The following is a 461,373-nucleotide window of genomic DNA, read 5'->3' as shown; positions in this document are numbered from 1 at the left end:
TTAATCAACGCCGGTGCACCCAGCGTATTTTGAATAGTATCGAGCAATGTCAGCCCGGTAAAAACCCGAATAGTCAGTTGCTGTTCATCAGCCGTTAGTTTGGCCCAAGAAGGAATGTCATTTGATAGCGGGACTTTTTCCGGCAACCAAAAGTTAGCCGTCAGGCGGTTCCAGACTTCCAGGTCTTTATCGTCTTCAATTTTATTCCAATTGATGGCACTAACGTGTTTTATCGTTTTTGTTGCATTCATATCATCACATCCTTATTAGCCATTTTTATTTATTACAGCGAGCAGGAAACACAGCCTTCAACTTCCGTGCCCTCAAGCGCCATCTGACGCAGTCGGATGTAATAAATGGTTTTAATCCCTTTCTTCCAGGCATATATCTGCGCTTTATTGATATCGCGGGTCGTGGCGGTATCGCGGAAAAACAGAGTCAGTGACAGTCCCTGATCGACATGCTGGGTCGCTTCGGCATAGGTATCGATGATTTTTTCCGGCCCGATTTGATAAGCATCCTGATAATATTCAAGATTATCGTTGGTCATATAAGGCGCGGGATAATACACCCGGCCAATCTTGCCTTCTTTGCGGATCTCAATTGGAGAGACAATCGGGTGGATGCTGGAGGTCGAGTGATTGATATACGAAATAGATCCAGTCGGAGGTACCGCCTGTAAGTTCTGATTATAAATCCCGTGCTCCATCACGGACTGGCGCAGAGCTGCCCAATCTTGTTGATCCGGAACGGAAATACCTGCTTGGGCAAATAGCCCACTCACTTTAGCTGTTTTAGGTTGCCAGCTTTGCTCGATATATTTGGTGAAATAGTGACCCGAAGCATAAGTCGATTGGTCGAAACCTTTAAAGCGACTGTCGCGTTCGATCGCCAACTGATTGGAGGCGCGGATGGCATGATATGCCACGGTGTAGAAATAGATATTGGTGAAATCCAGTGCTTCTTCTGAGCCGTAAAAAATACGTTCGCGCGCCAGATAGCCGTGCAGATTCATCTGCCCGAGGCCAATGGCATGGGATTCCTGATTACCTTTTTCAATTGATGGCACTGAGCGGATATGGCTCATATCAGAGACGGCCGTCAGCCCGCGAATAGCGGTTTCAATCGATTTACCAAAGTCTGGTGAATCCATGGTGTGGGCTATATTCAGTGAGCCAAGGTTACAGGAGATATCCTTGCCAATATGGCGATAGCTAAGGTCGTCGTTGTATTCGGTTGGTGAATTAACCTGCAAAATTTCCGAGCACAGGTTACTCATATTAATCCGGCCTTTGATCGGGTTGGCCCGGTTCACAGTATCCTCAAACATCATATAGGGATAACCGGATTCAAATTGGATCTCTGCCAGTATCTGGAAAAACTCGCGCGCTTTAATTTTGCTTTTACGGATGCGCTTATCATCAACCATCTCGCGGTATTTTTCACTGACACTGATTTCAGACAGAGGAACGCCGTAAACCTGTTCTACGTCATAAGGCGAAAACAGGTACATTTCTTCATTATTCTTCGCCAACTCAAAAGTAATATCAGGGATAACCACACCGAGTGACAGGGTTTTAATCCGTATTTTTTCATCGGCATTTTCGCGTTTGGTGTCGAGAAAACGCAAAATATCCGGATGGTGAGCATGGAGATAGACCGCCCCGGCCCCCTGGCGTGCGCCCAGTTGATTGGCATAGGAAAAAGCATCTTCCAACATTTTCATGATAGGGATGACGCCAGATGACTGATTTTCAATGCGTTTAATCGGCGCGCCGACTTCTCGAATATTCGTCAGCAGGAAAGCGACACCGCCGCCACGTTTAGATAATTGCAGTGCCGAGTTAATGGAACGACCAATGGACTCCATATTGTCTTCAATGCGCAGCAGGAAGCAGGAGACTAGCTCACCGCGCTGTTTCTTGCCGCAATTGAGGAAGGTTGGTGTGGCGGGTTGGAAACGGCCAGTAATGATCTCTTCGACTAAATCTCGCGCAACTTGCTGATTACCCGCAGCTAATGTCAGGGCAACCATACAAACACGGTCTTCATAGCGCTCCAGATAGCGTTTGCCATCAAAGGTTTTCAGGGTATAGCTGGTGTAGTACTTAAACGCGCCAAGGAAAGTTGGGAAGCGAAACTTTTTGCTATAGGCTTGTTGGAATAAGCTCTTGATAAAGCTGAAGTCATACTTTTCCAGCACTTCTTTTTCGTAGTATCCCTCTTCCATCAGATAATCGAGTTTTTCCTGTAAATTATGGAAGAACACCGTGTTTTGATTCACGTGTTGCAAGAAATATTGCCTTGCAGCCAGGCGGTCTTTATCAAACTGGATACGCCCATCGGCATCATAGAGGTTCAACATCGCATTCAGTGAGTGATAGTCAAGTTCACTGCTGGATGAATCGGTGATTCTCAGTTCTGTCGTTGCCAAAATTCAGTTACTCCCTTGCGCACGTTTGCCACATCTTCTGCTGTACCCAGTAGTTCAAAGCGATACAGATAAGGAACCTGACATTTTTGGGAAATAATTTTCCCCGCCAGGCAATAGGCGTCGCCAAAATTAGTGTTACCCGCAGCAATCACACCGCGAATCAATGAACGGTTATGGGGATCATTGAGAAACCTAATCACCTGGATAGGCACCGCGCCGACCGGGCTGCCTCCGCCATAACTGGGTACTAACAAAATATAGGGCTGCTCTATCCGTAACTTTTCCCGCGCCCCCGCAATGGGAATACGTATTGCCGGTAGCTCCAGCTTCCCGACAAAACGGTGGGTGTTCTCCGAAGAACTAGAGAAATACACCAACGGATTCATTTTTTGGCCCTCATCAGGCACTGACTGCCTGAGCCAACGCGCTTATTTTGTCTGGGCGGAAACCAGACCAATGTTCATCACCTGCAACAATCACCGGAACCTGCTGATAACCAAGAGATTTAACGTGGTTTAACGCCTGTGAGTCTTCAGTTAAATCAATAACCTGATAAGTGATCCCTTGTTTATCGAAAGCGCGATAGGTTGCATTGCACTGGACACAATCAGGTTTACTGTAAATAATAATACTCATGATTCGTATTCTCACTTTATCTTAAAAAAAGGCACACTTAGCAGATTGTTGGTGTGTCTCGACGACCAGCCCATGATTATCAACCTCGATTTCATTCTCGCGAGTGATAAATTAGATACTATATCTGGTGTTTATTTAATTCAACCACACTATATGTAGTTATTTGCTATGAGTTATGCACAATTGAGAGATGAAGCCGCCAGCACAGGGCTGGCGACAAATTCCAAGGGAGTAAAGGGAGGTAAAATATTTTTTGCCGGGCGGCGATGGGGAAATGCTTACTGACGCAGACTGACAGCTAATCGATTAAATGCATTCATGATGCTGATAGCGAAAGTTAAATCAGAAATCTGAGCATCAGTAAAATGCGCTTTCAATGCATTAAAGGTGCTATCAGGTGTGCCACTGGTGGTGATATGAGTCACTGCTTCCGCCCAATCCAATGCGGCACGCTCATCTTCACTAAAAAGATTGCTGAGTTTCCAGCCCGCGATGACATCCATTTTAGCGTTATCAAAACCATGGTCGCGCAAGAATTTGCCGTGCATATCCAGGCAAAATGCACAACCGTTGATCTGTGATACCCGCATAAAAATCAATTCTATCAGCGTTTTTGGCAACGAACTTTTATCGAGAGACATAGAGGCGCTCACCAGCGCTTTGTAGGTAGTCGGTGAGAGTTCGGAAAAATACAGACGTTGTTCAACCATGATATGTACCTATGATGTTGGCCCTTCAATAAGCCGCTACTCTAGCAACACCATGACCTATACTATAGGGCCATAAATGACTTATTTTAGTGGGCCATGATGAAGATGTTTTCACATCTGCTTAAGCTGGATCGCCAACATAACGAACCGGTATATCGCCAGATTTATCAGCGTATTAAAGATGCAATTGTGCAGGGCACTTTGCTACCGGATACGCGCTTGCCTTCGGTGAGGGTGCTGGCCAGCGAAGTGGGTGTGGCGCGGGGAACGGTGGAAAATGCCTATGCCCAACTGATTGCTGAAGGTTTCTTGCAAAGCCGCGGGCAGGGGGGGACTTATGTTTCAGCTCAATTACTCGATGCGCCTCTATCACCATTGAAAATTGTAGAACCAGACGAACAACCGGTAGTGATTAATCATTCTCTCTCGGCTGATCGTATGATGGCACGCCCTTTCCAGCTGGGGCTACCCGCGTTGGATGCTTTTCCACGCGCGCAATGGGGGCGACTCATCACCAAACAGGTACATAATCTGACCATCACCTCACTCGGGCACCCTCCCGCCGCTGGATTACCGGCGTTACGTGAAGCAATTGCCCATTATTTGCAGTTATCTCGTGGTTTCAGCTGCCAACCTGAGCAGGTATTTATTTGCTCAGGTTATCAGTCGGTACTGGATCTAGTGGTTAATACGGTATTGAAGCCGGGAGATAGCGGTTGGCTGGAGAACCCCGGCTATCCTGCCACGCAGCAATTGATTCGTGAGGCCGGGCTTATTTCGCATCCGGTCAATGTGGACAGCGATGGTATGGATGTGATGGCTGCTATCCATGATTGCCCCAATGCTCGCTTTGCTATTATCACGCCAGCGCATCAAAGCCCGTTGGGGGTTGCACTCAGCTTAGCGCGGCGCATTGCACTGCTGGAGTGGGCTGCGCAACAGCAGTCATGGATTATTGAAGATGATTATGACAGCGAGTTTCGCTATCAGGGGCGGCCGCTTCCCCCGTTAAAGAGCCTGGATAGACATGGGCGAGTGCTGTATGCCGGGACTTTCAGTAAAGTGATGTTTCCGGCACTGCGGCTGGCTTATCTGGTAGTGCCACCTGAGCAAGTGGCTGTTTTTAACCACCGTTGCCAACTGCGTAGCTGTGCCAGCCCGCCACTGATACAGGCCAGTGTGGCGGAGTTTATTGGTCAGGGGCACTTTTACCGTCATCTTAAACGTATGCGCCATTTATATGCTGAGCGCCGTGAAATATTGGCCGCCAGCCTTATGCGCCAGCTGGCGGGAGTTGTTGAGGTTGAACAGCAGGCGGGTGGCATTCAATTATTGGCGCGGTTGGATAAGCGTTTTTCTGACAGTATTGTTGCCGCGCGGGCACAACGCCAGGGGCTGGCGGTTGAAGCAGTATCAAATTGGGCATTAGAAAAAAATAGCCGGGTGGATAATGCACTGCTGATGGGATTTACCAATTTTGTTTCTGAAGCTGAGGTTGATAAACAGGTGTCAAAGCTGGCAAAGGTAATTTTAGCGGGGGGGTGACAATGAAAATTATTGGGGCTTATAAAAATCGTTTGGCGTTATAAAAACATGGCCCGCAGTGAATATCACTCGGGCCACCGATAAGCAAACAGCAAAAACTACAGTAGACACAGCAATGAGGGAGCTGTCAGTTTATCGGCGAACAGATATCAGCGGCGGGCCAGCAGCACACCCAGTACCAGGCCTATGGCAGCACCAATACCGACACCTTGCCAAGGTTTGTCATGCACATAATTATCAGCATTACCGGCAACATCACGTGCGTGCTGTTTCAAGCTAGTGGAGCCGCTAAAACGCGCTCGTGCATCACGTAATACACCTTCAGCATTGTGGCGCACCTTGGCCAGCTCTTCTTTTGTTTTGTCGCCCGATGAGCGTAAAACATCGTCGAGAGTATCTGCCAGAAGGGTCACGTCCTGATCGAGATCTCTTGCTACTTTTTCTGATTTCTTGAACATTTGACTCTCCGTTTTGCTTGATGAACATTAAGCGTAGACCATCACAGCAAGGAGCAATCAGCTTCAGGAGTAATCCGAATAGGTTATAAATAGTCAGAACATGCTTTGTACATTTGGTTACTCAGCGAAACCAATCACTCACGGAAAGAAAAAATCCATTCCTCTATGATTCTTCCAACGGCTCCACCGGGGGCTTAGCGAAACAAACTCTGAGGATTTTAAAATGAAAAAAGTATTAGCGCTGATCGTTGCTGCAACCATGGGTCTGTCTTCTGTTGCTTTCGCTGCCGAAACAACTGCGGCCGCTACAGCAGCACCAGCTGCAACCAGCACTACTGCTGCTCCAGCCGTAGAAAAAGCTGCACCAGCTAAAGCAACGCATCATAAAAAACACAAAGCGACTAAACAAACTACCGAACAAAAGGCACAAGCTGCTAAAAAAGCTGTGAAAAAAGCACCGGCTCAAAAAGCACAGGCCGCTAAAAAAGCTGTGAAAAAAGCACCAGTTCAAAAAGCACAGGCTGCTAAAAAACACGTGAAAAAAGCACCAGCACAAAAAGCACAAACCGCTAAAAAACACCACAAAACTGCTAAAAAATCAGCTACAGCTCCAGCTGCATAATAACGCCGGAATGCGGGCGACATCGCTCCGCACAGTCTAGCCAATTCCAGACACCCGGTTATACCGGGTGTCTTTTTTTATAGGCTAACCATCATGATCAATCGCTATTTGTTCGAACTGATTTTCAGTGTGATGACTCTGTGTGGTGTATTACTCGCCTGTGCGCTGTTCCTCACTGATTCTGTTATTTAATCTCAGTGCAAAATATGCAGTTGCTGAAGATAAGTGATTATTTGTTGAACTGTCTGCTGATGTAATTTCTCTCTTTCAACTGCCGGTGTTGCACAAATAAAGGCTTCTCCTTCTTCTGCCAAAATAGCACTCGCCGCCGGTTTACATAGCGGCAGAAAATCAAAATGCCCACTATTGGTTAATGTTACAGCGGAAATACCTGGCTGATTCAGTTGTTTTACCCATGTTGCACCGCCCAGATTCAGGGATTCACTCGGTGAAATAAAATAGTCAGCGTTGATCAGCAGCAGTGGAGCGCTTAAGTTAAGCAGGCTGCTTTTTTGGTAAAAAGGAACCATCCCCGGATCTAACGCAATCGCAAAACGCAGGCGTTTATCGGCATAATTTCCTTCCAATTTCTTCGCGGACAACTGGTCTAACTTCACGCCAGCACGGGTATAAAACTGGCAATTAGGTTGGTCAGGTTGTTGCTGGCAGCTTGCAATAAAATGCGAGCGGGAAAGTGTAGCTCCTAATGCCGCGATAGCACTGTAGCCCCCTTTTGAATGGCCTATCACCCCGATGGCTTGCTCATCTAAGGCTGACTTCCAGCGCGGGTCTGACAGTAATGCACTGATGATAAAAGAGATATCTTCAGTTTGTAACCATAATTGAGCCGATTGTGCGGGGATTGAATCCCCGGTGGTACTGCCCGGATGATTGGCGGCTACCACCACCATACCTTGCTGCACCAGCTTATCGGCCAACCACGCCAGGCTGGTATTGTTGCCGCCACTGCCATGACTGAGTACCACCAACGGGAATTTACCCTCAGCAAGGGGGGCGTTGGGTAAAACAGAAATGCCCCGGAAAACGGCAGTATCACTTAGCAAGTGGGTTTCCCCTTGATCAGCCGTGGGGTAGTAAATGATGCCATCAAGCTGGCGATGGCGTGGGAGGTCATTGAATGAAACATGAGTTATTGCTGTTTGCCAGCTGTAACCGGTCAGTGGAAAAAACAGCAGAAAGCAGAGAGACAAAAATGTAGTTTTCATGGTGTAACATCCTGATTGATTGGGTTTCCCATGACCGTAGCGAGTCATAAATTCTGTTGCGACCTCGATCATGATCCAGTCCCTGATCCTGCTTGTTTTCAATCATCTGGCTGTCTACACTGCAAAACAGCTATTCACGATATCTATTTGTTAAGGCAATGGTATGCCGCTGATCCCGGTCTCTTTTCTACTGTCTTTATTATGTTTTGGTCTGTTTTTTTATTTGATTAGAGCCCATCGACAAGGCGTTTTCCTGCTGCTGTTATTGCTGGTTTGTGCATTACAAAGTGCTCTGATTGGGTTGCGCTATGGTTATCACCTGACTCTGTTTAATGGCCTACAACCGATAGTTGCCATGACTATCCCGCCACTGACCTATTTAGCTTTATTAAGCACCGCGAAAGGGAATGTGGGGATGGGGCAATGGTGGAAACACTGCCTGGCACCTATTGGCACCGTGGTTTGCGTATGGCTGGCACCACAGTGGCTCGATGCGGTCGTGATTATCAGCTATTTGCTATATGGCGTGGCAGTACTGCTTTATCTGCGCCCCGGGGAGGATCGCTTACAGCAGGTATCGTTAGAAAAAAGTTGGCTCAGCTATCGCTTATGGCTACTGATGGCTCTTTTGCTAATGGGGTCTGGGGTGGGCGACATCATTATCAGTGTGGACTATGCCTTTTTTGCCGGAAATCAAGCAGGGGTGATAGTCAGTATCAGCAATCTATTGATTACATTGGTAATATGTTACACGTTATTCACCAGTGCTCATCGTGCGGAACCTGTCATTGAGGCACTGGCAGATGATAAGCCGGAGAGCGAACCGCTGGACGAATTGTTCTCGACTATTTTATCGGCCCTAAAACACCATGATCTGTATCTGGACAGTCAACTCAACTTATCTAAGTTGGCACGTAAAGTCGGGGTGCCCGCGCGAAAAGTGTCACAGGCGATTAATCAGCAAACCGGGCAAAATGTCTCGCAATATGTCAATCAGTTGCGCATTGAACAGGCAGCGCAGTTATTGGCGACAACCGAGCTGCCGGTGATCGATATTATGTTGGAGGCAGGGTTTCAAACTAAATCTAACTTCAACCGTGAGTTTATGCGGGTCAAGGGGATGACTCCCTCGCTGTGGCGTGAGCACCAGCAGGCGCGGAATAATAAGTAAATAATATTTTATTATACATATTTGATTCAGCCTGAAAGCTGATCGGCGTATTGTGAGAATATGTTCTTTTTTGTTTGAGCTTTGTTTATGTCTGCTGATTCAGCCCCTGCGGTGGTGAATAGTGCGCCACTTAGCACTCGCCAAATCAATAAACGTATCCTCTCGATTGTTATTTTTACTTTCGTTTGTTACCTGACAATTGGCCTGCCGCTGGCGGTATTACCTGGTTTTGTCCATAACCATTTGGGTTACAGTTCACTGCTGGCCGGTTTGGTTATCAGCGCCCAATATTTTGCTACTTTGGTTAGCCGCCCACATGCCGGACGATATGCAGATTTATTAGGGCCAAAAAAAGTTGTGTTATTCGGTTTGAGCTGCTGCGGGATTAGCGGGATATTCTGCGGCCTGGCTTTTTGGCTGGATAACCTGCCATTAATCAGTGTGTTGATGCTGGTGGTTGGCCGCTTTTTTCTGGGGGTAGGCGAAAGTTTTGCCAGTACCGGTTCGACTTTATGGGGTATGGGCGTCGTGGGATCAATCCATACGGCGCGGGTGATTTCCTGGAATGGTGTGGCAACTTATGGCGCAATGGCGATAGGTGCCCCGCTTGGCGTTTATCTTAATCTGCACTGGGGATTAGCGGGCATCGCCTGGCTTATCTGCCTGGCCGTGCTGTTGGCGCTAGTGTTCGCCAGCCGTAAAGCAGCGGTTTCGGTGGTAACGGGCAAGCGTATTGCCTTTCGCGCGGTGCTGGGGAAAATCTGGCTTTACGGTTTGGGGCTGGGTTTCGGTACCGTGGGTTTCGGGGTAATTGCTACCTTTATTACACTATTCTATGCCGACAAAGGGTGGGGCGGTGCCGCATTCTCCCTGACTTTGTTTAGTGTCGCATTTGTCGGTATCCGCTTGTTATTCAGCAACAGTATTGATCGCCACGGTGGTTTGAAAGTAACAGCGGTTTCCTTTTTGATAGAAATCGCCGGTTTGTTACTGATTTGGGGGGCAGGAGCACCCTGGATGGTTCAAGTCGGTGCATTTTTGGCCGGAGCCGGTTTCTCGCTGGTCTTTCCTGCCTTGGGCGTTGAGGCTGTTAAACAAGTGGAACCGCAGAATCAGGGCACCGCGCTTGGCACCTATTCTGCCTTTCTTGATTTGGGGCTCGGGATTACCGGTCCATTGGCGGGGTTGGCTATTGGTCAATTCGGCATACCGGCAATTTATCTGGGGGCCGCCTTGATGGTGGCCTTCGGGGTATTGCTCACCTTGCGGTTATTACAGCAACAACAGCGTCGGGATAATGTCGCCCGGCTTGATGGCGTGTAGACTATTCCGAAATAGTCGCTTTGAGCCAATAAATACGTGGTTTCCCTTATTTATTACGGTAAGGTCGCTCAATAGTAGTCAAAAAGAGGGGAAATAAATGTATTTACGGCCAGATGAAGTGGCTAGGGTTTTGGAGAATGCCGGTTTTGAGCGGGATTATACTGTTGATCAGGCTTACGGTTATCGGAAAGCGGAGCATTACGTTTATGTCAACCGGGAGGCTCGCATGGGCAGGACAGCATTGGTTATCCACCCGGCGCAAAAAGATAAAAGTTTGTTGTTTGCCACACCGACGGCAACACTTCGCATCAGTGACAAATATCTGGAGTTTCCGCTTTATCTCGCGGGAGAAACAGAAGATCGCTACGGTATTGCCCACGGCTTTAGTTCAAGGGAAATGTTATTACGCTACCTGAACAGTATGTTCCCGTAATTTTTACCCATCTTTGCCGCCATTAATTTCATCGCGCCGTAATGTCATCATCAATGCAATACGGCGTCAGCTTCCTGATTAAATTGCAGATTATAATTGCGGCGAAATTGTGCTAATTCAAAGGCATCTAAATCCAGTTCAGCAAAATAAAATAAAGCCGCTTCAGTATGTTCAGCAGTGAGTATGGGGGAAATATGCGAACGAATAAGTGTATTTCGCCATTGCATCACATTTTCATCGGAAGGATCTTTGATAAAGGTTTGGTAGATAAAGACCAGATAAGCTGCCTTTCTGACATCTTCGGCATAGCCATTGCTGGTGGAGCGAATAAACATTTGTGTTTGACGCTGCCCCATCTCTTGCAGCATGGATTCAATATAAATCGGTTTTATCTTCAGTAAATTAGCCAGTGTATCCACAGACTTGCGGGTATCTGAAGTCATTACACGATAACCCACAATAAAAACTACAATTAAAACAGCAATAATTATCCACGTCATGTCGTGTTTCTTTGCGCCATTAAAGGTGAAATTGACAACATAAAACTATCTGGCTGCTCAGTCGTCGCTATCGATAAATCAACGAAATTTTTACTGATTATCGCCACTAAAATTATCGCTGTTTTTCTGCTGATTATTCAGATGATGATTAAATGCTGCGGCCTCTTTCGCCAATGCGTCAAGGTGCGCGCCCAGCATTTTGATCTGCCTGACCAGTGAATGTTGTTCGGGTAATGTATTTGCTGTGTTGAGCTTCCTCAGCAGCATATCATTTTTAGCCCGCAATGCGGCTTCTCGTGCTTTTGACTGCTCCAGCTCATGTTGCAGCGCGTTATAGCTTGCCTGCCATGTCTGATGTTGCTTCTCAAAAGTTGACTGCAACTCACTCATTGCATTAAGAAACTTTACTTCAATCTCACGCATTGTCATTGCTTTTCCTTTATGACGGCTTCCGATTTTCAGTGGCAGTATAGCGAAGTCTGAGCATAACCTCATCCGCTAGAATGTGTCTTTCATTGCAACGTGCAGCAATACAACTGTGATTGTTTTATCATAATTTTTTGGCATCTTTCATCAATGTGCGAAATAAATAAGCCTTGCTATTAATATCTCAGCATGCGTTAATAGCTTCATCGGTTTGTAGTACAGACCTATTTATGTAAGCCATTTAAGTAAAGTAGTTCCTAGTTAAAGCGATATTTTTAGACATCACTTCTCCGACGAATTTCCTTCTTTAGTGCCCCCATAAGTAACTCTTGATAAGCAGACCTCAATTGCCACATGTTGGCACAAAATAATGAAGGAAATACCTCTATGTCTAATAAAATGACTGGTTTAGTAAAATGGTTTGATGCTGGTAAAGGTTTTGGTTTTATTTCTCCTGCAGACGGCAGCAAAGATGTATTCGTACATTTCTCTGCAATCCAGAGCAATGATTTCAAAAGTCTTGATGAAGGCCAGAAAGTAGAGTTCAGCATCGAGCAAGGCCAGAAAGGCCCTTCAGCTGTAAACGTAGTCGCACTGTAATTTATACAGTCATAAGAAAACCTCGCTATATAGCGGGGTTTTTTACTTTCTACGGTTTATATAATTTTATTCTTATAAGATAGTGACGCTAATTATATTTAAACTGTCGCCGATATACCGCAGGCGTAATACCCACTATTTGGCGAAATGCATTTCTAAAACCTTCAATCGTCTGAAATCCACAATACTCCGCAATGCCAGCAATATTAATCTGATCCCTTTCCAGTAACGCCTTCGCTTTGTGCATTCTCTCGTGTTGTAGCCATATTTTAGGTGTTTGACCGGTAGCTGCGCAAAAATGTCGCACAAAGGTTCTTTCACTAAGCGCCAATTCGGCAGCCATCTGGTTGATGGTCCAATTTTGGTCTAACTGTCCACGCACTCGCTCCATCAGTTTTGCCATATCCCGATGGGATGCTTTAGCGACCGGTGTAGGAATAAATTGCTGTTGCCCGCCACGGCGTTGTGGGGCCATGACTAATCGCCGTGCTACCTGATTGGCGACTTGGGCACCAAAATCACGGGTTATCAGGTGCAAGCAGGCATCTATTCCGGCACTGCTACCTGCTGAGGTGATAATTTGCCCTTCATCGACATACAGCACATTCGCATCGACATGAATATCGGGATAGCGTTGCGCCAAATAGTCGGTATAGCGCCAATGAGTGGTGGCGCTTTTGCCGTGCAATAATCCCGCCGCTGCCAGCACAAAAACACCGGAACAGATAGATATAATACGCGCGCCGCGTGCAGTTGCTCGTTGCAAAGCCTCTGTAAGTGCTGTTGGAGGGGGAGCGTCAGGACTGCGCCAGCCGGGAATAACAATAGTTTTAGCTTGTTCCAGTAAATCCAACCCGGCATCCACGTGAATGTGTAGACCACCATTGGCCGTAGAAATGTGTTTATCCACACCAACCACTTGATGCTGATACCAAGGGAAATCAAATTCTGGGCGAGCCAGACCGAATATTTCCTGCGCAATACCAAACTCAAACAAGCATAGACCATCATAAGCCAAGGTAGCGACCAGACCTGGCTCTTGTTTCACACTCCCGATGGCTGAATGATTCATTGGCGTATCTCAGTGGTTTATTGTCATTTCTGCCACTGTAATCGGCTAGCACCATTTCATAAAGTGATGCTTAGGATTATTTAACGGAGAAATCATATGAGTAGTTTAGTTAGTCAGATTCCACCCGCATCTCCAGAGCGGGCATTGCAGCACTTTTCTCAGCGTTTGGCATTTGAAACGGATTGTTCAGATGTTTACTCCAGCCAGCAACAGGGGACTGTGGACTTTGTTTTGGTGGATGTACGTAGTGAGGCTACATTTGCGTCGGCACATGTGCCTGGATCTATCAATATTCCCCATCGATTAATGACGGCAACTTTGCATTCTCATTACCCAATGGACACGCTATTTGTGATTTATTGTGCTGGGCCGCACTGTAATGGTGTTCATCGTGCCGCAGTCAATCTAAGCCAGCTTGGCTACGCGGTTAAAGAGATGATAGGAGGGGTGATAGGGTGGCGTGATGAGGGGCTACCTTTGGTGGGTTCCACGAATGAAAATGCAGATGTGGTTAGTTGTGGTTGTTCTATTTGAGTTTGGCTTTGTATCCCTCGTATCATTGTCATTACCGCTATTATTCTTGGCACTCATAACGCGTTAGCTGGTAGAGTAATAGCGGTTTTATTCATTGCAGGAATTCTGTATGCGCTCTGTTTATCTGTGGGTGATCGTGGTGGCGGTTGGTGTCACGGCGTTCGTATCGCAGCTCAGTTTCTTTTTTATTGAACCGCAGGTGGATGTTAGCGAGGGCAAAGTTTTGGTGCTCAAGCGAACACCTAAGATGGCTTTTATTGATAGCCCGCGGGGTTATTGTCAGCGCGAATACCCAACTGAAGACGCCACTCGTTGTGAATCGAGAGTTCTTCCCCCGCTATTGGATAGCACTCGTGCTATTTATGAACTGCCATTTAGTGATTATTTTTACGAAATGACGTATCAACCCCTCCAGTGAGTTTTCCGGTAAATGGCCTTGATTCTGACGGATAGGCAGTAGATTAAGATTTTTAATATAAGTCACGGTTAAATAGTTTCACTATTTTAATATTTATAACATAAAGGAGTGGATTGTGAATTGGACGGAGGTCTTGATATCTGCTGGTATTGCTGCGGCTTTAGGCGTTATTACAACAGGATTACGCAACAGAAATAAATTGGGCAAGTTAGGCGCTATTTTATGGGTTATTATCCCCATTATTGTTGGGAATATCATTTATTACCATTATATTAATCCGAATGGGCTTCGAAGCAATGATAGAGCGCAGATAGAGCGTTCATTTGAAGGTTATCCTGTCTTCCAAACACTGAAACAGCAAGAGCCTGCCCTTTATACTCAGTTGATTGACAACTTCCTCAAATCAAAGAAAGAAGGACATTCTGAGCAACAACTGATTGATGAAATGAAGCAGACTGTCTCAGGCCTAATCGTACAACGAATTCGACATGCACCCGATAAAGACGTTATCGATTATATGAATATTATCCTGGAAGAATTGCGTTATTATCAGGCCAATCATCGCAGCGAACATCTTTGTTTCAAGGCATTATTTCCACAAGTGAGTGGGGGCGTTAATGCTACAAAAGCTCTACCTAAAGAGTTGCAATTACGTGATTTAGATTCGATTAATCGCCTGTTTGAAATTTCCGCTGGTGGCGTAATAAATCCGGAAAATCAAGAGTATAAAAACAAACTCAATACTATTGTGGCGCAAATGAAACAGCAGTATGGCAATGATTTACAGATGTTCTCAAACCCAGCGAGCCCTGATGTTGATCGTGAAAAGATCTGCGACATGTCCATTGATATGTACAGCCAAATATTGAAACTTCCCCCAGGTGATGCAGGCGCTATTTTACGTTCAATGTTGGGGGGCGAATAAAAAATAGTCGATTTAAGATTAATCATTAAAGGCATTTCTATACTCAGGAATGTCTACTAAATCACTCTCTTCTCCCTTATATTATGGTAAGTTTCAATCAGTGGATACTGATCCTCGGTTGGGATTTACCTTATTATTGGCCATTCTTTCTGATTGTTTTAAATAAATAATAATATCTAAAGGGATTCACATGTCATTTATCACCTTGATTAAATCCCCTTAACTAGTAAGCAGCCTAATCAATAGGTTGAGTCTCTTGGTAAGCCCTGACTAATAGGTAAGTCTATTATTAATCCACTCTTTAAAGATTATTTCAAGCCTTTTAAGCTCTCTATTTTTTGTGACTTTTTTAGATATAGATCAATTTTATTTTTAATCTATTTTATTTCTACCTTGGATTTTTTTGATTTGCCTCATCTAAATCTGACATTTGTCACATAAATGCTTTAAATATCTAATAATTGAGCAGAAAATTGGTCATTAATGCTAAATAAGGTGCACGTTACCCATATTAATGTTTAGTGCTACGCTTAATTACTTGTTGAATCTTTGTCTGACAGGCAATGCCCTATATTCGCTAGCTAATTTATCAAAGGATGATTCATGTCTAAACGTCTATGGCTCCGAAATACCTTGCTGACAGCCGCTCTATTAAGTGCTTTTTCTGTTCCAGTCAGTGCTGCAACGCCAACTCACACACTACAACTGGCTATTGGTGACGAGCCAACCGAAGGTTTTGACCCCATGCTAGGTTGGAGTCATGGCAGTTATCTGCTGCTGCACAGCCCGTTACTCAAACAAAATGAAGATCTCAGTTGGAATGGTTTTTTACTTAGCGATTATAAAACCAGTGATGATGGCAAAACCTGGACTCTGACACTCAAACCAGATCTTAAATTCTCCGACGGCTCGCCTTTGACCGCCAAAGATGTGGCGTTTACCTACAACAATGCGGCTGCCAGCGGCGGCAAGGTTGATATGGGTAACTTCGTCAGTGCAGAAGTCATTGACCCTCTTAATGTTCGCATTCAATTGAAAGCGCCACAAAGCACCTTTGTGAACGTATTGGGCTCACTGGGGATTGTTTCAGCGGATAAATATGATGCTAAAACCTATGCGCAAAAACCTATTGGTGCCGGCCCATACCGCTTAGTGAGCTTCCAACCGGGTCAACAAATGATTGTCGAAGCAAACCCTTATTATGCGGGCAACAAAAATGATTTCGACAAGCTGATTTTTGTGTTCCTGGATGAAGACAGCGCTTTTGCGGCCGCGCAAAGTGGGCAGTTAGGCGTAGTTCGTATTCCTCCGTCTATGGCGGTTGGCCAGGTTAATAACATGAAATTATGGGTCAGGCCGAGTGTGGAAAACCGGGGCATTGTGTTCCCTACCACGCCAGCGGGTAAAAAGGATGCACAGGGTTACCCAATTGGTAATGATGTCACCGCCGATGTCGCGATTCGTCGCGCGATTAACTACGCCATTGACCGCCAACTGCTGGCTGACCAAATCATGGAAGGCCATGCTATTCCTGCCTATAGCGGCGTGCAGGGGTTGCCATGGAATAATCCGGACTCAGCCATCAAAGATGGTGATATTGAAACAGCCAAACAGATATTGGAGCAGGCTGGCTGGAAGTTGAACAGCGCGGGTATAAGAGAGAAAAATGGTGTTCCGGCTAAAATCACACTTTGGTATGCCAGCGGTGATACCACTCGCCGCGACTTAGCGCAGGCGGTACGTTCCATGCTCAAACCTATCGGTATTGAGGTTGATTTGAAATCCGGTAGCTGGGAAACGGTAGAACGGAATATGCACGCCAACCCGACCTTGTTTGGTTGGGGCAGCCTTGACCCGATGGAGTTGTATCACCACTACAGCAGCAAAGCGGCGGGGGTGGAATATTATAATCCGGGCTACTACCAGAACCCGGTGGTGGATAAACATCTGCAACAAGCGCTGGATGCCAAAACTTGGGAGCAAGCCGTGCCATTTTGGCAACAAGTGGATTGGGACGGTACCACCGGTACCGGTATTCGGGGCGATGCGGCATGGGCATGGTTATTGAATATCCAGCATACGTATCTGGCCAATAATTGTGTCGATTTAGGCAAAGGTGCGCCGGAAATCCACGGCTCATGGTCACTGCTCAATAGCCTCGATAGCTGGAAATGGACCTGTCAGTAATGAAGGGGATTTCGCTATTTACCCTGCGTTTAGCTTGCCTGCTGCTGGTCACGGCAGTAGGCACCTTTACGCTACTGAGTTTCTCTCCCGTTGACCCAATACGCGCCTATATCGGCAGTGATTTACTGCATGTGCCACCGGAGCAGTACCCACTGATTGCTGCACGCTGGGGGCTGGATTTACCTTTGTGGCAGCGTTTTCTACATTGGTTTACCCAAGTATTACAAGGGGATTTCGGTTATTCGATGTTATATAACGCGCCGGTCTCGCAAGTTATCGGAGAGCGTTTTACTACCTCGTTCGCATTGCTATTTTCGGCATGGTTATTCTCTGGCATTGTCGGGTTATTACTAGGGTTGACGGCGGGGCGCTACCTTAACCGCTGGCCGGATCGTGTTATCTCGAGCCTGTCCTATTTATTAGCCTCATTGCCGACTTTCTGGATTGGTTTATTACTGCTGTCATTATTTGCAGTGAAACTGAACTGGGCGCCGATTTGCTGTGCGTGGACTCCCGGAAGTAATGCTGAAACAGCCAGTTGGAGTGACAAACTGCATCATCTTATTCTGCCAATGCTGGCGTTAGGATTACTGGGTGTCGGTAATATTGCGCTGCATACCCGTGCTCGGGTGGCTGAAGTGATGAACAGTGAATTTATTCGTTATGCACAAGCGCAGGGAGATAAAGGGTGGCCCTTGGTCAATTTCCATATTTTGCGTCATGCCATTACCCCCGCGCTGTGTCTGCAATTTGCCTCGGTAGGCGAATTGTTAGGTGGATCTTTATTAGCGGAGAAAGTTTTTGCTTACCCAGGGTTGGGGCAGGCGACCATTGATGCCGGGTTACACGGCGATATTCCGTTATTGATGGGGATTGTGATGTTTTGCGCCATCTTGGTCTTTTGTGGTAACAGCATCGCCAATGCCCTGTTACACCGCTTGAACAGGGGGGCCGCGCGGCAATTATGACTTATAACCCAAACCGAGCTTTATTCCGGCTTTTTGTTTCCTTAGCGCTATTAGCCACATTGGTTGTTTACGGATGGGCAATATACCCCATTGAAATTCCAATGGATTTAATGGCCCGCCGCCAGCCGCCGTCACCGGCTTATTGGTTTGGCACCGACAGCTTAGGGCGTGATCTGTGGTTGCGCTGTTTTCAGGGAATGACTACCAGTCTGCAAATCGGCTTGATTGCAGCCTTTGCCAGTGGGGTGTTGGCGATGCTTACTGCCAGCTTATGTTCAATAAATAAAACGCTGGATTATCTGATCCGCGGATTAATTGACAGTATGCTGGCCTTACCGCATTTACTCTTATTGGTACTGATCTGTTTCACTTTGGGGGGAGGGAAGCACGGCGTTATTTTGGCGGTGGCATTAACTCACTGGCCAAAACTGGCCTTGATTTTACGCGCTGAGATTTTACGTATTCGTGAAACTGATTATGTGATGCTCTCACATCGCTTAGGTAATAGTAATTTTTACCGTTGGCGTCATCATCTGCTACCGTTATTACTACCACAATGGATTGTTGGCACGCTGCTGATGTTCCCCCATGCGGTGTTACACAGTGCGGCACTGAGTTTTTTAGGGTTTGGGTTGTCGCCTCATGAACCGTCGTTGGGGATTTTATTGGCCGATGCACTTCGTTATCTGAGCAGTGGTGCATGGTGGCTGGCATTTTTCCCAGGTCTGATTTTGGTCGGGTTGGTACTGATATTTGACCAGTTTGCCCGAGCACTGCAACAACTGTGGGTGAGGATAGCCTGATGCTGAGATTTTCAAGGTTTGCCATTGATGTTGCCCATTATCGCTGGCTAGGTCGGAAAAACTGGCACCCTTTGCTGAATAATATTTCTTTGGAAGTAAACCCAGGGGAATTGGTCGCGTTGGTCGGGGGGAGTGGTGAAGGGAAGAGCCTGTTACTGCAAAGTGTATTGGGCTTGTTACCAGAAAACATGCGTTGCCGTGGTGAGATTATTCTGGATGGAGAAGTTCTGTGCGCCCAAGATAAAATTGAACGGCGCGGCAAAACCTTATGTTATGTCCCGCAAGGGGTTAGCGCCCTGAATCCTCTGATAAAAGTGGGGTCACAGATGACCCGAGCCGCCCAACTCAGCGGGGTAAAATTGCGACTGGAAGATGTCGCGCTGCAACTGCAAACCTACAATCTCGCACCGGGGTTGGTCCATGACTTCCCGCGACAACTCTCTGGCGGTATGGCAAAACGAGTGCTGACCAGTTGTGCAACCCTAACTAATGCTCGTTATATTCTGGCGGATGAAGTGACTTCATGGCTTGATGATGAGCATGCTTGCCAGTTATTGACCCATTTACGCGCTTTTTGTCAGCAAGGGCGCGGTATTTTATGGGTCACTCATGACTTAGCTCTGGCGGCGCGCTTTGCCGATAAGATTGCGGTATTACATAAAGGTGAATTGCACGAAACATTGAGTGCTGAAGAGCTGAAAAATAACGGCGGTAGCCCGTGGTTACAATCGCTCTGGGCGGCCTTGCCGGAGCAGCAATTTGTCAGCCAGAAAATGTCACCGGCGGAGGTGGCTGAATATGTTTAGTGTCGATAATCTGACCATTGAACAAGGGGGGAAACGGCTGTGGGATTCGGTCTCATTTTCGCTGAAGCCGGGGGAGCGATTGGGGATTTCCGCACCCAGTGGTTTTGGCAAAACCACCTTAGGGCGAGTATTAGCACAATGGCAATCGGCAACATCTGGGCAAATTCTAATCGGCGGTGCACCACTGGCTAAAAAAGGTTATTGCCCGGTTCAATTAGTACCTCAGCACCCTGAACAAAGTTTCAATCCTTACCGGACAACCGGCGAGAGTTTGCACGATGCCTGGCGACCCGATACACAATGGTTTGAACGAATGGCTATAAACCCGGTTTGGCTAAAACGCCGACCTGATGAATTATCTGGCGGGGAACTCGCGCGAATTGCTCTGCTGCGCGCCCTGGACCCGCGGACCTGCTATTTAATTGCCGACGAAGTTACCGCACAACTTGATGCTCATATTCAGGCTCAAATTTGGCAAGTGTTATTGGAGGAAGCAGCTCGTCGGCCGTTAGGCCTAATTGTTTTCAGTCATAATAAATCTTTATTGGAAAAGGTGTGCTCACGTATATGGATACCTGAGCGAGAGAGTGAAAAGCCTCTTTATCCACGGCCAGTGGTTAAGCCTCATCTTGGTTTGGCGATGATAAAAACAGGATAGATCCAATGATAATTAATTAGAGATAAATAAAATCTTAACAATAAAATAATAATGTGACGTGATAATGGCTCTCCGGATAAGTTGTTTTTTAGTGATGTCATATTATAAATGTATTGATTGAGATCATATTACTCTTAAATAGCTAAAAATAGACATGCGCCAAATAAGGTAATAAGAATTAACACAGCGGCCAGATAACTTTACACCGACGGGCTATGAGTTGGTGAGTATATATTCGTGGTAAATTTAAACTCAGTTATTGATATGAGATTAAGGTGAGTTTGTGTTTTATACCCTATTATGGGTGTTTGAGTTTCCTTGTGGTTTGTACTGATTATTTATTTATTTTTTTTGCATGGATTATCGATGTTAACTCTCCACTGACTTTATTTGCGATAAATATAAACTCACTACCATTTCGATTTATCTTGTTGATTTTGTTTGTTTTTTTTAAATATTTTCATTGTTTTATATAGTCATTTTTATTAAATTTGCAATTAATGATGAATTTTTCCGTTTTTGGTCTATATTGATCATAGACGATTTTTTATAGTAATTGGTTGATTTAACGGTATCTCTATTACAAAAAAACATACTGAAGTCAGGTGTTAAATAAAGGGATTCGGTAGCTATGGCATTAGCTATAGAACGCAAACGATTAATTAGTTCTTCACTATATTTTTTACTGTGGATAAGCGCAGTAATGCTTTTCTATTTTAGTAAAAAAATATTAATAAACACTATTTCATGGTTGCTTGAGATAACTAAAAGCGGTAAAAAATACCTATCCGAAAAAATCATCATACAAATAAACTTAACGGGATAATGCCCTATGCCCTGTCGCAGCTATCTGCGATGGGAATGGATAATGCTCGTCGTTTTTAGCCTGTTCGCGATATTAAAGGTTACAGGATAAATATCTGGCAGCAGATTGATGGTAATTAAAATGTAAAGTCAGAATTCAAACGAAGAATCTCACAAGATATACAGGAGGATACGCTTCAATTCTGAAATATTCTCATTTAACAGGCGTCAAAAACCTACTTTTATCAGCAATAACAAGGGATAACCTTTATAGGCAAGGCAAGTTATAAGGCTAGTAGGTTGTTTTTCTCACTTTCACTTTCTTAACCAGATACAGGAGGGCTTATGCAGCTCACCCCAAGAGAAGTTGAAAAGCTCATGATCTACACGCTGTCTGATGTGGCGTTCAAACGCAAAGCGCGTGGCTTGAAACTCAATTATCCGGAAGCCGTTTCTATTATCACAGTGACTGCAATGGAAGGGGCCAGAGATGGCAAATCCGTAGAGGATGTGATGAAAGAAGCCAGTAAAGTTCTCACAAAAGATGATGTGATGGACGGGGTGGCTGATCTGATTCCGAATGTTCAGGTCGAAGCAATTTTTACTGACGGTAGCCGTTTGGTCACGGTGCACGACCCTATCAAATGAGTGACGGCAACATGCGAGTAAAAACCTGAACTGAATTTTGCAGAGGATCAAAGCATGAGCGCAAAGAAAAGCACTAAAGATAATGCAGAACAAAATACTCCATTGGGTGGTTGCATTTTAGCCGATACACCGATCACCTTTAATGAAAACAAACCCGTTACCAAAGTGAAGGTTCGCAATACCGGTGACCGGCCAATTCAGGTGGGTTCACATTTCCACTTCTTTGAAGCTAACCGGGCACTGGAGTTTGACCGTGCTGCGGCTTACGGAAAAAGGCTGAATATCTCTTCAACAACCGCCATCCGTTTTGAACCTGGTGATGAAACCGAAGTTCCGCTGATTCCTTTTGGTGGCAAGCAAACACTGTATGGTTTTAACAACCTGGTGGATGGTTGGACCGGTGAAGGCGTCGTTCCCAATAGCGAACGTCCGGATAAGCTAGAGGCTATTCGTCGTGCGGCTGAGCGTGGTTTCAAATCGTCTAAATGACACCTTATCTAACTAAAAATCATCGAAATTCGCATACGTGTAATTGGCTATAACCAATAGATTTCAAGTTTCAGGAAGGCGGCAAACGAGAGAGTTCCGATGAGCTTACACAGGTAAGTGATTCGGGTGAGCGAGTGTAGCTAACACACCTGCAACTTGAAAGATGAAGGTTACACGTACCGGAAAAAGAAAGGAGCGACAGATGCCTCAAATTTCTCGGCAAGAATACGCGGGTCTATTTGGCCCAACGACTGGCGATAAAATCCGTTTGGGTGACACCAATCTGTTTATCGAAATCGAAAAAGACCTGCGTGGATATGGTGAAGAGTCGGTTTACGGTGGGGGCAAGTCATTGCGTGACGGGATGGGCGCGAATAACCATCTGACCCGCGATAACGGTGTACTGGATTTAGTCATAACCAACGTCACTATCGTTGATGCTCGTTTAGGGGTTATCAAAGCCGACGTCGGTATCCGTGATGGTAAAATTGCCGGTATCGGTAAAAGTGGTAACCCAGGGGTGATGGATGGCGTGACTCCCGGCATGGTCGTGGGCGTAAGCACCGACGCTATTTCCGGTGAGCATTTGATTCTGACCGCCGCCGGTATTGATAGCCACATTCACTTAATCTCCCCACAACAGGCTTACCATGCACTCTCTAATGGCGTGGCAACCTTCTTTGGTGGTGGGATTGGCCCAACCGACGGTACTAACGGGACCACAGTTACACCTGGCCCTTGGAATATTCGTCAGATGTTGCGCTCAGTTGAAGGCCTGCCAGTCAACGTGGGTATTCTGGGTAAAGGTAACTCTTATGGCCGCGGCCCGCTGTTGGAACAGGCGATTGCCGGTGTTGTCGGCTATAAAGTTCACGAAGACTGGGGTGCGACAGCTAATGCCCTGCGCCATTCATTACGGATGGCGGACGAAATGGATATTCAGGTTTCCGTACATACCGACAGTTTGAACGAATGTGGTTATGTAGAAGATACCATTGATGCCTTCGAAGGCCGCACCATCCATACCTTCCACACCGAGGGTGCGGGCGGGGGCCATGCGCCGGATATCATCCGTGTTGCCAGCCAGCCTAACGTACTACCAAGTTCGACTAACCCAACCCTGCCATACGGGGTTAACAGCCAGGCCGAACTGTTCGACATGATCATGGTGTGTCATAACCTCAACCCGAATGTGCCTGCTGACGTCTCCTTTGCCGAAAGCCGCGTGCGCCCGGAAACCATCGCGGCAGAAAACGTTCTGCACGATATGGGGGTTATCTCCATGTTCTCCAGTGACTCACAAGCCATGGGGCGTGTTGGGGAAAACTGGTTACGTGTAATGCAAACGGCTAACGCAATGAAAGCATCACGCGGCAAATTGCCAGAAGATGCGCCGGGTAACGATAACTTCCGCGTCCTGCGCTATGTGGCAAAAATCACTATTAACCCAGCGATTGCACAAGGTGTCAGTCATGTCATCGGTTCAGTTGAAGTGGGCAAAATGGCCGATCTGGTGCTGTGGGATCCGCGCTTCTTTGGTGCAAAACCTAAGATGGTTATCAAAGGCGGCATGATCAACTGGGCGGCAATGGGTGATCCGAACGCCTCATTACCAACCCCACAACCGGTGTTCTATCGTCCAATGTTTGGCGCAATGGGTAAAACCATGCAAGACACCTGCGTCACCTTCGTTTCTCAGGCCGCGCTGGATGATGGCGTGAAAGAGAAAGCCGGGCTGGATCGCCAGGTTATTGCGGTTAAAAACTGCCGTACCATCTCTAAACATGACCTGGTGCGTAATGACCAAACACCAAACATTGAAGTGGACCCTGAAACCTTTGCGGTGAAAGTGAATGGCGTACATGCCACCTGTGAGCCTATTGATACAGCGTCGATGAACCAACGTTATTTCTTTGGTTAATAAGAGCTTTGGTTAATAAGGGCTTTGGTTGATAAAGGCTTTGGTTAGCGGATAAATCTGGACTCAAATCCAGTTTATTAAGCATTCAGTTTGCTCATGGTAAGTGTCATCTGGCTATTGGATGGGGCGACCAACGATGGCCGGGATGTGTGGCACAGAAACGGATTTCATTACTGTGGGCAACTGGCTTTTGCCAAAAATACAGGCAAGGAGTCAATACATGATTTTGATAGAGCACATTCTTGGCAATGTGAAAAAAGATCCGGTTTGGCAAGAGAAACTCAAAGACGCCACTTTTGATCTCTTGGTTTTGGATCAACGGGAAGCGCAAAAAAGCCGTTGCCGTAAACTCAGCACGCAGGGGTTAGATTTGGGTATTTCGCTCGACCGCCACGTCGTTCTGGCTGATGGGGATGTGCTGGCGTGGGATGAAAAAACCCATGTCGCGGTGGTGGTACAAATTAATTTGCGCGATGTCATGGTTATCGATCTGAGTGAACTGAAAAGTCGTTCACCGGATGAATTGATTAAAACCTGCTTTGAGCTAGGGCATGCACTGGGTAACCAGCACTGGAAAGCAGTTACGAAAAATAACGAGGTCTATGTGCCTCTGACGGTTGCCACCACCATGATGGATTCCGTGATGAGAACCCACGGCTTCCAGCATTTACCTTTCCGTTTTGTTAAAGGGGCGGAAATTCTGCCATTACTCAGTAATTCTGAAGCGCGCCTGCTATTTGGCGGGGCTGAAGATACCGATACTCATGTGCATGTCGCCAGCCCTTTGGATGAACCTCATGGCTCCGGCTTACATGTTCACGCGATTCATTCCCACGGCGATGGGCATACACATAGCCATGACCACGACCACAGTCATAGTCATAGCCACGGCGATCACGACCACGACCATAAACACTGATTCTGGCAGGGAGGCACCGCAATGAATGCATCAGATCTGATTCGTATCATGCAATTTGGTGATTCCGTACTGCCGGTCGGGGCTTTCACGTTTTCCAATGGCGTGGAGTCCGCCATCCAAACTGGCGTGGTACGCGACGTACCGACATTAAAAGGCTTCGTATTGACCGCTCTAAAACAAGCGGCCAGTTGTGATGGTATGGGGGTGGTTGCTGCCCATCGGGCTGTAGTAGCCGACGATCGTGACGGTATTATCCGTGCTGATTGGGCGGTGAATAACCGCAAACTCAATGAAGAAAGCCGCCTGATGGCAACCCGGATGGGGAAAAAACTGGCGGAGATGTCAATCCATGTGGTGGAGCATCCGCTGATCAGCTGGTGGCTGGAACAGATAAAAAATGGCAATACCGCGGGGACTTACCCGGTCACTCAGGCGGTGGTGATGGCCGCCCAGGGGATTGGGCAGCGCGAAGTGGTGGTGATGCACCAATATGGCGTGGCGATGACGATATTAAGTGCGGCCATGCGCTTGATGCGCGTTACCCACTTCGACACACAGCATATCTTGTTTGAATTAAACCACGACATCGAGAAGTTCTGCGATATTGCCGAAATTGGCGATATTGACCAGATGTCTTCTTATGTCCCGATTGTGGATGTTTTGGCGGCGGTGCATGTGAAAGCGCACGTTCGCCTGTTTAGTAACTGATCGACTACTTAACTGATTGATAAAAATGACTTCTGAGTGCTGGGTTTTTCTGCTGACCGAGTACAGAACCAAAAACAGATTAAATTGAGAGGATGACCCCGTGAATAGCCATTCAACCGATAAACGCAAAAAGATCACCCGCATTGGTATTGGTGGCCCGGTGGGTTCAGGTAAAACCGCCATTATCGAAGTGATCACCCCTATTCTGATCAAACGGGGTATTAAGCCGCTGATCATTACCAATGACATCGTCACCACCGAGGATGCCAAACAGGTGAAACGTACCCTGAAAGGCATTCTGGATGAAGAGAAGATCCTCGGGGTCGAAACCGGTGCTTGCCCGCATACTGCGGTGCGCGAAGATCCAAGTATGAATATTGCTGCAGTGGAAGAAATGGAAGAGCGCTTCCCTGACAGCGATCTCATCATGATTGAAAGCGGTGGCGATAACCTGACACTGACCTTTAGCCCGGCCTTGGCCGACTTCTATATCTATGTCATCGATGTGGCGGAAGGGGAAAAAATCCCGCGTAAAAATGGTCCAGGTTTGGTTCAGGCGGACATTCTTGTCATCAACAAAATTGACCTCGCCCCTTATGTCGGTGCCAGCCTGGATGTGATGGAAAGTGACACCAAAGTGGTGCGTGGCGAGCGCCCTTATATTCTGACCAACTGCAAAACCGGGCAGGGCATTGAAGAGTTGGTGGATATGATTATGCGCGATTTCTTGTTTACCCATGTGCAGCCACAAGGAGAACATGCATGACATCGCAGAGCCAGAATATCGTGGAAACTCCTTCACGGGTTCGCGCTCACGCATTAGGTATCAACGCGCCGGAACTCGCGGAATACCAAGATGAACCGGCGCAAATGCGTAGCGGGGCGGTAGGGAAAAGCGGCTATCTCAAACTGAGATTTGCCAAACGTGAACATCGCAGTATTTTGGCCGAAATGGAAAGACGGGTGCCCTCAATGGTGCAAAAAGCGCTGTACTGGGATGAAGAAATGCCCGAACTACCTTGTGTCACCATGATCTCGACTTCAGGATGCATTTTACAAGGTGACCGTCTGGCCACTGACGTGATTGTGGAGGCGGGCGCTTGCGCCCATGTCACTACGCAGTCAGCGACCAAAGTTCATATGATGAATGCCAACTACGCGTCGCAGATACAGAATTTTACGGTGGAAGAGGGAGGGTATCTTGAATTTATGCCAGACCCACTTATTCCACATCGTAATTCGCGTTTTATTACTGATACCACCATTAATATTCATCCTACGGCGACGGCGATTTATTCGGAAGTGCTGATGTCTGGGCGTAAATATCACCATGCAGACGAACGCTTTGGTTTTGATGTTTATTCCTCCCGCGTGGCGGCACACGTTTTTTTGGGTAAAGAACAGCCAGCAGGTAAAGAGTTGTTTGTTGAGAAATATGTGCTGGAACCGAAGTCAGAAAGTCTTGATGCCATTGGGGTAATGCAATCGTTTGATGCATTCGGCAATGTGATCTTATTAACCCCCAAAGAACATCATGACCGCATTCTGGCGCGAGTACCGGCCCATTTTGATATTAAAGGCGGTATTGCCAGTGGGGCAACGCGCTTACCGAATGATTGCGGGCTGGTGTTTAAAGCACTGGGAATTGATAGTGCCGGTGTGAAAAATGAAATCCGACAGTTTTGGAAAATAGCTCGTGAGGAAATTCTCGGTGTGACATTGCCGGAAAAATTCTTATGGCGCTAGGGTGTTGCTCAAAGGTATTGGCGTTGCAGCAAAACATCGCTGCAACAATAAATGGATGCAACGACAAGTGAGTGCAGCTAATACAGCTGTGGCTTCAAGTTAGAAGGGTAAAATAATGAACGCGAAAACGGGCAATCAATCCGGCTGGGCACAACTTAGTGCTTCGAATGTTTTCATTGAATTTATCGATACAACGCTGCGCGGCTGTGCTCAAGTCATGTTCCAGAATAACCCTCTGACCGGGCTATTCTTTTTTATCGCAATATTTGTCGGAGCTTATGGCGAAGGGAATCCGGCGGTGGCTTATGGTTGTGTGCTGGGAACAATAGTAGCAACACTTACCGGGCTAACGATGCGCGATCGTAAATCATGGCGCTCAGGATTATACGGTTATAACGGATGTTTGGTGGGGGCGGCATTACCGACATTTTTGGTTGCCACACCGATAGTCTGGGCGTGCATTGTTTTAGGTAGCATCGTGTCGGTCATTGTGATGGTTTGTATCGCCGATATTTTAAAAACCTGGAAAGTTGCGGCATTAACTGCACCTTTTGTTCTTACTACCTGGATGATCTTGTTGGCCAGTTACGCCTTTGCCGGTTTACATAGCAGTGGATTACCTACTCCGGCTCTACCTCATCCGCTGGTTTTAGATAGTGGAGCAACTGCGGGTGGTAATATTTTCGTCAGCATGTTCAATGGTGTTTCTCAGGTATTTTTATTCAGTAGTTTGATTGGCGGTATTCTTTTTATTATCGGGCTAGCGGTTGAATCGCTCTGGGCCGCTGTATTTGCCGTAGGTGGTTCACTATTGGCGCTTTTCACCGCTATATTCCTTGGGGCAAACCCGAGCAGTATTGATGCCGGACTTTATGCATTCAGTGCGGTACTGACGGCGATCGCTTTAGGTTCGACATTTAACAAACCCAGTTGGCGCGTTTTGGCCTATACCATCGTCGGCGTTATTTTTACGGTCATCGTACAGGGTGCTTTGAATATTCTATTGTCGCCGATCGGTATTCCAACCTTGACGATGCCATTTGTTCTCGCTTCATGGTTATTCCTGGTTCCCAATAAAGATGTGATGCCAGCACATAGACAATAGCGATTTTATTCTGGAGTATGAATATGACGACTGGAATAGAGAAACGTAGTGCATTTGGCAACCAGCAAACTAAACGTCGCGCCATTTACTTATTGATTGGCTTACTGGTGATTAATGGGTTGGCATGGGTTTGGGCTTTTACCGAATTTAATGATAATGCGGTGCTAATGGGGATGGCATTTCTGGCTTATAGCTTTGGTTTGCGTCATGCCGTAGATGCTGACCATATTGCCGCTATTGATAATGTAACCCGTAAATTGATGCAACAGGGGAAGACTCCGATTGCGGTTGGGACATTCTTCTCTCTTGGTCATTCGACCATTGTCATATTAGCGTCACTGGCTATCGCCGCAACCGCCATGGCATTTAAAAATAATATGGCGTGGTTCCACGAAACCGGCGGTTTGATTGGTACGTTGGTTTCGTCTCTGTTTTTATTGTTGTTTGGTTTTCTTAATTTAACCATTCTGATTTCAGTATATAAAAAGTTTAAACAGGTCAAAGCAGGGCATGTCTACCAAGACGAAGAACTTGATCTATTGGTGACTAATAATGGCGGTTTTCTGGCCAGAATATTCAAACGTGTGTTTAACATGGTGAATAAAAGCTGGCATATGTACCCCGTTGGTTTTTTATTCGGCTTGGGTTTTGATACTGCTACCGAAATTGGGGTGTTAGGGATCTCAGCGGCCAGTGCAACTCATGGCATGAATTTGTGGTCAATTATGGTTTTCCCTATTTTATTTGCTTCCGGGATGGCTTTGATCGACTCACTCGATAACTTTGTCATGATTGGTGCTTATGGTTGGGCCTTTTCAAAACCAGTACGGAAATTGTATTACAACATTACCATCACTGCGGCTTCAGTTATCATTGCATTCTTTATTGGTGGAATTGAAGCATTAGGGTTAATTGCGGATAAACTTAATTTGACTGGCGGTATTTGGACACCAATAAATAATATCAGTGAAAACTTAGGTGAGATAGGTTACTGGATTATTGGTATGTTTATACTGTGCTGGGTAATTTCTGCGGTTAATTATTATGTTCGCGGCTATGATAAATTGAGTATTACCCGTTAGTTATTATTCAATAAAATAAAAAGGCGCTTATTAAGCGCCTTTTTCATAAGGTAGACTTTTACACGTTACATATGTTTTTTAGCAAAGCCTAAAATATCCTGTTTAATTTCAGAAAGTTTGCTTTCAGGTGCTTTCTTGCAGACTTCAACCACTTTCGGTGTCACGATAGTGTCAGTCTCGTGCAAGTCAACATAATCACCTTTCTTATATTGAGTATCATCATTTAATACCCAATAAACAACCGGAGTAAATGACTTAGGATTCAGATCCAGGAACTCTTTGCAGGTCATATCACTCGGGGTAGTCGCCGTTGCGTTAGTGGTTGCTGCAAAACTTGTTGCGGCAGCGGAAAGTAATAAACCAGTCAATGCAATATTACGAAGTGATTTGTAGGACATGCTTATTTCCTTATTTATCTGTTAAATATGATGAAATATTTAAGACACTTAAATTAAGGGTGATGGATATCACTCAAGTCTACGAACGCTGGCATTTCCGATATGCCAGTGAACCTGTATATTATTAACCAAAATGGTATTAATTCCAACTATAGGATTATTATTTTATTCATTATTGAGTATGGATAACTTTACAAAATGTAAAATGGCCAGAGTGATGTTGTCTTTATAGCAATAACCGAATTATCATTTGATTTTAGTCAAAAATAATCATATTTAACCATGATTTTTATCGTTTTTTATCTATACTTAATTCACCTATAACAATTTTAGTCACTCTATTGATGAAAATATTACAGGAAATTAAAACGAAGGTATCAATACCGCTTTTATTGGCTGTTTTGGTGGCCATTAATGGGTATTTGGTGTTAAGCCCGGTGCTTTTCCGGGCACTGTCTCATTCAACCGATGCGATAAACAATTTCAGTACTTGGAAGGAGGCATTAAGTTTTCTCGAATTATTTGAAATTCCGAGATTTATGATCGGTCTGCTATTGATATTAATGGCATTTTCAGTTGCGATGAAAATCCGTACTGCATGGTTTCTTACGGTATTATTGTTATTTACACTCGTTGCTATCAATATCTTTATTCTGAAAGATCAGAATAAACTGACTACTTATTCCCTTATTGTCCTTGTTGCGCTGATATTTTATTGGCGTGAGTTTGATCATTACAGTCTTGGGAGTGCAACATTCTTTGCGATCGCAAGTATTTGTTCATTAATCGTCTATAGCATGTTGGGTACACTTTACATGGGCGATGAGTTCGCTCCGGTGGTGACCGATTTACCTACGGCGTTCTATTTCGCGATTGTTTGTATGTCAACCGTGGGTTTCGGGGATATTATTCCGCATACCACTGTGGCAAGAATGTTCACTCTTACGGTGATTATTGCTGGCATTACAGTCTTTGCTACTTCGATTGCTTCTATTGCCGGCCCAATAATCAGTAATAATATTAAACGCATTGTTAAAGGTAGGATTTCTCACGTGGAACGTAAAAATCATTTTATTATTGTCGGTTCCAGTTCTTTGGCGCTGAATGTTTATAACGGTCTGCGTGACCGGGGTGATGATGTTACTGTGGTTTGCGCAGTTGGCAGCCAACACGGTTTTCCTCCACATGCAGATGTTATTGAGGGCGATCCCTCTTCGGTCGAAACACTGAAATTGGCCGGTGCCGCCAGGGCAAAATATATAATCGCATTGTGCAATAATGATGCCGACAATACCTTTACTATTCTGGCGGCAAAAGAGATTGCCGGTGAGGGTACAAAAACATTAGCTCTGGTTAATGAAACACAAAATATGCAAAAAGTTAAACGAGTTAACCCTGATATGGTGTTCTCATTGCCATTGTTAGGCAGTGAACTGCTGGTCAGAACCTTAAATGGCGATACGATAAATAACTCTCTTATTACTGAGATGTTCTTTGGTAATTGCCAGAAATTAGATTAAATCTATTGATCAAGTCGAATGAAGGGGAATCGTGCCGTTGGGGTCGTAACGGCGTAAGCCGTCGGAGTGCCCCGAGGTACGGTAACCCCTTCATTCACTGAGTTATCAATAGTTTTGCTATTAATCTCACACCCTCATGACGAGGGTGTTTTTATGCCTTAGGATATCCCTGTATTTTCTTATTGCGTGGCAGTTTGTGGATCTTTAGGTTTTTCTTTCGGCCCCACCATTAAACCCAATTCAACAGCGATAAAACCAACAATCAGACTGATGACCAAATAACAAATTGAGACTAAAACCTCACCGGGGGTTTTCATCATTTCAACGGCACCAAAGACGAAACTGGAGAATGTTGAAAGACCTCCCATGATGCCAGTACCCACCATCAAATGGACATATTGGTTAATTTTACCGTTCTTAAAGAAGGAGGTCGCTAACCCTAATAAAAATGCGGCGATGATATTAGCGACAAAGATATCCATTGGGAAGCCATCTGCCAGTCGTGGTACTGATAACATAATAAATTCACGACACATGGCACCAAAAGCGCCACCAACAAAAACTAAAATAATAAGATTCGGCATAACAACTTTCTCCTATTAATAATGTTCTCCGATTAATAACATTATCTGATTAATAACATTATCCGGTTAATAAATTGTCCCTCTGATTAATACGCCAGCCATGCACCCAATGCGGCTGCAGCTAAACCGACTAATACAGAAATAATCAGATATCCAGCAGCAATAGCTCTGCCCCGGGTTGTAGACAGTTTTGCCGCATCTAATTGCATGCTACTGAAGGTGGTATAACCGCCTAAAATACCGGTTAACACGGCGGCATTCATGAGATCGCCATAGCGATCGCGCCAGTCGACACTAAAAAGAATGCTTAGATAACCAATTACAAATGCACCCGAAATATTAATTAGAAAAGTGCCGAGGGGAAAATTACCTTTATATATTTTGCCGACACCGAGTCCTATCCACCATCGTAATAGTGAGCCGATTCCTCCACCTAGTCCAACCCACATTACATCGATTGCAGTCATAAAAAGCCCTCCATAGTTATTCACTAGAGTGGTAATAATTGTAGTACAAATAAACTCTGGGAGCATTCAGATATCAGAAATATAGAGTGAGAATTTTTGCAATCAGAGGGGTTTACTTGCAGTGGTGGAGGATGTCGTTAAAATAGGAATGCTGTTTCAAAAATACAATAAACGGAGATAGAGCCATCATGCCTTACAACGCAGATCCTTCCCGATATAACCAAATGCAATATCGCTTTTGTGGAAAAAGCGGCTTGCAGCTTCCCGCATTGTCACTTGGACTTTGGCATAATTTTAGTTTTAACAATACATTAGAATCACAACGTACACTATTGCGTAAAGCCTTTGACCTGGGGATTACCCATTTCGATTTAGCCAATAATTATGGCCCACCGCCAGGATCGGCAGAACAAAACTTCGGTAAGTTGCTACAAGATGATTTTAAGCCTTATCGTGATGAACTGATAATATCGACTAAAGCCGGTTATAACATGTGGCCCGGTCCCTATGGCACAGGTAGTTCGCGGAAATATCTGCTGGCCAGTTTGGATCAAAGCCTAAAACGTATGGGACTGGATTATGTGGATATCTTCTATTCGCACCGTGTTGATGAAAATACGCCAATGGAAGAAACAGCATCAGCTTTAGCTCAGGCAGTACAAAGTGGCAAAGCATTATATGTTGGAATTTCATCCTATTCTTCTGAGCGAACAGCGACAATGGTGGAGTTATTGCAGCAATGGAAAATTCCTCTGCTTATTCACCAGCCTTCTTATAATATTCTCAATCGTTGGGTCGAACAGACTAACTTATTAGATACCTTGGATAAACAAGGTGTCGGCTGTATTGCTTTTACACCTCTGGCTCAGGGATTACTGACAGGGAAATATCTCAATGGTATTCCTGATGATTCCCGCATGAAAAAAGAAGCGGGCGGTTCACTCAAAGAAACTATGTTGTCAGAAGCCAACCTGCGCAGTATCAAGTTATTGAATGAATTAGCTAAACAACGTGGACAGTCTTTAGCGCAAATGGCATTAAGCTGGTTGTTGAAAGATAGCCGCGTTACATCCGTTTTGATTGGTGCCAGCCGGCCAGAACAACTAGAGGAAAACTGTGCTGCTCTCAATAATTTGAACTTTAGTGCAGAGGAATTATATGCTATTGATCAGCATGTTACCGACGGGAAGCTCAATTTATGGCAGGCATCTTCGGTGCGTTAATCTGCCACGATAAGTTTCGCCAGTGATAATGAAAAAGCCGGAATACTATCCGGCTTTTTCTTTGGAAATTTGTGGCTACTAAGCTAATGGTTAGTGGCAAGGCCGACTTTGAGTAGCTTACCGTCGCTCTCGTCCGTCAACAGATAAACATAGCCGTCAGGCCCGATGCGTACATCGCGGATTCTTTCGCTGCGATCACCTAGCAGGCGCTCCTCTGCAATAACTTTATCGCCATCCAGTTGTAAACGAATCAACTCTTTTTGCGCCAATGCGCCAATAAACAGTGAATGTTGCCAGGCAGGGAATCGGTCGGCATTATAAAATGCCATTCCACTGATACCAGGTGATTTTTCCCAGTAATACGCGGGCTGTTCAGTCCCATCTACATGAGTCCCTTTCGCCTCAGGGATCGGTAAACCAGAATAGTTCACCCCGTGTGTTGCCAGTGGCCAGCCGTAATTTTTTCCCGCTATTGGGATATTTATTTCATCGCCGCCTTTCGGCCCATGCTCATTGGCCCACATCACGCCACTCCATGGATTAAGCGCCAACCCTTGTGGATTACGGTGGCCATAAGACCAAATTTCGGGTCTTGCCGGTGACTGATTGGCAAAGGGGTTATCTTTCGGCACCTTACCATCAAGAGTTAGACGTACAATTTTACCCTGGTGCAAGCTCAAGTCCTGAGCGGTTAGGCGCTGATTGTTCTCGCCTAAGGTAATAAAAATGTGGTCATGTTCATCAAAGGCTAGTTTGCCGCCAAAATGGTTGCCAGTTGATAATTTGGGCTGTTGGCGAAAGAAAATCGTGAAGTTCTCAATGGTGGAGCCTTGCGGATTAAGGCGACCATAACCTACCGCAGTACCGGCTTTTCCATCCTTTCCCTCTTCAGAAAAACTGAGGTAGACGCGCCTGTCTTGGGCAAATTTTGGTGATAATGCAACTTCTAATAAGCCGCCTTGCCCCTTGGCATACACCGTAGGTACGCCTTTTAAGGGTTCTGATAGCTGTTTTCCTTGTTGCCATAACCGAAGTTGCCCGGATCGTTCGGTAATTAAAATCCCACCATTATCCGGCAAAAATGCCAGTGACCAGGGGTGATCCAACCCATCTTGTAGTTTAGTTACCGTCACTGTAGAAGGTGGGGCGGCGATGGTTGGCGTGGAGATAAACACACTCAGTAAGAGCAATTTAAATAGCTGAAAGCATAGTCGAGAGGCTGATGTTCTATTTCTTAATAACGTCATTAGTCACTCCATAAATAGGCAAGTACCTGTTAACTTTAGAGTATTAAGTCGGAATCGGCTATTTTTGGTTATAAAGGACGGTGTGTTGGTCGTATGGGGAAGGGAAAGGCGGCTACGCTCTTCGCTTCACGAATAAAGCTGTTGTGCTGAACCTACGGAAAAAGTAAGAAAGTTTGGATGAAACGATTATCAAACCAATAAGATTCTCTAACTTATCCTTTTATTGGTTTCAATAGATTTTATCGTTGTACCTCGTTGCTAAAAAATCAGACAATAAAAACTAACCATATGAAATACAAATGAATTAAACTTAATTCGCCGAGCAAAAAAATAATCATTTTGCGATAACCATCACATTGTAATAACTGAGAAATGTGAAGGCTATCAATATGGAAAGTCAATTAGAGACGATTATAGATATGCTCGAATTACTAGACTGGCTGTCAACTCCGTATACTGACGACAACCAGAAACAATGGAGCTGGGCAAGGGACACGATAAAGTACAGATAAAGGGAATTCACCATTGCACTGGCATATGAATAACTTGTGTCTTTTGAACATCAAAAGGTGTTGGGTATGGAAAAGAAAAAAATTTATCTATTTTGTTCTGCCGGTATGTCTACTTCGTTACTGGTTTCCAAAATGAAAGTACAAGCAGAGAAGTATGAAGTGCCAGTGATTATCAATGCTTACCCGGAAGCACTGGCCGCACAGCATGGCACTGAAGCTGATGTGATCCTCTTGGGGCCACAGATTGCTTATATGTTGCCAGAAGTCACCAAAATGTTCCCTAACAAACCTGTCGAAGTGATTGATTCTATCCTGTACGGCAAAGTTGATGGTTTAGGGGTATTAAAAGCTGCTGTTGCCGCAATAAAAAAAGCAAAACAATAAGGGGAGCACTGTGAGCGCATTTATTAATTCTCTGGAAAGGGCCATATTGCCCTTCGCCATTAAAATTGGCAAACAGCAACATATTAATGCCATCAAGAATGGGTTTATTCGGTTGATGCCGCTGACCCTGACGGGGGCTATGTTTGTACTTATCAATAACGTTTTCTTGAGTTTTGGTGAAGGGTCATTCTTTTTCTCAATGGGTGTGCGGTTAGACGCCGATACCATCACCACGCTCAATGGTTTTAAAGCTATAGGCGGCAACGTTTACAACGGTACTCTCGGTATCATGTCATTAATGACACCATTCTTTATCAGTATGGCTCTGGCTGAAGAGAAAAGAGTCGATCCGCTGGCTTCAGCACTGCTGGCGATTGCTGCCTTTATGACCGTGACCCCATACAGTGTTGGCGATGCCTATGCGGTAGGTGCCAACTGGTTAGGTGGCGCAAATATTATATCCGGTATTATTATTGGCTTGGTGGTGGCAGAGGTCTTCGCCTTCATTGTGCGCCGTAACTGGGTTATCCGCCTGCCAGACAGTGTCCCGACTTCAGTCTCCCGTTCTTTCTCTGCACTAATTCCTGGTTTTATCATTCTTTCCATCATGGGGGTGATTGCCTATGCCCTTGGATTGCATGGCACCAACTTCCATCAGATCATTATGGACACCATTTCAGCTCCGCTGTCTAAGATGGGCAGTGTCGTAGGTTGGGTGTATGTGATGTGCTCTTCACTGTTGTGGTTCTTCGGGATACATGGTGCGATGGCATTATCTGCATTGGAAAGTGGCATTATGATGCCATTTGCATTGGAAAACGTGGCGACATATACCCAATATGGTTCGGTTGCTGCGGCCTTGGCTGCAGGCAAAGAATTCCATATGTGGGCCAAACCTTTTGTTGATTCCTATATCTTCCTCGGCGGAACCGGGGCAACACTGGGGCTGGTTATTGCTATCTTTATTGGCTCTCGCCGTGAAGATTATCGCCAGGTGGCAAAACTGGGCGCTCCAGCCAGTATTTTCCAGATTAACGAACCGATTCTGTTTGGTTTACCGGTTATTATGAACCCGCTGTTCTTTATTCCGTTTATCCTGGTTCAACCGGTATTAGCCATTATCACTTCAATTGCGTATTACACCGGTTTTATTCCGCCAATCACCAATATTGCACCCTGGACCATGCCTGTCGGATTGGGGGCTTTCTTTAACACCAACGGCAGTATTGCGGCGATGCTATTAAGTTTATTCAACCTTGGTATTGCCACAATGATTTACCTACCCTTTGTGATTATTGCCAATAAAGCACAAAACGCGATAGACAGTGAAGTTCAAAGCGAAGAAGAAATAGCAGATAGCTTGAAATTCTAATGGTAAAACCCATTTAACGTATGAGGTTGGAGGCTGGAATGAAATATCAATTTCCCGAGAATTTCTGGTGGGGTAGTGCTACTTCTGCAACCCAATCTGAAGGGGCGTCATTGCGGGATGGCAAGAGCCAGAATATCTTTGATTATTGGTATGACATCGCACCAGAACGTTTTCATGGCCAAGTTGGCCCGGAAAACACCTCCACCTTTTACGATAATTATCAGCAGGATATTTTGCTGTTAAAAGCATTAGGTCATAACACTTTCAGGACATCGATTTCATGGTCGAGACTGATTCCAACCGGTGGCGGTGAGCTTAATCCGAAAGCCGTCACCTTTTATAACGCGGTCATTGACGCCTTACTGGCAAATGGCATCACACCGTTTATCAACCTCTATCATTTTGATATGCCGTTGTGCATGCAAGAGAAAGGCGGTTGGGAAAGCCGTGCGGTGGTTGATGCTTATGCTCGCTATGCCAAAATCTGCTTTACCTTGTTTGGTGACCGGGTAAAACATTGGTTTACCTTTAACGAGCCAGTGGTGCCGGTTGAAGCAGGCTATCTGAACGACTTACATTATCCTTGTGTGGTCGATTTCAACCGTGCGGTAACTGTGGCCTACCATAGTGTCCTGGCTCACGCAAAAGCTGTTGAAAACTATCGGGAACTTAAGCAAGGAGGTGATATTGGCATCATTTTGAACCTCAGCCCAACCTATCCTCGCTCTGATAGTATTCCCGATAATGTGGCTGCAAATCACGCCGATCTGCTACTTAATCGTAGCTTTCTCGATCCCGTCACTAAAGGTACTTACCCTGACGAACTGATTGCATTGTTGCGTGAGCATGACTTGCTACCCAATATCGAACCCGGCGATTGCCAACTTATTGCTAATGGCGTCGTTGATTTATTAGGCGTTAACTATTACCAGCCAAGAAGAGTCAAGGCGAAAGATATTCCAACCCCTATGGGCCAGGTGAAAACGCCAGAAGATTTATTTAGCTTTTATGAGATGCCTGGGCGGAAAGTTAATCCGCATCGTGGCTGGGAAATTTATGAAAAAGGGTTGTATGACATCCTTTCAGACCTGAAACAGAATTATGGCAATATTCCCTGCTATATCTCTGAAAATGGCATGGGGGTTGAGGGCGAAGAGCAATTTATCACCCCATCTGGCCGGGTTGAAGATGAATATCGTATTGAGTTTATTCGCGAGCATCTAAAATGGTTACATCGAGCCTTGCAAGAGGGCTGTAATTGTAAAGGCTATCATCTGTGGACTTTTATTGATTGCTGGTCTTGGCTTAATGCTTATAAAAATCGTTATGGATTAGTGCGATTGAATATCGCAGATCAATCGCGGGTCATAAAGAAAAGTGGTTATTGGTTTGCAGATGTTGCAAGGCAAAACGGCTTTAATTAACGGCTTTAATTTACGGAGTAGCAACAGTATGTTTGATTTAGATAAAATCGTTGATGATGTACAACCTACCGATGAACTGGAAGATGTGGTCATGGGGTTGATTATCAACGCAGGGCAAGCCCGGAGTTTGGCCTATAAAGCATTGAAACAGGCCAAAACAGGTGATTTTGCTCAAGCAGAGGAGCTGATGGCACAATCGCGCAAGGCATTAAATGAAGCGCATCTGGTGCAGACTCAGCTTATTGAAGCCGATCAAGGTGAGGGGAAAACCCGAGTCACATTGGTATTAGTGCATGCCCAGGATCATTTGATGAATGCGATGTTAGCCCGAGAGTTGATTTCAGAACTAATTGAATTACATCAAAAAATAAGTTGATCGATACAAGTGGCTGTTGGTTTTTAAAATAAGAGAGTGAAGGTAAATAAGATGGAAGTCAGATTAGTACGTGAAAAAGACTTTTTTAACGGAAAAGAATTCCATCTGTTTATTTATAATAAAACGGAGAGTGCGACAGGCTTACACCAACATGATTATTATGAATACACCCTGATATTAACCGGTATGTGCTATCAGGAGATTAATGGTAAGCGCGTTTTTTTAGAGCGTGGCGATTTTGTTTTTATCCCCATGGGGTCTCATCATCAAAGTTTTTATGATTTTGGTGCCACACGAATATTAAACGTTGGGATCAGAAAGTCTTTCTTTGAAGAGCACTATTCCCATCTACTCTCCCGATCTATGGTGGCTTCACAGGCTTATCGCCTGAAAGGTGATTTTCTTTCTTATATTGAATCAGCTATTTCTGCGCCACATTTTAGGGAAGATGAGCTGACAGAATTAGTCGAACTGCTGACATTCTATGTGACTAACCGTATCAGCCATTATAAAGAGACTGAAACTAACGATGACATACCGCAGTGGTTAAAAAACAGTATCGACAAGATGCATGATAAATCGATGTTTGGTGAGAAAGCATTGGTAAATATGATCGCGCTGTCGGGGAAAACGCAAGAATACCTGACTCGTGCCACTCGGCGTTATTATCAGAAAACGCCAATGCAGATTATTAATGAAATCAGAATCAATTTTGCCAAAACCCAGCTCGAAATGACGAATTACTTTGTTTCCGATATTGCTTTCGAGGCGGGATACAGTGATACCACGTTATTTATCAAAAACTTCAAGAAATTGACCTCTTTTACGCCGGGAAATTACCGCAAGAAATTCAACTGCGTCAGAGACGGATTATCCGATTAGTTTCCGGTTTGATATTGTCTCCCGGAATAGACCGATAAGGCACCCTCAATGGAAAAGTTACTTATTGTTAATGCTGATGATTTTGGTCTATGCAAAGGCCAAAGTTACGGAATCATTGAAGCATTTCGGCATGGTATTGTTTCATCAACCACTGCAATGATGAATTGTGCAGATATCTATCATGCGGCGGAACTGAGCAAGCAACACCCTGCGTTGCCAGTAGGTATGCACTTTGTTCTGACGTACGGTCGGCCCTTAACTGCCATGCCATCATTGGTGGATGCTTCGGGTGAACTGGGTAAATGGCTATGGGCGCGGGCCGAAGCGGGTGAGTTAAATTTGGATGAAATTACCCAAGAATTGACTGCGCAATTTAACAAATTCGTCGCTGTGTTTGGCCGTCCACCAACTCATATTGATAGCCATCATCATGTCCATATGTTGCCTCAGATTTATCCGTTGATTGAATCTTTTGCCCAAGAAAAATCACTACCATTACGAATTGATCGCCATGAGGCGCAACAGCAGGGCATGGTGCTGAATAATCCCCGTAGCACCGAGTGGTTTGATGCCGGATTTTATGGCGAGAATCTGACAGAACAGTCTTTTTTGCAGTTGTTAGCAACAGCGGATCAAAATGGAATTAATACCATTGAGGTGATGTGCCATCCGGCCTTCATCGACAAAATTCTGATGACCAGTGGTTACTGCTATCCACGACTTACTGAGTTGGAAGTATTGACGTCGCCAACATTAAAGCAATCTATTGAACAGCTTGGTTATAGATTAGGATCGTATTTGGATTGCTGATAACTATGGTATGTAGTTAAATTCAGCCCACCACCAAGGTGGGCTGCTGTGGTCAATATCGTTACTTCAAATTTCCGCTGAGGCGGCTATGAAAATCACTGCTGCGCGTATCTAATCCTTCAATAAGGACTTCTGCACCATATCTTTGATAGCGATACTCGATGCCATCCAGCGCGGCCACCGTGGAGGCGTCCCAAATCTGCGCATGTGTTAGGTCAATGATGACTCGCTTAGGATCGTGCGCATAGTCGAAGTGCTCGAACAAATCATTACTGCTGGCAAAAAATAAGGGGCCGTGCACGGTATAACGAACACTTGCGCCATCATCACTCAGGGTACGCTCTGCATAAATCACATGCGCGATGCGGCGAGCAAATAGGATCATGGCAACAATAACGCCCGCCAGTACACCCACCGCAAGATTGCTGGTCCAAACTGTAACCAGAACGGTTAACACCATCACCAGCGTTTCAGACCACGGCATTCGTTTAAGTGTGGCCGGTTGCAGGCTGTGCCAGTTAACGGTTTTCACCGCGACAACCATCATGATACCTGCTAGCACGACCATTGGGATTTGTGCCAGCAACTTGCTTAGGCCAGTAACCAATACCAGCAACACCACCGCGGCCGCCACTGTGGATACCCGGCTACGTGCTTTACCTAATTCCACATTGACGATAGTTTGACCAATCATTGCGCAACCCGCGATACCACCATAGAAACCGGCGAGAATGTTGCCAACACCGAGCCCCCAGGATTCACGGCGTTTACTGGATTGTGTATCGGTAATGTCATCGACCAACTTCGCGGTTAACAAAGACTCCATCAGACCGACGAAAGCGATACTTAGTGCTGTGGGCCATACTATTTGGAAGGTTTGCCAGTTGAGAGGAAGAAGTAACTGAGTGAATCCGGGCAAATCGGCACTCATTGGCCCTTCGTCGCCCACATTAGGCAATCTATAGCCCATCAGAATAGCAACCAGGGTAACAACGATGATGGCTATCAGTGGTGAGGGTACACTTTTCAGTATGCGCGGGAGCAGTAAAACAATGATAAGGGTAACAGCAAACATAACCCATACCAGACTTGACTGGCCCCAGATATGCGGTACTTGAGCAAAGAATATCAGAATGCCGAGCGCATTAACGAAACCTATCATGACCGAACGAGGAATATAGCGCATCATGCGCGACAGGCCTGTTAGGCCGAAAAGGATTTGAATCATCCCGGCCAAAACTACCGCTGGCAATATATATTCTACGCCATGTGTGTGCACCATCGGGCCGACCACCAAAGCAACCGAACCCGCTGCCGCGGATACCATTGCTGGGCGGCCTCCAAGGATGGAAAGCGTGAAACAAAGGACGATGGAGGCGATCAAACTCACTTTAGGATCGACTCCTGCAATGACTGAAAATGAGATAACTTCCGGTACCAGTGCCAACGCTGTCACAACACCGGCGAGACATTCACGGGTCATAAGTTTTGGTGATTTTAAAACCTGCCACACTCGCAATTCATTATTCGACTCTGCGGGGTTAGGAAGGTTATGAGTGTTATTCATAAAGTCTCTTTATATTGGCGTTGGATAAGAAAGCGATAGCAAGAGCGGCCAGAAGGTTACATCATGAGTAGCAATAATCATAATTCGGTAAAACCCATTAGATGACAGACACAAGATACCCACAAATCTATAGGGATAAGAGCTCGAGATTCAGGTAACTAAAGCTCAATAGCTCACAGGGTTGCCCGAGCCTGATAAAAGAGAACTCACATTTCCGGTAAGGAGTACTGACTATGACGTTTGATGAAAAGAAGAAACGGGCATTGACACTAATGGAAGAGAAAAAGATGTGGCGGTGTAATTATGCCCCTCCGATTTTGCTTTTGCTGTGGAAGCTAGGGTTTCAAATACCGCCTGCGCCATTTGCACCTTTCTGGCTGAATATGCTTTGCTTCGGTAGCCTCTTTGGTTTTGGGTGGGGCATCGTTATGTGGTTTAGCATTTGGGGCGCTGCGGGTTACAGTATATCAATGGTATTACAGATGAGTTTTACGGCTGGTTTATTGTTTGGTTTCTTTATGGCCCTATACCATTATTGGAGAAGGTGGATAAACAAGTTGCCTGACTGGAATAGTCTTCACTAAGCGTTAGTGATAGCTAACAAAATGGATGAGCTGTAATAGTAGCTGTACTTGTCTGTCCAATTGGCTCTCATATTTTTTAAGTATCTCGCTAAATAGAACCATTCACTTTTAGAAGTCTTCCGACATACTGATTATGTGCCCGGATGAGGGTGCCATGTGTAAGATCCGATTCACTGAGCACCAGTTCATCGACGTTCAGAAGTCTGCCGAGGTAGGATGTATTGTCAACGATGTTTACTGGCCAGAGTCAGGAGTGTGGACATGCAGGACGTTATTTCTTTACCAACTGGATACACGGCGTGATAAACCCGTGATTTAAGGGCCAACAGCGGCAGTAGAATACTATCCGCAACTGTTTAAGGTATTGCGCAGGTGGGTGACCTGCTTCCCCGTTAATTAGTACATCGTGATGTCAGCAATATCTGCTATTAGCACGAAGCAGACAGGCTGGATAGTTATAAGGTCTGCTCTGAGCGAGGAGCGGACAATAAATAGTACGAGAAGGAATTAATAAATCTTGCTAATTTTTTTCAGGCCAGCCACCTGGTTCAACTGGCCTTCATTTGAAACGTTGTTATATGGGAAGTGGTCAGGTCAGCGCGACCCTCACCTTTAGTCCAATAATGAGCGTGGCAAAAAGCATTATGCAACCAGCGGTGATGAAAACACCTGTTACGCCGCTGATACCAAAGAGTAATCCCCCCAACGCAGCACCAGCAGCAATTGAGGACTGAACTGCTGCGACTACCATGCCGCCAGCGGTTTCAGCCTGATCGGGAACGGAACGCGCGACCCAGTTTGACCACGCAACGGGTACGCCACCAAATGCCATCCCCCACAACGCGACGAACAACATCAATCCTTTTTCCTCTAGTGGCAGCAAAATCATGCTTAATGCCGCTAAACCGACAAGCGCTGGCATTAGTATCAGAGTAAGGCGCAGGCTTCTCTCCATCAGCCACCCAGCCAGCAGCGTACCGATAAAATTAGCGATGCCAAATCCGAGTAGTATCAAAGACAAACGATCCACATCAAGTTGGGCAATATTTTCAAGAGCCGGACGAATATAGGTAAACAGCGCATACTGGCCAGTATGGGCAATCACACACCCCGTCATTCCCATCGCAATACCGGGGCGGCGGAGTAAATCCATGACAGATGCCGTTATCATCATTTTACGCGGAGCCATACCAGGAAGGGTAAATAGCTGGAAGAGCAGTGTCAGCACGCCGACTAAACTTGCAGCGAGAAACGCACTACGCCAGCCATAAAGTCCACCTAAATAACTTCCCAGCGGGATCGAAACTACGGTACCGACAGCAATACCGCTAAAAATAATGGAGAGAGCACGCGGGACACTTTTAGCAGGGACCAGCCGCATAGCGACGGCAGCAGCCATACTCCAGAAGCCTCCCAGCGCGATGCCCAGCAAAATGCGCATGACTAACAGAACAACCAGACTGGATGAAAGTGCGACAAGCAGGTTGGAGGCAATCATCAGCATGGTAAAACCAAGCAAAACATTTCGGCGATCATAATTACGCGTCAGGCGGGGAACCATCAGACCAGCAAACAGGGCCACCACAGCCGTTACCGTCACAGCTTGACCAGCAAGAGCTTCGGTCACACCGAGATCGGCGGCCATGGGTGTCAACAGGCTGGCAGGAAGATATTCCGCAGTCAGCAAGCCAAACACGCCCATCGTCAGTGAAATAACGGCCATCCATGCGGATTCTTTGGGTTTCGAACTATTCAAACTAGCGGATACGGCTTCAGTTGCTTCATTTCTCATAACACACTCTTCTTGGAGAAAAATTACAGCTCCAAGTGTAGAGTTGAGCAGCTGGACGATCTATGATGCCATATCCTGATTTTTTACCCGAAACTCTGAATATGCATGTGAATAAACATTTTGCCCTGTCATCCGAGCTCATCAGTGAATTGCTGCTGGAAATGCGCCTGCGTGGCGTGCAGTATCGCCGTTTACAGACTGGCTCTGAGTTTGGTGTCGGTTTTAGCAACAGGCCGGGACATGCCTATTTTCATTACATTGCTGTGGGCACTGCTCTGCTTCGCACACACGACGGTACATTGTATGAACTGAAAGCCGGAAGCATGGTATTCATGCCGCAGGGTGAGGCTCATCAGCTTATATCGGACGTCAGCTGTTCATTTCAACATATCGACACGCTAGGCTCTGCTCCTTTAGGCGAAGCCGTCAGCGGAATCAATACTTGCCCGAGTTCGCATTCGACACCCAGCACGGTTCTGTTTTATGGCTGTATGGAGTTCGATCTCGGTGGAATGCAGGGTCTTGGTAAACTGATGCCGCAAGCCATAGTGGTTGAGGCAAATGAACAGATTTATCCGGGGCTGGTTCCCATTCTGGGCGCGATGAAATTTGAAATCTGTTCCGGACGCGCTGGCTTCGCGGGCATTCTGGCACGCCTTGCAGAAGTGGCGGCTGCCATGATTGTGCGTGGATGGATTGAAAACGGCAGCGAGAACGCCGCTGGCCTGATCGCTGCGTTACGTGATCCACGACTTGCCCGTGCTATTCTGGCCATTCATCGCGATACGAGTCGGGAGTGGTCTGTTGCTGAGCTTGCTGCCCAGTCGCATGTGTCACGTTCTGTTTTTGCTGAACGCTTCAAATCAATCATCGGCATACCTCCCCTGCGCTATGTAAGGGAGGTGCGAATGCGCATCGCAGGTCACTGGATTATTCACGATAAGATCTCAATTGACACCGTTGCTCTCCGCCTCGGCTATGCCTCACAGGCAGCATTTAGCAGAGCTTTTAAGCGCATCAATGGATATCCGCCGGGCGCTATGCGTCAGCGACCAGCGAGAGGCGTTAATACAGTAAATGAGTGAATGTTATCTTTATCATTTGCTGGATTAACTGTAGGAGGCCGCTCTCAACATTAAAAACTGAGCAGAAACGACTTTCATCATTCAAAGTATCGCAATTTCCTTATCTTAATGTCCGCTCCTGGCACAGAGCAGCCGAAGTAACATCAGAGGACTGCTATGAGCGAAAAACAGACGTAATGTCTCATTGATAACAGCACAGGATTAAGTTATTCCGAAGCAGTACCGATAGTACGATTTTCTATCAAGTGATAGGGTTAGGTTTCCCAGAAATTTTTAAACAGGAATGTACGTGAACATTTCAGAGAAGCATGAGTGGCATAAGGATAACTACCATGTAAGTACAGATAGGGAAAAACTGGATGTGCAGGCCATCCATCGCTATCTGACGAGGTCAACTTGGGCTAAAGGGATTAATCTGGCTATTGTCAGTGCATCAGTTGAGAACAGCCTCAATTTCGGCGTTTATCACGATGAAGCCCAGATAGGTTTCGCACGTTTGATAACAGATTATGCTACGTTCGCTTACCTTTGTGATGTTTATATTCTTGAGGAATATCAGGGAGAGGGGCTGGGAAGATGGGTGATGCAATGCATACATCATCATCCTGTTTTTGAGCAGCTTCGCAGGATCATGTTGTTTACAACAACGGCTCCCTGGCTCTATGAAAAATTTGGCTATGAACCCGTTAATCGGGAAAACTATGCATGGAGTATTACCCGTCCTGATATTTATACCCATGTAAAAAAGCGTGGCTGACCTGCGCTTATACTCATCTCCAGGCTGGCGTATTTACTCCTGAGTTTGCAATGTCAGCCTCTGGCACGAAGCGGTCAAGCCATGGAACAACACATCTGTTATGAGCGAAGAACGGAAGTTATGTGTTTTTTTGTTGTTCGTAATCCTGCAGATATTTATCTAACGGATAAGCAGTTCCAAATGAGTGAATTTCTTCATTATCTTTATCAATTATAAACGGTGCATTACCTGCCAACTGAGCAGAAACCCACCCGTTTCCAGATACTCTCTCGATTGATAACAATAGAACCAGTCTTCTGAGAATCGGCCATGAAGAATAATAACGACTGGGATGTCATAGTCTTTAAGGTAATCCAAAGCCATGTCCATCGCATTTTGATAAGTAATCATTATTCCCTCCTCAGTCGATAACGTCATTTGAACTGGCTGATTTGACCTGCTCCCAGCAAACTAACATAGCACGATGTAAGCAAGTTCCGCTTCTGGCACAAAGGCGACTGTCAGATTAGATTTCGCTTGGTTTAACAAGAGGGGCAGGAGCTTATTCCTGTGACTTCCAATTTGGAATGCTGAGGGTTACAGCATATCAATGGTGTTACTAAATCAGTTTTATTGCTGGGTTGAGGTTCGGTTTATTCATGGCCTTATTTCACTATTGGAAAAGGCGGATGAATAAGCTTCCAGACTGGAATAGTCTTCGTTAAGCGCTTGTAACGGCCAATAAACAGGATGAGTTGTAATAACAGCTGTACTTGTCTGTAATATTGGCTTTGTCTGTCCAATTGGCTCTCATATCTTCAGTGGTACGGTGATCTACCATGCCACTCAAATTTTGCTCTGGTGGCACTCTATTCCACTATGTTGGTAGGGTAGCTTGTTGCATCGTGGAGTTGTCTCTTTACAAAGGACATTTTGAGGTATCCTTTGCGCAGAAATAATTTGGCGCGAGTGATTACTGTAAAGTGACTAATTAACATAACAATATTGTGGATATATTTGTTTAATAGCCACTAGAGTTTAATGTCTTCTGGTGAGTGGTGCTTTAGCCAATCCGCGAGTGCTTCATTCATTCTGGTTTGCCACTTTGGGCCAGAAGCTTTGAATTTTTCAACGACATCAGAGCGCATGCGTATATGTATATCGATTTTAGGATCTTCCTTTGTGGGGCGTCCCATTTTTTTCTTTTTCTTCAGCTCACTAAAAGAAACTAGCTTGATATTTGGATCTTCAAGTAGCTTCGCGTCAGGATCGGTAGCAACGGCTTTTCTGATCTCCTTGTCTTCCTCTGGGGTTGGAAGAATAGTACCAGGCTTAAGAGTTGGCATATCGTTGTACCTCATGGTTAGTGGCTCTTCGCAGGCTGATAATACGACAAACATCATCACTTATCTCTGTGAAAACAACAGCATAAATGTTATCACCAAGATACGTTAGACCATATGACAGCCCGAAATATCTTTCTTCTCCATAGACGATATCAATATCTTCTTCTACGACCATTGTATCCCAGTCTAAATCTTTGGCATCTGACAGAAAGACCTTATATTTTCTTTTATTACTAGCGTCTTTAACTGGATCAAATACTATATCCATATATTTATTGTATCCACAAAAAGTAATTAGTCAAAAATAAATCGTGAGCAGCAGAGGCTGTAATGTTTAAGTTGATGAAAATAAAGGTGAGAAAACGTATATAAAAATTACAGGGTTACTAAATTTCATTCTTAAAAACTATATAGCTAGCTCTAGACTAGCCCTTTCGCCTCAACCGTTAATGAGTTGAGTCATAACTCGCCATACTGAGTTGTAGAATTATTTTACCCTACGGCTAAAAAATATAAATAGCGGTTTAGCTAATTGTTTTTAAGGTGTATTATCTTACAATATATTTATTAAAGTGATGATTTCACTGTTAGGACTGTTATATTAAAAAACTTACATGCATTTAACTTCGGATTAAATTATTAGTTTATTAAACTATATAATATTTTAATTTGTATTGTGGGATGTATTTAGTATCGGAAGTTTACCGAGTTATTATCATCTTTTGGGATCCTTATAGAGGATTAGTAACTAATTTATATTGTTATTAACCATTAGTTGGTTAGTCAAGGTAAGGCCAATAGCCAAAACGTCGTTATGTACCGGTGATAAAACCAGCACCAAGCCAAAATCCTTCCCCCACTTAACTGATCCCCACTTGTTCCCCCACTGGGTTTCCACTTTATCCCCCGGTTAGTTTCTTGCCAAGTAAGCAGCGTGTTGGTATCGATAGATTGCTCATTGAGATAGTGCGCATCAGCTTCGGTAATTCTTCTGGCCGTATGGTGGGCATATGCTGCTTTTTAGGTCTTTCAAAAGTATTACCAATACCCGGTGCAGGATTGGCATCAATCAAGCCTACGTTGACTGCATAGATCATTATCTCGTTTATACGTTGTACCAACCGCCGGACTGTTTCTAATGCTCCGCGTGCTTTGATGGGTTCTAATACCTGAATCAGGGCGCGAGCTTTGAGTTCTTGAACGGGGACATTCTCTATGCTGGGTAAGATGTCTTTTTCGATAGAACGCCAAATATCTTTCGCATGGGCGGCACTAACGTGGCTTCCTTTCAACTCGAACCATTTGCGAGCGACGTTTACGAAAATACTCTCTTCAGCTATCTGGAGTTTTTCGGCTTCCTCATCAGCTCTTGCTTGCGGATCAACTCCTCGCACTAACATTGCCAGTTTCTCTGTTCATGCCTCTCTGGCATCAGCCAAAGAGAGTGCAGGGTACGCGCCGAGGCTTACCATAGTGCGCTTACTACTGTTGGGAAGTTGATAGCGGAAACGCCAAATTTTCTTGCCGGTGATTTTGACTAACAAAAATAAGCCATCACCATCATGGAGAGTTAAGTCTTGTCGGTGGCTTTTGCTTTTTGTACTTCGGTGTGGGTGAGGGGGCGTGTTGTCCTTGCCATGTATGGTTTTTCCCTTAATTGGTATACGTCCATTGGTATCTATCTTAGCGTATACCAATTTGTATACCAATTGTCTCTGGCTTCAGGCGGATATCCTCGGACTACTACAGACACAAAAAAGCCCGCAAACCTAGGTGGGATGCGGGCTCTTCGTACTTCACCGGACTTATCTGGTAATAACCGGTTTAACATTTGGTGGAGCTGGGGGGATTTGAACCCGCGTCCGTAATCTCCTAACTTATTGTTAGAGAATGCTTATTTTTATTATTTTTCTGGCGCGTATCCTGTGCGGCTCTTTTGGTGTACTTCCTCTGTCATTCCGCTGTATTCCTTCAGGAATGAACCATAGTGTCTGAATAACATCTCTGGCCCCTTGTGGCCCATCTGTCCTGCTAGCCAGAAGAGGTTTGCGCCCTGGCTAATATGCATCGTGGCAAACGTATGTCTGGTCTGATAGGGATTTCGGTACCGGACGCCAGCTTTTTTCAAAGTTGGCACCCACGCTTTTTTTCTGATCGCATCAGCACCGGCCCAAGCCTCATTCGTTTTCGGATCATGAAAAACAAACTCATTGAGCATAAAGGTAAAAGGCTTCTGATTTTTGATGGCCAGTAATGCTTCGGAGTCTAATTCTATTTTTCTTCGTCCTGCTTTAGTTTTAGTCCCCTTGATCACTCCCTCTACACTTGCCGTTATTACATGAGCTGTATTCCCGACGAGATCGAGGTCTTGCCACCTTATCGCGCATAATTCGGAACTTCTCATTCCAGTGTGTAAAGCAAATCTAAAAAGGTTTTCCCATTGAGCATTCATCGCTGTAGATAGGATTGCTTTGGCCTCATCTGGAGACAGTGGATCAACCACATATACACTTTCTAATCTGACATTTTCGCCTTGGTAGCGGGAAGCTGAAACAAGAGAAACCGGATTAGCCGGTAGTAAACCATCCGTTACCGCTTCATCTATTGCGGAGCCTAAGAATGATAATCTATTGCGGATAGTTTTCAGCGCGACCTTTTGACCTTGTATCCAGTTTTTAACCATTGCGGGCGTAAGGTCTGAGACATTAACTTCATGCAAGCTGGATAGGGCGCTCATGCACTTCTTATAACCGGCAATTGTGCCTGGTGATAATTTGCGGTTTTCACAAATTATGATGTATTCATTCAGATACTTTTTAATATGCTTTGAACTTTGATTATTACCAAACACCTTTAATCGTACCGACCGAGGAAATTGGTCAGCATAATTAAAGGTGCCTCGTTCTATTCTATTGTGAATTTCACCCAAAAGCCGTTCAGCATATTTGATATTTTTTGGGGTCACTTCAATGTTAGAAAGGGGTTCGCGGCATTTAACCCCTTTATATGTGAAGGTGATATTTATTGTCTGCCCAGCCTTATGGCTACGAACAGTTATGCCCCTTGGGAGCTTTGCCGATCCCCTCTCGCCCACTTTGAAACCTCCGTAAGATCAATCCAACGTTCTTTAACACCATCAACTTTTAAAACCTGCCTGCCTTCACGCCATACTCCACGCTGAACACGCTTATTGATGGCTTCAACCGTCTCCCCAGTGGTAATGCAATACGCACTGATGGGGATGCAATCGAGACTAATCATACGAACCTCCACACTGTTTATTTAAAGGCCCGCCGCACACAGGCCGTGACTAAAATCATTCTGTTGCTGGTGGATCACACTGCACTGGCTCAGCGATAACGCCATGACGGTTTAATACACCAATAATTAATTCCCGCTTACAGCCGATCGCTGGCACGTCGCGCAATTCATTTACCAGTATTGAGAAAATATGGCGCGGTATTTCTGCTGGCTTGGCTGCTGTGAACAATAATGTGCCTTCTGGTGCGTCCCGCATCCAGCCTAGCGTTTTATTACCACTACAACTAATAACTCGACCTATCGGCGGCAACGCTTTCAGCTCTGCAAGTTGCTCACGCAGTGATAGCAGTTCCACAGCCATTTCCGTAACTATTGGATTCTGAGTGCCGCCAATATCAACAGTCTCCTGATTCGCAATTTTCTCCAGCTGCTCTTTACTTAGCATCTGCATTCTCCTTAAACTTCCATCTGTAATTGCATGCTAAATTGGTCTCTCTTATCGCAATAATCCAAGGAGCCAGCGCTATTAAAGGACTCGATACGCTCAACAAGAATGCTTGCTCGGGTTTCTTTTGATTGAGGTGAGTAAGTGCCTTTCCATGCGCTATCTATTCCTATATTTCTTGCAACGTTAGTGCTGTCAGCTGACGCTAACGGCAGGCGGGTAAAAATGGTTGGGTTTAGCATCCGCAATCCGTGCAACTTAGTTATTGGTTGGCCGTGAGCATCAACAACATGCCTGATAATATCTTTCAGTCTTGCCACTGCTTTCAGCGGTGACTTCACGTCATATTCCCCACAACTGCCGATAGCTACGCGGGGATACTCGTTGCAGAGACGAATAAAGCGATCATCCGATTCATTCATGTGCCATACGGGACAACCCATGAATTTTCCGTGTGGCCACTCATTTAGCAAAGCATCATTCTCGATCGTACCCCCATCGATAACATCTGGAATGATGGCAAAATCAAAGCCAGGATGATTTCTCCAACGCGCAATGAAAGTGTAATAATCCTCCCAATCGATTTTGTTTTTACCCGCTTTCTTCCACGCAGAGAACGCGCCATTATCGATGGCAAATGACTGACATATCTCTGATGCGAGTTCCAGTTGGCTAGCATTCACAAATGAGATAAATGCATGCCTACTGCGCCAAGCTTTCATCGCGCAGGGGTCAGGTGTGATTGGGCCTCCGTGATAGTGCAACATCACTGTTTCCTTGCATAGAGAACGCCATCAACGGGCAGGCATTCATATTCAGGTGGTAGACCTTGTTGCTGGATGTCGGCTATACAGTTCTTATCATCCGGATAGACGTAGCCTTGCGGCTCGTACTGGCACGGCTGGAAGGTGTAGCAGACGAGTAGAAACAGGCCGTACATCATGATTGGGTGGCCCCGGTTAGCTCATTGAAGCGAGCCAGGAAAGCGATCCGCACATCCCGTGATGACATTGGCACTATTGCCATTTCTGCTGGTGGAATACCTGCCAGCATGGACCACTCTTTACCATCATTGATGTCTAACTCTTGTCGCTCAGTGGTCAGCATCACCAGATCGCAGTAGTGGACGACCTCGGACATTTCGGCAGGCAACCCAAAGGTTTCACGAATGACGGTATCGACCTGCTGCTCAATAGCCTGGTAATCAGGTAGTAGGCGTTTAAGAGGTGAGGGGATATCTTTGCAATATGCCTCAGTTGCATCATGCAGTAAGGCTTCAAGGGCAAATTCTTCTGGCACAATCGTGCTTATTAACAAGCAATGTTGGGCCACACTATAGAAATTAGGCAGGTGACCGGCAAAGCGGCATTCATGTGATAACGCCTGAGCGATATCTTCAATACAAATGCTGCTGGCCAGTGGTTTTAAATAATCAAAGTCCAGCCCTGAATAAGTCGTAATATAAGACATAAATATACTCCACACGGTTTTTAGGTAATACCCCGCCAAATACCCCATCGCTGGGATATTTGAAGTGATACTCTTTAATTGAGGTTTAATTAATTACGCTTTGAATTTACCAATAAAGGTTTCAACTTCGACGCCTTTAAATTTATTGGTAAGCAGTTCCAAAAACTCAACAGCTATCTTTTCTTTTTCTGCTTCCAGTTGAACAATGCGTAATACTAAAACCGGAACATTGCCACCAGTGAGAATGCTATAGCGCAATTTAAAACGACGTTCGCCTAATCCCTCATAAGGAATACATTTAAATTCAAATGCTGCTGGCATAACATCTTTACTTTTGGCTTCCACACTTTCCATTACCGATCGTTTCGCGCTGAAGTCCTGGTCTTCATGATCGGCTGAACTGGTTTGTTCAATGGTAATACGGCGAACGGCACCAACGGCTTTCTTTATATCCAGCACTACACCATCAGCATCAAAGGCCAACAAGAACTCACGATAATCTTCTAACCATTCAGCAAGTTCTTTTTGCGTCTGTTTGCGACCATCAATATTAAGCAGTTCACGGAATGGCGCGGTTTTCTTGAGTGAAAGACTGGCAGTGTTATCGGCATGACCAGGATTTTCCAGAGTGCCAATATTAAAGATGGTTTCTGCGCGCATTTCATCTGCATCAATAAAACAGCGAACACCGTTACCCGCATAGCCAGATGAGTATTTCACGTATTCATCAATACTGCTGGTTTCCATCGCACCACGAAAGCGGTAACGCTCCAGATTAAATTGCTCAAGACTTTTAACGGAAACACCAGCAGGTAATGCAATGGTATCGCAAGCTGTGGAAGATAATTGTTTTTCAATAATTGAAGTTAAAACCATATCGCGAATTTCGGTGATGGCTGACGAATCTAATTGTTGAGACATATAAAGTCCTTAATAAATATAATTTGGTGATGGCGAATAAATTAATTAACGGTCTTTAGTTTTCCGTCAGTCTCGCCCTTTATTGTGAATAACTGGCCCTGATCTTCCTGCATAATTGCCAGCTTGCCGCCTTTGCCAACATACATAGGCGTTTCGGTGGTATCTTCTTCGGAGGATTTTCCGCGTGGTGTTGGGGTGGTGAATTTCAATTTATGGGCGATCATTACACGCTTTTCTTCCATTGAATTACTCATGCGAGATAAATCAAATTCAATGGTGACTTTACCTTTACCACCGTTATTCAAAACACCTAACGCGGCTGCATTTAAAGCGGCAGATATTTTGTTTTCGAAAATACCGGCATCCAACTCTCCAAGAAACTCCGGTACCACGGTTTTTCTTTCTTCACTCATCGGGGCGACCCTCAGTAATGCAGTTCGCACTGCGTTGTTTACTCCACACACAGGGAAGCACTCCGATCCGGGGGCTTTATACTGTACGGGTTTAAAGGGATAACCCGCCCGGAGCACTTCTCTCTGTGTGAAAAGGGCGGCTGGCCTAATCTGGTGTTGGCAGGCGCAGCCGCTAAAGACACAGCACAGCAATGGAACAAGGTATTACTCAAAGATAACGTCTAAAACTTCCTGCAAATCACCATCACACAGAGTGATATAACCGGCTTCATGCATACGCTGGAGCCACTCGATATTGATATTTCGAAACTGAGACATTGATTTACCCCTTACTGGCCATTTTGATAAATTCAGCTTCATACTTCACGAACGGCACATAGAAGATGGTCAATTCACCGGGCTTATCACTTTGTTCGTAACCAGCTGGTGAGAAGATTTTGTCGAACTTAACTGCAGCTTCCCGCACTGCTTGTTCTTCACCTTCGAGGCACATCAAGACACGCATTTTGCCGATTGTTATTCCTGCTGTGTCGCCTTGGTATCTGTAGCCTTTCATGCCTGTTACTCCACACTGTTAACCCTGCTAAGCGAATCATCCGGTGTATGCCACTGGCAGCTACTACGTGGGCGTCCTGCCTGTCCGCTGTTGATGCATTAAATCTAATTTAACTTAGGTTTTGTGTCAATATTAAATCTAATAAAACTTAGCTTTATGGGTATAAGACTCTATAAAGAGTCGAATTTTAGTTAGAGTTCGTACTGTACGCCGCGAACTACACCGATGATGGTGCAATTGCCATTGATTGGAATATTGTTATAACGTGGGTTTAGTGGGACTAAGTATTTGTGAGGGCCATCAATGAGAAGTTTTTTTACGGTAGCTTCGTCTGTACCAGCTAACCGAGCAACGACTATTTTACCGCTTACGGCTTCAACTTCTGGATCAACGATTACAACAGCCCCCTCTGGAATACTGGGCAATCCATAAGGATTGGTCATAGAATCGCCCTTCACACGCAAGCCAAAAGAGGTTGGTGAAACTCTCAAGCCTGTATCCATCCATTCATCAACATTATCAATAATTTCCGCTGCTGCACTTTCTGTAAAAGCACCTGCTTGAACCCAAGAGAGAATAGGTATGCGACGCACACTAGAAATTACTGGCTCAGCACCACCAAAATCAACACCATAAAGAATATACCCTTCAGATGTATTGAAGAATTTTGCTAATTTAATTAATGATTCACCCTTGGGTACGTTGAGGTCTTTTTCCCAATAACCAACGGACACATCAGAAACACCACAATATACACCTAAGGCTTTCTGTGTTGTTTTTGATGCTGTTCTTAGCCGTTTAATACGCTGACCAACAGATTCCATGAACTTATCCTAATCAACATGAAGCTAAGTTATCTTAGTTTCAATTGACCAAAGATAAATTTGCTTTTAATATCTAAGATAACTTAGATGGAGGGTGCTATGACTACTGATGAATTAGAGAACTATTTCGGCGATGCAAACCTCGTTGCTGAATTTTATGGGGTGTCGCCTGAGGCCATTTACCAATGGAGAAAGCGACCAGGGCGATTAATTCCAAAAGGTCGAGCGGCAGAGGCAGCGCTAAGAACAGACGGCGCTCTGAAGTTCAATCCAGCTCTCTATAAAAACAATAGAGCTTAATAAGCCCCAGTTAAACCACCAAAGAGAGAGAAACATTGTGGATAACAAAGACTTTCCAACTCAGCCGGATATTAGTGACGCGATACACCAGCTGATAACTCAGACACCGGGCAAGTATGACGCGATGGCTAAACAGTTATGCCCACTGTCCGGTACCGAGAATGCATTGCGTAATCGTGTTCGCCAGTTGGCGGGGCAGGTAGTGCCGTTGGGCATGGCTATAGAGATGGAATCAATCTCTGGCCGTTCCGACATTACGGAAGCCATGTGCAAGCGAGCTGGTGGTGTGTTCGTAAAGCTGCCGGAAGTGAATGACATTGGCAACGACGAGCTGCTTATCAAATTTAACGATCTGCTGGTGGCTTTGGGTGATTTTGGTCGTGCGCACAATGAGTTTACCGCTGATGGCGTGTTAGATCGTGATGAAACTAAGCGGCTGAAAGCTAAGGGGTATAAAGCGCAGTCAATTATTGCAGAGATTATTGCGATATCGGTGATGTTATGGGGTGACGCCCCAGTGTGCGGCACTGAGGCGTCGGGTGCATTAACTAAACGTGTGGAGTAATTAACGCATGAACATTGTAGCGGCTAAACGTTCTATTCCGCAACTGCGTTGCGTTTGTGTCAGCCCGTTCCGGTATGAACGAATGATAAGGGGTCGGTGGAAACCGTGCAACCACAGCAGGGCGCAGGGAATTGTGGGTGCGGTCTGCCGTAAGTGGGGCCGCGTATGACGAATCCCGGCACGACCTCGACTAACCCCATCCAATTGCTTGATCGGTATTACAACGATAAGCGCGGTATTCGCGTTCACGTTATTGGCTACGACAACGCAACAGGACAAGTCATTTTTCGTCGTGATGATTATGAGCATGACTGTTCAATACCCATCCGGCGTTTCAGGAAAGAATATAAGGCGGTTGTATGAGCGTAAAGCTATCCAGTTATGTATGGGACGGCTGTGCGACTGCGGGTATGAAAATATCGAAGGTGGCAATCATGGCCCGTCTTGCTGATTTCTCTAATGATGAGGGGGTGTGCTGGCCATCAGTGACGACGATTGCCCGACAGATAGGGGCAGGCGAGAGCACCGTCCGTACTGCGCTGGCTGAGCTGGAAACTGATGGCTGGTTAAGCAAGAAAGCCCGCCGCGCCGGTAACCGCAATGCCAGTAATGTTTATCAGCTGAATGTCGCCAAACTTAAGGCTGCTGCTCATGCGTCAGAATCCGACACCTCAAAATCTGACGGGTCAAAATCTGATGGCTCAAAATTCGACGGGTCGGAATCTGACAAGAATGGCACTTTTGACCCGCCAGAATCTGGGGGCGATCCGTCAGTAAATTCAACACCTGATCCATCAAGTAAAAAACCTACCTGTCAGCCGCCGATGGCGACCGACCCTGAAGTTGAAATTACTGATCAGGCCAAAGACGTTTTAAAACACCTGAACCTGATTACCGGCTCTCGGTACCAGACCAGCAAATCATCGCTGGAGAACATCCGCGCCCGGCTGAAAGAGCAGTTCACTGTTGCAGAGCTGAAACTCACGGTTGATTACCTCCACGCTAAGTGGGCCGCAGATCTGGATATGGCTGAATACCTGCGCCCGACAACACTTTTCCAACCAACCAAATTCCCTGGCTATCTCGAAGGGGCTAACCGTTGGCATGGGGCAGGGCGTCCAACACGCAAAGATGGCAAGTGGGTTAAGGCCAATGGTGAGTTGCTGACTGGTGATACGACTGAGCGTGATGCGGCATATCGTCGCTTTATCGGCAGTGGGCTACCGAAAGAAAACCCTAGCCAGCTTGAGCAGCAGGTGAGCAAAGAAGCCAGTAAATCCGGCATCCGTTCAATGAACGCCAGTTTTGCGGTTCAGCGTTGGAATGCTATCTGGAAAGAATGTAGCCAGCGCGTGAACGGGGAGGCCGCAGCATGACCTATCAAATCATTTATGCAGATCCGCCGTGGACTTATCGTGACAAAGCCAATAGCGGAAAGCGGGGTGTCGATTTTAAATATAAGACTATGGATCTTACTGATATTTGTCGTCTTCCTATATGGGAACTGGCTGGTGAAAGCTGCCTGCTTGCTATGTGGAGGGTACCCACTCAGCCAGTTGAGGCATTAAAGGTTGTCGAGGCTTGGGGTTTCCGGTTAATGACCATGAAGGGCTTCACCTGGCATAAGACCAATAAATTAAAAGGGAACAGTGCGATCGGCATGGGCCATATGACCCGCGCTAATAGTGAAGATGTGCTGTTTGCTGTGAAAGGCCGTTTGCCTGAACGCTTGAATGCGGCTATTTGTCAGCATCAAACAGCCCCACGGGGTGAACACAGTGCCAAACCTGATGTTTTTCGCGATCTGCTTGTTTCTCTGTTAGGGGATGTTCCCCGCATAGAGCTGTTTGCCAGAACGCAGGCTGAGGGCTGGGATAGTTGGGGCAATGAGTGCATCAATAGTATCGATCTCTGTCCAGCCATTGCGAATGCACGGAGGGGAGAATGAGGGCGCTATTAACCCCGTTTATTCAGCGTGAGCTGGGCGTGGTGATATTGAAGCCAGGTGCAGATTTATTGCCGTATATGTCAGGCCGCTTGCTGGTGGCCACTGAACCGGATGAGTTTAAATTGCTGCCTGCTGGCGCGTTGCCGGTCGCCAATCAACAGCTAGCCAATGATCCGCGATTGTTACCGTTCTTTGAACATGAGCGGGTTATCAATGCTGCTGGTGGCCCTCGTGTGCTTGAGGCATGGGTTGAACGGCTGAAAGAGTGCCAGTGGCATGATCCGGATGATAGCCATGACCGCAATCTCAGCACCTTGCGTTATAACCAACGGTCAATTCGTCTGTGCTGGCATCACGACAATAAGCTGAGAGAGCAGACACTTCCTCGCCTAAATCAACTGGCGACCAATAATCTCGTCGCTTGGGTGGTCGAAACCGTTCGCGGCTACTTTCGTTTTTCTGAGGGCCACCAGCTGACGCTGCCGGAGTTGTGTTGGTGGGCGGTGGTTAACGAGGTTTACGACCTGTTGCCGGATGCTATTGCCCGTTCTTCTCTGCGTATGCCACCCGCAGTGATCGAAACTGGCGGCACAAAAGAGAGTGATATTACCTGGACACCTGCACCACAAGAGGTGGTTGCCAGGAAAGTGACGAAAGCCAAGCCACCAACGGAAATAGCAGTAAAACCCGCTTTGGCTCTAAAGGTTGATGCCGAGCCACCAGCAGGTTTTATGCTCAGGCCAAAACTGCGGCGCTGGGAGAACCGGAAATATCTGCAATGGGTGAAATCACAGCCTTGCTGCGGTTGTGGTAATAGCGACTGTGACCCTCACCACATCATCGGACACGGGCAGGGCGGCATGGCAACCAAGGCGCATGACCTGTTCACCTTCCCTTTGTGCCGTATCTGTCATGACAAATTGCATGATAACCAGCGAGCGTGGGAAGAGAAGCACGGTAGCCAGATAGTTCTGCTATTTCGTTTTATGGATCGGTCAATCGGTATAGGGGCTTTAGCATGAGAGATATTCAGTTAGTTCTGGAACGCTGGGGCGGCTGGGCTGCTAATGAAGATAGTGGTGTTGGCTATTCCCCTATTGCCGCTGGCTTCAAAGGGCTTTTACCAAGCACCTCAAAAGCACGATTGTCTTGCTGTGATAATGACGGGTTGCTAGTCGATGCTGCTATCGGCCGATTGAAAAAGGCAGGGCGCAGCGAAGAGTACGATCTGATTGAGCAGCATTATAAGAAGGGGATATCAAAGTCAGCGATTGCCCGAAAGCATAAGTGCTCAGAGGGTAAGATTCGGTTAAAACTCATGCTGGCGGAAACTTTTGTAGATGCCTGTTTGATTATGGCTGGCGCTAAGTTAGAAATGGATGAGTGGACACATAAGGCTGATAGTACAAAAACTGTATCGGATCTGTGCTGACAATGTTCTTTGGCAATGGGGGCTAAATATGGGCGTCGGTTATGAGTGAGGAGCTGAAGTTCGCAATCACTCTCATTGCTGATGACGGCCGCACCCGTAGCAAGATAGGAGGTGTTGTCACTCAATCTATCCAAGGTACAGGTTCACCAATATAAGTGTGTGTACAGCAGCGACAAGTCACTTTAACGTCCTTTCTCGTAATTGAAGGGTTTACCTGTTGCAGAATTCCATTCTCATCAACAAACAAACCCGGATAAAAACTGCTTTCGCCAATGCAGACTAAATCCCTTCGCTGATACTCATATAGTGCGACCAACCAGAATACAGGCTCGGTGGTATCAAGACGTCCACATACTTCGCTGAATATTTCATCCCACGGTTTGCCAATCTGCTTGATCAGAAAATAAAACAATGGTGCGTAGTCTCGGCCACGCTTCTGTCTGCCATGCATTGTCTCGCGCTTTGCCAGTAGCTCATCTCCGACTTTTTTGCGATTGCGTTCCCAGCGATACTCAGCACCAGGATTATTAGAATGGTGCCGCGTAGTCGTGTTGACGCTGCGATACAGTTTACGGGACTTATTCAGTTGATGAGTACGTATAGCTCGATCTCGTGCATCCTTTATTCTGTGGGTCAGTCCAGTTGAGTGAATGGCTAGCCGTTCTCAATGCTAAGCAGAATAATATCTGTTCCTCTCTTAGTGAGAAAAGCACGTAGATTGCTACCTATACGCATTACATAAATCTCTTCTGTCGTACCTTTCACCCGTCGAACTGATGGGTCACTTTCTAGTTTTGATATGTTTAAAGCTTCAAGTTTAGACATTAGTTGAAGTACCGATACCTGAGAGCGGAGTTCACTTTTCTGTAGTTTTTCTTGCGCTGTCTTAGAGAGGAGTATGCTCATTTTATCCCCAGATTTTTTAGAAATGTCTTTGCATCAACCAAAGAGGCCTGCTCTGGATTTTTCTGTATGAGTACAACAAGCCCTTCAAGTTTTGCTTTCCGGATGAGGGCAATACAGTGCTGGTCATCTGCATATCTCATGATATTTTCATCGTAATTAAGAAAATTTACATGGATAAAAATCCAACCCCCGGAAAATAGCACTAACAACCAAAAAGAAGAAACTTTAGGTAGTAGCGACCAAGTTAGTACACCTTGTGGCATTATTTGACCTGCCATGATGCTTGATAATACACCAATTGCTACTGTTAACAGTAGCGTAACCGACAATCGCAGTCGTGGCGATTTTGCAATGTATTCCACATAGCCTCCATTCATAGTTCCTGCGGCTAATCATTAGTAAAAGACACTTGGGGAAATAATATTTTTTCGTCGGATGAGCCCAATAACACTCTCTGCCCCATGGGGTACTCCTCACTCTGCTTGAGGGGGGCCACAAACACGACATCAGACGAGGATGAGGAACTACAACGCCTACGTACATTACTGCTTCATTCGTAGCGTGTCCATAGTCCGCTTCTGGCACGGAGGGGCCTGTCTGAATTGCTGTCAGGTCTGCTATGAGCGAAAAGCGGACATAACTGATGAAGTGTTAACTTATTGAATTTTATCTAATTCCAATTTATTGTTTCAATAGAGATATAGTATCATGATAAGCATTGACTGTATTAGTTTACACCATCACATTAGGATTCAGGATGACTTATAGCAAAGATATTTCCAGTCGAATTTTTAAATCATGTACATTAAATAAAACCACAGTCGAAAAAAGAATATTTTCTGACGATGGATTTATTGGTAACGTCATTATAATCACTGACAATGAATCTTTTGAAAAAGGATTAGATAATTTATCAAAAACCAATGATGGACAATTTATTTCAAAGATATATTTTAGATATTATATTGAAAAAACCTTATTTGATTGTAGTGATCACCCGGATGATGATGTGGATGTTCGTGTTAAATATTTCAAAAACCTCATTAGTAGTTTAGTTAAGCAAAGAGAACATAGGGTTGTTAAACAAGTATTTGGTGGAAATATAAAAAATGGGTCTCACCCTGTTAATCTAGGGCCATTTTGTTTTTATGAGATTCCTCGCCATGCAAGCCATATAAAACTTCCATTCTCAGATACTTTCTTTAGTAAACAGCAACCTACAAAAACTGTTGTTCAATTATGTGTGAAATCATTAGATTCCTATAAAGCTTCAGAAATTGCAGACACTTTTTTCAACACACTAGAGTTGTCATTTGCTTTCTTATCGGCGAAGAAAGGTAAAGAGTTTTCTATAGGTGCTTTTATGTATGAGTTTTCTCCTACCGAACCATCGATTATTTATACGGAAGGCTCAATTTTTGGAAGGGCTGGAAATAAACGTGAACAAGATCAAATAATTGATCTGACTGATCTGGCTGATTATTTTCCAGAAAAAAAAGAAAGCTTGATGACGAATTTTTTTAATGTCGTTTTATCTCCGGGCACCCAACTTGAAAGGAAACTCTCCAGAGCAGTTGAATGGATTGGCGAAGCTTATCGCGATAAAAACAGATCAAGTGCCTTACTGAAAGTCGTAATTGCGCTTGAAGCACTTTTCAAAGTTAATGAACATAGTGTTATTACTGCCTCTATAGTAGCTAGCATGGCTGAACAATGTGCTTATATAAGTGGGGAATCAGTAGATGAATGCTTAGAAATTGAAGATTACGTCAAAGAACTATATGGATTAAGATCTAAAGTAGTCCATGCTGGGTCTAATAATCTTGGAGAAAATGAGTTGAAAAAGGCGTTAACATTTAGCCGCTCCATAATTTTCAAATTGATAGACTTGAAAATCAACGAGAAATTCGAATCAATTAATGAATTGCAGCCAAAGATCCGGGAAAGTAAATATAAATCATGTCCACTATGGCAAACTACTAATTAGGACACATTAGTGTAATGGACAATGTCCGCATATGGCACAAAGCTGACCGTCTGATCTGATTGAACCCAGAGTACAATGAGTGTCAGAGTAAGTATGAACGAATAAAAAAACATATAAACAGCTATTCGTTACGAATTTTACCCACTATTGTGATAAGAGTTGGTTGTGCAGTAGCGCTTATCCAATCAAAGAAACCTCGCCTTTGTGCGGGGTTTTGTGTTTTATCAGTCCCCAAAAATGATAAGCCCCGACATAAGTCAGGGCTTTTTTGTTTGTGGAATGGGCGGCAGAAGAGTGCTGGTAACACTGCTTCTGCCATTCGCCTGTTTGCAAAGTCACAGGCGAACCAAGGCCCAACGCTTGTGTGCACAAAGCGGATCTGAGCCTACCAAGAAACGGTAGAATGATCTATGAAAAACACTGTTTATTTAAACAGTAGTAAAATTATTAACGCTGATTCTCTTTGTTATATCAAAACCCTGCCTGATAACTGCATTGACCTGATAGCTACTGATCCGCCTTATTTCAGGGTTAAGTCATGTAAATGGGATAATCAGTGGGAAAGTGAGTCGGCATATCTTGCCTGGTTAGATGAGTTGCTTGCGGAGTTTTGGCGGGTATTGAAACCTTCCGGCAGTCTTTATATGTTTTGCGGTTCTCGCCTTGCTGCCGACACAGAAATTCTGGTGCGTGGGCGTTTTAATGTGCTGAACCATATTATCTGGGCTAAACCATCAGGCCCGTGGCGGCGCATGCATAAAGAGGATTTGCGCTCTTACTTCCCTGCAACTGAGCGGATTATCTTTGCAGACCATTATGCGGGGCCATTCACGCCCAAGGGCAGCACTTATGCCGACAAATGCAAGACACTGAAACAGAATGTCTTCAAGCCATTGATTGATTATTTCCGGTTGGCCAGAGCATCGCTTGGCGTGTCGGCAAAGGCTATAAATGAGGCGACAGGTCGGCAAATGTCGAGTCATTGGTTTAGTGAAAGCCAATGGCAATTACCTAATGCCGAGCAATATGCCGTGTTGCAAACTCTGTTTAGCCGCATAGCAGCTGGGAAGCATCAACAGGGGATATTGAGTAAACCCCATCATGATCTGGTAGCGGAATATCAGATATTGAATCGGCAGTATTCAGAGTTGGGCCTCGAGTATGAATCATTGCGGCGACCGTTCGCTGTTACTGCTGATGTACCATATACCGATGTTTGGACATTTCCTTCTGTTGCTTTTTATCCTGGTAAACATCCTTGTGAGAAACCTGCAGACTTGATGGAACACATAATCAGATCTAGCAGCAGGCCGGGTGATGTGGTGGCTGATTTCTTTTTGGGATCGGGTGCCACACTCAAAGCCGCTTTAAAGCTAGGTAGAGTGGGGATCGGGGTCGAACTGGAAGAAGAACGGTTTAATCAGACCGTTGAGGAAATCAAAGCATTACTTACTTAGCCCTAGCCTAAATGCTGGGGCTTTTTCGTTTTAGCCCATCAGTCACCCAATCAACTCCACACACATTACTCCGCATGAGTGGCTGCACTGGTGGGCTAAATTCCTTAACTACGCGCCCAACCCGCTGACCGGGAGGGGGAGATCATGAAAATGAGCAATATCGCTTCTAATGCTTCCTACCTGGCGTCGGGTGGTAGTTTTATTTTTTGGGCTAAAGAGCTGATTGCTGGCTTCACCCCTGATGAGTGGACGGTGATTGGTGTGCTTGGTTCGTTATTCTTTATGGCCCTGACATTTATGCTTAATGCTGGCGTCAAGATTTGGGATCGTCGCCACGGCTATAAACCGGATGGTGAGTGATGGCCTCGACCAAAAGTAAATTAAGCGCGGCAGTTCTGGCTCTGATTATGGTTGCAGCACCGGCCACCATAATTCTTGATCAGCTTTTGGATGAGAAAGAGGGGAACCGGCTGGTTGCTTATCCCGATGGAAAGGGGATTTGGACTATTTGCCGTGGTGCTACTCAAGTCGATGGTAAACCGGTAGTGAAAGGGATGAAGCTGTCAGCGGAGAAATGTGCTGCGGTGAATCAGCTGGAGGCTGATAAGGCTATAAGCTGGGTGAAGAAAAATGTCCGGGTACCGCTGACTGAACCACAGATTGCCGGTATCGCTTCGTTTTGCCCCTATAACATCGGCCCAAGTAAATGTTTCACCTCCACGTTCTATAAAAAACTCAACGCTGGCGACCGCAAAGGCGCATGCGCTGAAATCAAACGCTGGGTATATGACGGCGGTAAGGATTGCAATATCCGCTCAAATAACTGTTACGGGCAGATAGAACGCCGCGCGCAAGAAAGCGAACTGACCTGTTGGGGGCTGGATGAATAAGGTCATTGGGATAGTTATTGCTGTGCTGGTGGTTATTGTGTCGGCTCTGCTCTTTAACAGTTATCGCCTCTCAAATCAGGTCAAAAAAACGGAAGCGGAGCTGGTGGCCGAGCAAACCACAAACACGGCACTGGGCAACATCATTGATGCATACCAGGTGAATGACACCGCCAACCGAGCAGCCACTGCCCGTCAGCTAGAGAAAGAAAGGAAACTACGCAATGAAAGTGAAGATCGGCTTAAGCGGTTTCTGGCGGCGTCGTCAGATGATAAGTGTGCTATTCAGCGCATGCCTGACGCTAGCATTAACATCATGCGCGAATAAAGCGGCTTCACGTCCACCAGCTAGTTGCCCCGTATTGCTACCGCCAGAATCAGCATTAACAGAATGCGAGGTACCGGAATTCGTCGGCACTACTTGGGGTGATAGTGGGCTGTATGCGCTGGCGTTGAAACGTGAGCTGCGGATCTGCAAGGGGCGGTTGGATGAGGTTATTGGGTGGCGGCAGAATGTTAAAATGAAGCTATAGAATCACCAATGACCCCTAAATGATTTGACACTAAACATAAAGAATATAGAAGATGTATTAACTTCCATTTAAGAGTGAAAATCATGGTAGATGTCATTATTTTTGGTGCAGGATGGGAAGGTGATAAGCGAGATATGGAGCTAGGTGCTACCAGTCTTAAACTTATATCCAAGCCTGAAATGGTTTCTAAAATAGTGCCGCATTATGGTGGGTATTTAGTCTTTAGAATTGAGGTATTTGAGAATCAAGGTAAGCGATACTACATAGCAATCTACGGGGATGCGCCTGCTCGTCATATAATCGAACATGCTATTTTAGCGAATAAACCTCAACCACTGGCCCTATAAGCCGGTGGTTTTTCTTTTGGACGAACTATGAAAGAGCCAAGGGTATACGGTAGCCGATGGGCTAAGGCTCGGGCGGCTTTCCTGCGTGACAACCCCCTGTGCGTGATGTGCCAGCAACAGGGACGGATTGAAGCCGCAACAGTCGTTGACCACATCGAGCCGCATCGACTCAAAGAAGCCTTGATGTCTGGCAACTTAGTCCAGATAGCCAAGGCTCAGAAACTATTCTGGGATAGAAAGAACTGGCAATCATTATGCACCCCACATCATAGCTCAACGAAGCAACGGCAAGAGAAGAGCGGTTTTGTGACGGGCTGCACCGCTGATGGCATGCCGATTGACCCCAACTCACACTGGAATAAACGATAATGAATCGCATCACCTCAAATGAGAATTTATCTCAAGTGGGAGGGTGGGGTAAAAGTTCAGGGCTTTGATCCCCAAAGACCTATCATCGTCATTTCTGCGCACAACCGCGAATTGAAAACTTTTTTTTGGGAGGTTTTCCATGGCTGGACGCCGACCAACCCCGACCCACTTGAAGGTGGTCACCGGTAACCCGGGCAAGCGCCCACTGAACAAAAAAGAACCTCAACCCGCACGAGAAATTCCAAGTCCTCCTGCTCATTTAACTGATTGGGGTAAGGCGGCTTGGGGGCGGCTAACTTTACTGCTGGATCAGATGGGCGTGTTGACCGTTGCCGATACCATGGCACTGGAACGCCTTTGTGATCTGTATGCGGAAATCCTCCGGTTGCGCCAGCAGATTGATATCGAGGGCAACACCTATATGACCAAAACCCAGATGGGTGATTTTCTTATCAAAGGACATCCCGCCGTAGGGCAGCTTGCCGATGCGGATCGCCGCTTCAAAGGTTACTTAATTGAATTCGGCCTGACCCCAGCCGCGAGATCAAAGGTGAACGTTAATGGCGGAGAAGAAAAAGAAGACCCGCTCGCCCAGTTCTTCGGTTGATCCAGTAACTCAATATGCAACCGATGTGACGTCAGGGAAAATAGTGGCAGGCCCCGATATTCGCCATGCCTGTGAAAGACATTTGCGGGATCTGGAACTTGGCCCCGCGCGCGGATTAGTTTGGGATGTCGAAGCGGTTTCCCGTGTTATTGCCTTTTTTGCCAACGTATTAAAACTCAATGGTGGCGACCACGAAGGCAAGCCGTTTATTTTGTTGTCGTGGCAATGCTTTGTTATCGGCTCCATTTTTGGCTGGAAATCCAGTGACGGCACCCGACGCTTTCGCATGGTGTATGTGGAGTCGGGCAAAGGTTCGGGCAAATCCCCGCTAGCTGGTGGTGTCGGTCTTTACTGCATGATGGCCGACAAAGAACCACGGGCCGAAGTTTACGCGGCGGCGACCAAAAAAGACCAGGCCATGATCCTGTTTCGCGATGCTGTCTCAATGGTCGATCAGTCTCCGGCACTCTCTCAGCGGGTGGTTAAATCCGGTACCGGTTTAAACGTGTGGAATCTGGCATTCCTGCAAACCGGCTCATTCTTTAAACCCATCAGCTCAGACGATGGTCAATCTGGCCCGCGCCCCCACTGTGCGCTAATTGACGAAGTTCACGAACATAAAACCAATCAGGTTGTTGAGATGATGCGCGCCGGTACCAAAGGGCGGCGTCAGGCTCTGATATTCCTAATCACTAACAGCGGCCACGATAAAACCAGCGTTTGTTATGACTACCACGAATACGGCAAAAAGGTCGCCAGCGGCGATCTGGAAGATGACAGTTTCTTTAGTTTTATCTGTTCACTGGACGAAGGTGACGACCCATTTAAAGACGAATCCTGCTGGGGCAAAGCTAACCCCTCGCTGGGCCAAACCTTTGAACTTAAATACCTGCGCGAACAGGTTACCGCTGCCCGAGGCATGCCAGCCAAAGAAAGCATTGTGCGCCGTCTCAACTTTTGTGAATGGGTAGAATCAGCTACACCGTGGATCGGCGGTGATACCTGGATGGACTGTGAAGACGAATTTGATATTCAGGAACTGGCGGGGGAGGAATGCTATGGCGGACTCGATTTGTCAGGCTCCCGTGACTTAACTTCGCTGGCGCTGTTTTTCCCTAAGCATAACCGCTTATTTGTTGAGTTCTGGACACCTAAAGACAGTTTGCTCGAGCGCGCTAAAACCGACCGGGTGCCTTACGATAAATGGCTAAAGGCGGGTTTTATCCACGCACCACCGGGTAAGGCGGTGAACTATGGTTTTGTTGCCCACCGAATCGGTGAGCTAACAGCCATGTTTAATATCAAATGCATCGCTTTTGACCAATACCGCATCAAATACCTTGAGCCTGAACTGGAAAGCAACTCGGTCAGTGTCGTTTTGGTACCCCATGGGCAAGGCTATTACAAAGCGCAGGAATCCGGTTTATGGATGCCGCGTTCCATCGAATTGTTTGAAGAGAAAATCAATAACAAAGAGTTAATTATCAAGCGTAACCCTTGCCTGCGTTGGAATGCAGCCTCAGCGGTACTCGAGGCAGACCAGAAAGATAACCGCATCTTTGCCAAGAAGAAAAGTACTGGCCGTATTGACGGTGTGGTTGCTTCTGCCATGGCAATTGGCGCTGCTGAAGATGCTGATATTGAAGAGGATGGCGATCTGGATGGTTTCTTTGATAACCCAATAATAGTAGGTATCTAATGGCACAAAATAAACATCCGGGGCGCGTTAAAAGTGCGCTCCTTAACTGGCTTGGTGTGCCAATTAGCCTCACTACTGGCACCTTCTTTCAGGAATGGTTTGGCACCAGCAGCAGCGGCAAGGTGGTCACCGCCGATAAAGTGATTCAGTTAGCCGCAGCCTGGGCGTGCGTCCGGCTTATCAGTGAGTCAGTTTCGACTCTTCCGCTGAAATTGTATAAGCGGATGCCGGACGGCTCCCGAGGCACGGCAACCGATCACCCACTTTATCCGGTGCTATGCCGTAGCCCCAACTCAGAAATGACGCCTTCGCGCTTTATGTTGATGCTGGTGGCCAGTATCTGTTTGCGGGGCAATGCGTTTATAGAAAAGAAAATGATCGGCAATCGCGTTATCTCTCTTATTCCGCTGTTGCCGCAGAATATGGTGGTTAAACGCCTGGACAGCGGGCAGCTTGAGTACACCTATACCGAGAACGGTAAGAAGCGGGTGATACCGGTCAAAACCATGATGCACATCCGGGGATTTGGTCTGGATGGTATGTGTGGATTAATGCCGATGAATACCGGTCGGGACGTATTTGGTTCAGCCATGGCGATCGAAGAGTCGGCAGCGAAAGTATTTGAAAATGGCATGCAAAATTCGGGCTTTCTTTCCAGCAAAGCCGCCCTGAAAGGCGAACAGAGAGAAGCATTGCGTAAAAGCATCTCAGCATTCACCGGTTCAAAAAATGCTGGTAAGGTCATGGTACTGGAAGCGGATTTAACCTACCAAAGCGTGACCATGAACCCGGAAGATGCCCAGATGTTGGAGAGTCGGGCATTCAGTATCGAAGAGATTTGCCGCTGGTTTAGGGTGCCGCCATTTATGGTGGGCCATATGACCAAGCAAAGCAGTTGGGCCTCCAGTGTTGAGGGCATGAACCTTCTTTTCTTGAGCAACACCTTGCGCCCGCTGTTGGTTAATATTGAACAGGAGATTGTCCGTTGCCTGCTGGCCGGTGATGAGGATTACTTTGCTGAATTCTCTGTTGAAGGTCTATTGCGTGCTGACAGTGCGGGCCGTTCCGCTTACTACACCACAGCATTGCAAAATGGCTGGATGAACCGCAACGATGTTCGCCGTCTTGAAAATCTGCCACCAATACCAGGCGGCGATATCTATACCGTGCAGCTTAACCTTGTTGCACTTGAAGACCTGAAATCACATAACGCTGTTGTTAAAGCGAAAGCCATCACCGAGCTTCACGGGTATTTGTTCCCAGATATTCCTCTCGAACAGTCTCCGCTGAAAGAAGCCGCTTAGGAGTTAAACCCAATGACAATTAAAAGCCTTCCGGCAGCGCCGGTGGGACGCCCGTGCGCGGGTGTTTCCTGTGAGGTTGCGCCAAGCGCGTTTGAACGCTGGAACGGTGGGTTAAAAGCCGCTGCCACAGGCGAAAATAGCATTTCAATCTTTGACGTAATCGGACAGGACTACTGGGGCGAGGGGGTTAGCACCAAACGCATTGCTGCCGCATTGCGCTCGATGGGCGGCGAGGATGTGACGGTTAACATCAACTCGCCCGGTGGTGACATGTTCGAGGGGCTGGCTATTTATAACCTGCTGCGTGAGTACAGCGGCAAAGTCACGGTGAAAGTGTTGGGAATCGCCGCCTCTGCCGCGTCCATTATTGCCATGGCCGGTGATGAGGTGCAGATCGGGCGCGGCGCGTTTTTGATGATCCACAACTGTTGGATTGTGATGATGGGCAACCGTCACGATCTGGCGAAAGCAGCCATCGATATAGAGCCTTTTGATCGGGCGATGGGTGATATCTATTCAGCCAGAACCGGCCTGCCAGCAGCAGACATTGCAGCCATGATGGACAATGAAACCTATATTGCGGGCAGTGATGCTGTCGAAAAAGGCTTCGCAGACAGTTTGTTATCGGCTGATGAAATTACCAATGATGACCAAAGCCCATCAGCAGCCATTCGCAAACTCGATGCGCTGCTGGCAAAAGCCAATACCCCACGTTCCGAGCGTCGAAAATTACTTAAAGCCTTAACCGACAGCATGCCGGGCGCTGCTGTTACTCCATCCGGTACGCCAAGCGCTACCACCGAAATCAATACTGAAACTTTAGCTAGCTTCGAGTCTGCATTAAGTGGACTGAAAGCGGCGTGCCAATAATCTGGAGAATATATGTCTGATGTAAATGATGTACTGAAAAAGGTTTCCGCAGCACTGGAAGAGGCCACTGGCAAGTTTAACGCCAAGGCAGAAGAAGCGCTGACAGAGGCTAAAAACGCGGGTCAGCTCTCTGCCTCGACCAAAGAAGCTGTAGACAAAATGGCGTTAGAATTTAACGCACTGACCGCTGCAGAGAAAACCCTTAAAGCGGCCCTGGGCGAGCTGGAGCAGCATGTTGCTCAAATGCCATTGAATAATGCCGTGCAAACTGTTGAGACGATTGGGCAGCAGGTGGTATCAGCCGAGGCGTTAAAAGGTTTTGTCTCAGGGCTTGCAGCAAGCCAGCGGATCAGTATTCCGGTGAAAGCAGCACTCTTGTCAGTCGATGTGCCGGGGCAGATTGTGGCTCCACATCGCTTGCCGGGTATTGATGTTGCGCCTAAACAGCGCCTGTTTATCCGTGATTTACTTGCACCGGGTCGTACTCAATCAAGCACCATTTATTGGGTTCAGCAGACTGGATTTACCAATAATGCACGAGTCGTCGCTGAAGGTACGCAAAAGCCTTACAGCGACATTCAGTTCGGTGAAAAAATCACGCCTGTTCGCACTATTGCCCACTTGTTCAAGGCCGCGAAACAGATCCTTGATGATTTCTCACAGTTACAATCAACGATTGATACTGAAATGCGCTTTGGCCTGAAATATGCCGAAGAGCAAGAAATCTTGTTCGGTGATGGTACCGGTGTTCATCTTGAAGGGATTATGCCGCAGGCATCAGTGTTCGATCCGTCATTTGAAGTTGTTCAGCAGAATGGCATTGATGATTTGCGGCTGGCTATGCTGCAGTCTCAACTTGCGCGTTTCTCCGCTTCTGGTCATGTATTGCACTTTATTGATTGGGCCAAGATCGAACTGACCAAAGACACGTTGGGCCGTTACATTCTTGGCAATCCGTCAGCATTGACTACGCCGACCTTGTGGGGTTTGCCTGTTGTCGCTACAGAAGCGGCGGCATTTAAAGGCAAGTTCCTGACCGGTGCATTTAACGCGGGCGCTCAGATTTTTGACCGAGAAGACGCCAATGTGGTGATCAGTACCGAAAACTCCGACGACTTTGAGAAAAACATGATCACCATCCGTTGCGAGGAACGTCTCGCACTGGCGGTGTATCGTCCTGAAGCGTTTGTTACCGGTGCGTTTACGGTTCCTGCACCTGTCGGTGGCTAATTACCCCTTTCACTGAGCGGCCTGCGGGCCGCTTTATCAGAGATAACATCATGAAATTGATAGCACTAAAGCAGATTTATTTCGGCTATAGCGTTCTTGATCACGGTCAGGAATTTGAAACGGGTGAGCAGCATGGACGGGAACTCCTGAAAAAAGGCTATGCAAAGCGGCTGGAGGAATTACAACCTGCGGAGCCAACGGAGCCAACGGAGCCAACGGAGCCAACGGAGCCAACGGAGCCAACGCCAGAAACCAATGCTGGTGGCAAGAAAACTAAAGCTAAATAAGGCGAACCTATGCTGGAACTGGATCAGGTGAAGCATCACTGCAACATCGAACCGGAGTTCACGGAGGATGATGCCTGGTTAGAAGCCAGAATTAAGGCCGGTGAACGCTTTGTCGAAAACTATACCCGTCGCAAGTTATATGCAAAAGCCAGTGATGAGGGTTATTCAGAAGAGGATGGTCTGCTTTACGACGAGGATATTGATACCGCCATTTTGCTGCTAATCGGTCACTGGTATACCAACCGCGAGGCCACGGTGATTGGTGTCATGTCAAAACAGCTTGAGTTTACGGTCGATTCGCTGCTGCAACCTTACAGGATTTACGGCGTATGAAAGCAGGTAAACTTCGATATCGGGTCACTATTCAACAACGAGTGTCTGGAACGCTTCCTTCCGGACAACCGGTGACTGACTGGGAGAAGTTATTGTCGGTCAGAGCGGATATTACTGATATCTCGGGCCGGGAGATTATTTCCTCTGGAGCTGAACTGGCGGAAACCACCGTCAGGATCTGGATGCGTCGTTATCCTGCTTTTCCTGTGACGCCCGCTAATCGAATTGTACATGAGCCTCCGACCGGTACCGGTGAAATTTATGACATCGTATCGGTGATTGGCGGTGAAAATAACACACGACTTGAGCTGCTATGCAAAAGAGGGGTGAAAACGTGATTGATGCCCATCTCGACTTCTCCGGCATGCTGGATCTGGATAAAGAACTGGAATTGCTCAGTAAGGCCGAGAGTCGCACGGTTTTGCGGCAGGCTGTTCGGGCCGGTGCTGCTGTTATCCAGGCCGAAGCACGAAACCGTGCACCAGAGCGTACCGGCAAACTGAAACGCAACATCATTATCGCCAATGGTAAAGGGGATGCGACACAGGCCAGCGCCGGTATCCGCGTCAGGGGAACTAACCCATCGGGTACCAACAGTGACAACACCAAGAAAGCGATCCGCAGTAATAACTCATTTTATTGGCGCTTTGTGGAGTTGGGCACCTCTGATATGGCCGCTATTCCGTTTATGCGTCCGGCTTTTGATGCCAAAACCGATGAGGCGGCACGGGTTACGATTGATCGAGCAATTCAGGCCATTGATGAGGTATTAGCAAAATGACCGAGGCTGATGTTTACCCCCTAATCAAACATTTGGTGGGTGGGCAGGTATATCCCTACATTGCCCCGCAGAAACCAGATGGCAGTGGCCCGGCAATATCGCCGCCGTGGGTAGTGTTCTCTCTTCCCTCAAATGTGACTGACGATGTGCTTGATGGGCAGGCCGCCACCGCATCGATGCTTCAGATTGATGCTTACGCCAGAACCATTGATGAAGCCCGCGCCATTCGTCACGAAGTGAGAGCGCTCATCGCGCCGCTTTCACCGGTTCAGATGAATGAGATCACTAACTTCGAACCTGACACATCTCTTTTCCGCGCCCTGCTTGAAGTCCAGGTATGGGAATAACCCCAAAAGAAAGAAATCAATCAGCCGCTTTCGGGCGGTTTTTTTATGTCTGGAGAAAATATGACCAGTATTTATGAAAAAACGCAGGGCACGAAAATTTATGTTTCTGCTGGTGTGACTACGCAACCCAATCCAACCAGTGCGGTATGGTTATCAGCGGCTTGTGCCACCAAAGAGATCAGCTTTACCGGTGGTCAAAAAGCGGATATCGATGTCACCACACTGTGCTCAGAAGAGCAGGAAATGACGAACGGTTTACCTGCGCCGTCAGAAATGACCATTTCGCGTAACTGGAGTCCGGACGAGGAGGCGCAATATTCGCTCTATGAAGCCTACGAAACCGATACCATGCGATCTATCAAGGTCGTCTTCCCCAGCGGCAATGGTTATGCCTACCTTGCCGAAGTGCGTCAGAACAGTTGGAGCGCTGGCACCTCGGGTGTGGTATCTGCGTCATTCACCTTGCGTATCAAAGGAAAGCCGGTTCGCATTGCTGCCACTGATGTTCCTGTCACCAGCGTCACGCTGAACAAATCGACTGCTGCTATCGAAGTTGGCGATATCGGTGTATTAATTCCGACATTTTTACCGGCTAACGCTACCAATAAAACCGGCACCTTCATTTCATCTGCGCCCGCCATTGTGAGCGTCGATCCGGTGACTGGTCAGTATCAAGGTTTGGACGATGGCGCGGCAATCATTACCTTTACTGCGGCTGATGGTGACTTTACCGCAACATGTAATTTTACTGTTACTGAGGCGGCTTAATCATGGCTAAAAAGGATTTACGCTCTCTGGCCACAGCACCCCGTGCAGGGTTTCGGCATAAAACCGTGATTGTTCCTGAATGGGATAGCACTCCGGTGATGTTACGTGAACCCTCTTCGGGTGCCTGGCTACGTTGGCGGGAGGTGGCGGTAAAAGGTGAGGCGGGTACTGACGAAACGGTGAAAATATCTATTGAAGATAAGATCACCAACAATATCCTCGCTGATGTGACGTTGCTTATTGATGTGCTGCTTGATGAGAGTGGTCAACCGGCATTTTCTAATGACGATATTCCTCTGGTTACGGCGAGTTATGGGCCGGTGCATGCTCGCTTGCTCAAAGAAGCGCTCGACCTCAGTAAACAGGATATTAAAGCTGCTGAAGAAAAGTAAACACGCCGGGCATGTCCTTTTTAATGACGCTGGCATTGCGGCTGGGGCGAACCCTCTATGAGCTTGAAACTACAATGACAGCCCGCGAGCTGGCTATGTGGATTGAGTTTGATGCTGGCAGTCCTATTGGGGATCGGCGTGGGGATATTCATGCAGCACAAATAGCCAGTGCAGTATATCGGTCACAGGGTAATAACGTCAGCCTGGATGATTTATTACTGCAATGGAAAGAACCGGAAGAGACAGAAGAAGATACTGGCGCTTTGGAATCTTTCTTTGAATCCCTCATGACATAACCCGCTTCGGCGGGTTTTTTATTGGTATTGATATGGCAACCTTGCGTGAACTCATCGTTAAAATCACGGCCAACTCGTCTTCTTATCAAACTGAGATGGCCCGCGCCTCACGTATGGGGGCTGAATACTATAAAACCATGGAGGGCGGTTCGCGCAAGGCAGAAGCGGCTACGCGCCAGAGCAAGCGTGCATTAGCTGAACTTAATAGCGAACTGGTCACCGTAAAAGAGTCGGCCAGCGGCATGGTGGGGATGTTTGCCGGGGCCTTTGCGGTCGGCAGCCTGATCAGCACAGCTGACCAATACGGGCAAATTTCATCCCGAATCAAAATGGCGACCGGCTCACAGGAAGAATATAACAGCGTTCAGCAACGCTTAATGGAAATTAGTGACCGCACATATAAAAGTATCGAGGAGCAATCCGAACTTTATATTCGCAGTGCCAATTCCATGAAAGAGCTGGGTTTCTCCACCGCCAGTACGATTGATTTTATTGATTCAATTTCCAGCGCCTTAACCATTAACGCCGCCAGTGCTGAAAAGGGCGAAAGCGCGATTAATGCCCTGTCTAAATCCATGGTGAATGGCAAGGTGGCGGGTGATCAGTGGCATGCCGTCATGGAGATTATGCCGACCGTCATCGGTGATATTGCCCGCTATCTGGGTACCACCGAACTTGAAGTGAAAAAACTTGGTGCGGCTGGAAAGTTATCAATGGATACCTTTTCCAAGGCGGTAATTGCGGCAAAAGACCGTAACGCAGAACTGGCTGAAGCCATGCCGACCACGGTTGGTGATGCTATCACTAAACTGTCAAACCATTGGAAAGCCTATATCGGGGATGCCAACACTGCAATGGGTGTGACGGCAGCGATATCCGGCGTGATTTCCACTGCGGCGAATAATATTGATGTGCTGGTTGCTGCCGGTACTGGGCTGGTTGGCCTTGGACTGGCACGATACTTCGGCGGGTTGGCCAGCAGCGTTAGCAGCGCGACTGGCAATCTGATTACCGCAACCCGCTCACAACTTGCCCTGGCTGCGGCGCAAGTTGAGGGTGTTCAGGCATCACTGCTTCAAATCCGGACTGAGCGAGAATCAGCGGTAGCAGTCCAGAAATCGTTAGTTGCTCAACTACAGCTGGCACAAACCGAAAAGGCTCGCGCCGTTATTCGTGCGCAACTGGCAGTTAACTCCGCTGCTGTTGCGGCGGCATCACGTGCCGAAGTCGCTGCAACCGATGCTCTTGCGGCGGCGCAGGGGCGCTTAAATATCGCCTCTGGGCTGGCAAGTAAGGCGCTGGGCTTGGTGGGAGGCCCTGTCGGGGCCGCAATGCTGGCAGCCGGTGCAATCTATTATTTCTACGAAAAATCAGAGCAGGCCAAACGTTCAGCGACAGAGCTGGCGGGTGGCGTAGGTGGGCTGATTGATAAAATGCGGGAGATGGGGAATGTCCAGTTAGCGGCTGAAATTGGCAAGCTGAATAATTCATTACCGGTACTTTCTTCCGTTGTTGCTGATGCGCAAAAGAATTACGACAAAACCACTGAAGCCGTTGAGCGAAATCGCCGCCAAATTTATTTGTGGGGGGAAGGTTCAACCATTGGGAAGCAAGCGGCTGAAGAATTGAATGTTTCTCTCAACAATCAGGCGATAGCACTCAAAGAACTGACCGATGCCCAGGACAACAAAAGTAGGGCGGTAAATGGTGCCAATGTTCTGAGCGCTCAGTTAAATGGCACGCTTCAGGCGGGGGTGGGTATCCTGAAGCTGGAGCAGGTAGAAGTGGGTATCGCAGCTGGAATGATGGCGAACTTTACCCATTCTTTGAATATTGCTACCCAGGCCAAGACCGTTTTTAACTCAACCAGCCTGATCTTGCCTGTTAGCGAAGAACTGAAAAATGCGCAAAAAGTGCAGGACGATAAGCTGGCGATATTAAAGCTATCGGGTAGGGCGCAGGCGACCGAAATTGCCAGACAGGAAGCTGAACGCCTTAAAATCACCGACCCTGCAGAGGTATCAAAGTTCGTCAGTGGTGAACTCAGGAACTACGATCAGTCCGAGCAGAATAAGGCGAATGAGCAGGCGAAAAGCAAAGCGGCTAGTGCCACTAAAACGGCTGAAAGTGCAACCAAAGCCTATGAGCAAGCCATTGCCAATCTGAATAAGGAAATTCAGGTTGAGTCAGTTCGACTCAAACAAGGTGAAGCTGCCGCGTCATTATTTGCCGCATCAATTGAAACCGGGGCGAAATATACCGATGGCCAGCGCGCTGAACTGGAACGGTTGAATAAAACCCTCGCAGAGTCAAAGCAGCGTTGGGAAGATCACAATGCGGCTATTGCATCAGACCCTTACCGCAGCGCTGCAGAATCTCAGCGTCAGGCACAGGAGCAGCTACAACGGCAGATTGCCGGGGGTGAAATTCAAAGCGCCGGGGAGCTTTCTCGCCGTAAACAACAGATCCACACGGACTATCTGGCGGCGCTGGCCGATGCTAACCAGCGTTACGCCGTCAGTGCTAATGATGAGTTGGCCGGTAATGTTGATCCGGTGCAAAACCTCAGTAACCAACTGGCAAAGCGTCAGGCGCTTATTGAGACTTATGCAGCGGCAGGTGTTATCACCGAACAGCGAAAAAACCAGCTTATTCTTGCCTCCGAGACGGAAACCCGCGAACAACAATACCAGGCATCTCTGCAATTATTCGCCTCGCAGGGCGACCTGCAGCGCATGGCTGTAGATCTGTTTCAAGATTCCCAAGATCGCCTTACTAATATGTTGACAGGGTTAGTGAATGGCACTCAGTCAACGAAAGAGGCTATGTCTAATTTATTTGCCTCACTGTCTCAGTCGATTATCAAGAATCTTATTGATATGGCGGCGCAAGCCCTTATCACCAGTACGATCATGCAGACCATCACGGGTGTCTCTGGTGGGTTATTGAGTGGTTTTATGGGGGGCGGAAGTGCGGCGGCGGGGTCGGCCAGCAACGCATTCTCTGGCGGTGCTTATAGTGGTCTGTCATTTAATGCCAAAGGTGGTGTTTATGATTCACCCAGTTTAAGCGCCTATAGCGGGCAGGTTGTCAGTTCCCCGACCTTTTTTGCTTTTGCAAAAGGCGCAGGAGTCATGGGGGAAGCAGGGCCAGAGGCGATTATGCCGCTCACGCGCTCTGCAGATGGTTCGCTGGGTGTCAGGGCGGTCAGTAGCAACATGCCCACCAGTTCTGCTGGTTCAGTAGCGCCGCAGGTTTATATCACCATTGATGGTAACGGTAACACCTCAACTCAAAGCAGCCAGGGCATGGAACAGTTTGGCGCGGAGATCGGTGCATTTGTTGATAGCCGTTACAAGGCGCTGATGGCTAAGGACTTGGGGCAAGGTGGCGCTTTAACTAAAAGAATTCAGGGGCGTAGATGATAAAGGAATTTGAATATTGCCCGCGCATAAATCCGGTTGGGGACATTACGATCCGCACACGCGAATTGCAGTTGGGTGATGGTTATACGCAGCGTTCTGGCGACGGACTCAATGAAGAAGCCCAAAGCTGGCCGCTTTCGTTCGTGGGTGAACTCGATTACATCATGCAGATCAGACAATTTCTACGAGAGCATAAAGGCTATAAGGCGTTTCAGTGGCGAAACCCTATGGGCGAGCTAGGTCTGTACTGTTGCCAGAAACAGCAAGTGAAAGCCTCGGGGAAGAATGCGGCCGGCAAGCCGATGTTTGAACTCTCTGCAACATTCATTATTGCTTACCATCCATAGGAACTCATCGTGTTAAATACTGACTTACAGATGCTGGAGCCGGGCAGCAAGGTAAAGCTGTTCGAAGTGGACTGCACCGAGTTTGACGGCCCGCAGCTTTATTTCCATGACCATCCCATTCCCTACACTGAAACCGATCTGGAAGCCGCAGGCGGCGATCCTGATTTATTGCCAATGAAATCTATCTGGTGGCAAGGCCGCGAATATAAGCCATGGCCGACAGCGATAGAGGGAGTGGAGGTGACTAGTGATGGTAACGCGTCAACACCAACTCTGTCCGTGGGTAATTTGGATGGAACCATCACAGTATTATGCCTGGCTTATCAAAATCTGGCTCTGGCGCAAGTAAAAATGCACACCACGTTTGCCCATTACCTCGATGCACGGAACTTTCCCGAGGGAAACCCTGAAGCTAACCCGGACGAAGAGAAGATCGATGTCTGGTATATCGACAGCAAGACCTACGAGGATGATGAGCAAATCCAGTTTGCGTTATCCAGTCCGGCAGACTTGCAGGGCATTATGTTACCCACACGTCAGATCCATTCCCTTTGCACCTGGTGCATGCGCAATCAATATCGCGGGGCATCATGCGGGTATACCGGTACCGCTTATTTTGATGAAGACGGCAACCCAACGGACGACCCCAGCAAGGATAAATGCTCTGGGCTTCTTTCAACGGGCTGTGAAACACGCTTCGGAAAAGGTAAACCGCTCCCGTTCGGTGGCTTTCCCGGCTCTGCATTGATAAAGAGGTAGTCATGCGTAAACATATTATTACTGCGTTGCTGGCGCATGCTAAAGACGCTTATCCCGCAGAATGCTGTGGGCTGGTGGTACAAATCGACCGCAAACAGGTTTACGTACGCTGCACTAATACCGCGCTAGAACCGGGTGAGCAATTTCGTATTGATCCGCTTGAGTATGCGGCAGCAGAGGACAAGGGGGCGATCATTGCCATTGCTCACAGTCACCCAGATGCCACAACCCAACCCTCACAGTTAGACATTGCACAGTGTGACGTGTCACAAATGCCCTGGCTAATAGCCAGTTGGCCAGAGGGTGACATTCGCCAGATTATACCGAGTGAGGGAATAAAGCCTCTCAAGGGCAGGCCATTTGTACATGGCATATGGGATTGTTACGCCCTCGTGCGGGACTGGTACCGGCTTGAACGTGATATTACCCTGCCTAATTTTGAGCGGTCAGACGGCTGGTGGGAGCGCGGCGAAAATTTGTATATAAAGCATTATGCTGATGCCGGTTTTTATGCCCACACCGGGCAGCCAGAAGTCGGTGATGTTATTTTGATGCAGTACAAAGCGAGTGAGCCGAATCATGCCGGAATTTACCTGGGTGATGGCAAGATGATCCACCATCGATACGGTAGTTTAAGCGAAATTGTCCCTTACGGCGGTTACTGGCTTGATCGAACCATTAAGGTGTTGCGGTATCAAACCCCGGAGTAAATGCTATCATTCGGTTTTCTGCATGGAGATAAACGGATGAAAAGGTTGTTCCTTTTGGTAGCAATATCAGTATTACTGTCAGGTTGTGAGACGACCCCACAGCAATTAAGGAGTAGCAAGCCCGCTGCAACATTCGAATCAAGCAAGCATGCTGATATATTAGCTCCATGCTTTATTAGAAATTTTGAAGAGAAAACTTATGCAGGCGCCCCAGTTGTTACGTCTGTGAAGCCTTTAACAAATGGGCTGACTATATCTATAGTAGATAATTACGAGTTTGTTGATGTCATAAATAGTGACTCAATTACTAAAGTTACTTTATATTCAGCCATATTTAATAAACCTACAGCATGGCGCTCACAGTCCAGAACTAATGAAGTCATTAGTGACATAAAAAGTTGTTTATAATCTTATGGATATATAAAAACCCGCTTCGGCGGGTTTTTTATTGGGGGTAATATGTCAGAAGTAAAAACAATTCGCTTATATGGTCAGTTAAAACAATTTACAGAGGATAAAGACGGAATTTTTCGCTTTGCTGCCAGTTCAACGCAAGAGGCTATTAAAGCCTGTTGTGTATTATTACCGGGGTTTGAGCGATTTCTTAATGACGCTAAAGACAAAGGGCTTACATTCGCTGTTTTTAAAGGCAAACGTAATATATCTAAAGATGAACTGGAGTTTAATATTGGTGATGAAGAAATAAAGATAGCACCAATAATTATCGGCAGTAAAAAAGCGGGACTATTCCAAACTATATTAGGTGCTGTTTTGATAGCTGCTGCTGTATTTGCTGGGCCAGGGGGGATTGGAGCTGCGTTTGCAGCTAAGGGAATGGTTGGCATGACCGCAATGATGGGGGCATCCTTGGCTCTTGGTGGAATGGTTCAAATGTTATCACCCCAGCAGGGTGGGCTGGCAATGCGAGAATCGCCTGATAATAAACCATCCTACGCATTTGGTGGGCCGGTTAACTCCATTGCTCAGGGTAATCCAGTGCCACTGGGGTACGGTAAGCGTCGAATTGGCGGGGCGTTAATATCCGCAGGCATCCACGCCGAAGACCAACAATGATAATTAGCTTATTCACATAACCCGCTTCGGCGGGTTTTTTTATGCATGGAGAAACGATAATGTCTAAAGGCGGCTCGTCTAATACCCGGACTCCGGTAGAGTCTCCCGATTCACTGCAATCAACATCCTACGCAAAATTACTTTTTGCGCTCGGCGAGGGTGAGTGGGAGGGTGGGCTGGATGGCACGAATATTTTCCTTGATGGCACTCCCATCAAAAATGCAGATGGCTCAATTAACTTTCCCGGCGTTCAATATGAGTTCCGTTCTGGTACCCCCGATCAAACTCATATTCCAGGCATTCCAGACATTGAAAATGAAACAGCGATCGGTCTTGCGCTGACCAGTCAAACGCCATTTGTCCGGTCAGTGACTAATACTCAGTTATCAGCAGTTCGGTTTAGATTTTCATGGTCTGCGCTACAGCGCCAGCAAGATAACGGGGATGTGGTTGGTTATCGCATTGAATATGCTGTCGATGTGGCAACGGATGGCGGCGCTTATCAGCAGGTTTTAACCTCGGCGGTTGATGGTAAAACAACAACAAAATATGAGCGTAGCCACCGCATCGATTTACCTGATGCCACTACGGGCTGGCAGATCCGCATTCGTCGAATTACACCCAATTCAACCAGTAATATGATTGCTGATACGATGGTGATTGAAGCCATTACCGAGGTTATTGACGCAAAGCTGCGTTATCCAGAAACCGCTTTATTGTTCATTCAGTTTGACGCGAGCCAGTTCCAAAATATCCCTGTGGTTTCATCTGAGCCTAAGATGCGGATTGTCCGCATTCCCTCCAACTATGATCCCGCTACTCGTAGTTATTCGGGTATCTGGGATGGTTCGTTTAAGTGGGGCTGGACTGATAACCCGGCATGGATTTACTACGATATCTTGATTAGCGAGCGATTTGGCCTAGGCCAGCGGATTAAAGCTGCCAATCTCTACTACACAAAATTAGATTTATATCAGATTGCGCAATATTGCGATCAGCTCGTTCCAGACGGTCGCGGCGGTAATGGCACTGAGCCTCGGTTCCTTTGTAATATTTATATTCAGGCTCAAGCAGAGGCCTGGACGCTCATTAATGATGTGGGCGCAATATTCCGCGGCATGACATTCTGGGCTAACAATCAGATGAACGTTCTGGCCGATATGCCCCGTGATATGGATTACGCAATCACCCGCGCTAATGTGAAGGATGGAAAATTTACCTACAGCAGCGCCAGTGAAAAAACACATTATAGCCATGCGTTCGTGTCGTGGTCTGATCCGGCGAATGGTTATCAAGATGCGATTGAGCCAGTATCTGAAATTGCGCTAGTTCGCCGGTTTGGTGTGAAACAGGCGGATGTTACTGCTATCGGTTGCACTCGACAAACTGAGACGATTCGGCGCGGAAAGTGGGTTCTGCACACCAATGATGCTGATCGTTCTGTATCGTTCACTGTTGGTCTGGATGGGAGAATCCCGCTACCCGGCTATATTGTGGGAATTGCCGATGAAATGGTTGCCGGTCGTCCTCTTGGGGGGCGAATAAGCAAGGTTAACGGTCGCAATATTACACTCGATAGAGTTTCTTCTGCCGCCGTGGGTGAGCGACTCATCGTGAATCTTCCTACCGGAAAGAGCGAGGGGAGAACGATTCAAACTGTTGCGGGGAAAGTTATTACTGTCACAACGGCATTTAGCGTAACACCTGTTCCTCAATCGGTTTGGGCCATTGATGCTAGTGATCTAGCTTTACAGCTTTTTCGTGTTACGGGCATTACAGAGGGGAGCGATGGGGTTTCTTATGACATCACTGCTATCGAGTATGACCCCAATAAATTTGCCCGTATCGATACCGGGGCCAGAATTGAAGATCGGCCTATCAGCGTAATTCCGCCTGGTGTTCAGCCGCCACCAAAAAACGTGTTAATTGATAGTTTCTCTGCTCTTTCTCAAGGGCTGGCCATAACCACCTTGCGTGTTACATGGGAACCAGCAGCCAGCGCGATCGCATACGAGGCAGAGTGGCGACGCGATAATGGTAACTGGATATCAGCGCCACGTACTTCTGCTCAAGGATTTCAGGTTGAAGGGATATACGCTGGGCAATATCAGGCCCGCGTTCGGGCAATTAATTCCTCTGAGATATCCAGTATCTGGGCCAACGCGCAGGAAACCACACTAAAAGGCAAAGAGGGTAATCCTCCCATGCCTGTGGGTTTTGCAGCAACCAGTATCATATTCGGCATAACACTGAATTGGGGCTACCCAGCGGGCGCAGAAGATGCGTTAAAAACCGAGATTGAATATAGCCTGTCTGCCGATGGCACCGACGCCATGCTGTTGAGCGATGTGCCGCATCCGCAACGAAACTACACCATGCAGGGATTAAGGGCGGGGCAAGTGTTCTGGTTCCGCGCCCGAATCGTGGATAAATCCGGCAATCAGTCGCCGTGGATTGATTGGGTTCGTGGCATGTCGAGCACCGACACGAGCGCTATTCTCGAAGCGATTGGCGATGATTTTATAAAGAACTCAGTGGCTGGCCAGCAGCTGCTTAACGATGACTTTATGAATGCTGAGGCCATTCTTGAAACTGCTAACGCGAATAACGCCAGTATCAGGCAACAATTTGAACTGTATGGCAAAAATAGAGCACAGATTCTTGAACTCTGGACAACGCAGGCCAATGACGTACGCGCATTTGCTGAATACCAGCTATTAGTCACTGCCACATTTGAAGAACAGACCGCGGCTATTGATCAGAAAATGACGGCGGTTGTTGATGCCGATGGCGCAAGTGCAACCTACAGTTTACGTGCTGGATTAAACTATAAAGGTCAGTTTGTCAGTGCGGGTATGGTAATCGGTGCGGAGTTTATTAATGGGGTGGCTAAATCCTCAATCGGGTTTAATGCTGACCAATTTATATTACTCTCCGGTTCAACTGGTAATGTATTTTCGCCTTTTGCAGTGGTAAATGGTCAAGTGTTTATGAATGATGCATTTATTGCAAAGGCATCAATTGGGCGAGGAAAAATAACAGATACCCTTGAATCAGATAATTACGCTCAAGGACTGTCTGGTCTAAAGTTAGATTTTAAAAACGGCAATGCTGAATTTAATAATGTCACTATTCGGGGAACTGTATATGCAACGGCAGGTAAATTCAGCGGTACGATTGAGAGTAATGATGGTTATTTTGGTGGCACTGTTTATGCCCGAAAAATCATTGGCGATGTTGTTCAGGGAACCCATTTAAAAGGATATATAACCTCGACAGGATTAGTAACAGGAACGGTAACGGAACGAGTACCAAGTGGTGTGTTATGGAGCGTTTTTTCCTTTGATTCTGCGGATTTTGATAGAACATTAATCATTAACGGAGATGTGACATGGGGTAATATTTACTCTGGTAATGATTTGGGTGTTCTTATAAATGGTGTCGCTGTTCTTAACTTTGTAACCGGAGGCGCTTCAACTCCTGCATCTACCGTTGGCGGTGCTTCTTTTAATATACCTGCGACTTCTATAGGTGGTCGTGACGTACTGAGTATTAGATATAACAACTTTGGCGGGGGAAGCTCTAATGTCCCTCCCACATTTAATGCAACAGTATTAGTGTGTAAAAAAGGGAGCGGCGGTGTTCGTGTTGGCCCTAATAACGTAGCTACGTAAATAATAAATTTAATTACTAAACCTTTATAGCGTAAATAATAGCGAGAATAAACTATGGCTTGGTATAGAACAGGTCGGGCTTCGTCCGTGGCTGGAAGTAATGTTATTACAGGTACGGGAACATTATGGGCCAATAATGTGTTTGGTATTGCACCGGGCCAAACATTATCAATCCCCGGCGCAGGTCAGGTGCTGCAATATGAAATTTTAGCTGTGGACAGTGACACTAAAATCAGGATTGCAACGAACGCGACGACGACGATAACTAATTCAGAATATGCAATAGTCACAACAGTTGCTAACTCATATTCCGCACTGGCTCGGCAAACGTCGGCAAATTTAGCCGTATATGAAAAATTATTGAGTGACTGGAATAATATTACTACCGGGACTGGCAATGTAACCATAATTGCACCAGACGGCACACAAGTAATCATGCCGTCATTTAATCAAATGAACATCAATATAAATAGTAAATTGCCACTCACTGGCGGGACATTAACAGGGGCATTAGTCTCTAAAGTTCCTAATGCTATTACGCTAACACCGATAGATGCCACGGCATATAACTGGATTCACTGGACTCAAGTAGATGGGACTCCGGGTTGGCGTATGGGCCGCTTGGAAAACAACGGGGCATTTTATCTTAGAGATTATAGTGCTGGCGGCGTGACCGCCCTTAATTTAAAACAAGGCGAATATATTTGGACGTCGGGCAATCTGGTCAGGACAACAAACGACGCAGACGTTACTCGGGGTCGTGTACTATCAGTGGGTAATAGCGGGTTAGCGGGTAATGCCGTTTCAACTACTGATAATGCGTTCTTACACCCAGTAGGCACTATTGGCTTTACTACTAGTAGTAATTGGGGGGGCGGCCCGCCTACGGATATCAGCGGATCATTACCGGCTCATTGGGAAACACTTTCGATGGGGGTGAGCGGTACAGCTAATAATGATGGTTCGGTATCTGCGGGAAACAGGAAAGCGACAATTTCGATACAGACATATAATAGAGGTTCGGGTTGGCCGCAGGTGTATGTTAGGTCTCAGCACGACACAACGTTAAGCCCCATCGCGATGCTCTATCACACCAACAACACAACAGTAGATTCCAATGGTTTTCTGAAAAAAGCCTCGCCGGTGGTGAAGTTATACGGCGACGGCAGCTCTGAAACAAATCATGAGTCTGAGGGGGCTATTTCAGAACGCATTAGTGAGGGGGTCTATAAAATCACTGGTGTACTCGGCTTTAACTCTGATGACAGTTGGGGTGGGGTAGATGGGGGCATAGAAATCCCGATCGACAAGAACAAGCAACCGTTAATATGGGTTGATTATGAGATCGATGAGGGCGGTGACTTAATCATTAAGACATATCATCGCACACATCCGGCTTCCCCAGTATTTGCACAGAACAACATCAAAGATTATGAAGATGGCCAGCCGATTGACATCCCAACCGGACGCTTTGTTGATCTGCGCGTTCAGATGCCGGGAGTTGAAGAAATAGAACCGCCACTAACTGAAGCATAAATGCAAAACCGGGCTTAATGGGCCCGGTCTATTCATCCGTATTATATATTTGTAACCAACCACTGGACTGAATCCTAATTTAAATAGTTCACACCTGCATCACTGATCCCGGCATCAATATAATCAATCCGCTTTTGTAGCTCACTAACGATATGCCGCGCCTGCTCGACGGTTATCTCCATTGTCTGAATCACTTCCGCATTGGATAAGATTGGCGGGCTTTTTACCTTGGCATTGAAAATCATGGATTTGCTGCGTGTTGAGTGGCTGATGGTCAGAGAGTCAAACTTATAGATCACAGAAAAATTCTGTTCGAAGCCTTTAGTAGCTGACATGAGTAGAACCTCACATAGATAAAATTACTGTGTAAATATACAGTATAAATTATCTAACCGCCAATACGTTTTAAGTGAGTCATGGGGAAAAATATTTTTATCTACATTTAGAGTAGAGATACATTGACTCAGTACTGAATAGGAGCGCTGAGTCAATGCATCTTGGATTCATTTAATGATTTTATCTATTGTTTTCTGGTCTTTGTATGTGTTTATTATTAGTCTTATCCATGCATCAGAATATAAATAAAAATCAAATCCTTCAACATAGCTAGCATATTCCCCTTTAAAAGAAGGATCTATGTTTTGTGGTCGAGCATTGAAAAATTTCCAAAATTTAGTATGAGTTGTAAGGTTGAATTCTTTTATTTTTTTTTGTACTAATTCAACTACTTTCTTCGGTTTCAACTTGAATTGATTTTCAACACCTTTTATGAAAGCAATTCCAGAGTCGTATTTTTTTAGTTCTTCTTGAGACAGATTATTAACATTAATGAATTCAATTGCTAAATCTGATTGTGCTGCTTTTTTACCAACTAGTGGAACTAATAAGGCCCTTACTCTAAATTGTTGGCTTTCAATTATATTATCAGTGAGTTCCTTTTTATAGTCATCAATGTACTGCTTAACAACTTCAAAGTTAAGGCATTGTATCTGTTTTATCGCCTCAATCTGTGCTTGCTGAGAAGCTCGTGTTAGCTGCATTGCTAAAGCTAAATTAAGCATTAACGCATTATCATCCCCAAACTCATTAATAATTAATGTTTCAAAATTATTAAGTGCAGCTTGGCACTCACCAAATGTGAGTAAATCAATAGTTGGTAACCCTCTATGTTCTATAATGTTTCTTAAGCCAATTAAAAATATAAGGTTATGTTTTTCAGCTGGCTCAGTTCCATTCCAGTATTCAGTACAGCAGCTTTTTAATTCCCAGGCTTTCTCTTGTCCATCAACAAGTTTGGGTTTTTTATTTTCATCAAGATAGAAATAAGGAGTTCCGCGCTTTTCAAAAATTGCATGAAACAATGCTGTATATGCAATAATAATATTGATTACGAAACCATATGTCTTAAATTCAGTAAATGGATTGTTGTATGTGGCCACCGCAAGTAATGCAAATTCTCTAGCTTTTTTAAGATTTATACTTCTAGCTGAAAGTGGCTTTTCATCAAAGTTTTTTTGGCTATTTATATTTCTGAAATCTTCTTTACTTAGAAATTTAATACCGGTAGTTGTAAATTGAGTGCCATCACGAGCAATGTATTTTTCCCACTTTTTTGAGGGGTAAGTTTTACATGTTTTAACTTTCCAGCCAGTAGCAATAGCAAGTTCATCTATAGTAAATGATTGAGCCTGATTCTCCATTTTAACCAAAAAATCATAAGCTAGATCGACCTTATCAAACTTACTCATAAATCATCCTTTTAAGAGTCAGATACAAGAATCTTCAATGCAAAAAGGCCCCAACATTCCTGAAGGGGCCTTTTGATTTTTAATGGAGCCGCGTATCTTTTGCGTATCCTTTTTGGTCTAAACTAGGTCAGTGCTTCGTCCGGTCATTTATCATAAGTTACTGGTTTATATGATACTGTCCGGTCACTGTCCTATCAAAAGTGGTGGAGCTGGGGGGATTTGAACCCCCGTCCGAAATTACTACGCCGTCGGCACTACATGCTTAGTCCAGTCATTACATTCGCCGGTTAGCTGCGGACGGACACGCCACTAACAAACTATCCTGATTAGGTTTAACGTTTTCACCCCAGGCAAGGTGTCCACGCGATCTCTTTTAGGTTTGACCTCTCTTGATCCCCGTCCTAAGAGCGGAGGCTAGGGAGAGAGGGAATCTTCAGTTTCTTAGGCTGATTAAGCTGCTAAAGCAGCAGATTCGTATTGCGAGTCGTTTGCAATTATTTTTTTTGCGGTTTTTTACGAGGCCTCCGCACCTCGGCATGCACCTTGGGTTTCGCGAATCCCGTCGAATCCAGAATCAGCCCCAAAGAACTTCACTAGTATAACAGAACTATGTCCTGCTAAGCCAGTCACTTAACGATTTGCGTGCTTCATGATACGCGCTTTGTCTAACTTCCACTCACGATCTTTAATATCGTCGCGCTTATCGTGGTCTTTTTTACCTTTGGCGACACCGATTTTAACTTTAACCCAAGCATTTTTCCAATATACGGAAAGGGCAACTACAGTAAATCCGTCGCGATTAACTTTACCAATCAACGAATCCAGTTCGCGTTTGTTTAGTAGCAGTTTACGGGTACGCATTGGCTCGCAGACAACATGTGTCGATGCCACGTTTAACGGTGTAATGGTGGCACCAAATAAGAATGCCTCGCCGTTTCTAAAGGTTACGTAGCTATCACTAATGTTGGCTTTGCCAGCACGCAGAGATTTTACTTCCCAACCTTGCAATGAAAGGCCTGCCTCGAACTCTTCTTCAATGAAGTATTCATGACGGGCACGTTTGTTTTGCGCAATGGTTGCGGAACCGGGTTTGTATGCTTTTTTCTTTGTCATAGTATTGATCATTATACTGTATGCGGAGGCGAATGAAATCCTTTCCCGCAGGATGCCTGTGCATTTTGTCTCATTTGTTGCGAGTAATGACTAGCAGATTTTTTGTCTGGCGGTGGATAAATGGTATTATCAGCGCGTTTTATGTCTCACAGGAAATGTTATGCCACAAATTAGCCGCTCTGCGTTGGTACCATTTAGCGTAGAACAGATGTATCAACTGGTTAATGATGTTCGCTCTTATCCAGAATTTTTACCGGGCTGTACCGGAAGTCGGGTACTTGATGCTACTGAAAATGAAATGACGGCTGCCGTCGATGTTGCTAAGGCCGGAATAAGCAAAACCTTCACGACACGCAATATACTCACTGATAACCAGAGTATTGATATGCAACTGGTTGATGGGCCATTTCGTAAATTAATGGGGGGATGGCATTTTACCCCACTAAGTGCGGATGCTTGTAAGGTTGAATTGCACCTTGATTTTGAATTTACTAACAAGTTGATTGAGTTGGCTTTTGGTAAAATATTCAAAGAATTAGCTGGGAATATGGTGCAAGCGTTCACCCAACGCGCAAAAGAGGTTTACAGTGTCTGATATTCGCGTTGAGGTGGTTTATGCCTTACCTGAGCGTCAATATTTGCGAACTGTTTCTCTTGAGGCTGGAAGCACAGTTGAAGAGGCAATTAAAGCGTCGGGTCTGCTTGAGTTGCGCTCTGATATTGATCTGACAAAGAATAAAGTGGGTGTCTACAGTCGCCCTGTGAAACTTGGCGATAAACTAAATGATGGGGATCGAGTTGAGATATATCGCCCACTAATTGCAGATCCAAAAGAACTGCGGCGGCAGCGCGCTGAGCAAGCAAAAAAATAAGGCACAGTCTGCGCCTTATTTTTTGTGGTAGCCTTGGACTGCGTTGAAGAAAAACGTGTGCTGTCAGGTGGCTGCGTAAGCATTAATAGACTTTGTGCCTAAGGCCTTAACCAGCGTTCGCTCCCTCAATCTGCTCAGCAATCTTAGGATAAATTAATTTCCTGCTAACGTTGGCTCATTTTTGATATCAGTCAGTACACCACTGCTATCGAAGGTCAACGTTAATGTTTGTTGTGTAACTTTCTCGTGGCCAGGTTGCTGACGGAATACGTAGAACCAGGTTTTAGTACCGAACGGGTCTTGTAGCATTGGGGTGCCTAAGGTATATGCCACTTGTTGCTGGGTCATACCTTTATGAATTTTGGACGCGTCATTAGGTGATAAATAGTTACCCTGATTAATATCAGGCCGGTAGACCACCTTCTCCAGCGTTGAACAACCCGCAGTAAGCATTGCAAGCATCACAGCGGCGGCAGTCAGCATTTTACAGCGCATAGTAATCACATTCCTTTAGGGCGTAGGATGACGATGATAATAGACCTTGCAGCAGTTGGAAACCTTTACAGGGCACCTGTATGACCTCTGGAAAGGAAAAAAGTTAATCTTTTCTATGCCGCGAGCAATTCTTTTGCATTTGCCAAGGTGTTTTTCGTCACTTCACTACCGCCCAGAAGGCGCGCCAACTCTTGCAAGCGGGCTTTTTTATCTAGCCGATGCATATGAGTTTCGGTTTCAGTTCCATCAGTTTGTTTACTCACAAAGAAATGTTGATGACCACAGCCTGCAACCTGCGGCAGGTGAGTGACACACATAACTTGAGTGGACTCACCCAACTGGCGTAACAGGCGACCCACTATGGCGGCTGTTGGCCCACTGATACCTACATCGACCTCATCAAAGATAAGCGCAGGAGTATCCATTTTACGCGCTGTAATGACCTGAATAGCCAATGCGATGCGAGAAAGCTCACCACCTGAGGCAACCTTAGCCAGCGGTTGCAGTGGTTGCCCGGGGTTTGTGGTAACACAGAATTCGATTCGGGTAGCTCCTTCAGCGCTCAGGTGCTCAGGTTCAAACAGCGTTTCAATAGTGAATCTGCCATGTGGCATGGACAGTTCGTGCATACTTTCAGTGATAAGTGCGGCCAATTCGTTAGCATAATGTTGGCGTTCTTCATGTAACCGCCTGGCGATAGCTAATGCATGCTGATAGTGAGTATTGACTGCATAGCTGAGCTGTTCGTGATCATTTTCTTGTTGTGAGAGCTGCGCTTGCTCATCCAGTAGTTGTTGATGAAATTGTGGTAACTCTTCTGGGGCAACGTGGTGTTTACGAGCCAGATTTAATTGACGAGATAATCGCTGTTCCAGTTCATACAGACGATTCGGATCCATATCAAATTGTTCGGCATAATGACGTAATTCATCACTAGCTTCACTGATTTGGATCGAGGCTTCTTCCAGCATATTCAGCAAATTATTAAATTGTTCATCCATTCCTGCCAGTTCTGTAAGTTGCTGCTTGGCTGAGTAGAGTTGGCTGAGAATATTATTCTGCTCATCATCAGACAGTAACTGTAGGGTTTGTTGGCTGAGTGATAACAACTGACCGCTGTTTGCCAGACGTTTATATTCGACATCAATCTGTTCATATTCCCCAGCTTGTGGGGCAAATGAATTCAACTCTTTTAATTGATATTGCAATAGCTCGTGGCGAGCATTACGCTCCAGTGATTGTTGCTGATGCAGTGCCAGAGCACGGCAGCTTTGGTGCCAGATTTGATAGGCTGCTTTCATTTCAATGAGCAGGACAGATTGGTTTGCGTAAGCATCTAGCAATTGCTTTTGATGATCAGGTCTTAGCAATAGTTGATGGGCATGCTGGCCGTGGATTTGAATTAAATGCTGTCCCAGTTCCCGTAATTGGGACAATGGCACGGCTGTTCCATTAATAAACCCTCTTGAGCGGCCATCAGAGCCAATAGCACGCCGCAGCAAACACTCGTTGCTGTCATCCAGATGATTGTCTTCCAACCATTGTCGGGCTGATGGGGTGTCTGCTAATGAGAAACGAGCGCAAATATCAGCGCGGGTTGCCCCCAAACGCACCATACTACCGTCTGAACGGCTGCCAAGGCATAACCCCAATGCATCTATGGCGATGGATTTACCCGCCCCCGTTTCACCAGTAATTGCTGTCATTCCAGGTTGAAAATCAATTTCTAGCTCACGCACAATAGCAAAGTTACTGATGGTTAATTGGGCCAGCATGGTAAATCTCCTGTACATAAACACATGTCTGTATTTGAATACAGTATAGACTGGTTTTATATACAGTAAAGTCCTTGATGTACTTTTTAGAATAATTTTTTTGACCAACCCAGCTTTGTACTTAACGTGTTGAAATAACTGTAGTCCTTGGGGTGAATGAGATTGAGGTGGAAATCACTGCGCCGAATTAAAACCTCTTCTCCTTCCTGAATCGGCAGTGCTATCTGGCTATCGCAACTAATTTCCAGGTCACTGGTGATTTGGGAAAACTTAAGGCGGATGGTACTGCTACTATTAATAACTAGCGGGCGAGCAGTCAGAGTGTGCGGGAACATGGGAACCAAAACGATGGCATCCAGTGTTGGTGTTAATATAGGGCCACCCGCCGAGAGTGAATAAGCGGTAGAACCGGTAGGTGTGGCGATAATTAACCCATCAGAGCGCTGGGAGAAGGCGAAGCGATCATCAATATACACTTCGAATTCGATCATGTGGGCTACTTTACCCGGGTGCAAAACCACTTCATTGATTGCTGTACTGATGCGGCTTTGCTGATTTGTTCGTGTGACTTGCGCTTCCAGCAAGAAACGTTGTTCGCTGAGATATTCGCCTTCCAGCACATCGGAAAGTTGTTGCTGAGCATTATCGGGGTCTAAATCGGTCAAAAAGCCCAGATTGCCTCGGTTGACACCAATCACTTTGATATTATAGCGGGCCAATACCCGAGCTGCGCCCAGCATATTTCCATCACCGCCGACCACGACGGCCAAATCCGCTTTTTGGCCGATATCAGCCAAACTACCGGTAACGGCGCTGGTTAAATTGAGATCCTTAGCAATCTGTTGTTCCACCATAACGTCATAACCTCTGGCGTTTAACCAGTGGTAAAGCATTTCATGGGTGGCAAGTGCGGCCGGGTGCCGTGGGTGACCGACAATACCAATACAATTGAATCTTTTATTATTCATTGCCGTGATTTTCCTCAATGGGGTGTCTTTTACCCCACATTATGACCGGTTCCCTTGAATCCCCGGTTTTGATCCCCATAATAAGCCAAGTAGCGAGATTAATGCTAAAACGCGGAGATATCCATGAGTAGTAAAGAACAGAAAACACCAAACGAGCAAGTCTCGGAAGAAATGGAAAATACAGCAGAGCAGCAAGTGGAAGCGACACAAGAGACGGGTGAAGGTGTAGATCCGCGTGTTGCCGAGCTTGAAGCGCAGTTGGCTGCAGCTGTACAGCGTGAGCGCGAGAGCTTGCTACGCGCGAAGGCTGAAGTTGAGAATATCCGTCGTCGCACTGAACAGGATGTTGAAAAAGCGCATAAATTTGCGTTGGAAAAATTCTCATCCGAATTATTGCCGGTGATCGACAATCTGGAGCGCGCGCTGGATACTGCCGACAAAACCAATGCTGAATTGACAGCAATGATAGAAGGCGTCGAACTGACCCTAAAATCATTGCTTGATGCTGTCGGTAAATACGGTATTCAAGTTGTCAGTGAGACTAACGTGCCGTTTAACCCTGAAGTTCATCAGGCAATGACGATGCTTGAATCTGCAGATCATGAACCAAATCACGTCATGATGGTGATGCAAAAAGGCTATACGCTGAATGGCCGTCTGTTACGTCCGGCGATGGTCGCGGTATCTAAAGCGAAATCTTAAGGTGTCCTGATGTGGAAAGGCACCTTTGCGGGTGCCTTTTTTGTTTGTTTTCTTCAGTAAATGACGTTTTATTCAGCCGTTGGCAATTTAGGTTGCCAGTCAATCGGTTGCTGACCATGCTGTTGCAAGAGTTGGTTTGCTTGCGAAAAGTGCTTACAACCAAGAAAACCGCGATGTGCGGAGAGCGGTGATGGATGTGGGGCTTTTAAAATAAAGTGGCGCTGGGTATCAATGATACGGCCCTTTTTCTGAGCATGTGCTCCCCACAACATAAAAATCACACCATCACGATGTTCATTCAGTGCTGCAATGACTTTATCGGTAAAGGTTTCCCAGCCAAGGTTGGCATGTGAGTGCGCGTTACCTGCTTCGACAGTCAGTACGGTATTGAGCAGCAATACACCTTGCTCGGCCCAGCTTTGTAAGAAACCATGATTGGGGCGTTGGAAGCCGGGAATATCGGTAGCCAGCTCTTTGTAGATATTGACCAAAGAGGGCGGTGCTGGGACACCTGGCAAGACAGAGAATGATAACCCATGAGCTTGATTAGGGCCGTGGTAAGGGTCTTGACCCAAAATAACCACTTTGACCTGATCCAATTCGGTCAGGCGAAAAGCATTAAAGACATCGTGTTGTGCCGGATAAATGGTTTTGCCAGCATTGCGCTCTGCTGCTACATAGGCCAGCGTATCTTTAAAATAAGGTTGTTCTTTTTCCTGGCCGATCACATCGTGCCAGGTAAGGGAGGCGGACATAAACACTCTCCTTGGTTTCTCTAAGATATTGATGTGCACTAGCTTACCGGTTCAAACCTACGAGTGAAACCGCTAAACCTGAGTCTGTGACATAATGATGTTTTTTTGACCATTCAATGTAAAAAATGTTGAAAATTTACAAAAAAAATTGCTCTAATCCAGATTGATAAAATTGATATAAAACATAAATTTGCCTGTGCTGTGATTGTCGTGCTGGTTGAAAGATTGATTTAAGTCAAAGAATCACGACGGTCTGACTGGTATATAGAACAATAAGACAACAATGGTTTTACCAAATAACCAAGATAGTTTCTCCCCCTTGGAATTTATAGCCGTATTACGGAGGCACCAAATGATTACTGGTATTCAAATTACTAAAGCTAACAATGAAGCCTTGCTGAACTCTTTCTGGCTGTTGGATGATGAAAAATCTGAGCTACGTTGCGTTTGCGCGAAAGCTGGCTACGCAGAAGATCAAATTGTTCCGGCAAGTGAGTTAGGCCAGATCGAATATCGTGAAATTCCGTTGGAAGTACAACCAACGGTGCGTGTTGAAGGTGGTCAGCATTTGAACGTAAACGTTCTGCGCCGCGAAACACTGGAAGATGCAGTCAAACATCCAGAAAAATATCCTCAGTTGACGATTCGTGTATCCGGCTATGCCGTACGTTTCAACTCACTGACACCAGAACAGCAACGCGATGTGATTACTCGTACTTTCACTGAAAGCCTGTAATTTTTGTCATAGTAACTAAGTCTCAAATTCTAAAGGGAACCTCTGTGGTTCCCTTTTCTGTTCCTGCGATTTGTTTATCGATAAGTTAGACTGAGATCACAATATTCATTTTATATAAATAAATCTTACCATTTCCATTTAAGAACTCATCCGATGTGTCGATAGATAAAGTTATTGAGGTTGACTCAATATTGGAATTATCTATCGACAAGGAGTTGGCATGAGTGTATCTGTCAGTTTGGCTCGGCCTGTTCTATCAGCAGGATTGATGGGTCAAATAAAACCAATGGAGCAGGTCAAGAAAGAGGGCTCTATCCCTGCTGGGCCTACGGACAAGCTGCAAAGGGAACCCACCTCTCTAATTCCCCCTCAGGCAGGTAATGATCTTTATTACAGCATGCTGGCCAACCTTGATGTATCGCGTGGTGAACGTGTTTTAGCTGCCAGCGGTAATATACCTATATCAAGTGGACAAGGATCACAGCAAGCGGACTATTCATTAGCATTACTCGCGAAAGATGTTTACGCTCCTGCTGCGGGAAGCATTGGTGGATTTACACGGTTGAGTGATGCCGCATTGCTTTCGGCGGGGATAGATCCGGCGAGCCTATCTGATACAGCATCAGGGTTTCAGGCTGGGATTTACAGTGATAACCAACAGTATGTGCTCTCTTTTGCGGGCACCAATGATATTCAGGATTGGTTAAGTAATATCCGGCAAGCAACAGGTTATGAGGATATTCAATATAATCAGGCTGTTGCTCTGGGGAAAACCGCAAAAATGGCATTTGGTGATGCACTAGTGATTACCGGACATTCATTGGGCGGTGGGCTGGCAGCCACGGCTGCATTAGCCAGCGGGACTTTTGCCGTAACATTTAATGCCGCCGGTGTTTCTGACTATACCTTAAATCGTTTGGGCATGAATCCTGCTCAGGCGCGGCAGTCGGCGGAGAGCGGTGGTATACGGCGTTATAGTGAGCAACATGACTTATTGACGGATACTCAGGAGTCAACCTCACTCATTCCTGATGCAATTGGTCATAAGATCACATTGGCTAATAGCGATAAACTGGCGGGGGTAAATGACTGGCTGCCACACAAACACCTCGAACGTAGCCTTGCGGCGCATGGTATTGATAAAGTGCTCAGTTCCATGAATGAACAACAACCTTGGGAGCGGCAGTATGCCTGAATCAACACTGACAATGAGGGTGAAACGCCATTTGCGTTACGCTATCTACGGTGTTTTGATGCCATTAATCAGTTTTGAGGGGCAGGCAATGACAGAGATTAATATCGCGTTTACCGATCCGCTGGTTATGCCAATTGCCGATGCGATTGTTCATGGGAATGTGCAGCAGATCCATCAGTTAGCTACTAAATCATTGCTGCAACAGCAAGGTGAGCAGGCCGTGACACTTATGCAGTGGGCTATCCTCAATCAACAACCTGAAAGTTTGGCGGCATTGTTGCAAGAACATGCAGATCCTTTTCAGCCCGGAATGCAGGGTGATACAGCCTGGCACACTGCTGCCACTGTGCAAGATGCGCATTACATGCAAATTCTGCTTAAAAACAATATTCGGCCTGATGCCAGAAATAGTGTGACACTCGCAACGCCTTTAGCGGCTGCTATCATGGCGGGGCGCGAAATCCAGGTGATCTTGTTGTTGGTCGCAGGTGTTGATCCGAATATTGCCGATCGTATGGGCGATACACCGTTACATTTAGCAGGTAAAAGCAATGCACCGGATTTAGCTTTGCGTTTGCTCAAAGCTGGTGCTGACCCTGAAGCCCGTAATAAGCAGGGCGCGACATTCCAACAATATTTAGCGATGACGCCGCTGAACATCCAAAGTGCTGAAATGCAGCAAAAATATCAGCAATTGAATATTTGGCTTCGTGGTAAAAAACTTGCAGAGGTTTACCAGCAATAATAGTGTTTGAACGGCTTGTTTTAGGCTGAAATGCCCAAAAGTAGCACTTCACTGTAAAATCAGGTTCTGTAGTTTGAATCCGTTTGATAACAAATAAAAAAGCCGCTGTTTATAAGCGGCTTTTTTGTCAGGGTGCAGAATTAACTCGCACTCTTGGTATCGGGCTTGTCCTTTGGCTTACGGCGCTTACCCACATTCTTAGCATCACGATGGCGAACCTTAACCTTCGTTTTCTCTTTACCGGCTTCTTTTAGCTCTTTACGCTTCGCTAAAACCTTTTTAGACGGTTTACCTGTGCTTTTCTCGCTCGGCGCTTTACTGGTTGGTCGCAGCTCATCAATCACTCGTGGCTTCAATGGCTCTTTGAGATAACGACCTATTCTGCCTAACAATAAATGGTCATGTGCTTCAACCAGGGAGATAGCAACCCCTTTACGCCCTGCACGGCCAGTACGACCAATGCGGTGAAGGTAGACATCTGCTGTCAGCGGCAAATCAAAGTTGAACACGTGGCTGATATCGTCGATATCCAGACCGCGTGAAGCTACATCCGTTGCAACCAGAACGTTAACCCGACCATCGCTTAAACGAATCACGGCTTCGGTTCGTTTGGCCTGAACCATTTCGCCCTCAAGGAACCAGGCATTAATTCCAGCTTCACGTAACCAACTGACCAGTTGATGCACCTTTTCACGGGTACGCACAAAAATAATGGATTTCTGTACTTCTGGTTGCTTCAGCAAATGCACGAGCAAAGCAGTTTTGTGCTCAATATTGTCTGCGCGGTAATACCATTGCTGAATTTTTTTACGTTCACGGCGTGATGGGTCAGCTTCCAACTCTACCGGCTCAGTCAGGATGCGCTCCGCAAATTCACGGATAGCTTCACCTTCCAGCGTGGCTGAGAAAAGTAAGGTCTGCTTGCGCCAGCGGGTTTCTGCCGAGATAGTTTCAATATCTTGTGCGAAGCCCATATCAAGCATACGGTCAGCTTCGTCCAGAATCAGGGTTTCTACTGCCCGACAGTCAAAGTTTTCTTCTTTGATGTATTGCAGCAAGCGGCCGGTTGTCGCCACTACAATATCCTGATTCTCACTAAAGACTTCCGCGTGGTTCATATAAGCGACACCACCGGTGATGGTCGCGATATCCAGTTGGGTATGTTTGGCTAGTTCGCGGGCTTGATCTGCCACTTGCATGGCCAACTCACGGGTTGGCGTCAGGATCAAAATCCGTGGTGGGCCAGATTTTTTGCGTGGGAAATCCAGCAAATGCTGCAAGGCTGGCAGCAAAAAGGCGGCAGTTTTGCCCGTACCTGTTGGTGCCGAACCCAATACATCGCGCCCATCCATAGCTGGCGGAATAGCCGCAGCTTGAATGGCCGTTGGGCGCTCATAGCCTTTGTCGCGCAGTGCGTCAATCAGGCGTTCATCGAGATCGAGTTCGGAAAAATTGGTTACAGTCATGGTCTTCCTCTACTTGGGGCGCCGATTATAGACGGGTTAGCCGAATTCTTCACCTGTTTAAGCGGTAATGATGTCTTTTCCCTTCAATCATATTGTCCTATGCTACGCCGGTTATAGATTCTGGTGACTAATGTGGGCGAGCAATTGAAAAAAAAACCGATGTTACGCGGTGGTGGTTTCACTTTTAAACAATTCTTTGTGGCACATGATCGCTGCGCGATGAAAGTGGGTACAGATGGTGTCCTGCTTGGTGCTTGGGCACCGGTAGAAAAAGCGCGCAAAGTGCTGGATATTGGCTGCGGCAGCGGGCTTATTGCTTTGATGATTGCCCAGCGTTCGACACCCGAGGTCATGATTGATGGTGTTGAGCTAGAGCCTGAGGCAGCGGCGCAAGCAAGCAGCAATGCAGCACAATCACCGTGGGCGGATCGTATTCATATTTATCAGCAAGATGTGCACCAGTTCGCTGAAAACCATCTTCATCAGTATGACCTGATTGTCAGTAACCCACCTTATTTTGCTCCGGCGGTCGCCTGTCGTGATGAAGCTCGCGATACCGCACGTTACACCGGCTCCTTAACTCATGATGCTTTACTGGACTGTGTGGCGAATCTTATCACAGCGGACGGCATCTTTTGTGTAGTTTTACCCCACGATTTAGGGGGAGAGCTGGCTCGCCTTGCCGTGCAACAAGATTGGTTTATTCGTTGCCAGGTTGATATCAGAGATCGCCCCGGCAAGCCATTACATCGCATGTTGCTAACGCTATCACGCCAGGCTGGTGATACTGAGTTCCAGCAACTGGATTTACGTCAATCGGAAGGGGTGTATTCACCCGAGTTCTGTGCACTAATCAGCGATTTTTACTTAAACTACTAGCGGGTTGTTAAAGCGCGGGAAAAGAGGAAGTAGGGCGCGATACTTGGTATTCACAAAATATAGTGTTCACAAGATATGCGCGCCCTGAATGGCATTATGGATGGAGAATAGTCGGTTTTGGATTCTCAAGTTGCTCTGGATAATCAAGGGTGTAGTGCAACCCGCGACTCTCTTTGCGATCCATAGCGCAACGCACGATTAGTTCAGCAACTTGCACCAGATTACGCAATTCCAGCAGGTTATTAGAGATACGGAAATTGGCATAATACTCATCAATTTCCTGCTGTAATGTTGTTATGCGGCGTAAGGCCCGCTCTAAGCGTTTGGTCGTACGTACAATGCCGACGTAATCCCACATAAATAAGCGTAATTCGTGCCAGTTATGCTGGATGACAACACGTTCATCAGAATTATCAACACGGCTTTCGTCCCAGTCTGGCAAATGCGGAGCCAGCTTGGCCGTCGGTAAACGCAAAAGAATGTCCTCGGCTGCAGACCAGCCATAGACCAGGCATTCAAGCAACGAGTTAGACGCCATGCGGTTAGCGCCATGTAAGCCGGTATAACTGACTTCGCCAATAGCATATAACCCGTCCAGATCCGTGCGACCGTGTTGATCAACCATCACACCGCCGCAGGTATAATGTGCGGCTGGAACGATTGGAATGGCTTCTTTAGTTAGGTCGATACCTAATGACAGCAGTTTTTCGTAGATCATCGGGAAGTGCTGCATCACGAAATCTGTGGGTTTATGGCTGATATCGAGGTACATACAATCCGCGCCAAGGCGTTTCATTTCGTGGTCGATGGCGCGCGCGACGATATCTCGTGGTGCGAGTTCGCCTCGAGCATCAAAATCGAGCATGAAACGGCTGCCATCAGGGCGTTTTAGGTAGGCACCTTCGCCACGTAAGGCTTCGGTCAGTAAAAAGTTGCGAGCTTGCGGATGGAACAGGCAAGTAGGATGGAACTGGTTAAATTCCAGATTGGCAACCCGACAACCAGCACGCCATGCCATGGCAATGCCATCACCGGAGGAAATATCCGGGTTAGTAGTGTATTGATAAACTTTTGCGGCACCACCTGTCGCTAAAACGACAGATTTGGCACGAAAAGTCTCAACTTTCTCTAATTCGCGGTTCCAGATATAAGCGCCAACGACGCGTTTTGTCCCCGGCAGACCAATTTTATTGGACGTGATAAGATCGACTGCATTGCAGCGTTCTTTAACTAAAATGTTCGGATGAGCCCTTGCTTTGCCCACCAGGGTGGTCTCTACTTCTTTACCTGTAGCATCCGCGGTATGTAGTATACGGCGATGGCTATGGCCACCTTCTCGGGTAAGGTGATACCGTTCTTCGCCGCTGGCACTGGTTTCGGTATCAAAAAGAACACCTTGATCAATCAACCATTGCACACAAGAGCGGGCGTTGCTGGCGATAAACTCGACGGCTTCTTTGTCGCAAAGCCCGGCCCCAGCGATCAGGGTGTCATCGACATGTGAACTGATGCTGTCAGTTTCATCAAAAACGGCGGCAATACCTCCCTGGGCATAAAAAGTGGCGCCTTCATTAAGTGGCCCTTTGCTCAGAACGGTGACTTTACAATGTGGCGCAAGACGCAAAGCCAGTGATAAACCGGCAGCGCCACTCCCGATGATCAATACATCGCTAACGTGTTCAGATGATGATTGCATATCGTATGATGTGTGCAGAAGAAGAGTGAAATTCATGTTAGCCTATCTGCCAGAGCAAAAGCTATGGCTATAAGATGTCTAAAGAATATTCAGACAAATAATCTGGCAACATGGAACTTTGCAACTTTTATAAACTCCAAGCGTGTGCTTGCTCAGGAAAATAAAGATATGGCTGGCAGTACTACTTTTAGCGTGGGGATAGATTTCGGGAGAGTTCACCTCGGATGAGCGAGCAGTTAACGGATCAGATGCTGGTTGAACGGGTCCAGAAAGGCGATCAGCAATCGTTCAATTTACTGGTAATTCGATACCAGCATAAGGTTGCGAGCCTCGTATCCCGATACGTGCCTCAGGGCGATGTCCCTGATGTAGTTCAAGAATCTTTTATTAAGGCCTACCGCGCCCTGGAATCGTTTCGTGGCGATAGTGCTTTTTATACCTGGCTGTACCGTATTGCTGTTAATACGGCGAAAAACTATTTAGTTGCTCAGGGGCGGCGCCCGCCATCTAGTGATGTCGATGCAAATGATGCTGAAAATTACGAAAATGCAGGTGCATTGAAAGAAATATCGAACCCTGAGAACTTAATGTTGTCAGAGGAATTGAGGCAGATAGTTTTTAAAACCATAGAGTCACTTCCTGAAGATCTCCGTATGGCGATTACACTCAGGGAGTTAGATGGTCTAAGCTATGAAGAGATAGCTGTAATTATGGACTGTCCGGTTGGTACTGTTCGTTCCCGTATCTTCCGTGCCAGAGAGGCTATCGATAACAAAGTTCAGCCGCTGATTCAGCGATAAGCGGACAAATAAAGGGTATTTGGCATGCAGAAAGAAAAGCTTTCCGCTCTGATGGACGGAGAAACTCTTGATAGTGAGCTGATGGGGTCTTTATCCAAAGATAAAGAGCTACAGCAAAGCTGGCAGAGCTATCATTTAATCCGTGATACCCTGCGGGGGGACGTTGGTGAAGTCTTGCATCTGGATATCGCCAGCCGTGTCGCAGAGGCGCTCAAAAATGAACCTGCTCGTTTTGTTCCTATTGCTGTGCCTGAATCTCAGCCACAACCTCATGTCTGGCAGAAAATGCCTTTCTGGCAAAAAATTCGCCCATGGGCTAGTCAGATTACCCAGGTTGGGGTTGCTGCATGTGTTTCTCTTGCGGTTATTGTGGGGGTTCAGCAATATAATCAACCTGCATCCGGCAGCTTACAGTCAGAAGCACCTGCGTTTAATACATTACCGATGATGGGTAAAGCATCACCTGTCAGTTTTGGTGTACCTGCTGATGGTTCTTTCGGAACATCTCAACAGCATCAAGTTCAAGAGCAACGCCGTCGTGTTAATATGATGACGCAATTGCAAGATTTTGAATTGCAACGTCGTTTGCCGCAAACTGATGTGTCGCAGGCACCTTCAGCATCTACGCAAGCCGCTATTCAGGTCCCTGGAACACAGTCCTTAGGAATGCAGCAGCAGTAATGAAGCAACTTTGGTTTTCCGTCTGTTTAATGGCGGGCAGCCTGTTCATGCCAACAATTGCTGCGGCGGAAACAGCGCCGATAGCAATGTTGCAGGACATGAGCGCTGCCAGCCAATCGCTCAATTATGAGCTATCGTACATAAACGTTAATAAGCAAGGGATTGATTCTCTTCGTTATCGCCATGCCATTTTGGATAAAAAAACGTTAGCGCAATTGCTACGTATGGATGGTCCGCGTACTGAGATCATACAGCGTGGTGACGAGATAAGTTATTTCGAGCCAGGGTTTGATTCTTTTACGTTGAGTGGTGAACATATTGTTGATGCTCTGCCTTCCGTTGTATTCCCCGATTTTGAAAAACTATCAAAATATTATAACTATATAGCACTAGGCCGCGCCCGCATTGCCGATAGGCCATGTCAGGTTATTCGCGTGGTTGCCCGTGATAGTACGCGATATAGCTATATTATTTGGATGGATGAGACAACAAAACTACCAATGCGAATAGATCTGTTGGATCGTGATGGTGAAACACTTGAGCAATTTCGTGTGATTTCTTTTGCCGTCGGTGAGCCTATTCAGGAGATTCTGCGAGGTGTATTAAAATTACCTTTACCGCCGTTGCTTGCTTTACCAGCAAAAAACAAGGTGGATTTCTCTTGGGCTCCACGTTGGTTGCCTGAGGGAGTTACTGAAGTTTCTCGTAGTCGTCGCACATTGCCTAATATGGACACACCAACTGAATCACGGCTCTACTCTGATGGTTTGTTTAGCTTTTCAGTGAATGTAAATCCTGCTGGCAAAGATGCACCTTCCGAACAATCATTGCGCCAAGGGCGTCGCACGGTTCATACCGAAGCACGTAATAATGTAGAAATTACTGTAGTCGGTGAGTTACCACCTTCAACTGCAAAGCGTATTGCTGATAGTATCGTTTTGGAGTCTGCAAAATGATGAAGGAATGGGCAACAGTTATCTCATGGAAAAATGGGGTAGCCCTTTTACGTTGTGAACCACATTCTGGTTGTGGAAGTTGTAATGCTCGTACTGGATGTGGCAGCCATCTCTTAAATGAATTGGGGCCTGAATCAGAACATCAGTTAAAAATAGCAATCTCACTCCCCCTTGAACCAGGGCAAAAGGTTGAAGTGGGGATTAGTGAAGGTAGCTTATTGCGCTCTGCTGCTTTGGTTTATTTGACCCCATTAGTCGGATTAATTGCTGGTGGTGATTTGTTTCAAACCTTATTTATTACCGATGCTTTTACCGCTCTGGGGGCTATTTCCGGTGCGGGGTTGGGTTTTTTATTGGCCAGAGTTATCGCGAGTAAAATTGAAGGGCAAAGTACTTATCAACCAGCTATTTTGCAGATTGGTTTACCGCCAACAGCGATACGTATCCAACAAGAATAGTTTAGCTAGCCATAATAGGCTGGTATTCGGTTCTGTATCATATGTTCCAGCAGGGCAATAAAAAGATCAGCACTTATAATTGATGAGTGGTCTATTGAAAACAGTATGTTACCTTTTACGTCAAATAATCGTATTTTGTCATAATGTGCTTCACGCAAGGTTTCTATACGCTGTATATCCTCAATATTAATAGTACCTTTTGTTGTCACTAATGAGTGTGCACTAAGTGAGATCGGGATGGTATCTATTTGCATTTCTTTGATCTTAATGAAATTAAATATTAGTGACTTTAACCAAATGTCATTCCCTCGTACGATATCAAAAACGATTGTTTTACCCCTTGATAGTCTATTTAAACTTATTAACCCGATATTCATAACCTGCTGATGGATTATGGTATTTATGAGAGGGTATGCATTGGTGATATTATTAATAATAATATTCCAAGGTTGAGTTTTTGATGTACGAAATGCCATAGCATTAATTTTACCATTAGGACTTACTCCTACGTGATATTTATAAATGTATTCTATTTTATTAAATGGTATGAAATAAACACTTCCACTCTGGTGATTAAAAACACGAACACCCTTTTCATAAAGAAAGTAGGTAAATGTAAGATTGGTATATTGCCGTGAATATAGCAGAAAACTCAGTGATATACCGGCAATGGCAACGCATAAAATTGAAAGGATAGAGGGCGTTGAAAAAATAGATGTTGTCAGTGATAAGCTAATTATTACAAAACTTAATCCTAATAAAAATATTATTATACTAATTGTTAACTTTGAGCTTTTATTCCTCAACTCATGGCGGCTAAGTATTTTTCCTTCGTCAATCATAATATTCGCCTTCCAACCACCAAGAGGATATTTCACTTGGTTATTACACAGTCAAATTAATACTCTAGATTATGTATCCATAGGGTAAATGAGTATTTTCCTAAAATGATTTAATAAATATTTATACTGAAGAAATAAAAATGCAGTGAGTCATTGAGTCACGATGCATCTTGACTATAGCAGCCAGCAGAAAGGTGCAGGCACCTTTTAATAGCATAAATCAGGTAACAAGCTAAGTGTGATGCCTTTCACGAGGCTGACTTACAGTGTAAGATGCGTGCATATTTATGTGGGTAGTTTTGGGTTTGAGTCCATCGCTGTGTCCACCAATAATTAATTAAAGACAACGACTAGAGAAAAATTCATATAAATGAAGCACATAAGAAACTTTTCTATTATTGCCCATATTGACCACGGTAAGTCGACACTGTCGGATCGCATTATCCAGATTTGTGGTGGTTTATCTGAGCGTGAAATGGCGGCCCAAGTACTGGATTCCATGGATCTGGAGCGTGAGCGTGGTATTACCATCAAGGCACAAAGTGTGACACTTGATTATCACGCGAAAGATGGTCAAACCTATCAACTCAACTTTATCGATACCCCTGGTCACGTTGACTTCTCTTATGAAGTTTCCCGCTCGTTGGCGGCTTGTGAGGGGGCTTTATTGGTCGTTGATGCAGGGCAGGGCGTTGAAGCTCAGACGCTGGCAAACTGCTATACCGCGATGGAAATGAATCTGGAAGTGGTTCCAGTTCTGAATAAAATCGACTTACCTGCCGCAGACCCTGAACGTGTTGCTGAAGAAATTGAAGATATCGTCGGTATTGATGCGACTGATGCCGTCCGTTGCTCGGCAAAAACCGGTGTAGGTGTGCCTGATATTCTTGAGCGATTGGTACGCGATATTCCCCCACCTCAGGGCGATCCGGACGGCCCATTGCAGGCGCTGATTATTGACTCATGGTTTGATAACTATCTGGGCGTAGTGTCATTAATCCGTATCAAGAATGGTTCGTTGCGAAAAGGCGATAAAGTTAAGGTCATGAGTACTGGCCAGACCTATAACGCTGACCGTTTGGGGATCTTTACGCCAAAACGTGTTGATCGTGACGTGCTGAATTGCGGCGAAGTAGGTTGGTTGGTTTGTGCGATAAAAGACATTCTTGGCGCGCCAGTTGGTGATACGTTGACATTGGCTCGTAACCCGGCGGAAAAATCATTACCTGGTTTTAAGAAAGTCAAACCACAGGTTTATGCTGGCCTGTTCCCGATTAGTTCCGATGACTATGAGGCTTTCCGCGATGCATTGGGCAAGTTGAGTCTGAATGACGCCTCTTTGTTCTATGAGCCAGAGAGTTCAACTGCATTAGGCTTTGGTTTCCGCTGTGGCTTCCTTGGTTTGCTGCATATGGAAATCATCCAGGAGCGCTTGGAGCGTGAGTACGATTTGGAACTTATCACGACGGCACCAACGGTGGTGTACGAAGTGATTACTACAGCTCAGGAAACGGTCTATGTTGATAGCCCCTCCAAGCTGCCTGCTCTGAATAATATTGAAGAACTGCGCGAACCTATTGCTGAATGTCATATGCTGTTGCCACAGGAATATTTGGGTAACGTCATTACTTTATGTATTGAAAAGCGTGGCATGCAGACCAACATGGTTTACCACGGTAATCAAGTGGCACTGACCTATGAAATTCCAATGGCTGAAGTGGTTCTTGATTTCTTCGATCGCCTGAAATCGACATCTCGTGGCTATGCATCATTGGATTACAATTTTAAACGTTTCCAGACTTCCGACATGGTACGTGTTGATGTATTAATCAACAACGAGCGGGTCGATGCCTTAGCGCTTATCACTCACCGTGATAATGCACAGTACCGTGGCCGTGATCTGGTTGAGAAAATGAAAGAACTGATCCCGCGCCAGCAATTTGACATTGCGATTCAGGCCGCTATTGGTAACCACATCATTGCTCGTTCGACTGTGAAACAGTTACGTAAAAACGTACTGGCGAAGTGTTATGGCGGCGACGTTAGCCGTAAAAAGAAACTTCTGCAGAAACAGAAAGACGGTAAAAAACGTATGAAGCAGGTCGGTAACGTTGAATTACCGCAAGAGGCTTTCCTGGCTATTCTGCACGTCGGAAAAGACAGTAAATAAGGAGTTTTGATGGCTAACATGTTTGCCTTGATTTTAGCAATAGCAACGCTGGTGACAGGGATTATCTGGTGCTTCGAGCGATTCAAATGGGGGCCGGCCCGTCAGGCAAAAATTGCGGCTGTTAATGCGCAAACTGCGGCTATCAAGGCGCAAACCGGGAGTGCTGTTGATAACAAGACTCTGGCTCCGGCGGCAAAACAGCCGGGCTGGATAGAGACTTGTGCTTCAGTCTTCCCGGTGTTAGCTCTGGTATTTATCGTGCGTTCGTTTATTTACGAACCCTTCCAGATTCCTTCTGGTTCGATGATGCCCACGTTGTTGATCGGTGATTTCATTCTGGTAGAGAAATTTGCTTACGGTATTAAAGACCCAATTACTCAAACCACGCTGATTCCTACCGGGCATCCAAAACGCGGTGATATTGCCGTGTTTAAATACCCGTTAGACCCTCGTTTGGACTATATCAAGCGCGTGGTGGGTTTACCGGGTGACCGTGTAAGTTATAATCCAATCAGTAAAGAAGTAACGGTTCAGCCAGCATGTAATACCGGCGCTTCTTGTGATAGCGCATTGCCGATTACTTACAGTGCATCTGAGCCTAGTGATTTCGTGCAAACATTCCGTTATAGCGGTAATGGTGAGGCTTCTGCCGGTTTCTTCCAAATTCCGCTAAATCAGGCTGTACCTGATGGTGGTGTGCGTTTGAGAGAGCGTACCGAAACCCTCGGCCCGGTTGCACACCAGATTTTGACCGTTCCTGGGCGTCAGGAGCAGCTAGGTGCTTATTATCAGCAACCTAATCAGCCGTTAGGTGTATGGGTTGTTCCAGAAGGTCATTACTTTATGATGGGTGATAACCGGGATAATAGTGCAGATAGCCGTTACTGGGGTTTTGTGCCAGAACGTAATCTGGTCGGCAAAGCCACTGCTATTTGGATGAGTTTTGAAAAGCAAGAAGGTGAATGGCCAACGGGTGTGCGTTTAAGCCGTATTGGTGGAATACATTAATACTGGCTCTACCTTGAGTCATCGGGGTGACAGTGGCACTGAATACCGCTGTCACTTCAAGCCCGCAGGGTATTTAAACGCAGCATTATATTTCCACTCGTTGTAGAATAACCTTTCGAGCGATAAAAGTTGGCTCTTTTATGGGGGCCACTGCAAACGAAACAGTTTTGTCTTGGTAATCTTGGCCGATCAGACCTGTTCCGTCTGCTGTAGTTTTTGACGCATTCTTGATCTATTGGTAACTCATGAACCCCATCGTAATAAATAGGCTACAGCGGAAGCTGGGCTACACTTTTCAACAGCAGGAGCTCTTGCTGCAAGCACTGACTCATCGTAGCGCCAGTAGCAAACATAACGAGCGTTTGGAGTTCCTGGGTGACTCTATATTAAGTTTCGTTATTGCCAATGAGTTGTACCGCCGTTTCCCTCGTGTTGATGAAGGGGATATGAGTCGGATGCGCGCAACCTTGGTTAGAGGTAATACGCTAGCCGAAATGGCCCGTGAGTTTGACCTCGGTGAATGTTTACGCCTTGGGCCGGGTGAATTGAAAAGTGGTGGTTTCCGCCGTGAATCAATTTTGGCAGATACAGTCGAAGCGTTAATCGGCGGTATATTCTTAGACAGCGATATTCATACGATTGAACGGCTGATTCTCGCCTGGTATCACAGTCGATTAGAAGAAATCAGCCCTGGTGATAAGCAGAAAGATCCAAAAACGCGCCTGCAAGAATATTTACAGGGCCGTCATCTGCCATTACCTTCTTATCTGGTTGTGCAGGTTCGTGGTGAAGCACATGATCAGGAATTTACTATCCACTGCCAGGTGAGTGGCTTGAATGAACCGGTAATAGGTACTGGCTCAAGTCGCCGTAAAGCTGAGCAGGCGGCAGCGGAACAAGCGCTGAAACAGTTGGAGCTTGAATGAGCGAAGTAGAAAAAACGTATTGTGGTTTTATTGCGATTGTAGGTCGCCCGAATGTGGGTAAATCTACCTTGCTGAATGAATTGCTGGGGCAGAAAATCTCCATCACTTCACGTAAACCGCAAACCACACGTCACCGTATTATGGGGATCCACACTGAAGGGCCTTATCAGGCCATTTATGTTGATACCCCAGGGCTGCATATTGAAGAAAAACGCGCGATTAACCGTTTAATGAATCGCGCGGCCAGCAGCTCCATCGGTGATGTAGAGCTAGTCATTTTTGTGGTTGAAGGGACGAACTGGACTGCTGACGATGAAATGGTGGTTAATAAACTGCGCAGTTTGCAATGCCCGGTATTATTGGCTATCAACAAAGTCGATAACGTAACAGATAAAACTAAACTGTTACCTCATATCCAGTTCTTAAGCCAGCAGATGAATTTCCTGGATGTTGTTCCTATTTCCGCTGAAAAAGGGATGAATGTGGACACTATCGCCAGCATCGTGCGCAAGCATATGCCGGAAGCTGATCATCATTTCCCGGAAGATTACATCACAGATCGTTCTCAGCGCTTTATGGCCTCTGAGATCATTCGTGAGAAGCTGATGCGCTTCCTGGGTGAGGAATTGCCTTACTCGGTGACGGTGGAAATTGAACAGTTCGTACCAAATGAGCGCGGTGGTTATAACATCCATGGCCTGATTTTGGTGGAACGCGAAGGCCAGAAGAAAATGGTCATCGGCAATAAAGGTTCAAAAATCAAAACCATCGGTATCGAAGCCCGTCAGGACATGGAACAAATGTTCGAAGCTAAAGTGCATCTTGAGCTGTGGGTGAAAGTGAAATCCGGCTGGGCAGATGACGAGCGCGCATTGCGCAGCTTAGGCTATACCGACGATCTGAAATAAGACTCGCCGATGGAAGGTTGGCAACGCGCATTTGTCCTGCATGGGCGACCTTACAGTGAAACCAGTTTAATGCTGGATTTGTTCACTGAAGGGGAAGGCCGCATGCGGGTGTTGGCAAAAGGTGCGCGTGGTCGCCGTTCCAACCTAAAAGGCTGCTTGCAGCCTTTTACACCCTTACTGGTTCGTTGGACCGGGCGTGGTGAAGTCAAAACATTACGTAGTGCCGAGCCGGTTTCATTGGCTCTCCCATTGACCGGCTCAATGTTGTACAGCGGCCTATATGTTAACGAGCTGCTCTCGCGCGTACTCGAACATCAAACCAATTACTCTGCGTTATTCTTCGACTATCTGCATTGCTTACAATCACTCGCGGGCAGCGATGGCTCACCTGAATATGCTTTACGCCAGTTTGAATTGGCGATACTGGCTCACCTTGGCTATGGCGTTGATTTCCTCCATTGCGCTGGCAGTGGTCAACCGGTGTCAGACACCATGACCTACCGCTATCGTGAAGAGAAAGGGTTTATTGCCAGTTTGGTTGTTGACCACTACAGTTTTACCGGCCGCCAATTATTGGCTCTGGCTAATCGTGAGTTTCCCGATGCAGATACGTTGCGTGCGGCCAAACGTTTTACCCGCATTGCTCTAAAGCCCTATCTGGGGGGGAAGCCACTCAAAAGTCGCGAACTGTTCCGCCAATTTGTGATTAAACCGCCATCTGAACCCTTACCCTAGTATCGACAGCTCGATTGTTTACACTGCTCATCATCAATTTTCCCCCGCTGTAGCCTATCCGCTGGCCGCCAACTCGGTGTAAACTGCCAGGCACTTACACGTTTATTGGCAAGCATTTTTGCATGCTCATTAAGCTATTAAAGATGCATCCATATCTGGAGGGCTGTCATGACTGATTTGTTGCTGGGCGTTAATATTGATCACATTGCGACATTACGAAATGCTCGTGGGACCATTTACCCCGATCCTGTGCAGGCAGCTTTTATCGCTGAGCAAGCGGGTGCCGACGGCATCACTGTCCATCTGCGTGAAGATCGCCGCCATATTACTGATCGGGATGTGCGTATCCTGCGTGAAACAATCCAAACCCGCATGAATCTGGAAATGGCTGTCACCGATGAAATGGTGGGGATTGCTTGTGAGATAAACCCTCATTTTTGCTGTTTAGTGCCAGAAAAACGCCAGGAAGTGACTACCGAAGGCGGGCTGGATGTTGCCGGTCAAATTGATAAAATGACTGTTGCGGTCAGTCGTCTATCTGAGGCCGGTATTCTGGTTTCACTGTTTATCGATGCGGATATGCGCCAAATTGATGCTGCTGTTGCGGTTGGGGCTCCTTACATTGAAATCCACACTGGCGCTTATGCTGATGCTACTTCAGATTTGGCTCGGCAGGCTGAGTTGGTACGGATCGCTAAAGCGGCGACCTATGCTGCCAGTAAAGGGTTAAAAGTTAACGCAGGTCACGGCCTGACTTATCACAATGTCCAACCCATAGCTGCCTTGCCGGAAATGCATGAGCTAAATATTGGTCATGCAATCATCGGTCAGGCTGTTATGTCGGGCCTTGCTGCTGCGGTGACCGATATGAAAGTATTGATGCGGGAAGCGCGTCGTTAATGGCTATTATTGGGTTAGGCACTGATATTGTTGAGATTTCACGGATAGAGTCGGTAGTTGAACGCAGTGGTGAAAAGCTGGCCCGGCGCATTCTTAGCCCAGCGGAATGGCAACATTATCAGCAGCACCAACAGCCAATCCGTTTTTTAGCCAAGCGCTTTGCCGTTAAAGAGGCGGCCGCTAAAGCATTCGGTACAGGTATCCGTAATGGTTTGGCATTTAACCAGTTTGAAGTGGTCAACGATGCATTAGGTAAACCAACGCTACGTTTGCATCAACGAGCGGCAGAGTTGGCGGCCGAACTCGGTGTCAAATCTTTGCATGTGACTCTGGCTGATGAGCGGCGTTATGCCTGTGCGACTGTGATTATTGAAAGCTAAAAACTTCCTATAGCTGCCAGAGCGTGGCTAATGGATCTTAAGGGGCGAGCATGAAAATGCCGCTCCTTTTTGTTGTCCACTCTGCTTGTTTGTTGGCCATAACTCCGATATTCCTCTCCATTTTCTATCTGAAAGCTGCACGCTTTATATCCCACCAGCGTGTGAAAATTCCCCAGAATAAATCTTAATTTTGCGATCTGCCCGACAAGTTGGTTAACCAATGCTTCATTTGGTTGGCCAATTGGTGGTACTTGTAATACCAAATAGCTGGATATGATGAATAATCCGCACGCATAAGTACGGATTGATGCAGAAATACTCAGTATTAAGGCGATATTATAGCCACAAAAATCACTAAATTTGGCCTGACCAATATAACAACAGTGATATCAGCAAAATTTGATGTTTAACTACTGGGGAAAGTAAAAGATGGAATGGATTAATATCCTATGGGTGGTATTGGGTATTGGCTTAATGCTAGTGCTGAATATACGCTATCAGATCAATTCAATGATTGCATTGCTGCTGGCAGCTCTACTGGTGGGCACTCTCGCCGGGATGGACTTGCTCAAACTTCTGCATACCATTAAAGCGGGGTTTGGCGGGACACTCGGTGAACTGGCAATAATCGTCGTATTTGGTGCAGTGATCGGCAAGCTCATGGTCGACTCTGGTGCTGCCCATCAGATAGCCCAGACGCTATTGCGCCGGTTTGGGCTTAAGTATGTTGAATTTGCTGTCATTATCATCGGCCTGATCTTTGGTCTGGCGATGTTCTATGAAGTTGCCTTTATCATTTTGGCGCCATTGATCATTGCCATCGCGGTTGAAGCTAAGATCCCATTCCTTAAGTTGGCGATCCCGGCAGTGGCTGCTGCGACCACTGCGCACTCCCTTTTCCCACCACAGCCAGGGCCCGTTGCGCTGGTGAGTGCGTATGGTGCTGATATGGGGATGGTTTATATCTACGGTATTTTGGTTGCCATCCCTTCTGTTATTTGTGCAGGGCTGATTTTGCCCAAATTCCTTGGTAATCTGGAGCGACCAGTACCAACCTTCCTGAAAGCAGAGAACCCGCTGGATGAGAACAACTTGCCGTCGTTCAGCACCTCGATACTGGTGCCATTAATCCCTGCTTTTATTATGATTTTTACCACCATTGCCAATATTTGGCTGGTGAAAGGGACGACGTCATACACCATTCTGAACTTCCTCGGTTCATCGCCTATTGCCATGTTTATCGCCATGCTGGTTGCCTTTGTCCTGTTTGGCACCGGGCGTGGTCATAAGATGGAATGGGTCATGCACTCATTTGAGGGGGCGGTAAAAGGCATTGCGATGGTCATCTTGATCATTGGTGCAGGTGGTGCGCTCAAGCAGGTCATCATTGATACCGGCATTGGCGATACTATTGGCATGTTGATGTCAGCAGGTGGTGTGTCACCTTATATCATGGCCTGGCTGATTACTGTGCTTATTCGCCTGTCAACCGGGCAAGGTGTGGTATCAGCAATGACAGCCGCAGGTATTATTGGTGCAGCAGTTATGGACCCGGTGACACATACCATTACCTCGGTCGATCCGGCGCTATTGGTGCTGGCAACGGCGGCAGGCTCCAATACCTTTACCCATATTAATGATGCTTCATTCTGGTTGTTTAAAGGGTATTTCGACTTGTCTATTAAAGACACGCTGAAGACCTGGGGCTTGCTTGAATTGACTAACTCAGTGGTGGGGCTGGCAATGGTATTGCTGATTAGCCTGTTTGTTTAGTGCGGATTTGAGTTGATTATATTATCAGTGCTTCAGTGGAGGCACTGATAATTCAGCCATAAAAATCAGAGACGATCAGCGTGATGCAATTGGACAAATTTGTCCCACAGCTGTTCGTTAGTTTCCACCCAAGCGGGATCGATAGAAATCGTATTATCAATAGGGCAGACCAACTGGCAGGTTGGAGTTTCGTAATGACCGACGCATTCTGTACAGCGCATAGGGTCAATTTGATAGATTTCTGCACCCATAGAAATTGCCTCGTTAGGGCATTCCGGCTCGCACATGTCGCAATTAATACATTTACGAGTGATTAACAGGGCCATGGTTCCTCTTACCTTAGGTCGGGTATTCTTAACAGCGGGGGATTATACCCCTCTGGCATCCTTAGACCAGTTTTTTCACCAGCGCGGCACTGTGCTTAATATGATCCTGCGCACTTTCAAGGTCTTGCTGGATCATTGCCATAAATAGCAGATCAGTCAGCGCGTATTGTGCAGTGCTCGATGAAATGGCTGCGCTGCGTATGGCTGGTTCTTCTGAGATAGTATACAAACAATGATCAGCCCGTTGCTGCAAGCTATTCGGGGTAAAACTGGTCAACGCCAACACTTTGGCACCACATCGTTGTGCTTCTTCAGCCGCCAAATTAATCTCACGGCGCTCACCGCTGAAGGATATAGCCAATAGTAGATCTCGCGAATCCAAAGCCTGTACCGCTGCTAATTGTGCATGCATATCTGTTTCGGATACCGCCATAACGCCTATCTTTAATAGCTTATAAGCAAGGTCTTTCGCCACTAAACCAGAGGCACCCAAGCCCGTCAAAATAACGCGGCGCGCTGAGCGCAACATGTCTAATGCTTCAGTTAGTCTCTGCTCGCTATTGATATCCAACGTCGCTCGCAGTGCGGCAGCTTTTTCCGCCAATAACTTTTCGCCCACTGTTTTTAAACTGTCGGTACTTAAAATTTGGTTATGAAGAGTGACGGCTTGCTCGGGAGCAGCCACAATCTCACTCAAGGCTTGTTTAAGAGCCGGGAAGCCTTTATAGCCTAATTTTTGTGCGAACTTTACTACCGCAGATTGGCTAACGCCGGTTTGCTGTGCCAGTTTTTGAGAACTGAGGTGGCGTGCCTGCTCAGGATTGGTCAGCAAGAAATCAGCTAACTTACGATCATTTTGTGCCAGCGTTGGATAGAGCTGACGAATGCGAAGAAGACTACTCATAAATCAGTTCCTGAATATGGGAAGTTATTCTGCCAGGTTGGTTAATAATACCCATAAATAATAAAATAAAAGGCCAAGTGAGGGAGCATAGCACCCTTTTTGGGTGAGAGCCCGGTGAATGGATCAAGAAAATACTTGGCCATTATCTTTGTATCTTAAGGATGAACCGACCTAATCAGTTGTAACTCAACAGCAAGGCTTATCGCATGTTTGGCATTGGTTGCTCCGAGTTTTCGGACCACTTTGCCCATATGATGTTTTACTGTGGTAGTTTTTATTCCTAAAATAAGTGCAATCTCTTGATAAGATTTTCCCATGCTAGCCCAGAATAGAATTTCATTCTCACGCTTTGAAAAAATTTCATTTCTATTCATTTTATAAAAAATACTTGTATTATTTAGATCTTTATAAAGTGAAATTAGTCTTTCGTGAACACTCATCAATAGCAATTGAATATTACCTTTATCCTTTCCGAATCTCTCATCTATATCTTCATCGCAATCTTTGTCAGTCATAAGGGAAAGAACAGTAAGATTATTATTTTGATCGTGTAGAACAAAGGTATAACCATTAAACACATCATACTCTTTTGCCATATCAAATAATCTTGGCCATCTGAATGTAATCTTTTCATCCCAAGAAAATGGCATAACACAATGCGCCGCCGTGAGAAGCACAGGATCCGTAAACTGAAAGTTGTTTTGTGTATAGAATTTGAACCAATTTTTTGTATTTGAAATAACCGTGAAGTCAGTTGGGTTCCTTTTATTCATTATTGCGTATGCATATCTGATTTTTCTGTATTTCTCGAGTTTTTTTTCAAGTTTTTTCTCTATAGTAGTGTTAATTAATTGGTTTTTGAAAAATAAGTTATTCAAAGATTACCTCCTTAATAAAATACATTATTATTAAATGATAATGTGTAAATTTATCAGTAAATTATCTGAAATGGATTGAGTTAATTTATTTATCCATATGATGATTAAACATACCTGCAGTTTATTATTGCTTTAAATGTCTCACTATTTTAAAGCACAGTGCCGAATTGTACCTTAGTACAATTACTCTCGTTGATCCGCATGGGTATAATTATCGAAAAATAAGGTGGGGATTATCTTAATAAGATGGGTGTTATATTAAAAGGAGTTTTTTATGATCAAAAAAATATCGGACTGGCATCCTGCGGATATAATAGCTGCGATACGTAAAAAAGGCTCTACGCTCTCTGCGGTATCGCGAAATTCAGGTTTAAGTTCCAGCACACTAACCAATGCACTAACCAGGCCCTGGCCTAAAGGCGAGTATATCATTGCAGATTTTTTGGATATTCATCCATCAGAAATATGGCCGACAAGATATTATGACCAAAACTCCGGAGAGAAGATAAATAGGGAAGCTAAAATAAGAAAGAAGATTCACAGTTGAATGGCGATAAGTCACTACAAGGCCTAATTGTTAAATGATATGATTTTTATGCGCACTATAGATTCTAGAATAATGAGGAAAAACCATGAACTTGGGTGCTTTGATTTCTGAAAGTCGCAATCCAGATACGATGGATCTGGATACGCTCTCCACATTGGAGATGTTGACCCGTATTAATGATGAAGACAGAAAAGTACCCGAGGCGATTCGTTTGGTGATCCCACAAATTGCGCAGGCGGTAGACTTAGCGGCTAAAGCCTTACGAGACGGAGGCCGGTTGATCTATCTGGGGGCTGGCACCAGTGGGCGGCTTGGTGTTTTAGATGCCTCGGAATGCCCACCGACCTTCGGTGTACCTCATGGTAGGGTCATTGGCTTAATTGCCGGTGGCCCAAGCGCATTACTCAAAGCGGTGGAAGGTGCCGAAGATGATGCGTCACTCGGCGAGCGGGATTTGCGAGATTTGCAACTGACCGCAACAGATATGGTGGTTGGGCTGGCAGCTTCCGGCCGTACCCCCTATGTTATTGGCGCACTGCGTTATGCCCGCCAACTTGGATGCCCCACTGCGGCTATTTCCTGTAATCCTGATTCTCCTATCGCACAAGAAGCGCTAATCGCGATTTCGCCTGTAGTTGGGCCAGAAGCGCTTACTGGTTCAACCCGGATGAAGTCGGGTACGGCGCAAAAATTAGTCCTGAATATGTTATCGACCGGCGCGATGGTGAAGTTAGGTAAGGTCTATCAAAACCTGATGGTGGATGTAAAAGCCACTAATGTGAAATTAGTCGATCGCGCATGCCGCATAGTGGTTGAAGCAACCGGAGTCAGCCGTGCTGAGGCGGAAAATGTCTTGTCGCAAACTGAATTTGAAGTTAAACCAGCTATCTTGATGATCCTAAAAGGGGTCAGTGCTGAACAGGCTCGTTTGGATCTACAGCAACATAATGGATATTTGCGGGCTGCATTGTAAGGTTGGTTATCGCTGACCTTTAGCAGCCAGTAAAATGATATTGAACCGCACTAGCAGATGTTTATTGATTAAATTTATGGGATTTCAATGACCAAGGTTTCGAATGCAGAACCCGCAAGTGCAATAGTCGAGCCACCATCGGCAAGTGTCAAACGTGTGGTCTTCTTTGACTTAGATGGCACTTTGCATCAGCAAGATATGTTTGGCAGTTTTTTGCGTTTTCTGCTGCGCCATCTGCCACTGAATCTATTGTTGGTTATTCCATTACTGCCCATTATTGGCTTGGGTTTGTTGGCCGGTGGGCGCTGTGCGCGCTGGCCGATGAGTTTGCTGTTGTGGGCGATCACTTTTGGTCGAAGCGAAGCACATCTGAGGGACTTGGAATTACGTTTTGTGAATGAGTTTCGCCAAAAAGTCACTGAATTTCCGGTGGTAATGATGCGGCTACGTCAATATTTAGAGAGCAGCGACGCGCAGGTATGGCTTATCACTGGCTCACCACAACGGTTGGTAGAACAGGTTTATCACGATTCTGATTTTATTCATCATTTACGGCTGGTGGGTAGCCACATGGCACGGCGCAATGGTGGGTGGGTGCTGCCACTGCGCTGTTTGGGGCCAGAAAAAGTAGTGCAGCTAGAACAGCGCTTAGGCTCACCGCTGAAACTCTACAGTGGTTACAGCGACAGCAAGCAAGATAACCCGCTGCTGCATTTCTGTGAACACCGCTGGAGGGTTAGTAAAACTGGCGAATTACAGCAGTTGGATTAAGCCATCTGGTGTCAAAGCCTACTGACGTTATTCGCCGCATTTTACTAGTGAGTCACATCATTTTCGTGGTGACCGAGTCGCCAGACCCGCTCAGCGTGCCGCCCCAGTAGCCACAAACTGATGCCGAGTAACAGGAAGAAAATTGTTTTCGGCATGGTATCCCAGAAGAATTCAAAGAAACGGGTATACAAGTTGATGGCCAAAAATGTCAGGCCAAAGCCGCGTAACATGGCATCATCGCGTTTTAACCCTAGCCAGATGGCCGCAGCTGCCGCGAGAGCAAACAATAAACTCCAATGAAGCAGTTCAATTTGGCGCACTTGATACCAATGGTCGATATCACCGTAATTACCAAAAATAGACAGTAGCCACAGGGCAATAAACAGATAAAGCAGCCCCATTGCCTGCGAAACCCGATCCAGCCGACGTGCAGCCAGCTGCGGTTGTAGTGTCAATGCACTGGCGCAAAGCAGTAAACCAAAGGCGATAAAGCGAACGGGGTAGCTCATTCCCAACCAGTATGCGCCCCAGCCGGACAGATAACCGGTTTCCGCGCCAAATGCATTCCCCAGTGACAGCAGAGCAAATAGCCACACCAGTGGTGAGCGGCCAAACCAGCCGACTACCCCATAAATCACCGTGCCAAGCAACAATAATACCGAGATACGGCCGCTGCCGTTATCCAACCATTCGCCAAGTTGACCGATAGCGGCGGCAGTAAAAATGACACCGAGGAACAGAACGGCCTCATTACTATAGATTTTGCTGGCATCTTGTCGGCGGCGGTAAAACCCCCAGCTGTAAAAGGCCGCAGCCAATATGCCCGTCACAGCGACTCGAACGGGGGGATCAAAACGGAAAAATTGGCTTATCCAGGCGAGCAGGAAAGTATCAGCCATCAGGCTACCAATGGCGATGACCAGTGATGCCAGTGCTGCCAGAAAGGCATAACCCGCCAATCTGCGCCAGTCGAAAGGTTGAACATCAATATTTTCCAATAAACGCTGATGCTCTTCTTCAGGAATAACTCCTTCTTTGGCCCATCCATCAAGGGTTTTGCGCACAATTACCGCGCTTTTCTTGTTGAGCTTCATATTTTTGGCTTCCATATCGAGTTACTAGTTATTTATATCAGGAATGATTCCTGCCTTGTCGAAACATTAACCGAACATTATTCATTGAGCTACTTTATAGTGAATTTAGTGGGTATAGCAGCTGCCGATTGCTGTGTATAATGCACGCCGCAAAAGTGCCAGAGAGGTTAATGTGTCTACTGATAATAATTTGTCTTCTGAATGTGATTCGCCTGCGGAATACAGTGATGAATACTGGATGCAGCGAGCATTGGCATTAGCGCTACGTGCGCAAGCAGAAGGTGAAGTTCCGGTGGGCGCAATATTGGTGCTGGATAATCAGGTGATTGGTGAAGGCTGGAACCGGCCGATTCGTGATAACGACCCTACTGCTCATGCTGAAATTATGGCGTTGCGTCAGGGGGGGCAAGTCGTGCAGAATTATCGCCTGATAGATGCCACTTTATATGTCACTCTGGAACCCTGTGTGATGTGTGCCGGAGCGATGGTGCACAGTCGCATCCGCCGGTTAGTATATGGCGCTAATGATCTGAAAACCGGCGCAGCAGGATCACTGGTCGATATTTTGCGCCACCCGGGAATGAACCATCAGATAGAGATAACGGCGGGTGTGCTGGCCGACGCCTGTGCTCATCAATTGAGCGCGTTTTTCCGCCTGCGGCGCGAACAGCAAAAAGCACTGAAACTCACCATGCGCGAATCAAATGATAAATGAGTTTTTAAACTCAGAGGTTAATGACAAACTTCCCGCAGTGGTGAAAACAGGCAGATCGTAAAGACGCCGTAAACCCGTCCCTGGGGGCTCGAGCCGCGCCATCCCTGGCGCGAACGCTTTACTCTTCTACCTGTCTTCACCAGCCAAGATCGAGTGTTCGAGGTTTTTCAACAGCGGATAAGTTGTTAAACTCTTTAATTATTGATTGACCAGCCGGGGCCAACCACTGGGTAAGCCTTACCCAACTCGGCTTCAATCGCGGCGTGCTGCGCTGCTTTTTTCTCTTTTTCCTGCAAATAACCCACCAGGCTGACCTGATAGCGACGGATGTTTTCGACGTAGTTATAGGCTTCGTGACCGCGAGCATAGCCATAAGTGGTGCTTGGGTAGTAGCGCTTTTGGCTCAACATCGGTAGCCGCATTTTTACGTCAACCCAACTGTCCGGATTGCCATTTTGGTTTTTGGTCAACTTGCGGGCATCGAGCATATGGCCATAACCCAGATTATATGCCGCCAGTGCAAACCAGATTCGTTCATCTTCGGGAATGGTATCCGGTACTTTTTGCATTAACCGTTGTAAGTAAACTGAGCCGCCTCTAATGCTTTCCTCGGGATCAACCCGGTCTTTGACTCCCAAACCGCTTGCGGTGGCTCGCGTGAGCATCATCAGGCCGCGTACGCCAGTTGGGGAAGTCGCTTGTGGATTCCAATGAGATTCCTGATAAGAGATGGCAGCCAGTAATTTCCAATCAATTTCGCCAGCATGTTTTTCAAATAATGGCCGGAAAGAGGGCAGAACATTGTCGATAGCGGACAAGAATGTTTTCGTGTCGACATAATCAAAGCTACCGACATGACCCAGATATTTTTCCTCCAGACGCGCCAAACTGCCGTCTTCCACCATCTCACTGTAGAAATCGAGCATCGCCGCATACAGGCTGTCATCATGACTCTGTTGGAAATACCAGGTTACCGGCTCCTCATCCGTGACATCAAAAGCGACTGCCAATTGTGGATGGATACGTTGCAACAGAGCAATGGTGACAGAATCGCCAAGGGTATAATCGAGTTTGCCATCAGCGACCTGCTCCAATAACTCTTTTCCTGAGCGATCGACAGATGATCCCCAGTTCAGGTCGGGATATTTGGTCTGTTTAAGCTGTTTCAATGTGGTCATATGGGCTGAGCCTGAGGCCACAATCAACTGTCCTTTCAGATCGCTAAATGACTTTGGCCGTGGAGAACCCAGCCGGTAGACCAATTGTTGCGACACGGAATAATAGGCAGGGCCAGTGCGCGCCCGATTAAGACGTTCACTGTTATAAATCAGCCCGGCAGCAATCATGTCTGCATCATCACTATCTAAAGTATCAAACAGATCGTTGATATTATGACGAGGGGTCATCACCAGCTTAACCCCCAGATAGTCAGCAAAACGTTTTGCCAGCTCATAATCGAGACCGGAAGGGCCATCCTTTCCGGTGGTGTAGATAAGCGGTGAACTTATTGTGCTAACTCGCAGTTCACCACGGGCTTTTATACGGTCAAGTTGCCCCTCTTGGCCATTACGCCAAGGAATATTGGGCCACAGTGCGAGGGCCAGAAGTAAGGCAACTACACCGATGACAAAGTAATTTAATTTTATGCGCGTCAAATAGTTATCTCTCGGCAGCGCTCTTTATAAGTGTGTCGTGAAGCTGAAATCGACATGGTTAAATCCCCAGTGGAGTGGCATTTTGCGCAACAATTCGTCAGTGTGCAACTTTATTGCGAGCTTATTTATTCCGTCTTCATCATCTAAAGATAAAGACACTTTCTGACGCAATTATTAATAATAGCTACGCAAACGGTTTCGTCGGCGGCTGAGATTCACTATAATAGCGCGCGTTTTCCCCTGTTTTGCGCCAATGAATGCTGCGCCCAATGAAGTGCTGTTCCAGTCGCTTCGAAGAGAGAGAAACTTAGATTATGGAAATACTGCGTGGTTCGCCCGCTTTGTCGGCTTTTCGAATTACCAAACTGCTGTCCCGTTGCCAGGATGCTCATCTGCCAGTAGATGATATCTATGCAGAATATGTTCACTTTGCCGATGTTAGCGCCCCATTGAGTGCTGACGAACACGCCAGACTCCAGCGGCTGCTTAAGTATGGGCCATCTCTCCCCGAACATGCGCCACAAGGGCGTTTACTCTTGGTTACCCCAAGGCCGGGAACTATTTCTCCGTGGTCTTCCAAAGCAACAGATATCGCCCACAATTGTGCATTGCCACAGGTTCTGCGCCTCGAGCGCGGTCTGGCTTTCTATATACAAGGCCCGAATCTGACTGAAACCCAATGGCAACAATTGTCGGCACTGCTGCATGACCGCATGATGGAAACGGTCTTTACAGATTTGCAGCAAGCCGGGCAACTGTTCTCTCACCACCAGCCAGCCCCAGTGCAACGGGTGGATATTCTGGCGCAGGGCCGCAGTGCACTGGAGCAGGCCAATATTAAATTAGGTCTGGCGCTGGCTCCGGATGAAATCGATTATTTGCTGGCTGCCTTTACTGGTCTGGGGCGTAACCCGACAGATATCGAACTGTATATGTTCGCTCAGGCCAACTCTGAGCATTGCCGCCATAAGATTTTTAATGCGGATTGGAAAATTGATGGTGTTGACCAGCCTAAGTCGCTGTTTAAGATGATCAAAAACACCTTTGAACATACACCGGATTACGTACTGTCTGCTTATAAAGACAATGCCGCGGTGATGGAAGGTTCTCAGGTTGGGCGCTTCTTTGCTGCGCCAGAAAATGGTGTTTATGGCTACCATCAGGAAGAGGCGCACATCCTGATGAAAGTTGAAACTCACAACCACCCGACGGCTATATCGCCGTGGCCAGGCGCGGCTACCGGTTCAGGCGGGGAAATCCGTGATGAAGGTGCCACCGGGCGTGGTGCCAAGCCGAAAGCCGGTTTGGTGGGGTTCTCTGTATCTAACTTGCGTATCCCTGGTTTTGAACAGCCGTGGGAAGAGAATTTCGGTAAGCCAGATCGCATAGTGACGGCGCTGGACATCATGACCGAAGGCCCATTGGGTGGCGCGGCATTTAACAATGAATTTGGCCGTCCGGCACTGCTGGGTTATTTCCGTACCTATGAAGAGCGCGTGAACAGCCATAACGGTACAGAATTACGCGGCTACCATAAGCCGATTATGTTGGCGGGTGGGATTGGTAATATCCGCGCGGATCATGTGCAAAAAGGCGAAATTACCGTCGGTGCCAAGCTAGTGGTGCTCGGTGGCCCATCGATGAACATCGGTTTGGGGGGCGGAGCTGCTTCTTCCATGACATCCGGCCAGTCTGATGCAGATCTGGATTTTGCTTCGGTACAGCGCGATAACCCGGAAATGGAGCGTCGCTGTCAGGAAGTGATTGATCGCTGCTGGCAGTTGGGTGACCACAACCCAATTCTGTTTATTCATGATGTCGGTGCTGGTGGTTTGTCCAACGCCATGCCGGAGTTGGTGAGCGATGGTGGCCGTGGTGGCCGCTTTGAACTGCGCGATATCCTCAATGACGAACCGGGCATGAGCCCGCTGGAAGTGTGGTGTAACGAATCCCAGGAGCGCTATGTTCTGGCCGTTGCTCCTGCGCAACTGGCACAATTTGCAGAAATTTGCCGCCGTGAACGCGCGCCGTATGCGGTTATCGGTGAAGCCACCGAAGAAAAACATCTGACCCTGAATGACCGCCATTTCGACAATCAGCCGATTGATATGCCGCTGGATGTGCTGTTGGGTAAAACACCGAAAATGCTGCGTGATGTCACCCGCCTACAGGCGAAAGGTGAGGCATTGCAACGGGCTGAAATCAGCATCGCTGATGCAGTGAAACGTGTCATGCATTTGCCAACAGTTGCCGAGAAAACCTTCTTGATAACCATTGGTGACCGCACTGTAACCGGTATGGTAACCCGTGATCAGATGGTTGGCCCATGGCAGATTCCGGTAGCTGACTGCGCGGTAACCAGCGCCAGTCTGGACAGTTATTATGGCGAAGCTATGTCACTGGGCGAACGTGCACCAGTGGCCTTGCTGGATTTCGCCGCCTCTGCACGTTTGGCCGTCGGCGAAGCCTTGACCAATATTGCGGCGACTCAAATTGGCGAACTTAAGCGCATTAAGTTGTCAGCTAACTGGATGTCCGCCGCGGGCCACCCCGGTGAAGATGCCGGTTTGTATGACGCGGTACGTGCAGTCGGTGAAGAGCTATGTCCTGCACTGGAAATTACCATTCCAGTGGGTAAAGACTCCATGTCGATGAAAACTCGCTGGCAGGAAGGTGAAGAGCAGCGTGAAATGACCTCGCCACTCTCTCTGGTGATTACGGCTTTCGCGCGTATCGAAGATGTTCGCCACACCGTGACCCCACAGCTGCGCACCGATAAAGGTGATAATGCGCTGTTGCTGATTGATTTGGGGGCGGGTCACAATGCGCTGGGTGCTACGGCGTTGACTCAGGTTTATCGCCAGTTAGGGGACAAACCGGCAGATGTGCGCGATGTGCAACAACTGGCTGGTTTCTTCAACGCGATGCAGTGTTTAGTCGCTGATCAGGCCTTATTGGCCTATCACGACCGCTCTGACGGCGGCCTGTTAGTGACACTGGCTGAAATGGCTTTTGCCGGCCATTGTGGCGTGCAAGTGGATATTCAATCCCTGGGTGATGATGTGCTGGCTGCCTTGTTTAACGAGGAGTTGGGGGCTGTTATTCAGGTGCGGGCCGAGCAGCGCGCCGCAGTGGAAAAAGTGCTGGCAGATCATGGTCTGGCGAATTGTACCCATTATCTCGGCCGCGCTGTTGAGGGTGATGTTTTTGACCTCCGCAGTGGCGCAGATATGGTATACAGCGAAAAACGCAGTACCTTGCGCTTATGGTGGGCGGAAACCACCTGGCAGATGCAGCGGTTACGCGATAACCCAGATTGTGCCGATCAAGAGCACCAAGCTAAACAGGATGAACGCGATCCTGGCTTAAATGTGAAACTGACCTTTGATCCGGCAGAAGATATCGCCGCACCTTACATCATCAAGCAAGCGCGACCAAAAGTAGCCGTGCTACGTGAGCAAGGGGTTAACTCTCACGTGGAGATGGCTGCCGCTTTCCACCGTGCCGGTTTTGATGCGGTTGATGTGCATATGAGCGACTTGCTGGCAGGGCGTACTGATTTGCACTCCTTCCAGACCTTAGTGGCTTGCGGTGGTTTCTCTTACGGTGACGTACTGGGAGCTGGCGAAGGTTGGGCGAAGTCTATTCTGTTCAACGACCGTGTGCGTGATGAGTTTGAAGCATTCTTCCATCGTCCTGAAACACTGGCGTTGGGCGTTTGTAATGGTTGCCAGATGATGTCTAATCTGCGCGAGCTGATTCCAGGCGCTGAGCACTGGCCACGCTTTGTCCGCAATCTGTCTGACCGCTTTGAAGCGCGCTTCAGTCTGGTTGAGGTGACAAACAGCCCGTCACTGTTTATGCAGGATATGGCGGGTTCACGGATGCCAATTGCCGTTTCACATGGTGAAGGGCGGGTTGAAGTGCGTGATGCCGCGCATCTGGCGACACTGGAGCAAAGCAATTTGGTGGCGTTGCGCTTTGTGAATAACTATGGCGCTGTGACCGAGCAGTATCCGGCGAACCCGAATGGTTCCGCTAACGGTATCACGGCGGTAACCAGTGCCAGTGGGCGGGCTACGGTAATGATGCCACATCCAGAGCGCGTCTTCCGCACCGTAAGTAACTCATGGCACCCAGAAGAGTGGGGTGAAGATAGCCCATGGATGCGTATGTTCCGTAATGCGCGTAAGCAATTGGGCTAAGTCAATTTGCCTGGAGTTTGACCGCAGGGGCATCGAATGATGCCCCTGATTTTATTTATTAGGCTGTTTTCACCATTATTTAAATATAAGTGGAAAAGTCCTTTTCGCTGATACTTTCTCATTATTATAAACTTCTACAACTAGTTCGTAATTCCCGAGAGTTATATTCTCCAGCACTAAATCTATCTTTTTTGAGTCTTGATTAATAAATCCGGATGTTTCATGGAAAATAATATTTTCGTCACTGATTAAATAAATGTAATAACTGACAAACTGGGTTGAACTTAGGATAAAAGAAACATAACTGCTCTTATTGGTTATATGATAGTTATATTGAAAGTCGTTAATCTCAAATTGAGGTGGAGTTTGGGCTTCTGCATCATGCGTCTGCGCTATTTTCTGTATACCTTGTCGCATAGGGTTAGGTGACATTAATAATGTGTGTGTTACAGCATATATACTCTGGATATTAATTGAAAAAATTAGAGCAACTGTGGCGAGAGTTTTGTTTATCGCATTCATATAAACCTCGGTATTGTTTTTAAGTGTCGCGGGTTATTATTCTTTGGCTTAAAAATGTCATTTTTTATTTTCTTGTTATAGGATTTCTGCCACCTAGAATGGCTCATTTGTCGTAGTGATGAAATGTCATAAATTATAACGTGGTGGTAATTTCAACAGTACTACTGTGGGGTGTTGTTGGTAGCGGTAAAGACAATGAATAGAATAATAAAATATTACGTTCAACTAATTGATTTTAATTGTTTTTATTCTTTTGTCGGTAAATTGCGACAATGGTACTTGGGTCTGTCTCAAAAAGGAGACATTTATATTTTTGATTTATAAGGGTTTTATTTTAACATGAGCTGAGTGTCGGGAAACAGCGACAAAACGTGGTTGAATCACACCCCGTGATGGGAGTTTATGTGAGAATAAACAGAAGTGAATATTTATTTTCATTTAATATCAATGTGTTAAATTTATTCTTTAAAACCTGGCACGCAACCTGCATTATTACTCTCAGTTGCTCATTCACCTCTTTATGATAGTCCCGCTGTAAAGCGGAATATGCACTTCATAAGCCACCGAATGATGCCTAAGACTGGTACCTATCGTCCACCCAAACCGATATCGTGCGAATGCACATATCAAACATCGGACGACACGTTGAGTGAGGTGCCGCCTATGTCCTACTGTGATGAGTAGTTCATCAATATTGGACATGTCTGGATGCTATTCGTCTCATCCTCCCGATGATTGCCTCGGCTTCATCAAACTGGAGACGATTTTTAAGGGCATCCACATATTCTGCGACGGGGCATTTATTGCCCCGTTGTCACATCTATACCCGTCATACTTCAAGCTGCATGTACGTTGGCTGCGTTCAATAACCCGAATCATTTACTCATGTAAGCTCATCGGGATTATCTCTCTTGCCGCCTTCCTGCAACTCGAGTTATTTAGGGTATATTATGGTCAAAGATAAACTAAGTTTTCCATTTTCACTGCAACTGATGATAAAAGCAGGTCTGATGATGATTCTGACGATAATGGACCAGCAGCCTTAATGAAAAGCACTTAGCTTAAAGCCAAGTGCTTTTTTTTTTATCTCTACTCTGGTTAGAGCATGTAAATTGAGAACAGGCATTGTAATCCTGGCAGAGTCAGTTAGCATCACAACAGAATGATAGGTAATGAGATGATTTCGTTGAAAAGATGGCGTTTGTTCCCCCGTTCTTTACGTCAATTGGTGCTCATGGCATTTCTGTTAGTGCTGCTCCCTTTATTGGTGCTGGCATATCAGGCTTATCAAAGCCTTGACCATCTGAGCACCCAGGCGGCTGATATTAACCGCACCACGTTGGCAGATGCCCGGCGCAGTGAGGCAATGACCAGTGTGGCGCTCGAAATGGAGCGCAGCTATCGCCAATACTGCGTGTTAGATGATGCGACACTGGCGAAGCTCTATCAACATCAGCGTAAACAGTACGCTCAAATGCTGGATACCCACGCACCTATCCTGCCCGATGCGCGTTACTACCAGACTTTACGCGGATTACTGACACAGCTTTCTGATATTCAATGTAAAAATAGTGGGCCAGAGCAAAATGCATCAGCATTATTAGAGCAATTTTCACGTTCGAATGCCGAAATGGTACAGGCCACCCGTGATGTGATTTTCTCCCGCGGGCAACAGTTGCAAAAAGATATTGCCGAACGCGGCCAATTCTTTGGCTGGCAGTCCCTGTTACTATTTTTAGTCAGTGTATTGCTGGTGGTGTTATTCACACGCATGATTATTGGGCCGGTTAAGGGCATTGAGCGAATGATTAATCGGCTAGGAGAGGGGCGTCCGCTGGGCAACACGGCGTTGTTTAAAGGGCCGAGAGAGTTACGCTCGCTGGCACAGCGCATTATTTGGCTCAGTGAACGTTTAGCCTGGCTTGAGTCACAGCGCCATGAGTTTTTACGCCATATTTCCCACGAGCTGAAAACGCCGCTGGCCAGTATGCGCGAAGGTACTGAATTGTTAGCGGATGAAGTTGCAGGCCCGCTGACGCAAGATCAAAAAGAAGTCGTGGCTATCCTGGATAACAGTAGTCGCCATTTACAATTATTAATTGAACAATTATTGGACTATAACCGTAAACTGGCTGACGGCCCCGGTGAGTTGGAAAATGTCGAATTGGTAGAAATGGTCGAAGATGTGATTTCAGCCCATAGTTTACCGGCGCGAGCCAAGATGATTCGTACCGAGACAGATCTGAAAGCGGATATTTGTTGGGCAGATCCGACATTATTGATGCGGGTATTAGATAATCTCTACTCCAATGCGGTGCACTATGGCGAGGAATCCGGTACCATTTGGGTGAGAAGTCGTCAGGTGAATAACCGCGTGCAAATTGATATTGCCAATACCGGAGCATCGATCCCGGAATCTGAAGAAACAATGATATTTGAGCCTTTTTTCCAGGGAAGTCATCAGCGAAAAGGGGCCGTCAAAGGCAGCGGACTGGGGCTGAGTATTGCTCAGGACTGCATCAAACGCATGCAGGGTGATTTGCAATTGGTGTCCGTGGATTACGCCGCAGTCTGTTTCCGTGTTGAATTGCCATTAACCGCTGAGAATGAATAAATAATGTACAAATGGTCTATGCGCAGCGTTATTAAAAAGACCGTCTTTTTGTCATGTCAGACATCAACTACTACCAATAAGCTGGTGGGAAGGCACGGCTCGGGTATTTTTTGGCGAGCTTTATTGCTGGCCCCGCTATTACTCACGGGATGTAGTGATACCCCGACGGCTGGTCGTTTCTCTCAAGCTGTTCAGATGGTAATACCGGAAACGAAAATTGTTGATTATCGAACCTTATCCTGTGACGTGTTGTGGGATCTTGATGATAAAGAGACGCTGGAAAACTCCCTTTATTGGTTACGGGCGATGGATTGTGCTGAGCGCTTGGGTTCAACTCAAGCACGGGCATTAGCCAAAACATTACCGGTAGTGACGTGGTCAGCCGCCTTTAAGCAGGGCATTTTGGTGAGTAGTGCTGAACCGTCGATTGCCGAGCGTCGTCAAGTCGTTGAGCGCTTGAACAGTTATAGCCAAAGTTTCCCCGGTGCTGTGCGCCCACTGATTCAGCTATGGCGCGAGCAGCAAGTTCTGCGCATCTCTCTGGCAGAAGAGCGCACGCGTTATCAGCGCTTGCAAGAAGAGTCCGACGCGCAAATTGACCGCCTGAGAGAAAGTCAGGTTAGGTTGCAATATAATTTGCTGGATACCACCCGCAAGCTGGAAAATCTGACAGATATAGAACGGCAGCTTTCATCACGTAAGCAAATGCAAAATGAGATACCGGAAACCGATGCTGATAGCAAAGCGGCGGCGGCAGTAAAGTCAGCAGAAACTCAGCCAACAGAGGCTAAACCTCAGCCTAAGACCGAGCCTGCTAAACCGGTAGAAACCAAACCTGCTGAAACCAAACCGGCTGAAGCTAAACCGACGGAAACGAAGCCTGTCGCTCCGGGTCCTGTTGAAAGTAAACCAACCGAGCCGCCAGCAGATAGCAAACCTGCGCCACAACCGGTAGAAAAACCGGCTGATACTTATGCCGCACCAGTCGTACCGCCAACTGACGTTCCACCAGCGACAAATAAGGAATCACATGACGCCACGCAAACCGGCCAATCTACTGCTGGTTGACGACGACCCCAGCTTACTAAAATTGTTGGGGATGCGTTTAACCAGTGAAGGTTTTAATGTCACCACCGCGGAAAGCGGGCAGGAGGCATTACGTCTGCTGATGCGCGAGAAGATTGATCTGGTTATCAGCGACTTGCGTATGGATGAAATGGACGGCATGGCGTTGTTTGCTGAAATTCAAAAGCATCAACCGGGTATGCCAGTCATTATCCTGACCGCACATGGCTCTATCCCTGATGCCGTGGCCGCGACCCAACAAGGGGTGTTCAGCTTCCTGACCAAACCGGTTGATCGTGATGCTTTATATAAAGCGATTGATGCAGCTTTAGAGCTTTCTATTCCTGCCGGTGATGATACCTGGCGTGAAGAGATAGTCACCCGTAGCCCTGTGATGCTGCGCTTACTAGAGCAGGCGAAAATGGTGGCGCAATCGGATGTTAGCGTGCTTATCAATGGGCAAAGTGGCACTGGCAAAGAAGTGTTGGCACAAGCCATCCATGCTGCCAGCCCACGTGCAAAAAAAGCCTTTATCGCGATTAACTGTGGCGCACTACCAGAGCAGTTACTGGAATCAGAGCTATTTGGTCATGCCAAAGGAGCATTTACCGGTGCAGTCAGTAGCCGCGAAGGGCTATTTCAGGCAGCTGAAGGCGGGACACTGTTCTTAGACGAAATTGGTGATATGCCGCTCTCTTTGCAGGTGAAACTACTGCGGGTATTGCAGGAGCGCAAAGTGCGCCCGCTGGGCAGTAATCGTGATTTGAGCATCGACGTGCGGATCATTTCAGCGACTCACCGTGATTTGCCTAAAGCGATGGCAAAAAATGAATTCCGCGAAGATCTCTACTATCGTTTGAATGTGGTGAATCTCAAGATCCCCGCATTGCATGAACGCTCAGAAGATATCCCGCTGCTGGCTAACCATCTGTTACGTGAATCAGCCAAACGCCATAAACCATTTGTCCGCAGTTTCTCAACCGATGCCATGAAACGGCTGATGACCGCCAGTTGGCCAGGTAACGTGCGCCAGTTGGTGAACGTGATTGAGCAATGCGTGGCATTAACCTCTGCGCCGGTTATCAGTGAAGCACTGGTCGAACAGGCGCTGGAAGGGGAAAATACCGCGTTACCGACCTTTGTCGAGGCGCGTAATCAATTCGAATTGAATTATTTGCGTAAACTGTTACAAATCACCAAAGGCAATGTGACTCAGGCAGCAAGGATGGCGGGGCGTAACCGTACCGAATTTTACAAGTTACTGTCACGTCATGAGCTAGATGCCAATGATTTTAAAGAATAATTTATACCCGTCATACTTCAAGCTGCATGTGCGTTGGCTACTTTCGTTCACCCGAATCATTGACTGGCGTCAACTCATCGGGACTCTCTCGTTTGCCGCCTTCCTGCAACTCGAATTATTTAGGGTATATATATTATTTATCAATAAAATGTTAGCTACAGGCACACTGATAACCGAGTTTAAATACCCATGAGCAGATCACTTTCCATTGCATTAGCCCAGTTAAATTGGCTGGTCGGCGATATCGAAGGCAACACTGAACGTATGTTGCAAACCTTAAATGAGCAGCAGAAGGCGGGAGCCGATCTGGTCATGTTCTCTGAGCTGGCTTTGTCCGGTTATCCGCCAGAAGATCTGCTGTACCGTGATGATTTCTACCAACGCTGTGAAGCACAGTTAGATCGTTTGCAGGCGGCAACGCAGCAAACCGCCGTGTTGGTTGGGCATCCGTGGCGTGAAGAGGGTAACCTGTATAACGCGTTATCACTGTTTGCTGACGGTAAATTGCTGGGGCGTTATTTCAAGCAGCAATTACCCAACTACGGCGTATTTGATGAGAAACGCTATTTCTCTGCCGGTCATGATACCTGTGTGGTGGAGTTAAAAGGTTACCGCTTGGGCCTGCTTATCTGCGAAGATTTATGGTTCGATGGCCCGGTTGATGCGGTTAAAGCTGCGGGGGCTGAAATTGTATTGTCGATCAATGCCTCGCCATATAACCGGGAAAAACCCTATATTCGCAAAACGCTGATGGCGGCACATTGCCAGCGTACCGGCTTACCATTGGTGTATCTCAACCAAATTGGTGGGCAGGATGAGCTGATTTTTGATGGCTGTTCCAAAGTATTCGATGCTGCCGGTAATATGACCCATCGTCTGGCGGCATTTGCTGAGCAAACCACCTTATTACAGTTCAATGAGTGTGAAGTCGTGCCGATGATGGCACCTGCCGCAGAGTTGCCGCCATTGGCGCAGGTCTATGAGGCCTTGGTTTTGGCAGTGCGTGATTACGTCACTAAAAACGGTTTTAATGGCGCGGTTCTCGGCCTGTCTGGTGGGATAGACTCAGCGCTGACACTGGCAATCGCCGTGGATGCATTGGGTAAAGATAAGGTTCAGGCATTGATGATGCCGTTCCGTTACACCGCTGATATCAGTATCGCTGATGCTAAAGAAGAAGCTGAAATTTTAGGTATCGAATTTGATGTGCTCTCCATCGAGCCGATGTTTGATGCCTTTATGGGCCAATTATCACCGATGTTTGCTGGCACCGCGCGCGATACCACTGAAGAAAACCTTCAGGCGCGCTGCCGTGGTGTGGTGCTGATGGCGTTATCGAACAAGCGCCGCAGCATCGTATTAACTACCGGTAACAAAAGCGAAATGGCTGTAGGCTACGCCACACTGTACGGTGATATGGCGGGCGGTTTTGATGTTTTGAAAGATGTGCCTAAGACGTTGGTATTTAAACTATCCGAATATCGTAATACCGTTTCATATGTTATCCCGCAGCGGGTGATTACTCGCCCACCGTCGGCAGAGCTGGCACCTGATCAGAAAGATGAGGATAGCCTGCCACCTTATGATATTTTGGACGCCATTCTCGAAGGGTATGTCGAGCAAGATAAGTCAGTTGCCGATTTAGTTGCTGACGGTTTTGATGAAGCTATCGTGCGTAAAGTCATCCGTCTGGTAGATATCAACGAATATAAACGGCGTCAGTCTGCTGTCGGGCCGCGAATTACCGCCCGCAATTTTGGTAAAGATAGACGCTATCCGATTACATCAGGCTTTGGCCGCAAGAATTGGTAAAACAGGGATTCACCATGAAAAAAATTGACGCGATTATTAAGCCATTCAAACTCGATGATGTCCGTGAGGCACTGGCTGAAGTTGGTATCACCGGGATGACGGTAACAGAAGTAAAAGGTTTTGGCCGCCAGAAAGGGCATACCGAACTGTACCGTGGTGCTGAGTATATGGTGGATTTCCTGCCAAAAGTAAAAATCGAAATTGTTGTTGCTGACGATATCGTGGATACCTGTGTAGAAGCGATTATGCAAACGGCTCAGACCGGTAAGATCGGCGATGGTAAAATCTTTGTCTTTGATGTCTCCCGCGTCGTTCGTATCCGTACCGGTGAGCAGGACGAAGAAGCGATTTAAATTTGGTGACTGCTGGGGCGACTGCACCGATGGGCGCTCCGGCGGCACACGCCGCTACGACCCATTCGGCACATTTCCCCACCTAATGGCGCTCAATAAGCCCGTTTCGTTTCCACGAACGGGCTTTTTTACTCCTAAACCCAAAGTAATTGGAGTTACAGGTAGGCAGCAAGTGAACAAATCCCGATGCGCTTACTCAAGTAAGTGATTCGGGTGAGAGTAGCTAACATCCTGCAACTTCAAGTACAACGGGTTTATGCCGGGACAAATAACCCCAGCCAATAGAACAGATTCAACACAATACCGGCGATAATCACCGCAACCACTGGTGCTGCAATTTTCATTACCGGGCGGCCAATCGCCTCGTTGAGGAAATAAAGTGCGGTGGTGATAGTAAAACCGGTGTAACCGGCCATTTTGATTGACGCGAAAATAGCCCCGATTAACAGCGCATACTCCATCAGCAGATTCATGGCATTACGAATATTGTCGGAAGCATTTCGCACTGACGGGAAGCGGCCCAGCCACTTACCGATTGAGCGCAGCATCAATACTTCCAGCGATATTACAACCGCACCAATTATCCCTGCCAGCAATGGATTCGGCACCAGATAACCCACTACAAACACGAATGTGAAGCCGGCGACAGCATAAACACCGGTTGCCAGTGCGGTAGTGGCAATTAACGGTACAAAGCCGAGGCCTCGCATAAACTCAGCCAATGACGCTTGGTGGATTAATGCCAGTGATTCTTCCGGTGTAATACCTGGGGCATAAGCCTTTGCCAGGGTATAGATCGACACTTCGCTACCACCGAAGATCTTCATACTGGCTACTGCAGAAATTAACCCGCCGACAATCGCCAGCATCGGGAGATTTTTAATAATTCGCTGGGTTCGCTCTTCGAAAACAGAGTGTCCGCCACCACCTCCCAGGTGGGTTTTTGCTTTTAAATCTTGCGCAATGGCGATACCGATAAGCAGAATCATACCGACGAAAATCTCAATAGATTCAGGGAATAAACCGGTAAAACGAGTGATGATCAGACGAGTCAGCAGCACAATAAAGGCAGAGACTACTGCAGTTTTCCAGCCAAATTGATAGAAAATGGCAACCAATGGGAACAAGGCAAAGGCGGAAATCACCGGGCTGCTCAACTCCCCGAGTGAGCCAATAAAGTTCACCGGTAATGAGGTCAGCGCGGTATTAACGGCCGGTAAGCTGGTCAGCGCTAAAATACCCCAAGCTGCTCCTAGCGCGAAGGCCAGATAGCTATTAATTGCCAACACACCAATAATGTCGGTCGGCAGAAACAGTAGCCAGGAGTTAAGTAAACCGGTTGAGAGTGTGAAAGAGATGCCAACTGAGGCAATAAAGCCGACACTTAGGCCAAAAGCGATACTGCCCGCTTCACGGCGACTCATATTCCCTTCAACCAATTGCGGCAGAATAGGGCGAATGCCGTCATGGAATACGGCGACACTGCGGTGAGAAAGTAGCGCGGTCATTCCTGTCAGCAGGGCAACCACAACAATATGAATATAATCCACGGTGGTCCCCTTAGCGCAGCTGTGTAATCAGCAGCGGGATAGCATGCTCAATATGTTCAACCGATAGGCCAAACGCCACTTTGCCCTCAGTGACAAATTTTTCTATTTGTTCTGGTTTGGCTTTGATTCCCGGCTTGGCGATTGTAGCACTTTTGTTATAACCAATAATCGCGATAGCCATTGATAATGCGGCCCCGGCTCCGGTGTTACAGGCACCAATGTAATAATCCAACTGACCTTCTTTCACTTTTACTGCGGCATCCATATCCGAGAGGATAAATGTTTCAAAAGTATTCGGTGCCGTCTGCTCAATCATTTCGCGAATTAACTCTCGTTGCAGCCCGGCAATGCCAATCTTCTTCATAATCACTTTCCTTGCGTGGCAAAAAATTTATTAGGATTGTGGCGCAACATCATTTCCACCTGAGCGTGGGAAATTCCTGCGGCCAGTAACATGGGAACAAATGAGTCAACTAAATAGCTAAATCCACTGCCGCCATTGGCTTTTAAATGTGAGCGGCGGGTTATGTCCATTGAGAGCATGACTTTATCCAATAATCCACGTTCCGCGAGTGTGACTAACATCGCGATTCGGCGTTCATCAGGGAAATAGCTATTTTTACCAATAGTATCGAATTGGACATATACACCCATATCGATCATTTTCATAATAAGGTCGGGCTGTTCTTTCAGGTCACAATGGCCAATAACTACGCGCTCCAGCGAGACACCATGTTGTTTGAGCAGGGCGATTTGCTCCAACCCCATAGTGCTGAAACTGGTGTGGGTCGAAATGGGCAGGCCGGTGGCATGGTGAGCTAATGCCGCGGCATGAAAGACTTTGGCTTCGTCAGGGGTAACTACCCCCTCGCTGGTGCCAATTTCGGCAATAACCCCGGCTTTCAATTCTGTGCCATCAATACCAACCTCGATTTCATCAATCATAGTTTGCGCTAATTGCTGAGCGCTACTTTCGCGCACCATTGGCGGGTAAAAGCTGTCGGTATAATAGCCAGTTGAAGCAATAACATTGATGCCACTGTCACGCATCAAATTCAATAAAAACTGTGGATTCCGGCCCATATATCGATTGGTCACCTCGACAATATTTGCCACCCCTTTACTTACCAACTCACGCATTTCGTCACAGATGGGTTGATATTGGTCCAACCGGCAATCCAGATTATTTTTAAATCCTGATAAATCAATATGGAGATGTTCGTGCGCGTAGGTGTATCCATTGGGATTAATCATCGGGCAGGCTCCGGAGAAAGACAGTGTGTAAGACTATCATGGGAATACATTAAATAAACTAACGTATTGGACTGATGGCTTTTTTTATTGATTAACCCAGCCTATTGCCCTGGCTGTCATAGCAGCCAAGTATGCGGGGAGTACCACTTTGAATGCCATCTATCAAGACGACGTCACTGCGAGTCACAAATATCTGGGTACGGAAACTCATAATAACCGGGCTACCAATTGGGAACTGGCCCGCCAGACGCAGACAATAATCAATACTGTCATCGTTAATTGGTAATACTGGGGATTGGCTAAATTGGTTATCGTGCCAAATTAACGCATTTTGCAAATGACCACGACGATAATAACCGCCGCCAAATACATAGCTATTATCAGCAAAATGATGGGAAATCTCGGACAGATATAGCATGGATATCTGTTCTGGTTGGTCGCCATGCTGATTGGCGGGCATGGTTCCGGTTAGCGCATGGCCTGGTTCGCTGTGTGTTATCCCTAATTGGGCCAACTGGGGGAGGGTGGTACAACTGGTTGCTGAGGGGGCATTTACCTGTTCAATGGTGACATCTTCTGCTTGCAGGATATCCCGCGCGGCCAATAAAGTTTGCATATTGGCTGTTGGCAAAGTTTGCCGCAACTGAGGGTCATATACCATACAGGGAAAGTGTGTTATCCCGACCAATCGCACGCCCGGCATCTCTCGCAGAGCTGTAATGATAGCCGGTAAATGATTTAACTCGAACCCCGCTTCTTGCCCTGAATAGAGCAAATCTCCTGATTGGCAGACCTTCAACATTAAGGGTTGGATAATATGTTGGCGATGTGCCGCCTGTGATATTTCCAGTGCCTTTTCCAATGAGAAAACGGTTATGACTTCTGGTCGCTGACGAATTATTTCCGCCAGCATGACAGAAGGTGGCTGCACCAGATGGCCAATATGAGCAACAGGAATAGCGTGGCGATAGAGCTGTCGAGCCTCTTTAAAATCTACTGCCACCATGCCGTGATAATGGGTGCCCTGATAACTGCAAGCCAGCAGCCGGCGACACAACTCCGGATTACGGCCAAACTGCTTGCTCATCAAATACAATTTTACCTGGTGATGATGGGCCGTTTGCAGCAGTAAGTGGGCATTAGCTTCAGTTTGTTCCACATCGATGACATAGCTATCAGGATAAATTTTTCCCTGGTGCCAAAACGAGATAGCTGCATCAATAAGTTTAGCGTTTTGTTTTAATAGGGTTTTTAAAAACATTTTATGTCCTGGACGCCCTAGGCATAATTACGTTTGTTAAATAATTATTATTTTGAATATTTTTTATAAAAGAGACCCTGGTGTTGTATTTTCGAGCGCTACCCTCACAAATTTGCTTTAGCGCAGCAAGGGCGTGTCACTAGACAGGTATAGACCGTAAAGGTTCGCGAGTAAATATCCGATTTCATTTTCTGCCGGTTTTAATGAAAAATAGGCCAATAAATCCTGATTTATTTCCCGAATATAGTGAATTTCTTCGCTTTGAATAATCTCCGCTAATATTGCCGGGTCTAACGCAGCGATCTCTTCACCCCGGCGGGTTCGCATTAATGCATTCGCCATATGGGTGATCGCCATCACCCCTTGATCACCATGTATCGGCAATTGCCAAAAGTTCTCTAACCGGTTGATAACCTGGTCTAATCCCTGACCAATGTCATGGTCAATAACCCCTGACTGACACAGAATATTCAGACGCGCATCAATACAAATCTTCAAAGAGTGGCCTCCCGAAAATAGCTTGGTTTGCTAACCAGATTGATATGATTAATAGCGAGGTTCTATCTCGCCGTTCTGTACTGCTCGCTGGTGGTTAAGCAGTAATGTCTCATTAATGCCTTTTTCCAGTAGTAATTTGATCGGATGATTGTCGGGCCGAATAAGGATAACGGCTTGCGAGGCTTGAATATAACGCTCATCGCCTTGCAGTTTGATTGCCTGCAAATCTTCATGAGGGACATTATCCGCCAGATTCCAAATAGCGGCATCAATATCACCACGATTTATATGTGCGATACAATCGCTATAAGGTAATTCAACCAATTCGATAGGTTGCCCGGCAAATTTAATCTCAGTGAGCAGACATTGATCGGGGGAACGTGGATCTAGCCCCACTCGACGAATATTATTTTGCTCACCACGGCGGCAAATAAGTTGGTGACCATCCACGTAGGAGCCATTTCCCAGATTTAATGCCAGAGCGACTTTCCCTTGATCCAGATAACTTTTCGCTGCCAGATGCGAAACCACTGCCATATCGTAAATACCGTCTATCAGACATTCTATCCGCACTTCAGCGCCGCGCATATGGGCAAAATAAAGGGGAAGTAAGGTAAATTGCTCTCTTAAGCCACTGGCTAAACCTTCATAAAGTTTGGTGTAAGGCAGGGGCATAGCACATACCATATTACCCAGATCAGCCTGTTGCAGTAACAGTGGCATATTCAGATCAATCAACAAGGTGCCATTGCGACCCCGGCGTTCAACGATGATAGCACCATCCGCTTCCAGCACTTTTAATGCGTGCTGTACCACGCCGACTGAGATGCCGAAATTATCGGATAACTCATCAATGGTTTTAAGCCGATTCCCCGCGCGCTCACCAATTAAATAGCGCGCCATGGATACCAATGCCAACCCTTCTTTTTTTATGAATTTCTTACTCATGGTAGGTCAATTCAGCCTTAATCCACCCTATGTTACCGGGTAATAAATAGTAAGGGATAATGTCAGCTATATAATTAATTTTCAGTTATATCAATATCTAGACATTCATCCGAATGTATCATCGTGGCAATATTGAATGAGGATATATGAGATCTAAATCACGTTCTACCACATTTAAAAGCAATAAGTAGACGGATTTTTATAACGAAGATGCAGGGGAGCGAGAGTGGCATCCCCTGAGAAATGAAATTCAATAATTAAATGACTTTATGTGGGCCGAAGCACTCATAATGAATGCGTTCCGCAGCGACCCCTTGCGCTAATAATTGGCGGCCAGCAAATTGCATAAAAGCTAACGGGCCGCAGAAGTAATAATGTCGGTTGGGATCGGCTGCCAGCCATTGATGTGAGCTGAGGTCCATTAACCCTTTACTGTGATAATCCTTCTCATGACTATCTTGGGCGGTTGGTTCGCGATACCAGACATGGCGGCTGAGATTGGGCATATTGTCCGAAATAGCGGCAACTTCGTCGGCAAAAGCATGCACTCGCCCATTTTCAGCGGCATGTAACCAATGCACTGGTGCGGGATGTTGCTGATTGTGCAAGGTGTTGAGCATACTCAACATCGGGGTTTGACCCACGCCAGCTGAAATCAGCGCTACGGGAGTATCCGGCGTAATGTCCAGGAAGAAATCACCACGCGGAGGGGCAATGCGCACACTGTCGCCTTCGTTCAATTCACGGTGCATATAATTAGAAACTGTCCCTTGTTCTTCGCGTTTCACCGCAATACGGTAGGTTTTTCCGTTTGGTGCAGCTGTCAGGGAGTATTGGCGGATTTCCTGATATTCAAGCCGTTCATCTTCAATATAAATACCCAGATATTGTCCTGGTTTGAAATCCAATACCCGGCCACCGTCTTCAGGTGCTAACACAAAACTGCAAATAACCTCACTCTGCATCTCTTTTTTGATGATGCGGAAACGGCGCAAGGTTCGCCAACCGCCGGTGCTGCTTTCACCTTGCTGATAAATTTGGCTTTCCCGCGTAATAAACACATCCGCCAGTACCCCATAGGCTTTCGCCCAGGCATCTAACACTTCCTGACCAGGAGAAAACATTTCATCCAGAGTACGTATCAAGTGATGACCGACGATCGAGTAATGCTCAGGCTGAATGTTTAAACTGGTGTGTTTCTGGGCAATACGTTCAACTGCGGGCAGTAAAGCGGCCAGATTTTCAATATTTGCTGCATAAGCACAAATGGCGTTGAACAGCGCTTCGCGTTGATCCCCATTAATCTGATTGCTCATGTTGAAAATATGTTTCAGCTCGGGATTATGCTCAAACATGCGGTCATAGAAATGCGCTGTTAGCTTGGGGCCAGTGGCGGCCAGTAACGGAATGGTGGATTTAACGGTGGCGATGGTTTGGCTATCCAGCATGCGGTGCTCCTTAAATATTTATCCCTTTTGCCCTGACTGCGACGCCAATGACTTCAGGTGTTATTGTGTGTAATTCAATACATGTATTTTAAATGCATCTTATAGATCGCTCTTTAATTTGTAAATGCACTTTCCGATGCTGGGCGAATTACGCATATCGCGTCAGTTCACAGAATATGAAAAAATCACATAATGAATATGAGGATAATTCCGTTGCACTGGATGAAGTCTGAACAGGTCAAAGCCTTACGCAGTCTGTAGCCAATCGTTTGCGTAAAAACCTCTGTCAAGACCTATCTTAACGAGGGGGAAACAGTTTACACTGTGGGACAGAACCCAAACGGGTGGTCCACTAGGTATATTTAGCAAGCTAAGTCAGGAGAGCCGGATGTTAAAGCGTGAAATGAACATTGCCGATTATGATGCAGATCTATGGCGTGCAATGGAGCAAGAAGTGGTGCGCCAGGAAGAGCACATCGAGCTGATTGCCTCTGAGAACTACACTAGCCCGCGTGTTATGCAGGCTCAGGGTTCACAGTTGACCAACAAATATGCTGAAGGCTATCCGGGCAAGCGTTACTACGGTGGCTGTGAGTATGTTGATATCGTTGAGCAGTTAGCCATTGACCGTGCAAAAGAGTTATTCGGTGCGGATTACGCCAACGTTCAGCCGCATTCCGGTTCTCAGGCGAACGTGGCCGTTTACTCTGCATTGCTGCAACCGGGTGACACTGTTTTGGGGATGAATTTGGCGCACGGCGGCCATTTGACCCACGGCTCACCGGTTAACTTCTCCGGCAAACTGTACAATATCGTTCCTTACGGCATTGATGAGTCTGGCAAAATTGATTATGAAGATATGGCGCGTCAGGCCGAAATTCATAAACCAAAAATGATCATCGGCGGCTTCTCAGCTTATTCCGGTATTGTTGACTGGGCCAAAATGCGCGAAATCGCCGACAGCATCGGCGCATGGTTCTTTGTCGATATGGCTCACGTAGCGGGCCTGGTTGCTGCTGGCGTTTATCCTAACCCAGTTCCACATGCACATATCGTAACCACTACCACGCACAAAACACTGGCTGGCCCACGCGGTGGCTTGATTTTGGCGAAAGGCGGTGATGAAGATCTGTATAAAAAGCTGAACTCCTCTGTGTTCCCAGCGAACCAGGGTGGCCCGTTGATGCATGTTATCGCCGGTAAAGCGGTAGCACTGAAAGAAGCGATGGAGCCTGAGTTCAAGGTTTACCAGCAGCAAGTGGCTAAGAACGCGAAAGCCATGGTCGCTGTCTTCCTGGAACGCGGTTATAAAGTGGTTTCTGGCGGTACAGATAACCACCTGTTCTTGCTTGATTTGGTTGACAAAAATATCACCGGTAAAGATGCCGATGCTGCTTTGGGTCGTGCCAATATCACGGTAAATAAGAATAGCGTACCTAACGATCCGAAAAGCCCGTTTGTCACTTCTGGTGTGCGTATTGGTAGCCCGGCAATCACTCGCCGTGGTTTCAAAGAAGAAGAGTCTCGCGAGCTAGCTGGCTGGATGTGTGATGTGTTGGATAACATCACCGACGAAGCCACTATCGAACGTATCAAACAGAAAGTGTTGGCTATCTGCGCCCGTTTCCCGGTTTACGCATAATCTTGTCAGATTCGCTCTAACCTAATGAAAACCCGCAAAATGCGGGTTTTTGAGATGAATGACAAAGTACTCGTATCGGTGAAAACAGGCAGATCGTAAAGACGCCACACTTCTTTTGTTAAAACAAGCCCTCCCTGGGGGCTCGAGCCGCGCCGTCCCTGGCGCGGACGCTTTACTCTTCTACCTGCCTTCACCTTGCAAGATCGAGTTGTCGAAGTTTGTCAGCAGTCTGAAACCCGCGAAATGCGGGTTTTTTGTCGTTTACGTCACATAAATGTGAAGCCAATCTCAAATTACATGTTTGCCTAATGACAAAGTTGCTAGCAGACGGGGCCTCTGTCACAGTGACCGGCTGACCTCGGAGGGATTCATGGTATTGCAATCAACACGTTGGCTGTCGCTCAGCTATTTCACCTATTTCTTTTCTTATGGCATTTTCCTGCCTTTCTGGGGCATCTGGTTGCAAGGAGAAGGGATACCGCCTGAAACTATTGGTATTTTGCTTGGCGCTGGATTAATTTCCCGCTTTCTCGGCAGCTTGATTATTGCTCCCAGTGTTAAAGATCCCTCTTATCTGGTCACTGCCATCCGGATTCTGGCACTCCTGACATTAGCCTTTGCGGTTGGCTTTTGGTTTGGTCATGGTTGGGCCTGGCTGATGGTGATTATTGCCGGTTTTAACCTGTTTTTTGGCCCATTAGTGCCACTGACCGATGCGCTGGCGGCGACCTGGCAAAAACAGATAACCATGGATTACGGCAAGGTTCGGCTATGGGGGTCGCTGGCTTTTGTTATTGGTTCTGCATTGACCGGTAAGTTAGTTTCGGTCTGGGGTCACCCGGCGATCCTTTACAGTTTACTGTTCGGCGTTTCAGCCATGTTACTGGGAGCATTGCTGAAACCCAGCGTGATGCCTCAGGGAGAAGTTAAGCACGCTAATGTGGTTGCCACCGACTGGAAAGTGTTGCTATCTGAGCCGCAGGTGTGGCGCTTTTTACTCTGCGTGACTTTATTGCAGGGTGCACATGCCGGTTATTACAGTTTCAGTTCAATTTACTGGAAAGATGCGGGTTATTCCGCCGCAACTATCGGCTATTTATGGTCGCTGGGCGTGGTGGCTGAGATCCTGGTATTCGCATTCAGCAATGTCCTTTTCCGCCGCTGGACTGCCCGCAGCCTGCTACTGCTTTCGGCCGTGAGCGGCATTATTCGCTGGAGTTTGATGGCTTCGACGACGGAACTGCCGTGGTTGATCCTGATTCAAATCCTGCATTGCGGCTCATTCACTGTTTGCCATTTGGCCGCGATGCGCTTTATTGCCGCCCGGCGTGGGGCAGATGTGATTCGTTTGCAGTCCGTTTATTCTGCACTGGCGATGGGCGGGGGAATTGCGGTGATGACGGTTATTTCGGGGTTCCTGTTCGAACATTATCAGGGGGGGGTGTTCTGGGTAATGGCATTAATAGTGATCCCAGCGCTATTTATTCGCCCTCGGGTGGTGGCAAACCCGGAAGACCTCACCTATTAGGGCAAATCCAACAGGTGGCGTAACTGCTTGTTTTGTTGTTCAGTTATGGGCAATAACACCTGAATCAGCGGAGGCGTTGATTCAGGTTGTCGCACAGCATAAGGCGTTAGCACCACCGCTGTACCGGAGGGTGCTCCAGATTGGAGATACACATCATGGGGCAAGTACTTAATATGCAATGGTAAAAGCGTTAACTCACGAATTTGCTGCTCAACTTGTTGTTCTAATTCCGAATTATTACGTGTCAGTAGTAAAATCTGCTTTTCCTGTAATGCATTTTCTTGCATCAACCAGGCACCAAAACTAATGGCTATCAGCGCAACTTCGTCGGCAGAAAATTGAATCTGATACTCTTGCTCGAATATAACCAATGCTTGCCGGGTGGTTCGTAGCAGCCGGGGATATTGTCGATTCACCTCTTCCAGTGATGAGTTATCAATACCGATATTGAAATAACAGCGTTCAATAGCAGGGGCGAGATGTGCAAAAAGCTGATTCATCAGCATCTCATTGCTGCCCAGCGTCATTCCGGAGAGCTGTTGAAAACGCATGACTAATTGGTTAGTGGCCGTGATCAGACGTGAATCTTCCGCTGATTGGGTACTGTGATAACGGTGTGCCTTAATCATGGTTAACATCAAGATAAGTACGTCGCGTTCGATTTTATCGAGCGGGTTGCCCAACAGTGGATTAAATGAATCAAATAGACTGTCAGCGGCCGCCAGTGCCGGCTTACGTGTCAACCATTGTTGCTGGGTGAGGGATAACTCTGGCGCAGCATGTTGCCGATTTTCCCAAGTACAATAGGCCAAATACAGTTGTAAGAACTGACGATCTTTTTCATTAAGTTGGCGGTTCAAAAAGGGTTCACACTGGGTGATAATTTGGGGCAAGGCCTCTGAAATCAGTCGGTTATCCCATGAGAGTGCCTCATATAAACGGGGAGAAAAATAGTGCTCAACAAATTCAGGACAATAGCGAACTCCCCGACGTAGCCAGTGGATTAAGCACAGCCTTTTATCCAGTCGATTGCCCTGAATCAAGTAGCTATCATCGGTATTAGCACTCAGTTGCAAATGGTAGAAACGCTGGATTTCATTAGCAACCTCGGCTATATCTTGCCGGGTAGTTGGCTGCTCAACGCCGTTGAATTGGCTGATAGTGTCCAAGTGTACTGTGCTTGCGGGCATAAATAGCATCAGTAGCATGTGGCAGCGGCGTTGTTGACCGGATAGTGGTTGACTGGATAACTGGGGCACAGAAGAAGTGTCCAGGTGCATATAACCTTCCGTGATGGATGCGTTGTTATTCATCAGTCTTAAGCATAGCAAAAGAGATTCTATCCGGTTTACTGAGGTCAGGAGCTTTTACATCGACTTACAACTTACATCACAGTTATTGCTGAATTTCCAAGGATTGATGCATGCAGACTATGTTATGTTATAACAAATTAAGTGCGTTTAAGCGGCTGATAGCTCTACTGTTAGTGGGTAGCATTTGTATTTATAGCCAAATAGCGGAGGCGCATCCGCACAGTTTTATCGATATGGATGCCACTTTTGTCAGCGAAAAACAGACATTAGTGGGAATAAAAATGGTATGGACAATGGACGAAATCACCTCTGCGGACCTGCTATATGATGCAGAAAATGCCAAAAGTGATTCTGAAATTTGGAAGAAATTGGCAGCCGAAGTGATGGCTAATGTGTTGGGACAGCACTATTTCACTGATATCTACCGTGATGGTAAGCCGGTGAAATATAAAAATTTACCGACCGAATATCATTTGTCTCGCAAAGGCCATCAGGCGGTTTTGGAATTCGTGTTACCTCTGGCTGAACCGCAACCCTTGGTCGGAAAGCCTTTTATTATCTCGACTTACGATCCGACCTATTTTGTGGATATGACCTATGCCGATAATAAGGCAGTCAGGCTGTCGGCTGAGATGGCAAAAAGTTGCAAATTAACCTTATTCACACCAAACCCCAATGCTTCCTTACAGGCCTATGCGTTGTCGTTGGATAAAAGTGATTCACCGGGAGAAGATATGGAACTTGGCAAACAATTCGCCCAACGGGTAACTGTGCAATGTCAGTAGGTCTCACCCCCATTGCGCGGCCAAGACATTGGCTAATCAATTTATGGCCGCTGCTGCTTTTCTTAGTGTTATTGGCCGGTGCCGCTCAACTTGCCTGGCTCTATTGGCCGGAACTGCTGTTCAAAACGGTAGTCTGGCAAAAAAGTATGCATCAGCAGATGGCCCAGTTACTGCAACAGGTCAAAGCCAATCCGCATCAAACTGGTCTGGCGTTGATGATGTTCAGCCTGATTTACGGCGTGCTTCATGCTGTTGGGCCGGGGCACGGTAAAGTGGTGATAGTGACTTATCTGGCAACCCATCCGGCACAACTCAAAAACAGTCTGAAACTGACTTTTGCTGCGTCGATATTGCAAGGTGGTGTCGCGATCATGCTGGTAACGGTGCTGCTGGGTGTGTTGCAACTCTCGTCGCGTTATTTGCATCAAAGCAGCTTCTGGTTGGAAAAAGGCAGTTTTCTGCTGGTTATCGCGCTCGGGATTTTGTTATGTTTTCGCGCAATAAAACGGCTTTACCATCAAGTAAAGCAATTGAAGCCGCAGAAAATCAGCATCCAGCGTATACAGCCGTTGAGTGCAGATCATGTTCACAGTGAGAGTTGCGGCTGCGGGCATCGCCATATGCCGAGTTCTCAAGAGCTGCAAGCGGGCAATGACTGGCGCACCCGTTTGGCGATTATTTTGGCGATGGGGATGCGGCCTTGCTCCGGCGCAATTATGGTGCTGCTATTTGCCAAAGTGATTGGGGTTTACTGGTGGGGCATTTTGTCGGCCATTGCTATGGCTATTGGCACATCATTGACCATTTCGTTGCTGGCGCTGTTTGTTCACTATGCGCGGCGTCTGGCAGTGCATTTAAGTCGTAAACGAGCACCTGCGGCCTGGGGATCGATAGCCTGGGCGACATTGGCCTTAACTGGCGGCCTCATTTTATTGTTTGCCGGAGTGCTACTTTATCTTTCCAGCCAGCCGGAAATGATGGGTGGGATAAGGCCATTTGGCCGTTAATCCTCACAATAAAAAAGCCAGTCAGTGTTAGCCGACTGGCTTTTTTGTATCAAACCGTCATTCATATATACTCTAAATAATTCGAGTTGCGGGAAGGCGGCAAGAGAGAAAATCCCGATGAGCTTACATCAGTAAGTGATTCGGGTTATTGAACGCAGCCAACGCACATGCAGCTTGAAGTATGACGAGTATAGAATTAACGTTTTAAGGCATCACTCACTTCGGCCTGAACTATAGACTGAAGAATACCTTTTACAACGCGCGGGTTACCGGCCACGATATTGCCAGAGCTGAAGTGATTATGACCACCGGCAAAGTCAGTTACCACACCACCTGACTCACGAACTAACAGCTCGCCGCCAGCAAAATCCCACGGCTTCAGGCCAATTTCAAAGAAACCGTCAACACGGCCGGCGGCAACATAGGCCAAATCCAGTGCCGCAGAACCGGTGCGACGAAAATCTGCGCACTGTTCAAACAGTTTGCCAACAATACGGATATACGCCGGAGCATGTTGTTTAACTTTGAATGGGAAGCCAGTTGCCAGAATGGTGCCGTCTAAATCTTTGGCATTGGTGCCACGCAGGCGATAACCATTTAATTGAGCGCCTTGACCACGAGTAGCTGTAAACAGTTCGTTACGCATTGGGTCATAAACTACGGCAACTTCGGTACGGCCTTTGATGCGTACGGCGATAGAAACAGCGAAATGAGGAAGACGTTTAATGAAGTTGGTAGTGCCATCCAGTGGATCAATAACCCATTGCACATCATAATCTTCGCCGACCAACTCACCGCATTCTTCACCAATAATGGTGTGTTTTGGGTAAGATTTACGGATAACGTCAACAATCATAGACTCGGCATCGCGGTCAACGTTGGTAACAAAATCGTTGCTGCCTTTTTGGCTCGCTTCTACGGAGTCAGGCGTTTCATAATGTTTGGCAATCAGGTTACCGGCCTTACGCGCAGCGCGTATGGCGATAGTCAGCATTGGATGCATGGGTATCTTCCACTAGGATGTTAAAGAACGAGAAACGGCGCATAGTATAGCAGGGGTTCGGATAAATGCCTATACCCGTCACCCTTCAAGATGCAGGGGTGTTGGCTGCTCTTATTTGCCCTGGTCACTTAGTTATCTAAGCTCCCTGGGCCCCACTCGGTTGCCGCCTACCTGCAACTCGAAGTAGCTTGGGTATATGTCTGTGTTAAGATATGCCGATTCCCCGTTATCCTCAGAGTTTGTATGTTACACAATATTCGTATCGTTTTGGTTGAGACCTCACACACCGGCAATATGGGCTCGACAGCCAGAGCCATGAAAACAATGGGATTAACCAATTTGTATCTGGTCAATCCTTTAGTCAAACCGGATTCTCAGGCCATTGCACTATCCGCCGGTGCCAGCGATGTGATCGGCAATGCCACCATCGTTGATACCTTGGATGAAGCATTGGCGGGATGTAGCCTGGTGGTGGGTACTAGTGCACGTTCTCGCACCTTGCCCTGGCCAATGCTAGAACCGCGTGAATGTGGTGTTCGCAGCGCACGCGAAGCGGAACATGCGCCGGTTGCTCTGGTGTTTGGCCGTGAACGGGTGGGGCTAACGAATGATGAGCTGCAAAAGTGCCATTATCATGTCGCAATCCCGGCAAACCCGGAATACAGTTCGCTGAATCTGGCTATGGCGGTGCAAATTTTAGCGTATGAAGTGCGAGTGGCCTTCCTCGATCGCCAGCAGGCTGCCGCACCAATAGTAGAAGAAGAGGAAGCTCCTTATCCATTAGTGGATGATCTGGAGCGTTTCTATCTACATTTGGAGCAGGTTTTATCTCATACCGGCTTTATTCGTCAGGCTCATCCGGGGCAGATTATGAGTAAATTGCGCCGTCTGTTTACCCGTGCGCGCCCGGAAGCTCAAGAGCTGAATATCCTGCGTGGGATGCTGACATCTATTGAGAAACAAGATAAATATCCACAACGTGGGGCAGATGGCAGCGAGCATAACGGTAAAAATTAATGCTTTATATCAATTGGTTATTATGAAAACTAACCCAAATTATTAGAAATGGAATAGTTAAATAATACTTGAGTGATTTACTAGGTTAAATAGTTGACTAAAACACTCAAGAATGTCAGAATTCTGGCTTGTTTTCACCAACAGGTAATTTTAGCTATGAGACTGACTTCCAAAGGCCGTTATGCCGTGACCGCCATGCTTGATGTGGCATTACATTCCCAGGACGGGCCAGTTCCTCTGGCAGATATTTCTGAACGTCAGGGGATCTCATTATCCTATCTGGAACAGCTTTTTTCACGGTTACGCAAAAATGGCTTAGTGGCCAGCGTTCGTGGTCCAGGTGGCGGTTACCTGCTGGGTAAAGATGCATCCGCAATCGCGGTCGGTGCTGTTATCACCGCCGTTGACGAATCTGTCGATGCGACCCGTTGCCAGGGAAAAGAAGGTTGTCAGGGTGGCGATCGTTGCCTGACTCATACCTTGTGGCGTGATTTGAGTGAGCGCATCAGCAGCTTCCTCAATAACATCACATTGGCAGAACTGGTGAATAACCAAGATATTCTTGAGGTTGCGGATCGTCAGAATAACGATACGCGCCGTACGGCTAATGGCCGACCGCAAGAGACGATCAACGTCAATCTGCGCGCATAAGCAGAGTCTGCGGAATTTTACGTTTTGGAAGTGATGTACGGAGCATAAGAGCAATGACCGAATCAAAAATAAAGACACCGATCTATCTGGACTATGCAGCAACGACCCCGGTAGATCCTCGTGTCGCTGAAAAAATGATGCAGTATCTGACTCTGGACGGCATTTTTGGTAACCCTGCCTCTCGTTCTCATAAGTTCGGCTGGCAAGCAGAAGAAGCTGTTGATATTGCACGTAATGATATTGCTGCATTGGTAGGTGCTGACCCTCGCGAGATAGTCTTCACCTCCGGTGCAACCGAGTCTGATAACCTCGCGCTTAAAGGTGCCGCTAACTTCTATCAGAAGAAAGGCAAGCACATCATCACCTGTAAGACCGAACATAAAGCTGTGTTGGATACTTGTCGCCAGTTGGAGCGTGAAGGCTTCGAAGTGACTTATTTGGCACCGCAGTCTAACGGTATTATCGACCTGAAACAGCTTGAAGCTGCGATGCGTGAAGACACTATCTTGGTTTCTATCATGCATGTGAATAATGAAATCGGTGTGGTGCAAGATATCGCGGAAATCGGCGAAATGTGCCGCAGTCGCGGGATCATTTTCCACGTTGATGCTACGCAAAGCGTCGGTAAATTACCGATTGATCTGAGCAAACTGAAAGTCGATTTGATGTCCTTCTCTGCCCATAAAGTTTATGGCCCGATGGGCATTGGTGCGCTATTTGTTCGCCGTAAACCGCGTATTCGTATCGAAGCCCAGCAGCACGGCGGCGGTCATGAGCGTGGTATGCGTTCGGGTACTTTGCCAGTACATCAGATTGCGGGTATGGGCGAAGCCTATCGTATAGCCAAAGAAGAGATGGAAAGCGAAGCTGCCCGTCTGCGTTCACTGCGCCTGCGCTTGTGGAACGGTATCAAAGATATCGAAGAAGTTTACCTGAATGGCGATTTAGAGAATGGCGCACCTGGCATTCTTAATGTCAGCTTCAACTATGTTGAAGGTGAATCGCTTATCATGGCATTGAAAGATCTGGCAGTTTCATCGGGTTCAGCCTGTACTTCCGCGAGTCTGGAACCTTCTTATGTGTTGCGCGCGTTGGGGATGAACGACGAATTGGCTCACAGTTCAATCCGTTTCTCTCTGGGGCGTTTCACCACTGAAGAAGAGATCGACTACGCCATTGCGCTGGTACGTAAATCCATTGGCCGCTTGCGTGATTTGTCTCCGCTATGGGAGATGTTCAAGCAGGGCGTGGATATCAGCAGCATTGAATGGTCTCACCATTAATTCCAGACTTTAAGACTCAGGAGTAATCACATGGCTTACAGCGAAAAAGTAATCGATCACTACGAAAACCCACGCAACGTTGGGTCATTCGATAATGCAGACCCTACCATTGGTAGCGGCATGGTTGGCGCACCCGCTTGTGGTGATGTTATGAAATTGCAGATCAAAGTTAACGAAGCCGGCATTATCGAAGATGCACGTTTCAAGACTTATGGCTGCGGTTCTGCCATTGCTTCCAGTTCTCTGGTAACTGAATGGATGAAAGGCAAGTCTCTCGATCAGGCTGAAGCGATCAAAAATACACAGATCGCGGAAGAACTGGAGTTACCGCCAGTCAAAATCCACTGCTCGATTTTGGCAGAAGATGCCATTAAAGCAGCTATCGCCGACTACAAAAGCAAACATACTGCCAAGTAGTTGTAATATAGATACCCTAAATAATTCGAGTTACAGGAAGGCGGTTAGCGCACTTGTAGCTTGAAGTATGACGGGTATAAGTTATCAGAGTTGAGGAAGGTCTATGTCGATATCAATCAGCGACAGTGCTGCACAGCGGGTCAGCGCCTTTTTAAATAACCGTGGTAAGGGTTTGGGTCTGCGCTTAGGCGTTCGGACGTCGGGCTGCTCCGGTATGGCGTATATCCTGGAATTTGTTGATGAAATGAACGATGACGACATCGTTTTTGAAGACAAAGGCGTGAAAGTGATCATCGACGGCAAAAGCATGGTCTATCTTGACGGCACCGAATTGGATTTCGTCAAAGAAGGTCTGAACGAAGGCTTTAAGTTCAACAATCCGAACGTCTCCAGTGAGTGCGGATGTGGCGAAAGTTTTAACGTTTGATCCCTGTTTTGTCCCTACCTCAGGCACTTGTGCTTCATACAGCTCTCATACGTTATAAGAGGGCTGTATAACTTTCAGCTAAGCCATCACATATTCTTGAGCATGCTATGGATTACTTCACACTATTTGGGCTGCCGCCTCAGTACCTGATTGATGGTAGCCGACTCACGACCCGCTATCAGGAATTGCAGCGCCAATTCCATCCTGACCGTTTTGCCAATCAGCCTGAACGCGAGCGTTTGGCCTCATTACAGCAAGCCGCGACCATCAATGACGCCTACCAAACTCTCAAGCATCCGTTAAAACGGGCTGAGTATATGCTATCTTTGCAGGGTTTTGATTTAGGCAATGAACAACATACACTGCGTGATACCGCTTTTCTGATGGAACAATTAGAGTTGCGGGAAGAGCTTGATGCTATCGAACGCAGCCCGGATGCTGAAATACAACTCGCTGCATTCAATAACCGCCTGGCTTTGATGACAAAAACGCGCAGCCAACTGATGGTTGAGCAATTGGATCAGCAACAGTGGGAACAAGCCGCTGATACGGTTCGAAAATTACGTTTTCTGGATAAATTACAGCAACAGGTTGAACAGCTCGAAGAGCGGCTGTTTGATGATTTATCTCGATAGTTTAGTGAAGTGAAAAGTTGTATCTAATTGATAAAAATAAATAAAGATCAATTTATTGATGACTGCAATGCCCAGCTACTTCTTATTAGGGTGCGTCACTAACGTTTTTATATGCTCTAAATAATTCGAGTTGCAGGAAGGCGGCAACCGAGTGAGTCCCTGGGAGCTTAGATAACTAAGTGACTAGGGTAAGCAAGGGCAGCCAACGCATATGCAGCTTGAAGTATGACGAGTATAGATTGATGGAAGCTCAACATGGCCTTATTACAAATTAGTGAGCCTGGTTTAACTGCGGCACCACACCAACGTCGGTTGGCCGCAGGGATAGATTTAGGCACCACAAATTCATTAGTAGCCACTGTGCGCAGCGGTAAAGCGCAAACTCTGGCAGATGAACAGCTGCGGGATCTTTTACCGTCGGTGGTTCACTATCAACGAAATAACATTGATGTCGGCTGGAATGCGCGCGATTTAGCTGCATTGGATCCGGTCAATACTATTAGTTCAGTCAAACGCATGATGGGCCGTTCTTTGGCCGATATCGTGCAGCGCTACCCTAATCTGCCTTACCAGTTTCAGCCTAGTGAAAATGGCTTGCCGATGATCCAGACTGCCAGCGGGTTAGTTAACCCGGTGCAAGTGTCTGCGGATATCCTAAAAGCATTGGCACAGCGGGCGCGTGCCGCATTGGAAGGTGAACTCGACGGTGTAGTGATTACCGTTCCGGCTTACTTTGATGACGCTCAGCGTCAGGGAACCAAAGATGCAGCCCGCTTAGCGGGGTTGCATGTGTTGCGTTTGCTTAATGAGCCGACCGCAGCGGCTATCGCCTATGGTCTGGATTCAGGCCAGGAAGGGGTGATTGCTGTTTACGACTTAGGCGGCGGAACATTTGATATCTCTATCTTGCGTTTAAGCCGTGGTGTGTTTGAAGTATTGGCAACTGGCGGTGATTCTGCGCTGGGTGGGGATGACTTCGACCACTTATTAGCTGATTGGCTGCGCGAGCAAGCCGGTATTGATTCCCGTGATGATCATGGTGTCCAGCGGCAATTACTTGATGCGGCGATCGCAGCCAAAATTGCCTTGAGTGATGCCGAGGTTGCTGATGTCTCGGTCGCTGGTTGGCAAGGGCAAATCACCCGTGAGCAATTTGAATCGCTGATCGCTTCATTAGTTAAGCGCACATTAATGGCTTGTCGCCGTGCGTTAAAAGATGCTGGCGTGACGGCTGACGAAGTGTTGGAAGTGGTGATGGTAGGCGGTTCGACCCGTGTACCGCTAGTGCGTGAGCAGGTGGGGCAATTCTTTGGTCGCACGCCACTGACCTCAATTGATCCCGATAAAGTAGTCGCTATTGGCGCGGCGATCCAAGCAGACATTCTGGTGGGGAATAAACCTGACAGTGATATGTTGCTGCTGGATGTTATCCCACTGTCATTAGGGCTGGAAACCATGGGTGGTTTAGTGGAAAAAGTGATTCCACGCAATACCACCATTCCGGTCGCCCGCGCGCAAGAGTTCACCACCTTTAAAGATGGTCAGAGTGCGATGACTATCCACGTGCTACAAGGTGAACGTGAGTTGGTACAGGATTGTCGTTCCCTGGCCCGTTTTGCCTTACGTGGTCTGCCGCCGCTGCCAGCGGGAGGGGCACATATTCGTGTGACTTTCCAGGTTGATGCGGATGGGTTATTGAGTGTCACGGCGATGGAGAAATCCACCAGCGTGGAGGCATCGATTCAGGTGAAGCCTTCCTATGGGCTATCCGATGATGAAATTGCCAATATGATTAAAGATTCAATGGCGAATGCGCAAAGTGATATCGGCGCGCGTAAGCTGGCGGAACAACAAGTCGAAGCCTCTCGTGTGCTGGAAAGTTTACAAGGCGCATTGGCAGAAGATGCAGCATTACTCAGTGAGCAAGAAAGTACTGCTATCGCTCAGGCGATGGCGGCATTACAGCAGCAGATGCAGGGCACTGACCCACACGCAATCGAAGCTGCGATAAAAGCGTTAGATGCACAAACGCAAGATTTTGCCGCGCGCCGAATGGATGCTTCTATTCGCCGTGCTTTGGCTGGCCATTCAGTGGATGAGGTTTAATCATGCCCAAAATAGTATTTCTGCCCCATAAAGACCTTTGCCCGGATGGTGCAGTACTGGAAGCAACTCAAGGTGAAACCATATTAGATGTCGCCTTGCGTAATGGAATCGACATCGAACATGCTTGTGAGAAATCCTGTGCCTGTACCACTTGCCACTGTGTGGTGCGGGAAGGTTTTGATTCTCTGCCAGAAAGCAGTGAACTGGAAGATGACATGCTGGATAAAGCCTGGGGGCTGGAGCCAGAAAGTCGCCTGAGTTGTCAGGCCAGAGTGACGGATGAAGATCTGGTGGTTGAGATCCCGCGTTATACCATTAACCATGCGCGAGAGCATTAATCATAAGTGGGAACATTGATATGAGCTTAACCTGGCAAGATACCCGCGAAATTGGCGAAGCGCTGTATGATCAGTTTCCGGATACTGATCCGAAAACAGTGCGTTTCACCGATATGCACCAATGGATCTGCGACTTAGAAGATTTCGATGACGATCCGCAGGGATCAAATGAAAAAGTGCTGGAAGCGATCCTTCTGGTCTGGTTAGATGAGTTTGAATAAATATACCCGTCATCTTTCAAACTGCAGGTATGTTGGCTGCTCTCGTTCACCCGAATCACTTACTTGGGTAAGCTCATCGGGATTCACTTGTTTGCCGCCTTCCTGCATCTTGAAATCTATTGGGTATGGTAGGGTCGCACGAGCGGCCCTTTTTTCTATTGTTACTTTATAGCTGGCTGTTACTGTATAGCAGACAGTATTTTTCGAGTAGAACGTTTTGATCCGCCGTGGCTAACACAGGGCCACGTATAACTAGCTGAATAACAGCAAAAAATAATAATGAAGAGGTTGTCATGACAGAAACAATGCAAGTATCCCTATCAAATAACCCCGCTGACGCCCGTTGGGGTGAGAAAGCGTTACTCAGCACCGATGCTGAGGGGATAACGATTCATCTGACCGGTAATGGCAAATTAGGTGCGATTCAACGTGCCGCCCGTAAAATCGACGGGCAGGGCATCAAACACGTAAAATTGGCCGGGGACGGCTGGGGTTTGGAACAAAGCTGGGCATTCTGGCAGGGGTTCCGTGGGCCAAAAGGCCAGCGCAGCGTGGAGTGGGCAGAACTGCCAGAGAACGAAAAAACCGAGCTGGAACAGCGGCTGAAAATTATTGACTGGGTGCGCGATACTATTAATGCACCGGCAGAAGATTTGGGGCCAGAGCAACTGGCTAAAAACGCGATTGATTTACTCTGTTCAGTATCATGCGATGCTGTTAGTTACCGTATTACCAAAGGTGAAGACCTGCGTGAGCAGGGTTATGCCGGGATTTACACTGTTGGTCGTGGTTCTGATCGCGCGCCGGTGTTGTTGGCGTTGGACTATAACCCAACCGGTAATCCCGATGCGCCAGTGATGGCGTGCCTGGTCGGTAAAGGTATTACTTTTGATTCAGGTGGTTATAGCCTGAAACAGAGCGCCTTTATGGATTCGATGAAATCGGATATGGGTGGTGCTGCGACAGTTACCGGTGCATTGGCACTGGCCGCGGCTCGTGGCTTGAAAGAGCGTGTGAAACTGTATTTGTGTTGCGCAGATAATATGGTGAGCGGTAATGCCTTTAAACTGGGTGATATCATTCGCTATCGTAATGGCAAGACGGTTGAAATCATGAATACCGATGCAGAAGGGCGCTTGGTATTAGCCGATGGTCTGATTGATGCGTCGGAACAGAATGCTCCGCTGATTATTGATGCGGCTACCTTAACCGGCGCCGCGAAAACTGCCTTGGGTAATGATTACCATGCTCTGTTTAGCTTTGATGATCAACTGGCGCAAGAGTTGTTAAACAGTGCCAAAAGTGAGCACGAACCTTTCTGGCGTTTGCCGCTGGCAGAATTCCATCGCAGCCAGTTACCGTCTAATTTTGCTGAATTGAATAATGTCGCGGGTGCAGCCTACAGTGCCGGTGCCAGCACCGCTGCTGCGTTCTTGTCGCATTTCGTGAAAGAGTATCAGCAAGGCTGGTTGCACATTGACTGTTCTGCCACTTACCGTAAAGGTGCGGTTGAGCAATGGTCGGCCGGTGCTACAGGCTTGGGTGTTCGTACCATTGCTAACCTATTGTTGGCGAAAGAAAAACAGTAAGTTTGGTGAAGCAGGGGCTAGCATACCTACGGGCACTCCGGCGGCTCACGCCGCTACGACCCAAACGGCATGCTTCCCCTTCGTCAAGCTTTGTAAATTATCAATGGGGGCGCATTTGCGTCCCTTGGTTTGATCTGTTTGATGTACTTCTGGAGTAGAGCATGAGTGTGCCGCAGTCCCCTGATGATAAGCACGATCATCACCATCACGATGAAGACCAAAGCCTGGAATCCTTGCTAAAACTGGCGGCGACGGAGTCTATTTATCGCACCGCCTTTTTCCGTGCATTGTTAGATGCGACAGTTTTAGTGCTGGTGGACGATTCAGAGCAACGCGGCGAAGACGGTGAAATGACATTCACTGCGGGCAATGGGGTGAATATTCTGCATTGGGAAAAGCAGGATGGCGAATCGGTCATTCCATTCTTTACCTCGGTCGAGGTGTTACAGCAGGCGCTGGATATCGCCGAAGATCAACCGATTGACATTGATAATCAGCCTTTTATCGCGATGCCAGTGCGAGTGTTATTTGAAATGACACAGGGCGCACATCTGTTTTTGAATCCGAAATCAGAACACGGTAAAGAGTTTTGGCCGCAAGAAGTGGCGATGTTATTGGAAAACGGCGGTTTAGCTCAACCGGCGGAAATGGTCGTGGATAAAGAGAGTCAAATTCTGCTGGGCCAACCGGAAGAGTATCCGGCGGCAATGGTTGATGCTTTGATTCAACTGTTCAGCCAGCGCAAACCGGTACGGCGTGCATTTCTGGCGCTGATGCATGATAAGAGTGTGGATGAGAAACCTAACTTATTGATTGGGCTGGAAGTAGATGGCTCTATTGATGAGATTGACCAACTGATCCAAGAGGCCGGTAATGTGGCCAGTGACCATGCACCTGATGATGGCCCGGTCGATTTTTGTGTGGTGAATGAGAAAGAGCGGGGAGTCAGTCACTATCTGATGACCCATACCCAGGCGTTTTATCAGCGCAGATGGGGCAGTTGGCTTAGAAATGTAATTCCTTCAGTTAATCATTAGTCTCGGGGCAAGATATGAACCACAACGGATTGCAGCGGTTAATGTCAAAAATGAAAGGGTGCAAGACCGCCCTGCTCGCCAGTACCTTATTGTTATTGGTGGGCTGCGATGATGGGAGCAAAAATAAGGATGTTGAGGCACCATCATCCCCGGAGACTACACAGGTTAGCGAACCGGCAGCAAAAGCGCCGGCTAGCAAAATAAACGATGTCAATAAGTTGGCGGAATTGGCAAAGCTGCATGCTGGCCAGTCGCTTACTCTACTGGATGCCTCCGAGCTACAACTCGAGGGTGCCAGTGCCATGGTGCTGACTTTCTCGCAGCCATTAGATCCCAAACAAGATTTTTCCGCACGGGTTCATTTGGTTGATACCGTCAGTGGGAAAATAGACGGTGCCTGGGAACTGTCAGAAAATCTGATGGAGCTACGGCTACGCCATCTTAAACCTGAGCGTAAATTACTGCTGACCGTCGATAGCACGTTGCAAGGCATCGGCGGTACTCAGTTGGGCAAACAAGAGCAGCAGCAAATAACTACTCGCGATATCAAACCGAGTGTTGGCTTTGCCAGTAAAGGTTCATTATTACCGGGGAAATTGGCTCAGGGCTTGCCAGTAATGGCACTCAATGTTAATAGCGTTGATGTGAATTTTTTCCGCATCAAGCAAGGCAGCCTGGCTAATTTCCTCGCAAGCTGGCAGTACCGCAGTGCACTGTCAAACTGGGAATCAGATGAACTGCTGAAAATGGCTGATTTGGTCTATACCGGCCGTTTTGACCTTAACCCTGCCGCCAATACCCGCGAAAAGTTATTACTCCCACTAGCCGATATCAAGCCGTTGCAAGAATCGGGAGTTTATTTGGCGGTGATGCAACAAGCCGGGCAATACAGTTACACCAATGCAGCCACCTTATTTACCCTGAGTGATATCGGTGTTTCGTTGCACAGCTATCATGACCGGATGGATGTTTTTACCCAGGCATTGGCGGGTGGTGCTGCACTGAAAGGCGTGTCGCTACAGTTACTGGATGAAAAAGGCCAGGTGTTGGTACAAGCTGAGACTGATGGTCAGGGCCATGCGCAGCTAGAAAAGAATGCTAAAGCAAAATTGCTACTGGCCTCGCAAAATGGGCAGACCAGCCTGATCGACCTCAATGCGCCAGCGCTGGATCTGGCTGAATTTGATATTGCCGGGCCAGAAGGTTTTCAGAAACAGTTTTTCGTCTTCGGCCCGCGCGACTTATATCGCCCCGGAGAGACGTTAATTGTCAATGGGTTGCTGCGCGATGCTGATGGTAAACCACTGACCACCCAGCCGGTTAAAGTGGATATTCTCAAGCCGGATAATCAAGTGGTACGCAGTTTTGTCTGGCAGCCGCAGGATGGTTTGTATCAATACCAGTACGCGATTGCAGAAAATGGCCCGACCGGCGAGTGGTCATTGCGCATGAATTTGGGCGATAACCAGCCGCGCCTGTACAAATTTAAGGTGGAAGACTTCCTGCCAGAACGGATGGCACTTGAGATTGCCACCCGTAAAGAGCCGATCGCCACTGACAGCGAAGCCAGTTTTGCCATCACTGGCCGCTATCTCTACGGCGCTCCGGCATCCGGTAACCGACTGCAAGGCCAGTTATTCCTGCGCCCACTGCGCGAAGCGGTTGCCTCATTGCCCGGTTTTGAATTCGGTTCGGTTATCGAAGAAAACCTTTCACGTACCCTGGATGAGTTTGATACCACACTTGACAGTGACGGCCAAACTGACGTTGAAGTTGATAACAGTTGGCAGAATGCGCAATCACCGCTGAAACTGATTTTACAGGCCAGTTTGCTGGAGTCCGGCGGTCGGCCAGTCACGCGGCGCGCTGAGCAAGCATTGTGGCCAGCCGATGCGCTGGTCGGAATTCGCCCGTTATTCAACAAGCAGCAAGTTTATGATTATCGCAGTGACAGTTATAAATCACAGGCGATGGTCGATCAGGACACTACGGCGGATTTTGAAATTGTTTATGCCAATACTGATGGTGAAAAACTGGCGGCGAAGGGTTTGAAAGTGAAGTTGGTGCGTGAGCGCCGCGATTACTACTGGCAGTGGTCAGAAAGTGATGGCTGGCAGTCACTGTATGATAAAAAAGATCTGACACTGGCCGAGCAGTCAGTGGATATTCCTGCCAACGGCAGTTCTAAAGTCAGTTTCCCAGTGGAGTGGGGCGCATATCGTATTGAGGTGAGTAATCCAGATAATGAATTAGTCAGCAGCTCTCGTTTCTGGGCCGGTTACAGCTGGCAGGATAATACCGCAGGCAGCGGTGCAGTGCGGCCAGATCAGGTCAAACTGGCACTGGATAAACCGGCTTACCGACCTGGCGAAAAAGTAAAACTGCATATTGAAGCACCGGCGGCCGGTAATGGCTATCTGCTGGTGGAATCCAGTGATGGCCCATTGTGGTGGCAGGAAGTGACTATTCCGGCTGGGGGCACTGAGGTTGAAGTGCCGATTAACAAAGAGTGGAATCGCCATGATTTATATCTCAGTGCGACAGTGATTCGCCCTGGTGATAAGTCACAGCAGGCGACCCCCAAACGCGCCATTGGTTTGCTGCATCTGCCGCTGGTTGATGAAACCCGCAAGTTGGCATTAGAGCTGGAATCACCTGAGCGCATTCGTCCTAATCAGACCTTAACGGTAAAAGTAAAAGCCAGCCGCAGCGGTGCGCCGTTACCTGAGAAAGTGCAGGTGTTGCTATCGGCAGTCGATAGCGGGATTCTGAATATTACTGATTACGCCACGCCCGATCCCTATGATGCCTTCTTTGGCCGCAAGCGCTACAGCGCCGATCAATATGATGTTTACGGGCAACTCATTGAAGGGCAGGGCCGTTTGGCGAGCTTGCGCTTTGGTGGTGATGGAGATGACGAAGACGCGCTATCCCGTGGCGGTAAGAAACCGATAACTGAAGTCACTATTGTGGCGCAACAGGCCCAGCCGGTGACGTTAAACGCGCAGGGTGAAGGCACTATTGAGCTGGCTATTCCTGACTTTAACGGCGAGCTACGCCTGATGGCGCAAGCCTGGAGTGATGAAGATTTCGGTAAAGCTGAGTCTAAGGTGGTGGTCGCGGCTCCGCTGATTGCCCAACTTGCCACCCCGCGTTTTCTGGCGGGAGGAGACAGCACCCAACTGGCATTGGATTTAAGTAATCTGTCCGGTCAGCCGCAGACGCTGTCACTTAACTGGGCCGCCAGCGATTTACTGGCACTCAATGGCGCGCCAACCCAAACTATTTCGCTGGCAAATAACGAGCGCAAAACAGTACTGATCCCGGTGCGGGCGTTGAATGGTTTTGGGCAGGGCGATATCGGGCTGACTATTACCGGTATGGTTTTACCGAATGAGAAACTGCCCGATTATCAGCATCATTGGAAAGTAGGTGTGCGGCCAGCGTATCCTGCCCAGACGCGCCATTTCGCCAATGTGCTGCACAGCGGTGAAAGCTGGAATCTGCCAGCGGAGGCGACCAAAGGTCTGGCTCCTGAAACTCTGCAAGGGCAACTGCTGATAACCAGCCGACCACCGCTGAATTTAGCGCGCTATATCACTGAATTATATGCTTATCCTTATGGCTGTCTGGAGCAGACGGTGAGCGGGTTGTATCCGTCGTTGTACAGCAATTATGCCCAACTGACGGCACTCGGCATTAAGGCCGATAGTGACGAAAAACGGCGTAAAAGCATTGATGTCGGCATCGAGCATTTGCTCAGCATGCAGCGTTATAACGGCAGTTTCGGTTTGTGGAGCAATGATAGCCCGGAAGAGTTCTGGCTAACGGCGTATGCCACGGACTTCCTCTATCGCGCCAGCCAGCAAGGGTACAGTGTGCCGGTGGCTGCGTTAACGGCGGCGAATAATCGTTTGCAACGTTATTTGCAAGATCCGAATCAAATTGAAATTCGTTACAGTGAACAGACCAAACACACGCGCTTTGCGGTGCAGGCCTATGCGGGCTTGGTATTGGCACAACAGCAGCAGGCTTCACTGGGTGCTTTGCGTCAATTGTATACCCGCCGCGATGATGCGCGTTCCGGTTTGCCGCTGGTGCAACTGGGCGTCGCACTTAAATTAATGGGGGATATGCCACGGGCCAAAGAAGCTATTATGCAGGGGCTGAGTACCACCCGCAGTGATAAAGACTATTGGCTGGAGGATTACGGCAGTTCGCTGCGCGATGATGCCCTGATTTTGGCGCTGTTAACTGACAATAATCTGCTGGCGCAAGATCGTGATACGCGTCTATTGGCACTGTCTGATGCTTTGACCAGCCGCAATTATCTGTCAACGCAGGAAAGCAATGCAGTATTCCTCGCGGGTCGTACATTGATGAGTGGGGCAGAAACGCCATGGCAAGTGGCAATTGCATCGCAAGTTGAGCCAATTGAACAGGCCGGAACATTGACGCAAAGTGCAGCATTGAATCAAAACTGGTCAGCACAACAATTGGCGGGCGGGATGCAATTACAAAACCGTGGCGATGTTGCATTGTACAGCCGCGTGAATGTGGTGGGGTATCCGCAGCAAACGCCAGCGCCGTACAGCAATAATTTACATATCACCCGCAGTTATATTGGGCTTGATGGTCAGCCGCTGCGCTTATCCCAATTGAAGAGTGGCGAGTTGGTTTTGGTGCATTTAGATGTCTGGGCTGATAAACGAGTGCCCGATGCGCTGGTGGTTGATTTACTGCCGGCTGGTTTGGAACTGGAAAACCAGAATTTGGGTGACAGCAGTGCCAGTCTGGGGGAAAGCGCCAGTAGTGTGACCGAGTTGATGCAGGATATGCAGCAGTCGGATATCAAGCATCAGGAGTTCCGTGATGACCGCTATGTTGCCGCCGTCAATGTTGATGCTTACCGCCATACGACATTGTTATATCTGGCGCGCGCAGTGACGCCGGGTATTTATCAGGTGCCTGCGCCGCAGGTGGAATCGATGTATGTTCCAGATTGGCGGGCGCTGGGCAGCACGGTGCCGCAGCTTGAAGTAGTTAAGTAAACACTTACTCCCCTTTTGCGGCAATAGGTAAAAGGGGAGCTATCTATCCTTGATGCTAAAAACATACTTTTCCCGTCATCGCCGTAAAATCTGGCTGCTGGCGCTTATTGTTGTGCTGTTTCCAGCTATCTTGTGGCTGGCGGATAAACGCTGGCCGCTTCCATTGACTGAAGTGCAGGTCGCGCGAGTGGTGGTCGCCGAGGATGGGACACCGTTATGGCGCTTTGCCGATGCTGACGGGGTTTGGCGCTATCCGGTCACGTTGAAAGAGGTGTCTCCTTATTACCTGCAAGCGCTGCTGACCTTTGAAGACCGCTGGTTTTATTCTCATCCCGGTGTGAACCCGTTGGCACTGGCCCGCGCCGCCTGGCAGGATTTGCGTGCAGGTAAGATTCTGTCTGGTGGTAGCACACTTTCGATGCAAGTTGCCCGCCTGATTGACCCGCATCCCCGCACGTTGACGGGTAAATTACGTCAAGTGTGGCGAACTGCTCAGCTGGAATGGCACTTTTCTAAAGACAAAATTCTCGAAATCTACCTTAACCGCGCCCCTTTCGGTGGCACGTTGCAAGGCATTGGCGCGGCCAGTTGGACATATCTGGGTAAACCACCCTCACAATTAACGCCAGCAGAAGCCGCGTTATTGGCCGTGTTGCCCCAAGCACCGAGCCGCTTGCGCCCGGATCGCTATCCACTGCGAGCTAAAGCTGCGCGCGATAAAGTATTAAGTCGGTTGGCGGATTATCAAGTGTGGTCGGCTGAGCAGGTCGTTGATATCAAACAAGAAGATATCTGGCTGGCACCGCGTCAGGTTCCGCAATTAGCGCCATTATTAGCCCGGCGTTTAACAACGGGCAACCAGCGGGAAGTGATTAACACCACTGTGGATGCAGGTTTACAGCGCCAGCTGGAAGATATGGCTGCAGGTTGGCGTCATCAACTCCCCGAGAAAACTTCATTGGGATTGCTGGTGGTAGACCATACCACCATGAAGGTGCGTGCTTACCTCGGTTCAGTCGATTTTCAGGATGATCGTCGCTTCGGCCATGTGGATATGGTCAGTGCCTGGCGCTCGCCGGGGTCAACACTGAAGCCATTCCTGTATGCAATGGCATTGGATGATGGTTTGATCCATGCTGAGTCACTGTTACAAGATGTGCCGCGCCGCTTTGGCGATTATCGGCCCGGTAACTTTGATACCGGTTTCCACGGCCCGGTCAGTGCCAGCGAGGCTTTGGTGCGCTCTTTAAATCTGCCAGCGGTACAATTACTCGAAGCATATGGCCCTAAGCGTTTTACCGCCAACTTACGTAATGGCGGTTTGGACTTACGTTTCCCACTGCACAGTGAACCCAGCTTGGCAGTGATCCTCGGCGGTACAGGTTCACGGCTTGACCAATTAGTCGCAGCCTACAGCGCTTTTGCGCGGGGCGGAATGGCGGCAACGTTGCGGTTCGAGCCACAACAGCAGATACAGGAACGGCGCTTGTTTTCACCGGGAGCGGCGTGGATTACCCGACGAATTATGGCGGGGGAAGCCCGACCATTACCGGACGATATTTTACCCGCCACGGTACCGTTGGCATGGAAAACCGGTACCAGCTATGGCTACCGTGATGCATGGGCGATTGGCATTAATGCGCGCTATACCATTGGCGTCTGGGTCGGTCGGCCAGATGGCACTCCGGTCGCTGGACAGTTTGGTTATGCCACTGCTATCCCTATCCTCAATCAAGTCAATAACTTGCTGATGAATGGGTTACAGCAAACCGGCCACCCGTTACCCCGAGATCCCCGGCCATCGTCCGTCAGCCGCGAAGAGATTTGCTGGCCGGGTGGTCAACCTTTGGCGACCGGAGACACTAATTGCCGGCAGCGGCGGCAAAGTTGGGTTCTGGAAGGTACGTTTCCACCAACTTTAACCGCACCCGGCCAAGAAAATGCACAGGGCGGCCAGCTTACTATATGGTTGAACCGACAGGGCCTGCGGGTAGCAGCTGATTGCCAGGGCGCTGAGTCAGTCACATTAACGTTGTGGCCCTTACCATTGGAACCCTGGTTATCCATTACTGAGCGCCGAAGTCATCGGCTGCCCGCGGCAAGTCGCGAATGCCCACCTCAAGGCGGTATTGAAGCCGCGCCGCTATTGGTTTTGGGGATACGCGATGGCGCAGTCGTGAAGCGATTACCGGGCCAAAATCGTCTTGATCTCAGATTGGAAGCACAGGGAGGGCGCGGACAAAGATGGTGGTTCCTCAATGGAGAACAGGTTGCGGTGACTGATAATAATCAATCATGGATACAAACCTTATCTGTGCCGGGTCGCTATCAACTTAATGTATTGGATGAAAGCGGGCTGGTGGGTAATCTAGTATTTCGCTTGGAATGAATTAATAGAACAAATCAATTAATGGAAACATATAGTCGTCTTTTATATTCTATTATTAATTAATATTTTTGTGATAAATAAAATAATATTATGTTTTTGATTTGTTCGATAAATTAACTCTAGCATAGGCATTCCGCATTATGATTTATAGCTGGAGGGTAATTAGATGGTTTATAACGTTTCATTTATAATGCTTTTTTTAATAATATTAACGACAAATGTATTTGCTGAAGAACCGAGAATATGTTTTTTTGACGATGAGAATTATCAAGGAAGATCTATTTGTGCTCATCAGGGGCAAGCGGTAAGTAATCTTAAAACAGAATGGAATGATAAGATATCATCGATTATAATTCCCCAAGGGATGGTGGTTACCACATTTAAAGATATCAATTTCTCAGGTGAGAATTTAACATTTAAGGAAAGTGTCGATTTAGGTCTCTCCCGCCGATGGACAAGTTTAAATAATGCAATTAGTTCTTTTAAAGTCAGAAGTGCTGCTTGTTTTTATACTAATGATAACTTTATTGGTGAATCTATTTGCATATCAGGCAATGAGAGACTTGATTTATATAATGGAACCCATGGCCGGCAATCTCATATGTTAAATCCTCTTAATGATAGAATTAGCTCTATTCTATTACCAGCAGACACTCAAACTATTATTTATGAAAATGATAATTATGGTGGTATTTATTTCACTCTAACAGAGAGTCACTCCGCCTCAGATCTTGAAAAAATAGGAATGAATAATAATATAAGTAGTATTCGAACTTCTCAGTTCGAACACTTTCTCTGTGATAAATATTGTGTCATCAAAGATAGTATGGTGGTTCCTATACAATATGCCTTTGGTAGCTATTGGAATGACAAAAGGATAGGTTCAAAACAAGTATTAATTAGTTTTTATATAACAAATGAGGATGATTATGCTGTAGGTATAGCCGGAGGTGGGGTTTTTAAAGTAAAGGGACGAGAGGTTTTATTTGTTCATGAAAAGATCAACAGAAATGCTGTATTTGAATTGAGTGATCATGGTAATACTTTATCCCTGTTATCTAAATTTAATGGTGGGTATTTTGAATTTCAACTTATAGAATCTTCTGGTGACCAGGTGATAAATATTTATCCTGTTTTGGGGTATTTATTTGATGTTGACAATACCAATGTTAAGTTTTTTATCTATAATAAAAGTGCTGGGGAACCAGTCATAATTGATAAGGTTGTTCTAACAGTTGAAAAAGCACAGCATAGAATGGAACGTAGTTTTATAGGTAAAATAGTCTGTTGGTTAGACCCTATGCTTAATCTATATAATTATATTATCCAGGGAGGGTGTAATCAGGTAGACCATTTCATTACTGATGCACAAAAGTTTTTTAGTAATAATGATAATAAAACATTGCAAATATCGGGTACATCTAAACCACTGCCTAAAATAAAAGATGATGAAGCTATCGCTTTTGATAAAGTGGTAATAGAGCCATCATCTGACCCTAAGGGAATATTGACCCATATTAATTCTGATATGAATGGTAAATCATTAACTCTGCCTGCAACATCCTTGGCCTGTAACGTTTCTATGAAAGATGAAGTGCTGCCTCGTCTGCGTTCTCGCCGTGAGACTATTCCTCCTTGTATTACCTGGACATTAAATATTTTAACTGATTTTACGCTGCTATTTGGTAGCAGTATTAGCACCTGGAATGCAGAAAATTTTGGCCGGGTTATATCGCGGATTGTTAATACAGGAGATACCGGCTATGCCGTATCTGACCCTACGGTGGACGAACGTTTTGTTGAAAATGTCAGAACCTTTATAGCAGCAAATATTGATAACGTAGCACTATTAAAAACAGCATTTGATTTTTCCCAACTCAGCTATAGCGATTATTTACGTCACAATAAACCAGAATCAGACGTCCAACCCCCGCAAGCAGTACAGTTATTACCCCAGGGGCGCTATGAGCTTGATCTACAAAATTTTCAGTTTGTTGAGACAGTACCCAGAAGACAACATCATGGCGAGTGGATTGAACAGCCTGAGCTGCATTTTGATATTGAGATAATCAGTGGTATCACTGAAACCACGCGAACAGCCAGACAAAATGTTCTCCCGGTGGTGGAAGAGTGGCGCAAGTTGTACCGCCAGGCTTGGCAGTCTTTGTATATTACTGCAAATGCTGAAACGGCAAGCAATCCCAATATGTATCAGGGAAGGAATGATGTTATTTCCGCTGCCAGTTTGGTGAGCGATGTAGCCCAGAGTTGGTTAAGAACACCGCGTGAGGATTATATATATGTGATTGTGCGTTTATCCGGCGAAGTAGTCAGCATAGCGATGGCGGTAGATATTAATGAATTTGATGTCGGCATAGCGGGGTCATTAACTCGCCCAGATGATGTACTACATCCTACTGCCAACGGCGTTATTCGTGGGGCAGGCACAGCTGCTATGCGGGCATTGGCCGAGCACCTGGCAAAGAAAGGAAAGCGTTCTTTGGTATCGGATGTGATTAGCCAGCCATCGGCAATTGTGAAAAAAAAGGTTGGCTTTCAATATATTAATGAGCTTTGATATTGATAACAAAATTCAGACGCGGGTGAGATCTCAAAAGATTTTTATGCAAAGTGTGAGTTGTACATATAAATGAGGAATAAAGATAAATATTTTTTAATGAAATGTTGTAATTCCCGTAGGCAAGCGCTGACAGCACACATATAATCGGCGGCCACTGTACAGGGTCGGCATAATTTTGTAGTAAAGGAACTGTCTGCGAGTTAAAAAGCATTTAACAAGGCGGGTTCCGAGTCCGGTCAATATTAGAAATCCAATAGAGGTTATCATGGCTTTAGAACGTACTTTCTCCATTATCAAACCCAATGCTGTTGCCAATAACGACATTGGTGCCATCTATGCGCGTTTTGAAAGTGCTGGTTTCAAAATTATTGCTGCAAAAATGCTGCGCCTGAGCAAAGAACAAGCCGAAGGTTTTTACGCGGAACATAAAGGTCGTCCATTCTTCGATGGCTTAGTTGAGTTCATGACCTCTGGCCCGATCATGGTTCAGGTTCTGGAAGGCGAAAATGCTGTGCAACGCCACCGTGATATCATGGGCGCAACCAACCCAGCTAACGCACTGGCAGGCACTCTGCGTGCTGATTTTGCCGATAGCTTCACTGCGAATGCGGTGCACGGTTCTGATGCTGTTGAATCAGCTCAGCGTGAAATCGCTTATTTTTTCAACGAAGATGAAATTTGCCCCCGCTAATTAATTGATTTTGTGAATTAGATTGGCTTGTTTAATCAACTGAAACAATAAAGTTGCCTGCGCGCCTTCCCAATCATGGAATCCATGCTTTAAAATTTGTACAATGCTGCGCCCCGGTGGAGACATCTCTGCCGGGGCGTTCTATTATTTATTCATCGCCGTTTCGAAAGCCGTACCCGGTTTAAAGCGCAGCGCCGTAAAGTGTAACAACGAGGCCACGACAACTCATGTCTGAACAATTATTAACTGCATCAATGCCAATTGATGCTGCCCCTCAGTCTGACAACGCGGTTGCTACCGCAGCATCAGCAACCAGCAAAATCAATCTGCTTGATTTAAATCGTCAACAAATGCGCGAATTTTTTGCCGAGATGGGCGAGAAGCCTTTCCGTGCAGATCAGGTCATGAAGTGGATGTATCACTATTGCTACGATGATTTCGAGCAAATGACCGATATTAATAAAGGGTTGCGTGCCAAATTACAGCGGGTAGCTGAAATACGCGCCCCCGAAGTGGCGGAAGAACAGCGCTCAACCGATGGCACCATTAAATGGGCCATCAAAGTGGGTGATCAGCAAGTCGAAACGGTGTATATCCCAGAGGGTGACCGCGCAACGCTGTGTGTGTCCTCTCAGGTTGGTTGTGCATTAGAATGTAAATTCTGTTCAACGGCACAGCAAGGTTTTAACCGTAACCTGCGGGTATCAGAAATTATTGGCCAGGTTTGGCGTGCAGCCAAGATTATCGGTTCATTAAAGTCAACCGGCACCCGTCCTATCACCAATGTGGTAATGATGGGGATGGGGGAACCGCTGCTGAACTTGAATAATGTGGTGCCTGCCATGGATATCATGATGGATGATTTTGGTTTCGGTTTATCCAAACGTCGTGTGACATTGTCGACTTCTGGTGTGGTGCCTGCACTGGATAAATTGGGCGATATGATTGATGTTGCCTTAGCAATCTCATTACACGCGCCGACTGATGATATCCGCGATGAAATTGTGCCTATCAACCGTAAATATAATATCGAAACCTTCCTGGCCGCTGTTCGCCGTTATTTGGCGAAATCGAATGCCAATGGCGGGCGGGTTACTGTTGAGTACGTTATGCTGGATCACATCAATGACAGCACAGAGCAAGCTCATCAGTTGGCGGAATGTTTAAAAGATACTCCGTGTAAGATTAACTTGATCCCATGGAACCCGTTCCCAGGGGCACCTTATGGCCGTAGTTCAAATAGCCGGGTGGATCGTTTCTCTAAGGTATTGATGGAATATGGCTTTACGACTATCGTCCGTAAGACCCGTGGTGATGATATTGATGCGGCATGTGGCCAATTGGCCGGTGAGGTGATCGACCGCACCAAGCGTACCTTGAAAAAGAAAATGGCGGGTGAACCTATTGCCATTAAAACAGTCTGATTTTTAATGCCGACTGTTTGAGTATAACTATCTGTTATTCAACTTATAATTTGTTGGGTAATCGATGTTAAAAAGGTTATTCAAAAGTCAGTAATGGGAATAATATAAGCGCCTGACTCGGGTATGCGAGAACGACTCCTTACATATCTGTAGGCTGAAATAGCGGGTTTCTTCCACATATAAGGATAATTGAGCAAGCATGAAGCTGACAAAACTGTGGAGAGTTTGCCTGATAGCGACCGTATTGGCTGGCTGTTCTGGTTCATCACCAGAAAAAGTGAACCAAACCGCGGCAGGGCAAACACGTTTACAACTGGGTTTAGAATATCTGGCGCAAGGTGATCTTAATGCTGCGCGGCAGAATCTTGAGAAGGCTGTAACGGCGGATCCACAGGATTATCGTGCTCAATTGGGTATGGCTTTTTATGAGCAGCGCATTGGTGAAAACGATGCAGCAGAGCAGCGCTATCAGCAAGCGATGAAACTGGCACCGGGAAATGGCACTGTACTGAATAATTACGGTGCGTTTCTGTGTAGTTTAGGGCAGTATGTACCGGCTCAACAACAGTTTAGCGCAGCGGTGCTGTCGCCTGATTACGGTCAGGTTGCAGATAGTCTGGAAAACGCGGGATATTGCTTTTTACGGGCTAATCAAAATGAACAGGCTCGGGTACTCCTGAGCCGGGCATTGAAGTATGATCCGGATAAAGGTGAGCCGCTGCTTGCAGAAGCTCAAAGGCATTTTGGAGAAGGGAATCGCGCTCAGGCGCAACTATTACTGGATGTTTACCAACATGTACTTCCAGCCAGTGCTGAAAGTTTATGGTTACAAATTCGTTTCGCCGCGCTAGCAGGCCGTCAAGATAGTGTTCAACGCTATGGCAAGCAGCTTGCGCGAAGTTTTCCACAATCCAAACAGTACCAGCATTTTCTAGCTAATGAATACTGAAGCCTCCCAAGATCAAACTGTTCCAGAGACGACAGGTGTGCGCCTGCGTCAGGCCCGTGAAGCACTCGGGCTCACTCAGCAGATGGTTGCCGAACGTCTGTGTCTGAAAGTATCCACAATCCGTGATATTGAGGAGGATAAAGCACAAGCTAATCTCGCCTCGACATTCCACCGTGGTTACATTCGTTCTTACGCTAAATTAGTCCATCTTCCCGAAGATGAACTGTTACCTATGTTGGCAAAACAAGCGCCAATCAGAGCGGCAAAAGTTGCCCCGATGCAAAGTTTTTCATTGGGCAAAAAGCATAAAAAACGTGATGGCTGGTTGATGAGTTTCACCTGGCTTATTGTGTTGGTTGTGCTCGGTCTGACGGGAGCGTGGTGGTGGCAAAATCATCAGGCGCAGCAAGCAGAAATAGTCACTATGGCTGATCAGTCTTCTGCTCAACTGTCGCAAAATGGCGGGCAATCTGTGCCGCTGTCTGATGATAATAGCGATCCCGCGACTCCGGTAGAAACTCAAGCACCAGCCGCGAATAGCCAGCCTGCGACCCCAACTGATAATGGTGCGACGAACAGTAGTTCAGCGCCAGTGGATACGGCGAACAGCGGTGTCAACACAACAGCACCTCAAGGAACAACTTCAGCGGAGTCTGTAGTTGTTTCTCCAAGTCAGGCACCTTTGCCTGATGTTTCTCCTGCACAATCACCCCTGCCTACAGCAGATGCTGGAGTGACGGGTGCGGCATCATCTGTCGGCTCATTAGTCATGAATTTTACCGCTGACTGTTGGTTACAGGTTGTCGATGCTACAGGAAAAACATTATTTAGTGGTATCCAAAAAGGGGGCGCGACCCTGAATCTATCAGGGAAAGCTCCCTATAAGCTGACCATTGGTGCTCCAGGTGCATTAACCATTACGTATCAGGGTAATCCAGTAGATTTGAGTAAGTTTATTAAGGCTAATCGCGTAGCCCGCCTGACTGTCGGTGTAGAGTAATATTGTGTTTTTGACAAACAACTCTGTGGTTCTAACAAACGACTATTGTCTTGTGAAAGAGAATGGTTTTGAAAGACTACTGCGTTGCGAAAACTACACGACTGTAAAGGAGAGTGTGTAATGCATAACGAACCCCCAATTACCCGCCGTAAATCGACTCGGATTTACGTCGGTAAAGTGCCAATTGGTGATGGTGCACCGATTGCTGTGCAATCGATGACTAATACGAAGACCACTGATGTTGCTGCAACGGTTGCTCAAATTAAGGCATTGGAACGCGTTGGTGTGGATATCGTGCGAGTTTCAGTACCGACCATGGATGCGGCTGAGGCATTTAAGTTAATCAAACAGCAGTCAAATGTCCCCTTGGTTGCTGATATCCACTTTGATTACCGTATTGCGTTGAAAGTTGCGGAGTATGGTGTTGACTGCCTGAGAATTAACCCCGGAAACATAGGTTCGGAAGAGCGTATTCGTTCTGTAGTTGATTGCGCTCGCCACCACAATATTCCTATTCGTATTGGTATCAATGGCGGATCGCTGGAAAAAGATATTCAGGAAAAATATGGTGAACCTACACCGGAAGCCCTGCTTGAGTCCGCGATGCGTCATGTCGACATCCTTGATCGTCTCAATTTTGATCAGTTTAAAGTCAGCGTTAAAGCCTCAGATGTTTTTCTGGCTGTAAACTCCTACCGTCTGTTGGCCAAACAAATTAATAATCCGTTGCACCTTGGCATAACTGAAGCCGGTGGTGCGCGAAGTGGTTCTGTGAAATCTGCTATTGGTTTGGGTCTGTTGTTGTCAGAAGGTATTGGCGATACTTTACGTATCTCGCTGGCTGCTGATCCGGTAGAAGAAGTCAAAGTCGGTTTTGATATCCTAAAATCGCTGCGGATCCGTTCTCGCGGGATCAACTTTATTGCCTGTCCAACCTGTTCCCGCCAAGAGTTTGATGTTATTGGTACTGTCAATGCGCTGGAACAGCGGTTAGAAGACCTGATTACCCCAATGGATGTCTCTATCATTGGCTGCGTGGTCAATGGGCCGGGCGAGGCATTGGTCTCGACTATCGGCGTAACCGGTGCCCATAATAAAAGTGGTTTCTACGAGGATGGTGTTCGTCAGAAAGAACGTTTTGATAATGAAAAAATGATCGACCAGTTAGAAGCTAAAATTCGTGCAAAAGCATCGATGCTTGATGCAAATAACCGAATAGTTATCAATATGCTGGAAGAAAAATAAGTAGCTCGATCAGTTGTTATCGTTGAATACAAAAAAAGCGGGCATGGCCCGCTTTATATTGAGCCTGTAGAGGTAACAAATTGTCGCCATTGAATATAGGGGCGGCAAACCTCTATAATTGGTTTTATTTTTTGCACTATGCCCAATGTGGCTGGCGTTGCTGCCGACACCGTAGCAACATCAGGTGAATTGGGTATAAAACTACAGAGAACAGACGTGGCAAAGAACATTCAAGCCATTCGTGGTATGAACGACTACCTGCCAGCCGATACGGCAATATGGCAGCGGATTGAAGGCATCTTAAAGCAAGTGCTGGCAGGCTATGGTTACAGCGAAATCCGTATGCCGATTGTAGAGCAGACCCCGTTATTCAAACGTGCCATCGGTGAAGTCACCGATGTGGTTGAGAAAGAGATGTATACCTTTGATGATCGCAATGGCGAAAGTCTGACACTGCGTCCGGAAGGTACTGCAGGGTGCGTGCGCGCAGGTATCGAACATGGTCTACTGTACAATCAGGAACAGCGTCTGTGGTACATCGGCCCGATGTTTCGCTATGAGCGCCCACAGAAAGGGCGTTACCGTCAATTCCATCAGTTAGGTGCGGAAGTTTTTGGTCTACAAGGGCCTGATATTGATGCAGAATTGATTCTACTGACGGCTCGTTGGTGGCGTGCGCTTGGGATTTCAGAGCATGTGCAGCTTGAATTGAACTCCATTGGGTCATTGGCTGCGCGTGCTGATTACCGTGAAGCCTTGGTGGCTTTCCTTGAACAACATGTTGATGTGTTGGACGAAGATTGTAAGCGCCGCATGTACAGCAATCCGTTACGTGTGTTGGATTCCAAGAACCCAGATGTTCAGTTGTTGCTTAATGATGCACCTAAGCTGTCTGATTATCTGGATGATGAATCAAAACAACATTTTGCTGGCTTGTGTGAACTTTTAGATGAGGCTGGCATCCCATATACCGTAAATGAGCGTTTAGTTCGTGGTTTGGATTATTACAACCGTACGGTATTTGAATGGGTAACCAACAGCTTGGGCGCACAAGGTACAGTCTGTGCCGGTGGACGTTACGACGGTTTGGTTGAGCAGCTAGGTGGTCGAGCAACACCGGCTGTTGGCTTCGCAATGGGGCTTGAGCGCTTGGTTCTGCTCGTGCAGGCTGTTAACCCAGAATTCAAAGTACCCGCAACCATTGATGTGTATCTCATCTCATCGGGTGAGGGGACGCAAAGTGCTGCGATGCGGTTGGCTGAACGTGTGCGTGATGTTATGCCAACGCTGAAATTAATGACCAATTACGGCGGCGGTAATTTCAAAAAGCAAATTACTCGTGCTGATAAGTGGGGCGCGCGCGTAGCATTAATACTTGGCGAAAGCGAAGTAGCGGCACAGCAAGTGGTCGTAAAAGATTTGCGGAATGGTGAACAAGAAACGCTGGCGCAAGCGGATGTTGCTGCGCGTCTGGCTTTGATGTTGGGTTAAGGAGAGAGACACCGTGGAAGTCTATACCACTGAAAATGACCAGGTTGATGCAGTGCGCCGTTTCTTTAGTGAGAATGGTAAAGCGCTGGCCGTGGGTGTGGTGCTCGGGATTGGTGCATTAGTGGGTTGGCGTTACTGGCAGAGTCATCAAAACACTGTCTTGACGGAAGCCTCCTCTGCCTATCAACAAGCCAGTGATGCTTTGTCAGCCAATAGTGCTGATGGTGTTGCTGTTGCTGAAAAATTTGTTCAGGGCAATAAAAATAACTACGGTGTACTTGCCGGGTTAGAGCTGGCTCACCACTTTGTTGAGCAAAATGAGTTTGATAAAGCGGCGCAGCAGCTTACCCAAGCATTGGGCCAGACAAAAGATGAAAACCTGCTGTCGCTGATTAATCTGCGTCTTGCCCGTTTGCAATTGCAATTGAAAAAACCGGATGAAGCATTGAAAACACTGGATGCAGTGCAAGGCGACGGCTGGACTGCGATGGCACAAGATGTTCGTGGCGACGCCTTATTAAGCAAAGGTGACACCGCAGGTGCACGAGCAGCTTACAGCAAAGGCGTCGAATCAAATGCTTCTCAGGCGCTGCAAGCATTGTTGCGCATGAAATTGAATAATTTGTCCAGCTAAGGGGTATTCCCATGCAATTGCGTAAAACACTCTTAGTAGGACTGGTCTCTGTTGCCCTATTGAGTGGTTGTTCACTGTTTAACAGTGAAGAAGATGTGGTTACCATGTCACCACTGCCAAAAGTTGAGAATCAATTCACGCCGACAAAAGTGTGGAGCACTTCTGTGGGTGGTGGTGTCGGTGATTATTACTCACATTTGCGCCCAGCCTGGCAGGGAACCTCTGTCTTTGCCGCAGACCGTAAAGGTTTGGTGAAAGCGATGGAAGCCGATACGGGCAAACAAATTTGGCAAACCGACCTGTCTGAGAAAACCAATTTCCTCTCTAGCAATCGTTCAGCAATGTTATCTGGTGGCGTAACCGCTTCCGGCGCTCATGTGTATGTCGGTAGTGAGAAAGCGGTGGTTTATGCGTTGAACTCTGATGATGGACAGATTGCCTGGCAGACGGTAGTCGCTGGTGAAGCCTTGTCCCGCCCCGTTGTCAGTGATGGTGTGGTACTAATTCACACCTCGAACGGCATGTTGCAGGCACTGAATGAATCTGACGGTGCTATTAAATGGACACTGAACCTGGATACACCAGCATTGTCTCTGCGTGGTGAATCAGCGCCAACAGTTGCATTTGGTGCTGCACTTGTCGGTGGCGACAATGGCCGCGTGAGCGCTGTGATGCTGGAGCAAGGTCAGTTGATCTGGCAACAGCGTATCTCTCAAGTGACTGGGACGACTGAAATTGATCGCCTGAATGATGTTGATACCACACCTGTTGTTGTAGATGGTGTTGTTTATGCTCTGGCATACAACGGCAACCTGACTGCACTGGATCTGCGCTCTGGTCAGATTCTGTGGAAGCGTGAAATGGGTTCAGTCAATGACATCATTGTTGATGGCGGCAATATTTATCTGGTCGATCAGAATGACCGCATTGTTGCGCTGAAAGCCGATGGTGGCGTAACCCTTTGGAGTCAAAGCGATTTATTACATCGTAACTTGACGGCTCCTGTGATGTATAATGGTTATCTGGTTGTAGGTGATGCTGAAGGTTATCTGCACTGGGTGAATACCACTGATGGTCGTTTTGTTGCTCAGCAGAGCGTAGATAGCTCCGGTTTCCTGAGTGCGCCTGTGGTTGCCAGCGATAAGTTGCTGGTGCAGGCAAGAGGCGGCACGGTATACGCGTTCACCCGTTAATCCTTATTTAAAATGCCTGTCTGACAGGTTAATACCCAAGCCACTGGCGTTGCAGTAAGTAACACCGCTGCAACTTCAAGGAGGAAGGGTTCAAAGCGGCTCCTGATATTCAGGGGCCGTTTGTCTTCTAAAAACTGCGCTGTTGAACGTTCGGTACAGTGCTGTAACGCTTTGAAAATTAAGTAATGAGGCTCCAACAATGATACCTGTCATCGCGCTGGTCGGGCGCCCGAATGTGGGTAAATCCACTTTATTTAACCGCTTAACGCACACCCGTGATGCGTTAGTTGCGGATTTTCCCGGGCTAACGCGTGACCGTAAATATGGTCGTGCCGAGGTCGAGGGTCATGAGTTTATTGTTATCGATACCGGAGGTATTGATGGCACAGAAGATGGTGTAGAAACCAAGATGGCTGGCCAATCGTTACTGGCGATTGAAGAAGCTGATATCGTCTTGTTTATGGTCGATGCGCGCGCCGGGCTTATGCCTGCGGATCAGGGTATTGCTCAACATCTGCGCAGCCGTGAAAAAGCCACTTTCCTGGTTGCCAACAAAACTGACGGTATTGATCCAGATACCGCTACAGCTGATTTCTATTCATTAGGCTTGGGTGAAGTTCATGCGATCGCAGCTTCTCACGGCCGTGGTGTTACTCAGCTGATTGAAGATGTCATGGCGCCTTACATGGATGCCGAAGAACCTGAAGCTGAGCTGACAGACGAAGAAGCTAACGCGGCTTATTGGGCGGCGCAAGAAGCTGACGAAGATGAAATTCCAGCAGACGAAGAGGATGATTTTGATCCACTGAGTTTGCCAATCAAATTGGCTATCGTTGGGCGTCCTAACGTAGGTAAGTCCACACTAACTAACCGTATCCTCGGCGAAGATCGTGTGGTGGTTTATGATATGCCGGGCACCACGCGTGACAGCATTTATATTCCAATGACCCGTGATGAACGTGAATATATTCTGATTGATACCGCAGGTGTGCGTAAACGCGGCAAAATCACTGAAGCGGTTGAGAAATTCTCAGTTATTAAAACCTTGCAGGCTATTGAAGATTCCAACGTTGTGCTGTTGGTTATTGATGCCCGTGATGGTATTTCTGATCAGGATTTGTCTCTGTTAGGCTTTATTCTCAATAGTGGGCGCTCACTTGTCATTGCGGTCAATAAATGGGATGGCATGTCAGAAGAAGCCCGTGCTCAGGTTAAAGATATGCTAGACCTGCGCCTTGGCTTTGTCGATTTTGCCCGCATTCACTTTATCTCTGCACTGCATGGTAGCGGCGTCGGTAACCTGTTTGAATCCATTCAGGAAGCGTATGACTGTTCAACCAAACGAGTGGGCACTTCCTTACTGACCCGCATTATGCAAATGGCAGAAGAAGATCATCAGCCTCCGTTAGTTCGCGGTCGTCGTGTGAAGCTGAAATATGCTCACGCCGGTGGTTATAACCCGCCGATCGTGGTTATTCACGGCAACCAGGTTACTGATCTGTCGGATTCTTATAAACGCTACTTGATGAATTACTTCCGTCGTTCATTAAAAGTTATGGGTACACCTATTCGTATCCAGTTTAAAGAGGGCGAGAACCCGTTTGCGGGTAAGCGCAATACTCTGACGCCAAATCAGATGCGCAAACGTAAACGTTTGATGTCGCACTTAAAAAAAAGTAAGTAATATCAGCAAAGCGCGGGCATTCCGCGCTTTTTGCATTTTTGACGCATGAGTTATCAACGAATAGCTGTAGCAATCCACATGTTGGGCCACTTGACGGTAAACAAAAGGAGTTGAACATCAGCCATGTCTTGGGAAACCTGGAGTTTTGCATTTAGTGTCACAGTACCCAACTTATTGATGATGTTAATTGGCGTCTTATTACGGCGCTGTGGCCTGATGGATGATCGGTTCTGCGATGGCGCGACCCGTGTGGTGTTTAATCTGGCGTTGCCTTGCCTGTTGTTTTTCAGTGTTGCCACCAATCACGTCAGCTTACTGGATAACTTGCCCTTGGTTATCTATGGTGCAGTCGGTACTTTACTGACATTCCTGCTGCTTGAGATTGCCGCCAAGTGGCTGGTAAAAGATCCGCGAGAGCGTGGTGTGTTTGTGCAGGGCGGTTTCAGAGCCAATACCGCGATTGTTGGTTTGGCGTTTGCGATGACAGCCTATGGCAATGAAGGGGTTGCGCTGGGGTCGATGTACCTGACGGTAACGGTGATACTTTTTAATATGCTGTCAGTGATAACCCTGACCCGCAGCTTACAGAGTGGGCAGGGTGGTAAAATCAGTAAAGTGGCACTGCTGCGAAGTATTGTGACTAACCCATTGATTATTGGTCTGGTATGCGGTTTAGCTTATGCTCAAACCCGGTTACCTATTCCCCAGGTGATTGTCCAGACTGGTAGCTATATCTCAGCATTGGCACTGCCATTGGCATTACTCTGCACCGGCGCGAGCCTTGATTGGCATGCGATGTTCCGCTCTTCTAATGTGGCGGCATTATCCTCGGTGGCAAAACTATTCATCGTGCCAACATTGATGACCTTGGGCGGCTTGCTGATGGGGTTCCGTGGTGCAACCTTAGGTATTATTTTTCTATTTTCTGCGACCCCAACTGCCGCAGGCAGTTATGTCATGACCCGCGCGATGGGAGGAAATGCTACGCTGGCCGCAAATATCATCGCGATAACGACTGTCGGCTCATTTTTCACTACTGCGCTAGGGATTTACTTTTTGCGAGCACTGGGTGTGATGTAAGTTTTCATTAACAGGTGGAGATAATTTATGGATGCGCTATGTCCGGTTTGTCAGAAAAAAATGACGGAAGTGAGTGGCCACTTTCATTGCTCTAACTGCCATGGTAGCTATCAGCAACAGGCTGAATGCCCTGACTGCGCTCAACCGCTACAAGTATTGAAAGCGTGTGGAGCTGTTGATTATTTTTGCCAGAATGGGCATGGGCTGATTTCAAAAAGCCGCGTTCGTTTTAGTTATCTGCCGATGGCCTAATACCAATCGGCAGATCTATTGGCTGTAGCAATAATAACGGCACTTAGTTAGCGGCTTTACGCTGACGGGGCTTTTTTGCCACTTTGATTTGAGTAATTTCGCTTTCCACCCAGCCATCTTGCAGTCGGGTAGTTAGCTTGTCGCCGGTATGCACTTGCTTTGTGGTTTTGAGTAAGCTGCCCTCGGGGGTCTGCGTTACGCTGTAGCCACGGGCTAGTGTCGCCAATGGGCTGACCGCTTCCAATTGTGAACAGGCGATGCCAAAACGCTGACGATAGCCATTTAACTGGCGCTCTAATGCCTGACGCAAACGGTATTCTTGTTGTTGCACTTTCTGATTATAACGGTGGATCTGCCCTTGTGGTTGGGCTTGAACCAGCCGTTGTTGCAGCCGCTCAGTGCGCCGACCTAATAGGCGAATTTGGTTTTGCGCGCTATCTTCCAGGCGGCGCTGTAACTTCAACAGCAGTGTTTGCTGACGTGCCAATCGCAAATGTGGATGTTGCTGTTGCAGCCGATGCTCAAGGCGGGTGAATTGCTGGCTGCGCTGCGCCAGATAATAATCCATCGCCATTTCCATGCGCTGCTGCTGCCCCTGAATTTGCCGGACCAACTCTATTTGGTTGCGGCTAACCAGCTCGGCGGCGGCGGAAGGGGTCGGGGCGCGTAAATCGGCGACAAAATCCGCGATAGTGACATCAGTTTCATGGCCGACCGCACTGACAATGGGAATCCGGCTGTTAAAAATAGCGCGGGCAACCCGTTCGTCATTGAAACTCCACAAGTCCTCCAGGGAGCCACCACCTCGCCCGACAATCAATACATCACATTCACCCCGCAGATTAGCCAGTTGAATGGCTCGGACTATCTGCAATGGGGCATCAGCACCTTGTACTGCTGTCGGGTAAATAATAACCGGAAGTGAAGGATCGCGGCGTTGCAAAACTTGTAAAACATCGTGCAGAGCAGCACCACTGGATGAGGTTATCACCCCTACCTGTTTGGCTGGACTGGGCAGAGGTTGCTTGTGGCTTTGGTCGAAAAGCCCTTCAGCGGCCAGTTGCTGTTTAAGCTGTTCAAATTGCTGTTGCAACAATCCGTCGCCGGCAGGTTGCATACTTTCGGCAATTAATTGGTAGTCACCACGCGGTTCATACAGGGTAATCGATGCTCTAACCAACACTTGTTGGCCATTTTGTGGGCGAAAAGTGGTGCGACGATTGGTGTTACGAAACATCGCGCAGCGCACCTGCGCCCGATCGTCTTTTAAGGTGAAATACCAGTGACCCGACGAAGGCTGAGAGAAATTGGAAATCTCGGCAGTGAGCCAAATTTGGCCCATTTCCATTTCCAGCAGTTGTCGCACCGTCTGATTAAGGCGGCTGACGGTAAAAATTGATGACGCGGAAGATTGTGACATGTGACCTGGTTCAAATTTTAAAACAAGCACTTAATTGATCGATATTACCTGCCTCAAACCGCTTGGCAAGAAAAATAGTGAGAAAGTGCTGGAGGCAACCGATTACGCTCTGTATAATGCCACGGCAATATTTTATCTTTTTACATTCACCTTGGTGAGATATTGCCCATGCTACGTATCGCGAAAGAAGCTCTAACATTTGACGACGTTCTCCTGGTTCCAGCCCACTCCACAGTCTTGCCTAATACGGCAGAACTTGGTACTCAACTGACTGCAACTATCCGCCTGAATATTCCTATGCTGTCCGCAGCAATGGATACTGTAACCGAAGCTCGTCTGGCCATTGCGCTGGCACAAGAGGGCGGTTTAGGTTTCATCCACAAAAATATGTCCATTGAGCGCCAGGCTGAAGAAGTCAGCCGCGTGAAAAAACACGAAAGTGGCGTTGTAACTGAGCCACAGACTGTTACCCCTACTACTACTCTCCGTCAGGTTAAAGAACTGACCGCCCGTAATGGTTTCGCCGGTTATCCGGTAGTGACCGAAGATTACGAGCTGGTTGGGATCATTACCGGCCGTGATGTTCGCTTTGTCACTGATCTGGACCAACCCGTGACTGCGGTGATGACACCGAAAGAGCGTTTGGTGACGGTCAAAGAAGGCGAAGCCCGCGAAGTTGTGCTGCAAAAAATGCATGAAAAACGTGTCGAGAAAGCCTTGGTCGTTGACGATAGCTTCCATCTGCGCGGCATGATTACCGTAAAAGATTTCCAAAAAGCAGAGCGCAAGCCGAACGCCTGTAAAGACGAGCATGGCCGCCTACGTGTGGGTGCTGCTGTCGGTGCCGGTGCGGGCAATGAAGAGCGTATCGATGCTCTGGTCGCTGCTGGTGTTGATGTTTTACTCATCGACTCATCTCATGGTCATTCCGAAGGCGTTTTACAACGCATTCGCGAAACGCGCGCTAAATACCCTAACCTGCAAATCGTTGGCGGTAACGTCGCAACAGGTGCTGGGGCTAAAGCCCTGGCTGATGCCGGTGTGAGTGCAGTTAAAGTGGGTATCGGCCCTGGTTCAATCTGTACTACACGTATTGTGACTGGTGTCGGTGTGCCACAGATTACTGCGATTGCTGATGCGGTCGAAGCGCTGGAAGGTACTGGTATTCCGGTTATTGCCGATGGCGGTATTCGTTTCTCTGGCGATATTGCCAAAGCCATTGCCGCGGGTGCTTCATGTGTCATGGTCGGCTCTATGCTGGCAGGGACTGAAGAGTCTCCGGGTGAAATCGAACTGTATCAAGGCCGCTCATTCAAATCTTATCGTGGTATGGGATCACTGGGCGCGATGTCCAAAGGCTCTTCAGATCGCTATTTCCAAACCGATAATGCTGCCGATAAATTAGTACCGGAAGGTATCGAAGGGCGTGTGGCCTACAAAGGTCTGCTGAAAGAGATTGTGCATCAACAAATGGGTGGCCTGCGTTCATGTATGGGGCTGACCGGCTGCGGCACTATCAATGAGTTGCGCACCAAAGCTGAATTTGTCCGTATCAGTGGTGCTGGTATTCAAGAGAGCCATGTCCATGATGTGACTATAACTAAAGAGTCACCAAACTACCGCATGGGCTAATTTCAGGGGCTTAAACCGGCATTTGGTCATCGCTCGCTGCTCGCATTGTCATTGACTTGGTGTCAACTGCGCATGCTGTGTTGCGGGCGCTAACCAACTTCTTGGCTTCGCCGACTGGAATTATTTATGAATAATCATGATAACTATTTAATTTTATTTCTCTGTGGAATACGCCGCACATGACAAAAAATATCCATAAACATCGCATCCTTATCCTCGATTTCGGCTCGCAATACACTCAATTAGTGGCGCGCCGTGTTCGTGAGATTGGTGTCTATTGTGAACTCTGGGCGTGGGACGTGACCGAAGCCCAGATCCGTGAATTTAACCCCAGCGGCATTATTCTCTCCGGCGGCCCTGAAAGCACCACTGAACACGACAGCCCACGTGCGCCTGATTATGTGTTCACTGCCGGGGTGCCTGTGTTGGGTGTGTGCTATGGCATGCAAACCATGGCAATGCAATTGGGCGGTAAAGTAGAAAGTTCAAACCAGCGTGAATTCGGTTATGCGCAGGTTGAAATTAAAACTGATAGTGCACTTATCCGTGATATCAAAGATGCCATCAATCCAGCCGGTGAAGCGGTGTTGGATGTTTGGATGAGCCATGGCGACAAAGTTACCGCAATCCCGTCTGACTTTGTCACCGTAGCCAGCACTGATACCTGCCCGTTTGCCATTATGGCTAACGAAGAAAAACGTTTTTACGGCGTGCAGTTCCACCCTGAAGTGACACACACCAAGCAAGGTCAACGCCTGCTGGAGCGCTTTGTTCTGGATATCTGTGCTTGTGAAGCACTGTGGACTCCTGCCACCATTATTGAAGATGCTATCGTGCGTTTGCGTGAGCAAATCGGTGAAGACCACGTGATTCTTGGTCTGTCTGGTGGTGTTGACTCATCCGTGACCGCAATGCTGCTGCATCGTGCCATTGGCAAACGCCTGACTTGCGTGTTTGTTGATAACGGCCTGCTGCGTTTGAATGAAGCGGATCAGGTGTTGGAAATGTTCGGCGATAAATTCGGCCTGAATATTGTTCATGTTGCTGCTGAAGATCGTTTCCTGGCAGCACTGGCTGGTGTTGATGAGCCGGAAGCAAAACGTAAAATCATTGGTCGTGTGTTTGTTGAGTTATTTGACGAAGAAGCCTGTAAACAAGAACAAGTTAAATGGCTGGCGCAGGGCACTATCTACCCAGACGTGATTGAATCTGCTGCATCTGCCACCGGCAAAGCGCATGTGATTAAATCGCATCACAATGTGGGCGGCTTGCCGAAAGAGATGAAACTGGGCTTGGTTGAACCTCTGAAAGAGCTGTTTAAAGATGAAGTGCGTAAAATCGGCCTCGAATTGGGCCTGCCATACGACATGCTATATCGTCATCCATTCCCAGGCCCTGGTTTAGGCGTGCGCGTTCTTGGTGAAGTGAAAAAAGAATATTGTGATTTACTGCGCCGCGCGGATGCTATCTTTATCGAAGAGCTGCATAAAGCAGACCTGTACAATAAAGTCAGCCAGGCTTTCACCGTGTTCCTGCCGGTTCGCTCTGTCGGCGTGATGGGCGATGGTCGTAAATATGACTGGGTTGTTTCACTGCGTGCGGTTGAAACTATTGATTTCATGACAGCACATTGGGCGCATTTACCATACGATTTCCTGGGCCGCGTTTCAAACCGCATCATTAATGAAGTCAATGGTATTTCTCGTGTGGTTTACGATATCAGTGGTAAACCACCAGCTACGATTGAGTGGGAATAAGTTTTCCCATTAAGATATTCTTTTGAGATGTAAATGAAGCCTCCGATATTTTAGGAGGCTTTTTTTATGTTGGTTGTAAGAAAAATAGTAATTGTGTTTTTATCTTTAAATATAAATAAAAAATGAATTAATTTTCCATAGATTATTGTTTTAAGCTGTTTATGAGTGTGTGAGTATAAAAACCAATTATTACACATCGGGCCATGCCAATAAATAGCATGTTTCTGCTTACTTATTTTAAAAGGTGAAGCATGAATATCAATAATCAATTGGGTAAGGTATTTTATACATTATTTTTTATTTCATACAGTTCAATGTCCAATCATTTTGATGAGGATAATGTCTGTTTTTACTCTAATGATGGCTATACTGAAAAAGGTGATTCAAAGAAGTTCTGTGTGCCTTATTATACTGAGGATGAGTGGTTATTTAGTCAGTGGAATAATAATATATCCTCTATTAAAATACCGTTAAACCTCCAGGTCGATGTCTTTAGTGATTTTTCATTTACGGGAAAAACGGCATCGTTTTATAAAAATACCAACTCTGCTGAGCTGAAAGAATGCGGTTTAATATCCGATATAAGTTCTTATCGTGTATTACCTAAAAAACTGTACTCCAGTAATAATGGTGTCGTTTTTAACTATAACTCCAATCTGTTTCCAGAAAAGTATCTCAGCTACAGTTATTATTTAAGCCGCGGCCACAGTATTCTTTTAAGACGAAAGGAGCAGCCCATCGATATCGACAGTCAAAGTTCCTCTATCTTTTATAGCCACGCAGGGCAGATTATGACCGCATTTTCTGGACAAGGGTTTGATCGTAATATTTATTGTTTGCTTCCGGCAGATCGTAGGAAGGGTAATTTAGCTGCTGATGTGGCATTTAGCTATTGCGATATAGGAAATACAGGGCAGATTTGGTTCCCTCAAAAAATACAGGGTCAAACTGTATTGGTGAATAAAGGTACGGGTACTGCTCTGTCTTTAGATGATCAGGGCTTTTATGTGAATTTTCAGCCCCGACCCAATATGATGAATCATCTGCTTGGTCGAGGAAATCAAGGTTATAATTCTGAGGTTGAAATTAACAAAAATACAATATGGTTTGATGATTCGTACATTGAGAAGATAACGTCATCTGCGGTAAGACCTTTCCTTCAATATAAAGAGACATTGGAGTCATTAAATGAGTCCGGCCACAGAGATATCGTTGTCAGTCATTTAGATAAAATAGATGATGTTAATATTTATTTGGGCGGTGATAAAATAGGGATGCATGTGTATTACAATGCAGAGACCAAATCTTTAATTTCTTATAATAAATCGAGTGATGAACAAAAATTAAAAGAAGCATCATGTCTCTCATTAATAAATAATCCTGTGGGGCAGGGGCTGACGTTACCACTCAACTTCACCTATAATCGCAGTAGTTATAGTGACAATACTATTGAGTATCGTTGTGATAATGGTATTGCCTATAATAAATATACTCATAAGTGGAATTTTATTGCAGATAATGAACACCACTATTTAGTTAATGGGCATGAAAATAAAATTCTACATTTTTATATTAATGAAAACCAGCAGAAGATAAATTTAAGAGGGGGAGTTGTTGGTCCTAAATTGGGTGAGTATATTGGTCAGGCAATTAATTTCAGTGAACGAAAGCCGCAAGATGCAATACTTATTAATAACCAGGCCTTGGCTCATATCCTTGAGATGGAAAAAGGTGTTTGTGAATTAAGTGCCACTCACGATAAAAATAATCCCCTCTGTGGGGGGCTAAATACCCGTTGGTCGTTAACGGATTATCGGGTACTGAATACCGATCTCAGCCGTTACTACATTCCTTGGCTATTGTCACAAATCGCACATAGGTTGCATATAAATGAATGGAGTGATGAATTGGCTGCTTTCTTAAAAAAGGTTGAAGCGCTAGAGGCGCTCTTTGAAAAAAATGGAAACCAACCAGTCGATAAATCGGTATTGGAGCAAACAAAAACACTACTGATCACGTTTCTGCAGACTTATGGTTCAGATGAATACACCAAAATTTGGCATCAGGTAGCGTATGTCCTTAATCGAGTTGATGTATTAATCAAATGGGAGAATAACTAGGCAGTATGGTTACAAAGTGTGATGTATGTCACATTTAACTTTACCCTCTCATTAAGGGATGTATAATCTTGACGAATCTTTACAACTAAACTAAATGTTTAACATCTTTAATTTATAACTCACATCGCCATAAGGCGGGAAGTCCATTCGTCATTAGTCAAGATTGCCACTGCCGTTAGGTGTTCACACGGTGGTTTAGCTCGCAGTAACCCGCATCTGTTAACGCTATGCCGATAGCATGTCCATTTAGCTAACAGATGAATACTGCGCGCGTGCTCTTTTGTGGAGAAAAAACATGTCGGTAACTCGCTCTGCGATACCTCAGCTGCGCGGTATTTCGCGCCGTCGCCTGCTAGGGTATGTTGGTGTCGGGCTGGTCAGCAGCCTGATGAACCCCCTCTCTTTAGATGCTTTCGCCGCATCAACTCAAACCTCACCGCAAAATTTTGAAAGATTCATGTTGGTTTCCCGCGCACTGACGGGTAAACGCCAGCTTAATGCGCAGGTTGGTCAGCGAATCTATCAAGTATTGCTCGGTAAAATCGGTGGTTTTGACCAAAAACTGGCCTTATTACAACCGCTACCCGCTGGTGAGCCTCATCAATGGCTGCCATTACAGCAGCAGATTGCCCGGCAGATCCTGCAAGGTTGGTATGTGGGTGTCCTTGGTGAAGGAACTGATGCGGCAGTTATCAGTTATGAAAATGCGTTGATGTTCGATGCGGTATCCGATGTGTTGGTTATTCGCTCTTATTGCCCGAATAAACCCGGATACTGGGCTGCAAAGCCTGATGTCGCCTTATAATTTTGGAGAATACATTTATGGCTGACACACTCAAGGCGGATATCGTCGTCATTGGCTCGGGCGTTGCTGGCGGTTTGGTTGCGCATCAATTAGCGATGGCGGGTAAATCAGTATTGGTTTTAGAAGCAGGCCCACGCCTTTCGCGCTGGGAGATTGTGGAAAACTTCCGCAATCAGCCCGACAAATCAGACAATATGGCACCTTACCCTTCAACTTCTTATGCTCCTCATCCTGAATCTAACCCAAATAATAACTATCTGATTCAAAAAGGTGAACACCCATATGATGTGCAATATATTCGCGCGGTCGGGGGAACAACCTGGCATTGGGCGGCATCAGCCTGGCGTTTCCTGCCAAATGATTTCAAGCTAAAAACAATTTATGGCGTTGGGCGCGACTGGCCGATTGACTACGCAGCGCTGGAAAAATGGTATTTACGCGCAGAGCAGGAGTTAGGTGTTTGGGGGCCGAGTGATGAAGATCTTGGCTCACCGCGCAGTGCGCCTTATCCAATGGCACCGCTGCCACTATCGTGGAATGAACAGCGCATTAAAACCGTACTAAACAGTCACACTTTTAATGGTAGCAAATTTGATGTTGTGACCGAGCCGGTGGCGCGCAACAGCCGCCCTTATGATGGCCGTCCCACCTGTTGTGGCAACAATAACTGCATGCCAATTTGCCCGATAGGGGCGATGTATAACGCCATTACCCATGTTGAAAAAGCCGAGCTTGCAGGTGCTGTTATCCGCCCACAAGCCGTGGTTTATAAACTGGAAGTCAATGACCAACAGCAGATCACTGCCGCCCTATTTAAGGATGCGCAGGGTAATGAGCATCGCGCTGAGGGTAAGTATTTTGTGCTGGCGGCTAATGGTATTGAAACGCCAAAACTGATGCTGATGTCCACCAGTGATAAAAACCCGCTTGGTGTTGGGAATAGCTCCGATATGGTTGGGCGCAATCTGATGGATCACCCAGGCACTGGCGTGACCTTTATGGCTAATGAACCGTTGTGGCCGGGGCGCGGCCCGCAGGAAATGACCTCTTTGATTGGTTTCCGGGATGGCGCATTTCGCTCCGAATATGCGGCGAAAAAGATTCATTTATCCAACTTGTCGCGCACGGATCAGGTCACAATTGAGTTACTCAAACAGGGGGAATTGCAGCTTGGGCCTCAGTTGGATGCGAAAATCCGTGATCGGGCAGCGCGCTTTGTGCAGTTCGATAGTTTCCACGAAATCTTACCACATGTAGAAAATCGTATTATTCCCAGCCCGACCGAGAAAGATGCCATCGGTATTCCGAAACCAGAGTTTTACTATGCGATGGATGATTATGTGCGCAAAAGTGCGGTGCACACTCAGGAAGTCTATGCCGAGGCAGCCAGGTTGATGGGCGGTACGGAAGTGCAGTTCCACAATAACTTCGCCAATAATAACCATATTACTGGTACAACTATTATGGGTAATGACCCGAAAGATTCAGTGGTGGACAGTGATTGCCGTACCCATGACCACAAAAATTTGTTTATTGCCAGCAGCAGCGTGATGCCAACTGTTGGCTCCGTGAACTGTACTTTGACGATTGCCGCGCTCTCTCTTCGTATCGCTGAAACACTCAAGGCCGAGGTGTAATATGAAAAAGCAAACCTTGGGGCACTCAATGAAACACCTGTTTATCGCATTCGGATTAGCTGTCACCGGCTATGCCAGTGCGGATGACAATTTAATTGCGCGTGGTGAGTATTTGACTAAAGCCGCGGATTGTGTGGCGTGCCATACCACCAAAGAGGGTAAACCCTTTGCTGGTGGATTAGCCTTTAAAACCCCGATGGGCACCTTATATTCGCCAAATATCACACCCGATAAAGAAACCGGGATTGGCAGTTGGACGGATGAGGAGTTTTTGCGCGCATTACATGAAGGGAAAGGGAAAAATGGCGAGAATCTTTATCCTGCATTCCCTTACACCTCTTATACTTTGCTGACAGATGATGATGTTAAAGCGATTAAAGCCTATCTGTTCAGTTTGCCGGCGGTACACCAACCGAATCGCGACAATGACATGCCGTTCCCATTCAATCAGCGCTGGGGATTGTGGTTCTGGAATTTGGTGAATTTTGAGGGGCAGCGCTTCCAGCCCGATACCAGCAAGGATGCACAATGGAATCAGGGGGCTTATTTTGTTGAAGCGCTCGGGCACTGCGGTGAATGTCATACCCCACGTAATATCACTATGGGAATGAAAGATAGCAAAGCCTATTCTGGTGCCGATATTGATGGTTGGACAGCATTCAATATTACCTCAGACCCGCATGCCGGAATTGGTGGCTGGAGCCAGGAGCAGGTAGTGCAATATCTGCGTAGCGGCCATGTTGATGGTAAAGCGCAAGCTGCCGGGCCGATGGCGGAAGTGATCGAAAACAGTACCCGCCATCTGACTGACAGTGATCTGAATGCGATGGCGGTTTATTTGCGCACGCTGAAACCATTGAATCCCGATGATGAAACCAAGAGTCGCTCGGATTGGGGGCAGTCGGCAACCAGTGTTAACACCTTACGCGGCATGCCTTTCACCGCAGATAACCACACCGATGGTGCGCGTTTGTATCTGGGGAATTGCGCCAGTTGCCACAGCTTTACCGGTGAGGGGGTGAAAGACGGTTATTATCCATCATTGATGAAAAACTCGGTGGTCGGGGCATCCACACAAAATAACCTGATTAATGTGATTCTTCACGGTGTGTCGCGCAAAACCAATGATGGCGAGGTCTTTATGCCCGGTTTTGCCAACACATTAACTGATGAGCAAGTGGTGAGTTTGAGCAATTATCTGTTGCAACAGTTTGGCCAACCCACTTTGAATATCAAAGCTGAGGATGTGCAAGAGCTTCGCGGGGAATAATGCATCAAGATAAGGGAGTTAAGGCTCCCTTATGACACTTTCTTTTCATTATGCCAATGCACCGATATATTGCCGCCGTTAATTGCCACCAAAATAATTTCACCCAGAATGGAAGAGTGGAGCGATCAAATTTTTCCAGCCTAAAGCGTTCCTCTATCCAGTCAGCTAAAAGTGTCCCGGAGTGACGCCAAATACAAAGTACGCAAAAAAAGGGCGATCGCTTTCCTGATAATGACGAGTTTTGATATTCATCCTTCAATTATCCCTCCAAGGCTGTTGGGGTGATTATTGGTTTAGCTAATACATCATTGATCTTCTATCACCTGCCCGTGATAATAACAATTCTGACTCGGGGTGCCTGCCACAAATCGTGGTATAGCTGAGATATTACCCGTATTACCTGATCTGGATTATGCCAGCGTAGGGAAGTGTATATGAAGCGTATCAATGTGTTAACTATTGCCGGAACTGACCCAAGTGGTGGTGCCGGTATCCAGGCTGATCTAAAAACCTTTTCTGCATTACAAGCCTACGGCACCAGTGTTATCACCGCTTTAGTGGCGCAAAACACCCGCGGTGTGCAGTCTGTCTATCCCATCGAACCGGCTTTTGTTGCCACCCAATTAGATTCTGTTCTCAGTGATGTGCGTATCGATAGCGCTAAAATTGGCATGCTGGCAAATACCGAAATCGTCGATATTGTCGCTACGCAATTACGCCGTTATCCCATCCCGTTTGTGGTATTAGATACCGTGATGGTCGCCAAAAGCGGTGATCCATTGCTGGCACCGCAGGCAGTAGATGCAGTGCGTCGCTTACTGCTCCCACAGGTTGCTTTAATTACCCCGAATTTGCCGGAAGCCGCAGCACTGCTGGATTGCCAGCCCGCGCATAACGAGCAAGAAATGCGCGAGCAGGGGCGGGCACTGTTGGCCTTAGGCTGTCAGGGGGTATTGATGAAAGGAGGGCATTTGAGCGGCGAAGAAAGCCCGGATTGGCTGTTCACCGCTCAAGGCGAGCAGCGCTTTGTGACGAGTCGGGTTAATACCCGACATACCCACGGTACGGGTTGCACCTTATCCGCAGCACTGGCAGCATTGCGGCCTCGATATGCCAACTGGCCGGATACTGTCAGTGCGGCCAAGGATTATCTGCAAGGTGCGCTGGAGCAGGCAGATACCCTTGAGGTGGGACAGGGGATCGGGCCGGTGCATCATTTCCACCGATGGTGGTAATGCCCTTCGCCCTTGGAGGCGCAGGGGTGTTAACTGCGCTCACACACAAGAATTTGTTTTTTTATGCCAGTAAATAGCGCTGCGTCATGGCAAACATCGCGATGGCCCGCTGCAAATGATGGGCATCAAAACGGTTAAGCAGGTAACTTTCAGCCCCTTTACGCGGGCGAATGCACAGTAACAATTTCGGCTCGCCACCCTCATCTTTTATGAGATCGAACAGATAGCTGCCGATCTCTTTTTCATTTTCTCGCCAGGAAATTTGTATCGCGGGTAAGGGGTTATCGGCCGTAGGTTGCCTGACGGCAAAAAAGTAATCGCCTGCCCAGAAACCGGCATAATTGCCATCAGCTTGCAAATGTTTGGTGCGGAAAATGGGAGCCGCAGCGAGCTGGTTAATCGCATCCAATGTTATTTCTCGATGCGCTTGCTGCCACAACGGCACATCATTTTCGATTTGCCAGCAAGCCGCGCCCAGATAATCATTCAGTTCGCGCCAATCTTTATCCAGTTGCTGGCGTAAGTCCTCTTCGAGAATATTACGGTATTGCTGCATACCACTGGGTTGGTCGCCTAAAGTTTCGTAAGTTATTAGCTCCATGGTACGGGGCTTGCGGCGGAAACTCATCCATAACACCACCTTGGGAATGCGAAACTCAATTGACTGAACACTCAGCCGATAGCGATCCCCTTTGTTCAATACAAAGCCGTTGGCAGTGCCGCGCTTGTTTTGATAATTACGTATCACCACCACGCTATTTAGCCCCATCCAACCGGTGACATAATGCTCACTATCAGAATTGGCAACATCCAGATCGATGACCATTTGAACGATTTTATCGCTCTCGAGCTTATCTAGTGGATGGGCATCCCCGGCGGAGTAATACAACTTTTCGGGGGCTTCGGGTAATTCAAGGGTCAACATGGCATGGCCTTTTTCGGGAATATACTCATCATATTTCAAGCTGCAGGTGCATTGGCTGCTCTCGTTTACCGCCTTCCCGCAACTCGAATTATTTAGGGTATGGTTATCAACGTATCATCTGGTTTATAGCTTACCTCAAGCTGTCATACAGATTGCGCTATAACGAGAATTAGGATGAAAATTCGTGCTATGGATCAACTTTTTCTACAGTTGAGGGTCATAGACAGGCAAACTCATATCACGCCTGCAAATTTGTTGTATAGAAGCGAGTTCAATACCTGGCGAGTAAACCCGTCATACTTCAAGCTATTTAGAGTCTAGATTCATCAGATAATAAGGATTTTCGATAATGAAAGGTCATAAAACCCTCCATTGTCTAGTTACTGCGACGATACTCAGTGCCAGTTCCTGGGCTTTTGCGCAACCCGCGACGAATGTTGTTTCGGCGCCTGTAAGTTCAGCGCCTGTTCAATCCGCACCGGCCAAACCCCTGCCTACCACAGCAGATTTACTGCAACAGCCAGTGTATAAAAATAGCTGGCAAAAAATGGTGAAAAGCCAAAAAAACTTACCTGCTTGGGCGCGTAAAGGTATCGGGACATCCGCGCCATATGAAGTGATAAATTGGGAAGGACAGCAGTATAAAGTGGGGCGGATTTGTAAACCCCATGATTGTAGTAATAATTTTATGTGGGTTGCCTTTAGTCGGGATGAAAAACAAGTCTGGCAGGTATGGGGGATGCGGGTTTCGGTTGACGATAAACCAGAAGCGCTTGATGCCCCGAGTCAGTTCGCCACTTATCAATGGTTGGGCCGCCCGAGTGAAAGTGTTCAAGCTATGTTGAAAAAGCAGTTAGAGCAAGACCCTAACTGGCACTGATGATTGATTGTTTTCAAGGTGCAGGAAGGCGGCAAATGAGGGTAGCCCGATGAGCTTACACCAGTAAGTGATTCGGGTAAGCGAGAGCAGCCAACACACCTGCAACTTGAAAGATGACAACAAAAAATATAGCCCCAACAGATTTCAAGGTGCAGGAAGGCGGCAAATGAGGGTAGCCCGATGAGCTTACACCAGTAAGTGATTCGGGTAAGCGAGAGCAGCCAACACACCTGCAACTTGAAAGATGACGGGGATATCAGCCAACGCCGGCCTGATGTAGATCGTGCAAGTTGATAGCACCAACCAGTTTGCCATCCAGGTCAACCACCGGTGCCGCACTGATATGATGCTGATGCAGTGCTTCTAATGCTTCACCGGCACGCCATTGTTCTGGCAGTCGGAAACCTGGGCGGGTCATCGCGCGCCCGAGCGGTTGTTGCAAGGTGCCTCCTTTGACCAACCAGCGGCGCAAATCACCATCAGTGAAGACACCCACGACCCGTTGGTCAGGATCACATACCGCCACCAGACCTAATCCGGTACGGCTCAGTTCCAGCATGGCTTCCATCACGCTATCAGACTCATTCACCACCGGTAAGCGGTCACCGGTTCTCATTAGATGATGAACTCGATTAAGCAATCGCGCCCCCAAGCTGCCACCTGGGTGTGAACGCGCAAAGTCTTCTGCGTTAAAACCGCGATGACGCATGAGTGCCATTGCCAATGCATCCCCCATCATCAGGGTATTTACTGCGCTGGAGGTGGGGGCCAGTCCCATTGGGCATGCTTCATGCTCAACGCTGATATCCAGCACACAGGCCGCTCCCTGTGCCAGTGGTGATTCTAAACCGCCAGTGATGGCAATCACCGGAATGTGACTGTCTGCCAGCAAGGGCAAGATCAAATCCAATTCTTTAGCGCGGCCAGAATAAGAGATAAAAATCAATACATCTTGCGGGCCAATCATACCCAAATCACCGTGCAATGCTTCTGCTGGGTGAACGAAAAAGGATGGGGTGCCGGTACTGGCCAGCGAGGCGGCAATTTTTTTACCAATATGGCCGGATTTGCCAATACCAGAAACCACCGCTTTACCGGTGCAGGCCAACAACAATTCGCAAGCGTGGATAAAATTATTATCCAAACGTGATAACAAACGCTGGGCTTCTGTTAGCTCAATTTCCAGTGTTTCACGAGCATAGGTAAGCAGTGGATTAGTCATCTTTATCAACCAGAATGATGTTAATGCCCATTTTCTGTAGTTCCTGCAAATACTCGGCGCTAATACCTTTATCGGTAATCAGGGTATCAACGACACTTAGCGCACAAACGACATTGGGGCTTTTACGGCCAAATTTGGAAGAGTCGACCAATAAAATGATGCGACTGGCGGCGTGACACATAGCGGTACTGACATGATAAACTTCGTTAAACGTGGTAACACCGGCATTAAGATCAACACCATCTGCACCGATAAACAGTTTATCGAAACTGAACTTGTCAAAGGCAGACTCTGCCAGACTGCCATGGAAAGAAGCTGAACCTTTACGGTATGTACCGCCCGGCATCAAGATAGTCTGATCGTTATCCAACTCGACCAATTCATTGACGATATGCAAGCTGTTGGTCATCACCGTAATATTGTTGAATTTGGCCAGATGCGGCACCATTTGTAGCACAGTGCTGCCTGCATCAAAAACCAGACTATCACCGTCATTAATCAGTTTGCTGGCCGCTTTGGCGATTTGCTTTTTCTTCTCGGTATTAATATGTGTTTTACGGTCGATGGGTTGCTCAACATCGTCGCGATTTAACACCACCCCGCCGTAGGTGCGAATAACCGCGCCTTCATTTTCAAGACTGGTTAAATCTTTGCGGATTGTGGTGCCAGTGGTCGAAAAATGGGCGGCAAGTTGATCAACAGCCGTTTTACCGTGCTGCTGGAGATATTCCAGGATAGCGACTTGTCGCTGCTTTGGTTTCATAACGATTCCTGCTCAAGTATTTCCATTGCCTCTTTTTCAGGCATAACTTTCACATGAAAAAGAATAACTTTCATTGTGAAAATATCATGATTTCGGTTTAATCGCTAATGATAGTGCAGTTTGACATGCTGTATCCGTAGGGAAGATCACATCCGGGATTAAATCCTGCTGATGTAACCCATGGAGGTGCGGTAATGTGCGTGGGCGGGCAAAAACACTGATTCCTCGCATGATCATGCTGTCACTGACACGCATGTTTTCATCAAAAGCCAGCGCCATCACGACTCTGGGTTTAAACCGCCCGCCTGAACGCCCAACACCAACCGATTTACTGTGCTGGCAAAGCCGATCAAAAGCACGGTTAAAGCGATTGATTTGCCACCATCCAAGTAAGATTTGTAGTATCCAGGCGATGATGACAATGCAGATTAGTGCGGATGTAGGAGACATGATTGACCTTTTTGTCTTGGCACTGCAGCGGTGTTAGCTGCCTTTGGCAAATTGGCACCCGAACCACTGGTGCGAGTCAGTGATTCGGGCTTTGATACCAACAACTTTAAAACATCACTTGCCCGCCGGTAATATTAATTGATTGACCAGTACAATAGGCGGCTTTATCACTGGCGTAGAACAACAGGGTATTGAGTACATCTTGATAATCGCAACCACGTTTTAGTGGCACTTTATCGGTATAATATTTTTCAACTTCTTCCGGTTTGATGCCCAATTTTGCGGCGTACTGCGGTAAAAGTGACTGGAACATCGGCGATTTCAACAGATTTCCTAACATCAGCGAATGAACGGTGATGCCGTAATCGGCCAAATCCAGTGCCAGAGATTGTGTCAAACCCACACCACCAAATTTCGCTGCACTGTAACCGGAGTTGTGCTTGCTGCCCACTTTACCTGATTTGGAATTGATTTGGATGATACGACCAGCAATTCCATCACGAATCATTAGGCGGGAGAACTCACGCGCACATAAGAAGTAACCGACAAGGTTCACTTGCAGTGAGCGGTCAAAATCATCCAGAGGGAAATCAGTGATAGGTGCTGCCTTGGCAATGCCCGCGCTGTAAACCAGTAAATTGGTTTGATGGAAACGCTGATCAACTGCTTTTGCCAGCATTTGTACGCTGCTTTCATTAGTGGCATCAACCTGGAAACCTTGTGCGCTGTCTGCACCATATTCAGCATTAATCTGATCAGCCACTAACTGTGCGTTAGTGGAATTCAAGTCAGCAACGGCCACTTTATAACCTGCTTCGGCCAGACCATGGCACAAAAATGCCCCCAGAGTTTGCCCACCACCAATCACTACTGCTACTTGTTGTGACATATACACCTCCAAAATATAAATTAACGAATAAATTTCAATGCACTGCCGACCGGTACATCAGTCGGTGTCGGGCCAATGACATGAATGGAGCCAGGAAATTCAGGCTGCTCATCACCGTTAAAACGGATGGTGATATGGCCCAGCTCACGCAGATTCTGCGTCGCCACTTCACCCACGGCGGTGATGACATAGCGCGTTTCGGCCAATTCCATAATGTTGCCTGCCTCTAATTCCCCATCGGTATCGCTGTGCTGGTGGATAAAGCAGAACTCTTCAATATCTTTCGGTGCCCCTTCGCGGAAGGTGATGAGCATGTCATCTAACAGCGCCTCGCGGGCGCTGTCTCCGATATTGATAATGGTTGTCTGATAAATAGTATTCATACGTACATCCTTAACCGTTGAATGTATTACAGAAAATCTAATGCTTCTGTCTTACTGATACTGTCTTACTGATAAATAAAGGCGGATGCTGCCCAGGCAATCAATACGGTCGGCGCACCTGTCAGGAAGCGGCCAACCAATACTGATGGCACCCCGACACGGACGGTATCTTGCTTCGCTTCAGCCAGCGATAGGCCAACCGGAATGAAGTCACATGCCGCTTGAGCATTAATCGCAAATAAAGCTGGCAGGGCTAGTTGTGGTGGGATATTCCCCAAACCAATTTGAACCCCAACCAATACACCGATAACTTGCGCAATAACGGCCCCTGGGCCTAAGAACGGTGACAATAGCGGGAAGGAGCAGATCAGTGCCAAAAGCACTAACCCAATCGGGCTGCTGGCCAGTGGTGTCAAGCCGTGGGCAATAAAGTCACCCAAACCGGATGCCATGATGATGCCGATTAATGCCGAGACGAAGGCCATAAACGGCAGGATGGTTTTCAATACCGTATCAATGGTGTCGCGGCCTGACTGGAAGAATACGGCAACCACAGAGCCCATACCCATGCCTACTTTTGCCAACAAACCATCACTTTGTTCAGTGATCTTCTTGGTTGTATCGTAATCACGACCACCTTTGGCGGCATTTGTTGCTGCCGCTTGCGGTGCAACTTCTACTGCGGGTTCTGTTTGTGCAGTTACGGCTGCTGCGCCATCAGTTTTGCTGATTTTATGGATATTTTTTTCACGCACACCGGAAACATAAATATCTTCCAGTATGTATTTCGCCATCGGCCCTGATTGACCAGTTGAATGAATATTGACGGTTGGTATACGGCGTTTCGGATACAAACCACAACGCAAGGTGCCACCACAATCAATAATAGCGACAGCGATTTCCTCAGCAGGCGGTTCGCCCTCTTTGAAGCCATCTACCGCTTCCCAGCCGGTCAGTTCGCTAATGCGGTCAATAATGGCTGGACGAGTACCCGCGGTGATATAAACAATTTTTTTACCGGGGACGATTGGCAGCTCTAATGGGCCACCCCAACCGCCTTCGCCTTTTTCAATCCGGATAAATTCACTCATGATCTGCTCCACACAGTATGTATTTGAATTACATATTAAAGTTGTACGTTACGATCCAGGCGAATGCCCATTTTGCGTTCAAAAATGGATGTCGTCAGGTCAGTAATCCAGCCACGGAAGAAGTTGGTAACCAACCCGACCAGGAAGTAGCTCACCGCCAGCGGGCCTAATGGCAGGCCCAGTGTGGTTAAACCACTGGCTATACCGAGGTAGACGAACAACTCACCCGGGTTAATGTGTGGGAACAAACCATTCATTGAGTGACAGCTATAGGATGCGGCTGCGTAATAACTTGGCTTGTATTTTTCTGGCATAAAGCGTCCAAGGCTTAATGTCATTGGGTTACAGAATACAAAAGTACCTATCAGTGGTAGTAACAGATAACGGGACACGGGGTTACCCGCGCAACGTTGCGCCAATCGTTCAATTCTGTCCTGACCAACAAACTTGATCAGCGCATTCATGATGACTAACAAACTAATTAATAAAGGTAAAATCCCGGTGACCATTCCAACAAAAACTTCGCCCCCTTTTTGGAAGAGTCCGATAAACCATTCGGCTCCATGGGTTATAAGTTCAATCATTCTTCTTCTCCTGTAATCGAGGTTATGGCTGTTTTTATAATCTTTTGTTATCAAAAGAGATTTAGTGTTCCGCTTGCTAAAGCGGTTTCAAAACACTGAGGTATCAGAATGAACTTCAGCATCTTGTTTGTCGCCATGTGCACTACCATAATCATTTTTTAGATCTATTTATTGCATATAGATCACACTTTGAAAGATAAACCTTTCAAAGTGAATATTAAAAATAAAAGAAAATTTAATTGAAATGAAAGGTTTTACTGTGGGAAATACAGCTACTTTAACGAGTTTTGGGATGATACAGGGGAGGTGACGAAGCTGGAATGGCAATAAAATCTAGGATATTCATGGGCTAATGATTGATAGCCCATGTTCAGGTCTTTAGCCGAGTAACTCGCAATTTGGCGGCAAGCGGCATTGGATAGCATGAGGAATTACCTCAATACGAAAGTTTTTTCCTGACAACGGTTCGCCATCCAGATTAAAAGTGATGTCATGAGGTGCAGTGATTTCGAGCCACGGCAAAGTGGTCTCAATCACATTTTTGTTTTTCTCACCACTAAAGACACTAGCGAGCAGAGCGGGCAGTAATTCTTCGGCGATCAACAAACGTAGTTGTAATAACCCATCATTAATCAGTGCATCGGGGCAGAGGGGTTGCCCGCCACCGGCTTGCCTGCCATTACCAATCCCTATGACCAAGGCATCACCAGACCATTCAAAGCCAGGGCCACGAATTTCACAACTATCAGCTTTAATCGCATCCATACGCATTAAGCCATGAATAAAGTAAGAAGCCCCCCCTAACACGGCTTTGAGTTTCTCGGGAGTCTCGGTGGTAATGCGAGTACCAAAGCCACCTGTCGCCATATTGATAAAATAGTGTTTGTCATTCACTTGTGCTACATCGATAGCAACTGCCCGGCCTTTAACTGCTAACTGCATTGCATTTTCTATTTGCAGAGGAATGTTGCAGCTGGTGGCAAAATCATTGGCCGTACCCAGTGGCAGGATACCCAAGCTGGGGCGATTCGCTTCAGGTAATGCGACCAGAGCGCTGGCAACTTCATTGATAGTACCATCCCCCCCGCCAGCAATGACCGTCTCAACTGCCAGTGTTGCCGCTTCATCGACATAGCGTTTTGCATCACCCTGTTCCCAGGTTACGCGGACATGGAGAGTCATACCTTCATCACGCAAGTTTTTGACTGCACTGCGAACATCTTGATTACCTGCTTCTTTACCATTCAGGATAAGAAGAGCGTGCGGTATTGAGGTCATAACTTGCTCCGGTGAGTTTCTGCAATTAGAGTAACAGTAACTCATACTTGTTTAATTTATCTATCAGATTATTCAATAAATAACGCAGAACTTCAGTGATAGTTTGCCATAATAAAAATAGGTTTTATTTTTATTAGAATATTTATTTAACTAAGATAAATTTTATTTCGAGTGGGATTATTCATAACATAAGGCTACGCTTATTATTATCTGACAGCATAACAAGAGTCATTAATAATAAAAATGGTGGAAATTTCATATAATTAGTAGGTTATTGAATAAAAAAGAAAAGGCCAGCCCAAGGGAGATTGGGCTAGCCAAGGAGGTGGTTCCTAGTCTTGCTTTAAAACTTTTTTAGTTATTGATTGTACTCGAGCTATCCTACCCCAGTGTTATTATAATTGATGTGATCTATTTCTAATATTTGTCAAAAATGCCATCCTGACGATGGCATTATTTTTTATTGCTTCTCGTTACGCTTTTTCATGGGGATTACGGCTATTTGTCCCGTTCAGATTGCGTATCAGTAAGCCATATTCCACATTAATGTCCTCTGGAATTGGCAAATACATGATATGCCCGTTACCTGGTGCGACCTCTGCCGGTTGACCTTTTTTATCCTGCATACTTTCAAGTGTAAACTGGATATTACCGTTGGGGGTCATCAGTTCAACACTGTCACCCACTGAGAATTTGTTTTTGACGATCACTTCAGCCAGACCATCACGGCGCACGCCAGTAAACTCGCCGACAAATTGCTGACGTTCTGAAACCGAATAACCGTATTCGTAAGTTTGTTGCTCTTCATGGGCATGACGGCGCAGGAAGCCCTCGGTGTAACCACGATGAGCCAAACCTTCCAAAGTGGTGAGCAAAGTCGGATCGAAAGGCTTACCGGCAACAGCATCATCAATTGCACGGCGATACACCTGTGCGGTACGAGCGCAATAATAGAATGACTTAGTTCGGCCCTCAATTTTCAGCGAATGCACGCCCATTTGGGTCAGGCGCTCTACATGCTGAATGGCGCGCAGGTCTTTGGAGTTCATGATGTAAGTGCCGTGCTCATCTTCCGACGCCGTCATATATTCACCAGGGCGCTGGGCTTCTTCTATCATAAAGACTTTATCGGTCGGGGCACCGATACCCAATGTCGGCTCGACATTCTTAACAGCAATTGGCTGATGAACATGCACAATATTGCCAACGTCATCTTCTTTACCTTCCTGGACGTTATATTCCCAGCGACAGGCATTGGTGCAGGTTCCTTGATTCGGGTCGCGCTTGTTAATGTAGCCGGAGAGCAGGCAACGGCCGGAGTAAGCCATACACAGTGCGCCGTGGACAAAAATTTCCAGTTCCATGTCCGGTACTTGTGCGCGGATTTCAGCGATTTCTTCCAGTGATAATTCACGAGAAAGAATCACGCGCGTCAGCCCCATCTGCTGCCAAAATTTAACGGTCGCCCAGTTAACGGCGTTAGCTTGTACCGACAGATGGATATCCATCTGTGGAAAAGCCTCACGCACCATCATGATCAAGCCGGGATCAGACATAATTAGGGCATCAGGCCCCATCTCAATTACCGGTTTTAAATCACGCAAGAAGGTTTTCAGCTTGGAGTTATGGGGCGCAATATTTACTACCACATAGAAGCGCTTGCCCAAAGCATGGGCTTCCTGAATACCTAATGCCAAATTCTCGTGATTGAATTCATTATTACGTACCCGCAAGCTATAGCGTGGCTGGCCGGCATAAACGGCATCTGCACCATAAGCAAAGGCGTAACGCATGTTTTTAAGGGTGCCGGCCGGGGATAATAATTCCGGCGTAAAGGGTAGATTTTCTGAAGATGATGATACTTTTGTTAAAGACATATTATGGCTCTCAGTCTGAGTTCAAGTCAGAACCACGCCCATGGGGGGTGGCTAAAAGCCGAGGATTGTAACCTTGGTAACCATGAAAATCAGCCATTGCACAATTTTTGTAAGGTTTAAATGATCTGGATCAATTTGGATGTTTTTTGATGCTTCTTGATATAACCAAGAAATCTATATTCTGAGCAAAATAATGCTCATATTTTGACTAACTTACTTTTTTTGAGTAATATTTTGCACATATTAAGTCTATTTTCTTGTAAATGAGCAAAATATTGCTCGTGAGGTGTCTGTGGCTAAATTGATGATACAAATCTTTAATCACGGCTCTTGGCATGATGCCGCGGAACTGACTTTTGCTTCCCCAAAAAGCGGGAGACAAGGATCTGCGATATTAGGTTATGAGGGCAATTATGCTATTGAGTGGATGTATCGTGATGATGAATTCAGTTGTAGCTTAAATCTGCCCGTTGAATTGGCTTATACCTATTCATCTAATCATTGGTTTAGCTTTCTTGATGACATCATGCCCGCAGGTGCAAGTCGTCGCTATTGGGTTAATCAACTGGGGCTGCAATCGATGCCGGCAAGTGAGCAAGATTATATTTTGCTTAAAACAGGGACTATTGCACCGGTTGGCAATATGCGTATAAAAGAGGCGTTACCCGAATTGCACCCTGATAGCCAATTAAAGAATATCCGTTTTACATTGCAGGATGTCATTGAGCGCGATTCGTCATTTCTGGAATATGCTCAACAAATGGGGGCTGCAGCAGGAGGAGCAACAGGAGCTGGGGGGGAGGCACCAAAGTTACTATTATGTTGTTCAGATAACGATGAAATCTGGATAGATACTTTTCAAGATGATATCAATAAGCAAGATACTCACTATCTGGTTAAATTTCCGCGAGGGAAACGTAGTGCCATAGATTGCGATATTCTACGTTCTGAGTACCATTTTTATCAGGAGTTAGCCAGTCTTGGCATTGAGACCATCAATACGCAGAAAATGAGATTGATTGAAGGGGAAAATTATCCTTCTTTATGGCTACCTCGCTTTGATGTTGATTGTGTTGATAATCAGCGTGTTCAGTACGGGCTTGAATCGCTTTATTCTGTCATGGATACCCCACCGGGAAGTTACTTAAATCATTTTGATATTATTCGGACTTTAGCGCAGAAACTAACATCTCAATATCGTGTTAGTGATTTAGGCCAATCTGTAGATGTGGAAAATCTTGTTATTGAGATGATTCAGCGAGATTTACTCAATATTGCTTTTGGTAACTCTGACAATCATGGTCGTAATACCGCTTTAATTAAGCGGCATGAAGGTATTTGGCTTGCACCGATTTATGATTTTGCACCAATGAAAGCTGATCCTGAGGGAATAGTGAGAGTGACTCAATGGGGCTCTCCGTATGAAGAGGGGGGGAATTTTAATTGGCAGGCTATTATTGCTGAATTATCAGATCTTGCTGATCCCAATCGTGTTTTCATAGCATTTCAGCAAACAGCTCAAAAATTGATAGGTCTAAAGTCTCGGCTTAAAGCTCGAGGTGTGCCTGAACGTATTCTGAATATGCCGGGAATGGCTTTTGATTATCTGGATGAAAAATTACAGCGGTGGGCTCAGCTATGAAAGTTAAACTTTTGCCTTTGCAGCGTGAAGCTTTATTACTGGAACTATTGGGGCAGTTTTTCAGTGATCAGGTTTCAACGGGTCAGTTGTTGCGCCGGCTGCGAAAAGATATGCTGAATATGTCTCAAGACGAGTTCTCATCATTGGTTAAGATTAGTAGAAGAACTTTGTCTGACATTGAGACAGATAAAGGGAGCCAAACGTTAGCTGTCCTTGGGCGAGTTTTCCGGCCTTTTGGGTTGAAAGTAGGGGTGTTGCCACGTAACCAACAGGTATTAAAAAAAATGCTGGAAAAAGAATTTGTAGCAACACATGAGCAGGAGAGTTTGAAATGAAAGGCGCGGTTAATAGCCCCGCGCGAATATATTTTTATCAGGATACTTAGGTAAGATAGCGCTATCGAATCAATAAAATTACAGTGTTAAATCTTTAATAATGGTGGTCGGGCCATTTTTTATTACTGAGGCAATGCCATTTTTAGCGGCAGTTTCGGAACTGTAGGATTCACTAACACCAATAACCTGATGGTTTTTCGCTTTCAACACAAAATAAGGCTCATTTTTGGTGTTGTGTTTCAGCTCATATTGGCTTTCCAGTGGGGAGTTACTTTGCACCGATGATATGCCATTTTCCGCCGAGGCTTTACTGGCATACATCTCACTGGTGAGAATGATTTCGCCATTACTGGCTTTCAGATTGAAATGATACTGCCCATTCTTTGCCTTCTTAATCTCATAGTGACCCGTGGCCATAATGTTTCTCCTGTTGGTGGTGATACCTCTAATGAGTGTAGTCAATCACGGAGTCACCACCAACCTAAGATGATGAGATTAAAGTAAACGGCAGATCTCTGCTTCCCAGCGATACCCCATCCCATAAACTGCGCGAATAAAGGGTTTCTCGCCATCGAGCGCTTCCAGCTTGCGGCGCAGGTTTTTGATATGGCTGTCTATAGTGCGGTCAGTCACTACACGATAATCGTCATACAGGTTATTCAGCAGTTGTTCGCGACTAAAAACGTGGCCGGGTTGGGTTGCCAGGATTTTCAGCAAACGAAATTCTGCCGGGGTCAGTTCCAGCAGATGACCCTGATAACTTGCCTGGAAGCGGGATTCATCGATAAGCAGCGGCGCACTCTCACTGGGTTGTTCCCGCTGTTGCTGACAGCGGCGCAAGATAGTTTTAACCCGAGCCACCACTTCCCGTGGGCTGTATGGTTTGCAGATATAATCGTCAGCACCAATCTCCAACCCCAATAGCCGGTCAATCTCTTCTGTTTTCGCCGTAACCATCATGATTGGAACATCGGAAAAACGGCGAATTTCACGGCAAATACTGATGCCATCACTGCCGGGTAACATCAGGTCCAGCAAAATAATGGCCGGAGGTGATTGGCGAACAGCGGCGACCACTTCGGCACCATTGGTGAGCCACTGAGTGCTGTAACCCGCAGCTTGCAGGTAATCGACCAATAGCTGACCTAGCTTGGGTTCATCTTCAACAATCAATACGGTGCCAGACTGGCTGGCAGACTGAAGCGGTTCGTGCATCACATGAATTACCCTATTGAATGGAATAGGGGAAATACTACCGTAATCCGCAGGCCACCCATAGGCGAATGTTCGGCGCTGATTTTCCCCCCGTGCGCCTCAACAATATTGTGACAGATCGCCAACCCTAGCCCCGAGCCGCCACTGGCGCGATTACGCGAGCTTTCGGTGCGATAAAAACGCTCAAAAATACGTTGTAACTGTTCGTCGCTCAGGCCAGGTTTACTGTCCTGCCAGCGCAGCGTTAAGGTCTCTTCTTGTTGTTGTGCGCTAATGTCTAACTGGCCGCCTTCGTTGGTGTAGCGCAGGCTATTTTCCAACAAATTGTGAAACAGTTGGTTTAGCCGGTCGGGATCACCAAACATTACCGCTTGTTCCGGTAGGTGAGTGGTGATGGTGATGTTTTTGCTTTCAAAGCGCCCACGGAAGCTGGCAATGGCAATTTGCAGCAGACGAGCGGCATCGAGCTGTGTTTTACGATAAGCCAACGCGCCCCGGTCGGAGAGTGAGAGCTGGTGTAAGTCGTTAACCAATTTGGTCAGTATTCCGACTTCAGCTTGCAGTGAAATTAACGATTCCGGTGTGGGCGCGCGGACACCGTCTTGCAACGCCTCCAGTTCACCGCGCAGTACCGCCAGCGGCGTGCGTAACTCATGCGAGACATCTGCCATAAAGTCGCGCCGCATCTGCTCATTTTTCTCCAGTGAGCTGGCAAGCTGATTAAAATCTTGCGCCAAACGGCCCAACTCATCACGGCTACTGACAGCCACGCGAGCACTAAAATCACCCGCCGCCAGCCGATGAGTGCCTTCCACCAGACGTTTGACTGGCGCTAACATGCCGCGCGACAAAATCCAGGTGGCGGCGGCGGCCAGCAGGGTCGACAGGCCGACAATAATCCAACTGGTGCGGCGCTGTTGCCTGTCAAAGTTAATATCAGCATTACGGGTTAGCTTTTCCGGTGGGGTCGACATCACCCAGCCCACCACCTGCGTATTTACGGTTATCGGCTGGCGGCTGGCTTCTTTGGGCACCCGGTCGGTACGGCCTGCCAGCAGATTATTATGGCTATCGACTACCCAAAACTGAGCACGCCAGCCATGTGGTGGTAGGTTGCGATTGTTATCGCCACTTTGCTCGAAGGAGCGCATGATCTGATAAAGAATCTGATCGTTGTTACGCAGAAAATCCCAGTTACCGTAGCGCTGATATTGTACTTCAAGCGCATCTCCCAGCATGGCTATCCGCTGCTCATTGCTTTGCTTAATATAATCAATAAAACCGCGCTCAAAACTGGCTCTGACCCCCCAATGCATCGTAATGAGCACCAGCATACAAGTGGCAAATATCGCCATAAACAGTTTTCCGGTAATGCCGATTCTCATGATATTTCCACCTGTTTTATCGGTTGGCCGCTTTCGTGGATGCGCGAGGCAGATTACGGTTAGTGCCGGTATCTGGCGGCACACGGTTAAATATCAGGGCGGGTAGCGCAATAATAATGGCCATACAGATATAGCTGTATAAGAACGCACTGTGAGTCGCCGGTGTGTTTGTGACAACTTCATTGTGAGCAAATACGCCGAGCAATATCCCCGCGGTACTGACTCCCAGACTCATGGATAACTGCATCACCATCGACAATAAACTATTGCCACTGCTGGCCAGGCGATCAGGGAGATCTTTCAGCGCTAGTGTATTCATTGTGGAGAAGCGCAGGGCATTGAGCATTCCCTGGAAAAATAAAACGACCGGCAATAGTAATGTCCATCCCATCAAAGCTACCAATGGGAAGCTAAGACTGACGACCGCCAGCAGCAATGTGGCACTGACCAACACTCGTCGGTAACCGAAACGGTTGACCACACGCACGATAATTCGCTTCATACCCATACTGCCGATAATCATCGGGATCATCATCAAGCCGGCATGGAAGGGGGTAAATCCCAGCCCGATTTGCAGGAAAACTGGCGTCATAAACGGCAACATGCCACTGCCGATACGGGCGCTCATGCTACCTATCAGGCCAAGAGAGTAAGATTTATTGTTGAACAACCGCAGTGTGAACAGTGCTGAACTGTTACCTTTGGCATGCCACCAGTAACCGGCCAGCGCCAATATTCCGCACAATACCAGACCGGCAATCGCCAGCGGCGGCAGGCCTAATCCTTTGTGTCCGTCCAGCGCCAGTGTCAGGGTTGCCATACCGATAGCCAACATAATAAAACCACTGATATCAAAGCGTCGGGTGCGGGTGGTGTAATTGGGCATCAACCATAAAGTGGCTAATGCACCAACCACTCCGACGGGTAAATTGATTAAAAATATCCAGTGCCAACTGGCATATTCCACCAAAAAACCGCCCAGCGCAGGCCCGACCAATGGCCCAATCTGGCCAGGCAATGTGACGAATGCCATCGCCGACATATATTGCTCGCGCGGGACGATTTTCATCACCGTCAGGCGGCCAACTGGCACCATCATGGCACCGCCAATCCCCTGAATGACGCGGGAAAAAATCAGCTCATTCAGGGTTTCAGCTTGCGCGCACAGTAATGAGCCGAGGGTAAATAGAATAATGGCGGAGAAAAATACCCATTTAACGCCCACTCTATCTGCCAACCAGCCGCTGGCGGGCAGCATCACCGCCACCGTCAGCACATAGGAGACAATCACCGACTGCATGCGCAGTGGATTCTCGCCCAAACTGGCCGCCATTGAGGGCAGGGCAGTGTTGACGATGGTGGTGTCCAGCGTTTGCATGAAGAAGCCGAAGGCCACTATCCACAGTTGCGCACGTATACCCGTCATCTTTCAACCTGCTGCTGTGTTGGCTGCGCTCGCTTACCCGAATCACTGACTAGTGTCAGCTCATCGGGATAATCTCGCTTGCCGCCTTGCCGCAACTTGAAATCTATAGGGTATAGATAGGCCGTCATCTTTCAACCTGCTGCTGTGTTGGCGGCAATTTAAAAGCTATTGGGCATTTCATAATGAATTATTCCAGTCTCATTAACGGCTTTTTGCTAAAGCGGCTGCGCAGCCGGTCGAAATAGAGGTAAACCACCGGCGTGGTATACAGGGTCAACAACTGGCTCATTGCCAGCCCGCCGACAATGGTAATCCCCAGTGGTTGGCGCAGTTCCGCACCATCGCCGCTACTTAACACCAGGGGTAGCGCGCCGAATAAGGCGGCTAATGTGGTCATCAGAATTGGCCTAAAGCGCAGCAGACTGGCCTGGAAAATGGCATCGCGGGCGCTGAGATTGCCATTGCGCTGTGCATCAAGGGCAAAATCGACCATCATGATGGCGTTCTTTTTCACGATACCAATCAATAGCATGATACCAATCAGGGCGATAAGGCTAAAGGGCGCATTGAACAGCTCCAGTGCCAGTAATGCCCCGACTCCAGCGGAAGGCAGAGTTGAAAGAATGGTCAGCGGATGGACATAACTTTCATACAAAATCCCCAGCACGATATACACCGTGGCGATCGCCGCCATAATCAGCCAGAGCTGGGATTTCAAGGTGTCCTGGAACACTTGCGCCGTGCCGGCAAACATACCGCGCACGGTGCTTGGTACACCCAGTTCCGTCATCGCCCGCTCAATGGCGACTGTCGCTTCAGACAAGCTGCCACTATCGGGTAAGTTGAATGAGATAGTCGAGGCGGCCGATAAGCCCTGGTGATTAACCGACAACGGCGCATTGGCGGGCCGCCATTGAGCGAAATAGGACAGCGGAATAGACTGGCCTGCGCTGTTAATCACAAACATCTTATCCAGCGAACTCACATCCTGCGTGTATTGAGGGGCGACTTCCATCACCACCTTGTATTGGTTCAATGGCTGATAAATGGTGGAAATCTGCCGCTGACCGAAGGCGTTATTGAGCAACGCATTGGCATCTGACACATCGATACCCAGCCGTGCCATAGTTTCGCGGTCATACGTCAGAGCCACTTCCGAGCCTTTATCCTGCTGATCGGAGTTAACATCCGCCAGCTCTGGTAACTTGCTCAAAGCAGCCCGCACTTTCGGCTCCCATTCACGCAGAGCTGCTAAATCGTCGGCCAATAACGTAAATTGATAACTGGCGTTAGATTGTCGGCCGCCAACACGGATATCTTGTACCGGAGACAGGAACAGGCTGGCTCCCGGCTCTTTTGCCAATTTTCCACGCAGCCGGGTAATCACTTGTTGTGCCGTTTCGCTGCGTTCACTCAGTGGTTTCAATGAGATAAACATCGAACCACTGTTGGTGCGCGAACCGCCGGTAAAACCAGTGACATTATCGACCGCCGGGTCAGCACTGACAATTTTCATGAAATCTTTCAGTTTTTGCTGCATCGCCTGGAACGAAATACTTTGATCGGCTTGAATAAAGCCCATCATGCGGCCGGTATCCTGCTCAGGGAAAAAGGTTTTTGGAATGCTGATATAGAGCCAAACATTCAGAGCAATAGTGGAAAGCAGCACAACCATCACCCAGCGTGTATGGCCCAGCACCCAATTAAGCGAGCGACCATAACCTTGCTGAATAGCCAGCAGCACTTTACCGAACCCACGAATACGTTGTTGTTTCCCTGCCGGTTGTGCGCGTAATAAATGGGCGCACATCATCGGCGTTAGGGTCAACGAAATAACTAATGAGATGCCAATTGCTACCGACAATGTGACGGCAAACTCACGGAATAATCGCCCCGGTAATCCTTCCATCAACAGCAGTGGAATAAATACCGCCACCAAAGAAATACTCATCGACAGTACGGTAAAACCGACTTCACGCACCCCACGCAAGGCGGCAACCATCGGTTTCACGCCAGCTTCCAAATGGCGTGAAATGTTTTCCAGCACCACGATAGCATCATCAACCACAAAACCGGTGGCGATGGTCAGCGCCATCAGCGACAGGTTATTGAGGCTAAAACCGCACAAATACATGGCAGTAAAGGTGCCGATCAGCGAAACCGGAACGGCGACTGCGGGGATCAAGGTAGCGCGGCCCGATCGCAGGAACAGGAACACCACCAAAATCACCAATGCTACGGCGATCACCAGTGATCGCTCCACTTCATCCAGTGAGGCACGGATAGTCGGCGAGCGATCCTGAGCAATATTCAACTCAATTGAGGCGGGAATTGAGGCGCGCAGGGCAGGGAGTTCGGCGCGAATTCGGTCAACGGTGGCAATAATATTTGCGCCCGGCTCGCGGCTGATCACCAACAGCACGGCAGGTTTGCCATCGGACATCCCGGCATTGCGCACATCCTGCACAGAATCTTTGATATTGGCGACATCTTGTAGCCGCACCGGTGAGCCATTGTTGTAGTGAATGATAAGTGGGCGATAACCCTCGGCCGTTTTGATCTCATCATTGGCCTGCACCTGCCAATGTTGTTCACTGCTGTCGATCGAACCTTGTGGGCGGCGCACGTTAGCGGCACTGATCGCCTGACGTACCGCGTCCAGCGACACGCCCTGATTGAACAGCGCACTTGGATTAAGTTCTACCCGCACCGCTGGCAGGGAACTGCCACCGACTGAGACATCACTGACGCCCTCGGTCTGGGCAATTTTCTGCGCCAGTTGGGTTGAGGCAAAGTCATATAATTGCCCCTGACTGAAAGTATCCGAGGTCAGGGTCATTATCATGATCGGCGCATCCGACGGGTTCATCTTGCGATAGGTCGGGCGGTTGGGCATCCCTGATGGGAGCAAACTCTGAGCGGCGTTGAGAGCGGCCTGCACATCACGAGCTGCGCCATTAATATCGCGGCTGAGATCAAATTGCAGAATAATCCGCGTGCTACCCAATGAACTGGTTGAGGTCATTTCATTGACCCCAGCAATTCTTCCCAGTGCGCGCTCCAGTGGTGTGGCAATGGATGACGCCATAGTTTCCGGGTCCGCGCCGGGCATGGAGGCGCTGACCATAATCACTGGGTAATCGACCTGCGGCAGTGGTGAGACCGGCAATAAGCTAAAGCCGATCACCCCACTTAGCGTTATCGCCAGTGTCAACAGAGTCGTGGCCACCGGGCGCTGAATAAACAGAGCAAAGAATTTCACGGCTGTTCCCGTCCATTCGGCAATGCTGGTGTATCAATATCCTGATGATTATGGGTATTGCGTGCCAGTTTATCGAACAACAGATAGATAACCGGTGTGGTAAACAGAGTCAGTATCTGACTGACAATCAGCCCACCGACCATACACACCCCGAGCGGCTGGCGCAGTTCGGCACCGGCTCCGGTACTGAGCATCAGCGGCAATGCGCCAAACAGTGCGGCCAGGGTGGTCATCAGAATTGGGCGGAAACGCAATAAGCAGGCCTGATAAATTGCGTCATATGGGGTCATACCCTGATCGCGCTCGGCGGCCAGCGCAAAGTCGATCATCATGATGGCGTTTTTCTTCACGATCCCAATAAGCAGAATGATCCCGATAATGGCGATCACATCCAGTTCATGGCCGGTCAACATCAGAGCCAATAACGCGCCGACACCGGCGGTCGGTAGCGTTGATAAGATAGTGACCGGGTGAATGAAACTCTCATACAACACGCCGAGCACAATATACATCGCCACAATAGCGGCAATAATCAGCCATAGCGTGCTACCGAGTGCGGCCTGAAACGCCAGCGTCGAGCCTTGGAAACGCGTTGTAATGTCAGCCGGCAGTTGAATGGTCTGCTCTGCTTGTGTCACGGCTTCCACCGCCTCACCCAGAGAATAGCCCGGTGCCAAATTGAATGAGATGGTGGCTGACGGGAACTGATTCAAATGGTTGATAGAAAGCGGCCCGAAGCGTTCTTCGATGGTAGCAATACTGCTCAATGGCACGCCTTTGCCGTCGCTGCCGGTCAGGCGGATATCATTGAAGGCCGCCAGCCCCGGCGTAGCTTTGACGTCATGCTCCAACACCACCCGATACTGGTTGGCTTGGGTATAAATGGTGGAAATTAGCCGCTGACCAAATGCGTTATACAACGCGCTGTCGATGGCTGCCATAGTGATCCCCAGACGGCTGGCGCTGTCTCGGTCGACATTCACAAATGCCACTAGCCCCTGATCCTGCCAGTCGCTGGTCACATCCTGGAATGGCGCTTGTTGTTGCAATTCACTGACCAGTTTCGGCACCCAGGTACTCAGCTCCTCCAATGAGGTGGCTTGCAGGGTGAACTGATATTGGGTGCGGCTCAGTTGGGTATCGATAGTCAAATCTTGCACCGGCTGCAAATAGAGCTTAATGCCCGGAACGCCGGATACACTCTGTTGCAGGCGGGTGATGATTTCTGGGATGCGATCCTTTCTGCTCTCCAATGGTTTAAGGTTAATCTGCAACCGGCCATTGTTCAGTGTGGCGTTGGTGCCATCCACCCCGACAAATGAGGTCAGGCTTTCGACGTCCGGATCTTTCAGGATGATAGCGGCCACTTGCTGCTGGCGCTCCGCCATATTACTGAACGAAACCGATTGTGGCGCTTCCAGCGTACCTTGAATCAATCCATTGTCCTGTAATGGGAAAAATCCTTTCGGCATCATCAGGTAAAGCAAGACTGTCAGTACTAAGGTGCTCAGCGCGACACCCAAAGTAATCCATTGGTGCTTAAGAACTTTTTTCAGTGCCACCGCATAATGAGCAATCACCCAGTCAAAAAACTTCTCACTGGCGCGTGACAAGCGGTTTTGCTTGCGCAGTGACTCATAACTGAGCATGCGTGCGCACATCATTGGCGTCAGTGTCAGGGACACCACGGCTGAAATCAGGATTGCCACTGCCAATGTCACCGCAAACTCACGGAACAGGCGGCCGACGATATCACCCATAAACAGCAGCGGAATCAATACGGCAATCAATGAGAACGTCAGTGAAATAATGGTAAAGCCAATCTCACCAGCCCCTTTCAGCGCGGCATCCAGCGGTTTTTCGCCTTTTTCGATATAGCGCGAGATATTTTCAATCACCACAATGGCGTCATCGACCACAAAGCCGGTGGCAATAGTCAGCGCCATTAATGTCAGGTTGTTGATTGAGAAACCGAGGAAATACATCGCGGCGAACGTCCCGATCAATGACAACGGCACGGCAATACTGGGGATAATGGTGGCCGCCGCATTACGCAGGAACAGGTAAATCACCATCACCACTAACACAATGGCCAGCAGTAACTCGAACTGCACATCATTGACCGAGGCGCGGATAGTGGTGGTGCGGTCGGTCAGTATTTTGACATCAACCGATTTAGGCAGACTTTTGATCAGCTCCGGCAGCATTTCGCGAATACTGTCGGCGGTAGCGATCACATTGACCCCCGGCTGGCGCTGGATATTCAGCACAATGGCCTGCTGGTTATTGGCCCAGGCCGCCAGTTTGTTATTTTCTGCGCCCTGCTCGATGGTGGCGACATCTTGCAAGCGGACTGGCGCGCCGTTTTGGTAAGCAACAATTAGGTCGCGGTAATCCTCAGCCGACTTCATCTGGTCGTTGGCGGATAAGGTTACCGAACGGGTTGGCCCATCCAGGCTACCTTTGGCCGAGTTGACGTTGGCATTGCTGATGGCAGTACGAATGGTTTCACTGTCCAGCCCCAAAGCAGCTACCGCCGGGGCATTCAATTTAACCCGCACGGCAGGGCGCTGCCCACCTGAAATGGTGACCAGACCGACGCCGGTGACTTGCGAGATCTTTTGCGCAATGCGGGTTTCCACCATGTCTTCCACTTGTGTCATCGGGATGGCGGTGGAGGTGACGGCCAGCGTCAGAATCGGTGGATCCGCCGGATTCACCTTACTGTAAATCGGTGGGTAGGGCAGATCATTTGGCAGCAAGTTAGTGGCGGAGTTAATCGCCGCCTGCACTTCCTGCTCGGCCACATCCAGCGGCAAAGTGAGCTGGAATTGCAAGGTGATAACCGACGCGCCCCCAGAGCTTTGTGACGCCATCTGTTTCAAGCCAGACATCTGACCAAACTGGCGCTCGAGTGGTGCGGTAATGGAGGAGGTCACCACATCCGGACTCGCACCGGGATAGAGTGTCACCACCTGAATGGTTGGGTAATCCACCTCCGGCAGGGCGGAAACCGGCAAGGCGCGATAACCGATAATCCCCGCCAGCAAAATGGCGACCATAAATAAGGTGGTGGCGACAGGGCGCAGGATAAATAGCCGTGATGGCCCGCCGCCCGGCGTTGGAGGCATCACTTGCATCAGGATTTCTCCGCCGCAGTGGTGGTACTGCCCACCGATGCGTCCGTCGCTGGTTTTCCGCCCCGACGGTGTGTGCCTTTCTCAGTCGTAGCAGGCTTTTCTACTGCATCGGTTGGCGTGGTATCCGCTGAGCGCGGCGTCACCACTTCAACTTGTAAACCTTCAGTCAGGCGATCAATACCGTCAGTGACTACGCGCTGACCGGCATCCAGTCCGGCGCTGATAACCACTTGTTTACTATCCTGAATTCCGGTAGTAACCAAGTGCTTACTGACTTTGTTCTCGTCATTTAATGTCCAGACGAAGCTGCCTTCGTTGCCCATCTGTACCGCAGCGGTTGGAACTACCACGGCGTTTTGCAGTAAATCCACTTTGATACGCGCGTTGACAAATTGATTCGGGAACAGCACGTCATCTTCATTGGCAAAGCGGGCTTTTAGCTTAATGGTGCCTGTGGTGGTATCAATCTGGTTATCAATACTGAGCAGATAGCCCTGTGCCAACATTTGCTTATTGGTGCGATCCCAGGCTTCAACCGGGACAGTCGTATTATTTTTTGCCGCATTTTTCTGCGCTTGCATAATGGCAGGAATATCACTTTCCGGCAGGGTAAAGACCACATCAACCGGATGTGTTTGAGTGATAACCACAATCGGAGTGGCGGTGCCGCTGGTAATGTAGTTGCCGACATCCACTTGTTTTAGCCCGACTTTACCGGAAATAGGCGCGGTAATGCGGCTATAAGTCAATTGCAGTTTGGCGCTATCGATAGCCCCTTGGTCAGCTTTTACACTGCCTTCGCTTTGGCGCACTAATGAGGTTTGGGTATCCAGATCCTGTTGTGAAATCAGGCCAGTTTTCGCCAATTTCTGGTAGCGGGCTAAATCGCGGCGCGCGTTATCCAGTGTGGCTTGATCTTTCGCGAGCTGCCCCTGAGCTTGAGTCAGTTGGACTTCATATGGGCGCGGGTCAATTTCGACCAGTAAGTCGCCAGCATTGACCTGTTGGCCTTCGGTAAAGTGGATAGCCATCAGCTGACCGTCAACCCTACTGGTGACTGTCACGGTGTTGGCGGCAATCACCGTGCCTAAACCGGTGAGATAACGTGGCACCGCTTGTTCGGTCGCCGTGGCAGCTTGTACTGGGGACATCGGCATATTACGCCGCCCCCCAGCGCGGGTGGGACTGCTGCCACTCGCGGCCTGTTGTGCGCCGGGCGCACTGCTCTGCGGGGCTGCACTGAAATGACGCCAGACAAACACAGCAACAATAATCGCCACCACTACCCCCAATAACATCAGTAACCGGGAAGTGCGTTTGGATTGAGCTTTCATAATGGCGGAGAATCCCTTTTATTGATCTGTTTATGTGCACGCAGGTGCAAAAATGAGAATTTTGATATGTTACTAGTTTAGCGGGGATTTACCGGATAAAAATGGAGGAAATATGAAAGTATTGTCAGGGGTTGGGGAGTGGAGTTTACAATTCTGACATTTAAAATTGTTTTAGTTGATTGATTAAGTGATCCGGTTCGGTCGTTAGAGCACCGAGCTAACTTAGCCTCCGATGAACCAACCGCCAAAGGAGGCAGCGGCTCCCTTGTGAAATCCCGCGCTTTCGCACGTATCGTTTGCCCTCCTGCTCGGTTGAGGCCGCAGAGGTAAGGTGATAACAGAACGACAATCTAAACCTGTTCCTGTCCCCATATTGCTACTCATAAGTCATGATAAAGGTGGCACTGGCATCGGCGCTGCCGGGGGTGACTTTTGTGTCGGTTTGATAATAGCGCGCGGTAATACCAATGGTTTGTTCTGAATCCTTGTTACCGTCAGCCGAGGTGCCCATTTCTTTGGTCGCCGTTAATATTATTGGCTGATTATCTTTTGCTGTTAGCAACTGTACCCCAATGCCGCTGGCCATGCCGAGAGCCTGACTGAGTTTAATCACCCCCAGCGCACCGGCATCGTCACCGTTAACGCTAAGGAAATATTTGGTTTTCGGGTTACAGGATAAAATAATCGACTGGGTTATTTCCCGCCCGGTGCTGCCGATGCCCTTAAAGCTATTTTGCTGATGTTTGCCTAAATCAAAATCGAGGTTGAGCGTCTTTAGCATACAACCATTTTTGTTTATCACCCCTGTGGCTGCACCCAGTATGCCGGGCAGATCTTTGGCTGTGGCCGGGCCATCCTCTTCCAGATAATACTTGATATTGCCTTGAGGAATGTTAATGGTGCCAAATTCTTGCTGGAGATCAGTTTTAAAAAACAGCCTGAGGATAACAAAATGCACTACTTGATCTTTGAGTTTAATATTACAGGCTATTTTGGTTCTATCCTCTATTGCACATGCCGGGTTGCCAGTAATCGCAAATTTAAGACCTACGCCAGCCAGATTAGTATTAAATGCTTCAGGATAAGTGGTATTACTGGCGGCGGCTGGATCCAGTTCAAAAATTAATTTCCCCATTCTTTCTTGCTGCTGGGTAAAGGTGCAATTCATGCGACTGCCACGCGCATATAGCTGCCTTTCCGTAGTGAGGGGGTCGCTATTATAAATGGTAACCGGGTTGATTCTTATATCTCCGGGACTAAATACATCACATTGAACATCGGCATAACTGGTAGCAGGTATAAACCCATATAGGCCCGCTAATAATAAAATTAGCGGGGCAGCAACAGAATATTTTCGGGTTTTAATTCGGTTAAGTATTAAATTAATCATCATCTTCTATTCTGCTCAGTGGTGTATGCGCAGCGGCTAATTTATCGCTCAGATTAGCGTTATCCACAATAATGGCTGTTGCCACCGGGGAAATACCGCCGAAGTCACTAATGGCCTGCCAGCTTACCGAACCAGAAGGGGTGCTGGGTAGCGGCAACGTGAGTGTACTTTTGGCCGCAATCATGGTGATGTTTTTAATTTCGTTACCGCCGATTTTCAGGTTATGAAAAGAGATGTGATACGGGCTGGGATTAGTGATCTGTAATTGATTGCCGTGGCGGGAAAAGGTCAGCGTTTTATAGGCATTAGCCAGAGTATTAGGCAGTTCAACCGCGTGGTAGAATTGGCTAATCCGCTGTTTAATAGTCAGCAATAGTAGATTGTCTGTGCTGCTTAATAGACTCGCCTGGGTGGAATGCACCGCGCCGCTTAAGCAGGCTATCAATAATAGCGGTTTAAACCACCACATAAAAAATTCTCTTGGGATAATGTTGATTATTGCCCGCTAATCTAACAGTTATATTTTTAAACGGAATATTCAAATCGTGGAATTAAGCTGCGGTCAGAGAAAGTATAAGTTGGATAAAATAGCTGTGGTTTATGACTTTTTGGGAAAAAGCCATTCTGGCTATTGACAGCAGCGGCCGCTGTGGCGGCAGTGAATTAACTCACTGCCGCCGCAACGTGCTTTTCTATTGATATGTCATGGTAAAGGTGGCTGTGGCATTAGCAGTGCCGGGGGTAGCCTTGTTTTCGGTTTGATAATAGCGAGCGGTGATATCGATTTCTTCCTGTATGTTAGTACCGCTACTGGCGGCGATGCCCATTTGTTTATTTTTACCAAATTCTACCGGGTCTTGATTTTTACCAACAAGCAGTTGCACTCCTATCCCAGTGGCACTTGAGCCTGGGGATAATTTAAGTACGCCCTGATGGCCTGGCTCGGCATCACCATCAACTTGAAGAGAGTATTTGGTCGTGGGATCGCAAGTTAAAGCTATCTTTTGTGTTTTTCCATTACCTACAGGTCCAGTATTAGTAGAGTTTCTTAGTTGCTGTTCGCCTAAGTCAAAGTTTATATTATTGATATTTAAACTACAGCCATATGTTTGAATTTTACCTTTAATACTTGCAATATTATGTCCAATAATACTTTTTGGATATTCTCCATAAGAGTAGTAATCTATTGTAACTTGAAATTCTTCATCTATTTCTTTATTAACAGAGATGTTGCCTTCCTTTATTAATTGTATGGCGAGCATCCCATGTATGGGTAAGTATGCCGAACTATTAATGCATCTAAAAATAATATCTGTATCGCTTCTGCTATCTACTTTACAAGTGGGGAATAATTGGTCTTCTTTAAGAGCTACTTTTACGCCTGGTATACTGGTTATTAGTTGACGGTCAATGACCTGGCTGCTGGAACTTGATGTTGTAACTTTAAAATACACATCAGCAGAGTCGCATCTGAATTCTACTGAATTATATTCAAGTAAAAACTCTATATAATCTCCTTTAGGGTGGCGCACCGTATTAAGATCGAATGCTTTGCCACTGTTAGTGGAAATTAAATCACATTTTGTGTCAGCGTAAGCTGTTTTTGTTACAAATAAATAAAATATAACAACTATTGAAAATATCCAGATAAAACGACGGCTTTTAATTAATTTATAAAGTTTTGAATTTAAATAAATCATAATATTCTTGTTTGCGTAGTTGAGTCTATGAGCCACGGGCTAGTAAAATCTAACCCGCAACCCTAAGTTTATTTACCGGCACACCGCATCTAATATGCGTACTGCCGAAGTGGTATCAGTTTCCGCTGCCGGTAAGCTAAATGCCGCGCGACACTGCTGCTTGTCCTGATTACCCCATTGCACCTGCAAATTGCCGTTATCCGGCACGCCGCTGAGATACACCTGGCCGTCATCGCCGACAATACTGCTATTGGCGCTGTCGGCTGCCTCACCCTGCAAGCTGGCCATAGCACCGAACGGCACCGGCTTACCCTGATAACTGAGGTTAACCAGCACCCGGCTGCCGAGGCGTGGCTGGAAGTTAGCCAGCACCACCGCGCCGCGGGTGGGTACCACGTTTTGGCTGGTGATATCCATATCGATACTGTCGCCCATCGTTTGGGTATCTAGCGCCACGTTGTTCTGGCGATAAGGGGTGGCATAGGGCACCACCGCATAGCCACGCCAGTCGGTTTTCACCCCGCGGTCACTGCCGACGCCGACACCGCCAGCTCCGGGCGCGCGCACTAATACTAAGGTATCGCTCTGGGATTGTGACAGGGTGACGCCGTAAGGGTGCGCCAACACACCGCCGCTCAGGCCATAGTTCAACTGACGGCTGTTCGCACTGTAGCTGTAACCGGCGTTTACCTGGCCGTAACTAGCGCTATAACTGCTGCTCAGGCTACCGCTGTTGCCGCCGCCGCGATTGGCGCGACTTTGTTGCAGGTTGTAGCTCAGATTATTATCGAGCGCACTGCCACTCAGCCCCAACTGCTGACTGGTCGCCCCGCCTTTATTGCTGTTAATACTGTAATTGGCCCAACTATTGGGCAGCCATTTGCTCAACGGAATATTGACACTCAGACTGGCGTGCTGATCATTTTGCTGCTGCCCCGGCGTCTGGCTATAGCTGTAATTTAGGCCATAGCTAATGCCAGAGAGAGAAATGTTGTAGCCCAGTGTGGCATTGCGCTCGTAGCCTTTTCGCTGCCAGTAATCCTGCTGATAAGCGGAAAGATACAGGCTGCCAAAATCATTCAGTGACTGACTGATATGAAACTGGGTACGGCTGCGCTTGTTATTGTTGCGCCCCAACGAGTTAATGCTGCCCACGCCGGTCAGTTGGTTAGCTTCACTGAAATCATAAAAACCCTCAGTGGAGTAGCGGTGGCTACCGAGCGAGAAATTCGTGCCGGTTTCAGTAAAACTTTTGGCATATTGCAGCCGGTAAGATTGCCCCTGACGGGTGGTGCTATCTTCAAAGCTGGTTTTGGCTTGGGTCACATCCATGGATACCGAACCGATACGGCCTAAACCAATCCCCACCCCCAGCGCGCCGGCCTGATAATCAGCTGAGATTAATAAGCCGTTATACAGGGTAAAGCCGTACGGCATGCCGTAGGCCAGCGAGGTCTGGGCAAAGTGCGGTGTGGGGCTGCCGTTGCCACCGCCACGGTATTGACCGGCGCTTAAGGAATATTTCAGGCTGCCCTCGCGCTGCATAATCGGCGCGGAAGCAAACGCCTGCTTAAAGCTGCGCTCGCGGCCATCGGCCTCTTTGATGGTGACCTCTAAATCACCACTGGAAGAGGTCGGGTACAAGTCGTCAATGGCGAAAGCCCCCGGTGGCACGTAGGTTTGGTAAATCACATTATTATTCTGACGAATGGTGATCTGCGCGTTGCTATCGGCAATGCCGCGTATGACCGGGGCAAAGCCGCGCAAGCTATCGGGCAACATACTGTCATCAGATGACAACTGCGCACCACGGAAAGCCACACCGTTCAGGATCTCGCCGGGGGTGTAGCTGTCACCGAGGGTCAGTTGGCCTTTGATGGCGTGAATATCGCGCTGTAAAGTATTGGTAATATTTTTCCACTGTGCCTGACCATTGCTGTTCTGGCTGTAAGTGGAATAGTTACGCAAACGCCACGGCCCCCAGTTCAGCCCGCTGCGCAGGTTGAGGAAATGGCTGCTGCTACTGCCCGGCTGGCTATCCTGCCAGCTATTGGCACCACTCAGGTTGTAATTGACCATCAGCGCGGGGATGCCTTGATCCCACTGTTTCGGGTCAATATAGCCGCGCGCCTGACTGTTCAGCGCCGCCTGTGGAATGCTTAAATCCAGCCGCTGGTGATTAATATCAAAGCTGCTGCTGGCGGCTGGGATAAATTCACTCAATTGTGTCAGTGGCAGATCCACGGGCTGCTGTTGCAAAGCTGGGAAGGCGGCCACTTTCACCCCTAAATCAGCCAGTTGCTGTGGGGTGATTTCGGCCAGTAAGCTGCCGTTATCAGCAATAAAGGTGACGTCGCGCGTCTCTATCTGCTGGCCGTTGAGGTAAATATCTACCCGATAGGTGCCGGGCAACTGCGCGCCGGATTGCGAAAACACACTGAGATCAATGGCCGCATAGTTGGCGTCTTTAATTTCTAACGAACCGGGATGGAAATAATCCTCAGCCCAGGCGGGAGCCGACAAGGTGGTTAACCCCAGTGCTAACTGAATAGCCAGCCTTAAAGCCCGCCGGTTGGACGGTAAAGCAAAATGATGCTGCGTCATGGTGGTCATCCGGGGTTATAAGCTGGCAGTGGCAATATCTGAGGTGCCGCCAAAATCATTAATCGCCTGCCAGCTCACCGCGCCTGTAGCACCGGCAGGAATATCAATGGTGAGAGTGCCTTGAGGGGCTACCATCAGCGCACCTTTGATTTCGCTGCTTCCCACTTTCAGGGTATGGAGGGAGACGTGATAGGCGGTGGGGTTGCTCACTTGTAATTGCTTGCCCTGGTGCGCGAAGCGCAGCGCTTTATAGGCATCAGCGGCGTTACCGACTAACCCGGCCGGGCGGTAAAATAATTTGATGCGATTTTTAATCGAGATAAATAGCTGGTTGCCATCGCCTTTTTTACTGGCTGGAATGGTTTTGACATTTAGCCAATGCACCGATTCGCGGTCTTGCGGAAAATTGCCGCCAGCTAATAAAATACGCAGGTTACTTTCCTGCCCGCCATCTAAACGGAATAACGGCGGGGTGATAATAAAGGGCACTTTGTTATTATTGGTGGCCTCGAAATTATCGACCCAGCTTTGAATTAAATAAGGGGTGTTTTTATCCTGATTGGTCACGGATAAAGTGGCTTCTTTTTTAGCACCATCATAAATAACCCGGGTGCCACCGACCGCAACACCAGCCTGAGCTGATTGCATCACGCCGGTTAAACAGGCGATAAAAAATAACGATTTTAACCACGGCATGGTTGTTCTCTCTAAATAATTTAATTTCTTGCCTAAATGGCAATAATGAAAATAAAATTGACTGCCCCGATAAATACAATATCGAGGCGATCAATACAGCATAATTACAGCGCTAATAAAGGTATTAGCGCGGGCGGGGATTAGTTAAATGTTATTTCGTAATTTAACGATACATTTACATCACCAGTAGCTTTGGAAGCAGCTTGGAAGTCAGTAATAGCAGTACCGGTCTTGATAAATTTAGCTTTGTATTTTAGGTCATGAGTAGCTTGGCCTGTCATGTTCAGAGCGGCGGCATCAATACCATTCTTGATCGGCGTTGAGCCATCGGTATCAATTAGTTGCAATGCATAGCCTTTAGCACCACCATCAAACTTGAAATTATCCCCATCTGCTGTACCGGTAAATTTTACCGTGGCAGTTTGGGCGGTGAATGGACAGTCTTTAAGACTGATTGTAATTTCTTTTTCGGCGGGAATAGTATCTTTACTGTTCAGATTAATACTTCCAAGATCCAGAGTAGCAGTTGATTTTGCTGTATCTATAGAACATGGGCTTGCTGTAATTTTGCCTGTAACATTAATTGTACCATTCGCAGCATTCGCCGCAGAGGCAAATACCGAGGCGGCCAGTAAAGAGGTAACAATCAGTTTCTTTTTCATAGTGATATTCATAATAAAACTCCAGTGCGAAATGGTTCGCGCTATTTAATAGTTAATTTATTTGGCTCCAATGGCCGATTTTGCAATGAAAGGTGTTTGTTGCCGTTTCATCTTGGGAGCTAATATAGTGAGCTGGAATATCAAAAGAAATAGAAATACTTTGGAATTAATGTCGGGTAATAGATGGTGGAATTCATTAAGGCGGGATTATTTATTATTAATAGTGAAATGCCGCCTTAATATAAGGACTAAGGCGGTATTATTATGATTATTTTGCTGGAATTGTTTGGAAGCGGGCTTATTTAGTTTGCTGAAAGTGGTTTGGAAATAGATCGGAACAGGTCGGGGATATTAATTGGGGTGTGTTAGAGTACGGGATCTGATTTCGGTTGATAGACGTTCTGTTATCACCTTACCTCTGCGGCCTCAACCGAGCAGGAGGGCAAGCCGGCCCTCCTGCACCTGCGGCTTGCGCGAAATATTACTGCTATTCGCAGTCCCCTACGGCAGCCGTTGGCCTTATCGAGCCAGCGCGAGTCGCGTCCTGCTCCAGCGCGCTTTTCGCCGGGGTAATTCGTCCCATCCCTGGGACTCACCCCTTCGGGGCCGCTGCTAGCAGCGTTCAAATCTGCTCCCGGTAGATTTGTCCATGCCCGCTCACTCTACCCTCCATCCTTGTCGGTAATATTCCTAATTGCGCTCAAGGTCAAAAGAGAAAATCAAAACCATTGTTTTGACCTTGAAGTTAAAAGCACATTTGAGCAGCCGAGTGAAGAATGAAGGTAGGACGCGAGGCATGGATGTCGAGCGAGGGCCGCTTGAGCATGGATGCGACAACACTGCGTAGCAGTTTTGAACAACGCTTGCGTTGGCCCGAAGGGTTGCCTCGAAGAGGCTATAATCGGCCCGATCCGTCAGCGAAATGATGAGTGAGGGAACCCACGCAGTGGGCAAGCGATACGTGCGTAAGCGCAGGGGTTCCAAGGGGGTTACGCGCTTGTAACCCCTTTGGCGGTTGGTTCATCGGAGGTAAGGTGAGCCGTGAAGCTCTAACAACCGAATTGATCACTAATCACTAATCACCACCATCAATATCACCGGTAAAGCGTCTGTGCCCACCTCGCCAACCCAGCGGTGACGGAGCCAAAATCATTACCACCCACTAATGGAATCCCCGGTAATTGCTGCTGTAATGCCGCGCGTAGTAGCGGGGAACGAGCGCTGCCGCCGGTCAGGTAAATTACATCCGGCGTGACGTGGCTGGTGGCGAGTGCCAGACTGACTTGCTCTTGAATGCGTTGCAGTGGCTGGGATATGGCTTCGGCGAGCTGTTGTTGGCTGATAGTTTGCCCCAACTCTGGTTGCACAAAATCCAGTGCCGCGGCGACCTGTTGCTGCTCGGACAGCGCAATTTTGCTCTCTTCTGCGGCTCGCACCAGGCGGTAACTTAAGCGCTGTTGATAGACTTTCAGTAAGCGCTCAACTTGCTGTGGATTGGCGGCATCACGGATCAAATCCCGCAGGAAACGGCCATTAACCGTGCTATAGAAATCGCTCTGAGCCGGAACATCATTGGTGGCAACAGCATTCCAGTAAGGTAATGACGGCATCGCAATCCCTTTTTCGGTTTCGCTGCCCATACCAAACAGTGGCATCAGTTGCTTGAATGCCAACATGATATCGAGGTCATTCCCTCCGACACGGCAACCACTGTGGCCCAGCAGACTTTGCTGGCGATCGGCCAGACCTTGCCATTTCGGCCCCATCAGCAGTACTGAACAGTCAGTGGTCCCGCCGCCGATATCTACTACCAACACGGTTTTCTCGCTCTTGAGTGTGGCTTCAAAATCCAACCCGGCGGCCACTGGTTCAAACTGGAAAGCGATATCGCGAAAACCAGCGCGTTGCGCGGCGCGCAGTAAAATACCTTCAGCTTGTTGGTTGGCTTCTTCACCGCCGGAACCCTGGAAGTTAACCGGGCGGCCAATCACTGTCTGGCTGATTTCAGCTGCCAATACCGATTCTGCCTGGCGCTTAATATGGAACATCATGGCGCAGACTAAATCCTCAAACAACGCCAACTGTTGCGGTTTTAATCCATTGGCACCCAGGAAAGATTTAGGCGATTTTACAAAGTAAACTTCTTCGGGATCTTCAATATAGTGGGCCAGCGCTGACAGGCCGAACATCAAGCTATCAGCTGTCACCGGAATATCTTCTTCGCGGTTGAACGCCATGGCGCGGCGTAACAGTTGCTGGTTTTCGTCACTGCCGGTTGGCACCTGCCAGTGGCGGTGCAAGCACTCACTCACGGCTTCGCGGGTCGGGGCGCACAGCATAGAGGGCAAATAGACGTCATTATTCTCCAGCACCAGCAATTCGGGAGCATCATCCCGCATCACGGCAACTGAGCAGTTTGCTGTGCCGTAGTCAAATCCAATGAACATAATTGCCCCCAGGCCAAATAAAGGGGGGCGACTTTACCTTAGAGTGAGCAACGGGGCAATCATCAAGTCGGGAGATTTGGTTATTTAATGGCGAAATAGCCGCTGTTAAGCACTTCAGATAAAGGTTCAGTGCGGCCAATCATTGTGCCGTCAGCTAAATCAACACCGATATCAATCAATTTACTCAAGGTTGGCGGCAGTTCTACCGGGCCTGCCAGTGTGGCGATATTCGCACGCTGTGCGGTGCCGTTGATAATGGATATCAGCACTTCGTCCATTTGATTAATATGAATATGGGCGATTAATTCGCTGTTAAATTTCAGGTAATCAATGCGGTGCTCTGCTAACAATTCAAAATCATTCAGATTATGGCCAAACTCTTTCACAATGAGCTTGCAGCCCAGTTGTTGCAGTTTGGCGAGGAAGTTACCAATCGCAAACGGATATTGCAGCAATGTGGACTCATCTATCATCCAGTACAAACTTTGTGGTGGCACCAGGGTCTGTTGCATCAATGTGAGCAGTGATTGGCGGAAATCCTCTTTGAGCAGCGCCAATTCTGATAGCGGGATCGCCAGCGCCAGCCCTTTCTGCTGGATTGCCTGGGCGTGAACAACTAACAATTGCTCGCATATCCAGCTATCGACTTTCGGCAGCAAGTTATACAACGTTGCCGCCTCCTCAAAGGCCGACTGACTGACGATGATATTGTCTGGCCGATTAATTTCGAAACTGACCTGATAGAAACACACTGATAACGGCGTTTTAGGTGGCGCGGTCGGGGTAACTTGTAGCAGCAGCTGATTCTCACTGAGAATACTTTCTACATCTTCCCGACTCAGTAATTCGTGCTGGCGAGCCAACAGCTGTTTTTGCCTTGGCTGATAGAGATAAACCTGACCACGTCCGCTGTGTTTGGCGGTATAACAGGCGATATCAGCCTGCGCCATGATTTCGCTGCGCTGACTGTTACTGCTGCTGATTTGCGTGACACCGGCACTGGCACCTATACGGTACAGCTTATTTTCCCAGTAGAAATGATAGCCATTGATCATGGATACCAGGCTTTGGGTGATAGCTTTGGCGTGAGGCAGGGTGCAATTGAGCATCAGTAAACCAAATTCGTCGCCTCCCAGCCGCGCAACACAATCGCTGTTGCGCAGATGTTGGCGCATTAATTGACTGAGTTCTTTGAGCAGCGCATCGCCAGCAGGGTGCCCGGCGGTGTCGTTAACCGTTTTGAAATAGTCCAGATCAAGGAAGGCCAACGCGTGCTGTTGGTCAAAATCGATGCTTTTCTGGATAGCGGCTTTCAGCTTATTTTCGAAATTGGCGCGATTTGGCAGGCCGGTAAGATTATCGTGAGAGGCGCTGTGGCTGAGCTTGCGCATCATTGCGCGCGACTCGCCGACATCCTGGAACACCAGAACCGCCCCAACAATGGTTCCCTCCAGTGTTTTCAGTGGCGCGACAGATTCCTGAATATCGTAATGTTGCCCATCACGATGATGCAATACCATCGACTCATTCAGTGAGGAATAAGGGCGCTGAGTGAGACAATGTTCTATCGGATTATCAATTTCCGGCCCATCGATACCATCAGTGAGCTTAATAATATGCTGTATGGGTTGGCCCAGTGCGATGGTATTTGCCCAACCGGTCATTTTCTCTGCGACCGGATTCATAAAGGTGATTTTCATTTCCTGATCAGTACACACTACCGCCTCGCCGATGGAATCGAGCGTGATATGTAACCGCTCTTTCTCTTCATGCAGCGCTTCAGTCAGATTTCTGATTTCGGTCATATCCAGCGTTGTACCAATCAGGCGCAGAATATTGCCATTTTTGTCGCAAATCATATTAGCCTGATTACGCAAATGGACGATCTCGCCATTGGGCAGCAATAGCCTGAACTCCAGCCGGTACGGCTGACGTTGAGTGAGGGCTGCACTGTATTCACGCTTCACGCGGTTGATATCTTCCGGGTGAATGTATTGCTGCCAAACCTTTTCATCAACGGGGGTATTGAGCGGGACATGATAAAGCTCATACATCCGTTTATCCCAACTGATCAGCTGCTTTTTGATATCCAATTCCCAGATACCGATCCCACCGGCTTCGTTTGCCAGCGTAATGCGCTCCATCAGACGGCGGTTAATTATCTCACTCTTTTTCAGATCATTAATATCTTCCACTTGCGAGATGTAATAGAGCGGCTGTTGCTCATGGTCTCGTACTACACTGACCACCAGCAGTGCCCACACCACCTCGCCATCACTGCGGATATAGCGTTTTTCCATCGAGTAACTGGGGATACGGCCATGATACAAATCATCAAGCAATTTCAGGTCGGCGGAGAGATCTTCCGGGTGAGTGATTTGTTGAAAGGTCAGGGTGAGTAAGGTTTCCTGACGATAATCCAGCAATTTACACAGTGCCTGGTTGACCTGCATCCATTTGCCTTCTGGCGAGACCAGTGCCATACCGATGGCTGAATATTCCATCGCATTGCGAAAGCGGTTTTCACTTTCAACGATATGCTCTTTCTCCATGCGGAAGGCGTGCATCACCATTGCCATAGCATGGGGTGGAATCAACACCATCAATAATGGAATAAAGGAAAACGCCTGTACTGACAGTTTGGTATCAGCCTGAAGGGTAAACAGGTTGAAATTGATCATCAGCGCAATCAGCAATGTGGCCAGAAAACAGATGGTAAAGGTTTCAAAACGCGGTAAGCGAATAGATACCCAAATCAATGCCATGATGATGAAAGTAAAGGGAAATGGCAGATATATCAGACCGATATAACAAGCAGATAGCGATACTATCATCATCCATGTCATGTCGAACAGGGCTTTGGTTTTGTTGGTTATATTAAAATAACCGCGGCGGTAAAGTAGCCCAACCGGCCCCAGCGCCAACATGCCGATGGCTTCGGACATAAACCACACTGTTAGCACTTGGGTAAAGCTGCCGTTTTGCGGCGCCAAGTACCACGCTGCTGCCAGCCCGCTCATCAGGGGGACAATGACCACGGTACAAATCGAGAATTTGAGCCAACTGAACAGGTTATTTAAAGGATCTTTAGGTTGGAGAAATTTGCGCAGTAGCCAGGCGCCCGCCGCTGCTTCTGCAAGATTTATCAATGTCAGCGGCAGCGGAAACCAACTGATTCCATATAAAATATAATTGGCGGCAACAATACATATTCCTGCTGATAATAATTGCCACGACCAATAGCGCATGGGGTGGTGGAATAGTGCCACCATCAATACTGCGGTTGGGAACCATAACGGAGCCAGGTTTTCTGATTGCTCAGAAAGGCGGATACAAAATAGTGCGAGCAAAAACACCACGATGCTGACGATAGCGATGTGCAGCAGAGTTTTATTGTCAGGAGCCGGTTTTTCAGCCGCGCTGAGATCCATATAACGCCTTATTTTGCTCGCAAACATGTTGATTATGATAGAAAAATCTACCATATAAAAATAGACCGTATTTGAAATACGGTCATATTTAGTAGTTTAGTATAGCTAAGCATGGATGGTTGCTATTTGTTGATCCCATGCTCAATTAATGATTTGTTTATTATCATAATCATTAAACTAAGAATAGGGTGGCGAGTCCCAGAAAAATAAAAAAGCCGCCAGTATCGGTGATAGCTGTGATCATGACACTGGAACCGATAGCTGGGTCACGACCTAAACGGGCCATGGTCATCGGGATAATGACCCCCATCAGTGCTGCCATTAATAAGTTAAGGATCATCGCCAACGTCATCACGCCGCCCATCGCCGGATCGTCATAGAGCAGATAGGTGACCACCCCCATAATCCCGCCCCAGATCAACCCATTGATCAGCGCGACACCTAACTCTCTGAACATCAGAAAAGTGACATTACCCTGCTGGATATGATGCAACGCCAGGGCGCGCACAATCATGGTGATGGTTTGATTGCCGGTGTTACCGCCAATACCGGCGACAATTGGCATCAATGCCGCCAATGCGACTAATTGTGAGATGGTATCTTCAAATAACCCGATGACCCTTGAGGCCACAAAGGCGGTACAAAGATTAATGGCCAGCCATGACCAACGAGTTCGAACAGCACGTCCCACCGGGGAAAATACATCTTCTTCCGGGCTTAAGCCCCCCATGCGCCTTAAGGTGGTGTCACTCTCTTCATTGACCACATCAACAATCTCTTCGATGGTCAAACGGCCCATTAGTTTGCCTTTGGCATCAATAACGGCGGCGCTGATCAAGTCATAACGTTCAAAGGCACCTGCGGCGTCTTCTGCTTTTTGCTCCGGTTGGAAAGTTGTCGGGTTGCTCTCCATCACCTGGAATACTTTGGTATCCGGTGCATTGAGGAGAATAGCAGTCAGAGGTAGTTCGCCCAGTAAGGTATTCTTGCGATCAATAACGAAGATCTTATCCGTAGCATCGGGGATATTCTTCCGATAACGCAAATAGCGCTGCACGGTGGCAAGGGTGACATCGGCCCGAACCGTCACCAGTTCGAAATCCATCATCTGGCCGACAGTATCACGGCCATATTGGATGACTTCCCGCACCCGGGCGCGTTGGTCCGGGTCCAGTGACGTGAGCAAGCGACCCATCAAGTTACGCGGCAGGTATTCAGCCAGATAAGCCTGTTCATCGACATGCAAGGTGCGCATCGCTTTTAACAGGTCTTTGTCGCTCATCTCTTTGATCAGTGTGTCCCACACTGTTTCAGAGACTTCGACCAGCGTTTGACCACGTTTCTCGTTTTTGACCAAGCGCCACAATGCCAAACGTTCATCGTTGGGCAAGGCTTCGAGTAAGTCGGCAAGGTCAGCTGCGTGGAGATCGTCGAGCAGCGTTTTGATTTCTAATGTTTGTTCAGCAAGTTGCTCATCACTGATTTTTTCCCTGTCTTCCTGACGGCCAAGAATGCCATCGACTAAGGCTTTATTATTTAATAGGAGAGATAGTATTCGATTGCGTATTTCTGCCAGTTTTTTCGCGTTATTTTTAGTGGTTTTTTTGGCCGCAGCAGAAAACGAAACCGGAATGATTGGTACTGGCATAATGTATGGTGTCCGTGTATATAAAACGAGCGCATGAGTACGAAAATCTAGGGGCTAACATCTGTCTCATGTGGGCCAGGAAGTTCACCGTCCACTGACAACTCAACTCGTTGTGCTTCACGTCGCTCCTGATGGTGAGAAATAGAGGCGATCCCTGCGAACAATAAGCGGCCAAATAGAATGAGAAAGCTCACCAGCAAGATTATTTTTGTTAGTTGGGTCGATGGCCGTCTCTTCATATGTCCCTTTACCCTTCGTTCTTGGAACCGCAGCGGCGTTAGCTGCATTCGTTCACCCGAATCACTGACTGATGTAAGCTCATCGGGACTCTCTTATTTGCTGCCTTGCCGCAATCCCAATGACTTTGGGTAATACCCTTCGTTCTTGGAACCGCAGCGGCGTTAGTTGCATTCGTTACTCGGCCCGTCCATGGGCCTCGCCTCTGCGAGGCCGCTGCAAGCAGCGTTCAAATCGGTTCCTGACCGATTTGTCACCCGAATCACTGACTAATGTAAGCTCATCGGGATTCTCTTAATTGCTGCCTTGCCGCAATTACTTATTCTGATTAGGCTTTGTCAGCCTCAGATTCGGCTTCTTCAGCTACTTCTTCTTCAATAATTAGCTTCCAGCCAACCACATCATCCCAATAAGCCTGTTCACGTTCAAAATCCAGTTGTACCAGGTTATTTTGTGCCAGGTAACCTGCAGGGAAACGTAATGTCCAATGGCTGTCATCGGTTATTAGCCGCAGCGTTTCCGGCGTGGTGGTCGACTGACGTTGATTATTCAATAAGGTGCTCAACCGCAATAATTGAATTAACGGCAAATAATACTTTTTCTTGAACAAATTCAAGCGTGGTAGCTCATCCAGTTTAATGGCTTTACGATGCATACGCACCAAGGTTGCCAGCAGCAATTGCTGCTCTTGATTGAAGCCGGGCAGGTTGGTATTTTGCAATATATAGGCAGAGTGGCGGTGCATCCCGCTGTGATTAATACTCAGCCCCACTTCGTGCAGCATGGCTGCCCAATTTAACAAGGCTTCCAGCTGCGGTTGCACCAGCTTGGTATTCTGTGCCATCCATTGAGCATAAAGTTGCTCGGTGGTTTCCAGTACCCGCCGGGCTTGCTCCCGGTCAATATTGTAGTGTTCGGCTAAACTTTTAGCTGTGCGCTGACGGATATCCTGATGACGGAAACGGCCTTCCATTTCATACAACACGCCTTCACGCAATGCACCATCAGACAGACGTAACTCTTTGATTGCCAATGCATCAAACACACCACACAAGATAGCCAACCCTGGCACAAATACCGATTGGCGATCTTCCGATAACCCCGGCAGGCTCAATGCAGAGAAGTGTTTGTATTGCAGCACTTGCTCAACCAGCATTTCGAGGCGTTCTGGGGTGATCAAGCCGTCTTTCTCGCCCATTTCCACCAATACTTCATAGGTGGCTTTGATAGTGCCAGAGGCACCCAGAGCATATTGCCAGCCCTGAATGCGGTATTGCCAGGCGAGATTTTCCAGCTTTTGCGCGGCAGCCAGACGGGCGCGTTTAAAGTTGGTCTTACTGATTTCGCCGTGTGGGAAAAATTGTTGTGCAAAACTGACACACCCCATACGGCGGCTTTCGACCAGTAAAGGTTCAAAATCTTCGCCAATCACCAACTCGGTTGAACCACCACCGATATCAATCACCAGTTTGCGGCCTTTCTCCGGCTGGGTATGTTCGACCCCCATGAAAATCAGACGCGCTTCTTCCTGACCCGAAATAATTTCGATCGGATAAGGAATGACCTCGGCGGCGCGCTTGAGGAAAGTCTCTGCATTCGCCGCTTGTCGCAGTGAATGCGTCCCCACGATGCAGACATTATCTGGTGAGAAACCTTGCAAACGTTCTGCAAACAGAGCCAGGCAAGCCAGACCCCGCTCAATGGCTTCTTCGCTAAGCATATTATTGCTATCCAGACCATCAGCCAGGTGCACGCGCTGCTTCAGGCGCCCTAAAACCTGCAACGCGCCGTTGACGACGCGGGCAATGACCATATGAAAACTGTTAGATCCCAGGTCGATAGCAGCAATTTCTTGCGGTTTCGAGGTAATTGAATTGTTGGTTAGCGGCATAGTTTTAGCTCGATGCGTCTGGTTGTTCCAGCGCTTTTAAATAATCATAGATGGCAATCTGTGCACGTACTTTGCGCCTATTTCCACGCGGTACATAACGATTACTCAGTTCTTTATCAATATAACGGGCTTTTACCGTGTCGTTGAATAACAGCTCTAAAATATCCAGCACCCGCTGCTTTAACCTCGGGTCCAGTAATGAGACTGCTACCTCAATACGATAATCAATGTTACGGGTCATCCAGTCAGCGGAAGATAGATAGACCAGTTTGTCGCCTTTATTCTCAAAAACGTACACCCGGTCGTGCTCTAAGAAGCGGTCAACAATACTGGTGACCTGAATATTATCGCTGATCCCCGGCAAATTAGGGATTAATGAGCACATCCCCCGCACCAGTAACCGGATCTTTACCCCCGCACTGGAGGCGCTATATAACCTATCTACCAGGCCTTTATCCACTAAATTATTTATCTTCAGGGTAATACCGGCGCTTTCGCCCGCCTGAGCATGAATAATTTCCTGATCGATCAATTGATATAACATCAAGCGCGAGTTCTGCGGTGACACCATCAAATTATCGAACTTAACCGGGCGGTAAGGATTTTCAATAAAATTAAATACCCGCCGCACTTCATTGGTAATACGCGCATCTGCCGTCAGTAAAGAGTAGTCGGTATAAATACGTGCTGTTTTCTCGTTAAAGTTACCGGTGCCAATATGAGCATAACGCACGATCTCTTCGCCTTCTAGACGAGAGATTAGGAATAATTTGGCATGAATTTTCAGCCCCGGAGCGGAGAAAATAACATGCACGCCAGCGGCAGTCAGACTTTTGGCCCAATGAATATTGGCTTCTTCATCAAAACGCGCCTGTAATTCCACCACCACCGTCACTTTCTTACCATTATGAGCAGCATGAATCATTGATTCGATTATGCGCGAATCTTTGGCCACGCGGTAAATATTGATTTTAATCGCCAACACGCTGGGATCGAATGACGCCTGACGCAGCAACTCCAATACGTGTTCGAAGGTATGATAAGGGTAATACAGCAAGACATCTTGCTCGCGAATAGCATCAAAACCATTGCGGAATTTATCAAACCAAATATGGCGCAGGCGTGGCATAGGTTTGTTAACCAGATTGCTTTTGCCGACATTAGGGAAGTTGATGAAGTCTTTGAAATTATGATAACGACCGCCAGCAATAACTGAGTCATCATTCGAGATACCCAGTTTCTCGCGCAGTAATTCCACCATTTCATCTGGCATATCGCGTTGATAAACAAAACGTACCGGTTCAGCGGTCAGACGCTGTTTTAGGCTTGATGACATTAATTCCAGCAGACTGGATTCCATTTCAGTGACCAAATCATATTCCGCGTCGCGGGTCATCTTCATGGAGTAAGCATTCAACGCGTCGTAATCAAAAAAGCCTTTAAATATTTCATCAAGACAATATCTAAGAATATTATCAAGTAATATCATTGGCTTGCGACGGCGCGGTGCTTCTGGCGGTAAATTGACGAAGCGCGGTACTTTATCTGAAGGTATTTCTAACAGCGCATAGGCTATTTCCTGACCACGGATAATTTCCACTGCCAGATAGGTGTAATCATCTTTTAAGAATTGCACCAGATTAGTATCGTGGTTAATCAGGATCGGCGTGATGTGTTGGCGCAGATGCTGCTTAAAATATTGCTTTAACCAGATTTGCTGATTCTCGGAGATTTGCCGCTCATTAATCAGGAAGATTTGATTACGCGCCATTTCCAGCAATAGATCATTATAAAGCCCGTCAAATTCTTGATCGGCTTTCACCACTTTGCTTTGGATTTTTTTCAGCAAATGTCGGGAGGTGACGGCAGAGCCTTGTTCCTCGTTAATTAAAATGCGCCGTTTCAGATCAGCGAAACGGACTTTATAAAATTCATCAAGATTGTTGGAGTAAATGCCAAGAAATCGCATCCGCTCGATAAGTGGATTGCTCTTATCCGCCGCTTCCTGCAATACCCGTTCATTAAAAGATAACCAACTGAGTTCTTTTTCGGTGTAGAGCTTTTCCTGACCCATTGCAACTCCAGTAAGATTATTGTGGGAGTATTTAGTGTCCTCAATCATTATTGCGAAAGATTGACAAGAAAGTCCAACAGATATCATTAGTTAACGTTGCCAAACTTTCATCACAAACATTGTCATGCAAACGCCACAAAACTGACATAAGATGCTCGGTCATCTGGCGGTATATCTATTATAGATAGGCGTTTAGATTGGCAACATAGACCGGATATAGCGCAAGAGTAGGGGTAAGCAAGATTATGCAGCAAGCGGGCGTAGTAACACCATCAGGGAGAGATAAGCGCCGGGCTGTCATTGAACGTCTGGTGCGTATGTTGGTGACGGGCAGTGGCCTGCTGGTTTTGCTGACCTTAATGTTGATTTTCGTCTATTTATTGTACGCCGTTCTGCCCCTGTTTAAGCCCGCGTCCATCAATTTGCATAATCAGTTCGCTGTGAATCGCAGTGCGCCGACTATAGCTATGGGGACGGATGCCCAAGGGCTGGTGGGATACCGCATTGATGATAAGGGCAGAGGTTATTTCATTCGGCTGGATAAACAGGGTGAATCTCCTGCGGGGAGTTTGATTAGTGAACAGCAACTATCGCCCCCACCAGTGTCAATCAGCCGTGCTGCGGGTAGTCAATCTTTGTATGGCATTGGCCTGAGCAATGGTCGTTTTATGCTGCTGCAACCTGATTTTTCAGCAACGCCACCACGCTGGCAATTTCCACTGGGTGAGCAACCGCGTTTTCTGGATTTGACAGGCCAAAAACTGAGCCATTTGGTGCTGGCTGAACCGCAGCCACAACATTTTTCTATTGCCGCCACTACCGCAGATGGTCGTCTGATGGCTGGAGTATTTACAACTGAAGTGCAGCAGATCACCGAACTGACGGATGTCCCCAAGGCCATTGACCAACTGTTATTGGCACCCGATGGGCGTCTGCTCTATCTGTTATCCGGCCATCAGGCGTATATCTATCAAGTTGGCGCTGAACTGACATTACGAGAAGTGGTTCCTTTGCAAGATGACAAACATCTGTCGGAAGGGGCGTTACACCTTTCTCTATTAGCGGGCGGAAAATCACTGTTGGTTCAATCGCCGGACGGTGTCGTCACGCAATGGTTTGATGTACCTAAAGGGCCAGATAACCAATATCATTTGACGCGAATTCGCAGCTTTACGCCCGCAGGTAAGGGCTTACTAACCACTGAAAACGCGCGGCGAGTATTTGCTTCATTATCACCACAAGGTGAGCTATCACTGTTCTCGAGTATCCAGTCAGCACCGCTATTACAACATAAACTGGTGGCGGGAATGACTCATGCCGCATTCTCCCCCTGGGGCGATAACCTGCTGGTCGAGAATGCTGCCGGTTGGACTACCTATCAATTAGACAATCGCTATCCTGACATCAATTGGCGCAGCTTATGGCAGCGGGTGTGGTATGAGAACTATCCCGAACCGGCCTATGTTTGGCAGTCAAGTTCGGCACAAGAGAGCTATCAAGCCAAATTCAGTCTGATCCCCATTATTTTCGGCACCTTAAAGGCGGCGGGCTACGCCATGTTATTTGCTATGCCGCTGGCATTGGCTGGTGCCATTTATACTGCTTATTTTATGTCGGCGGGCCTAAGGCGAATAGTTAAACCGACGATTGAGATGATGGGTGCCTTTCCGACGGTGGTGATCGGTTTGATTGCCGGTATTTGGCTGGCTCCGGTTATCGAACAGTACTTGACCGGTATTTTATTGTTGCCCCCCTTGCTGGCATTGACGATTTTATTGTGTGGCTGGGGTAGCGCTCGATTGGCGGCAAAAGCGCCACGCCAGTTGCCTGCGGGCTGGGATGTCATTATTTTGCTGCCGGTCATTCTATTGACTGGCTGGCTGGCACTTTGGTTGGGGCCAAAACTGGCGATAGGGGTGCTGGGAGTGCCGTTGCATGAATGGTTGGGGGATAACTATGACCAGCGCAATGCTTTAGTGGTGGGGGTTGCCATGGGCTTTGCCCTGATCCCGGTCATTTTCTCGCTGGCCGAAGATGCACTGTTTAGCGTGCCACCATCACTGAGTCAGGGTTCTTTGGCTCTGGGGGCTACACAGTGGCAAACCCTGATTCGTGTAGTGCTGCCTTCCGCTTATGCCGGTATTTTTTCCGCATTAATGATTGGTTTTGGCCGCGCAGTAGGGGAAACCATGATTGTATTGATGGCGACCGGAAATACGCCGATTATCGATGGCAGTATTTTCCAGGGATTACGGGCGATGGCCGCTAATATTGCTATAGAAATGCCGGAGGCGGTGATGGGCAGTGGCCATTATCGGGTGCTGTTCTTGACGGCATTAGTGCTGTTTTGTTTCACGTTTTTAGTCAATACACTCGCGGAGTCCATTCGCTTGCGGTTACGTGAACGCTATCAAATGGAGCAGATTGTCTGATGGCTGGCTTTACCAAAAAATGGTTTGCTTCCGGCTCGCCGTGGATCTGGCTGACGGCTGGGGCGGTGAGTATCAGCTTGTTGGCCTTGCTGGGTGTGGTTTTATTGCTGGCGGGGCAGGGGATGCGTTATTTTTGGCCTAGCCCGGTTTACCTGTTTGAACTCAAACAAACCGCCGCAGGCCCCGTCAGGGTGATTGGTGAAATTTATCAGGAGCAGTCCCTCCCACGTGAACAATTAGAGCAAGCGGGTATTATGTTACCGCCAGAAGCGGGTGAAACTGTGACCCGTTACCTGATTAAAACCGGTAATCGTGAGGTACAGGGGCAAGATTTTCATCGGCTGCTGGACACCGATATTCAACAGCGCAGCCAGCCCAAAGATGTGTTGGTGTTAGAAAGGCAAATCAATGGTACGGCATATGGTTTTCTGGCTGGAATGCTGGATAACGACCAGCCGCTCGTGGGCGATAATTTAGCTCAGGAACTGCAAAAGCGGATTCCGGTAATACAGGCGCTGGTAAGGCAGTCCCAAGATATCCAGTTCCGTCAGATGAACATGCTGAATCAACAGTTCGAAACATTGCGGTTACAGAAAAAACGTCTGCAAATGAGCGGTGATTTTGATGGCAAAGCGCAAGACCGCATAGAAGCCGAGTGGGGCGAACTCCAGCGCAGCCATCAGGCGATGATGGAAAAATTACGCGGCTTGCAAAGCGACCAAAGCCGTTACACTCTGCTATTGCGCGATATGAATGGGCAAGTTCATGCACTACCACTGAGCCAAATCAACCGTGCCTGGTATCCCAATGATATGAACTTTTGGCAGAAACTACGCCATTTTGCAGTACAAACACATAAGTTTCTGACCGATAACCCGCGCAACGCTAATACTGAGGGGGGAGTGTTCCCAGCTATTTTTGGCACAGTACTGATGGTGATTTTGATGTCTATTGTGGTCATGCCATTGGGAGTGATTGCAGCGGTTTACTTACATGAATATGCAGGGAAAAACTGGCTTACTCGGATGATTCGTATTTCCGTAGTGAATTTAGCTGGTGTGCCTTCCATTGTTTATGGGGTGTTTGGTCTTGGTTTCTTTGTCTATTTTATCGGTGGTTCACTGGATAAACTGTTTTATCCCGAGGCCTTGCCTAACCCGACATTCGGTACGCCGGGCGTGCTCTGGGCGGCATTAACGCTGGCTTTATTGACATTGCCGGTGGTGATTGTTGCCACCGAAGAAGGGTTATCACGCATTCCGGCCAGCTTACGGCAAGGCTCATTGGCACTGGGGGCGAGTAAAGCTGAGACGCTGTGGCATATTGTGTTACCAATGGCTGCTCCCGCGATGATAACCGGGCTGATTTTAGCGGTAGCACGGGCCGCAGGGGAAACGGCACCATTGATGTTGGTGGGGGTGGTGAAATCAGCGCCACTATTACCAGTAGACGGTGTTTTCCCATTCCTGCATTTAGAACGTAAATTTATGCATTTAAGTTTCCAGATATACGATATGGCATTCCAAAGCCCCAATGTAGAATCTGCCCGGCCATTAGTCTTTGCCACTGCGCTACTGCTGGTGATTATTGTGGTAGGCCTTAATTTAGCGGCTATTGGTATTCGCCATCATCTGCGCGAAAAATACCGTGGTTTAATGCTGTGACTGAACTTTTTAACCCGCAGGATGAGATATGGGACTTTTGATGCCGGATTCGCTGCCGCTATTGGATGTGCAGCAATTGACCCCCGAGCAAACTGCATTAGCGGTCGAAAAGCTCAATTTATTTTATGGCGATAAACAGGTGCTGCATGATATTTCCTTTCATATCCCCAGGCACCGTGTTACTGCGCTAATTGGCCCCTCCGGTTGTGGCAAATCAACCTTATTGCGCTGCTTTAATCGCATGAATGATTTGTTGGATAACTGCCGCCTTGAGGGCCAAATTTGTTTGGGTAACCAAATCATTACCGAGAAAACCACCGATGTGGCGGCATTGCGTCGGCGGGTCGGCATGGTCTTCCAACGGCCGAATCCCTTCCCAAAATCTATTTATGAGAATGTGGTTTATGGCCTGCGTTTGCAGGGAATTCGTGACAGAAGGGTGCTGGATGATGCCGTCGAGCGCTCATTACGCGCTGCTGCTTTGTGGCATGAAGTTAAAGACCGGTTGCGCGAAAATGCCTTTCGTCTCTCCAGTGGTCAACAGCAGCGCTTAGTGATAGCCCGGGCTATTGCGATTGAGCCGGAAGTGCTATTGCTCGATGAGCCAACCTCGGCGTTAGATCCTATTTCTACATTAACTATCGAAGAGTTAATTACCGAATTAAAACAGCAGTATACCGTGGTGTTAGTGACACATAATATGCAGCAGGCGGCCAGGGTTTCAGATTACACCGCATTTATCCATCAGGGGACACTGGTGGAATATAACGCTACCGATGCATTGTTCACCTCACCGCATCAACGACGTACGGAAGATTATATTACCGGCCGCTATGGTTGATGGCATTTGGATTAAATTGACGCTGAAGCGGTTTGGATTGCTGCAGCGCCAATGACCTGATTATCGGTTAAGCACTCTTTATCGATGGTGTCTTATATTTCGCCAAATATTGCGGCTGGAAAATACACATACGGATCACTGTGCGATATTCACCATTGATAAAGAACTCCTGTTTTAATTCACCTTCGATTTCAAAGCCTAACTTTGTATAAATATGAATGGCTTTCTCATTTTCTTTATCCACAATCAAATACAGTTTGTACAGATTCAGGACAGAAAAACCGTATTCCATTGCCAGTCGCGCAGCCGAACCGGCAAAACCTTTACCTTGATGGGCCGGGTCGATAATAATCTGAAACTCAGCACGACGGTGAATATGATTAATTTCGACTAGCTCAACCAGACCTACTTTGGTGCCCTGGCTTTCTATAATAAAGCGGCGCTCGCTCTGATCATGGATATGTTTATCATACAGATCAGACAGTTCGACAAAGGCCTCATAAGGCTCTTCAAACCAGTAGCGCATCACGCTGGCATTATTATCTAACTGATGGACAAACGGCAGATCATCCCGTTCCAATGGGCGTAACCGGACGCTGCTAGTGCTGGACATGCTTATTCCTCATATAGGACAGCGGCTGCTGCCGTAAAAATTATACTATTGAGTTGAGGTGTTCGCACAGAGGAAATAAAAAAGGCGCTCACCTTAAAATGGCAGCGCCTTTAATCAATATTCATTAACTTGTTTCACTCAGCTGCATAACCTTGTGCGGGTAAGCGTTTATCATCCAGCCAGGCAGCATTATCACGCATTGCCAGACGGCCATCAGTAAACCAGCCGACCACTAACGGGTAAATGCTGTGCTCTTGAGTTTGCACTCTCAAAATCACATCCGCTTCGTTATCATCACTGAAAATAGGGACTTTGGCTTGCAGGATGACCGGGCCGCCATCCAGTTCTTCAGTCACAAAATGTACCGAAGTACCGTGTTCCTGGTCGCCGTTTTCCAATGCTTGACGATGGGTATGCAAGCCGGGATATTTCGGCAGTAAGGAAGGATGAATATTCAACATCCGGCCAGCATAATGCTGAACAAATTCCGGACTGAGAATGCGCATATAACCCGCTAGCACCAGCAAATCAGGTTGATACTGATCAATGGCTTGCGCTAATGCTAAATCAAAACTGGCACGATCGGCATAAGCCTTGGCATCCAGGGAGTGATGAGCAATACCTGCCAGTTCAGCTCGCTCCAGCCCATAAGCATCAGGATTATTACTGAAAACAGCACTAATCTCGCCTGAAATGCGCCCTTGTTGTTGGGCGTCTATCAGTGCCTGTAAATTACTGCCTTGGCCGGAGACCAATACCACTATCTTTTTCATAATACCCTTCGTACTTGAAGTTGCAGGGGTGTTGGCTGCGCGCGTTACTCGGCCCGTCCATGGGCCTCGCCTCTGCGAGGCCGCTGCAAACAGCGTTCAAATCGGTTCCTGACCGATTTGTCACCCGAATCACTTACTTGTGTAAGCTCATCGGGGTTCTCTTGCTTGCCGCCTACCTGCAACACCAATTACTTTGGGTAAGATCCCTCGTACTTGAAGTTGCAGGGGGAATTATCAATATTACGGATTGATAATGACTTGCTCTGCACCCTCCGTCGCCGCAGCGATAACACCGATTTTCCAGGCTTTTTCACCGGATGCGGTTAGCAATTCAACTGCTTTGTCTGCCAGTTCAGCGGGGAGCGCAACAACCATGCCGACGCCGCAGTTAAAGGTACGGTACATTTCGTGGCGGCTGACATTACCCGTCTCTTGCAACCAGCTAAACACCGCAGGCCACTGCCAGCTAGTTTCATCAATCACTGCCTGAGTCCCTTGTGGCAACACGCGTGGGATATTCTCCCAGAAGCCACCACCGGTCAGGTGAGCAATAGCATGGATATCAAGTTGTTCAATCAAGCTAAGAATTGATTTTACGTAAATTTTGGTCGGTTCCAGCAGATGGTCAGCCAGAGATTTGCCATCCAATTGGGTCTGCTCTGGATTGGTTTGACTGACTTCCAGAATTTTGCGCACCAAAGAGTAGCCGTTAGAGTGCGGGCCACTGGCCCCTAACGCCACCAGTGCATCACCTGGTGCCACTTTACTGCCGTCGATAATTTCAGATTTTTCGACCACGCCAACACAGAAACCGGCAACGTCGTAATCTTCACCGTGGTACATCCCCGGCATTTCGGCAGTTTCACCACCGACCAGCGCACAACCTGATTGTTTGCACCCTTCGGCAATCCCGGTAATCACACTGGCGGCAGTCTCCACATCCAGTTTACCGGTAGCAAAGTAGTCAAGGAAGAACAATGGTTCTGCGCCTTGAACCACCAGGTCGTTGACACACATGGCGACTAAATCGATACCGATGGTATCGTGACGTTTCAGGTCCATTGCCAGACGCAGCTTGGTGCCGACGCCGTCGGTGCCTGAAACCAGAATAGGTTCACGGTATTTTTGTGGCAAAGCGCAGAGGGCACCGAAGCCGCCCAATCCACCCATCACTTCTGGGCGACGAGTCTGTTTAACCACACCTTTTATGCGATCAACAAGGTCATTGCCGGCATCAATATCTACACCTGCGTCTTTATAGCTGAGAGAGGTTTTGTTGGTCACTGCGAGGTCCCCACGGCGGTTGGCGGTTTAAAGAAAACGCGGCAATTCTAACAGCGCAGGCAAACGTTTGCGAGTGGCTTGTGATATCACGCCGATTTTTAGCTTTCTTGACTTAATAATGATTTTCTATTGATCTGAATCAGGCTATTCATTGTGGTGTTCAAAAAAAAAGGCGGTATAATCTCGCGATTTTTTTGGCCGCCAGTCGCCTAACCAGGAGAAAAATAATGAAGATCGTTGAGGTGAAACACCCGCTAGTAAAACATAAACTTGGTTTGATGCGTGAGAATGATATCAGTACAAAGCGTTTTCGCGAGTTAGCGTCTGAAGTGGGGAGTTTACTGACTTACGTGGCAACCGCCGATCTGGAAACTGAAAAAGTGACCATCGAAGGTTGGAACGGGCCGGTTGAGATTGAACAGATTAAAGGTAAGAAAATTACCGTAGTACCGATTCTGCGTGCTGGTTTGGGCATGATGGAAGGGGTATTGGAAAATGTACCTAGCGCGCGCATCAGTGTGGTAGGCGTCTATCGTGATGAAGAAACTCTAAAACCAGTCCCTTACTTCCAGAAGCTGGTATCAAATATCGATGAGCGTATGGCGCTGGTGGTTGACCCGATGCTGGCAACCGGTGGTTCGATGATTGCCACCATTGATCTGCTCAAGAAAGCGGGTTGTAAGAGTATTAAGGTATTGGTATTGGTCGCTGCTCCTGAAGGTATCAAAGCGCTGGAAGCCGCTCACCCAGATGTCGAGCTGTACACTGCTTCCATCGATCAAGGCCTGAACGAACACGGCTACATTATCCCTGGATTGGGTGATGCCGGCGATAAGATTTTCGGAACCAAATAAAAGGTCACCCCATTATGCTATTCGCTTGCCATTTTGAACCAGGGCAGTGCTCGAAATCCTCACGTACTGCGTGTACGCTCCGGTTTCTGTGCGCTGTCCGTGTCCAAACTGCCTGTGCTCATTACCGCATACTGGAATAACCTTTAGTAGATAGCCGACTCGATAGTCGGCTTTTTTTTGAATAATTTTCAGCATTCAACACCACACCATATAACTTTCATTAGAGGATAGAGAAAATGAGCCGTCGCACCATTGGCGTCAGCGAGCGCCCACCGCTGCTCCAGACGATCCCCCTGAGTTTCCAACATTTGTTCGCAATGTTTGGTGCCACTGTTTTAGTTCCTATTCTGTTTAAAATTAACCCGGCGACGGTGCTGCTGTTTAACGGTATCGGAACCCTGCTTTACTTATTCATTTGTAAGGGGAAAATCCCTGCTTATCTGGGTTCCAGTTTTGCCTTTATTTCACCAGTATTGCTATTGCTGCCATTGGGTTACGAAGTCGCCTTGGGCGGTTTTATCATGTGCGGTGTGTTGTTCTGTCTGGTGGCGTTGATTGTAAAAAAAGCCGGCACCGGTTGGTTGAATGTGCTGTTCCCGCCCGCGGCAATGGGGGCGATTGTTGCGGTTATCGGCCTTGAATTGGCTGGCGTGGCTGCGGGAATGGCGGGGTTGTTGCCTGCCGAAGGGGTGACAGTCGATTCCACTACCATCATCATTTCAATGGTGACCTTAGGGGTAACCATTCTGGGGTCAGTGTTATTCCGTGGTTTCTTTGCCATTATCCCTATTCTGATTGGCGTGCTGGTCGGTTATGCCTTGTCATTCGTGATGGGTGTGGTTGATTTGACTCCTATTCGTGAAGCGCATTGGTTTGCTTTGCCGACATTCTATACCCCACGTTTTGAGTGGTTTGCCATTCTGACCATCTTGCCTGCAGCATTGGTAGTGATTGCCGAGCATATTGGGCATTTAGTGGTCACAGCGAATATTGTGAAAAAAGATTTGATTCGTGACCCAGGCCTGCATCGCTCGATGTTTGCTAATGGTATTTCGACCGTAATCTCCGGCTTCTTCGGTTCCACGCCGAATACCACTTATGGTGAAAATATTGGCGTTATGGCGATCACCCGTGTTTACAGTACCTGGGTTATCGGTGGTGCGGCGATTCTGGCGATTATGCTCTCTTGTGTCGGTAAGTTGGCCGCTGCAATTCAGGCGGTGCCGGTTCCTGTTATGGGGGGCGTATCACTGCTGCTGTACGGGGTTATTGCGGCGTCAGGTATTCGTGTGTTAATCGAGTCAAAAGTTGATTATAACAAAGCACAAAACCTGATTTTAACCTCCGTCATCCTGATAATTGGAGTGAGCGGCGCGAAAGTGAACATTGGTGCAACTGAGCTGAAAGGCATGGCATTGGCAACAGTGGTAGGTATCGGTCTGAGCCTGCTGTTCAAAGTGATCAGCTTGATCCGCACCGAAGAAGAAATTATTGAGGCAACGGAAGACGAGCCTGCGCTTAAATAAAAGTGCTATCTGGTCGAACTGCACTTGCCGGTTCGGCCAGTTTTTCGCCTTATACCCGTCATACTTCAAGCTGCATGTGCGTTGGCTACGTTCGTTACTCGGCCCATCCATAGGCCTCGCCTCTAGGAGGCCGCTGCGAGCAGCGTTCAAATCTGCTCCCGGCAGATTTGTCACCCGAATCACTTACAACACAGTAAGCTCATCGGGACTCTCTCACTTGCCGCCTTCCCGCAACTCGAATTATTTAGGGTATAGGCCAGGTTTTTATGCTGTTGTGGTTTTTTGTGGTAAACTTGCCATGTTTTCCCGCCCGTTTTGTTGGTTGAGGTGCTTCTGAATACGCCGGCACAGCTTTCACTGCCACTCTATCTTCCCGATGATGAAACTTTTGCCAGTTTTTATCCGGGGGAGAACCCGTCCCTATTAGCGGCGATCCAGTCCGCGGTTCATCAGTCTCATGGCAGTTATATCTATTTTTGGTCGCGCGAAGGTGGTGGCCGCAGCCACCTGCTACATGCAGCTTGTGCCGAGTTATCACAAAAAGGTGAGGCGGTAGGGTATGTCCCGCTGGATAAACGTGCTTATTTCGTGCCGGAAGTGTTGGATGGCATGGAGCAATTGGCTCTGGTTTGTATTGATAATATCGAGTGTATTGCGGGCGACGAACAGTGGGAAATGGCGATGTTTAATCTCTATAACCGCATTGTGGAAACCGGCCGCACCCGTTTATTGATCACCGGCGATCGTCCACCACGGCAGTTGAATCTTGGTTTGCCTGATTTGGCTTCCCGACTTGATTGGGGGCAAATCTATAAATTGCAGCCCTTGTCAGATGATGAAAAATTGCAGGCTTTGCAATTACGCGCCAAATTACGCGGTTTTGAATTACCGGAAGATGTGGGCCGTTTTCTGCTAAAACGCCTCGATCGAGAAATGCGTACTTTATTTATGACATTGGATCAGCTTGATCGTGCTTCTATTACTGCACAGCGCAAACTGACTATCCCCTTTGTGAAAGAGATCCTCAGCCTTTAATACCCCGCGTTCTTATGATGCAGGGCATGATTCATTCAGGCAATGACTACAAAATCTCCAGCACCTGCTCTGGCGGCCTTCCAATACGCGCTTTACCTTTATAAACCACGATAGGGCGCTCGATCAGCTTGGGATTATCATTCATGGCTTGCAGCAGTTGCTCTTGCGTCAGCGCTTTATCCGCCAGATTCAACTCCTTATAAAGCTCTTCTTTGGTGCGCATTAATTGCCGTGCGTCACTGAACCCCAACTGTTGCAGCAACTCTTTTAGTGTGGACACAGAGGGTGGGGTATCTAAATACAATACCACCTGTGGTTTAATGCCCTGCTGTTCAACTAACGCGAGTGTTTCCCGGCTTTTGGAGCAACGCGGATTGTGATAAATCGTGACGTCTTTCATAGTAATCTTCCTTAGGACTTCTGGTATTTGCGGAAGCGCTCATTCAATTGGCGCAACTGGTCAATTCGGGCATCATAGCGAGCCTGTTCCAGGCTGCCGAGTTTCACCCGCGCACTGGCATCACTGAGTAATCCGATGGCTTGAGTTAATTTGCCACTCAATGCCAGGCTTTCTGCTCGCGCGGCCAGTTCCTGATCGCGCAGGCCCAGTGCCGCAGCAGCTTGAGCCAGTAAATCCCAGCCGTTAGGATCATTCGGATAGCGGAATGTGTAGTTACGCAATATCTTGATGGCCGCTGCAGGTTGCCCGCCCTGAACATAGGCGTTGGCCAAATTCAGCAGTAACACTGGATCATTATTTTGTTTAGCGGTTGCGGCTTGCAGGCGGCTAATGGCACTGGCCGCTTTGTTTTGCCCCAAATCGATATCTGTCATCAAATCGAGGAACCACACATTGCCTGGCTGTTGTGTTAACAGTGGTTGTAGCTGATTGCGGGCTTCATCGTATTTTTTGGCTTGATACAATACAATCGCCTGACCGTATTTGGCGGCCAGTTGTTCGCGTGTCGTGCCTTTGCTCAACGTCTCAAGCAGATCGGGCGTCAGGCTGTTTTCGGTTGAACCATACATACCCAGAATACGAACTTTAGCGAACAAGTAATCTTGCGACGAGGCAATCGGGTGCGGCTTCATCTGATTAGCACGGTTACGCGCATCAGATAGACGACTATCGGGTAATGGGTGGGTCAGTAGCATTTCCGGTGGTTTGGATGCATATCGCGACTGATCGGCCAGTTTTTGCAGGAAATTAGGCATGGCTTGTGGATCAAACCCTGACCGCTGCAGTACTTGAATGCCAATTCGGTCGGCTTCCTGCTCATTACCCTGTGTAAAGCTGATGACGCCTTGCTGAGCTCCTGCCAGTGTGCCACTTAAGCCCGCCATCCCTGCTTGCGGACTGGCCATTGTCAGCAGGATAGACCCTAGCACACCCACCCACGTCAGGGGAGCCATACGTTGCTGCTCTTCCATCGCTCGTGCCAGGTGACGTTGAGTCACATGAGATATTTCATGGGCTAATACGGAGGCCAGTTCGCTTTCGTTTTCTGTATAGCGGAATAGGGCTGAGTGGAGTACCACATTGCCGCCAAAGAAAGCAAAGGCGTTAATCTGATCGTTATTGACTAAATAGAAATGAAATGGTGTGCGTACCGAGTAAGCATTTGCGACTAAGCGATTACCCAGCGAATTGATGTATTGTGTCAATAATGGGTCATAAATCAGTGGGGCACTGGCTCGCATTTGGCGGACATAGAAGTCCCCCATGGCTTTTTCCTGATCAATACTCAAAGTTGCTCCCGCTGAGGTGCCGATATCGGGCAGCAGGTCTTGTGTCTGTGTCTCAGCATTGACAGGTATGGGGCCGGTGAGTAGTAAACTCCCTAGCAATGTGGCTATCACCGTCTTACTTACCCGGTCTGTTTTGTTTAACCGACCTGTTTTGTTTAATCGATATGTCATAAACGAGGTTGCCCCTACTGATGTAATGACAATTAGACTCCGAGATGTGTAAGAGTTCTTCTTCCTTGCCCTGCTCTCCAGTACAATCATCACGAAAGCGAGTTTGATCACAAAAAAAGTATTAAATAGGTCAAAGGTTAAGCTCATCATCCATTACTGAGACTCGCAACTATCTTAGTCAGCCTATAGATATAAAGAAATAGTTATATAAAGTAATGGTGATTAAGGCAACGGCGATAAAAAAATGGCTGAAGCATCAACGGATCTTCGGATTATGCCTCTGCATCATGGGGCTGTTAAAGGAATTCGCTGACGTGCGGGTTCCTCATAGTACTTAAGGAGCAATTTCGGATGCTAGAGCTGTTGTTACAATGGTATCGCCGTCGTTTTACCGACCCACAGGTTATCGCTTTACTGGTTATTCTGTTGGCAGGATTCTGTATTCTCTACTTCTTCAGCGGTATTTTGGCCCCGTTATTGGCGGCTATTGTTCTGGCGTACCTGTTAGAGTGGCCAACGGCCCGATTACAACGAATTGGCTGTTCGCGCCCTTGGGCGGCCAGTATTGTGTTAGTTGTTTTTGGTGGCATTACACTGCTGGCGGTGTTTGTTGTTGCCCCGACAGTCTGGCAGCAAGGTAATCATCTGATTTCAGATATGCCGAAAATGCTGAATAAATTCAATGCATTCGCTCAGACATTACCTGCTCGCTACCCCGCATTAGTGGACGCTGGCATTGTCGATATGATGGCAGAAAACCTGCGCAGTAAGCTCTCCGGTATGGGGGAATCAGTGGTGAAAATCTCGCTGGCCTCCTTAATTGGCTTACTGACATTGGCTATCTATTTGATTCTGGTGCCACTGATGTTGTTCTTCTTGCTGAAAGATAAAGAGCAGATGCTAAATGCGGTGCGCCGTATTCTGCCGCGCAATCGTGGTTTAGCTGGTCAGGTTTGGTTGGAAATGAACCAACAGATTACCAACTATCTTCGTGGAAAAGTGTTGGAAATGGTGGTGGTCGGCATCGCCACTTATCTGGTGTTTTTCGTGATGGGGATGAATTACGCCCTGTTACTGGCGGTATTGGTCGGTTTTTCTGTTTTGATTCCCTATATTGGCGCGGTGATTGTTACCATTCCGGTGGTGCTGGTGGCTCTATTCCAATGGGGGATTGGCGCGGATTTTTGGACACTTTTTGTCGCCTATTTGGTCGTACAGGGGTTGGATGGCAACTTGCTGGTTCCCGTGCTGTTCTCTGAAGCGGTGAATCTACACCCGCTGGTGATTATCCTGTCCGTGATCATTTTTGGTGGGATGTGGGGTTTTTGGGGCGTGTTCTTTGCCATTCCACTGGCAACATTGGTGAAAGCCGTTATCCATGCGTGGCCGGAGGAGTTTATCCCAGACGCCGATTAACTATCCCCTGTGCCCTTGATGCCGCAGCGGTGTTAGCTGCACTCACTCACCCGAATCACTGAGCGGAGTCAGCTCATCGGGATGAGTTCGCTGGCTGCCTTGCTGCAACAGCAATGGCTTTGGGGATCATTCGATTTATTGCCAATAAAAAAGAGCGTCTGAGCGCTCTTTTTTGCCATGTATCGGTCAGGGCTGATGTGTTATGACTCAAGCACTTTGGTGCAAATAGTTCATAACGATTTCGTGGTGGTTGGTGGTTTTGAAATTATCAAATACATGCTCCACCTTGCCATCCGCACCAATCAAGAAGCTGATACGATGGATACCGTCGTAGGTTTTTCCCATAAAACTTTTCTCGCCCCAGACACCAAATTGCTCTGCAACTTCATGATTCTCATCAGACAGTAAAGTGAAATTCAGTAACTCTTTTTCGGCGAAACGTGACAGCTTTTCAGGTTTGTCGGTGCTAATACCCAGCACTTCAACACCTGCTTTTTTCAATTCATCCATATTATCGCGCAGACCACAGGCCTGAACGGTACAGCCAGGTGTCATGGCTTTAGGATAGAAATAGACCAAGACACGTTGTCCCTGGAAGTCGGCCAAACTAATTTGCTCGCCATCTTGGTCGGGCAAACTAAACTTCGGCGCAATATCACCGGCTTTCAATGGGCTCATTACTAACTCTCCATTCGTGAGTCATGCTGTGGATAGTTCACAACGCTAATACTGCCTTGTGCGTTGAGTTCTGTACATAGCTGATAAAAAGCATGTTCGATTATTGAACTGTTTTGGCTGGCAGGACTGTGTGCACTTATCTGAATATGCAAGCGAGGAGGAATGTCACCTTCAGCCGGTTGAGTCTTGGAAACCAACTCAGCGATATTCATATTGTGGCAATGGAACAGATTGGTAAACCGTTCAATAATATGGGGGGAGTCATTCACCTCGACTTTCACCCAGACGGTGGCAGGCATGGCTTTCTGATTTTGTGCATTGGTGCGTTTCATCACAATCAGTAAATCAAGCTCTGCGCCTTTTTGCGGCAAGGTCGATTCCAGTAGGGTTATCGCGTTCCAACTGCCGGAAAGCAGCATAATAAATGTGAACTCCTCACCAAACATGGCCAGCCGGCTATCTTCAATATTACAACCGCAGCTACTGACATGGCGGGTGATGGTATTCACGATTCCAGGGCGGTCAGCACCGAGTGCGGTAATGACCAGATAATGTTCATCAAGCTGCGGCAAAATCGCTCTTCCTGTCATGCTCTTTGGGGTTACCATGGTAAACATAAAAAAAACCTGCTGCCAAGCGCTTACAACACAGTTGTTTGCTTGCTTTTGGATAGAGGTCAAAAGTACCATGAGGAACTTGTTTAAGGTGGGGGTGGGCAATGTTAACGGGAAGTACGATGTTTACAGGAAGCATAGTTGCGCTGATAACGCCGATGGACGACAAAGGTAATGTCGATCGTGCGAGTCTTAAGAAACTTATCGATTATCATGTAGCCAGTGGAACTGCGGCGATTGTCTCTGTGGGCACAACGGGTGAATCTGCCACGTTGAACCATGACGAACATGTTGATGTTGTCTTGCAGACGCTCGAACTGGCCGATGGCCGTATTCCTGTGATTGCCGGAACCGGTGCTAATGCCACCGCCGAAGCCATTTCACTCACGGATAGATTTAAAGATACCGGTGTGGTGGGTTGCCTGACGGTGACGCCATATTATAACCGTCCGATGCAGGAAGGTTTGTATCAGCACTTTAAAGCGATCGCTGAAAGTACCGATTTGCCACAAATTCTCTATAATGTGCCTTCGCGTACCGGTTGCGATATGTTGCCGCCGACCATTGCCCGCTTAGCCAAAATTAAAAATATTGTTGCTGTTAAAGAAGCAACAGGGAACTTAAGTCGTGTAAGTCAGATCCAAGTGCTGGTTGATGATGAAGATTTCATCCTGCTCAGTGGTGACGATGCGAGCGGTCTGGACTTTATGCAACTGGGCGGTAAAGGGGTTATTTCGGTGACAGCAAACATTGCTGCACGCGAAATGGCTGAACTTTGTGCATTGGCTGCACAGGGTAACTTTGCCGAAGCTCGCCGTTTGAATCAGCGCTTGATGCCATTGCATCAGCATTTATTTGTAGAAGCAAACCCAATTCCGGTGAAATGGGCCGCGAAGAAACTGGGATTAATGGCGAATGACACTATGCGTCTGCCAATGACCCCGTTGACTGATCCAGCTAAACGGATTGTGGAAGACGCGCTGAAAAGCGCAGGTTTGCTGTAACTCTTAGGGAAATTTGATGGCAATAACATTGCAAAAGTCGACAGTGGTAACGGTTGTGGGGGTTTCGCTGGCGATGTTGCTGGCAGGCTGTACCACTGACCAACGCTACAAACGCCAGGTTGGCGGTGACGAGTCTTATCTTGAAGCTCCGGGCTTGAAGCCACTGAATTCGCCAGCAGGGATGATTCTGCCAGTGCAAAATGGTGAGTATGATGTCCGCTCCGTCAACACTCAAGGCGCTGTGGGCAAACAGTTGGACATCCGTCCTCCAGTTCAGCCACTGGCATTGTTAAGCGGTTCTCGCGCTGAAAATGCTAACGATACCAGCAAGCTATTGTTAGAAAATAGCCCGCAAAATCGTAATCTGTGGGCGCAAGTCACCCGCGTGCTACAGGATAAAAACTGGGCAATCGCCAGCCGCCAGGATGCCAGCCAAACCCTGACAACTGACTGGGTTAAATGGAATCGTGCAGATGAAGACGTCCAGTTTGAAGGGCGTTATCAGATAAGTGTGCAGGAGCAAGGTTATCAGTTGGCTCTGGTGGTGAAATCCCTTGAGTTACAACAAGGTGGCAAGCCGGTTACCAGCTATACCGAAATCCAGCGCTACAATGGCGCCATGCTGAATGCCATTATTGAAGGTCTGGATAAGGTGCGTTCTGATAGCGAAAACAATCAGGCGGCACGTACAGCTGGTGCTCTTGATGTCCAGAGTGGCAGCGATGATACCGGTTTACCACAATTGATTGTACGTGCGCCGTATGCGGTGTTGTGGGAACGTCTGCCAAATGCACTTGAAAAAGTGGGCATGAAAGTTACGGATCGCAGCCGTCCACTGGGTACGATTAATGTCACAGTTAAATCGATGAGCAGCAGTAGTTGGGATGCCTTGGGTGCCAAAGACCCAGAATTACCAACCGGTGATTATAAGTTGCAAGTCGGTGACCTTGATAACCGCAGCAGCTTACAGTTCATCGGGCCTAAAGGGCAAACGCTGACTCAGTCGCAGAATGATGCGCTGGTCGCGGTGTTCCAGGCTGCGCTTAGCCAGACTAGTGCTATAAGTACTCAATAAAACCAAAGGGGCTTCGGCCCCTTTGTTTATTTCTACCCAAAGAGCTTGTTGTTGCAGTAAATATCACTGTGGCTTCAAGTGCCAAGGGTATATCAAAGATTGTCACATTACTGGAGTAATTAAGATGCAAAAGCTAGCTGAGTTGTATCGTGGCAAGGCGAAAACCGTCTATACCACCGAAAATCCTGACCTATTGGTATTGGAGTTCCGTAACGATACATCAGCACTGGATGGTCAGCGCATTGAGCAGTTCGATCGTAAGGGCATGGTAAACAACAAATTTAACCATTTCATCATGGCTAAATTGGAAGAGGCCGGTATTCCCACCCAAATGGAACGCTTGCTATCAGACACCGAAGTGTTGGTGAAAAAACTGGAAATGATCCCGGTTGAGTGTGTTATTCGTAACCGCGCAGCGGGTTCTTTGGTTAAGCGTTTGGGGATTGAGGAAGGTCTGGAGCTGAATCCTCCGCTGTTTGACTTGTTCTTGAAAAATGATGCTATGCATGATCCGATGGTCAATGAGTCTTACTGCAAAACATTTGGCTGGGCGACAGAAGCACAATTAGCGCGAATGAAAGAACTGAGCTATTTGGCCAATGACGTGTTGAGTAAACTGTTTGATGATGCAGGTTTAATCCTGGTGGATTTCAAGTTGGAATTCGGCCTGTTCAACGGTGAAGTGGTGTTGGGCGATGAGTTCTCGCCTGATGGCAGCCGTTTGTGGGATAAGAAAACCCTGAACAAAATGGATAAAGACCGTTACCGTCAAAGCCTGGGTGGTTTGATTGAAGCCTACGAAGAAGTTGCACACCGTATTGGCGTAAAATTAGACTAACCACGCAATCGATTACGTTTTCTCTGACGTAACCGTTTTAAGGGGAGATAGCCTATGTCTCCCCCTCATATCTTTTTATTTTCCCCCATGACATTAATCATTTTTGCTTTTGATGGTATTTGCTTGGCAGATTTCCTACGATAATACGTAAGGAATATATCTGGGAGCAAAGCTATGCGTTGGCAAGGTCGTCGCGAAAGTGACAATGTAGAAGACCGGCGGGGGGATTCATCTGGCGGTGGTGGCGGATTCCGGCCTCCTATTGGTGGCAAAGGGGGCCTGGTCATCTTGATTGTGGTGCTGGTCGCAGGTTACTACGGGGTTGATCTGACGCCGCTGTTAAACGGCAGTGATCCTATGTCTCAAACCCAGACTCAACCACGCCCACAAGGTTCTGTCAGCGCCAAAGATTACCAATATGCCAAGTTTACCTCGGTGGTTCTGGCCGATACTGAAGACACCTGGAAACCTATTTTTCAAAAAATGGGTCGCAGCTACCAAGAGCCTAAATTAGTGATGTATCGGGGCGCAACGCGCACCGGTTGTGGCACTGGCCAGTCGGTAATGGGGCCGTTTTATTGCCCGGCGGACAGCACGGTTTATATCGATTTGTCTTTCTATGAAGATATGAAAAATAAACTGGGTGCTGACGGCGACTTTGCTCAAGCCTATGTGATCGCTCATGAAGTTGGGCACCATGTACAGCATTTGATGGGTATCGATACTAAAGTACGGCAACAGCAGCAAGGCGCATCTGAGGCGGAAGCTAATCGCTTATCGGTCAAAATGGAATTGCAGGCGGACTGTTTTGCCGGTGTCTGGGGCAAAGCCATGGAGCAGCAAAATGTATTAGAGGTCGGCGATTTACAGGAAGCACTGAATGCTGCACAGGCCATTGGTGATGACAGATTGCAGCAGCAGCGCCAGGGGCGCGTAGTACCAGATAGTTTCACTCATGGCACTTCGGCGCAACGTTATACATGGTTTAAACGTGGATTCGACAGTGGCGACCCGAATAGCTGCAATACTTTTGCCACCCGCTAATAGCGCTAGAACCTCAAGTAAGCAGAGACTATCATAAGCGTACTGTTTGCCGGTGCATTCGCCGCCGGCATTTTATTGCAAGGTAGAATAACTCTTATGATAAGGCACAATAATAATGGCCGCTCTTGATCCCACTTTATTAATCCTATTAGTCCTGGCTGGACTCGGTATTATTAGCCACAACATGACTGTGACACTCGCAATTCTGACATTAATCGCGGTGCGTATCACCCCACTGAATCAGTTTTTCCCCTGGATAGAAAAATACGGTTTAACTATCGGTATATTGATTTTGACTATTGGCGTAATGACACCGATTGCCAGTGGAAAAATCAGTGCCAGCGAAGTGTTGCACTCCTTTGTCCAGTGGAAATCGATTTTAGCTATCGTGGTTGGGGTCGCGGTTTCCTGGCTCGGTGGGCGGGGCGTATCACTGATGACACATCAACCGTCGGTGGTTGCTGGACTATTAGTTGGAACCGTGTTGGGTGTTGCCTTGTTCCGTGGCGTGCCGGTTGGGCCATTGATTGCTGCGGGTTTGCTCTCACTGGTTATTGGTAAATCCTAGCGTGATCAGCGGAATTATCGCCAGTCAGGCATTGATGGCACAGCAGGGGCATCGGCGCTTGCTGGTGCTCAGTGGCGATGCTGATTGGGCGCGGCAGCAGGCGATAAATCTGAGTGAACAACTACCTGGCGATTGGCTGTGGGTCGGGGATCATTTTCCCTCAGGTGCCAATGGTGTTCGGCCGACGGCGGCCAAAACCTTATTGGGGCAGGAGGGGTTACACGGTGTATTCGATGCCACCGATGGCCTGAATACTGAAGCGCTGGCAGTGTTAGCAGGGGTATTACGGGCCGGAAGTTGGCTACTGTTGTTAGTCCCCGCGTGGGATGACTGGGCACTGTTACCAGATAGCGACAGCCTGCGCTGGAGTGAACAGAGTGCCCCTATCACGACGCCGAATTTTATTCGCCATGTGCAGCGCCAACTTCTGGCCTCTCCCGATGTGTTTTTGTGGCAGCAGGGTCAGTTGCCGCCTGTACCGCAGTTTGATGCTCACCCAAACTGGCAGCCGCCGGACGGCACCCCTACCACAGAACAGCAGGCGATTCTTCAACGTTTGATGCAGGCCAGGCAGGGTGTTTGGGTGCTAACAGCAGCACGCGGACGAGGTAAGTCGACACTTGCCGGTATGCTGGTGGCGCAGTCTGCGGGCCGTTGTTGGGTCACTGGGCCGGGCAAGGCCGCTACTCTAGTATTAAGCCAGCGAGCAGGGGGTCGTGCGCGTTTTTGGGCGCCAGATGCACTGCTGGAGTATTGCCAGCAACATGATGTCAGTGATGTTGACTGGTTATTGATTGATGAGGCAGCAGCTATCCCAACGGCGTTGCTATCGGCGCTTTTGGCTCATTTTCCTCGGGCCTTATTAACCACGACGGTACAGGGCTATGAAGGCACGGGACGTGGCTTCTTATTGAAGTTTTGCGCGACCTTAAGTGACTGGCATCATTTAACACTAACAGACCCTATTCGCTGGGCCAGCCATGATCCGCTGGAGCAGATTATCGACGATATTATGCTGTTCGATGATGACCGGATAAATGATAAATTGTCGCCGACAGAATCAGCCACGGCACCCATCGATATTACTGTCTGTGAACAATCTGATTGGCTGAGCAACTCTGAGTTATTGCGGCACTTTTATGGTTTGCTTTCTAGTGCTCATTACCGCACCACACCACTTGATTTGCGGCGTTTGATGGATGCGACCGGTATGCATTTTTCAGCCGCAAAGGTGGCCGATTCAGTGGTTGGTGCTTTGTGGCTGGTGGATGAAGGCGGGTTGGACAGCGCATTAGCTCATGCGGTTTGGGCCGGTCAACGGCGGCCAAAAGGCAGTTTGGTGGCGCAATCACTGGCGGCCCACAGCGGGCAATGGCAAGCGCCAATCTTATTATCCAGACGAATTAGTCGAGTCGCGGTAGCACCATTATGGCGACAGCAAGGGATTGCCCGGCAGATGATTGCCGCCGAACAAGCTCGGGCGCAGCGCGAAGGGCTGGACTTTCTTTCGGTCAGTTTTGGCTATACGGCAGAATTAGCGTGTTTTTGGCATGCTTGCGGCTTTCATCTGGTGCGTATTGGGAGTCATAAAGAAGCCAGCAGCGGTTGTTACGCGGCAATGGCTGTGTTACCTCTGAGTCGCGCCGGGAAAATGCTCTGTGAGGCGGCACGCCAGCAATTAGTGCGGGATTGGTATTGGTTGCAGCAATGGATTGGTCTTGAGACGCCCGTATCGTTACTCCCGCCTGAGCAACCTGATATCACCTTAAATGATGATGACTGGCGTGAACTTGCCGGGTTTGCGTTTGCTTTGCGCTCATTAGAGGCGAGTTTACCTGCATTGCAGCGGCTGTTGTTGCAAGATAAAGCGTTGCAAATAAAAGCCTCTCTTCCCGCATTACGACAATATTTACAGCAGGGGCGCACGACAGCGGAAATTGTTAAAAATCTGGGCCTTTCAGGGCGCAAAGCATTGGTGAGCAAGTGGCGTCAAGAGGCTGCCGAAGCGATGGCGGAGCTAAAACCGGTGGGCAATTTTTTAGTTAACATCAATAATTTCCAATAACTCCCTCAATAAAACCCAATATCCTTTTTAAACCAGCAGCCTATAGTTAATCCTATTATTATTTGGATACTAAAGGTCTCGCGATGAATCAGAAACACATTGTGGTGCAGCAACCGGCTCAACCTGAGCAATTAATTTTGTTATTTCATGGTGTTGGCGACAGTGCTGCGGGGATGGCACCGGTCGGTAGCCATTTTGCTCAAGCATTTCTACAGGCATTGGTGGTTAGTATTGATGGGCCATTTGCCAGCAGCATGGGTAATGGGCGGCAGTGGTTTTCCGTTCAGGGGATCACCGAGCAGGGGCGGCAAGGGCGTATTGATGAAGTGATGCCCGAATTTATTGCCACGGTGCGTCACTGGCAGCAACAAAGTGGGCTTAGCGCAGCGCAGACGACATTAGTGGGATTCTCACAGGGCACTATTATGTCATTGGAAGGGGTGAAAGCGCAGCCGCAGTTGGCTGGGCAGGTCGTCGGATTCAGTGGGCGTTTCGCTACGTTGCCACAGCAACCCATTGCTGACGTCAGCATTCATCTGATTCATGGGGAACAGGATGGCGTTATCTCGGTAGAGCAGGCCAAAGCTGCAGCGAATAGCTTAACGGCGTTGGGATGCTCGGTGACATTAGATCTGGATGCCAATACCGGACATGGCATTAATCAACCCATGTTGGTGCGAGCGATTGCTCATTTGCGCCACGATCTTGCGGGCAATTAATCAGGGGGAGCCGCGCTCCCTCCCATATTACTTTTTCTTGTCTTTATCCGGCCAGTCGTCATCATCATCCCACTGCGCATTATTGTCGCGATGGGGCGGGATCTCCGGCTTATTGCTCAAAAATTTCTTATGATCAAGGCGGCGTAACTCTTTGATACCGTTTAAGATCATGCCGACAAGTATGATGAGAACTACCCACCAGTAATCTGCGAGCCAATGCATGGTTAAATTCCTTTACCTGTCATCTTTCAAATTGCTATGTGTTAGCTACATCTTGAAATCTATCAGGTATCGTTATAAATCGTGAAAAAATCATGGGTAAATGGCTGGTAAGCCACTCACTTCCCGCCACATCTTGTGATTGCCAGGCTTCCAGCAAGATGGCGGGTGTCAGTAAATGCTCCGCAGTTGTCGCCAGAGGGCGGTAACTCAGGTGCCAAGGTTCAGCGGCAACGCCGCCAGTGTCTTCACTAAAAGGCCGGTAAAAACCAAACTCAGCCATATGCGCATCAAGCCATTCAGTTAGCGGATAAAAATACCCACCCAGTTGGTATTCCCACGGCTCCAGTTGCAATTTTGTCTTCAAGGGTAACAGTGATGGATCGTAAATATCCAAATCACTGCCCCAATGGTGACGGCTGGCCCCCGGCAAGGCGGACCAACGCAAAATAGCTTCACAACGGCTGGCGGCATCAAGCTGGGAAATGTCTATCGGTTGGCTGTCTTTATCTAATACTGGTCGCTCACCGCGAAATTTGCCATTCCAGATAGCCAATTGGCGGTCAAAATCGCGAAAAGTGCTGGCTGGTTGCAAGTCAAAACCTGCCTTTTTAGCTGCTTGCTGCATAGCGAAAAAGGCATCAACAGCCTGTGGCTGCATGCGGTGGTTACCGGTTAACACCACTAAATGCTCCGTTGAACGGCCGGTAATCATCTGTGGGGTCAATGTATTAGCTGTCATGCGATAAGTTGCTCCATGATTCTCTGATACATCCGGCTTAGCAGCTGTAAATCCGCAGCGTGAACACATTCATTCACTTTATGGATTGTGGCATTAACAGGCCCCAGTTCAACCACTTGTGCGCCCATTAAAGCAATAAACCGACCATCAGAGGTGCCACCAGTGGTCAACAGTTGCGGTGTTATTTCAGCGTAATGTTCAACGGCATTAACCACAGCATCAACCAATGCGCCACGCGCAGTCAGGAATGGCTGACCAGATAGAACCCATTCCAGGGTGTAATTGAGTTGATGACGTTCCAGCAATGCCTCAACCCGCTGCTTAATCATGCTATCAGTCAGTTCAGTGCTGAAGCGGAAATTGAACTGCACATAGAACTCACCGGGAATCACGTTATTGCTGCCAGTGCCGGCATGCAAATTAGCGATTTGCATACTGGTGGCGGGGAAGAATTCATTGCCTTTGTCCCATTGTGTCGCCACCAGTTCATTCAGCGCGGGTATCGCACGGTGAACGGGGTTATCAGCCAGATGAGGATAAGCTACATGCCCTTGGATACCGTGGATGTGCAAGTTAGCGGTGATAGAACCCCGGCGGCCATTTTTCACCACATCGCCGACGCGCTCGGTGCTGGATGGTTCACCCACCAGGCAGTAATCCAGCCGCTCATGACGCGCCATCAGGGCATTAACCACTTTAACGGTGCCATTAATAGCTTTGGCTTCTTCATCGGAGGTAATCATAAATGCCAGGCGACCTTTATGATTAGGATGTGTGGCCACAAAGCGCTCCGCTGCAACCACCATCGCCGCCAGCGAACCTTTCATGTCGGCAGCACCACGGCCATATAGCATGCCATCACGAATGGTTGGCTCAAACGGCGGGCTGCTCCAGTGGCTTTCATCGCCGGTAGGAACCACATCGGTATGACCGGCAAACGCCAGTGTCTCGCCTTCGCCACGCCAGGCCCAGAAGTTGAGAGTGTCGCCAAAATTCATCGGTTCGACAGTAAAACCGATAGCTTCTAAGCGCTGAATCATGATCTCCTGGCAACCCGCATCATTAGGGCTGAGCGACGGGCGTTTAATCAATTGTTGGGCCAGGTCGATTACCGGACAGATCATGTTATTGCACCTCAATAGCGTTTGGGTTATGGGTTACTTTTTGAAGATGTTGCTGAATAAATTGTTGATAAATTTCAATCTTGAAGCCCAACAGCAGCTCGCCATTGGCCGCTTCCAACAGTGGGCGTTTGATAATGGCAGGTTGTTCTAACATCAGCATTTTAGCTGATTGTGCATCAGTAATGGCATCGCGCTGAGCGGGGGGCAATTTACGCCAGGTTGTCCCACGAGTGTTCAGCAACGGCTCCCAACCCAGTTTATCGATAAAGCCTTGCAGACGTTCGTCACTCAATCCATCCACGCGATAATCGTGAAACTGATAGGCAATGTTTTGTTCTTCCAACCAGCGGCGAGCCTTTTTTATGGTGTCACAATTTTTAATGCCATAAAGGCGCAATAATGAAGTTGCTGGGTTATCTGACATGGAAAAATAATACCTCGACTAGAATGGCGCGAATATGCAGGATAAATATAAGACTAGCCACGGATATGGCTGCCTGGTTTGCCCATAATGCGGGAAAATGGGGTTGGAATCCAGATGGCTATGGGGTGTTTAGCGCGTAATACGCACGTCAGTCGAGGGATTTAGCCAATTCGGTCAAGGTCAGCGGCATATTGGCGAATGGCTTTTTGGTAGAGGCTGATATCCTGATGGTTTGAGGTTTCAGCCAGCAATATCAATAATGCTGCGACCGCTTCTTTGGTTTCACCCAAATTGTACAGTGTCATGGCACGAAACAAGGTTATCTCTTTTGCTTGTGGAAAACGAACCAACGCCGCGTCAAATGTATTTAATGATTCCTGATATAGCCCCAGCGCCCGGTAAGTGCTACCTAGTCCAAGATAGGCTTCCTGTAGCTCTTTTCCCGCCAAATCATGCTCGATAGCCGCACGATAGAAGGGGATCGCTTGCAACTCTAGCCCTTGCACATCATAAAGAGAGGCAATCTTATACAGCAGGATGGCGTTGTCTGGGTCGCTGCGCAGTAATTTTTGCGCCATTGCCACTGCATCATCGTAACGGCCCAACTCTTTCAGCGAATCAATAGAGTGTTTCATGGTTTTACTCTGCATTATTGCCAATAATGGGTTGTGTCGAAAACGGCATTTACCCCTATATATCTGAGCACGCTACTCCGGAATCACCCAACAGGCAAGTAAAGCGCTCACCGCCAGAGAAACATAGTCAAAAGATCAAATACCATATCTCTGAAGCAGATCTCATTTCCACACTAATTTAAGTGTATCGCAATTTTGACTGTTCAAAAAACAGGCGTATAATTGTTCGCGATAATTAGAGAGGAAGTTATGGTTGATTTTGAGTTAGGTACGTGGAAAGAGTTTATCGATGCGATGCTGCGTAAGGCATAAGCGAATAAACCAGTAGTCGGAGTTGTTATCTTTTATTGTTTTATTGATATATAACCAGGGGCGGGTTATCGTCCGCAGAAAGGCAGAAACGTCATCGTTCCTGCCTTTTTTATTGGTTATCTGTCGCTTTACTCTTAGCCCATTATCGCTAGCTGTTTTGATATTGATAACCCATCCAAGGCACCACAATGTTGCCGCTATTAATAAGAAAAAAACGCTCAAAGCCGGGGATCAACACATTAACGACAGTGCAACCGGAAGCACTTTGATAGAGAATATTAACCAACAGTTGGTAACCCCGCATGTTTAACTCCCGTTCCACTTGTAATAATTGCTCAATGACTGGTGCAGTGGGGCCATCTTCTGGAATATCGACACTATGCAATGTTCTATCCGTCAATAATCCGGGCAGATAGGCTTCACAACTGCGGCGTAGTTTTGGCCACTGTGCTAATCGCCGTAAGTAATGTTTTTGTGTCTCAATGAGGTAAGGAAATCGGGCGACGATAGAATGAAACTGGATCAGTTCTGTTATTGCCCGTGATATGGCGTAATAAGGTGAGAGGGAAGTTCCTGCACCAAATAAATGTACCGCCTGACAGAGCCTATTACCGAAGGCGATGAATGTTCGGCAACCTGTAGATTGGCTGATTTCGAGTACTGTAATGTGATCTGCTATTTCTGCTTCAGCATTTAACCATAAGGAGTGAAGCTCTTCTTGTAGCGAATCAGGGTTAACCAGGCGTAATGAGCGGTTGTTATCTTGATAAAAGTAATTAATCAAAAATTGTGATAAGTCTTCACGTTCAATACTTTCATTGGCGGCATGTAGCGCTGCCTCCTGAAAAGAAGAACCAATAGCTGTACCACTGTTACTGGAATAGCGACGTAATACCTGATAATCGAAACTGTCTCCTTCAAGGGGGGAGTCTGCGTAATCTGGCGTTGAAAAAGCAACTGGGTAATAAATCGACATATCGCCGGTAATATTGCTGTAATGGCGACAAGCAATTTTTGTATTGGGTTGAGTTTCTAGCAGATCTCTAACGAAATCAGTACCACTCAATGTATGTTGCAGTTTATTGGTTTTACATAATGTCATATCACCAAATTTTTGGTAATTAGTTGAAATATAGTGTTCAAATGCTTCATAAAAAGCACCGGTTAGTGCCGCACCATCAATACCTTTACCCACCCCTTGGCTGAGTAAATTATTATTTTGATCATAAATATCACATTTGGTCGTAATGATATGTAGACCAAGGTTTTCTATGTGAGGAGTGATGGCGTTATTCTGAAATTCAGCCAGGATTCGTTTTTTTGCTTCGGCTAATGTAATTTCACGCTCATAAGGTAGTCCCATTAATATATCTCCTGTTAATAATTAATTAAGGAGGCCTAAGCCTCCTTAATTATGCTGCTATTCACTTTCCAGTTCAGCCAACTCCTTTTCTGTTAAACAAGTAAGGTGTTCATTATTTTCGATAGATTCATCCTCATCCACTTTGTTTGGCAATAAGCCGAGAATACCCATAGTTATATCTCCTGACTGTCTTGAGGTTAATGTTATGCTGTGTTTTTATTCCCGTAATATAACGGGAAAAATAAATATGGATGATTATTTTAAATTGGTCAAGATATGGATTAAATATATCTCAACTGTCTTTTTTCTTTATTTTATTTTTAATTAGTGATTAAAATATAATTAATATAGTGGCTTATTATTCTTTGGTTTACTTTAAATAAAAAGGTGACATTAATTACGCATGTCACCTTTTTACGTATTGCCGCAGTTTTACTGAATATCACTATTTTTTGCGCGTGGTGGCCTGCCAGGGAAGCGGCGGCGCACCAAAACAAAGAACAGCGGAACAAAGAAAATAGCCAGCACGGTAGCTGAAATCATCCCGCCCATCACGCCAGTACCTACTGCATGCTGACTGCCAGAGCCTGCTCCTTGACTGATTGCCATAGGCAGTACCCCAAAGATAAATGCCAGTGATGTCATTAGAATGGGTCGCAGCCGTAGACGTGAGGCTTCAAGTGTCGCTTCCACCAAATCTTTGCCTTTATTGTTCAATTCACTGGCAAATTCGACAATCAAAATGGCATTTTTGGCTGATAGCCCAATGATAGTCAGTAATCCGACCTGGAAATAGACGTCATTTTCCAAGCCCCGCATCCAGGTTGCCGCAACCGCTCCAATCACCCCGAGCGGCACCACCAACATCACCGAGAAGGGTATTGACCAGCTTTCATATAACGCCGCCAGACACAAGAACACCACCAACAGTGAAATGGCATAGAGGGCAGGGGCTTGTGAACCGGATAGCCGTTCCTGATAGGACATTCCCGTCCATTCGAGGCCAAATCCATTAGGCAATTGTTTAACTAACCCCTCCATTACATCCATCGCCGTACCGGTACTGACGCCCGGAGCCGCTTCACCAACGATTTCTAAAGCTGAATAGCCGTTATAGCGCTCCAATCGTGGCGAGCCATACTCCCAGCGAGTGGTGGCAAAGGCGGAGAAAGGCACCATGCCACCGCTATTATTACGCACATACCATTTGTTAACGTCTTCCGGCAACATACGCGCCGTGGCTTCAGATTGAACATAGACTTTCTTCACCCGTCCGCGATCAACAAAGTCGTTAACGTAAGTCGAGCCCCACGCCGTTTTTAGCGTGTTGTTAATATCATCTAAGGACACACCCAGTGCTTGTGCTTTGCGCTGATCAATATCTATCTGCAATTGCGGGCTATCATCCAGCCCGTTATGACGCACGCGTGTTAGCGCAGGATCCTGAGATGCCATCTGTAATAATTGGTCGCGAGCTGCCATCAGTTTGTCGTGGCCTAAACCGCCGTGATCTTGTAATTCCATATCAAAACCTGACGAACCGCCTAAACCGGAAATGGCCGGAGGGCTGCTGACGGAGACTTTGGCCTCAGCGATTTTGTTAAATACTTTAGTGGCGCGTTCAATGATGGCAAATGACGAATCATTACTGTCTTTGCGCTGTTCCCAGTCAGACAGTCTGATGAACAGGCGCGCGACGTTTTGGCCATTACCACCGGGGCCTGACCCCACGGTGGAGAACACCGACAGCACATTATTTTTCTCTGCCGTCAGGAAGTAATTCTCGACTTTCTCAACCACTTTGAGTGTCTGCTGCTGAGTTGAACCGACCGGAAGTTGCACCTGAGCCATAAACACGCCACGGTCTTCCAGTGGCAGAAATGAGGTCGGCAACTTGATAAACAGCAGCGCCAGCCCACCCAAAAGCAATAAATACAGCAGCATATAACGCACGCTGTGATGTAAAACCCGCGCTACACCGCGCTCATAGCGGTGAGCATTGCGATCAAACATACGGTTAAACCAGCCAAAGAAGCCGCGTTTGGCATGATGATGCCCCGGTTTGATTGGCTTGAGCATGGTGGCGCAAAGTGCCGGAGTCAAAATCAGCGCCACCAGCACTGAAAGCACCATCGCCGATACGATAGTAATGGAGAACTGGCGGTAAATAGCCCCAGTGGTGCCACCGAAGAAAGCCATCGGAATAAATACCGCCGACAGCACCAGAGCAATCCCCACCAGCGCGCCCTGAATTTGGCTCATGGATTTGCGCGTGGCTTCTCGTGGATCAAGCCCTTCCTCACTCATCACGCGCTCCACGTTTTCCACCACGACAATGGCATCATCGACGAGTAAACCGATGGCTAGCACGATGGCAAACATGGTTAAGGTATTAATACTGAATCCGAATGCTGACAGTATCGCGAAGGTGCCTAATAGCACCACTGGGACGGCAATCGTTGGAATCAGCGTGGCGCGGAAATTTTGTAAGAACAAATACATCACCAGGAAAACCAGTAAAATGGCTTCCAGCAGTGTTTTGACCACGTCTTTGATGGAGGCTTTCACAAAGGGGGTGGTTTCATAAGCAATTTTCGCTTCCAGGCCGTGCGGGAAGAATGGGGTCAGTTCTGCGATACGGGCTTTGACTAATTCATCCGTTTGCAGTTCATTAGCGCCTGATGCCAGTTTGATGCTCATCCCCGAGGCGGGCTGACCATTAAAACGGCTCAGGTAATCATATTTTTCGGCACCCATCTCAATTTTTGCTACATCGCCCAGTGTCACCAGTGAGCCATCTTGATTGACTCGCAGCGTGATTTCCCTGAATTGTTCTGGGGTTTGTAACTGGGATTGGGCATTAATCGTGGCATTGAGTGCCTGATTATCGACCGAAGGTGTTCCCCCCAATTGCCCAACGGCTATCTGGCTGTTTTGTGACTGAATTGCAGTCACAATGTCCTGGGTAGTAAGCTGATAATTATTGAGTTTATTAGGATCAAGCCAAATACGCATCGCATATTGGGAGCCGAAAGCATCAATGCTGCCTACCCCTTCAATGCGGCTTAGAGGATCTTGCAGATTGCTGGCAACATAGTCGGCAATATCTTGTTTATCCATGCTGCCATCAGTGGAAACAAATGCCACCATCATCAGGGTATTATCCCCTGATTTAGACACTGAAACGCCTTGCTGCTGTACATCTTGTGGTAGTTTTTTGATGGCGGACTGCAACTGGTTTTGTACCTGCTGCATCGCTTCGTTAGGATTGGTTCCCGCCTGGAAAGTTAGGGTTATTGATGCACTGCCGGAGTTACTACTTTGCGATGACATATACAGCAGATTATCCAGACCGGTCATACTTTGTTCTATGACCTGCGTGACCGTATTTTCCAGTGTTTGTGCCGAGGCTCCGGGGTAGGATGCACTGATGCGCACATTGGGCGGTGCCAAATTTGGGTACTGCTCAACCGGCAGTGTTGAGATTGCCAATGCGCCAGTCAGACACAAAATTATCGCCAATACCCAAGCAAATATCGGGCGGTCGATGAAAAAATTAGCCATGCAGTGCCAGCCTCTCAAAGTTAACTACAGCAGAATCCACGCTGCACTTTACGCGGGAATGCTTAAGAAAACGTGAAGAAAATAAGGAGAAGCTGTAAAAAACATCGTAAAAATCGAGTTAATTCACCTTGATGGCGAAAATAGTCATATACCCTAAATAATTCGAGTTGTAGGAAGGCGGCAACTGAGCGAGTCCCCGGGAGCTTACATGAGTAAGTGACCGGGGTGAACGAAGGGAGCCAACGCACATGCAGCTTGAAGTATGACAGGTATAAACAGGTGTTTTTTCTGGTATCAGGTAGACTATTGAGTAGCAATCGAACCCAGGAGGATGTTATGGAACTTAATCCAGTTTTTGCACGCCGTCTCTACCTTTGCTGGTTGATAAGTCGGGGAGAATCGTTGAATGTGCCGCGTCTGATGGAATTGACCGGTTGGCCGCGACGGACATTACAAGATGTCTTAAAAGCGCTGCCCGGTTTGGGTGTCACCCTGACGTTTGTACAGGATGGGGTACGCAATAATGCGGGGTATTACAGGCTAGATAGCTGGGGGCCACTGAATAAAAAATGGATAGACGAAAACCATGATTCTATTTTAGCTGCCATTGAATGAAATAATGCCAGCTACCATATAAATAATAAGGCGATAGTTAATATTTTTTATTTTCTAAAAACATTATAGTTGCTGCGACACGCGAGCGAACATTTAGCTTACGTAATAAATTGCGGATATGCACTTTCACGGTTTCTTCTGAAATGTGTAGCTCAAACGCGACTTGTTTATTGGACATTCCACGCGCGACTTCTTGTAGAACATCTAATTCACGCTCGGTTAATTCAGAAAATGGATTAACTTGTTCGTGTCGGGAAGATAAATACTGAGCAACCTCATCACTGAATACTTTTTCACCTTTTGATGCCAGGCGGATATTTTCTAACAATACTTCAGGTTCGCTGTCTTTGAGCAGATAGCCATCCGCACCGGCATCAATCATGGCGTACACATCACTACGTGCATCAGACACGGTCAGAACAATAATTCGAGCATCAATGCCTTCGTTACGTAATGCTTGTAATGTATCCAGTCCAGACATGCCTTTCATATTCAGGTCGAGCAAAATAACATCCGGCTGACAGCGGATCGCTTCGGTAATGGCATCACTGCCGCAATTGGCTTCGGCAACCACATCAAAGCTGCTATCCAGCTCAAGTAACTGTTTGATCCCACGGCGCATGAGGGGATGATCGTCAACGATCATAATGGTGTGACTTTTAGTCATGATAAGTAATGTCCCTGTAACCGATAGCATTAAATGTCTGGCTGTTGAACGTGGATTATTTGGCGGCATTAATTTGGCCGACCATGTTATCCATCATAGTTAGTTGAACCACGCGTTAAGTGTACCTCAAAACTTCGGCCAAATTCATTTAACAGCGGCAGTTTATCTAAAGAATAATGACCAAATTATCATTTCTTTTTGATAGCTATTCTCATTAAACAAATCGTTATATAAAAAAAGTAATAACGCAAATAGATTTAACAGTGAGAAACCACGTAAATAACCACTAAATTAATTGATCTTGCTCAATATCTACCAACGATTAACTCTAAAGAGTAATTATTTTATTACTCATAATTCTGTATTTAATACCTAGACACTGGGGAATTCTCTAATAATACAAATAAGAATTATTATCATTGCTTTGGTGTGACTCACCGAGCTTTAAATGAACACTCTCCCATAAGTACACGCGGGCGCGCCAGTAGATGTTAAGGATATCAGTATGGCTGATTTATCACGGCGTAAATTGCTGACTGGTTTTTGGCAAACAGGTAAACAGCAGCCCTCGGCTATTCGGCCACCTTGGTCGGTTAGCGAAAGTGATTTTATTGCTGGTTGCACCCGTTGCCAAAACTGTGTTGCCGCTTGTGAAACTGGCGTATTGGTTGCTGGCAGTGGCGGATTCCCCGAAATAGATTTTCAGCGTGCCGAGTGCAGTTTCTGTCAGGCCTGTGTGCTGGCGTGTGAAGTGGGGGTTTTTACCTCAACGGAACTGCCTCCGTGGTCATTGAAAATCAACATATCAGACCGCTGTTTACCTTTTCACAATATTGAATGTCGCAGTTGTCAGGATAGTTGTGAAACGCGGGCGATAAAATTCCGTCCGCGTCTGAACGGCATTGCTCAGCCCGAACTAGACCTTCCTGCTTGTACCGGCTGTGGTGCCTGTGTACCCAGTTGCCCCGTCCAGGCAGTAACCCTTACCCGGAGTGAAGATGGACGATAAAGAATGGCATGTCTGTGGATTGGTGATACAAGCCAAACCTGCGCGAATAGCGCCACTTATCGACAGCCTGCTGGCGATTCCGGGCACAGAAATACCCACCAGTGATACCGCTCTGGGTAAATTGGTGGTGGTTATGCAGGCAGCGCGCTCAGACGTGCTCCTGAATTATATTGAGTCAGCACGCAATCTGGATGGTGTGCTGGCTGTATCGCTGGTTTATCACCAGCAGGATCAGCAAGGTGAGGAAATGCCATGAAACTCAGTCGCCGGGATTTTATGAAGGCCAATGCCGCAGTTGCTGCGGCAGCCGCAGCCGGATTGACCATACCCACTGTCGCCAAGGCAGTCGTGGGTGAGACAACAAACGCAATCAAATGGGATAAAGCGCCTTGCCGATTCTGTGGTACTGGCTGCGGTGTTTTGGTCGGCACGCAAAATGGCCGTATCGTGGCATCTCAAGGTGATCCGGATTCACCGGTCAATCGTGGGTTGAACTGCGTGAAAGGCTATTTCCTGCCTAAAATCATGTACGGCAAAGATCGTCTGACCCAGCCGCTGCTGCGGATGAAAGACGGTCAGTATGATAAAGAAGGTGATTTCACTCCGATCAGTTGGGAGAAAGCCTTTGATATCATGGAACTGAAATTCAAAAATGCATTAAAAGAAAAAGGCCCGACTGCTGTAGGCATGTTTGGTTCCGGCCAGTGGACGGTGTGGGAGGGTTACGCGGCGTCTAAACTGCTGAAAGCCGGTTTCCGCTCCAACAATCTGGATCCCAATGCGCGTCATTGCATGGCTTCTTCCGTGGTGGGCTTTATGCGTACCTTCGGTATGGATGAGCCAATGGGCTGTTATGACGATATTGAAGAAGCAGATGCCTTTGTGCTCTGGGGATCCAATATGGCGGAAATGCACCCTATCTTGTGGTCACGCATGACCAGCCGTCGCCTGACGAATGAGCATGTCAGAATTGCAGTGCTGTCTACTTTTGAACATCGCAGCTTTGAACTGGCGGATAACCCGATCGTCTTTACCCCACAGACCGATCTGGTGATTATGAATTACATCGCCAACTACATTATTCAAAATAATGCCGTTGATCAGGGCTTTCTGGACCGCCATGTGAACTTCCGCCGTGGTGCAACGGATATTGGCTATGGTCTACGGCCAACACATCCACTGGAAAAAGCGGCCAAAAACCCCGGTAGTGATGCATCAGAACCGATGAGTTTTGATGATTTTAAAGCCTTTGTTGCTGAATATACGCTGGAAAAAACCGCCAAAATGAGCGGTGTGCCGGAAGATCAATTAGAGTCACTGGCGCAGTTGTATGCTGATCCGAAAGTGAAACTGGTGTCTTACTGGACGATGGGTTTTAACCAGCATACTCGTGGTGTTTGGGCCAATAACATGTGCTACAACCTGCACCTGTTAACCGGCAAGATTTCTAAACCGGGTTCCGGGCCTTTCTCTCTGACCGGCCAGCCTTCCGCTTGTGGTACAGCCCGTGAAGTGGGGACATTCTCTCACCGCCTGCCTGCCGATATGGTGGTCACGAACGAAAAACATCGCCAAATTGCCGAAACCAAATGGCAACTGCCAGCGGGTACGATTCCGGAAAAAGTGGGTTTACATGCCGTAGCGCAAGATCGTGCGCTGAAAGATGGCACGCTTAATGCCTACTGGGTGATGTGTAACAACAACATGCAGGCCGGGCCAAATATCAATGAAGAGCGCATGCCAGGTTGGCGTGATCCGCGTAACTTTATTGTAGTTTCAGACCCTTATCCCACTATCAGTGCCTTAGCCGCTGACCTTATCTTACCGACCGCGATGTGGGTCGAGAAAGAGGGGGCTTACGGCAATGCTGAGCGCCGTACCCAGTTCTGGCGTCAACAAGTGCCTGCTCCGGGTGAAGCGAAATCTGACTTATGGCAGATCGTTGAGTTTGCCAAGCGTTTCAAAGTTGAAGAAGTGTGGCCTGATGAGCTGATTAACAAGAAACCGGAATATCGCGGTAAGACGCTGTATGACGTGCTGTTTGCCAACAATGTGGTGAATAAATACCCACTGAGCGAAATTCCTGCTGACCAATTGAATGATGAAGCGCGTGATTTCGGTTTCTACATTCAAAAAGGGCTGTTTGAAGAGTATGCCGATTTTGGCCGTGGTCATGGTCACGACTTAGCGCCGTTCGATCGCTACCATCAGGAACGCGGCCTGCGCTGGCCGGTGGTGAATGGTAAAGAAACACTGTGGCGTTACCGTGAAGGTTTTGATCCCTTCGTGCCAAAAGGTGAGGACGTGCGTTTCTATGGCAAACCGGATGGTAAGGCCGTGATATTTGCATTGCCTTATGAACCGGCGGCGGAAAGTCCGGATCAGGAATATGACCTGTGGCTCTCCACTGGCCGTGTACTGGAGCATTGGCATACCGGCTCCATGACCCGCCGAGTGCCTGAATTACATCGTGCTTTCCCTGAAGCGGTACTTTTCATTCACCCATTGGATGCTAAAGCCCGTGGTTTACGGCGCGGTGACAAAGTGAAAGTGATTTCACGCCGTGGCGAAGTGATTTCGCTGGTGGAAACCCGTGGTCGTAACCGTCCGCCACAAGGGCTGGTGTACATGCCGTTCTTTGATGCTGCGCAGTTGGTGAATAACCTGACATTGGATGCTACCGATCCGTTATCCAAAGAAACTGACTTCAAGAAATGTGCAGTCAAATTGGCTCGGGTTGTTGCGTAGTCCAGAAGATAGCGCGTAGTTCAGAAGATAGCGCGCAGTTCAGGAAGAGCGGTGTTCTCAGGAGAAAATAATGAATAACACGATGTTTCACGCATTCAATCGCCGGGTAATATCAGTGATATCGCTACTGGCGGTATTGCTGATAGCCGGTGTCGTCAATGCTGCCAGCAATGTCGAGATGGATTTAAGTCAATCACCTGAAGTCTCTGCTACGGCAGAAGGTAAGGTGAAAATGCCCAAACAGCAACAGCGGATGGCGCTGAACTATGTTAACCAACCACCGCTGATCCCACATAGTGTAGATGGCTATCAAATCAGCAAAAACACCAACCGTTGCCTGCAATGTCATGGCGTTGAACATTATCGTACTACGGGTGCGCCGCGTGTTAGCCCAACCCACTTTATTGACCGCGATGGCAAGGTATCGAGTGAAGTATCCCCACGTCGCTACTTCTGCTTGCAATGCCATGTGCCACAAACTGATGCAGCACCGATTGTCGGTAATAGCTTCCAGCCAGCACCTGGCTTTGGTCAATAAGCGAGATGGCTATTGTGAGAATAAACAATGAATGAAACTAAAAAGCCCGGCATGATCAAACGAATATGGCAATGGTGGCGTCGGCCAAGCCGGCTGGCGCTTGGCACGTTACTGCTAATTGGCTTTGTCAGTGGCATCATTTTCTGGGGCGGTTTTAATACCGGCATGGAAATGGCGAATACTGAAAAATTCTGTATTAGCTGCCATGAAATGAAAGACAACGTTTATCAGGAATATATGGGAACCATCCACTACAGCAACCGCAGTGGTGTGAAGGCAACCTGCCCGGATTGCCATGTACCCCATGAGTGGGGACCGAAAATGTTGCGTAAAATCAAAGCCAGTAAAGAGCTGTATGCCAAGACCTTTGGTTTGATTGATACGCCACAGAAGTTTGAGGCTCATCGCTTGACGATGGCGGAAAACGAGTGGGCGCGGATGAAAGCCAATGGTTCGCAAGAGTGCCGCAACTGCCATAATTTCGATAATATGGACTTTACTGCTCAGAAAACGGTGGCGGCGAAAATGCACAGTAAAGCGATTGAAGAAGGCAAAACCTGTATTGATTGCCACAAAGGTATCGCCCATAAGTTGCCGGATATGAAGGATGTGCCTACTGGTTTCTGATAGCAACGTTCCCAATATCTCATCTTAAATGCTCCGTTATCGGGGCATTTTTATTGCGCCTGTTCCTATTGCAAATGAACAAAGACTAGCGTTAGCTAATTAAATAAAATTCTAGGATGTTTTGGGGATTAAAGAAGGTCTTATGTCAGTCAAAATTGAAAATATTCGCAGTGAATTGTTATCTAAAAACTGGTTCAAGCTCCACAAGTACACCTTTGATTTAATAGATGATAATGGAACGTCAGTACAACAGATTCGTGAAGTGTATGACCGAGGAAATGGCGCGACTATTTTGTTGTATAACCGCTCCAATGGCACCGTCTTGCTGATTAACCAATTTCGAATGCCCACCTATGTCAACGGCAATACCGACGGCATGTTGCTGGAAACTTGTGCCGGTTTGCTGGATAACGACTCGCCGGAAGAGTGTATTCGCCGTGAAGCCATGGAGGAAACCGGTTATCGGGTTGATAACGTACAGAAGCTATTTGAAGCCTATATGTCACCGGGGGGCGTAACTGAAGTTATCCATTTCTTTGCTGCGGAATATCATGTGGCTCAAAAAGTGACTGATGATGTCGGCGTTGAAGATGAAGTTATCGAGGTGGTTGAGTTACCTTTCACTGAAGCCATTGCCATGATCGCGGATGGCCGAATTAAAGATGGTAAGACCATCATGCTGTTACAATATGCACAAATCCACAATTTATTAGGTTAGTATTCCTTTTTCAGCGTTCAGATCTATTTTTATTGCCGTGATTTCGCGGCACTTAACTCCCCAATTGTTAATTATTCCCCGCTGATTGATCAGTATACCCGTCATACTTCATACTTCATACTTCATACTTCATACTTCAAACTGCATGTGCGTTGGCTGCTTTCGCTCACCCGAATCATTGACTGGCGTCAACTCATCGGGATTTACTCAATTGCCGCCTTCCTGCAACTCGAATTATCTAGGGTATAAATTATGCTGTTGATATAAAAATGTTATGCAGAGTATGTCCTGCTTCATAGATTGTGATAATTCACTCACTATACTGGTTCCCTACCACCTCAAAGAATAAAAGCAAAGGGAACCTACAATGGACGAACAATTGAAACAGAGTGCGCTTGATTTTCACCAATATCCTACTCCGGGGAAAATTCAGGTATCACCGACCAAACCGCTGGCGACCCAACGGGATTTGGCACTGGCTTATTCTCCAGGTGTTGCTGCTCCGTGTCTGGAAATTGCGGCTGATCCACTGGCTGCCTATAAATATACGGCGCGCGGCAACCTGGTCGCCGTTATTTCAAACGGCACTGCGGTGCTGGGGTTGGGCAATATTGGCGCATTAGCGGGTAAACCGGTCATGGAGGGGAAGGGGGTTCTGTTTAAGAAATTCTCCGGCATTGATGTGTTTGATATTGAAGTAGATGAACACGATCCCGATAAACTGATCGACATTATTGCTTCACTAGAGCCGACATTTGGCGGCATTAATCTGGAAGATATCAAAGCACCTGAGTGTTTTTATATTGAGCAGAAATTGCGTGCGCGCATGAAGATCCCAGTGTTCCATGATGACCAACATGGCACTGCGATTATCTGTACCGCAGCGGTGCTCAACGGCTTGCGTGTCGTGAAAAAAGATATCAGCGATGTGAAGCTGGTGGTTTCTGGGGCTGGTGCTGCATCCATAGCCTGTCTGAACTTGCTTGTTGCACTGGGATTAAAGCATCACAACATTACGGTATGTGATTCCAAAGGTGTGATTTATAAAGGCCGCGAAGCCAACATGGAAGGAACTAAAGCGGCTTACGCGATTGAAGATAACGGGCAGCGCACGCTAGGTGATGCCATTCCTAATGCGGATATCTTCCTCGGCTGCTCCGGCCCCGGTGTCCTCACGCAAGATATGGTGAAAACCATGGCCCCCAGCCCGCTGATTTTGGCGCTGGCGAACCCCGAACCTGAAATCCTGCCGCCACTGGCAAAAGCCGTGCGCCCTGATGCGATTATCTGCACCGGCCGTTCGGACTACCCGAATCAAGTGAATAACGTGCTGTGCTTCCCGTTCATTTTCCGTGGCGCATTAGATGTGGGCGCGACCACCATTAATGAAGAGATGAAACTGGCTTGTGTACACGCGATTGCTGACCTGGCACTGGCTGAACAGAGCGATGTGGTGGCATCAGCCTACGGTGAACAAGACCTTTCCTTTGGCCCTGAATACATTATTCCTAAACCATTCGACCCGCGTTTGATTGTGAAAATAGCACCGGCGGTGGCGAAAGCGGCAATGGATTCCGGTGTGGCAACCCGTCCAATCACTGACTTTAGTGCTTATATCGAAAAACTGACGGAATTTGTCTACAAAACCAATCTGTTTATGAAGCCGATTTTCTCGCAAGCGAAAAAAGAGATAAAGCGGGTAGTCTTGGCAGAAGGGGAAGAAGAGCGAGTATTGCATGCGACTCAAGAACTTGTTTCTCAAGGATTGGCCTATCCTATCTTGATTGGCCGCCCAAGCGTGATTGAGACTCGGCTGAAGAAGTTAGGCCTGCAAATTACGGCGGGGAAAGACTTCGAAGTGGTCAATAATGAGTCTGACCCACGCTTTAATGAATATTGGCATGAATACTATCAAATCATGAAGCGCCGTGGTGTCTCACAGGAACAGGCGCGTCGTGCAGTGATTGGCAACCCGACCCTGATTGGCTCCATTATGGTTCATCGGGGGGAAGCCGATGCGATGATTTGCGGCACCATTGGCACTTATCATGAGCATTATGATGTGGTTGAGAAAGTCTTTGGTTTCCGAGAAGGGGCGCATGTAGCGGGCGCGATGAATGCGCTGTTGCTGCCAACTGGCAATACGTTTATCGCCGACACTTACGTCAATGATGACCCGACACCGGAGCAATTGGCTGAGATTACTTTGATGGCGGCTGAAACGGTACGCCGTTTTGGTATTGAGCCCAAAGTGGCACTGTTATCTCACTCGAGTTTTGGTACATCGGATTGCCCGGCCGCGCGCAAAATGCGCCGTACACTCGAGTTGGTGAATCAGATGGCACCTGAACTGGAGATTGACGGTGAAATGCACGGTGACGCCGCGCTGGTGGAAAGTATCCGCCATAACCTGATGCCGGATAGTCCATTGAAGGGATCTGCTAACGTACTGATTATGCCGAATATGGAAGCGGCGCGAATCAGTTATAACTTGTTGCGAGTGACCACTTCTGAGGGCGTAACCGTTGGGCCGGTGCTGATGGGGGTGGCAAAACCGGTTCATATTCTAACGCCGATTGCTTCTGTGCGCCGAATCGTAAATATGGTGGCGTTAGCGGTAGTAGAAGCGCAAACCCAGCCATTGTAGTTTCTGGTGTTATAACCAGGCGAAGCGGGGGAACTATATTAGTTCCCCCTGCTAGACTGAATTGAAAAATAGCGGATGCACGTTGGCCTCTTATTCGTAAATTATATGAATAAATAAAATCGACTTTATACGATAAAAATAGATCTATTATCGGTTGCTTTTATAATTAATTCAGAATATTGAATCTTGCTAGTGACTATTTAATAAGATATGTCTTGTTTTTTTAGGATAGCGTTCAACTTTGATAAATTTTAATAGCAATTAATTTCTCATTTTTATCTTTTTTTAAAAGGTTTTTTTTAATGTAACATAATGATTTTAAATGTCATTCTGTTTTTGCTAAATGTCTTTTCACTTTAAGATCTGTTGTGGTCTGCTTTTACATCATAGGATTATTCCCAGCACGACAAGGTGTGTCTGAATTACTTTATCTATTGGTATTGATAACATGATTATCAATAGATTGATGCGCTGTGTTCGTTTGTTTAATCTCAAGGGTAATCCAATGATTTCAGTTGTATCTTTAAGTCAGTCATCATTTTTTGGTGCAGGATTAGACTATATAGTCTCGGATGTCATGCCACTCAGAAAATCTAATCATTTAATATCGCTAAATAATTTTACTGATATCGCTGAGGCCTGTGATTATGTTGAGACGCATAGCGTCGACTTCTTAATAGTAGATTATACCTGGCCAGGTGAAAACTGGTTGAATATGATAATTTCATTGAAAGAACGGATGAGATATCATCCTTTTAAAATAGTCAGTATTATTGGCGAGAAAATTCTTGAAATAGAACACATTGTTATTAAACAAACCTCTTATCTATCTTTTGATTTATACAATAGTATTCAAGGGTTAGAGTTAGTCCTTTCTGATAGTACAACCATTAAAGGACGAAGTAATAATAACATCAACATTGATGATATTCTCTATATTTATTATTTGAGAAAATTCAAAATTACGCAAAGAGAATATACAATACTTAGTCTGATTTTATTGGGTGACAATAATAAACGTATTTCACAGAAGTTGGATATTAGTGAAAAAACGGTGAGTGGTCATAGACACAGTATTTATATTAAACTAAAAGTTAAATCGGTAGGGCAACTTTATAATAAATTGCTTAATCAGGCTGTGTGTTGCTAGTCTCCGTTAATTAAGACTTGATATGATTTTAAGACATTTTTTTATCAGATCATTTGAGTCGGATTTTTTGTGGATATAGGCATAAAACGATACTAAACCATCATTTGAGAAGGGGAGAGGGGACATGCGTACATTGAATTGCTGTGCTAAGAATGACTGCATCATGAAAGGAAAAATCGCTAAGTAGTCTGTATTGGCGATTAAGGTTACCGCATTGAGCGAGTTGGTTGTTTGAATTTTAGCATTATTATTATTGACGTGAATATCTTTAAACGAGCGCCCCGGAGCAAATAAAGCCCCTTGCATATTGAGATTCCAAATTAAGCGTTGTTCCTGCAACCAATCATCTTTGCTTACGTCACCAGAAATTCGGCTATGGGAATTACTTAACAAAATTCCAAGTGGAAATGATCCCAAATGATAACTGACTAATGACCGATCAATATTCAAAATAGAGCCAATGTCGATATCTACTTCACTATTTCTTAACCGTGATACTCGCTGTTCGCTGCTATAGTAGCTATCAACATATTTGATAGTGAAACTCTCACTAATATCGCCGTCCTGTGAGAGTTTGTATATTTGACAACTCAACCAATGTTGAATTAATGGGTTGGCACTGATTGTCAGTGAGCTTTGGGCTGAATCACTATTCTTCCCGGCAGCAATGGCATTATCAATCAGATCTGCGGCAGATGAAAAATGACTGTTAAGTGTTATTGCAAGTGTGGTCGGAACCAAACCGTCTTTGGTATTAATGACAATCCGGTCATTGAATTCACGTCTTAAACGAGCAAGACCGTGGCTAACCGTTGAAATTGCGACATCCAGCTCTTCTGCTGTGCGGGTAACACTACGAAACTCAATCAGGCATTGCAGCAATTTTACCAGATTGTAATCAAATTTTTTCATATGCCAGCCCGCATTGAAGGTTTATATAAAGTATATAGCACGATAAAACCAAATTATTCATTTTGGGCTGGCAGGGGCAGAGATAGCGCTAAATTTTTAGTTATCGATATTTAGACTCGCGCTTTAATGGCTTGCTGTAACCATTTATCCAGCTCGTTGGCAAATTGCTGGCGATCGCGCTGATTTAAGGTATTAGGGCCTCCAGTTTGAATACCACTGGCGCGCATGGTGTCCATAAAGTCGCGCATATTCAACCGCTCACGGATAGTATCTGGAGTATAGCGTTCACCGCGCGGATTTAAAGCAACTCCTCCTTTCTCAATCACCTCGGCCGCCAACGGAATATCTGCAGTGATGACCAGATCATTTTTTTCGACGCGCTGCACGATTTCGTTATCAGCAACATCAAAGCCAGAAGCAACTTGTAGTGTGCGAATAAACTTTGACGGCGGGGTTTTTAGTGGTTGATTCGCCACCAGCGTTAACATCATGCCGGTTCGGTCTGCGGCACGAAATAAAACTTCTTTAATAACATTTGGACAAGCGTCCGCATCAACCCAAATTTGCATCAGTGATGTTCTCCAGCAGCCAACCAGTCTTTTACTGGCAGAAAATCGCGGTACAGTACCGCTTCAGCGCTGTCTGCTGCCGGTTGGTAATTATATTCCCAGCGCACCAGTGGTGGCATGGACATTAAAATAGATTCTGTGCGACCACCGGTTTGTAAACCAAATAACGTGCCACGATCCCAGACCAAATTAAACTCAACATAACGGCCCCGACGATAAAGCTGAAATTCGCGCTCACGCTCGCCCCAACTCAGAGTTTTGCGCCGCGCGACAATCGGCATATAAGCATCAAGGAAACCGTCGCCCACTGCTTGAGTAAAGTTGAAACAGGTATCAAAGTCCGGATTATTTAAATCATCGAAGAACAAGCCGCCAATACCTCGGGCTTCATTGCGGTGCTTAATATAAAAATAATCATCACACCATTTTTTATAACGCGGATAAAATTGTTCACCAAAGGGTTGGCACAGATTATAAGCAGTTTGATGCCAGTGAATGGCATCTTCTTCAAAGCCATAGAATGGGGTTAAATCGAAACCACCACCAAACCACCACACCGGATCTTCGCCAGGTTTTTCAGCAATAAAAAAACGCACGTTGGCATGGCTAGTGGGCAGGTAAGGGCTATTGGGATGAATCACCAGCGACACGCCGAGTGCCTGAAAACTGCGCCCAGCCAGTTCAGGACGATGTGCGGTGGCTGATGCTGGCAATGTTGCGCCTGAAACATGTGAAAAATTCACCCCGGCTTGCTCGAAAACCGCCCCTTTGACCAATACCCGACTGCGGCCACCGCCACCTTCTTCACGCACCCAATTCTCTTCCGTGAATGTAGCACTGCCATCAGCGTCAGTCAGAGCGGCACAGATTTTATCCTGCAAATCCAGTAGGTAGGTTTTGATTTGGGCGATATCGGGTAAATTCATCAGAAGGGTTCTAGTTAGCTGGAAATTTTCAGAGGCTAAGTATACCGCGATTTGCTGCCATTGTTGTACTCTCGATGTGGAGTTGTGCTGAGTGGGTTGGAATCCGACAAGATTTATCCAGCTCTCCTATCATTACGTACTATCACTATGGGAAATATCACTTTATTATTGCGTGATATAATTTTGTGTAATGAACAGCATATCCATTTGACTCAAGGGTGCGAATATCCATGGAAATCCGTGTATTTCAGCAAAGTGATTTTGAAGAAGTGATTCTGCTGTGGGAGCATTGCGACTTGCTGCGGCCCTGGAATGATCCGGAAATGGATATTGAACGTAAACTAAATCATGATCCCGAATTGTTTCTGGTGGCGGAAGTCAGTGGCGCGATTGTTGGCTCGGTAATGGGCGGTTATGATGGCCACCGAGGTTCGGCTTATTATCTGGGCGTTCATCCTGATTTCCGGGGACGTGGCTTTGCCAATGCGCTGATCAGCCGTCTGGAAAAGAAACTCATCGCCCGCGGCTGCCCAAAGCTGAATATCATGGTGCGCGAAGATAATGATGCGGTGATCGGCATGTATGAAAAGCTGGATTACGAAACCCAAGACACGATTATGTTGGGCAAACGGCTGATTGTGGATCAGGAGTATTGAGGGTTTAGTTGGTTGAATTTAAAAGATATTTAATTTTTAATTCACTTCTGATTCAATAGCACCACTGGCCGAAATGACCGAGCAATAGATAAGGTGATTTTGGCCTTTATCTCAAAAATTTTAACCGCCAATTTTTATGTTTTCTGCTGTTTCTCTCTCCTCAAATCGACCTTATTTGCCATAACTTATCCATGCGCATAGATAAATAAAATCTTTTTTGCCACACTCTTGCCACAGTTGGAAATAAAAGAGTGCAGAATGGCGACGATCCGCAAGCGTGGTGCCTATCAATGGGAAACTCAAATCCGTAAACGTGGCTTCCCGTCACAAACTAAAACGTTTAATACCAAAGCTGAGGCTGATGCCTGGGCAAAAATGGTTGAGTCAGAAATGGCTCGTGGCGTGTGGCTTAGTCGTAGCGAATCGGAATCGACAACGCTATATGACTCGCTTGTGCGTTATGAAAATGAAATTGTCGTCAACAAAAAGGGAGCGGTGCAAGATAGGTCTATTATCCGCATCTTTAAACGGCAACCATTAGCCAGATGTTATATGGCCAGTATTCGTAGTGCCGATGTCGCCAAATTAAGAGACGAATGGCTAAAAGACTATGCGCCGGCTACGGTGCTACGTCGCTTATCTCTGCTTTCCCACTTATTTAATATTTCCCGCAAAGAGTGGGGAATGGAAAGCCTGATTAATCCTGTTGACCTGATCCGTAAACCCCAGCCGGATAATGCCCGTACACGGCGTATAGCGGTTGAGGCTGTGCAAGCCATAGACGAATCAGATAATAAGCTCAAAACGCCAAGAAACACCGCTCAGGACGAAATCGAGCGGATTATTACCAATACTCAATCTCCGATATTGCCATCAGCGGTTTGCCTGGCGTTAGAAACGGCTATGCGACGTGGTGAAATTGTTGGGTTACGCTGGAAATATGTCGATTTAAAGCTGCGTGTCGCTCATCTGCCTAAGACGAAAAATGGCGATTCGCGTGATGTGCCGCTTTCTTCAAAAGCGGTGGCCGCATTAGAAAAGTTAAAGGTTATCGCGGAGGCCAGGGAAGAGGACGAGAATTCAACTGATGATCGGGTATTTAAAGCCCGAGTTGACGCAATAAGCTGTGCATTCGATAGAGCCAGAAAGCGTGCTCGTAAACTGTATGAGCAAGAATGTGCTGCTTCAGGAAAGAAAGCCAACTCAGATTATTTACTGGATTTGCGATTCCACGATTTACGCCATGAAGCCACATCACGTCTGGCTGAAATCTTTCCCATGCACGAACTCACAAAAATAACTGGCCACAAAGACCCTAGAATGTTGATGAGATACTATCATCCTAGGGCAGAGGATTTGGCGAAGAAGTTAATGTAAAAAAATCGTATGTTATTGCAATAAGAGCAGAATATTGCCAAGTCAAAATATAAAAATCAATTTTTTCGATGATTAGCTTTTTTCTTGGCCTAAGCATCACATATTTTCTTCATGGTTTTTGCCCCAATATACGCCACAACAATATTATGATTTCTTTGATCTACTCTAAAATGTATACGCCCTGCAACATTACCCGTAAAGCGAATATGCCAGTCAAATAATTCTTCAGAAGATGTATCTTCATCGAAAACCCAACATAATCTTTTCCTTGTTTCTCCCTCAGGACTTTCTTTTGTTGAAAATACAGGCCATAAACTTGGAACTGTCCAATTAATCGCATCTTTAGATAAGATTTCTAAAGCCAAAATAGCATTAGTAAATGGTAATCCACTGTTTTCTAAACTCTTAAGATCTTTTTTTACTCTAGGAAGAAAGCGTAGTTTTGGGTATAAACTAGCTCTCTCAGACCAAATTTTTTCAACATCCGGGACACTACCTAACCCCAAATTTCTCAACCATTGTGTATGTTCTTCTAAGTGATTTTCGTTACAAGCATTTTTTACTCTACTATTATGACTAATTATCTCGCCATTATCATCTAGGGTAGAGTAAATAACTTTTACCCAGGATCTACTCCAATCATTATTGAAATTAAAGCTAACCACTGCAGTATCTAATACCATAGCCCATGCTAGAGCACTTGACTGTATACCATTTCCCTCGGTACGGAGTTCTGAGCAAATTACTTCTTCTAAATATTTTTCTACTTCAACAGAGAATGGCGAATAATCATTAAGCATACGGATAAAGGCCCACTCTTCAGTGTAATTATTGCCACGTAATATTTGTTGTAGAGAATAATTATTAGAAACTAAATACAGATGAATAGGTGTGGCTGTATTTATGGCTATTTTCTTATTTATCTTTCTAATGCCTTTCAATACATTAATTAACTCAAGCGCAGCAATTTCTGCATCATTGAATGAGGTTTCTTCATAAAAACGTGATGCATCATCTAGAAATAAAACGGACATATTCATATCTATATATCAAGAAGCTCATCAAGAGCTTTGCTCCATTCGTCAAAGAAACCCTCAGGCCATTCACTGAACCGCCCATTGGAATATAAAACCGGTGAAATAATAGATGTTTCACCACCCTCTATATCACGAGAGAAGAAGTGAACGGAAACATTTTCATTGTTAATTAGATTGTTTTTTGTTGCTACTCTTATTCCATTTAATAAATGGTCGCTATGAGTTTCAACAATAATTTGTACATCATCAGCAGCACAACAGGCTAATAATGTACCTAAGGCAAACTGACCACGAGGATGGAGATGAGCCTCAGGATTTTCGAGTAGTAATAAGCTATTTTTTTTTGCAGACAAGCAAGCAACAATTATAGGAAGTGAATATGTTAAACCAAAACCTACATTTGATGGTCTATGCTCTCTACTTGTGGAATCTACAGAAGAACCAGTATAAGAAAACCGTAGAGATGTTGCATCTGCTAATTCCAACGCTACAGCGCGTGGGCGAACGCCTGGGCTCAAAAGTTGGAGCCAACCTGTAGTTTGATCAAGTAAGCTTTCAGTAGGAGCTATTTGAGCTAAAAACTCTGATGATAAGCTTGGGTGTTCTTTAGGGAATAAACGAGAAGTGGATATTTTATTTGTGCCATTTCTTAGCAAATAGTCAATAGTGTATTGACCATTGCATCCAAGCCAACCTTCAATTTGTTCTGGCGTACTTGCTTGATCATACTGAGTTGCTGGAGTTATTCTATCCGCTTGTATAAATTGAAAGCCATTTGAAAATGCATCGATGATACTTCCGACATCCCCTTCTGTTGTCAGGGATAATGTATCGGCATCAGGTAGTGCAATAGCAGAAAATTTAACTGTACCAGAATCCATTAATAAAGTTAAAGAAATTGTATCATCATCAGCATTTTCGAATCGTACATCTTCGCTTTTCCCTAATTTAATCAACTCTCCACGGAGGATAAGATTTTGGTTCGTCTTATCCTGTTTTAAGCTTTGTTTTAGCAAAGCCAAGGCTTGTAATATAGAGCTTTTTCCCGAGCCGTTAAGACCAGTTAAAACTGTTAATGGAGACAATTGTATAGATAATTGTCGGGCAGATTTGAAATTATGCAATTCAATTTTATCGAACATTTTAAACCTCGTTGCAAATTCGTTTTAAAGCATTGATCCTAGCATTTGAAGATTCAGCTGAACCCGTTCCATAAAGCAAGGATTGTACGAAAGCAGTATCAAAATCAAGAGCTTCCTTAAAGTATTTTTCAAAAAATACTTTGTTAGATATTATTTTTGATAGATTTTTTTCGTTAAGAGAACCAAATACTATTAATTCTGCTTCAAATAGTCCTCTGTTTATTGGTTTTCGTTGTTGATCCCCAATACTTTTTCGGAATGAATGTTTTCCAAAAACTTTATATGTAGCATCAATAGCATGAAAAAAAGCATTCCTAGCCTCTTCCCACTGACTATCATCCCATTGGCTTAATATTTTTTCGACAGTATAGTTAAGGAACTCATCTAAAGTTTGACCACTTGGCCTATTGTAAGGTGCATCTAATTGCCAAAGACAAATAAATCTGAGTACTAATTCCATATCTTGCTGTCTGAGTCTTTGTATTTTATCTTCTGTAGCTGTTCTAAATTCTTTACTATCAGCAAGATTTCTTAATATATCTCTCCAATGTCCAGGGAATATGGCATTCCTTATTTCTTGAGCATTTAGTGGCATTCCGCCCTGGTTTAATCTAGCGAAAACATTAAATTTAACAGCTGCGGGAGTGTTAGCTCGAATTATATTTGTAGAAATTTCTAGTTCTGAAATTCTTCTCTGGAATTTTCTATCAAGTTCTTGGAAGGTGCATTCTTCAATATCTTTAAGATATTGTAACCCGACTAGCTTTAGGGGAGGGTATTCTGTACCAGTAGCAAAATTCAATATTTTCACATTTTTGAAATGGAATATAGCACACAACCGTTGTAAGCCATCAACAACTGCGTATCCTCCATTTCTATCTTCACTAAAATAGAATGATGGCAAAGGAATGTTTAATAGAATTGATTCTATTAGTCTAGATTTTCTCTTATTATCCCAGATATTGGCTTGCCTCTGGAAATCTGGTGTTAAGTCTAGTTCATAATTTTCTAACCTGTCTTCTAATGAACTAATAGTCATTGCCTTTGCAATAATATCAATCTTACTAGGATTAAATGGTACCTCAATATGAGTATCAGAATCTCTATCCCCATCCGGCTCTAAACCATCTGCATCTATTTCAGAATGCATCATTTTATATTTCAGATGAGAAGGATTTATAAAATTATCATAAAGTCTTGGTTCAAAATCTAACGCCGCCGATTTGAAACCTGGAGATATATCTTCAAGTGCAGAAAATAATGAGGAAATACTTTGACTTTCATCAAGTGAATTTATTTTTTGAATCACTTGGCTACTGTAATTATTAACACCTAAGACTGGCATGGCCGCAATTTCTGAATATAACTTGCTTTGTTGTGTAACGATATCCATTTTTGTAATTGAACGAGGCAGTGTTACTCCAATTTCTACATGAACTGTTTTCGTATCACTATATTCCACGCCTCCAGAAATGTCTAAAATCTTACCTAGAGCCCTAATACCTTGAGTCCAAGGAGTTTTTCCCCCTTTCTTGTTATTAGTTCCAAGCCAAATGATAGAAATATCGTTTAGTCCGATATCCTTAGGTACTTGCTTACATTTCACCGAAATATAGAATGGCAGTGAAGAATAGCTGTGACATGCATCAATTTTTTTGATGACATCTTCGCTATCAATACCTAGTCTCATTATAAAGTAATTAGTCACGGTTTAGGCTTCTATATGGCTATTTGTTTAATAGGTGTAACTGTTGTCTCGGATCTGATAAATTTTTCACTATCCGTATTATGCTGCTGATAAATTTTTCTTAATACTGAATCTAATGGAGGAAATAGATTTCTTCCGAGTTTATCGACTCGCCTTAGAATACCTTGTATGGCATTGGGACTTAAGAAATAAATATCATCTGTGATATTTTTATCTATCACGTCAATTAGCATGGATGTAATAGCCTTTTGGGGCGCTGATGATACTGGCATTGTGGCAAAAAAATCACCGAATGCAAGACCACCTGACTTCCATTTAAGATCAATTTCTTTATCTGAAAAATTTCTAATTTCATTTTGTGCTGATATATGCGTACCAACTAAACTTTTTAAATGTTCTTCTATGCAGTTTTCATCAATATTTTTGAGCTGAGAGCTTTTGTTATCAAGTATTTTTGAAATCCGCTTTGCGATCCATTCAACAACAGGAACACAAACTGCATTACCTATAGCATGATATCGGTTACTTTCAAAGCTGCGCATTGAAGTAACACCATTAATATTAGGTATTGTCCAGTTATCGGGGAAACCCTGTAAACGTTCGCATTCCAAGGGAGTTAATCTACGTACTGCTCTTGGGTATGTAACATAAGTCCTTGCCCAGTCTAGCCCTGTATGACGGCCAGAAGTAGCTGAAATACAGTAAGAAAGTTGTGCCACGGATATGCCTGATACAGGACATTTAGATTCAGTTAAGAATCCTTTTCTTTCTTGCTTAGGTATTGGCACTATTTCATTTTCAAATAATGTTTCTATCGCATTTGATGGTGATCCTTTCCAAGCACAAATAAAAACTCTTGGTCTAGATTGCGGAGCACCAAAATAACGGGCATTTAATACTCTCCATGCAACGGCATAACCTAATCTAGTAAGTGATTTTATGAGAGTATTGAAATCAGCACCTTTATGGGAGTTAAGCAATCCAGCAACATTTTCTAATAGAACGACTTGAGGAAGATGCTGTGAAACTAAATCTAAAAATGTAAAAAACAACCCTGACTGGCTACCTTTTAAGCCATTCCTAGTTCCATGTGGAGTTCTTGCAAGCGATAGGTCTTGGCAAGGAAAACCAGCGGTCCATATGCCCGCCTCAGGGATTTCACTAACATTTAATTGGCTAATATCTTTAGATATTTTAATGCCTTGCCAGTTTTTTTCTAAAACATTTCGACAAAAAGCATTATTTTCACAAAAAAATGTTGGAACAAAACCATTTTTTTCAAATGCTAGATCAAACCCACCAATACCGGAAAAAAATGAATTTATTTTCTTGTTGTAAATATTCTTATTTGTTTTTTTAATATTTGTCATTATTTATGATATCTTCATTTTTTAAGCTAAAACACATTGTGTATAGATATGAAAGTATTTACTTTTGAAAACTAATTATCATATAGGAGTTACCCTCGAATTATTTCCATTTAAGGCTATATCTTTCCCACCAAAACGACCGTGCTGTGCTTTACCTCGCGGTTTTTTGCGTGTAGTGCTAACTTTATGAATGACTGCTGAAAAATCAATTCTCTCGGCTTTCATTTCGCTTAATAATACAGCAATCAAAGCTAAGTGATGTGGAACTACACCACTACTTGCATAGTTAGAAACTGAATTTCTATTCATGCCAATGAGGTCTGCGAAAGCTCTAACACTAAGACCCGCTTTATCTAGTTCTTCAATAAATTTTTCGTAGGTCATTGTTGTTCCCTAAAATAAATTATAGACATAGGGTTGGATTTATGCGATTTTTACACATAAATTTATGTGAGTCAAAGAGTTTTTACGGCTAAAATGGCTTAAGCTAGATAGGTTCAGACAAAGATAAAACATATTTTTAAAGATGACATACAACGCGTTTATTTTTTGTTTATTAATGGCTCTTTTTGCGTAAATGATTTAACCCACACCCCATTAACCTTCACTGGTTCCGGCAATCCAAGATCTCTATTCTCTTGAGCTGCTTTGGCTACAGCTGCGGCCATCAGCCTGTTGGCTTCTTCTCTACCAATTAGGTCGATAATAGACTTTGCCATATTCTTCTCCCCTGAAGGTTAATAGATACTAACCTAGCACTGTTTAGTATAAATACAAGCCGATAGGAGTGATATGGATACTATTTCACGAGAGCCTACAACTGTAGCTGTCATGCTGGTTGAGGAGTTTATTAATCCAGCCAATATTAGTCAGCCTATGCTTGCGGAAGAGCTTGGGCTTTCTATTGAGCGGGTTAGGGCGATCTGTGAAGGAACTGATCGGATAAATGCTAAGGAAATATCTCTGCTAGCAGCATTCTTCGATACTAATCCCGAGTTTTGGTTTAACGTCCAGGATAATCATGAGCGGTGGGTATTACGAAATAAAAAAACCAGCGTCTGATTGCTACGCTGGATTTGCTGAATAATCTTTTTACTCGGCTATCTTATAATTTTCCTGGCATCAGCTTTTAGCGCGTCAATTTGTAGTGCTGATATCACAGGGCCACCGCTAAGGTGGCAGTGCAACATAACACTGATATCAACCAGTAGGTCTGCAAAAGCTATGGCTTGGCTTTGTGGCTGAGTATTTTCAGCTGGTGTAGCGATAATTGTTATTAACTCATTTAAAAAGGGTATGAAATTTTCAACCTGCTTGATTGGTTGTGAATTGTCCATTAGCTATCATCCCTTGGCGTTTTATTAACGAAGTTATCGATCATTTCTTGTTCACTAAGGCTTTCTACATTGGGGCGTTCAGTCGCAGTGCTTTTCCCCGCACCAAGGCTGTCATTCTCGAAAGTATCTTGAGATGTTCCAGCATTCATTCTTGATTGCGTGCTTTCACGAATAGAAGAAGCAATTTTACCGCCAGTGGTTCCTGAAACTTCATGCTGCACTGAATCTCTTATTGAACTGGCTTTCTCTTGCATGGTATCACGAGCCGCATCAGCTAGATTAGACCCCATAGATTTAGCAAAACCTCCTGCTCTTCCCATTGCTTCTGAAAAGTCACCTCCTGACGAGCTACGTCCTTCACCACTTGGGCTACTACCAGCGTCAATGCTTTGTTGCGCTGATTCAAATGCTGCCTGAAGCGCTGATGTGCCACCTGCGGCACTGGTTGCTGCCGATATTGCTCCTGATGCAGCTGTAGCAACTGCGGTACCGGCCATGCTTGCAGCACCCATTACAGCCCCAGCCCCAAAAGTGCCGATACCACTTTGTATCGACCCAGAGCCGACTATACCTGCCAGTAGCGTTGGAATTTTGTTGATGAGAGCATATAAAATGACTGTGACAACTAGCATTACAGCCATTTCTTTCAAACTGATGGTATCACTCAACTTTGAGTAATATTCATCCAGAAATGTTTTGCCAATACCAACCAGCAAAATCATCATCATTAGCTGTATTCCGACTCCCACTACTGTTTTGTAGTAGTTAATTGCGATGTCTGATGTCCACCGACTACCACCGAAACCCAGTAGAAAAATACCGGCGTATGCAAGTATCCAACTGGTCACGAGCAGTAGCAGCATTTGTACACCTATTAGCGTTAAAATCAGTAATGTCGCTAGCGAGAAAAGAATGGCGCAGGTTGCATCGACTGGTGCCCAAAAAGTTGACTGATCAAACGCACGAAAGAGAATATCAAACCCCATATCAACAATATCGTAGGGCTGTAGTTGGCTACCTAAGCCAGCGGCTTCAGCTCCGATCATTTGAGTCGATTTAATGATCGACATTGCTATTGAAGGGGCATTAACCAATATCCAGAAAAAGAAGCCAGTGGCAGACAGAAAACGTAATGCTTCTGCGAAGAACTCCTGAATATCTGCTTTTCTTAATGCCATCATGCCAAAAGTCCAAACCATACTTAATAAAGCCATTTCCCAGAATAACCATGAAGCGTATTGAACCATGACAGCCCCCCAACCACTGGCGGCGCTCTGAAAGCGGTCTAATACCGTATTCATTATCCCTGAGTTATCAATTGCTGCTGTGGCGTTAACGGAATACCACATGAGGAAACTGGCTAACGCTAACATCCATTTAGAACATATTTTCACTTTCATTTTATTTGCTCCATTACCAACTTTGGGAAGGGCTTTTCTTGAATTCGCCCTTACGAAGACATTTGGAAGCTAGCTCCCGACGTTGGGGGGAGTCCTCCATGTGGCGCACAACACTGCATGACTGATTGTTTTTTGAGTTATCGCATCCGCTAAGGACTAATATCGCAACTGCAAAACCGATTTTTATGATCATCGTGTTGTCCTCACCAGCTTCCAGGGGGGCTTTTCTTAAATGAGCCTCTGCGTAGATGAAGGGAAGCTGCTGCTTGCTGGGCTTCCCTATCGGTAATAACTGCGGAACGGGTGGCATCAGCATTTTGTTGGGCGACTAACAGCCCCCTGATTTGCAGTAATTGATTAGTTTGGGCACTGGCTAACTGATTGGCGTACTGGATTGCAGCCATCTGTCCAGTCGCGCCCTGAGCTTGTTGCTGTAAGTGGACTAATTGGCGTGCATCATTTTGTAAGGCGGTTTGTTGCTGATCTACACCACGAAGCACCGCATCATTGGCCCTCTTTTGTGCTTCTGAGCCATAGGTTTGCGAATTCAGCATGATTTGCATCTGTTCGGGTGTGCAGCTATTGCTGCTGAAGCAGGGGGATGTCCGGTAAAAATTGATGTTCTGGTATTTAGCCAAGTAAGCATCAATGTTGCCGACCTGCTGTTTGTAGTAACTCAGAGTATCAATTGCGCCCATCAGTTGATTGATGGTGCTGTTGGCCTGATCCCAGATATATGCCGCAGGTGCTGCGGTGTTTTGCAGCATGTTTTCGTACTGCTGTAATTGGGTTTTATATTGCTCAATTTGTTTTAGTGTTTGAGCCACGCTTTCCATCGCGGTCATGATGTTTTGCGAGAGGTTGGTGGCATCCATCACTGGGATACCCGCCGCTTGAATCTCTGAAACAGGGAAAACGGCAGTTGACGCCATGAAGATGGCCAATGTGAACTTGGTTGCTATCGCTAACTTAGTGCAATGCATATTTTTCTCCGCTGTGATGAGGGCATGTGTCGGGAGATAACAGGCCCAATACTTTTGCCTCGCAGAGCAAGATCCCCGTTGAGCGCCGAAGGTGCGAATAAGGGAGAGTGAAGATTGATAACCAGCTTGCTGGTTAGCTAACTTCACCTATCTTGCCCTCGTATCTGCCAGTTTGTTTTCAAGACATATTTCTCAATCAAGATAAAACCAAGATTCGAGCAAGATAAAACCGAGATAGAACCAAGATGAAATGAAGATTAATCCAAGATATATCCAAGAAAATTAAATAAGATATAAATATGAGCAAACGATATATCGTAATTTAACTTTTCATGGTGATAGAAAGTCGCCTGAAATTACCTCTGAAACTGTTTCTGTTGGGAAATACATTCTTCTACCGACATAAAATTTCTTGTCATTTAACTTCTTGGCCCAAGGCTCTTTGGGTTGCAATAACGCCATTCTTAGACCTTCTGGTTTTCTACTTAAAATGGCCGCGAGTTGCTCCAGTGTTATCACTGCTCCATGTGTTTCAATCAATATATCGAAATTACTTTTCATAAACTTGGCTCAATTAACATTGGATGATTTATTATTATCTGGACTTGGTTAGTTTGCATGGTAGTATTATTTAAAATTCCTACACCTTATGAGTGAACTCACTATATGTTTTCGAAAAAAGAGTTAATCGAAAGGGATAAGGTTCGTACTACTTTTCTGATGCAAGAGTTAATGCGAAGAACTAATACAACCAATCCAAATCAATTCGCCAAATGGTTTGATCTGCGTACTGAGAGTATGAGAATCGATGGGAAAGAGATTCCTGAAACAACAACTTCGAAGAAGTGGTATCCGATAGCTAAAGGCGATCAATCTATAACAAAGAAGACCTTAGCTGATCTCAAAATGTTCTTTGATGACATAGAGATAGTGTACCAATATGGCCCAGGAGGGCTGTGGGCGGCTCTGTGGGGGCATACCAGCCAATTGGTGGCCTGTATGCGAACGCATCCAATGATATCGGCGTCATCACCACTAAAAGAGTTTTCAACGGCAATAACCATATCGGCAAATTTGGGTTATACAGAGACATTGACCATTGCAGATTTAGCCAGAGCTGTAGCGGCTTATAGATTTCACTTAATAACAGACAGAAAAACTCAACTTGAAGGTGTAGGTATTTATATCTGTGATGTCTATTTTAAAAATGTTCGTAATATCTTAAATAGTGAATTATTAACTCCAGAACTTATTGAGTTAGACCTTTTATCCACTATAACGAGCGAAATTGATAAATTAGAATTAGAGAGCAGAAAAGATGATAAATATAACTCATCTTTTAATATTGATTCATTTTGCCAGCAAAACTTAAATTTTAGCCGCTAAAATTTAGCATTATGATAGCAAAATAAAATCCTTAATAAGTTGCCTTTGATTTTAACTTTTAAAATTGGATTGCATTCTGTGCTACAGAAATTGCTTTGCAAAAACTCAGCACTATAATTGTTAGTGGGTTAATACCTGCCTGTCCTCTCGAAATTTGGTTTCTTCCGCCGAAGTATGTTGATAACTAAACTAGAGAGGACTCCTTTATTTATCATCTCAGAGCGGTGGGTTTCGATATTTCCCTTGTGCTAAATCGGACAGCCAATCACAAACATCCTTTGATGGAACTCCAACCCCTGTCATTTGAAAGTTTATCCAGGCATCTAGTGATGCAGCCTTGATCGATTCCCGCCTTTCCTCTTGTTCTACATAGCGCGTAATAGCCTGCGTCAATAACCAGTGTATTGAGCGGTCTTTCGTGAGAGCAAGCTGCGCCAGTCTGTCTTTCATTTCTGGGGCGATCTTGACTGATATCGTCTGTTTCATCTTGATCAACCTACTGTGGGGATTCGCGTTAGCTTCATCATAGCGCCTTTCTCTGGCGTAAAACGTCTTGAAACGGGATTTTAGTCGCCACTCTCACTCTCAAACCTGCGTTTGTTATCTCTGATTTTTCTCTAAGTCAGGGTAGTTATTGGTAGAAATAAGGTAGAGGGAATTTCGCTGCTCTGGAAAGCAGGCTACATGCGGGCTGCGGAGAATTCGGCGCGACGCAGCAGCGATAAAGCGCGATGCAACAGCGACAAAGCGCGACGCAACAGCGATAAAACCGCGACGCAACAGCGAGCCATAATTACGAATTTTTTAGCCTGCGCCACACAGTCTGAATATTGCCTTTTTTACTTTTCTCGATCCGGGCTTCCGTTATGATTTTAAGGCGAGTTAATTCTTTCATGGCCTTAACAATGGCTGGTTTGAAATCTCTGAGGCGACCAGTGTAAACAAACTTCTCTTTAAGCCATTCAAGAGAATAGTATTGAATCTCATCACTAGATGTGGAAATCAGCCGTTGTAGTGATTTGGCCATATCTTGTTTATGACCAATTTTTAGCCGTTTACTCCAATCAATAAGGGAGTATTCATTATTTCTATACATAAGGCTCCAACGAGGGTCTATACGAAGTATATGTTTTTGAGATTTATCATCATAATCAAAGGAGTTAATCAAATGTAACTCCGAGTTTTTCCCGATAGTTAGTATCCTTTGGCTCCTATTACATTTGAACTGAATGGATAGTATGGCTAATACCAATTTCTCCATACTTTTGTGCAACCACTCGTAGTTTGTTCCGGTTGTCGTGCGACCGATAGCTTGAAGGAACTTTGAGCGATTAATTTCTACAGGGTGGCCCAAAGGGAATTTTGATGCTTCAAACATTACCTGCATCCAAACATCAGCCTGAGATTCATCAAGTTGTTCACCTGAGAACTTAATTACAGCATCTTGACGGCTGACGAGAGTTACATCGCTATATATCTGCTTCGGCTTGGTTCCTATAGGTGCAAAAAGGCTTGAGCGAGCTATATGATTTGGCATGGTACGATAAAGCTCACCAATTTCTGGGAGATGAGGGGGCATTAACTGCCTATCGTTAGTCTTTTCCTTATTTCTCTTTGGCGAGCTGGCTTGCAGCGTTCTAACGCGAGTGAGAAGGGAAGGCTTAACGTCAATATCACTCACCAGATTATCGTCCGGTTTTAAGAGCTATCGGCAGTACCGATCTTTTTTTGTTGCGGGCTATTTGCTCCGCTTTTGTTGGGCGGCCACGTTTGGCAGGAACAACAAGATTAATTGAGCTAGGTAGGGGAGGTTGCTGTGGAGTACACACATGGCCAGCCAACCATTGTTCTACATCTTCCAAGCGCCACAATAAGCGCTTAGTATTGGGTAATCGGCAGATAGGTGGTAATGAAATAGGATTGCGTGTGGCATCGCTGCGGATACTGGCCACGGTTTTATGGATGATTTTAGAAAGTTGTTCGGCGGTCATTAAGTCTTGCATAAGCACTCCATCTTGCGACCATGCTTCTTGCATTGGATCGCATCGGGTTTCAGATGAGTGCAATATTTGCAGAGTGATTAAAAGACATCGCGGTAGAGGAACAGGAAAAATCTTACACTAAATCTTGATGTTACTACGCCACAATCTTGCCACACTTATAACGCACAATACTGCAATTTAACCTCGTGTTCTGCAATTCTTTGTTTGTATAATATTTTGATTTTTATTGAAAATATAGTGTCACCCCCAGTTCGCACCAGAGTTTAAAGTGGCTTTGCCAATGCGCTGATCAGCCGTCTGGAAAAGAAACTCATCGCCCGCGGCTGCCCAAAGCTGAATATCATGGTGCGCGAAGATAATGATGCGGTGATCGGCATGTATGAAAAGCTGGATTACGAAACCCAAGACACGATTATGTTGGGCAAACGGCTGATTGTGGATCAGGAGTATTGAGGGTTTAGATTATTAAATTTAATTTAAAACCGTACTTTTTATTCAATAGTCGTAGTGACTGAAATGGCTCAGGCATCCAATGATATTAGTGAGTGATGTTATTATGTGGAGTCGCAAGTAGGTTGGTTGCGACTCCACTTACTTTCAGATGGCTTATTTAATCTTAGTGATATTTTTCACATCAACTTCCACAGAGTTCCAGTCTTTATCCACTTTCCCTTCGATTTGGACCTTATCTTGCGGCGTGATGGTTTGGCCTTTCCAGCGTTTGCTATCAATATCGACAGTAATAGTGCCAGTGCTATCGCGGAAAGTATAAGTATCATGGCCCAGGCGCTCGGTAATATTCCCTTGCAAGGTAACATGGGCATCATCACGCATGGTTTTCACTTTATCTACCGTGGTGTTGCTGGCATTGGGCCCTGAGAACCCACCTTGAGCGGCAGGCTGAGTCTGCGTTATGGCCGGGCCGTCAAAACCACCTTGCGCTGCGGTTGACGCACTTTGTGCCAGGAATGGTGTGCTGCATAACATAACCAAGGTTGCAGCTAAGGTTAGTTTCTTCATTTTATTGCTCCTTCAATGAATGAATTATTGCAGAGGCGTTGTTAGCCTCGCTACCCAATACTAGACCAAAATGACGTTAGAATTTGCCTAATAAGTGATTAATACATTGCGAAAAATGACTGACTGTTGAGTATAAATGGGGATAAAGTCTATTTTATCAAGCTGATTGGCGGCATTTTCTTCTGTGAGTGAATTCGTTTGATGACACCGATTATGGGAAAGAATGATGAAAGCCGGTAGTGTGAGGGCACTTTTTCAGCCGGCCGGACTCCAATCTCTGGTTATCATTTTCAACTGTCATGCTTTTGTTTCCGTGCAGGGTCTTTTTTGCAGGAAAACTGATGGGATGCGGTGGTTTTTTTAGGAGCTTTAGATGAATATTCGCCCACGATTGTCTGGGATGCGCTGGTTATTGCTGGGGGCCCCTTTGTTGCTGGCCGGTTGTTCAGCTACCTCTGGTTTTTCTTGGTCAAGTTTGTCTCCGCTGAATTGGTTTGGCAGTAGCAGCAGTATGCAAGTTACCGATAACGGTGTTGGGGGTATCACGGCCAGTACGCCATTGAGCGAAAATGAGATTAAAGAAGGGCTGAAAGGTGATTATCGGCTGCGCAGCGGTATGGCAACTAATGATGGCAAATTAGTATCTTTCTATCAGGCAATGAAAGATGACCAAATTAAGTTGGTTATCTCTGGCCAGCCCAAAGGCACGGTAGAGCGCATTGATGTTATGTATAAAGATATTCCGAGCCAATGGGGTGTCAGTATCGGCACGCCATTTAGCCACTTATATAAAAAAGCCTTTGGTGTTTGCCGCCAAGGTACGGGTGATGATAGTGCGCAAATAGAATGCGCTGCACCGGACAGCCAACATGTTAGCTATTTATTCAATGGTGACTGGCATGGTCCGGAAGGCCTAATGCCATCTGACGATACTCTGCAAAGCTGGAAAGTTAGTAAGATTATATGGCGCGCTAAAAGCGAATAAATATTATTCTCTTTCTATTATTAAGGCGCGGCTTATATCTGGCGCCTTAATAACAATCCTCCTCTTAATAACAATCCTCCTCGCTCAAACCCCTCGACCCCTGCTCAGTTTTATTTTGCGTTGACGCAAGGTTATTTTAATCGCTTCAGCTATGATATTCGGCATAATCAATATTCGCTGTTAGTGAGGAAGTAACATGACTCAAGTTCAGAGTGGCATTTTGCTGGAGCATTGCCGTTTTGCCATTTTTATGGAAGCAAAAGTGCAGGGCGAATTTGACGCCATTCGCCAAGGGTGTAAAAAATTCTGTCAGGCATTGCAAGAGTTACAACAGCAATTCCCCAATGAGCATTTAGGCGCAGTTATCGCTTTCGGTTCAGATATTTGGCATGACTTGTCTAATGGTCAGGGCGCGAAAGAGTTAAAGCCTTTTACCGCATTGGGCAAAGCGCCGATGATTGCTCCTGCCACCCAACGTGATTTATTAATTCATATTCAGTCATTACGCCAGGATATCAACTTCACTTTGGCGCAAGCTGCTGTGGCTGCGTTTGGTGATGCTATTGCAGTTGAAGAAGAGACTCATGGTTTCCGCTGGGTTGAAGAGCGTGATTTTACGGGCTTTATTGATGGTACTGAAAATCCACAAGGTGAAAAACGACCGGAAGTGGCTGTTATTGCTGATGGCGAAGAAGATGCGGGCGGCAGTTATGTCTTGGTTCAGCGCTATGAACATGACCTGAAAAAATGGCAACGTATTCCAGAACATAAACAAGAACAAATTGTAGGGCGTACCAAACATGGCAGTGAGGAATTGCCTTCAGATCAACGCCCCGATACCTCTCACGTCAGTCGGGTCGATCTTAAAGAAAATGGCAAGGGGCTGAAAATCTTGCGCCAAAGTTTGCCTTACGGCACTGCCAGCGGTAAACATGGCTTATATTTTATTGCCTATTGCGCACGGCTGCACAATATCGAACAGCAATTACTGAGCATGTTTGGTTCAATAGACGGTAAGCACGATCTGTTATTAGGTTTTAGTAAGCCAGTAACCGGCAGTTATTATTTTGCGCCATCGCTGACTAAATTATTGTCTTTATAAGTGCAGTTGTTCTGAATGAAGAAAGGCCAGTTTCCCGGCCTTTCTTTTTTTGTGATGAGTTATGTATTGCAATTAAATCGCGATGGCATCACGCATTCTGTTTACTACAGTCTGTTTCTGTTCTTTGGTCAGTGCGCGCAATGGTAAGCGCGGATTACCGGCATCAATACCGTGTAATTGCATTGCGGCTTTACCGGCAGCAACGCCACCAAATTCAACCAAAACACGAATAAGGGCAATCACCTGATCCATTCCGCGCTGAACGGCAACCTGATTACCAGCATTAAAATCAGCAATGATTTTATGGAATAGCGGTGCGGCGTAATTATAAGTACTACCGACTGCGCCAATAGCGCCCACAGCCAGGCCACCCGGTAAGTGTTCATCTACCCCGAATGGAATATCAAATTTACCGCCACTGACGCGCAGACAGCGTTGGAATTCATACAAATCTGCATTATTGAATTTAATCCCTGACAAATTTGGGATTTTTGATTCAGCTTTGATGAGGAATTGTTCCATATCCAAATTCACACCAGACATTCCGGAGTGATAGTAATAGAAGCCTTTTGATGGTGCGGCGGCGGCGATTGCCTGACAATAAGCAATTAAATCATCAAGATTACCTGGTTTAAAGAAACAAGGGCCGATGGCTGAGGTCGCGAAAATATCCAGTGTTTCGGCATGACGCGAAAGATCGACCGCATCTTTAATGCTCAGTGCGCCAGTGTGTAAGGTAATGCTCAGTTTACCCTGTGCGGCTTTTACCCAGCGCTCGGCAATTTTTTTGCGCTCTTCTACCGAGCAATGAATACCTTCACCCGTGGTGCCACACACATAGACCCCTTTCACACCATCATTCACCAGATGCTCGGCAATTTGGTCGATGACGGGATAATTGACTTCACCCTGCTCATCAAAGGGAGTGTGCGGAGCTGCGATCAGGCCGGTTAACTTTTTCATACGCATCCTTAATAAATCAGAGAGAGTGGGGGCATGGTTAGCCAAAATAGTTTTGAGTACCAGCGACATCTTGTTGTGCCATCAGCGACTCGTTAGTTTTGCTGCTTCGTGTTCTTGTGGCGCATGTTGAATCGCTTCACAGAACCAACCGCAAATATGTTCTATACGCGTGATGGCAGAGCCGACGGTTACGGCATAAGCACCGGCAGATATTGCCGCCGCCGCCAGTGCTGGCGAGTTGTATCGGCCTTCAGCAATCACCCTACAGCCCGCTTGGGATAACTGTTTTACCAGTTCTAAGTCCGGTTCAGTAGGAACGGGGGTTTGGGTATAGCCGGATAATGTAGTGCCGATAAAGTCGATACCTAAGCGGTATGCCAACAGGCCATCTTCAATATTAGATGCATCCGCCATCGCCAGGCAGCCCGTTGCCTGTACCCGCTGGAATAAATCTTCCACTGAAACCGGGCGTGGGCGGCTGGTGACGTCAAAAGCGATAATATCGGCTCCGGCAGCACTTAACGCATCGACATCTTCCAGCCATGGCGTAATTCTGACTTCAGAATCGGGTAGATCGCGTTTAATAATGCCGATAATTGGCGCATCAGTAACCCGACGTACCGCTTCAATATTACTAATGCCCTCAACACGCAGACCTACTGCGCCGCCTGCCAGTGCTGCCAATGCCATTGCTGCGACAATTTCTGGTGTATCCATGGCACTGCCAGGTACGGGTTGGCACGAGGCGATAAGGCCATTCTGGAGCTGGTGGCGGAGACGACTTGTTTTGCTTAGGTTTAGATTGCTCACGGTCTTTAGCTCCGATTGAATATTTTAAATGAAGTTTTACTCCGTTATGTTAGATCTTTTATCTGTAGGGTGCAATGGTCACCTTTCATAAATCGAGTCTAAAAGTGTTTGTTGTGGAGCATTACTCCAATATTGAAATAATAATGGAGTTATGACTAAAAAATTGTCATAGTCATCCTATCAACATCATTACAGGTACAAGAGGGTTGCGCCAGATGGGAAAAGTGTTGGCACTGGATATCGGTGGAACAAAAATTGCGGCGGCGGTGGTGACTGAAAGCGGTATGTTGGTTGGCCGTCAGCAGGTGGCGACACCACGTGGCGGGGCAGCACAACTGGCGCTAGCGCTGGAAACGCTGATTACACCTTATCGACATCTGGTTGATTTTATTGCTGTTGCCTCAACCGGTATCATTAGTGATGGCCGTCTGACCGCGCTTAATCCCGCCAATTTGGGCGGCTTAGCAGATTTTCCGTTACAAGAATGCATCCAATCGATCGCTGATTTACCTTGTGTGCTGCTTAATGATGGGCAGGCGGCAGCCTGGGCTGAATATCAGGCATTAAGTCATGATGGCGACAAGCTGATATCGATAAACAATGAGATTTCGATAAACAATATGATGTTTGTGACGGTTTCCACCGGAGTGGGCGGCGGCATTGTGTTGAATAAAAAACTGCTGGTCGGTAATCACGGACTGGCGGGGCACATAGGTCATACGCTGGCCGATCCTCATGGTTTGTTGTGTGGTTGTGGTCGTAAGGGGTGTGTCGAGAGTGTGGCTTCCGGTACGGCAATCGGCGCGGAAACCTTGGGCTGGAAGCAACCGGTGACTGCCGCCAAAGTGTTTGAGTTAGCACAACTTGGCAATGTTCCTGCGGAAAACATTATTAACCGCTCCGCGACCGCCATTGCCCAGATGCTGGCAGACATGAAAATGGCGCTGGATCTGGAAGTGGTCATTCTGGGCGGCAGTGTCGGGTTGGCCCCGGGGTATTTAGAGCGGGTCATTGGCGCACAAAAAACCTTGCCACCAATCTATCGTGTGCCGCTACAAGCAGCTTATCACCGGCAGGATAGTGGGTTGTTAGGTGCAGCATTATGGGCCAGATCATCACTGAAGCCATAACATCAAAACAAAAATATTGAGGTCAATATGATCAGCGGATCGTTAACACAAACAGCTTTTTTCAGCGGATTACCAGAACGTCTGCAATGGGTTTTAGCCTATTTGGCTAAGACGCCGTTGGCTCAATTGAGTTGCGGGCGTCATGAAATAGACGGCGAGCTTATTTTCATGAATGTGATGGAGTTCGATACTCAACCGGCTGAAAATAAGAAAGCTGAAATGCACCAAACTTATGCTGATGTGCAACTACTTATCAGCGGCGTTGAAGGGATTGAATACTCGGTATTGACACCCACCGAGCATCTTGAGCCTTATCATGCCGACGATGACTACCAGCTTATTGCTGAGATTCCAGATAAAAGCCAATTACGCATGTTACCGGGGATGTTTGCGGTATTTCTGCCGGGTGAACCGCATAAGCCGGGTTGCCAAATCACCGGTTCTGGCGCTATCAAAAAAGCAGTGGTGAAAGTTCACCATTCTTTATTGTGAAGAAACTATCTCTATGATTTTCATATAATAAGAATGCACGTTATCTTTGACATCTTCCCCGGCCCCCCGGGGTTTTTTTATTGATCTCACCCCGCACAATACCGCCATTCTTCTTCACGAAATGGGCCAGTTATGTCATGATGCGCCGCAGAACTGTCTCCTGTCCGTCAATTCTCTTTCCCTTGAGGTGTCCGCGTGAAAACTGGTGCCCCCCGTTTTAAGCCAGGTAAAATTCTTGATGCCTTGGGTGCGATGCAAAATAGCCTGACCCGCTCAGCGCAGCGTATTGCTGCCTATATTCTGGCAGAACCCGCTAAAGTGACTCAGCTTTCCATTGCTGACCTTTCTGCGCTGACACAAGCCGGTGAAGCCACGATTATCCGTTTTTGTCGCACACTGGGTTACAAAGGGTTTCAGGATTTCAAAATGGATTTGGCCATTGAGGTGGCAACCCGCCATAACAATGAAAACAGTCTGTTAGATGCGGATGTGCAAGAGGGGGATGACACGTTGGCGATTGGCAATAAATTGCAATCGGCGATTAATAATGTGTTGTCTGAAACCCTGAATCTGTTGTCTATCGAGAGTGTCGAGCAGGTGGTTAAGCTATTGCGCCCGGCTGATCGTATCTGCATTTTTGGTGTCGGTTCATCCGGTATCACTGCGGAAGATGCCAAAGGTAAATTAATGCGTATCGGATTACGGGTCGATGCGGCCACAAATAATCATTTTATGTATATGCAGGCTTCTTTGATGCGCCCCGGTGATGTAGCAATTGGTATCAGCCATTCGGGAACCTCAGCTGAGACGGTACATGCATTAAAGCTGGCGAAGCAAGCCGGGGCCACCACGGTGGCACTGACGCACAATATGGGCTCCACCATTACTGAACTGGCGGATTACGTGCTGATTAATGGTAACCGCCAGGGGCAGTTGCAAGGGGACTCCATTGGCACCAAAATCGCGCAATTATTCGTGCTGGATCTGATTTATGCCTTGCTGGTCAAAGCTGATCCGGCTCAGGCAGAAAGCATTAAACGTAAAACAACCCAAGCCGTCAGCCAAAATGGATGACCGGTAATCCATTTCTGCTACCACAGTTAACCACTGCTGCGGGGATCTTCCGTCAGCGGTGGTAAATACCCCGCATCCTGTTGCTTATCTCTCTCACCTCAGCATTTCGCCATCTTTGTCACGTTTTAGACACATTGTGATTGAAATAGCGGGCTGATCTTATACACTCAAATGGAGTTTTACTCCTTCTGTTGATTTTATTTGGAGTTAAACCACATAAATATAAATGTGGCGAAAACCGTCTGGTAGTGACAGATTAAGTGATGCTAAACAATCAGTTGCTATGGTTTACCTGCCGCGAGGAAAACAGTTTCTGCCAGTGAACTTGGCTGGTGGTGGAGAGAGAGCGACGCTATGAGCACTTCAGTACAATCTCGTGGAGACAAACCATTGCGCTGGTATAAGCAGCTTACCCCTGCGCAATGGAAGGCATTTATTGCCGCCTGGATCGGTTATGCCCTGGACGGCTTTGATTTTGTTCTTATTACTCTGGTTCTGACTGATATTAAACAGGAATTTGGTCTGACGCTGATTCAGGCTACCAGTCTGATTTCAGCTGCGTTTATTTCACGTTGGTTCGGTGGTTTGGTACTGGGTGCGATGGGTGACCGTTATGGCCGTAAATTGGCCATGATCACCAGCATCGTGTTGTTCTCTTTCGGTACGCTGGCTTGTGGTTTAGCGCCAGGTTACACCACGCTGTTTATCGCCCGACTGATTATCGGTATCGGGATGGCGGGGGAGTATGGCTCCAGTTCTACCTACGTGATGGAGAGCTGGCCTAAGAATATGCGTAACAAAGCCAGTGGCTTCCTGATTTCTGGTTTCTCTATTGGCGCGGTCTTAGCCGCTCAGGCTTACAGTTATGTGGTTCCGGCATTTGGCTGGCGTATGCTTTTCTACATTGGTTTGCTGCCGATTATCTTTGCTTTGTGGTTACGTAAAAATCTGCCAGAAGCTGAAGATTGGGAAAAAGCACAAAGTAAACATCAGCAATCTAAGCAGGCTAAAGACCGTAACATGGTGGATATTCTGTATCGCAGCAACTTGAGCTACCTGAATATTGCGCTGACCCTCTTTGCTGCCGCCGCGCTCTATGCTTGCTTCACCGGCATGGTATCCACCCCTGTAGTGGTGCTCCTCGGTATCCTTTGCGCCGCAGTATTCATCTACTTTATGGTGCAAACCAGTGGTGATCGTTGGCCGACCGGTGTGATGCTGATGGTGGTGGTGTTCTGTGCTTTCCTCTACTCATGGCCGATTCAGGCACTATTGCCCACATATCTGAAAATGGATTTGGGTTATGACCCGCACACCGTGGGCAACGTATTGTTCTTCAGTGGGTTTGGTGCCGCAGTGGGCTGCTGTGTTGGGGGTTTTTTGGGTGATTGGCTCGGCACGCGTAAAGCCTATGTCACCAGTTTGCTGATTTCACAGTTACTGATAATCCCACTGTTCGCTATTCAGGGCAGCAGCATCCTGTTCCTCGGTGGGTTACTGTTCTTGCAACAAATGTTGGGCCAGGGGATTGCCGGGTTGTTACCAAAACTACTGGGCGGTTATTTTGATACGGAACAACGTGCGGCAGGGTTGGGCTTTACCTATAACGTCGGAGCATTGGGTGGGGCATTGGCACCGATTCTGGGCGCTTCAATTGCTCAACATCTCAGCCTCGGTACGGCATTAGGTTCACTCTCATTCAGCCTGACATTTGTGGTTATTCTGCTGATTGGTTTTGATATGCCATCCCGTGTGCAGCGCTGGGTGCGGCCATCAGGTTTACGTATGGTGGATGCCATTGACGGCAAACCATTCAGTGGCGCTATCGGCCCAGTGGCTGCCAGTGTGGTGACGCAGAAATAATATTTCTACCTAAGAACGCCTTTTTATCGCCCGGTGTAGTTTAGCCGGGCTTTTTATTGACCAGATATAAGTGAAATAGGCGGCTGGCGACCTGCGCGGTGACTGGCTTAGAGCATTTGATACTTGCACATCACTAAACGGTATATAAAAGCGTTATAGGTATGCACCTAGTTATAAATACACTGAACATAATTTAGCGGCGCAACATTCTTTATGAATAGGTTTTATGAATAGGTTTGTTGCCGAATGAACCCAGTGAATAAGGTGCAAAATGAAACAGATTTCAATAAAGAAAAATGGATGGACCCGTGTTGCCTTATTTAGCGCGTTAATCTTCGGCAGTGCAACGGCCTCTGCGACTGAGTTGCTCAATAGCTCTTATGATGTCTCCCGCGAGTTATTCACCGCATTAAATCCGGGCTTTGAGAAACAGTGGGAACAGCAAAATCCCGGTGACAAGCTCACCATCAAACAATCTCATGCCGGTTCTTCTAAACAGGCCTTGGCTATCTTGCAAGGGCTGAAAGCGGATGTAGTGACCTATAACCAAGTCACCGATGTGCAAATCTTGCATGACCGCGGCAATCTTATTCCGGCTGATTGGCAAGCGCGATTACCCAACAACAGCTCGCCGTTCTACTCCACCATGGCTTTCCTGGTGCGGAAGGATAATCCAAAGAATATCCATAGCTGGGATGATTTGGTGCGTGAAGACGTCAAACTGGTATTCCCGAATCCAAAAACCTCTGGTAATGGCCGTTATACCTATCTGGCCGCTTGGGGAGCCACCGAGCAAGCTAATGGCAAAGATGAGGCCAAAACCCGTGATTGGATGAAGCGCTTCCTGAAAAACGTGGTGGTTTTTGACACCGGCGGACGTGGTGCCACCACCACTTTTGTTGAGCGTGGCTTGGGTGATGTGCTGATCAGTTTCGAATCTGAAGTCAACAATATCCGCAAAGAGTATGGCAGCGACAAATATGAAGTGATTGTCCCACCGGTCGATATTCTGGCGGAATTCCCCGTGGCCTGGGTAGATAAAAATGTTGAGAAAAATGGTACTGAAAAAGCCGCCAAGGCTTATCTCAATTACCTCTACAGCCCACCGGCACAGCAGGTGATCACCAGCTTTAACTACCGTGTTTATGATAAAGCGGCAATGGAAGCGGCTAAATCCCAATTCCCTGACACCAAATTATTCCGGGTTGAAGAGCAATTTGGTAGCTGGCCACAAGTTATGAGCATCCACTTCGCCACTGGCGGTGTGCTGGATAAATTGTTAGCAGAAGGTCATCAGTAATGTTGTCGGCATCCAGTAAACGGGTTCTGCCCGGATTCACCCTCAGTCTTGGGAGCAGCCTGCTTTACACCTGTCTGATCTTGTTATTGCCGCTCAGTGCGTTAGTGATGCAAGTCGCCCAGATGAGTTGGGCACAGTACTGGGAGGTGATAACTAACCCTCAGGTGGTTGCCGCTTATAAAGTCACTTTACTGGCCGCGGGTGTTGCCAGTGTATTCAATGCGGTATTTGGCATGTTGATGGCCTGGATTCTGACGCGCTATCAATTCCCCGGCCGTAGTTTGCTGGATGGTTTGATGGATTTACCCTTCGCCTTACCCACTGCGGTGGCGGGGTTGACACTGGCAACCTTGTTCTCCACCACCGGTTGGTACGGAGCCTGGTTAAATGATGTGTTCGGTATCAAAGTCTCCTTTACCTGGTTAGGGATCGCAGTCGCTATGGCCTTTACCAGCTTGCCGTTTGTGGTACGCACCGTACAGCCAGTATTGGAAGAGTTAGGGCCGGAATATGAAGAAGCGGCGGAGACCTTGGGTGCCAGCCGTTGGCAGAGTTTCCGTCTGGTAGTGATGCCAGAACTGGCACCGGCATTGTTGGCAGGGACAGCATTATCCTTTACTCGCAGTTTGGGCGAATTCGGTGCGGTTATCTTTATCGCTGGCAATATTGCCTGGAAGACTGAAGTCACTTCGCTGATGATTTTCATCCGCTTGCAAGAATTTGATTACCCGGCGGCCAGCGCCATTGCCTCCGTTATTTTGGCGGTTTCATTGGTGTTGTTGTTCGGTATTAACACGTTACAAAGTCGCTTTGGTCGGCGGATAGGTGGGCACTGATGGCTGATATTTCAGAGTTTAATGGTGTGGCCCGCCCGCCGATCAATTGGGGAAAATGGACACTGATCGCCATCGGCGCACTGTTCTCATTTTTACTGCTAGTGATCCCGATGGTGTGGATCTTTATCACGGCATTCTCGAAAGGGATTGAGGTGGTAGGGCAGAACTTACTCGACCCGGATATGCTGCACGCGATTTGGCTCACCGTGTTGGTGGCGCTGATTACCGTGCCAGTCAATTTGGTCTTTGGTGTGGTATTAGCCTGGCTGGTGACGCGGTTTGTTTTTCCTGGGCGGCAGCTATTGATGACGTTAATTGATATTCCGTTTGCCGTTTCACCGGTGGTTGCCGGCCTGATGTATCTGCTGTTTTACGGCTCAAACGGTGTGGTGGGCGGTTGGCTGGATTCTCACGATATCCAATTGATGTTCTCCTGGCCTGGCATGGTGCTGGTAACCATCTTTGTCACCTGCCCATTTGTGGTACGTGAGTTGGTGCCGGTGATGATGAGTCAGGGCAGTCAGGAAGATGAGGCTGCGGTGCTGTTAGGCGCCTCAGGCTGGCAGATGTTTCGCCGCGTGACACTTCCCAATATCCGCTGGGCATTGCTGTATGGCGTAGTGTTGACCAACGCCCGCGCCATTGGCGAGTTCGGTGCGGTTTCAGTGGTATCCGGTTCTATTCGTGGCGAGACCTACACCTTGCCGCTGCAAGTTGAGTTGTTGCATCAGGATTACAACACCGCCGGGGCATTTACCGCCGCCGCGCTGCTGACCCTGATGGCAATAGTGACCCTTTTTCTGAAAAGCGGCCTGCAATGGCGCTTAGCGCGTCAGGTTGTTCGTCTCGAACAGGAGCAAAAGCATGAGCATTGAGATTGATAATATCAGCAAGTATTTTGGTCGTACCAAGGTACTGAATGACATCACACTTGATATTCCTTCAGGCCAAATGGTGGCTTTGCTTGGCCCTTCTGGTTCGGGAAAAACCACCTTACTGCGTATTATTGCCGGGTTGGAGAACCAAAACGCCGGGCGTTTAAGTTTCCACGGCACCGATGTTAGCTGCTTACATGCCCGTGACCGGCGTGTTGGGTTTGTGTTCCAGCATTACGCGCTGTTCCGCCATATGACGGTATTCGATAACATCGCTTTCGGTTTAACGGTATTGCCGCGCCGTGAGCGGCCAAATGCGGCGGCTATCAAGCAGAAAGTTGCGCAGTTGCTGGAAATGGTGCAATTAGGTCATCTGGCTAACCGCTATCCATCACAGCTTTCTGGCGGGCAGAAGCAACGTGTTGCTTTGGCGCGTGCACTGGCGGTAGAGCCGCAAATTCTATTATTGGATGAGCCGTTTGGTGCACTGGACGCGCAAGTGCGTAAAGAGCTGCGCCGTTGGTTACGTCAGTTACACGAAGAATTGAAATTCACCAGCGTTTTTGTGACGCACGATCAGGAAGAAGCCATGGAAGTGGCTGATCGCGTGGTGGTGATGAGTCAGGGGAATATTGAGCAGGTCGGGACACCGGATGAAGTGTGGCGTGACCCGGCAACCCGTTTTGTATTGGAGTTCCTCGGTGAAGTTAACCGCTTAAGTGGTGAAATTCGTGGGTCACAGTTGTTTATCGGTGCCCATCATTGGCCGCTGGATTTAGCGCCGATGCACCAAGGCAGTGTGGATCTCTTCCTGCGCCCCTGGGAGATGGAAGTCAGCACTCAATCAAGCTCGCGCTGCCCGCTGCCGGTTCAGGTGCTTGAAGTCAGTCCTCGCGGTCATTTCTGGCAATTGACGGTGCAACCTATTGGTTGGCATCAGGATCCTATTAGTGTGGTCTTGCCGGAAGGTAACATTGACACTCCGGTACGCGGTACTCGTTATTATGTTGGTGGATTAAATGCTCGCTTATATTCTGGCGATCAATTACTGCAACCCATTGCTTTAGCCCAAAGCGCCTGATAAGTTTTTCTGTATATGGCGAACAAAGGTGACGCAATAACCACCTTTGATTAATGACAAAGCTGCTGATAACACAGTGAGTGAAGGGTTTACCGCGCCTAGGGGCACTCCGACGGCTCACGCCGTTACGACCCCAACGGCACGATTCCCCTTCATTTGACTCTTTCAGCAGTCTGAAAGGTGGCCTGGTAGCCACCTTTTTCTTATTAGTAAATAAAGGTATTTACAGTGACAACCCTCGAACACTGCATCGGCAACACCCCGCTGGTAAAACTGCAACGCATGAGCCAAGGGCTGAATGCTGAGATTTGGGTCAAATTGGAAGGCAATAACCCAGCCGGTTCGGTGAAAGACCGTGCCGCACTGGCGATGATCCAACGGGCAGAGTTGCGTGGGGAGATTTCTCCAGGTGATGTGCTTATCGAGGCAACCAGCGGTAATACTGGCATTGCGCTGGCGATGATTGCCGCCATGAAGGGGTATCAGCTGAAATTACTGATGCCGGAAAACATGAGCCAGGAACGTCAGGCCGCTATGCGCGCCTATGGAGCCGAGTTGATTTTGGTCAGCCGTGAGCAGGGCATGGAAGGGGCGCGGGATACAGCTCTGGCAATGCAAGCTGCAGGGCAGGGTAAAGTGCTGGATCAGTTTAATAATACTGATAATCCGTATGCCCATTTTACCGGTACCGGGCCGGAAATCTGGCAGCAAACTGCGGGTAAAGTGAGCCATTTTGTCTCCAGCATGGGCACTACTGGCACCATTACCGGTGTTAGCGAGTATCTGAAAAGCCAAAATCCGGATGTTACGATTATTGGTCTGCAACCCGCCGAGGGCAGTAGTATTCCGGGGATCCGCCGCTGGCCTGCGGCCTATATGCCAGGAATTTTCCGCCCCGAACTGGTGGATCAGGTGTTGGATATCACACAAATTTCAGCCGAACAGACCATGCGCCGCTTGGCAACAGAAGAGGGGATTTTCTGTGGTGTTAGCTCAGGTGGTGCGGTAGCTGGAGCATTAAGAGTGGCAGCCGAAAACCCGGGCGCGGTGATTGTGGCGATTATTTGCGATCGCGGCGATCGCTATTTATCAACCGGCGTTTTTGAGTAAAGGGTGTGCACCAACACACCCTTTGCTGGTGGTATAAAATATAACCCGACACTTGTTATATAAACCCTACTCTCGCTCCAATGCTCTGATAGGGTCCATCTGCGCCGCTCTTTTGGCGGGGAAGAAACCAAAAACCACGCCAATTAAACTGGAGCAGATAAACGCGGCGATAATTGATGTCGCGGAGTAAACCATCGAAAAACTGCTGCTAAATTGGCTGAACAACAGGCCGATAGCCAGTGATAACACCACGCCGAGGCAGCCCCCCAGTAAGCATACCAGCACCGCTTCAATCAAAAATTGCTGCATAATATCGCTGGCTCGTGCGCCAACCGCCATTCTCACCCCAATCTCTTTGGTGCGTTCGGTGACTGAGACTAACATGATATTCATCACTCCAATCCCACCGACAACTAATGAAATAACCGCTATCATCGAGACCAGTAATGTCATGGTTGAGGTGGTTTTCTCAATGGTCTGGCGGATGCTGTCGGTGTTCATAACGAAAAAATCCTGCGTTCCATGACGTTGTGTCAGTAGTTTGGTGACTCCCTGTTCGGCGTTCGCCAGATCAATATCATCATTCACCCGCACCGTGATGCTTTTCAGATAGGATTGCCCCAACATACGTTTCATCGCAGTGGTATAGGGGATCCATACGTTGAGATTTTCGTCACTGCCGAAGCCGCTCTGCTTCTTAGCCGCAACACCGATGACTCGGCAGGGCAGGGAGCCGAGTAAGATAACTTTACCTAACGGATTTTCCCCATTTGGAAACAGCTTATCGCGGGTATTTTCATCAATAACCGCTTCTTGCATCAAGTTATCTACGCTGGTTCGATTAAATGCCATTCCCTGAGCAAGGGTATAACCGCGCACTAAAAAATATTGCTCGCCGACCCCATTTACCGTGCCACTGACGGATTTATTGCCATAGCGCAGGGTAGTGCTGGTAGACACGGTTGGTGTCACGCTGTGAATATAACTTTGTTGTGCTAAAGCATCAGCGTCAGTGGCTCGCAGTGTGTGGATCGCCGCCGAGCGCATGTCACCGAAATCTTTACCGGGGAAGATCTCTAACGTACTGGTGCCCATCGAATTGATATTGGCCAGAACCTGCTGTTGTGACCCTTTACCCAATGCCACCACCGAGACCACTGAAGCAATACCGATAATAATCCCCAGCATGGTCAATAAGGTGCGTAAACGCTGTGCTGACATTGCCAGCAGGGCCATTTTGAACGCCTCTTGTAAACGGTCACGTTGCGCTTTCCATGAGGTTAGCGGTGGCTTATGGGCAATGTCGGGCGTTTCTATCGCGCTTACTTTAGCGGGTAACTCCGGTTGCGGCATTTGTCTGTCTGCAATCACCTCACCGTCCCTGAGTTCGATAATCCGCTGAGCATGTTCCGCAATCGACATATCATGGGTGACAATCACCACGGTATGACCTTGCTGATGCAAGCCTTTCAGGATATTCAACACCTCTGTGCCGCTGTGGGTATCCAGCGCACCAGTGGGTTCATCGGCCAGAATGACTTCTCCGCCATTCATCAGTGCCCTGGCAATGCTGACGCGTTGTTGTTGCCCGCCGGAAAGTTGGCTTGGGCGATAATCCAATCGGTCAACTAATCCCAGGCGCGAGAGCAGACTGGCAGCCCGCTGGCGACGCTCTTCACGATTAACTCCAGCATAAATAGCTGGAATCTCGACATTTTCTCGAGCGCTTAAGTCATTCAGTAAATGGTAGCGCTGAAAAATAAAACCAAAATGCTCGCGGCGTAGTTCTGCTAATTCATTGCTATCCAAATGCTGGGGGATGCGACCAGCCACCAGATACTCACCCGAACTGGGTTTATCCAGACAGCCGAGAATATTCATCAGTGTTGATTTACCGGAACCTGACGCACCGACAATCGCTACCATTTCGCCGCGGTGAATAGTGAGATTAATATTTTTCAGCACCTGAACACGTTCTTCACCGCTAATAAACCAGCGGCTGACATTATCGAGCTGAAGCAAAATCTTACTTTGATTGAGATTAGGCATCCGTTACATCCCCATCGGTGGCCCCATACGTTGGGCCTTATTGTTGGATGTAGCAGCACTCCCCTGACTGACAATCACCTGCTCTCCGGCTTGCAAGCCAGAGAGTATCTGGGCATCGACATTGTTATTTAACCCAACAGTGACCTCACGGGTGCTGACCTTACCCTTATCATCGACCACCTGAACCCGGTAGCTCCCTTTGTCGTTTTCTAACGCTGTGGCAGGAATAACGATGGCGTCCTCGGCTTTACTCAGCACGATATACACCTGTGCGGTCATCGAAATACGCAAAGCCCCATCTGGGTTAGCGACATCAAATAAACCGTTATAGTAAATAGCGGTAGTGGTGGAGCTGGAACTGCTACTGGAGCTTGAGGATGTGCTGGTGGTGGTTTCATCGTTGATCGAGTCGGGGGCAGGTTCAATCGCCCGCAGGGTGGCGCTAAAGCGCTTTTCCGGTTCGCCCAAAATGGTGAAGAAAACCGGCATACCGACTTTGACTTTTACCACGTCAGCTTCAGAAATCTGCGCTTCGACGGTCATAGTATCGAGTTGCGCCACTTTTATGATGGTTGGCGCACTTTGCACCGCATTGACGGTTTGCCCCTCTTCCACCGGAATAGCGACAACAGTGCCGCTGATCGGCGAAGTGATTTTGGTATAACCGAGGTTGAGTTTGGCGGTGCTGACGGCGATTTCAGCTTGTGCAATTTGGGCATCCAAAGCATCAATTTCAGCCTGAGTGCTGTCTAATGTCGCTTTAGCGCTATCAAAATCGGCCCGCACTCCCAGACCTTTGGCCAGAATTTCCCGCTGGCGTTGGTAGGTCAGCTGATTATTTTTCTGCATTGCTACCTTGGCTGCGCGTTGGGCCAGCACGTTTTTTAAGGCTTCTTCTGCATCTTTCAACGCATTTTGCTGAGTAAGGTCATCAATTTCAGCCACTAACTGGCCTTTTTGTACCTGTTGTCCTAGGGTGACATGTAGAGCTTTTATCTGCCCTGAAACTTGAGCGCCCACTGTAACTTGTTTCTGTGCTTTGATAGTGCCATCTGCCAGTACAGTTTGTTCCAGAGTACGGATTTCTGCCGGGGCGGTGATAAATCCTGGCTTATCCGGCGGTGAAATCAATCTAAAGAGCAGTACGCCACCGGCAATCAGCAGCACAACAGCCAGCCCCATAAGACGCCGTTTCGATCCGGTAATCTTTTGCATAATCAATCAAAGATCCTTGAACCACAATGAACAAAATAGTGAAGCCAAATGTTAGGGGATAATTTACCGCCAAGACCAGCAGGTGTGAGTTAAGTGAATCTTAAGGATATGTAAGGATTGAGTAAAACCAGCTGCACGCGAGTCAAATAGGCATGAAAATAGCCGAAATCAGGCAGGAGAGTTAAGACATGAAAATTTTGTTAGTCGATGATGATGTTGAATTGGGCACTATGTTGAGAGAATACCTAAACGGTGAGGGGTTTAGTGCCGAGTTGGTATTAACCGGCAAAGAGGGTATAGAGGGCGCGCTGTCCGGTAACTATACCGCCTTGATCCTCGACATTATGTTGCCTGATATGAGTGGCATTGATGTGTTGCGCCAGGTGCGTAAAAACAGCCGCTTACCGATTATTATGCTGACGGCCAAAGGCGACAATATTGACCGGGTGATTGGCCTGGAAATGGGCGCTGATGACTATATGCCAAAGCCGTGTTATCCACGTGAATTGGTGGCCCGGTTACGTGCTGTTTTACGTCGCTTTGAAGAGCATCCGGATGTGTCATCGGTTGATGATGGTGTTATTACTCACGGTGATTTGACGCTCAACCCGTCGACTCGCAGCAGTGAATGGCAGGGTAAACCCTTTGATTTGACTGCCTCGGAGTTTAATTTACTGGAGCTGTTATTACGTTCGCCCGATCGTGTGGTCACTAAAGATGAGTTATCTGATAAAGGTTTGGGCCGCCCACGGGAGGCTTATGATCGTAGTGTCGATGTGCATATCAGCAATATCAGACAAAAACTTTCGGCATTGCCGGGAAGTACCTTAAACATTGAGACGGTACGCAGTATTGGCTACCGCATCAGATAATCGCTATTGGTGGAGTCAGTCAGGTATGCGTGGACGGTTATTTTGGAAAATCCTGTTGGGATTTTGGCTTACCTTTATTTTAATGACTCAGATGCTGTGGCTGGTGTTTTCCTTTTACGGCAATCGGCATGAACCGCCTGAGCGTGAGATGGTGCGCAGAATTGCCAAATTACAGGTCGCATCTGCGGCTTCGGTACTGCAACGCGGTGGCTTGCCAGCCTTGCACGCCATGACGGCGAATTGGTCAGAAGCAGATAAAAATCACTTTTCGGTGTTGCTGGCGCAGGATGTCCCTGCGCTAACCGAACAGGCTCTACACGGCAAAGGCGCACCAGACGGGAGTAATTCTGAGTATTACAGCCGGGAAGTGACAACCTGGACTCAGGGTCTTGATGGTCAGAACTATCGTATTAGTTACGATATTGATGGATTAAGGGATGTTACTCAGCGGGGCGGGGGCGGCGAGAATCGTCGTGAAATACTGAATATTCCGATCCCAATGATTTGGATGGGCGTATTAGGCGGTTTGTTCTTCAGTACATTGCTGGCCTGGAATCTGACACGGCCGATGCGCCAATTACGTGCCGGGTTTGAACGGGTAGCACAGGGTGATTTATCGGTGCGACTGTTGCCTGTTATGCGGCGTCGTCATGATGAATTAACGGAAGTGGCGCGGGATTTTGATTCAATGGCCGAGCGATTGGAGGAGTTGGTCAGCGCCCGTGAGCAGTTGCTGCATGATGTTTCTCATGAATTGCGTTCTCCGTTGGCTCGCTTGCAATTAGCTATCGGGTTGGCGCGCCAGAATCCCAATAATGTCGAAAATTCATTGCAACGTATTGAGCATGAATCGGAACGCCTCGATAAGATGATTGGCGAATTATTGGCATTATCTCGTGCTGAAAATCACAATATTGCCGAAGATGATGAGTATTTCGATTTACGCGAGTTGGTGGCTATGGTGGTTAATGATGCCCGCTATGAAGCGCAGGTGCCGGGGGTTGAAATACTGCTACAAGTAGCTCCGCAGATTGACTATACCGTCAAGGGGAATGCTGAGCTGATGCGACGGGCCATTGATAATATTGTCCGCAATGCGCTGCGATTTTCAACTCATGGTCAACAAGTAAAAGTGGCACTTTCATTGATTGATAAGAGTTATCAAATTCAGGTTTCTGACCAGGGCCCGGGTGTTGATGAGAGCAAGTTATCCAGTATTTTTGATCCCTTCGTGCGCGTTAAGTCGGCAATGTCGGGTAAAGGTTATGGCTTAGGGCTGGCCATTACCCGTAAGGTGATTTTGGCTCATGGTGGGCAGGTTGAAGCAAGAAACGGTGAGCAGGGTGGGTTAGTGATTACGTTGCGCGTGCCGCGCTGGATTGCAGCTGATTAAATGACCAAACAAAAACGGCGCTCAAGAGCGCCGTTTTCCATTCGTACGTAATTACTTCTTGATACGAATAATTGGTGTCTCACCGACGGTGACACTACCAGACAGTTTAATCAGTTCTTTGATCTCGTCCATGTTAGAGATAACAACCGGAGTCAAAGTAGACTTGGCTTTCTCTTCCAGCAGCGCCAGATTGAACTCAATAACCACATCACCTTTCTTGACGCGCTGACCTTCTTCCGCGATGCGTTTAAAGCCTTCGCCTTTCAGTTCAACAGTATCAATACCGAAGTGGACGAACAGCTCAATGCCGCTGTCTGATTCGATAGAAAAAGCATGGTTAGTCTCGAAAATTTTACCGATGGTGCCGTCAACAGGAGCAACCATTTTATTGCCTGAAGGCTTGATGGCAATACCATCACCAACGATTTTCTCTGCAAACACAACATCAGGAACATCTTCGATGTTGACGATCTCACCAGACAACGGTGCTACGATCTCAATAGTACCACTGTCTTTTTTATCATCTGAAACCAGTGATTTCAGTTTATCGAACAAACCCATGATCTTCTCCTAAGTATTTATATTGGGCAGCGTTCCAGTATCGTGGAATTAGCAGAGCGTTTTCTCTTCGATGAATTTATTAACTAGCGTCATCAATTCATCTGCTGTTGGTTGAGCCAATGCCTGCTCTGCCAACACCTTCACATCTTCGAAATTCGTATTACGGATAATTTTCTTGATGCGTGGGATCGAAATCGCACTCATGCTGAACTCATCCAGCCCCATGCCCAATAGCAACAGTGTAGCACGTTCGTCGCCAGCAAGTTCACCACACATACCGGTCCACTTACCTTCAGCGTGAGACGCATCAATTACCTGTTTGATCAGGCCCAATACCGATGGTGACATTGGATTATAGAGATGAGAAATCAGCTCATTGCCACGATCTACTGCCAGAGTATACTGAGTTAGATCGTTTGTCCCAATACTAAAGAAGTCAACTTCTTTAGCTAAATGGCGAGCGATGACCGCCGCCGCTGGTGTTTCAACCATCACACCGACCTCGATGCTTTCATCAAAGGCCTTGTTTTCTTCGCGTAATTGGCCCTTCAGCAGTTCAAGTTCTGCTTTCAGTGCACGCACTTCTTCTACCGAAATTATCATCGGGAACATAATGCGCAATTTGCCAAACGCCGAGGCACGCAAGATGGCGCGCAGCTGTGCATGCAGGATTTCTTTACGATCCATAGCAATACGGATGGCACGCCAGCCCAGGAATGGGTTTTCTTCTTTCGGCAAGTTCATGTACGGCAGGTCTTTATCACCACCGATATCCATAGTGCGGACGATAACTGCCCCAGAACCCATGGCTTCCGCAACGGCTTTATAAGCCTGGAACTGTTCTTCTTCAGTCGGTAGTGAGTCGCGGTCCATGAACAGGAATTCGGTACGATACAAACCGACACCCTCAGCACCATTACGTTCAGCGCCGTCGATATCACGCACAGTACCAATGTTGGCGACCACTTCAACCTGGTGACCATCAAGGGTGATAGCCGGCAGGTCTTTCAGTTTGATCAGCTCATCTTTCTCGGTGTTGTACTGATTTTCCACCGCTTTTATCTGCTCAATAACGTCGGCAGTTGGATTTAAATAGATTTTGTTATTGACCCCATCAAGGATCAAATAGTCGCCATTCTTAATTTGTTTGGTTGCATCGCTAGTGCCGACGATAGCCGGTAACTCCAGTGAGCGCGCCATAATTGAAGTGTGAGAGGTACGGCCACCCAAATCGGTGATGAACCCTAACACTTTCTCCAGATTAAGCTGTGCGGTTTCTGACGGAGTCAGATCAGTTGCTACCAGAATGACTTCATCCGGGATTGCACTCAAATCGACAATAGTCAGACCGAGAATGTTCTTGAGCAGGCGTTTACCGATATCACGTACATCAGCTGCACGTTCTTTCAGATATTCGTCATCCAATTCTTCCAGCGCTTTCGCCTGGCCTTCAATGACTGAATAAGCCGCTGCATCAGCAGATTGCTTATCATCTTTGATAAGGGCTATGATTTCCTGCTCAAGCTCTTCGTCTTCCAATAGCATGATATGCCCTTCGAAGATGGCCGCTTTCTCTTCGCCGAGACTTGCTTCAGCTTTGGTCTTGATCGCTTCCAACTGTTCAGCCGCTTTAGCGCGCCCAGTTTTGAAACGCTCGACTTCCTGCTCCACTTGGTCAGCAGAGATCTTTTTCCGGTTGATGACAATCTCATCTTCTTTCAGTAAAAGTGCTTTACCAAAAGCGATACCCGGTGATACTAAAATGCCTGAAATCATAACCCTACCTTACTCTTGACTGGTGTTAACTAAAAAGAGCGTGTGATTACTCAAGCTCTGCCATCAGTTTTACCAGATGTTCAACAGCTTTCTTCTCATCATCGCCTTCAGCAGAGATCGTAACAACAGTACCTTGGGTCAGGCCCAGAGTTTGCAGCTTGAACAGGCTTTTGGCGCTAGCGCTTTTACCGTTAGAGGTCACAGTAATTTCGCATGGGAAGCCTTTTGCTTCTTTTACGAACTGGGCAGCAGGGCGGGTATGCAGACCGTTTGGTGCAGTAATAGTAACTTCTTGCTGGAACATTGTATTTCCCCAACTTATTTTGGATTTATGTTGTGGAGCTAAAGTTTAGTGTAGAACCCAAACTTTAGCCTGTATTGGTGCGCGTATAACAAGACTATTTAACTCGCGCATGACTATGCCTCAACCAGTGACAAGTCACAAAGACAGTTTCCGATATAACCTGAGTTCAGGCTTAAAATCGATACTGCTACATCTAAGAATAATGCTCTCTTTGCGTTATGTCTTCAATCAGCACTCAGTGATGACATTTTTTGCCGCATTGCATAATGGGTAAATCGATTCAGCCAGAGAGACATTCGAGATACGATTAATTTCGCGTATCAAAATAATTGACCGGTTAAATACTAAACCCGGAGGGTAAAATCAATCTTTATGTAGTAAAAAGTTTGAAGCGCGCCACAAAAAAAGCACCCATGAGGGTGCTTTTTTAGCATTTAGTGCGACGGTCTAACTACTGTTGCAGCTCTTGTTCAGTGAACAAATCTGCGAACAACGCCGTACTTAAATAGCGCTCACCCGAGGACGGAAGAATAACCACAATTGTTTTGTCAGTAAAGTCTGGATCTTCAGAAATCTTGACTGCTGCTGCCACCGCTGCACCTGAAGAAATACCAGCCAAAATACCTTCTTCATCCATCAAACGACGAGCCATAGAGATGGCTTCATCATTGGTAACCAGTGCCACACGATCAACCAGACTCAAGTCAAGGTTGCCGGGAATGAAGCCCGCGCCGATACCCTGAATTTTGTGTGGGCCGGGTTTGATTTCCTGACCAGCCAACGCCTGAGTAATGACTGGAGAATCTGTAGGTTCAACCGCAACAGTGGTGATGGCCTTGCCTTTAGTCTTTTTAATGTAGCGGCTGACACCGGTCAGAGTACCGCCGGTACCGACACCTGCGATAAAGACATCCACTTCACCATCGGTGTCTTCCCAGATTTCAGGGCCTGTAGTTTTTTCGTGAATTTCCGGGTTTGCCGGGTTACTGAATTGCTGCAAGATAATATAGCGGTTTGGGTCGGTGGCTTGAATCTCTTCCGCTTTGGCTATCGCCCCTTTCATCCCTTTAGCACCTTCGGTCAGCACCAGATTGGCACCCAATGCTTTGAGCAGTTTACGGCGCTCAATACTCATGGTTTCAGGCATGGTCAGGGTCAGTTTATAACCGCGCGCGGCTGCAACAAATGCCAGTGCGATGCCGGTATTGCCACTGGTAGGTTCTACCAGCTCTTTATCTGCGGTCAGAATGCCGCGATTTTCGGCGTCCCAAATCATATTGGCACCGATACGGCATTTAACACTGAAACTTGGATTGCGTGACTCAACCTTCGCCAAAATGCGCCCGTTACCGATACGGTTCAGACGAACCAGCGGCGTATGGCCGATTGTTAAAGAGTTGTCTTCATATATCTTGCTCATAGCCCGTCCTTTAACTCTATGAAAATGTAGGAAACGTTCAAAGCATACGCTAACAGTATGGCTATGGAAGTAAGTAATTGGTATATCGATATGTTATTAGGAAATAAGTTTTAATCCCAATAGCTTTTAATCTCGGCAGAACACTTTTAACCTTGGCAATAGGGGCGCGACCAGCACGCCCATGCAAAATTAACGTGGTGGTTGCATAAACTGGTCGCGATAACGATCAACCCACATTGCGGTGGCACCACAGACTGCCACTGGCATAATCACCAGATTAAGCAATGGAATCATAGTGAATAAGCTCACCAGTGCGCCAAATTGCAGGTTATCGACCTTATCTTGACGCAACGCGCTGCGCATGTGCTGAAAACTCACTTTGTGGTTATCAAAGGGATAATCACAATATTGAATCGATAGCATCCAGGCGCTGAACAGAAACCACAAAACAGGGGCCAGTGTTTGGCCGACACCCGGTACCAAATATAACAGTAGCAGCACTAATGCTCGAGGCAAGTAGTAGGCTAATTTACGCCATTCACGCGCCATAATTCGCGGCAAATCTTTCATTATCCCCAGAATTCCGGTATCAGGCAGGGGTTTGCCGGTTAAACTGGCTTCTAACTGTTCGGCCAGCAAACCGTTAAAGGGAGCGGCGATGAAATTGGCGATTGTGCTGAATAGATAACTGAATACCAGTAGCACTGAAATCACCATCACTGGCCACAATAGATAACTGAGCCACTGTAACCAGTCAGGCACATGGCTCATCAACTGGGGAACCCAGTCTCCTATCCGATTGAATAACCACCAGAAAGCCCCACCCATCAGCAGGATATTCACCAATAGGGGTAAAATCACAAATCGCCGTATGCCTGGACGGGAGATTAACTGCCATCCTTGGGCGAAATAATGGATACCACTGACCTTTTTTACCGCTTTTTGCGTATACGCCATGCCATTTTGTTCTCTATAAGCTCATTGACCCGCGTATCATATCGGTATGATTTCCCACTGCATAGTCACATATTGTATGAAAAGTGAGCGAAACATCTAGCATAATCATCTTTCTTCGAAGAAAATTGAGCACGGACTTGCACTTGTGTTCGTTGGGAAATAGAGTTAAAGGGTGAATGTTTGCCGCGGTGGCAATGTATTGGAACAACAGAGATAGTAATGATGCAGGATTTGCGTCTGATATTAATCGTTGTTGGCGCGATCGCCATAATAGCGTTGTTATTGCATGGTTTATGGACCAGCCGTAAAGAACGCTCATCGCTTTTTCGCGATCGCCCAGTTAAACGTCCGAAACAAGAACGTGTTGAAACCCCGATCGAGAGTCTTGATGAAGGGGTAGGAGAAGTGCGCGTCCGCACTGCTCATCCACAAGAGAAGCCTTCGTTTAATCATATTGATGAAGACGATGATGAACTGCCGGTGATTCAGCATACTGAAACCAAACCGGTGCAGGTCAAGGCGGAGCCTCGCCAAAAACCTTTTGCTTCAGTGCCAACAGACTATGACGACCCTCTTTTGGGTGGGCTATCTGCTGAGCAACCACCGCATGAATCGCAGCGTGATCCTTTGCTTGGCTCGGTTGAAGAACATGATTCACAACCGCGTTATGCAGAGCCACAACATGTGGCTGAACATGCCCCTCGGGTGGCTCCACAACATGTGGAATCACAGCCAGAGCCTGCTGTTGCGGCTCCTGAGCTGAAACCGCAAAAGCTGAAAGAAACCGTATTAGTGTTGCATGTTGCTGCACATCATGGTGGTGCTCTGGGTGGCGAAGTGTTGCTACAAAGTGTGCTTCAGTCTGGTTTCCAGTTCGGTGAGATGGGTATTTTCCATCGTCATCTAAGCCCTGCAGGAAGTGGCCCAGTATTATTCAGTCTGGCAAATATGGTGAAACCGGGTTCTTTTGACCCTGACACTATGTCTGACTTCTCAACGCCGGGTGTCTCAATGTTTATGATGGTGCCGTCTTATGGCGACGCGAATCAAAACTTTAAGTTGATGCTGCAATCAGCCCAACGCATTGCCGATGATGTCGGTGGTGTGGTGTTGGATGACGAACGCCGCATGATGACCCCGCAAAAACTGGAAACATATAAGGCTCGCATCCGCGAAGTGTTGGATGCAAACGCAACCGCCTGATAATGTTGCCTTGCAATGAATCGAATTAACCCGAACCCCCGCATGCCGGGGGTTTTTTATCTTTGATGGTGAGCTATGGAATCAATAATTCAGCAAATTAATCAACTAAGAACCTCATTGCGCCATCACGAACATCTGTACCATGTGTTGGATGCACCAGAGATCCCTGATGCTGAATATGACCGCCTGATGCAGCAATTGCGTGAGCTGGAAGCACAACATCCTGAATTGATTACCAATGATTCACCGACCCAACGAGTAGGTGCTGCGCCGCTTGATGCTTTCGAGCAGGTTAAACACGAAGTCCCGATGCTCTCTCTCGATAACGTATTTGATGAAGAAAGCTATCTGGCTTTTGACAAAAGGGTACATGATCGGCTGAAACGCGCCGACCCCCTGACGTTCTGCTGTGAATTGAAACTTGACGGCCTGGCAGTGAGTTTATTGTACGAAGATGGCGAGCTGGTCAGAGCGGCGACGCGTGGTGATGGCACCACTGGTGAAAATATTACCGCCAATGTGCGCACTATCCGTGCTATTCCTCTGCGCTTGCAGGGCGATAAACTCCCGCGACGCGTCGAAGTTCGTGGTGAGGTCTTTATGCCATTAGCGGGTTTCGAGCAGCTTAACGATGAAGCTCGTCGCAAAGGGGGGAAAGTTTTCGCCAACCCGCGTAACGCTGCCGCCGGTTCATTGCGCCAACTTGACCCACGTATTACGGCTAAACGGCCATTAACTTTCTTCTGCTATGGCGTCGGGTTATTGGAGGGCGGCGAACTTCCCCGCAGCCATATCCAGCGCCTGATGCAATTTAAGGCCTGGGGCTTACCGGTCAGTGATCGGATCAAATTATGCACTGGCAGCGAGCAAGTCATTGCTTTTTATCGTCAAGTTGAACAAGACCGCAGCGGTTTAGGTTTTGATATTGATGGTGTGGTTATCAAAGTTGATTCACTCGACTTACAAGAACAGCTGGGCTTTGTTGCGCGTGCGCCTCGCTGGGCCACGGCATTTAAATTCCCGGCACAAGAGCAGATAACGCAAGTCCGCGAAGTGGAGTTTCAGGTGGGGCGAACGGGCGCAATTACGCCAGTTGCGCGGCTGGAACCGGTGCAAGTGGCAGGTGTGATTGTCAGCAATGCAACCTTGCATAATGCCGATGAAATTGAGCGTTTGGGTTTGCGTATCGGCGATACTGTGATTGTCCGCCGTGCTGGCGATGTTATTCCACAAGTGGTGGGTGTGGTGTTGGAGCAACGCCCACAGGATGCCAAAGAGATCACTTTCCCTGAGCACTGCCCGGTGTGTGGTTCTGATATCGAGCGGGTTGAGGGGGAAGCGGTTGCCCGCTGCACCGGTGGGTTATTCTGTGCCGCGCAACGTAAAGAAGCACTGAAGCATTTTGTCTCGCGCCGGGCGCTGGATGTCGATGGCATGGGTGACAAAATTATCGAGCAATTGGTCGAAAAACAGTATGTTGAGAACCCAGCTGATTTGTTTGCTCTGACTCCCGGAATACTGACCGGATTAGATCGGATGGGGCCAAAATCTGCTCAAAATCTGGTCGCAGCATTGGAAAAGGCAAAACAGACGACTTTTGCCCGCTTCCTCTATGCGCTGGGCATTCGCGAAGTGGGTGAGGCAACAGCGGCCAATTTGGCTGCTCATTTCCGTAATCTGGAAAACCTACGAGCTGCTGATATCGAGGCATTAAAAAGTGTGCCAGATGTCGGGGAAGTGGTGGCTAAGCACGTGGTGAACTTCCTCAGTGAAGAGCACAATCAGAAAGTGATCGAAGCGCTGGAAAAAGTGATCACTTGGCCCGAGCCGCAGCAAATTATAGCCGAAGAGATAGACAGCCCATTTGCGGGAAAAACAGTAGTTCTGACCGGCTCACTGACTATCCTCTCAAGGGACGAAGCCAAAGATCGCCTGGCCGCTTTGGGGGCCAAAGTCAGTGGCAGTGTTTCCAAAAAAACTGATCTGGTGATTGCGGGTGAAGCGGCGGGATCGAAACTGGCGAAAGCGCAGGAACTGGGGATTACTGTTATCGATGAAGCGGAAATGATCCGTTTGCTCGGTGAGTCGTCCTAACAACTGAGGGTTGTATGGAAAAAGAGAACTTGGTTGAAATCGCCAATACCCGGATGCCCTTTGGTAAATATCAGGGGCGGGTGTTAATCGATCTGCCGGAAGAGTACCTGCTTTGGTTCGCCCGTAAAGGTGAGTTCCCGCAAGGCAAGCTAGGTATGTTGATGGAGATGACGCTGGCGATTAAAATTGAAGGGCTGGATGGTTTGGTTAAACCCCTCAAACGGGGCTAATTTTTTAGACTTAAATATGGCGATGAACAGTCGCAGATCATCGCCATAGTCTTATTTTGTAGGGCACAAACTTCATTAAATATAAACGTCAATCTGGTTTTGAGCAGAAGGGCGGTTTACCCCATCACCTGTAGGTGTACTCGCGCTGGTTGTATCGTCTTTACCTTCTTTGGCTTTTTCCGCCGCCTGTGCCTCAATACGAGCAACCTGAGCTTGCAGTGCTGCTATTTGGCTCTGAATTTGTTGCTGTTGTTTTTGCAACTCATCAGCAGTTAAACCAGAGTCTTTTAAGGTACTTAACTTTTCGGTCAGTTTTTGGATCTCTTGATTAAGAGATTTAATCTGTGCGGCGGTACTGCTATCCGAAGAGCTGCTACTACTTACTGACACTGATGCTGTAGAGATAGTATTCGACATCATTATTCCTTAGAAAACGTGGGTGGAATAATATTTATCGACGTGAAGGATATTAATCTTTAGCCTTTCAGCGGGGTTTTACACAATCTTATCACTTGCTAATCAGTAACCTATCACTTGATGGTTTTATAAGCGTTAAATCCAGGTTCTAAACCACCAATTGCAGTTGCGGCCAATGCTGTTGCCACCCTTTGCTGTTGACCCGCTGGTAGTAAGTATCAATTTCACCGTTTTTAGTATTCAGCGTAATGGTTTGACTAAATAAGGCAGACAAACCGAATGGGGCGACCAGTTCAATATCACCATTTTCTTTAAGGCAGGCCCCAATCGCTGTTTCCACCTCGACCCAATAGCTAATGGCATCTTCTGTACTGGTGTAAGGCCAGCGACCACTGCGCAGGTGCATTCTGGCTTGATTTTTGACTGACCACGGGAATGACGGGTGCAGGGCTGAAGTTGTGTGATTAAGTTGTTCTTCGAGCTGTAAATCATGCTGCTCACTGGCATCTTGTTCATCGAAATAGACTAAATCAATATCATTAAGTGGGGTAGAGGAAAGGTATCCATGTCGCTTATCCCACACCAGATTACGGACAAATCCTGCGGCCAGACACCATTGGTTTAACTGAAGTTCACGGGCAATAGACAATGCTTGCATCCGGTAGGGGTCTGCACGTAGCCATTCAATGATTTGTTGCTGCTGGTTCATTGCCTGTTTCCTCGGTAATCAATGTGTTTGGAGCAGGATAGCAGCGGAGAATGATTATGATAAATGCTAAAAAGCAAAAAACCGGCCATAGGCCGGTCTTTTAAAGAGTGGTGGAGCTAGACGGGATCGAACCGTCGACCTCTTGCATGCCATGCAAGCGCTCTCCCAGCTGAGCTATAGCCCCACAAATGTGGTTGTTCGTACTGATTTATCTATCATGTCACCCGATTATCAAGTCTAAGACTTTATTAAACAAGATAATTTGGTGGAGCTAGACGGGATCGAACCGTCGACCTCTTGCATGCCATGCAAGCGCTCTCCCAGCTGAGCTATAGCCCCACAAATGTGGTTGTTCGTACTGATTTATCTATCATGTCACCCGATTATCAAGTCTAAGACTTTATTAAACAAGATAATTTGGTGGAGCTAGACGGGATCGAACCGTCGACCTCTTGCATGCCATGCAAGCGCTCTCCCAGCTGAGCTATAGCCCCAATGCGCACATAATAAATCGTGTGAACGGGGCGCATGATATGAAACCCCTGAAACAGTGTCAACGGCTAATTCTATTTCTCACGCCAAGCGCTGAAAAAGCCGCCAAATCAGTGAGCAAACAGCATAAAAAAGGCGACTTTACTCAGTCGCCTGATAACTATATTTGATTTTATTGCTGCGCTTCACGTTCGCTGATAAAAGCGAGCGCTTTATCAATACGAGACAGTGAACGTGCCTGGCCGATAGCATGGACGGTGACGTCCATTCCTGGTGATTGACCAGCGCCAGTGACCGCTACGCGCAATGGCATGCCAACTTTGCCCATACCTACACCCAACTCATCAGCCGTGCCCTGAATGGCATTGTGAACGTTTTCAGTAGTCCACTCGGTGATGGCAGCCAGTTTGGCCTTAACCGCTTCCAGCGGTTGGCGTGCGACAGGGCGCAAATGTTTTTTCGCAGCATCTGCGTCGAATTCATCAAATTCTTCATAGAAGTAACGGCAAGATTCAGCCATTTCTTTCAGTGTCTTACAGCGCTCGCCCAATAGTTTAACGATTTCGACCAATTCAGGGCCGTTGCGAGTATCAATACTCAACTGCTCAACCTGCCATGACAGGTGAACGGCAACCTGCTCTGGTGGCAGGCTATTGATATAGTGGTGGTTCAGCCATTGCAGTTTTTCAGTATTGAAAGCACTGGCGGATTTACTCACCGCATCCAGGGTGAATAGCTCGGTCATCTCAGCAACAGAGAAAATCTCCTGATCACCATGCGACCAACCCAGGCGAACTAAATAGTTCAGCAGGGCTTCTGGCAGATAGCCGTCATCACGGTATTGCATCACGCCGACTGCACCATGACGTTTAGACAGTTTTTTGCCGTCATCACCCAGAATCATTGAAACGTGGGCATATTCAGGAACGGGCGCGCCCAATGCTTTCAGAATGTTAATCTGGCGAGGGGTGTTGTTGATATGGTCTTCACCACGGATAACGTGAGTGATTTCCATATCCCAGTCATCAACGACTACGCAGAAGTTATAAGTTGGTGAGCCATCGGTACGACGGATAATTAAGTCATCCAACTCTTGGTTGCTGAATTCGATTGGGCCACGGATTTTATCATCGAAAATAACTGAGCCTTCCTGCGGGTTACGAAAACGCACCACCGAAGGTTCATCAGCACTGTGGGTACACTGGCTATCGCGGCAGCGACCATCGTAGCGCGGCTTCTCACCGTTGGCCATTTGGGTTTCGCGCAATTCATCCAAACGCTCTTTAGAGCAATAGCATCTATATGCAGTGCCATTTTCCAACATTTGGTCGATCACCGCATTGTAGCGATCAAAACGTTTGGTTTGGAAATACGGGCCTTCATCCCAATCCAGATTCAGCCAGTTCATACCGTCCATAATGGCGTCGATGGCTTCCTGAGTTGAGCGCTCAAGATCGGTATCTTCAATACGCAAAACAAATTCACCACCGAAATGGCGGGTGAATAACCAGGAATACAGCGCGGTGCGCGCGCCACCAACGTGGAGATAGCCGGTAGGGCTGGGTGCAAAACGGGTTTTGATTTTCATTGGGTTCGATGCCTTATTACGCTACGCCGACCAGCAAAAGCTGGCTGTTGCTCGAATTTCGAAAAAGTAGGCGACATTCTACCACCCTGAGACAATTCCTCAACGATGTTACCGATATGCAATTGATGATTACAAACAGATCCGGCTAAAGAAACGCCCATAGCGGTGATAAATATCGCATCCTGTTTAAATTTGCGGCGAACGATTGTTTTCGTTTTAAAAACCGTTGACTCACTTCGAACTATCCCTATAATGCGACTCCAACAACACGGCGGGGCGATTAGCTCAGTTGGTAGAGCATCTCCTTTACACGGAGGGGGTCATCAGTTCGAATCTGGTATCGCCCACCACTTCTTTGCTTTCAAAATTATATAATGGGTCGTTAGCTCAGTTGGTAGAGCAGTTGACTTTTAATCAATTGGTCGCAGGTTCGAATCCCGCACGACCCACCATTATATCCAGTACCTCAGCAACTTCCCCCAAACTCTGAAATTGCATACTACACAATATCGTGTGGATGAGACCCTGCGTTCAGGTTCGAGCCGAGCGAAGCGAGACAGCAACGCGCTAGCGTTGACCCGAAGGGCGAGGCCAGCGGCCGAGTAATCCCGCACGATCCACCATTATATAGAATCCTAATACCCCAATACCATTCCCTGTATACCTGTCTTATTTACCTATAGTCTCATTTTTAACTTCCTAAAACTTATTCCCTAAGCAAATAACTCATCCCCGAATCTCAGGCATAAAAAAAGGCGCCGTAGCGCCTTTTTAACGATTTTTTTCTGGTACTTAGAGCACCAGGCCCGCGATAGAAGCGGACAGCACACTGACCAGCGTAGAGCCGTACAGGAGTTTCAAGCCAAAGCGAGAAACGACGTTACCTTGATGTTCATTCAGGCCTTTAATCGCACCAGCTACGATACCGATGGAAGAGAAGTTAGCGAATGAAACCAGGAATACGGACAGAATACCCACACTGCGTGGTGACAATTCTGATGCCACTTTCTGCAAGTCCATCATGGCCACAAATTCATTTGAAACCAGTTTGGTTGCCATGATACCGCCAACTTGCAAGGCTTCATGAGCAGGGATACCCATTACCCAGGCAAACGGGAAGAAGACATAGCCCAGAATACCCTGGAAGCTAATACCAAACAGCAGACTGAACAGAGCATTCATCGCAGCAATCAATGCAATGAAACCAATCAGCATTGCTGCAACGATAATGGCAACTTTAAAACCAGCAAGGATGTATTCACCCAGCATTTCAAAGAAACTCTGCCCTTCGTGCAGGTTGCTCAGTTGTAACTCTTCTTCATCTTCAGCTTTATATGGGTTGATTAACGACAACACAATAAAGGTACTGAACATGTTAAGCACCAGTGCTGCGACCACGAATTTCGCGTCCAGCATTGACATATAAGCACCGACTATCGACATAGAAACCGTCGACATTGCCGTTGCTGCCATGGTGTACATGCGTTTTTCAGACATTTTGCCCAAAATATCTTTATAGGCGATGAAGTTTTCAGACTGGCCCAGAATCAGTGAACTGACTGCGTTAAATGATTCCAGCTTACCCATACCGTTAATTTTGGACAGTAAAGTACCAATAATACGAATAACGACCGGCAGAACTTTAATATATTGCAGAATACCAATCAGGGCAGAAATGAAGACGATAGGGCATAGCACTCTTAAGAAGAAGAACGCGAGACCTTTATCACCCATATTGCCGAAGACAAAATCGGTACCGGTAGCGGCAAATCCAAGCAACTTGTCGAATAAACCGGCGAATCCTTTCACAAAACCTAATCCAACTTCCGAATGGAGGAAGAAGTACGCTAACAGCACCTCAATAACCAACAATTGAATAACAAACCGAATGCGGATGCTTTTACGATCCTTACAGATCACTAGAGCGAGTATGGCCACTACGACTAAGGCCAACGCAAACTGTAGAATATGGGACATGTGTGCTCCAAATTAGAGGCAGGCTAGGTTTTGGTGGACATTTTATGTAACGGCTACATTAAAAACGAGATGTAGTCTGCAAATATAGAAATTCACTTTCATAAATGCAAACAAATTAGCGGGGTTGATCACAAAAAACAGGATGTTAATAATATGCTACAGGGATAGTGTAAATATGCTAGTTTGAGCAATTGTAGCGTTCGGTCTGAAAAATTGCGATGTAGCTGTTAACTCAATTTTTCAGAAACCAACAACTGGCGATGACGGCACGGCAAATTATGCGGTATTAGCTATCAGAGAGATAAGTTTCATCCCTCTAAATGCGCTTGATAATTATTATCATTTAGATATTATTAAAGATAAGAGAAAGTAGCCGTAAGTTTTTCAAGGGTAATACTGAATGTTGAATAGTCGTGTTGTCGATACGCCCCCCCGTACATCAAGGAGAATCAAACTCTCCCTGATGGGGCCTGCTTTTATCGCGGCTATCGGCTATATCGACCCCGGCAACTTTGCCACCAATATTCAGGCCGGTGCTTCCTTTGGCTATACCTTATTATGGGTCGTGGTTTGGGCCAATTTTATGGCTATGCTTATCCAACTCCTTTCCGCCAAGCTCGGTATTGCTACCGGCAAAAATCTGGCTGAACATATTCGTGACCGCTTTCCGCGCCCTGCGGTGTGGGCTTACTGGGTGCAAGCCGAAATTATTGCGATGGCGACAGACCTGGCTGAGTTTATTGGGGCGGCGATTGGGTTCAAATTGCTCTTGGGCGTGACGCTGCTTGAGGGGGCGGTACTTACGGGTATCGCGACCTTCCTTATATTGATGCTACAAAAGCGTGGGCAAAAGCCATTAGAGTTAGTGATTGGTGGCCTGCTGCTGTTTGTCGCTGCAGCTTATATTGTAGAACTTGTCTTCTCACGCCCAGAGATAGCAGCCTTAGGCCGTGGGATGTTAATCCCGGATCTTCCTAACCGCGATGCTGTATTTTTAGCCGCCGGGGTCTTGGGCGCAACTATAATGCCGCACGTTATCTATCTGCATTCATCATTGACGCAAACCGCCGGGGAAAATTCCAAAGCTGATCGTTACGCCTCAACAAAATTAGATGTAGCCATTGCCATGACGATTGCGGGTTTCGTCAATTTGGCGATGATGGCGACGGCAGCTGCCGCTTTCCACTTCAACGGTTATGGCAGTATTGCGGAAATTGAACAAGCCTATTTAACGCTACAACCCCTATTGGGTAATGCTGCTGCGACTATATTTGGTTTGAGTTTAGTTGCCGCCGGGCTGTCATCAACCGTGGTCGGAACCTTGGCTGGACAAGTGGTTATGCAGGGGTTTGTGCGGTTTTACATCCCTATTTGGGTGCGCCGAACAGTAACTATGTTGCCTTCCTTTATTGTCATTTTGATGGGAATGGATGCCACTCGCATACTGGTGATGAGTCAGGTATTGCTGAGTTTCGGTATTGCTTTAGCGTTAGTGCCGCTGTTGGCTTTTACCGGCAATAAAGAATTGATGGGGGATATGGTTAACTCAAAATTGATTCAGATTTTGGGGAAACTGATTGTACTGGTGGTGATTGGATTGAATGCTTACTTATTGGTGAGCCTGATTTAATTTATCAGTAAGGCGAGCTAAGGACAAAAACTCGCCTGGGGTATTCTCATCTAATCATGGTCATGGTGATCATGGCCTTTGCCGCGATGATGTTTTTTACTCTGTTTTTTATGATGTTTATCATATTTCCAATAGTGTCCATCACGATAGTAGTAGTTCTTTTTCCACCAATCTTTGTGTTGCCAGCGGTGACCGTCCCAGTAATGACCATGACGATTACGCTCGCCTAAATCTCGTCCTTGATGATTTTGCCACCATTGACGGTCACGCCAGTCATAACCATCCCAATAATTACCACTGCGGTCTTGTTCACCAATCTGTAGTGAAACACCGGGTAGCAGCTCAATACTCTCGGCATTGGCCATCGGGATAAGCGGGAACCAGGCTAAGATGGTTATCAGTAACAGCGGTTTTATCCTTCTCGGCCTCACTACGCTTAGCTTTAACATTGTTGATTTAAACATGGCCGTTTTTAACATTATTTATCCTTGTCTGGCCTTACAGGCTATGGCGCTATCTTAAACAGTAAGCCAGCTACAGGGATTCGGATAAAACTGTAAATGTAAGATTTAGGATTTATCTGTGAGGGGATAGAGCAGATGTTGACAGGGAGCGTTAGCCCCCTATTGAATGCTTAAAAAGAGAGCGTTTACACTAATATATTTTCAATAGCTTCTATTTCTGCGTCACTGAATTCAGTATTGGCTAACATACCCACAGCATCATCAATTTGATTGATTTTGCTTGCTCCGATCAGTGCTGACGTCACTCGCCCGCCCCGCAATACCCACGCTAAAGACATTTGCGACAACTTCTGCCCACGATCAAGCGCGAGTTCATTCAATTGGCGAACCTTAGCCAGTTTTTCCGCTGAAAGTTGCTCAGGAGTCAGGAATTTACTGTCACTGGCTGCCCGTGAGTCCAATGGGATACCGGCCAAATAGCGATCAGTTAATAAACCGCCTGCTAGCGGCGAGAAAGCAATAGATCCAACACCATACTCGTCCAGTGTATCTTGCAGATCTGTTTCAATCCAGCGCTCAAACATGGAGTATTTGGGTTGATGAATCAGACAAGGCGTGCCGAGTTGCTCCAGAATTTCACAGGCCTGACGCATTTGTGCTGCCGGGTAATTGGACAAGCCGACATATAAGGCTTTACCCTGGCGCACCAGCAAATCCAGTGCTGCCATCGTCTCTTCCAATGGCGTATTAGGGTCTGGGCGGTGGTGATAGAAAATATCAACATAGTCCAGCCCCATCCGCTGCAAACTTTGATTAATGCTGGCAACCAGATACTTCTTGGAACCCCAATCACCATAAGGGCCAGGCCACATAGTGTAACCCGCTTTGGATGAAATAATCAGTTCATCGCGATAAGGGCGCAAGTCTTGTTGCAGGATTCGGCCAAAGTTTAGTTCGGCGGAACCGGGCGGTGGGCCATAGTTATTGGCTAAATCAAAATGGGTAATACCATGATCAAAAGCGCGATGAATCAAGTTGCGGCTATTCTCATACAAGGTGCTGTCACCAAAGTTATGCCACAAGCCAAGAGAGATCGCTGGCAGCATTAATCCACTGTGGCCACAACGGTGATACTCCATCTCCTGATAGCGGGAGGACGCTGCCTGATAGACCATGATGCCCCTTATTGATGAAAGTAAACAACGCCTTAATGTATGCGTTTCCACTGGTTTCGAACGCTGGTGTGATCACAGAGTTTACATTCGGTGACCGGGGAAAGTGCCTGTCAGCAAAACCTTATTCTGTGCGAGCTAATTAATAATTTAAAAAACATTAGATTTATTGATGATTTGCTCAATACTTATTTACCAACAATAAATATTGAGACGGTGTAGTGATGGTGAGCAACTATAAGGTAGCGGATTATTTACTGGATCGACTGGCACAAGTGGGTATCAGGCACCTATTTGGTGTCCCTGGTGATTTCAATCTTCACTTTTTGGATCATGTCATCAGCCATCCGGTTATCCAATGGATGGGATGCGCGAATGAACTTAACGCGGCTTATGCGGCTGATGGATATGCCCGTGTCATGCCTGCTGCGGCGTTATTGACCACGACAGGAGTGGGTGAGTTAAGCGCTATTAATGGTATCGCGGGTAGTTTTGCTGAATATCTTCCTATCATTCATATTGTTGGCACTCCGGCGCTGCGCTCGCAAAAAGCGGGTGAATTATTACATCATTCATTTGGCGATGGTGATTTCAACCATTTCGCGCGGATGGCGAAAGAGGTTGCTTGCGCGCATACCAGCTTAACTGCCGAAAATGCCGCGTCTGAGATTGATCGCTTATTGGTGGCGGCACTTTATCAACGGCGTCCGGTCTATTTACAGCTTCCCTCTGATGTGGGAGAGGCGGAGTTAACCAGCCAATCTGGGGCGTTAGCACTGTCTCAGCCGATGTTATCCCCGACCTCGTTACAGGCTTTTATTGAGGCAGCTCGTGAAAAATTGCAGTCGGCGCACCGGGTGGCGTTATTGGCAGATTTTCTCGCCGATAGATTTGGTGCACGACAAGCACTGAATCATTGGCTGGCAGAGGTGAACTTGCCGCATTCCACATTGCTAATGGGGAAAGGCTTGCTGGATGAGACTCACCCGATGTTCATCGGGACTTATGCCGGAGCTGCCAGTGATGCCAGCGTCAGAGAATATATTGAAGAGGCCGATGTGCTTATCACCGTCGGAGTGTGGTTCGTCGATACCATTACCGCCGGATTCAGCCAACATATTACTCAGGATAATTGTATTGATGTTCAGCCTGAACAGGTGCGGATTGGGCGTCAGGTTTTTAGTCAAATCCCGATGCTGGCCGCCGTTAATGCGCTACACGAGTTGTGTCTGTCTTTACAGGGGGAGTGGCATCAACCGGTCATCACTCATCCTATGCCCGTGCTACCGTCAGACAATCTCCTTAGCCAGCAAGCCTTTTGGTATCACATCCAATATTTCCTGCAGCCGGGCGATATTGTGGTGACAGATCAAGGCACCTCCAGTTTTGGGGCTGCCGCACTGCGTCTACCTTCTGGCTGTACCTTTGTCGCCCAATCATTGTGGGGATCGATTGGTTTTAGCTTGCCCGCAGCCTATGGCGCGCAATTGGCGCAACCGCAACGCAGAGTCATATTGCTGGTGGGGGATGGTGCAGCACAGCTTACCATACAGGAGTTGGGGTCGATGCTGCGTGATGGTTTAACTCCTATTATTTTTCTGCTTAATAATCATGGTTACACCGTAGAGCGAGCTATTCATGGACCGCAGCAACCCTATAACGATATTGCCGAGTGGAATTGGACGCAGTTACCACAAGCCTTGGCTGTGGACAAAGCCTCACTGACCTGCCGTGTCACGCAGGCTGATGAACTGCAACAGGTGCTGGCACAGATCGAAAATTGCCCGCAATTAGCATTCATTGAGGTTATGTTGCCACCAATGGATATGCCTGAATTAATGGTTAATGTGGCCAAATCTATTCAGGCCCGTAATGCGGCGGTTTAATGGCGCCGGTTAGTTGATCCAACAGCCAATAGCCTGCCGGCCCCGGCGGGCTTTTTTTCGACCAAACCGCATCAATTGAGATCATTTTTGGCCAACCGGTGATTGGCAAGGCAACGAGTTTTTTATCACTGTACTGCTCAACCATCCAGCGCGGCAAAATTGCCCAGCCGAATCCTTGCACCGCCATCTCCATCAACATCAAATAGCTTGGGGCTGACCATATCAGTCCTTGCGACTGATTGCGCTCGGTGCGGTTATAGGTATTGAGACAGAGTTGGCGGGTGGTGGCGAGTTGTTCCGGGTGAACCTGAGATAATTGTGCCAGCGGATGATGATGTTGCACAAATATCGCCATTTCGGTTTGCTCGGCTAATCGGCTGGCAGCAATGTCCGGCGGGTAATGTTGCTGCACCTCTACCACACCGATATGCGCCCGCCTCAGTTGTAGCAAATCAATCACATCGTCATCTTCAGCAATCAAACACTCAAATTCGATATCGGGATAGCGCTGCTCAAAGCGTCGCAGCAGACTTTCATGATGGGTCGGTTGATAGGTGTCGGACAAGACAAATGTCAGACGCGTTTCAACCTGGCCCGCCAGCCGGATTGACAGATTATCCAGGCGTTCACTGGCAGCCAGAATTTCTTGCACATGAGAGAGCACGCGCCGTCCGTGATCGGTTAACACTGGCTGACGGGCTTGCCGGTCAAATAAGGTTAACCCCAGATCGGCCTCCAGATTGGCGATGGCGGTGCTGATGGTTGACTGGCTTTTGCGTAGTTTTCGGGCCGCAGCGGAGAATGAACCCAGTGCGGCAGCTTCGACAAACGCAATCAGTGCTTCGGGAGAGTAGTGCATAATCTATCTATTTTATCGATGGGTTCTATTTTTAATCTATCTCAAAAAACGATGATAATCACCTTCGACATTGTGTTATTGATTAATTAAGTGGGTGTTTTATGCAAGTTCAGCGCAAATCATTTTTTGAACGTGTTATCCATGCCATTGGCTTTGAAGTGATTGCCGTCGCAATTTGTGCGCCAGTCGGGGCATGGTTACTCGATCGTTCTGTATTACAAATGGGAACATTGGCCATTCTTCTCTCTTCTGTGGCGATGCTATGGAACATTATTTACAACAGCCTGTTCGACTACTTCTGGCCGGTGAGTCGGGTAGCGAAAACTCTGCGCGTGCGAGTATTCCATGCATTGGGCTTTGAAGGTGGGTTTATTCTGATTGGTTTGCCGCTCGCGGCTTTCGCATTGGGGATCTCACTGTTACAGGCGTTTATATTGGAGATCGGTTTCTTCTTGTTCTTCCTGCCTTACACCATGTTCTATAACTGGGCTTATGACAGTTTGCGGGCGCGAATTATCCGCTCACGTCAGCCCGATACTTTGACGCCAGCTGCTGATAAAGGGCGTGGTTCAAACTAATATGAAGTTAATGACAAAGCTATTTATGGCTCAGTGAGTGAAGGGTTGACCGTACCTAGGGCACTTCGACGGCTTACGCCGTTACGACCCCAACGGCACCTTTCCCCTTCATTTAATACTAATATTTGACTCATCACGAACCGTGATTTCTCACTTCAGCAGCGGTAAATTACCGCTGCTGAAACGTTTTTATGTGATCTTTATCGCAAAGCGAAACGGTTTCCAGCATTGAGATTGTTGTTTCGCCAACCTGATTTTACAGTGAGCATAGTTGAAATTAAGAATACCTGTAACGGAGAAGTTTCTGATGACGAGCTATGCCCTGGTGGGTGACGTTGGCGGCACTAATGCCCGTTTGGCGCTTTGCGCTGTGGCGACGGGCGAAATATCACAAGCAAAAACATATTCAGGGTTAGATTACGACAGTCTGGAAGCTGTCATTAAGCAATATTTATCAGAGCATAAGGTCACGGTAGAGCACGCCTGTATTGCTATTGCCTGCCCAATAACCGGTGATTGGGTGGCAATGACCAATCATACCTGGGCATTTTCTATCGCGGCGATGCAAAAAAATCTCGGGTTGAAACACTTAGAGATCATTAATGATTTTACCGCCGTATCAATGGCAATTCCCATGTTGTCAGAGCAAGATGTGCTGCAATTTGGCGGTACATCGCCACAGCCGGGTAAACCGGTGGCTGTATATGGTGCTGGGACGGGCTTAGGGGTGGCACATTTAGTGAATGTGGATAGTCGCTGGATAAGCCTGCCAGGTGAAGGTGGGCATGTGGATTTTGCGCCCAATAGTGAAGAAGAAGATCGAATTTTGGCGGTATTGCGCCAAGAGTTGGGCCACGTCTCCGCTGAGCGAGTGCTTTCCGGGCCTGGGCTGGTCAATTTATACCGAGCCATTGTGATTTCTGATGCTCGTCTGCCCGAAAATCTGGCACCGAAAGATGTGACTGAACGCGCTCTGGCAGACAGTTGCACTGATTGCCGTCGCGCATTATCACTGTTTTGCGTGATTATGGGGCGTTTTGGTGGCAATTTAGCCTTGAATCTCAGTACCTTTGGTGGCGTGTATATCGCAGGCGGTATTGTGCCGCGCTTTATGGAATTCTTTAAATCTTCCGGTTTCCGCGGAGCTTTTGAGGATAAAGGGCGTTTCAAAGATTTCTTACTGGATATTCCGGTCTATATGATCACTCACCAGCAACCCGGTTTACTGGGAGCGGGGGCTTATCTGCGCCAGAAGTTAGGGCATACTCTCCATCCTTAAAACTGCATAGATCACTGGATTGAAATGAAAAAGCAGAGCCAAGGCTCTGCTTTTTTTACAACTATAATACTTAGGCGTGGCTGCTGGCAGTGACTCCAGATGAAGCCCTTGATCTGTTTTCTGCCTCGGTAGCAGCCCCTTTCGGTGGTTTGATAATCAGGGTTAACAACAGAGAAACCACTGACATCACTGCAATAACGATAAAGGTTGCGTGATATCCGCCCAGTTGCGCCGCAATAAATGACCCTGCCAGTGCGCCTAAACCAAACCCTTGATAGATAACCCCATAGTTTTTGCTATGGTTTTTCAGACCAAAGAAATCACCCACAATGGCCGGGAATACTGTGATGTTTCCGCCGAAACAGAAAGCAATGGCACCGACACACAAGAAGAACAGGGCATGAGTCAGCGGGACAAAACTCAACACCGATACGGCTAAAGTGGTCACCAGCAAGGTAAAGCTGATAACTCGCAGGCGGCCCACTTTATCGGATAGCGCTCCGAGAATAATACGTCCGGCAGTGTTAAAAATGGCGATAGCCGACACGGTATTGGCCGCGGTCGCCAAATCCATACCCGCCAGTTGCACGCCCAAATCCTTTACGATACCAATCAGATATAAGCCACTCATACATGCGGTGAAGAAGATGATAAACAGGAAGTAAGACTCTTTGACCGCCAGCATCTCTTTGACGCTGAAATCACGTCCAGCAAGCGCAGATGGCTGGTGAGTAGCGGTTTGTGGTGCGACTGCTTTTTCCCGCAGCAGGAAAGAACCCGCCCCGACCAAAACCATCACAATAATGCCCCAGTAGAAGAAAGCCAGTGAGACCCCCTGATTGGCAATCAAACTGGCATTCACATATTTGAACAGCAGGCTACCAGTACCAAATGCACCGACAGAAATACCTGAAATCAACCCCTTACGTTCCGGGAACCACTTAATCAAATTCGACAACGTGGTGATGTAGGCGGTGCCGTCGGCAAAACCAACCACAATACCCGCCAGCAGATAAATCATTCCTAGCGAGGTGGCAAAAGAGCTGGCTATCAAACCCAAACCGAGAATGATGCCGGAAATTAGCGTCAGTTTACGAATACCAATGCGTTCTTGTAGACGGCCAGCAAACAAGGTGGCGATAGCCAGAGAAAAACTGGTGATTGAGAACGTGGTTGCCACTGCCCCGAGTGACCAACTGAATTTTTCCCCCAGTGGCTGATTGAATAAGCTCCAAGTATAGATAGTGCCTAAACCCATCTGGACGATGATAGTACCAACAACAATTAGCCAACGATTTACCGGTTTACTGCTCATGCCGGACTCCTTAAACATCAATGCATACGGCCCGAATGGGGTTATTGCTGACGGGATAGGAGTCAGCAATATCGTCGGAGCCTAAAAATTACGCGCTGATGGAGCACCGAAAATCTTGTATTGCGGTGTTATCAGCCCGCCGAATGAAACCAGTATACGGGCGGGCTAATAGCTATAGATCGAAAGGAGAATGAGCTGCATTCGGGGTGGAATGAAATGCATTTAAAGGCGCATCAGTTGCCTGAATTCTTTTATCTTGCTGCGGCTCACCGGGACTTCAAAGTCCAAATCACTGAGGCGCAGAATATAGGTGTTGTTAAACCAGGGTACAATTTCGCGGATTTTGGCTAAATTCACACAATAAGAGCGGTGACAGCGGAAAAAGTACTCTTCAGGAAGGCGGCTACAAAACTCAGTGATATTCATCGGCATAATGAACTCTGCGCGCCGAGTGTAAACCAGCGTGACCTTTTCCTGCGCCGCTGCGTAATAAATATCATTGATATCCGTGACAATGATGCGCTCATCTTTCATCAGATTGATGGTATGGGCAGTAGAACGATGACTTGGGCTGTTGGTTTGTTCTTTATTTTGGCGATCGCGCTTATACAGAGCTTCCAGCTTTCGCAGCATAGTGACAATACGCGATTCGTGGTAAGGCTTTAAAATATAGTCAAACGCTTCAATTTCAAAGGCTTCTACTGCATGTTCTTTGTAAGCGGTAATAAAGATAATGTAAGGTTTATGGGTAAATTTGCTGATATTTTGCGCCAGTAAAACGCCATCGAGGGACGGAATATTAATGTCGAGAAAAATAGCATCAACCTGATGATTTTGCAGATATTTAAGCACGTCCAGCCCATCATCAAAAGTTGCTTCGATGGTGATATTACTGTGCTGCTGGATCAGATAACTTAATTCTTCCTGAGCCAGAAATTCATCTTCGACAATAATTGCTTTCACGGATTAAGCTCCGGCTGGAATGCTGGGTTCTGCATGGACTTTGCCACCATTTTTACTGATATAAAAAGAAATCTCGGTGCCTGGTTCCATTCGGCGTATCTGTAAACCTTCGCCATAGAGTAATTTCACTCGATGATGAACATTCAGTAAGCCGATTTTATTTCCGGGCATTTCGTTATTTGCTACGCGCTCAATAGTTTCCTGGTTGATCCCATTGCCGGTATCTTTCACCGAGATTTTTATCTGATCGCCACAGTCTTTAACCGCAATAACCACCACACCTTTACCTCGGTACGGCTGAATACCATGCACGATAGCATTCTCTACCAGCGGCTGGATCAACAAGCTGGGAATTTTTAGTGCAATATCATCGTCAATATCATAAATGACGGTCAATTTGCTGCCAAATCGCGCCTGTTCGATGGCGATATAGTCTTGAATTTGATGCAGTTCTTTACGAATATCAATTTGTTCATCATTCAGTTCAAGGTTATAGCGCAGGTAGCGCGATAGATTGATGATCAATTGACGCGCGGTATCTGGATTAATACGAATTGATGATGAAATAGCATTTAAGGCATTAAATAAAAAGTGTGGGTTAATTTTACTTTGTAGCGCCCGCATTTCCGCTTTATTCGCCATTTCGCGCAGTTGTTCAATACGCGAAACCTCAATTTGGGTTGAGATAATTTGCGACAAACCTACCGCCATCACTTTGAGTGAATAAGTGATTTTATGGGCATGGCAATAATAGATTTTCAGCGAGCCAGTCACTTCACCTTTTTCCCATAAGGGAATAATAATAAGCGAATGAATTTCAGGAGTTCGATGGACTTCGTCGTTATTGCGGATAGTAATTTTACCGCGCTGAATACTTTCCTTGGTAATGTCACTGATTATTTCATGACCGATATTATAAGTTTCCACCCCGACGCCCACATACGCCAAAATATGTTGAGTATCAGTAATCGCGACAGCATCGGCTTTGATATCATGGCGAATAATTTCACACACACTGCGCAATGACTCGCCGTTGATATGGCGAAAGTAGGGTAAGGTTTTATTGGCGATATCCAGTGCCAGCTTTGCCTGTCGCGCAGCAATTACCTCTTTTTCATCTTCGACACTCTGCACTAGCAGCACAATCAGCCCGATACAAACCGCCCCTAAAATCATCGGAATGGCGATTTTAGACACAATATCGATACCTAATGCCGTCGGTTTGGCCCATATAACCACCAAGAGCATGGTCAGCGATTCACAAATCATACCGGCCAGAATACCGATGCTCCATTGCCGCTCTTTTTTGACTTTCAGGTTGATATAACCCGACATCAAGCCAGCAATAATACTGGTAATCAAGCAGGGAACAGAGGTAATGCCATCAATATCAATCAAATAGCGATGAGAGCCAGCAATAAGCCCGGTAATAATCCCGACCCATGGGCCAAATAGAATACCGCCGGACATCACGGCAATCACCCGCACATTAACCAGCGAACCCTCAACATTGATACCGGAATAGGTGCCGAAAATAGCAAATAACGAGAAGATTGCGGTGACGGCGGCCAATTCTAGCGGCGTGTGTTTCTCTTTTTGCAATAACTGACGAAATAGATGGGTGCGGGTCAGGAAGAACAGGCAAATTAGCATTAGTGCGGCGCGATCAAATACCGCCAGTAGCATTTCAAATATCTGGTGCACACTATTTTCTCTTGGTGACAACCGGGAATTGGCGGTAAGAAACCATCAGATCCTGGGGCGAATAAGCGACTCACTATAAGGAAAATGGGGGGAGACTGCTACTTTATCCGTGCTGTTGATGGAGTCTGCCGGAGAAATAAACTCCGACAGACTATCTGGTGGAATAAGGCTATTTCATCCCTAATTGCTGCTTGCCGATGGCGGTTAAATTATCGACCGTGGCTCTGCCGACAAAATCAACTTCAAAATCATCGGCTGCAAAGTCAGGCGGTGAGCGGCCATCAATAAAGCTGGCTAACTGGCGTGGCAAGTAAGCGGCATTTTTTTCACACCATGGGGCAGCAGCGATATACATAACATTGCTATCAAACTCGCCGTTATGTTCGTTTTCTACCGAATGGATAACATCGCAGTGCCAAAATACAGTATCGCCTGCTTCCAGATCAGGAATAGGGGAAATGGCTTCGATTAAAAGAGGATGCCATTGCTCAGAGGCTGATAATGCACGCCCCGGCGCTGCGCCGCATAAGTCATCATCAGCCACATCATCTTGCAAAGCGCGTAGCAGGATGTAAGCCATGGCATTGGCAATTGGAATGACATTTAACGTCCCGGCATTAGTGCGTTGTGGTGTCAGTGCCGTCCAGCCTTGGAAAGTACGAAACATAGAGCATACTGCGGGTGACGGGAACTCGCGTACTTCCGGGCGACCCTCAGCAGCAAAGGGATCGTATTTCTGCCATTCACCAGAAAATACATGGCGGTAAACATGGCGGAAATTCTCATCCAGCCAGCGCTCAATAGAACCACCATCTACATGGGGTGATAGGCCCAGAGATGAGGATTTTGGCGGACGGCGGCGGGTGCGGTCGGCATAAGTTACCACTCGGTTAGGGTCAAAGTGTTGCTTGCCATTGCTCTCGGTTTGCCACAAGTTATTTAAGAAAACCTGTACTGCGTTCATACGTTGATGCTGACGAGCTTCAACCTGCGGAGTTGACCAGTAAATGCCGTAAATTTGTGGCTTGCTGGCTGCCAGAGTGCCGAAGTAGTTGTCTTCCGCTGCATTTTTCAGGCGCTCGACAAAATTATTGCGCTCCAGATAATTACCGATTTCGCGGTTCCAGGCGGCGGCTTTCTCCGTCGGGAATACCCCGAGAATGGCGCAGCAGCCCCGTTGTTTTATTTGGGCTTTTTGCTCGTCAGTGACTTTGCCATTGATAATATCATCAGCATGAATACGTGGAACCGGGTTCTCACCCTGAGCCAGGCTACGGCGGATCTCGCTAACTTGTTGACGGATATTCTCTTCTACGTCTTGGAAGACCTGCTGATAATTGGGTAGCGCTTGACGTAATTGTTGTTTCACCGCTTTGATTGCTGCGGGGATATCGTCTATTTGTAATGAAGACATAATGTTGATTCTCCAATAGCAGTAGGTTGAGGCCAGAGTCATGGTTGCGTTTTGCTGACCATTTGTTTGTTTTTTGTTATCTTCAGGTAAATATTATTTAGGTAAAATAGAGAAGAATAAAGGGATGAGGTTTTTGTAAAATTTCCTCTTTAATTTTTCTCCTCTTTTTACGGCTAACATCTTCAAATCGAGGGAAAAATAGTGCCAGTGATCCCCATGTTTAGTTGCTCGCCCATTTCGTTGAGAACACCCCGGTTGATGCTGGACAGTCTTGTCGAGCAGGATTGGCCGCTGTTTTTACAATTGCATCAAAACCCGGATGTTCAGCGCTATATTGCTGATCCACAGGGAATGGCAGAAATACGCGCTCGCTTTGAATCACGTTTAATGCCGTGGGAAAAAACCTCCAATCACTGGTTATGTTTGGTTATCCGCGAAAGAGAAAGTGGGCAGGCGATAGGACTGACCGGTTTTTTAGCTGAGTGGCTGCCGCTGCAACAGGCTGAGGTGGGATATGCCATATTGCCGTCTTATCACGGTAAGGGTTTTGCGAAAGAATCACTGATGGCAGTACTGGAGTTTGGTTTTCAACAATGCCAATTCCATAAAATGAAAGCCACGGTCACTGTAGGGAACACGGCTTCGCGGCGGACGTTGGAGAGCTGCGGTTTTCAGTTGGAAGGCACCTTGCGTGATAATTTCCAGTTGGATGGGCAATGGTGTGATGACTGGGTATTGGGGCTGTTGGATAGTGAATTTGAGCTATCGCGTTGAACTCCGATGAGTTGGATATTTGTTATCAGCCTATCGACAGTTAATCAGCGCTGGGATATGTTCATTAATAGACCATTTACTGGTCAGCGTCGCTCGGACGGTCCGGGCGCTAACGTATCCTTGAGGAAATTATGGCTGAATCCCCTTCCAAACGTCGTTTTACCCGAATTGATCGTCTTCCCCCTTATGTTTTCAATATCACTGCTGAGTTGAAGATGGCCGCGCGTCGCCGTGGTGAAGACATCATTGATTTTAGTATGGGTAATCCGGATGGCCCGACGCCTCCGCATATTGTTGAGAAAATGTGCAGCGTTGCACAACGTGAAGACACTCACGGCTATTCAACTTCTCGAGGGATACCTCGCTTGCGCAGAGCGATTTCGCGCTGGTATGCGGATCGTTATCAGGTAGATATTGACCCTGAAAGTGAAGCCATTGTCACCATCGGCTCGAAAGAGGGGCTGGCGCATTTGATGCTGGCGACATTGGATCATGGTGATACCGTGCTGGTGCCTAATCCCAGTTATCCTATTCATATCTACGGTGCGGTAATTGCGGGCGCACAAGTGCGTTCGGTTCCCCTGACCGAAGGTATTGATTTTTTTGGTGAATTGGAAAGAGCCATTCGCGAAACTATTCCGAAACCGAAAATGATGATCCTCGGTTTCCCGTCTAATCCGACGGCACAATGTGTCGAGCTGGACTTTTTCGAGCGCGTTGTGGCGCTGGCGAAGCAATATGATGTGCTGGTGGTGCATGATTTGGCTTATGCCGACATTGTGTATGATGGCTGGAAAGCCCCATCAATCATGCAAGTCCCTGGTGCAAAAGATATTGCAGTTGAATTCTTTACTTTATCTAAAAGCTACAATATGGCGGGCTGGCGTATTGGTTTTATGGTCGGTAACCCCGAATTGGTCAATGCATTGGCGCGGATTAAGAGCTATCACGACTACGGCACTTTCACCCCATTACAGGTGGCAGCTATTGCTGCGCTGGAAGGGGATCAGCAGTGTGTGCGTGATATCGCCGAACAATACCGCCAACGCCGTAATGCCTTGGTTCGTGGGCTGCACGAAGCGGGCTGGATGGTTGAAAATCCGAAAGCATCAATGTACGTTTGGGCTAAAATTCCCGAGCCTTACGCGCATTTAGGATCATTAGAGTTTGCTAAACGTTTGCTGTCTGATGCGAAAGTCTGCGTCTCGCCGGGGATTGGCTTCGGAGATTATGGTGATACCCACGTCCGTTTTGCTCTGATTGAGAATCAGGACCGGATCCGCCAGGCGGTGCGCGGGATTAAAAGTATGTTCCGTGCGGATGGTTTGCTGAAACCGGCTAAACCTGCGTCAGGGGAAGCGGTTTAATCCGTTAGCGATTTCTCTTTAGCTGTTTAACACATACTTAGTCTTAATTGCATTATTTAAGTGGAGCGTGCGGCTATGAGAAATCGCTATTCATTACCTCAGATAACCCTGCATTGGTTGACGTTACTGATGGTCATCCTGACCTACGCGGCCATGCTACTCAGTGACTCGGTGCCTGATGAAGACAGAACATTAGCGAAGAATCTGCATTTCAATTTTGGCATTTCTGTCTGGCTGCTTATGTTGGTACGTCTCTGGTTACGCCACAAAAATACAATCCCTCCCATCACCCCAAAATTACCTGATTGGCAGCTATTAGGGGCGCATATTTTGCATTGGGGCTTGTATCTGATGTTTTTATCGTTACCAATTTTGGGTGTTTTGGCGCAGGCCTATGGCGGGAAAACCTGGTTCTTGCTCGGCTGGCAAGTCCCGCAATGGGTGACACCGAATGATGAAGCGCGGGCCTATCTAAAACAAGCACATGAATTAATTGCTAATTTAGGATATTTCGTGATTGGTGCTCATGCCTTGGCGGCGCTTTATCATCATTATATTCGCCGCGATGATACTTTGCGCAGAATGATGCCGGGTAAGTGATTTAGCAACTCAAAATGATAAAGGGCGCAAATGCGCCCTTTATACAATGTCAGGTAGTGAATGTCTCAGTCGAATATTATTCGACCATCATCATGAAGGTGCCAACCCAAACCACCAACATAATTGAGATACCCATAAAGAAATATTTCACTGAACAACTCCTCCTTGGAGCTACCGCGTCAGCCTGAGTTAACTCAGTCGCTGTCTACGTTTGATGACGCTAATGTAAGCCCAACTAAGAGAGACTTTCAATACTGTAATTTTATGCATCAGATCACATTTCACGTACAAAAAAGTAAGAAATGTTAGTCAATGTATTGAAGTGTGAAGCTATTAACGTTTTTTTAAATTACCGCCTAATAACAATTTGTTACTATCTTGGGGTAAATTTGAGCAGCAATTCTTGCTCACTTTGATTGGGGGATTTTTCTTAGCGCTATATCAGCTTCAAAACCCAGTAAATAAAGGGCTTGTTCCAGAGCTTCAACCTTGGAGGCGTAATACACATCGAGTAGGCGATCCATCTGTGCGCCATTCAAGTTCAGCTTGCGAGCCATATCGGCTTTGCGGGTTTGAGTGGTGAGCATGGCATTGTGCAATTCTGCTTTAAGCCGCACCAAAATTGGCACATGAATAGCAATATCATCCGGTTTCAATGCGGATGGCATCGGGACAGGTTGCTGTTCTTCTATTTGTGCGGCAATACAGTTTTTAATGCCATCTTGTGCTGCTAACTCTATGTCTTCGACCGAGTAAGTCACAAAACATGACTCTGAAAAGTCACTGTATTGGATATGATATTCGCCACTAGCTTCATCATAGGTACAGTTGGCTGGGTAATAGTTCACGGTGTAGCTCCTGTGGGAACAAGGTACTTCAAGATGTGGACATTGTACTGATATCAGCAAGCGGGAGTTACCTATTTAGTGTATTTGCTCAAATGATAGATATTTAGTACCGATGGCAATGTGCCATTATCCTGTCTCAGATAATGCTTTTTCCCTGAATAGAGTTTAACGAATACACAACAATACATATAACAAGCTACAAACATTTCAGTGTTATATAAGTAGATATAATAAGTAATAAAATGAACGTTATTTAAAATCTAAATATCTTTAGGTATTAAGCTAAATTTCATCCTATTTTATAGATTTAAATATTTTTAATAACATTACATATCTGCTACTATTCTTCGCGAGCAAAAAACCTTGTAAATCAACCAGAAATATACTTGCGCTTGCAATTAATAACTACTTGTTATTATTTGGTTGTATTTAAAAAAGAGTTATTGCTTTAACTTAAGTTAAATTTTCACTATTTATTTCTTCAAATTATGGCATTCGATCTTTTATTGAGAATATTAAGTTTATGATGAGAAAAATATTTCTGACTTCGGCTTTAATAACCACGTTTTTATTAAGTGGTTGTGCGACAGAATCCTCACGTTCGCTAGAGGTGGCAAAAGTCGCTTCTTATGGTACGCAATATAACGGCCCCCGCAGTCCTATTTCCGTAGGTAAATTTGATAATCGCTCAAGTTATATGAGCGGAATCTTCTCTGATGGCGTGGATCGTTTAGGGAATCAGTCAAAAACCATTCTGGTGACGCACTTGCAACAAACTGGCCGCTTTAATGTATTAGAGCGTACCAATATGGAAGAGTTAAAAAACGAAGCTGCTATTGCTGGGAAAAGCCAGCAGTTGAAAGGTGCTACCTATGTTGTTACCGGCGATGTGACTGAGTTTGGCCGCAAAGAAACAGGTGACCGTCAGCTCTTTGGTATTTTAGGCCGGGGTAAATCTCAGGTGGCTTATGCCAAAGTTAACCTGAATATCGTCAATGTTAATACCTCAGAAGTGGTGTTTTCTTCACAAGGTGCTGGCGAGTATGAACTGTCTAACCGTGAAGTCATTGGCTTTGGCGGCACGGCAAGTTATGACTCAACCTTGAACGGCAAAGTGCTGGATTTAGCTATCCGTGAAGCCGTCAATAACTTGGTCGCCGGTATTGAATCAGGCGCATGGCAGCCTACGAAATAAATCTTAATAACGAGTATGGATACTGCAATATGAAACTGACACAAAAGATATCTCTGCTATTGGCAGCCGGTGTGTTGGCTGGTTGTGCTACAGCACCGAAACCTATTTACCACTGGGATAATTATCAATCTACGGTTTATGAATATTATAAATCTGATGCCAGCCCTGAACAGCAAATTGCTGCCTTAAAAGAGAGCATTGAAAAGTCTCGCGCGAAAGGTTTGCCTGTCCCTCCAGGTTTACATGCACATCTGGGCATGTTGTATGGCAATACAGGTCATACTGACCTGGCAATGGCTGAATTTAACACAGAGAAATCGGCATTCCCTGAGTCTGCTCCGTTTATGGATTTCTTGATGAGTAAGGATAAAGGGGCATTTAAATGAAATCTATTTTTGCGGTATGCGCAGTCATGATGACACTGTTATTGACCGGTTGCGCTAAGCCAGTCAGTCAGGATTACTCGGCCTTTAAGCAAAGCAAGCCAAAGAGCATTTTGGTTCTGTTGCCACAAAATCAGTCACCTGAAGTGGAAGCCAGCCATGGGATGCTGTCTCAGGTCACTTATCCCTTGTCTGAAGCCGGTTACTACGTGTTGCCAGTCGCTGTCGTTGAAGAGACCTTTAAACAAAATGGTATGACCAACGCTACTGATATCAGTGCTGTCAGCCCAGCTAAACTTCACAAAATCTTTGGTGCTGATGCCGCACTGTACATTACCGTTGTCCAATATGGTACGTCATATCAGATAGTGACCAGTGATACACGTGTAACGGCAAATGCAAAACTGGTTGATTTGAAAACCGGTAAGCTGCTGTGGAGTGGCAGTGCTACTGCATCCAGCAATGAAGGAGATAGCTCTTCCGGTGGCATTATCGGTATGTTGGTTCAGGCCGCGGTCTCTCAGATTGCCAATACTATGACTGACAAAAGCCATGATATTGCTGCTATCACCAGCGCCAGAATGCTGTCTGCTGGAACACCAAACGGCATTTTGTACGGGCCACGCTCCCCACAATACGGTAAAGATGGCATATAAGCCTCTTTAATACTCATGCCCTTAATTCCTCGGGGCATGAGTTTATTTTCCTGGCAGTCTCAGATTCAACCTCTCACGTTCCCATTCGATAACGTCATTTCAAGTGCCATGGCCGGGCATCTAACAGCACATTCGCCGCAACCATCACACAATTTATCAACTAAGGTGGGGGGCTGGTTGGGCTGCCAAAGTAGTGCTTGTTTTTCACAATAATCGGCGCAACTATCACAATAGATATAGGTATTTTGGCAGAGGTTTCTTATCACCGGATAAAGGTGCGTTGAAGGCGGCGAGTCGCTGGCTGCACCTTTTAATAAGCCACGAAATAGCCCTCGACGGCTAATAACCCGGCTTTCCATATAGGCTTTGTAGTAGCGCTCATCTCTGCTCATCGTTTTTTTCACCGATACAGCTCATAAAGCTGAGGAAATAAACCTAACTTCGTTTGCAGGGTTTTTAGGTAACACTCGGTAATCTCGGCCAATAGGGGATAAACCCGATACTCGACCTGGGCATTTTTCACTAATTCAAGATAGCGGTAGGCCCACGGCAACAAGTGCTCGGTGAGTAGCAGGAGTGCCGAATCAGGTGGCTGTTGCTGAGTTAAAGATGAGTGCTCAATGAGATGCACCCAAGCCAACAGCATTAAACCAAACTGGTCTTCCGGCTCATGGATAGCACTCTGGCTTGCCAGCCCTAATGTCGCCAGAAATTCACGATATTGCAGAGTACTGGCCCCCATCAAAATACTTTCTTTATCCAGATAAACAGATCCCCAAGGCGGCGCGGGCATTTCACCTTGCCCTTCAAACAGCACCGAGAAGTCATATTCCAACTGTTCTGGCGAAATATCAGGTAGCTGTTGGCAATAACGGGCAACGCTGGCCGGATGGGGCCACGGGAAAAGATCTTTTATTTGTGGCAGCAATGGCCACAGTCGCCGCATAGTATCGGACTGCGGGGGATAGTAAAAACACGCGCCGAGAATGCGTGGCAAGGTAGTGTTTAATAACATCAATACTTTCTCTCTCTTGGCCGATCACTGTCTTCTTGTTTAGCCGCAGAGGAATGCGGCTAAACCGTGGTTTTAAAAATAATGGCCTTAAAATTAATGGTCTTAAAAACGCGTCAAATTACATCGGGACTTGCCAGAGATTATAGAAAGCAATGCGTCCAGCTAATTCACCGATGACCAGCGCGGAAGCACTCACTGCCAGTGTTGCTCGTGGGATTCGGTCTTTGAGTAATGCTGCTGCGGCTACGAAAATGCCCAAAGTGAGTAGCAGGATTTGCACTCCCCAAAACACGGTTTGCTGGCTACTCAGCTCCGCCGAACTTTGTCCGAGAAAACTTAAGTAGCCTGGCTTATTCACCAACGTCACGATAGCGCCAACTAACAACGCCGTGGCTCCTACCTGACGTGCGCCAGTGAGGATGGCGAAAGCACCGCCGCCGACCAATACGGTCATCCACAGCTGTAGTGACGTGTATGAGGTATCCCAGTTAGGCACTGTGGTCAATTGATAGACTTGAGTGATTGACCATGCAAAAGCTAAGCCGAAAATCACTGCTGCCACATTACATAGCATGGCCAGCACGGTATTTTTCACCATGACAGAGAAAAACACCGTGCCACAAGCCATCGCGACAAACAGACTGCTGAGCACTATTTCATTGCTCATCGGGGAGCGCCCGACACCGAGTAACATGTTCATCGCCCGCAAAGGTTGCCCAACATGCAGAGCACCAATGACTAAACCGACAAGCATTAGAATCAGACCGACAATATTGGCTTGTTTGAGCTGTTGTGCTGTAGTCAGGCCGAGTTTATGACTCAAGAACACCAAAGCAAACACCCCAACGGCGGTCTGCCCCAGTACGGTGAAGAATACTAAAGGTAATTCGTGCATTTTATACCTCCGCCGGATTTTGGATGCGGCCTGATGTATCACCGGATGGTCTGGCATCTCGATGGCTTCTGATAACCAGATTAGGCTGTGTTAAATGGGCCAGTGGCAAGGGTGCTACCGCATCTTCTTCGCCGTATTTATCACGTAATACGGTTATTTCATCGAAATCTAACGCCCGTTGTGGGCAAGATTCGACACAAACTGGCTTATGCCCTTCGGCAACGCGTTGGTAGCAACCATCACACTTGGTCATCAGTTTCTTTTTGGCATCAAATTGTGGCGCACCATAGGGGCAGCGCATCTCACAATAACGGCAGCCCACACACAACTCCTGATTCACGACCACCAAACCGTCTTCTTCACGTTTGTGCATGGCACCGGTCGGGCAGCCGGTGACACAAGTGGGTGACGAGCAGTGATTACAGGCAATGGACAGATAATAATTAAAGACATTTTGGACCCAGATATTGCCCTGTTGCGTCCAACTACCGCCGCCATATTCGTAGACCCGGCGCAGTTTTGGCCCAAGATCCAGGTTCTTCTCATCCTTGCAGCTGATTTGGCAGGTTTTGCATCCAGTGCACTTGGTAGAGTCGACAAAAAAACCATATTGCTTCATTTTTCAACTCCTTATGCGCGTTTAACTTCAACGAGGTTGGTGTGTTGTGGGTTACCTTTCGCTAATGGCGATGGGCGCTGGGTCGTCAAGGTATTGATACAACCGCCCACATCAATGCCTTCCTTGTTGAGATTGCGCCATGCCCCTTGTGGCACACAAATCACGCCGGGTAAAACTCGCTCGGTAATTTTGACCGCAATACGTATCCGCCCCCGGTCATTGAATATTTCGACCATCTCGCCTGGTTGGAGGCCACGGGCCTGAGCATCAATGGGGTTCATCCAAAATTGATGTGGTATTGCTTCGCGTAACATTGCCACGTTGTAATAAGATGAGTGGCAATGGCCTTTAATATGAAAACCAGTCATTTGTAACGGGTAGGTTCTTAGCGTGTCGACATCACTGACACCTTCAAATGTCGGGCAATATTCAGCGACGGCAGTAATGCGATCTCCGGGGGCTAGTTGCCACTCTTTTTCCAGTGTGGCAAGCGCTTCTGAGTAGATCTCAATTTTACCTGATGGCGTTTTCAACGGGTTATTTTGCGGGTCATCTCGGAAGTCTTTTAGGGCGATATATTGACTGCTATCGGCATAAATCCGGTCAATAATACCTTTGTCGTTAGTTTGCTCAAACGGCGGTAGCGCTGGGTTCTTTTCGCGCATTTTGTTATAGCTAATTTCAATCCATTCTTGCTGGGTATGACCTTCGGTAAAGGCTTCGCCAATGCCGCATTTAGCCGCAATTTCGGCTAAAACATCATAAGATGGGCGACATTCCCACATAGGTTCGATAGCGTTTTGCAGCCGTGTCACGTAGTGATAAGCCCCACTGGCATAGGAGTTATCAATTAAATCATTAGATTCCACCGAGGTGACATCGGGTAATAATAAATCAGCATATTTAGCTGAGCGGGTCATGTGGTTTTCCCACACTAAAATAAATTCACACAGCGACTCATCTTGCAAAATACGGTGGGTTTTATTCAGATCAGAATGCTGATTGCCAATCACATTACTGGCGTAATTCCACATAAACTTAATATTGGTATCAAGTTTATCTTTATTCTTCACATGGGCATTTTTAGCGGTCATCTCAGTGCCACGAAAAATAGCATCAGTCCACATAAAACAAGGGATAGCGGTTTTTATCGGATTAGGAATACTGAATCCCGGCACGGGATATTTGACGTTCCCACCCCAGGCTCCGGTATTGGTTCCAGCCTTACCGATATTTCCGGTCATCAACGGCAACATCATAATTGAGCGCGCCGCCTGTTCACCATTGGCACTGCGTTGAATACCCCAACCCTGAGAAACCCAGGCTGCACGGGCATTTCCTAACTCGCGTGCGAGCTGGATAATACGAGTGGGCGCAATACCGGTTATATCGCTGGCCCATGCCGGTGTTTTTTCTATCCCGTCGGGGCCGTATCCTAAAATATAATCTTTATAAGAGCTATTAGCGGGGGCCGAGGTCGGTAATGTACTGGCATCCCAACCGACACAATATTCCTTTAGGAAATCTTCATCTGTCAGATTTTCTTTAATTAATACATAACCCAATGCGGCGACCAGTGCGGCATCGGTACCGGGGAATATCGGGATCCATTCGGCATTGAGGGTGGTGACACTGTCAGTCATCCGCGGGTCGATAATAATAACTTTAGCTTTACTCTTCCCCAGTGCATGGACAGTTTCAATATATTGCCCGCCCCCTGACATGCGTGTTTCGGCCAAATTATGGCCGAACATAACCACTAAATCTGAGTTTTTAATTTCATCCAGCAGGGTTTCATCCGCATTGCCATAAATATAAGGCATTACAGTGTTAATTTGCGCGGTGGAGTAGGTGCCGTGTTGGTCCAGAAAACCACCAAGCAAACTGAGCATTCTTTTACAGGCATTACGCCCTTGTAAATTAGCGCCAGTAGAGCCAGAACCATATTGATAATAAATGGCTTCGTTGCCGTGTTGCTCAATGGTTTTTTTTAGATTATCCGCCACAATAGTGGTAGCTTCATCCCAACTGATTCGTTTGAATTTACCTTCGCCACGTTTACCCACTCGCAGCATGGGATATTTTACCCGGTCGGGATTATAGGTTTTCCATCTGACCGAACGGCCGCGTAAGCAAGGCCGAATTTGATGCTCACCAAATGTGGAATCATCATAAATTGCTTCATTAGCAATCTTAATAATTTCACCATTTTTGACATGCACTTTTAGTGGGCAGCGACTGCCACAGTTAACCAGGCAAGCGCTATACTTGATCGTTTCTTGATTGGCTAATACCGCCTGTTCAGGTGCGGCTTGTACAGAAAAAGGTAAGGTGACAGAACCGGCAATTGCCGCAGCCCCGGTAACTGCGGCAGATGTTTGAATAAATTCACGGCGGCTCAGCGAGCCAGCGATAGGTCTTTTATTGTTATTCATCGACATTCCCTTTGCGAAGGACATTTTTGGGCGAAAATAAAATATGAAATAGAGCACTAATGTCCCACCTTAGGAAATAATTTGTTACTTTCATATGATATAAATCAACTAAGAGGGTATAACGAAAATATAGCGCTTATTTATGTGATTACGCCGAAGGTTATTAGTGATTTAATGCGGGATATTAACTATTCTCTATACATAAATTTAATATGCCAGATGTAGTAATTAGCTGTGATAAAGAATCAATCTCAAATGAAAGTAATATATTTTATTTATATTCTTTATTTAATTTTATTTAGTAATCTTGAGAAAAGTCCTAATAAATAGATGCTGATGATGAGTCACTATTTCCCCGCGCAATGCAAATTTAAGGCGGCACTAAATCAACGTGAATAAGGGGTAAAAATAGTGGCTGATTTATTTGCTAACGCGAGAGGTGATCTACATCACGATTTTTAGCTCTACCTGCTTGCCGTCGGGTATTAACATGTTAATTTAACGGTAGTTGGATTGTTACCGTCAATGGCGGGCAAAACCTGATTGAGTAGCTTGATGAAGGCTGCTGAGTCGGGTTTTTTTGTTTTCAGGGCTAATACATGCAAATCGCTAAAATACTTAATAATAATGTGGTTATTGTTCTCGACCAACAGGGTCAGGAGCAGGTGATCATGGGGCGCGGCCTTGGCTTTCAAAAACACCCAGGTGAATTACTAGATAACACATTGATAGAAAAAGTATTTGCGCTGAAAGACAATGAGTGGGTTTCGCGATTAAGTGAGTTGCTGAGTTGTATCCCATTAGAAGTGATGATTACTTGTGATCGAATAATCACTTTGGCGGCGGCTAAGTTGGGGAAGTTGCAAGATAATCTCTATATTTCACTTACAGACCATTGCTTCTATGCAATTGAACGCCATAAGCAAGGTTTAGATATCACCAATGGGTTGCTATGGGAGATTCGTCGGCTGTATCCCAAAGAGTTCGGGTTGGGCTGTGAAGCATTGCAAATCATTGAGCGACGGCTCGGTGTGCAATTGCGTGAAGATGAGGCCGGATTTATTGCGTTGCACTTGGTGAATGCGCAGCTAAATAGCGAAATGTCCGAAGTCATGCAGGTCACCAAGGTGATGCAGGAAATTCTGCATATCGTAAAGTATCAGTTTAAGCTGGAATATAATGAAAACGGGCTAAGCTATCACCGCTTTGTTACGCACCTGAAATTTTTTGCGCAGCGCATGTTGGGGCGCAATAACGTCATCAGTGATGATGATTCTTTACACGATACGATAAAAGAGAATTATATCGCGGCTTATCGCTGTGCCGGGAAAGTTCAGCAACATATTAAATTGCAGTATCAGCAGGATTTGAGTAAAGAAGAGCTGATGTTTTTGACTATTCATATTGAGCGGGTTCGTCGGGAATGTTCTAACTTACCCGATTAACTCATTAGCAAAAGAGATTTTAGAATACAGGATTGTGACTGCTTAAGGCAGGCAAAACCTGAATGTGTTGGTATCGCTTAGTGGCGGTACACAGCACATTCAGGTTTTTTTTTGCCCGGACTTAATGACCCAAATCGGTGTTTATTTATATAGATTATCGCGCTATCCAAGGAAAATATTATGCAATACACAGCGGTCGCCAGCGAGATCCTCGCCGGAGTGGGAGGGAAGAGCAATATTAACAGTGTTATACACTGTGCTACTCGTTTGCGCTTTAAACTCAAGGACACATCGCGAGCAGATGCACAAACGCTGAAACAAAATCCGGGTGTCATTATGGTGGTGGAGAGTGGCGGACAGTTTCAGGTAGTTATTGGCAACCATGTCAGCGAGGTCTATCAGGAATTATTACAGCAAGCGGGTTTATCTGATGGTGATGAGAATGAACGTCAACCGAGTCGACAAAAAGAGGGTTTACTGAGTCGTTGTATTGATATTATTTCGGGCATTTTCACTCCCTTACTCGGGATCATGGCAGCCTCCGGTATTCTTAAGGGTTTTCTGGCACTCAGTGTGGTGTGCGGTTGGTTACAGCCTGGCAGCGGCAGCTATATGATTTTATTCGCTGCCAGTGACTCTTTGTTCTATTTCTTCCCACTGGTACTAGGTTATACCGCCGGTAAGAAATTTGGTGGCAATCCGTTTATTACCACGGCGATTGGTGGTGCTTTAGTCCATCCTCTGATGCTGGCTGCATTTAATGCCGCCGGGCAACCTGGTGCCGCGATCGTTTATTTCCTCGGTATTCCTGTTACTTTTATCAATTACACTTCGTCCGTTATTCCTATCATATTAGCTGCCTGGGTCAGTTGTCGGCTAGAAAAGGGGTTTAATCGCGTTTTACACAGCAGTATTAAAAACTTTTTCACCCCGTTGTTGTGCCTGGCGATTACGGTTCCGGCCACATTCTTATTAATTGGCCCGCTGGCGACCTGGTTAAGCCATTTATTAGCCACCGGTTTTGAAATTATTTATTCCGCAGCTCCGCCGGTGGCTGGTGGTGTATTAGCCGGAATATGGCAGATATGCGTCATCTTTGGCCTGCATTGGGGCTTGGTTCCATTGATGATTAATAACTTGAGTGTATTGGGCTATGACGCCATGTTGCCACTGCTATTACCCGCCGTGATGGGACAGGTGGGGGCGACACTCGGAGTCTTTTTACGTACCCGTGATGCCAAAATGAAAGTATTGGCTGGTTCGGCATTTACTGCCGGTATATTTGGTATCACCGAACCTGCTATTTATGGGGTGACGTTACCGTCGAAAAAACCGTTTATATTCGGTTGTATTGGCGGGGCGATCGGCGGTGTCATTGTCGGGTATAGCCAGACTCATGTTTATTCATTTGGTCTGGTCAGTATTTTCTCTTTTGCCCAGATAATTCCAACCACCGGCATTGATGCCAGCGTATGGGGAGCAATTATAGGCACTCTGACCGCATTGGTTTTTGCTGCAATTGGCACTTTCTTCTTTGGTCTGCCAGCCCAAATTACAGCGCCAGAAATTGAAAACCTGCCTCAAACTTCATCTATTACCGAGGATCATAATGGCCTTGGTGAAGTGATATTTAGCCCAATCAGCGGCGAATTACAGGCATTAACTCATGTCGGCGACACTATTTTTGCCAGCGGCTTGTTGGGAGCGGGAATCGCCATTATTCCGCAACACGGCCGGGTTGTTGCACCGGTAAATGGTGTGGTGGCTTCGTTATTTAAAACTCACCATGCAATAGGTATTGAGTCTGATGCTGGTACTGAAATTCTTATTCACGTCGGCATTGATACTGTCAAACTCGAGGGGCAATATTTTACCGCGCATGTCAGTGTGGGGGAGCGAGTTAATGTTGGGGATCTACTATTGGAGTTTGATTACGAGGCGATTATTAATGCTGGTTATGACCTAACCACGCCGATCATTATCAGCAACAGTGAAGATTATCAGGATGTTCTGTATGCCAAAGGGACATCTATTACAGAGCAAGCACCGTTATTAACCGTGATTCGTTAATACTGATTCAGGAGAAAACAGATGAAACATGCATTTCCAGACAACTTCCTTTGGGGCGGTGCTATTGCCGCTAATCAGGTAGAGGGGGCTTATCTTACTGATGGAAAAGGGCTATCTACCTCTGACTTACAGCCATACGGTATTTTCGGTGATATTGTTCCCCGTGTGGATGGCGACAGTTATGTCAAAGATGTGGCTATCGATTTTTATCACCGCTACCCGCAAGATATTGCACTATTTGCCGAGATGGGCTTTAAATGCCTGCGTATTTCCATTGCCTGGACACGTATTTTTCCGCAGGGCGATGAGGAGCAGCCGAATGAAGCCGGTCTGGCATTCTATGATCGCTTATTCGATGAAATGGCGAAATACAATATTACGCCACTGGTAACGCTATCTCATTATGAAATGCCTTATGGCCTGGTGAAGAATTATGGTGGGTGGGGAAATCGTAAAACAATTGGTTTCTTTGAACATTATGCCCGCACGGTATTTCAGCGTTATCAGCATAAGGTCAAATTGTGGCTGACATTTAACGAAATAAATATGTCACTGCACGCGCCTTTTACCGGTGTTGGATTAGAGCGGGAAAGCAGTAAAAGTGAGATATATCAGGCAATTCATCACCAATTAGTTGCCAGTGCTAAAGCAGTTGCTGCTTTGCATCAAATTATTCCAGATGGCCGTATCGGTAATATGTTGTTAGGTGGATTGATGTATCCGTTAACCTGTAAACCGGCTGACGTGTTGGAAACTCTACAGCAGAATCGTGAATGGTTATTCTTTGGCGATGTACAGGTGCGCGGTTATTACCCCTCCTATATGGGCCGTTACTTTAAGCAGCATGGTATTAGTCTTGATATTACGGCAGAAGATAAACTGGCACTAAAAGAAACAGTCGATTTTATTTCCTTCAGCTATTACATGAGTGGCTGTGTGACTACCGATGAGGAATTAAATCATCAGGCCAGAGGCAATATTCTGAGCATGGTACAAAACCCACATCTTGCCAGTTCAGAGTGGGGATGGCAGATAGACCCCGATGGATTGCGTATTCTGCTAAATGAATTGTGGGATCGTTATCAAAAACCACTGTTTATTGTTGAAAATGGGCTGGGGGCAAAAGATAAGCCGGATGCTAATGGAAATATTGAAGATGATTATCGTATCGATTACCTCAATGACCACTTAGTCCAGGTCAGTGAGGCTATTGAAGATGGCGTAGAGGTAATGGGATACACCAGTTGGGGGCCGATTGACCTGGTGAGTGCTTCAAAAGCTGAGTTATCCAAGCGCTACGGCTTTATTTATGTCGATCGTGACGATAGCGGTCATGGCACATTGGAACGTCGCCGGAAGAAAAGTTTCTATTGGTATCGGGATGTTATTCAGAGTAATGGCGCGACACTGAAACGTTAACTTATCGCTATTTAAAGCGCGGTGCTTTAACCTGCACCGCGTAAACTGCTATTCTGCATCAATACTCTTCAAAGCCTTATCATGCAGGGAATGAGTGCGATGTTAAATATGAGAAACAGATTTGAGCGTAATAACCTCTTCGGAGAGAAGAATATTCATGCTGTTTTTGAAGTTAGCCTGCTGCTAAAAGCGATATTGGCTATCATGGAGATTGTGGCGGGTATTTTAACTTTTTTTGTTACCCCCCAACTTTTACTTAATTTATTGCACCGTATCACTCAAGTTGAATTTATCGAAGATCGTGGCGATGTGGTCGCCAATTATTTGCTGCATGCAGCGCAAAGCCTTTCCATCAGCAGTTTGCATTTTGCCGCATTTTATTTATTAATTCATGGCATTGTTAAGTTGTGGGTTATTATTGGATTATGGCACAAAAAGCTGGGGTATTACCCGGCAGCGATAGTCATTTTTAGTTTATTTATTATCTATCAACTTTATCGTTACACCTTTACTCATTCTATTATGCTGATTTTAATCACTATTCTTGACTTAGTGGTTATCGTGTTGACAGTGCTGGAGTATCGGCAATTGCGACAGGAACAAAAAAGGCTCCAGGCGAAGCCTTTGTGATGTTGATAACAGTCATATTTTGCTATCAGCGGCGGGTTATCCCTTCATAAATTAAGCGCAGCCCAAAGGCTCCGACAGCGACTCCGATAATACCGCTTAACAAGTGTTGAACCTTGCCATACGCGCGGCGTACCGCCGGGCGGGAGAATGCCATACTCAGCAATGACCGCCAGAGGATTGAGGCCACAACAATGCCGAGCCAGGCGACTATTTTGGCCCATGCTGGTGTGGTCGGGGTAAGGGTTACCGAGAAAATACTGATAAAAAACAGCACAGTTTGCGGGTTCGATAAATCAGTTAACAGGCCACGGCGGAAGAACACATACCAAGGCGTAATTGACGAAGTAGCGACAGCACCCATGCCCATATGCAGCTCTTGACGATGGCGCACCATATTGTAGGCATACCAAACCAGATACAAACCGCCGCCGATCTTAATTGCCGAGAACAGTGCTCCCCCTTCAGCAATTAGCGCTGCCATACCAAATAACCCCAATCCTGAGTAAATCGCATCCCCTAAGGCCACACCCAACCCGGTGAGTAAACCTGCATTCTTACCAGAGCTGAGACTGGTTTGAACCACAACAAGTAAATTAGCGCCGGGATTAATGAATGTGAGCACAAATAGCCCAATGGTCAATATGATGACGTGGATTTCATCCATTTGGTACGGCTCCAATATTCATGATTTCAGTAGCATAATCCAATCTACGGGAGCGGGCAGAGCATAACTTGTGCTTATTCTATTCGATTAATAGAAATGTGTTGTCTGTCACTCAACAAAAATATGTGCCTGACCCATAATCGTCAAATCAACCATTAAGCCAACATGGATACCTTCGCGGCTGATGGTTTTGATTTCTACGATTTCGTCGTGCTCAATAATAGATAACGTCAGCGTTGAAATAAAACCGGCAAAATCAATGTTGATAATTTTAGCCAGACAGTGAGTCGGATAATGGTGAGCGGAGGGCAGTGGTGTGATAGTCACTTGCTCGGGGCGCAGCATAATGCGTGCTTGCCCCTGGCGCGTTGCATCGTCAACCTTGACCCGGCCTAGCGCGCAGTCGGCCCATCCGGCCGCAATATTCGCGGAAAGAATCAGTGTTTCACCCAGGAATGTCGCGGTCGGCTCATCAATCGGCCTGAGATAAAGCTCTTGCGGCGCACCCACATGAGCCAGTTTGCCCGCGCGCATTACCGCGACCTGATCGGCAAACGATAATGCTTCGCTTTGATCGTGCGTGACTAATATGGCGGCGATATTGGCTTGCGACAGCAGTTCAGCTACCGCTTTGCGGGTAGATGCACGCAAAGCGGTATCCAGTGCTGAAAAGGGTTCGTCCAATAACATCAATACCGGGCTTTGCGCCAATGCTCTGGCGAGCGCGACACGTTGTTGCTGGCCACCGGATATTTCATGAGGCCAAAGTTGCGCTAATCGCCGGTCTAGTGCCACCATTTCCATTAATTCATCAATCCGTCGGGCTTTATCTTGCTTGCTGCCTTTTAGCCCATAAGCAATGTTGCCCGCCACGGTAAAATGTGGAAACAGTGCGCCATCTTGCGGGACAAACCCAATCCCGCGTTTATGCGCGGGCACGTGAGTTGATTGGTCAAATAGCGGATTTCCTTGCAAAATCACCTTGCCGCTATCCGGCGTTTCGAAGCCGGCTATAATTCGCAGCAATGTGGTTTTACCCGAACCCGATGGGCCGACAATCGCAGTGCGGCTGCCCGCTGTCACCTGTAAATCAATGCCGTCTAATACTCTGACCGATTGGTAAGATTTACCGATTTGTTGAAGTTCAAGCGTGCTCATAATCCTGCCGTACGTTGAGATTGAGAATAAAGGAGCCAGGTGAGTGGCAGGGAGAGAGCCACCATAAGCAGGGCATAAGGTGATGCAGCAACATAATCTATTTCACTGGTTAATGCCCAGAATCCGGTGGCCAGGGTTCGGGTGCCGTTGGGAGCCAATAATAAAGTGGCGGTCAATTCATTGGATATCGCCAGAAATACCAAGGCTGCACCCGCCGCCGCACCGGGGGCCGCCAGCCGCATAGTGGTGCTCCAGATGGCCTGAGCGGGCGTTTTACCTAAACTGCGTGCCACGTTTTCCAGCTCGACCGGCGCAGTCGCAATACCGGCCCGTAAACTGATTAAGGCGCGTGGTGTAAACATCAATAAATAGGCCAGTAAAAGAGTGAATTCAGTTTGATACAGCGGCCGTGCAATGCGGATGGTGATGGTCACCAGTGCCAGTGCGACCACAATACCGGGCAGCGAACTGGTGACATAGTTACACCCCTCCATGACCCGATGTAAGCGGCCTGGATAGCGCACGGATAACCAGGCCATTGGTATGGCGCACAGAGTGATAATTACGGCACCGCTCAGCGCCAGAGCCAGCGTTTGTTTCAAGGCTGGCAACAGCTCAGCATTCAACCATACATCAATGCCGCCGATGTAGAGCCAGCGGGTGAGGGTGATAAAAGGTACACCGAGCGAGAGGGCGGTCATCGCCAGTGGTAATAGCAGACACAACAGGGTGAGGGCGGTTCCCATTGAATAAGCGGTTTGTCTGCGCGCGCTACCCGAACCGACTCGGGCATAGCGGTTATAGCCGCGGCTGGTGGCTTCGATTAATAATAATCCCAGACAACATAACGCCAGAACCCCCGCTAACATATTGGCCGCTGGGCCATTAAAGGTGGATTGGAATTGATCAAAAATAGCCGTGGTAAAGGTATCAAAACGGATCATGGCGTACAGGCCATATTCGGCTAATAAATGCAGTGCAATCAATATCGAACCGCCCCAAACAGCGAGTTTTAATTGTGGTAGCACCACGCGGAAAAATACTCCACTGGGCGTGCTACCTAAAGACGCTGCTGCATCTTCCAGACCGGGATCAAGGCGGCGCAATACTGCTGAGGCGGGCAGATAAATAAAAGGGAAATAGGCAATGACAGAGATAAAGACCCCCGCGCCAAGCCCGTGCATTGAGGGAACCAGGCTTATCCAGGCATAACTTTGCACAAAAGCAGGCACTGCCAGTGGGGCGATAGCCAGCAGTGACCAAATTCGCCTGCCGGGTAGCGTGGTGCGTTCGGTGAGCCACGCCAACGCCACACCAATAATGGCGCATAGCGGCAAAGTGAACGCCACCAGTAATGCGGTGTTAAACAGTAATTCCCCCACGCGAGGGCGGAAAACCAGCGCCTTGACCGTTGACCAACCGGTATCAATGGCAATGCCAATCACAAACCCCAGTGGCAGCAGGGACAGTAGAGAAAGCATCACCGCAATAACCACAATCCCGGAACCAGGGCGGCGGCTATATTGGCGTTGAGTTGTCTGACTCAGTGGCAGCGGGATAACATCGGGGTTTACATTGGCCATAATCGTCAAGGCACTCGGCGTGTTAATGCCCGTCGGGTCAGGGACGCGACGGGCTAAAAATACATATTATCAGCAGGTTGACTGTATTACAGCAGGCCAGCTTCTGTCATTAACTCAACCACTTTCTTGCTGTTCAGTTTAGACGGTTCTACTTTTGGTGCATCCAGATCTTTCAGCGGCACTAATTTAGGGTTAGACGCGGCATCGACACCCACGGCGTATTCAAAAGCATTGTTGGTGCGCAAGATATCCTGACCGGATTTGCCGGTTATCCATTTTACGAATTCCTGTGCTTCTTTTGGATGCTTGCTCGACGCTAATACACCGCCACCAGAGATACTCACAAAGGCACCTGGATCTTGATGTTTGAAGTAATGCAGTTGAGTTTTACCGCTGTTCTCACCGGTTTTGGCTTGATCAACAAAGCGGTAATAGTGATAGATAACCCCGCCATCAATTTGGCCAGCATTCACCGCTTTCATCACCGTGCTATTACCTTTATAAGCGGTAAAGTTGGTTTTCATGGCTTTTAACCATTCCAACGTGGCTTTTTCGCCTTTCAGTTCCAGCATGGCGCTAACAATGGCCTGAAAATCAGCCCCAGAAGGTGATGCAGCCCAACGGCCTTTCCACTCAGGTTTAGCTAAGTCCATGATCGACTTAGGTAACTCGGCTGCGCTAATTTTTTCCGGATTATAGACAAACACGGTGCTGCGGGCGGCAATGCCAGTCCAGCGGCCATGTTCAGGGCGATACTCTTTCGCCACCTGAGCTTGTGTTGCCGCATCTAATGGGGCGAATAATTTTGCATTATCCACCAGCACCATTGCCGGGGAGTTTTCCGTCAGAAAAACGTCTGCGGGTGATGCGCTGCCTTCCTGAACCAGCTGATTACCTAACTCGCTGTCCCCGCCATTGCGCAGGGTCACCTTAATACCGGTATCTTTGGTAAAGCCGTCAACCCAGGATTTCACCAGATTTTCGTGTTGGGCGTTATACACCACAATACCTTCGTCATTGGATGCAGCATTGGCGGAAAAAGCCAGCATCATTGAGGAAGCTAACAGAGCAACAGGGCCAAGAGAGGATAAACGTAACTTCATAAAGACATCCTTTAACAGGTCAAAGAAGAAAACGAGAGAGTGAGTCAACGGAGAAACATGTCGATTGTATAGAAAGAAATTAGCAATGATAGTGAAAATCATTCGTATTATTTGATACTAAATGTTTCATTGATGTTGCTGTAATTCCTTATTCTTCAAAGGGTTTAGTCTGTTTTTCTCTGGCGCAGGCACCGACTACTGTACGATTCCTATTGTAAATAACCCGGTATAATCCTGCATTTTCCTGTTTGTTCCTTATAGGCAATGACTTAACATAGCTATTACTTTCTGGCATGGTTTATGGATATACGATGCGTCACTTAGCTGTCATTCTTCCCTCACTCATTTTGCTTTCTGCCTGTAGCAGCAAGCCGACGCCTCCTGTTGCTGCCACGCCGTCAGATAGCCTGACACAAAGTGGTTTTTTACTTGAACCACAACATGTGGGTCACGTGACAGACGGTGATTTTGCCTATAATGCGGATACCGCCCGTTTTGTTGACAAAATGGTGCGTGAGCATGGTTTTGAGCGTCAGCAACTGCATGATGTATTAGCGCAAACTAAAAAACTGGATTTTGTTATCCGCTTGATGGATAAGCAAGCGCCGACCTCTGGCCGTCCATCCGGGCCAAATGGTGCCTGGAACCGCTATCGCAACCAGTTTATTACGCCAGATAACGTGCAAAATGGGGTGAATTTCTGGAATCAACATGAAAAAGCCCTGCAACGAGCTTATGAGGTCTACGGGGTTCCACCCGAAATTATCGTAGGGATCATTGGTGTTGAAACACGCTGGGGCAGAGTGATGGGTAAGACTCGTATCATTGATGCGCTGGCAACACTCTCCTTTGCTTATCCGCGCCGCGCCGAGTATTTTTCTGGTGAGCTGGAAACCTTCTTGCTGATGGCGCGCGCTGAGGGCAATGACCCGCTCAGTCTGCGCGGTTCTTACGCCGGAGCTATGGGTTATGGTCAATTTATGCCATCGTCATTTAAGGATTATGCTGTTGATTTTAACGGCAATGGCCATATCAATTTGTGGGATCCGGAGGATGCCATCGGTAGTGTGGCGAATTACTTCAAAGCCCACGGCTGGACCAAAGGGGCGGCGGTGGCTATTCCTGCCAACGGGCAAGCGCCGAATCTCGATAATGGCTTTAAGACCAAATACCCCATCTCGACATTATCTGCCGCAGGGCTAAGCCCGACCGGTTCGCTGGGCGATTATCAGGAAGCCAGCTTGTTGCGCCTTGATGTCGGCACCGGCTATCAATATTGGTATGGTTTGCCAAACTTCTACACCATTACCCGCTACAACCACAGTACCCATTACGCGATGGCGGTGTGGCAGTTGGGTGAGGCGGTCGGCCGGGCGCGTCGGAGTTAATTAGATACCCGTCATCTTTCACGTTGCAGGTGTGTTGGCTGCTCTCGATAACCCGAATCACTTACTGATGTAAGCTCATCGGGATTAATGAGCCTCATCCCTGAGGCTCACCCTGCGGGCAGCATAAATGCTGTACAAATCGGTTCCCGACCGATTTGTATCTTGCTTGCCGCCTTCCTGCACCATGAAATCTATAGGGTATATATTGCTGACAAAGTTAAACCAAAGACATCACAGCAGATGAGAAATATCATCTGGATGAACCGATGGTGGAGACTGACGCCAACCGCGCGTTAGCCACAGCAGGTAAATAAAACCTGCCAGTAACCACAGCAAGCCCACCTCCAGCGCGCGCTGTTCAAGATGAACCCACAACCACACCGACATCACAAACCCCATCATTGGCAACAGCCCATATTTAAACATGGCTGAAACACCACGACGTTTCTCATTGAAAATAAAGTGTTTTATAACGCTCAAGTTCACAAAAGTGAACGCACCGAGCGCACCGAAGCTAATCATCGACACCACTAAATTCAGATCAAGGAACAGCGCCAGCAGCGAGATGGTCGCCACGAACAAAATAGCGCGCCACGGCGTATGGAACTTGCGATGCAGATGGAAGAACACTTTGCGCGGCAGTACCCCTTCACGGCCCATGGCATAGAAGATGCGCGACACACTAGTTTGTGCGGTCATCGCTGAGGCATAAACCCCCGTCAGGTAAGTGGCCATAAAGAAGTTATACATCCACTTACCGCCGACATGCTCGGAGATAATCAGGCTGGCGGTGTCCTGATAAGGGATTAATGATTTCCAGTCTGGATAAGCCAAGTGCGCGGCATAAGACACAGCAATAAAGATGGCACCGGCGCTTATCACGGTAAACAGAATGGCACGTGGCAGAGTGCGTTTCGCGTCGTGGGCTTCTTCAGCCATAGTCGCGATGGCATCAAAACCGAGGAATGCCAGGCAAAGCACCGCGGCACCGGATAATAAGCCAGACATATCACCGGCATTGACCAGCAGTGGCTTCATTAACGCAGCCGGGCTTAAATCTGCCTGACTGAAAGAAAGGGCAATAAATAATACGATAAAGACCATCTGTGCCGCGATCAGCGAGAAATTCACCGAAGTGAGCAGTCGCACACCGAGAATATTCAATAGGCTGACACTGACAATAGACGCAATAATAAATACCGGTGCGGGGATCGCCGGAAATGCCTCGTGCAAGAAAATGCCTAAAACTAAATAATTAAGGATTGGCAGGAACAGATAATCCAAAATTTGCGCCCAACCCACCAGAAAACCGGTTTTTCCACCAAAACTACGCTGAACGTAAGAATAGGCAGAGCCTGATAACGGCATAGCGTTAGTCATCCGGCAATAACTGAGGGCGGTAAATAAAATGGTAGCTACGGTGACCAGATAGGCAATAGGTAGATGCCCCTGACTTAATACAGTCACCTGTCCATAGGTAGTAAATACGCCTAAAGGCACCATATAGGCGAGCCCGAAAGCGACCAGCGCGGGGGTTTTAAGCACTCTGCGCAACTGAATATTTTGTGGCATTACCGTATCATCTCCTGGTGTGTACAAGCACCGCTAAGCTGCATTTTTATGCAGCGCATACCCGTAATACTTCAAGCTGCATGTGCGTTGGCTGCCTTCGCTCACCCCAGTCACTTACTGCCATTGACCTTAAAATCAATAAGTTCATGGGGATTTACTCAGTTACCGCTTTCCTGCAACTCGAATTATTTAGGGTAGAAATTATAAAGGAGCGGATTTTGACACAAGGGGGGAAGGTTTGAAAGCCAATACCTTTCCGACCTGGTATTGCCGCGTTATTTGCCAGATTGATGACTTGGGTCATCCCGGTATGTTGCCTTTGATTTCGGCATATTTACCACCCGAATCACTGACTTACATCAGTGGCTCGGGTGGGTATAAACACCGGTTTATCCGGCCTGATAAACCACTTTACCGCCAATCAATGTAGATTCCACCTGAGTTTGATAAATTGTCTCTGGCGATTGCTCAAACAGGTTATTTTTCAAAATGATAATGTCGGCAAATTTACCCGCTTCCAGTGAGCCAATATATTGCTCTTTGGCAATCATATATGCCGCGTCAATGGTGGCGGAGCGTAATGTTTCAATCAGGGTCAGGTCACGATCATTATCCAGTCGCGGGCCAGCGGGACTGCCGTCGAGATGCCATGCGCGGCGGGTCATCCCCACTTGCAGGTTGTACCATTCATCCAAACGGTCAATCGGCCAGTCACTCCCATAAGCAATACGTGCCCCTGCATCGAGGAAACGCGCCGCGGGTTCCATATGTTGGAAACGGGCTTCCCCCAGCATTTCGCGCTCTTCATCAATCAATACACCCGGCAAACCGCCCCACTGGAAAGAGAGCACGGCAGTCGCCCCCAGTTTGGCAAAGCGGTCATATTGATGAGCTGCCACCAGTTCATTATGCGCCAGCCCCGGCCGGATATCTTTGCCAGGGAAAGCTGCCCGCATCTGTTCCACCGCATCCAGCACCATTTCGATCGCACCATCACCCACGGTGTGAGTGTGTGGATGAAGGCCGGCACGGGCGCATTCCAGCATCACTGCATTGACGACTGGCGCGGTAAAATAGAGGTCGCCATAGTGTTTAGTTGGCTGCCAGTCTGGGTTTTCTACTGTGCCGTGGTTGGCACGATAAGGTTCGAGCAGGGCGGCGGTCATGGTCGGTGGCTGTAATACACCGTCGATAAACAGTTTCAAGTGATCAACAGCAAACCCCGGCGCGGGTGTCCACTCTTCATTTCCCCACAGGCGACCAAATTCCACCACTTCTTGCACCACACGCGCCGCATCTTCCGGCCCTTGCAGGCTGTCTGGTGTGACTTCTTTAGCACCCAGAACGCGTAAAGTCAGCTCATTGCGCTCATATAATTGGCGGAAAGCCACCAGTTGTTCAGCAAATACACGGGTATCCATCACAGTCGTGACGCCCTGAGCATTTAAGACTTGCTGCACATGAGCGGCAATTTGCACATTCTTTTCTGGCGTGGCGGAAGGGATGCTGTCAAAGGCGCGCATGGCCGGTGCATCTTCCAAAATGCCGGTAAGTTTGCCGTTCGCGTCACGAGCAATTTTGCCATCGGGCGGGACAGGGGTATTCTCATCAATCCCCAGCAACTCAAGCGCGCGACTATTGGCCGCCAGCGTGTGGCAGTCATTCGAGAACAACGCCACCGGGCGACGAGTATTAAGTGAGTCGAGGGCGGCACGGCTCATATCTGCACCTACCGGTGTCATGGCTTGCCGCTGCCAGGCACGCACTGTCAACCAGTCATTTTCACCTTTAAAGGGATCACTATCGAGATGCTTTTGGATAATATCCAACGTCTGCTCAACACTCAGCGCGGCATAATTGAGATTGCACCCGATCAGCTGTTTGCCACCCCAAAATGGGTGCATATGGCTGTCAATAAGGCCGGGCATCATAAACTTGCCCGCCAGATCGATAAGTTGGGTTTTCGGGCCGGAAAACTGTGGGATAAGCTCATCATTGCCCGTCGCCAGAATATAGCCCTGGCCCAGTGCGATGGCGCTGCACACCCGGTTATTGGCATCTGCCGTGTAAATGATACCGTTGTAATAGATAACATCGGCGACTGTAGATTGTTGAGTCATAGTAGGCTCTCAAAAATCCCGTTCTTCCTTGATGTTGCAGCAGTTTCGCATTCTTGCCACAACGCCAATGATTTTGGGAATGGGTGGATCAAATAGCTATTATAGCCGGTATCTCCGGCAAAAAACTGGGTGAGATATCGGCTGGGGCTAGTGTTAGTTTAAGGGTTTTTTAGTAATTCGGCTTTCATCGTAGCGGTTAGATGGCGCAGTATTTCTGTTTCCGAAAAACCTAATTCGGTTAATTGTGTCAATCCATCCAGACCACAGACCAGCCCAATCAAGCGCCATGCGATATCACTGGCATTGATATCTGAGCGGAATTCATCATTGGCTATTCCGGCATTAATCACCTCGACGGTGGCCTGATGCCAATCCGACATTGAGGTGGCGCAGGCCTCTTTAATCAAATCATCGCGTTCGGCCATGATTGAGACTTCATTCCATAAGCGCGTTTCTCGTTTACCCGCTTCATCTTGTGGATAACCCAGAACAAGAAGCACCCGCTCGTGGGCCGGTAAGTTTTGGCTGTTTATCGCGAAAGCCGCTAAAGATTGCTTCACTAATAATAGAAAAGCATCGGCCCGCAGTCGTGAAACCGACGCAAAGTGATGATGTACTTGCCCGACAGCCACTCCCGCTTCACTGGCAACACGGCGCACGGTGGTCGCGTTCATTCCCTCGGTTATGGCGACACGCATCGCTGCCTGCAAAATGGTGTCATGTCGCTCTTCACGATTCAAATAGGCCAAAGAGGCTCCTTTATCTGACGCATTAATGTTTTCATCATTATGTGATGAATTGGACGTCAGTTCAACTTTCCGCTATTATTGCGAAATTGAACAGGTGTTCAACACCAATTTATGCCTAATTCGAGCGTTTTGTATGTCTAAAAAGTGGATGATTTTCTACGTTATTATTCTGATGTATCTCCCTGTTTCTATTGATGCAACCGTACTTCATGTGGCGGCACCACGGCTGGGGATCGCCCTGTCAGCTACCGGTAGTGAGTTACTGTGGATCATCGATATTTACTCGTTGGTGATGGCCTGTTTATTGCTCCCAATGGGGGCACTGGGCGATCGCATCGGTTTTAAACGTCTGGCTTTATTGGGGTCGGTGCTGTTTGGTTTGGCCTCTCTTGGCGCAGCTTTAGCGCCATCAGTGGCGGCATTGATCGCCGCTCGTGCTTTTTTGGCGATTGGAGCGGCGATGATTCTGCCCGCAACTTTATCCGCAGTGCGTCATATCTTCACCGATGAACGTGAGCGGGCTCTGGCATTAGGAATTTGGGTCGCTATTGGCACCATGGGCGCGGCGATGGGGCCGTTGGTCGGTGGGTTATTAATGGAATACTTCTACTGGGGATCGGTGTTCTTAATCAATATTCCCATTATTATCGCGGTGGTTATTGCCACGTTGGTGGTCATTCCTACTCAGCCGATGCGCACTGAACAGACATGGAAATTGGCTCCGGCATTAGTGTTAATCACTGCGATCCTGATGCTGGTTTATGCGGCCAAAACCGGGCTGCGCGGCAATGGCGATCCGGTAACGACATCGCTGACGGCCTTGTTTGGTGGTGTGATGCTGTTTGCTTTTGTGCGCCATCAATTGTCTACCTCTGCCCCAATGATCGATTTTCGTCTGATAAGTCAGCGAGTTATTGCTGTTGGTATAACAATGGCCATGACGGCGATGATAACGCTGGTGGGGTTTGAATTACTCCTGACGCAAGAATTGCAGTTTGTATTGGGCAAAAGTCCACTTGAAGCGGGCATATTTCTGCTGCCTTTAATGATTGCCAGCGGAGTGAGTGGGCCGTTATCGGGGTGGTTAGTGGCAAAACTGGGATTACGCACCGTCGCCAGCGCCGGTATCGCCTTCAGTTCATTAAGTTTTCTTGGGTTGGCCTGGACTGATTTTGCCACGCAGGTATATCAAGCGTGGGGATGGATGATATTACTCGGTTTCAGTATTGAAGCATCGCTACTCGCTTCCACGGCGGCAATCATGAGCGCGGCTCCACCAGAAAAAGCTGGTGCGGCGGGGGCTGTCGAGGGTATGGCTTATGAGTTGGGTGCAGGTTTGGGGGTGGCAATCTTTGGTTTGATGCTATCGCGGGCCTATACTGCCTCGATTGTATTACCGGAAGATTTGCCCGCCGGCTTAGTGGAACAAGCCAGTTCTTCTATCAGCGAAACCATTCAGGTAGTAAATAATCTTGGTGGGTATGATGCGCTGCTCAATAGCGCCAAACTCGCTTTTTCAGCTTCGCACAGCTTAGTGTTAGGTACTGCCAGCGGTTTGTTGATCCTGCTTGCTACTGTGGTTTGGTTTGCGATGCCAGGGAAAAAAATACGGCAATTTGCACATTGACCGAGGGGGCCAACGGGCCCCTAATACCCGTCCACTGATTCTTTTTTTATTAAACTGTTTATTAACGGTTTAGAGTCTGCTAATTCTCTTTATTCATTAGTCATTGCTCTTAGTTAAGTGTGTGATATACCTATTTACGGTAGTGATTTGGGTTTTGATTGATAAATAGTGTCAAAACCGTATTCCAATAAAGAGTAAGGCTTTATCTATGACCGCGCGGCCATTTGCAGCACAACTCGATATCGACAGCTCAGCTCAACCTGTCCGGGTCTCTATCAAAGGAGATTGGGTGCTGGCGCATTACCGCGTTTTGGAACCGGTCGTTACGCAATTTCGTGCGAGTCAGCCTCAGTCCGTGGCCTTTGATCTTACGCAGTTAGGGGCTTTAGATACCGCAGGCGCTACGCTGTTAGCCCTGCTTCTGGGTGAAGACCGCATCAATCATCTGCGTGAACTTGCGCCTAAACTGCCTGAAGAACGCCGAACTTTACTGGAAACAGTTAGCCGTGTTTTGCCTGATTTAGCCTCTGAGTCATCAGAAAAACCGACTTCATTCTGGCTTGAGTTATTGGCGAACACCGGCCGGTCGGTGGACAATTTATGGCAAGATATCAAATCGTTACTGGGTTTTGTTGGCCTGACTCTTGAAGCACTATTCAGCACGATTTTCCGTCCCTCGCGCTGGCGAATGACCTCCTTGATTGCCAATATTCAGCAAATCGGCCTCAATGCTGTTCCTATTATTATGCTACTGACGTTTCTGGTCGGAGCGGTTATTGCCTTTCTCGGCGCGACAGTATTAACCACTTTCGGTGCGGGTATCTTCACCGTTGATTTGGTGGTGTTTTCTTTCCTGCGTGAATTTGCTGTGTTGCTCACCGCCATTTTAATGGCGGGGCGAACCGCCAGCGCCTTTACCGCTGAAATTGGCCTGATGAAAGCCAATGAGGAAATCGACGCTATCCAAACTCTGGGGTTAAATCCTGTCGAGTTGTTGGTGCTGCCACGGGTGTTAGCGCTATTAATTTCATTACCGATGTTGACCTTTATCGGCATGGTTTGCGGCATCTTCGGCGGTATGGTGGTCTGTGCTTTAGCCCTCGATATTTCGCCCACCATGTTTTTATCAATCATGCAAAACAGCAATGGATTGCAGCATTTTCTGGTTGGGATAAGCAAAGCGCCGATTTTCGCTTTCCTGATTGCCATCATTGGTTGTCTGGAAGGGTTCAAAGTCACCGGCAGTGCTGAGTCTGTCGGGGTACACACGACCACCAGTGTGGTGCATTCAATCTTCGTGGTGATTTTGCTTGATGCCGTCGCGGCGCTATTTTTCATGGAAATGGGATGGTGAGCCAAATGACACAAGAGCCAATCATTCAAATTCGCAATCTGGTGAATTGCTTTGGCAAGCAGTGCGTGCATCAGGATCTTAATCTTGATGTGCAGCGCGGTGAAGTGCTCGGTGTGGTGGGCGGTTCGGGTACAGGCAAGTCAGTGCTACTGCGCAGTATTGTGGGGCTACGCCGCCCGACGGCCGGGCAGATCCATGTGTTTGGTCAGGATTTAATGACATTATCGGGCCAGGCGCGCTCCCAGGTCGAACGCCGATTTGGTGTATTGTTTCAACGAGGTGCATTATTCAGTTCTCTGACGGTGACGGAAAACGTGGCCTTGCCATTAATCGAAAATGCGGGTTTACCCCGCGGCGAGGCAGAGCGGTTAGCGCAGGTTAAATTGGCGCTAGCGGGGTTACCACCAGGAGCGGGCAGTAAATATCCGGCGTCTCTGTCGGGCGGGATGGTCAAACGCGTTGCTTTGGCGCGCGCGCTGGCATTAGACCCGGACATTTTATTTCTCGATGAGCCGACTGCGGGTCTTGATCCTATTGGTGCGGCGGCGTTTGACAGTTTGATCCGCACCTTGCGTGATGCACTGAATCTTACGGTATTTCTGGTCACACATGATCTGGATACACTCTATACCTTGTGTGATCGTGTAGCTGTGCTGTCACAAAAGAAAGTGCTGGTGGTCGATACATTAGATAAAGTGGCTGCAACTGATGATGACTGGATTCAGGCGTATTTTCATGGCCCCCGTGGCCGGGCTGCTTATCAGGCAGCGGCAGCAATTAATAGCGAAGAGAGGTTGTAAATGGAAACCCGTGCTCACCATGTTGTCATTGGTTTGTTCACTCTCATTGTGGTCAGTGCCGCGCTGTTATTCTGCCTATGGCTGACCAATGCCGGTTCTAACCGTCAGTTCAAACTCTACGATATTGTTTTCAATGAGCCGGTGAGCGGGCTGTCTCAGGGGAGTATTGTGCAATACAGTGGTATTCGGGTCGGCGAAGTGACTCAATTACGTTTGGACAGTGAGAACCCTAATAAGGTTTGGGCGCGTATCCGCGTCTCTGCCTCGACACCTATCCGCGAGGATACCCAAGCCCGTCTGACGGTCGCAGGCATTACCGGCACCTCAAATATTCAATTTAGCAGCAGCACCCCGTCAAGCCCGCTATTGGAGGGTAAAGATGGCGAAATTCCTATTATTATTGCCACTCCATCACCGATGAGCCAATTGCTAGCCAATGGCGAAAATTTCATGAGTAACGCCAATGAAGTGCTGATGCGCTTAAACCAGCTATTAGCACCTGATAATCAGCAACGGCTCATTACTACGCTGGATAATCTCGCACTGGTTACCCAAACTGTTGCCGATCAACGTCAGGATATTCGCACCATGTTGCAGCAGTTGGCGCAGGCCAGCAAACAAGCTAATGAGACATTGACGCAGACCAACCGCTTGCTGCGCAACGCCAATGGATTGATGGACGGGCAGGGTAAGCAACTGGTTAATGATGCCGCCAAGACTATGGCATCGTTACAAAATACCAGCATCATTCTCAATAAATTGGTCAGTGAAAATCAAACTTCTCTCAATAATGGCATGCAAGGAATGAATGAATTGGGGCCTGCTGTTGATGAGTTGCGCAGAACATTAGCCACATTGCGTGCGGCGGTTTCCCGTTTGGAAGAAAACCCTGCGGCTCTGCTGCGTGGCCGTGAAAGAACACAGGAGTTTACGCCTCGATGATATCTCTGAAGATAATACACTCTACCGGTCGTGGTGCGCGGCTGTTGATGTTATCCGCGCTGGCGATGTTACTGTCAGCTTGTACCATTTTACCCAGTGCGCCGGTATCGCAAGTTTACTTACTACCCGTGCCGCCCGCAGCAAATGCGCCGCGTGGGCAGGCAGTAAATTGGTCGTTGCGAGTATCACAACCGGCTACCAATCAGTTTATCAACAGCTCGCGTATTGCTGTGCAGCCAGAAGGGCAGGAAATAGCGGTCTACAAAAATTCGCGCTGGACTGATCCGGCTCCTATTTTAGTGCGTAATCGCCTGATTCAGGAGTTCCGCACTGATGGCCGTATTCCTGCGGTCAGCAGTGACGATGATAGCCTGCAGGCTGATGTTGAGCTGAGCGGCGATTTATCGGCATTTCAGGGGGTATATCAAGCGGGTAACAGTGAAGTGCTGATCCGTTTTGATGCCCGACTGGTGCGGATTTCAGATCGTAGAATTATGGCGACGCGACATTTTGAAGTTCGGCAACCTATTAAGGGCGCACAGATGAATGAAGTGGTAGATGCTTTTGGCTTGGCGAGTAATCAGTTGGCCTCACAGGTACTGAACTGGACACTGCAACAGTCGCCTCAGTAAAAGCCATTTCAGCAAACGATCACTTGCGTAAGAGTGGTGGCTATTTATCTGACTGAATAGCTACCATTATTTTGATGAGAAAATCACTCTTTTTCTTTTCTATTACCGGGCCGCTGATATTCTCGATAATAATATCGCCAGTGAGTCGGTAACCGCAATCCTGGGCATATTGCTTTAATTTCATCACATTCACGTTGTTCTCAAGACTTCCGGCACAACACATGCTGACAAACTTTCCCGCGTGCAGAGTGTAAGGTGATTGACGAATAATGGCTGGGTGATCGCAAAATAGGGTGGCAAGTGGATAGTTATCGGGTTTAATGTCACTACTTTTTAATAGAAAACCATAATTGGATGTTAGATACCACGAATAGTCTTCGGTCATATCACCTATTTTTTTAAAGAAATCTAAAATATTACCTGTTTGAAGTTGCAATATACCGACTTCAACTTTGGCTCGATCTTCAATAAATGGGGTGTTTATATTTTCTTTGGTCGTTGATATGGCATCTAAGCACTGGATATGCTTCTGTAAAAAGTGGCTTGCCTGAGCCAGTTTTTCTTGGTACGCCAGGAGTTCAGAATGCGCCTTTTTTATTTTATCTATGCTTTCAGACGACGAGTAATCGGATAAAACTGCCTTGATCTCGGCATTAGGCATCCTGGCCTCCTGCAAGATTTCGATCATATGAGCCTGGGATATCTGAGCATGTGAATATAATCTGTATCCATTAGCATCCCTTTTGGGAACCAATAGGCCAATTTTATCGAAATACCGTAGATTATGAGAAGAGATCCGCGTTATTTCCTGAAACTTTTTTATGGTGTAATTCATTAGTATCTCCTTCTTATCAACGATTAATGATAATCGCAAAAGGTATTTCTTAATAGGCTCTTATTTGCAATAAGAGCCTCAGAATTATTGTTATTTAAGATTTAAATGACGAGACAGAAATTCATAGTTTCGCTCAAGATTGTTCCGTGTATGGAAATACTTATCTTCAGCATGATCAGATTCCATTAATAGGTTGTATTCCACATTATCTCCCCCAATTGCTTGAGCCAACTTATCGGCAAACTCTTGGCTTTGCAGTCGTGGAATAACTGAATCTTTATAACCATGCTGAATCAAAAATGGCGGTGCATCTTTGGTAATATATTTTTCAGGATTCGTGGTGTCCATAATATCTTGTGGCACCTGTGAGATCTGTTTTCTCATCAGGAAAGATTCAAAAGAATCTGCTGTTGAATGTTTTTGTCCATCGATACCTATTTGCTTCCATTGCTCATCCATCTTCAGGAAATTAATTGGGGGATACCAGGCAATAACCGCCTGAACTTTAGTCGAAACGTCAGGGTAGCCCAATGCCGGATCTTCTAAAGATTTCACATCTGCTGAGACTCCGGCTAATGCCACCAGGTTTCCACCTGCAGAACCGCCCATTAAAACAATATTATCGGGGTCGAAATTGTATTTTTTAGCATTAGCTCGGACGAATTTGATGGCGGCTTTTACGTCATTTATCTGTGCTGGCCATGCAGCTTCCGGACTGAGTCGGTAATTGATATTCACCACCGCATACCCTTTTTCCAGCCCGTAAAGTGCCGGGACGAGCTGATTATCCATTTTGTCACAACCAAAGAATGCACCACCGTGTACATTGATGATAACGGGGTACTTGAGTTGCCATTGTTCGGGTAGGAAGATATCCATTTTTTGCGCATCGGAGACTGAGGCGTAAGGAACATCCAAATATTTATGGGTAATACGCGATATATCTGGTGCTTCACCGCAGCCATTGGCACCTTGTGGCGGGCCTTCAATCTTTTTGCCATGCCAATCGGAGGGCATTTTTATATCAGCATTGGCACCGAATAGTGGAAATATACTGAGACAGACCAAGGTAAGCAGCGCTTTTTTATACGGCAATTTGTACATGTTAATGTGTCCTTGAATCAGCTTTTGATCGTGAACAGTAAATATATGGCTTCGAGCTACTCTAATGTCAATATCTCGATATGAAGGATGATAGTCGGCACTGGGGGAACTGTGACGGCAGGGAGGTTATGTCAGGTTAAGTAAAGTCCGACAGTTATATTGACCGAGAAATTATAAACTTCTGCAAAATATCTGATTGCTGTTGCGGAAATATATCTTATATCAAATAAGAGTTGATTTTATGTTTCATAATGTTTGACTATTGTTCTATAAGTTAAGCAAAAGGGAATCATTATGCTTTGGAAAAATACCAGGGAACAGTTTGGCCGTATCACTATTAGTATCCACTGGCTGGTGGCATTGACAGTATATGCACTGTTTGCTCTGGGTTTATGGATGGTGACTTTAGGCTACTATGATGGCTGGTATCATCAGGCACCTGAAATACATAAAAGCATCGGTTGTATACTTTTTGCTGTGATGTTATTCCGGGTTATTTGGCGTTTTATTTCTCCGCCACCAAAGCCTTTATCCAGTTATAGCCGGTTCACTCGCATTAGTGCAGTATTGGCACATCTGTTTTTATATATTGTCTTATTTTGTATTATGTTCAGCGGTTATTTGATCTCGACGGCTGATGGGCAACCGATCTCTGTATTTGGTTGGTTTGCTGTTCCTGCAACATTAACGAGTTTACCTGATCAGGCTGATACTGCGGGTACTGTGCATCTTTATCTGGCTTGGGCCGTAGTGGTGCTTTCACTATTACATGGGCTGGCCGCAATTAAACACCATTTTATTGATGGTGATATTACCCTTAAACGGATGCTGGGACGTAGCACCGATTAACCAACTGTATTATGGAGAATTAAGTATGTTTAATAAGACCCTATTGGGCCTGACTGTAGGCGCACTGATGTTTACCGCTGGTAGTGCCGTAGCCGCCGAATATAAAATTGATAAAGAAGGTCAACACGCCTTTATCGAATTCCGGATTAAACACTTAGGTTATAGCTGGTTATATGGCAGTTTTAATGATTTCGATGGTTCTTTCACTTTTGATGAAAAGAATCCTGCAGCTGATAAAGTGAATGTAGTGATTAATACTAACAGTGTTGATACCAATCATGCTGAACGTGATAAACATCTGCGCAGCAAAGAATTCCTGAACGTCAGTAAATTCCCACAAGCGACATTTGAGTCGACTGAAGTGAAGAAAAATGCCGAAGGTTATACTGTAGTCGGTAACCTGACATTAAATGGCGTGACTAAGCCAGTGACCCTGGAAAGTAAGCTGACTGGCCAGGGTAATGACCCGTGGGGTGGCTATCGTGCTGGTTTTGAAGCTAATGGTAATATTAAGCTGAAAGACTTTAATATCACCACTGATTTAGGCCCGGCATCACAGGAAGTTGAATTGATTCTGTCTGTCGAAGGTGTTCGAGCTAAATAACCTGTGTTGTTCTATCTGAAAGGAGCCTTGGCTCCTTTTTTAATATCGAAATTATAAAAGATAAGGCTATTTGACCTTATTTTCTGCAAAGAAAGGCCCTTTGCCGACTGAATCTCTGATGAACAATTCAGATTGAAATATATTTTCATTTGATAGATAGCCGCCATCTAGCATGGATATTAACCTATTAATAACTTCATTTATCATGCCACTGACAGGATCTTTGAGACTGGATAATGGCGGTAGCAGGAAAGGCGCGATAGGAATATTATCAAACCCGATGATGGAAACATCTTCTGGGACTTTTAATCCGGATTCGTTTAATTTTTTCATCGCCCCAATGGCCATATCATCGTTACTGGCAATAATTGCGCTAAAGGGTAACTGGCTGGCTAATAAAGACTCAACTGCAGTGGCACCACTTGCAGGCGTCCATCTACCTTGCGTAATAAGTTTGTCCTGAACGGGCAGCGAAAATGCGGCTAATGCTGCCTTATATCCAGAAAGTCGCTCAATCGCGGTAGGTGAATCAAGAGAACCGGTAATAAAGGCAATATCGCGATGACCCTGTTCAATAAGATATTTAGTCGCATTATAGCTGGAACCTTTATGATCGCAGAAAATACAATGACTATGATTTTTACGCAGCTTTCTGTTCACCACCATAATTGGCTGCTTATATTGATCAATAATAAGATCCATGGCATCAACAGTTAAAAACCGAGGATAAATTATTATTGCATCACAGCGTAAGTCTAGCAGGAACTGAATAGCCTCTTGTTCCTCTTCAGCACTGTGTTTCCCATCAACCAGAACTAACTGACGACCATTTTTTTCTAATTTTTGCGCAGCTTGAGACAGAATTTCATTAAAGTAGCTGCCGTTATACAGGGTATTGGTGACCACCAATCCGATGCATTCAGATTTATTGGTCGCCAGATTTCTCGCCAGTAAATTTGGTCGATATCCAGTCTCTTCAATGGCTTTAAAGACACTTTCTTTAGTTGCATCACTGACATAGCCTTTGCCCGACAAAACACGCGAAACAGTGGCTTTTGAAACACCGGCTTTCTTTGCCACTTCTTGCATTGTAGACATAGGCTCTTCCTGACACGTTGAAAATTATTACTATTCTACACGTTACCGCCGCCGAGAAGCAGGTTGCCGGGCAGAATAAATTCCCTCTCGATGTCGATCATCATCACAGAATGAAAATTGAATAAAGCGATCTATTGAATTCTATCTCATATTTTAAGACTCTCATGTGGAACCGGTTACCTATTTATCTGAGAATGTTCATAGATAAGATCTTTCCGGTCAGTGAATAATTTATAACTATATGAATTTGATGGCTAATTGTGAGTTCGTGGCGATGAGGGGACACCCTCAGTGCAGAAGGGACACTTAGCTCAGTGCGCGCCATTACGGGGAGTTGTTACTCATGTCAAAAAATTATGCCGCAGTATCGCAACAGATAGTCGATGCCATTGGTGGGGCCAATAATATTGGGGCCGTGACCCACTGCATGACACGCTTACGCTTTGTACTCAATGATAAGACTGTGGTCGATTTGGCAAAATTAAAAGCCATCACCGGTGTGTTGGGTGTGGTACACAGTGAAAATCAGTGCCAGGTTATCATTGGCAATAATGTGAGTTATGCCTTTGCTGAAGTGCTCAAATTGTTGCCTGAAGGTACATTGCTGGCAAACGCATTACCCCAGAAAAACAAAATCACCTTAAAGCGGATCGGGGCAGGGATACTGGATGCATTGATTGGCACCATGTCACCGTTGATTCCCGCTATCATCGGTGGTTCGATGGTAAAACTGCTGGCAATGATACTGGATATGACCGGCATTTTTGAGAAAGGCTCATCAACGCTCATTATTCTTAATGTGATTGGCGACGGCGCTTTCTTCTTCCTGCCAGTCATGGTGGCGGCTTCTGCGGCGATAAAATTCAAAACCAATATGTCGCTGGCTATCGCCATTGCCGGGGTGTTGGTTCATCCGGCGTTTATTGATTTAATGGCAAAAGCTGCGCAAGGCCAACATGTTGAATTTATGGGGGTATCCGTTACGGCGGTGAAGTACACCTATACGGTGATCCCGGCACTCTGTATGACCTGGCTGTTGTCTTATATTGAGCGCTGGGTTGACCGTATTACACCGGCGGTGACGAAAAACTTCCTTAAACCGATGCTGATCGTGCTGATTTCAGCCCCTATTGCCATCATGTTTATTGGGCCACTGGGGATCTGGATTGGCAGCGGTATTTCCTCTTTGGTGTATACCGTTCATGATTATCTGGGCTGGCTCTCCGTGGCAATTATGGGAGCACTTTGGCCATTATTGGTTATGACGGGTATGCACCGTGTCTTTACGCCAACCATCATCCAGACCATTGCCGAAACGGGCAAAGAGGGCATGGTGATGCCATCAGAAATTGGTGCCAACCTTTCATTGGGCGGTTCATCTCTGGCGGTTGCCTGGCGTACCAAAAACCCGGAATTACGCCAAACGGCGTTGGCTGCTGCGGCTTCCGCTATTGTAGCGGGTATCTCTGAACCGGCACTTTATGGGGTGGCATTGCGACTCAAACGCCCATTAATTGCTAGCCTTATCAGTGGGTTTATCTGTGGTGCCGTGGCGGGAATCGGTGGGTTAGCCAGCCATTCCATGGCCTCACCTGGGTTATTCACCAGTGTTCAGTTCTTCGATCCGGCCAATCCAATGAGTATTGTATGGGTATTTGGCGTCATGATTCTGGCAATAGTCATTTCTTTCGTCACAACACTCTTACTGGGATTTGAAGATATCCCTGTCGAAGATAGTGCGGATAGCCGTGCCGATTCTCCTGCTTCAACTGTTTCACATAGTGCAGTGAAAATTAACTAAATAAAGAGGTATTGAATGTCAGTATCAACATTTCCCGACGGTTTTTTATGGGGCGGCGCATTAGCCGCAAACCAGGCCGAAGGTGCTTGTTTTGAAGGTGGAAAAGGGCTGACAACGGTGGATATGATCCCTCATGGGGAACACCGCTTGGCAGTAAAATTAGGGCAGGAAAAGCGTTTTACCTTAAGAGATGATGAGTTTTATCCCAGTCATCAGGCGATTGATTTTTATCATCGTTATAAAGACGATATCGCGTTAATGGCAGAAATGGGGTTTACCGTATTCCGTACATCAATTGCATGGAGCCGGATTTACCCTAATGGCGATGAATTGACACCTAATGCTGAGGGTATTGCCTTTTATCGCGACCTCTTTAATGAATGTAAGAAGCACAATATTGAGCCGCTGGTAACGCTGTGCCACTTTGATGTACCCATGCATTTGGTCACGGAATATGGCTCGTGGCGTAACCGAAAAATGGTTGAGTTTTTTACGCGTTATGCCCGAACATGTTTTGAGGCTTTCGATGGTTTGGTGAAATATTGGCTCACATTTAATGAAATTAATATCCTGCTTCATAGCCCATTTTCAGGTGCTGGTTTGGTCTTTGAGCCGAATGAAAATCAGGAACAGGTAAAATATCAAGCTGCCCATCACGAGCTACTGGCCAGTGCATTAGCGACTAAAATTGCTCATGAGGTCAATCCTGAGAATCAGGTAGGTTGTATGTTGGCGGGAGGGAATTTTTACCCGCGAACCTGTAAACCCGAAGATGTTTGGGCTGCGCTGGAAAAAGATAGGGAAAATCTATTTTTTATTGATGTGCAGGCCCGTGGGGCTTATCCCGCTTATACAAAACGCCTTTTCAGAGAGAAAGGTATTTCAATTGTCACCCAAGTGGGTGATGACGATATCCTTAAACATACAGTGGATTTCGTCTCCTTCAGTTATTACGCTTCGCGTTGTGCTTCGGCGGATATGAATGACCATAACAGCAGCACAGCTAATATTGTGAAATCTTTGAAAAACCCACATATTCAAGCCAGTGAATGGGGCTGGGGGATTGATCCTTTAGGTTTACGCATCACCATGAATATGATGTACGACCGTTACCAGAAGCCACTATTCCTGGTTGAAAATGGATTAGGTGCTAAAGATGAAATTAATCCGCAGGGCGAAATTGAAGACGATTACCGTATTAGTTATCTACGTGAACATATTAAAGCTATGGCGGAAGCTATCGACGATGGCATTCCAGTCATTGGATATACTTCATGGGGATGTATCGATTTAGTTTCTGCCTCGACTGGAGAAATGAGCAAACGCTATGGATTTGTTTATGTTGACCGTGACGATTTGGGCAAGGGTTCTTTAGCACGCAAGAAAAAGAAATCTTTCTATTGGTATAAAAAAGTTATTGCCAGTAATGGTGCTGATTTGAGTTAAATAATTCGCCGGGAATGGGCTATGGCTGATGTTCCCGGCGACGAATAGTATTCGGATATCGCTGTATTTTTATTTTAAATTTATGATGTTTCACTCGCCACGATCGCGTGTCGAGCCTTTCTTCAAGTTAGTCATAAAATCCATAAATGCAGTTCGCAATGGGGCAAATACCGGATGCTTGCGATGCTCCATCATAGTTTCTGAAAACAGTTTCAGACCTAGTGCAAATGCTGCTGTTTTTTCTTTACCAAAATCCAGATCTTCACGCGCCTGTAGCCGTTCGATGATGCCGAGGATCTCATCATGATTCTCGGCTTCGAATGTCACTGGCGCTTTATCCAGAGGCTCGCCTTTGCGATCCGTCAATGGCTCAATGGTGATTCGATAACGATATCCCGACATTAGCTTTTCTCCAGTTCATTAGTTTCTGTCGCCTTGGGTTCTAGCGCTTTTTCAATGGATTCTACGGCGGTCAGCAATGCTGTATTAATATGCTCAACCTGCTCTGGTGTAACATCTGAACGCATCATGCTGCTACGTAGAATATGACGTAAACGGTGCATTGCATCAGAAATACCCTCAGCCATATTGCCTTCAGGACGGCGATTTACTTGTGCCAATCGAGCAAAAATAGCATCAACCATCGGTTGGTTTTGCTGTAATTCAGCTTTGCCAGCATCGGTAATTTGGTAGCTTTTACGGCCATTACCAGTGGCTACTGGAGTAACAAAATCCTGTTCTTCTAGCAATGTCAGTGTTGGATAGATAACACCTGGGCTAGGTACATATAAGCCTGAAGATGCCTCTTCGATAGCTTTAATCAGTTCATAGCCATGGCTGGGCTTTTTATCAAGCAATGCCAGCAGAACAACCCGCAAATCGCCATGTTCAAACAAGCGATGCATTTTTTCACCGCGCCCACGTCTGCCGCCTCTTGCGGTTTCGATTGCTTCAGCTGCCATATGATGGCGACCGCCGCGATGCATTCTGTCACCACAATGGCGTTGCCCTTCGTGGTGTTCTTCACCACAACGATGACCACGTTTTGAAAAACCAAACATAATAAATCTCCTTTAGATATATCGAAAACGTTTCGATATATCTAATCTAGATCGATATATCGAAATTAGCAAGAGGGGATGTGAAAAAGATATATCTAAATTAGTTTTTTCGACAAAGTAGTGGATGGAAAGATAGAGGAGGAAAGTCACAATGGCAGTGATTTCTGAGCGGCCAGAGGGAGTGGTGGGATATTTTTATGGACAGAGACAGGATAGGGGATGCAGCTATAAATAATCCCCTTGCGCCGTAGCACGATGGTGAGCAAGGGGAACCGAGCTATCAGCTTTTCTTCACAAACTCAGATTTTAGTTTCATCGGGCCAAAGCCATCAATTTTGCAATCGATGTTGTGGTCACCTTCAACCAGGCGGATGCTTTTCACTTTAGTCCCAATTTTCAGGGTTGAAGAGCTACCTTTAACTTTCAGATCTTTAACAACGGTCACCGCGTCACCGTCGGCCAGCAAATTGCCATTGGCATCACGTACTACCAGACCCTCATCGGCAGTGGCAGAATCGCCATTTTCTGACCACTCATTACCGCATTCTGGGCAATTCAGTTTTTCCCCTTCCTGCCATGTATACTCAGAATTGCATTTTGGACAGTTTGGTAAACCCATCTCTCTAACCTCTTGAAATTAAAATTAATAAATATAAAAAAGTGACAAATTACAGATTACTGTATCTATATTCATCTATTTTACACTTTTTATCACATTAAAGGATAGTCAGACTGTCACTGCGGCTCTATTTTCTCTGATGTCACCTCAGCTAATAACCATAGTGAAAAATCTCGCATAGCGGCAGTTTCTGAGCGGGATTGTAAGCGAGTTAACCAATATCCACCCAGGCTAATCGTGGTGCTAAAAGGCTGAATGATGCGTTCATTGAGCAACAGATGTGTAAACATTGACGGTGGAGCCAGAGCGATTCCTATTTCTGATTGTGCGGCTTCCAGCATACTCACCGACGAGTCGAACATCATTATCTGCTGAGAGGGAGAAGGTACGCATCCTCCGGCAGCAGCAAACCATGTTGACCACTCATCGCGACGATAGGAACGTAGCAGAGTAAATTTTTGCAGGTCACCAGGATGGCATAAACTGCTCGCAAATGAGGGGGCACACAACGGAGAAAGCGGGGCATCACATAAAAATTGTGACTCGGTATCATGCCAGGCACCATTGCCGTAACGAATAGCATAATCCAACCCTTCAGCCACGACATCAACGCGGTTATTGTGGGTTGAAAGTAAGACATCCACATGTGGATAACGATGTTGAAAATCTTTCAGGCGCGGCAGTAGATAACCAGTCGCAAATGTCCCAACAACGCCCACTCTGACTTTCTCACGCATCATGCCAGCGGAAAAACGGTCTAGCGTGTCAGCTATGCGATCGAAGGAATCATTAAGAACCGGAAGTAAATTTTCACCTTCTGTTGTTAATACTAATCCGCGTGAAATACGAATAAAAAGGCGACAATTGAGGCGTTCTTCCAGCGCTTTGACCTGCTGGCTTATTGCTGCATGGGTAACATTTAATTCGATAGCAGCCTTAGTAAAACTTAACTGTCTGGCTGCGGCTTCAAAGGCACGAAGTGAATTTAACGGAATATAGCTACGGACCATAGATTGACTTGTTAGATTTTCTATTATCAAACACTAAATATAATCGATTGTTATCCATATTCAACCATTGCAAAATCTGCAACGCAGAAGGAGGCACACTGCTTGCCATTTATCAATCTATGGAAGATTTACCAATGTTGAAAAAATCTATAATCAATTCCTTAGTCTTTACTACTATCGCAACAGCCCCGCTGTATACCTCAGCTCAAAGTATACTTACGCAACAACAGGTTGCGACTATCGTTAATAACACTGTCACTCCCTTGCTCGAACAACAAAATATTCCTGGTATGGCTGTTGCTGTATTTTATGATGGAAAGCCGCTGTTTTTTAACTATGGTGTAGCGAATATAAAGACAGGTATTCCAGTAACTGAGAATACGCTGTTTGAACTGGGGTCGGTGAGTAAGACTTTTACCGGAATTGCCGGGGAATATGCCGTGCAAACCGGTATTATCAACCTTAATAACCCTGTGACTAAATATGCTCCAGAGCTGGCAGGGGAGCAGTGGCACGGCGTGAAAATGTTGCATTTGGCGACTTACACTGCGGGGGGGCTTCCTCTTCAACTCCCTGATTCGGTGACAGATCAAAAATCATTATGGCAATACTATCAACAATGGCAGCCACAGTGGGCTCCTGGAGAGATGAGAAATTACTCTAATGCCAGTATAGGTTTATTTGGTGCGCTAATGGCGAAAGAAAGCCAATTAACGTTTGAAAACTACATGAAGAAGTACGTATTCCAGCCATTAAAATTGACACATACTTTTATTACTGTCCCTGAATCGATGCAATCAAACTATGCGTGGGGATATAAGGATGGTCAGCCGGTGCGTGTTACTTTAGGCATGCTGGGCGAGGAAGCATATGGGGTGAAATCCACCACGAAAGATATGGTGAGATATATGCAGGCTAATATGGCTCCAGACAATCTTCCTGCGGAAAACGATAAGTTAAAGAAAGCGATCATCGCGGCTCAGTCTCGTTATTTCCAGGTGGGGGATATGTTCCAAGGGTTGGGATGGGAAATGTATAACTGGCCTATTAATCCGCAGAGAGTTGTGGCAGATAGTGGAAATGATATCGCACTGAAACCACGAAAAGTGGAAGGGGGGCTACCACCACAACCGGCAATGCGAGCATCCTGGGTTCATAAGACTGGTGCAACCAATGGATTTGGCGCTTATATTGTTTTTATCCCAGAGGAGGGTATTGGCATAGTGATGCTAGCCAACAAAAACTACCCAAATCCAGCCCGTGTACAAGCAGCTTATAATATTCTTCAGGCATTACGTTAAGTGTCATTTAGTACTTAGATTCCACTAAACATTATAGGATCTCATTAGACACAAAATGTCTATTTGTCATTGTTTTAACAGGATTTTATGGACTTGGTGGGATGTGCTGAAAAGTGCTAATGGTGTCCCCGACTGGAATCGAACCAGTAACTAGCCCTTAGGAGGGGCTTGTTATATCCGTTTAACTACGGGGACATGTTCATCGACAGGGTGACTATCGATGAAATGCACTGCCGGAGTATTATACGCATTTTGACCCAGATAATAAGCAGTTAGCTGTCTGTTTGGTTACTCTGTCGCCAACTGGTAGTGAATAATGAGTATTCGCTGGCAAAAAACATCAGACATAGCCGCAAAATGTGAGCCGTTACGGATGTGGGGGCGATGAATCACCGTCCACTTTGTCACTTTTTTTAGGCCGATGAGCCATATCACTGCGGATTTGTGCATGACTTATTAGGGCAAAAATAAAGGTGCCGCCGATAATGTTACCTGCCAGTGTCGGTATCGCGAACGGGTAAATGAATTGCTGCCAGGGTATTGAGCCGTTAAATACTAAATAGAAGATTTCTACGGAGCCGACCACAATATGGGTCAAGTCGCACAAAGCGACTAAATAAGTCATCAGGAAAATGACCCATATCTTGGCCCCTCTGGCCGAGGGCATCATCCATACCATAGTGGCAATAATCCAGCCGGAAAATATACCTTTAGCAAACATCTCTCCCGGCGAACTCTCCATCACCCCTTGGGCAATAGTGACAAATGCCGCGCGCGTTGCATTATCAAATACGGGCATATGAATAAAGGAATAAGCGGCAATCCCCGTGCCGATCAGGTTGCCCAATAACACCAGCCCCCAGAGTCGAAATAATAGAATGAAGTTTTGACGGCTGGGTTTTTGCATTATCGGCAATACGGGGGTGACGGTGTTTTCGGTAAATAGCTGTTGGCGGGCCATAATGACAATAATAAAACCAAAGGTATAACCGATATTTTCCAGGAGAAAACTGGCGGGATTATCAGGCAATTTTGCATGGAAAATGCCTTTGGCAATCAAAGATGCCCCCATTGAAAGACCTGCAGCAACCGCCGACCATAAGAGTGCAAAGCTATCGCGTTCTAATTCTTTCTCACCGTCGACACGAATAATCTCGTGAATGGCCGCTGCCTTGGAAGGGAGATTCTTCTCATTTATTTCAATTTCTTGTTCTTCATGTAGCTCATTACTTTCTACTGTTAATTTGCCCTTATCTTGAGACCGTTTTTTATTAATCATAAGGGGTTCCCGGTTAGTAGAGGAAAAAGGAAATAGCCAGGACATAAGCATAGTTGCAAATTTTTGTTCGCGACTTTTGGTTGTGTACTGAAGTAAAAGGTCATTTTGTTTTCATGTTGTTGGTTTTTTCTACAGAATATTGATCTTAACCCGAATATTACCTCTATAAGGGTAGATAGAGCGCTGGGGCCATACTACGTAAGGATTAAGCCTTTATGTTATCATTCGGTTTTCCTGAACTGGCAATCCTACGGTGGAAGACAATCCTTCATGCTGGAAGCTAAAGATCTAACCTGCATCCGTGATGAAAGAATCTTATTTCAACAGCTCAGTTTTTGTGTAGCTGCGGGGGAGATTGTGCAGGTCGAGGGGCAAAACGGAGCAGGTAAAACCAGCTTGCTGCGTATCCTGGCGGGCCTTGCTGATGCCGACGAAGGGCAGGTAAATTGGTTGGGGGAGAATATTCGCCGCGACCGCGCCCGTTATCATCAAGATTTACTCTTTTTAGGCCATCAGCCGGGAATCAAATCGGTACTCACTCCTTTTGAGAATTTGGCCTTTTATCAGTCGGTATCTCAACAGGTTGATAGCGCTGCCATCTGGCAGGCGTTATCTCAAGTCGGGTTGGTGGGATATGAAGATTTGCCGGTATCGCAGTTATCTGCGGGTCAGCAACGGCGGGTGGCTTTAGCTCGTTTGTGGTTGAGTCAGGCTCCGTTATGGATTTTGGATGAGCCACTGACCGCAATTGATAAACAGGGGGTTAGCACCTTGTTGGCTCTGTTTGTGGAACATGCCGCCAAAGGAGGCATGGTGCTGCTCACCACTCATCAGGAGTTGGATGGTGTCGGGCAGCAGGTACGTAAAATTCGTTTAACCAACACGCAGGAGAATTAATGTTTATTAGCGTGTTGCGCCGTGAATTAAAAATTGCCTTCAGAAAAGGTGCAGAAATCGTTAATCCGCTCTGGTTTTTTCTGATTGTCATTACCTTGTTTCCGCTGGGTATAGGCCCAGAGCCACAATTACTGGCGCGTATTGCGCCAGGTATCGTCTGGGTTGCAGCATTGCTGGCATCATTATTATCACTGGAGCGACTCTTCCGTGATGATTTTCACGATGGCTCGCTTGAGCAATTGTTGTTGTTACCCAGCCCGCTGACACTCTCGGTGTTAGGCAAAGTGTGTGCTCACTGGGTTGTTACCGGGCTGCCTTTACTGATTTTATCGCCGTTAGTGGCTTTATTACTTTCCCTTGATAGCAATACGGCCATTGCGATGGCGCTGACACTGCTACTGGGAACGCCGACGTTAAGTTTTATCGGCGCAATCGGTGTGGCGTTAACGGTGGGATTGCGTAAGGGAGGCGTTTTACTGAGTTTATTGGTATTGCCGCTGTATATTCCGGTGTTGATATTTGCTACTGCAACCATTGATGCGGCTTCAATGTCATTACCCATCGATGGTTATCTGGCGATTTTGGGCGCGATGTTGGTGGGGAGCGCGACACTGGCACCTTTTGCTACCGCGGCTGCATTGAGAGTGAGTGTGCACTAGCTGTTTAGGGCGGGTATAAGTAATAAAAGATTTATAAGAAGAAGAAAAGAGTAGCGATTTTCAGAATCTTAAGCGCGGTAGCCAACGCCAGTCAGAGCAGATTGTGCGCCGAACCCTGCACCGGTATTACCACCAGTGGTGATGCCCGTCCAATTTTAATGTGAGCAATGAAAAATGTGGAAATGGTTTCATCAATTCGCTAAACCTGAACGGCTCTATCAGCTATGTGGCCGGTTTATTCCATGGTTGGGCATCGGGGCTGTTATCTGCCTGATTGTGGGCTGGGTGTGGGGCTTTGGTTTCGCGCCGTCGGATTACCAGCAAGGTGATAGCTTCCGTATCATGTATTTGCATGTCCCGGCGGCGATTTGGTCGATGGGCATTTATATGTCGATGGCTATCGCGGCGTTTGTCGGTTTGGTCTGGCAAATGAAAATGTCCGATAACGTCGTGGCCGCCATGGCCCCGGTGGGGGCAGTATTTACCTTTATTGCCTTGGTTACCGGTTCGGCCTGGGGTAAACCCATGTGGGGAACATGGTGGATCTGGGATGCGCGACTAACCTCCGAGTTGGTGCTGTTATTCCTCTATCTGGGGGTGATCGCCCTGTATAACGCTTTTGAAGACCGCAAACTGGCTGGGCGCGCCGCCGGTATTTTGGTACTGGTCGGCGTGGTCAATATCCCCATTATTCATTTCTCTGTCGTGTGGTGGAATACCTTACATCAAGGTTCGACTAACATGCAGCAAAGCATTGATCCGAGCATGCGATCCCCGCTGCGCTGGGCTATTTTGGGTTATCTATTCTTCTTTATCACCCTGACATTAATGCGCCTGCGCAATCTAATTTTGCAGCAAGAGCGCCACCGGCCTTGGGTTGCCGCTTTGTTGCGTAAGGAGCCTCGTGTATGAATCCGGCCTTTAATTCCTGGGCGGCATTTTTTGCCATGGGAGGCTATGCCTTTTATGTCTGGCTGGCGATAGCGGCAACGGTCTTATCGCTGCTTGGCCTATGGATACACACGGTATGGCAGCACAAACAATTACTAGCGGATATTAAGCGCCGTGAGGCGAGAGAGCACCGTATTCGTCAGGCAAATCAGGCGCAACATGCCGTTCGTTCGCAGGAGAAACAACAGTGAACCCACGTAGAAAAAGTCGGCTCTATCTGGCGATTGTGGTTCTAATCGGTATCGGTTTGACCACCACTCTGGTGCTGTACGCGCTGCGTTCTAATATTGATTTGTTTTATACGCCGGGCGAAATTTTGCAGGGCAAAGGCGAGCGCCATGAGAAGCCGGAAATCGGTCAGCGCTTACGTATCGGCGGTATGGTGATGCCGGGTTCGGTGAAGCGTGACGACAAAACGTTAGAAATGAGTTTTAAGGTTTATGATGCGCGTGGTGCCGTCACAGTGACCTATACCGGCATTCTGCCCGACTTGTTCCGTGAGGGGCAGGGCGTGGTGGCACAAGGCGTCTTTGCTGAAGGAAATACCATCAATGCCAAAGAAGTCTTGGCAAAACATGATGAAAAATACACGCCACCGGAAGTCAAAGAGGCGATGAAAGAAAACCATACCCGCCCGGCTGAGGCCTACAACAGCACTGCTGCACAAGGTAATGCCTCATGATGCCCGAAATTGGCAGTTTCTTGTTATGTCTGGCGCTGGCAATTTCGCTATTGCTGAGCTTGTACCCGCAGTGGGGGGCGGCGCGTCAGGATGCCCGCATGATGGCAACCGGCAGGCCATTGACCTACGGTATGTTTGCCACCATCGCGCTGTCATTTATATGCCTTGTATATGCGTTTGTAGTAAATGATTTCACTGTCTCTTATGTGGCAGCGAACTCAAATTCACATCTGCCGGTCTATTACCGCATTGCGGCAACTTGGGGTGCGCACGAAGGCTCATTGTTGTTGTGGGTATTGCTACTCAGTTGTTGGTCACTGGCGGTGGCACTGTTTAGCCGCTCCATGCCGGATGATGCGGTCGCCCGTGTGTTGTCGGTATTGGGGATGATTACTGGCGGCTTTCTGCTATTTATTATTCTGACTTCGAATCCGTTCAACCGCACTTTGCCGGACTTCCCGATTGATGGCAATGACTTGAACCCGCTGTTGCAAGATGTCGGGCTGATTTTCCATCCACCTTTGCTTTATATGGGTTACGTCGGTTTCTCGGTGGCATTTGCTTTCGCCATTGCCTCTTTAATGGCCGGCAGGCTCGATAGTGCCTGGGCTCGCTGGTCACGCCCGTGGACTCAGGCCGCATGGGTGTTCCTGACGATGGGGATCGTGCTCGGTTCCGCCTGGGCTTACTATGAACTCGGCTGGGGCGGTTGGTGGTTCTGGGATCCGGTAGAGAATGCTTCCTTTATGCCGTGGCTGGCAGGGACGGCGCTGATTCATTCATTGGCCGTCACTGAAAAACGTGGAACATTCAAAGCGTGGACAGTATTGCTGGCAATTACCGCATTTTCTTTATGCCTGATGGGGACATTCCTGGTGCGCTCCGGTGTATTAGTCTCGGTGCACTCTTTCGCCTCTGATCCCGCGCGCGGCATGTTTATTTTGGCCTATTTAGTGATAGTTATCGGCGGCTCTTTGCTGCTGTATGCGGTTAAAGGCGCACAAGTGCGCAGCCGGACTCAGCATGAAGTGTTCTCGCGCGAGACATTCCTGCTGGGTAATAACGTACTGTTAATTGCTGCTATGTTGGTGGTATTGCTCGGTACCTTGCTGCCATTGGTCCACAAACAGCTTGGATTAGGCAGCATCTCCATCGGCGAACCCTTCTTTAATACCATGTTTACCTGGCTGATGGCTCCTATGGCGCTCTTAATGGGGATTGGCCCATTGGTGCGCTGGCGTCGCGATGAGCCAAGTAAGCTTTACAAGCGCTTGGGTGTGGCGCTGGTGGTCACTTTGCTCATGTCGATATTAGTCCCTTGGTTGCTGCAAGATACTATTGCCGGAATGACCGTAGTCGGCCTGATGATGGCTATCTGGGTGATTATCCTGACCGTGATGGAATTGCACGAACGCGCCACGCATCGTCATGGTTTCTGGCGTGGTCTGAGCCATCTTTCCCGTAGTCATTGGGGGATGGTGCTGGGGCACCTTGGGGTGGCGGTGACGGTGATCGGTATTGCGTTCAGTCAGAATTACAGTGTCGAACGCGATGTGCGCATGAAAGCTGGCGATAGCATCGATATCCACGATTATCACTTCGTATTCCGCGATGTTCATGATGTTAAAGGGCCAAACTATACCGGCGGTGTGGGCATTATTGATGTCACCCGAAACGGCAAACCTGAGGCGACCTTACATGCAGAAAAACGCTATTACAGTGTGGCTCGCTCGATGATGACGGAAGCCGCCATTGATGGTAGCCTGACACGTGATCTGTATGCTGCACTGGGTGAAGAGCTGGATGATGGCTCATGGGCGGTGCGCTTGTATTACAAACCATTCGTTCGTTGGATCTGGTATGGCGGGGTGTTTATGGCCATCGGCGGCATTTTCTGTATGTTTGATCCCCGCTATCGGATGAGCAAAAAGTTAAAACGCGGCGCGGCGACGGAGGCTAAATAATGAAATCTCAATCTTCATTCAATAAGCTGATGTTCATTCCACTGGTGCTCTTTCTGCTGCTGGTTGTGGCTTTTCTGGTGCAATTGACCCGCAATGCTAATGGCGATGATCCCACCATGCTGGAATCAGCGCTGATTGGCAAACCGGTACCGGCTTTTAAACTGGAATCCCTTGAGCAGCCGGGGAAAACTTTCGATCAGGCGGTATTGCATGACGGCAAACCCATGTTGCTCAATGTCTGGGCGACCTGGTGCCCGACGTGCCGTGCCGAGCATGAATATCTGAATAAGCTGGCGGCGCAGGGTATTCGTGTGGTGGGGTTGAACTATAAAGATGATCGCGCCAAAGCGGTGCAGTGGCTTAATTCGCTGGGTAATCCTTACGCGCTGAGTTTGTATGATGGCGATGGCATGTTGGGGCTGGATCTGGGGGTTTATGGCGCGCCGGAAACTTTCTTGATCGACGGCCAGGGCATTATTCGCTATCGCCATGCCGGTGATCTTAATGATCGCGTCTGGCAGCAGGAAATCCTGCCACTGTATAAAAAGTATCAGGGGGGCGCATGAGATTATTCAGCCTGACACTGGGCCTGATATTGGGTTGGAGTATTTTTGCGACCAATGTTTTTGCCGCCATTGATACTTACACCTTTAGCTCGGTGGAGCAGGAACAGCAGTATCGTGAGTTAACCGAGCAATTGCGTTGCCCTAAATGTCAAAACAACAGCATTGCTGATTCCAACGCCATCATTGCTGCTGATATGCGCGGCAAGGTGTACGAATTGCAGCAGCAGGGCAATTCTAAACAGCAAATCATTGATTATATGGTAGCCCGATACGGTAATTTCGTCACTTATGAGCCACCGGTGACGGCAGCAACTTTGATTTTGTGGGTCGGCCCGGCCATGTTTGTTCTGATTGGTGCGGTGATAGTGGTGTTACGCGCCCGGCGGCGGGTGGAAAAAGAGGCCTCACTTTCACCGCAGGAGCAGCAGCGGTTAGACATTCTGCTGGCTGAACAAAAACAACCTTCGGCTCCACACAAAAAGACGAACAGGAAACAACCATAATGGTTTTTTGGCTGATAGTGATTATTTTGCTGGCGGTCGCGGGTGCCTTGTTGGTCATTCCGGCGCTGCGACAAGAGAGCAATTCATCGGTAACTACCCGAGATGAGCTAAATAAAGCGATTTATCAAGACCGGTTATCTGAATTGGCAGAAGATGAAGCTCAGGGCGTAGTGGAACAGCGGCCTGAATTGATTCAGGAATTACAGCAAAATCTGTTAACTGACATTCCACATGAGTCAACTGAGGACGCAAGTCCAATTAACCGCTGGGTTTTGCTACCAGGTGTGGTGATTTTAGTGGTGGTCGCTGTAGGGCTATATCTGAAAACGGGCGGCTTGGCGCAAGTACAGGCGTGGCATCAGGTTGAAGCTCAGATGCCAGAACTGCGCGCCAGAGTCGCCAACGAACGGGCTGAGCCTCTGACCATGGAGGAAGTCGCACGTTTGGGGCTGGGATTACGGACGTCGTTGCAGCAAGATAGTGGCAACGTCAACGATTGGATGATGCTCGGCAGAGTGGGCATGGCACTGAATAATGCCACCACCGCAACTCAGGCGTTTGCTAAAGCATACCAACTTGCGCCCGATAATAATGATGTCAGGCTGGGCTATGCTGAAGTGCTGACTCGTTCCAACGATCCGCAAGATAATCAGTTGGCAACCAAGATGTTACGCACTATGGTCGGGCAGGATCACACCAACTTGCGTGCTATGAGTTTATTAGCTTTTAATGCTTTTGAGCAGGGTGATTTTAAACAAGCCATTGGCGCGTGGGAAGTTATGCTAAAATTGCTGCCTGCGGGTGATTCTCGCATCGAAGTGATAAAACGCAGTATTGCACAAGCGAAATCACAGGCAGGGCAGGAAACAGCTACACTGGGAATAGAGGTTTCGTTGTCACCAGAGGCTGTCCAGAAATTACCCCAGCAAGGGGCGCTGATTATCTCGGTAACGGATGGCACAAACCCGATCCCCGTTGCAGTAAAACAGCTGCCTTTGAGTCGATTCCCGCTATCAGTGACGCTGGATGATAGCAATGCAATGATGCCGGAGCGTTTGCTCTCCTCGTTGCAACAGGTGAAAGTGCGTGCGCGTATTTCACTGGATGGCACTGCCAATCCGCAGCCCGGTGACTGGTTTGGTGAAAGTGGTGTGCAGGATTTCGGCACGAAAGGGCAGTCACAAACTATTCATGTTCAGATAAACAAACAGATCCCTTAAATATAAGGGGCTGGAAAGAATTTCATGGAGAAAGATATGAACTACCGCCTGATTGGGCTGGCTTTTGCAACCGTACTATTAATAGGCTGCGCCAGTAGCTCGCCGGATCAAATGGAGCAGGGCCGCTCAGATCCGCTGGAAGGTTTTAACCGGGCAATGTTCAATTTTAACTATGAGGTTCTTGACCCTTATCTCGTGCGTCCGGTGGCTGTTGCTTGGCGTGATTATGTGCCACAACCTGCGCGTAATGGGATGAGCAACTTCCTGGGTAACCTTGAAGAGCCAGCCAGCATGGTTAACAGCTTCCTGGTCGGTGACCCGTACAACGCCATGAAGCACTTTAACCGCTTCTTCCTCAACACTATTTTGGGGATGGGGGGCTTAATAGATGTGGCCGGTATGGCGAATCCAAAACTGGCAAAAAAAGTGCCGAACCGTTTTGGTAGCACGTTGGGGCACTATAATGTTGGCTATGGCCCTTATGTAGTATTACCGGGCTATGGCAGCTTCACGATCCGTGAAGATGGTGGCAATGCGGCTGATTACGTCTATCCAGTGCTGAGTTATCTGACTTTCTGGATGTCGGCAGGTAAATGGATGTTGGAAGGGGTTGAAACTCGTGCTCAACTGTTAGATTCAGACGGTTTGCTTCGTAACTCCTCCGATCCCTATTTGATGGTACGTGAGGCTTACTTCCAGCGCTATGATTTCCTGGCGAACGGCGGGCAGTTAAAACCAGAAGTTAACTCGAATGCTCAGGCTATTGAGGGTGATTTGGAAAGTATCGATTCACCTAACTGATCGGTGTGCTATCTCGATGCATAAAAAAGCGCCGCGAGGCGCTTTTTTGTTGCTGCTGTATCTATGTAGTTGAAGGCTGTATACTCATTGTAGATACATAAAGTAAAAGGTGTGATTATGCGAGCTCAAGCCACATTACAAAAATGGGGCAATAGTGTTGCCTTACGGTTGTCGGGTAATCTTAAAACTATCCCTAATTTTGAGGTGGGTGACACTGTTGATATCGATATCAGCGAACAAGGATTAGTGATTCAAAAAGTCGTCAAAAAGCCATTGACTGAAGAAAGCCTGCTTGCCGGACTTAGCGCTTACACGGCACATGCTGATGAACTTACACATCCCACGGAGAGGGAGCTTGATTATTAATGTATATACCAAAGCGAGGCGATATTTGTTGGTTGGATTTTGAACCAACGAAAGGGAAAGAGATTGGCAAATATCGTCCTGCTCTTATTCTTTCACATGAAACATATAACCGCCTAACCGGATTGGTGATGTGTTGTCCTGTGAGTAGCAGTGTTCGTGGCGCACCTACCGAAGTTCCGGTTACCAACCTTGATGCACCTTGTGTTGTGGCAACAACCCTAATCCAAACCTTTGACTGGCGTCAGCGTAAGGCTAAATTTCTGATTGAATCAGAATCGGGTTTATATAATGAGGTGTTAGCGAGACTTATCCCGCTCATTGGCGGTGAACATCTACTCTCTTCTCAGGGATTGAATAAATAAAAAAGCGCCGCGAGGCGCTTTTTTGTGGGCAACTATTGTTAGGAAAACAACGTTGCCAATCATGGTTATCAGAAAGCGTAGTTGAAGTTCACGCCATACAGCAGTGCGCTACCTTTAGAGTCGAACTCATAAGTTGTTCCGCCCAATGCTGTTGGTGTTTTTTCCGTGATGTGCACGTTCTGGCCATGCATATAGGAAATACCCACGTCAACTGATGCATCTTTGTTAAATGCATAGGTAGTACCCGCACTGATCCAGAAACGGTCTTGGTCTGGAATCGAAATAGTGCGGTTATCTGCTGGAACCGGGCTGTCATCGAAAGCAATACCGGTACGGAACGTCCAGTTATCATCGTAATAATAAGTAGTACCCAGCGCGATACGGTAAGCATCGTGGAAGCCTTCTTGCTTCTCAAACAGAGTGTTACCGTTGGTTCCGGTGGCTTTCAGCTCTTTGAACTGGCTCCAACTGGTGTAGGCCAGGCTGTAGTGAATCGCCCATTGTGGTGCGACACGGTTATAGCCGGACACTTCCCACACTTCTGGCAGATTCAGCGTTAATGCACCTGGAATCACTGCACCACCTGTGCCACTTGGCGGTGGCAACTGGCTGCTGAAATCACCATCAAAGTCTATTTTCACTTTGGAGCGATAGGTGAGGCTGTAGCGGTTCTCTTTATCCACTTCATACAGAACGCCCGCATTCCAACCATAACCCCACTTGGTTCCTTCCATACGTGTGACTTCAGTACTGGCTGGGATAACCCCTCGGCCAGCTTCACCAATATGGCGCACAATTTTTGCATCGGCATAAACTGCATCAAAACCCAAACCAAAACTGAAGTTTTCATTCAAGCGATAAGCCGCGCTCAGATTGAGGTTTGCGGTTTTCAGGTCAGTCTGGCCACCCAGAGAACCAACGATATAATCATCATTAAATTCAGTGGCTAAACCGTAGTTTGAGGTGCCGGAAGCACCAATTGCCCATTGCTCATTCAGCGGCATAATAAAATGGATATTGGGGATCCACTCTGATGGCGCGATGTTTTTGGCACTGGTACTTCTGCCCGATATGGGTGATGTTCCACTGATATCAACGTTGGGATCGACATACACGACACCACCGGAGAACGACGGGCGGTCGAACAAGGTCATTGCGGCGGGGTTGCGGCTACCAACAGAAGCATTGTCAGCAACAGCGCCTTCACCAGAGAAAGAGCGGCCCAACGCAGCTGCTGAATATTCATTCAGCTGGAACCCGGCTGCAGAAACGTTTGAAGAAATTATTGCCACTGCAGCTGCCAGAGCTGATCGGGTAAACAGGTTTTTCTGGTTCATGACCAAAACCTCATTATTTTAATTAATGTTACATACCGTAACAAGAGAATGCGGGATTGTAGGGTCCGTTATCGGTCAGACAAAGCAGACCAGTGGCTGAAGTATAGGTCTGACCAGCGAGGGTGTTGCAAGTATGTTTTGACATTTGGTCTAATTTGATTGCAAAAAATAGACGTAGTTAACAAAAAACTCACAAATATGTAGCAATTATTACATCATTGATGATTGAACAAACAATTCGAGTGTGATTTCTGTCACTTAATAGGCCTATAAACAGTAAGTCCTAGTGCCAGATGACTGACGGTAGTAAAATAGCGCCAGAGAAAATATTTTTTGCACCATGTCTTATTTGTTTGCGCTAATTGTCATTTGCGCTGCCTGATAGGCAATTTGCACCTATTTTGAAATGTCCGTTGAGGAGAATTGAAGATGTCAGATGCAATTAATCGCTGTAGCGCGGAAGAAACCGCAGCCTGCTGCTGTATAGATGTAGGCACTATCATGGATAATACTGATTGCACCGCGTCCTATAGCTGTGTATTCGACAACCGTGCAGAAGCTGAAGCGATGCTGAAAACGCTAACTGAAAAAGCGCGTGCTGTTGAATCAGAACCTTGCCTAATTGAGCATAAGTTGGAAGAAACTGAAGGCGGTGTACGTTTAACTGTTGATTTCACCTTTGCCTGCCAGGCTGAAACCATGATTTTTCAGTTAGGCCTGCGTTAATCCGCACTGACTCAGTTCAGCTGAATACCTAAAAACGCGGAGCTTCTGGCTTCGCGTTTGTTTTTGGATGATTTACCTTCTGAATTCATTACATTTGATATCACTCCCAGATAAGTTATTAGCCTGTCAGTTCTTCTCACTCCCCATTTTTAGTCTGAAAAGTTGCTCCTGCTCTCACTTTCCTGTTCTATAGGTTTACCAAATGTAAATATTTGGTTAACAATAATTGGATCAGGTCAGACCTGTTATTTGTTATGCTTTAATCAAAGCCACTTTGACTTATCAGGAGCATTTATGAGTAAGCCATTACCGCTAGTGACGCGCGCGGGCGATCGCATTGCAATAGTCAGCGGCCTGCGAACCCCCTTTGCCAAGCAGGCAACTGCTTATCATGGCGTGCCAGCTGTAGATTTAGGCAAGATTGTGGTCAGTGAATTATTAGCCAGAAGTGGTATTGCTCCTGAATTGATTGATCAACTGGTATTTGGTCAAGTGGTACAGATGCCAGAAGCGCCAAATATTGCTCGTGAAATAGTATTGGGCACGGGCATGAGTGTGCATACCGATGCTTATAGTGTTTCGCGCGCATGTGCGACCAGCTTTCAGGCGGTGGCGAATGTGGCGGAAAGCATCATTGCTGGCTCCGTCACTGTAGCGATTGCCGGCGGTGCAGATTCCTCTTCTGTTTTGCCTATTGGTGTCAGCAAAGCACTGGCGAGAACCTTGGTTGACGTCAATAAAGCCCGAACGTTATCCCAACGATTGAAATTATTTAGTCGCTTAAAACTGCGTGATTTGCTGCCGGTAGCACCTGCGGTTGCCGAGTATTCAACAGGTTTGCGCATGGGGGATACGGCCGAGCAGATGGCAAAAACCTATGGAATTAGCCGTGAGGATCAGGATGCGTTAGCGCTGCGTTCTCACCAAATGGCGGCACAGGCCTGGCAACAGGGGTTATTACACGATGAGGTGATGACGGCTTATATTCCACCTTTTAGTGATGCCATCACTGAAGATAATAATATCCGCAAAGATTCCACTATGGAGCAATATGCCAAATTACGTCCGGCATTCGATCGCAAACATGGCAGTGTCACGGCTGCGAACAGTACACCACTGACCGACGGTGCAGCCGCCGTCATAATGATGAGTGAATCAAAAGCGAAGGAATTGGGTCTCCAGCCGTTAGGTTACTTGCGCAGCTTTGCTTTTTCGGCCATTGATGTCTGGCAAGACATGTTATTAGGCCCCTCTTATGCCACACCATTAGCACTCGATCGCGCCGGAATCACCCTGGCAGACTTAACTCTTATCGATATGCATGAAGCATTCGCTGCACAAACACTAGCGAATCTGAAAATGTTTGCCAGTGATAGCTTTGCGCGTGAAAAACTGGGGCGTAGTCAGGCTATTGGTGAGGTTGATATGAGTAAATTTAACGTATTAGGTGGCTCCATTGCTTATGGTCACCCCTTTGCGGCAACTGGTGCACGTATGATTACTCAAACACTGCATGAGTTACGGCGCCGTGGTGGTGGGCTTGGGCTAACGACCGCATGTGCTGCGGGTGGTTTAGGCGCAGCAATGATTGTGGAGGTGGAGTAATGAGTCAGGGAAATACGCTTAACAGTGGTGATGAAACGACCCCGGTGGAAGCTGTCGCTCCGGCCCATTCTGTATTCACCCTCAGTGTTCGGCCCGACAATATTGGTATCATTACTGTTGATGTTGTCGGTGATAAAGTGAACACCTTAAAAGCTGAATTCGCAGAACAAATTGCTGAAATACTGCAACAAGCACAGGCCTTGAGTCAATTACAAGGCTTAGTGATTATTTCTGGTAAACCGGACTCTTTTATCGCCGGTGCTGATATCACCATGATTGCCGCTTGTCGCACAGCGCAGGATGCCCGAGTTCTGGCTCAGAAAGGTCAATCCATTCTGGCACAAATCGCGGCATTCCCTGTGCCGGTAGTCGCCGCTATCCACGGTGCTTGCCTTGGCGGTGGTCTGGAACTGGCGCTGGCATGCCATAGCCGAATTTGCTCACAGGATGATAAAACCGTGCTCGGTTTGCCAGAAGTGCAATTGGGGCTGCTGCCTGGTTCGGGAGGCACTCAGCGTTTGCCACGCCTGGTGGGGGTTAGTAAGGCACTGGATATGATACTCACGGGCAGGCAGGTTCGTGCGCGACAGGCACTTAAAATGGGGCTGGTGGACGATGTAGTGCCACAGGATATTTTGCTTGATGTGGCTATTCAGCGGGCAAAAGCCGGTTGGCTAGATAAGCCCGTATTGCCGTGGCAGGAGCGTCTACTCAGCGGCCCATTGGGTAAGGCATTGTTATTTAAGATTGTCCGTAAGAAAACGTTGGCGAAGACCAAAGGCCACTATCCCGCGGCAGAGCGTATTATCGATGTAGTACGTAAAGGATTGGATCACGGAGGCCCTGCTGGTTATGAAGCTGAAGCCAAGGCTTTTGGTGAACTGGCAATGACCCCTGAGTCAGCCGCATTACGCAGCTTGTTTTTTGCGACCACTTCGCTGAAAAAAGAGACCGGAGGCAAAGCGCAGCCTCGTGCGATCCATCGTGTAGGGGTTTTAGGGGGGGGCTTGATGGGCGGCGGTATTGCTAATGTCACTGCAACCCGTGCGGGTTTGTCGGTACGGATTAAAGATATCAATCCAACCGGAATTAATCAGGCGCTGAAATATACCTGGGATGCTTTAGGCAAGCGGGTGCGCAGTAAACGGATGCGCCCGGCTGAGCGGCAACGGCAGATGATGCTGATTTCCGGTAGCACCGATTATTGTGGTTTTGGCAATGTAGATATTGTGGTTGAAGCGGTATTTGAAGATCTATCGTTGAAACAGCAGATGGTGGCAGATATTGAGCATTTCGCGGCGTCTCACACTATTTTTGCCTCTAACACATCATCTCTGCCAATCAGCGACATCGCGGCACAGGCACTGCGGCCGGATCAGGTCATCGGCCTGCATTACTTTAGTCCGGTGGATAAAATGCCGTTGGTGGAAGTTATTCCGCATGCAAAAACGAGCGAAGAAACCATTGCCACCACCGTTGCCTTAGCACGCAAACAGGGCAAAACAGCGATTGTGGTCGCTGATCGTGCCGGATTCTATGTAAACCGTATTTTGGCTCCGTATATCAATGAAGCAGCCCGCTGCATATTAGACGGTGAACCTATCGATTCAGTTGATAAAGCTCTGGTCGATTTTGGTTTCCCGGTGGGGCCGATAATGTTGCTGGATGAAGTGGGAATTGATGTCGGCACCAAAATAATGCCCATTCTGGTAGAGAAGTTAGGGCCGCGGTTTGCCGCGCCGCCTTCATTTGATGTCATCTTGAAGGATGGGCGGAAAGGGCGTAAAAATGGTCGAGGTTTCTACCTTTACCCCGCTAAAACGAGCGGTTTCAAGTGGAAAAGAAGCCCCGCTAAGCAAGTTGACACCAGCGTGTATATCTTGCTCGGTGTGACACCGAAGGCGCATCTTGAATCTGCCGTAATAGCACAGCGCTGCACGATGATGATGCTGAATGAAGCCGCGCGCTGTTTGGATGAGTCGATCATTCGTAACCCGCGCGATGGGGATATTGGCGCGGTATTCGGGATTGGTTTCCCCCCGTTCTTGGGGGGGCCTTTCCGCTATATGGACAGTTTGGGCGCAGATAAAGTGGTCAAGACACTGAATTTACTTGCCCAGCAATATGGCGAGCGTTTTGAGCCTTGCGCATTATTGGTCACGATGGCTGAACAGCAAAAAAGGTTTTATTCACCTGAAAACAGCATGGATGAAGAGACAATTACCACTCATAATTAAGAGTGTGAACAAGATCACCACCTGTGATTCTAACCGATAAGGTGTCTGTACTCTGAGGACAACCCGCGATACCTTAACTAGAATTACGCAAAGTGACTATTCGTACCAAAATGAATGAATAGCCATTTATTGTGCAGGTGATAGAGTTTGGATTAAGCTATTGATATGGTTACTCTGTAACCAATCAAGGTTGGCTGTCGGTGTTACTGATGTAAAAACAGCCATTTTCTTTACCTTAAGTTTCAGGCAAAATGCCCGGCCGCCATAGAGAGACGGCGCGTTATCGTTATGAAGTTTCTTTGCTCTCAAGCAAAGGTTTCGGCGGTACAGCACGCAAAGCGTTTCTGTATAGCGTTATTTTGTTAACAAAAACGGTGCAATATGCAAGTTTTCATTATGCGTCACGGCGACGCGGCTCTTGACGCAGCCAGTGATGCGCAAAGGCCTCTGACTCTGTGTGGTCAAGATGAATCACGTCAGATAGCAAGCTGGTTAAACGACCAGTCTGTCGATGTTGAAAGGGTGTTGGTCAGCCCTTATTTACGCGCAGAGCAAACATTGGAAGTGGTGCGTGAAGTGCTGACGCTTCCGGCAGAGCAGGAAGTGATGCCAGAATTAACGCCAGGTGGGGATGCTGCTTTTGTTAGTTGCTATTTACAAGCACTGGCAAAAGAAGACTGCGCTGCAGTATTGGTCATTTCGCACTTGCCGCTGGTTGGCTATTTAGTGGCTGAACTGTGCCCAGGGCAATGCCCGCCGATGTTTGCGACGTCGGCCATCGCTTGTGTTGATTTGGATGACGAGACTGGAAAAGGGACGTTTGACTGGCAGGTTAGCCCGACGCAACTTTTAGCTAAGGCCTGTCACGGCTAAGTATCAATTGAGCCAATGATCAATGGGCGCGGCGTCACTGTCGCGCTCTTGTTATTTCTACCCATTTGTAATGGGTAGATTGTATGTATACACGCGTTAGCAAAAATGCATCACACCAGTCAATTCGGCTACTGTTCTAATTCGATTAGCACCAATAATGCCGCCGTGCCACCCCATTCTTTTGGGGCCTGATGAAATGCCAGCACATCTGGATGTTGCGCCAGCCATAGCGGTGTTTGTTGCTTCAGAACATGCTTGCCATGCCCATGCATCACACAGGCGCAATGGACATGTTCGCGTTTGCAGGCTGCAATTAGTGCGCCCAACTCCTGCTTGGCTTGTTTCTGCGTTAATCCGTGTAAATCCAAAAACATATCGGGTGAGTAATCACCGCGTCGCAGTTTTTTAACTTCAAAATGGTCAACACCTGGCCGCACATAGCGCGTGGGGCCTTCGGTATCCAACTGCGGTTGGAATTCATCAGAAAAATAATAGCTGGCATCAACCTGTTCTTGCAGCAATCGCTCCGGTGCAATTTTTTTACCTAATTTGGGCGGTGTGCGATGGACAATCGTATCTTGTTTTAGCTTCTTTGCTCCGGCTATCGACTCTTTAAAGAGCTGTAATTCGTCTGTTGTCAGGTGATATTTATTTTTCATTATCTGTTCATCGTACTTATGTCATTTCCCCAGTTTACCTATTGAGATTCATCTGTCTAAATAAATGTAACGGTAGGATTGATGGCTTTAATGTCTATTTCATTATTTGGTTATCATTCAACTGATGTATTGCTGCTGATTTGTGGCGGGCTTCATGGCAAACTAGGGGCATAGATAATGATTTTAAGCCCTAGCTGGAGAATACCTTGGACAAGATTTTCGTCGACGAAGCAGTAAATGAGCTGCACACCATTCAGGATATGTTGCGTTGGGCCGTCAGCCGTTTTAACGCGGCCAATATTTTTTATGGTCACGGTACTGATAATCCGTGGGACGAAGCGGTGCAATTGGTTTTTCCAAGCCTGTTTTTACCGATGGATACTCCAGAAGATATGCGCAGTGCGCGCCTGACATCCAGCGAGCGCCATCGTATTGTTGAGCGAGTGATTCGTCGGGTAAATGAGCGCATTCCTGTTGCTTACCTGACCAATAAAGCCTGGTTCTGCGGCATGGAGTATTACGTTGATGAGCGTGTGTTAGTGCCACGTTCACCCATTGGTGAGTTGATTAATAACAATTTTGCTGGGCTGATTCGCCATCAACCTAAACATATTCTGGACATGTGTACAGGCAGCGGTTGTATTGCTATTGCTTGCGCTTACGCTTTCCCTGAAGCGGAAGTGGATGCCGTCGATATCTCCAATGATGTGTTGGCGGTGACGGAGCACAATATCCAACAGCACGGCATGGAGCACCAGGTCACGCCGATTCGCTCCGACTTGTTCCGTGATTTGCCGCCCATCAAATATGACTTGATTGTCACCAACCCGCCGTATGTTGATGCTGAAGACATGGCTGATTTGCCGCAGGAGTTCCGCTTCGAGCCCGAATTAGGTCTGGCTGCGGGTAGTGATGGCCTGAAACTGGCCCGCCGCATTCTGGCTTGTGCGCCAGACTTTTTACAAGATGATGGTGTGCTGATTTGTGAAGTGGGCAACAGCATGGTGCATTTGATGGATCAATACCCAGATGTGCCGTTCACTTGGCTGGAGTTTGACAATGGCGGTGATGGCGTCTTTATGCTGACCAAACAGCAACTAATTGATTGTGCGCCACATTTCAGTATGTATCGCGATTAATCATTCACTTTTAAATCTGTCAGGGCGATGAGTGTTGCCCTGACAAAGTGCTTATTTGAGAATTCAAGGAGCCGTGATGGCTGGGAACAGTATAGGGCAGTTTTTCCGCGTCACCACTTTTGGTGAATCTCACGGCATCGCCTTGGGATGTATTATCGACGGTGTTCCACCGGGCATTCCTATCACCGAGGCTGATATTCAGTTGGATCTCGACCGACGTCGCCCTGGCACCTCGCGCTACACCACTCAACGCCGTGAACCGGATCAAGTGCGCATTCTGTCTGGCGTATTTGAGGGGGTTACCACTGGCACCAGTATTGGCTTGATGATTGAAAATACTGACCAGCGCTCACAAGATTACAGCGCAATTAAGGATGTGTTCCGCCCAGGTCATGCCGACTACACCTATGAGCAGAAATACGGGGTGCGTGATTACCGTGGCGGTGGCCGCTCCTCTGCCCGCGAAACGGCAATGCGTGTTGCTGCCGGTGCTATTGCGAAAAAATATCTGGCGCAGAAATTTGGCGTGCAGGTGCGTGGTTATTTGGCACAAATCGGTGATATCAGTTGTGACGTGGTTGACTGGGATCAAGTGGAACAAAATCCTTTCTTCTGCCCGGATGCCAGCAAATTGGAATCACTGGATGCCCTGATGCGCGAGCTGAAAAAGGCCGGTGACTCTATTGGTGCCAAAATTACCGTGGTGGCTGAACATGTTCCTGTCGGTCTGGGTGAACCCGTATTTGATCGTTTAGATGCTGATTTAGCCCATGCGCTGATGAGTATCAATGCGGTGAAAGGGGTGGAAATTGGCGATGGTTTTGCGGTGGTGACTAAACGTGGTAGCGAAAATCGCGATGAAATTACGCCACAAGGTTTCCAAAGTAACCATGCTGGCGGCATTTTAGGTGGTATTAGCAGTGGACAGTCAGTGGTGGCACATATCGCGTTGAAACCCACCTCCAGTATCACGGTTCCGGGACAAACTATTAACCGGCAGGGCGAAGCGGTTGAGATGATTACCCGTGGACGTCATGATCCTTGTGTTGGCATCCGCGCCGTGCCGATTGCCGAAGCGATGATGGCTATCGTGTTAATGGATCACCTACTGCGCCAGCGTGCACAGTGTGGCGATGTGGTTTCAGACGTTCCGCGCTGGTAAGCACAATGAAAAAATGGATAGCGGGCTTATTGGCACTGGTCGCCATCAGCCCGGTTATGGCCGCGACGCCATGGCAACAGATTACCCATCCGGTGGCAGGATCGCCGCAGGCAATTGGTGGCTTTGCCAATGGCTGCGTTATCGGTGCGTTGCCGTTGCCACTCGAGTCAGCAGATTATCAGGTGATGCGCCCGGATCAGCGCCGCTATTTTGGACATCCGGACTTGCTAAACTTTATCCATCGCCTGAGTGATAAAGCCCAGAAAAATCAGCTTGGTACAGTGTTGATTGGTGATATGGCGATGCCTGCTGGCGGGCGTTTTAGTAGTGGTCATGCCAGCCATCAATCTGGCCTGGATGTGGATATTTGGCTGCAACTGCCGAAGCAGCGTTGGAGCCAGCAGCAATTATTAAAACCACAACCTATTGATTTGGTTGCCGCCGATGGTAAACGCGTGGTGCCGGCATTGTGGCAACCGCAAGTTGAAAGCCTGATTAAACTGGCCGCCAATGATAATGAAGTGACACGCATTTTCGTCAATCCGGCGATTAAAAAGCAGCTTTGTCTAGATGCCGGTGCGGATCGCACCTGGCTGCATAAGGTGCGCCCGTGGTTTGGGCATCGCGCCCATATGCATGTGCGTTTGCGTTGCCCGGCCGATAGTCTGGAATGTTTGGATCAAGATACGCCACCACCGGGTGATGGCTGTGGTGCTGAATTGGAAAGCTGGTTCCAGCCACATCAGCCAAGTGCTAAACCAGGCAAAACCTTACCACCACCATTGCCGCCTTCCTGTCAGGCTTTGTTGGATAACCATTTCGCTGCGGAATAAACTTTGATGTTTAATAGAATCCGTTAACATCGAATAAATACCTCAAGGCCTCGCATTTGCGGGGCTTTGTGTTTATTGGCATCTAACGACATTGATTGACAGCGAATAACAAACCGGACAAGCTACCGGACAAATAAACGGTTATCCGGTGGCCCTATGAAGTTAACTGATACCAAAGCACGCAACGCTAAACCTCAAGAAAAAGCCTATCAATTGCAGGATGGTAACGGCCTGTACTTGGATGTGCGCCCCTCAGGTGTAAAGACATGGCGTTATCGCTACTGGATCACTCCTACAAAGGACGGACGCTACACTATCGGGAGTTACCCTGCCGTATCGTTGGCCGAAGCTCGTCGAGTGCGTGAGTGGGCTAGGGAGCAGGTAAAAAACGGCATTGCTCCCAAGGAAGCCAAAGCAGTTGAGCGGGATATCGCAAAAGCTGAGAACGCCAATACATTCGAAATAGTGGCAAAAGAATGGCTGGATAAAAAAGGGGAGCATTGGGCCAAAAATTCAAAAAATCAGATCACTGGTTTTATGTATAACGATATTTTCCCCGCCATTGGCGCTATGCCTATGCGTGAAATTAACGCCTCTCATATATTAAAAATAATTAGAGACCTTGAGAGTCGGGGCGCTAAATCCGTAGCGGTTAAAGTACGGCAGTGGTGCTCTGCTGTTTTTTGCTATGGCGTAGCGACATTACGCGCAGACTCCGATCCGGCTGCGGCATTAAGGGGGGCTATTATAGTTCCTAAAACCGAACATTCCAGACCGCTCACTGGTGATGAGTTGCGTGATTATTATTTGCGTCTTGACAGCTCCACCGGTAACCAAGCAACTATTATAGCGCTAAGAATCTTGCCGCTAGTATTTGTTAGACAAGCTGAATTACGTTCGGCTGAATGGTCACATATTGATTTAGATAATGCGGAGTGGGTTATCCCCCCAGAATTAATGAAAATGGGGCGAATGCATAGAGTACCATTGTCGGCCCCAGCAATATCTCTACTAAATGAATTGAAGAAAATTACGGGCAATAGGCGTTGGTTATTCCCCAATACCAGACTAAACAACACTTACATGGGAGCATCCACTTTAAATAGGGCTATCGTGCAGTTGGGATATGCTCGTACGGTGATAACAACTCACGATTTCCGCGCTACAGCTTCAACCAGATTGCATGAAATGGGATATCGGCATGAGGTTATCGAGCGGCAGCTAGCACACGTTGAAAAAAACCGTGTGTCAGCCGCATACAATCACGCCGAGTACATGCCAGAGAGACGGCAGTTAATGGAAGAGTGGGGCCAGTGGGTTACTGGCCTGTTTGCTTCTGATTCTCCACAATAAGGTTATCAATCCATTCCTGAATCACCGTTGACGGCCAGCGAGAGTTGCGCCCGTCTTTAACAGGTTTTGGGAATGTCCCTTCTTTGATGCGCAGGTAGATAGTTGTGCGGTCGTACCCTACAGCCTTTTCTACCCGTTCAATTGTTAATAATTCACATGTGATCATAATTAGCCGCCTTTCTTATCTGTAGGGTAAAACATTGGTGAACACTCTGACGGATAGCCCGCCTTTCGGATCGCTATAGAGCACATAGCAATGGCAGCGTTGAAATGGTTCGCGGCGTCCAGATCTTCACCCTCAAGCCCTTCGATATCTATCATGGGTGGGAGTATCACCGGCGTTTTGGTGGCTGCTTGCCATGCTGACTTGGCATAATATTCAGCGGTGCTGTCATGCTGGAAAGTGATCCACATATCACGATCGGTTATAGCCCACTCTTCGAATGTTTTTTTGTTAGTCATCGGCGCACACCTCCATAACAAAATCAGTAATAGTGGCTTCACCCATTGCCGCCCACCAGTGCCAATGTCCGTAGCAATCGGCTTCGTCTTCCGCTTCGGTAATTCGCTCGAATGGCGCGCCGTTCCACTTGCCTGTGCATTTAAATTTCATTTCACACCGCCCCTATCGCTTTCTGAACCACCTTATAACCCCGTTTCCGGGGCTGTTTAATCGGCGTTATTGTCACTGGTGCTACCTTCGGTCTGGCTGGTGGTGCTTCATTTATCCCATTCCGCATGCGGTACTTTTCACGCATTTTCCAGTTAAGCCATTTCGTCCAGTCGCACCCATCGTCAATTCGCACTGTTGCCCGCACTTGGGTATCGTTGATATCAGCCCGTTTACCCATTGGTACCCACCTTGCGATATCCGGCGTCATAGAGCATTTCAAGGTATTGTCGAACGCTGGTGGTATCTGGCGCGTTGACGTACATGACGTGCATTTTATCGACCGCTATATCTCGTTCAGTGGCTTCCTGTGCTGCAATGCTTTCATTCAGACGGTAACCGGCTGCCAATACTGCTTTGGCAATGCTGGCTGGCTGAGTGTTCTCCCAGTGATATTCCTCAACTACCTGGTTAAGTTCGAACTGAAGCACCTGATCTAATGTTTCCGGCCAAAGGTCTGAGCGAATTAATCCAATGCAGTGATTAGAAATGATCCTGAGTGACAACTCGGCAATCTCATCAGCGTTGCGCTCCGGTTTCCGGTAGTGGGCGGCCCAGATAGCGGTTGTGATATCACCCGGATCACTGCCGGCTGATTTGATGATGCTAGCCAGTTGGAAAATGCTATCGCTCATTGTGCACCTCCGGCCACCGTAGAACCCATGTCTGAACCCATGCTTTCCCAAATTTCAATTCCTGCGTCTGTGACAGAGTTGTTTTCTTTCAGGCACTTACTCAGTAACTCTATTGCCAGTTTTTCCCATTGAGGGTAATTAAGCTTTAAGGCTTCCAGGCAGTAGGCGTCAACCAAACCGCGAACCCCTGACACTCCACCTGCAATTTCAATCCGAAGGGGAAACTCACCAGCATCTACCATGAAGAAATCACCGCCGTTCTGTTGCTTCACATGGTCATAAATTGCTGCTGAATACTGGTTAGCCAGCGCATTCAATCGGAAGTTTTTAGTGATAATCTTCATCGCGCCATCTCCCGAACAACAACCTTGTAAGCCCTGAGCACCTCAACAGAGCGACCAGAAAGCACGGTTTTCATAAAGAATGAACCCGTTCTGTGTGGGCTGACATCTGCCAGAAGCAGAGTCGTATCAACCACACGGTTATGCTTACGAAACTCAAATATCGTGCTGGTGATTGTGATACTGGCTACTGCGCCAAAGTCTTGATAACCGAATCTCATGCCAACACCTCACGCAACCACATCATCATGCCCAGCCACCCAAAGAAGCCCGCCGTAGCTCCAATCCCACCGAGGGTGGAGAAGAACAGCGTCCACATAACCAACTCAAATACCTTTTTCATTCAGCACCTCTTGGCAAAGTTCAAAGGTGTTTGAATGCAGCGGCATAATCACCAGTAATGGATTTCCGTAGAAGTGGTTAGTCGCTGGATCGAGTAGCAACTGACACGGCGCTCCTTTTCCGTAAGGCTTGAATTTCACAGGGCCAAAGCCGTGACGGAACATCAGGTAAGGCAATGCCAGTAGTTGAGCATTGAACATCGGCATTTCGTCGCATGGTTCCGGTTCAGCGGGTAATAGCTTGCTAAAATCGGGGTATTTGCAATCGAGTAGTTCCAGCATGTTTGAACAAATTGGCTTCTCGTTTTCATCGTAATGGACTGCATACCAGTTACTGCCGTCAGCGATAATCGCGGTTATTTCGGCATCGGCGGCTTCGTCAGGAATGTCGCCATCAAAGATAAACACGCCATCAATATCATTACCGACTTCACAACCATGCTCCATCATCACTAGCGCACGACCATCAGTAGCCTTGATATGGGTTGGGGTGATGTACACCCCTTTCAGGTATTCGCGGGTTTCGCTCTCTCCAGCGACACAGAGCAGGGCGGCGCGAAGGATATCAGTTGGAATAAACATTATTTTGTCTCCCCGTTGTGGTTTTCGGATTTCAGACGCAAGGTGAAGCCGCCGAAATCTGGATGCTGCCAGCGCTTAAGTTTGCCGGTGGGTGGTGTGGACTCATCAAGCAAGGTTTGAGCCGCCGCCATAAATGACTCACGGTGAATCAGTAAATGGCCCCGATCGCCATTGGTCATGCAGGTTGGTAAGCTGGCGAATGTAGCCAGTCGGCGGCATGCAGCATCAGATAGGCCGCTAACCCATGACAGCTCAGATACAAGGGCATATTCAGGTTGTTCACCAACTGGTGCTTGGTGATTGATCTGCAATGTTTCCGGTGCTGGTGGTGCGATAGCTGCAATCGGTTCGGCTACTGGCTGATACTTTTGAATACCAACAATATCGATCACCGCTTTCATGGTTGCCGATGCGGTTGCCTCAGCCACAACGCGAGCCAGGGAAAGAATGTCATTGTTCATGCTGTTTTCCTGGGGTGCTGGCTGTACTGCGATGCGTGGTTGCTCCAGTTCTTCCTTCATAGCTCGCCATTGTTTAACCATCGACATACGACGGAGGGCGTCATAGCCAGTCGCAAGGCATTGCGAGTGTTCAAAGTCAAGAAAGTATTCCCAGGCATTAGGATTAGTCATATCGTAATGAACGCAACTAACCCCTTGATTCGTAAGGTTGAGCAGATTTGCGCTACGGATGTAGTCCTTCTCTTCGCCCCCGTAAAGCTGCACAAGCATGACGCGAATATCACGACAGACTTCTTTGTGTTCTTTAAGGACTACCACCGCTATTTCACGGCTTCCCATCATTGGATTATTGCTATTGGTGCTAATTAACTGACTCATTTTGTTAGTCCTCATTATCCTGAATAAACCCGCTATGCACCGAAGTGGCCTTTTCATTAGCAATCAGAACGCACTGTTCAAATTCTTCCGCTGTTACCCGTTGCCGTAATGCTTGAATCAAAAAGTGGTCTTTCGAAATATGCAGATTGATATTCCTTTCTTTTTCCTTCTGCCTTAAAACAGATAGCTGCCCGCAAATCTGAGTCCTGATCCAATGCCACGTTTTATGTGCGGTAGTGGCTCGGATATACCAATCACTGGCCTTATCACTGGCTTTAGTTAGTTGTGACTCAATTCTGTCCAGAGTGGCGTTAGCAACATTCAATGCCTCAAGGTGGTCTGTAATCGTCAGTAGCGACCCAACATCAATGCGCTCCTGGTTGTTTGCTTTGCTTATTCCCATCACCTACACCCCCAATTCTTTGTTGTATCGCTGGTGGCTCATGGCCTCCCAGTGCTGCCCGCCGTCTTTCGATAACAACCGCCAGCGGTGGGTAATGCGCAAAGACAGATAGCCATGCTGATACGTGCGGCGAGGGCGAACGGCACCACGGCGGTATCGGTTTAAAATCTGAGTGGCTCCGAGGTAGATCCTGAGCGGAATACGGTTGCCTGATAGCGTCATGATTTCACCGCGCCGGTGGCTGGTTCGTCAGATGCGCCAATGGATTGCTCTATCAGGTCATCCATGAATGCATGCCCCATTGAAGACATAGCGCCCATTTTCTTTAGGCAGGATTGGTAGAGGGCCAGAACGCTGTTATTCGCCGCAGCTTTCCCTTGCCCCTCAATTGCCACTAATTCGAATTGCTCCAGTGCGCGGGTTAATACTTCAGTGGTTAATTGAATTGAGGTGATTTTTCCCTTGGCTGATTTTTTAATTACGCAGGTGCTGCCCGTTGCCCGCTGCAATGAATCCAACTTTGCGGCTACCAGTCGGTTACGATATCGGCCTATTAATTCCTGATTGCTCATATTTGAATTACCTTTTTTCTGGCTTTCGGCGTAGGGATGCCCCCAGCCGAAAGGCTGTAATTAAAGTTTGTTTTACGATTACTTAATTAATAAGGCTTGCTTTTCATTAGCTCAATATGCTGGCTTGACCATTTCTCATATTTCTTTTGCCATTTGATCATTTCGCGTTGCTTGGCTAATAATCGGCGGATACGGCGAACGGCGCGAGAATGACAATCCCAATAAACGGGAAGTGTTTCACCTTTTTTCCATGCAGTAGCACCAGTGGCATTATCTATAATTACTTTTTCATCTGATCGGCTAGATGCTTTCTTTAAGCGATTAAAAACTTTCTGCGTCATAAAGTGAGCTAAGTTATTTATAGCAGCGGTACGGCTAAAACATTTCTTACGGCGACCATGACGCATAACGAAATAAACAGGCTCAGGTCTTAATTGGAATGCAATTTCGATACCGCCATCATCAATTAAATCGAATTCCCATTCTTCGAATCTGGCTGGGTCAACTTTTTCAATTTTCATTTTTTAATGACTCCTGATTTCTTGGCTGTAAATAACACGCCCTATAATCATAAGGTCTAATCGCTCATTACTTGGAATTTCCCATGTTTCGTAAAACCGGCTAGTTGGTATTACTCTTATATTATCCTTTACGAACTGGAGTCGCTTAATCATGAATATACCAGCCCAAAAGAAAGCAAATATCCCATCTTCTAAATAACGCATTGGTGTTGTATCTATAATGACCTTATCGCGACACTCAATTTCACCTGTCATTGTGTCGTCGGGCATTACTACCATGAATTTGTTTTGCTCGATTGGAGTAAACAGGGTCAGGTCATAAGTGCGCCGAGTTCTCTGGATCGGCATAATTTGATTATGAAGTACTGGCGTTAAATTACTCATGATTCAACTCCTTGTTCATTTTTCGCGTCATGCTCTTCAAACCGCACGATGTTATGTACCGCCTCAGCCCACCAATACACCTGCAACCGTTGCTGCTCGTTCTCAATAAGAGGAATAACAACTGTCAGCAAATGAAGTAGACCTGTTTTGACGCGTAATAAACGAGTGCGGGATACATTCTCACCGGTGTCAGGGATTGGCTTACCACGGCTGCCCATCAGTTCAGCAATCAAGGCCTGAGTTTCTTTGTATGAAGGTGGGTATATATCATCCTCATCAAGGAGCTGCATGATGCTGGTGAGCTGAATGTTGCTTAACCGGCGCTCAGTTGCCCCCAAGAGAACAATGGCCGATGCTTTATCAAGGCTCTCAGCTTCACCACACCATGACAGCTTGAGCAAATTACCATCGACGGCTAATGCGCTAAATTCAACACGGTATTTTTTAAGCATTGCATACCCCCTGTGCGGGAATACGACCCGCGAATGAAATAACATAATTACTTATCAATTTCCGTCGCGCTTCTTTATAGCTACTGGCAGTTACACGCTTCATTACGGGCTTGGCTTTAACATCAGAGCGTTTAATAGCTGCAAAAATAAATACCGTTAGTATTGTATTAATTTCAAGTTTATTAATACTAACTAGTGTGTTTTTAATAATTGGATGCTGGTTTGCTATTGGTTTAGCTTTCTCAGCTATTTTATTAATTTTTATCATTTAACTCACCTATGGAACATGAAATTGATTTTCTTAATTGTTCATTAGATTTAATAATCTCCAATGCTTCGGTATTAATTTCTTCAAAGGAAGAAAATGCACATACTAAAATTAAGAACTCACCAACTCTTTTGTAAATAGCAAAAATAGCTGGTTCATCCAGTAAGTTGGTGACTAGTTGGAACTTGCATTCTTCCTTTGTTCGACGGTAATGAGCAAACAAATCTTTATTATCTACAATTGGAAAGTTGTGATATTCGCCTGGCGAAACACGAAGAGTGATGGATTCGCATTCGATAATAGACCCACGTATTGCAATGCTGCTTTTTGGGTTGCTCATTTTTTTCACCTGTTGTTAACTGATGAAATGAAGATTACTCATTTCGTTGTATTATGTAAACAACAAAATGAGTTTTATTTTAAAGTTAACATTAATTCGTTGTATTTTATTGAGAATTATTTTTAACGTAGTTTGTGCGTGTTTTATTGAAGCTGACCACTTTTGCTTAAGAGGTCGCTATTTGAATGCTGATTGAGGATATGAAGAGCAAAAAAGAGGCCGCGCATGCGACCTTGATCTAGTGTGAAGCAGATTTATAGCAGACGCAATTTGGTTTCTATAGCTACACCTATAATTTTGCAATTGCCATTAATTGGAACTAAGGGCCATGCTGGGTTCAGTCCTTTAAGGTAACGTTGCCCCCCATCAATGACTAATTTTTTGAATGTCGCTTCATTAGAATCTTCCATTTTAGCGATCACTAAATTCCCATTAGATGCCTCACGTCCGGTATCAAAAAGGACAAAAGTCCCTTCAGGTACGCTTAGTCCAATAGGAGCAGTCATTGAGTCACCACTTACTTCCAACCAGAATGCATCGCCTTGTATATGCGCATCAGACTCAAGCCAAAGATCAATATCCTTAAGGCTGTAAGCTTCAATAGCCTCCCCCCATGCGCCAGCTTGAACGCTGCTAATTACTGGGTATCGATATCCTGGGGTATGGGTGCCTACAAAAGAAACATTGCTACCTTCGCTCCCAGTGAGTAGGTAATCAGGATCGCACTGAAGAGCTTTAGCTAGTTCGTGCAAATATCGAGGGCGCTTAGTTCGTCCTGTTTCTACAGAGACAATGCCTTGTTGTGTCGTTCCAGCTAATTCAGCAAGTTCTGATTGTGTAAGCCCCAGCTCTAGCCTTCTTTGTTTAATCCTTTCCGCCAATGACATTTTTAACCCCCTCCATATTTATGCTAAGCATCATACAACAAGCGTTGTAATTGACAAACAACAAATTGTGTATTTAAATACTGCAAACGTTGTATTTGACTGAGGTTATATGTCTATTTCACTTCGATTGAAGGAACTGCGGCTAGAGCGAGGCTTAACACAGCATCAACTCGCTGTTCTTTCAGGGGTTAAGCAGCAAACTATTCAGCGAATTGAGTCGGGTACATCTCACCGACCCAGGCATCTCCTTGAAATTTCCGAGGCGTTAGGGTGTTCGCCTCATTGGTTGTTGAATGGCATCAAGAAAGATTTCTGATCTTTACGGAGATTAACTAATGAGTCCATCGGAGTTTATCCACAAACACATTTTAGTTGCGCTGGTGGCTGATGGCGTCCCTGACGTGATTGCTAAGGGGGGGGCAGACGAAGGCGTCAAGCACTATCACAAACTCGCTCAGGCAAGCCGCAAGGGTGCCGCTTTCGACGATTGTTTGCGGGAAGCGCGTCTGTGGGTTCAGTTCAATTGTTCGAAAGCCGAACGCAAGCCGGGCCGGAAGCGGCAACCAAAGTCTCAGATTCAGCTCGGATTAGTTTAACGACGAGGGGCATTGATGGCTTATGAGCAGTTCGTCCAGGTAATCATGCCAACGGTGTTTTGTCCCGAGGATGGGAAGTGGATTCAGGAGCAGTTACAGCAATTGGCACCCTCGTTGCGCAGAAAGGTTGTCGTTAAGTATGCAGAGGCTTATCAGGTCGCGTTTTACACGGAGTCTGTTTCATACCGTCAAGAGAACAAAGCAAGGCATGAAGCTAATACGCGATTGAGATTGTTTGTGAAAAGCCACGGAAAAGCACTACAGGGTTACACGGTCAGTCCGCCGTTGGTAGTGAAGTAATAGCAGCCCCGAAGGTGTGGCGGCTTGAAGCAGTAAATTACACGCTGACTTGAAGGTGTCAGGTGTTAGCAGGTCGAGATTCTTTGTCCGTCTTTTTTCGTATCAATGTACTCGTTAGCTAGTACATGAATAAGGGAGAAGGAGGAGGGGGGTAAGGGGGGAGGTGGATGTGGGATTGGAATAGGCCTTTTCCAACAGACCACTCCATAGGTTAGGTAGATCTCGATCTAGGGGTTAGCCCTCCAAAATGCACCGTACTAGCAAGATGATACGCAGAGTATGCATAAACCAGAAGAAAGGTTTTCTCTGGAATAGTTAATTGGCGAGAGGTTACACAATGCTGAACATTACACCGAACTTCGCACAGGAACGCGCTTTGAACATGCTGCGCCGTGACTGGAAGTCATTTAATTCTTTCATGGTCTATGCACCGACAGGCAGTGGTAAAACCGGCTTAGCTGCATTTATCGCAGATGGGTTTGTCAGTCGTGGTATGCGGGTGCTGTTTGTTGCCCCGTTCACCGTTCTGATCAACCAGACTTCCCGCCGCTTTGTTGAATACGGTTTGCCGGAAGATGAAATCAGCTTTATCTGGCGCAACCACCCGAGCTATGACCCTGCGCTAAAAATTCAGATTGCCAGTGCCGATACGCTGATCCGCCGTGAGTTTCCCGACAATATCGATCTGCTGATTATTGATGAAGCCCACTTACGCAGAAAGCAGATCCTGATTGAGATTAATCGACTGGTTACCGAAACCAATGTGAAAGTTATTGGGCTGTCTGGTACGCCATTTTCACCATTTTTAGGGAATTACTATAACCGTCTGATTAAACCAACAACCATCGGAGAGCTGATCCAGCGTGGCGACCTGAGCGGTTACGAATTCTATGCACCAGGTAAACCTGACTTGAAAGGCGTCAAAACTACAGTTTCTGCTGAGTTTGGATCTGACTATAACGAAACCCAACTTGCAGAAATCATGTGTGGTGCTGACCTTGTTGGCGACATCGTTGATAACTGGTTACAGAACGGGCGCGATCTGCCTACGGTGGCATTCTGCGTAAACGTAGCTCATGCGAACTACGTCACTATTCAGTTCAATAAGGTAGGGATTAATGCTGAGGTGATGGTAGCTGAAACTCCGCATGAAGAGCGTCAACTCATCATTCATCGTTTCGAAATGGGTGCTACGAAAATCATTGTCAGTGTGGGTGTGCTGGTGGCTGGCTTTGACAGTGATGTCCGCTGCGTTATTTATGCCCGACCAACAAAAAGCGAAATCCGCTGGCTACAGAGCTTGGGCCGTGGGCTTCGAACTGCGCAAGGGAAAGAGTCGTGTCTAATTTTCGATCACAGCGGCACAGTGCATCGTTTGGGCTTCCCTGACTCTATCGAATACAACGAACTGCCATCCAAAAGCGACGGAATGAAAGATAGCGCCAGTCGTGAGGCAGAGGAACGCACTGAAAAACTCCCTAAAGAATGCACCGAGTGTCATTTCATGAAACCCGCAGGGGTATACGTCTGCCCTAAATGTGGATTTAAGCCACTGGCAGGACAGGACGTGGATACCGACACCCAGCGCGGACTGAAAAAATTGGGCAAGGGAAAGCGTGTATTCACCCAATCCGACAAGCAAGCCTGGTGGAGTCAGATCAAGTTCTATCAACGTCAGCGCTCATCGATGGGTAAGCCCGTAAGCGATGGGTGGTGCTCACATACCTTCCACGACAAATTTAGCGAATGGCCTAATGGCTTAAGTGATTTTCCGATGGAAATAACACCGGAAGTCAGCAGCTACATCAAACATAAACACATCTCCTTTGCTAAAGGCCGGGAGAAATTAAAGCCACCAGTTCAGCAATGTAATTCCGGAAATATTGACGCCACTATGGCGATTATCGAAGCCAAAAATCACCTTGAAGAAATACGGAAAAGTTTAAGGAAACCAGCATGAAGACAGCAGAAGCAGCAAAGGGCCGATGGGCTGAGATTTTTGAATACTTCGGTTTACCGCCGATAACGGGGAAAAACCACTTCAAGGGGGAATGTCCGGCATGTGGTGCTCGCGGCAAGTTCCGTATTGATGACCGTGACGGCGTTGGGACGTGGATTTGTACATGTGATAGCGGCGATGGGATGAAGCTGCTTAACCTGACGCAGGGTAAATCATTTTCTGAGTTGTGCGCCGAAGTGGATCAGCTTATTGGCAACAACTACCGACACATCAGTATTCCTGTCACCAGTTCAGCAGCGAAACAGCGGCAGCGTGTTATCAGTAAATTTTCAAAGCTGGTGGATTTACGCGGCACCACCGCCGCAGATTATCTGCGCCAGCGCGGTATTAATCGCCTCCCTGTTGAGGGTGTCCGGTTTTGTGATAAACAGCGGCATGCAGGGCGGGTATATCAGGCGCTTTACTCTCTGGCGACAGATGATAAGGGTGAACTCTGTTACCTGCATCAGACCCTGCTTGATGGGGATAAGAAAGCGAATATTGGTGATAGCGCTAAACGGCTTAAATCACTCCAGGAACAGAACTACCTTGATCACACTCGTTCAGTAGCGATACGCATGTTTCCGGTTGCGTCCACATTGGGCATTGCTGAAGGCATTGAAACAGCCCTGTCTTGTTATCAAGTGTACGGGATAAATACTTGGTCAGTAATCAATGCAGGATTCATGGAGAAATTCAGGGTTCCGGCAGGCGTCAAACACCTCATTATTTTTGCTGATATGGATAAACATTCCGCCACCGGACAGGCAGCGGCCTTTAATTGCGCCACCGGCAATCTCAGAGCAAAAAACGATTTGATATCTGTCAGCGTTCGTTGGCCGGATAACGGTGATTTTAATGATTTTGTAATGAACGGCGATCAGGTTCGTGAGCAGGTTTATCAGAAGAGGGCGGCATAATGAAATTAGAATCAGCAATTAAGCAGTTCAGCGCTAAGAGCCAGATGATTACAGATTCTCCCCGCGCTACTTCTTCCGATTCACTCAAAGGGCCTGATATGGCCGCTGCAATGGGAATGGTTGAGGCTCGGGCCAGTTTCGGCATGGCTGCATATTTGGGTAAGGTTGGCATTAGCAAAGAAGACCGGATCAGAACCGTTGAACAACTGACCCAATTCGCCATAAAGAATGCCCCGAAACATGTCGGTAAAGCATCGGGCCGCCGAATGGCTCAATGCATGGTAATTCTGGCTAAATTTGCCTACGAGGAATACAGCAGTTCAGCGGCGGCAACCAGCCCATGCAAGCACTGCAAGGGAAAGGGATTAATTTACAGCACCCGCAAAGTGGTTAAACACCCAGGGTGTGGTGAGACAGATGCATGGGTTAAAGAAGAGCAAGTGGGCGAATTGTGTAACCCATGCAATGGCAAGGGCGCTATCTCCCATCGCTGCCGATGCAATGGTACCGGTAAAGTGCGTGACCTTGAGAAATCCAAACTGATTGGCGCACCAGTAGAGAAAGAGTGTGAGCGCTGTTCTGGAATTGGTTACAAACGGACACCCTCAACGACAGCATACAGAGCGATTACAGCGTTGCTTCCAGAACTCAATGAAAGGACATGGCGGCGTAATTGGAAGCCATTCTATGAGTCGCTGGTGGCTAAATGCGACATTGAAGAGAGTTATGCTGAGGATGAATTTCAGCGAATAACACGATAGCGTCATGATTGGTGCCATTAGCGACAAAGTTTGATTATTAACTTGCATTTTGTCCGAACTTGGCGTAATTTCTTTAAATAGTGGCATATCTCGCATGTGGCCCACCATGAAAATCAAAGCCCGCATTTCTGCGGGTTTTTTTGTCATAGGCTATAAATAAAATTCCTAAATGCTTGGCGTTCAATTTCATCAACATCATCCATGTCCTCTAATTTTCTCAGAATCACTTGGAGATTTTTCCTGCTCAGGAAATTGCGTGCATCTAAAAATACTTGTTGGATATGTTTTATTTCTGCATCTAGTGAGTTCGCTCTTTGCGCAATAGAGGAAAGCATGGGGCTAGGGGCTGTATTTACATTACATTCATCTACTTGTTTTATGCCCTCCCTCACCGAGTGATACATGATTCGTAGATTATTTGCGGGCTGTAAAACGTGAAGGGAATTTATTTTACCAACGTGCTTTTGCTCTAACGCCTCGCCTGATTCTCTATAATGCTTATTAAATGTAAATTGAAGTTCTTTCATTTTTTTGTCAATAATTCTCATATCAACAGTAACGTTTGAATTTTGGGTTCGGGAAAGAGATCTCATTTCCATAGCCCCACTGCGCCCAACGTGGTTAGCATTGATGATTTCATCTAACTTGTTGGTAATCCAGGATATATTTTTAGAACCATTTCGCATTGCTTCAAGTGCATGATGCCATTGAGTTGTTTTGGATTTTGCAGATGTTATATCACTTTTTCTTTGTTCGTTTTCTTTAAATCTATCGAAATCAGATGCGTGGTCATCGAACTCAACGCCAAATATAGTGCGCCCACAGGTATTACCTATATTTGTTTCCAATCCTTTCTCAGTAACAACTATGTATCCTTTATTATGTGGTTGATTGCAACCGGTCAAGCCACAATGGATTTTATCTTGAAACTGATAATGTCCAATAATGTGTGAAAGTACATGCCCATCTTTGGATATTTTAGGGATAAAATTCGGGCGTTTTGTTATGTCATCCCAACTAACAAGTTTTTCATGCCCTAGTTCTGTTTTTAAGAAAATCATAACCCCCCCTTAATCATTGATAAACGCTCAATTTTACATCAGATGATTAGATAAGAGAATCTTTAGGACTGTTTTTTTAAACAGTATCCGCTTGTTTGTGATCTATAGCCTTTTTTATTTGGTTTTAGCATCTAAATCAAAAGGATTCGCCTCAATGGTAAATGATATGACAAAAGGGTTTTTCTACATTCGCATGGGTACTGAAAGAGCCTGAATCTTTCCATCCTCCGAGGTTTGGACGAGGCAGTATCCAGCCGAATGTGGTGAATGCTCATGCTAAAGAGCCGCAATACTGGAGATGAAGTGACCGTGCAGGCTGGCAAAACTCCAGCAGACGGCCTGCAAGGGAGGGTGTAAAGCCACTCCCCGATACACGGAGTAACGCAGTGAGAGTCTGACATATCCGAGATTAGCGCCGGACACCACATACCAATTTTAAGGCTCACTTCGGTGGGCCTTTTTTTTATTTCCACTACACGCCCAGCCCGTATGGGAGGGGGAGATATGAAAATGCCAAAAAATGACCCTGGCTCATACGGTCTTATCGTTTGGGTGCTTATTGCTGCCATGTCAATTTATGGCGGCTTTGTTAAATACATCATCGATACCAGAACGAATAAAACCACATGGAGCTGGGTGGCGGCATTCGCTCAGGTTGCTGTGTCCGGGTTCGCTGGGTTAATCGGCGGACTGATCAGCATCGAGTCAGGACTCAGTATTTACTACGTTCTGGTTGTTGCTGGCATGAGCGGAACTATGGGTAGTGTGGCTCTCTCATTCTTCTGGGAGCGGATTACGGGGTTTAAGAATGCAAACAACTAATTTTCGATTTAGCCAGCGAAGCGAGAATAACCTGAAAGGCGTTAACGCTAGCCTGGTGAAAGTGGTGCGCCGCGCTCTGGAGCTATCAACGGTTGATTTCGGCGTTATTGAAGGTGTCCGCACGGTAGAACGGCAAAAGGAGCTGGTGGCCACTGGCAAGAGTCAGACCATGAACAGCCGCCATATCTCTGGCAATGCTGTAGACCTATTCCCCGTAGGTGGTGACTGGAACGACTATAAGTGCTGGTTACCTGTTCTCAATGCAATGCATCAGGCAGGTAAAGAGTTAGGCGTTAAGCTGCGTTTCGGTATCACCTGGACTGATAACCCGAATGACAAGCCAGCGAAGTTCTTGGATGCGCCTCACATTGAGATGCCAGCATGAAAGAAACCCTATTGAGATTGATAGCCGTCTTACTGGTGATTTCAGTTTTAGTCGGAGGCGGATACTGGTGGGGTAGCGATAGTAAAAACTCGGAATGGTCTCTCAAGTGGACTAAGCGCGATAAATCAGACCTAACGGCAGAGCTAGCCGCCAAAAAGAGTGCCACCGAAAAAGAGGCTCAACTTCAAGCCGCACAATCAGCCGGATTAAAAGCATATCAACAAGGGGTAGCAGATGCTGAGAACAAAGCAAAAAGCACTATTGCTGCTTACCGTGCTGGCAATATCAAGCTGCAAAAGCGTTTCGAGTGTCTCTCCGCTTCAGTTGGGGACATGTCCGTTACTCCCGCCAGTGGACAGCTCACTGATGCAGCCAGAGATTGCGGATTTTCAGACGCAGATGTCGGGTTTCTTATTTCAATCGCTGAACGAGCCGACAAGTTAGTTGAGAAGCTCACTGCGCTACAAAAGGTTGTCACTGACGACCGGCGAATAATTAACAGCATTACACATCAATAGCATTGGCTTTGAAACGTGAGCTGCGGATCTGTAAGGGACGGCTCGATGAAATTATTAGTTGGCGGCAGAACTCTAGTAGGAACATTTAAAACTGTTGTAGGGGCTAACTTATTTACTTTTGCAAGATGATACATTGTTGGTTCAAGTTATTTTAAATAAGGATAATATTGATGCCATCTGATCGTGAAATAGCTCTTGAGCAAGCCTTGGTAGCAGTGTTGGGAGCGGTTAAAGATTCAGGTACTGATATGGATAATTTACTCCAGCAATCAACAGCATTGATTATTGGACACTCAAAATACCGCAGTGTAGAACATCCTCATGTGACTCAAGCTTGTGTCGCGATTAAAAGTGCAATGAAGTCAGTTAACTCAAAGTGATCTTCATTTAGCTATTAGACCTTACTACTGCAGGTTTTTAATTATCACTAACTACAGCAAGCCACTGGCCTTATAAGCCGGTGGCTTTTCTATTGGAGTAATGCCATGCCACCCAGAATACCGCGAGCCTGCCGTAAGCACGGGTGCCGTAACACCACGATCCACAGCACTGGTTATTGTCCTGAGCATCAGAATACCGGATGGGAGAACCATCAGCAGGGCAAGACCAGGCATGAGCGTGGTTATGGCGCCAATTGGGATAAGTTGAAGCCACTGATAAAGGCCAGAGACAAAGGGCTGTGCCAACAGTGTCTGCGTGAAGGTCTGGTGGTGGCGGGTACAACGGTCGATCACATCAGAGCTAAGGCTCACGGTGGCACTGATGACCCATCCAACCTCGAACTGTTGTGCTGGCCTCACCATAGAAAGAAGACTGCGACCGAACGAATCAAGTGATAATGATTATCAACATCACCAATGTGAGCACCAAAACGGTGCATCATCACATCAAATGAGAATCAATATCATCAATGGGAGGGGGGGGATCGAATCTCTGCAGCCCTTGCCCTACCGTACCGCCAGCCTCGTTGGATTTTTTTACCCGCGTAAAATGAAATTAAAACTGGAGGGATTATGGCTGGAGCGCCGGGCCGATCCGGACGCCGAGCCAAGCCAACCGCCCGGAAGGAATTGGCGGGCAATCCGGGTAAACGTGCTCTAAACAAAGACGAACCCGCATTCACGCCAATCAAGGGAGCATCGCCGCCAGAATGGTTTGATGAATACGCCTCAACGATGTGGGTCATGGCAGCAAAAGAGCTTTGCGCTCAACAAGTGCTTTGTGCCACTGATCTGCATAACCTTGAAATGTTCTGCGTGGCCTACTCAACGGCCCGAAAGTCTCAGGCGCATGTGGCCATACATGGCGTTGTGATGGTTGGTGCAACCGGCGGGCCAGTAAAGAACCCTGCTCTAACGGCATTGAATGAAGCCATGAAACAGCTGGCTTCTTTTGGCGGTATGTTGGGTTTAGACCCTAGCAGTCGCGCCCGTTTAGTTGGCGCAGGCAAGAAAACCTCAAAGAATCCGTTCACAAACCTATGACCAGAAAAGCCTATCCGAATGTTAATGCGGCGAATCAGTACGCCCGTCATGTGGTGCAGGGGCGGATTGTTGCTTGTCGTTTTGTTATTGATGCCTGTCAGCGTCACATCGATGATCTGGCGGCAGAAAAAGGCCGTAAATTTAAATACAGATTCGATAAAGACCGCGCTGAGAAAGCCGCAAAGTTTATTCAACTGCTTCCCCACACCAAGGGGGAGTGGGCCTTTAAGCGAATGCCCATCACCTTAGAACCGTGGCAACTTTTTATCGTCTGCTGCGCATTCGGCTGGCTGCATAAAGGCAGCAAGTTACGCCGGTTCCGCGAGGTCTACACCGAGATCCCCCGCAAAAATGGCAAATCAGCGATTTCCGCTGGGGTGGCGTTATTCTGCTTTTCATGTGATGACGAGTTCGGCGCTGAGGTTTATTCCGGTGCCACAACCGAGAAACAAGCATGGGAAGTATTCCGTCCTGCGCGTTTGATGTGCAAGCGTACACCGCTGCTCTGTGAAGCCTTTGGCATTGAAGTGAATGCTTCCAACATGAACCGGCCAGAAGATGGTGCACGGTTTGAGCCGGTTATCGGTAACCCCGGTGACGGCTCATCACCCAGTTGCGCCATCGTGGACGAGTATCACGAACACGAAACAGACTCACTCTACACCACCATGTTAACGGGTATGGGGTCACGCAGACAGCCCATCATGTGGGCGATTACCACTGCGGGCTACAACATTGAAGGGCCGTGTTACGACAAGCGCCGAGAAGTTATTGAAATGCTTAACGGTACTGTCCCAAACGATGAACTGTTCGGGATCATTTATACCGTTGATGAGGGGGACGACTGGACATTACCCGCATCACTGAAGAAAGCTAACCCCAATATGGGGGTATCTGTTTACAGTGATTTCTTACTGAGCCAGCAACAAAGGGCGATGAATAATGCCCGTCAAGCCAACATCTTTAAAACTAAACATTTAAATATCTGGGTATCTGCCCGATCCGCATTCTTCAATATGGTGAGTTGGCGGGCCTGTGAAGATAGCACCTTGACGCTGGAACAGTTTGAAGGTCAATCCTGTTATCTCTCTTTTGACTTAGCCCGCAAACTGGATATGAACTCCATGCCGCGCCTGTTTACCCGGACTATTGACGGAAAACAGCATTATTACTGTATCGCCCCTAAGTTCTGGGTGCCGTATGACACGGTATTCAGTGCTGATGTAGAGGATCGGCGTACTGCTGAACGCTTCCAAAAGTGGGTAATTACTGGGCATTTGGTGGCAACTCCCGGTGCTGAAATAGACTATCGGGAAATTCTTGAAGCTGCCAAAGAGGTAAATCGTCTAAATCCGGTTGAGGAATCGCCTATTGACCCACACGGTGCAACCAACCTTTCTCACCATCTGGCTGAAGAGGGGTTAAGCCCGATCACCATCGTTCAGAACTATACCAACATGAGCGACGCCATGAAGGAACTGGAAGCCGCGGTTGAGTCTGGGCGCTTTCACCATGATGGCAACCCCATCATGACATGGTGTATCAGCAACGTAGTGGGCAAGTATCTGCCCGGTAATGATGATGTTGTCAGGCCGATAAAAGAGGCTTCCGAAAACAAAATCGATGGTGCTGTTGCGCTAATTATGGCTATTGGTCGGGCCATGCTGAACGACACCGAAAAAACTCTTTCTGATCACCTGGTTTCTCACGGGATCCGCTCTCTTTAAAGGCAACTTCATGATCCAATTTCTTTCAATATTGTCCTTGATTGTAGGGCTTATCGGTGCGGCACTGCTTTCCTATGGTGCGTGGTTGATTCTCCCTGCCATGGGTTTTTCGGTTGCTGGTGGTTTATGCCTCGCATGGTCTTATCTGGTGTCCAGATCGGTGGCTCAAAAGCCCAATGATAATGATGGAGGGGCTTAATGTTTTTTCCAAATATGTTTAAGTCCGCACCGGATACCGCTCGCGTGACTACTCCCGCTGAATTAGCCGAAGTAGTGGGCATGACTTACGACACCTACACCGGTTTGAGAGTTAGCAGCCAAAAGGCGATGCGCCTTACCGCTGTGTTTGGTTGTATTCGCGTTCTGGCTGAGTCAGTCGGTATGCTGCCTTGCAACCTTTATAAATCAGCGAACGGTCGGCGGGAAAAAGTCCCAAAAGAGCGGCTCTCAAAACTCTTATCTCTCAAGCCTAATGGATACATGACCCCGCAGGAGTTCTGGGAACTACTGATTGTTTGCTTATGTCTTCGCGGCAACTTCTACGCCTATAAAGTCAAAGCGTTAGGTGAGGTGGTGGAGTTATTGCCACTCGATCCTGGCAGTGTTGAACCTAAGCTGAATAGCCAGTGGGAACCGGTATACCGAGTCACCTTTCCAGATGGCACCACAGACGTTCTATCGCAAGATGATATTTGGCATGTTCGTATTCTCACACTTGATGGGCTTAATGGATTAAACCCCATTGCTTATGCCCGTGAAGCGATATCGCTGGGGCTGGCCACTGAAGAACACGGCTCGCGGCTATTCAAAAATGGCGCAGTGACATCAGGTGTTCTGCGAACTGAACAGACGTTAACTGACGCAGCTTATGCGCGGCTTAAGGGCGATTTTGAAGATAGGCACTCTGGGCTGGCAAATGCCCATAAGCCAATGATCCTTGAGATGGGCCTCGACTGGAAAGCGATGGGAATGAACGCTGAAGATAGCCAGTTCCTTGAAACCCGCAAATTTCAACTTGAAGAGATATGTCGCCTGTTTCGGGTTCCTATGCACCTGGTACAAAATACCGATCATGCAACATTCAGCAATATTGAGAATCTCGGTATTGGCTTTATTAATTATTCTTTGGTGCCCTATCTCACTCGGATTGAGCAACGTATCAATATTGGTCTGGTACGCGAATCAAAACAGGGTGAATTTTACGCTAAATTCAATGCTGGGGCGTTATTACGGGGAGATATGAAGTCTCGTTTTGAGTCTTATGCGACCGGAATTAACTGGGGCATATTCTCCCCGAATGACTGCCTCGAACTGGAAGATAGAAACCCACGTCCGGGCGGTGACATCTACCTCACGCCGATGAACATGACCACCAAACCGCAAGAAAGTAAAACCAAACCCACTGAGGATCAAAAGCATGCTGACTAAGCAACGCATGGATTTCCCGCTAAAGCTGAAATCGGTCAGTGACTCGGGAGAGTTTGAGGGCTACGGCTCAGTCTTTGGCGTGAAAGACAGCTATGACGATATTGTTGTACCGGGTGCTTTCATCAAATCACTGAATGCATGGCGGGATAAAAATGCCCTGCCCGCCATGTTATGGCAGCACCGCATGGATGAGCCGATCGGCATTTATACCGAAATGAAAGAGGATGATGTTGGACTATTCGTCAAGGGACGATTGTTAATTGACGATGACCCACTCGCCAAACGCGCTCACGCACACATGAAGGCCGGTTCTTTAACCGGCCTTTCTATTGGGTACATGCTCAAGGATTGGGAGTACGACCGCAATAAGGAAGCGTATTTACTGAAGGAGGTCGATCTGTGGGAAGTCAGCCCGGTGACATTTCCGTCTAACGATGAGGCGCGGGTTAGTGATGTGAAATCTGCTTTTGCCCGTGGTGAAACCCCATCCCCTAAAAGTATTGAAAGAGTCCTGCGCGACGTTGGGCTTTCTCGCACTCAGGCCAAAGCATTTATGGCTGAAGGATATGGCGCAATCTCTCTGCGTGAAGCAGATGAGGTTAATGACGCGCTTAATGCACTGAAATCTATTAAATTTTAATTTGGAGAGTTACCCATGGCTGTTGAAACTAAAGATGTAGAGCAGGTCGCGCAGGAACTTAATCAGAGATTCTCTGAGTTTAAAGAGAAAAACGATAAACGCCTTGATGCGGTTGAGCAGGAAAAAGGCAAACTGGCTGGGGAAGTGGAGACGCTTAATGGCAAACTGACCGAGCTGGATAACTTAAAAGCCAGTCTGGAAGATGAAATTAAGTCACTTAAGCGCCCAGGTGGTGGTACCAACACCAAAGCAGCGACTGAGCACAAATCTGCCTTTATGCAGTTTGTTCGTAAGGGTAAAGATGATGGCCTACGTGAACTGGAGCAGAAAGCGCTAAATACCGGTACTGATGCCGATGGCGGCTATGCAGTGCCTGAAGAGTTAGATCGTACCTTGCTGGATATCCTGAAAAATGAAGTGATTATGCGTCAGGAATCCACTGTTATTACCGTGGGTACCAGTGACTATAAGAAACTAGTGAATTTGCACGGTGCAGGTTCCGGCTGGGTGGGGGAGCAGGCGGCTCGTCCAGCAACTGATACACCACAGTTGGCGCAAATTGTTCCTTTTATGGGGGAAATTTATGGTAACCCGCAAGCCACTCAAACCATGTTAGATGATGGTTTTTTTGATGTTGAATCGTGGATTAATAGTTCTTTGAGTCTGGAGTTCTCTGAACAGGAAGAGATTGCATTCACTAACGGAACCGGCGTCCTGAAACCAAAAGGTTTTCTGGCATACACCTCAACTGATGAGAAAGATAGCGTACGTGAATTTGGTAAGCTGCAACACCTTCTCTCTGGTGCTGCCGCTGCAGTGACCGCCGACAGTATCATTCAAATGATTTACACCCTGCGCAAAGTTCATCGCAACGGTGCTAAGTTTATGATGAATAACAACTCATTGTTCAAAATCCGCATTTTGAAAGATGAGCGTGGTGATTACCTGTGGCGTCCAGGCTTAGAGCTTGATCAGCCGTCTATGTTGGCCGGTTATGGCATTGCTGAAAATGAGCAAATGCCGGATATCGTTGCAGATGCCAAAGCGATTGCATTCGGTAACTTCAAGCGCGGTTACACCATTGTTGACCGTATCGGCACCCGTATTCTGCGTGACCCATATACCAATAAACCTTTTGTTGGTTTCTATACCACTAAGCGTACTGGTGGGATGCTGGCTGATTCTCAGGCTATCAAGCTGCTGAAAATCGGCGCTGCTGCATAACATTGCCAATTAATCCAATGGGGCCTGATGGCCCCTTTCTTTTGAGGTGTCTATGCACAAACTGACTAAAAACCTTGATTGGTCGCCTGACGGTTGCCATGTTGAAACCCTGCCTGCGGGTGAATATGAAGAGTTGCCCGCCCGCGTTCTGGTGATTGCTTCACAGTTAAGCATTCTGGAATTAGTTGACCTCCAACTGCCGGGTCAAAAAGCTGATGAGCAGCCAGAGCAGCCAGAGCAGCCAGAGCAGCCAGAGCAGCCAGAGCAGCCGGCGGACAAGAAAAGCAAAAAATAAGACCTCTGGGAGCTAATCATGATATTGGAAATTGATCAGATAAAAGCTCAGTGTCGAATTGATCCGGAATTTACCCATGAAGATGAGTTACTTAAACTTTATGCTGACGCAGCAGAAAAGAGAGTTACCAGCTACTTAAACCGGAATATTTATGAGGCTGAGGTGCCGGAAACAGATCCTGACGGGCTTATTGCCAGTAGTGATATCAAACTGGCTATGTTGGCGCTCATTAGTCACTGGTATGAAAACCGCTCATCAGTAAGTGATTACGAACAGTCAGAAGTGCCGATGAGTTTTTATTTTCTGGTCGGTTCCTACAGGTTTAGCCCATGACTCAACGCCGCTTCACTGAAATCAACGCCACTTATCGGCCACCGGCCCCCGGTGAACTAAACAAACGCGCCCAGTTCCGTACCCGCGAAGATGTTCCCGGCAACGGTCATATGGGTGTGGATACTGTTTATCACAATACATTCGATACCTGGGCCAAGCTGGCGGCGATAGGTGATTCTGTCCGTATTGGTTCGATGCAGATAGATGTCGCCATTACGCACCGCATTGTTATCCGCTACCGAACGGGCGTTACCACCGATGATGAAGTGGTAATTAATAAAATGGTTTACCGGGTCAAGGGAACCACCAACTTGAATGAAGCCAGCCGCTTTCTGGTAATCACTGCTGAAGAGCTGGGAACCGTGGAAGCTATCGGGGAGGGCCATTAATGGGCATTGAAAACTCAACCAGCGGTTTATATCTGCACGTCGATTTTGATAAACCGAAAGAACTGGAGTTCAACCAGAAGAGAGTCCGTAATGCATTCGCCAAGGTGGGTCGGGGTGTGCAAGACGAGGCGCGGCGGCTAGTGGCACGTCATGCCATATCAAAGGCTGGCGAAGCACCCGGCACCCGAACTGGCGGGCTATCACGATCCATCGGCTATAAAGTCCCCTCACCATCAGGCGGGCGTCCGGGCTTTATGGTGCGTATCGCTCCTAACCAAAAAGGGGGCAGGCGAGCAACCAGATTACCTTCTGGGGATGACTTCTATCCTGCGTTCTTGTTCTACGGTGTGAAAAGCAAAGCCAAGCGAGGCAGGAGCCACCGAAAAGGTGCTTCAGGGGGGAGTGGCTGGAAAATTGCTCCCCGTAAAAACTTCATGACAGAGGCGCTAGAAAATCGGCGCTTATGGGCTGAGAAAGTCCTGTTCAGCGCACTAAAAAAATCAGTGGTGGTTAAATGAAATTATCACTCGTTATTGCTGCCCTACGGCTACGTTGCCCGACATTTGAGGGGCGAGTGTCTGGGGCGGCAGAATATGAGCTGCTCCTCGAAAATGGCAAGATGGCACTACCCAGTGCATGGATTATCCCGACTAACGATACCGCTGGTGAGCAGCGCTCAAAAACGGACTATTGGCAGACGATTACCGATGGATTTGCCGTAGTTGTGGTGGTGAATAACAGTGCAGATCAGCGGGGCCAGAAAGCGGCATTTGATGCTGTGCATGATTTGCGCGCTGAGTTATTTAAAGCGCTATTGGGGTGGCAACCAGAACCGTGCTATGACCCGATTCAGTATGATGGCGGTAACCTGCTGGATACCAACCGCGCTCACCTTTATTTCCAGTATGATTTCTCTGCCCAAATTGAGATATCCGAAGAAGATACCCGCCAATGGGACGACCTTCAGCAACTTGAAGAACTGGAGAAAATCATGGTGGATGTCGATTTTATGACGCCTGACGGCACCATTGAACACAAGTTAAACATCCCCCTTAACGACGAGTAACCCCTTATGCATGTGATCCCCAAAGATGGCCGGTCAGTTCCTGACCCGGTTAGAGGTGACTTTTTGCCCGCAGAGGGCCGAAACGTTGATGAAAATATTTACTGGCACCGCCGGATAGCGTCAGGAGAAGTGACCGTTAAGGCCGCAGAACCTGAAGAAACTGCACCACCGGCACCCCTCGTTCAACCTGAGCAAAAGGCCAAAAAACAATGATCAGCTTTAACCACATCCCAAATGATTTACGGGTGCCGTTGTTCTTTGCCGAAATGGACAACAGCGCGGCGAATACGGCACAGGACAGCGGGCCTTCGCTCATTATTGCCCACGCGCTGGAAGACAGTTCGATTGAGAAGAATACGCTCGTTATTATGCCATCGGCAGACAGGGCGGGGCAGGTGTCCGGACGGGGTAGTCAGTTAGCCCGCATGGTAGCGGCCTATCGCGCGGTCGATCCCTTTGGTGAGTTATGGGTGGTTGCGGTGCCTGAAGTGGCGGGCGATCCGGCCACTGGCACCCTCACTGTCACCGGCACAGCGCAAGCCTCCGGCACATTGTCGATTTATATCGGCTCTATCCGAGTGCAAGTCGTGGTGACTGCGCTGGATACTCCGGCGATTATCGGTGCCAGTATTGCCGCTGCAGTTAACGCCCTGCTTGATTTACCTGTTACTGCAGTTGCGGCGGCGGGCGTCGTTACGCTTACAGCCAAAAATAGCGGTCTTACGGGTAATGGTTTACCCATCAGCCTGAATTATCGCGGCACTGTAGGCGGCGAACAAAACCCCTCCGGCGTGAATGTGGCGATCGCACCGATGGCGGGCGGTGCAGGTGCGCCAAACTTGTCTGCCACTATTGCCACCCTGGGTGATGAGCTGTTTGATTTTATCGCCTTCCCATTCAATGACTCGGCATCACTGGCCACAATCGGCAAAGAGATGAACGACGATAGCGGGCGCTGGAGCTGGTCGCGGCAGTTATACGGCCATGTCTATACCGCCAGGGGGGGTGATTTGTCGGATCTGGTGGCTTTTGGTGCCACCTTCAACGACCCACACCTGACCATTGCCGGTTATGAAACCGGCGTCCAGATGGCAACCGATGAGCTGATTGCAGCTCGCACCGCACGTAATTCGGTATTTATCCGTAATGATCCGGCACGACCTACGCAAACCGGCCTGTTAAATGACGCACTTCCGGCTCCGGTGGGGACGCGTTTCATTCTGTCCGAGCAGCAATCCTTGTTAACCCACGGCATCGCCACCGCTTACAGCGAGGGCGGGGTGTTGCGCATTCAGCGTGATATCACCACCTATCAGAAAAACAGCTACGGCAATGCCGATAACAGTTTCCTTGATAGTGAAACCTTGCATACCAGCGCTTACGTGCTGCGTCGCTTGAAATCGGTGATCACCAGCAAGTACCCACGCCATAAGCTGGCGAACGATGGTACCCGCTTCGGCGCAGGCCAGGCAATTGTCACGCCGAAGGTTATTAAGGGGGAGATGCTCTCCATTTATCGCCAGTTAGAGCGCGCGGGCATTGTTGAGAACTTTGAGCTGTTCAAGCAACACCTGATTGTCGAGCGCAACGCGGATAACCCTAATCGGCTCGATGTGCTGTTCCCACCTGATTATGTCAACCAACTGCGCGTGTTTGCGCTGCTTAATCAGTTCCGTCTGCAATATAGCGAAGAGGTGGCCTAAATGGCTCGAATTGGCGGCACGTGCTTTTTTAAAATTGATGGTCAGCAACTATCTCTGACCGGCGGCATTGAGGTGCCAATGAATACCGCGGTGAAAGATGATGTGATCGGGCTGGATGGTTCAGTGGATTACAAAGAGACTCACCGCGCCCCCTATACCAAAGGGACATTCAAAGTTCCGAAAGAGTACCCGATCAGCAAGATTACTTCCGCAGATACCATGACCATCACCAGTGAGTTAGCCAATGGTCAGGTGTATGTCCTTTCCAGCGCCTGGCTGCATGGCGAAGCGAACCATAATGCCGAAGAGGGCACGGTAGATATGGAATTCCATGGGCAAGAGGGCTTTTACCAATGATTGTGACATTAACCAGAGAAATTACCGTGGGTGGGGAAAAGGTCAAGGAGTTAAATATTCGCGCACCTGAATATGATGAAATTGCCAAGTTTGGTATGCCGTTCTCTTATTCGGATAACGGCAGCGCTAAAATTGACATGAGTTGTACGCTGGCATATTTACCGGTACTGGCCGATATCCCCCCTTCATCAGCTAAGCAAATATTACCGAAAGACTTGATCACTATCTCAATGCAGATAGTCGGTTTTTTTACGGCATCAGAAGTGTCGGTGAGCTAACTAGCCGCATTTATAACATTGCCTATTTTTGGCGCATGAACCCCCTTACCGTCATGGCTTGCCCGCTGTCCAAAATATTTGAGATGGAGGCGCAGGCCGAGCGCATTAATTCGGAGCTAAATAATGTCAGATAGTTTTCAGTTAAAAGCGATTATTACTGGCGTCAATAAGTTATCTCCGGCGTTGACCACTATGCAGAAGGATCTGCGTAAGTTTAAGGGGGAATTTAAAGACGTTATGCAAAGTGTGGCGATGATGGGCGCAGCCATTGGTGGTGCTTTCATTATTCCCATTAATCAGGCGATGGAATTTGAATCCTCTATGGCTGATGTGCGTAAGGTTGTGGACTTTGACACGCCTGCCCAATTTAAGGAGATGGGCGAAGATATATTGAAGCTTTCCACCGAACTCCCCATGGCTGCGAATGGAATCGCTGCCATTGTTGCTGCGGGTGGTCAGGCAGGCATTGCCCGCGCTGATCTGAAAGCTTTTGCGACTGATGCGGTGAAGATGGGTATTGCTTTCGATCAGACGGCAGAAGAGTCCGGCCAGATGATGTCGCAATGGAGAACAGCATTTAAACTGACTCAAAGTGAAGTAGTAACACTGTCAGATAAAGTTAACTACCTGGGTAATACTGGTCCTGCTAATGCGGCAAAAATATCGGAAATTGTGACTCGAATTGGCCCGTTAGGTAGCGTGGCGGGCCTTGCGTCGGGGGAAATCGCGGCAATGGGGGCGACTATCGCCGGGATGGGGGTAGAGTCGGAAATAGCCTCAACAGGCATTAAAAACTTTATGTTGTCGCTTACCTCTGGCACAGGTAAAGGATTAAAAGGGAAAGTATTAAAAGCGATAAAAATAGATCCAAAACAGCTGGCTGCGGATATGCAGAAAGATTCCAAAACCGCTATTTTGAAGGTATTGGATTCTGTCGCGAAATTACCCAAAGCTAAGCAGGCCGCTGCACTGGAAGCACTATTTGGTAGAGAATCGCTAGGGGCTATTGCACCTCTGTTAACCAATATGGATTTACTGAGGGAGAACTTTAAAAAAGTTGCAGATGCTCAGGTTTATGCGGGTTCAATGCAAAAAGAGTATGAATCCAGAGCGGCAACCACAGCCAACGCAGTTAAATTACTGAAGAACCAGTTAGAGATCGCCAGTATTACTCTCGGAGACATGTTCCTTCCTTATATTACCGAGGGTACTAAAGAGCTTAAACCACTTTTAGAACAATTCCGCCAATGGGTGAAAGCCAATCCTGAATTAATAAAGACAGTCTTTAAATTAGGCATTTATTTAATTTCTGTTGCCACTGGCGTTACAGCGGTCACGAAAGCGATCGGCGTCATGAATTTCGTCACCAAAATGTCACCGCTGGGTAAGTTACTTACGCTGCTGATCGGTGCGGGTGCGCTGATTGTGGCTAACTGGGATACGGTGGGGCCGGTATTTAAAGAGGTATGGAACCAAATTAAGCCCATCGTCGATCTGGTGGGTGGCTGGGAAGGGGCAATGAAAGGGCTAGCGCTGTATATGGCAGGCGATTTTGCTTTCTCATTTTTGAAAGGGATTAATGCTGGTGGCGCAGGTGTTAGAGGACTTAATGGTGCACTAAAAACGCTCATCTCTTATGGTGGTCAAATGGTCACTATTGGTGTGATTATCAGCTTGTTTAAGCAACTGGATGACCTAAGTAAAGAGTCTCAGGCCACCAATAAGTCTAAAGGGGATATTCTGGTTGATAGATTGAAAAAAGGGGAGCAGGACAGGGGCTACACTGGGTTTATTCCGCGCATGAAAGAGCTGCTAAATATGGATGGCAGTCAAAACTCTAAGGTGCCATTAGCTTCAGCTCGACCTCAGGCAGTCAATGGAGAAATTACCGTTAAATTTGATAATGCCCCTCCGGGCATGTCCGTCACCGAATCCAGGACTAGCCAGTCAGGTTTTGGTATTGGCTACGATGTTGGCTATAACCGCTTCGCTAATAAGTAATTGATAACCCACTGACCCACTTCGGTGGGTTTTTTTCGCCCGGAGAATGTATGAGCTGGAAAGATAAGCTATTACCGGCCTCGTTTCGTGGTGTGCCATTTAAAACGCAAGAGGATGAGGCCACTTTCGGGCGCAGGACGCAAACCCATGAATACCCCAACCGCGATAAACCTTACTCCGAAGATCAGGGGCGGGTGACACGGCGCGATACTATTTCAGCCTATCTGATAGGTGATGATTACCAGGCACAACGTGATCAACTGATTACCGCCATTAACCAGGCTGGGCCGGGGAAACTGATCCACCCGCAATATGGCGAGCTAAATGTCTGTATCGATGGTGAGGTAAGCATTAGCCATAGAGCCTCAGATGGCCGTATGTGCACCATCAGTTTTAATTTTGTTGAAGCGGGTGAACTCTCTTTCCCCACCTCCGGTGTTGCCACTGGCCAGAAGCTGGTTTCCTCCTGTGATGCCATGACCGATTGTGTCACTGACGCGTTCGGCAAGGATTTTGGGCTGGAGGGGATGGCTGACTTTATCCAGAACGGTGTTATTAATGATGTCAGCGACATGATGAACACCGCGATCAAAACCTTTGATCGTGTGAATTCGGCTATTGCTGACGCGGGCCGCTTGCTGGATGGCGACTTGTCGGTGCTGCTGATGCCACCCAGCTCCGGCATGAATTTCGTTAACCGCCTGCAACGTATGTGGCGTTCGGGCAATAGTCTGCTGGGTAACAGTGGCGACATCATCAATAAGATTAAGGGGCTGAGCGGGTTTACTGTCGGTCGTGATCTGGCTCCACGCGGGGTATGGAAAACCGACAGCAAAACCATCCAGACCCAGACCACCCAGCGCAATGTGGTGGCGCAAGCTATCCGCACCACCGCCCTGACTGAAGCGGCACAGAGTTTGGCCGATCTGCCGCAGGCCCGCCCGCCACTGAATGCCACGGTGACTCCACAGGCGCAACTGCCGCTGGTCACTCATCCGGCGGTAACGTCTCTCAGCGACGCTGTTGCCGTTATCCCGCCAGTGACTTATGAGTCATTAACTGAGATCCGCGACACACTGAATACAGCCATTGATCAGGAGTTGCTACGGGTGACGGATGATGCTTTATTCCTGGCAATCAACACCGTGCGCGCTGATGTCAATCGCGATATCAGCATGCGGCTCGAGCAGATAGAAAAAACCACCTTTCGCACCCCTGATGAAGTGCTGCCCGCGCTGGTGCTGTCGGCTGATTGGTATGACTCGGCGGCGCGCGAAACCGACATTATCGGTCGCAATCAAATCACCCATCCCGGCTTTGTGCCGGTGAAAACGCTACAGGTGCCGATCCGATGAATAACGATGTCACATTGCGGGTCAATGGCCGCGAGTGGGTAGGCTGGACTTCGGTCTCTATCTCGGCGGGTATTGAGCGCCTGGCCCGCGACTTTAATGTAGAAATTACCCGCCAATGGCCTGGTAGTGAAGAGGCCGGACACCTGCAGCCAAGAGTGAAAAAGGGCGATGCGGTCACAGTGTTGATCGGCACTGATCTGGTGGTCACCGGCTATATCGATGCCACGCCAGTGCGCTATGACGCCCGCTCGGTGTCGGTGGGTATTGTTGGTCGCAGCAAAACCGAAGACCTGATCGACTGCGCCGCCCTGATAACTCAGTTTACCGGGCGCTCTTTTGTCCAGATCGCCACCCAGCTTGCCGCCCCCTTTGGGGTCTCGGTGGTCAATGCCGGAGTGGAAAACACGCCCATGCAGGGGCTGCAGGTGGATTACGGCGAAACTGTGGTGGATGTGCTGGATAAGATGATGGGCATTCAGCAGGTACTGGCCTATGACAATCCAGCCGGTGCATTGGTGATTGGCCCGGTGGGAGCCTCACGCACTATTACCGCGCTGGTGCTGGGGGAAAATATCATTTCCTGTGACACCGAACAGAGCATTAAAGACCGGTTTTCTGAATACGTGGTAGCGGGCCAGCGGTCGGGCAATGACGACGATTTTGGTGCTGCCACTATCAATGCCATCCGGGCTAAAACGGTAGACGGTGGCGTCAGCCGCTATCGACCGATGGTGATCAAGCAGAGCGGTAATGCGACGGGTTCCTCGGTGATTGAACGCAGTCAGTTTGAAATGCTACGGCGGGCGGCGCGTACTGATGAGGTGACCTATACGGTGCAGGGCTGGCGGCAGGGGAACGGCGATTTATGGTCACCCAATCAACTGGTCACAGTGTTTGATCCGGTACTGGGCTTTAACAACCGCGACATGTTAATCGCAGAAGTGACTTACAGCAAAAACGAGCAGGGAACCATTACTCAGCTGCGGGTTGGCCCGCCTGATGCTTACTTACCAAAACCGCCTAACCCTGACAAAAAGCGCCGTAAAAAAGCCGAAGAGGACGAATTCTAATGAGTAGATTATTCGCGGGTTTGCAGCGCGGGCTATCCAATATGCTGGTGCGCGCGGTAGTGCGCCGCCTGGACTCCAGCAGTAAAAACCAGGTGCTGCAAATCCAGATGATTGCCGATGAGTTGAAAGACAACATCGAACACCTGGAACCTTATGGCTTTACCAGCGCCGCCCACACGGGCGCGGAGGCGTTCGCCGCTTTCCCCGATGGTGACCGCTCGCACGGGGTGGTGTTGGTGGTGGCTGATCGTCGCTACCGGATTAAGGGGCTTAAGTCTGGCGAGGTGGCCATTTATAGCGATGAGGGCGATAGCATTATTCTCAAGCGCGGCAACCAAATAGAGCTGAACACCAAACAGTTTATTGTTAACGCCGAAGAAAAAGCAGTATTCAACACGCCGCTCATTGAAGCTACCGGCGAGATTAAAGCCGTCGGTAACATTGAGTCTGCGGCTGATATTAAAGATAAAACCAGCACCATAGCGGCTATGCGTGACCAGTTCAATTCGCATACTCACCCACATGGCGAACCGAATACTGACAAGCCTAACCAAAAGATGGAGTAACTCATGATCCTGATGGTGAATGGCCAACAACAATCAGCCTCCACGCCCACTGATAACTTAACTCGCGCAGTGATTATTTCTCTTTTCACCTGGCGTCGTGCTGATCCGGATGATGATTCAGAACTGCCGATGGGGTGGTGGGGTGACAGCTATCCCACGATACAAAATGACCGTATTGGATCGCGTTTGTACTTGCTTCAGCGCACCACACTGACCAATAACACCGTCGAACTGGCCAGAGGCTACTTAGAGCAGGCGCTAGCCTGGCTAAAAGACGACGGCATAGTTTCACGAATAGTCATCAATGTGCAGCGACGCGGTGCCGAGATACTGACCGCCGAGATAACCCTGTATCGCAACGATGGCCGTTCTCAGCTAATCACCTTTGATGATTTATGGAGTGCACTCAATGGCTGACAGCGGATTTAACCGCCCGACACTTCCCCAGCTCATTACCCAAATTCGCAGTGACCTTAATTCTCGCTTCCAAACTGATGCTGTTCTGCGTCGTACTGACACCGAGGTTTACAGCCGAGTGCATGCAGCGGCAGTGCATACGGTTTATGGCTACATCGATTATCTGGCTCGTAACCTGCTGCCGGATCAGTGCGATGAGGATTGGTTAGCGCGCCACGGCAATATGAAGCGCTGCCCACGCAAGCAGCCCGCAACGGCGACCGGTTTTGTGCGTTGGGAAGGGGTAACAAATGGTATTGAGATCCCTGCTGGTGCAATTATCCAGCGGGATGACTTACTGGAATATACCACTACTGCAGCAGTGACCTCTGTTGCGGGAGTTTTGCAGGTACCGGTAATGTGCTCTGTCACTGGCACTCAGGGGAATACCGATGATGGCATCAGTATGGTACTCACTCAGCCTGTTAACGGATTACCCTCATCGGCGGCAGCTGACGGTATTGAAGGCGGTACCGATATTGAGCCAGTGGAGGAGTGGCGGGCGCGGATAATCGAGCGCTGGTATTACACCCCACAGGGCGGTGCGGATGGTGATTATATTATCTGGGCCAAAGAGGTTCCTGGCGTGACCCGCGCTTGGACTTATCGCCACTGGATGGGGGCCGGTACGGTAGGGGTATTGGTGGCTAACAGTCATCTTGAAAACCCCATACCCGATAATTCAGTTATTACTGCTGTTCATGACCATATATTGCCATTAGCTCCGGTGGCAGGTGCCAGTCTATTTACCTTCCCGCCAGTGGCTAAAATTGTGCCATTCAATATTCGCCTGACCCCAGACACGGCTGAAGTACGTTATGCCGTGCTAGCGGAACTGCGGGCCATGTTTCTGCGTGATGGTATCCCCGGAGGAAAGCTGGCTCACTCACGCATAAATGAGGCGATCAGTATTGCTACAGGGGAATACAACCACGTTCTTTTGAGTCCGGTAACTGATGTTGCACTGGCTGCGACCGAATTGCCCATTGTGGGGGAAGTCACGTGGAGCTAACCGATGGTTATACCCAGCTATTAAAAAACCTCCTACCACGAGGCCCGGCATGGGAGGGAGACGATCCCCTACTGCTGGGGTTGGTTCCGTCTTATTCCCGCGTGCATCAGCGCGGGGATGGCTTAATGGTCGAGATTGACCCGCGCACCACCACCGAACTGATCGACCGCTACGAGCAGCTAACCGGCTTACCCGATTCCTGTGCTCCTGCAGGAGTGCAGACTTTAGCCCAGCGGCGGCAACGACTTGACGCCAAAATCAATATTATTGGTGGGATTAACAAGTCTTTTTATCTGGCGCAATTGGCGGCTCTGGGTTATCCGGATGCCACCATTACACAGATGGAAAACGACATATTTCGATGCACTTCTACCTGTATTGACTCGCTCTATTCAGAGGAGTGGCGTTATTACTGGCAAGTCAATATGCCGTATAGCACGCAAACCAACAATATGACGTGCCTTTCCATTTGCACCGACAGTCTGCGTGTGTGGGGCGATACGATTGCAGAGTGTGTCATTAACAAGCTTTGCCCCTCACATACTTATGTCATTTTCCAATATCCGGAGTAACCCTTTATGCATCGTATAGATACCCCAACCGCCCAGAAAGATAAGTTTGGAGCGGGCAAGAATGGCTTTACTCGTGGCAATCCACAAACGGGAGTTCAAGCGACAGCACTCGATGACGATTACTTTGATGCGGTACAAGAAGAAATTGTGGGTGTCATTGAGGGGGCGGGTATTGCTCTCAATAAAGCTAATCGCACACAACTATTGACGGCATTGAAAAAACTGTTTTTGCAGTCAGGCAATAATCTCTCTGAAATCAAAGCTGCAGGCGCGCCAGCTATAGCCGCTACATTGAGCAATATTGGGGCGCTATCGACGACTGGCACTGCCGCCGCAGCGACAAAACTGGCAACAGCCCGAAAAATCGGTGGTGTAGATTTTGATGGCACTAAAGATATTACTTTGCCGTTTATTAATACCACCGATACAAATATTCAATTACCTGGCACGTTATCGGCATTAAGCAACATCACAACGACTAACGGTCACCTCATCGCTACTAACGGTAATATTGCTTGCAATAACGGCAACTTATATGCCGGTACGGGAGTTGCATCTGGTGTGAATGTTCAGGCAGCTAAAAACCTAATAGCCGGTGAAAATCTCTCAGTAGGCGGGCGCGCTGATATCACTGGTGATATACGTGGTGGGCGCGTTCTGTCTAAATCTGATGTTATTGTTGGGGAGGGTCAAGCGGGAGGTTATGCGCTTATTAGCTCTACCGGCAATATCAATGGTTCCCAGTTTGGCGGTTGGCTATCAACACGCACAGCCCGCGCATTTGCCGTGTTCAGTGGTACAAGTGGGGCAGTGTCTGGCTCTGTAGGAGTTACCAGTGTGACCCGAAATGCCGTAGGGACTTACACCATTGTTTTTTCAAGCCCCATGCCGGGAACATATGCGGTTTTTGTAGGAACAGACACTGCTAATAGGCTTGATATACATCAACCGAGCGTTCAGTCAAAAACAGCGACTTCTTTTCAGCTTCTAACATCAAATGACGGCGGTACAAGTTATGGTCTTGCAGACTTGGCATCCGTTCAAATCGTCGTTTTCAGCACAGGAATATAACACATGAAAGACTTAGATATTATTACTGATGGCGAAGTGACAGATAATGCACTGTTGGTTGTTGAAGAAGAGATTATTTATGAAGATTTGTTCGTAGTTGTATACGAAGATGAACTGGGTCTGTCAGTAGTTAACTTTAACAGCCAGGACAGCCTCGATTCATTTAGCCACGATGATTATTTCCTCATCATTGAGCGCAGCAAATTACCAGACCAAAAATACCAGGCAGCCTGGGAATTTAATGGTAACCGTGATGACATTGTTGTTAATCAGGAAAAGCTCAAAGCGATTTTAGTTTTAGATGCTGAGAGAATGAGAGAGCACAAATTGTCACTCGTTCGTGCTGATATAGACGGACTACAGTCTGATTTGATATTGGATATCATTACTGACGCTGACCGCGAAAAATTAGTTTCGGTTAAGAAATACATTATCGAATTGAAGAAGTTAGATTTATCAACTGCGCCGGATATTAAGTGGCCAGTAGCGCCAAAGTAACAATAAAAGCCGGGCTTAATGGCCCGGTAATTTTTTATAAATCACTGAGATTGAGTGGGGAGTGATATCTTTAGCTTTTCATATGCATTTTTTATCATAAACTCAATATATGTTAACACCACACTTGTAATGAATGAAGTTAATGTAAGCAATAATAGTATAAATGGAGCATATCTAACGGAATAGATTACTTCTGGCGTGTAGTAGTAGCAGAAAAATGAATGAGTCAGCCACATATACATCGAGTATTTTCCAAGGGTGGCAACCACGGCGTGGTGGGTGGTTCTTCTATATATATCACATACTATAATTACAAATAGTGGCGATGATAAAATCAAACCGAACATATCAAAAGCATAGAACAAACCAATAATTAATATTATAGATATTCCATTGAAATATAATTTATTTATATTATTATAATAGTTGATTATTCTTTTGTTTTGTTTTCCAAATAAATACCCCATAAGGAATGGATATAACCATATCAGAAGTACGATAAGGCCACCGTGTTGCTCAAAGAAAAAGCCTATAACTATAGATGCCAAAGATATAACAAATAGAGCGACTGAGGGTAGTTTTGATATTATAGGTAGAGCGAGAACATACACCACATACAAACGGATAAACCACCATTCCCCATTGTAATCTGAAGAGACTCCCACTATGTTTTTAACTAGTCTGATTGGAGAACTATCATTCCAGTCATTACTTACAAATAAAAAACCTATTGGAATAAAAACAATAAACACTAACCAGAAGCTGAAATATAATTTCTTTAATTTTTCAATGGAGTATTTGAAACTAATTTTACTTTTAAAAGAATACCCGTAACCTGATATAAATAAAAACATAGCAACACATATTTTCCCAAATGAAGCTATGAAGTTATCAACACTCTCTCCAATAAAAGGAAGCGAGTTAATGATGTTTGCATCTTGAGGGATGCGGCCAGGGAATGCGAATAGATGATGTGTGAGCATCAAGATTATAGCTATTCCTTTAATATAGTTGCTCTCATTCTTTGTAATAATCATGATTAAGCCATTGATAAAACGAATGGTTCATAGTTTCCCATACTTTTTTTTACTGTCAATGTTTCAAACTATATCGACATTGGTTTTTGGGAGCAGAACAATAGGTGCAGTGTTGGTCTGTCACGCAGGGCTTAATGGCCCGGTCTATTCTTGTTCGTGACTGGCAGTTTAAGGCTGAAACCAATCATCAGCACTTTCCCACGTATCCTTCAAAATCTCTTCGACCGTCTTTTTATCCTCGCTAGCCCCGCCAAGCACTGTTAACCCATCGGCACCCGCAAATCTAACTTTCACATCGACATCGTCAAACTTCCTACTGAGTCGTTTATCCAGTTCTTCCGTTAGAGCATTGGAGTACCCAACGGGGAATTTTTTAATATTCAGCTTATCTATGGTCACTTCAACACGTAGCATATTTTTTCCCTCAGCTGTGATAGTGGGTTTTGGTGTTAACATCTTCAATACCAGACTCGATATAGTCCACTCGCCTCTGTAGTTCACTAATCAGCTTTTTGGCGGCATCCAAACGAATCATGACTTGTTGGTCTGGGTAATGCTCTGGTTCAATCTGTCTGAATCCGGTGAGAGTATCAGTGAATGACGAGCGCATGAGGATGAACTCACCAAAGGCGCTGTGAGCCGTATCAAAAGAAGTCAGCTCTCGCATCCCGGTAAACTCATCTTTATGATTTATTGCCATGGTATCACCTCGCTAATTTACTGTTTAAATGTACAGTAAAATGAAAAGAGAATTCAATCTGTTTTTACGGACACCGATCGATAAGATACTAAATATTTACTTCTTCACTTCGCCACTCATCCTTTTATAATGCCCACGCTGACAGGTATACTCCACTTTTAGCAGTGAACAATAAACCGGATAATGAGCCGGATAAAATAAAGAATATTACAAATGAAAAGTAATTTAAATCAATCACTTAATATAATTAATGCGTATTTCGCTGCGGAATAAATCATGGATTGGTTTACCTTGGGTCCTGCGGTTTTAGGGATATTATTTTTAGTCGCTTTATTGGCCGGATTTATTGATTCCATCGCCGGTGGCGGCGGGTTGCTAACCGTTCCGGCACTGCTGGCGGTGGGATTACCTCCGGCACAGGTATTGGCAACCAACAAGTTGCAATCTGTTGGCGGTTCATTCTCCGCCAGCCTTTATTTTATCCGCCGTGGGGCGGTTAATCTGAAGGAACAAAGGCTTACTATTGCTCTCACTGTGGTGGGATCAATATTAGGCGCCATTTTAGTCCAGCATATGCGAGCCGATATTCTGCGGCAAATTCTGCCACTGTTGGTCATAGGCATTGGGGTCTATTTTCTGGTGACCCCCAAGCTCGGAGAAGTTGACCAACAACGCCGTCTGTCGGCAGTGCCCTTCGCCCTAATCGCTGGCGGTGGTGTGGGTTTTTATGATGGTTTCTTTGGCCCCGGAGCCGGTTCTTTCTATGCTCTGGCTTTTGTGACTTTGTGTGGCTTTAATCTGGCGAAATCTACGGCTCACGCCAAAGTGCTCAATTTCACCTCTAATCTCGGTAGCCTGATTTTCTTTATTGTCGGCGGCAAAGTGGTGTGGAGTATCGGGTTGGTGATGCTGGTGGGGCAAGTCCTGGGCGCACGCCTGGGGGCTCATATGGTATTGACCAAGGGTCAGAAATTGATTCGCCCAATGATTGTCGTGGTGTCATTCGTCATGAGCTGCAAGCTACTGTATGACAGCCACGGTGCCGAGATTACCGCCTGGCTAGGATTACACGTTTTTGCCTAATAATTTGTTTTGCATAACTGAAAGTATCAAAAATAGCAGCGAGCTTGAATGCCGCTGCTGATACCGCTTTTACGGACTCAAGCATGACTCATGATTATCAACAATTAATCGATATTTTTAATAGCTGTTTTAGTGATGAATATAATACACAATTGGTGAAAGGCGATGATGAACCCATCTATCTACCCGCCGATGAACAGTTTTCTTATCATCGGGTGATTTTTGCTCATGGTTATTACGCCAGCGGTATGCATGAAATCTCCCATTGGTGTATTGCCGGGGAAGAGCGCCGCAAATTAGTCGATTTTGGCTATTGGTATTGCCCCGATGGGCGCGATGCATTAACTCAAAGCCAGTTTGAAGTGGTTGAGATCAAGCCACAGGCACTGGAATGGATGTTTTGCGTGGCAGCCGGTTTCCCGTTCAATGTCAGTTGCGACAATCTGGAAGGTGATTGCGAGCCAGACCGCATCACATTTCAACGAAAAGTGCGCGAACAGGTATTGTGGCATTTGGAAAAAGGAATATCCCCACGACCTGCGCGCTTTATTCAGGCGCTACAATCGTTTTACAATACGCCATCATTCACGGCAGAGCTTTTCCCTTATCCGGAAGATTTAGCTTAGTTTTCTGTCCGGCTGAAAATCCATTATTTTTGGATATAAAAAATGAATATATTGAGGAAACGATGATCGCAGAGTTTGAAACGCATATCCTGGCGCAGATTGATGACATGGTAGAGCACGCCAGTGATGATGATTTATTTGCTGGCGGTTACCTACGCGGCCATTTGACATTGGCAGTGGCTGAATCTGAAGCCTTTGGTGAACACACCGCTGAACAGCTACACACACGGGTGCAAACCAGTCTGAATAAAGCCATCAAAGCCGGTGAGCTTTCCCCTCCAGATCAGGCTTTAGTATTGGGGTTGTGGGATCGTTTATTAGAAAACGCCCAGTTGCCACACTAAATATTTTACTTAATAGCCCTCAACTCAGGCAGCTAATAAGCTAGCCAGGACGGGGAAATGTGCCGAATGGGTCGTAACGGCGTAAGCCGTCGGAGCGCCCATCGGTGCAGTCACCCCATCAGTCTTTGGACATGCAGCAACTTCAATAATACTTATCCAGAGATAGTTGAAGCACGCTGTTGTACCGGCCTGCCTTTCAGTAATTTTCGAATCCAGAATCGGTTAGGATTCAGTGCCGCCAGCGTGGTTGCATCTAATGGCTGCGGTTCGCCAAACATTTGTGCGGCCAGAATTTCTGCCACTAATGGTGCGCTGCACAAACCGCGTGACCCCAAAGCACCCACCATAAATAGCTCTGGCCACACCGGCGCGAGGGGAATGTCTTCGTCATGCTGGATTTTACGCGGCAAATCCTGGTATTGCGCCAGTGTGGCACTGTAATCCGGTACTGCGCCCACCATCGGCAAATGGTCACGGATAGCACAACGCACGCCACAGCGCGCCTTATTATCACTGATATCCACCTGTTGCGGCCAACTGACATCAGGCAGGCAGCGTAACAGGCGATCCCGATTTTCTTGCTGTTCGTCGGCACGAAAATCAGTCGTAACATCACCGCGCTGATAACTGGCACCAATACAGTGATGCTGATTGGCGGGGTTCACTGGTGTCAGGTAACCGTCATAGCACAGCACTTGCCGCAACTGGCTGAGTACCGGCGTGGTGGGAATGTGTGAAACCTGCCCACGCACAACCGACAGCGGCAGATGCCGTGTTTGCTCCCATTCGGGTAAGCGGTGGCCGGTGGCCAGCACCACAGTGGCATGTTGTCTGCTTGCCTGCGGTTGTTTGTTTGCTGTTGATTGCTTATTGTTTGCTATCGATTGCTTAAATGTGAGCTGCCATTGCCCGTCAATCCGCTCTAGCTGATGCAGTTCATGCTCATAGTTGCAGGTCATGCCCTTTTGTTGCGCCAGCGCCATGAGCTCGGTGGTGAGGTCTGATGGGCACAGCCAACCACCGGCGGGGTAGTGGATACCATCGTGAGCGCAATCTAACCCAGCCAGCACACTGAGTTGTTCACGACTCATCGCTGCGGCAAGTGATGCCGGCCAATCGGTTTGCAGCATTTTATCAATCTTGCCACGGCTTTTAGCATCAAAGGCTAACTGGCTGACACCGCACCACTGATGATCAAAGCGGATACCTTGCTCAAGTAATTGAGAGTATTGGCGGCGGGCAAAGGTAAAAGCACTGGTGAAAAAGATTTCCAGAGCATCATTTTTGCCGTTAAGCAGCGGGTAAAGTGCGCCTTGTCGGTTGCCTGATGCACCTTGGGCGGGTAGTGCGTCGGCGCAATAAAGTGTCACTTTGGCACCACGGCGCAGTAACGCTAGTGCGGTTAAGGCGCTGACAATCCCTCCGCCGATAATGGCGATATCATCACAACGGGTGGCCGATGGCCGGTGATACCAAGGCTCCGATTGGGTATTAAGGCGTTGTGGCAGTATGCCGGTTAGCATCTCACGTTTCTGGCCAAAACCTTTTATTTTAGCGACATCAAACCCAGCTTGTTGCAAGCCACGGCGCACAAATCCGGCCGCCGTAAAAGTGGCGAATGTGCCGCCGGGCCTGGCCATCCGTGCCATGGAATTAAACAGCACATCATTCCACATATCAGGGTTTTTAGCCGGTGCAAAACCATCAAGGAACCACGCATCCACCTGATTATTCAAGCTGGAATCTAACTGGGGCAGCAGGGTATTCACATCACCAAACCACAGGTCCAGCGTGATAGCCCCCTCAGCCAGTAAAATACGGTGGCATCCGGCCAGCGGCAACGGCCACTGAGCACGGAGTTGTTCGGCAAAACAAGCCAGTTCTGGCCAGCGCTGATGGGCGGCGGCTAAATCAGCGACCTGAAGTGGGTATTTTTCGAAACTAATATAGTGTAAACGTTGCAGTTTAGCTGCGGGATGAAGCTGGCGAAACTGGGCGAAGTCACGCCATAATGTCAGGAAATTCAACCCGGTACCAAAACCCGTTTCCGCAAAAACACAGTTATTACGCGGATGTTGTGCAAAGCGCTCGGGAAAGCCATTTCCCTTGAGAAAAACGTAGTGAGTCTCTTCTAATCCATCTTCATTAGAAAAATAGATGTCACCAAACTGTTCCGATACAGGTGTACCCTGTTCATTCCAGCTTAATGTTGCCGTTTGGATTGGGGGGTGGCTCACGTTGAAAGACTCATATCTCAAGGGGTAGGGCGATTCTAACTATGTGACCCGCTGCGTGCAAATCGTAAAATTATCTGGGTATATTACGCTGATCGGACTTGTTCGGCGTACAACTGTACGCTAAAGTGCGTTGCAAAATCCCGAATGTAAAATAAGTGGAAGAGGTATTGAATGAAGCGTGCAGTCATTACTGGCTTGGGTATTGTATCCAGCATTGGTAATAACCAGCAGGAAGTTCTGGCATCTTTACAGGAAGGCCGCTCTGGCATTACTTTCTCTCAGGAATTTAAAGACGCAGGCATGCGCAGCCATGTGTGGGGCGACGTAAAGCTCGCACCTGAGACCATTACAGAAAATATCGACCGTAAAGTGCTGCGCTTTATGAGCGACGCCTCTGTTTATGCTTATCTTTCCATGAAACAGGCCATTGAAGATTCTGGTCTGACGGAAGAACAAGTCTCCAATTTCCGCAGTGGGCTGGTCGTCGGCTCTGGTGGCGGTTCACCACGTAACCAGGTTGCCGGTTCTGATGGCATGCGCGCGAAAGGTTTGCGTGGCGTAGGCCCTTATATGGTGACTAAAGCCATGGCATCCGGTGTCTCCGCGTGTCTGGCAACACCTTTTAAAATCAAAGGCGTAAACTATTCCATCAGCTCCGCTTGTGCGACCTCAGCACACTGTATTGGCCATGCGTTGGAACTGATCCAACTGGGCAAACAGGATGTGGTGTTTGCTGGTGGCGGTGAAGAACTGTGCTGGGAAATGTCCTGCGAGTTCGATGCCATGGGTGCATTGTCGACTAAATACAATGAAACTCCGGCGAAAGCATCCCGTACCTATGATAAAGACCGTGATGGCTTCGTCATTGCTGGCGGCGGCGGTATGGTTGTTGTTGAAGAACTCGAACATGCTCTGGCACGTGGCGCACATATCTATGCTGAGATAGTGGGTTACGGCGCAACGTCAGATGGCGCTGATATGGTGGCCCCATCAGGTGAAGGCGCAGTACGTTGCATGAAGATGGCGATGGACGGCGTTGATACACCCATTGACTACATGAACGTACACGGTACTTCTACTCCTGTGGGTGATGTGAAAGAGTTGGGTGCGATCCGCGAAGTGTTTGGTAATAACACGCCAGCTATCTCCTCAACCAAAGCCATGACCGGTCACTCTCTGGGTGCCGCCGGTGTGCACGAAGCTATCTTTAGCTTATTGATGGTTGAGCATGGCTTTATTGCTCCAAGCATTAATATTGAAAATCTGGATGAGCAGGCTGCGGGGATGAATATCGTCACTGAGCCAACCAAACGTGAGCTGAACACTGTTATGTCTAACAGCTTCGGTTTCGGTGGCACCAACGCTACCCTGGTTATGCGTAAATACCAGAAATAAGATCAATCGCAGATATTTCTGCTGCATGATCGTTAATAATTAGGCCTGCGAGAGATCGCAGGCTTTTTTATTCGCTATAAAATAAACACCGGTTCCAAAATAATCTCATTGTCATGTAAATATATTTTTTTGTTAAATTTGTCTTTTTGTCAAAAAGAAGCCAGCTAGATCACACGTTATTCATAAAAATATCTTATACTAAAAATCCTATATTGATAACATTGTAAAAAGTAGGTGATTGAATACTAAAGTATTAAGGTAAATCTTATCTGTTTTTAATGCATTTATATTCTTTTAAAGTCAAATTTAGAGTTAAAAAACCCTTGCCTGCTCAAAAACGTTAATTCACAATATTAGAACAATAATTAAACAAATCTATTTTTGCTTTCTAATTTACCAACACAGCAGGGTAGTTTAATGAGCCATAATCAAAGTGATCAGAAGTTTAAGATTGCCGATTTAAATGAGCGCGTCGTTCATGAAATTCTCGAAGTGATAAGTGATGGTATCTGGGATTGGAACGCCAACAATGGATTTGTTTACCGTAATACCGGCTGGTATGAAATGCTGGGATATCCGGCCCATGCTTTTGAAAATACCGTGCACACTTGGGAGAAAATTATCCATCCCGATGATTTTGAAAGGGTTATGTTTCAGTTCGATGCGTATATAAATCAACAAGCCGAAAGATATCAGATTGAATACCGTTGCCGAACCCATGATGGCGACTATATCTGGATTGAGGATCGCGGCAAGGTGATTGAGCGTAATAGTGATGGCACAGTATCCAGAATGATAGGCGCTCACCGGAATATCCATGACAGAAAAAATCGTCTTGAAAAATTGGAATTAAAAAATAAAACCCTGGAAGGGTTAGTCGAAGAACGAACTGCTGAGTTACGTGAAAGTAATTTTCAGTTGCAACAGCAATTAGATATTAAAAAAATTCTTTCTGAAACGGATGTATTAACCTCTGCTGCAAATCGTTATTTGTTGGAGAAAGTTCTCAAGCATGAATATAACCGCGCTAAGCGTTTTTGCCAGTCGCTATCATTACTTTCATTGGATTTAGATAATTTTAAATCTATTAATGACAAATACGGCCATTTAGTGGGCGACTTAACCTTGACACATATTGTTGATGTTATTAGGAATAACATTAGAGAGATTGACGTTTTAGGCCGTTGGGGGGGCGATGAATTTATGATTGTCTTGCCTAATACACAATTAACTGAGGCTAAAAGCATTGCTGAGAAAATCAGGAAGCTGGTTGAGATCATGCCGGTGGATGGCAATATTCATGTCACAATGAGCCTGGGTGTTGTTGAGTTGGAACAAAATGAATCACAGGAGCAATTACTCATTCGTGCAGATAAAATGCTCTATAATTCAAAGGCAGCAGGCAAGAATATTATTAGTGGTTGATATCCCTGGCCCGCGATGCCGTTGGTTTTAGGTATTATTATTGCTGAAGTGCATATTGAGCCGCAGCTTTAGCATGTATCGCCGTGGTATCAAACACCGGCACAGTGGCATCTTGTGCATTAACCAATAGGGTAATTTCAGTACAACCAAAGATAATCCCTTGTGCGCCTTGCTCCTCTAAATGGCCGATGATACGGCGATACTCCTGACGTGATGTTTCACTGATTATGCCAAGACATAGCTCTTCATAAATAATACGATTAATAATTTCGCGATCCGCACTGTTCGGCGTAATCACGGCAATATCATGTTTCTCGATTAAACGGCCACGGTAGAAATCTTGCTCCATGGTATAGCGGGTGCCGAGTAAACCGATCTTATTGATCCCTTGTTGCTTTATTTGCGCTGCAGTGGCGTCGGCAATATGCAATAAAGGTAATCCACTGGCTGTTTCAATATCATCTGCCACTTTGTGCATGGTGTTGGTGCATACAACTATAACCTCGGCCCCTGCACATTTTAAGGACAGCGCGGCATCGGATAGCACCTGGCCCGCAGTTTGCCAATCACCTTTGGTTTGCAACTGTTCAATCTCATGGAAATCCACACTGTAGAGAATGATCTTGGCGCTGTGTAATCCGCCTAATTGTTCTTTAACGTGTTGGTTGATCATCCGGTAATAGGGGATAGTTGATTCCCAACTCATGCCGCCAATAAGGCCCAAAATCTTCATCATTATTATTCCTATCCGTTGTCTATAGCAGGCGAAAGTGCGACTCCACATAAATACCAAGATAACGGCAGATATACTGTAAGACAATATGAGGTAATGATTGCGAGATGGGATTTTTATTAATGCTATATTTATCAATGCAGAGTTGTCTCAGGATAACCGCCGTAGCGGTTACCCTGAATATGGACTAGAACCAGGCTTCCCACATCGCCCCGACGTTGAAAGAGTCAAGACGTGTATCTTCGGTGTCGGTGGTGGTGGCAGTATGTTTGTTATCGACTTCACCACCGGTGACATAGAAGCGCAGCATTGGTCTGAAGTCTGCCCCCATCGCAATAGAAATATTTTGAGAGAGAGTCAGTTTCCAGCCTCTGTTATCGCCGCCGGTATCATAATCTACCCGTTGATAACCCGCTTCAAGCCAGGTCGAATGAACATCATTCCAGAAATGCATTGGGCGAATAATGACACCATAGTTACGGCGATTGTCCTCACTATGGTTGCTTCTATCATAATCATGGAATGCGGCGAGGTAGGTCACAGAAGTTTGTGGCGTGAACTTATATGTCCCCTCAACACTGGTATAAATGGTACGAAGGTCAGCTGTTTTGTTATAAACGCTGTTATCGGAATTATCTGAATAACGGGTGACCCATTTATTTTCGATATTTTCACCGGTATGGCTAAGCACTACGGCTGTCTGCCAGGCTTTTAGTTTTTCTTCGCTCTCAATTGCTTTAGAGTCAAAACCATAGTTGGTATACAGCTCAAAATTGATTGGCCCCAACTTCACACCATGTAGTTTCGATGTCAGCGCATAATGGCCGTTATCGCCGGTTCCCGAGCCACCGGTACAGGTAATGCGCGATGGATTTGATTGGTCTGGGACAACTTCTGGGTTACAGGATTGCACCGCACCAACAGCCGCGGCATCAAGTTGAACAACACCAAGATCCAGGTTTTTTATCCCGGCACCTTGTCCGTCGTGGGTCATCCAGAAGTAGTCGTTAATACCTTGTTGTGGGCGCTGATGGAAATCGCGACCAGCCCATAAATAAGCATTCGGTTGAGATTCAAATAAGTTAGTCACCCCGGCGTATGCTTTTTTCAGGTTAACTTCATCACCCCAATGGTCAAGCATGACCACCACATCCCATATTGCGCCATTGTCGCCTTTAAAGGCTTTAGAAAGTTGGAACTCCCCACCGTTGCCTTCATTACCCAAACGACCAATCGCTGAAGAGCCATTATAGGAGCCATCAACACCTACGTATTTTTGGTCACCCGCCTGGAATTGTGCGCCATAACGCGCATAAGCATTGAATTTTAGACCGTAAGGGATAGCCATATCCGGGCTGGGCGGAATGGAGGCTTTCTCTACGATATCTACACTTGGTTTTTGAATAGTCGCGGCTTCTATTTTTTCCTTACGCTCTGCCAGTGCTTTTTCTACTGCGTCGGCCACTATTTTATTAAGTTGTTCAGTAGTAATCGTGGTAACTGTTTCTTTTGCCAGTACAGAAATAGGGCAAAGCGCGGCGATAACCGCCATTGCTAATGGAAGTTGTTTATATATTTTCATCGCTATCTCAATCTAGTATTTTATTATAGTAGGCGATATTATCCCGCCCGAATTTAACAGGATAATAGTGCTATCACCAAAGTAAGGTTGTTTCTATAATTTCATTGGAATAAGTTTTATTTGAATTTTAGGCGTAATAGTCTCTCCGTATAAAATGGATAATATATTTAAAAATTAACGTTGATAAAGATGAATGATTTCTTCTGATAATTCACGAGCCAATAAAGAAGTCATTAAATGGTCTTGTGCGTGCACCATAATAAGTGTCATTGGTTGTCTGGCTTCTCCGGCATCTTGTTCAATCAGCTTGGTTTGCATATGGTGCGCCTGACGGGCAAAGCCATCCGCCTCCTGTAGCAAACTTTTAGCTTTATCAATATCGCCTTTTCGTGCAGCCTGCAGCGCTTCAAAGCACAGGCTACGTGATTGCCCGGCATTAACAATAATTTCCATTACTGCTTCTTCTAATTCAATCATGATTTATTCCTAAATTAATCAAAACCATTATTTGCCGCGGTAGCTGTAAACCATTCCCCGCTTTTTTTAATTGTTCGTTTCTGGCTGGATAAATCTAATTGAATAAAGCCATAACGGTTTTTATAACCATTGCACCAGGACCAGTTATCGATAAATGTCCACATATGGTAGCCAAGACAATTACAACCTTCACTGATTCCTTTATGTAGCCATTTCAAATGCTCGGAAATAAAATCTATACGATATTGATCGTTAATTTGCCCATCTTGGATAAATCGCTCTTCATTTTCTACCCCCATACCATTTTCAGAAATAAAGCAGCGAGGGTTACCATAATTAAGTCGTAAATTGGTCAAAATATCGTAAATTCCGGGTTCATAAATCTCCCAGCCGCGATAAGGATTCATTTTACGGCCAGGCATTTCGTAGGCATCAAACAGCCATTCCGGCATAAAAGGTGCTTGTGGGTTTACCGCACTGTCACGGCATTTTACGCGCCGTGGCTGGTAGTAATTAATACCCAGCAGATCGATTCTGCCCTCAGCAATTAAGGCTTTATCCCCTTGCAGGCGTAGCGGCATTTGGTCGTAATCACACAGTAAATCAATGAGTTCCTGCGGATATTCACCGCGCAATGCTGGATCAAGGAAGCTGCGGTTAAATAAAAGATCTGCATATTCAGCTGCTTTCAGATCAGCAGGGTTCTGCGAGCGTGGATATGACGGGGTCAGGTTCAGCACGATACCGATTTCCCCCTCATACGAACCTGCGCGATATGCTTTAACCGCTGTCGCATGGGCCAGCACTGTGTGATATGCCACGGTTGCCGCACGTCTGAAATCCACCACATTGGGATAGTGGAAGTCATACAAGTAGCCACCTTCGACAGGGACAATCGGCTCATTGAAGGTAAACCAATGCTTAACCCGGTCACCGAATAGCTCAAAGCACACTTCGGCGTAGTGCTTCCAGGCATCAATCACTTCACGGTTTTCCCAACCACCAATCTCTTGCATCGCCATCGGCATATCAAAGTGAAACAAGGTAATAAAGGGCGTAATACCTTGTGCCAAAAGTTCGTCTATCACATTGTTATAAAAAGCGACTGCCTCAGGATTCACTTCCCCAACGCCATTTGGGATTAACCGCGCCCAACTCAATGATGTACGAAAGCTGTTGTGATTCAATTGTTTAAGTAGCGCAATGTCCTGTTGCCAGTGGCGATAGAATGTAGAGGTATCATTCGGGCCAATCTGCTGATGAAAGCGCAATGGTTGGCTGGCGTACCAGGCATCCCAAGTCGTGGGGCTTTTGCCTCCACGCAGGCTTTCTCCTTCAGTTTGCAGTGCAGAACTGGCACTGCCCCACCAGAAGTTATCTGGAAATTGGTATTTCATTAATCTGCTCTCTTTATCAGTTGCTGCGAACGGTATCTGAAAGTGATGGTGCGTTATCTGAGGCTTTTTCCCCTTCAGTTTTGACTAGCGAGCGCTCATAAGCACGCAGGAATGGCAGATAAATCAGGGCAGAAACCATCATACATATCAAGCACATCACGACAGGGCTAAAGGCCCAGTTTGCCGCCCAGGATGCACCAATCGGAGCTGGTGTTGTCCATGGGGTCAGGGAAACCACTTGAGCAAGCCACCCCAGTTTGGTTGCGGTGTAGGCCAGCACGGCGTTGATCATGGGTACGCAAATAAAAGGTATGAACATTATCGGGTTCATAATGATGGGAGCACCGAACAAGATAGGTTCGTTAATATTGAAGAAACTTGGTACTACGCCCAGCTTGCCGATGGTACGTAAATGAGTGACTTTGCTGCGTAATAGCAGGAAAGCCAGCGGTAAGGTAGAACCTACGCCACCAATCAGTAAGTAGTGATCCCAAAAACCTTGTAGATAGATATGCGGCAAAGTTGCGCCGACGGCCAATGCGGCTTGGTTTGCGGCCAGGTTGGTCATCCAGAATGGGCTCATAATACCGGTAACAATTAGTGAACCATGAATGCCGGAGAACCAGAAGATCTGGCACAACAATACTGACAGTAACATTGCTGGCAAAGAGTCTGATGCAGAAACTAATGGAGCCAGTAAATGCATGATAGCTTCTGGAATGATCATGCCAGTCTGCGATTCAATGAATAAATTGAGTGGGTGCAGGGTGGCAATAATGACCAGAACCGGGATCAGAATTTCAAAAGAGCGCGCAACACCGGTTGGCACCTCTTTCGGCAAGCGAATAGTAATATTGTGTTGCTTCAACGCGGCATAAACGCGGGTGGAATAAATTGCGGTAATCAGTGCTGTGAAGATCCCTTGACCAGACAGGTACTGAGTCGAGATTTTGCCGTCGGCAAAAGGTGCTGCGACTAACAAAAAGGCCATAAATGCCAGCAAGCCTGTCATGACCGGATCGAGATTAAACTGCCGGCCCAGACTGGCACCTACCCCCACCGAAATGAAAAATGTCATGACTCCCATACTCAGATTGAATGGCAGCATGAGCTGCGCACGGTAGGTCTGAGAAAAGTCCAGCCACGCCCGGGCAAACCCTATTGTAGTATCGGCAGAAAAGGGTGGGAAAATAAACACCAGCATAAATGAGCCGATGATCATGAAAGGCAATGCTGCGGTAAAGCCATCTCGGATAGCAATAACGTATTTTTGCTGTCCGAGACGTCCGGCTAACGGAGTGATGGATTGTTCAATAACAGCAACCATCGATTGGTAGAGAGAACTCATATGAACACCTTCTTAGTGGGTCGCGTTAATGAGCGACAGTGCATAGTCCAGGACTTTATCGCCACGCTGCATTCCGTAATCCATCATATCAATGGGCTGAACGGGAATGCCGTGAACAGCAGCCTTTTCTGAGAGCATACCTAACATGTATTTCACTTGCGGCCCGAGGAGTACGACCTGATAGCGCGGAAACTGAGTATCAAATTCAGATACGCCAAAAGCATCAATCTCAACAGGAATCCCTCTTTCATCGGCAACGACCCGCATTTTCTTAACTAACATGCTGGTGGACATCCCGGCAGAGCAACACAACATAATCTTGAACATCTACAACCATCCTCAAAATATAAAAACGAGATGAAAAACGATTTTGACACTATATGGAAACCGTTTTCCAATTAGGTAATGCGGCTGTTTCGGGAATGATTGGATATCATACGGAAACCGTTTTCCATCCAAAGTGAATGGAACTGTGATAGCCATCAAAGTCCAGTGTATAAAGGGATTATTTATTTGATGGCTATCACAGCTTTGAGGTTTGGATAACTATTTTGAAACGTGATGGAAATTCGGTTTCCATGACAAATGGAAACGACTATACTCAGGAAGCTGCAATAGTTGGGCCGAGCTGTATTTAGGAATGACAGGCAAGGACTAAAGCCTGCCGAGGAGAGAATCATGTCTACAATCAACGATGTATCACGTTTAGCTGGGGTTTCTAAAGCCACAGTCTCACGGGTGTTGAGTGGTTCACGTGGCGTTAAGGAAGCCAGCCGCCTGGCCGTACTAAAAGCGGTCGATGAACTTAATTATCGGCCAAATGTTATCGCACAATCATTATTGAGCCAGTCTACGGGGTGCATTGGTGTTATCTGTGCGCAGGAAAATATAAACCAAACCACCGGTTATCTTTATGCGCTTGAAAAACATCTGAGTCAGCATCAAAAGCATTTGCTGTTGCGTTTTGCCAATAACAAAGCTGAAGTTATGCAGGCACTGGATGAGTTGACCTGTGGTTTGTGTGATGACGTGCTGATTATTGGTGCCCGTTTCCCGCTTAATCTCGAGGATGAAAGTATTATTCTGGTCGATTGTATGGATGCCGATGCCACGAATAGTATCCATTTTGATCACGCTTTTGCCGCAGAAACCGCCTGCAATTATTTAATCAAACAGGGCAGAAGAAAAATTGCCTTAATAAATCCGGATACCAGCGGGTATGTGGACGAAGTGTTGTTAGGTTATAAACGAGCGCTGGAAAATAACTTTTTGCCCTTCAACCGTGACCTGATCTTCATGGACTCCTCTTCTTCATCGGTGGCGTTACAAGTGCTGCTTAATAGCAGTGCGACACTCAATTTTAATGCCTTGCTGGTGGCTGATGAACGGGAAGCACAAAGTGTTATTCCACAGCTTCAGGCGTTTAATAAATCTGTTCCTGATGACATTATGGTATTTAGCCTGGCCGGGTCATTACATTATCCGGGGGTGCCGACCATTCCTGCAATTGAATATTCTATGGATGCGATGGCAGCGAAAATAGTGGCATGGCTTAATGAGAAAACCAAAAGTGTGTTGGGTTCATACGCATTACGTGGGGATTTAATTATTCCGGATATGCCCGCCAGGAAATGATTTCTGTTTAAAATGGCGCGGTGACTCTCCCTTTGTTTATCACGTCTGTTGTAACAAATCTGTAGCAGCCATAAATTTGGTTGTACGCAGAGAATAGGTGCTGGCATAAAACGACGGGCTGCGCTAACGTGGCCTTCTTTGTCAGCCCCTGCTATTTGTAGATCTTCTGATGACACTATTCACGACTACCCATCACGCAGCAAAAACTGTTTTCAGACCTTTTTTGCAAGACCGCTTGCTGCATATTCTGTTGATTTTAGGTATCGGCCTGACCGCATTGATGCCTGCAAAGATTTCGGCCTTTCCACAATTTATTGACTGGACCACCATTGCCACTTTATTGGGATTAATGCTACTGACGAAAGGCGTTGAGGTGAGTGGTTACTTCGATTTTATCGGTAGGAAGATTATTAATACATTACAGACAGAGCGGCATCTGGCGCTGTTTTTAGTCTTATCGGCTGCAGTGTTATCCTCTTTTCTGACCAATGATGTGGCACTGTTTATCATTGTTCCACTGATTTTAACGCTAAAGAAAATATCTTATTTACCAGTTTCCCGCCTGATTATCTTCTCTGCACTGGCGGTGAATGCAGGTTCGCTATTAACGCCGATCGGTAACCCACAAAATATTCTGTTATGGAGCCGTTCCGAGCTGTCATTTATTGGGTTTACTCTGCAAATGGCGCCGCTGGCGGCAACAATTTTGTTAACCTTACTGGCAGTGACCTGCTGGCGTTTTCCTGCGCGCAAGATTAACAAACACGCTTCCAGCCCGGTTTACCCTTACCAGTCTCGTTTATTACTCAGTTGCCTGGCGCTGTATGTGATTTTTATTATCTGTGTGGATTTAGGCTGGGCAGGGTATGGATTACTGGTTGTTTTTGCCGGGTTACTATTACTGGCACGGCGCGTTTTGCTGGCGATAGACTGGAGCTTGATCGTGGTCTTTATGGCAATGTTTATTGATGTGCGCTTATTGACTGAATTACCCGGCTTGCAGTCACTTTTCGGTGAAATCAAAACCTTATCTGCGGCTGCGGCTTATATATTGGGTATCGGGTTATCTCAAGTTATCAGTAATGTTCCGGCGACCATTTTATTACTTAATTATCTGCCTTCCAGTACGCTGGTGGCTTATGCGGTTAATATTGGCGGTTTTGGCTTCGCTTTGGGGTCTATGGCCAATTTAATTGCGCTTAGAATGGCGGGAGAGCCAGCTATCTGGTTAAAATTCCATGCTTATTCGCTGCCATTCTTATTCTGGAGTGCATTAGCCGGCTGGCTGTTATTAGCGTTCTGAGAGAAGGGGCATCACTTTATTGGCTTAGAGCGAAATAACCTGAGCCAATAAAGTGGTTCAATGCGCTTAGAGAAAAATAGCCAGTAAAAAAGCCATCACAATAATCAGCGCGACAAAAGCTAGTGATGGCTTTTGCAACAAAGATTGCAATGGTTGGGGCAGTGCGACAATCAGCGGGTTAATCAAAGGCTGAATGGTTTTTTGATCTTCGGCTAAACGCTGGGCGGCATTCGCCCGCTCTAATCGGGCGGCAAACAAGACATTAATAATATCGTTAAGCTGCGCTTGCGTCAGCGGTGTGGTTGGGCTGGCCTGGAAACGATTCTGATTATAATCAATCAATAGCTGCTGTTCCTGCGCATCGGCGGGCTGTTTGAGTGCTGTTTGCAGGCTAATCAGTGTCGGGGCGGTTTGCTGGCTGAGGGCCACTTTGACCTGTAAAAACTGGCTGAGTATTTGAAAATGGCGTGCAGGCAGCGGATCATTACTTTTCACTCCCACCATATCAAATAGTGCCTGCCAAATTTTGGTTGGCTGCTCGCCCGTCGCCGCACTGAGTTTTGCCACCAACGATTGAATATGTTGATGTTCCGCAGGTAACAATGGCCTGTCAGTTATCGTTGTTAACTGAGGCTGTGGAATATTCAGCGTACCGGATTGCAGTAATACCAACACCTGTTGCAACTCTGCATGGCTTAACTGACTTAACACCGTATGACCAAACTGCTGACGGATAAAATCGCTCACCGCCTGGCGGTTATTACCTTGGGGCAGCAACTCGGTAAGCTGTTGGCGTAGCTGGTGATTGGCATGGTTTTCCTGAGCCTGAGACAAGCGAGTTTGCAGTAGCTGCTCGGCTGGCTGGAAGTGGCGAGCCAGTAAATCACTGGTGCTGCTAAGGGATAAGTCATGGCGCAAGCCCGCCCAAATCTCGGCAGATTTTATCGGGCTGAGCGCCATGATCCGCACTATCAACTTTTCCAACGTGGTACGTTGTGCCGGGGTCAGCGCCCGCTCTTCCACTTGGCCCGCAGAGGGCAATTTGGTCGGTGCAATATTACTGCCATTGGCAGTGGAAGCACCTGGGCTGTTCAAAGGTTGCATATAACCAGTCCTTCGCAGTGGAGGCGATAGTGTGGAAGATTCATCGGTGATCCGCGGTTAAACGCAGGTTGCGGATATAATACCATGTGGGCGACCCATACCGTCAGGTTATGTTTTTGGCTAAATGCCTTTGTAATGAAATGTCACTTTGACTGATTGTTTAGGCTCAAAGATTGATAATCTAAATTATGCCGCTAAGATGGGCGCTCAACCTTGAATGGGATTGATTTAACAATTTCAGGAATGATTTATTCGACGCAGGGTTTGTCACGAATATCGTTGAGCATGGATAGGATTAAATACGGATAATGTTGAAACGACAACGCGCCGCAAAGTTGTTCCTCTGGCTGGCTTGCCTGGTCATACTGGTTTGTATGACGCAACGCATCGCCAGCTTGCACGCGTTGGAAAAAAGTTTGCTTTTGCCATCATCATCACAGGTTGTTGTCGATGCAAACGACGCCCCAACCCCTTGTGAATTAAGTGCCAAGTCCCTGCTGGCATCACCTCCCGTTCTGTTCGAATTAGCCATTTTCTCTCTGGGTTTATTGCTGCTGTTGTTGGTGCCCATCATTCCAACCAGTATGCGGTTCCCTCCGCCCAGAGTCATATCACCCAGCGGTTTGAGGGTGCACTTGCGATTATGCGTTTTCCGGGAATAGCACAACAACTCTCTATGTTGTTGTAATTAATCTATTTCTGGAGAAAGATAATGTTCAATTTAAGCAAGACAGCGTTGTTCTGTCTGTTGCTGCTATGGATGCCCACTCTTTGGGCGGCAGATAGCGGCTGGCTGGTCAGTGCGCAAAATGACCATGCCAAGGTTCGGGTTCGTGCCGAGCCTTCTGCTGGCAATGAAACCCGTATATTACTCAGTGTTCAGTTGGAGAAAGGCTGGAAAACCTATTGGCGTTCGCCGGGGGAAGGGGGCATTGCTCCTGCTATTGTCTGGTCATCACCTCTCGATACCGTAAAATGGTACTGGTCAGTACCGCAACGTTTTGATGTGTCTGGGATTTCTACTCAGGGCTATCATGAGCAGGCCGTCTTGCCAATCGTGATTTCCGGAAAAGTCCCCAAAACACTCAGCGGAACATTAACCCTGTCGACATGCAGTAATGTCTGCATTTTGACTGATTACCCCTTTAGCCTGGATATGTCTGCGGCAGTCAGTAGCGAAAACCAGCAGCAATTTGAACACGATTTTGCCCAAGCGATGGGGCAAGTGCCGATTGCCAATGCATTGACTCAGCAAATTCAAGCGGGTTTTAGTCAGGGTGAAGTGCAAATTCTTGCTCAGCGTAATGAAGGTTGGCAGCAGCCAGAACTGTTCTTCGATACCCTCGAAGATGTTGATCTCGGGAAACCGGTCGTCACGGTGCAGGGTAATCAACTCTCTGTGCGGGTGCCTGCTACCGATGGATGGGGGGAGGGAACAGGCAATCTGAGCGGTAAGTCGCTGACTCTGGTGATAGCTGATGGTGGGCTGGCGCAAGAGGCGACGGTGACTATCGGGCCAGCGCTGACGTTACCGCAATCCAGTTCCTCATTTTGGTCGTGGATTCTGATGGCACTGACCGGTGGGTTAATCCTTAACCTGATGCCATGTGTGCTGCCGGTATTGTCGATGAAACTAGGCTCCATTCTGCAAACTGAGCATCAAACTCGCCGTCAGGTGCGCTGGCAGTTTCTGGCCTCGTCTGCCGGGATAATCACCTCCTTCTGGCTGCTGGCCTTGCTGATGACGGTTTTGCGACTGGGCAATCATGCGCTTGGCTGGGGAATTCAATTCCAAAATCCGTGGTTTATCGGTTTTATGGTCT

At 47.1% G+C, this 461,373-nt stretch carries 461 protein-coding genes, 6 tRNA genes, 2 other RNA genes, 7 pseudogenes and 1 riboswitch (2 of these 477 only partly in view); of the genes and pseudogenes, 276 read left to right on the top strand and 200 right to left on the bottom strand.

Features of this window, described 5'->3' with window-relative positions:
• The 5 genes from nrdF to FTB31_RS06295 all read right to left on the bottom strand — a co-directional run.
• A protein-coding gene (gene nrdF, locus FTB31_RS06315) for a class 1b ribonucleoside-diphosphate reductase subunit beta (RefSeq protein ID WP_050076510.1) crosses the window boundary here: on the bottom strand, positions 1-251 show its 5' portion. It extends 721 nt beyond the left edge of the window; 251 of the gene's 972 nt are visible here — the first part of the coding sequence; its start codon is at positions 249-251; its stop codon lies off the left edge, out of view.
• Positions 252-283: 32 nt separating this feature from the next.
• A complete protein-coding gene (nrdE, locus tag FTB31_RS06310) occupies positions 284-2,434 on the bottom strand; it encodes a class 1b ribonucleoside-diphosphate reductase subunit alpha (RefSeq protein ID WP_227731225.1) in 2,151 nt (716 codons plus the stop codon).
• A complete protein-coding gene (gene nrdI / locus FTB31_RS06305) occupies positions 2,416-2,820 on the bottom strand; it encodes a class Ib ribonucleoside-diphosphate reductase assembly flavoprotein NrdI (protein ID WP_050076553.1) in 405 nt (134 codons plus the stop codon). The genes nrdE and nrdI overlap by 19 nt, the downstream gene beginning before the upstream one ends.
• A 13-nt stretch (positions 2,821-2,833) precedes the next feature.
• Complete coding sequence (locus FTB31_RS06300; RefSeq protein ID WP_077173652.1) at positions 2,834-3,070, bottom strand: redoxin NrdH; 237 nt, start codon at positions 3,068-3,070, stop codon at positions 2,834-2,836.
• Between the two features lie 278 nt (positions 3,071-3,348).
• Positions 3,349-3,780, bottom strand: a complete 432-nt coding sequence (locus FTB31_RS06295) for a carboxymuconolactone decarboxylase family protein (protein WP_019082114.1) — start codon at positions 3,778-3,780, stop codon at positions 3,349-3,351.
• A gap of 96 nt (positions 3,781-3,876) precedes the next feature.
• Here FTB31_RS06295 and pdxR point away from each other — a divergent pair, with 96 nt between their 5' ends.
• Positions 3,877-5,325, top strand: coding sequence for a MocR-like pyridoxine biosynthesis transcription factor PdxR (gene pdxR / locus FTB31_RS06290; RefSeq protein ID WP_227731224.1), 1,449 nt, complete (start codon positions 3,877-3,879; stop codon positions 5,323-5,325).
• A 149-nt stretch (positions 5,326-5,474) separates the two neighbouring features.
• Here the strand turns inward: pdxR and FTB31_RS06285 are convergent, their stop codons facing one another.
• The gene (locus tag FTB31_RS06285) at positions 5,475-5,783 is read right to left on the bottom strand and encodes a DUF883 family protein (protein WP_019082116.1); all 309 of its coding nucleotides are present in this window, start codon (positions 5,781-5,783) and stop codon (positions 5,475-5,477) included.
• Between the two features lie 223 nt (positions 5,784-6,006).
• Here FTB31_RS06285 and asr point away from each other — a divergent pair, with 223 nt between their 5' ends.
• Complete coding sequence (asr, locus tag FTB31_RS06280; protein WP_227731223.1) at positions 6,007-6,405, top strand: acid resistance repetitive basic protein Asr; 399 nt, start codon at positions 6,007-6,009, stop codon at positions 6,403-6,405.
• Between the two features lie 194 nt (positions 6,406-6,599).
• On the opposite strand, the gene FTB31_RS06275 is transcribed toward asr, so the two are convergent.
• Entirely contained in the window at positions 6,600-7,703 is a 1,104-nt protein-coding gene (locus FTB31_RS06275) for an alpha/beta hydrolase family protein (RefSeq protein ID WP_077173654.1), read from the bottom strand.
• Between the two features lie 91 nt (positions 7,704-7,794).
• On the opposite strand from FTB31_RS06275, the gene FTB31_RS06270 reads away from it, so the two are divergent.
• The 3 genes from FTB31_RS06270 (at position 7,795) to FTB31_RS06260 (ending at position 10,558) form a co-directional block, all read left to right on the top strand.
• The gene (locus tag FTB31_RS06270) at positions 7,795-8,802 is read left to right on the top strand and encodes a helix-turn-helix domain-containing protein (RefSeq protein ID WP_227731222.1); all 1,008 of its coding nucleotides are present in this window, start codon (positions 7,795-7,797) and stop codon (positions 8,800-8,802) included.
• A gap of 87 nt (positions 8,803-8,889) precedes the next feature.
• Entirely contained in the window at positions 8,890-10,125 is a 1,236-nt protein-coding gene (locus FTB31_RS06265) for an MFS transporter (protein WP_227731221.1), read from the top strand.
• Between the two features lie 97 nt (positions 10,126-10,222).
• On the top strand, positions 10,223-10,558 hold the full coding sequence (locus tag FTB31_RS06260; RefSeq protein ID WP_005173008.1) for a DUF2002 family protein: 336 nt from the start codon (positions 10,223-10,225) through the stop codon (positions 10,556-10,558).
• Between the two features lie 50 nt (positions 10,559-10,608).
• Here FTB31_RS06260 and FTB31_RS06255 read toward each other — a convergent pair whose 3' ends face one another.
• Both FTB31_RS06255 and FTB31_RS06250 read right to left on the bottom strand, forming a co-directional pair.
• The gene (locus tag FTB31_RS06255; RefSeq protein ID WP_050076502.1) at positions 10,609-11,058 is read right to left on the bottom strand and encodes a DUF1198 domain-containing protein; all 450 of its coding nucleotides are present in this window, start codon (positions 11,056-11,058) and stop codon (positions 10,609-10,611) included.
• Between the two features lie 90 nt (positions 11,059-11,148).
• Complete coding sequence (locus FTB31_RS06250; RefSeq protein ID WP_050076501.1) at positions 11,149-11,487, bottom strand: MbeD/MobD family mobilization/exclusion protein; 339 nt, start codon at positions 11,485-11,487, stop codon at positions 11,149-11,151.
• Positions 11,488-11,871: 384 nt separating this feature from the next.
• Here FTB31_RS06250 and cspE point away from each other — a divergent pair, with 384 nt between their 5' ends.
• Positions 11,872-12,084, top strand: coding sequence for a transcription antiterminator/RNA stability regulator CspE (gene cspE, locus FTB31_RS06245; protein WP_050076499.1), 213 nt, complete (start codon positions 11,872-11,874; stop codon positions 12,082-12,084).
• An 88-nt stretch (positions 12,085-12,172) separates the two neighbouring features.
• Here the strand turns inward: cspE and ftrA are convergent, their stop codons facing one another.
• The gene (gene ftrA / locus FTB31_RS06240) at positions 12,173-13,156 is read right to left on the bottom strand and encodes a transcriptional regulator FtrA (protein WP_050076497.1); all 984 of its coding nucleotides are present in this window, start codon (positions 13,154-13,156) and stop codon (positions 12,173-12,175) included.
• 96 nt (positions 13,157-13,252) lie between these two features.
• On the opposite strand from ftrA, the gene FTB31_RS06235 reads away from it, so the two are divergent.
• From FTB31_RS06235 to FTB31_RS06155, 17 genes are all read left to right on the top strand, one after another.
• Positions 13,253-13,690, top strand: a complete 438-nt coding sequence (locus FTB31_RS06235) for a rhodanese-like domain-containing protein (RefSeq protein ID WP_227729546.1) — start codon at positions 13,253-13,255, stop codon at positions 13,688-13,690.
• 109 nt (positions 13,691-13,799) lie between these two features.
• On the top strand, positions 13,800-14,108 hold the full coding sequence (locus FTB31_RS06230) for a hypothetical protein (protein WP_050076493.1): 309 nt from the start codon (positions 13,800-13,802) through the stop codon (positions 14,106-14,108).
• 115 nt (positions 14,109-14,223) lie between these two features.
• Positions 14,224-15,033 carry a DNA gyrase gene (locus tag FTB31_RS06225; RefSeq protein WP_227731220.1) on the top strand — a complete coding sequence of 270 codons (810 nt, stop codon included), beginning with the start codon at positions 14,224-14,226 and terminating at the stop codon, positions 15,031-15,033.
• Between the two features lie 603 nt (positions 15,034-15,636).
• A complete protein-coding gene (locus FTB31_RS06220; RefSeq protein ID WP_050076490.1) occupies positions 15,637-17,220 on the top strand; it encodes an ABC transporter substrate-binding protein in 1,584 nt (527 codons plus the stop codon).
• Entirely contained in the window at positions 17,220-18,188 is a 969-nt protein-coding gene (locus FTB31_RS06215) for an ABC transporter permease (protein WP_077173658.1), read from the top strand. Before FTB31_RS06220 ends, FTB31_RS06215 begins: the two co-directional genes overlap by 1 nt.
• Complete coding sequence (locus FTB31_RS06210) at positions 18,185-18,991, top strand: ABC transporter permease (protein ID WP_077173659.1); 807 nt, start codon at positions 18,185-18,187, stop codon at positions 18,989-18,991. Before FTB31_RS06215 ends, FTB31_RS06210 begins: the two co-directional genes overlap by 4 nt.
• Positions 18,991-19,797 carry an ATP-binding cassette domain-containing protein gene (locus FTB31_RS06205; protein ID WP_227731219.1) on the top strand — a complete coding sequence of 269 codons (807 nt, stop codon included), beginning with the start codon at positions 18,991-18,993 and terminating at the stop codon, positions 19,795-19,797. Before FTB31_RS06210 ends, FTB31_RS06205 begins: the two co-directional genes overlap by 1 nt.
• A complete protein-coding gene (locus tag FTB31_RS06200; RefSeq protein ID WP_077173660.1) occupies positions 19,790-20,455 on the top strand; it encodes an ATP-binding cassette domain-containing protein in 666 nt (221 codons plus the stop codon). Before FTB31_RS06205 ends, FTB31_RS06200 begins: the two co-directional genes overlap by 8 nt.
• Before the next feature lie 1,149 nt (positions 20,456-21,604).
• The gene (locus tag FTB31_RS06195; RefSeq protein WP_002215288.1) at positions 21,605-21,907 is read left to right on the top strand and encodes an urease subunit gamma; all 303 of its coding nucleotides are present in this window, start codon (positions 21,605-21,607) and stop codon (positions 21,905-21,907) included.
• A 54-nt stretch (positions 21,908-21,961) separates the two neighbouring features.
• On the top strand, positions 21,962-22,396 hold the full coding sequence (locus FTB31_RS06190) for an urease subunit beta (protein ID WP_019082131.1): 435 nt from the start codon (positions 21,962-21,964) through the stop codon (positions 22,394-22,396).
• 202 nt (positions 22,397-22,598) lie between these two features.
• Positions 22,599-24,317, top strand: a complete 1,719-nt coding sequence (locus FTB31_RS06185) for an urease subunit alpha (protein ID WP_019082132.1) — start codon at positions 22,599-22,601, stop codon at positions 24,315-24,317.
• A gap of 220 nt (positions 24,318-24,537) precedes the next feature.
• Complete coding sequence (ureE, locus tag FTB31_RS06180) at positions 24,538-25,236, top strand: urease accessory protein UreE (protein WP_077173661.1); 699 nt, start codon at positions 24,538-24,540, stop codon at positions 25,234-25,236.
• Between the two features lie 21 nt (positions 25,237-25,257).
• Positions 25,258-25,944, top strand: a complete 687-nt coding sequence (locus FTB31_RS06175; RefSeq protein ID WP_005164256.1) for an urease accessory protein UreF — start codon at positions 25,258-25,260, stop codon at positions 25,942-25,944.
• Between the two features lie 100 nt (positions 25,945-26,044).
• Positions 26,045-26,710: an urease accessory protein UreG gene (gene ureG, locus FTB31_RS06170; RefSeq protein ID WP_004390399.1), complete on the top strand. Its 666-nt coding sequence runs from the start codon at positions 26,045-26,047 to the stop codon at positions 26,708-26,710.
• On the top strand, positions 26,707-27,690 hold the full coding sequence (locus FTB31_RS06165) for an urease accessory protein UreD (RefSeq protein WP_019082134.1): 984 nt from the start codon (positions 26,707-26,709) through the stop codon (positions 27,688-27,690). Before ureG ends, FTB31_RS06165 begins: the two co-directional genes overlap by 4 nt.
• Positions 27,691-27,805: 115 nt before the next feature.
• The gene (gene yut / locus FTB31_RS06160; protein ID WP_077173662.1) at positions 27,806-28,795 is read left to right on the top strand and encodes an urea transporter; all 990 of its coding nucleotides are present in this window, start codon (positions 27,806-27,808) and stop codon (positions 28,793-28,795) included.
• Between the two features lie 23 nt (positions 28,796-28,818).
• A complete protein-coding gene (locus FTB31_RS06155; protein ID WP_077173663.1) occupies positions 28,819-29,877 on the top strand; it encodes a HoxN/HupN/NixA family nickel/cobalt transporter in 1,059 nt (352 codons plus the stop codon).
• 65 nt (positions 29,878-29,942) lie between these two features.
• Here the strand turns inward: FTB31_RS06155 and hdeB are convergent, their stop codons facing one another.
• Positions 29,943-30,275, bottom strand: coding sequence for an acid-activated periplasmic chaperone HdeB (gene hdeB, locus FTB31_RS06150; RefSeq protein WP_050076474.1), 333 nt, complete (start codon positions 30,273-30,275; stop codon positions 29,943-29,945).
• Between the two features lie 344 nt (positions 30,276-30,619).
• Here hdeB and kch point away from each other — a divergent pair, with 344 nt between their 5' ends.
• Positions 30,620-31,795: a voltage-gated potassium channel protein gene (gene kch / locus FTB31_RS06145; protein ID WP_050076473.1), complete on the top strand. Its 1,176-nt coding sequence runs from the start codon at positions 30,620-30,622 to the stop codon at positions 31,793-31,795.
• A gap of 179 nt (positions 31,796-31,974) precedes the next feature.
• Here kch and crcB read toward each other — a convergent pair whose 3' ends face one another.
• Positions 31,975-32,379 (bottom strand): fluoride efflux transporter CrcB, encoded by a 405-nt coding sequence (gene crcB / locus FTB31_RS06140; protein ID WP_050076472.1) that lies wholly within the window; start codon positions 32,377-32,379, stop codon positions 31,975-31,977.
• An 86-nt stretch (positions 32,380-32,465) separates the two neighbouring features.
• A complete protein-coding gene (locus FTB31_RS06135; protein ID WP_005164234.1) occupies positions 32,466-32,846 on the bottom strand; it encodes a fluoride efflux transporter FluC in 381 nt (126 codons plus the stop codon).
• Positions 32,847-33,034: 188 nt separating this feature from the next.
• On the opposite strand from FTB31_RS06135, the gene mgrA reads away from it, so the two are divergent.
• Positions 33,035-34,069 (top strand): L-glyceraldehyde 3-phosphate reductase, encoded by a 1,035-nt coding sequence (gene mgrA / locus FTB31_RS06130; protein ID WP_077173664.1) that lies wholly within the window; start codon positions 33,035-33,037, stop codon positions 34,067-34,069.
• An 83-nt stretch (positions 34,070-34,152) separates the two neighbouring features.
• Here the strand turns inward: mgrA and FTB31_RS06125 are convergent, their stop codons facing one another.
• Complete coding sequence (locus FTB31_RS06125; RefSeq protein WP_077173665.1) at positions 34,153-35,316, bottom strand: PQQ-dependent sugar dehydrogenase; 1,164 nt, start codon at positions 35,314-35,316, stop codon at positions 34,153-34,155.
• A 578-nt stretch (positions 35,317-35,894) separates the two neighbouring features.
• On the opposite strand from FTB31_RS06125, the gene FTB31_RS06120 reads away from it, so the two are divergent.
• The 6 genes from FTB31_RS06120 to chbG are packed head-to-tail and all read left to right on the top strand — an operon-like array spanning position 35,895 to position 41,076.
• Positions 35,895-36,212, top strand: coding sequence for a PTS sugar transporter subunit IIB (locus FTB31_RS06120; protein WP_050076468.1), 318 nt, complete (start codon positions 35,895-35,897; stop codon positions 36,210-36,212).
• Between the two features lie 10 nt (positions 36,213-36,222).
• Complete coding sequence (chbC, locus tag FTB31_RS06115; RefSeq protein WP_005172943.1) at positions 36,223-37,584, top strand: PTS N,N'-diacetylchitobiose transporter subunit IIC; 1,362 nt, start codon at positions 36,223-36,225, stop codon at positions 37,582-37,584.
• Between the two features lie 38 nt (positions 37,585-37,622).
• A complete protein-coding gene (locus FTB31_RS06110; RefSeq protein WP_077173666.1) occupies positions 37,623-39,008 on the top strand; it encodes a glycoside hydrolase family 1 protein in 1,386 nt (461 codons plus the stop codon).
• 28 nt (positions 39,009-39,036) lie between these two features.
• On the top strand, positions 39,037-39,384 hold the full coding sequence (gene chbA / locus FTB31_RS06105) for a PTS N,N'-diacetylchitobiose transporter subunit IIA (RefSeq protein ID WP_020424125.1): 348 nt from the start codon (positions 39,037-39,039) through the stop codon (positions 39,382-39,384).
• A gap of 36 nt (positions 39,385-39,420) precedes the next feature.
• Complete coding sequence (chbR, locus tag FTB31_RS06100; RefSeq protein WP_265101120.1) at positions 39,421-40,266, top strand: transcriptional regulator ChbR; 846 nt, start codon at positions 39,421-39,423, stop codon at positions 40,264-40,266.
• A 48-nt stretch (positions 40,267-40,314) separates the two neighbouring features.
• Positions 40,315-41,076 carry a chitin disaccharide deacetylase gene (gene chbG / locus FTB31_RS06095; RefSeq protein ID WP_050076462.1) on the top strand — a complete coding sequence of 254 codons (762 nt, stop codon included), beginning with the start codon at positions 40,315-40,317 and terminating at the stop codon, positions 41,074-41,076.
• Between the two features lie 61 nt (positions 41,077-41,137).
• Here the strand turns inward: chbG and FTB31_RS06090 are convergent, their stop codons facing one another.
• Positions 41,138-42,643 (bottom strand): SulP family inorganic anion transporter, encoded by a 1,506-nt coding sequence (locus FTB31_RS06090; RefSeq protein WP_175627952.1) that lies wholly within the window; start codon positions 42,641-42,643, stop codon positions 41,138-41,140.
• A gap of 233 nt (positions 42,644-42,876) precedes the next feature.
• Between FTB31_RS06090 and FTB31_RS06085 the strand changes: the two genes are divergently transcribed.
• The gene (locus tag FTB31_RS06085; RefSeq protein WP_077173667.1) at positions 42,877-43,227 is read left to right on the top strand and encodes a DUF6404 family protein; all 351 of its coding nucleotides are present in this window, start codon (positions 42,877-42,879) and stop codon (positions 43,225-43,227) included.
• 589 nt (positions 43,228-43,816) lie between these two features.
• On the opposite strand, the gene FTB31_RS06080 is transcribed toward FTB31_RS06085, so the two are convergent.
• Entirely contained in the window at positions 43,817-45,019 is a 1,203-nt protein-coding gene (locus tag FTB31_RS06080; protein ID WP_227731218.1) for an MFS transporter, read from the bottom strand.
• A gap of 62 nt (positions 45,020-45,081) precedes the next feature.
• Here FTB31_RS06080 and FTB31_RS06075 point away from each other — a divergent pair, with 62 nt between their 5' ends.
• Together FTB31_RS06075 and FTB31_RS06070 are read left to right on the top strand one after the other, a co-directional pair.
• On the top strand, positions 45,082-46,104 hold the full coding sequence (locus FTB31_RS06075) for an AraC family transcriptional regulator (protein WP_227720225.1): 1,023 nt from the start codon (positions 45,082-45,084) through the stop codon (positions 46,102-46,104).
• A gap of 283 nt (positions 46,105-46,387) precedes the next feature.
• Complete coding sequence (locus FTB31_RS06070) at positions 46,388-46,861, top strand: GNAT family N-acetyltransferase (RefSeq protein ID WP_407083975.1); 474 nt, start codon at positions 46,388-46,390, stop codon at positions 46,859-46,861.
• A gap of 118 nt (positions 46,862-46,979) precedes the next feature.
• Here the strand turns inward: FTB31_RS06070 and FTB31_RS06065 are convergent.
• Positions 46,980-47,251: pseudogene (locus tag FTB31_RS06065) on the bottom strand (YrhB domain-containing protein).
• Between the two features lie 212 nt (positions 47,252-47,463).
• On the opposite strand from FTB31_RS06065, the pseudogene FTB31_RS06060 reads away from it, so the two are divergent.
• Positions 47,464-47,565 (top strand): annotated as a pseudogene (locus FTB31_RS06060) (DUF6404 family protein); the annotation flags it as partial.
• Positions 47,566-47,871: 306 nt separating this feature from the next.
• Here FTB31_RS06060 and FTB31_RS06055 read toward each other — a convergent pair.
• The 12 genes and pseudogenes from FTB31_RS06055 to FTB31_RS06000 all read right to left on the bottom strand — a co-directional run bounded on the left by FTB31_RS06055 (position 47,872) and on the right by FTB31_RS06000 (position 56,076).
• On the bottom strand, positions 47,872-48,186 hold the full coding sequence (locus tag FTB31_RS06055) for a BrnA antitoxin family protein (protein ID WP_175627953.1): 315 nt from the start codon (positions 48,184-48,186) through the stop codon (positions 47,872-47,874).
• The gene (locus FTB31_RS06050; RefSeq protein ID WP_077173671.1) at positions 48,173-48,454 is read right to left on the bottom strand and encodes a BrnT family toxin; all 282 of its coding nucleotides are present in this window, start codon (positions 48,452-48,454) and stop codon (positions 48,173-48,175) included. The genes FTB31_RS06055 and FTB31_RS06050 overlap by 14 nt, the downstream gene beginning before the upstream one ends.
• 655 nt (positions 48,455-49,109) lie before the next feature.
• Positions 49,110-49,825, bottom strand: a pseudogene (locus FTB31_RS06045) (phage integrase central domain-containing protein); the annotation flags it as partial.
• A 264-nt stretch (positions 49,826-50,089) separates the two neighbouring features.
• Positions 50,090-51,280 (bottom strand): site-specific integrase, encoded by a 1,191-nt coding sequence (locus FTB31_RS06040; protein ID WP_227731217.1) that lies wholly within the window; start codon positions 51,278-51,280, stop codon positions 50,090-50,092.
• Positions 51,241-51,447: an excisionase gene (locus tag FTB31_RS06035; RefSeq protein WP_071989148.1), complete on the bottom strand. Its 207-nt coding sequence runs from the start codon at positions 51,445-51,447 to the stop codon at positions 51,241-51,243. Before FTB31_RS06035 ends, FTB31_RS06040 begins: the two co-directional genes overlap by 40 nt.
• Positions 51,448-51,502: 55 nt before the next feature.
• The gene (locus tag FTB31_RS06030) at positions 51,503-51,892 is read right to left on the bottom strand and encodes a polyphosphate kinase (protein WP_227731216.1); all 390 of its coding nucleotides are present in this window, start codon (positions 51,890-51,892) and stop codon (positions 51,503-51,505) included.
• 11 nt (positions 51,893-51,903) lie between these two features.
• Positions 51,904-52,659 carry a hypothetical protein gene (locus tag FTB31_RS06025; protein ID WP_227731215.1) on the bottom strand — a complete coding sequence of 252 codons (756 nt, stop codon included), beginning with the start codon at positions 52,657-52,659 and terminating at the stop codon, positions 51,904-51,906.
• Between the two features lie 172 nt (positions 52,660-52,831).
• Complete coding sequence (locus FTB31_RS06020; RefSeq protein WP_227731214.1) at positions 52,832-53,362, bottom strand: HD domain-containing protein; 531 nt, start codon at positions 53,360-53,362, stop codon at positions 52,832-52,834.
• A gap of 93 nt (positions 53,363-53,455) precedes the next feature.
• Positions 53,456-54,283, bottom strand: a complete 828-nt coding sequence (locus FTB31_RS06015) for a YfdQ family protein (RefSeq protein WP_050077934.1) — start codon at positions 54,281-54,283, stop codon at positions 53,456-53,458.
• A 41-nt stretch (positions 54,284-54,324) separates the two neighbouring features.
• The gene (locus FTB31_RS06010; protein ID WP_019209649.1) at positions 54,325-54,696 is read right to left on the bottom strand and encodes a hypothetical protein; all 372 of its coding nucleotides are present in this window, start codon (positions 54,694-54,696) and stop codon (positions 54,325-54,327) included.
• 322 nt (positions 54,697-55,018) lie between these two features.
• A complete protein-coding gene (locus FTB31_RS06005) occupies positions 55,019-55,252 on the bottom strand; it encodes a hypothetical protein (protein ID WP_050077932.1) in 234 nt (77 codons plus the stop codon).
• Positions 55,253-55,443: 191 nt separating this feature from the next.
• Positions 55,444-56,076, bottom strand: coding sequence for a LexA family protein (locus FTB31_RS06000; RefSeq protein WP_050335682.1), 633 nt, complete (start codon positions 56,074-56,076; stop codon positions 55,444-55,446).
• Positions 56,077-56,175: 99 nt separating this feature from the next.
• On the opposite strand from FTB31_RS06000, the gene FTB31_RS05995 reads away from it, so the two are divergent.
• The 7 genes from FTB31_RS05995 to FTB31_RS05965 all read left to right on the top strand — a co-directional run bounded on the left by FTB31_RS05995 (position 56,176) and on the right by FTB31_RS05965 (position 60,321).
• Positions 56,176-56,376: a Cro/CI family transcriptional regulator gene (locus FTB31_RS05995; RefSeq protein ID WP_050878304.1), complete on the top strand. Its 201-nt coding sequence runs from the start codon at positions 56,176-56,178 to the stop codon at positions 56,374-56,376.
• A gap of 37 nt (positions 56,377-56,413) precedes the next feature.
• Positions 56,414-56,941, top strand: coding sequence for a YmfL family putative regulatory protein (locus FTB31_RS05990; RefSeq protein ID WP_019083784.1), 528 nt, complete (start codon positions 56,414-56,416; stop codon positions 56,939-56,941).
• Between the two features lie 165 nt (positions 56,942-57,106).
• A complete protein-coding gene (locus FTB31_RS05985; protein WP_227731213.1) occupies positions 57,107-57,304 on the top strand; it encodes a DUF4222 domain-containing protein in 198 nt (65 codons plus the stop codon).
• Positions 57,301-58,317 (top strand): conserved phage C-terminal domain-containing protein, encoded by a 1,017-nt coding sequence (locus FTB31_RS05980; RefSeq protein ID WP_227731212.1) that lies wholly within the window; start codon positions 57,301-57,303, stop codon positions 58,315-58,317. The genes FTB31_RS05985 and FTB31_RS05980 overlap by 4 nt, the downstream gene beginning before the upstream one ends.
• Positions 58,314-58,889: an MT-A70 family methyltransferase gene (locus tag FTB31_RS05975; protein WP_227731211.1), complete on the top strand. Its 576-nt coding sequence runs from the start codon at positions 58,314-58,316 to the stop codon at positions 58,887-58,889. Before FTB31_RS05980 ends, FTB31_RS05975 begins: the two co-directional genes overlap by 4 nt.
• A complete protein-coding gene (locus FTB31_RS05970; RefSeq protein ID WP_227731210.1) occupies positions 58,886-59,911 on the top strand; it encodes a DUF968 domain-containing protein in 1,026 nt (341 codons plus the stop codon). Before FTB31_RS05975 ends, FTB31_RS05970 begins: the two co-directional genes overlap by 4 nt.
• Entirely contained in the window at positions 59,908-60,321 is a 414-nt protein-coding gene (locus FTB31_RS05965; RefSeq protein WP_019081906.1) for an antiterminator Q family protein, read from the top strand. Before FTB31_RS05970 ends, FTB31_RS05965 begins: the two co-directional genes overlap by 4 nt.
• 121 nt (positions 60,322-60,442) lie before the next feature.
• Here the strand turns inward: FTB31_RS05965 and FTB31_RS05960 are convergent, their stop codons facing one another.
• Positions 60,443-60,922 carry a hypothetical protein gene (locus FTB31_RS05960; RefSeq protein WP_227731231.1) on the bottom strand — a complete coding sequence of 160 codons (480 nt, stop codon included), beginning with the start codon at positions 60,920-60,922 and terminating at the stop codon, positions 60,443-60,445.
• A 301-nt stretch (positions 60,923-61,223) separates the two neighbouring features.
• Positions 61,224-61,589: a hypothetical protein gene (locus tag FTB31_RS05955; RefSeq protein WP_227731209.1), complete on the bottom strand. Its 366-nt coding sequence runs from the start codon at positions 61,587-61,589 to the stop codon at positions 61,224-61,226.
• A gap of 395 nt (positions 61,590-61,984) precedes the next feature.
• On the opposite strand from FTB31_RS05955, the gene FTB31_RS05950 reads away from it, so the two are divergent.
• The 28 genes from FTB31_RS05950 (at position 61,985) to FTB31_RS05815 (ending at position 87,246) form a co-directional block, all read left to right on the top strand.
• On the top strand, positions 61,985-63,214 hold the full coding sequence (locus FTB31_RS05950) for a HEPN domain-containing protein (RefSeq protein WP_227731208.1): 1,230 nt from the start codon (positions 61,985-61,987) through the stop codon (positions 63,212-63,214).
• 410 nt (positions 63,215-63,624) lie between these two features.
• On the top strand, positions 63,625-64,671 hold the full coding sequence (locus FTB31_RS05945) for a DNA-methyltransferase (protein WP_227731207.1): 1,047 nt from the start codon (positions 63,625-63,627) through the stop codon (positions 64,669-64,671).
• A gap of 144 nt (positions 64,672-64,815) precedes the next feature.
• Entirely contained in the window at positions 64,816-65,031 is a 216-nt protein-coding gene (locus FTB31_RS05940) for a phage holin (RefSeq protein ID WP_005174491.1), read from the top strand.
• Complete coding sequence (locus FTB31_RS05935) at positions 65,031-65,561, top strand: lysozyme (protein WP_227731206.1); 531 nt, start codon at positions 65,031-65,033, stop codon at positions 65,559-65,561. The genes FTB31_RS05940 and FTB31_RS05935 overlap by 1 nt, the downstream gene beginning before the upstream one ends.
• Positions 65,554-65,886: a DUF2570 domain-containing protein gene (locus FTB31_RS05930; protein WP_227731205.1), complete on the top strand. Its 333-nt coding sequence runs from the start codon at positions 65,554-65,556 to the stop codon at positions 65,884-65,886. The genes FTB31_RS05935 and FTB31_RS05930 overlap by 8 nt, the downstream gene beginning before the upstream one ends.
• Positions 65,783-66,091, top strand: a complete 309-nt coding sequence (gene lysC / locus FTB31_RS21625) for an Rz1-like lysis system protein LysC (RefSeq protein WP_411927830.1) — start codon at positions 65,783-65,785, stop codon at positions 66,089-66,091. Before FTB31_RS05930 ends, lysC begins: the two co-directional genes overlap by 104 nt.
• Before the next feature lie 83 nt (positions 66,092-66,174).
• Positions 66,175-66,438, top strand: coding sequence for a hypothetical protein (locus FTB31_RS05925; protein WP_227731204.1), 264 nt, complete (start codon positions 66,175-66,177; stop codon positions 66,436-66,438).
• Between the two features lie 27 nt (positions 66,439-66,465).
• On the top strand, positions 66,466-66,807 hold the full coding sequence (locus FTB31_RS05920) for an HNH endonuclease signature motif containing protein (RefSeq protein ID WP_227731203.1): 342 nt from the start codon (positions 66,466-66,468) through the stop codon (positions 66,805-66,807).
• Positions 66,808-66,946: 139 nt separating this feature from the next.
• Positions 66,947-67,414 (top strand): phage terminase small subunit P27 family, encoded by a 468-nt coding sequence (locus tag FTB31_RS05915; protein ID WP_227731202.1) that lies wholly within the window; start codon positions 66,947-66,949, stop codon positions 67,412-67,414.
• Positions 67,368-69,113 (top strand): terminase large subunit, encoded by a 1,746-nt coding sequence (locus FTB31_RS05910; protein ID WP_227731201.1) that lies wholly within the window; start codon positions 67,368-67,370, stop codon positions 69,111-69,113. Before FTB31_RS05915 ends, FTB31_RS05910 begins: the two co-directional genes overlap by 47 nt.
• Positions 69,113-70,417: a phage portal protein gene (locus FTB31_RS05905; protein WP_227731200.1), complete on the top strand. Its 1,305-nt coding sequence runs from the start codon at positions 69,113-69,115 to the stop codon at positions 70,415-70,417. The genes FTB31_RS05910 and FTB31_RS05905 overlap by 1 nt, the downstream gene beginning before the upstream one ends.
• Positions 70,418-70,429: 12 nt before the next feature.
• Positions 70,430-71,287, top strand: coding sequence for a head maturation protease, ClpP-related (locus FTB31_RS05900; RefSeq protein ID WP_227731199.1), 858 nt, complete (start codon positions 70,430-70,432; stop codon positions 71,285-71,287).
• 12 nt (positions 71,288-71,299) lie between these two features.
• Positions 71,300-72,517: a phage major capsid protein gene (locus FTB31_RS05895; protein ID WP_227731198.1), complete on the top strand. Its 1,218-nt coding sequence runs from the start codon at positions 71,300-71,302 to the stop codon at positions 72,515-72,517.
• A gap of 50 nt (positions 72,518-72,567) precedes the next feature.
• Positions 72,568-72,804, top strand: a complete 237-nt coding sequence (locus FTB31_RS05890) for a hypothetical protein (RefSeq protein WP_227731197.1) — start codon at positions 72,568-72,570, stop codon at positions 72,802-72,804.
• 9 nt (positions 72,805-72,813) lie between these two features.
• A complete protein-coding gene (locus FTB31_RS05885) occupies positions 72,814-73,137 on the top strand; it encodes a head-tail connector protein (protein ID WP_227722409.1) in 324 nt (107 codons plus the stop codon).
• A complete protein-coding gene (locus tag FTB31_RS05880; RefSeq protein WP_227722402.1) occupies positions 73,134-73,475 on the top strand; it encodes a phage head closure protein in 342 nt (113 codons plus the stop codon). The genes FTB31_RS05885 and FTB31_RS05880 overlap by 4 nt, the downstream gene beginning before the upstream one ends.
• Positions 73,472-73,918: an HK97-gp10 family putative phage morphogenesis protein gene (locus tag FTB31_RS05875; RefSeq protein WP_227722514.1), complete on the top strand. Its 447-nt coding sequence runs from the start codon at positions 73,472-73,474 to the stop codon at positions 73,916-73,918. Before FTB31_RS05880 ends, FTB31_RS05875 begins: the two co-directional genes overlap by 4 nt.
• The gene (gp17, locus tag FTB31_RS05870) at positions 73,915-74,265 is read left to right on the top strand and encodes a tail completion protein gp17 (RefSeq protein ID WP_227722401.1); all 351 of its coding nucleotides are present in this window, start codon (positions 73,915-73,917) and stop codon (positions 74,263-74,265) included. The genes FTB31_RS05875 and gp17 overlap by 4 nt, the downstream gene beginning before the upstream one ends.
• Before the next feature lie 60 nt (positions 74,266-74,325).
• A complete protein-coding gene (locus FTB31_RS21620; protein WP_455436024.1) occupies positions 74,326-75,033 on the top strand; it encodes a phage tail tube protein in 708 nt (235 codons plus the stop codon).
• A 2-nt stretch (positions 75,034-75,035) separates the two neighbouring features.
• The gene (locus tag FTB31_RS05855; RefSeq protein ID WP_227722399.1) at positions 75,036-75,425 is read left to right on the top strand and encodes a phage tail assembly chaperone; all 390 of its coding nucleotides are present in this window, start codon (positions 75,036-75,038) and stop codon (positions 75,423-75,425) included.
• A gap of 23 nt (positions 75,426-75,448) precedes the next feature.
• Entirely contained in the window at positions 75,449-75,721 is a 273-nt protein-coding gene (locus tag FTB31_RS05850; protein WP_227722501.1) for a phage tail assembly protein T, read from the top strand.
• 32 nt (positions 75,722-75,753) lie between these two features.
• Entirely contained in the window at positions 75,754-79,146 is a 3,393-nt protein-coding gene (locus FTB31_RS05845) for a tape measure protein (RefSeq protein ID WP_227731196.1), read from the top strand.
• Positions 79,143-79,493, top strand: coding sequence for a phage tail protein (locus tag FTB31_RS05840; protein WP_227722395.1), 351 nt, complete (start codon positions 79,143-79,145; stop codon positions 79,491-79,493). Before FTB31_RS05845 ends, FTB31_RS05840 begins: the two co-directional genes overlap by 4 nt.
• 6 nt (positions 79,494-79,499) lie before the next feature.
• Positions 79,500-80,252, top strand: coding sequence for a phage minor tail protein L (locus FTB31_RS05835; RefSeq protein ID WP_227722498.1), 753 nt, complete (start codon positions 79,500-79,502; stop codon positions 80,250-80,252).
• Between the two features lie 2 nt (positions 80,253-80,254).
• Entirely contained in the window at positions 80,255-80,962 is a 708-nt protein-coding gene (locus FTB31_RS05830; protein ID WP_227722393.1) for a C40 family peptidase, read from the top strand.
• A 459-nt stretch (positions 80,963-81,421) separates the two neighbouring features.
• Complete coding sequence (locus tag FTB31_RS05825; protein ID WP_227722384.1) at positions 81,422-82,036, top strand: tail assembly protein; 615 nt, start codon at positions 81,422-81,424, stop codon at positions 82,034-82,036.
• A 59-nt stretch (positions 82,037-82,095) separates the two neighbouring features.
• Complete coding sequence (gene gpJ / locus FTB31_RS05820) at positions 82,096-85,710, top strand: TipJ family phage tail tip protein (RefSeq protein WP_227731195.1); 3,615 nt, start codon at positions 82,096-82,098, stop codon at positions 85,708-85,710.
• Positions 85,711-85,797: 87 nt separating this feature from the next.
• A complete protein-coding gene (locus tag FTB31_RS05815; RefSeq protein ID WP_227731194.1) occupies positions 85,798-87,246 on the top strand; it encodes a phage tail fiber protein in 1,449 nt (482 codons plus the stop codon).
• 74 nt (positions 87,247-87,320) lie between these two features.
• Here the strand turns inward: FTB31_RS05815 and FTB31_RS05810 are convergent, their stop codons facing one another.
• The 4 genes from FTB31_RS05810 to smpB form a co-directional block, all read right to left on the bottom strand.
• Positions 87,321-87,581 (bottom strand): hypothetical protein, encoded by a 261-nt coding sequence (locus FTB31_RS05810; protein ID WP_057620779.1) that lies wholly within the window; start codon positions 87,579-87,581, stop codon positions 87,321-87,323.
• Positions 87,582-87,749: 168 nt separating this feature from the next.
• A complete protein-coding gene (locus FTB31_RS05805; RefSeq protein ID WP_227731193.1) occupies positions 87,750-88,994 on the bottom strand; it encodes a DUF3644 domain-containing protein in 1,245 nt (414 codons plus the stop codon).
• Positions 88,995-89,195: 201 nt separating this feature from the next.
• Positions 89,196-89,576: a transfer-messenger RNA gene (gene ssrA, locus FTB31_RS05800) on the bottom strand.
• 48 nt (positions 89,577-89,624) lie between these two features.
• The gene (smpB, locus tag FTB31_RS05795; protein ID WP_005166313.1) at positions 89,625-90,107 is read right to left on the bottom strand and encodes an SsrA-binding protein SmpB; all 483 of its coding nucleotides are present in this window, start codon (positions 90,105-90,107) and stop codon (positions 89,625-89,627) included.
• Between the two features lie 160 nt (positions 90,108-90,267).
• On the opposite strand from smpB, the gene FTB31_RS05790 reads away from it, so the two are divergent.
• Positions 90,268-90,702: a type II toxin-antitoxin system RatA family toxin gene (locus tag FTB31_RS05790; RefSeq protein WP_217697177.1), complete on the top strand. Its 435-nt coding sequence runs from the start codon at positions 90,268-90,270 to the stop codon at positions 90,700-90,702.
• Complete coding sequence (locus tag FTB31_RS05785) at positions 90,695-90,979, top strand: RnfH family protein (RefSeq protein ID WP_005172790.1); 285 nt, start codon at positions 90,695-90,697, stop codon at positions 90,977-90,979. The genes FTB31_RS05790 and FTB31_RS05785 overlap by 8 nt, the downstream gene beginning before the upstream one ends.
• Positions 90,980-91,132: 153 nt before the next feature.
• On the opposite strand, the gene bamE is transcribed toward FTB31_RS05785, so the two are convergent.
• From bamE to nadK, 3 genes are all read right to left on the bottom strand, one after another.
• Positions 91,133-91,474: an outer membrane protein assembly factor BamE gene (gene bamE, locus FTB31_RS05780; protein WP_019212230.1), complete on the bottom strand. Its 342-nt coding sequence runs from the start codon at positions 91,472-91,474 to the stop codon at positions 91,133-91,135.
• Between the two features lie 113 nt (positions 91,475-91,587).
• Complete coding sequence (gene recN / locus FTB31_RS05775) at positions 91,588-93,249, bottom strand: DNA repair protein RecN (RefSeq protein WP_227731192.1); 1,662 nt, start codon at positions 93,247-93,249, stop codon at positions 91,588-91,590.
• Between the two features lie 86 nt (positions 93,250-93,335).
• Positions 93,336-94,217 carry an NAD(+) kinase gene (gene nadK, locus FTB31_RS05770; protein ID WP_050076448.1) on the bottom strand — a complete coding sequence of 294 codons (882 nt, stop codon included), beginning with the start codon at positions 94,215-94,217 and terminating at the stop codon, positions 93,336-93,338.
• A gap of 123 nt (positions 94,218-94,340) precedes the next feature.
• Here nadK and grpE point away from each other — a divergent pair, with 123 nt between their 5' ends.
• Positions 94,341-94,919, top strand: coding sequence for a nucleotide exchange factor GrpE (gene grpE, locus FTB31_RS05765; RefSeq protein WP_050076447.1), 579 nt, complete (start codon positions 94,341-94,343; stop codon positions 94,917-94,919).
• 68 nt (positions 94,920-94,987) lie between these two features.
• On the opposite strand, the gene ung is transcribed toward grpE, so the two are convergent.
• Complete coding sequence (gene ung, locus FTB31_RS05760; protein WP_050076446.1) at positions 94,988-95,674, bottom strand: uracil-DNA glycosylase; 687 nt, start codon at positions 95,672-95,674, stop codon at positions 94,988-94,990.
• Between the two features lie 352 nt (positions 95,675-96,026).
• Between ung and grcA the strand changes: the two genes are divergently transcribed.
• The 3 genes from grcA to FTB31_RS05745 all read left to right on the top strand — a co-directional run bounded on the left by grcA (position 96,027) and on the right by FTB31_RS05745 (position 98,350).
• On the top strand, positions 96,027-96,410 hold the full coding sequence (gene grcA / locus FTB31_RS05755; protein WP_050076445.1) for an autonomous glycyl radical cofactor GrcA: 384 nt from the start codon (positions 96,027-96,029) through the stop codon (positions 96,408-96,410).
• 220 nt (positions 96,411-96,630) lie between these two features.
• Positions 96,631-97,605: a DUF2974 domain-containing protein gene (locus tag FTB31_RS05750; RefSeq protein ID WP_077173719.1), complete on the top strand. Its 975-nt coding sequence runs from the start codon at positions 96,631-96,633 to the stop codon at positions 97,603-97,605.
• A gap of 88 nt (positions 97,606-97,693) precedes the next feature.
• The gene (locus FTB31_RS05745) at positions 97,694-98,350 is read left to right on the top strand and encodes an ankyrin repeat domain-containing protein (protein WP_077294577.1); all 657 of its coding nucleotides are present in this window, start codon (positions 97,694-97,696) and stop codon (positions 98,348-98,350) included.
• 140 nt (positions 98,351-98,490) lie between these two features.
• On the opposite strand, the gene srmB is transcribed toward FTB31_RS05745, so the two are convergent.
• A complete protein-coding gene (srmB, locus tag FTB31_RS05740; RefSeq protein ID WP_019081863.1) occupies positions 98,491-99,816 on the bottom strand; it encodes an ATP-dependent RNA helicase SrmB in 1,326 nt (441 codons plus the stop codon).
• A gap of 132 nt (positions 99,817-99,948) precedes the next feature.
• Here srmB and trmN point away from each other — a divergent pair, with 132 nt between their 5' ends.
• Positions 99,949-100,695, top strand: coding sequence for a tRNA(1)(Val) (adenine(37)-N(6))-methyltransferase TrmN (gene trmN / locus FTB31_RS05735; protein ID WP_175631713.1), 747 nt, complete (start codon positions 99,949-99,951; stop codon positions 100,693-100,695).
• Between the two features lie 94 nt (positions 100,696-100,789).
• Here trmN and nadB read toward each other — a convergent pair whose 3' ends face one another.
• The gene (gene nadB / locus FTB31_RS05730) at positions 100,790-102,391 is read right to left on the bottom strand and encodes an L-aspartate oxidase (RefSeq protein WP_175627957.1); all 1,602 of its coding nucleotides are present in this window, start codon (positions 102,389-102,391) and stop codon (positions 100,790-100,792) included.
• 224 nt (positions 102,392-102,615) lie between these two features.
• Here nadB and rpoE point away from each other — a divergent pair, with 224 nt between their 5' ends.
• Genes rpoE through rseC form a run of 4 tightly spaced genes read left to right on the top strand, consistent with a single transcriptional unit; the run spans position 102,616 to position 105,286 of the window.
• Positions 102,616-103,191, top strand: coding sequence for an RNA polymerase sigma factor RpoE (gene rpoE, locus FTB31_RS05725; protein ID WP_005159396.1), 576 nt, complete (start codon positions 102,616-102,618; stop codon positions 103,189-103,191).
• Positions 103,192-103,215: 24 nt separating this feature from the next.
• Positions 103,216-103,872, top strand: a complete 657-nt coding sequence (rseA, locus tag FTB31_RS05720; RefSeq protein WP_077173721.1) for an anti-sigma-E factor RseA — start codon at positions 103,216-103,218, stop codon at positions 103,870-103,872.
• Positions 103,872-104,828, top strand: coding sequence for a sigma-E factor regulatory protein RseB (gene rseB, locus FTB31_RS05715; RefSeq protein ID WP_050076439.1), 957 nt, complete (start codon positions 103,872-103,874; stop codon positions 104,826-104,828). Before rseA ends, rseB begins: the two co-directional genes overlap by 1 nt.
• Complete coding sequence (rseC, locus tag FTB31_RS05710; protein ID WP_050076437.1) at positions 104,825-105,286, top strand: SoxR-reducing system protein RseC; 462 nt, start codon at positions 104,825-104,827, stop codon at positions 105,284-105,286. The genes rseB and rseC overlap by 4 nt, the downstream gene beginning before the upstream one ends.
• 5 nt (positions 105,287-105,291) lie before the next feature.
• On the opposite strand, the gene FTB31_RS05705 is transcribed toward rseC, so the two are convergent.
• Positions 105,292-106,128, bottom strand: coding sequence for a hypothetical protein (locus FTB31_RS05705; protein WP_227727003.1), 837 nt, complete (start codon positions 106,126-106,128; stop codon positions 105,292-105,294).
• Positions 106,129-106,498: 370 nt separating this feature from the next.
• On the opposite strand from FTB31_RS05705, the gene lepA reads away from it, so the two are divergent.
• The 8 genes from lepA to gntP all read left to right on the top strand — a co-directional run bounded on the left by lepA (position 106,499) and on the right by gntP (position 114,928).
• A complete protein-coding gene (lepA, locus tag FTB31_RS05700) occupies positions 106,499-108,298 on the top strand; it encodes a translation elongation factor 4 (RefSeq protein ID WP_050076434.1) in 1,800 nt (599 codons plus the stop codon).
• Between the two features lie 9 nt (positions 108,299-108,307).
• Complete coding sequence (gene lepB, locus FTB31_RS05695) at positions 108,308-109,306, top strand: signal peptidase I (protein ID WP_005159411.1); 999 nt, start codon at positions 108,308-108,310, stop codon at positions 109,304-109,306.
• 245 nt (positions 109,307-109,551) lie between these two features.
• Positions 109,552-110,232, top strand: coding sequence for a ribonuclease III (gene rnc / locus FTB31_RS05690; RefSeq protein WP_005172746.1), 681 nt, complete (start codon positions 109,552-109,554; stop codon positions 110,230-110,232).
• Positions 110,229-111,140, top strand: a complete 912-nt coding sequence (gene era / locus FTB31_RS05685) for a GTPase Era (RefSeq protein ID WP_005159414.1) — start codon at positions 110,229-110,231, stop codon at positions 111,138-111,140. The genes rnc and era overlap by 4 nt, the downstream gene beginning before the upstream one ends.
• A gap of 9 nt (positions 111,141-111,149) precedes the next feature.
• Positions 111,150-111,875, top strand: a complete 726-nt coding sequence (recO, locus tag FTB31_RS05680) for a DNA repair protein RecO (protein WP_005172741.1) — start codon at positions 111,150-111,152, stop codon at positions 111,873-111,875.
• 168 nt (positions 111,876-112,043) lie between these two features.
• Positions 112,044-112,775, top strand: a complete 732-nt coding sequence (gene pdxJ / locus FTB31_RS05675; protein WP_077294346.1) for a pyridoxine 5'-phosphate synthase — start codon at positions 112,044-112,046, stop codon at positions 112,773-112,775.
• On the top strand, positions 112,775-113,155 hold the full coding sequence (gene acpS, locus FTB31_RS05670; protein ID WP_050076429.1) for a holo-ACP synthase: 381 nt from the start codon (positions 112,775-112,777) through the stop codon (positions 113,153-113,155). Before pdxJ ends, acpS begins: the two co-directional genes overlap by 1 nt.
• A gap of 429 nt (positions 113,156-113,584) precedes the next feature.
• Entirely contained in the window at positions 113,585-114,928 is a 1,344-nt protein-coding gene (gene gntP / locus FTB31_RS05665; RefSeq protein WP_050076427.1) for a gluconate permease GntP, read from the top strand.
• A gap of 65 nt (positions 114,929-114,993) precedes the next feature.
• Here gntP and FTB31_RS05660 read toward each other — a convergent pair whose 3' ends face one another.
• The 3 genes from FTB31_RS05660 to FTB31_RS05650 form a co-directional block, all read right to left on the bottom strand.
• Positions 114,994-115,254 (bottom strand): YfhL family 4Fe-4S dicluster ferredoxin, encoded by a 261-nt coding sequence (locus FTB31_RS05660; RefSeq protein ID WP_025379234.1) that lies wholly within the window; start codon positions 115,252-115,254, stop codon positions 114,994-114,996.
• Between the two features lie 61 nt (positions 115,255-115,315).
• On the bottom strand, positions 115,316-116,158 hold the full coding sequence (locus FTB31_RS05655; RefSeq protein ID WP_075338123.1) for a MurR/RpiR family transcriptional regulator: 843 nt from the start codon (positions 116,156-116,158) through the stop codon (positions 115,316-115,318).
• Between the two features lie 155 nt (positions 116,159-116,313).
• Positions 116,314-117,036 (bottom strand): helix-turn-helix transcriptional regulator, encoded by a 723-nt coding sequence (locus FTB31_RS05650; protein ID WP_227727001.1) that lies wholly within the window; start codon positions 117,034-117,036, stop codon positions 116,314-116,316.
• Positions 117,037-117,310: 274 nt separating this feature from the next.
• Here FTB31_RS05650 and FTB31_RS05645 point away from each other — a divergent pair, with 274 nt between their 5' ends.
• From FTB31_RS05645 to yfhb, 3 genes are all read left to right on the top strand, one after another.
• Entirely contained in the window at positions 117,311-117,583 is a 273-nt protein-coding gene (locus FTB31_RS05645; RefSeq protein WP_077294359.1) for a helix-turn-helix domain-containing protein, read from the top strand.
• 85 nt (positions 117,584-117,668) lie between these two features.
• On the top strand, positions 117,669-118,556 hold the full coding sequence (murQ, locus tag FTB31_RS05640) for an N-acetylmuramic acid 6-phosphate etherase (protein ID WP_050076421.1): 888 nt from the start codon (positions 117,669-117,671) through the stop codon (positions 118,554-118,556).
• An 87-nt stretch (positions 118,557-118,643) separates the two neighbouring features.
• Positions 118,644-119,327: a phosphatidylglycerophosphatase C gene (gene yfhb / locus FTB31_RS05635; RefSeq protein WP_175627958.1), complete on the top strand. Its 684-nt coding sequence runs from the start codon at positions 118,644-118,646 to the stop codon at positions 119,325-119,327.
• A gap of 44 nt (positions 119,328-119,371) precedes the next feature.
• Here the strand turns inward: yfhb and FTB31_RS05630 are convergent, their stop codons facing one another.
• Positions 119,372-120,421: a hypothetical protein gene (locus FTB31_RS05630; RefSeq protein WP_050076548.1), complete on the bottom strand. Its 1,050-nt coding sequence runs from the start codon at positions 120,419-120,421 to the stop codon at positions 119,372-119,374.
• 133 nt (positions 120,422-120,554) lie between these two features.
• Here FTB31_RS05630 and tadA point away from each other — a divergent pair, with 133 nt between their 5' ends.
• A complete protein-coding gene (gene tadA, locus FTB31_RS05625; RefSeq protein WP_050076418.1) occupies positions 120,555-121,136 on the top strand; it encodes a tRNA adenosine(34) deaminase TadA in 582 nt (193 codons plus the stop codon).
• 194 nt (positions 121,137-121,330) lie between these two features.
• Here the strand turns inward: tadA and mltF are convergent, their stop codons facing one another.
• The gene (mltF, locus tag FTB31_RS05620; protein WP_050076416.1) at positions 121,331-122,791 is read right to left on the bottom strand and encodes a membrane-bound lytic murein transglycosylase MltF; all 1,461 of its coding nucleotides are present in this window, start codon (positions 122,789-122,791) and stop codon (positions 121,331-121,333) included.
• Positions 122,792-123,105: 314 nt separating this feature from the next.
• On the opposite strand from mltF, the gene purL reads away from it, so the two are divergent.
• Positions 123,106-126,996: a phosphoribosylformylglycinamidine synthase gene (gene purL / locus FTB31_RS05615; RefSeq protein WP_077173726.1), complete on the top strand. Its 3,891-nt coding sequence runs from the start codon at positions 123,106-123,108 to the stop codon at positions 126,994-126,996.
• A gap of 75 nt (positions 126,997-127,071) precedes the next feature.
• Here the strand turns inward: purL and FTB31_RS05610 are convergent, their stop codons facing one another.
• Positions 127,072-127,518 (bottom strand): hypothetical protein, encoded by a 447-nt coding sequence (locus tag FTB31_RS05610; protein WP_227731191.1) that lies wholly within the window; start codon positions 127,516-127,518, stop codon positions 127,072-127,074.
• Between the two features lie 1,177 nt (positions 127,519-128,695).
• On the opposite strand from FTB31_RS05610, the gene FTB31_RS05605 reads away from it, so the two are divergent.
• From FTB31_RS05605 to glnB, 5 genes are all read left to right on the top strand, one after another.
• Positions 128,696-130,132: a sensor histidine kinase gene (locus FTB31_RS05605; protein WP_050076411.1), complete on the top strand. Its 1,437-nt coding sequence runs from the start codon at positions 128,696-128,698 to the stop codon at positions 130,130-130,132.
• A gap of 18 nt (positions 130,133-130,150) precedes the next feature.
• Positions 130,151-131,200: a two-component system QseEF-associated lipoprotein QseG gene (gene qseG, locus FTB31_RS05600; protein ID WP_227722019.1), complete on the top strand. Its 1,050-nt coding sequence runs from the start codon at positions 130,151-130,153 to the stop codon at positions 131,198-131,200.
• On the top strand, positions 131,163-132,500 hold the full coding sequence (gene glrR / locus FTB31_RS05595) for a two-component system response regulator GlrR (protein ID WP_005159455.1): 1,338 nt from the start codon (positions 131,163-131,165) through the stop codon (positions 132,498-132,500). Before qseG ends, glrR begins: the two co-directional genes overlap by 38 nt.
• Positions 132,501-132,689: 189 nt before the next feature.
• Entirely contained in the window at positions 132,690-134,312 is a 1,623-nt protein-coding gene (locus FTB31_RS05590) for an NAD+ synthase (RefSeq protein ID WP_050076405.1), read from the top strand.
• Positions 134,313-134,326: 14 nt separating this feature from the next.
• Positions 134,327-134,665, top strand: coding sequence for a nitrogen regulatory protein P-II (glnB, locus tag FTB31_RS05585; protein WP_002231018.1), 339 nt, complete (start codon positions 134,327-134,329; stop codon positions 134,663-134,665).
• Positions 134,666-134,919: 254 nt separating this feature from the next.
• Here glnB and FTB31_RS05580 read toward each other — a convergent pair whose 3' ends face one another.
• From FTB31_RS05580 to hmpA, 7 genes are all read right to left on the bottom strand, one after another.
• Positions 134,920-136,215 carry a YhfT family protein gene (locus tag FTB31_RS05580; protein WP_072081714.1) on the bottom strand — a complete coding sequence of 432 codons (1,296 nt, stop codon included), beginning with the start codon at positions 136,213-136,215 and terminating at the stop codon, positions 134,920-134,922.
• Between the two features lie 10 nt (positions 136,216-136,225).
• Complete coding sequence (locus FTB31_RS05575) at positions 136,226-136,579, bottom strand: DUF2620 domain-containing protein (RefSeq protein WP_050076403.1); 354 nt, start codon at positions 136,577-136,579, stop codon at positions 136,226-136,228.
• Positions 136,580-136,581: 2 nt separating this feature from the next.
• Positions 136,582-137,469, bottom strand: a complete 888-nt coding sequence (locus tag FTB31_RS05570) for a phosphotriesterase-related protein (protein ID WP_077173730.1) — start codon at positions 137,467-137,469, stop codon at positions 136,582-136,584.
• Between the two features lie 91 nt (positions 137,470-137,560).
• Positions 137,561-138,730, bottom strand: a complete 1,170-nt coding sequence (locus FTB31_RS05565; RefSeq protein ID WP_227731190.1) for a YhfX family PLP-dependent enzyme — start codon at positions 138,728-138,730, stop codon at positions 137,561-137,563.
• A 117-nt stretch (positions 138,731-138,847) separates the two neighbouring features.
• Positions 138,848-139,228, bottom strand: coding sequence for a PRD domain-containing protein (locus tag FTB31_RS05560; RefSeq protein ID WP_050076400.1), 381 nt, complete (start codon positions 139,226-139,228; stop codon positions 138,848-138,850).
• Positions 139,229-139,276: 48 nt separating this feature from the next.
• Positions 139,277-140,176: a GntR family transcriptional regulator YhfZ gene (gene yhfZ, locus FTB31_RS05555; protein WP_050076399.1), complete on the bottom strand. Its 900-nt coding sequence runs from the start codon at positions 140,174-140,176 to the stop codon at positions 139,277-139,279.
• Between the two features lie 257 nt (positions 140,177-140,433).
• Positions 140,434-141,624 carry an NO-inducible flavohemoprotein gene (gene hmpA, locus FTB31_RS05550; RefSeq protein ID WP_050076398.1) on the bottom strand — a complete coding sequence of 397 codons (1,191 nt, stop codon included), beginning with the start codon at positions 141,622-141,624 and terminating at the stop codon, positions 140,434-140,436.
• A gap of 388 nt (positions 141,625-142,012) precedes the next feature.
• Between hmpA and glyA the strand changes: the two genes are divergently transcribed.
• On the top strand, positions 142,013-143,266 hold the full coding sequence (glyA, locus tag FTB31_RS05545; RefSeq protein WP_005159491.1) for a serine hydroxymethyltransferase: 1,254 nt from the start codon (positions 142,013-142,015) through the stop codon (positions 143,264-143,266).
• A gap of 370 nt (positions 143,267-143,636) precedes the next feature.
• Positions 143,637-144,794 carry a 3-phenylpropionate MFS transporter gene (locus tag FTB31_RS05540; protein ID WP_050076397.1) on the top strand — a complete coding sequence of 386 codons (1,158 nt, stop codon included), beginning with the start codon at positions 143,637-143,639 and terminating at the stop codon, positions 144,792-144,794.
• Here FTB31_RS05540 and csiE read toward each other — a convergent pair.
• Positions 144,791-146,074, bottom strand: a complete 1,284-nt coding sequence (gene csiE, locus FTB31_RS05535) for a stationary phase inducible protein CsiE (protein ID WP_227731189.1) — start codon at positions 146,072-146,074, stop codon at positions 144,791-144,793. The two genes, FTB31_RS05540 and csiE, sit on opposite strands and share 4 nt — an antisense overlap.
• A 152-nt stretch (positions 146,075-146,226) precedes the next feature.
• On the opposite strand from csiE, the gene FTB31_RS05530 reads away from it, so the two are divergent.
• Both FTB31_RS05530 and FTB31_RS05525 read left to right on the top strand, forming a co-directional pair.
• On the top strand, positions 146,227-146,892 hold the full coding sequence (locus tag FTB31_RS05530; RefSeq protein WP_407084052.1) for a DUF1007 family protein: 666 nt from the start codon (positions 146,227-146,229) through the stop codon (positions 146,890-146,892).
• Complete coding sequence (locus tag FTB31_RS05525; RefSeq protein ID WP_227719475.1) at positions 146,883-147,899, top strand: nickel/cobalt transporter; 1,017 nt, start codon at positions 146,883-146,885, stop codon at positions 147,897-147,899. Before FTB31_RS05530 ends, FTB31_RS05525 begins: the two co-directional genes overlap by 10 nt.
• 196 nt (positions 147,900-148,095) lie before the next feature.
• On the opposite strand, the gene suhB is transcribed toward FTB31_RS05525, so the two are convergent.
• A complete protein-coding gene (gene suhB, locus FTB31_RS05520) occupies positions 148,096-148,902 on the bottom strand; it encodes an inositol-1-monophosphatase (RefSeq protein ID WP_005172639.1) in 807 nt (268 codons plus the stop codon).
• Positions 148,903-149,145: 243 nt separating this feature from the next.
• Here suhB and trmJ point away from each other — a divergent pair, with 243 nt between their 5' ends.
• From trmJ to FTB31_RS05395, 25 genes are all read left to right on the top strand, one after another.
• Complete coding sequence (gene trmJ / locus FTB31_RS05515) at positions 149,146-149,919, top strand: tRNA (cytosine(32)/uridine(32)-2'-O)-methyltransferase TrmJ (RefSeq protein ID WP_011815777.1); 774 nt, start codon at positions 149,146-149,148, stop codon at positions 149,917-149,919.
• A 156-nt stretch (positions 149,920-150,075) separates the two neighbouring features.
• Positions 150,076-150,570 carry a Fe-S cluster assembly transcriptional regulator IscR gene (gene iscR, locus FTB31_RS05510; protein ID WP_004707916.1) on the top strand — a complete coding sequence of 165 codons (495 nt, stop codon included), beginning with the start codon at positions 150,076-150,078 and terminating at the stop codon, positions 150,568-150,570.
• A gap of 68 nt (positions 150,571-150,638) precedes the next feature.
• The gene (locus tag FTB31_RS05505) at positions 150,639-151,853 is read left to right on the top strand and encodes an IscS subfamily cysteine desulfurase (RefSeq protein ID WP_227719492.1); all 1,215 of its coding nucleotides are present in this window, start codon (positions 150,639-150,641) and stop codon (positions 151,851-151,853) included.
• Positions 151,854-151,883: 30 nt separating this feature from the next.
• Positions 151,884-152,270, top strand: coding sequence for a Fe-S cluster assembly scaffold IscU (iscU, locus tag FTB31_RS05500; RefSeq protein WP_005159510.1), 387 nt, complete (start codon positions 151,884-151,886; stop codon positions 152,268-152,270).
• A gap of 103 nt (positions 152,271-152,373) precedes the next feature.
• Complete coding sequence (iscA, locus tag FTB31_RS05495; protein WP_004702422.1) at positions 152,374-152,697, top strand: iron-sulfur cluster assembly protein IscA; 324 nt, start codon at positions 152,374-152,376, stop codon at positions 152,695-152,697.
• A 107-nt stretch (positions 152,698-152,804) separates the two neighbouring features.
• Positions 152,805-153,332 (top strand): co-chaperone HscB, encoded by a 528-nt coding sequence (gene hscB / locus FTB31_RS05490; RefSeq protein WP_077173735.1) that lies wholly within the window; start codon positions 152,805-152,807, stop codon positions 153,330-153,332.
• A 255-nt stretch (positions 153,333-153,587) separates the two neighbouring features.
• Positions 153,588-155,438, top strand: coding sequence for a Fe-S protein assembly chaperone HscA (gene hscA, locus FTB31_RS05485; RefSeq protein ID WP_227731187.1), 1,851 nt, complete (start codon positions 153,588-153,590; stop codon positions 155,436-155,438).
• 2 nt (positions 155,439-155,440) lie between these two features.
• The gene (gene fdx / locus FTB31_RS05480; RefSeq protein WP_004713939.1) at positions 155,441-155,776 is read left to right on the top strand and encodes an ISC system 2Fe-2S type ferredoxin; all 336 of its coding nucleotides are present in this window, start codon (positions 155,441-155,443) and stop codon (positions 155,774-155,776) included.
• A gap of 20 nt (positions 155,777-155,796) precedes the next feature.
• Positions 155,797-155,997 carry a Fe-S cluster assembly protein IscX gene (iscX, locus tag FTB31_RS05475; protein ID WP_004702435.1) on the top strand — a complete coding sequence of 67 codons (201 nt, stop codon included), beginning with the start codon at positions 155,797-155,799 and terminating at the stop codon, positions 155,995-155,997.
• A 293-nt stretch (positions 155,998-156,290) separates the two neighbouring features.
• On the top strand, positions 156,291-157,586 hold the full coding sequence (pepB, locus tag FTB31_RS05470; RefSeq protein ID WP_227731186.1) for an aminopeptidase PepB: 1,296 nt from the start codon (positions 156,291-156,293) through the stop codon (positions 157,584-157,586).
• 161 nt (positions 157,587-157,747) lie between these two features.
• A complete protein-coding gene (sseB, locus tag FTB31_RS05465) occupies positions 157,748-158,623 on the top strand; it encodes an enhanced serine sensitivity protein SseB (RefSeq protein ID WP_050076388.1) in 876 nt (291 codons plus the stop codon).
• Positions 158,624-158,637: 14 nt separating this feature from the next.
• Positions 158,638-163,674, top strand: coding sequence for an alpha-2-macroglobulin family protein (locus FTB31_RS05460; protein ID WP_077294398.1), 5,037 nt, complete (start codon positions 158,638-158,640; stop codon positions 163,672-163,674).
• 52 nt (positions 163,675-163,726) lie between these two features.
• Positions 163,727-166,063 carry a peptidoglycan glycosyltransferase PbpC gene (gene pbpC, locus FTB31_RS05455; protein ID WP_227731185.1) on the top strand — a complete coding sequence of 779 codons (2,337 nt, stop codon included), beginning with the start codon at positions 163,727-163,729 and terminating at the stop codon, positions 166,061-166,063.
• A 166-nt stretch (positions 166,064-166,229) separates the two neighbouring features.
• The gene (locus FTB31_RS05450) at positions 166,230-168,641 is read left to right on the top strand and encodes a peptidase inhibitor family I36 protein (RefSeq protein WP_077294404.1); all 2,412 of its coding nucleotides are present in this window, start codon (positions 166,230-166,232) and stop codon (positions 168,639-168,641) included.
• 268 nt (positions 168,642-168,909) lie between these two features.
• The gene (gene ndk, locus FTB31_RS05445) at positions 168,910-169,335 is read left to right on the top strand and encodes a nucleoside-diphosphate kinase (RefSeq protein WP_077173740.1); all 426 of its coding nucleotides are present in this window, start codon (positions 168,910-168,912) and stop codon (positions 169,333-169,335) included.
• Positions 169,336-169,589: 254 nt separating this feature from the next.
• On the top strand, positions 169,590-170,759 hold the full coding sequence (locus FTB31_RS05440; RefSeq protein WP_227719493.1) for a bifunctional tRNA (adenosine(37)-C2)-methyltransferase TrmG/ribosomal RNA large subunit methyltransferase RlmN: 1,170 nt from the start codon (positions 169,590-169,592) through the stop codon (positions 170,757-170,759).
• A gap of 199 nt (positions 170,760-170,958) precedes the next feature.
• Positions 170,959-171,708 (top strand): type IV pilus biogenesis/stability protein PilW, encoded by a 750-nt coding sequence (gene pilW / locus FTB31_RS05435; RefSeq protein WP_050076378.1) that lies wholly within the window; start codon positions 170,959-170,961, stop codon positions 171,706-171,708.
• Entirely contained in the window at positions 171,698-172,708 is a 1,011-nt protein-coding gene (rodZ, locus tag FTB31_RS05430) for a cytoskeleton protein RodZ (protein WP_050076377.1), read from the top strand. Before pilW ends, rodZ begins: the two co-directional genes overlap by 11 nt.
• Positions 172,709-172,828: 120 nt before the next feature.
• Positions 172,829-173,953 (top strand): flavodoxin-dependent (E)-4-hydroxy-3-methylbut-2-enyl-diphosphate synthase, encoded by a 1,125-nt coding sequence (gene ispG / locus FTB31_RS05425; protein WP_077173742.1) that lies wholly within the window; start codon positions 172,829-172,831, stop codon positions 173,951-173,953.
• A gap of 216 nt (positions 173,954-174,169) precedes the next feature.
• Entirely contained in the window at positions 174,170-175,444 is a 1,275-nt protein-coding gene (gene hisS / locus FTB31_RS05420) for a histidine--tRNA ligase (RefSeq protein ID WP_077174120.1), read from the top strand.
• Between the two features lie 13 nt (positions 175,445-175,457).
• Positions 175,458-176,078, top strand: a complete 621-nt coding sequence (locus FTB31_RS05415; RefSeq protein WP_077173743.1) for a YfgM family protein — start codon at positions 175,458-175,460, stop codon at positions 176,076-176,078.
• Between the two features lie 11 nt (positions 176,079-176,089).
• Positions 176,090-177,271, top strand: coding sequence for an outer membrane protein assembly factor BamB (gene bamB, locus FTB31_RS05410; RefSeq protein ID WP_050076372.1), 1,182 nt, complete (start codon positions 176,090-176,092; stop codon positions 177,269-177,271).
• Between the two features lie 199 nt (positions 177,272-177,470).
• Positions 177,471-178,955 (top strand): ribosome biogenesis GTPase Der, encoded by a 1,485-nt coding sequence (gene der / locus FTB31_RS05405; RefSeq protein ID WP_019081817.1) that lies wholly within the window; start codon positions 177,471-177,473, stop codon positions 178,953-178,955.
• 123 nt (positions 178,956-179,078) lie between these two features.
• On the top strand, positions 179,079-180,035 hold the full coding sequence (locus tag FTB31_RS05400) for an AEC family transporter (protein WP_077173744.1): 957 nt from the start codon (positions 179,079-179,081) through the stop codon (positions 180,033-180,035).
• Positions 180,036-180,062: 27 nt separating this feature from the next.
• Positions 180,063-180,287, top strand: coding sequence for a zinc ribbon domain-containing protein (locus FTB31_RS05395; protein WP_050076370.1), 225 nt, complete (start codon positions 180,063-180,065; stop codon positions 180,285-180,287).
• A 43-nt stretch (positions 180,288-180,330) separates the two neighbouring features.
• Here FTB31_RS05395 and xseA read toward each other — a convergent pair whose 3' ends face one another.
• Positions 180,331-181,707 (bottom strand): exodeoxyribonuclease VII large subunit, encoded by a 1,377-nt coding sequence (xseA, locus tag FTB31_RS05390; RefSeq protein WP_227728910.1) that lies wholly within the window; start codon positions 181,705-181,707, stop codon positions 180,331-180,333.
• A 168-nt stretch (positions 181,708-181,875) separates the two neighbouring features.
• Here xseA and guaB point away from each other — a divergent pair, with 168 nt between their 5' ends.
• The 7 genes from guaB (at position 181,876) to thiD (ending at position 192,163) form a co-directional block, all read left to right on the top strand.
• Positions 181,876-183,339 (top strand): IMP dehydrogenase, encoded by a 1,464-nt coding sequence (gene guaB, locus FTB31_RS05385; protein WP_005172545.1) that lies wholly within the window; start codon positions 181,876-181,878, stop codon positions 183,337-183,339.
• 179 nt (positions 183,340-183,518) lie between these two features.
• Positions 183,519-185,096 carry a glutamine-hydrolyzing GMP synthase gene (gene guaA / locus FTB31_RS05380; RefSeq protein ID WP_050076369.1) on the top strand — a complete coding sequence of 526 codons (1,578 nt, stop codon included), beginning with the start codon at positions 183,519-183,521 and terminating at the stop codon, positions 185,094-185,096.
• 251 nt (positions 185,097-185,347) lie between these two features.
• Complete coding sequence (locus FTB31_RS05375) at positions 185,348-187,216, top strand: hypothetical protein (protein ID WP_227731184.1); 1,869 nt, start codon at positions 185,348-185,350, stop codon at positions 187,214-187,216.
• A 295-nt stretch (positions 187,217-187,511) separates the two neighbouring features.
• Entirely contained in the window at positions 187,512-188,021 is a 510-nt protein-coding gene (locus FTB31_RS05370) for a sugar dehydrogenase complex small subunit (RefSeq protein ID WP_050076366.1), read from the top strand.
• 17 nt (positions 188,022-188,038) lie between these two features.
• Positions 188,039-189,658, top strand: a complete 1,620-nt coding sequence (locus tag FTB31_RS05365) for a GMC family oxidoreductase (RefSeq protein ID WP_050076365.1) — start codon at positions 188,039-188,041, stop codon at positions 189,656-189,658.
• 1 nt (position 189,659) lies between these two features.
• Complete coding sequence (locus FTB31_RS05360; RefSeq protein ID WP_050076363.1) at positions 189,660-190,928, top strand: cytochrome c; 1,269 nt, start codon at positions 189,660-189,662, stop codon at positions 190,926-190,928.
• Between the two features lie 340 nt (positions 190,929-191,268).
• Positions 191,269-191,372, top strand: a riboswitch (TPP riboswitch).
• Complete coding sequence (gene thiD / locus FTB31_RS05355; RefSeq protein WP_050076362.1) at positions 191,363-192,163, top strand: bifunctional hydroxymethylpyrimidine kinase/phosphomethylpyrimidine kinase; 801 nt, start codon at positions 191,363-191,365, stop codon at positions 192,161-192,163. (Overlaps the previous riboswitch by 10 nt.)
• Before the next feature lie 61 nt (positions 192,164-192,224).
• Here thiD and FTB31_RS05350 read toward each other — a convergent pair whose 3' ends face one another.
• Positions 192,225-193,088: a hypothetical protein gene (locus FTB31_RS05350; RefSeq protein ID WP_227731183.1), complete on the bottom strand. Its 864-nt coding sequence runs from the start codon at positions 193,086-193,088 to the stop codon at positions 192,225-192,227.
• 349 nt (positions 193,089-193,437) lie between these two features.
• Here FTB31_RS05350 and FTB31_RS05345 point away from each other — a divergent pair, with 349 nt between their 5' ends.
• Positions 193,438-193,968 carry an inhibitor of vertebrate lysozyme family protein gene (locus tag FTB31_RS05345; RefSeq protein WP_050076360.1) on the top strand — a complete coding sequence of 177 codons (531 nt, stop codon included), beginning with the start codon at positions 193,438-193,440 and terminating at the stop codon, positions 193,966-193,968.
• A 256-nt stretch (positions 193,969-194,224) separates the two neighbouring features.
• Here FTB31_RS05345 and gutQ read toward each other — a convergent pair whose 3' ends face one another.
• The 9 genes from gutQ to trhP form a co-directional block, all read right to left on the bottom strand.
• On the bottom strand, positions 194,225-195,190 hold the full coding sequence (gene gutQ, locus FTB31_RS05340) for an arabinose-5-phosphate isomerase GutQ (RefSeq protein WP_077173750.1): 966 nt from the start codon (positions 195,188-195,190) through the stop codon (positions 194,225-194,227).
• Positions 195,183-195,953 carry a glucitol operon DNA-binding transcriptional repressor SrlR gene (gene srlR / locus FTB31_RS05335; protein ID WP_050076357.1) on the bottom strand — a complete coding sequence of 257 codons (771 nt, stop codon included), beginning with the start codon at positions 195,951-195,953 and terminating at the stop codon, positions 195,183-195,185. Before srlR ends, gutQ begins: the two co-directional genes overlap by 8 nt.
• Positions 195,954-196,037: 84 nt before the next feature.
• Complete coding sequence (gene gutM, locus FTB31_RS05330) at positions 196,038-196,403, bottom strand: transcriptional regulator GutM (RefSeq protein ID WP_077173751.1); 366 nt, start codon at positions 196,401-196,403, stop codon at positions 196,038-196,040.
• A 106-nt stretch (positions 196,404-196,509) separates the two neighbouring features.
• Positions 196,510-197,292, bottom strand: coding sequence for a sorbitol-6-phosphate dehydrogenase (gene srlD / locus FTB31_RS05325; protein ID WP_050076354.1), 783 nt, complete (start codon positions 197,290-197,292; stop codon positions 196,510-196,512).
• A gap of 20 nt (positions 197,293-197,312) precedes the next feature.
• The gene (gene srlB, locus FTB31_RS05320) at positions 197,313-197,675 is read right to left on the bottom strand and encodes a PTS glucitol/sorbitol transporter subunit IIA (RefSeq protein ID WP_050076352.1); all 363 of its coding nucleotides are present in this window, start codon (positions 197,673-197,675) and stop codon (positions 197,313-197,315) included.
• Between the two features lie 65 nt (positions 197,676-197,740).
• Positions 197,741-198,766: a PTS glucitol/sorbitol transporter subunit IIB gene (gene srlE / locus FTB31_RS05315; protein ID WP_050076351.1), complete on the bottom strand. Its 1,026-nt coding sequence runs from the start codon at positions 198,764-198,766 to the stop codon at positions 197,741-197,743.
• A gap of 35 nt (positions 198,767-198,801) precedes the next feature.
• A complete protein-coding gene (gene srlA, locus FTB31_RS05310; protein WP_050076350.1) occupies positions 198,802-199,350 on the bottom strand; it encodes a PTS glucitol/sorbitol transporter subunit IIC in 549 nt (182 codons plus the stop codon).
• Positions 199,351-199,728: 378 nt separating this feature from the next.
• Positions 199,729-200,619 (bottom strand): lipid kinase YegS, encoded by an 891-nt coding sequence (yegS, locus tag FTB31_RS05305; protein ID WP_072081733.1) that lies wholly within the window; start codon positions 200,617-200,619, stop codon positions 199,729-199,731.
• Positions 200,620-201,101: 482 nt separating this feature from the next.
• Positions 201,102-202,505, bottom strand: a complete 1,404-nt coding sequence (gene trhP / locus FTB31_RS05300; protein ID WP_050076346.1) for a prephenate-dependent tRNA uridine(34) hydroxylase TrhP — start codon at positions 202,503-202,505, stop codon at positions 201,102-201,104.
• A 292-nt stretch (positions 202,506-202,797) separates the two neighbouring features.
• On the opposite strand from trhP, the gene FTB31_RS05295 reads away from it, so the two are divergent.
• A complete protein-coding gene (locus FTB31_RS05295; RefSeq protein WP_227731182.1) occupies positions 202,798-204,147 on the top strand; it encodes a type II toxin-antitoxin system HipA family toxin in 1,350 nt (449 codons plus the stop codon).
• The gene (locus FTB31_RS05290; protein WP_077173755.1) at positions 204,144-204,482 is read left to right on the top strand and encodes a helix-turn-helix transcriptional regulator; all 339 of its coding nucleotides are present in this window, start codon (positions 204,144-204,146) and stop codon (positions 204,480-204,482) included. Before FTB31_RS05295 ends, FTB31_RS05290 begins: the two co-directional genes overlap by 4 nt.
• 78 nt (positions 204,483-204,560) lie before the next feature.
• On the opposite strand, the gene FTB31_RS05285 is transcribed toward FTB31_RS05290, so the two are convergent.
• From FTB31_RS05285 to FTB31_RS05225, 14 genes are all read right to left on the bottom strand, one after another.
• The gene (locus FTB31_RS05285) at positions 204,561-204,899 is read right to left on the bottom strand and encodes a YegP family protein (protein WP_050076343.1); all 339 of its coding nucleotides are present in this window, start codon (positions 204,897-204,899) and stop codon (positions 204,561-204,563) included.
• A 78-nt stretch (positions 204,900-204,977) separates the two neighbouring features.
• Positions 204,978-205,697: an envelope stress response regulator BaeR gene (gene baeR / locus FTB31_RS05280; protein WP_026018095.1), complete on the bottom strand. Its 720-nt coding sequence runs from the start codon at positions 205,695-205,697 to the stop codon at positions 204,978-204,980.
• Positions 205,698-205,705: 8 nt separating this feature from the next.
• On the bottom strand, positions 205,706-207,082 hold the full coding sequence (gene baeS / locus FTB31_RS05275; RefSeq protein ID WP_050076340.1) for an envelope stress sensor histidine kinase BaeS: 1,377 nt from the start codon (positions 207,080-207,082) through the stop codon (positions 205,706-205,708).
• A gap of 16 nt (positions 207,083-207,098) precedes the next feature.
• Complete coding sequence (gene mdtD, locus FTB31_RS05270) at positions 207,099-208,508, bottom strand: MFS transporter (RefSeq protein ID WP_077294425.1); 1,410 nt, start codon at positions 208,506-208,508, stop codon at positions 207,099-207,101.
• The gene (locus FTB31_RS21475; RefSeq protein WP_265101060.1) at positions 208,505-208,636 is read right to left on the bottom strand and encodes a hypothetical protein; all 132 of its coding nucleotides are present in this window, start codon (positions 208,634-208,636) and stop codon (positions 208,505-208,507) included. Before FTB31_RS21475 ends, mdtD begins: the two co-directional genes overlap by 4 nt.
• A gap of 59 nt (positions 208,637-208,695) precedes the next feature.
• Positions 208,696-211,770: a multidrug efflux RND transporter permease subunit MdtC gene (mdtC, locus tag FTB31_RS05265; protein WP_227731181.1), complete on the bottom strand. Its 3,075-nt coding sequence runs from the start codon at positions 211,768-211,770 to the stop codon at positions 208,696-208,698.
• On the bottom strand, positions 211,767-214,910 hold the full coding sequence (locus FTB31_RS05260; protein ID WP_227726989.1) for an MdtB/MuxB family multidrug efflux RND transporter permease subunit: 3,144 nt from the start codon (positions 214,908-214,910) through the stop codon (positions 211,767-211,769). Before FTB31_RS05260 ends, mdtC begins: the two co-directional genes overlap by 4 nt.
• On the bottom strand, positions 214,910-216,244 hold the full coding sequence (locus FTB31_RS05255) for an MdtA/MuxA family multidrug efflux RND transporter periplasmic adaptor subunit (RefSeq protein WP_227731180.1): 1,335 nt from the start codon (positions 216,242-216,244) through the stop codon (positions 214,910-214,912). Before FTB31_RS05255 ends, FTB31_RS05260 begins: the two co-directional genes overlap by 1 nt.
• A gap of 376 nt (positions 216,245-216,620) precedes the next feature.
• Positions 216,621-217,412, bottom strand: coding sequence for a fimbrial protein (locus tag FTB31_RS05250; protein WP_227731179.1), 792 nt, complete (start codon positions 217,410-217,412; stop codon positions 216,621-216,623).
• Between the two features lie 214 nt (positions 217,413-217,626).
• A complete protein-coding gene (locus FTB31_RS05245; RefSeq protein WP_227731178.1) occupies positions 217,627-218,103 on the bottom strand; it encodes a fimbrial biogenesis chaperone in 477 nt (158 codons plus the stop codon).
• A gap of 223 nt (positions 218,104-218,326) precedes the next feature.
• Positions 218,327-219,334, bottom strand: a complete 1,008-nt coding sequence (locus tag FTB31_RS05240; RefSeq protein ID WP_227719484.1) for a fimbrial protein — start codon at positions 219,332-219,334, stop codon at positions 218,327-218,329.
• A gap of 72 nt (positions 219,335-219,406) precedes the next feature.
• Positions 219,407-221,947 (bottom strand): fimbria/pilus outer membrane usher protein, encoded by a 2,541-nt coding sequence (locus FTB31_RS05235; protein ID WP_407084050.1) that lies wholly within the window; start codon positions 221,945-221,947, stop codon positions 219,407-219,409.
• Between the two features lie 6 nt (positions 221,948-221,953).
• A complete protein-coding gene (locus tag FTB31_RS05230; RefSeq protein ID WP_227731176.1) occupies positions 221,954-222,634 on the bottom strand; it encodes a fimbrial biogenesis chaperone in 681 nt (226 codons plus the stop codon).
• Positions 222,635-222,774: 140 nt separating this feature from the next.
• Positions 222,775-223,308 (bottom strand): fimbrial protein, encoded by a 534-nt coding sequence (locus FTB31_RS05225; RefSeq protein ID WP_050076330.1) that lies wholly within the window; start codon positions 223,306-223,308, stop codon positions 222,775-222,777.
• A 764-nt stretch (positions 223,309-224,072) separates the two neighbouring features.
• On the opposite strand from FTB31_RS05225, the gene FTB31_RS05220 reads away from it, so the two are divergent.
• Positions 224,073-224,222 (top strand): hypothetical protein, encoded by a 150-nt coding sequence (locus FTB31_RS05220; RefSeq protein ID WP_175627961.1) that lies wholly within the window; start codon positions 224,073-224,075, stop codon positions 224,220-224,222.
• A 168-nt stretch (positions 224,223-224,390) separates the two neighbouring features.
• Here the strand turns inward: FTB31_RS05220 and yegD are convergent, their stop codons facing one another.
• From yegD to ppk1, 6 genes are all read right to left on the bottom strand, one after another.
• On the bottom strand, positions 224,391-225,743 hold the full coding sequence (gene yegD, locus FTB31_RS05215) for a molecular chaperone (protein WP_050076329.1): 1,353 nt from the start codon (positions 225,741-225,743) through the stop codon (positions 224,391-224,393).
• 80 nt (positions 225,744-225,823) lie between these two features.
• Positions 225,824-229,174, bottom strand: coding sequence for a diguanylate cyclase (locus FTB31_RS05210; RefSeq protein ID WP_227728316.1), 3,351 nt, complete (start codon positions 229,172-229,174; stop codon positions 225,824-225,826).
• 172 nt (positions 229,175-229,346) lie between these two features.
• Positions 229,347-230,822: a magnesium transporter gene (mgtE, locus tag FTB31_RS05205; protein ID WP_227719486.1), complete on the bottom strand. Its 1,476-nt coding sequence runs from the start codon at positions 230,820-230,822 to the stop codon at positions 229,347-229,349.
• Positions 230,823-230,869: 47 nt separating this feature from the next.
• The gene (locus FTB31_RS05200; RefSeq protein ID WP_011815811.1) at positions 230,870-231,061 is read right to left on the bottom strand and encodes a YfgG family protein; all 192 of its coding nucleotides are present in this window, start codon (positions 231,059-231,061) and stop codon (positions 230,870-230,872) included.
• 326 nt (positions 231,062-231,387) lie between these two features.
• On the bottom strand, positions 231,388-232,950 hold the full coding sequence (gene ppx / locus FTB31_RS05195; RefSeq protein ID WP_050076326.1) for an exopolyphosphatase: 1,563 nt from the start codon (positions 232,948-232,950) through the stop codon (positions 231,388-231,390).
• A gap of 4 nt (positions 232,951-232,954) precedes the next feature.
• Positions 232,955-235,024 (bottom strand): polyphosphate kinase 1, encoded by a 2,070-nt coding sequence (ppk1, locus tag FTB31_RS05190; RefSeq protein ID WP_050076325.1) that lies wholly within the window; start codon positions 235,022-235,024, stop codon positions 232,955-232,957.
• 245 nt (positions 235,025-235,269) lie between these two features.
• On the opposite strand from ppk1, the gene FTB31_RS05185 reads away from it, so the two are divergent.
• The 3 genes from FTB31_RS05185 to pstB are packed head-to-tail and all read left to right on the top strand — an operon-like array spanning position 235,270 to position 239,961.
• Entirely contained in the window at positions 235,270-237,456 is a 2,187-nt protein-coding gene (locus FTB31_RS05185) for an ABC transporter permease subunit (protein WP_227721977.1), read from the top strand.
• The gene (gene pstA / locus FTB31_RS05180) at positions 237,456-239,120 is read left to right on the top strand and encodes a phosphate ABC transporter permease PstA (protein WP_050076322.1); all 1,665 of its coding nucleotides are present in this window, start codon (positions 237,456-237,458) and stop codon (positions 239,118-239,120) included. The genes FTB31_RS05185 and pstA overlap by 1 nt, the downstream gene beginning before the upstream one ends.
• A 28-nt stretch (positions 239,121-239,148) precedes the next feature.
• Entirely contained in the window at positions 239,149-239,961 is an 813-nt protein-coding gene (gene pstB / locus FTB31_RS05175) for a phosphate ABC transporter ATP-binding protein PstB (protein WP_077173764.1), read from the top strand.
• Positions 239,962-240,028: 67 nt separating this feature from the next.
• Here the strand turns inward: pstB and speG are convergent, their stop codons facing one another.
• From speG to purM, 3 genes are all read right to left on the bottom strand, one after another.
• Positions 240,029-240,574 carry a spermidine N1-acetyltransferase gene (gene speG / locus FTB31_RS05170; RefSeq protein ID WP_050076319.1) on the bottom strand — a complete coding sequence of 182 codons (546 nt, stop codon included), beginning with the start codon at positions 240,572-240,574 and terminating at the stop codon, positions 240,029-240,031.
• A 134-nt stretch (positions 240,575-240,708) separates the two neighbouring features.
• Positions 240,709-241,347, bottom strand: coding sequence for a phosphoribosylglycinamide formyltransferase (gene purN, locus FTB31_RS05165; RefSeq protein ID WP_227731175.1), 639 nt, complete (start codon positions 241,345-241,347; stop codon positions 240,709-240,711).
• A 240-nt stretch (positions 241,348-241,587) separates the two neighbouring features.
• On the bottom strand, positions 241,588-242,631 hold the full coding sequence (purM, locus tag FTB31_RS05160) for a phosphoribosylformylglycinamidine cyclo-ligase (protein ID WP_077173766.1): 1,044 nt from the start codon (positions 242,629-242,631) through the stop codon (positions 241,588-241,590).
• 227 nt (positions 242,632-242,858) lie between these two features.
• On the opposite strand from purM, the gene upp reads away from it, so the two are divergent.
• From upp to hda, 3 genes are all read left to right on the top strand, one after another.
• Positions 242,859-243,485 (top strand): uracil phosphoribosyltransferase, encoded by a 627-nt coding sequence (gene upp / locus FTB31_RS05155; protein WP_005162121.1) that lies wholly within the window; start codon positions 242,859-242,861, stop codon positions 243,483-243,485.
• Between the two features lie 236 nt (positions 243,486-243,721).
• Positions 243,722-245,011 carry a uracil permease gene (gene uraA, locus FTB31_RS05150; protein WP_050076313.1) on the top strand — a complete coding sequence of 430 codons (1,290 nt, stop codon included), beginning with the start codon at positions 243,722-243,724 and terminating at the stop codon, positions 245,009-245,011.
• A 327-nt stretch (positions 245,012-245,338) separates the two neighbouring features.
• On the top strand, positions 245,339-246,046 hold the full coding sequence (hda, locus tag FTB31_RS05145) for a DnaA inactivator Hda (protein WP_005172380.1): 708 nt from the start codon (positions 245,339-245,341) through the stop codon (positions 246,044-246,046).
• A 46-nt stretch (positions 246,047-246,092) separates the two neighbouring features.
• Here the strand turns inward: hda and arsC are convergent, their stop codons facing one another.
• Positions 246,093-246,446, bottom strand: coding sequence for an arsenate reductase (glutaredoxin) (gene arsC, locus FTB31_RS05140; protein ID WP_227724523.1), 354 nt, complete (start codon positions 246,444-246,446; stop codon positions 246,093-246,095).
• A gap of 11 nt (positions 246,447-246,457) precedes the next feature.
• Entirely contained in the window at positions 246,458-247,966 is a 1,509-nt protein-coding gene (bepA, locus tag FTB31_RS05135) for a beta-barrel assembly-enhancing protease (protein ID WP_227731174.1), read from the bottom strand.
• A 351-nt stretch (positions 247,967-248,317) separates the two neighbouring features.
• Between bepA and FTB31_RS05130 the strand changes: the two genes are divergently transcribed.
• Positions 248,318-249,382: an AI-2E family transporter gene (locus FTB31_RS05130; protein WP_050076309.1), complete on the top strand. Its 1,065-nt coding sequence runs from the start codon at positions 248,318-248,320 to the stop codon at positions 249,380-249,382.
• A gap of 207 nt (positions 249,383-249,589) precedes the next feature.
• Here the strand turns inward: FTB31_RS05130 and bcp are convergent, their stop codons facing one another.
• Positions 249,590-250,060 carry a thioredoxin-dependent thiol peroxidase gene (gene bcp / locus FTB31_RS05125; RefSeq protein ID WP_227719488.1) on the bottom strand — a complete coding sequence of 157 codons (471 nt, stop codon included), beginning with the start codon at positions 250,058-250,060 and terminating at the stop codon, positions 249,590-249,592.
• 2 nt (positions 250,061-250,062) lie between these two features.
• On the bottom strand, positions 250,063-250,632 hold the full coding sequence (locus FTB31_RS05120; RefSeq protein WP_005162088.1) for a glycine cleavage system transcriptional repressor: 570 nt from the start codon (positions 250,630-250,632) through the stop codon (positions 250,063-250,065).
• 164 nt (positions 250,633-250,796) lie between these two features.
• On the opposite strand from FTB31_RS05120, the gene dapA reads away from it, so the two are divergent.
• From dapA to ypfH, 7 genes are all read left to right on the top strand, one after another.
• Positions 250,797-251,678 (top strand): 4-hydroxy-tetrahydrodipicolinate synthase, encoded by an 882-nt coding sequence (gene dapA / locus FTB31_RS05115; protein ID WP_050076306.1) that lies wholly within the window; start codon positions 250,797-250,799, stop codon positions 251,676-251,678.
• Between the two features lie 16 nt (positions 251,679-251,694).
• Complete coding sequence (gene bamC / locus FTB31_RS05110; RefSeq protein ID WP_005172367.1) at positions 251,695-252,753, top strand: outer membrane protein assembly factor BamC; 1,059 nt, start codon at positions 251,695-251,697, stop codon at positions 252,751-252,753.
• Between the two features lie 124 nt (positions 252,754-252,877).
• On the top strand, positions 252,878-253,591 hold the full coding sequence (gene purC / locus FTB31_RS05105; RefSeq protein WP_019083680.1) for a phosphoribosylaminoimidazolesuccinocarboxamide synthase: 714 nt from the start codon (positions 252,878-252,880) through the stop codon (positions 253,589-253,591).
• A gap of 174 nt (positions 253,592-253,765) precedes the next feature.
• On the top strand, positions 253,766-254,635 hold the full coding sequence (gene ypfJ / locus FTB31_RS05100) for a KPN_02809 family neutral zinc metallopeptidase (RefSeq protein ID WP_227731173.1): 870 nt from the start codon (positions 253,766-253,768) through the stop codon (positions 254,633-254,635).
• Between the two features lie 115 nt (positions 254,636-254,750).
• The gene (locus FTB31_RS05095) at positions 254,751-255,203 is read left to right on the top strand and encodes a DUF441 domain-containing protein (protein ID WP_005172363.1); all 453 of its coding nucleotides are present in this window, start codon (positions 254,751-254,753) and stop codon (positions 255,201-255,203) included.
• Between the two features lies 1 nt (position 255,204).
• Positions 255,205-257,268: a tRNA(Met) cytidine acetyltransferase TmcA gene (locus FTB31_RS05090; RefSeq protein ID WP_227731172.1), complete on the top strand. Its 2,064-nt coding sequence runs from the start codon at positions 255,205-255,207 to the stop codon at positions 257,266-257,268.
• Between the two features lie 83 nt (positions 257,269-257,351).
• Positions 257,352-257,987, top strand: a complete 636-nt coding sequence (gene ypfH / locus FTB31_RS05085) for an esterase (RefSeq protein WP_227731171.1) — start codon at positions 257,352-257,354, stop codon at positions 257,985-257,987.
• 27 nt (positions 257,988-258,014) lie between these two features.
• Here ypfH and FTB31_RS05080 read toward each other — a convergent pair whose 3' ends face one another.
• The 7 genes from FTB31_RS05080 to acrD form a co-directional block, all read right to left on the bottom strand.
• Positions 258,015-258,209 (bottom strand): YpfN family protein, encoded by a 195-nt coding sequence (locus FTB31_RS05080; RefSeq protein ID WP_005172354.1) that lies wholly within the window; start codon positions 258,207-258,209, stop codon positions 258,015-258,017.
• 34 nt (positions 258,210-258,243) lie between these two features.
• Positions 258,244-258,948 carry a M15 family metallopeptidase gene (locus FTB31_RS05075; protein ID WP_227726978.1) on the bottom strand — a complete coding sequence of 235 codons (705 nt, stop codon included), beginning with the start codon at positions 258,946-258,948 and terminating at the stop codon, positions 258,244-258,246.
• A complete protein-coding gene (dapE, locus tag FTB31_RS05070; RefSeq protein ID WP_050076298.1) occupies positions 258,945-260,072 on the bottom strand; it encodes a succinyl-diaminopimelate desuccinylase in 1,128 nt (375 codons plus the stop codon). Before dapE ends, FTB31_RS05075 begins: the two co-directional genes overlap by 4 nt.
• Before the next feature lies 1 nt (position 260,073).
• Positions 260,074-260,496: an ArsC family reductase gene (locus tag FTB31_RS05065; RefSeq protein WP_050076296.1), complete on the bottom strand. Its 423-nt coding sequence runs from the start codon at positions 260,494-260,496 to the stop codon at positions 260,074-260,076.
• Positions 260,497-260,657: 161 nt separating this feature from the next.
• On the bottom strand, positions 260,658-261,131 hold the full coding sequence (locus tag FTB31_RS05060; RefSeq protein WP_050076294.1) for a tetratricopeptide repeat protein: 474 nt from the start codon (positions 261,129-261,131) through the stop codon (positions 260,658-260,660).
• Between the two features lie 460 nt (positions 261,132-261,591).
• A complete protein-coding gene (locus tag FTB31_RS05055) occupies positions 261,592-262,806 on the bottom strand; it encodes a YcaO-like family protein (protein WP_050076293.1) in 1,215 nt (404 codons plus the stop codon).
• Positions 262,807-263,238: 432 nt separating this feature from the next.
• Positions 263,239-266,370 (bottom strand): multidrug efflux RND transporter permease AcrD, encoded by a 3,132-nt coding sequence (acrD, locus tag FTB31_RS05050; protein ID WP_050076291.1) that lies wholly within the window; start codon positions 266,368-266,370, stop codon positions 263,239-263,241.
• A 336-nt stretch (positions 266,371-266,706) separates the two neighbouring features.
• Between acrD and FTB31_RS05045 the strand changes: the two genes are divergently transcribed.
• The gene (locus FTB31_RS05045) at positions 266,707-266,985 is read left to right on the top strand and encodes a winged helix-turn-helix domain-containing protein (protein ID WP_050076290.1); all 279 of its coding nucleotides are present in this window, start codon (positions 266,707-266,709) and stop codon (positions 266,983-266,985) included.
• Positions 266,986-267,022: 37 nt separating this feature from the next.
• Here the strand turns inward: FTB31_RS05045 and FTB31_RS05040 are convergent, their stop codons facing one another.
• Positions 267,023-267,652 carry a response regulator gene (locus FTB31_RS05040; RefSeq protein ID WP_050076289.1) on the bottom strand — a complete coding sequence of 210 codons (630 nt, stop codon included), beginning with the start codon at positions 267,650-267,652 and terminating at the stop codon, positions 267,023-267,025.
• Between the two features lie 505 nt (positions 267,653-268,157).
• On the opposite strand from FTB31_RS05040, the gene napF reads away from it, so the two are divergent.
• From napF to FTB31_RS05000, 8 genes are all read left to right on the top strand, one after another.
• A complete protein-coding gene (gene napF, locus FTB31_RS05035) occupies positions 268,158-268,661 on the top strand; it encodes a ferredoxin-type protein NapF (protein WP_077294465.1) in 504 nt (167 codons plus the stop codon).
• The gene (gene napD, locus FTB31_RS05030) at positions 268,651-268,917 is read left to right on the top strand and encodes a chaperone NapD (RefSeq protein ID WP_019081761.1); all 267 of its coding nucleotides are present in this window, start codon (positions 268,651-268,653) and stop codon (positions 268,915-268,917) included. The genes napF and napD overlap by 11 nt, the downstream gene beginning before the upstream one ends.
• Positions 268,914-271,409: a nitrate reductase catalytic subunit NapA gene (napA, locus tag FTB31_RS05025; protein ID WP_019083673.1), complete on the top strand. Its 2,496-nt coding sequence runs from the start codon at positions 268,914-268,916 to the stop codon at positions 271,407-271,409. The genes napD and napA overlap by 4 nt, the downstream gene beginning before the upstream one ends.
• Before the next feature lie 70 nt (positions 271,410-271,479).
• Positions 271,480-271,947, top strand: a complete 468-nt coding sequence (gene napB / locus FTB31_RS05020; protein ID WP_050076285.1) for a nitrate reductase cytochrome c-type subunit — start codon at positions 271,480-271,482, stop codon at positions 271,945-271,947.
• A gap of 27 nt (positions 271,948-271,974) precedes the next feature.
• On the top strand, positions 271,975-272,574 hold the full coding sequence (napC, locus tag FTB31_RS05015) for a cytochrome c-type protein NapC (protein WP_050076284.1): 600 nt from the start codon (positions 271,975-271,977) through the stop codon (positions 272,572-272,574).
• Positions 272,575-272,716: 142 nt separating this feature from the next.
• Positions 272,717-273,292, top strand: a complete 576-nt coding sequence (nudK, locus tag FTB31_RS05010) for a GDP-mannose pyrophosphatase NudK (RefSeq protein WP_050076282.1) — start codon at positions 272,717-272,719, stop codon at positions 273,290-273,292.
• A 367-nt stretch (positions 273,293-273,659) separates the two neighbouring features.
• Entirely contained in the window at positions 273,660-275,939 is a 2,280-nt protein-coding gene (gene maeB / locus FTB31_RS05005) for an NADP-dependent oxaloacetate-decarboxylating malate dehydrogenase (protein WP_050076281.1), read from the top strand.
• A gap of 505 nt (positions 275,940-276,444) precedes the next feature.
• Positions 276,445-277,089 (top strand): LuxR C-terminal-related transcriptional regulator, encoded by a 645-nt coding sequence (locus FTB31_RS05000; RefSeq protein ID WP_227720064.1) that lies wholly within the window; start codon positions 276,445-276,447, stop codon positions 277,087-277,089.
• Positions 277,090-277,095: 6 nt separating this feature from the next.
• On the opposite strand, the gene FTB31_RS04995 is transcribed toward FTB31_RS05000, so the two are convergent.
• The 3 genes from FTB31_RS04995 to hemF form a co-directional block, all read right to left on the bottom strand.
• Positions 277,096-278,001 (bottom strand): LysR family transcriptional regulator, encoded by a 906-nt coding sequence (locus FTB31_RS04995; protein ID WP_077173772.1) that lies wholly within the window; start codon positions 277,999-278,001, stop codon positions 277,096-277,098.
• Positions 278,002-278,111: 110 nt separating this feature from the next.
• Positions 278,112-278,570 (bottom strand): YaiI/YqxD family protein, encoded by a 459-nt coding sequence (locus FTB31_RS04990; protein ID WP_050076279.1) that lies wholly within the window; start codon positions 278,568-278,570, stop codon positions 278,112-278,114.
• Positions 278,570-279,496 (bottom strand): oxygen-dependent coproporphyrinogen oxidase, encoded by a 927-nt coding sequence (gene hemF, locus FTB31_RS04985; RefSeq protein WP_050076277.1) that lies wholly within the window; start codon positions 279,494-279,496, stop codon positions 278,570-278,572. The genes FTB31_RS04990 and hemF overlap by 1 nt, the downstream gene beginning before the upstream one ends.
• A 230-nt stretch (positions 279,497-279,726) precedes the next feature.
• On the opposite strand from hemF, the gene FTB31_RS04980 reads away from it, so the two are divergent.
• Positions 279,727-280,152 (top strand): GNAT family acetyltransferase, encoded by a 426-nt coding sequence (locus FTB31_RS04980; RefSeq protein ID WP_005172297.1) that lies wholly within the window; start codon positions 279,727-279,729, stop codon positions 280,150-280,152.
• A 258-nt stretch (positions 280,153-280,410) separates the two neighbouring features.
• Positions 280,411-281,529, top strand: a complete 1,119-nt coding sequence (locus FTB31_RS04975) for a site-specific integrase (protein ID WP_227731170.1) — start codon at positions 280,411-280,413, stop codon at positions 281,527-281,529.
• A gap of 89 nt (positions 281,530-281,618) precedes the next feature.
• Here FTB31_RS04975 and FTB31_RS04970 read toward each other — a convergent pair whose 3' ends face one another.
• The 6 genes from FTB31_RS04970 to FTB31_RS04945 form a co-directional block, all read right to left on the bottom strand.
• Positions 281,619-282,563 (bottom strand): hypothetical protein, encoded by a 945-nt coding sequence (locus FTB31_RS04970; RefSeq protein WP_227731169.1) that lies wholly within the window; start codon positions 282,561-282,563, stop codon positions 281,619-281,621.
• An 8-nt stretch (positions 282,564-282,571) separates the two neighbouring features.
• The gene (locus FTB31_RS04965; protein WP_227731168.1) at positions 282,572-283,708 is read right to left on the bottom strand and encodes an AAA family ATPase; all 1,137 of its coding nucleotides are present in this window, start codon (positions 283,706-283,708) and stop codon (positions 282,572-282,574) included.
• A 1-nt stretch (position 283,709) separates the two neighbouring features.
• The gene (locus tag FTB31_RS04960) at positions 283,710-285,416 is read right to left on the bottom strand and encodes a DUF262 domain-containing protein (RefSeq protein WP_227731167.1); all 1,707 of its coding nucleotides are present in this window, start codon (positions 285,414-285,416) and stop codon (positions 283,710-283,712) included.
• Between the two features lie 11 nt (positions 285,417-285,427).
• Entirely contained in the window at positions 285,428-286,786 is a 1,359-nt protein-coding gene (locus FTB31_RS04955; protein WP_227731166.1) for a DNA cytosine methyltransferase, read from the bottom strand.
• Between the two features lie 78 nt (positions 286,787-286,864).
• Positions 286,865-287,170 carry an XRE family transcriptional regulator gene (locus FTB31_RS04950; protein WP_227731165.1) on the bottom strand — a complete coding sequence of 102 codons (306 nt, stop codon included), beginning with the start codon at positions 287,168-287,170 and terminating at the stop codon, positions 286,865-286,867.
• 158 nt (positions 287,171-287,328) lie between these two features.
• Complete coding sequence (locus FTB31_RS04945; protein WP_227731164.1) at positions 287,329-287,505, bottom strand: hypothetical protein; 177 nt, start codon at positions 287,503-287,505, stop codon at positions 287,329-287,331.
• A 73-nt stretch (positions 287,506-287,578) separates the two neighbouring features.
• On the opposite strand from FTB31_RS04945, the gene FTB31_RS04940 reads away from it, so the two are divergent.
• On the top strand, positions 287,579-287,848 hold the full coding sequence (locus FTB31_RS04940) for a helix-turn-helix transcriptional regulator (protein ID WP_227731163.1): 270 nt from the start codon (positions 287,579-287,581) through the stop codon (positions 287,846-287,848).
• 38 nt (positions 287,849-287,886) lie between these two features.
• On the opposite strand, the gene FTB31_RS04935 is transcribed toward FTB31_RS04940, so the two are convergent.
• From FTB31_RS04935 to FTB31_RS04915, 5 genes are all read right to left on the bottom strand, one after another.
• Positions 287,887-288,123 (bottom strand): hypothetical protein, encoded by a 237-nt coding sequence (locus FTB31_RS04935; protein ID WP_100191312.1) that lies wholly within the window; start codon positions 288,121-288,123, stop codon positions 287,887-287,889.
• Entirely contained in the window at positions 288,123-289,523 is a 1,401-nt protein-coding gene (trbL, locus tag FTB31_RS04930) for a P-type conjugative transfer protein TrbL (RefSeq protein WP_100191311.1), read from the bottom strand. Before trbL ends, FTB31_RS04935 begins: the two co-directional genes overlap by 1 nt.
• Before the next feature lie 13 nt (positions 289,524-289,536).
• Positions 289,537-289,716, bottom strand: coding sequence for an entry exclusion lipoprotein TrbK (gene trbK / locus FTB31_RS21565; RefSeq protein ID WP_227731162.1), 180 nt, complete (start codon positions 289,714-289,716; stop codon positions 289,537-289,539).
• Between the two features lie 10 nt (positions 289,717-289,726).
• On the bottom strand, positions 289,727-290,506 hold the full coding sequence (gene trbJ / locus FTB31_RS04920; RefSeq protein WP_046050486.1) for a P-type conjugative transfer protein TrbJ: 780 nt from the start codon (positions 290,504-290,506) through the stop codon (positions 289,727-289,729).
• A 330-nt stretch (positions 290,507-290,836) separates the two neighbouring features.
• Entirely contained in the window at positions 290,837-291,067 is a 231-nt protein-coding gene (locus FTB31_RS04915) for a hypothetical protein (RefSeq protein ID WP_011815845.1), read from the bottom strand.
• A gap of 105 nt (positions 291,068-291,172) precedes the next feature.
• Between FTB31_RS04915 and FTB31_RS04910 the strand changes: the two genes are divergently transcribed.
• Entirely contained in the window at positions 291,173-291,892 is a 720-nt protein-coding gene (locus FTB31_RS04910; RefSeq protein ID WP_050164063.1) for a hypothetical protein, read from the top strand.
• 216 nt (positions 291,893-292,108) lie between these two features.
• Here FTB31_RS04910 and FTB31_RS04905 read toward each other — a convergent pair whose 3' ends face one another.
• The 3 genes from FTB31_RS04905 to FTB31_RS04895 form a co-directional block, all read right to left on the bottom strand.
• The gene (locus FTB31_RS04905) at positions 292,109-292,378 is read right to left on the bottom strand and encodes a CopG family ribbon-helix-helix protein (RefSeq protein ID WP_083163381.1); all 270 of its coding nucleotides are present in this window, start codon (positions 292,376-292,378) and stop codon (positions 292,109-292,111) included.
• A 307-nt stretch (positions 292,379-292,685) separates the two neighbouring features.
• Complete coding sequence (gene trfA, locus FTB31_RS04900) at positions 292,686-293,573, bottom strand: plasmid replication initiator TrfA (RefSeq protein ID WP_227731161.1); 888 nt, start codon at positions 293,571-293,573, stop codon at positions 292,686-292,688.
• Positions 293,574-293,577: 4 nt separating this feature from the next.
• Positions 293,578-293,895, bottom strand: coding sequence for a DNA-binding protein (locus FTB31_RS04895; RefSeq protein WP_227731160.1), 318 nt, complete (start codon positions 293,893-293,895; stop codon positions 293,578-293,580).
• Positions 293,896-294,165: 270 nt separating this feature from the next.
• Here FTB31_RS04895 and FTB31_RS04890 point away from each other — a divergent pair.
• Positions 294,166-294,348: pseudogene (locus tag FTB31_RS04890) on the top strand (GNAT family N-acetyltransferase); the annotation flags it as partial.
• Between the two features lie 153 nt (positions 294,349-294,501).
• On the opposite strand, the gene FTB31_RS04885 reads toward FTB31_RS04890, so the two are convergent.
• Positions 294,502-294,915 (bottom strand): YgiW/YdeI family stress tolerance OB fold protein, encoded by a 414-nt coding sequence (locus FTB31_RS04885; RefSeq protein ID WP_227720065.1) that lies wholly within the window; start codon positions 294,913-294,915, stop codon positions 294,502-294,504.
• 373 nt (positions 294,916-295,288) lie between these two features.
• Between FTB31_RS04885 and FTB31_RS04880 the strand changes: the two genes are divergently transcribed.
• Both FTB31_RS04880 and FTB31_RS04875 read left to right on the top strand, forming a co-directional pair.
• The gene (locus FTB31_RS04880) at positions 295,289-295,900 is read left to right on the top strand and encodes an RpoE-regulated lipoprotein (protein ID WP_227731159.1); all 612 of its coding nucleotides are present in this window, start codon (positions 295,289-295,291) and stop codon (positions 295,898-295,900) included.
• 196 nt (positions 295,901-296,096) lie between these two features.
• Positions 296,097-297,002, top strand: a complete 906-nt coding sequence (locus FTB31_RS04875) for a Dyp-type peroxidase (RefSeq protein ID WP_227731158.1) — start codon at positions 296,097-296,099, stop codon at positions 297,000-297,002.
• 72 nt (positions 297,003-297,074) lie between these two features.
• On the opposite strand, the gene FTB31_RS04870 is transcribed toward FTB31_RS04875, so the two are convergent.
• On the bottom strand, positions 297,075-297,965 hold the full coding sequence (locus tag FTB31_RS04870) for a dihydrodipicolinate synthase family protein (protein ID WP_077294592.1): 891 nt from the start codon (positions 297,963-297,965) through the stop codon (positions 297,075-297,077).
• 81 nt (positions 297,966-298,046) lie between these two features.
• Positions 298,047-298,775 (bottom strand): N-acetylmannosamine-6-phosphate 2-epimerase, encoded by a 729-nt coding sequence (locus tag FTB31_RS04865; protein WP_227721983.1) that lies wholly within the window; start codon positions 298,773-298,775, stop codon positions 298,047-298,049.
• A gap of 215 nt (positions 298,776-298,990) precedes the next feature.
• On the opposite strand from FTB31_RS04865, the gene FTB31_RS04860 reads away from it, so the two are divergent.
• The 9 genes from FTB31_RS04860 to cysM all read left to right on the top strand — a co-directional run bounded on the left by FTB31_RS04860 (position 298,991) and on the right by cysM (position 308,536).
• Positions 298,991-299,905 carry an N-acetylmannosamine kinase gene (locus FTB31_RS04860; protein WP_050076273.1) on the top strand — a complete coding sequence of 305 codons (915 nt, stop codon included), beginning with the start codon at positions 298,991-298,993 and terminating at the stop codon, positions 299,903-299,905.
• A 27-nt stretch (positions 299,906-299,932) separates the two neighbouring features.
• Positions 299,933-300,397, top strand: coding sequence for an N-acetylneuraminate anomerase (nanQ, locus tag FTB31_RS04855; protein WP_050076272.1), 465 nt, complete (start codon positions 299,933-299,935; stop codon positions 300,395-300,397).
• A gap of 195 nt (positions 300,398-300,592) precedes the next feature.
• The gene (locus FTB31_RS04850) at positions 300,593-301,471 is read left to right on the top strand and encodes a MurR/RpiR family transcriptional regulator (RefSeq protein WP_005164882.1); all 879 of its coding nucleotides are present in this window, start codon (positions 300,593-300,595) and stop codon (positions 301,469-301,471) included.
• 354 nt (positions 301,472-301,825) lie between these two features.
• The gene (locus FTB31_RS04845; RefSeq protein ID WP_050076271.1) at positions 301,826-303,334 is read left to right on the top strand and encodes an MFS transporter; all 1,509 of its coding nucleotides are present in this window, start codon (positions 301,826-301,828) and stop codon (positions 303,332-303,334) included.
• 271 nt (positions 303,335-303,605) lie between these two features.
• Positions 303,606-304,634 (top strand): sulfate ABC transporter substrate-binding protein, encoded by a 1,029-nt coding sequence (locus FTB31_RS04840; RefSeq protein ID WP_227731157.1) that lies wholly within the window; start codon positions 303,606-303,608, stop codon positions 304,632-304,634.
• Entirely contained in the window at positions 304,634-305,470 is an 837-nt protein-coding gene (gene cysT / locus FTB31_RS04835; protein WP_005164877.1) for a sulfate/thiosulfate ABC transporter permease CysT, read from the top strand. The genes FTB31_RS04840 and cysT overlap by 1 nt, the downstream gene beginning before the upstream one ends.
• Positions 305,470-306,345 (top strand): sulfate/thiosulfate ABC transporter permease CysW, encoded by an 876-nt coding sequence (cysW, locus tag FTB31_RS04830; protein ID WP_005164875.1) that lies wholly within the window; start codon positions 305,470-305,472, stop codon positions 306,343-306,345. Before cysT ends, cysW begins: the two co-directional genes overlap by 1 nt.
• Positions 306,335-307,426: a sulfate/thiosulfate ABC transporter ATP-binding protein CysA gene (gene cysA / locus FTB31_RS04825; protein WP_077294480.1), complete on the top strand. Its 1,092-nt coding sequence runs from the start codon at positions 306,335-306,337 to the stop codon at positions 307,424-307,426. The genes cysW and cysA overlap by 11 nt, the downstream gene beginning before the upstream one ends.
• A gap of 228 nt (positions 307,427-307,654) precedes the next feature.
• Complete coding sequence (gene cysM / locus FTB31_RS04820) at positions 307,655-308,536, top strand: cysteine synthase CysM (protein ID WP_077294483.1); 882 nt, start codon at positions 307,655-307,657, stop codon at positions 308,534-308,536.
• 66 nt (positions 308,537-308,602) lie between these two features.
• Here the strand turns inward: cysM and FTB31_RS04815 are convergent, their stop codons facing one another.
• Complete coding sequence (locus FTB31_RS04815) at positions 308,603-310,585, bottom strand: MacB family efflux pump subunit (RefSeq protein ID WP_227720068.1); 1,983 nt, start codon at positions 310,583-310,585, stop codon at positions 308,603-308,605.
• A 3-nt stretch (positions 310,586-310,588) separates the two neighbouring features.
• The gene (locus FTB31_RS04810) at positions 310,589-311,800 is read right to left on the bottom strand and encodes an efflux RND transporter periplasmic adaptor subunit (protein ID WP_077173777.1); all 1,212 of its coding nucleotides are present in this window, start codon (positions 311,798-311,800) and stop codon (positions 310,589-310,591) included.
• A 188-nt stretch (positions 311,801-311,988) separates the two neighbouring features.
• On the opposite strand from FTB31_RS04810, the gene FTB31_RS04805 reads away from it, so the two are divergent.
• The 3 genes and pseudogenes from FTB31_RS04805 to FTB31_RS04800 form a co-directional block, all read left to right on the top strand.
• A complete protein-coding gene (locus FTB31_RS04805) occupies positions 311,989-312,672 on the top strand; it encodes a response regulator transcription factor (RefSeq protein WP_050076263.1) in 684 nt (227 codons plus the stop codon).
• Positions 312,673-312,697: 25 nt separating this feature from the next.
• A pseudogene (locus FTB31_RS21560) lies at positions 312,698-312,956 on the top strand (sensor histidine kinase); the annotation flags it as partial.
• A gap of 71 nt (positions 312,957-313,027) precedes the next feature.
• A pseudogene (locus FTB31_RS04800) lies at positions 313,028-314,065 on the top strand (ATP-binding protein); the annotation flags it as partial.
• A gap of 51 nt (positions 314,066-314,116) precedes the next feature.
• Here the strand turns inward: FTB31_RS04800 and crr are convergent.
• The 5 genes from crr to cysZ all read right to left on the bottom strand — a co-directional run bounded on the left by crr (position 314,117) and on the right by cysZ (position 319,083).
• Positions 314,117-314,626, bottom strand: a complete 510-nt coding sequence (gene crr / locus FTB31_RS04795; protein ID WP_004392561.1) for a PTS glucose transporter subunit IIA — start codon at positions 314,624-314,626, stop codon at positions 314,117-314,119.
• Positions 314,627-314,674: 48 nt separating this feature from the next.
• Positions 314,675-316,402 (bottom strand): phosphoenolpyruvate-protein phosphotransferase PtsI, encoded by a 1,728-nt coding sequence (gene ptsI / locus FTB31_RS04790; RefSeq protein WP_050076261.1) that lies wholly within the window; start codon positions 316,400-316,402, stop codon positions 314,675-314,677.
• Positions 316,403-316,448: 46 nt separating this feature from the next.
• A complete protein-coding gene (ptsH, locus tag FTB31_RS04785; protein ID WP_050076256.1) occupies positions 316,449-316,706 on the bottom strand; it encodes a phosphocarrier protein Hpr in 258 nt (85 codons plus the stop codon).
• Positions 316,707-317,157: 451 nt separating this feature from the next.
• Complete coding sequence (gene cysK, locus FTB31_RS04780) at positions 317,158-318,126, bottom strand: cysteine synthase A (protein WP_050076253.1); 969 nt, start codon at positions 318,124-318,126, stop codon at positions 317,158-317,160.
• Between the two features lie 189 nt (positions 318,127-318,315).
• Complete coding sequence (gene cysZ, locus FTB31_RS04775) at positions 318,316-319,083, bottom strand: sulfate transporter CysZ (protein ID WP_077173781.1); 768 nt, start codon at positions 319,081-319,083, stop codon at positions 318,316-318,318.
• 219 nt (positions 319,084-319,302) lie between these two features.
• Here cysZ and zipA point away from each other — a divergent pair, with 219 nt between their 5' ends.
• The 3 genes from zipA (at position 319,303) to FTB31_RS04760 (ending at position 322,610) form a co-directional block, all read left to right on the top strand.
• A complete protein-coding gene (zipA, locus tag FTB31_RS04770; RefSeq protein ID WP_139343690.1) occupies positions 319,303-320,286 on the top strand; it encodes a cell division protein ZipA in 984 nt (327 codons plus the stop codon).
• Positions 320,287-320,361: 75 nt separating this feature from the next.
• Positions 320,362-322,380 (top strand): NAD-dependent DNA ligase LigA, encoded by a 2,019-nt coding sequence (gene ligA, locus FTB31_RS04765; RefSeq protein WP_227731156.1) that lies wholly within the window; start codon positions 320,362-320,364, stop codon positions 322,378-322,380.
• Between the two features lie 14 nt (positions 322,381-322,394).
• The gene (locus FTB31_RS04760) at positions 322,395-322,610 is read left to right on the top strand and encodes a DUF3820 family protein (RefSeq protein ID WP_019081727.1); all 216 of its coding nucleotides are present in this window, start codon (positions 322,395-322,397) and stop codon (positions 322,608-322,610) included.
• A gap of 75 nt (positions 322,611-322,685) precedes the next feature.
• Here FTB31_RS04760 and FTB31_RS04755 read toward each other — a convergent pair whose 3' ends face one another.
• The 6 genes from FTB31_RS04755 to gltX all read right to left on the bottom strand — a co-directional run bounded on the left by FTB31_RS04755 (position 322,686) and on the right by gltX (position 325,816).
• Positions 322,686-323,027 (bottom strand): FlxA-like family protein, encoded by a 342-nt coding sequence (locus FTB31_RS04755; protein WP_019081726.1) that lies wholly within the window; start codon positions 323,025-323,027, stop codon positions 322,686-322,688.
• 148 nt (positions 323,028-323,175) lie between these two features.
• Entirely contained in the window at positions 323,176-323,736 is a 561-nt protein-coding gene (locus FTB31_RS04750) for a nucleotidyltransferase family protein (RefSeq protein WP_050076239.1), read from the bottom strand.
• 108 nt (positions 323,737-323,844) lie between these two features.
• Positions 323,845-323,920 (bottom strand) — tRNA-Ala (locus FTB31_RS04745).
• Positions 323,921-323,999: 79 nt separating this feature from the next.
• A tRNA-Ala gene (locus tag FTB31_RS04740) sits at positions 324,000-324,075 on the bottom strand.
• 79 nt (positions 324,076-324,154) lie between these two features.
• Positions 324,155-324,230, bottom strand: a tRNA-Ala gene (locus tag FTB31_RS04735).
• A gap of 170 nt (positions 324,231-324,400) precedes the next feature.
• A complete protein-coding gene (gene gltX, locus FTB31_RS04730; RefSeq protein ID WP_227720071.1) occupies positions 324,401-325,816 on the bottom strand; it encodes a glutamate--tRNA ligase in 1,416 nt (471 codons plus the stop codon).
• Between the two features lie 274 nt (positions 325,817-326,090).
• Here gltX and FTB31_RS04725 point away from each other — a divergent pair.
• The 3 genes from FTB31_RS04725 to FTB31_RS04715 all read left to right on the top strand — a co-directional run bounded on the left by FTB31_RS04725 (position 326,091) and on the right by FTB31_RS04715 (position 326,439).
• Positions 326,091-326,166 (top strand) — tRNA-Val (locus FTB31_RS04725).
• Between the two features lie 26 nt (positions 326,167-326,192).
• Positions 326,193-326,268, top strand: a tRNA-Lys gene (locus FTB31_RS04720).
• 45 nt (positions 326,269-326,313) lie between these two features.
• Positions 326,314-326,439, top strand: a non-coding RNA gene (locus tag FTB31_RS04715) — RtT sRNA.
• Between the two features lie 169 nt (positions 326,440-326,608).
• Here FTB31_RS04715 and FTB31_RS04710 read toward each other — a convergent pair.
• Complete coding sequence (locus FTB31_RS04710; protein WP_019081724.1) at positions 326,609-327,793, bottom strand: NupC/NupG family nucleoside CNT transporter; 1,185 nt, start codon at positions 327,791-327,793, stop codon at positions 326,609-326,611.
• Between the two features lie 400 nt (positions 327,794-328,193).
• Between FTB31_RS04710 and FTB31_RS04705 the strand changes: the two genes are divergently transcribed.
• Positions 328,194-329,423 (top strand): Nramp family divalent metal transporter, encoded by a 1,230-nt coding sequence (locus tag FTB31_RS04705; protein WP_011815865.1) that lies wholly within the window; start codon positions 328,194-328,196, stop codon positions 329,421-329,423.
• 50 nt (positions 329,424-329,473) lie between these two features.
• Here the strand turns inward: FTB31_RS04705 and FTB31_RS04700 are convergent, their stop codons facing one another.
• Together FTB31_RS04700 and FTB31_RS04695 are read right to left on the bottom strand one after the other, a co-directional pair.
• Positions 329,474-329,902, bottom strand: a complete 429-nt coding sequence (locus FTB31_RS04700; protein ID WP_050076237.1) for a DUF2502 domain-containing protein — start codon at positions 329,900-329,902, stop codon at positions 329,474-329,476.
• A gap of 170 nt (positions 329,903-330,072) precedes the next feature.
• Entirely contained in the window at positions 330,073-331,062 is a 990-nt protein-coding gene (locus tag FTB31_RS04695; protein ID WP_227719304.1) for an aldo/keto reductase, read from the bottom strand.
• Between the two features lie 221 nt (positions 331,063-331,283).
• On the opposite strand from FTB31_RS04695, the gene FTB31_RS04690 reads away from it, so the two are divergent.
• Complete coding sequence (locus FTB31_RS04690) at positions 331,284-332,945, top strand: alpha-keto acid decarboxylase family protein (protein WP_175631710.1); 1,662 nt, start codon at positions 331,284-331,286, stop codon at positions 332,943-332,945.
• Here the strand turns inward: FTB31_RS04690 and FTB31_RS04685 are convergent.
• Positions 332,917-333,804: a LysR family transcriptional regulator gene (locus FTB31_RS04685; RefSeq protein WP_077173787.1), complete on the bottom strand. Its 888-nt coding sequence runs from the start codon at positions 333,802-333,804 to the stop codon at positions 332,917-332,919. The genes FTB31_RS04690 and FTB31_RS04685 overlap by 29 nt on opposite strands.
• Positions 333,805-333,905: 101 nt before the next feature.
• Here FTB31_RS04685 and FTB31_RS04680 point away from each other — a divergent pair, with 101 nt between their 5' ends.
• Entirely contained in the window at positions 333,906-334,382 is a 477-nt protein-coding gene (locus FTB31_RS04680) for a multidrug/biocide efflux PACE transporter (protein WP_050076231.1), read from the top strand.
• 307 nt (positions 334,383-334,689) lie between these two features.
• Complete coding sequence (gene glk, locus FTB31_RS04675; RefSeq protein ID WP_077173788.1) at positions 334,690-335,661, top strand: glucokinase; 972 nt, start codon at positions 334,690-334,692, stop codon at positions 335,659-335,661.
• A gap of 70 nt (positions 335,662-335,731) precedes the next feature.
• On the opposite strand, the gene FTB31_RS04670 is transcribed toward glk, so the two are convergent.
• The 4 genes from FTB31_RS04670 to FTB31_RS04655 all read right to left on the bottom strand — a co-directional run bounded on the left by FTB31_RS04670 (position 335,732) and on the right by FTB31_RS04655 (position 341,057).
• The gene (locus tag FTB31_RS04670; protein WP_227721988.1) at positions 335,732-336,976 is read right to left on the bottom strand and encodes an L-lactate MFS transporter; all 1,245 of its coding nucleotides are present in this window, start codon (positions 336,974-336,976) and stop codon (positions 335,732-335,734) included.
• Between the two features lie 222 nt (positions 336,977-337,198).
• Positions 337,199-337,939 carry a LytR/AlgR family response regulator transcription factor gene (locus FTB31_RS04665; protein WP_227731155.1) on the bottom strand — a complete coding sequence of 247 codons (741 nt, stop codon included), beginning with the start codon at positions 337,937-337,939 and terminating at the stop codon, positions 337,199-337,201.
• A gap of 3 nt (positions 337,940-337,942) precedes the next feature.
• Positions 337,943-339,643 (bottom strand): sensor histidine kinase, encoded by a 1,701-nt coding sequence (locus tag FTB31_RS04660; protein WP_050076225.1) that lies wholly within the window; start codon positions 339,641-339,643, stop codon positions 337,943-337,945.
• Positions 339,644-339,812: 169 nt separating this feature from the next.
• Complete coding sequence (locus tag FTB31_RS04655) at positions 339,813-341,057, bottom strand: DUF1479 domain-containing protein (protein ID WP_077173791.1); 1,245 nt, start codon at positions 341,055-341,057, stop codon at positions 339,813-339,815.
• Between the two features lie 258 nt (positions 341,058-341,315).
• Here FTB31_RS04655 and FTB31_RS04650 point away from each other — a divergent pair, with 258 nt between their 5' ends.
• The 3 genes from FTB31_RS04650 (at position 341,316) to FTB31_RS04640 (ending at position 343,798) form a co-directional block, all read left to right on the top strand.
• Entirely contained in the window at positions 341,316-341,831 is a 516-nt protein-coding gene (locus tag FTB31_RS04650; protein ID WP_050076223.1) for a GNAT family N-acetyltransferase, read from the top strand.
• 131 nt (positions 341,832-341,962) lie between these two features.
• Positions 341,963-343,198 (top strand): alanine transaminase, encoded by a 1,236-nt coding sequence (gene alaC, locus FTB31_RS04645; protein ID WP_227719307.1) that lies wholly within the window; start codon positions 341,963-341,965, stop codon positions 343,196-343,198.
• A gap of 75 nt (positions 343,199-343,273) precedes the next feature.
• Positions 343,274-343,798 (top strand): cytochrome b, encoded by a 525-nt coding sequence (locus FTB31_RS04640; protein WP_227719308.1) that lies wholly within the window; start codon positions 343,274-343,276, stop codon positions 343,796-343,798.
• A gap of 76 nt (positions 343,799-343,874) precedes the next feature.
• On the opposite strand, the gene ypdK is transcribed toward FTB31_RS04640, so the two are convergent.
• Both ypdK and FTB31_RS04630 read right to left on the bottom strand, forming a co-directional pair.
• Positions 343,875-343,949 carry a membrane protein YpdK gene (gene ypdK, locus FTB31_RS04635; protein ID WP_098057507.1) on the bottom strand — a complete coding sequence of 25 codons (75 nt, stop codon included), beginning with the start codon at positions 343,947-343,949 and terminating at the stop codon, positions 343,875-343,877.
• A gap of 256 nt (positions 343,950-344,205) precedes the next feature.
• On the bottom strand, positions 344,206-344,646 hold the full coding sequence (locus FTB31_RS04630) for a type II toxin-antitoxin system HicB family antitoxin (protein WP_227731154.1): 441 nt from the start codon (positions 344,644-344,646) through the stop codon (positions 344,206-344,208).
• Between the two features lie 523 nt (positions 344,647-345,169).
• Between FTB31_RS04630 and FTB31_RS04625 the strand changes: the two genes are divergently transcribed.
• From FTB31_RS04625 to FTB31_RS04615, 3 genes are read left to right on the top strand one after another with little or no spacing between them, the layout of a single operon-like run.
• On the top strand, positions 345,170-345,841 hold the full coding sequence (locus FTB31_RS04625) for a CsgG/HfaB family protein (protein ID WP_050076217.1): 672 nt from the start codon (positions 345,170-345,172) through the stop codon (positions 345,839-345,841).
• A 29-nt stretch (positions 345,842-345,870) separates the two neighbouring features.
• Positions 345,871-346,227 carry a DUF4810 domain-containing protein gene (locus tag FTB31_RS04620; RefSeq protein ID WP_050076215.1) on the top strand — a complete coding sequence of 119 codons (357 nt, stop codon included), beginning with the start codon at positions 345,871-345,873 and terminating at the stop codon, positions 346,225-346,227.
• Positions 346,224-346,880: a DUF799 domain-containing protein gene (locus FTB31_RS04615; protein WP_050076213.1), complete on the top strand. Its 657-nt coding sequence runs from the start codon at positions 346,224-346,226 to the stop codon at positions 346,878-346,880. The genes FTB31_RS04620 and FTB31_RS04615 overlap by 4 nt, the downstream gene beginning before the upstream one ends.
• 65 nt (positions 346,881-346,945) lie before the next feature.
• Here the strand turns inward: FTB31_RS04615 and FTB31_RS04610 are convergent, their stop codons facing one another.
• The 5 genes from FTB31_RS04610 to FTB31_RS04590 all read right to left on the bottom strand — a co-directional run bounded on the left by FTB31_RS04610 (position 346,946) and on the right by FTB31_RS04590 (position 351,844).
• Positions 346,946-347,272, bottom strand: a complete 327-nt coding sequence (locus FTB31_RS04610; RefSeq protein WP_227729661.1) for a 4Fe-4S binding protein — start codon at positions 347,270-347,272, stop codon at positions 346,946-346,948.
• Positions 347,273-347,280: 8 nt separating this feature from the next.
• Positions 347,281-347,895 (bottom strand): TorD/DmsD family molecular chaperone, encoded by a 615-nt coding sequence (locus tag FTB31_RS04605; protein ID WP_227721991.1) that lies wholly within the window; start codon positions 347,893-347,895, stop codon positions 347,281-347,283.
• 118 nt (positions 347,896-348,013) lie between these two features.
• Positions 348,014-348,790 carry a dimethyl sulfoxide reductase anchor subunit family protein gene (locus tag FTB31_RS04600; protein WP_227721992.1) on the bottom strand — a complete coding sequence of 259 codons (777 nt, stop codon included), beginning with the start codon at positions 348,788-348,790 and terminating at the stop codon, positions 348,014-348,016.
• Position 348,791: 1 nt separating this feature from the next.
• Positions 348,792-349,409, bottom strand: coding sequence for a DMSO/selenate family reductase complex B subunit (locus tag FTB31_RS04595; RefSeq protein ID WP_227721993.1), 618 nt, complete (start codon positions 349,407-349,409; stop codon positions 348,792-348,794).
• Positions 349,410-349,420: 11 nt separating this feature from the next.
• Positions 349,421-351,844: a DmsA/YnfE/YnfF family dimethyl sulfoxide reductase gene (locus FTB31_RS04590; protein ID WP_227731153.1), complete on the bottom strand. Its 2,424-nt coding sequence runs from the start codon at positions 351,842-351,844 to the stop codon at positions 349,421-349,423.
• Positions 351,845-352,443: 599 nt separating this feature from the next.
• Between FTB31_RS04590 and licT the strand changes: the two genes are divergently transcribed.
• From licT to FTB31_RS04570, 4 genes are all read left to right on the top strand, one after another.
• Complete coding sequence (licT, locus tag FTB31_RS04585; protein WP_050076204.1) at positions 352,444-353,289, top strand: BglG family transcription antiterminator LicT; 846 nt, start codon at positions 352,444-352,446, stop codon at positions 353,287-353,289.
• A gap of 180 nt (positions 353,290-353,469) precedes the next feature.
• Positions 353,470-355,359, top strand: coding sequence for a PTS beta-glucoside transporter subunit IIABC (gene bglF / locus FTB31_RS04580; protein WP_050076203.1), 1,890 nt, complete (start codon positions 353,470-353,472; stop codon positions 355,357-355,359).
• A gap of 21 nt (positions 355,360-355,380) precedes the next feature.
• A complete protein-coding gene (locus FTB31_RS04575; protein ID WP_050076202.1) occupies positions 355,381-356,778 on the top strand; it encodes a glycoside hydrolase family 1 protein in 1,398 nt (465 codons plus the stop codon).
• A gap of 99 nt (positions 356,779-356,877) precedes the next feature.
• Positions 356,878-357,408: a DUF2127 domain-containing protein gene (locus FTB31_RS04570; protein ID WP_050076200.1), complete on the top strand. Its 531-nt coding sequence runs from the start codon at positions 356,878-356,880 to the stop codon at positions 357,406-357,408.
• Positions 357,409-357,433: 25 nt separating this feature from the next.
• Here the strand turns inward: FTB31_RS04570 and FTB31_RS04565 are convergent, their stop codons facing one another.
• The 4 genes from FTB31_RS04565 to FTB31_RS04550 all read right to left on the bottom strand — a co-directional run bounded on the left by FTB31_RS04565 (position 357,434) and on the right by FTB31_RS04550 (position 361,916).
• Positions 357,434-358,072: a LysE family transporter gene (locus tag FTB31_RS04565; RefSeq protein WP_050076199.1), complete on the bottom strand. Its 639-nt coding sequence runs from the start codon at positions 358,070-358,072 to the stop codon at positions 357,434-357,436.
• A 108-nt stretch (positions 358,073-358,180) separates the two neighbouring features.
• On the bottom strand, positions 358,181-359,230 hold the full coding sequence (locus FTB31_RS04560) for an ABC transporter ATP-binding protein (protein ID WP_227731152.1): 1,050 nt from the start codon (positions 359,228-359,230) through the stop codon (positions 358,181-358,183).
• Complete coding sequence (locus FTB31_RS04555) at positions 359,227-360,813, bottom strand: ABC transporter permease (protein ID WP_227731151.1); 1,587 nt, start codon at positions 360,811-360,813, stop codon at positions 359,227-359,229. Before FTB31_RS04555 ends, FTB31_RS04560 begins: the two co-directional genes overlap by 4 nt.
• 86 nt (positions 360,814-360,899) lie before the next feature.
• The gene (locus FTB31_RS04550; protein WP_019081703.1) at positions 360,900-361,916 is read right to left on the bottom strand and encodes an iron ABC transporter substrate-binding protein; all 1,017 of its coding nucleotides are present in this window, start codon (positions 361,914-361,916) and stop codon (positions 360,900-360,902) included.
• 311 nt (positions 361,917-362,227) lie between these two features.
• Between FTB31_RS04550 and mltB the strand changes: the two genes are divergently transcribed.
• Entirely contained in the window at positions 362,228-363,304 is a 1,077-nt protein-coding gene (gene mltB / locus FTB31_RS04545; protein ID WP_227731150.1) for a lytic murein transglycosylase B, read from the top strand.
• Positions 363,305-363,535: 231 nt separating this feature from the next.
• On the opposite strand, the gene FTB31_RS04540 is transcribed toward mltB, so the two are convergent.
• The 3 genes from FTB31_RS04540 to FTB31_RS04530 form a co-directional block, all read right to left on the bottom strand.
• Complete coding sequence (locus FTB31_RS04540; RefSeq protein ID WP_050076192.1) at positions 363,536-364,876, bottom strand: APC family permease; 1,341 nt, start codon at positions 364,874-364,876, stop codon at positions 363,536-363,538.
• A gap of 389 nt (positions 364,877-365,265) precedes the next feature.
• Positions 365,266-366,996, bottom strand: a complete 1,731-nt coding sequence (locus FTB31_RS04535; RefSeq protein WP_077294530.1) for an amidohydrolase — start codon at positions 366,994-366,996, stop codon at positions 365,266-365,268.
• 158 nt (positions 366,997-367,154) lie between these two features.
• Entirely contained in the window at positions 367,155-367,745 is a 591-nt protein-coding gene (locus FTB31_RS04530; protein ID WP_050076190.1) for a TetR family transcriptional regulator, read from the bottom strand.
• A gap of 133 nt (positions 367,746-367,878) precedes the next feature.
• On the opposite strand from FTB31_RS04530, the gene FTB31_RS04525 reads away from it, so the two are divergent.
• The 5 genes from FTB31_RS04525 to FTB31_RS04505 all read left to right on the top strand — a co-directional run bounded on the left by FTB31_RS04525 (position 367,879) and on the right by FTB31_RS04505 (position 373,100).
• A complete protein-coding gene (locus FTB31_RS04525; protein WP_050076523.1) occupies positions 367,879-369,372 on the top strand; it encodes an MFS transporter in 1,494 nt (497 codons plus the stop codon).
• A 208-nt stretch (positions 369,373-369,580) separates the two neighbouring features.
• Complete coding sequence (locus FTB31_RS04520) at positions 369,581-370,726, top strand: MlaE family ABC transporter permease (protein WP_050076188.1); 1,146 nt, start codon at positions 369,581-369,583, stop codon at positions 370,724-370,726.
• Entirely contained in the window at positions 370,720-371,526 is an 807-nt protein-coding gene (locus FTB31_RS04515) for an ABC transporter ATP-binding protein (RefSeq protein WP_013650221.1), read from the top strand. Before FTB31_RS04520 ends, FTB31_RS04515 begins: the two co-directional genes overlap by 7 nt.
• Positions 371,527-372,468, top strand: coding sequence for an MlaD family protein (locus FTB31_RS04510; protein ID WP_077173807.1), 942 nt, complete (start codon positions 371,527-371,529; stop codon positions 372,466-372,468).
• The gene (locus tag FTB31_RS04505; protein WP_227726944.1) at positions 372,465-373,100 is read left to right on the top strand and encodes an ABC-type transport auxiliary lipoprotein family protein; all 636 of its coding nucleotides are present in this window, start codon (positions 372,465-372,467) and stop codon (positions 373,098-373,100) included. Before FTB31_RS04510 ends, FTB31_RS04505 begins: the two co-directional genes overlap by 4 nt.
• A gap of 40 nt (positions 373,101-373,140) precedes the next feature.
• Here the strand turns inward: FTB31_RS04505 and FTB31_RS04500 are convergent, their stop codons facing one another.
• Positions 373,141-373,935: a MerR family transcriptional regulator gene (locus tag FTB31_RS04500; RefSeq protein ID WP_227726942.1), complete on the bottom strand. Its 795-nt coding sequence runs from the start codon at positions 373,933-373,935 to the stop codon at positions 373,141-373,143.
• 90 nt (positions 373,936-374,025) lie between these two features.
• The gene (locus FTB31_RS04495; RefSeq protein ID WP_050076184.1) at positions 374,026-375,039 is read right to left on the bottom strand and encodes an alpha/beta hydrolase; all 1,014 of its coding nucleotides are present in this window, start codon (positions 375,037-375,039) and stop codon (positions 374,026-374,028) included.
• Positions 375,040-375,333: 294 nt separating this feature from the next.
• Between FTB31_RS04495 and FTB31_RS04490 the strand changes: the two genes are divergently transcribed.
• Positions 375,334-375,888 (top strand): cytochrome b, encoded by a 555-nt coding sequence (locus tag FTB31_RS04490; protein WP_050076183.1) that lies wholly within the window; start codon positions 375,334-375,336, stop codon positions 375,886-375,888.
• Between the two features lie 25 nt (positions 375,889-375,913).
• Positions 375,914-376,492, top strand: a complete 579-nt coding sequence (locus FTB31_RS04485; RefSeq protein ID WP_050076181.1) for a YceI family protein — start codon at positions 375,914-375,916, stop codon at positions 376,490-376,492.
• A 66-nt stretch (positions 376,493-376,558) separates the two neighbouring features.
• Here FTB31_RS04485 and FTB31_RS04480 read toward each other — a convergent pair whose 3' ends face one another.
• Positions 376,559-377,590, bottom strand: a complete 1,032-nt coding sequence (locus tag FTB31_RS04480; protein WP_050076180.1) for a LacI family DNA-binding transcriptional regulator — start codon at positions 377,588-377,590, stop codon at positions 376,559-376,561.
• 343 nt (positions 377,591-377,933) lie between these two features.
• On the opposite strand from FTB31_RS04480, the gene ascF reads away from it, so the two are divergent.
• Both ascF and FTB31_RS04470 read left to right on the top strand, forming a co-directional pair.
• Positions 377,934-379,391, top strand: a complete 1,458-nt coding sequence (gene ascF / locus FTB31_RS04475; protein WP_050076179.1) for a PTS cellobiose/arbutin/salicin transporter subunit IIBC — start codon at positions 377,934-377,936, stop codon at positions 379,389-379,391.
• A gap of 15 nt (positions 379,392-379,406) precedes the next feature.
• The gene (locus tag FTB31_RS04470) at positions 379,407-380,837 is read left to right on the top strand and encodes a 6-phospho-beta-glucosidase (RefSeq protein WP_077294541.1); all 1,431 of its coding nucleotides are present in this window, start codon (positions 379,407-379,409) and stop codon (positions 380,835-380,837) included.
• Between the two features lie 90 nt (positions 380,838-380,927).
• Here FTB31_RS04470 and FTB31_RS04465 read toward each other — a convergent pair whose 3' ends face one another.
• From FTB31_RS04465 to ampR, 4 genes are all read right to left on the bottom strand, one after another.
• Entirely contained in the window at positions 380,928-381,239 is a 312-nt protein-coding gene (locus FTB31_RS04465) for a DUF3861 domain-containing protein (RefSeq protein ID WP_050076177.1), read from the bottom strand.
• Entirely contained in the window at positions 381,239-381,898 is a 660-nt protein-coding gene (locus FTB31_RS04460) for a PadR family transcriptional regulator (RefSeq protein ID WP_227721999.1), read from the bottom strand. Before FTB31_RS04460 ends, FTB31_RS04465 begins: the two co-directional genes overlap by 1 nt.
• Positions 381,899-382,178: 280 nt before the next feature.
• Positions 382,179-382,517, bottom strand: a complete 339-nt coding sequence (locus FTB31_RS04455; protein ID WP_019083624.1) for a zinc ribbon domain-containing protein YjdM — start codon at positions 382,515-382,517, stop codon at positions 382,179-382,181.
• A gap of 116 nt (positions 382,518-382,633) precedes the next feature.
• The gene (gene ampR, locus FTB31_RS04450; protein ID WP_227719709.1) at positions 382,634-383,527 is read right to left on the bottom strand and encodes a LysR family transcriptional regulator AmpR; all 894 of its coding nucleotides are present in this window, start codon (positions 383,525-383,527) and stop codon (positions 382,634-382,636) included.
• A gap of 134 nt (positions 383,528-383,661) precedes the next feature.
• On the opposite strand from ampR, the gene ampC reads away from it, so the two are divergent.
• On the top strand, positions 383,662-384,828 hold the full coding sequence (ampC, locus tag FTB31_RS04445; protein ID WP_227719715.1) for a class C beta-lactamase: 1,167 nt from the start codon (positions 383,662-383,664) through the stop codon (positions 384,826-384,828).
• 120 nt (positions 384,829-384,948) lie between these two features.
• Here ampC and FTB31_RS04440 read toward each other — a convergent pair.
• Both FTB31_RS04440 and FTB31_RS04435 read right to left on the bottom strand, forming a co-directional pair.
• Positions 384,949-385,023 (bottom strand) — tRNA-Arg (locus FTB31_RS04440).
• Between the two features lie 172 nt (positions 385,024-385,195).
• Positions 385,196-386,107, bottom strand: a complete 912-nt coding sequence (locus tag FTB31_RS04435) for a formate/nitrite transporter family protein (RefSeq protein WP_050076159.1) — start codon at positions 386,105-386,107, stop codon at positions 385,196-385,198.
• A gap of 270 nt (positions 386,108-386,377) precedes the next feature.
• Between FTB31_RS04435 and ccmA the strand changes: the two genes are divergently transcribed.
• The 12 genes from ccmA to FTB31_RS04375 all read left to right on the top strand — a co-directional run bounded on the left by ccmA (position 386,378) and on the right by FTB31_RS04375 (position 395,078).
• Positions 386,378-387,004 (top strand): cytochrome c biogenesis heme-transporting ATPase CcmA, encoded by a 627-nt coding sequence (ccmA, locus tag FTB31_RS04430; RefSeq protein WP_077173811.1) that lies wholly within the window; start codon positions 386,378-386,380, stop codon positions 387,002-387,004.
• Entirely contained in the window at positions 387,004-387,663 is a 660-nt protein-coding gene (ccmB, locus tag FTB31_RS04425; RefSeq protein WP_050076156.1) for a heme exporter protein CcmB, read from the top strand. The genes ccmA and ccmB overlap by 1 nt, the downstream gene beginning before the upstream one ends.
• Before the next feature lie 174 nt (positions 387,664-387,837).
• Complete coding sequence (locus FTB31_RS04420) at positions 387,838-388,575, top strand: heme ABC transporter permease (RefSeq protein WP_227726936.1); 738 nt, start codon at positions 387,838-387,840, stop codon at positions 388,573-388,575.
• Complete coding sequence (ccmD, locus tag FTB31_RS04415) at positions 388,572-388,805, top strand: heme exporter protein CcmD (RefSeq protein ID WP_227726934.1); 234 nt, start codon at positions 388,572-388,574, stop codon at positions 388,803-388,805. The genes FTB31_RS04420 and ccmD overlap by 4 nt, the downstream gene beginning before the upstream one ends.
• Positions 388,802-389,296 carry a cytochrome c maturation protein CcmE gene (gene ccmE / locus FTB31_RS04410; RefSeq protein ID WP_019083583.1) on the top strand — a complete coding sequence of 165 codons (495 nt, stop codon included), beginning with the start codon at positions 388,802-388,804 and terminating at the stop codon, positions 389,294-389,296. Before ccmD ends, ccmE begins: the two co-directional genes overlap by 4 nt.
• The gene (locus FTB31_RS04405; RefSeq protein ID WP_227731149.1) at positions 389,293-391,260 is read left to right on the top strand and encodes a heme lyase CcmF/NrfE family subunit; all 1,968 of its coding nucleotides are present in this window, start codon (positions 389,293-389,295) and stop codon (positions 391,258-391,260) included. Before ccmE ends, FTB31_RS04405 begins: the two co-directional genes overlap by 4 nt.
• Complete coding sequence (locus FTB31_RS04400; RefSeq protein ID WP_005158625.1) at positions 391,260-391,826, top strand: DsbE family thiol:disulfide interchange protein; 567 nt, start codon at positions 391,260-391,262, stop codon at positions 391,824-391,826. Before FTB31_RS04405 ends, FTB31_RS04400 begins: the two co-directional genes overlap by 1 nt.
• Positions 391,823-392,329, top strand: coding sequence for a cytochrome c-type biogenesis protein (locus FTB31_RS04395; protein WP_050076150.1), 507 nt, complete (start codon positions 391,823-391,825; stop codon positions 392,327-392,329). Before FTB31_RS04400 ends, FTB31_RS04395 begins: the two co-directional genes overlap by 4 nt.
• Complete coding sequence (gene ccmI / locus FTB31_RS04390) at positions 392,329-393,549, top strand: c-type cytochrome biogenesis protein CcmI (RefSeq protein WP_077173812.1); 1,221 nt, start codon at positions 392,329-392,331, stop codon at positions 393,547-393,549. The genes FTB31_RS04395 and ccmI overlap by 1 nt, the downstream gene beginning before the upstream one ends.
• Positions 393,550-393,585: 36 nt before the next feature.
• Positions 393,586-394,350, top strand: coding sequence for a phospholipid-binding lipoprotein MlaA (mlaA, locus tag FTB31_RS04385; RefSeq protein ID WP_072081724.1), 765 nt, complete (start codon positions 393,586-393,588; stop codon positions 394,348-394,350).
• A gap of 117 nt (positions 394,351-394,467) precedes the next feature.
• Positions 394,468-394,716: an AbrB/MazE/SpoVT family DNA-binding domain-containing protein gene (locus tag FTB31_RS04380; RefSeq protein WP_005171960.1), complete on the top strand. Its 249-nt coding sequence runs from the start codon at positions 394,468-394,470 to the stop codon at positions 394,714-394,716.
• Positions 394,716-395,078 carry a type II toxin-antitoxin system PemK/MazF family toxin gene (locus FTB31_RS04375; protein WP_077173813.1) on the top strand — a complete coding sequence of 121 codons (363 nt, stop codon included), beginning with the start codon at positions 394,716-394,718 and terminating at the stop codon, positions 395,076-395,078. The genes FTB31_RS04380 and FTB31_RS04375 overlap by 1 nt, the downstream gene beginning before the upstream one ends.
• Positions 395,079-395,146: 68 nt before the next feature.
• Here the strand turns inward: FTB31_RS04375 and fadL are convergent, their stop codons facing one another.
• Positions 395,147-396,415 carry a long-chain fatty acid transporter FadL gene (fadL, locus tag FTB31_RS04370; protein ID WP_175627969.1) on the bottom strand — a complete coding sequence of 423 codons (1,269 nt, stop codon included), beginning with the start codon at positions 396,413-396,415 and terminating at the stop codon, positions 395,147-395,149.
• Positions 396,416-396,844: 429 nt separating this feature from the next.
• On the opposite strand from fadL, the gene FTB31_RS04365 reads away from it, so the two are divergent.
• The 4 genes from FTB31_RS04365 to sixA all read left to right on the top strand — a co-directional run bounded on the left by FTB31_RS04365 (position 396,845) and on the right by sixA (position 401,856).
• Positions 396,845-397,141, top strand: a complete 297-nt coding sequence (locus FTB31_RS04365) for a YfcZ/YiiS family protein (protein WP_072081930.1) — start codon at positions 396,845-396,847, stop codon at positions 397,139-397,141.
• 294 nt (positions 397,142-397,435) lie between these two features.
• Complete coding sequence (gene fadI, locus FTB31_RS04360) at positions 397,436-398,746, top strand: acetyl-CoA C-acyltransferase FadI (protein WP_077295162.1); 1,311 nt, start codon at positions 397,436-397,438, stop codon at positions 398,744-398,746.
• Entirely contained in the window at positions 398,746-400,983 is a 2,238-nt protein-coding gene (gene fadJ / locus FTB31_RS04355) for a fatty acid oxidation complex subunit alpha FadJ (protein ID WP_050078389.1), read from the top strand. The genes fadI and fadJ overlap by 1 nt, the downstream gene beginning before the upstream one ends.
• A 381-nt stretch (positions 400,984-401,364) precedes the next feature.
• Positions 401,365-401,856 (top strand): phosphohistidine phosphatase SixA, encoded by a 492-nt coding sequence (gene sixA / locus FTB31_RS04350; protein ID WP_050078387.1) that lies wholly within the window; start codon positions 401,365-401,367, stop codon positions 401,854-401,856.
• Positions 401,857-401,984: 128 nt separating this feature from the next.
• Here sixA and smrB read toward each other — a convergent pair whose 3' ends face one another.
• Positions 401,985-402,515, bottom strand: coding sequence for an endonuclease SmrB (smrB, locus tag FTB31_RS04345; protein WP_077173816.1), 531 nt, complete (start codon positions 402,513-402,515; stop codon positions 401,985-401,987).
• A gap of 206 nt (positions 402,516-402,721) precedes the next feature.
• Here smrB and prmB point away from each other — a divergent pair, with 206 nt between their 5' ends.
• The 4 genes from prmB to FTB31_RS04325 all read left to right on the top strand — a co-directional run bounded on the left by prmB (position 402,722) and on the right by FTB31_RS04325 (position 407,002).
• A complete protein-coding gene (gene prmB / locus FTB31_RS04340) occupies positions 402,722-403,654 on the top strand; it encodes a 50S ribosomal protein L3 N(5)-glutamine methyltransferase (protein WP_050078385.1) in 933 nt (310 codons plus the stop codon).
• A gap of 76 nt (positions 403,655-403,730) precedes the next feature.
• Positions 403,731-404,816 (top strand): chorismate synthase, encoded by a 1,086-nt coding sequence (gene aroC, locus FTB31_RS04335; RefSeq protein ID WP_227731148.1) that lies wholly within the window; start codon positions 403,731-403,733, stop codon positions 404,814-404,816.
• Positions 404,817-404,821: 5 nt separating this feature from the next.
• Positions 404,822-405,649, top strand: a complete 828-nt coding sequence (mepA, locus tag FTB31_RS04330; RefSeq protein WP_050078384.1) for a penicillin-insensitive murein endopeptidase — start codon at positions 404,822-404,824, stop codon at positions 405,647-405,649.
• Between the two features lie 156 nt (positions 405,650-405,805).
• Positions 405,806-407,002 carry a tyrosine-type recombinase/integrase gene (locus FTB31_RS04325; RefSeq protein ID WP_050151972.1) on the top strand — a complete coding sequence of 399 codons (1,197 nt, stop codon included), beginning with the start codon at positions 405,806-405,808 and terminating at the stop codon, positions 407,000-407,002.
• On the opposite strand, the gene FTB31_RS04320 is transcribed toward FTB31_RS04325, so the two are convergent.
• The 19 genes from FTB31_RS04320 to FTB31_RS04230 all read right to left on the bottom strand — a co-directional run bounded on the left by FTB31_RS04320 (position 406,968) and on the right by FTB31_RS04230 (position 414,237).
• Positions 406,968-407,168 (bottom strand): helix-turn-helix transcriptional regulator, encoded by a 201-nt coding sequence (locus tag FTB31_RS04320; RefSeq protein ID WP_050151973.1) that lies wholly within the window; start codon positions 407,166-407,168, stop codon positions 406,968-406,970. The two genes, FTB31_RS04325 and FTB31_RS04320, sit on opposite strands and share 35 nt — an antisense overlap.
• Before the next feature lie 2 nt (positions 407,169-407,170).
• The gene (locus tag FTB31_RS04315) at positions 407,171-407,464 is read right to left on the bottom strand and encodes a hypothetical protein (protein ID WP_050151974.1); all 294 of its coding nucleotides are present in this window, start codon (positions 407,462-407,464) and stop codon (positions 407,171-407,173) included.
• On the bottom strand, positions 407,457-407,615 hold the full coding sequence (locus FTB31_RS04310) for a hypothetical protein (protein WP_172665462.1): 159 nt from the start codon (positions 407,613-407,615) through the stop codon (positions 407,457-407,459). Before FTB31_RS04310 ends, FTB31_RS04315 begins: the two co-directional genes overlap by 8 nt.
• A gap of 1 nt (position 407,616) precedes the next feature.
• Positions 407,617-407,853 carry a hypothetical protein gene (locus FTB31_RS04305; protein ID WP_050151975.1) on the bottom strand — a complete coding sequence of 79 codons (237 nt, stop codon included), beginning with the start codon at positions 407,851-407,853 and terminating at the stop codon, positions 407,617-407,619.
• A complete protein-coding gene (locus FTB31_RS04300; protein ID WP_050151976.1) occupies positions 407,846-408,307 on the bottom strand; it encodes a hypothetical protein in 462 nt (153 codons plus the stop codon). The genes FTB31_RS04305 and FTB31_RS04300 overlap by 8 nt, the downstream gene beginning before the upstream one ends.
• Positions 408,304-408,645, bottom strand: a complete 342-nt coding sequence (locus FTB31_RS04295; protein WP_050133388.1) for a hypothetical protein — start codon at positions 408,643-408,645, stop codon at positions 408,304-408,306. The genes FTB31_RS04300 and FTB31_RS04295 overlap by 4 nt, the downstream gene beginning before the upstream one ends.
• Positions 408,646-408,647: 2 nt before the next feature.
• Positions 408,648-408,869, bottom strand: coding sequence for a hypothetical protein (locus tag FTB31_RS04290; RefSeq protein WP_227731147.1), 222 nt, complete (start codon positions 408,867-408,869; stop codon positions 408,648-408,650).
• A complete protein-coding gene (locus tag FTB31_RS04285; protein ID WP_227731146.1) occupies positions 408,866-408,991 on the bottom strand; it encodes a sodium:solute symporter in 126 nt (41 codons plus the stop codon). The genes FTB31_RS04290 and FTB31_RS04285 overlap by 4 nt, the downstream gene beginning before the upstream one ends.
• Positions 408,975-409,571, bottom strand: coding sequence for a beta clamp domain-containing protein (locus tag FTB31_RS04280; RefSeq protein ID WP_227731145.1), 597 nt, complete (start codon positions 409,569-409,571; stop codon positions 408,975-408,977). Before FTB31_RS04280 ends, FTB31_RS04285 begins: the two co-directional genes overlap by 17 nt.
• A complete protein-coding gene (locus FTB31_RS04275; RefSeq protein ID WP_227731144.1) occupies positions 409,571-410,425 on the bottom strand; it encodes a Rha family transcriptional regulator in 855 nt (284 codons plus the stop codon). The genes FTB31_RS04280 and FTB31_RS04275 overlap by 1 nt, the downstream gene beginning before the upstream one ends.
• A complete protein-coding gene (locus tag FTB31_RS04270) occupies positions 410,415-410,813 on the bottom strand; it encodes a hypothetical protein (protein WP_145579673.1) in 399 nt (132 codons plus the stop codon). The genes FTB31_RS04275 and FTB31_RS04270 overlap by 11 nt, the downstream gene beginning before the upstream one ends.
• 3 nt (positions 410,814-410,816) lie before the next feature.
• Positions 410,817-411,035 (bottom strand): ParE family toxin-like protein, encoded by a 219-nt coding sequence (locus tag FTB31_RS21615; protein ID WP_227731143.1) that lies wholly within the window; start codon positions 411,033-411,035, stop codon positions 410,817-410,819.
• Complete coding sequence (locus FTB31_RS04260) at positions 411,032-411,385, bottom strand: hypothetical protein (RefSeq protein WP_227731142.1); 354 nt, start codon at positions 411,383-411,385, stop codon at positions 411,032-411,034. The genes FTB31_RS21615 and FTB31_RS04260 overlap by 4 nt, the downstream gene beginning before the upstream one ends.
• An 86-nt stretch (positions 411,386-411,471) precedes the next feature.
• Positions 411,472-411,906 carry a hypothetical protein gene (locus FTB31_RS04255; RefSeq protein WP_227731141.1) on the bottom strand — a complete coding sequence of 145 codons (435 nt, stop codon included), beginning with the start codon at positions 411,904-411,906 and terminating at the stop codon, positions 411,472-411,474.
• Positions 411,907-411,909: 3 nt separating this feature from the next.
• Positions 411,910-412,290: a S24 family peptidase gene (locus FTB31_RS04250; protein ID WP_227731140.1), complete on the bottom strand. Its 381-nt coding sequence runs from the start codon at positions 412,288-412,290 to the stop codon at positions 411,910-411,912.
• The gene (locus FTB31_RS04245; RefSeq protein ID WP_227731139.1) at positions 412,287-412,742 is read right to left on the bottom strand and encodes a hypothetical protein; all 456 of its coding nucleotides are present in this window, start codon (positions 412,740-412,742) and stop codon (positions 412,287-412,289) included. The genes FTB31_RS04250 and FTB31_RS04245 overlap by 4 nt, the downstream gene beginning before the upstream one ends.
• Complete coding sequence (locus tag FTB31_RS04240; RefSeq protein WP_154236418.1) at positions 412,735-413,010, bottom strand: host cell division inhibitor Icd-like protein; 276 nt, start codon at positions 413,008-413,010, stop codon at positions 412,735-412,737. The genes FTB31_RS04245 and FTB31_RS04240 overlap by 8 nt, the downstream gene beginning before the upstream one ends.
• Positions 412,997-413,350, bottom strand: a complete 354-nt coding sequence (locus tag FTB31_RS04235; protein ID WP_050156666.1) for a hypothetical protein — start codon at positions 413,348-413,350, stop codon at positions 412,997-412,999. The genes FTB31_RS04240 and FTB31_RS04235 overlap by 14 nt, the downstream gene beginning before the upstream one ends.
• A gap of 254 nt (positions 413,351-413,604) precedes the next feature.
• On the bottom strand, positions 413,605-414,237 hold the full coding sequence (locus tag FTB31_RS04230) for a LexA family protein (RefSeq protein WP_050127340.1): 633 nt from the start codon (positions 414,235-414,237) through the stop codon (positions 413,605-413,607).
• 109 nt (positions 414,238-414,346) lie between these two features.
• Here FTB31_RS04230 and FTB31_RS04225 point away from each other — a divergent pair, with 109 nt between their 5' ends.
• From FTB31_RS04225 to FTB31_RS04200, 6 genes are all read left to right on the top strand, one after another.
• Positions 414,347-414,553: a helix-turn-helix domain-containing protein gene (locus tag FTB31_RS04225; protein ID WP_072079314.1), complete on the top strand. Its 207-nt coding sequence runs from the start codon at positions 414,347-414,349 to the stop codon at positions 414,551-414,553.
• 19 nt (positions 414,554-414,572) lie between these two features.
• Positions 414,573-414,833 carry a hypothetical protein gene (locus FTB31_RS04220; protein ID WP_050156667.1) on the top strand — a complete coding sequence of 87 codons (261 nt, stop codon included), beginning with the start codon at positions 414,573-414,575 and terminating at the stop codon, positions 414,831-414,833.
• A gap of 15 nt (positions 414,834-414,848) precedes the next feature.
• Positions 414,849-415,133, top strand: coding sequence for a hypothetical protein (locus FTB31_RS04215; RefSeq protein WP_050127345.1), 285 nt, complete (start codon positions 414,849-414,851; stop codon positions 415,131-415,133).
• 337 nt (positions 415,134-415,470) lie between these two features.
• Complete coding sequence (locus tag FTB31_RS04210) at positions 415,471-417,093, top strand: DEAD/DEAH box helicase (protein WP_227731138.1); 1,623 nt, start codon at positions 415,471-415,473, stop codon at positions 417,091-417,093.
• Positions 417,090-418,052: a DUF7146 domain-containing protein gene (locus FTB31_RS04205; protein WP_227731137.1), complete on the top strand. Its 963-nt coding sequence runs from the start codon at positions 417,090-417,092 to the stop codon at positions 418,050-418,052. The genes FTB31_RS04210 and FTB31_RS04205 overlap by 4 nt, the downstream gene beginning before the upstream one ends.
• The gene (locus FTB31_RS04200; RefSeq protein WP_227731136.1) at positions 418,052-418,813 is read left to right on the top strand and encodes an antitermination protein Q; all 762 of its coding nucleotides are present in this window, start codon (positions 418,052-418,054) and stop codon (positions 418,811-418,813) included. The genes FTB31_RS04205 and FTB31_RS04200 overlap by 1 nt, the downstream gene beginning before the upstream one ends.
• A gap of 143 nt (positions 418,814-418,956) precedes the next feature.
• Here FTB31_RS04200 and FTB31_RS04195 read toward each other — a convergent pair whose 3' ends face one another.
• Positions 418,957-419,874: a hypothetical protein gene (locus FTB31_RS04195; RefSeq protein WP_227731135.1), complete on the bottom strand. Its 918-nt coding sequence runs from the start codon at positions 419,872-419,874 to the stop codon at positions 418,957-418,959.
• A gap of 504 nt (positions 419,875-420,378) precedes the next feature.
• On the opposite strand from FTB31_RS04195, the gene FTB31_RS04190 reads away from it, so the two are divergent.
• From FTB31_RS04190 to FTB31_RS04050, 29 genes are all read left to right on the top strand, one after another.
• Positions 420,379-420,696, top strand: a complete 318-nt coding sequence (locus tag FTB31_RS04190; protein ID WP_049525581.1) for a phage holin family protein — start codon at positions 420,379-420,381, stop codon at positions 420,694-420,696.
• Complete coding sequence (locus FTB31_RS04185; RefSeq protein ID WP_227731134.1) at positions 420,683-421,081, top strand: M15 family metallopeptidase; 399 nt, start codon at positions 420,683-420,685, stop codon at positions 421,079-421,081. Before FTB31_RS04190 ends, FTB31_RS04185 begins: the two co-directional genes overlap by 14 nt.
• The gene (locus tag FTB31_RS04180) at positions 421,078-421,599 is read left to right on the top strand and encodes a DUF2514 family protein (RefSeq protein ID WP_227731133.1); all 522 of its coding nucleotides are present in this window, start codon (positions 421,078-421,080) and stop codon (positions 421,597-421,599) included. The genes FTB31_RS04185 and FTB31_RS04180 overlap by 4 nt, the downstream gene beginning before the upstream one ends.
• Positions 421,600-421,769: 170 nt before the next feature.
• Entirely contained in the window at positions 421,770-421,979 is a 210-nt protein-coding gene (locus FTB31_RS04175) for a hypothetical protein (protein WP_227731132.1), read from the top strand.
• Between the two features lie 105 nt (positions 421,980-422,084).
• Positions 422,085-422,435 carry an HNH endonuclease gene (locus tag FTB31_RS04170; protein WP_227731131.1) on the top strand — a complete coding sequence of 117 codons (351 nt, stop codon included), beginning with the start codon at positions 422,085-422,087 and terminating at the stop codon, positions 422,433-422,435.
• A gap of 177 nt (positions 422,436-422,612) precedes the next feature.
• On the top strand, positions 422,613-423,083 hold the full coding sequence (locus tag FTB31_RS04165; protein WP_050335824.1) for a phage terminase small subunit P27 family: 471 nt from the start codon (positions 422,613-422,615) through the stop codon (positions 423,081-423,083).
• On the top strand, positions 423,080-424,810 hold the full coding sequence (locus tag FTB31_RS04160) for a terminase large subunit (protein WP_227731130.1): 1,731 nt from the start codon (positions 423,080-423,082) through the stop codon (positions 424,808-424,810). The genes FTB31_RS04165 and FTB31_RS04160 overlap by 4 nt, the downstream gene beginning before the upstream one ends.
• A 10-nt stretch (positions 424,811-424,820) precedes the next feature.
• The gene (locus FTB31_RS04155) at positions 424,821-425,009 is read left to right on the top strand and encodes a DUF2244 domain-containing protein (protein WP_227731129.1); all 189 of its coding nucleotides are present in this window, start codon (positions 424,821-424,823) and stop codon (positions 425,007-425,009) included.
• Complete coding sequence (locus FTB31_RS04150) at positions 425,009-426,238, top strand: phage portal protein (protein WP_227731128.1); 1,230 nt, start codon at positions 425,009-425,011, stop codon at positions 426,236-426,238. Before FTB31_RS04155 ends, FTB31_RS04150 begins: the two co-directional genes overlap by 1 nt.
• On the top strand, positions 426,228-426,878 hold the full coding sequence (locus tag FTB31_RS04145; protein WP_054872413.1) for an HK97 family phage prohead protease: 651 nt from the start codon (positions 426,228-426,230) through the stop codon (positions 426,876-426,878). Before FTB31_RS04150 ends, FTB31_RS04145 begins: the two co-directional genes overlap by 11 nt.
• A 15-nt stretch (positions 426,879-426,893) precedes the next feature.
• Positions 426,894-428,102 carry a phage major capsid protein gene (locus tag FTB31_RS04140; RefSeq protein WP_227731127.1) on the top strand — a complete coding sequence of 403 codons (1,209 nt, stop codon included), beginning with the start codon at positions 426,894-426,896 and terminating at the stop codon, positions 428,100-428,102.
• A gap of 52 nt (positions 428,103-428,154) precedes the next feature.
• Complete coding sequence (locus FTB31_RS04135; protein ID WP_227731126.1) at positions 428,155-428,397, top strand: hypothetical protein; 243 nt, start codon at positions 428,155-428,157, stop codon at positions 428,395-428,397.
• An 18-nt stretch (positions 428,398-428,415) separates the two neighbouring features.
• Positions 428,416-428,730, top strand: a complete 315-nt coding sequence (locus FTB31_RS04130) for a head-tail connector protein (RefSeq protein ID WP_227731125.1) — start codon at positions 428,416-428,418, stop codon at positions 428,728-428,730.
• On the top strand, positions 428,727-429,119 hold the full coding sequence (locus FTB31_RS04125) for a phage head closure protein (RefSeq protein WP_019081892.1): 393 nt from the start codon (positions 428,727-428,729) through the stop codon (positions 429,117-429,119). Before FTB31_RS04130 ends, FTB31_RS04125 begins: the two co-directional genes overlap by 4 nt.
• Positions 429,119-429,637, top strand: a complete 519-nt coding sequence (locus FTB31_RS04120) for a hypothetical protein (protein WP_227731124.1) — start codon at positions 429,119-429,121, stop codon at positions 429,635-429,637. The genes FTB31_RS04125 and FTB31_RS04120 overlap by 1 nt, the downstream gene beginning before the upstream one ends.
• Complete coding sequence (locus tag FTB31_RS04115) at positions 429,634-430,185, top strand: phage tail terminator protein (RefSeq protein ID WP_227731123.1); 552 nt, start codon at positions 429,634-429,636, stop codon at positions 430,183-430,185. The genes FTB31_RS04120 and FTB31_RS04115 overlap by 4 nt, the downstream gene beginning before the upstream one ends.
• A gap of 6 nt (positions 430,186-430,191) precedes the next feature.
• The gene (locus FTB31_RS04110) at positions 430,192-430,398 is read left to right on the top strand and encodes a DUF2635 domain-containing protein (protein ID WP_019081889.1); all 207 of its coding nucleotides are present in this window, start codon (positions 430,192-430,194) and stop codon (positions 430,396-430,398) included.
• The gene (locus tag FTB31_RS04105; RefSeq protein ID WP_227731122.1) at positions 430,395-431,888 is read left to right on the top strand and encodes a phage tail sheath subtilisin-like domain-containing protein; all 1,494 of its coding nucleotides are present in this window, start codon (positions 430,395-430,397) and stop codon (positions 431,886-431,888) included. Before FTB31_RS04110 ends, FTB31_RS04105 begins: the two co-directional genes overlap by 4 nt.
• Positions 431,889-432,245, top strand: a complete 357-nt coding sequence (locus FTB31_RS04100; protein ID WP_227731121.1) for a phage tail tube protein — start codon at positions 431,889-431,891, stop codon at positions 432,243-432,245. It begins immediately after the preceding gene.
• Positions 432,242-432,523, top strand: coding sequence for a phage tail assembly protein (locus tag FTB31_RS04095; RefSeq protein WP_050164151.1), 282 nt, complete (start codon positions 432,242-432,244; stop codon positions 432,521-432,523). The genes FTB31_RS04100 and FTB31_RS04095 overlap by 4 nt, the downstream gene beginning before the upstream one ends.
• A 123-nt stretch (positions 432,524-432,646) precedes the next feature.
• Positions 432,647-434,524 carry a phage tail tape measure protein gene (locus FTB31_RS04090; RefSeq protein WP_227731120.1) on the top strand — a complete coding sequence of 626 codons (1,878 nt, stop codon included), beginning with the start codon at positions 432,647-432,649 and terminating at the stop codon, positions 434,522-434,524.
• Between the two features lie 50 nt (positions 434,525-434,574).
• Positions 434,575-435,879: a DNA circularization protein gene (locus tag FTB31_RS04085; protein WP_227731119.1), complete on the top strand. Its 1,305-nt coding sequence runs from the start codon at positions 434,575-434,577 to the stop codon at positions 435,877-435,879.
• Positions 435,876-436,949, top strand: coding sequence for a phage baseplate assembly protein (locus tag FTB31_RS04080; protein ID WP_227731118.1), 1,074 nt, complete (start codon positions 435,876-435,878; stop codon positions 436,947-436,949). The genes FTB31_RS04085 and FTB31_RS04080 overlap by 4 nt, the downstream gene beginning before the upstream one ends.
• The gene (locus FTB31_RS04075) at positions 436,949-437,515 is read left to right on the top strand and encodes a phage baseplate assembly protein V (RefSeq protein ID WP_227731117.1); all 567 of its coding nucleotides are present in this window, start codon (positions 436,949-436,951) and stop codon (positions 437,513-437,515) included. The genes FTB31_RS04080 and FTB31_RS04075 overlap by 1 nt, the downstream gene beginning before the upstream one ends.
• Positions 437,516-437,518: 3 nt before the next feature.
• On the top strand, positions 437,519-437,932 hold the full coding sequence (locus FTB31_RS04070; RefSeq protein WP_227731116.1) for a phage GP46 family protein: 414 nt from the start codon (positions 437,519-437,521) through the stop codon (positions 437,930-437,932).
• Positions 437,925-438,983: a baseplate J/gp47 family protein gene (locus tag FTB31_RS04065; RefSeq protein ID WP_227731115.1), complete on the top strand. Its 1,059-nt coding sequence runs from the start codon at positions 437,925-437,927 to the stop codon at positions 438,981-438,983. Before FTB31_RS04070 ends, FTB31_RS04065 begins: the two co-directional genes overlap by 8 nt.
• Complete coding sequence (locus tag FTB31_RS04060; protein ID WP_227731114.1) at positions 438,974-439,555, top strand: YmfQ family protein; 582 nt, start codon at positions 438,974-438,976, stop codon at positions 439,553-439,555. The genes FTB31_RS04065 and FTB31_RS04060 overlap by 10 nt, the downstream gene beginning before the upstream one ends.
• Positions 439,556-439,561: 6 nt before the next feature.
• Positions 439,562-440,626: a hypothetical protein gene (locus FTB31_RS04055; protein WP_227731113.1), complete on the top strand. Its 1,065-nt coding sequence runs from the start codon at positions 439,562-439,564 to the stop codon at positions 440,624-440,626.
• Between the two features lie 3 nt (positions 440,627-440,629).
• Positions 440,630-441,124 carry a tail fiber assembly protein gene (locus tag FTB31_RS04050; RefSeq protein WP_227731112.1) on the top strand — a complete coding sequence of 165 codons (495 nt, stop codon included), beginning with the start codon at positions 440,630-440,632 and terminating at the stop codon, positions 441,122-441,124.
• Between the two features lie 41 nt (positions 441,125-441,165).
• Here FTB31_RS04050 and FTB31_RS04045 read toward each other — a convergent pair.
• The 3 genes and pseudogenes from FTB31_RS04045 to FTB31_RS04035 form a co-directional block, all read right to left on the bottom strand.
• Positions 441,166-442,080: pseudogene (locus FTB31_RS04045) on the bottom strand (acyltransferase family protein); the annotation flags it as partial.
• Positions 442,081-442,329: 249 nt separating this feature from the next.
• The gene (locus FTB31_RS04040; RefSeq protein ID WP_050151397.1) at positions 442,330-442,575 is read right to left on the bottom strand and encodes a DinI-like family protein; all 246 of its coding nucleotides are present in this window, start codon (positions 442,573-442,575) and stop codon (positions 442,330-442,332) included.
• Between the two features lie 10 nt (positions 442,576-442,585).
• Complete coding sequence (locus FTB31_RS04035; protein ID WP_227731111.1) at positions 442,586-442,861, bottom strand: hypothetical protein; 276 nt, start codon at positions 442,859-442,861, stop codon at positions 442,586-442,588.
• 276 nt (positions 442,862-443,137) lie between these two features.
• On the opposite strand from FTB31_RS04035, the gene FTB31_RS04030 reads away from it, so the two are divergent.
• The 3 genes from FTB31_RS04030 to FTB31_RS04020 all read left to right on the top strand — a co-directional run bounded on the left by FTB31_RS04030 (position 443,138) and on the right by FTB31_RS04020 (position 444,914).
• Entirely contained in the window at positions 443,138-443,944 is an 807-nt protein-coding gene (locus tag FTB31_RS04030; protein WP_050078383.1) for a sulfite exporter TauE/SafE family protein, read from the top strand.
• A gap of 83 nt (positions 443,945-444,027) precedes the next feature.
• Entirely contained in the window at positions 444,028-444,570 is a 543-nt protein-coding gene (locus FTB31_RS04025; RefSeq protein ID WP_227731110.1) for an elongation factor P hydroxylase, read from the top strand.
• Positions 444,571-444,632: 62 nt separating this feature from the next.
• Positions 444,633-444,914, top strand: coding sequence for a YfcL family protein (locus tag FTB31_RS04020; RefSeq protein ID WP_227719395.1), 282 nt, complete (start codon positions 444,633-444,635; stop codon positions 444,912-444,914).
• Positions 444,915-445,066: 152 nt separating this feature from the next.
• Here the strand turns inward: FTB31_RS04020 and mnmC are convergent, their stop codons facing one another.
• Complete coding sequence (gene mnmC / locus FTB31_RS04015; protein ID WP_227731109.1) at positions 445,067-447,151, bottom strand: bifunctional tRNA (5-methylaminomethyl-2-thiouridine)(34)-methyltransferase MnmD/FAD-dependent 5-carboxymethylaminomethyl-2-thiouridine(34) oxidoreductase MnmC; 2,085 nt, start codon at positions 447,149-447,151, stop codon at positions 445,067-445,069.
• A gap of 171 nt (positions 447,152-447,322) precedes the next feature.
• On the opposite strand from mnmC, the gene fabB reads away from it, so the two are divergent.
• Together fabB and FTB31_RS04005 are read left to right on the top strand one after the other, a co-directional pair.
• Positions 447,323-448,546, top strand: coding sequence for a beta-ketoacyl-ACP synthase I (gene fabB / locus FTB31_RS04010; RefSeq protein WP_050078376.1), 1,224 nt, complete (start codon positions 447,323-447,325; stop codon positions 448,544-448,546).
• Between the two features lie 417 nt (positions 448,547-448,963).
• Positions 448,964-449,971: a sensor domain-containing diguanylate cyclase gene (locus FTB31_RS04005; protein WP_227722005.1), complete on the top strand. Its 1,008-nt coding sequence runs from the start codon at positions 448,964-448,966 to the stop codon at positions 449,969-449,971.
• A 37-nt stretch (positions 449,972-450,008) separates the two neighbouring features.
• On the opposite strand, the gene FTB31_RS04000 is transcribed toward FTB31_RS04005, so the two are convergent.
• The 6 genes from FTB31_RS04000 to FTB31_RS03975 all read right to left on the bottom strand — a co-directional run bounded on the left by FTB31_RS04000 (position 450,009) and on the right by FTB31_RS03975 (position 455,835).
• On the bottom strand, positions 450,009-450,704 hold the full coding sequence (locus FTB31_RS04000; protein ID WP_227719399.1) for an aspartate/glutamate racemase family protein: 696 nt from the start codon (positions 450,702-450,704) through the stop codon (positions 450,009-450,011).
• A gap of 187 nt (positions 450,705-450,891) precedes the next feature.
• Entirely contained in the window at positions 450,892-452,286 is a 1,395-nt protein-coding gene (locus FTB31_RS03995) for a carbohydrate porin (protein WP_050078373.1), read from the bottom strand.
• 174 nt (positions 452,287-452,460) lie between these two features.
• A complete protein-coding gene (locus tag FTB31_RS03990) occupies positions 452,461-452,763 on the bottom strand; it encodes a PTS lactose/cellobiose transporter subunit IIA (protein ID WP_005171894.1) in 303 nt (100 codons plus the stop codon).
• A 14-nt stretch (positions 452,764-452,777) separates the two neighbouring features.
• Positions 452,778-454,160, bottom strand: coding sequence for a glycoside hydrolase family 1 protein (locus FTB31_RS03985; RefSeq protein ID WP_227719393.1), 1,383 nt, complete (start codon positions 454,158-454,160; stop codon positions 452,778-452,780).
• A 16-nt stretch (positions 454,161-454,176) separates the two neighbouring features.
• On the bottom strand, positions 454,177-455,508 hold the full coding sequence (locus tag FTB31_RS03980) for a PTS sugar transporter subunit IIC (RefSeq protein WP_050078371.1): 1,332 nt from the start codon (positions 455,506-455,508) through the stop codon (positions 454,177-454,179).
• Between the two features lie 12 nt (positions 455,509-455,520).
• Positions 455,521-455,835, bottom strand: coding sequence for a PTS sugar transporter subunit IIB (locus FTB31_RS03975; protein WP_050078370.1), 315 nt, complete (start codon positions 455,833-455,835; stop codon positions 455,521-455,523).
• Positions 455,836-456,186: 351 nt separating this feature from the next.
• On the opposite strand from FTB31_RS03975, the gene FTB31_RS03970 reads away from it, so the two are divergent.
• Together FTB31_RS03970 and FTB31_RS03965 are read left to right on the top strand one after the other, a co-directional pair.
• On the top strand, positions 456,187-457,143 hold the full coding sequence (locus tag FTB31_RS03970) for a LacI family DNA-binding transcriptional regulator (RefSeq protein WP_050078369.1): 957 nt from the start codon (positions 456,187-456,189) through the stop codon (positions 457,141-457,143).
• Between the two features lie 169 nt (positions 457,144-457,312).
• Positions 457,313-458,446 carry an SLC13 family permease gene (locus FTB31_RS03965; RefSeq protein ID WP_050078367.1) on the top strand — a complete coding sequence of 378 codons (1,134 nt, stop codon included), beginning with the start codon at positions 457,313-457,315 and terminating at the stop codon, positions 458,444-458,446.
• A gap of 66 nt (positions 458,447-458,512) precedes the next feature.
• Here FTB31_RS03965 and flk read toward each other — a convergent pair whose 3' ends face one another.
• The gene (gene flk / locus FTB31_RS03960) at positions 458,513-459,550 is read right to left on the bottom strand and encodes a flagella biosynthesis regulator Flk (protein WP_050078365.1); all 1,038 of its coding nucleotides are present in this window, start codon (positions 459,548-459,550) and stop codon (positions 458,513-458,515) included.
• A 308-nt stretch (positions 459,551-459,858) separates the two neighbouring features.
• On the opposite strand from flk, the gene FTB31_RS03955 reads away from it, so the two are divergent.
• Together FTB31_RS03955 and FTB31_RS03950 are read left to right on the top strand one after the other, a co-directional pair.
• Positions 459,859-460,212 (top strand): copper resistance protein, encoded by a 354-nt coding sequence (locus FTB31_RS03955; RefSeq protein ID WP_227731108.1) that lies wholly within the window; start codon positions 459,859-459,861, stop codon positions 460,210-460,212.
• Positions 460,213-460,262: 50 nt separating this feature from the next.
• Positions 460,263-461,373, top strand: partial view of a protein-disulfide reductase DsbD family protein gene (locus FTB31_RS03950; protein ID WP_227731107.1) — the 5' portion only. 950 nt of this gene lie beyond the right edge of the window; 1,111 of the gene's 2,061 nt are visible here — the first part of the coding sequence; its start codon is at positions 460,263-460,265; its stop codon lies beyond the right edge, outside the window.

The organism is Yersinia proxima (assembly GCF_902170785.1).
Taxonomy (GTDB): Bacteria; Pseudomonadota; Gammaproteobacteria; order Enterobacterales; family Enterobacteriaceae; genus Yersinia; species Yersinia proxima.
This window is presented reverse-complemented; position numbering and strand designations above follow the sequence as displayed.

Excerpts from the sequence above, each read along its gene's own strand:
- nrdI (WP_050076553.1), bottom strand. The coding sequence starts at position 2,820 with ATGAATCCGTTGGTGTATTTCTCTAGTTCTTCGGAGAACACCCACCGT.
- FTB31_RS06300 (WP_077173652.1), bottom strand. The coding sequence starts at position 3,070 with ATGAGTATTATTATTTACAGTAAACCTGATTGTGTCCAGTGCAATGCA.
- FTB31_RS06295 (WP_019082114.1), bottom strand. The coding sequence starts at position 3,780 with ATGGTTGAACAACGTCTGTATTTTTCCGAACTCTCACCGACTACCTAC.
- pdxR (WP_227731224.1), top strand. The coding sequence starts at position 3,877 with ATGATGAAGATGTTTTCACATCTGCTTAAGCTGGATCGCCAACATAAC.
- FTB31_RS06285 (WP_019082116.1), bottom strand. The coding sequence starts at position 5,783 with ATGTTCAAGAAATCAGAAAAAGTAGCAAGAGATCTCGATCAGGACGTG.
- asr (WP_227731223.1), top strand. The coding sequence starts at position 6,007 with ATGAAAAAAGTATTAGCGCTGATCGTTGCTGCAACCATGGGTCTGTCT.
- FTB31_RS06275 (WP_077173654.1), bottom strand. The coding sequence starts at position 7,703 with ATGATCGAGGTCGCAACAGAATTTATGACTCGCTACGGTCATGGGAAA.
- FTB31_RS06270 (WP_227731222.1), top strand. The coding sequence starts at position 7,795 with ATGCCGCTGATCCCGGTCTCTTTTCTACTGTCTTTATTATGTTTTGGT.
- FTB31_RS06265 (WP_227731221.1), top strand. The coding sequence starts at position 8,890 with ATGTCTGCTGATTCAGCCCCTGCGGTGGTGAATAGTGCGCCACTTAGC.
- FTB31_RS06260 (WP_005173008.1), top strand. The coding sequence starts at position 10,223 with ATGTATTTACGGCCAGATGAAGTGGCTAGGGTTTTGGAGAATGCCGGT.
- FTB31_RS06255 (WP_050076502.1), bottom strand. The coding sequence starts at position 11,058 with ATGACGTGGATAATTATTGCTGTTTTAATTGTAGTTTTTATTGTGGGT.
- FTB31_RS06250 (WP_050076501.1), bottom strand. The coding sequence starts at position 11,487 with ATGACAATGCGTGAGATTGAAGTAAAGTTTCTTAATGCAATGAGTGAG.
- cspE (WP_050076499.1), top strand. The coding sequence starts at position 11,872 with ATGTCTAATAAAATGACTGGTTTAGTAAAATGGTTTGATGCTGGTAAA.
- ftrA (WP_050076497.1), bottom strand. The coding sequence starts at position 13,156 with ATGAATCATTCAGCCATCGGGAGTGTGAAACAAGAGCCAGGTCTGGTC.
- FTB31_RS06235 (WP_227729546.1), top strand. The coding sequence starts at position 13,253 with ATGAGTAGTTTAGTTAGTCAGATTCCACCCGCATCTCCAGAGCGGGCA.
- FTB31_RS06230 (WP_050076493.1), top strand. The coding sequence starts at position 13,800 with ATGCGCTCTGTTTATCTGTGGGTGATCGTGGTGGCGGTTGGTGTCACG.
- FTB31_RS06220 (WP_050076490.1), top strand. The coding sequence starts at position 15,637 with ATGTCTAAACGTCTATGGCTCCGAAATACCTTGCTGACAGCCGCTCTA.
- FTB31_RS06215 (WP_077173658.1), top strand. The coding sequence starts at position 17,220 with ATGAAGGGGATTTCGCTATTTACCCTGCGTTTAGCTTGCCTGCTGCTG.
- FTB31_RS06210 (WP_077173659.1), top strand. The coding sequence starts at position 18,185 with ATGACTTATAACCCAAACCGAGCTTTATTCCGGCTTTTTGTTTCCTTA.
- FTB31_RS06205 (WP_227731219.1), top strand. The coding sequence starts at position 18,991 with ATGCTGAGATTTTCAAGGTTTGCCATTGATGTTGCCCATTATCGCTGG.
- FTB31_RS06200 (WP_077173660.1), top strand. The coding sequence starts at position 19,790 with ATGTTTAGTGTCGATAATCTGACCATTGAACAAGGGGGGAAACGGCTG.
- FTB31_RS06195 (WP_002215288.1), top strand. The coding sequence starts at position 21,605 with ATGCAGCTCACCCCAAGAGAAGTTGAAAAGCTCATGATCTACACGCTG.
- FTB31_RS06190 (WP_019082131.1), top strand. The coding sequence starts at position 21,962 with ATGAGCGCAAAGAAAAGCACTAAAGATAATGCAGAACAAAATACTCCA.
- FTB31_RS06185 (WP_019082132.1), top strand. The coding sequence starts at position 22,599 with ATGCCTCAAATTTCTCGGCAAGAATACGCGGGTCTATTTGGCCCAACG.
- ureE (WP_077173661.1), top strand. The coding sequence starts at position 24,538 with ATGATTTTGATAGAGCACATTCTTGGCAATGTGAAAAAAGATCCGGTT.
- FTB31_RS06175 (WP_005164256.1), top strand. The coding sequence starts at position 25,258 with ATGAATGCATCAGATCTGATTCGTATCATGCAATTTGGTGATTCCGTA.
- FTB31_RS06165 (WP_019082134.1), top strand. The coding sequence starts at position 26,707 with ATGACATCGCAGAGCCAGAATATCGTGGAAACTCCTTCACGGGTTCGC.
- yut (WP_077173662.1), top strand. The coding sequence starts at position 27,806 with ATGAACGCGAAAACGGGCAATCAATCCGGCTGGGCACAACTTAGTGCT.
- FTB31_RS06155 (WP_077173663.1), top strand. The coding sequence starts at position 28,819 with ATGACGACTGGAATAGAGAAACGTAGTGCATTTGGCAACCAGCAAACT.
- hdeB (WP_050076474.1), bottom strand. The coding sequence starts at position 30,275 with ATGTCCTACAAATCACTTCGTAATATTGCATTGACTGGTTTATTACTT.
- kch (WP_050076473.1), top strand. The coding sequence starts at position 30,620 with ATGAAAATATTACAGGAAATTAAAACGAAGGTATCAATACCGCTTTTA.
- crcB (WP_050076472.1), bottom strand. The coding sequence starts at position 32,379 with ATGCCGAATCTTATTATTTTAGTTTTTGTTGGTGGCGCTTTTGGTGCC.
- FTB31_RS06135 (WP_005164234.1), bottom strand. The coding sequence starts at position 32,846 with ATGACTGCAATCGATGTAATGTGGGTTGGACTAGGTGGAGGAATCGGC.
- mgrA (WP_077173664.1), top strand. The coding sequence starts at position 33,035 with ATGCCTTACAACGCAGATCCTTCCCGATATAACCAAATGCAATATCGC.
- FTB31_RS06125 (WP_077173665.1), bottom strand. The coding sequence starts at position 35,316 with ATGACGTTATTAAGAAATAGAACATCAGCCTCTCGACTATGCTTTCAG.
- FTB31_RS06120 (WP_050076468.1), top strand. The coding sequence starts at position 35,895 with ATGGAAAAGAAAAAAATTTATCTATTTTGTTCTGCCGGTATGTCTACT.
- FTB31_RS06110 (WP_077173666.1), top strand. The coding sequence starts at position 37,623 with ATGAAATATCAATTTCCCGAGAATTTCTGGTGGGGTAGTGCTACTTCT.
- chbA (WP_020424125.1), top strand. The coding sequence starts at position 39,037 with ATGTTTGATTTAGATAAAATCGTTGATGATGTACAACCTACCGATGAA.
- chbG (WP_050076462.1), top strand. The coding sequence starts at position 40,315 with ATGGAAAAGTTACTTATTGTTAATGCTGATGATTTTGGTCTATGCAAA.
- FTB31_RS06090 (WP_175627952.1), bottom strand. The coding sequence starts at position 42,643 with ATGAATAACACTCATAACCTTCCTAACCCCGCAGAGTCGAATAATGAA.
- FTB31_RS06085 (WP_077173667.1), top strand. The coding sequence starts at position 42,877 with ATGACGTTTGATGAAAAGAAGAAACGGGCATTGACACTAATGGAAGAG.
- FTB31_RS06080 (WP_227731218.1), bottom strand. The coding sequence starts at position 45,019 with ATGAGAAATGAAGCAACTGAAGCCGTATCCGCTAGTTTGAATAGTTCG.
- FTB31_RS06075 (WP_227720225.1), top strand. The coding sequence starts at position 45,082 with ATGATGCCATATCCTGATTTTTTACCCGAAACTCTGAATATGCATGTG.
- FTB31_RS06070 (WP_407083975.1), top strand. The coding sequence starts at position 46,388 with ATGTACGTGAACATTTCAGAGAAGCATGAGTGGCATAAGGATAACTAC.
- FTB31_RS06055 (WP_175627953.1), bottom strand. The coding sequence starts at position 48,186 with ATGCCAACTCTTAAGCCTGGTACTATTCTTCCAACCCCAGAGGAAGAC.
- FTB31_RS06050 (WP_077173671.1), bottom strand. The coding sequence starts at position 48,454 with ATGGATATAGTATTTGATCCAGTTAAAGACGCTAGTAATAAAAGAAAA.
- FTB31_RS06035 (WP_071989148.1), bottom strand. The coding sequence starts at position 51,447 with ATGATTAGTCTCGATTGCATCCCCATCAGTGCGTATTGCATTACCACT.
- FTB31_RS06030 (WP_227731216.1), bottom strand. The coding sequence starts at position 51,892 with ATGCTAAGTAAAGAGCAGCTGGAGAAAATTGCGAATCAGGAGACTGTT.
- FTB31_RS06025 (WP_227731215.1), bottom strand. The coding sequence starts at position 52,659 with ATGTTGCACTATCACGGAGGCCCAATCACACCTGACCCCTGCGCGATG.
- FTB31_RS06020 (WP_227731214.1), bottom strand. The coding sequence starts at position 53,362 with ATGTCTTATATTACGACTTATTCAGGGCTGGACTTTGATTATTTAAAA.
- FTB31_RS06015 (WP_050077934.1), bottom strand. The coding sequence starts at position 54,283 with ATGTCTCAACAATTAGATTCGTCAGCCATCACCGAAATTCGCGATATG.
- FTB31_RS06010 (WP_019209649.1), bottom strand. The coding sequence starts at position 54,696 with ATGAGTGAAGAAAGAAAAACCGTGGTACCGGAGTTTCTTGGAGAGTTG.
- FTB31_RS06005 (WP_050077932.1), bottom strand. The coding sequence starts at position 55,252 with ATGAAAGGCTACAGATACCAAGGCGACACAGCAGGAATAACAATCGGC.
- FTB31_RS06000 (WP_050335682.1), bottom strand. The coding sequence starts at position 56,076 with ATGGAATCTGTTGGTCAGCGTATTAAACGGCTAAGAACAGCATCAAAA.
- FTB31_RS05995 (WP_050878304.1), top strand. The coding sequence starts at position 56,176 with ATGACTACTGATGAATTAGAGAACTATTTCGGCGATGCAAACCTCGTT.
- FTB31_RS05985 (WP_227731213.1), top strand. The coding sequence starts at position 57,107 with ATGACGAATCCCGGCACGACCTCGACTAACCCCATCCAATTGCTTGAT.
- FTB31_RS05980 (WP_227731212.1), top strand. The coding sequence starts at position 57,301 with ATGAGCGTAAAGCTATCCAGTTATGTATGGGACGGCTGTGCGACTGCG.
- FTB31_RS05975 (WP_227731211.1), top strand. The coding sequence starts at position 58,314 with ATGACCTATCAAATCATTTATGCAGATCCGCCGTGGACTTATCGTGAC.
- FTB31_RS05970 (WP_227731210.1), top strand. The coding sequence starts at position 58,886 with ATGAGGGCGCTATTAACCCCGTTTATTCAGCGTGAGCTGGGCGTGGTG.
- FTB31_RS05965 (WP_019081906.1), top strand. The coding sequence starts at position 59,908 with ATGAGAGATATTCAGTTAGTTCTGGAACGCTGGGGCGGCTGGGCTGCT.
- FTB31_RS05950 (WP_227731208.1), top strand. The coding sequence starts at position 61,985 with ATGACTTATAGCAAAGATATTTCCAGTCGAATTTTTAAATCATGTACA.
- FTB31_RS05945 (WP_227731207.1), top strand. The coding sequence starts at position 63,625 with ATGAAAAACACTGTTTATTTAAACAGTAGTAAAATTATTAACGCTGAT.
- FTB31_RS05940 (WP_005174491.1), top strand. The coding sequence starts at position 64,816 with ATGAAAATGAGCAATATCGCTTCTAATGCTTCCTACCTGGCGTCGGGT.
- FTB31_RS05935 (WP_227731206.1), top strand. The coding sequence starts at position 65,031 with ATGGCCTCGACCAAAAGTAAATTAAGCGCGGCAGTTCTGGCTCTGATT.
- FTB31_RS05930 (WP_227731205.1), top strand. The coding sequence starts at position 65,554 with ATGAATAAGGTCATTGGGATAGTTATTGCTGTGCTGGTGGTTATTGTG.
- lysC (WP_411927830.1), top strand. The coding sequence starts at position 65,783 with ATGAAAGTGAAGATCGGCTTAAGCGGTTTCTGGCGGCGTCGTCAGATG.
- FTB31_RS05925 (WP_227731204.1), top strand. The coding sequence starts at position 66,175 with ATGGTAGATGTCATTATTTTTGGTGCAGGATGGGAAGGTGATAAGCGA.
- FTB31_RS05920 (WP_227731203.1), top strand. The coding sequence starts at position 66,466 with ATGAAAGAGCCAAGGGTATACGGTAGCCGATGGGCTAAGGCTCGGGCG.
- FTB31_RS05915 (WP_227731202.1), top strand. The coding sequence starts at position 66,947 with ATGGCTGGACGCCGACCAACCCCGACCCACTTGAAGGTGGTCACCGGT.
- FTB31_RS05910 (WP_227731201.1), top strand. The coding sequence starts at position 67,368 with ATGGCGGAGAAGAAAAAGAAGACCCGCTCGCCCAGTTCTTCGGTTGAT.
- FTB31_RS05905 (WP_227731200.1), top strand. The coding sequence starts at position 69,113 with ATGGCACAAAATAAACATCCGGGGCGCGTTAAAAGTGCGCTCCTTAAC.
- FTB31_RS05900 (WP_227731199.1), top strand. The coding sequence starts at position 70,430 with ATGACAATTAAAAGCCTTCCGGCAGCGCCGGTGGGACGCCCGTGCGCG.
- FTB31_RS05895 (WP_227731198.1), top strand. The coding sequence starts at position 71,300 with ATGTCTGATGTAAATGATGTACTGAAAAAGGTTTCCGCAGCACTGGAA.
- FTB31_RS05890 (WP_227731197.1), top strand. The coding sequence starts at position 72,568 with ATGAAATTGATAGCACTAAAGCAGATTTATTTCGGCTATAGCGTTCTT.
- FTB31_RS05885 (WP_227722409.1), top strand. The coding sequence starts at position 72,814 with ATGCTGGAACTGGATCAGGTGAAGCATCACTGCAACATCGAACCGGAG.
- FTB31_RS05880 (WP_227722402.1), top strand. The coding sequence starts at position 73,134 with ATGAAAGCAGGTAAACTTCGATATCGGGTCACTATTCAACAACGAGTG.
- gp17 (WP_227722401.1), top strand. The coding sequence starts at position 73,915 with ATGACCGAGGCTGATGTTTACCCCCTAATCAAACATTTGGTGGGTGGG.
- FTB31_RS21620 (WP_455436024.1), top strand. The coding sequence starts at position 74,326 with ATGACCAGTATTTATGAAAAAACGCAGGGCACGAAAATTTATGTTTCT.
- FTB31_RS05855 (WP_227722399.1), top strand. The coding sequence starts at position 75,036 with ATGGCTAAAAAGGATTTACGCTCTCTGGCCACAGCACCCCGTGCAGGG.
- FTB31_RS05850 (WP_227722501.1), top strand. The coding sequence starts at position 75,449 with ATGACGCTGGCATTGCGGCTGGGGCGAACCCTCTATGAGCTTGAAACT.
- FTB31_RS05845 (WP_227731196.1), top strand. The coding sequence starts at position 75,754 with ATGGCAACCTTGCGTGAACTCATCGTTAAAATCACGGCCAACTCGTCT.
- FTB31_RS05840 (WP_227722395.1), top strand. The coding sequence starts at position 79,143 with ATGATAAAGGAATTTGAATATTGCCCGCGCATAAATCCGGTTGGGGAC.
- FTB31_RS05830 (WP_227722393.1), top strand. The coding sequence starts at position 80,255 with ATGCGTAAACATATTATTACTGCGTTGCTGGCGCATGCTAAAGACGCT.
- FTB31_RS05825 (WP_227722384.1), top strand. The coding sequence starts at position 81,422 with ATGTCAGAAGTAAAAACAATTCGCTTATATGGTCAGTTAAAACAATTT.
- gpJ (WP_227731195.1), top strand. The coding sequence starts at position 82,096 with ATGTCTAAAGGCGGCTCGTCTAATACCCGGACTCCGGTAGAGTCTCCC.
- FTB31_RS05810 (WP_057620779.1), bottom strand. The coding sequence starts at position 87,581 with ATGTCAGCTACTAAAGGCTTCGAACAGAATTTTTCTGTGATCTATAAG.
- FTB31_RS05805 (WP_227731193.1), bottom strand. The coding sequence starts at position 88,994 with ATGAGTAAGTTTGATAAGGTCGATCTAGCTTATGATTTTTTGGTTAAA.
- smpB (WP_005166313.1), bottom strand. The coding sequence starts at position 90,107 with ATGACAAAGAAAAAAGCATACAAACCCGGTTCCGCAACCATTGCGCAA.
- FTB31_RS05790 (WP_217697177.1), top strand. The coding sequence starts at position 90,268 with ATGCCACAAATTAGCCGCTCTGCGTTGGTACCATTTAGCGTAGAACAG.
- bamE (WP_019212230.1), bottom strand. The coding sequence starts at position 91,474 with ATGCGCTGTAAAATGCTGACTGCCGCCGCTGTGATGCTTGCAATGCTT.
- recN (WP_227731192.1), bottom strand. The coding sequence starts at position 93,249 with ATGCTGGCCCAATTAACCATCAGTAACTTTGCTATTGTGCGTGAGCTA.
- nadK (WP_050076448.1), bottom strand. The coding sequence starts at position 94,217 with ATGAATAATAAAAGATTCAATTGTATTGGTATTGTCGGTCACCCACGG.
- grpE (WP_050076447.1), top strand. The coding sequence starts at position 94,341 with ATGAGTAGTAAAGAACAGAAAACACCAAACGAGCAAGTCTCGGAAGAA.
- ung (WP_050076446.1), bottom strand. The coding sequence starts at position 95,674 with ATGTCCGCCTCCCTTACCTGGCACGATGTGATCGGCCAGGAAAAAGAA.
- grcA (WP_050076445.1), top strand. The coding sequence starts at position 96,027 with ATGATTACTGGTATTCAAATTACTAAAGCTAACAATGAAGCCTTGCTG.
- FTB31_RS05750 (WP_077173719.1), top strand. The coding sequence starts at position 96,631 with ATGAGTGTATCTGTCAGTTTGGCTCGGCCTGTTCTATCAGCAGGATTG.
- FTB31_RS05745 (WP_077294577.1), top strand. The coding sequence starts at position 97,694 with ATGACAGAGATTAATATCGCGTTTACCGATCCGCTGGTTATGCCAATT.
- srmB (WP_019081863.1), bottom strand. The coding sequence starts at position 99,816 with ATGACTGTAACCAATTTTTCCGAACTCGATCTCGATGAACGCCTGATT.
- nadB (WP_175627957.1), bottom strand. The coding sequence starts at position 102,391 with ATGCAATCATCATCTGAACACGTTAGCGATGTATTGATCATCGGGAGT.
- rpoE (WP_005159396.1), top strand. The coding sequence starts at position 102,616 with ATGAGCGAGCAGTTAACGGATCAGATGCTGGTTGAACGGGTCCAGAAA.
- rseA (WP_077173721.1), top strand. The coding sequence starts at position 103,216 with ATGCAGAAAGAAAAGCTTTCCGCTCTGATGGACGGAGAAACTCTTGAT.
- rseB (WP_050076439.1), top strand. The coding sequence starts at position 103,872 with ATGAAGCAACTTTGGTTTTCCGTCTGTTTAATGGCGGGCAGCCTGTTC.
- rseC (WP_050076437.1), top strand. The coding sequence starts at position 104,825 with ATGATGAAGGAATGGGCAACAGTTATCTCATGGAAAAATGGGGTAGCC.
- FTB31_RS05705 (WP_227727003.1), bottom strand. The coding sequence starts at position 106,128 with ATGATTGACGAAGGAAAAATACTTAGCCGCCATGAGTTGAGGAATAAA.
- lepA (WP_050076434.1), top strand. The coding sequence starts at position 106,499 with ATGAAGCACATAAGAAACTTTTCTATTATTGCCCATATTGACCACGGT.
- lepB (WP_005159411.1), top strand. The coding sequence starts at position 108,308 with ATGGCTAACATGTTTGCCTTGATTTTAGCAATAGCAACGCTGGTGACA.
- rnc (WP_005172746.1), top strand. The coding sequence starts at position 109,552 with ATGAACCCCATCGTAATAAATAGGCTACAGCGGAAGCTGGGCTACACT.
- era (WP_005159414.1), top strand. The coding sequence starts at position 110,229 with ATGAGCGAAGTAGAAAAAACGTATTGTGGTTTTATTGCGATTGTAGGT.
- recO (WP_005172741.1), top strand. The coding sequence starts at position 111,150 with ATGGAAGGTTGGCAACGCGCATTTGTCCTGCATGGGCGACCTTACAGT.
- pdxJ (WP_077294346.1), top strand. The coding sequence starts at position 112,044 with ATGACTGATTTGTTGCTGGGCGTTAATATTGATCACATTGCGACATTA.
- acpS (WP_050076429.1), top strand. The coding sequence starts at position 112,775 with ATGGCTATTATTGGGTTAGGCACTGATATTGTTGAGATTTCACGGATA.
- gntP (WP_050076427.1), top strand. The coding sequence starts at position 113,585 with ATGGAATGGATTAATATCCTATGGGTGGTATTGGGTATTGGCTTAATG.
- FTB31_RS05660 (WP_025379234.1), bottom strand. The coding sequence starts at position 115,254 with ATGGCCCTGTTAATCACTCGTAAATGTATTAATTGCGACATGTGCGAG.
- FTB31_RS05655 (WP_075338123.1), bottom strand. The coding sequence starts at position 116,158 with ATGAGTAGTCTTCTTCGCATTCGTCAGCTCTATCCAACGCTGGCACAA.
- FTB31_RS05645 (WP_077294359.1), top strand. The coding sequence starts at position 117,311 with ATGATCAAAAAAATATCGGACTGGCATCCTGCGGATATAATAGCTGCG.
- murQ (WP_050076421.1), top strand. The coding sequence starts at position 117,669 with ATGAACTTGGGTGCTTTGATTTCTGAAAGTCGCAATCCAGATACGATG.
- yfhb (WP_175627958.1), top strand. The coding sequence starts at position 118,644 with ATGACCAAGGTTTCGAATGCAGAACCCGCAAGTGCAATAGTCGAGCCA.
- FTB31_RS05630 (WP_050076548.1), bottom strand. The coding sequence starts at position 120,421 with ATGAAGCTCAACAAGAAAAGCGCGGTAATTGTGCGCAAAACCCTTGAT.
- purL (WP_077173726.1), top strand. The coding sequence starts at position 123,106 with ATGGAAATACTGCGTGGTTCGCCCGCTTTGTCGGCTTTTCGAATTACC.
- FTB31_RS05610 (WP_227731191.1), bottom strand. The coding sequence starts at position 127,518 with ATGAATGCGATAAACAAAACTCTCGCCACAGTTGCTCTAATTTTTTCA.
- FTB31_RS05605 (WP_050076411.1), top strand. The coding sequence starts at position 128,696 with ATGATTTCGTTGAAAAGATGGCGTTTGTTCCCCCGTTCTTTACGTCAA.
- qseG (WP_227722019.1), top strand. The coding sequence starts at position 130,151 with ATGCGCAGCGTTATTAAAAAGACCGTCTTTTTGTCATGTCAGACATCA.
- glrR (WP_005159455.1), top strand. The coding sequence starts at position 131,163 with ATGACGCCACGCAAACCGGCCAATCTACTGCTGGTTGACGACGACCCC.
- FTB31_RS05590 (WP_050076405.1), top strand. The coding sequence starts at position 132,690 with ATGAGCAGATCACTTTCCATTGCATTAGCCCAGTTAAATTGGCTGGTC.
- glnB (WP_002231018.1), top strand. The coding sequence starts at position 134,327 with ATGAAAAAAATTGACGCGATTATTAAGCCATTCAAACTCGATGATGTC.
- FTB31_RS05575 (WP_050076403.1), bottom strand. The coding sequence starts at position 136,579 with ATGAAGAAGATTGGCATTGCCGGGCTGCAACGAGAGTTAATTCGCGAA.
- FTB31_RS05570 (WP_077173730.1), bottom strand. The coding sequence starts at position 137,469 with ATGATTAATCCCAATGGATACACCTACGCGCACGAACATCTCCATATT.
- FTB31_RS05565 (WP_227731190.1), bottom strand. The coding sequence starts at position 138,730 with ATGTTTTTAAAAACCCTATTAAAACAAAACGCTAAACTTATTGATGCA.
- yhfZ (WP_050076399.1), bottom strand. The coding sequence starts at position 140,176 with ATGAGTAAGAAATTCATAAAAAAAGAAGGGTTGGCATTGGTATCCATG.
- hmpA (WP_050076398.1), bottom strand. The coding sequence starts at position 141,624 with ATGCTGGATAGCCAAACCATCGCCACCGTTAAATCCACCATTCCGTTA.
- glyA (WP_005159491.1), top strand. The coding sequence starts at position 142,013 with ATGTTAAAGCGTGAAATGAACATTGCCGATTATGATGCAGATCTATGG.
- FTB31_RS05540 (WP_050076397.1), top strand. The coding sequence starts at position 143,637 with ATGGTATTGCAATCAACACGTTGGCTGTCGCTCAGCTATTTCACCTAT.
- csiE (WP_227731189.1), bottom strand. The coding sequence starts at position 146,074 with ATGCACCTGGACACTTCTTCTGTGCCCCAGTTATCCAGTCAACCACTA.
- FTB31_RS05530 (WP_407084052.1), top strand. The coding sequence starts at position 146,227 with ATGTTATGTTATAACAAATTAAGTGCGTTTAAGCGGCTGATAGCTCTA.
- FTB31_RS05525 (WP_227719475.1), top strand. The coding sequence starts at position 146,883 with ATGTCAGTAGGTCTCACCCCCATTGCGCGGCCAAGACATTGGCTAATC.
- suhB (WP_005172639.1), bottom strand. The coding sequence starts at position 148,902 with ATGCATCCAATGCTGACTATCGCCATACGCGCTGCGCGTAAGGCCGGT.
- trmJ (WP_011815777.1), top strand. The coding sequence starts at position 149,146 with ATGTTACACAATATTCGTATCGTTTTGGTTGAGACCTCACACACCGGC.
- iscR (WP_004707916.1), top strand. The coding sequence starts at position 150,076 with ATGAGACTGACTTCCAAAGGCCGTTATGCCGTGACCGCCATGCTTGAT.
- iscU (WP_005159510.1), top strand. The coding sequence starts at position 151,884 with ATGGCTTACAGCGAAAAAGTAATCGATCACTACGAAAACCCACGCAAC.
- iscA (WP_004702422.1), top strand. The coding sequence starts at position 152,374 with ATGTCGATATCAATCAGCGACAGTGCTGCACAGCGGGTCAGCGCCTTT.
- hscB (WP_077173735.1), top strand. The coding sequence starts at position 152,805 with ATGGATTACTTCACACTATTTGGGCTGCCGCCTCAGTACCTGATTGAT.
- hscA (WP_227731187.1), top strand. The coding sequence starts at position 153,588 with ATGGCCTTATTACAAATTAGTGAGCCTGGTTTAACTGCGGCACCACAC.
- fdx (WP_004713939.1), top strand. The coding sequence starts at position 155,441 with ATGCCCAAAATAGTATTTCTGCCCCATAAAGACCTTTGCCCGGATGGT.
- iscX (WP_004702435.1), top strand. The coding sequence starts at position 155,797 with ATGAGCTTAACCTGGCAAGATACCCGCGAAATTGGCGAAGCGCTGTAT.
- pepB (WP_227731186.1), top strand. The coding sequence starts at position 156,291 with ATGACAGAAACAATGCAAGTATCCCTATCAAATAACCCCGCTGACGCC.
- sseB (WP_050076388.1), top strand. The coding sequence starts at position 157,748 with ATGAGTGTGCCGCAGTCCCCTGATGATAAGCACGATCATCACCATCAC.
- FTB31_RS05460 (WP_077294398.1), top strand. The coding sequence starts at position 158,638 with ATGAACCACAACGGATTGCAGCGGTTAATGTCAAAAATGAAAGGGTGC.
- pbpC (WP_227731185.1), top strand. The coding sequence starts at position 163,727 with ATGCTAAAAACATACTTTTCCCGTCATCGCCGTAAAATCTGGCTGCTG.
- FTB31_RS05450 (WP_077294404.1), top strand. The coding sequence starts at position 166,230 with ATGGTTTATAACGTTTCATTTATAATGCTTTTTTTAATAATATTAACG.
- ndk (WP_077173740.1), top strand. The coding sequence starts at position 168,910 with ATGGCTTTAGAACGTACTTTCTCCATTATCAAACCCAATGCTGTTGCC.
- FTB31_RS05440 (WP_227719493.1), top strand. The coding sequence starts at position 169,590 with ATGCCAATTGATGCTGCCCCTCAGTCTGACAACGCGGTTGCTACCGCA.
- pilW (WP_050076378.1), top strand. The coding sequence starts at position 170,959 with ATGAAGCTGACAAAACTGTGGAGAGTTTGCCTGATAGCGACCGTATTG.
- rodZ (WP_050076377.1), top strand. The coding sequence starts at position 171,698 with ATGAATACTGAAGCCTCCCAAGATCAAACTGTTCCAGAGACGACAGGT.
- ispG (WP_077173742.1), top strand. The coding sequence starts at position 172,829 with ATGCATAACGAACCCCCAATTACCCGCCGTAAATCGACTCGGATTTAC.
- bamB (WP_050076372.1), top strand. The coding sequence starts at position 176,090 with ATGCAATTGCGTAAAACACTCTTAGTAGGACTGGTCTCTGTTGCCCTA.
- der (WP_019081817.1), top strand. The coding sequence starts at position 177,471 with ATGATACCTGTCATCGCGCTGGTCGGGCGCCCGAATGTGGGTAAATCC.
- FTB31_RS05400 (WP_077173744.1), top strand. The coding sequence starts at position 179,079 with ATGTCTTGGGAAACCTGGAGTTTTGCATTTAGTGTCACAGTACCCAAC.
- FTB31_RS05395 (WP_050076370.1), top strand. The coding sequence starts at position 180,063 with ATGGATGCGCTATGTCCGGTTTGTCAGAAAAAAATGACGGAAGTGAGT.
- xseA (WP_227728910.1), bottom strand. The coding sequence starts at position 181,707 with ATGTCACAATCTTCCGCGTCATCAATTTTTACCGTCAGCCGCCTTAAT.
- guaB (WP_005172545.1), top strand. The coding sequence starts at position 181,876 with ATGCTACGTATCGCGAAAGAAGCTCTAACATTTGACGACGTTCTCCTG.
- guaA (WP_050076369.1), top strand. The coding sequence starts at position 183,519 with ATGACAAAAAATATCCATAAACATCGCATCCTTATCCTCGATTTCGGC.
- FTB31_RS05375 (WP_227731184.1), top strand. The coding sequence starts at position 185,348 with ATGAATATCAATAATCAATTGGGTAAGGTATTTTATACATTATTTTTT.
- FTB31_RS05370 (WP_050076366.1), top strand. The coding sequence starts at position 187,512 with ATGTCGGTAACTCGCTCTGCGATACCTCAGCTGCGCGGTATTTCGCGC.
- FTB31_RS05365 (WP_050076365.1), top strand. The coding sequence starts at position 188,039 with ATGGCTGACACACTCAAGGCGGATATCGTCGTCATTGGCTCGGGCGTT.
- FTB31_RS05360 (WP_050076363.1), top strand. The coding sequence starts at position 189,660 with ATGAAAAAGCAAACCTTGGGGCACTCAATGAAACACCTGTTTATCGCA.
- thiD (WP_050076362.1), top strand. The coding sequence starts at position 191,363 with ATGAAGCGTATCAATGTGTTAACTATTGCCGGAACTGACCCAAGTGGT.
- FTB31_RS05350 (WP_227731183.1), bottom strand. The coding sequence starts at position 193,088 with ATGTTGACCCTTGAATTACCCGAAGCCCCCGAAAAGTTGTATTACTCC.
- FTB31_RS05345 (WP_050076360.1), top strand. The coding sequence starts at position 193,438 with ATGAAAGGTCATAAAACCCTCCATTGTCTAGTTACTGCGACGATACTC.
- gutQ (WP_077173750.1), bottom strand. The coding sequence starts at position 195,190 with ATGACTAATCCACTGCTTACCTATGCTCGTGAAACACTGGAAATTGAG.
- srlR (WP_050076357.1), bottom strand. The coding sequence starts at position 195,953 with ATGAAACCAAAGCAGCGACAAGTCGCTATCCTGGAATATCTCCAGCAG.
- gutM (WP_077173751.1), bottom strand. The coding sequence starts at position 196,403 with ATGTCTCCTACATCCGCACTAATCTGCATTGTCATCATCGCCTGGATA.
- srlD (WP_050076354.1), bottom strand. The coding sequence starts at position 197,292 with ATGTCACAACAAGTAGCAGTAGTGATTGGTGGTGGGCAAACTCTGGGG.
- srlB (WP_050076352.1), bottom strand. The coding sequence starts at position 197,675 with ATGAATACTATTTATCAGACAACCATTATCAATATCGGAGACAGCGCC.
- srlE (WP_050076351.1), bottom strand. The coding sequence starts at position 198,766 with ATGAGTGAATTTATCCGGATTGAAAAAGGCGAAGGCGGTTGGGGTGGC.
- srlA (WP_050076350.1), bottom strand. The coding sequence starts at position 199,350 with ATGATTGAACTTATAACCCATGGAGCCGAATGGTTTATCGGACTCTTC.
- trhP (WP_050076346.1), bottom strand. The coding sequence starts at position 202,505 with ATGTCTTTAACAAAAGTATCATCATCTTCAGAAAATCTACCCTTTACG.
- FTB31_RS05290 (WP_077173755.1), top strand. The coding sequence starts at position 204,144 with ATGAAAGTTAAACTTTTGCCTTTGCAGCGTGAAGCTTTATTACTGGAA.
- FTB31_RS05285 (WP_050076343.1), bottom strand. The coding sequence starts at position 204,899 with ATGGCCACGGGTCACTATGAGATTAAGAAGGCAAAGAATGGGCAGTAT.
- baeR (WP_026018095.1), bottom strand. The coding sequence starts at position 205,697 with ATGCACGAACCGCTTCAGTCTGCCAGCCAGTCTGGCACCGTATTGATT.
- baeS (WP_050076340.1), bottom strand. The coding sequence starts at position 207,082 with ATGAGAATCGGCATTACCGGAAAACTGTTTATGGCGATATTTGCCACT.
- mdtD (WP_077294425.1), bottom strand. The coding sequence starts at position 208,508 with ATGACGGGTATACGTGCGCAACTGTGGATAGTGGCCTTCGGCTTCTTC.
- FTB31_RS21475 (WP_265101060.1), bottom strand. The coding sequence starts at position 208,636 with ATGACGGCCTATCTATACCCTATAGATTTCAAGTTGCGGCAAGGCGGC.
- FTB31_RS05260 (WP_227726989.1), bottom strand. The coding sequence starts at position 214,910 with ATGCAAGTGATGCCTCCAACGCCGGGCGGCGGGCCATCACGGCTATTT.
- FTB31_RS05255 (WP_227731180.1), bottom strand. The coding sequence starts at position 216,244 with ATGAAAGCTCAATCCAAACGCACTTCCCGGTTACTGATGTTATTGGGG.
- FTB31_RS05250 (WP_227731179.1), bottom strand. The coding sequence starts at position 217,412 with ATGAATTGCACCTTTACCCAGCAGCAAGAAAGAATGGGGAAATTAATT.
- FTB31_RS05245 (WP_227731178.1), bottom strand. The coding sequence starts at position 218,103 with ATGTGGTGGTTTAAACCGCTATTATTGATAGCCTGCTTAAGCGGCGCG.
- FTB31_RS05240 (WP_227719484.1), bottom strand. The coding sequence starts at position 219,334 with ATGATTTATTTAAATTCAAAACTTTATAAATTAATTAAAAGCCGTCGT.
- FTB31_RS05235 (WP_407084050.1), bottom strand. The coding sequence starts at position 221,947 with ATGACCACCATGACGCAGCATCATTTTGCTTTACCGTCCAACCGGCGG.
- FTB31_RS05230 (WP_227731176.1), bottom strand. The coding sequence starts at position 222,634 with ATGCCGTGGTTAAAATCGTTATTTTTTATCGCCTGTTTAACCGGCGTG.
- FTB31_RS05225 (WP_050076330.1), bottom strand. The coding sequence starts at position 223,308 with ATGAATATCACTATGAAAAAGAAACTGATTGTTACCTCTTTACTGGCC.
- FTB31_RS05220 (WP_175627961.1), top strand. The coding sequence starts at position 224,073 with ATGAAGGTAGGACGCGAGGCATGGATGTCGAGCGAGGGCCGCTTGAGC.
- yegD (WP_050076329.1), bottom strand. The coding sequence starts at position 225,743 with ATGTTCATTGGATTTGACTACGGCACAGCAAACTGCTCAGTTGCCGTG.
- FTB31_RS05210 (WP_227728316.1), bottom strand. The coding sequence starts at position 229,174 with ATGGATCTCAGCGCGGCTGAAAAACCGGCTCCTGACAATAAAACTCTG.
- mgtE (WP_227719486.1), bottom strand. The coding sequence starts at position 230,822 with ATGCCAGTACCAATCATTCCGGTTTCGTTTTCTGCTGCGGCCAAAAAA.
- FTB31_RS05200 (WP_011815811.1), bottom strand. The coding sequence starts at position 231,061 with ATGAAGAGACGGCCATCGACCCAACTAACAAAAATAATCTTGCTGGTG.
- ppx (WP_050076326.1), bottom strand. The coding sequence starts at position 232,950 with ATGCCGCTAACCAACAATTCAATTACCTCGAAACCGCAAGAAATTGCT.
- ppk1 (WP_050076325.1), bottom strand. The coding sequence starts at position 235,024 with ATGGGTCAGGAAAAGCTCTACACCGAAAAAGAACTCAGTTGGTTATCT.
- FTB31_RS05185 (WP_227721977.1), top strand. The coding sequence starts at position 235,270 with ATGCAGCAAGCGGGCGTAGTAACACCATCAGGGAGAGATAAGCGCCGG.
- pstA (WP_050076322.1), top strand. The coding sequence starts at position 237,456 with ATGGCTGGCTTTACCAAAAAATGGTTTGCTTCCGGCTCGCCGTGGATC.
- pstB (WP_077173764.1), top strand. The coding sequence starts at position 239,149 with ATGGGACTTTTGATGCCGGATTCGCTGCCGCTATTGGATGTGCAGCAA.
- speG (WP_050076319.1), bottom strand. The coding sequence starts at position 240,574 with ATGTCCAGCACTAGCAGCGTCCGGTTACGCCCATTGGAACGGGATGAT.
- purN (WP_227731175.1), bottom strand. The coding sequence starts at position 241,347 with ATGAAAAAGATAGTGGTATTGGTCTCCGGCCAAGGCAGTAATTTACAG.
- upp (WP_005162121.1), top strand. The coding sequence starts at position 242,859 with ATGAAGATCGTTGAGGTGAAACACCCGCTAGTAAAACATAAACTTGGT.
- uraA (WP_050076313.1), top strand. The coding sequence starts at position 243,722 with ATGAGCCGTCGCACCATTGGCGTCAGCGAGCGCCCACCGCTGCTCCAG.
- arsC (WP_227724523.1), bottom strand. The coding sequence starts at position 246,446 with ATGAAAGACGTCACGATTTATCACAATCCGCGTTGCTCCAAAAGCCGG.
- bepA (WP_227731174.1), bottom strand. The coding sequence starts at position 247,966 with ATGACATATCGATTAAACAAAACAGGTCGGTTAAACAAAACAGACCGG.
- FTB31_RS05130 (WP_050076309.1), top strand. The coding sequence starts at position 248,318 with ATGCTAGAGCTGTTGTTACAATGGTATCGCCGTCGTTTTACCGACCCA.
- bcp (WP_227719488.1), bottom strand. The coding sequence starts at position 250,060 with ATGAGCCCATTGAAAGCCGGTGATATTGCGCCGAAGTTTAGTTTGCCC.
- dapA (WP_050076306.1), top strand. The coding sequence starts at position 250,797 with ATGTTTACAGGAAGCATAGTTGCGCTGATAACGCCGATGGACGACAAA.
- bamC (WP_005172367.1), top strand. The coding sequence starts at position 251,695 with ATGGCAATAACATTGCAAAAGTCGACAGTGGTAACGGTTGTGGGGGTT.
- purC (WP_019083680.1), top strand. The coding sequence starts at position 252,878 with ATGCAAAAGCTAGCTGAGTTGTATCGTGGCAAGGCGAAAACCGTCTAT.
- ypfJ (WP_227731173.1), top strand. The coding sequence starts at position 253,766 with ATGCGTTGGCAAGGTCGTCGCGAAAGTGACAATGTAGAAGACCGGCGG.
- FTB31_RS05095 (WP_005172363.1), top strand. The coding sequence starts at position 254,751 with ATGGCCGCTCTTGATCCCACTTTATTAATCCTATTAGTCCTGGCTGGA.
- ypfH (WP_227731171.1), top strand. The coding sequence starts at position 257,352 with ATGAATCAGAAACACATTGTGGTGCAGCAACCGGCTCAACCTGAGCAA.
- FTB31_RS05080 (WP_005172354.1), bottom strand. The coding sequence starts at position 258,209 with ATGCATTGGCTCGCAGATTACTGGTGGGTAGTTCTCATCATACTTGTC.
- FTB31_RS05075 (WP_227726978.1), bottom strand. The coding sequence starts at position 258,948 with ATGACAGCTAATACATTGACCCCACAGATGATTACCGGCCGTTCAACG.
- dapE (WP_050076298.1), bottom strand. The coding sequence starts at position 260,072 with ATGATCTGTCCGGTAATCGACCTGGCCCAACAATTGATTAAACGCCCG.
- FTB31_RS05065 (WP_050076296.1), bottom strand. The coding sequence starts at position 260,496 with ATGTCAGATAACCCAGCAACTTCATTATTGCGCCTTTATGGCATTAAA.
- FTB31_RS05060 (WP_050076294.1), bottom strand. The coding sequence starts at position 261,131 with ATGAAACACTCTATTGATTCGCTGAAAGAGTTGGGCCGTTACGATGAT.
- FTB31_RS05055 (WP_050076293.1), bottom strand. The coding sequence starts at position 262,806 with ATGGGACTACCTTATGAGCGTGAAATTACATTAGCCGAAGCAAAAAAA.
- acrD (WP_050076291.1), bottom strand. The coding sequence starts at position 266,370 with ATGGCTAATTTTTTCATCGACCGCCCGATATTTGCTTGGGTATTGGCG.
- FTB31_RS05045 (WP_050076290.1), top strand. The coding sequence starts at position 266,707 with ATGGAACTTAATCCAGTTTTTGCACGCCGTCTCTACCTTTGCTGGTTG.
- FTB31_RS05040 (WP_050076289.1), bottom strand. The coding sequence starts at position 267,652 with ATGACTAAAAGTCACACCATTATGATCGTTGACGATCATCCCCTCATG.
- napF (WP_077294465.1), top strand. The coding sequence starts at position 268,158 with ATGGCTGATTTATCACGGCGTAAATTGCTGACTGGTTTTTGGCAAACA.
- napD (WP_019081761.1), top strand. The coding sequence starts at position 268,651 with ATGGACGATAAAGAATGGCATGTCTGTGGATTGGTGATACAAGCCAAA.
- napA (WP_019083673.1), top strand. The coding sequence starts at position 268,914 with ATGAAACTCAGTCGCCGGGATTTTATGAAGGCCAATGCCGCAGTTGCT.
- napB (WP_050076285.1), top strand. The coding sequence starts at position 271,480 with ATGAATAACACGATGTTTCACGCATTCAATCGCCGGGTAATATCAGTG.
- napC (WP_050076284.1), top strand. The coding sequence starts at position 271,975 with ATGAATGAAACTAAAAAGCCCGGCATGATCAAACGAATATGGCAATGG.
- nudK (WP_050076282.1), top strand. The coding sequence starts at position 272,717 with ATGTCAGTCAAAATTGAAAATATTCGCAGTGAATTGTTATCTAAAAAC.
- maeB (WP_050076281.1), top strand. The coding sequence starts at position 273,660 with ATGGACGAACAATTGAAACAGAGTGCGCTTGATTTTCACCAATATCCT.
- FTB31_RS05000 (WP_227720064.1), top strand. The coding sequence starts at position 276,445 with ATGATTTCAGTTGTATCTTTAAGTCAGTCATCATTTTTTGGTGCAGGA.
- FTB31_RS04995 (WP_077173772.1), bottom strand. The coding sequence starts at position 278,001 with ATGAAAAAATTTGATTACAATCTGGTAAAATTGCTGCAATGCCTGATT.
- FTB31_RS04990 (WP_050076279.1), bottom strand. The coding sequence starts at position 278,570 with ATGCAAATTTGGGTTGATGCGGACGCTTGTCCAAATGTTATTAAAGAA.
- hemF (WP_050076277.1), bottom strand. The coding sequence starts at position 279,496 with ATGAATTTACCCGATATCGCCCAAATCAAAACCTACCTACTGGATTTG.
- FTB31_RS04980 (WP_005172297.1), top strand. The coding sequence starts at position 279,727 with ATGGAAATCCGTGTATTTCAGCAAAGTGATTTTGAAGAAGTGATTCTG.
- FTB31_RS04975 (WP_227731170.1), top strand. The coding sequence starts at position 280,411 with ATGGCGACGATCCGCAAGCGTGGTGCCTATCAATGGGAAACTCAAATC.
- FTB31_RS04970 (WP_227731169.1), bottom strand. The coding sequence starts at position 282,563 with ATGTCCGTTTTATTTCTAGATGATGCATCACGTTTTTATGAAGAAACC.
- FTB31_RS04965 (WP_227731168.1), bottom strand. The coding sequence starts at position 283,708 with ATGTTCGATAAAATTGAATTGCATAATTTCAAATCTGCCCGACAATTA.
- FTB31_RS04955 (WP_227731166.1), bottom strand. The coding sequence starts at position 286,786 with ATGACAAATATTAAAAAAACAAATAAGAATATTTACAACAAGAAAATA.
- FTB31_RS04950 (WP_227731165.1), bottom strand. The coding sequence starts at position 287,170 with ATGACCTACGAAAAATTTATTGAAGAACTAGATAAAGCGGGTCTTAGT.
- FTB31_RS04945 (WP_227731164.1), bottom strand. The coding sequence starts at position 287,505 with ATGGCAAAGTCTATTATCGACCTAATTGGTAGAGAAGAAGCCAACAGG.
- FTB31_RS04940 (WP_227731163.1), top strand. The coding sequence starts at position 287,579 with ATGGATACTATTTCACGAGAGCCTACAACTGTAGCTGTCATGCTGGTT.
- FTB31_RS04935 (WP_100191312.1), bottom strand. The coding sequence starts at position 288,123 with ATGGACAATTCACAACCAATCAAGCAGGTTGAAAATTTCATACCCTTT.
- trbL (WP_100191311.1), bottom strand. The coding sequence starts at position 289,523 with ATGAAAGTGAAAATATGTTCTAAATGGATGTTAGCGTTAGCCAGTTTC.
- trbK (WP_227731162.1), bottom strand. The coding sequence starts at position 289,716 with ATGATCATAAAAATCGGTTTTGCAGTTGCGATATTAGTCCTTAGCGGA.
- trbJ (WP_046050486.1), bottom strand. The coding sequence starts at position 290,506 with ATGCATTGCACTAAGTTAGCGATAGCAACCAAGTTCACATTGGCCATC.
- FTB31_RS04915 (WP_011815845.1), bottom strand. The coding sequence starts at position 291,067 with ATGAAAAGTAATTTCGATATATTGATTGAAACACATGGAGCAGTGATA.
- FTB31_RS04910 (WP_050164063.1), top strand. The coding sequence starts at position 291,173 with ATGTTTTCGAAAAAAGAGTTAATCGAAAGGGATAAGGTTCGTACTACT.
- FTB31_RS04905 (WP_083163381.1), bottom strand. The coding sequence starts at position 292,378 with ATGAAACAGACGATATCAGTCAAGATCGCCCCAGAAATGAAAGACAGA.
- FTB31_RS04895 (WP_227731160.1), bottom strand. The coding sequence starts at position 293,895 with ATGCAAGACTTAATGACCGCCGAACAACTTTCTAAAATCATCCATAAA.
- FTB31_RS04885 (WP_227720065.1), bottom strand. The coding sequence starts at position 294,915 with ATGAAGAAACTAACCTTAGCTGCAACCTTGGTTATGTTATGCAGCACA.
- FTB31_RS04880 (WP_227731159.1), top strand. The coding sequence starts at position 295,289 with ATGAATATTCGCCCACGATTGTCTGGGATGCGCTGGTTATTGCTGGGG.
- FTB31_RS04875 (WP_227731158.1), top strand. The coding sequence starts at position 296,097 with ATGACTCAAGTTCAGAGTGGCATTTTGCTGGAGCATTGCCGTTTTGCC.
- FTB31_RS04870 (WP_077294592.1), bottom strand. The coding sequence starts at position 297,965 with ATGAAAAAGTTAACCGGCCTGATCGCAGCTCCGCACACTCCCTTTGAT.
- FTB31_RS04860 (WP_050076273.1), top strand. The coding sequence starts at position 298,991 with ATGGGAAAAGTGTTGGCACTGGATATCGGTGGAACAAAAATTGCGGCG.
- nanQ (WP_050076272.1), top strand. The coding sequence starts at position 299,933 with ATGATCAGCGGATCGTTAACACAAACAGCTTTTTTCAGCGGATTACCA.
- FTB31_RS04845 (WP_050076271.1), top strand. The coding sequence starts at position 301,826 with ATGAGCACTTCAGTACAATCTCGTGGAGACAAACCATTGCGCTGGTAT.
- FTB31_RS04840 (WP_227731157.1), top strand. The coding sequence starts at position 303,606 with ATGAAACAGATTTCAATAAAGAAAAATGGATGGACCCGTGTTGCCTTA.
- cysT (WP_005164877.1), top strand. The coding sequence starts at position 304,634 with ATGTTGTCGGCATCCAGTAAACGGGTTCTGCCCGGATTCACCCTCAGT.
- cysW (WP_005164875.1), top strand. The coding sequence starts at position 305,470 with ATGGCTGATATTTCAGAGTTTAATGGTGTGGCCCGCCCGCCGATCAAT.
- cysA (WP_077294480.1), top strand. The coding sequence starts at position 306,335 with ATGAGCATTGAGATTGATAATATCAGCAAGTATTTTGGTCGTACCAAG.
- FTB31_RS04815 (WP_227720068.1), bottom strand. The coding sequence starts at position 310,585 with ATGCCTAATCTCAATCAAAGTAAGATTTTGCTTCAGCTCGATAATGTC.
- FTB31_RS04810 (WP_077173777.1), bottom strand. The coding sequence starts at position 311,800 with ATGCAAAAGATTACCGGATCGAAACGGCGTCTTATGGGGCTGGCTGTT.
- FTB31_RS04805 (WP_050076263.1), top strand. The coding sequence starts at position 311,989 with ATGAAAATTTTGTTAGTCGATGATGATGTTGAATTGGGCACTATGTTG.
- crr (WP_004392561.1), bottom strand. The coding sequence starts at position 314,626 with ATGGGTTTGTTCGATAAACTGAAATCACTGGTTTCAGATGATAAAAAA.
- ptsI (WP_050076261.1), bottom strand. The coding sequence starts at position 316,402 with ATGATTTCAGGCATTTTAGTATCACCGGGTATCGCTTTTGGTAAAGCA.
- ptsH (WP_050076256.1), bottom strand. The coding sequence starts at position 316,706 with ATGTTCCAGCAAGAAGTTACTATTACTGCACCAAACGGTCTGCATACC.
- cysK (WP_050076253.1), bottom strand. The coding sequence starts at position 318,126 with ATGAGCAAGATATATGAAGACAACTCTTTAACAATCGGCCATACGCCG.
- cysZ (WP_077173781.1), bottom strand. The coding sequence starts at position 319,083 with ATGGCGTATACGCAAAAAGCGGTAAAAAAGGTCAGTGGTATCCATTAT.
- zipA (WP_139343690.1), top strand. The coding sequence starts at position 319,303 with ATGATGCAGGATTTGCGTCTGATATTAATCGTTGTTGGCGCGATCGCC.
- ligA (WP_227731156.1), top strand. The coding sequence starts at position 320,362 with ATGGAATCAATAATTCAGCAAATTAATCAACTAAGAACCTCATTGCGC.
- FTB31_RS04760 (WP_019081727.1), top strand. The coding sequence starts at position 322,395 with ATGGAAAAAGAGAACTTGGTTGAAATCGCCAATACCCGGATGCCCTTT.
- FTB31_RS04755 (WP_019081726.1), bottom strand. The coding sequence starts at position 323,027 with ATGTCGAATACTATCTCTACAGCATCAGTGTCAGTAAGTAGTAGCAGC.
- FTB31_RS04750 (WP_050076239.1), bottom strand. The coding sequence starts at position 323,736 with ATGAACCAGCAGCAACAAATCATTGAATGGCTACGTGCAGACCCCTAC.
- gltX (WP_227720071.1), bottom strand. The coding sequence starts at position 325,816 with ATGAAAATCAAAACCCGTTTTGCACCCAGCCCTACCGGCTATCTCCAC.
- FTB31_RS04710 (WP_019081724.1), bottom strand. The coding sequence starts at position 327,793 with ATGTCCCATATTCTACAGTTTGCGTTGGCCTTAGTCGTAGTGGCCATA.
- FTB31_RS04705 (WP_011815865.1), top strand. The coding sequence starts at position 328,194 with ATGTTGAATAGTCGTGTTGTCGATACGCCCCCCCGTACATCAAGGAGA.
- FTB31_RS04700 (WP_050076237.1), bottom strand. The coding sequence starts at position 329,902 with ATGTTAAAAACGGCCATGTTTAAATCAACAATGTTAAAGCTAAGCGTA.
- FTB31_RS04695 (WP_227719304.1), bottom strand. The coding sequence starts at position 331,062 with ATGGTCTATCAGGCAGCGTCCTCCCGCTATCAGGAGATGGAGTATCAC.
- FTB31_RS04690 (WP_175631710.1), top strand. The coding sequence starts at position 331,284 with ATGGTGAGCAACTATAAGGTAGCGGATTATTTACTGGATCGACTGGCA.
- FTB31_RS04685 (WP_077173787.1), bottom strand. The coding sequence starts at position 333,804 with ATGCACTACTCTCCCGAAGCACTGATTGCGTTTGTCGAAGCTGCCGCA.
- FTB31_RS04680 (WP_050076231.1), top strand. The coding sequence starts at position 333,906 with ATGCAAGTTCAGCGCAAATCATTTTTTGAACGTGTTATCCATGCCATT.
- glk (WP_077173788.1), top strand. The coding sequence starts at position 334,690 with ATGACGAGCTATGCCCTGGTGGGTGACGTTGGCGGCACTAATGCCCGT.
- FTB31_RS04670 (WP_227721988.1), bottom strand. The coding sequence starts at position 336,976 with ATGAGCAGTAAACCGGTAAATCGTTGGCTAATTGTTGTTGGTACTATC.
- FTB31_RS04655 (WP_077173791.1), bottom strand. The coding sequence starts at position 341,057 with ATGTCTTCATTACAAATAGACGATATCCCCGCAGCAATCAAAGCGGTG.
- FTB31_RS04650 (WP_050076223.1), top strand. The coding sequence starts at position 341,316 with ATGCTGGACAGTCTTGTCGAGCAGGATTGGCCGCTGTTTTTACAATTG.
- alaC (WP_227719307.1), top strand. The coding sequence starts at position 341,963 with ATGGCTGAATCCCCTTCCAAACGTCGTTTTACCCGAATTGATCGTCTT.
- FTB31_RS04640 (WP_227719308.1), top strand. The coding sequence starts at position 343,274 with ATGAGAAATCGCTATTCATTACCTCAGATAACCCTGCATTGGTTGACG.
- FTB31_RS04625 (WP_050076217.1), top strand. The coding sequence starts at position 345,170 with ATGATGAGAAAAATATTTCTGACTTCGGCTTTAATAACCACGTTTTTA.
- FTB31_RS04620 (WP_050076215.1), top strand. The coding sequence starts at position 345,871 with ATGAAACTGACACAAAAGATATCTCTGCTATTGGCAGCCGGTGTGTTG.
- FTB31_RS04615 (WP_050076213.1), top strand. The coding sequence starts at position 346,224 with ATGAAATCTATTTTTGCGGTATGCGCAGTCATGATGACACTGTTATTG.
- FTB31_RS04610 (WP_227729661.1), bottom strand. The coding sequence starts at position 347,272 with ATGAGCAGAGATGAGCGCTACTACAAAGCCTATATGGAAAGCCGGGTT.
- FTB31_RS04605 (WP_227721991.1), bottom strand. The coding sequence starts at position 347,895 with ATGTTATTAAACACTACCTTGCCACGCATTCTCGGCGCGTGTTTTTAC.
- FTB31_RS04600 (WP_227721992.1), bottom strand. The coding sequence starts at position 348,790 with ATGCACGAATTACCTTTAGTATTCTTCACCGTACTGGGGCAGACCGCC.
- FTB31_RS04595 (WP_227721993.1), bottom strand. The coding sequence starts at position 349,409 with ATGAAGCAATATGGTTTTTTTGTCGACTCTACCAAGTGCACTGGATGC.
- FTB31_RS04590 (WP_227731153.1), bottom strand. The coding sequence starts at position 351,844 with ATGAATAACAATAAAAGACCTATCGCTGGCTCGCTGAGCCGCCGTGAA.
- licT (WP_050076204.1), top strand. The coding sequence starts at position 352,444 with ATGCAAATCGCTAAAATACTTAATAATAATGTGGTTATTGTTCTCGAC.
- bglF (WP_050076203.1), top strand. The coding sequence starts at position 353,470 with ATGCAATACACAGCGGTCGCCAGCGAGATCCTCGCCGGAGTGGGAGGG.
- FTB31_RS04575 (WP_050076202.1), top strand. The coding sequence starts at position 355,381 with ATGAAACATGCATTTCCAGACAACTTCCTTTGGGGCGGTGCTATTGCC.
- FTB31_RS04570 (WP_050076200.1), top strand. The coding sequence starts at position 356,878 with ATGTTAAATATGAGAAACAGATTTGAGCGTAATAACCTCTTCGGAGAG.
- FTB31_RS04565 (WP_050076199.1), bottom strand. The coding sequence starts at position 358,072 with ATGGATGAAATCCACGTCATCATATTGACCATTGGGCTATTTGTGCTC.
- FTB31_RS04560 (WP_227731152.1), bottom strand. The coding sequence starts at position 359,230 with ATGAGCACGCTTGAACTTCAACAAATCGGTAAATCTTACCAATCGGTC.
- FTB31_RS04555 (WP_227731151.1), bottom strand. The coding sequence starts at position 360,813 with ATGGCCAATGTAAACCCCGATGTTATCCCGCTGCCACTGAGTCAGACA.
- FTB31_RS04550 (WP_019081703.1), bottom strand. The coding sequence starts at position 361,916 with ATGAAGTTACGTTTATCCTCTCTTGGCCCTGTTGCTCTGTTAGCTTCC.
- mltB (WP_227731150.1), top strand. The coding sequence starts at position 362,228 with ATGCGTCACTTAGCTGTCATTCTTCCCTCACTCATTTTGCTTTCTGCC.
- FTB31_RS04540 (WP_050076192.1), bottom strand. The coding sequence starts at position 364,876 with ATGCCACAAAATATTCAGTTGCGCAGAGTGCTTAAAACCCCCGCGCTG.
- FTB31_RS04535 (WP_077294530.1), bottom strand. The coding sequence starts at position 366,996 with ATGACTCAACAATCTACAGTCGCCGATGTTATCTATTACAACGGTATC.
- FTB31_RS04525 (WP_050076523.1), top strand. The coding sequence starts at position 367,879 with ATGTCTAAAAAGTGGATGATTTTCTACGTTATTATTCTGATGTATCTC.
- FTB31_RS04520 (WP_050076188.1), top strand. The coding sequence starts at position 369,581 with ATGACCGCGCGGCCATTTGCAGCACAACTCGATATCGACAGCTCAGCT.
- FTB31_RS04515 (WP_013650221.1), top strand. The coding sequence starts at position 370,720 with ATGGTGAGCCAAATGACACAAGAGCCAATCATTCAAATTCGCAATCTG.
- FTB31_RS04510 (WP_077173807.1), top strand. The coding sequence starts at position 371,527 with ATGGAAACCCGTGCTCACCATGTTGTCATTGGTTTGTTCACTCTCATT.
- FTB31_RS04505 (WP_227726944.1), top strand. The coding sequence starts at position 372,465 with ATGATATCTCTGAAGATAATACACTCTACCGGTCGTGGTGCGCGGCTG.
- FTB31_RS04500 (WP_227726942.1), bottom strand. The coding sequence starts at position 373,935 with ATGAATTACACCATAAAAAAGTTTCAGGAAATAACGCGGATCTCTTCT.
- FTB31_RS04495 (WP_050076184.1), bottom strand. The coding sequence starts at position 375,039 with ATGTACAAATTGCCGTATAAAAAAGCGCTGCTTACCTTGGTCTGTCTC.
- FTB31_RS04490 (WP_050076183.1), top strand. The coding sequence starts at position 375,334 with ATGCTTTGGAAAAATACCAGGGAACAGTTTGGCCGTATCACTATTAGT.
- FTB31_RS04485 (WP_050076181.1), top strand. The coding sequence starts at position 375,914 with ATGTTTAATAAGACCCTATTGGGCCTGACTGTAGGCGCACTGATGTTT.
- FTB31_RS04480 (WP_050076180.1), bottom strand. The coding sequence starts at position 377,590 with ATGTCTACAATGCAAGAAGTGGCAAAGAAAGCCGGTGTTTCAAAAGCC.
- ascF (WP_050076179.1), top strand. The coding sequence starts at position 377,934 with ATGTCAAAAAATTATGCCGCAGTATCGCAACAGATAGTCGATGCCATT.
- FTB31_RS04470 (WP_077294541.1), top strand. The coding sequence starts at position 379,407 with ATGTCAGTATCAACATTTCCCGACGGTTTTTTATGGGGCGGCGCATTA.
- FTB31_RS04465 (WP_050076177.1), bottom strand. The coding sequence starts at position 381,239 with ATGTCGGGATATCGTTATCGAATCACCATTGAGCCATTGACGGATCGC.
- FTB31_RS04460 (WP_227721999.1), bottom strand. The coding sequence starts at position 381,898 with ATGTTTGGTTTTTCAAAACGTGGTCATCGTTGTGGTGAAGAACACCAC.
- FTB31_RS04455 (WP_019083624.1), bottom strand. The coding sequence starts at position 382,517 with ATGGGTTTACCAAACTGTCCAAAATGCAATTCTGAGTATACATGGCAG.
- ampR (WP_227719709.1), bottom strand. The coding sequence starts at position 383,527 with ATGGTCCGTAGCTATATTCCGTTAAATTCACTTCGTGCCTTTGAAGCC.
- ampC (WP_227719715.1), top strand. The coding sequence starts at position 383,662 with ATGTTGAAAAAATCTATAATCAATTCCTTAGTCTTTACTACTATCGCA.
- FTB31_RS04435 (WP_050076159.1), bottom strand. The coding sequence starts at position 386,107 with ATGATTAATAAAAAACGGTCTCAAGATAAGGGCAAATTAACAGTAGAA.
- ccmA (WP_077173811.1), top strand. The coding sequence starts at position 386,378 with ATGCTGGAAGCTAAAGATCTAACCTGCATCCGTGATGAAAGAATCTTA.
- ccmB (WP_050076156.1), top strand. The coding sequence starts at position 387,004 with ATGTTTATTAGCGTGTTGCGCCGTGAATTAAAAATTGCCTTCAGAAAA.
- FTB31_RS04420 (WP_227726936.1), top strand. The coding sequence starts at position 387,838 with ATGTGGAAATGGTTTCATCAATTCGCTAAACCTGAACGGCTCTATCAG.
- ccmD (WP_227726934.1), top strand. The coding sequence starts at position 388,572 with ATGAATCCGGCCTTTAATTCCTGGGCGGCATTTTTTGCCATGGGAGGC.
- FTB31_RS04405 (WP_227731149.1), top strand. The coding sequence starts at position 389,293 with ATGATGCCCGAAATTGGCAGTTTCTTGTTATGTCTGGCGCTGGCAATT.
- FTB31_RS04400 (WP_005158625.1), top strand. The coding sequence starts at position 391,260 with ATGAAATCTCAATCTTCATTCAATAAGCTGATGTTCATTCCACTGGTG.
- FTB31_RS04395 (WP_050076150.1), top strand. The coding sequence starts at position 391,823 with ATGAGATTATTCAGCCTGACACTGGGCCTGATATTGGGTTGGAGTATT.
- ccmI (WP_077173812.1), top strand. The coding sequence starts at position 392,329 with ATGGTTTTTTGGCTGATAGTGATTATTTTGCTGGCGGTCGCGGGTGCC.
- mlaA (WP_072081724.1), top strand. The coding sequence starts at position 393,586 with ATGAACTACCGCCTGATTGGGCTGGCTTTTGCAACCGTACTATTAATA.
- FTB31_RS04380 (WP_005171960.1), top strand. The coding sequence starts at position 394,468 with ATGCGAGCTCAAGCCACATTACAAAAATGGGGCAATAGTGTTGCCTTA.
- FTB31_RS04375 (WP_077173813.1), top strand. The coding sequence starts at position 394,716 with ATGTATATACCAAAGCGAGGCGATATTTGTTGGTTGGATTTTGAACCA.
- fadL (WP_175627969.1), bottom strand. The coding sequence starts at position 396,415 with ATGAACCAGAAAAACCTGTTTACCCGATCAGCTCTGGCAGCTGCAGTG.
- FTB31_RS04365 (WP_072081930.1), top strand. The coding sequence starts at position 396,845 with ATGTCAGATGCAATTAATCGCTGTAGCGCGGAAGAAACCGCAGCCTGC.
- fadI (WP_077295162.1), top strand. The coding sequence starts at position 397,436 with ATGAGTAAGCCATTACCGCTAGTGACGCGCGCGGGCGATCGCATTGCA.
- fadJ (WP_050078389.1), top strand. The coding sequence starts at position 398,746 with ATGAGTCAGGGAAATACGCTTAACAGTGGTGATGAAACGACCCCGGTG.
- sixA (WP_050078387.1), top strand. The coding sequence starts at position 401,365 with ATGCAAGTTTTCATTATGCGTCACGGCGACGCGGCTCTTGACGCAGCC.
- smrB (WP_077173816.1), bottom strand. The coding sequence starts at position 402,515 with ATGAAAAATAAATATCACCTGACAACAGACGAATTACAGCTCTTTAAA.
- aroC (WP_227731148.1), top strand. The coding sequence starts at position 403,731 with ATGGCTGGGAACAGTATAGGGCAGTTTTTCCGCGTCACCACTTTTGGT.
- mepA (WP_050078384.1), top strand. The coding sequence starts at position 404,822 with ATGAAAAAATGGATAGCGGGCTTATTGGCACTGGTCGCCATCAGCCCG.
- FTB31_RS04325 (WP_050151972.1), top strand. The coding sequence starts at position 405,806 with ATGAAGTTAACTGATACCAAAGCACGCAACGCTAAACCTCAAGAAAAA.
- FTB31_RS04320 (WP_050151973.1), bottom strand. The coding sequence starts at position 407,168 with ATGATCACATGTGAATTATTAACAATTGAACGGGTAGAAAAGGCTGTA.
- FTB31_RS04315 (WP_050151974.1), bottom strand. The coding sequence starts at position 407,464 with ATGACTAACAAAAAAACATTCGAAGAGTGGGCTATAACCGATCGTGAT.
- FTB31_RS04310 (WP_172665462.1), bottom strand. The coding sequence starts at position 407,615 with ATGAAATTTAAATGCACAGGCAAGTGGAACGGCGCGCCATTCGAGCGA.
- FTB31_RS04305 (WP_050151975.1), bottom strand. The coding sequence starts at position 407,853 with ATGGGTAAACGGGCTGATATCAACGATACCCAAGTGCGGGCAACAGTG.
- FTB31_RS04300 (WP_050151976.1), bottom strand. The coding sequence starts at position 408,307 with ATGAGCGATAGCATTTTCCAACTGGCTAGCATCATCAAATCAGCCGGC.
- FTB31_RS04290 (WP_227731147.1), bottom strand. The coding sequence starts at position 408,869 with ATGAGATTCGGTTATCAAGACTTTGGCGCAGTAGCCAGTATCACAATC.
- FTB31_RS04285 (WP_227731146.1), bottom strand. The coding sequence starts at position 408,991 with ATGAAAAAGGTATTTGAGTTGGTTATGTGGACGCTGTTCTTCTCCACC.
- FTB31_RS04280 (WP_227731145.1), bottom strand. The coding sequence starts at position 409,571 with ATGTTTATTCCAACTGATATCCTTCGCGCCGCCCTGCTCTGTGTCGCT.
- FTB31_RS04275 (WP_227731144.1), bottom strand. The coding sequence starts at position 410,425 with ATGAGGACTAACAAAATGAGTCAGTTAATTAGCACCAATAGCAATAAT.
- FTB31_RS04270 (WP_145579673.1), bottom strand. The coding sequence starts at position 410,813 with ATGGGAATAAGCAAAGCAAACAACCAGGAGCGCATTGATGTTGGGTCG.
- FTB31_RS21615 (WP_227731143.1), bottom strand. The coding sequence starts at position 411,035 with ATGACGCTATCAGGCAACCGTATTCCGCTCAGGATCTACCTCGGAGCC.
- FTB31_RS04260 (WP_227731142.1), bottom strand. The coding sequence starts at position 411,385 with ATGAGCAATCAGGAATTAATAGGCCGATATCGTAACCGACTGGTAGCC.
- FTB31_RS04255 (WP_227731141.1), bottom strand. The coding sequence starts at position 411,906 with ATGAAAATTGAAAAAGTTGACCCAGCCAGATTCGAAGAATGGGAATTC.
- FTB31_RS04250 (WP_227731140.1), bottom strand. The coding sequence starts at position 412,290 with ATGAGTAATTTAACGCCAGTACTTCATAATCAAATTATGCCGATCCAG.
- FTB31_RS04245 (WP_227731139.1), bottom strand. The coding sequence starts at position 412,742 with ATGCTTAAAAAATACCGTGTTGAATTTAGCGCATTAGCCGTCGATGGT.
- FTB31_RS04240 (WP_154236418.1), bottom strand. The coding sequence starts at position 413,010 with ATGATAAAAATTAATAAAATAGCTGAGAAAGCTAAACCAATAGCAAAC.
- FTB31_RS04235 (WP_050156666.1), bottom strand. The coding sequence starts at position 413,350 with ATGAGCAACCCAAAAAGCAGCATTGCAATACGTGGGTCTATTATCGAA.
- FTB31_RS04230 (WP_050127340.1), bottom strand. The coding sequence starts at position 414,237 with ATGTCATTGGCGGAAAGGATTAAACAAAGAAGGCTAGAGCTGGGGCTT.
- FTB31_RS04225 (WP_072079314.1), top strand. The coding sequence starts at position 414,347 with ATGTCTATTTCACTTCGATTGAAGGAACTGCGGCTAGAGCGAGGCTTA.
- FTB31_RS04220 (WP_050156667.1), top strand. The coding sequence starts at position 414,573 with ATGAGTCCATCGGAGTTTATCCACAAACACATTTTAGTTGCGCTGGTG.
- FTB31_RS04215 (WP_050127345.1), top strand. The coding sequence starts at position 414,849 with ATGGCTTATGAGCAGTTCGTCCAGGTAATCATGCCAACGGTGTTTTGT.
- FTB31_RS04210 (WP_227731138.1), top strand. The coding sequence starts at position 415,471 with ATGCTGAACATTACACCGAACTTCGCACAGGAACGCGCTTTGAACATG.
- FTB31_RS04205 (WP_227731137.1), top strand. The coding sequence starts at position 417,090 with ATGAAGACAGCAGAAGCAGCAAAGGGCCGATGGGCTGAGATTTTTGAA.
- FTB31_RS04200 (WP_227731136.1), top strand. The coding sequence starts at position 418,052 with ATGAAATTAGAATCAGCAATTAAGCAGTTCAGCGCTAAGAGCCAGATG.
- FTB31_RS04195 (WP_227731135.1), bottom strand. The coding sequence starts at position 419,874 with ATGATTTTCTTAAAAACAGAACTAGGGCATGAAAAACTTGTTAGTTGG.
- FTB31_RS04190 (WP_049525581.1), top strand. The coding sequence starts at position 420,379 with ATGAAAATGCCAAAAAATGACCCTGGCTCATACGGTCTTATCGTTTGG.
- FTB31_RS04185 (WP_227731134.1), top strand. The coding sequence starts at position 420,683 with ATGCAAACAACTAATTTTCGATTTAGCCAGCGAAGCGAGAATAACCTG.
- FTB31_RS04180 (WP_227731133.1), top strand. The coding sequence starts at position 421,078 with ATGAAAGAAACCCTATTGAGATTGATAGCCGTCTTACTGGTGATTTCA.
- FTB31_RS04175 (WP_227731132.1), top strand. The coding sequence starts at position 421,770 with ATGCCATCTGATCGTGAAATAGCTCTTGAGCAAGCCTTGGTAGCAGTG.
- FTB31_RS04170 (WP_227731131.1), top strand. The coding sequence starts at position 422,085 with ATGCCACCCAGAATACCGCGAGCCTGCCGTAAGCACGGGTGCCGTAAC.
- FTB31_RS04165 (WP_050335824.1), top strand. The coding sequence starts at position 422,613 with ATGGCTGGAGCGCCGGGCCGATCCGGACGCCGAGCCAAGCCAACCGCC.
- FTB31_RS04160 (WP_227731130.1), top strand. The coding sequence starts at position 423,080 with ATGACCAGAAAAGCCTATCCGAATGTTAATGCGGCGAATCAGTACGCC.
- FTB31_RS04155 (WP_227731129.1), top strand. The coding sequence starts at position 424,821 with ATGATCCAATTTCTTTCAATATTGTCCTTGATTGTAGGGCTTATCGGT.
- FTB31_RS04150 (WP_227731128.1), top strand. The coding sequence starts at position 425,009 with ATGTTTTTTCCAAATATGTTTAAGTCCGCACCGGATACCGCTCGCGTG.
- FTB31_RS04145 (WP_054872413.1), top strand. The coding sequence starts at position 426,228 with ATGCTGACTAAGCAACGCATGGATTTCCCGCTAAAGCTGAAATCGGTC.
- FTB31_RS04140 (WP_227731127.1), top strand. The coding sequence starts at position 426,894 with ATGGCTGTTGAAACTAAAGATGTAGAGCAGGTCGCGCAGGAACTTAAT.
- FTB31_RS04135 (WP_227731126.1), top strand. The coding sequence starts at position 428,155 with ATGCACAAACTGACTAAAAACCTTGATTGGTCGCCTGACGGTTGCCAT.
- FTB31_RS04130 (WP_227731125.1), top strand. The coding sequence starts at position 428,416 with ATGATATTGGAAATTGATCAGATAAAAGCTCAGTGTCGAATTGATCCG.
- FTB31_RS04125 (WP_019081892.1), top strand. The coding sequence starts at position 428,727 with ATGACTCAACGCCGCTTCACTGAAATCAACGCCACTTATCGGCCACCG.
- FTB31_RS04120 (WP_227731124.1), top strand. The coding sequence starts at position 429,119 with ATGGGCATTGAAAACTCAACCAGCGGTTTATATCTGCACGTCGATTTT.
- FTB31_RS04115 (WP_227731123.1), top strand. The coding sequence starts at position 429,634 with ATGAAATTATCACTCGTTATTGCTGCCCTACGGCTACGTTGCCCGACA.
- FTB31_RS04110 (WP_019081889.1), top strand. The coding sequence starts at position 430,192 with ATGCATGTGATCCCCAAAGATGGCCGGTCAGTTCCTGACCCGGTTAGA.
- FTB31_RS04105 (WP_227731122.1), top strand. The coding sequence starts at position 430,395 with ATGATCAGCTTTAACCACATCCCAAATGATTTACGGGTGCCGTTGTTC.
- FTB31_RS04100 (WP_227731121.1), top strand. The coding sequence starts at position 431,889 with ATGGCTCGAATTGGCGGCACGTGCTTTTTTAAAATTGATGGTCAGCAA.
- FTB31_RS04095 (WP_050164151.1), top strand. The coding sequence starts at position 432,242 with ATGATTGTGACATTAACCAGAGAAATTACCGTGGGTGGGGAAAAGGTC.
- FTB31_RS04090 (WP_227731120.1), top strand. The coding sequence starts at position 432,647 with ATGTCAGATAGTTTTCAGTTAAAAGCGATTATTACTGGCGTCAATAAG.
- FTB31_RS04085 (WP_227731119.1), top strand. The coding sequence starts at position 434,575 with ATGAGCTGGAAAGATAAGCTATTACCGGCCTCGTTTCGTGGTGTGCCA.
- FTB31_RS04080 (WP_227731118.1), top strand. The coding sequence starts at position 435,876 with ATGAATAACGATGTCACATTGCGGGTCAATGGCCGCGAGTGGGTAGGC.
- FTB31_RS04075 (WP_227731117.1), top strand. The coding sequence starts at position 436,949 with ATGAGTAGATTATTCGCGGGTTTGCAGCGCGGGCTATCCAATATGCTG.
- FTB31_RS04070 (WP_227731116.1), top strand. The coding sequence starts at position 437,519 with ATGATCCTGATGGTGAATGGCCAACAACAATCAGCCTCCACGCCCACT.
- FTB31_RS04065 (WP_227731115.1), top strand. The coding sequence starts at position 437,925 with ATGGCTGACAGCGGATTTAACCGCCCGACACTTCCCCAGCTCATTACC.
- FTB31_RS04055 (WP_227731113.1), top strand. The coding sequence starts at position 439,562 with ATGCATCGTATAGATACCCCAACCGCCCAGAAAGATAAGTTTGGAGCG.
- FTB31_RS04050 (WP_227731112.1), top strand. The coding sequence starts at position 440,630 with ATGAAAGACTTAGATATTATTACTGATGGCGAAGTGACAGATAATGCA.
- FTB31_RS04040 (WP_050151397.1), bottom strand. The coding sequence starts at position 442,575 with ATGCTACGTGTTGAAGTGACCATAGATAAGCTGAATATTAAAAAATTC.
- FTB31_RS04035 (WP_227731111.1), bottom strand. The coding sequence starts at position 442,861 with ATGGCAATAAATCATAAAGATGAGTTTACCGGGATGCGAGAGCTGACT.
- FTB31_RS04030 (WP_050078383.1), top strand. The coding sequence starts at position 443,138 with ATGGATTGGTTTACCTTGGGTCCTGCGGTTTTAGGGATATTATTTTTA.
- FTB31_RS04025 (WP_227731110.1), top strand. The coding sequence starts at position 444,028 with ATGACTCATGATTATCAACAATTAATCGATATTTTTAATAGCTGTTTT.
- FTB31_RS04020 (WP_227719395.1), top strand. The coding sequence starts at position 444,633 with ATGATCGCAGAGTTTGAAACGCATATCCTGGCGCAGATTGATGACATG.
- fabB (WP_050078376.1), top strand. The coding sequence starts at position 447,323 with ATGAAGCGTGCAGTCATTACTGGCTTGGGTATTGTATCCAGCATTGGT.
- FTB31_RS04005 (WP_227722005.1), top strand. The coding sequence starts at position 448,964 with ATGAGCCATAATCAAAGTGATCAGAAGTTTAAGATTGCCGATTTAAAT.
- FTB31_RS04000 (WP_227719399.1), bottom strand. The coding sequence starts at position 450,704 with ATGAAGATTTTGGGCCTTATTGGCGGCATGAGTTGGGAATCAACTATC.
- FTB31_RS03995 (WP_050078373.1), bottom strand. The coding sequence starts at position 452,286 with ATGAAAATATATAAACAACTTCCATTAGCAATGGCGGTTATCGCCGCG.
- FTB31_RS03990 (WP_005171894.1), bottom strand. The coding sequence starts at position 452,763 with ATGATTGAATTAGAAGAAGCAGTAATGGAAATTATTGTTAATGCCGGG.
- FTB31_RS03985 (WP_227719393.1), bottom strand. The coding sequence starts at position 454,160 with ATGAAATACCAATTTCCAGATAACTTCTGGTGGGGCAGTGCCAGTTCT.
- FTB31_RS03980 (WP_050078371.1), bottom strand. The coding sequence starts at position 455,508 with ATGAGTTCTCTCTACCAATCGATGGTTGCTGTTATTGAACAATCCATC.
- FTB31_RS03975 (WP_050078370.1), bottom strand. The coding sequence starts at position 455,835 with ATGTTCAAGATTATGTTGTGTTGCTCTGCCGGGATGTCCACCAGCATG.
- FTB31_RS03970 (WP_050078369.1), top strand. The coding sequence starts at position 456,187 with ATGTCTACAATCAACGATGTATCACGTTTAGCTGGGGTTTCTAAAGCC.
- FTB31_RS03965 (WP_050078367.1), top strand. The coding sequence starts at position 457,313 with ATGACACTATTCACGACTACCCATCACGCAGCAAAAACTGTTTTCAGA.
- flk (WP_050078365.1), bottom strand. The coding sequence starts at position 459,550 with ATGCAACCTTTGAACAGCCCAGGTGCTTCCACTGCCAATGGCAGTAAT.
- FTB31_RS03955 (WP_227731108.1), top strand. The coding sequence starts at position 459,859 with ATGTTGAAACGACAACGCGCCGCAAAGTTGTTCCTCTGGCTGGCTTGC.